The following is a 461373-nucleotide window of genomic DNA, read 5'->3' on the forward strand; positions in this document are numbered from 1 at the left end:
CGGGTGATTCGGCTGATGAAGAAGACGGCTCACGCCGAGTACCCGCGCTCACGGACGCGCCACCTGGTCAGCAATATCCGCATTCTGGCTGCCAATGCCGAAGAGATTCAGGTGGCCTCCGCCTTCGTGACCTACCGCATGAAGCTCGGCAACAGTGATGCCTATGTCGGTAGCACGAACTATCGGTTGCGTCGAATCGATGGGCAACTGCGCATCGTTGAGAAGCGCTGTTTCCTGGACCTCGAAGCGCTGCGCCCGCATGGCCGGGTCAGCATCATTCTGTAACGGAGCACAACGATGGATATCACACTTCCCTTCCGCTACAAGAAGTTGGCCTATGCCGCGATCAACGTGACCGATCTGTCCAGGTCAGTGCCGTTCTATCGTGACATCGTCGGGCTCGACCTTGTGAAGCAGGATGGCGACATCGCCTATTTTCGCTGCAGTCGCGACCACCACAACATTGTTCTCTACCAGGCGCCCGGACACGGTCTCAAGCGTGTGGGCTTCGAGCTGGAGCAAGAGAGTGACGTGCGTGCCGCCTTCGAGCATTTCGACCAGCGCGGCATGCAACCCACTTGGGTGTCGGCGGAGGAGACCAAGCAGCTTAGGCAGGGACTAGGTTTCCGCGTGCGTGAACGCCACAGCGGACTGCTGTTCGAACTGTTTGTCGGGAACATGCACCTCAGCAATCCGTTCGTTCCGACAGTGGCCAAGATCGCGCGTATCGGCCATGTGGTGATTGGCAGCGAGAACTTCGAAGGATCTCGCGATTCCCTGGTTGATGACTTCGGCTTTCGGGTTTCGGACCTGATCGAAGACCGCATCGTCTTCATGCGTTGCCATCCCAATCCGTTCCACCACACGTTCGCAGTTGGTCCAGCGAGCAGCAGTCATTTCCATCATGTCAATTTCATGGTCACGGACATCGACGATATCGGCAAGGCGCTGTATCGCATCAAGCAGCACGATATCAAGGTGGTCTTCGGTCCCGGTCGGCATCCGCCGTCGGACAGCGTCTTTTTCTACTTCCTCGACCCCGACGGCATCACCGTGGAGTACAGCTTCGGCATGGAGGAGTTCGCTGAGCACGGCGCTCGTCCGCCGCGCTACATGGAACCGGTGCCCGAGTCGCTGGACGCATGGGGAGCAGTGCCGGACGGCCAGTTCGGTCGCAGCGGACCGATCGAACGCGAGCGGATGCCCACACCCCATGCAAAGGGGGTACTGGCATGAGCACGCTGAGCAGAAACGCCTTGCCCTTGGAGGGACAGGTCGCAGTAGTCACGGGCGGAGCCCACGGTATCGGTCTGGGGATCGTCGAGCGGCTGCTGGGGTTGGGTGCCCGGGTCACCGCCTCGGATATCGATGAGTCGGGCCTCTCGTTGCTTTGCGAGCGTCTGGCCGCCAAGCATGCGGACGCTATAGCGGTGCATGCCGCCGATCTCTCTGAAGAGCAAGGTGCCCAGGGACTGCACCGGGCTGCGGTCGAGCGCTTCGGTTCGGTACAGATACTGGTGAACTGCGCGGGGGGCGGTGTGATCCGGCCTTTCCTGGAGCATACACCCGAGACCTTGAAGGCCACCATCGATCGTAACCTGTGGACTGCGTTGTGGTGCAGCCGGGTATTCCTGCCGGACATGCTTGCTCGGCAGTACGGTCGGATCATCAACATCGGCGCCGACTCGGTACGCAACGGTCTGCCGGACCATGCGGCCTACAACGCAGCCAAGGGCGGTATGCACGGACTGACCACCGGCCTGGCGCGCGAGTTCGCCCGCCAGGGCGTTACGGTGAACACGGTTGCGCCGTGCGCGGTGAACACCGAAGTGTGGGTCAGAATCAAGAACGCCAACCCCGAGCTCGCCCAGCGATTTCTGGATGTCATTCCGATGGGCCGGGTGGGCGAGATCGAAGAGGTTGCGTCGATGGTTGGCTACCTGGCTCAGCCGGAGGCGGCCTTCGTCACCGGTCAGGTAATCAGCGTCAACGGCGGCAGCACAATGCTGTGAGGACAGTGATATGACTAACATCATCGAGACAGTTGACCTGACTGACCTCGTGGGCCTGTGCGCGACCGATGACGTAGCTGAGGGTGAGATTCTTCGCGTCAAGCTGCCATCCGGTCACGCTCTGGCAATCTACTGCGTCAACGGGGAGTTCTTCGCCACCGACGACATCTGCTCCCACGGCGAGGCATCCTTGTCGGAGGATGGTTCGCTCGATGGCTACGAGGTCGAGTGCAGTTGGCACTTCGGACGTTTCGACATTCGTACAGGGCATGCCTGCGCGATGCCATGTGAGCACCCGTTGCGAAGCTGGCCGGTCACAGTCGAGGGTGGGCAGATCTTCGTCGATGTGGGGGCGCACCCTGTATGAGCGGCGTCGATATTTCCACTCTTGAACAGCGCGTGCGCGTGGCTGCGCGCGCGTTGGGCCGACATGGCCTGGTTCAGGCCTGGGGGCACTGCAGCGCCCGGATCGATGCAGAGTCCTTCGTGGTCTGCGCGGCCCGCCCCATGGGCCGTATCGAAGTCGGTGAGCCGGGGACGATAGTGCCGATCGAAGGGGCGCTACCGCCCGGTGTGCTGGGCGAGGTTCGCATCCACCAGCAAATCTACCGGCGACGTCCGGACGTGGGCGGTATTTGTCGCTTCATGCCGCCACATGTCGTAGCACTCTCCACACTGCGCAGCGTGCCGAAGCCGCGTCATGGTGTAGGTGCATTCAATGCGGCGTGCCGCTTCTGGGACGATCCGCGTTTATTGCGGGACGACGCTTTGGCGGCGGAGCTGGCGGCGCACCTTGGACAAGCCCCATCCCTGGTCATGCGCGCCAATGGCGCGGTGACCGTTGGGCCTAACATCGAACTGGCCACCGGGTTCGCTTGGTGCCTGGAGGATGCCGCCCGCATCGAAACGCTGGTGCGCTCCATGGTCGATGTGGCCGAGCGTGATGATGCTTGCCTGACTGCCGAAGAGATCGATGCGAGACAAGTCAGTTCGGGCGCGGTCTTCGAGCGACTGTGGGATTACCTGACGGCGGATGACCCGGAGAGCCTGGGCAGCGGGGCCGCATTCCCAGTTCCACAGTGGGGACGGCCATGACTTTCGGTATGCGCTGTTACGCAATCATGGCGAGGACTGGAGCGGAGACTCGTGCTTGCCGCGCAATTAAGGGTGAGCGAATCGTGACTCCATCAATCTCCCTGGATATCTCGAGCTTCGATGGCAAAATATCCCGCGCAACGCAGAACCCAGGCCGAGAGACGCGAAGAAACACGCTCCCGGATAATCGAAGCCGCCATCAGCGAGCTGTTGCACAACGGCTACGCAGGAATCCGTGTCGACAAGGTGGCGATTGCCGCCAAGGTGTCGCGCGGGGCTCAATCGCATCATTTTCCGACCAAGGAAAGCCTCGTCCTTGCGGCACTGGAGACGCTGTACCAGGCCTCGACGGAGGTCAGCATGAAGGTCATCGACAACCTGGCTTCGGAGGATGTGCTGGATGCGCTGATGCAGGAGTCGGCCAAGTTCTATCTGGGGCCGAACTTTACTATTGCCATGTCACTCTTGAACTTGGGCGACAGCAATCCCGAGCTGCGGAAGAAGGTGCGCATCATGGCCCGCAAGTACCGCCTGCCCATCGAGAAGGCATGGCTGGATGCGTTGACTCGCTCCGGTCTGGACGAAGAGCCTGCACGCACAGTGTTGAGCATCACTCAGAGTGTCTATCGCGGCATGACCACCCGGCGCTTCTTGCGCAACGATCCGGAATACGCGAGCTTTACATTCGAGCAGTGGTCGAAGATAGCGCGTGCATTCATGAACCAGCACTCCCTCAAACGTTAACGGCTACACCCTCCTTCCGGCTACGCCGGCACTCCATCTCAACAGCCATTCACACCGCTGCTGCGCCGTCAGCAGTGGCTGTGTCGTCGTGCGTTTAATTTCTATAGAGAGGTATTTATGAGTCTTTGGCTTGATCTGCTTGGCGCGGAAATCCGTTTCGTCGACACCAAAAGCTTCGGCACGATCCGGATTGCCGAGGCGGGCAAGGGGAACCCCGAAACTATCATTTTCCTGCATGGCATCAACGGCCACCTGGAGGCCTACGCAAAGAACCTGATTCCGCTGTCGAAGGATTTCCATGTCATTGCGTACGACTATGTGGGGCACGGTCTGTCCAGCAAACCCGTTCGTGACTACGACCCGCTCATGCTGGCCGAGCAACTCGGCGAGCTGATGGATGCGCTCGGTATCGAGAAAGCGCACCTGTCGGGCGAGTCGCTGGGTGGTTGGGTCTCCGGTCATTTCGCCGCCAGGTACCCGCAGCGCGTGGGGCGGCTAATGCTGAATACTTCTGCTGGTATCCCGATCGTGACCGAAAAGGGGCGAGCGGACCTGGAGCACTTCATCGCGTTGAACAGGCGCAACATCGACAACACTCCAACTTATGAATCGGTGCAGGCACGCTTGCAATGGCTGATTCATCCCAACAATCGTCATCTGGTGAACGATGAGCTCATCAATCTGCGTCTGCGCATCTACTTGCAGCCGGAGAGTCGAGCGATGCTGCCGAAGCTGAACGAAATCCTTGTGCATCACGATGACTACCTGATCCCGCTGGAAAAGCTTCCGGCCGGCACGCTGTTCCTGTGGACGCATGACAACCCAATCCATGACACCGAGTCGGTCAAGGCGGCGCAGGCCAGGGTGCCGGGCAGCAGTCTCTACTTCGTCAAGGGCGAATCGGCGCATTGGCCGCAGTACGAGTCGATCGACGAGTTCAACACTCTGGCGCTGCGGTTCTTCAAGTCCGGCCAGGTGGAGTGAGGAGCACCTCATGAATGAAGCCAACGTGATTGCGAACCTGTTATGGGATGCGCAGCGGCAAAAGCTGCCCTGTGCACCGGTGCGGGAATATTTCGAGGGGAAGAGCGAGGTTGACCAGGCGCTATTGGCCTATGCCGTACAGCAGGTGAATGTTCAGCGCCAGGTGGAGGGCGGCCGACGTATCGTCGGTCGCAAGATCGGCCTTACCTCTCCGGCAGTGCAGAAGCAATTGGGTGTAGATCGGCCGGACTTCGGCACGTTGCTGGACGACATGGCGATCGTCGATGGCGAGCCGATCGACACTGCGCGTCTTCTGCAGCCCAAGGTCGAAGCTGAGATCGCCCTGGTACTCGAGCGTGACCTCGATCGGGAGCGTCATACAGTCGCCGACCTGATCGACGCGACAGCGTATGCACTTGCTGCAATCGAGGTGGTGGATAGCCGTATCACCGGTTGGAACATCCGCTTTGTTGACACCGTGGCAGACAACGCCTCATCGGGCTTGTTCGTACTCGGTACTCAGCCTGTTGGCCTGTCGAAGCTTGATCTGGCCGGTTTGTCGATGCGCATGACGCGTGGCGAAGAGCTTGTATCGCAAGGGGCTGGAGCTGCCTGCCTTGGCAACCCGTTGAACGCAGCGCGTTGGCTTGCTGACACGTTGGTCCAAGTGGGCACGCCATTGCGTGCCGGCGATGTGGTTCTGACCGGCGCTCTGGGGCCAATGGTCGCGGTCGAGTCCCGTCACACCTATACGGCATGGATCGATGGCTTCGCCCCGGTACGAGCAATTTTCTCCTGAAGGAGTTCCTCTCATGCAAACACATGATGGTAAGACCGCAGTGGCCATTATCGGTTCGGGCAACATCGGCACCGATCTAATGGTGAAAATCCTTCGCCATGGCAAACACCTGAGAATGGGGGCCTTCGTCGGCATCGATCCGGAGTCCGATGGTCTCAAGCGCGCCGAACGGATGGGCGTGTCCACGGTGAGCACCGGCATCGAAGGATTATTGTCCCACCCCGATTTCGGCTCCATCGGCTTCGTATTCGATGCCACCAGTGCCGGCGCGCATGCACGTCACGAGCAACTGCTGCGGCCGCACGGCGTACGCGTGATCGATCTGACACCGGCGGCGATCGGGCCGTTCGTGGTGCCCGCAGTGAATATCGAACAGCATCTGGATGCGCCGAACGTCAACATGGTGACCTGTGGTGGCCAGGCGACGATTCCTATGGTTGCTGCTGTTTCGCGCGTCGTGCCAGTCGAGTACGCCGAGATTGTCGCTTCCATTTCCAGTCGTTCGGCCGGACCGGGCACGCGGGCGAACATTGACGAGTTCACCGAGACCACCTCCAACGCCATCGTTCGCGTAGGTGGGGCCCAGCGTGGCAAGGCAATCATCATCCTCAATCCGGCAGAGCCTCCGCTGATCATGCGCGACACCGTCTACTGCCTGGTGCCGGGCCATGCGGATCGGCAAGCGATCGTCGAGTCGGTCGAGCGTATGGCTTCCGCAGTGGCGGCATACGTGCCTGGATATCGGCTCAAGCAGACCGTGCAGTTCGATGAGTTCAAGGGCCGCATGCCGCAGGAAACTGGAAGCGCACAAGCACCCCGTCTCAAGGTCTCAGTGTTCCTCGAAGTCGAGGGCGCCGGACATTACCTGCCGAGCTATGCCGGGAATCTGGACATCATGACCAGCGCTGCGCTGGCGACGGCCGAGCGCATCGCTGCCCGTCAGCCGGTGGCTGCGTAAGGAGGAAACGATATGTTCGACACCAGAAAGAAAATATATGTCTCAGACGTGACCCTACGTGACGGCATGCATGCCGTCCGCCATCAGTACAGCCTGGCCGATGCCGAACGCATCGCCAGGGCGCTGGATGAGGCAGGCGTGGACAGCATTGAGGTCGCTCATGGCGATGGGCTGCAAGGGTCGTCGTTCAACTATGGGTTCGGTGCACACACTGATCTTGAATGGATTGAGCGCGTTGCCGCTACAGTGAGGCGGGCGAAGATCGCCACGCTATTGCTCCCTGGAATCGGTACTGTCCATGACCTGAAGAACGCGAATGCGGCCGGGGCAAGTGTTGTGCGCGTAGCCACGCATTGCACCGAGGCCGACATTTCCCAGCAGCACATCGAGTATGCCCGCAAGCTGGGTATGGATACGGTGGGCTTTTTGATGATGAGCCACATGACAACTCCGACGGCACTGGCTGTCGAGGCAAAGAAGATGGAGAGCTACGGCGCTCAGTGCATCTATGTGGTCGACTCCGGTGGTGCGATGAACATGTACGACATCGCTGACCGCTTCAAAGCACTCAAGGATGTGCTGGATCCCTCGACTCAAACTGGTATGCACGCGCACCATAACCTGAGTCTGGGCGTAGCCAACTCGATCGTTGCCTTGGAGTATGGTTGCGACCGTATTGATGCCAGTTTGACGGGTATGGGAGCGGGAGCAGGGAACGCACCTCTGGAGGTCTTCATTGCCGCGGTAGACCGTATGGGGCTGAAGCACGGTTGTGATGTGCGCAAATTGATCGATGCTGCCGAGGAAATTGTGCGCCCCCTGCAGGAGCGGCCAGTTCGTGTAGACAGGGAAACACTTGCGCTGGGTTATGCTGGGGTCTATTCGAGCTTCCTCCGCCATACCGAGGCGGCGGCACATAAGTATGGCTTGGATGCTTTCGAGATTCTGGTTGAGCTGGGTAGGCGTCGCATGGTCGGCGGTCAGGAAGACATGATCGTGGATGTTGCACTGGATATGATGTCTAGAAAACCACAGGGAACTATGCGTGACGTGATCTCCCACTAGGTCGATTGCCGTTCTCGATGTTTGGTGCTTCGCGGATACTTCTTCGAGGCACCTGACTTAATTACCAAAGAGCTTATGTGTCTCTCGTGTGGGTTTGGTGGGGGTGAAAGCACTGGGTAGTGTGGCTAGGTTCTGTAATTATTCTGTGGTGAGCGCTTATCATGCGCCCGGTCTAGTGCAAGCACTCCACAAATGTGCACTGTATCTGCGTTGCAATGGAAGTAAGCAGGCGCGATCCCAATATCGCTAAGGGGTAGCATATAGCCCTTTAAATTTTGATGGTCATTTCCAGTTTTCCTTTCTTACAGTCGCCTCCTATGTAGCGCCCAAAAGGCGGATAAAAATTTCCGTTTTAAATCACTTGCGTCTATCGCAAGTAAGAGGTCTTAGCATGAGTGATACCGAAGTACCTGTATTGGCCGAAGTACGCAACCGTGTGGGTCACTTGGCACTGAATCGTCCGGTCGGGCTTAACGCGCTAACACTGCAAATGATTCGCATCACTTGGCGACAGTTGCATGCTTGGGAGAGTGATCCAGAGATCGTCGCCGTGGTGCTGCGCGCCAATGGCGAAAAGGCATTCTGCGCCGGTGGTGACATCCGTTCACTGTACGACAGTTACCAGGCAGGTGACGACCTACACCACGTCTTCCTTGAGGAGAAGTATTCCCTCGATCAGTACATCCACGGCTATCCAAAACCTATCGTTGCACTGATGGACGGCTTCGTCCTCGGTGGCGGCATGGGCCTGGTTCAAGGTACAGCGCTGCGAGTTGTCACTGAGCGCGTGAAGATGGGTATGCCTGAAACCAGCATTGGCTATTTCCCGGATGTCGGTGGTAGCTATTTCCTTCCTCGTCTGCCAGGTGAACTGGGCCTCTACCTCGGAATTACCGGTGTCCAGATCCGTGCTGCCGACGCCTTATATGCACGCCTAGCAGATTGGTGTTTACCCAGCGAAAGGATCTCGGAGTTCGATCGACGCTTGGACCAGATTAGTTGGGGCTATGCGCCGCGCGAAATTCTAGCCGGCCTACTTTCCAGCCTGGCCAGCAATCGGCTGCTGGGGGCGGAGCTCAAGAGCCTGCATCCCGCCATTGATGAACATTTCACGCAACCCGACTTGTCGGCCATCCGCGCCTCACTGCAGGCAGAAAGGCGCCCCGAATATCAAGATTGGGCAGAGCAGACCGTCGAGTTGCTCAATAATCGCTCGCCGCTCGCCATGAGTGCGACCCTGAAACTCCTACGTCTAGGCCGCACTTTGTCCCTGGCCAACTGCTTCGAGTTAGAGCTCCACCTTGAGCGGCAGTGGTTCGCCAAAGGCGATCTCATAGAAGGCGTGCGTGCCCTCCTCATCGACAAGGATAAGACGCCACGCTGGAATCCGCCGACTTTGGAACAGTTGGATACTAATCGCGTGAATGAGTTCTTTGATGGTTTCCAGCCAGCTACATGAAGAGCCGACTCTTCGGTATTCCTTAGTCCGCTTCAATACTGGTGTGTTGTTCCGATTTTAGGCGCGAATCCTGTGGAAGGTAGATCGGCAGGTAAGTGTTGACGCTTAACGCCGATACCTGCATCGACCTTCGGGAACAGGGCAAGGTCGAAGCCCTGGCGCTGGGCAAAGTAGCCCTCGGCCAGCTCGACGATGCCGCGCACCTGCTCCTGCATCTGCAGGGCCTTGCGCGTAAGCCCCCGCTATACGACCAGCCTGTTCGAAAGCCGCAAAGTGCTTAGGTTTGGGTGCATATCCATCAGAAGCGGCATAAACCATCGTTTATCACAGTTAAACTTTGGTTTTCTAAGTTGCGATAGCCATATAAACCCATAAGCCAAAAAACAATATTTCCCAGGGCGTGATTGTAATACTGTGCGTGCTGTAAGGCGGTGGTTGCCTACTTCACTTTATAAAAAAAATAAGATGTGGAAGGATTGTAATTATGAAGATTGCCAGCGTGCTCGCACTGCCTTTGAGTGGATATGCTTTCAGTGTGCATGCTACACAGGTTTTCGACCTGGAAGGTTATGGAGCGATCTCTCGTGCCATGGGTGGCACCAGTTCATCGTATTATACCGGTAATGCTGCGCTGATTAGTAATCCCGCTACATTGAGTTTTGCTCCGGACGGAAATCAGTTTGAGCTCGGGCTGGACGTGGTGACTACCGATATCAAGGTTCACGACAGCCACGGAGCAGAGGCAAAAAGCAGCACGAGATCCAATAATCGAGGCCCCTATGTGGGTCCACAATTGAGCTATGTTGCTCAGTTGGATGACTGGCGTTTCGGTGCTGGATTGTTTGTCAGTAGCGGGTTGGGTACAGAGTATGGAAGTAAAAGTTTTCTATCACAGACAGAAAACGGAATCCAGACCAGCTTTGATAATTCCAGCCGTCTGATCGTATTGCGCGCTCCTATTGGCTTTAGTTATCAAGCCACATCAAAGCTCACCTTCGGCGCTAGTGTCGATCTGGTCTGGACTTCACTCAACCTTGAACTTCTACTTCCATCATCTCAGGTGGGAGCCCTGACTGCGCAGGGGAATCTTTCAGGCGGTTTAGTTCCCTCGCTGGCTGGATTCGTCGGGACAGGTGGTGCCGCCCATTTCAGTCTAAGTCGCAACAGTACCGCTGGTGGCGCCGTGGATGCGGTCGGTTGGGGCGGACGCTTGGGACTTACCTACAAACTCACGGATAACACTGTCCTAGGTGCGATGTACAACTTCAAGACTTCGGTGGGCGATCTCGAGGGGAAGGCGACACTTTCTGCTATCAGTGGTGATGGAGCGGTGCTTCCATTGGATGGCGATATCCGTGTAAAAAACTTTGAGATGCCCGCCAGTCTGACGCTTGGCCTCGCTCATCAGTTCAATGAGCGTTGGGTAGTTGCTGCTGATATCAAGCGTGCCTACTGGGGTGATGTAATGGATAGCATGAATGTGGCTTTCAGCTCGCAGTTGGGCGGGATCGATGTCGCATTGCCACACCGCTATCAGGATATAACGGTGGCCTCAATCGGCACTGCTTACAAATATAACAATGATTTAACGCTTCGTGCTGGATATAGCTATGCACAACAGGCGCTAGACAGCGAACTGATATTGCCAGTGATTCCTGCTTATTTGAAGCGGCACGTTACTTTCGGTGGCGAGTATGACTTTGACAAGGACTCCAGGATCAATTTGGCAATTTCTTTTGGCCTGAGAGAGCGCGTGCAGACGCCATCGTACTTGGCAGGCACCGAGATGTTGCGGCAAAGCCACAGTCAAATAAATGCAGTGGTTTCCTATAGCAAAAATTTTTAAATCCCAAGGGCACGGAGCGTAAGTGATGACGAATGTAAACGCAGAGATCGGCCGCATGGTGCTGGCTGGTGGAATCGAGACCAATCTCCATGATGTTGGCGCCGGCAACCCTGTGGTACTCGTTCATGGTTCAGGCCCAGGTGTGACCGCCTGGGCGAACTGGAGGACGGTCATGCCTGAGTTATCCAGGCATCGCCGCGTCATTGCGCCGGACATGGTGGGCTTCGGTTTCACACAGCGGCCGCACGGGATTCACTACGGCGTCGAGTCCTGGGTTGCACATCTGGCTGGGATCCTTGATGCCCTGGAACTCGACCGTGTCGATCTCGTGGGGAATTCGTTCGGCGGTGCCTTGTCTCTGGCCTTTGCTATCCGATTTCCGCATCGGGTTCGCCGCCTAGTGCTGATGGGTGCCGTTGGCGTGAGCTTCGAGCTCACGGATGGACTGGATGCAGTTTGGGGTTATGAGCCGTCCGTGCCGAACATGCGCAAGGTCATGGACTACTTCGCCTACGACCGAAGTCTCGTTTCCGACGAACTGGCGGAACTGCGCTACAAGGCGAGCACCCGGCCCGGTTTTCAGGAGGCCTTCGCTTCCATGTTCCCTGCTCCGCGGCAGCGCTGGGTAGATGCGCTGGCCAGTTCCGATCAGGACATCCGGGACATCCGGCATGAAACGCTGATCCTGCATGGCCGCGACGATCGCGTGATTCCCCTCGAAACCTCGTTGCGGCTGAACCAGCTGATCGAACCCTCCCAGTTACATGTCTTTGGCAGGTGTGGCCATTGGGTGCAGATCGAGCAAAACCGGGGCTTTATCCGCTTGGTCAACGATTTTCTTGCCGCGGAGGACTGATCGCAAAAACGGGAATGACCATCCGTTCTGAAAGCACGTCATCGGCAATTGCCTGCCAAGTACCCGCCATCCACTACCTTGAAAAGTGAGAAGACAATGAATCAGACCGACACATCACCTATCAGGCTGCGCAGGAGCTGGAACACCAGCGAGATAGAAGCGCTCTTTGACGAGCATGCCGGACGTATCGATCCGCGCATTTATACCGATGAGGATCTGTACCAACTCGAACTGGAGCGTGTCTTCGCCCGGTCCTGGCTGCTGTTGGGGCATGAAACCCAGATTCGCAAGCCGGGCGATTACATCACGACCTACATGGGGGAAGACCCTGTCGTGGTCGTCCGGCAGAAAGACGCCAGCATTGCCGTGTTCCTGAACCAGTGCCGCCACCGTGGCATGCGCATCTGCCGCGCGGATGCCGGAAACGCGAAGGCGTTCACTTGCAGCTACCACGGGTGGGCTTACGACACCGCCGGCAATCTTGTCAATGTGCCTTACGAGGCCGAATCCTTCGCGTGCCTGAACAAGAAGGAATGGAGCCCGCTGAAGGCCCGGGTAGAAACCTACAAGGGCCTGATTTTCGCCAACTGGGATGAGAACGCTGTAGACCTCGACACGTATCTGGGCGAGGCGAAGTTCTACATGGACCACATGCTCGACCGCACCGAGGCCGGCACCGAAGCGATCCCGGGCGTGCAGAAGTGGGTCATTCCCTGTAACTGGAAATTCGCCGCAGAGCAGTTTTGCAGCGACATGTACCATGCCGGGACGACCTCGCATCTGTCTGGCATCCTGGCAGGCCTGCCAGAAGACCTTGAAATGGCCGACCTTGCTCCGCCGACAGTTGGCAAGCAGTACCGTGCGTCATGGGGCGGACATGGAAGTGGCTTCTATGTCGGCGACCCCAATCTGATGCTTGCCATCATGGGGCCAAAGGTCACCAGCTACTGGACCGAAGGCCCCGCGTCGGAAAAGGCGGCCGAACGTCTGGGTAGCGTGGAGCGCGGCTCGAAACTCATGGTCGAGCACATGACCGTCTTCCCCACGTGTTCCTTCCTCCCAGGTATCAATACGGTCCGGACATGGCATCCGCGCGGGCCGAACGAGGTCGAGGTATGGGCGTTTACGGTGGTCGATGCTGATGCTCCTGACGATATCAAGGAAGAGTTCCGGCGCCAGACGCTGCGCACCTTCTCTGCCGGTGGCGTGTTCGAGCAGGACGACGGGGAGAACTGGGTCGAGATCCAGCACATCCTGCGAGGCCACAAGGCGCGCAGCCGCCCTTTCAATGCCGAGATGAGCATGGACCAGACCGTCGACAACGACCCGGTTTATCCCGGGCGGATCAGCAACAACGTCTACAGCGAGGAAGCTGCCCGCGGGCTCTATGCCCATTGGCTGCGGATGATGACATCCCCCGACTGGGACGCGCTGAAGGCGACACGGTGAATCCAGAGACAGCTTGCGCCACGCAGTGGCGCCGGCCAGAGGCCGCATTTGACTTCGACCCAGGTTGGATGCGGTGGACCTTGTCCATTTGAAATCTACAAGGAACGACCATGATTGATTCAGCCAACAGAGCCGACGTCTTTCTCCGCAAGCCGGCACCCGTAGCGCCCGAACTGCAGCACGAAGTCGAGCAGTTCTACTATTGGGAGGCCAAGCTTCTCAACGATCGCCGCTTCGAGGAGTGGTTCGCGCTGCTCGCGGAAGACATTCACTACTTCATGCCCATTCGCACCACGCGGATCATGCGGGACTCACGCCTTGAATACTCAGGCTCCCGAGAGTACGCGCACTTCGATGACGACGCCACGATGATGAAGGGACGCTTGCGCAAGATCACGTCCGACGTGAGCTGGTCCGAGAACCCCGCATCGCGGACCCGGCATCTCGTGAGCAACGTGATGATCGTCGGCGCAGAGGCAGAAGGGGAGTACGAAATCTCAAGCGCCTTCATTGTGTACCGCAATCGTCTGGAGCGGCAGCTCGACATCTTTGCCGGTGAGCGTCGCGATACGTTGCGCCGTAACACGAGCGAGGCCGGGTTCGAGATCGTCAATCGGACCATCCTGATCGACCAGAGCACCATCCTGGCCAATAACCTCAGTTTCTTCTTCTAGGTGATGTCATGACTTGGACATACATATTGCGGCAGGGTGACCTGCCACCCGGTGAGATGCAGCGCTACGAAGGCGGCCCGGAACCTGTGATGGTCTGCAACGTCGATGGCGAGTTCTTCGCGGTGCAGGATACCTGCACGCATGGGGACTGGGCGTTGTCGGATGGTTACCTGGACGGTGATATTGTCGAATGCACGTTGCATTTCGGCAAGTTCTGCGTGCGGACCGGGAAGGTGAAGGCGCTGCCTGCTTGCAAACCTATCAAGGTATTCCCAATCAAGGTCGAAGGCGATGAAGTGCACGTCGATCTCGACAACGGGGAGTTGAAGTGATGGCTACCCATGTGGCGATCATCGGCAATGGCGTGGGTGGCTTCACGACCGCGCAGGCCCTACGTGCCGAGGGCTTCGAGGGGAGAATCTCGCTGATTGGGGACGAACCGCATCTCCCCTATGACCGACCATCCTTGTCCAAGGCGGTTCTCGACGGCAGCCTTGAGCGGCCGCCCATACTGGCCGAGGCCGATTGGTACGGCGAGGCCCGCATCGACATGCTGACCGGCCCGGAAGTCACTGCCCTTGATGTGCAGACAAGGACGATCAGTCTGGATGATGGCACCACGCTCTCTGCGGACGCCATCGTCATCGCGACGGGCAGTCGAGCGCGGACGATGGCGTTGCCCGGCAGCCAACTGCCCGGCGTCGTAACGCTGCGCACCTACGGTGACGTGCAGGTATTGCGCGATAGTTGGACTTCCGCGACGCGGCTGCTGATTGTGGGTGGCGGATTGATCGGCTGTGAGGTCGCGACGACGGCGCGCAAGCTCGGCCTGTCGGTCACGATCCTGGAGGCAGGTGATGAACTGCTGGTCCGAGTACTTGGGCGGCGTATCGGTGCCTGGCTGCGCGGCCTGCTGACAGAACTTGGTGTGCAGGTCGAGTTGGGAACGGGTGTCGTAGGTTTTTCTGGTGAGGGCCAGCTCGAACAAGTCATGGCCAGCGATGGGCGCAGCTTCGTAGCCGATAGCGCACTCATTTGCGTCGGCGCGGAGCCCGCGGATCAACTTGCGCGTCAAGCGGGCTTGGCATGTGACCGCGGCGTCATTGTCGATCACTGCGGTGCGACGCTTGCCAAAGGCGTATTCGCCGTCGGAGATGTGGCCAGTTGGCCGCTGCGCGCCGGCGGCCGGCGTTCGCTCGAAACCTATATGAACGCGCAGCGCCAAGCCGCCGCGGTGGCTGCGGCCATTCTGGGGAAAAACGTATCGGCACCGCAACTGCCCGTGTCCTGGACGGAGATCGCTGGGCATCGCATGCAGATGGCGGGCGATATCGAAGGACCTGGTGATTTCGTCTCGCGCGGCATGCCCGGTAGTGGCGCTGCCCTGTTGTTTCGCCTGCAGGAGCGAAGGATTCAGGCGGTCGTCGCGGTCGATGCACCCCGTGACTTCGCGCTTGCAACCCGATTGGTAGAAGCCCGCGCGGCAATCGAGCCAGCACGGCTGGCAGATCTTTCAAACAGTATGCGCGATCTTGTTCGTGCGAATGAAGGAGACCTAACGTGAGACTTGAAGGCGAAGTGGCCTTGGTGACAGGCGGTGGCGCAGGCCTGGGCAGAGCGATCGTGGATCGTTATGTCGCGGAAGGTGCGCGTGTCGCAGTGCTGGATAAATCCGCGGCAGGCCTGGAAGCGCTCAGGAAACTCCATGGCGATGCAATCGTGGGCGTGGAGGGGGATGTTCGCTCGCTCGACAGCCATCGTGAGGCTGTGGCCCGCTGCGTCGAAGCGTTCGGCAAGCTGGACTGCCTGGTTGGCAATGCTGGCGTTTGGGACTACCTGACCCAACTGGTGGATATTCCCGACGACCTCATCTCGGAGGCATTCGAGGAAATGTTCGAGGTCAATGTCAAGGGCTACATCCTGGCGGCAAAGGCTGCGCTACCTGCGCTTTATCAGAGCAAAGGCAGCGCGATATTCACTGTGTCGAATGCCGGTTTCTACCCGGGCGGTGGCGGTGTTCTGTATACAGCTGGCAAGCATGCCGTGATTGGATTGATCAAGCAGCTCGCGCACGAATGGGGGCCGCGTATCCGCGTCAACGGCATCGCCCCCGGTGGCATTTTGGGGAGCGATCTGCGCGGGCTGAAGAGCCTTGATTTACAAGACAAGAGCATTTCGACCTTTCCATTGGACGACATGCTGAAATCCGTTCTTCCGACCGGGCGGGCCGCCACTGCCGAGGAATACGCCGGCGCCTATGTCTTCTTCGCGACGCGCGGCGACACGGTTCCGCTCACCGGTAGCGTGTTGAACTTCGATGGCGGCATGGGCGTGCGTGGCTTGTTCGAAGCCAGCCTAGGCGCACAGCTCGACAAGCACTTCGGTTGAGACAGGAGAAGTGTCATGAGCATTCAAAGATTGGGCTACCTCGGCTTCGAAGTCGCAGATGTGCGTTCATGGCGTACCTTCGCCACTACCAGGCTGGGGATGATGGAAGCCTCAGCCAGCGAGACGGAGGCGACGTTTCGAATCGACTCACGTGCCTGGCGACTGTCGGTCAGCAGAGGCCCCGCAGACGACTACCTGTTTGCCGGTTTCGAGGTGGATAGTGAACAGGGGCTACAGGAGGTCAAGGAAAGCCTGCAGGCCCACGGCGTTACCGTCAAGGTCGAAGGAGGGGAGCTGATTGCCAAACGCGGTGTGCTTGGGTTGATTTCATGCACCGATCCGTTCGGCAATCGCGTCGAGATCTACTACGGTGCCACCGAACTGTTCGAGCGACCATTCGCTTCGCCCACCGGTGTTTCTGGATTTCAAACTGGAGACCAGGGCTTAGGTCACTATGTGTTGAGCGTCGCAGATGTGGACGCAGCGCTCGCCTTCTATACCAAGGCATTGGGCTTTCAGCTTGCCGATGTCATCGACTGGACCATTGGTGACGGGTTATCCGTGACCCTCTACTTCCTGTACTGCAATGGCCGTCACCACTCCTTCGCCTTTGCCAAGTTGCCGGGATCGAAGCGGCTCCATCACTTCATGCTGCAAGCTAATGGCATGGATGACGTGGGCCTGGCATACGACAAATTTGATGCGGAGCGTGCGGTCGTTATGTCACTTGGTCGACACACGAACGACCACATGATTTCGTTCTACGGTGCCACGCCCTCGGGCTTCGCGGTCGAGTACGGCTGGGGCGCACGTGAGGTGACCCGCCACTGGTCGGTGGTGCGCTACGACCGTATCAGCATCTGGGGACACAAGTTCCAGGCGCCCGCCTGACCGGCCAGCCTGGCGGTGCTAGTCCTGCTTCTACCTGCATGCCCATATGCCAGAACGTGCTGGACGGCAGGGCAGCACACGCAAAAATCCTGGAAGGTGTTAATCGAGGAGAGATATCAGCATGAGCGAACTAGATACCGCGCGGACAGGTGCCGTGCGTAAAGCTGCCGACCTGCTGTACGAAGCCACCCGGTCCGGTGTGGCCGTGGTGCCGGTGCGCAATCTGATCGGCGAGACGGATTTGGAGGCAGCCTATGCAGTACAGGAGGTTAATACACAGAGAGCATTGGTTGCCGGGCGGCGCCTGGTTGGACGCAAGATTGGGCTGACCTCTGTCGCTGTACAGAAGCAGCTCGGAGTGGAACAGCCCGACTATGGCATGTTGTTCGCAGACATGGCGCGTACCGAGGGGGAGGAAATCGCCCTTGATGACGTGCTCCAACCTAAAGTCGAAGCCGAGATCGCCTTTGTCCTGGGACGTGACCTCGATGGCGATCAATTGACGGTGGCCGACCTCTTTCGCGCCATCGAGTTCGCCGTTCCGGCGATCGAGATCGTGGGTTCGCGGATAACCAATTGGGATATCCGTATCACGGACACCATTGCTGACAATGCTTCGTCTGGCCTGTATGTGCTGGGCTCCACGCCGAAGCGCTTGTGCGATTTTGACTCGCGCCAGGCAGGCATGGTGATGGAGCGGCAAGGCATACCGGTGTCTTCCGGGGTAGGGGCCGCCTGCCTTGGAGCGCCTCTCAACGCAGTCCTTTGGTTGGCCAGGGTCATGGCTCGAGCGGGCCGTCCGTTGCGCACTGGCGACACGGTGCTTTCCGGTGCGCTGGGCCCCATGGTGCCAGTGGCAGGAGGAGATGTATTCGATGTGCGGATAGCCGGGCTTGGATCGGTGACCGCCGCTTTTGCAAAGGCATAAGCCCGTAAAAACGATCCCATCCACTGTCGCAACCTTCCGGGCCTTGCGTGAACAGCTGCCGGTTATGCAACCGGACGCGATGGCCTACTGATTCAAGGAGTATCACCATGACCCGCAAAGTCAAGGCTGCCATCATTGGTAGCGGTAATATCGGCACCGACCTGATGATCAAGATACTCAGGCATGGTCAACACATTGAAATGGGAGCGATGGTCGGCATCGACCCCGCTTCTGACGGTCTGGCACGCGCCCAACGCATGGGGGTGGCTATCACTCATGAAGGTGTCGAGGGGCTGACGCGCCTGTCGGTGTTCAATGAGATCGACGTCGTGTTCGACGCTACTAGTGCTGGTGCGCATGTGAAGAACGAGGCCCTACTGCGTGAGCGCAAGCCAGGACTGCGCATGATCGACCTGACACCCGCCGCGATCGGCCCCTATTGCATCCCGGTGGTCAATGGTGACGACCACCTGGATGCGACGAACGTCAATATGGTCACCTGTGGCGGCCAGGCCACCATCCCCATGGTGGCTGCGGTATCGCGCGTAGCCAAGGTGCATTACGCCGAAATCATCGCCAGCATCTCCAGCAAGAGCGCCGGCCCCGGCACGCGCGCCAACATCGATGAGTTCACCGAGACCACGTCCAAGGCCATCGAGGTGGTTGGCGGGGCGGCGAAGGGCAAGGCGATCATCGTCCTGAACCCGGCCGAGCCGCCGCTGATGATGCGAGATACGGTTTACACGCTGAGCGACTTCGCTGACATCGACCAGATCGAAGAGTCGGTGCAGCGCATGGCCGACGCAGTGCAGGCATACGTACCCGGCTATCGCCTGAAGCAGCGCGTGCAGTTCGACCGCATCGAGGCCGATTGTCCGATCCGCATTCCTGGCGTCGGAGACCGCATGAACGGGCTCAAGACTTCGATCTTCCTGGAAGTCGAGGGTGCTGCACACTACCTGCCAGCTTATGCCGGCAACCTGGACATCATGACCAGTGCCGCGCTGCGCACCGCCGAGAAGTTGGCTGAGCGTTTGCTCGCCTCCCTGGTCGCCTGAGGACATAGCCATGACTCAACAGAAACTCTACATCTCTGATGTGACGCTGCGCGACGGCAGCCACGCGATCCGCCACCAGTACACGGTGGAGCAGGTAAAGCAGATTGCCCGGGCGCTAGATGACGCCAAGGTCGACTCCATCGAGGTTGCCCACGGCGATGGCCTGCAGGGAGGCAGCTTCAACTACGGCTTTGGCGCGCATACAGATCTGGAGTGGATTGAAGCAGCCGCGAGCGTGGTCAAGCATGCGAAGATCGCCACGCTGCTTTTGCCCGGCATCGGTACTGTGCATGACCTCAAGGCAGTCTATGAGGCCGGCGTGCGCGTGGTGCGTGTCGCTACACACTGCACCGAGGCCGACATCTCCAGGCAACACATCGAGTACGCGCGCCATTTGGGCATGGAGGCCGTAGGCTTCCTGATGATGAGCCACATGACTACACCGCAGCACTTGGCCCAGCAGGCCAAGCTGATGGAAAGCTACGGTGCTACTGTCTGTTACGTGGTCGATTCCGGTGGCGCGCTGAGCATGAACGACGTGCGTGACCGCTTCCGCGCCTTCAAGGACGTGCTCAAGCCCGAGACGCAAACAGGAATGCATGCTCACCACAACCTGAGCCTGGGTGTGGCCAACAGCATCGTTGCTGTAGAGAACGGCTGCGACCGCGTGGACGCGAGCCTCGCCGGTATGGGCGCTGGCGCTGGCAACGCACCGTTGGAGGTGTTCATTGCCGCGGCCGAGCGCATGGGATGGAACCACGGCACCGACCTGTACAAGCTAATGGACGCGGCCGACGACTTGGTGCGCCCGCTGCAGGACCGCCCTGTGCGCGTGGACCGCGAGACGCTGGCCCTGGGGTACGCGGGCGTTTACAGCAGCTTCCTGCGCCATAGCGAGATGGCGGCCAGTAAATATGGGCTCAAGACGGTGGATATTCTTGTCGAACTCGGACGTCGGCGGATGGTTGGCGGCCAGGAAGACATGATTATTGACGTGGCACTCGATCTGCTCAAGCAGCAGGAGCACGAGCGTATCCGTTCCGAGCCGGTATCCAGCGAGGCGAACTGAACGGAGCATCACATCACTATTGATACGCATCAGCCCAAAGCCAATGTAGCGTAGCTCCATTGGCTTGCCTATTTCGCGTTCACCGCCCCTCGAGAAACGAGCCCAGTACTATTTCAGGTCGTCCGTAGTTGCTCATCAAAAAAGTATTCTCAGGATGATACGAGGGCGTATGATCTATAATGAATCCGTCAGAATCTTGTGAGTCATTAAAGATGAGCTCCTTGGATAGAAAAAAGCCTCAAAATAGATCGAAAAATAATTATTATAATATCTGCCTCAAGGAGAAAGGATCTGAAGAGCTGACGTGTGAAGAACATGCACGCATCATATTTGATGGGCTCTACGAGTTTGTGGGCCTTCTTGATGCTCATGGAAATGTGCTTGAAGTGAACCAGGTCGCATTGGAGGGGGCCGGGATTACTTTGGAAGAAATACGAGGGAAGCCATTCTGGAAGGCGCGTTGGTGGCAAATTTCAAAAAAAACCGAGGCGACCCAAAAGCGACTTGTTGAAACTGCATCATCCGGTGAATTTGTTCGCTGTGATGTTGAGATTCTTGGAAAATCAGGTGGAAGAGAGGTAATAGCCGTCGATTTTTCATTGCTGCCAATTTGCAATGAAGAAGGGTGCATTGTTTACCTTCTTGCGGAAGGGCGCAATATTACCGATAAGAAGAAAGCCGAGGCCATGCTGGCGTTGAAGAACCAGGAATTGGAGCAGTCGGTTGAGTGTATCCGAAAACTCGATAATGCGAAGAGTGATTTCTTTGCCAAGGTGAGCCATGAGTTGCGCACTCCGCTGTCTTTGATTCTAGGGCCACTGGAAGCCGTTATGGCGGCAGAGGCTGGGCGTGAATCGCCGTATTGGAAGCAGTTTGAGGTCATTCAGCGTAATGCAATGACCCTGTTGAAACAGGTTAACACGCTGCTTGACTTGGCGAAAATGGACGCCCGGCAGATGGGGCTTTCCTATCGGCGAGCCAATCTTAGTCAGCTCACCCGTACTATTAGCTCGAATTTTGAAGGAATAGCCCAGCAAAAATCAATAACGTTCGATACAAAACTGCCTGTACAGATGGTCGCTGAGGTGGATTGTGAGAAATACGAACGCATTATCCTTAACTTGCTTTCCAATGCGTTCAAATTCACCCCTGACGGGGGGCTTATCCGTTGCTGTCTTAGTTTGAGTCGACCAAATTATGCCTTGGTTACTGTATCTGATAGCGGGCCGGGTATTCCTCCTGCACTGCGTAAAGAAATATTTGAACGTTTCCACCAGCTAAGCCAGGAAGGTCAACAAGCTACGCGGGGTACAGGCTTGGGGCTTTCCATTGTGAAAGAATTCGTTGAATTGCACCGTGGAACAATTTCTGTAAGTGATGCCCCGGGCGGGGGGGCGCTTTTTCAGGTAAAGCTGCCGCTGAATGCTCCTGAAGGTGCTTATGTTGCGAGTAACACCGCGCCGCGAAGAGATAATCCTCAGGTCGTGGATACGGATGAGTACCTTTTACTGGCGCCCAATGCGGAAAATGAAGCCGAGGTGCTTCCATTTCAATCCGACCAGCCTCGGGTGCTAATCGTTGAAGATAACCCTGATATGCGTGGTTTTATAAAGGACTGTCTCAGTAGCGACTATCAAGTTTATGTTGCACCCGACGGTGCAAAGGCATTGGAGTTGATGTCAAACATGCCGCCAGACCTGTTGATTACAGACCTGATGATGCCTGTTATGAGCGGCGATATGCTGGTTCACCAAGTGCGTAATAAAAATGAACTTTCACATATCCCGATCATGGTGCTGTCGGCCAAGTCAGACGCAGAACTGCGTGTGAAATTGCTCTCCGAGTCGGTGCAGGACTTTCTTCTTAAGCCATTTTCTGCTCATGAGCTACGAGCGCGTGTAAGCAATCTGGTATCCATGAAGGTGGCAGGCGATGCGTTGCGTAAGGAGCTTTCCGATCAGGGGGATGATATTGCGATACTTACTCACCGTCTGATCAAAAGTCGCCATCGTCTTCAGCAGAGCAACATCGCATTATCCGCCTCGGAAGCGCGTTGGAAAGCAGTGTATGAAAACTCTGCGGCCGGTATTGTACTGACCGACCCGGAAAACCGAATACTCAACGCCAATCCTGCATTTCAACGCATTACCGGATATGGGGAAAAGGATTTGGAGGGACTTTCCATGGAGCAATTGACTCCATCTGACGAAAGCGCACAGATGAAGCAGCGTCTGGCCAATTTGCTTCAGGGTGGGGGAGCGGAATACAGTGTGGAGCGCTCCTATCTATGCAAAAATGGTTCTACGATTTGGGCCAATGCGAGTGTCTCGCTGATGCCTCAACGTGTCGGTGAATCTCCAGTTATACTGCAGATCATCGATGACATCACTGAGAAGAAACAAGCACAGGAAAATCTTAACCAATTGCAGCAACAACTTGTGTACGTTTCCCGATCAGCTACGATGGGTGAATTTGCAGCCTATATTGCACACGAGATAAACCAACCGCTCTCGGCGATCATGACCAATGCCAATGCTGGCACACGTTGGTTAGGTAATGAGCCATCTAACATCCCAGAGGCTAAAGAGGCACTGGCTCGCATTATCCGAGATTCCGACCGCGCTGCAGAAATTATCCGTATGGTACGCTCCTTCCTGAAGCGTCAAGAAACGGTGCTGAAACCGATTGATCTAAAAGCACTGGTAACTGATACAAGCCTGATACTTAAGGCCCCTAGTCAGAATAACAGTGTCAATTTGGATGTTGTTGCGGATGATGAACTCCCTGAGATATGGGGGGATGGTGTACAGATCCAGCAGTTGATAATAAATCTGGCTATGAACGCTATTGAAGCGATCAGCCAAGCCGACTGTGAAACCAGGCAGCTAACCCTGTCATTCTCAGGCAATGATACAGGTGATGCGCTTGTTATCTCTGTGAAAGATACAGGTCCAGGTATTTCAGGGAGGCAGATGGCGCAGTTGTTCAACTCATTCTACACCACAAAAAAAGAAGGGCTTGGTATGGGATTGGCAATCTGTCTTACAATCACGGAAGTGCATAACGGTAAAATATGGGTTGAGTGCCCGCCCGCTGGGGGTGCTTGTTTCCTGGTAAGTATCCCTGCCAGACAGGGCTCCGGCACATGAGTGATCGGGCATCTGTTATCTATATCCTCGATGACGACAATGCAGTACTGGAAGCACTGAGCAGCTTGGTGCGTTCAATCGGCCTGAGTGTCGAGTGTTTTTCATCCGCTAGCGTATTCCTGAACGATGTCAATCGCTCTGCCTGTGGCTGTCTAATTTTGGATGTCCGTATGCCCGAGATGAGCGGGTTGGATGTGCAACGACAACTGAAAGAGCTTGGCGAGCAAATCCCCATTATTTTTATCAGCGGCCACGGTGATATTCCGATGGCAGTCAAAGCGATCAAGGCGGGTGCGGTAGACTTCTTCACTAAACCTTTTCGAGAAGAGGAGCTGCTTGGCGCTATTCGCGCCGCGCTGAGGTTGGCGCCCCAGCAGAGATCAAACGCTCCCCGAGTCAGCGAGCTTAAAGAGAATTACGAAAGCCTCAGCAAACGCGAGCAACAGGTGCTTAAGTTCGTCTTGCGAGGATATCTAAACAAGCAGACGGCTCTAGAGCTTGATATATCGGAAGCAACAGTGAAAGTGCACCGCCATAATATCATGAGGAAAATGAAAGTATCTTCAATCCAGGATCTGGTTCGAGTAACTGAGCGGCTCAAGGATAGCCTGGAATAGTCGTAGTTCTTCATGGCATGTGAAAAGCATGCCATGAAGAATAGGCCAATACCATGCCAGAGTGGCTACTCTGGCATGGTTTCGTGGTCAACCAAGTGTTGGATTGCTTATCTCCTTCACGTTCAGGCTCAAAAATCCTTTTTGCGGAAGTTGTCGTGGATGGCGTCGAACGCTTGCTTGGTGGTGTATAGCATGTGGCCCGGCGACATGAACTTGGCCTCCATGATCGATTTCTTGATATTCTGGTAATTGAGCAGATCGCCGAAATTGCCGTGGACGGAGACCCGGATAATACGGGTCTCCAAAAAAGCATTCCTTATGGTCTGACTGTGGTTTCCACTGTTGCGATGAAGGGCCGCGTCCTAGAGACGCGGCCTGTTTTGCTCAGTTCTGAGCGGTAAGTGGCTGGGAGGAAATGTTATCCCAGCCACCACCCAGGGCCTTGAACAGTCTCACCTCGCTGCTGAGCTGATTGAGGCGGTCCGAAAGGAACTGTTGTTGTGCGGCGAACAGCTCACGCTGTGCATCGAGCACCGCCAGATAATTGTCCACGCCCTCGTCGTAGCGTTGATAGGCCAATTTGTAGTAAGCCTGGTTGTTATCGACCAAGTCGCGCTGGGCCTGCAGTTGTTCGCCAAAAGTGCCGCGCGCTGCCAGGCCATCGGCTACCTCGCGGAAGGCGGTCTGGATGCTTTTCTCGTACTCGGCTACGTTGATGTCCTTGATGACATTGCGGTAGTCGAGGTTGCCGCGCAGGCGCCCTGCGGTGAAGATCGGCAGATTGATCCGCGGCATGAAGGCCCACAGCCCCGAGCCTCCCTCGAACAAACCATCCAATTCATGGCTGGCCGTGCCAGCCGCTGCGGTCAGCGTGATGCTAGGGAAAAAGGCCGCCCGCGCCGCGCCGATATTGGCGTTGGCGGCTAGCAGTCGGTGTTCGGCAGCGCGGATGTCTGGACGGTGCAACAGCAGATCGGCCGGAAGGCCGGTGGAGAGTGCGGCCAGCGGTTGGTCGAGGACGTCGCTGATTGGCAAGTCGGCCGGCAGCTTGGTACCGAGCAGCAATTGCAGGGCATTCATGTCCTGCGCGACCTGGCGGGTATACAGCGTCTGTTGCACGCGTGCGGTTTCCACAAGGCTGCGTGCCTGGCGTACATCGAGTGCCGAGGCAGTACCGACCTCGCGACTCGACTTGATCAGGTTCAGGCTGTTCTCGTAGCTGGCGAGCGTCGAGCGCGCCAGATCGAGTTGAGCCTGGTCGCTGCGCCAGCTCAGATAGGCGATGGCGACATCTGCGATCAACGCGATCTGCATGCTGCGCTGGGTTTCGGCGGCGGCTAGGTATTCTTGCAATGCCGCACGTTCAAGGCTGCGCAGGCGACCGAACATATCCAGCTCGTAGGACATGCTCAGCGTCGTATCGTACTGACTCTGGATACCGGCCTCACCTGTGGGGGATAGATCGGCGGGCAAGCGCTGGCGCGTAGCGCCAACACCGGTATTGCCCCTCGGGAGCAGAGCAGACCGCTCGATCCTGTGCAGGGCGCGGTAGGCCTCGACGTTGAGTGCGGTCTGGCGCAGGTCACGGTTGTTGTTCAGGGCTGTGGCGATCAGTTCGCGCATGACTGGATCGCGAAAGAATACTTGCCAATTCAGCTCTGCATCGCGCGTCTGAGAGGGACGATGAGTACCTGCCTTGAGCTTGGCGTAGGCTTCGCCCTGGGGCCAGCCGGCTTGGATGGGGGCAGGCGGGCGCTGGTAGTCAGGGATGAGACTACAGCCGCTTAGCGCTACGCTCAGTGCGATCGAAAGATAGTGAGTCTTCATGCCAATTCTTCTTCCGCGAGCGCAGCTGGTTTCTTGTTGCGTTCGAACACTTTCACAACCACTACATAGAACAAAGGTACGAAGAACACGGCAAGTACCGTGGCGGTGATCATGCCGCCTACCACGCCGGTGGCAATCGAGTGCTGACTGCCTGCACCTGCGCCGGTGGCACGGGCCATTGGCAGTACGCCAAAGGTGAAAGCGAGAGAGGTCATTATGATCGGACGCAGACGCAGCCTGGCCGCTTCGATGGCAGCCTTGACCAGCGGTACGCCTTCTTTCTCGTACAGTTCCTTGGCGAACTCGATGATCAGGATCGCGTTTTTCGCTGACAACCCGACAGTGGTCATCAGGCCCACCTGGAAGTACACATCGGCTTCCAGGCCGCGCCACAAGGTGGCGAGCACCGCACCAAAGATACCGAGTGGGACCACGAGTATCACCGACATCGGTACCGACCAGCTCTCGTAGAGCGCCGCTAGGCACAGGAACACGATCAGGACGGTCAAGGCATAGAGCATTGGCGCCTGGTCACCTGTTCGGATCTCCTCGTAGGACAGGCCGTTGTAGCTCAGGCCGATACCGGATGGTAGCTGCTGCATGATTTGTGCGATCGCGATCATGGCGTCGCCAGTGCTGAAGCCAGGAGCAGGCTCACCGAGGATATTCACGGCCGAGATACCGCCGTAACGTTCAAGCTTTGGCGAGCCATGGATCCATTCGCCAGTGGCGAAGGCGGAGAACGGCACCATCTCGCCCAAGGCATTGCGCACGTACCATTTGTCGAAATCTTCCGGAGCGATCCGCGAGCTGTCCACCCCCTGAATGTACACACGCTTGACCCGACCCAGGTCAATGAAGTCATTGACATACATCGAGCCCCAGGCAGCGCTCATGGTGTCGTTGATCGAAGCGATGCTGACTTGCAGCGCACGCGCTTTCTCGTCGTCGATCTTGACTTGAAACTGCGGTTCATCGTCCTTGCCGTTGGGGCGTACTGCACGCAGACTGGGGTTCTCGGCAGCCAGTTCCAGGAACTGGTTCCGCGCTGCCATGAGTGATTCGTGACCAAGCCCCAAATTGTCCTGCAAGTAAAGGTCGAAGCCCATCGCATTACCCATTTCAAGGACCGCGGGTGGCACGAAGGCCATAACCGTAGCGTCCTTGATCCTGGCAAAGCGAGCGTTGGCCCGCTCGGCCACGCTGAGCACGTCCTCTCCGGCAGCCTGGCGGGCGGCCCAGTCCTTGAGCACCACCAGCACCAGGCCCGAGTTCTGTCCGCGTCCGGCGAAGTTGAAGCCGTTGACGGTCATGACGTGGTCGACGAGTTGCCCTTCCTCCTTGAGCAGGTAGTCCTTGACCTCCTGTAGAACAACCTCGGTGCGCTCGGCGGATGCGTTCAGTGGCATGCGCACCTCTGTCATCATCAACCCCTGGTCTTCGCTTGGCAGGAAAGCCTTGGGAATTTGGGTGAACAGGTAACCAGTACCGGCGGTGATCAGTGCGAAGATCAGCAGGTAGCGCCCGCGATGCTTGAGTATGCCGCCCACACCCCGCTCGAAGCGTGCGCTGTTGCGGTCAAAGCTACGGTTGAACCAGCCGAAGAAGCCTTTCTTCTCGTGGTGAGCATCATTTTCTGGTGTCTTGAGAATGGTCGCGCACAGCGCTGGCGTGAAAATCAGCGCCACCAATACTGACAGCGACATGCAGATAACGATGGTGACAGCGAACTGTTTGTAGATGATGCCCGCGGAGCCGCCGAAGAATGCCATCGGCACAAATACTGCCGAGAGCACCATACCGATGCCGACCAATGCCCCGGAGATCTGCCCCATCGACTTGCGGGTCGCCTCCAGAGGCGATAGCCCCTCGTCATGCATCAGGCCCTGAATTCAACACATAAGTGCAACGCTCACCCCTGTATGCACTTCGTACGGCGTCTTCCAGCCCAAGCGCTTGCGCGGGCGTAGATTGATCCTCGCTACTGTCCGATTGACGGCTTCGACGGTCAGCTTGCTGAAGTCGCTGCCCTTGGGGAAATACTGGCGGAGCAGACCGTTGGTGTTTTCATTGGTGCCACGTTGCCAGGATGAATAGGGGTCTGCAAAAAAGACCTGGCACTGGCTCCGTAGCGCGATGCGTTCATGCCCGGCAAACTCCCTTCCGTTATCCAGCGTCAGCGTGTGAGCGGCATGGCCCTGAAGCATCAGATTGATCGCCCGCGTTACCTGCCGGCGCGTTCTGCGCTTGACCGGATAGGCGCTCAGATAGCCGCTTTTGCGATCAACCAGGGTCACCAGGTTACCGCCCAGTCCATGTACCGTATCGCCCTCCCAGTCCCCCAGGCGCTCGCGGCTTTCGACCTCGGCTGGGCGTTCACTGATTGACACGCGATTACGCAGCTGCCCGCGCCGATCGTGGCTTCCATAGCGTTTCCGGTAGCGCTTTCGGCGATGTCGCAGATAGGTATAAAGCTCACCACCGGCGCGCTGTTCGGCGGCAATGAACCGATAAATCCACTCATGGCTGACCGCCCGGCTTGGCTGCTCCTGCTTCAACCGCTGGGCGATCTGCTCCGGACTCATGCCATGCTTGAGCCACACCGGGAGATGATGGCTGAGCCATGTCGCCGGCTTGCAAAACTTGCGCGCACCCGCTCGACGAGCATCACTTTCATGGGCCGCAGAAACAGCCTTGTAGATATTCTGGGTGCTGTTGCGGCGAACCTCGCGACTGATCGTCGAGGGATGCACGCCGACCCGCTTTGCAATGCTCGCCTGGCTCTCTGCGGCGCTCAAGCCAGCCTCAATCTGGTAACGTTGTCCCTGAGTCAGCTGCCGGTAATGCGTAGTCATCTGCGCTTGAATCCTTCGGTGTGAGAGCCTGGATTCTACCGGTGGCTGGCTCTCTGCCTCTCGTTTCAAGCGTTGCGCTTATTCTATGAATTCAGGGGCGTTCGACGTTCTCCACGACTACGATCGCATCATCCACCAGCAGGCCGATCGCGAGCACCATGGCATACATGGTCAGTACGTTGATGCTGATACCAAAGTACGGCAGCAATGCAAACGCCGCCAGCAAGACCACCGGCACTGCCAAGGTTGGAATGATGGTGGCACGTAGGCTCTGCAGGAACAGGAACATCACCAGGAACACTAGGACCACGGCTTCTAGGATGGTGTGCACCACGGAGTCGATCGAGGCTTCCACTACCGGCGAGGTATCGTATGGATAGATGACTTCAACGCCTTCTGGCAGGTAGGCCTTCTGTTTCTCAAGCTCTGCCTTGACCGCTTTCACCGTCTCCAGCAGGTTGCCACCGCTGGCCAGACGCAGGCCCAGGCCCGCTGAATCCTGACCTCGGTATTTGGCGGAAATCGCGAAGTTTTCAGAAGCCAGGACGACGCGGCCAAGATCCTTGACGCGCACCTGTGAACCATCCGCCTTGACCTTTACGAGAATTTCCTCAAATTCGGCAGGGGTGGTCATGCGCGTCTTGCCCACTACTGTGGCGTTTAGCTGTACACCCGAGCGGGTCGGCAGGCCGCCGAGTTGGCCAGAGGAGACCTGCACGTTTTGCTCGCGGATAGCTTGGGCCACATCACCAGGGGTCAGCTGATAACTATTGAGTTTGCCGGGATCAAGCCAGATACGCATGGCGTAGGGCGAGCCAAACAAGAGGAAGTCGCCCACACCGTTGATCCGTGAGATGGGATCCTGCAACTGCGAGGCAATCAGGTTGCCAAGGTCGAAGTTGGTCATCTTGCCGGTTTTGTCCACCAGACCGACGACCATGAAGAAGTTCATCTGGTACTTGACCACCCGCAGTCCCTGGCGCTGTACCTCTTCGGGCAGACGAGGAGTGGCCAGTTGCAGCTTGTTCTGCACCTGGACCTGCGCAATATCTGGGTTCGTGCCCTGCTCGAAGGTCACGATGATATTCATGCTGCCATCGGACGCACTTTCCGCAGCCATGTAACGGAAACCATCAAGTCCGTTGAGTTGCTGCTCGATAACCTGGACCACCGTATCCTGTACGGTCTTGGCCGAGGCCCCAGGGTAGACGACCTGGATCGAAACCGCGGGGGCAGCAATGTTGGGATACTGGCTGATCGGCATCTTGGTCAGCGACAGTGCCCCGGCGAGCATTGCGATGATCGCTAAGACCCAGGCGAATATTGGCCGGTCAATGAAGAAGCGAGACATGAATCAATAACTCCTCAATGGGCCTGGGCTTGCACCTGTGAGCCGAATTCGCTCATCAGCTTGACGTTCTTGGCGGCAACAGGCTTAACCGTGATACCTGAGCGGGCCAGCTGGACGCCCTCGGTAATCACCCGCTCGCCATCATTGATACCCGCACCTAGTAACCAGGCGTTGCCTACGGTCTGCAAGGTTTGCACTTCACGCGATTCCACGGTGTTATCTGGCTTAACCACCCATACGGTAGGCACTCCCCGCGCATCACGGCCCACGGCCTGATGGGGAACCAGAATGGCTGCCTGTTGCTCGCCCTCATTGAGCAGTGCATGGACGAACATGCCCGGTAGCAGTTTGTGATCAGGATTGGGGAACTCGGCACGCAGGGTGACCGAGCCGGTGGAGGGGGCGACGCTAACCTCGGAGAACTTGAGTACTCCTTTGAGCGGGTAGGGTGTGCCGTCATCGAGGGTAAGGCTGACTTGAGCCTGATTATCCCCAACGCGCTGCAGGCGTCCTGACTCCAAGGCACGTTTGAGGCCCAGCAGCCTGGTGATAGGCTGATTGACGTCAACATAGATCGGATCGAGTTGGGTAACGGTGGCCAACTCCTGCGCTTGCCCATTGGTCACCAGTGCGCCTTCAGTGACGGCCGAACGCCCGATGCGGCCGGTAATCGGTGCCAGCACCTTGGTGTACTGCATGTTGATACGCGCCATCTGGGCCTCGGCCTGCGCCTGCTTCCAGGTGGCCATTGCGTCGTCGTACTGCTGCTGGCTGATCGCGTTGGTGTCGAGCAGGCGCTCATAACGGCGGGCGAGATTCTGCGCGGTCAACAGGCTCGCCTCGGCACGGGCCAACAGCGCCTCGTAGGTGCGCGGGTCGATCTGGTACAACTGCTCACCCTGCTTCACCTCTGCGCCCTCTACGAACATGCGTTTCTGCAGAATGCCGGAGGCCTGAGGACGCACTTCGGAGACTCGGTAGGCCGAGGTGCGTCCGGGCAGGTCCGTGGTCAGGGTCAGTGCTTGGGCCTTCACGGTATAGACCCCAACTTCGGGAGGCACCGCAGTGCTTTCCACCGTTTCCTGCTTACCGCAACCCACCAGCAGCCAGATGGCTGCTAGCGGAATTAACTGTCTCGCACGCAAAGCTCGCTCGAGTCTCACCGTTCGTCTCCTGGTTGTAGAACTGATCTTTTGGGAATCACAATGCCTGGCCCGCATTGCAGAATAGTGTATCACTATGTGGTTTTTGCGAAACAGCCGTTCATGCCATGCGTGACTGACCTGCACCCAGAAAATGCAGAGACAAGAGAGATCAGTCGCTCGGCTGGCCTGATCGTTCACTTGCCATTAGAGTGGTGGCCAATCATGAGCAGGCACGGTGGCCTGGATCAGAAGGAAACGGTATGAGCGATTCGGAAGAAAGCAGCGCCAGGCATGGCGGTATACAGGTCATCGCGCGGGCTGCATCGATCATGCGGGCTTTGGGAAGTCATCCGCAGGGCTTGAGTCTTGCGGCCATCGCTCAGGTCGTCGATCTGCCGCGCTCGACGGTACAACGCATTATCAATGCGTTGGGCGCGGAGCACCTTGTGGAGGCTCTGGGGCCCAGTGGAGGGTTTCGTCTTGGGCCGGCATTCGGGCGGCTCATCACTCAGGCGCAGACGGACATCATCTCCCTGGTCAGGCCTCACCTGATTGCTCTTTCGGAGCAGGTGTATGAGTCGACTTGCCTGTTGTCTCTGTCTGGCGAAAAAATTTATGTGCTGGATCGCGTTGTTGCTGAACGAGAACTACGCGTCGTCTTTCCCATTGGTATTCATGTCCCGGCGACCGCCGTTTCCGGCGGCAAGGTATTACTGGCCGAATTGTCGGAAGAAGCGCAACAAGCTTTGTTGCCCGATCCTCTACCTGTGTGTACGCCCAGAAGCGTGGCGCGGGAGGCCTTGCTTGAACAATTGAAGACGATCAAGTCCGGTGGTGTGGCGGACGACCATGACGAATACATCGAAGGGCTGTGCTCCTACTCCGTGCTATTGGACACATATCTTGGGCATTACTCGGTATCCATTGTGGCCCCCAATTCACGAGCAACCACTAGGGTGGCGGAATTCCAGCAGGCGCTTCAGGCATGCAAGCAGAATATTGAGGTGACGATTGGTCGAGCGCCTCGGGAGTTTGCGGGTTGATTAGAGGACTTTTGCTCGGCGCAGGCCTACCTATCCCGTGAGAGTTCTCCTTATCGCGCAGACGTTCTGGTCGCGGTGGCAGGACGCTCAGGGGGTCGGGAATGCAATGCGACAAGGACAGCTCAATGACTATTGGGTCGATGGCCAAGTGTTCGTGGTAATAGTCCGGTATGTGGCGTGAAAGCCGTGAGCGGTGATGTTGTACTCCAGTCAAATCCGCTGGAGGGACTTGAATTTGGAAGCGGGGTGGATCGGTCGGCCGGTATGCCGACGACACGAACAGCCTGCCGCCGCCGCTATCATCGACGATGTGGCTCTTGCGCAATTTGCACAGCAGTACGAGGGCTTGCTGGCGCATGGCGGCGGGCACGCTGCCCAAGCGACAGTCGTCCAGGTTCCAGAAGCCGACCGAAGTCGGCGGTGCGTTCAATCGTTGGGTTGCTGGTCATCACGTGGCGGACTTTCTGGCCGCTCGGGCGCGCAAGCGCTCGATCCCGATGGGGATCGGTAAGCGTTCCGCAAGGTATCTACCTGGTCCCTGTATTAAGGGCGATGGTGCCCACCTATTCGATGCCACTTGGCGAGGACGGCGAGGCGATGGCTGACCAGGTTTGCCTTTGTAGCCAGCGGCGACCAGGGCGGTATCAACCTCAATTGGCAGTGAATGGCTCACCCGCCAGCGCCGTTGGGGCGGGCCTAATGCTCGACAATGAACTGCACGGCAACTCTTGGCGTTAGAACGCCTTTACTGAGCGCAGGACCATAGCGCAGTTGCAGCCAGGCAGATAAATAGGCGGTCTGCGATGGCAGGTGTGTTTTGCGCAAGAAAACTGAGCGCAAACGGCGCTTCGCGAGGTGTATAAATGAAACTGTATTATTTATTACGTTTAGCGTATTATAAGTTCGAGTTTAATCTTGTGAGGTCGGATAAGATTTAACTATCAGGTTCTAGCAATTGTGGGGGGGTTAAGGGTTTTTGGGGCTTATTGGTCGTTAATTAGATTGCTTGTAATAAGAGTTCTGGAGGTTGTAGTTACAAACCCTGGTGTGTTCATACAGCACAGATTCTATTTCCTAGATTTACAAGTTAGCACTTCCTTTGTTTGATTCAGTCAGTCTGCATCGCCAGCGCTGCATTCTTACGTAACCGATCCAAATAATCCGTCCATTGCTGCGCGGCCTCCCGACGCTGCGGCAGCAGCTGTGCGCGCGCATATACCGCGCCCAACGTTCCTGGCATGCGATGGGAAAGTGACAACTCGAGCACGATCGGATCGATCCCTAAATGCTCGTGGGCTATGGTGCGGTAGGTGGCGCGAAAGCCGTGGGCAGTAATGGCGTACTCCGGCCAGATCCGCTGGTAGGACTTGGCCAAAGAGGTGGCGTCGATTGGGCGGCCAGGATAGATCGGCGAGACGAACACCCAGCCGTTGCCGGCCTCATCCACCACCCGGCATTTGTACAGTTCACGTAGCAGCACGAGTGCCTGCTCTGGCAGCGGTACGATGTGTTTGCTCTTGTCCAGATACCGAGTTTTACTGACAACGTAACGCCAGTCGGCGCTGATCAGATCAACATCCTCCCAGCGCATTTTCACCAGTTCGCCCGGGCGCACCGGCAGCATCACCAGCAGGCGCATTGCGGTGGTCACGCTGCTCGCGTCGAGTTCATCCAGACGCAACAGGAACTGACCCAAGTCGGCCGGTCGTTCGATCGCGGGATTGCTGGTGACCACGTGGCGGATTTTGAGTTCCTCGATGTTGCTCAGCGCCACGTTGCGTTCTACCCAGCCGCGGCCTTCAGCGAAGCCGAGCACGGCGCGAATGATGGTGCGCACGCGTTTGGCCATGGCCATCGTGCGGGCACGGCGCAGCGTACTGATGATCGAGGTGAGGTGTTCAAGTCTGATTTCTGTGACAGGTTTTTCGCCGATGGCCGGCAAGATGTGATTGCGCAGCGCACCGCGAAACCCTGCAATGGACTTGTTGACCAAATCCGGAGATTTGAAATTCATCCACTCTTCAGCCACGTAAGCGAATGTACGTTCCTCGTTGAGCCATTGCGCCTCGATCTTGGCCTTTTTTGCTTTGAGTGGATCGATGTGATTGGCCACGCTATTGCGCGCTGCCCGGGCGAGCTCACGGGCTTCTTTCAAGCCCACATCCGGATACCTGCCGATCACGAACACGTTTTCCTTGCCGCGAAGACGGTATTTCAGTCGCCAGTACCGTGAGGCTGATTTGCCAGGTTTAAGTGAGGCACGCACCTGTAGATACAGACCCGGTACGTCGCCATCGGCGTACTTGCCTGATGTGGTTAGCGAACGTATGAAGGCATCGCTGAGCTTTTGGCGGAAGGGTGGCGGTTTTTCGGCGGGCATGGTGTGGGGGTATCTTTTTTAATCTGGGCTTGATGTACCCCAAAGATACCCCCAGTCAAGCTGGAATTGAGTGGATTCTGACGGGCGGTTATGGACGAAAAATCTTGCTAACTCTATGTATTTAAAGGTTTTGTGGCGCTCAGTGGAACTCAGTCAAAGACTATCGGGATCCCCAAAAAACATCTGTATCCGCGACCGCAGCCACCGCTCCGCCGGGTCATTGTCCTGTGCCCCCCGCCAGGCCATGTGCAGTTCGAAACTGCGCACGGGTATCGGCAGATCCTCGGCCCGCAAGCCGCCGGCGGCCGTCAGTGCATCCGCCGTGTAGTCCGGTACCGTCGCCACGATATCGGTACCTGCCAGCAAGCTCCCCAGCCCGTTGAACTGCGGTACCGCCAGCACCACGTGGCGCTTGCGGCCGATTTCTTCCAGGGCTTCGTCGATGAACCCGGACAAGTCCCCGGCAAACGACACCAGCGCATGGGGCCGGGCGCAGAAGTCATCCAGGGTGATGCTGCCGGGTACGCTGTCGGCGCGCAGCAGTTTCGGCATGCTGCGGCGCAACACCTTGCGCTTGGCGTTGGCCGGCAGTTCGCTGGTGTAGCTGACACCCACCGAAATCTCGCCCGAGGCCAGCAGGGTTGGCATCAGCAAGTAGTTGACCCGTCGCACCACCAGCACGATACCGGGTGCCTCGGCGCGAATGCGCTTGAGCAGTTGCGGCAGCAAGGCGAACTCGGCGTCGTCCGACAGGCCGATGCGGAACACCGCATTGCTGGTGGCCGGGTCGAATTCGGCGGCGCGGCTGACTGCCGTGGAAATCGAATCCAGTGCCGGTGACAGCAGGGCGAAGATCTCGTGGGCCCGTGCCGACGGCTCCATGCTGCGCCCTGTGCGCACGAACAACGGGTCATCGAACAGGTTACGCAGGCGCGACAGCGCCGCGCTGATGGCCGGTTGGCCGAGAAACAGTTTTTCTGCGGCACGGGTCACGCTGCGCTCGTGCATCAGCGTTTCGAACACGATCAGCAGGTTGAGGTCTACACGACGCAGGTCGTTTCGATTCATCGGTGCGCTTCGCCTAATGTGGGGCAGAGGTGAATCTTAAGGCCAAAGGCTGTTACCCTGCACGGGTTTAGGGGGACCAATCGCAGGGAAAGTCAGGTGCCCAATCGATGACAAGCATGTCGACTATTAATGCCCACTGATGGTCTAACGGGCAAAGCCCGGATAGAGTCAGTGGTAATTAGAGGTTCACAAAGGCGAGGTATGCGATGTCCCGCATGATCCGTTTCCACAAGTTCGGTGCTGCCGACGTGCTCCGTTGCGAAGAGCAGGCCGAACCGTCACCCGCTGCCGACGAGGTGCAGATCCGCGTCGAAGCGGTTGGCGTCAGCTGGTATGACGTGCTTTGGCGCCAGAATCTGGCACCGTCCCAGGCCCGTCTGCCAGCGGGGATCGGTCACGAAATGGCCGGGGTGGTGACTGCGGTCGGGGAAGGGGTCGATGACATTGCCGTCGGTGATCGGGTCGCCAGCTTCCCGGCCACCAGTGCCAACGACCACCCGGTGTACGGCGATGTCATCGTACTGCCCCGTACAGCCATCACGCGCTACCCGAATGTGCTCACCCCGATCGAGGCCAGCGTGCACTACACCCCGCTGCTGATCGCCTACTTCGCCTACGTCGACCTGGCACGGGCCAAGGCCGGGCAGACAGCACTGGTCACCGATGCCAGCCATTGCGCCGGGCCTGCCTTCGTGCAGCTGGGCAGGGCCCTGGGGCTGAAAGTATTCGCCGCCACCAAGGATGCGGCGCAGCGTGACTACCTGCTGGGCTTGGGCGCAGACAAAGTGATCGTCACCGAAGAGCAAGACCTGCTGCTGCAGATTGGCAAGTACACCGATGGCCGTGGTGTGGACATGGTGCTCGACGGCATGGGCGGCCCGCAGATGTCGCTGTTGGGTGATGTGCTGGCGCCGCGTGGCAGCCTGGTGCTGTACGGTCTGCAAGGCGGCAACCAGACGCCGTTCCCGGCCTGCGCGGCATTCCAGAAGAACATTCAGTTCTATGTGCACTGCATCGGTAATTTCACCGGCAAGCCAGAGCTTGGCATCAGCCAGGACCAGGTGGCACTGCAGCGTGCCTTGCGCGATATCAACCAGTTCACCGCCGATCAGCTGCTGACACCGCAGATCATCAAGGTGTACCCGTTCGAGCAGGTGGTCGAGGCGCATCGCTACATGGACCAATGCCCGTGCGGCGGGCGCGTCGTGCTGGACATGGCGCAACACTGACGGTGGCTGGCGCAAGCAGAAAACCCGGGCAATGTCCCGGGTTTTTTATGCGCGGAGTAAAGTGTTTCAACACTTAAAGTAGGACTGTTCCTACAATAAACCCAGATGTGGACTACATATAAGTCCGTAGCTTTCGGGCTGTCAGAAATATCCCGGCAAATAATCAGCCTTGAACGCTTTTGCCTTGCGAGTCACTGTGAACTGACACGGATGCTGAATGGTTTTTTTACCCTGAACTGTATCTTCAATTCATGCTGCCTCCCTCTCGATAATGGCCCAATGATAGTTTGTGCAAGGAACGTGGGATGAGCATGGCTATGCCTGATATAGAGCAGCATGTGACAGCGACAGGCCATCGCAGGGGTGGTTTCTTCTCGATGGCTTGGCGACAGTGAAGGGTTACGTCATTACTTTCATTTTGTTGTAAGAAATTTCTTCTAGGTAAGTTCGGTGCATGTTCACGTTCAAATGTTGGATACCGCATGCGCTGGCTGCATGAAGTTGATGAGGTGATTGCGTGACTGCTATTCACGACCAGGCGATGCATTATATCTACCAGCAAGTACTCGAGCGCTTGTTGAACCACATGTCCCAGGCCCAGCGCGCTTCCTTGCAGTTGCTGATACAACGCCTGTTGGTCGCTGCAGGCGGGCCGGAGTACATCGGTACTTTCAGCTTGCAGGTATTGCAAGGGAGCGACCGCCATAGCAGCCGGCTGCTGGCCATGTTGCGTGCCGCGCAACTGAGCATTGCCCTGCGTTCGCCGGTAACCTTCCAGCTGCGGGTATTGGTGGTCAGCCTGCCGGTTGCCGATAGCGCCACGCTGGAAGCTCACGAGCGCAGTTTTAGCGCGTTGTTCATGCAGGATGACCCGCGGGTGCAATTGCAGATGATCGAGGGGCGCGCAGTGGTGCCGTTCAGTCGTCGGCTCTCGGTAATGCCTGAGCGCTGGCTGCTGGCGAGGGACGCGATGTTGATGTTCGGCCACATGATCGATGCCAGGCCTGAAGCCCTGCTGGGCTGCCGCCTGCACCTGGAGCTGGCCGGGGCCGTGGGTCAGGCGCTGCAGGCAGCGGTGCCTCCCGATGCGTTGGTCACCGCCATGCCCGGGCTGCAGCGGCGCCGATACCTGGCGTGGGCCCGGCGTAGCCTGCGCCTGGCCGGCGTGCGTGGCTCGCATGCAGTGCACCAGTGCCTGGCGGCGCTGGCCCAAGGGCTGAGCCGATTGCACGGTGCTGTTGGGGGCGCACCGGGTGGTCAGCACGAGCCGGTTCCAGGCGCCGTACCGGAGCGCGCGCCGGTGCGGCTGATTGCTATTGATGACCTGTTGCCGCACTTGCTTGAAGAGCCGCAGCTTGACGCGATGCTGGGTTGTCACTTCGAGACGGCTGCGGATGCTTTGCCGCTGTCCGAATTCGTTGACTCGCTAGCCACGGCCCAGCTGCATGAACTGCGCGCCCGCAGTCTGGAGCCGCTGGCCGGGCGCCCAGCGCTGAGGCTGGCAGGGCAGGCGGGCGGCAGCAAGCAGCGTGACGCCGCGTCGTTGCTATTGGGCAAAGCCTACGGCATCAATCAGGCCCAACTGGTGTGCCTGCTGTTCAGCCCGTTTGCCAGGCAGGGGAAAAACCTCGAGCGGTTCTTGCAGTGTCGGCACGCCGACATGGTGGTGGCGTTGCCGTACCTGCACAGGGCCTTGCAAGGCAAACCCTGCCCCGATGCAGTCAAAGCCTGGCTGGTGAATACCAGTGGCTTGCCGTTGGGGCAACTGCGGCAAATTTATGATGGGCAGTTGCCGCTGGCGGGATGGCGCCTGCTTAACAACCTGGCCCGCCGCGATGTACACCTGAGGCTGCTGCCGCAGCTGGCGTTGGGGCGGCGGCGTGGTGTTGCGGGGCTGCCTTGATGGGGCGAGCGGCCCCAGGCGAGTTCGCGTATCGCAAGGTGTATCGCTACCTGGAAGCGTTGATCGAACAAGCTGCAGGCGTTGGCACATGCCGGTTGCCGTCATTGCGTGAGCTGTCCCGGCGGCTGCGGGTGTCGTTGGCCACGGTACAAAGTGCCTACAGCCTGCTGGAAGAGGAGGGCCGTGTACACTGCCTGCCGAGGTCGGGCTATTACGTACAGAGCGGTGGCAAAGATCAGGCCGTGGCCGTGGCCCGGCAGCCTCCCTTGCCGACGCAGCCACTGTTGGAGCGCATGCTGCTTGGTCACGAACGGCGTTTAGCCCGTCAGCGTGATCGCAGCGTTGCGTCCTGGGAAGCGCTGGGTAGCGCCCGTTTGCGCAATGCTGTGGCTGAGCGATACACCCGCTGCTCCAACCAGTACTGGCATGCCGATGATGTCCAGCTAGCTCCCGATGTGCTGGCGGTGCTGGAGACGCTGCTTGCGGCGCTGGCCCTGCAAGGTGGTACCGCATTGGTGCATTCGCCTTGTTGCTGGCAAGTGTTGCGCGCCCTGGCGCGTGCCGGCATGCGCGTGCTGGAAACACCACTGGATGCCCGTGGCAACCCCGAGCTGCACGCGTTGGCCAAGCTGCTGGGTAGCGAGCCGGTAAGGCTGCTGGTCATGCCGTCTTGCCTGGGCATGCCACAAGGTCGGCTGGTTTCACCGTATTACCAGCAGCAGCTTGGTCTTTTGCTTGGCCAGCACCCTGTATGGCTGCTGGAAAACGACCTGGAAAGCGAGCTCTGTTACGACGGGCCGCCGAGCACACGCCTGCGTGACTGGATCGACCCGCGCTGGCTTCTGGTGATGGGCACGTTCGAGGCCGCAGTGGGGGCAGAGGCGCCGTATGCCTATTTACTGAGCCGTGACACCGTGTTGGCCAAGGCATTCGCTGAACGGGCGTTTCGGCTTGCGCCGCTACGTTTGCAGGCGCTTGCTCACATGCTCGGCAAGGGGGAAATCGAAACGCAGCTGGTACAGCAACGCACAGACTTGCAAAGGCGTACGCAATACCTGGCGCATGTACTGCAGTCGCAATTCGGCCAACGGGTGGTCTTCGACATGCCGCAAGGTGGGCAAATGCTGTGGGTGAGCTTTTGCCAGCCGCTGGCGTGGGACGGTATTGCCGCAGCGTTGGCAGGCTCTGCATTGCACGCACTGCCGGGCGAGCAGTTCGGCCTGCCGGGGCATTACCCTCAACACCTTGCGCTGATCTGGCTGGGGGGGCGCCCGGATGAACTGCAACTGGCGGTAAGGCGACTGGCGCAGGCGCTTGAGGTGCGCTGCGGGCGAAACACCCGCTTCTCAAGTTGAAATCAAGACGCTTGCAGGCGCCGCCAAGTGCTGCGAGAGGGCCGACAAGTGAAATGACGGCCTGAAGATCTCAAGGCTCACTCGCAGCACAAAGAGCCACCTGCAGGGGGTGTAAATTGAGTACGCCTCAGGGTTGCTCTTGCCCTTGACGCAAACGGGTACTGACCAGCGCCGCACATACCAGCAACGCTGCAATGATCCACAACCCGTTGCGGGTGCTGCCGGTGGTCTGCTCGATCAGGCCCATCACCGACGGCCCGACGAAGCCGCCAAACAGACCGCAAGTGGTGACGAAGGCCAGGCCCGCCGCCAACGCGCTGCCGCTCAGTCGGCTGGAGGGGAAGACGAAGATGATCGACTGCACCACGAACAGCATCAGCGCGGTCAGGGAAAACCCGATCAGGCCGATGAACGAGTTGGCCAGCGATGCCAGCAGCAATCCGGCCGCCATGGTGAGCAGGCCAAAGAACAGCAGGGTGCGGCAGCGGCGCGGCGAGGTGGCCAGGCGTGGGAAGGTCGCTGCACCCATGGCTGCTGCAATCCACGGCACTGCTGTCAACAGGCCGACCTGGAAGGGCGAAAGCGCAGCGTAGGTGCCGATAATGCCCGGCAGGAAGAAAATCACTGTGTAGATGGTGATCTGGTGCACGAAGTAGACCACGATCGCCAGCCAGATCTGCCGGTCGCGGAACATCTGCCCCAGCTTGCTCTGCTGCGGTGCGGCCGCCTGCTCTGCCGCCAGGCGGCGCTCGATGTCCTGGGCGTCGGCAGCCGTCAGCCAAGGCGCCGAGGCCGGACCGTCCGGCAGCTTCTTCCACACCACATAGGCCAGGGCTACGGCGGGCAGGCCTTCGAGCACGAACAGCCATTGCCAGCCATGCCAGCCCAGTACACCGTCCAGCTCCAGCAGGGCACCGCCCAGCGGGCCGCTAAGGATGTTGGCCAGGCACACACCCAGCAGGAAGTACCCCGTGGCACGGGCGCGTTGTTCGCGGTCGAACCAGTAGGTCAGGTACAGCATTACCCCGGGGAACAGGCCAGCTTCGGCTACCCCCAGCAGCAGGCGCATGATGTAGAACGAGGTTTCACCCTGAACGAAGGCCATGCCTGCCGAGAGCAAACCCCAGGTAATCATGATACGGGTGATCCAGAAGCGCGCGCCCACCCGGTGCATGATCAGGTTGCTGGGCACTTCGGCCAAGGCATAGGTAAGGAAGAACAAGCCCGCGCCCAGGCCATAGGCGGCTGCCGAAAGGCCCAGGTCGATGCCCATGCTGGCTTTCGCCAGGGCGATGTTGGTGCGGTCAAGAAAGCTCATCACGTAGACGACGATGAGCAGTGGCATCAATTTGCGTAGCAGCAGGCCGTTCAAGCGCTGCTCATGGGTGGTGGCAGGGGCGCAAGCCGCTGCGCGGGTGAGGGTTGTCATTGTTTTTTTCCCCGTGAAAAGTGCTGGTGGTGTGCCGCGCAGCAGCGGCACACTCAGGTCTGTGGGTCAGGAACGGTTGATGTCGAGCCACACTGCGCCGTTGGGGTACTGATAACGTTCCAGGGTCTCAGCGTGCATCTCGATGCTGTAGCCAGGGCGTTGTGGCGGCATGTAGCGCCCGCGATGGATCACCACCGGGTCGATGAAGTGCTCGTGCAGGTGGTCGACATACTCCAGCACCCGGTTGTGCAGCGAGGCAGACACCGCGATGTAGTCGAAAAGCGCGATGTTCTGCACATACTCGCACAGCCCGACGCCACCGCCGTGCGGGCAGACCGGCACGTCGTACTTGGCGGCCATCAGCAGCACGATCAGGACCTCGTTAAGGCCGCCCAGGCGGGCTGCGTCCAGCTGGCAGAAGTCCAGTGCACCGGCCTGGAACATCTGCTTGAACATCACCCGGTTGTGGCAGTGCTCACCGGTGGCGACACCGATTGGCGCAATGCGCTGGCGAATGGTGGCGTGGCCGAGAATGTCATCGGGGCTGGTCGGTTCTTCGATCCAAAGCGGTTCGAAGGCGGCCAGGCGGCGCATGTTGGCCACCGACTCTTCGACGCCCCACACTTGGTTGGCATCCATCATCAGGGTGCGTTCCCAGCCGATTTCGTCGCGCAGGATGCTGGCGCGGCGGATGTCTTCTTCCAGGTCGGCCCCGATCTTCTGTTTGATGTGGGTCCAGCCGTCTGCCACGGCCTCGCGGGCCAGTTTGCGCATTTTCTCTTCGCTGTAGCCCAGCCAGCCCGGGGCAGTGGTGTACCCGGGGTAGCCTTCACGCAGCATGTGTGCCTCGCGCTGGGCTTTGCCCGGCGCCTGGCGGCGCAGCAGGGCGATGGCCTCTTCGGGGGTGAGCACGTCGGTGACGTAGCTGAAGTCCAGGCAGCGCACCAGCTGCTCTGGCGTCATGTCGGCCAGCAGTTTCCACACGGGCTTGCCCTCGTGCTTGGCCCACAGGTCCCACACCGCGTTGATGATGGCGGCGGTGGCCAGGTGGATCACGCCCTTTTCCGGGCCCAGCCAGCGCAACTGGCTGTCGCTGACGGTAAAGCGATGCCAGAAAGCGCCCATGTCGGCGCTGATTTCTTCGAGCGTAAGGCCGACGATCAAGGGGGCCAGCGACTGCACCGCTGCCGCGCATATCTCGTTGCCACGGCCAATGGTGAAGGTCAGGCCGTGGCCTTCGAGGGCTGCAGCGTCGGTGTGCAGCACCACGTAGGCCGCCGAATAGTCGGGGGCACTGTTCATGGCGTCGGAGCCATCCAGCGACAGCGAAGTGGGGAAACGGATATCGCGAACGCTCAGGTGGGTAATGCGTATGCTCATGGTCGACTCTTGTTCTGTTCAGGCACAGGGAGAGCTGACTGTAGGTTGTCGAGCGATACAGGCATAATCGCCAAATCTTAATCAGTGATACCGGATTCGATATGTCTCGCTTGCCACCTGACAAGGCCCAGGCGCCTGCCGGCCTCGGTGCCTTGAAGATTTCCAGCCGTCAGATCACGTTGCTCAATGCCCTGGGCGAATTCGGCAACCTGCGCCGCGCCGCCGCCGCGATGCACACCACGCAACCGGCCGCCAGCCTGTTGCTACAGCAGCTTGAGGAGCGCCTGGGGGTACGTTTGTTCGAGCGCCTGCCCCGGGGGATGCAAGCGACGCTGTATGGCGAGGTGATGATTCGCTATGCGCAAAACGCATTGCATGAGTTCGATCATGCCCAGGCGCAAATCGCCGAACTGGCGCGCGGGGCGTTGGGCCTGGTGCGGGTGGGCAGCGTCATGGGCCCGGTACCGGGCGTGCTGACCAAGGCGGTGCTGGCCTACAAGCGCGACCAGCCCAAGGTGCGTATCTCGCTGGAAGTGGGCACCAGCGACACCTTGCTGCCGGCCTTGCTACGCGGTGATTTCGATATGGTAGTGGGGCGCCTGCCGGATCAGAGCGACAGCCAGGAACTGAATATCGAGCTGTTCGACGGCGGTGAGCAGATGCGCGTAATTGCTCGCGCAGGTCATCCCTTGGCGACAGCCACAGGGCTGCAGCTGGCCGACCTGGTGAGCTTGACGTGGATCTTGCACCCCATCGGCAGCCCGATGCGCCGTCGCGTCGAAAGCGCATTGCAGGCCGGCGGCATGGTGCAGTCGCTGGATATCGTCGAAACCGCTTCGATCCTGGCGACCACTGCCATGCTCGAAGCGTCCGAAATGATTGCGGTGGTGCCCAATGACGTGGCCCAGCATTATGCCCGCTATGGCATGGTCGCCATCCTGCCGGTGGAGTTGCCACTGGCGATGGCCAACCTCGGCGTGCTGACCCTGCGCTCGCGGCCCAACTCGGTTGCCCTTGATACCTTGCTGCGCTACCTGCGGGCACAATAACTTTCACCTGCATGAGGCCCTGCGTCTATGCCGCCGGACATGACCCATTCCAGCTTTTGCAACTGGATCCGCTACAAGCACCTGGTGTTGATCGACACGCTGGCGCGCACGCGCAATATGCACGCCACCGCCACGCGCATGAACCTCAGCCAGCCGGCGCTCAGCAAAATGCTGCGTGACCTTGAGGAGCAGTTCGGCTTTGCCCTGTTCGAGCGCCTGCCTCGCAGCATGCCACCCACCGAGTTGGGTGAATACGTGGTGCGGTACGCCCAGTGTGCCCTGGCCGAGTCGCAACAGTTCGTCGACCAGGTCAACCGCCTGCGCAACGGCGGGCACGGTTTCATCCGGGTTGGCGGGATCTTTGCCGCGACCGCATTGGTATTGCCGCAGGCCATCGCCGCCATCAAGGCGCGAAGCCCGTTACTGTCGATTGAAGTGGTGGAGCATTCCAGCGATCACCTGCTGACCATGCTCGAGCAGAACAAGCTGGACATCATGATTGGCCGCTTCACCGAGGAACGCTTCGGTCAGCTGTTCGACTTCCAGCCGCTGGAGCCTGAACCCTTCAGCCTGGTGGTGAACAGCGAGCACCCGCTCAACCGGCTCGACAACACACCGCTTGAGGCGCTAGGCGATTGGCCGTGGGTGCTGTACCCGGTGGGTACGCCGATCCGCAACCGCCTGGAGCAGGCGTTCCGAGTGGCCGGAATCGCCACGCCTGCCGACTGCGTGGAGACCATCTCCATGCCCATGTTCCTGCAGTTGCTGCAATCGGCACCGATGATTGCCATGCTGCCGCGCTCGATGGTGGCCGCGCAGTTGGCCAGCGGGCAGTTCAAGGAGCTGCGCAGCCCTTTGCAGGTGCCCGCGCTGGAGTATGGTGTGGTCACCCGCAAGGATGAACCGCTGAGCGCCTCCGCCAGGGCGTTTGTCGAGATTCTGCTGGAGGGCGCGCAGCGACGGCGGCAATCTCCGGCAGATGCTGCGTTCCACCCCTAGCCGATTGAAGATCACGCACCCAAATACCCTTGCGATAACTCCAGGTTATCGCTCGATCGGATCATCTCATTGGGAATGCGGCACCAGGCTTCTTACAGTGGCGACAGCCATAACAAGAAGTCAGCCGCTCCGCCCTGAGAGGTCCCATGCAACTGATTGCCAAATCCGGTGACCCCGCCGTCATCCGCCTCAACCCTTTGGACAACGTCGTCATCGCCCGCCAGGCCCTGGCGCCAGGCGTGCGCCTGGATGCCGAGGCGATTACCGTGCGCCAGCCTATCCCTTCAGGCCACAAGCTCGCCACCGAGCCTGTGGCGCAAGGCCAGCCGTTGCGCCGTTACGGGCAGATCATCGGGTTTGCGTCCCAGGCGATCGACGCTGGCGACCATGTGCACGTGCACAACGTGCAGATGGGCGATTTTGCCCGCGACTACGCGTTTGGTGTCGATACCCGCAGCCTGCCAGGCAGCGCCGCGCAGTTCCAGGGCATCGTGCGCGCCGATGGTCGTGTCGCTACCCGCAACTACATCGGCATTCTCACCTCGGTGAACTGTTCGGCAACTGTGGCCCGGGCCGTGGCCGACCATTTCCGCCGTGACATTCACCCCGAGGTGCTGGCCGACTACCCGAATGTCGACGGAGTGGTCGCCCTGACCCACGGTGCCGGCTGCGCAGTGGACCCGAGCGGTGAAGCCCTGGGCCTGCTGCGCCGCACCCTGGCCGGTTACGCCGTCCACCCCAACTTCGCTGCCGTGCTGATCATCGGCCTGGGCTGCGAAACCAACCAGATCGAAACCCTGCTGGAAACCCAGGGCCTGCAGGCGAGTGCGCAACTGCGCGCCTTTACCATCCAAGGGATCGGGGGCACCTCGAAAACCATCGCTGCCGGTATCGCCCAGGTCAAGGCGCTGTTGGCCGAGGCCAATCAGGTACGGCGCCAGCCGGTCAGTGCCCGCCACCTGGTGGTCGGCCTGCAGTGCGGCGGCTCAGATGGCTATTCGGGGATCACCGCCAACCCGGCACTGGGCAATGCCGTTGACCGCCTGGTGGCCGCCGGTGGTACCGCCATTCTCTCCGAAACCCCGGAAATCTATGGTGCCGAGCACTTGCTCACGCGCCGCGCGGTAAGCCGTGAGGTGGGGGAGAAGCTGGTGGCGCGCATTCGCTGGTGGGAAGACTACTGCCAGCGTATGAACGCCGAATTGAACAACAACCCCTCGGCCGGCAACAAGGCAGGGGGGCTGACCACTATCCTCGAGAAATCCCTGGGCGCAGTGGCCAAGGCAGGTTCCAGCAACCTGGTCGATGTGTATCAGTACGCGCAAGCCGTGCGTGCCCAGGGCCTGGTGTTCATGGACACCCCCGGCTACGACCCGGTCTCGGCCACCGGTCAGGTGGCCGGCGGGGCCAACCTGATCGCCTTCACCACCGGCCGCGGCTCGGCCTACGGCTGTGCCCCGGCGCCATCGATCAAGCTGGCAACCAACAACCGGGTGTTCGAGCACCAGCAAGAGGACATGGACGTCAATTGTGGCGGCATCGCCGATGGCTCCACCAGCATCGAAGAGCGCGGCGCATTCATCTTCGAGCAGATGCTGCGCATTGCCTCCGGGGAACGCAGCAAGAGCGAACAGCACGGCTACGGGCAAAACGAGTTCGTCCCGTGGCAGATCGGCGCCGTGACCTGATTGACCGCTCCCGTCCCATTTGCGAGGCAACTGCAATGATTCAAACCACACGGTACAACGTGCAAACGCTTACCACGTTTGTCGAGCAACTGTTCATGAAAGCCGGAGCCGACGTGGAGGTCGCCCAGGTGGTGACCCGGGTGCTGCTCGAAGGCGAACTGCTCGGCCACCGTACCCATGGCCTCAACCTGGTCAGCCGCTACATCGACGGCGTGCTCAGCGGGCAGGTCAAGGCCCGCGCGCAGGCACTGGAGCAGGTCGCCGACAGTGGTGTTTCCAGCCTGTTCGACGGCCACTACGTGTTGGGGCCCTATTGCGTCAGCCGGGCACTGGATTGCGCGGCCGCGGGCGCGACCAAGCAGGGCATCGGTATTGCGGTAGTACGCCGCGCTGCCCATATCGGCTGCCTGGCCGCCTACCTCAAGCCATACACCGACCAAGGGTTGCTGGCCATCGTCTACTCGTCGGATCCGTCGGTGGGGTTGGTCTGTGCTCATGGTGGCATCGACCCGGTGTACACCCCCAACCCGATTGCTGCCGGTATCCCGACCCAGGGTGAGCCGATCCTGCTGGACGTCAGCATGTCCACCGTCACCCTCGGCCTGGTCGGCCAATGCCGCGATGCCGGCCGACGTCTGCCGCACCCGGTGCTGGTGAGCAATGAGGGGCAGCTCAGCGATGACCCGGGCGATTTCTTTACCCGCCCGCAAGGCAGCATCCTGCCGCTCGGCGGCCAGGCCTTTGGCCATAAAGGGTTTGCCCTTGCGCTGCTGGTCGAAGCCCTCACCTCGGGGCTGGCCGGCCATGGGCGCAAGGATGCACCGGACCAGTGGGGTGCCTCGGCGACTGCGCTGGTGATTGACCCGCGCATGTTCGGCGGCCTGGAGGCGTTCCTCGACGAAACCAGCTTCCTGGGGGGATTGGTTCTGGCAAGCCGCCCGCTCGACCCCGAACGCCCGGTACGTCTGCCCGGGCAAGCAGGCCTTGCCCTGCGTCGCCAGGCCGTGGAGCAGGGCGTGAGCCTTTCGCCGCAGTTGATAGCCGACCTTGAGCGTGTGGCTGGGCAGTTGCAGCTGCCGGGACTTTTCCAATGATGCACAGCAAGGGAACACAGATGACTGATCGAACGAACGCCAATCAACCGCTGCCACTGAACCATGATGCCAGCGTTTTCGACAGCGGCAGCTGGGTAGGGCGCGCCTGGTTGCCGGAGCAGGGGCCGGCGGTGGTGCTGGTGAAAGCCGGCGCTGTCTACGACATCAGCACCCACGTGGCGACCGTCTCGGCGCTGCTGGAAGTGGACGATCCGGTGGCCTACCTGCGTGCCTTGCCGCTGGCCGAACCCTTGATTGCGCTGCCGGCATTGCTGGGCAACAGCGATCCCGCACGGCGCACCCCGCACCAGCCGTGGCTGCTGGCGCCGATCGACCTGCAAGCGGTGAAGGCCGCTGGTGTGACCTTCGCCACCAGCCTGCTGGAGCGTGTGGTAGAAGAACAAGCCAAGGGCGACCCGGCCAAGGCCGACGCCATCCGTGACACCCTGGCCAGCCGCATCGGCGCCGACCTGTCGCAGATCGTGCCCGGCTCGGCTCAGGCCGAAGCGCTGCGCAAGGTGCTGGTAGAGCAGGGCCTGTGGTCGCAGTACCTGGAGGTGGGTATAGGCCCGGATGCCGAAGTGTTCACCAAGGCCCAACCGCTGTCCGCGGTTGGCCACGGCGCCGACATCGGCATCCACCCCAAGTCCAGCTGGAACAACCCAGAACCGGAAGTGGTGCTGGCCGTGTCGAGCAATGGCAGCATCAAGGGCGCCATGCTCGGCAACGACGTCAACCTGCGTGACTTCGAAGGGCGTAGCGCGTTGCTGCTGTCCAAGGCCAAGGACAACAACGCCTCCACTGCACTGGGCCCGCTGCTGCGGTTGTTTGACGAGAGCTTCGGCCTGGACGATGTGCGTGCTGCCGAGGTGGACCTGCGGGTGGAAGGCGAGGACGGCTTTATCCTCTCCGGGCGCAGTTCCATGCGCCAGATCAGCCGTGACCCGCAAGACCTGGTGCAGCAAACCCTCAACGAAAACCACCAGTATCCTGACGGCCTGGTGCTGTTCCTCGGTACCCTGTTCGCCCCCAAGCAGGACCGCGATCAGCCGGGTAACGGCTTTACCCACAAACCGGGTGACGTGGTGAGCATCAGCAACCCGCAACTGGGTACCCTGTGCAACCGCGTGACCACCAGCGATCTGGCACCGCAGTGGGACTTCGGCCTGCGCGCGTTGATCGACAACCTCGGCCGGCGTGGCCTGCTGGAGGTTGCGGCCACCGCCCGCCCGCTTTGAACGGCTCGCTGCGTCAGGGAGGGGCGCAGCATCATCGAGGGATCGTCAAGGCGCTGACAGCGCGGCAACAATAATAATAAAGGTCATCACATGAACCCAATGAAGAAGTACCAGCGCATTACCGTCGTGTTCCTGCTGCTGATCGGCATCGTCAACTACCTGGACCGTAGTGCGCTGTCGATCGCCAACACCTCCATCCAGAAAGACATGATGATCAGCCCGTCGCAGATGGGCATCCTGTTGTCGGCGTTTTCCATTGCCTATGCCTTTGCCCAGTTGCCAATGGGCATGATCATCGACCGCCTGGGCAGCAAGATCGCCCTCGGCGCCTCGTTGCTGGGCTGGTCGGTTGCCCAGGCGGCGTTTGGCATGGTCAACAGTTTTGCCGGTTTCATGGGCCTGCGGGTGTTGCTGGGGATTGGCGAGGCGCCGATGTTCCCATCGGCGGCCAAAGCATTGTCGGAGTGGTTCGACGCCAACGAGCGCGGCACCCCGACCGGTGTGGTCTGGTCGTCGACCTGTCTTGGCCCCTGCCTGGCGCCGCCGTTGCTGACGCTGTTCATGGTCAACTTTGGCTGGCGCGGCATGTTCATCATCACCGGCGTGATCGGCGTGGTGCTGGCGCTGTGCTGGCTGACCTTCTACAAGAGCAAGGCCCGTTTTCTGGCAGAGCTTGCCGCCGAGGGCAAACCGCTGCCGAGTGAGCGCCAGGCTGCGGCCGCCACGGCAACCGCGCCGAAGGCTTCGTACTTTGCCGGCTGGCTTGATCTGTTCAAGCACCGCAGTACCTGGGGCGCGGTGTTGGGTTTCATGGGGGTGATCTACATGCTCTGGCTGCACTTGACCTGGCTGCCGGGCTACTTCGAGCGCGAGCATGGCCTGGACCTGTACAAGACCGCCTGGGTGGTGTCGCTGGCGTATGGCTTCGGTGCGGCGGGTACCATCGTTGCCGGGCGCTTCTGTGACTGGCTGGTAAGGCGTGGCATGAGCGTGCTGGGCAGCCGCAAGTTCAGTGTCATCACTGGCCTGGTGCTGGCAGCGCTGTTCACCTTGCCACTGTCGTTCGTCACCGGCCTGACGGGGTGCATCATGCTGCTTTGCCTGGCGCTGTTCAGCATCAATATGGCCAGTGCCACCGCCTGGATGATCGTCAACACCATTGTCGACAGCCAGCGCGTGGCCTCGTTCGGCTCGATCCAGAACTTCGGCGGTTACATCGCAGGCTCGGTGGCACCGATCGCGACGGGCTTCAGCATCCAGTACTCGGGCTCGTTCACCACAGCGTTCATGATCAGCGCGGTGGTGGCGCTGTGCTCGGCGGTGGCGTACTTCCTGCTGCTTCAGGCGCCCATTGGCAGTGCCAGGGTCGAGGCGGGCGGGATGGCTGGCGCAACTGAACAGGCGTGAACGCTACGGGGGCTGCAGTGCAGCCCCTGAACCCTTGGTTGATTGTGACGCGACCCGCGGCGCTTGTCATGGAGGGGTATCTGTATGTATAAACAGTGCCTGTTGCCGCCATCTGACTTCCGCCCGTGATCGCCCATTCCGTCGACGACCCGTTCTACTACCTGCATAACTTCCGCCAGGTCGTGCTGTGGGTCGAACAGCGCTACCAGGACCTGCTCGATGACCAGGAACTGGCCTTCATCCGTGCCTTCAGTCAACTGCAAGCGCCAGCCCAGGCCTTGATGGTGCGCATGGTGATGCGCAAAGGCGAGTTGTTTCGCAGCGATCGGCTCGACTACGCCGAAATCGGCGATACTGCGCTGGCGCTGCAGCCGTTGCTGGCCCTCGGCTGGGTACGGGAGCCCGAGCAACTGGACCTTGAACAGCTGTTCGCGTTGCTGCGCAAGGAAGAACTGGCCCGCTGCTTCGCCCGGCAACTGAACCGCCCGCGCGCGGCCAAGCATGAGTTGTTGGCACAGCTGCAACCCCTGGCGCTGGCAGCCCGGTCACTGGTCGAGTGGTTTCCTGACAGCGAGGTGCGCATCCTCCAGTGGTGCCTGCAACCTCTGTGCGACCGCATGCGCCTGCTGTTCTTCGGCAACCTGTACCAGGACTGGTCAGACTTCGTCCTTGCCGACCTGGGCTTGCTGCGTTACGAGCAGGTGCCGTTCAGCTCCGATTCGCGTGCCTTGCAGCAACGTGACGATGTCGACCTGGCCATGGCGCTGCACCAGTGCGCCGAGCGCCTGGAGCAGGGCGGCGACCCCCTGCCGATCCTTGCCACCCTGCAGGGCCTGCACAGCAGCAACCCCTGGCTGGCCCGGCGCCATGCGCGGCTGCAATTCGCCGTGGGCCAACAATGCGAACGCCTGGGTGAATGGGACTTGGCCACGACGGTGTATGCGCAATGCAACCATCCCCAGGCGCGCATTCGCCAGGTGAGGGTGCTGGAGCGCACCGAACAGTGGCACCAGGCCCATGCACTGGCGGTGCAACTGGCTGCGGCACCTGCCAACGCGCTGGAGGTGCAGGCGCTGCAGCGCATGCTGCCACGCCTGGCGCGCAAACTCGGCGGCCCGCCACAGCGGCGCCAGCGCACCACGCCGCTGGAACTGATCGAGCTCGAACTGCCCCGCGGGGACGCTGCACTGGGCGTTGAAGAAGCCGTGCGTCAGCACCTGATGCAAGAGGGGGGGCAGGCGCATTACGTGGAAAACACGCTGTTCAACAGCCTGTTTGGCCTGTTGTGCTGGGAGGCCATCTTCGCCCCGGTGCCCGGCGCATTCTTCAACCCGTTCCAGGCCGCGCCACAGGACCTGCACGACAGCGACTTCCAGCAACGGCGCAGTGCACTGTTCGAACGCTGCCTCGGGAGGCTCGACGAGGGTAGCCATCGCCAGGCGATTCTCGACTGCTACGTGGCCAAACAGGGGCTGCAGTCGCCGTTCGTGTTCTGGTCCATGCTCAGCGAGGAACTGCTGGAGCAGGCCTTGGCTTGCCTGCCGGCCGCGGCGCTCAAGCAATGTTTCCTGCGCCTGTTGCAGGACATTCGCAACAACCGTACCGGCATGCCCGACCTGATTCAGTTCTGGCCCGAGCAGGGCCGTTATCGCATGGTCGAGGTCAAGGGGCCCGGTGACCGCCTGCAGGACAATCAGCTGCGCTGGCTGGAGTTCTGCAGGCAGCACGGCCTGCCGGTCGCGGTGTGCCACGTGCGCTGGAGCGAAACGCCTTGAGCTACAGCGTAGCGGTGCGCGCCTTGTGTGAGTTCAGCGCCAAGGTCGGCGACCTGGACCTGCGCTTCACGCCATCGCCCACCGCCCAGGAGGGTATCGAAGGGCATCAGCGGGTGGTGGCACGGCGGGCTGCTGGCTACGAGTCGGAAATCGCCCTTGAAGGCCAGTTCGAAACCCTCAGGGTGCGGGGCCGCGCCGATGGCTATGACCCTGGCAGCAATCGCCTGGAAGAGATCAAGACGCACCGTGGCGATCTGGCGCGTCAACCGGCCAATCACCGTCAGTTGCACTGGGCGCAGGCCAAGGTCTATGGCTGGTTGATGTGCCAGGCACGACAACTGCCCGCCATCGAGGTGGCGCTGGTGTACCTCGACGTGGACAGCGACAGCCAGACGCTGTTCACGGAGCACTGTTCGGCTGCCGAGCTGCAGGCCTTCTTCGAAACCCAGTGCCAGCGCTTTCTGGGCTGGGCCCGATCGCAGCAACGACGCCTGGCCGACCGTGACCAAGGCCTGCTGGCGCTGAGTTTCCCCTACCCACAGTTCCGAAAGGGCCAGCGGCAGTTGGCTGAAACCTTGTACAAGGCGGTGAGCACCGGCCGTTGCCTGATGGCCCAGGCCAGCACCGGCATTGGCAAAACCCTTGGTACCTTGTTCCCGCTGCTGAAGGCCATGGTGCCGCAGCAGCTGGACAAGCTGTTTTTTCTCACCGCCAAGACACCAGGCCGGGCACTCGCCCTGGATGCCCTGCGCCAGATCACCGATGCCACGGCGCAACCTGCCCTGCGCACATTGGAGTTGATCGCCCGCGACAAAGCCTGTGAGTACCCGGACAAGGCCTGTCATGGTGAGTCCTGCCCATTGGCCGCAGGTTTCTACGACCGTTTGCCGGCTGCGCGCGAGGCTGCAGCAGCACTGCCGTTGCTCGACCGCGCCAACCTGCGTGAAGTGGCTTTGGCGCACCAGGTGTGCCCGTACTACCTGGGCCAGGAGATGGCGCGTTGGGCCGACGTGCTGGTCGCCGACTACAACTACTACTTCGATGCGCATGCTTTGCTGTTCGGCCTGACCCAGCTCAACCAGTGGCGAGTGGCAGTACTGGTGGACGAAGCGCATAACCTGGTCGAGCGGGGGCGCGGCATGTATAGCGCCAGCCTTGACCAGGGCCAGCTGCTGGCGTTGCGCCAGAGCAAACCGCCTGGGCTGGTCAGTGCGCTGGACCGCCTGAACAGGCAGTGGAACGCGCTGTATAAAGAGCAGCGTGCGCCGTACCAGGCCAGTGAGTCGCTGCCTGAAGGCCTGCTGCGCGCCCTGCAGCAGTGCGTCGGGGTGATTCAGGAGCAGATGAACCAGGCCCCCACGCACATCGACCCCCAGGTGTTGCAGTTCTACTATCAGGCCTTGCAGTTCTGCCGGGTTGCCGAGCTGTTCGACGAGCACTTTCTGTTCGACATCAGCCAACGCCAGGGCCCGCGCAAGCGGCGGCTGGCCACGCTGTGCCTGCGCAATGTCACCCCGGCGCGGCTGCTGGCACCGCGCATGCAGGCGGCGCGCAGTGTGACGCTGTTTTCCGCCACGTTGAGCCCACGGCACTTCTACAGCGACCTGCTGGGCATGCCAGCCGATACCGCCTGGCTGGACGTGGCCGCGCCGTTCCGTGCCGAACAGCTGGAGGTGCGCATTGCCAGCCAGGTGTCCACCCGTTACCAGCAGCGCCAAGCCTCCCTGGCGCCGATCGTTGACCTGATTGCCCGGCAGTATGAGCGCATGCCGGGTAACTACCTGGCGTTCTTCAGCAGCTTCGAATACCTGCAACAGGTGGCAGGGCTGTTGGCCGAGCAGCATGGGCAGATTCCGCTGTGGTCACAGGAGCCGGGCATGGACGAGGCAGCTCGCCAGGCATTTCTCGATCGCTTTGTCGCCGATGGCCGAGGTGTGGGCTTTGCCGTATTGGGCGGCGCTTTCGGCGAAGGGGTGGATTTGCCCGGCACGCGGCTGATTGGTGCGTTTATCGCTACCCTGGGGCTGCCTCAGGTCAACCCGGTCAACGAGCAGTTCAAACAGCGCCTGGGGCGGCAATTTGGCGCGGGTTTCGATTACGCGTACCTCTACCCGGGCGTGCGCAAGGTGATCCAGGCGGCGGGCCGGGTTATTCGGGGTGATCAGGACCGTGGCGTACTGGTGCTGATTGACGAACGCTTCGCCGAGCCCCGGGTGCAGCAGATGTTTCCAGGGTGGTGGGCGGCGGCTATTGTCTAGCGGTCTTTCGCCTTGGGCGATCAGACGCAATCAGGAGGGTGAGCAAACCACCCACCAAGTTCCCCTCATGGCACACCGCCGCACGGCGGCCCAAGCACGTCAACCGGGCATTCCGTCTGCCCGGGGCCGCAGCAGGATGGGCAGGTAATGGCGCAGGAACAGCAACAGCGCCAGGCTCCAGCACAGTGCCGAAACGCTTACCCCCAGCGATGTGAACAGCGGCAGAATCACCCGGGCCAAGGTCGCCAGTTGCATCAGGGCAAAGGCCCAGGCAATGCTGGTCGGCACCTGCAATCGCCTGCCGGTGTGGCCCAGGCTGACCCGCGCCATCATGGCCAGGATCAGCCCGGTCATGGCGCCAACGGTCAGCGCGTGGGTCACCAGGCTCGGGCTCAGGGCCACCCCGCTATGCCACAACGCCATGCCCAGGCAGGCCAGGGCGAGCCAGGCGTAGGCCAGGTGTAGCGACCACAGCAACGGTACGCGCCACAGGCCACGGTCGTGCCACAGCACCAGTCGGGTCGCATGCAGCGCGAACAAGGCAAAAAACACCACCGCCAGGCTTGCTTGCGGCGTATCGGCCAGGCCGGTGGCAAACGCCAGCGGTACTGCGACGCCGAGCAACAGGCAGGCTCGGTCCAGCCATGGGCGGGCAGGGGCCGCGTCAAGGTAACCCAGGCCACGGCGGGTAAAGAATGGTATGACCCGGCCGCCGAGTACGGTCATCATCGCCGTCACCAGCCACAGCCCGGCAAATATTCCACGACGCTGCCACAGTTCGTCCTGGTGCAACCAGCCGGCCAAGGTCAGCCACTGGCAGGCGGCAATCAACAGCACCAGTACGACGATCGGGTAGTTGTTGCGCAGGCGCCGTTGCAGGACCGGTCGTGCCAGGCTCAATGCCACCAATGGCAGGAAGCTGCCCTCGACCAGTACCAGCAAGCTACCCGGTAGTGGCATAAACCAGCTTACCCGCCCCAGCAGCCAAAGCAGGAACACACCCTGCAGCGCCCGCCCGCTCAAGCCTGGGATGCCGCTCCAGTTCTGCACGGCGGTCAGCAGAAAACCCGCGATAATGGCGGCGGCGAAGCCGTAAAGCATCTCGTGGCGGTGCCAGGCGAGCATACCCCCGGGCGGTGCAGGGGCCAGTGCCCCAGCCAGTACGCCGGCCCACAACAGCAGGGCGATCAGCGCAAACAAACTGCCACCCAGGAAGAACGGGCGAAAACCCAGGCTCCAGACGGCTTGGCGTGGGCGTGAAGCAGTGGGTTGCAAGAGCATGGGCAGTCCTTGGTTCGTTCAGTAGGCTTCAATTGGGGTAAGATCACGATCCGTGCCAGTTGCAAAGCCCTTGAATATCAAGGTGATGGCACTTCTCAGGGTCCGAATGACACGCGCGTGTTGCGGTCATTCAGACTGGCTTGTATGTCGTTTTGACTTGCTTCAGGGTTTGCCTGGTTCAGTGCCGGCTGACGCTTCGCTACAGGATTCACGTTTTGTCCGACCTCTCGAAAAATCCGCTGCTGCAGTACATGGCCCGTCTGGCCCCATCCAGCCAGCAAACCATGCGCTACATTCTTCAGGACGCCGCCGACCGGCTAGGTTTTGTCGACTGCAACATTGTCGATGTGCCTTGGCATCGGCTCGAGCCGGGCCATGTGATTGCACTGGTGGCTGCCCTGCGTGCCGATGGCTACGCGCCCAACAGCTCGTCGCTGTACGTCAACGCGATTCGCGGGGTGATGAACGAGGCCTGGCGTCAGGGCCTGATCGACCACGAGCAGCTGTTGCGTATTCGCGAGGTCAAGCCCGCCACGGGCAGCCGCCTGCCGCCAGGGCGCAACTTGCGCCGCAGCCTGATCCGCGAGCTGATGGATGTGTGCGCCGCCGACCCGCGGCCACAGGGGGTACGTGATGCGGCGATCATTGCCTTGCTGTACGGCACCGGCATGCGCAAGTCGGAGTCGGTCGACATCGACCTCGACCAGGTCGACTTCGAGGCGCGCAGCCTGCAGGTAGTGGGCAAGGGCAACCACCAGCTGGTCAAGTACGCACCGCCGTGGGCGTTCGAGAAGCTGCAGGCCTGGCTTGAACTGCGCCGCCAGGACCTGCCTGCCGGGGCGGAAGATGACCCGTTCCTGTTCAACCGCATCCGTCGCGGCAACCACATTACCCGGGCGCGCATTACCAAGCATGCGATCTACTACATTGCCCGCCAGCGCGGCGCGCAGGTGGGGGTGAAGATCATGCCGCACGATTTTCGCCGGGCATTCATTACCCGGGTGATCGAAGAGCACGACCTGTCGATTGCGCAGAAGCTGGCGCACCATGCCAATATCCAGACTACGGCCATCTATGACCGGCGTGATGACAACGAGCGTCGGCGTGCCGTGGACCGCTTCGATTACTGAGGCTTGATATTGTGGGGCTCAAAGCAGCCCCCTTTTCACGTATGCCGGCACCGAAACAGGGCCGACACACGCCCCTGCTTTGTGCGCCATTCCCCCGCATGCCCGATGCCAGAGCGGGCACCGCACAGGTTTCATCATCGTTCACCTGCGAAGTTGGCCCGCAACCTGCTATATCCAGCCTGCGAATTTGATCGAGTGGTCAGGCCGTGCGCGCTAGCAGGCGCCCGCGCCGGACCCTCTAAACGGCCAGCAGGCCACGGATTTCAGGGGCCGCAGGATGTCGCTCGCGGAGCAGATCGAACAACAGCAAGACGATGCAGGCTGGAGTGCTCACCTGCAGTTGCGCTTTGTGCAGCGTGACGGCGTGACCCGCCTTGGTGCGTGGAAGCATTTCGGACCTCTTTTGGTGCAGCGGCCTTTCTATCCTGAAGGTGCGCCGTGCCATGTCTATGTCCTGCACCCGCCGGGCGGTATCGTCGCCGGCGACCGCCTGGAACTGGACATTCACCTGGAGCCGGGTAGCCACGCGCTGCTGACCATGCCCGGCGCCAGCAAGTTCTACCGCAGCATTGGCCCGACCGCGCGGTTGACCCAACGCTTCCACATGGCCACGGGCAGCACCCTGGAGTGGCTGCCGCAGGACAGCATCTTCTTCTCCGGCGCCCGCGCCAGCCTCGCCAGCCGTTTTACCCTCGAGCCGGGCGCCCGCCTGCTGGCCTGGGAAACCCTGTGCCTGGGCCGTCCGGTCATGAACGAGCGTTTCGACCACGGCGCCCTCGACAGCCTTTTGCACATCGAACTGCCTGACGAGGTTGGCCTGCATGAGCGCCTGCGGCTCGCAGGCGGGCACCTGGGCAAGCTGGGTGGGCATCCGCTACTCGCCACCTTTTGTGCCGCACCTGCCGATCAGGCAGTACTGGAGCAGGTGCGCCCGCTACTCGATGAACTGGGCAACCCGGCCGGTGCGACCCTGCTCGGGTCGTTGCTGGTGATCCGCGTGCTCGACCATGACAACCAACACCTGCAACGCACCCTGCAACGCCTGTGGCATGTGCTGCGCCCGGCCATCCTCGGCCTGCCAGCCTGTCCGCCGCGTATCTGGGCTACCTGAGAGAGCGCCATGGAGCTTACCCCGAGAGAGAAAGACAAACTGCTGCTGTTCACTGCCGCGCTGCTGGCGGAGCGGCGTCTGGCCCGTGGCCTGAAGCTCAACTACCCGGAGGCCGTGGCGCTGATCAGTGCCGCGGTGCTCGAAGGCGCCCGCGATGGCCGCACAGTCGCCGAACTTATGAGCCTGGGGCGTGAAGTGCTGACCCGTGAGCAAGTGATGCCCGGTATCGCTGAGATGCTTCACGACGTGCAGGTCGAAGCGACCTTCCCGGATGGCACCAAGTTGGTGACCGTGCATGACCCCATCGTCTGAAACCGCCAAGGAGCGTCGCATGATCCCAGGTGAAATCCAGGTCGCCGCGGGCGACATCGAGTTGAACAGTGGCCGAGAAACGGTCAGCGTCAGTGTGGCCAACCATGGCGACCGGCCGGTGCAGGTCGGCTCGCACTACCACTTCTACGAGGTCAACGACGCGCTGGTATTCGACCGTGCGCCCACCCTGGGCTTTCGTCTGGACATCCCGGCCGGCACTGCCGTGCGCTTCGAGCCGGGTCAGGCGCGTACCGTGCAACTGGTGGCTTACGCCGGCAAGCGTGAGGTCTATGGTTTTCAGGGCAAGGTGATGGGCGCGCTGGAGGGCAGGGCATGAGCCGTATTTCCCGTCAGGCCTATGCCGACATGTTCGGCCCCACGGTTGGCGACCGCGTGCGCCTGGCCGACACTGCGCTGTGGGTGGAGGTCGAGAAAGACTTCACGATCTACGGCGAAGAGGTGAAGTTCGGCGGCGGCAAGGTCATTCGCGATGGCATGGGGCAGGGCCAGATGCTGGCGGCCGAGGCCATGGACCTGGTGTTGACCAATGCGCTGATCATCGACCACTGGGGCATCGTCAAAGCCGACATCGGCATCAAGCATGGACGCATCGCGGTGATCGGCAAGGCCGGCAACCCCGATGTGCAGCCGGGCGTGAACGTGCCGGTCGGGCCAGGGACCGAGGTAATCGCGGCCGAGGGCAAGATCGTCACCGCCGGGGGGGTCGATTCGCATATCCACTTCATTTGCCCGCAGCAGGTGGACGAGGCATTGAACAGCGGTGTCACCACGTTCATCGGCGGTGGAACCGGGCCGGCCACTGGCACCAATGCCACCACCTGCACGCCCGGCCCTTGGTACCTTGCGCGCATGTTGCAGGCCGCCGACAGCTTGCCGATCAACATCGGGCTGCTGGGCAAGGGCAATGCCTCGCGGCCGGACGCGCTGCGCGAGCAGATTGCCGCAGGTGCTGTCGGGCTCAAACTGCATGAAGACTGGGGCTCTACGCCAGCAGCCATCGACTGTTGCCTGGGCGTGGCCGAGGAAATGGATATCCAGGTGGCGATTCACACCGACACCCTCAACGAGTCGGGCTGTATCGAAGACACGTTGACGGCCATCGGCGACCGCACCATCCACACCTTCCATACCGAAGGTGCCGGTGGCGGCCATGCCCCGGACATCATCCGTGCGGCGGGGCAGGCCAACGTGCTGCCATCCTCGACCAACCCGACCCTGCCGTACACGATCAACACCGTGGACGAGCACCTGGACATGCTCATGGTCTGCCACCACCTGGACCCGAGCATCGCCGAGGACGTGGCCTTCGCCGAGTCGCGCATTCGCCGCGAAACCATCGCTGCCGAGGACATCCTCCACGACATGGGCGCCTTTGCCATGACCTCGTCCGACTCCCAGGCCATGGGCCGGGTTGGCGAGGTGGTGCTGCGCACCTGGCAGGTGGCGCACCAGATGAAGCTGCGTCGCGGGCCGCTGGCACCGGACACCCCATACAGCGACAACTTCCGGGTCAAGCGCTACATCGCCAAGTACACCATCAACCCGGCACTCACCCACGGCATCGGTCACGAAGTGGGCTCGGTGGAGGTCGGCAAGCTGGCCGACCTGGTGCTGTGGTCGCCAGCGTTCTTTGCGGTCAAGCCGGCTTTGGTGCTCAAGGGCGGGATGATCGTCACCGCGCCCATGGGTGACATCAACGGCTCTATTCCCACCCCGCAGCCGGTGCACTATCGGCCGATGTTCGGCGCGCTGGGGGCGGCTCGGCATGCCACACGCATGACATTCCTGCCCCAGGCGGCAATGGACCGCGGGCTGGCCGAGGCGCTGAACCTGCGCAGCCTGATTGGCGTGGTCAACGGCTGCCGGCGGGTACGCAAGCCGGACATGGTCCACAACACCCTGCAGCCGCTGATCGAAGTCGATGCGCAGACCTATCAGGTGCGTGCTGATGGCGAGCTGCTGGTCTGCGAACCGGCCAGCGAACTGCCGCTGGCCCAGCGCTATTTCCTGTTCTGAGGAGCACCCATGATTGTCTTGAGCCGCCGTATCTCCGAACCCGGCACGCGGGTTGTCAGTGGCACTGTCACCCTCGACGTGGACAGCCGTATCAAGAGCCGCCTGCGAGTAACCCTGGACGATGGCCGCGAAGCCGGGCTGATGCTGGAGCGCGGCCACCTGCTGCGCGGAGGTGAATTGCTGGCCGATGCCGAGGGCACCCAGCTGATCCGCGTGCTGGCGGCGCCCGAGGCGGTGTCGACGGTGCGCTGTGCCGATCCACACCTGTTGGCCCGCGCCGCCTACCACCTGGGTAACCGCCATGTGCCGCTGCAGATCGAACCCGGGCTGTTGCGCTTCCAACACGACCATGTGCTGGACGACATGCTGCGGGGGCTGGGCCTGACGGTAGAGGCCGAACAGGCCCCGTTCGAGCCTGAAGCGGGCGCTTACCAAAGTGCACCGCATGGCCACAGCCACAGTCATGCCCATGGCCACGATCACCCGTTCGTACGCCTGCCTGCCCATTCCTGAACTGCCCTGGAGCAACCGATGAAAAAGACTTTCGCCCTGTTTCTGTTGATGCTGGCACTGCCAGCCTTCGCCCATCCGGGCCATGACAGCAACCCGCTGCAGGACGGCCTGCTGCACCCGCTGACCGGGCTCGATCATCTGCTGATGCTACTGGGCACCGGCGTGCTCGCCGCGTTGACCCGGCGCAACCTGACATTGCCCCTGGCGACCCTGGCGGCCATGTTCGGTGGCGCCGTGTGCGGTCACCTGTTTGGCGATGTGCTGGGCATGGAAACCCTGATTGCCGTGTCGCTGCTGGTGGCTGCCGGGGCGGTGCTGCTGCCCAGCCGCCAGTCGCTGCTGGCCATGGCCATGCCGGTGTTCGCCTTGTTCCATGGTTGGGCACATGGCGTAGAAGCCACGCCGAGCGCGTTCTGGCAGTTCAGCGCGGGGTTTGTCGTGGTCAGCGGCTTGCTGCTGGCGGCGGGCTTTGCAGTCGGTTGCCTGCTGCGCCGCCACAGCGGCCTGCAGAAGGCCTTTGGCGGTGGCCTTTTGGCCGGCGCCGCGCTGGTGCTGGCCGGTTGATGAACAGCGACCTGGCGCTGCTGCGCCTGCTGCAGTTGGCCAGCCCCGGCTTGCCGGTGGGTGGTTTTACCTATTCGCAAGGCCTGGAGTGGGCGGTCGAGGCCGGCTGGGTTCGGGGCGTGGACAGTTTTGTCGGCTGGCAGCGTGAGCAGGTTCACGACACCCTGGCCTGCCTCGACTGGCCGGTGCTGGCGCGTCTGTACCACGCCTGCCAGGCTGAGGACGCCGAAGCGTTCGGTCACTGGAGCCGGTTCTTGCTGGCCAACCGCGAAACCGCCGAGCTGCGCCTGGAAGAACAGCAGCGCGGCGCAGCGCTGGCGCGGTTGCTCGACGGCTGGCAACTGGGCCAGGCACCCGCCTGGCGCGCCAGCCTTGAGCTGACCCAGTTGGGCGGCATGGCCTGGCTGGCTGCGCACTGGGCCATCCCGTTGCGCCAACTGGCATTGGGCCATGGCTTTGCCTGGCTGGAGGGCGCGGTCATGGCCGGGGTCAAGCTGGTGCCGTTCGGCCAGCAGGCTGCCCAGACCTTGCTGCGCGACCTCGGCGCCGACTTGCCCGCTGCACTGGACCAGGCGCTGGTCCTGGGCGATGACCAGCTCGGCGGCGGCCTGCCGCTGCTGGCCATCGCCTCATCGCGTCACGAAACCCAATACACCCGTTTGTTCCGTTCCTGAGGACTGCCTGCATGCAAAGCTATCAACAACCCCTGCGCGTCGGTGTCGGCGGCCCGGTCGGCTCTGGCAAGACCGCTCTGCTGGAAGCGCTGTGCAAGGCCATGCGCGATCACTACCAGATTGCCGTGGTTACCAACGACATCTATACCAAGGAAGACCAGCGCATCCTCACCGAGGCCGGCGCCCTTGAGCCGGAGCGCATCGTTGGCGTTGAAACTGGCGGCTGCCCGCACACGGCCATTCGTGAAGACGCCTCGATGAACCTGGCGGCGGTCGAAGCGCTGGCGCGCAAGTTCGGTAACCTCGAAGTCATTTTCGTGGAAAGCGGCGGTGACAACCTCAGCGCCACGTTCAGCCCGGAGCTGGCTGACTTGACCATTTACGTGATCGACGTGGCCGAGGGCGAGAAAATCCCGCGCAAGGGCGGCCCAGGCATTACCAAGTCCGACTTCCTGGTGATCAACAAGACCGACCTGGCGCCTTATGTAGGGGCTTCACTGGAGGTGATGGAGCGCGACACCCAGCGCATGCGGCCACAGCGGCCCTGGACCTTCAGCAACCTGAAGAAGGGCGAGGGGTTGCAGGCGGTGATCGACTTTATCGTCGAGCGCGGGATGCTGGGTGTGCGAGCCTGACAGATCGAGGTCTCTGTGCGGGCATGTCCGCACAGAGACCAACGCGGTGGATGGCACCGGCTCTGCCGGTGTTCGCGGGTGAACCCGCTCCTACGACGGGCGGTGTCCAATCACCGATGTGTGTCCACCAACGATCTGTGTGTAGGAGCGGGTTTACCCGCGAATACGGTAGCGGCTGCGACGGTGAACGGCGGGTCGAGATTGGCCAGCAGGCCCGGCCCTTTCGCGGGTGAACCCGCTCCTACACGACGGGCTGTGTCCAATCACCGATGTGTGTCCACTCCCGATCAGGTGTAGGAGCGGGTTTACCCGCGAATACGGTAGCGGCGGCAACGGTGAACGGTGGGTCGAGATTGGCCAGCAGGCCCGGCCCTTTCGCGGGTGAACCCGCTCCTACACGACGGGCTGTGTCCAATCACCGATGTGTGTCCACCCCCGATCAGGTGTAGGAGCGGGTTTACCCGCGAATACGGTAGCGGCGGCAACGGTGAACGGCGGGTCGAGATTGGCCAGCAGGCCCGGCCCTTTCGCGGGTGAACCCGCTCCTACGGGGCGACCGCGCAAGCCTTCGAATGTTGATCAAGACAGTTGCCCCACAGGTGTGTGTTGCCTGCATCATTTGTGACAACAGTGAGGCTTGTCCGGTTGCCCTTCATAGCGGTCATGGTGCCGCACCCAGTCCATGGTCCCACCTTCATTGCGCCCCAGTGGCGCAATGTCGAGGAAGTTGTAGGTGTTGACCAGAATGTCCAGCCCGCGGGCGTAGGTTGAGTAGGTGTGGTACACGCTGCCGTCGCCTTCGCGGAAAAACGCACTCAAGCCGGGCAGCTCGCTTTCATTGCCCTCATACGGCTCATAGTTGTACTGCCGCTGGCCTTCACTGCCGACACTGACGCCAAAGTCCTCGTTGAAGGGGCTGCCATGCGACGAATACCACGGGAACTGCCAGCCCATGCGCTGGCGAAATGCCTGAAATTCGGCATACGGGGCCCGTGACACCGCCACCAGCGACACATCGTGGTGGGCCAGGTGCAGGTTGGCGCTGTCAAAGTGGTCGGCCAGAAAAGAGCAGCCGGGGCAGCCCTCGCTCCAACCCTCGGCGAACATGAAGTGGTAAAGCAACAACTGGCTGCGGCCTGCAAACAGGTCGGCCAGGCTCAACGCGCCGTTCGGGCCGAAGAAGCGGTAATCCTGCTCGACCTTTACCCAAGGCAGGGCGCGACGGGCTGCGGCTAGCGCGTCGCGGTGGTGGGTAAACGCCTTTTCGTGCAGCCACAGTTGCTGGCGAGCTGCCAGCCACTGGCTGCGGGAAACCACCGGGTGCCTGCTTTCGCGGGTGCTCATGGTGCTGTCTCCTCGCTGGGGGATTCACACCTTGGTCGAGTACGACCAGGTCGATTCGACAAGCACCGGTGTCCGGGCGATGAGCGGTACCTGCTTAGCCCGAATGAGCGATATGCCCCTCGGCCAGTTCATCGGCGTCGTCATCCTCACCCGGCAGGGCGGTGATCACGCTGAAGTCGCTGACTTCTACCTTGCCGCCGCCATAGCCCAGCAAGTGGAAGGAAAACGCCTTGCGCTCGGTCGGGTTGTCGAAGCTGAACTCCATCTCCAGTGGCGCGTCGGCAGTGACCTTTACCTCTTCTGGCAGGCCCAGCGGCACGTCCTGTTCCAACTGCTTGGCCTTGAGCCGGATGTAGGCCGCACGTTCAGGGTCCAGCGAGCGGACCTTGACCCGCACGCGGGTATGCGAGCCTCCGGGCATTTCCAGATACTGGGCGCCAATGAGGTTGTCGGCCCAGTCATCGTCAATGCGCTTGCGCAACTTGATCGGCGAAGGGCCGCCGAACTGGTAGCGCAGGTTGAGCGGGGTTTGCAGCAAGGATTGGTCGAGCACCCCGGCCAAGGCGCCGATCTGTTGGCCCAGCAGGCTGTCGGCCGGACCGAGGTAGCGGGCCTGGTCGGCGATAAAGCCCTCACTGGCATAACGCCGGCAGCGCTGTTGGAAGTCACATTCGGTGAACAGGCCCTGGCCGTTGTGGTAGCGCAGCATGCCGTTGGTGTAGGAGATCATCTCGCGGCCGCTGTCGTAGTCGCGGTACAGCGAGCGACCGCCAAGCGCGACGGGAATGGGCAGTGCGAAGTAGTCGAGCAGCGAGGTGGCCAGGTCGATATGGCCGTAGGTGCCGCGCTTGATGGTTGGCAGCTGGGCCTGCTCTGGCGCCAGGGTAAGGTTGAAGCCCCAGGACGACGCCAGGCGCACGCCATCGATGCCGTGAGACTCGTCGGAAGTCACCACCACCAGTGTGTCCTTGAGGACGCCCTGGCGCTCGAGATTGTCAAGAAATGCCCCGACTGCGTCATCCAGGTAGGCGACCGCTGCCTGTTTCGGTGTGTCGAAGCGCTCGAGGTACTCGGCCGGCGCCGAATAGGGCTGGTGGGTGCCCACGGTGAGCAACGTCAGCATCCATGGCTTGTCCTGCTTCTGCAGCTGGCCCACATAGCCCAGGGCACCTTCGAAGAAGGCGCGGTCATCCTTGCCCCACGGGAAGTCCAGGTAGTTCTTGTTGCCGAACCACTCCTGGCCATGCACCGAATCGAAACCGATGTGCGGCATGATGCGGTCCTTGGCCATGAAGCGCAGGCCCGCGCCTTGCAGGTAGTGGGTGGTGAAGCCGGCCTGGCGCAATTGCGCCGGCAGGCAGGCCTGGTTGCGTTCGTTCTGGGTCAGCAGTTCTACGCCCTTGGGCGTGCCGTTGGCCAGCTTGTCGTAATCGCCGCACAGCATCGCATACAGGCCACGGATGGTCTGGTGGGTGTGCAGCACGTAGTCTGGGGTGTTCATGCCGCGCTCGGCCCACTTGCTGAGCTTGGGCATCAAGTCGTCGTTGAAACGGCTGTTCAGCGCCTGGCGGTTAGGCTGCAGGTAGGCGCCTGGGATGCCTTCCAGGGTAATCACCAGCAAGTTGCGGGCGCTTCCAGGGCCGGCAAGCAGCCTTTGCCCATGCAGGTCGGATTGAGTCAGGCCGCTGCTGGCCAGCGGGGTGAAGGGTTGCGTGCGGCCCATCCAGCCTTCGACCTGGCGTTGCAGGTTACCGACGCCGGCAGACATCAACTGGTGGGGGAGGTTGTATTGCCGCCACTGGTCGGCATCGGAAGGTACCCACTGCTGGCTGCCCCAATGCGCGCCGAACAGCAGTACGGGTATGGCCCAGGCTTTGCGCGGCAGTGGCAGGTTACGCCGTGCACGGCTGCGCCACGCACAGGCCAGCCAGGCCAGCAGGCCGCCACCCAGGGCCCAGGGCAGCCAGGCATGGGCCAGGCCGCCACCGGTCGAATTCTCCATGAATTGCGGGTCGGTCAGGTAGTTAAGGTCGGCGCTGGTGGGCAGTCGGCCCACTGCGCTTACCAGTTCGGCCGAGGCCACCCAAAGCGCCGCCCAGGCCAGCAGCACCGGCAGCGCCAGCCACCACGGCCTGCGGTGTAGCAGCACTATCAACAGGCTGCCGAGGGCGAGATCGGACAGGTAACCGAACGGGTTGGACCAACCCAGCATGGCGCGCGTACCCAGTGGGATCACCAGCACCAGGGCCGCCAAAGCGGCAAGCCGGGTGCTTGGGTGGTCGGACAGGTTCTTCACAAAAACTTCCCTTTTGCCATTAAATCGTCATGCATCTGTGCTTGATGATATCAGGCCTGGGCAGGGAAGGCGGCCGGTTACAAGGCTTGTAACCAAAGCCGGGCCCGTTCGCACAGGCCCGGCCGATGGCAACTATCAGAAGTAATAAGGGAATTTCAGGCTGAAAGAAAAGTCAGGTGCGTCATCGGTCAGACCAATGGACAGGTTGGGCACGATGGTCAGGTTGTCGGTGGCGGCGAAGGTCAGGCCAATGTTGAAGTTGGCGGCGTTGTAGTCACTGTTGGAGATCGATTGCCAGTCGCCGCCATCAGGTTTGATCTTGCTCTTGCGGGCGAACTGGTCGGATACCGAGAACGACATACTCATCTTTTCGTTCAGGGCAAAGGCGATGCCACCGCCGATCTGCCACGAGTCGCCAAGCTTGACGTCACCCGGCACCTTGCTGTTCACCTGTGGACTGATGTCGCTGAACGAGTCTTGCATGTTGTAGGTGTAGGACAGGCTGCCGAACAGCACGGCCGGGTCGAAGGTCTTGACCAGCGAGATGCCCGGTGTGATCGACCATACACCGTTGCCGGTCGGCAGGCTTTCCGGTACCGCGAGGTTGTTGTTGCCGTCCACCTCGCGCAGTTTGATGCCATAGGGGTCTTTGCCGGTTGGTGCCTTGATGCGCAGGGTGGCCACTGCGTCAGGCCAGGTTTCGTCCTCGTCGAGGAACTTGTAGGCCACCCCGACGTTGATATCGCCGATTTCCGGGTCGCGGGTCACGCTGGCATCGGAAGTGGTTGCCCCGGCTCCTCCCGCACCGCCAGACGAGTAGGTGGACTCGCGGTAAACCACGGGGACGTTGATATCGAACTGCCAGCGCTGCGCCAGGTTATAGCGCGCCGTCATGTCCAGGGTCCAGTTGTCAGCCTTGATCCGGTCGAGGTTGATGCTGCCGAGGAAGATCGAGTCCAGTGCCAGAAAGCCATTGAGGGTCAGCGCACGGGTATCGTAATGGGTATAGGTGACGCCGGTTTCGAAGCTGAACTTGCCCCCGCCAAAGAATCCGCTGGCTTCGTCATACAGGTTGGAAACGCTTTGCGCCGGCTCGGAATCGGCTGTCAGCGCCTGGCCGTAGGAGCTCCCTGTAGTGCCCGGTGCGCCAGAGGCGACGGTCTGCGCACCTTTCACCCCCTCGGCCGGAGACTTGACCAAGCGTTTGGGTTGCGCGGCAGCAGGGACCTCCTCGACCTGGCGCACACGTTGCTCCAGCACCATCAGTGCCTGTTGCTGTGCCTCATAGCGGCGTTTGAGTTCAATCAGTTCCTGTTTCAGCGCTTCGACTTGTGGGTCGGCGGCTGCGTAAAGTGCGGTGGCGGGGGCCAAGGTAGTCAAGCACACAAAAGCTCTGAGCGTAAAAGATCGGTACATGGAGTTGCCGTCCCTTCCAACTACTTTTGATGAGACTGAGCGTAGATCAGTATCCGAAGGTGCGAAGACCTTTGAGCTGGTCGAGGCTACCGTTGAGGGAAGCCGCTGTCGGCACGCTCTCGCGCATGACAACGTTCAGGGTGGTGACGTTGTTGACCAGGTTGCCGTTGCCAAGCAGCGTCGAGTTCTGCAACAGGCCACCTTGGGCCAGGCGTTGTACGCTGCTGCCCTGGTTGTTGCTGGCATTGATGTTGAGCTGCACGCCCACACCGCTTGAGGAGACACTGAGCGCGCCGGCGCCATTTTCCCCGACCAGGGTCTGGCCGGCGGCCAGTACCTGGCCTTGCTGTTGTGCAGCGGGGGCCTGGTTGGCTTTGGTCACGTTGATGTCGACGTTGTTGTAAGCGGCGTTGTTGTCACCGGCTGCACGGACCACCTGGGTCACACCTTCGGTGGTGGTCAGGCCGTTGCCGCCCGTTACCACGCCAGTCCCGGCCGCAGACGCGCTGCTCGGCGCCGTACCTGCGCCTTTTCTATCGATCATCGATACATAGAACTGGGGTTTGATGGTCGATTGCTGAACCTGCAGCGTGGACGTTGCCCCGATCACATCCCCTTTTGCATTTTGCCAGGTGCTGGACATGACAATGCCGAAGCTCACGATTCGTCCGGGCATCACATAGCGGCCCCGCAGGTTGGCCAGCTCCTGGTCCTTCAGTTCGATGGGTTTCAACGCCTCTGCGTGACTGGGCAGGCTGGCTGCCAGGCAGGCGATGGCCAACCACAATGAAGTCTTCATGAAATGCTCCCTGGAGCTTCATGCTCCTTGTCATTAGAACAGTCGTTAGAAGAAGTCGCTTCTGATGAAGCCGAAGTCCAGCAGCTCTGAGTCCTGCACGGGGGTGAAGTTGTTCACCCGGCCCTTGGCGGTCAGTGGCAGGGGCGGGTCGAGCAGGATGTTGTTCTTGTCGTAACCCTGGCCGATCACCGCGAAGATGATGCCGTTCCAGCCCTTGAGGAAATCGTCGACCTTGTATCGCCTGTGGCCCAGCACCGGATCACCGATGTACACCCAACCTTTGTCGACTTTCTGCATGACCACGAAGTGCTTGTAGCCGCGCACATCCATCAGCACCACGACAGGAATGCGTACGCTGTGCAGGGTTTCAGGCGCCACCCGGTAACCGCGGGCACGCATCCCGAGGCTTTCGACGTAGCGCTTCATGTCGAGCATCGAGAAGCCTTGCGTACGCACAAGGTCCTGGTCGGCGTGGGCCAGCATGCCTTCGATGATCTGATGTTCGTCCACATCCAGCCAGTACGCCTGGCGCAGGATGGTCGCCAGCGCGGCGGCGCCGCAGCTGAAGTCGGTCTTTTGTTGCACCAGGTCGGCGAACTTGCGTTCACGCAAGCTCTGGATCGGTTTGAACACCACAGCGCCGCCCGGCAGGACGGACAGCGGCATTTGTGCAGCTTCGCTCACGCTGGCCAGGCACAGCAAAAACGCCAAGGCGAAAATACGCATGATCGGATGCCTTAGGGTGTGTTGAAGAAAGGCCCCCCGAAGGGGGCCTCAAGCACAGCGATCAGAACGAAGTGTTGGAGATGGCCAGCGAGTTGCTTTGCTGGTTGCCCACACCGGCTGCTACGTTCACGCCCAGGTTACCGCTGCCACCGTTCACCGAACCGCTAAGGGTTGCAGTGTTGGTAACTGGGTTGGCCCAGCCGGTCGGGGTCAGCACTTGGAAGGACACAGTATTGCTCAAGTCGTAGGCGCTGCTTTCGCTGTAGCTCTTCGAAACGTCGTTCGAGGATTGTTTCGATTTCTCGCCAGACTTCGAGAACTCAGACGCCGAAGCATTCTCGTACGAAGAGTCGTGAGACTTGGTGTACGAAGATTCTTTGGACTTGTCATACGCCGATTGATGCGACTTGTCGTAGTTGGAGTCGAATGCTTTCTCGAACGACGAGTCGTATGCACTTTCGTGCGACTTGTCGACCGACACATCCAGCGACGCACTCAGCGAACCATCGAAGGTGCTGGAGCGGGTGCGCTCGCGACGGCCATCATCGGTGGTAAAGGTACGCGTGGCGTTGGCTGCAGCGTCCAGCGAAGCTGCCAGGCTGGCGCTGCTCGAGGCGCTGTGGCTGCCGCTGGCAGAGCCACTGGCACCCCAGCCGCTCGAGCCACTTGCGCTCGAACTGTTGGAGCCGCTGGCATTGCTGGATTGCGAGCCGCTGGAGTTCCAGCCACTGGAGCCGCTGGAACTGGCGCTTTGCGCACCGGCGACGCTGAAGCTCGAAGACGAGCTGCGGTCGTCGGTCGAGTTGAAGCTACCTTCCTTCGAGCTTGAACCGCTGGCCGATTTGGTGATGGTAATCGTATCCACCCGATAGGTGCGGTCGGCGCTGTTGTTTACAATCAGGCCTGGGCCGTCCTGATTGGCTGAAGCCGTGGCAGTGGCGTTACCCAGCGGGGCACCGGTGTTGGCGATGGCCATGGTGTTTTTCTGCTGGTTGAGGTCGCCACCGGCAACGTTGATGCCAATGTTGCCCTCAGCCCCGCTGGCCGAGCCGCTCATCACAGCCGAAGACTGGGTCGAATAGTTGTCGACCCGGTTGTTTCTGCTGGTTTGCACAACGTCAGCTGTGGCACTGGCCATGCCGAACACGAAGCTGTTGTCCAGGCTCGAGTCGGAGCCTGCGTTGGCAATGGCAGCGGCGTTATCTTGCTGGTTGCCGTTACCGGCCGCCACGTTTATGCCAACGTTGCCGCTGGAGCCGGTGCCAGAGTCACTCATCTCGGCTTCGTTGATGGTGCCTTCATTGGAGATGCGGTTGCGAGTGCTGGTTTGGGTGTCCCAGGCATTGGCCGTTGCATACACAGGGATCTTGGTGGGTGGAGGCGTGTGATGACCATTGTTGTGGTGGCCGTTATGGTGGTCATTACGCCGATCATTTTGCCCAGCTTGTACAGCAACAGCCATGACCGCAGCAATTGCGAAAACCAGAGGCTTGATTGCCATCGAGGGTTTCATGGTGATTCTCCGTACGCTATTAGGTTAAGTGTCGTTCTTAACTGCAGGGTCAATCCGCGACCCGGATGCTCAAGGTGTTGGCCATTCGGTTTCCCACCCCGGCACTCTGGTTCAACTGGATCACCCCTCGGCTACCGGTGAAGGCCTGGTCACTGGTGGTGACCTGGCGATAGCCTGCTGGAATGTCAGTTGCTCCGGAGTTGTTGATCAGCGCCACGTTCTGCTGCATGAGGACGCTGTCGTCGATGCTTTGCGGTTGTGCACCAATGCTGATGTTCAGTGCGTTGGCTTGCTGGGTGTTGGCACCTGCGCTCTGGTTGACCCCCAGGGCACCGCTGCCGTTGCTGAAAGCGTTGCCCTGGATGGTTGAGCGGGCGTCCATCGCGGGGTCGGCGGGCGTGTCGAGCCGTTGCCGGATCTGGGTGCTTGCATTGGCTTCGGGGCCGACGGCGATGGCGCGCGCATTGACTTGCTGCTGTTTGTCGCCAGCGGCCTGGTTGACAGAGAGGTTGCCCTGATAGCGGCTGCCTGAGCTGTCGATATCGGCGTTGTTGATGACGGGAACCAGGGATTGCGCAAAGGCCGGTGCAGTGCAAAGGGCGGCCAGCATCAGCAGTGTGCGCTTCATCTCACTTGCCCCCGCCGGTCAGAATCTGCAGCGGCGCGAGGCCACGCTGCACGCTCGAGTTGACCATGTTCGAGATACCGTTACCCGACCCCGTGCCGCGTCCGCCCGCCAAGTTGGGAAGCTGGTTCTGGTTGCCGAGGTTGCCACCCAGGTTGTTGGTCTGCTGGGTGACCAGGTTGCTGATGCCTGCACCGCTGCTGATGCCGGCGAAGTCGCCATCGCTCAGCTCGTTGGTTTGCTTGAGCACGTGGGCAGAAGGGTTGGCATTGACGGTGGTAGGGCTCGGGTCTGGGATCAGAGGGGGGATGGTCGCGTTGCGCACCTGCACATCGCGCTTGATGATGATGATCCCCTTGTCCGCCTGAGCCGTCAGGCTGAGTGACCCCAGTACACAACCCACCAGTAATAGGTGATAGAGGCGTTTGTCACGTTTCCTCACGACGGCAACTCCTTCTTTGAGCGCTGGCCCTGTTCAGCGATGCGAACGACAGAGCAGAAGGTGTGCCGCTTTTTAGAATCTGTTTTAGATCAGATAGTTAGGGCAAGAGGCTGACAAAGTGCGACGCATGCTGTCTCAGGCTTGAAACAGCTTGCTTCGAGCGTTGCCGGCAAAGGCAGCTGTGGCCTTGATTGGAAGGGTTTTTGCAGGTGTGTTTCACAGGCTTGACACTGCACCCAGGACAGGGGGAAGCCCCGCAATTTCGGGGGCTTTGCCCCAACGGGGTGTGTCAGTGGTTTAACACTCGGCTGGGCATGCTGGCGCATCGCTACCAAGTAGCATAGCAACCGATTGCAAGGCCAGCAATTGGCGCTGCGGCCAATTGCCATCAAGTATTTGGTGCGGCTGGTTGTGCCGTGTCAGCCACGCCTGGCTGTCGTCGAAAAAGCGTTGACGATCGCTGAGGTCGGGTTGGCAACGCTGACCATCGGCAATCCAGTCCACCCCTTGCGGGCTGAGCAACAGGTGCAGGTCGTAACGCCGTGCCAGCAGTGCCTCTTCCAGCCAGGTTGGGCAGTCGTCGAACAGTGCCTGGCTCCAGAGCATGTTGCTCAGCAGGTGGGTGTCCAGAATTAGCAGTGGGGGTGCCTGCTCACGCGCACGGTCCTCCCATGCCAGTTGCCCGCGGGCGATGGCGGGAATATCGGCGTAGCAGGTGTCACGGCATTGCTGGTCGATGAAATGGCGCACGTACTCGCCCACCACCACGCCACCAAAATGTGCCTGGATCACCCCGCTAAGCCAGCTTTTGCCACTGGATTCTGGGCCGCACAGTACCAGCACTTTCATTGCTTGCTGCGCACTCATGGCTGTACCAACGCCGGGTCGCGGCGCCATTCCAGCCAGCCGCGTACAGCAATGAGGGTGAGCACGGCGAAGAAGCCTGCGGTGAAGTACAACTGCTGATGCAGGTATTGGCCCACATAGATGATGTCGACCACGACCCACAGTGGCCAGCACTGCAGGCGTTTCTGCGCCATCCACAGTTGCGCTACCAGGCTGAATCCGGTCAGGGTGGCATCCAGCCAGGGCAGGGCGGCATCGGTCCAGTTGGCCATGGCCGCGCCCAGGGCGGCGCTCAGCAGCACCCCGGTGGCCAGGCCGCTGAACAGTGCCGGGCGTTGCAGGCGGGAGACCTGACGGGCGTCTTCAGCGCGGCCGGGGCGCTTCCATTGCCACCAGCCGTACAGTTGCAGGATGGCGTAGGCCACTTGCAGCAACATGCCCGAGTACAGCTTTACCTCGTAGAACAGCCAGCCATAAATCAGCACCATGACCAGGCCAATTGGCCAGCACCAGGCGTTCTGCTTGACCGTGAGCCAGACAGCGGTTACGCCGAGGAGGGCGGCAATGAGTTCAAGGCCGGACATCGGCGATCCTTGGAGGCTACGGGGAAGGGGCGAGATTGTAGCGGGTCGGCCGGTGAAGGTGTAGGGCGCAGCGGCGGGATACCTGGTTGTAGGAGCGGGTTTACCCGCGAACACCGGCAGCGCCGGTGCCATCCACCGCGTTGCTTCCTTCGCGGGCATGCCCACAAAGGATCGGCGGCGCCTTGATTACCAGCGCCCCGCCGCATCCTGGTCACTCTGCTTCCCCTCCACCCATCCAGTGGTGTGTCAATCAGCTTTGCCGGTGAAGATGACGCGTATCATCACTGACCTTCAGCGGGCTACACGCGCCCTGTGGGAGCGGCCTTGTGTCGCGATTGGGCCGCAAAGCGGCCCCGGGATTTCGGCTTTGATGCGCAGATTGTCGGGGGCCGCTACGCGGCCCTTTCGCGACACAAGGCCGCTCCCACTCCAATCGCGCCAGCTTTCAGAAATTGAGCAAGACAGTTGCTCCCACAGGTGCAGCGCAGGCTTGAAGGTCACTCGATACCTGCGGGAGCAGGCATGCCCGCTCCCACAAAGGGCTTGTTCTCAGACCCGGAACTGCCGCAACAACTGCTCCAGCTCTTCGCTCAACCGCCCCAATGCCACCCCGGCATCGCTGGACTGACGCGCCGCATCGGCGGTCTGCTGCGACAACCCGGCAGTATCCAGCACATTGCGGTTGATCTCTTCGACCACATGCGACTGCTGCAAGGTGGCGCTGGCAATGGAGGCATTCAATGCGGTGAGGTTGTTCAGCACCTGGTTGATGGCGTCCAGGCTGGCGCCGGCCTCGCGGGCTTGTTCGACAGTCTGGCGCGATGCCTCACTGCTGGTGTCTATGGCCTTGACCGCAGCGTCCGACTGACTCTGCAGGTGCTCGATCATGGTATGAATCTCGGCCGTCGATTGTGCTGTACGCTGGGCCAGCAGGCGCACCTCGTCGGCGACCACGGCAAAGCCTCGGCCTTGCTCGCCAGCCCGTGCAGCCTCGATGGCGGCATTCAGCGCCAGCAGGTTGGTCTGTTCGGCAATGGAACGAATCACGTCCAGCACGCCGCCGATGCGCGTGCTGTGGCCGGCCAGGTCGCGGATTACCTGTACGGCCTCATCGATGGTCAGCGACAGGCGGTCGATCTGCGCCAGGCTGCCGTGGATGGCCTGCTGGCCGTGCGTCACCTGTTGTTGTGCCGTCCGCATCTCTCCGGCGGCCTGTTCAGCGGTCTTGGCCACGTCCTGCACGGCGTAGGTCACCTCATTGACTGCAGTGGCCACCTGGTCCATCTGTAACGATTGCTGGGCACTGCGCTGTTGTGCGGCACCCGCATTGTCACCGACGTGCCCGGCGGACTGGGCCAATGCGTGGGCCGCGCCTTGCAGTTGGCCGACGACACCTTGCAGTTTGCCGTTGAAGCGGTTGAAGTGCTCGCCCAGGTGGGTGATCTCGTCGCTGCCATGGGTGTCCAGGCGCCGGGTCAGGTCGCTTTCGCCGCTGGCGATGTTGCCCATCGCCTGCACCGCTTCCTGCAGCGGGCGGGCGATGCTGCGGGCGATCAGCATGACCACCAGCGCCATCAGCAGGGCAATGCCCACGCCAACCAGCGAAGCGTCGCGCAACTGGCGAGCGAATTCGGCCTGCACGTCATCGACGTACACGCCCGAACCGATGATCCAGCCCCACGGCTTGAACAACTGAATATACGAGGTCTTGGCTACCGGCTCACTGGCGCCGGGCTTGGGCCAGCGATAGTTGACCGGGCCGGCGTCCTGCTGGCGGGCAAGGGCGACCATTTCGTTGAACACCGCGAAACTATCGGGGTCGCGGATGGCTGAAAGGTCCTGGCCGTCGAGCTTGGGGTTGGCCGGATGCATGATCATCTTCGGCCCCAGGTCGTTGATCCAGAAATAGTCGTCATGGTCGTAGCGCAGCGCGCGCACTACCTGCAGCGCCTGTTGCTGGGCGGTTTCGCGGCTGAGCGTGCCGGCAGCTTCCAGGCCTTGGTAATAGGCCAGCACACCCGCGGCGGTTTGCACCACATGGCGGGTTTTCTCTGCCTTGGCCTGGTACAGGTCGCCATGGATCTGCCGCAGCATCAGCAGGCCCAGTACCACCAGCATGGCCACTGCCACCACAAGGATCAGCCACAGGCGCTGACTGATTGACATCGATCTCAGAGTGTTCATCCATCAGCTCCCGCATTGTTCTTTTTATTGAGGTGCATCGAAGCATGCTTTGCAGCGAGCCCACACCCGACTAATGGCTAAGTGCTATGTTGGTGATAGTCTGCAACGGGTCAGGTAAAGCGATTGCCAGGGGGCTCTGTCAGGATTTCGGCCGCGCAAGATGAAACCTTTAACAGGCATGAACTTTTCCGCTGGCGTTGCGCCCAACAGTCGCTGTAAAACAGCCGGGCCGTGTAAGGCAATTTCAAGCAAATCAAGAACAAGGGGCCTGCGACAAGCAGCGCTCCATCCGGGGGAATGATGGATTTTTGGACTGCCTTCCAGGCAATCATCTTAGGCGTGGTCGAAGGGCTGACGGAGTTTCTGCCGATCTCCAGTACCGGTCACCAGATTATCGTCGCCGACCTGATCGGTTTTGGCGGCGAACGGGCCATGGCTTTTAACATCATCATTCAGCTGGCGGCGATCCTGGCGGTGGTGTGGGAGTTTCGCAGCAAGATTTTCGAAGTGGTCTTCGGCCTGACCCACCAGCCCAAGGCGCGCCGCTTCACGGGCAACCTGCTGCTGGCGTTCATGCCGGCGGTGGTCCTGGGTGTGCTGTTCGCCGACCTTATTCACGAATACCTGTTCAACCCCGTCACCGTGGCGGCGGCTTTGGTGGTGGGGGGCGTCATCATGCTCTGGGCCGAGCGCCGTGAGCACCGCGTGCAGGTGGACCATGTGGACGACATGCGCTGGAGCCATGCGCTGAAAATAGGCTTCATCCAGTGCCTGGCGATGATCCCGGGCACGTCGCGCTCCGGTTCGACCATTATCGGTGGCCTGCTGTTCGGCCTGTCGCGCAAGGCAGCGACCGAGTTCTCGTTCTTCCTGGCAATGCCGACAATGGTCGGTGCGGCGGTATATTCGGGCTATAAATACCGTGACTTGTTCCAGCCCGGCGATCTGCCGGTGTTCGCGCTCGGCTTCGTGACCTCGTTCATCTTCGCCATGATTGCCGTACGGGCGTTGCTCAAGTTCATTGCCAACCATAGCTACGCGGCATTTGCCTGGTATCGCATTGTGTTCGGCCTGTTCATTCTGGCGACCTGGCAGTTCGGTTGGGTTGACTGGTCCACGGCACATGGCTGAGGCGCTGCGTGGGCAACGGGCTGAAGGCGTGCGCAATGTGCGCCTGAAGCTGCTGCTGTTGGGCGTGCTTTGCCTGTTGCCCGGCCTGGGGGCGGCGCGCATGGCCTGGAACGATCAGGCCTGGTGGCCGTTGGCGTTGTACCCGGCCATGAGCCTGATCAGCCTGTTGCTGTATTGGCAGGACAAGCAGCAGGCACGTAAACAGGCCTGGCGTACACCCGAGAAAGTGCTGCATGCCAGCGAGTTGCTCGGTGGTTGGCCGGGGGCGCTGTTGGCGCAGCAGCTGTTTCGGCACAAGACCCGCAAGGTGTCGTTCCAGTTGGTGTGCTGGGGGATTGTGCTGCTGCACCAGGTGTTCTGGGCAGACTGGCTGTTTCTTGACGGGCGTTATCTGCCCCTTGGTTGATGTGCAGTTGTGCCGGCCTCTTTGCGGGTAATGCCGCGAAAGGGCCGGTACAGGTAGATCACATGACCAACCCCACCTGCAACCGCTTGGGCAACCGACGCACGACCAGCTGGTGCGACCGCTGCAACACATCACACAGTTCATCACGCCCCATGGGGTAGGGCGGCGCCATGCTGACCCATCGCGCCCGCGCCAGGTAAGGCGCCGGCCGTATCCCGGGGCGATCGCAATAACCCAGAAACAGCTCGTCGGCTACCTTGAACGACAACCCGGCACCCGCCAGGTCGAGCACCGCGAACATCTTGTTTTCTGCCACCGAAAACACTCGGATGCCGCCCCATTTGTAGTCTTCCCGCGCCCCCGGCAGGCTCAGACAGAATGCCGCCACCTGGGCCTCGCTCATCTTCCGTTCAGACATACCGCTCTCCACAAGCCTCGAATGACGCCGCCAGGTGATCGATCCACACTCGGACCGCAGGCAGCAGGCCGCGCCGGTGTGGGTAAACCGCCTGCAGGTAGCCACCCGGCAGCGACCAGTCTGGCAGCAGGCGCACCAGTTCGCCGCGTTCCAGTTCCTCTTCACAGAACATGCTGGGCAGCGCAGTGAACCCCAGCCCGGCACGTACAGCAGCGTTACGTACTACGAAATCATCGATCGCCAAGCGTGGCTCCAGCGCTATTTCCTGCTGCTTGCCATGGGGGCCGAACAGGCGGAAGTGTACCAGCCGGTCCGCTTCGGCTGCGCCCAGCACGGGCAATGATGCCAGCTCGCCCGGTTCGCGAATGTGGTCGGCAAAACCGGGTGCAGCCACCAGTTGCATTTGTGCCTGGCGCAGGCGGCGGGTGACCAGGGCCGGGTCTTCGTCGCCCAGGTCGCGTACGCGCAACGCTACGTCAATGCCTTCGGAAATCAGGTCGACCCGGCGGTTGAGCAATACCATGTCCAGTTGCACCAGCGGGTACTGCTCGAGAAAGCGGCTGATCACATCCGGCAGGAAGGCGTGTGCCAGTGCCACCGGGCAGGAAACCCGCAAACGCCCGCGCGGTTCACTGCTCATGCTGGCCACGGTTTCGTCGGCGGCTTCGGCCTCCAGCAGCATGGCCTGACAATGATGCAAGTAACGTTCACCTACTGCGGTGAGCTTGAGTTGCCGTGTGGTGCGCTGCAACAGGCGTGTGCCCAGGCGCTCTTCGAGCTCGGCGATACGCCGCGACAGGCGCGACTTGGGGATACCCAGCTGGCGCCCGGCGGCGGCGAATCCGCCGGCTTCGACGACGCGCGCGAAGTAGAAGAGGTCGTTGAGGTCTTGCATGGGCATGTCTCACTGTTCCATATGTGGGACAAACTAACGCATTTTTGCTTACTTATCAGCTATTGATCACTTCGATAGGATTCTCCCCATCGTGATCGCCCACAGATGCGGTCTTCACTCACAGGAGAGTCCCATGAAACTGTTGCACATCGATTCGAGCATCCTGGGCGACAATTCCGCCTCGCGTCAGCTGAGCCGCGAAGTGGTCGAAGCCTGGAAGGCTGCAGACCCAAGCGTTGAGGTGGTTTACCGCGACCTGGCTGCCGATGCCATTGCCCACTTCTCCGCCGCCACCCTGGTCGCTGCAGGCACCCCTGAAGACGTACGCGACGCGGCCCAGGCTTTCGAAGCCAAGCTGAGCGCCGAGACGCTCGAAGAGTTTCTGGCTGCCGATGCTGTGGTGATTGGCGCGCCAATGTACAACTTCACCGTGCCGACCCAGCTAAAAGCCTGGATTGACCGTGTGGCCGTCGCCGGCAAGACCTTCAGCTACACCGAAGCCGGCCCGCAAGGCCTGTGCGGCAACAAGAAAGTGGTGCTGGTTTCCACTGCGGGTGGCCTGCACGCTGGCCAGCCGACTGGCGCCGGGCATGAAGACTTCCTGAAAGTGTTCCTGGGCTTCATTGGTATTACCGACCTGGAAATCGTCCGGGCCCACGGCCTGGCCTATGGCCCGGAGCAGCGCAGCCAGGCGATCGATGCTGCACAGGCGCAGATTGCCAACGAGCTGTTTGCGGCTGCCTGATCAAGGGAGCGGTTGGTTGCAAGCGTGGCCCTGTCGAGGGACAAGGCCACTCCAACCCGTAGAAGCGTTCAGGCTACCGGAATAAGCGGATCAGCGGCTGCCAAGGCTGCTGCACGGTCAGCCGCTGGCGGATAAATCCACACTGAATTGATCTGGCGCTTCAGCGCCTTGGCTTCGGCCTTGTCCTCCGGTGGCGAAACCTCACGGTCCCATCCTTCGGTATACACCGCACCCCAAGCCCCCAGGTCCAGGCAGGTCACGTACTTGGGCTGGCTGTAAGCCATCGGTGCCACGCCAATCAGCTCGGCCGCGGCATTGTTGCCTGCGTGGCGCCCCAGCGGAATCGCATGCTGGCACGACATCATTGCAGGGTTGCCAAGCGCGTCACAGGTGGCATAAGCCACGTCTCCCGCGGCATACACGGCATCATTGCCCTTGACCTTCAGGTTGCCATCGACATGCAAGCGGCCGCGGTTGTCGCGCTCGCCGCTGATCTGTTCGGTGAGCGGGTTGGCCTTGAAGCCAACCGTCCAGACCACCGTGCTGGCGTCGATACGCTGGCCGTTGTCCAGCTGTACACCGGCAGGGTCTATCGAAACCACCGTGGCACCGCAAACCCACTCCACGCCCAGGGCCTCGCATGCCTGCTCGATGGCTGGGCGGATGCCGTCACCCAGGGCTGCGCCAATCCTGGCGCCGCGGTCGATTACCACTACGCGCAACGCGGCGTCTTCACCCAGTATCGCGCGCAAGCGGGCCGGCAGTTCGGTGGCCGTCTCGATGCCGGTAAAACCGCCCCCGGCTACTACCACAGTATTGCGTGCCGGCGTGTTCGGCAGGCTGGCCAGTGACTTCAGGTGGGTTTCCAGGCGTGCGGCGCTGTGGAGCTTGTCGACGTCGAAGGCATGCTCGATGCCGTCCATGTCAGGGCGCTCAAGCTCACTGCCGCAGGCCATGATCAGACGGTCATAGGGCAGGGTGCAGCGAGTGCCGCTGCGGGTGCGATAGCCCACGCGGCGGGCCGCTTCATCGATGTGGTATGCCGTGCCCTGCACGAAACGGACATTGACAGCGTCGAACAGCGCCTGCAGGGGGGCGGCCAGGGTATGCGCGTCTGGCTCGTAGAAGCGCGGACGCACATGCAGTTCAGCCTGGGGCGCGAGCAAGGTGACCTCGACGTCCTTGCTGCCGTTGAGGTCAAGCTGGCGGATGGCGCTGAGTGCGCTCCACAGGCCGGCAAAGCCCGCACCAATGATCAGGATCTGCTTCATGGTTGTGCTCCTTTGAAGTTCGGTGGACAAGGTAGACCGTATTGCCGGTCAACGGCGTTACCAGTGCTTGCCGGAGTGCTTCAGAATGTTGGCGGTGTGATCACCCAGATCACCACGGCATCCACTTCACCGGGGTTGCCGTAGCGATGGGGCTCCTGGCTCGAGAAGCTGAAGCTGTCGCCTTCACTCAGCTGGAAATGCCGCTCGCCTACCCACAGCTCAAACGTGCCGCTGAGCAGGTAACCGGCTTCTTCGCCGTCATGGCTGTAGCTTTGCTGGCTGTAAGTACCTGGCGGGAAACGTGAGTGCAGCATCTCCAGCTGGCGGTTGGGCTGGGGAGTGAGCAGTTGATCAACGATGCCATCTTCGTAATGCACGCTCAGGCGGCTGTTGCGCCGCACCACATAGCCTTGGTCTTCGGGCGCGGTGGTGGCTTCGCTGGCGAAGAACCACTGGATGGTCACGCCCAGGCTGCGGGCGATATTGAACAGCGCCGGGATCGACGGGTAGGAGAGGTTGCGCTCCAGCTGGCTGATGTAGCCTGCGGTCAGTTCACTGTGTGCGGCCAGCTCCGCCAAGGTCATGCCGCGGCGCTTGCGCAGGCCGCGGATGCGGGTGCCGAGGAACTGCGGCGCGGCGCCCCCGGGTTCGCTGGCGGGGGGCTGGGAGGGTTGGCTCATGCGCGTCGGTCCATCGCAAAAGCCGCAGTATGTACAGCCTCAGAGTGCCCAGGCAACCATCAGGCCATCGTGAATCGCTTCTTCGGCCGTGCGCGGCGCCAGGCAGTCGCCAATCCGCCGTACGTCCACCACACCTGCCAGTTCAGTGGCCAGGTGGTCTTGCGGTAGATGCCCCATGCACAGCACCAGGGTGTCGATGCCTTCGAAGATCATCGGATCGCCGCTGGCGGTGTGCTGCAAATACACCGTGTTGTCGTCGCTGCCATACAGGCGTGCGTATGGGGTGACAGGGATACCCAGGCGATGCAGCTCGCCGGCCAGTTGGTCACGTACATAAAGCGGCAGGCTCTCGCCGCAATGAGTGCCGTTGACCGCCAACTGGACCTGATGACCTTCGCGCACCAGGCGTTCGGCGATACCGGGGCCTATCCAGTCACAGCGCCAGTCGATCACCAGCACCGAACGCCCCGGTTTCACCTCATTGCGCAGCACTTGCCAGGCGTCCACTACCTGAAGCTCGCCGGTACGCTCGAACGCCGGCCAGTAGGGTGTGGCGCCGGTAGCGGCAATGACCAGATCAGGGCGCTCACGTTCGACCAGTGCGCGGTCGACCCGGGTGTTGCGCACCACTTCTACACCTGCCAGGGCCATTTCCCGTTGAAGGTTGGTGCTGGCGCCACCGAACTCGCTACGCCTTGGCAGTAGCTGGGCCAGCAGCACCTGCCCACCGAGCTGCGGGCCCGCCTCGTACAGCGTGACCTGGTGCCCGCGCGCGGCGGCCACGGCGGCGGCCTTCATGCCGGCAGGCCCGCCGCCGGCGACCATTATGCGCTTGGGCGAGGAAGTGGGCGTGAGGTGCCCATACTGCAACTCACGCCCGGTTTCCGGGCGCTGGATGCAGGAAATGGGCAAACCACGATGGAAATGGCCGATGCATGCCTGGTTGCAGGCGATGCAGGCGCGCACGTCTTCGACCTGGCCGCGTTCGGTCTTGCCTGGCATCGACGGATCGCAGATCAGCGCCCGGGTCATGCCGCACACATCAGCCTGGCCGCGGGCCAGGATCAGCTCGGCTTCCTGGGGCTGGTTGATGCGCCCGGTGACGAACAGGGGGATAGCCAGCTGTTGCTTGAAGGTGCCAGCCTCGCGGGCCAGGTACGCCGGTTCGATGGCCATTGGTGGCACGATATGGACCGCGCCACCCAGCGAGGCCGAGGTACCGGCGACGATATGCAGGTAGTCGAGTTGGCCCTGCAAGGCCACGGCAGCAGCCAGTGACTCGTCTTCGCTCAGGCCCTGGCTGTCGCGCTCGTCAGCGCTGATGCGCAGGCCAATGATGAACTGCTCATCGGTGGCGGCGCGCACCGCGGCCAGCACTTCGCGCAAGAACCTCAGGCGCTGATCCAGGTCACCGTTGTAGCCATCACTGCGTAGGTTCACCCGGGGGTTGAGAAACTGCGCGGGCAGGTAGCCATGGCTGGCCACCACCTCGACGCCATCCAGGCCGGCCTGGTGCAGGCGGCGTGCGGCGCCGGCATAGCCCTGGACGATTTCGTCGATCATTGCCTGGTCCAGCGCCCGTGGCATCACCCGGAAGCGCTCATTGGGCACCGCAGAGGCCGAGTAGGCTACCGCCAACAGGCCGTCTGCCGATTCCATGATCTCCCGCCCGGGGTGAAACAGTTGCGACAGCACCACGGTGCCGTGCGCGTGGCAGGCCTCGGCAAGCTGGCGGTAGCCGTCGATGCAGGCATCGTCCGTGGCCATTAGCACATGCGAGGTGTAGCGGGCACTGTCGTGCACCCCGGCGACCTGCAGCACGATCAGGCCAACGCCGCCGGCAGCGCGGTCGCGCTGGTAGGCGATCAGTTTGTCGTTGACCAGGTTGTCGGTGGGCAGGCAGGTGTCGTGCCCGGTGGACATGATGCGGTTTTTCAAACGTTTGCCGCGGATCTGCAAGGGCTCGAACAGGTGTGGGAAGGCGGTCTGCATACAGGCGGCTCCGGTACGGTGTTGTTATTTTTCTATCAAAGTGTAGCGATAGTAAAAAATCAACTTGTTTTTTTACTGGTGTCTGTCTAGGTTTTCCTCACTCGCATGGCGAGGGTGTGACCTCAAAACAACAAGAAAACGGGCCCGTCGGGCACCGCCAGGAGGAAACTACGATGCAGCTATATCCACGTGTGACCGGCCTTTGTGCAACCTTGCTGGCCCTTGGCCTGGGCACTGCGCAAGCTGCGCAGCAGATGGTTGTGGTCGGTTATGGCGGCGCGGGCCAGAAGGCCCAGGAGGAGGCGATTTTCAAGCCCTTCGTCGCCCAGGACGGCAGCCAGCTGATCCAGAGTGAATACAACGGTGAAATGGCGCGGATCCAGGTCATGGCAGACACCGGCAACGTCGATTGGGATGTGGTGCAGATCGAAGGCCCTGACTTGATGCGCGGCTGCGACGAGGGGATCTACGAGCACCTGGACTGGCAGCGCCTGGGCCATGCCGCCGAACTGATCCCGGCAGCCGCACAGGATTGTGGGTCGGCCGCGCTGGTCTGGAGCGTGGCTATTGCCTACGACCGCAGCAAGCTGGCCCAGGCGCCGGCGTCGTGGGCCGACTTCTGGGACGTCGACAAGTACCCTGGCAAGCGCGGCCTGCGCAAGCGTGCGGTGTACAACCTGGAATTCGCGCTGTTGGCTGACGGGGTCAAGGTCGAGGACGTATACCGGGTATTGTCCACGCCGGCAGGTGTCGAGCGGGCCTTCGCCAAACTCAGCGAACTCAAACCCCATATCCAGTGGTGGGACGCCGGCGCTCAACCCGCGCAATGGCTGGCAGCCGGTGACGTGGTGATGACCTCCACCTACAGCGGACGAATCGCGGTGGCGGCGCAGCAGGGCAGCCCCTTGGCCGTGGTATGGCCTGGCAGCCTGTACGGTATGGACTATTGGGCGATCATCAAAGGCTCGCGGCATGTCGACCAGGCCAAGCGGCTGATTGCCTATGCCAATCAGCCGGATACCCAGGTGCGGTATGTACAACAGATCCCCTATGGGCCAACCAATACCCAAGCCGCGGCCAGGCTTGACCCGGCGCTGGCCAACTGGGTACCCACTTCGCCACAGAACCTTCAAGGGGCGCTGGCCATGAACGTGGAATTCTGGGTCGATCATGGCGAAGAACTGGAGCAACGCTTCAACGCCTGGGCCAGCAAATAGCGCTCAGTAAAGGGGCAACAAGATGACTGAAACGGAACTAAGCCTGCGTCGGGAGCTGGCTGCCTGCTACCGGCTGATCGCGCACTTTCGCATGAGCGATCTCATCTTCACGCATATCTCCCTGCGCCTGCCTGGGCCGGAGCACCATTTCCTGATCAACCCGTATGGCCTGCTCTTCGAGGAGATCACAGCGTCCAGCCTGGTGAAGATCGACCTGCAGGGGCGGCCGGTGGGGGCTGCCCGTCACCCGGTCAACCCGGCCGGGTTCGTCATTCACAGTGCCATTCACGCTGCCCGCGAGGATGCCCAGTGCGTGCTGCACACCCACACCCGCGCAGGTTGCGCGGTGGCCGCACTGGAATGTGGCCTGCTGCCGGTCAACCAGATGTCCATGGAGTTTTACGGCAATGTGGCTTACCACGCCTACGAGGGCGTCGCGCTGGACATGGATGAACAGCAACGGCTGGTGGCCGACCTGGGCAACAAGCCGGTGATGATGCTGCGCAACCATGGCCTGTTGACCACGGGGCGCAGTGTGGCTGAAGCCTTCTTGCGCATGTACTACCTGGAGAAGGCTTGCGAGATCCAGTTGGCGGCGCAAAGTGCTGGGCAACTGATATTGCCGTCGACCGACGTGTGCGTGCGTACCGAACGGCAGTTCAACGCGCCGGGGAGAGGGTTCAAGCAGGGGGAACTGACCGACCCGGATGCGCTGCAATTGGCGTGGGCGGCGTTGTTGCGAATGTTGGAAAAGGTGGCGCCTGGTTATCAGGATTGAACCTGCGCTTGCTGATTTGGCAGTTAGTCGTGCAAACGACAGCGGGCGGACGGAACAGTCACTGTAGTGCAACCATTGCTTTCAACTGTGCTGGTCCCTTCTCAAGGAATACCGTTATGCTGTAACGAAATATGTCTAAAAAGCCTGCAGAAGGAAGTCGCAATGCCACTCAAGGACCTGCTTATCGCCCTGGTGGTGATTGTCGCCTGGGGCGTCAACTTTGTGGTCATCAAGGTTGGCCTCGACGGGCTGCCACCGATGTTGCTGGGGGCATTGCGTTTCTTGCTGGTGGCGTTCCCGGCGATCTTGCTGGTCAGGCGGCCCAAACTGCCGTGGCGCTGGCTGATCGCTTACGGTGCGACCATTTCACTGGGCCAGTTCGCGTTCCTGTTTCAGGCCATGTACAGCGGCATGCCGCCAGGGTTGGCTTCGTTGATCCTGCAGTCGCAAGCCTTCTTCACCCTCGGTTTTGCGGCGTTGTTTCTCGGTGAGCGGCTGCGCCTGGCCAGCGTGCTGGGGCTGCTGGTGGCGGCCGGCGGCCTGGCACTGATCGGCAGCGAAGACGGCGGCCATGTGCCCATGCTGGCGTTGGTGCTGACCCTGTGTGGCGGTGCAATGTGGGGCCTGGGCAACATCATTACCCGGCGGTTCGGCTCGGTCGACCTGGTCGCGTTGGTGATCTGGGGTGGGCTGATCCCGCCACTGCCATTCCTGGCACTGTCCTGGTGGCTGGAAGGCCCCGAGCGCATTGGCCATGCCTTGGCCAATATCAGTTGGAGTTCGGTGCTGGCCCTGGCGTATTTGGCCTTTGTGGCCACCATGCTCGGCTACAGCCTGTGGAGCAAGTTGCTGTCGCGTCACCCGGCAGGCAAAGTGGCGCCGTTCTCGCTGCTGGTACCGGTGATTGGCCTGAGTTCGTCGGCGTTGCTACTGGGAGAGCGCCTGACCGCTACGCAGGGCTGGGGCGCATTGCTGGTGATGGCCGGCCTGCTGGTGAATGTATTCGGTGCGCGCATCGGTCAGCGTTTGCGGGCTGCCAACGCGTAAAGCGCTTAAATCTGCCGACCTGCGCTCTGTTAGAATCGGCCTCTTTTTGCCAGGCAAACGGAGCGCATCCATGATCATTTCCACCACCAGCCAGCTCGAAGGCCGCCCGATTGCCGAATACCTGGGCGTGGTCAGTTCCGAATCGGTGCAGGGCATCAACTTCGTGCGCGATTTCTTTACACGGTTTCGCGACTTCTTCGGTGGCCGCTCACAAACCCTGGAAAGCGCGCTGCGCGAGGCCCGGGAGCAGGCCACTGAAGAACTCAAGGCCCGGGCACGACAGTTGCAAGCCGATGCGGTAGTGGGGGTGGATTTTGAGATCAGCATGCCGTCGGTACAGGGTGGCATGGTCGTGGTATTTGCCACCGGTACGGCAGTACGCCTGAAGTAAAGCCTTTTGCCATTGGTCGGCTGCAAGGTTCTTGTCCGGTCGGTCCGCAAATGACCAGCTAGTCTCACTTTCACAGGCCGCGTTCCCTGGGCAACTTGTCTGGTTGCCGACGCGACCGCCACTGGAGGGAGACTGGGCATGAGCGAATCCTTTTTCGAAGACCTGAACGACGCGTTCCCGATCAACAGCCAGGTGCGTTGCGGCCAGGCGGCATTTCGCCTGGGTTTCGCCCACATGACGCTGGATGATTCCGAACAGCTCCAACCTGCACATTTGCAGCGCAGCAAAAAAGGCCGCTTCATGCCGCGGGTACCGCTCAAGAAGTGATCCCGTGCCTGCACACGCCCCGCCCAACGGCGGGGTTTTTATTGCCATTCGTTGATCCGCCTCATGGTATTGCCCGGTAGCGCTCGCCGGATGGCCCGGCCTGTGGTTTTCTGACGCGGCATTCCAGCAACGGAGGATTGAATGCTCATGCGAGTCAGGGAAGAAACCTATTGGCAGTGGGCCGACGCACAGTTGCACAGCCGCTGCCACGACGAAGCACTCAGCGACGGCACCACACTGGACGTGCAGGTGCGCTTGTCGCGCCTGGGGGCGACGCAGCTGTTTCTGGGGTTGTACGCCGGGGATGGGCGGGCGTTGCTGGAAGAGTATTACCCTGCGCTGCCGGGCGAGACCATGACCCGTGCGCTGGTGTGGGGTGTCGACCGCGCCCGGGCGATGGCAACAGGCGCCTTGCCTTTGCCGGAAACCCGTCTGCAGCGGCGCCAGGCATGAAAAAGCCCGGCCTATGCGGGCCGGGCTCTGGTAAGGGTGCGAACCCTCAATTCAGCGGTTCGATCACCTTGACTGCCTGCTGCTCACGGGCAGCGGGCCATTCTTGTTGCAGGGTCTGCAGCACGCGGCCAACGAATTCGGTGTCGGCGGCGGCTTTCTTGCCGACGTAGCCTTGGCCACGGCGGTAGACCTTGAAGCGGGCACGCATGCTGGGCAGGTGCTCTTCAAATTCATCTTCGACGGTGTTCGGTGGCAGGCGATCGAGGCGCACTTCACCGGTTTGGCTAACCCACAGCAAATGGTCGTCAAGGCTGTCCTTGCGCACGGCGAACAGCTGGGCCAATTGGTCGATAGTCGGATTGTTGTTCAAGTTCATCATAAAGCCCCCATTACCCATTCATAGGTGATTTTCACAGTTGGCGCTATCACGGTGTAGCGCACTACCAAGGCTGCTACAGCAGCATCGCAACAGGGGCTTTCTCACGCTGCCTTTTGGACAGTTTCCCTCTCCACGGACGGCCTGCGTTACCGCGCAGGCCGTCTGGAACACCCTTGCCACCGCTCCCGATCAGGGAGACGGCTTCATCATGCCCAAGCGCGATGAACGGCGTCAACCATTTTGTAGTGAATATTTTTGCTCACTACATTCTGTCGTTTTGTCCGACAATCAACGCGAGCGTTATAAGCCGGAAAGGATGTCGAAGGCGGCTTGCACCCGCGCCTGGTTGGGGTAATTCCGATTGGCCAGCAGCACGACTGCCAGCTGTTCTGCCGGCACGAACGCGGCGTACGCGCCGAAGCCGTTGGTGGCGCCGGTCTTGTTGTACCAGGCTGCCGGTAGCGCGGGCAGGGCCGGCTGCAAGCGAGTGGTGGCCTGCGGTTCGCGGATCAGCCCTGGGCTGTTGCCATCGATCAGTGTGCTCAGCGTGACCGGGTAGGGGTAGCGTTCCCAGCCCAGGCCTTGCGTCATGGCGCCAACCTGGAAATAGCCCTGCTGGGTAATGGCGGTGGCTTTCACCAGGGCCGGTGGCAGGCCCTGCGGCTGCATGTGCAACCGCACATAGCGCAGCAGGTCGCTGGCGCTGGTTTTGATGCCGTAGGCCTCATCGGCGTAAGGGCCGGGCCCTACACGCACCGGCTTGTCGTCGGCGTCATACCCTTGGGCATAAAGCCCCTGGGCGCTGGCCGGAACCTGAAGGTAGGTATTTTTCAGGCCCATCTTCGTCAGCAGGCCCTCACTCATCAGCGTGGAAAACGGTTCATGCTGCGCACGGGCAGCCAGGTCACCGAACAACCCCAGGCTGGGGTTGGAGTAGCAGCGCTGGGTGCCGGGTTTGGCGCGAGATTGCCAGTGGCGGAAGAAATCGACTACCTGCTGCGGTGTTTGCACGGTGTCGGGGAACTGCAGTGGCAGGCAGTCGGCGCTATAAGCGCCCAGTTCCAGCACCGTCGCGTCGCCGATGGGGACGCCGGCCAGTGCCGGGTGATAGCGCTTGGCCGGGGCCTCGAGGTCAAGCTTGCCCTCGGCGCTGGCAAGCGCGGCCAGGGTTGCAGTGTAGGTCTTGCTCAGCGAACCGATTTCGAACAGCGTATCGCGGCTGACCGGTACGTTGTCGGCCTTGCTGGCCACACCGTAACTGAAGTAATGCGCGTGGTCGCGTGCATAGATGGCCACAGCCATGCCGGTGATGCCTTGTTCCTGCATGAGCGGGCGGATGATCTGGTCGACCTTGGCCTGTAACTGGTCGTCGGCCTGGGCGCTGGCATGGCCCAAGGCAAGGGTAATGGCGGCTGCAAGTGCAGCCAGACGTGGGCGGAGCATGGAGAGTCCTTTTTGTGGAACGTGTCCGTTGAGCGATACCGCTCGGGGTTCCGGCGTTAGCGACGGAGAGCCAAAGACCTTATCGTCTGCCCAGCCACCATGACAAGATGGATACAGTGATGAAGTATTTGCGCATGTTATTTGACAATTTCACCTTGGCCTTGCTCGGTGTAGTACTCATCGCCACCGTGCTGCCTTGCGCGGGCGATGGCGCGGTGTTTTTCGGCTGGCTGACCAACCTGGCCATCGGCCTGTTGTTCTTCCTGCATGGCGCCAAACTGTCGCGTGAAGCCATCATTGCCGGTGCCGGCCACTGGCGCCTGCACCTACTGGTGTTCTCCTGTACTTTCGTATTGTTCCCACTGCTGGGCCTGGCGTTCAAACCTCTGTTCGTACCGCTGGTGGGTAACGAGCTTTACCTGGGCATTCTGTACCTGTGTGCCTTGCCTGCAACCGTGCAGTCGGCCATTGCCTTTACCTCGCTGGCCCGCGGTAACGTGCCGGCCGCCATCTGCAGCGCGGCGGCCTCCAGCCTGCTGGGTATCTTCCTCACCCCGTTGCTGGTGATGTTGCTGCTGGGTGCCAGTGGTGATACAGGTTCCGGCCTGGATGCGGTGTTGAAGATCACGTTGCAGCTGCTGGTGCCGTTCGTTGCCGGGCAGGTCGCGCGACGCTGGATCGGTGCCTGGGTCAAGCACAATGCGCGCTGGCTCAAGGTGGTGGACCAGGGTTCGATCCTGCTGGTGGTGTACACCGCCTTCAGTGAGGCCGTGGTTACCGGGCTGTGGCACACCGTATCGCCGCAGCACCTGGCGGGGTTGTTCGTAGTGTGCGCAATTCTGCTGGCAGTGGTGCTGTTTGGCACCCGCTTGCTTGGCAAGGCGCTGGGCTTCGACCTTGAGGATCGCATCACCATCCTGTTTGCCGGTTCCAAGAAAAGCCTGGCTACGGGTGTGCCCATGGCCCAGGTGTTGTTCGTGGGCAGTGGCATTGGCGCGATGATCTTGCCGCTGATGCTGTTCCACCAGATACAGCTGATGGTGTGTGCTGTGCTGGCGCAGCGTTATGCAAGCCGCGAGCAGGAGGTGGAGGCTTCGGCGGTGTCGTGAGCGCCTTTGCGTTCCGATTAGATACACTGTTGGCGGTCAAGCTTTTCTGCGGTGCTCAGCGCTGAAAAGCTTGGTCGTATTAAATGGTTGATGGCCGCGAAGAGGCCGTGCCTGCTGGCCAATCTCCACTCGTCGTTCACCGTTGCAGCCGCCGCCGTATTCGCGGGTAAACCCGCTCCTACAAAGTCACCACAGTTCTGAAGTGTTGTGGCTTACCTGTGGGGGCGGTGTCATGCCCTCAGTCTTGCAGCCGTTCCGGGCTGTTGAAGTTGCTTAGCCGGCGATCGCTCTCGGCGCACTCCAGCCCTTGCACCGCCTCGCGCAGCAAGGCCTTCTGCAAACTCCGCTCACCCGCTGCCCAGGCCTGCTCCAGCACCGGCAACACCCGCTTGGGCAGCACGCTGAACATCGGCTGCCAAAAACCACCCTGACGCACCATTGCCGCGCTGTTACCGGCCACTGCCAGCCGCAGCAGGTCTTCGATCAAGTCGCGATCAACCAGGGGTGCATCGCAGGCCAGCAACACCACCCACGCATGACGTGCCACCTTGAGCCCGGCAATCACCCCCGCCAGCGGCCCGGGGAAGTCGGCTTCTGCATCGCCCACCCACTGGTCGGCGTATGCTCGGTAAGCCGCCTGGTTGCGATTGCAGGAAATCACCAAGTCGTCGCTCAGTGGCCGCACCGCGCGATGAACATGTGCAATTAACGGCTCGCCTTGCCAGTCCACCAGGCCCTTGTCACGGCCGCCCATGCGCTGGCCGCGGCCACCGGCGAGAACGAGGATTGAGCAGGGGGGGAGTGCATCAGGCATGAAAAAGGGTTCCGGGCAGTCATTGCCGGGAACCCTCCCATTTCACGCGGGGCTTGTCCAGTCAGCTTTCGCGGGCCACGGGTTGCCCGTCGCTGTCATGCGCCTGGCGTCGCTGTGACAGGCGCATCACCACCACGAAGAACACCGGCACGAACACCACCGCCAGCGTGGCGCTGAGCATGCCGCCGATCACCCCGGTGCCAATCGCCTGCTGGCTGGCAGAGCTTGCGCCGCTGGCGATGGCCAGTGGAACCACGCCGAGGATGAACGCCAGCGAAGTCATCACGATCGGCCGCAGGCGCAGGCGGGCCGCTTGCACGGCGGCGTCGACGGCGTCCACGCCCTGGTCTACCAGATGCTTGGCAAACTCGATGATCAGGATGGCGTTCTTCGCTGACAGGCCGATCAGCGTGATCAGGCCAACCTTGAAGAACACGTCGTTGGGCATGCCGCGCAAGGTCACCGCCAGCACCGCACCGAGCACGCCGAGCGGAACGACCAGCAGCACCGCAGTCGGGATAGACCAGCTTTCGTACAGCGCAGCCAGGCACAGGAACACCACCAGCAGCGACAGCGCCATCAGCAGGGGGGCCTGGCTACCGGACAGCCGCTCCTGCAATGACAGGCCGGTCCATTCCAGGCCGGTACCGGCCGGTAGCTGCGCCACCAGCCGCTCGACTTCGGCCATGGCTTCGCCCGAGCTGTAGCCGGCGGCTGGCTCGCCAGAGATCGACACCGCCGGGTAACCGTTGTAGCGGGTCAGTTGCACCGGGCCGCTGACCCACCTGGCCTGAACGAACGCACCCAGTGGCACCATCTTGCCGCTGTCGTTGCGCACGTGAATGTTCAGCAAGTCTTCAACCTGGCTGCGCTGGTCACCTTCGGCCTGCACCACCACCCGCTGCATACGGCCCTGGTTGGGGAAATCGTTGACGTAGCTGGAGCCTACGGCCACGTCCAGCACCGTGCCGATATCGGCAAACGACACGCCCAGTGCATTAGCCTGGCGGCGGTCGATTTCCAGTTGCACCTGCGGGCTTTCCGCCAGCGAGGCTTCGCGCACGTTGGTCAGCACCTTGCTTTTGCTGGCGCTTTCGAGCAACTGGTCACGGGCTGCCATCAGCTCGGCGTGGCCCATGCCGCCACGGTCCTGAAGGCGAAATTCGAAGCCGGTAGACTCACCGAGCCCGTCGATGGGGGGCGGCAGCACCGAATAGGCTATCGCGTCCTTGAGCTGGGTGAAGGCCATGGTCGCGCGGTCGGCGATCGACTGGGCGCTGTCGTCGGCGCTGCGCTCGGACCAGTCCTTGAGGGTGGTGAAAACCAGCGCCGCGTTCTGCCCGCTACCGGAGAAGCTGAAGCCGAGGATCAAGGTGGTGTTGCCCACGCCTGGTTCTTCGGCGTTGTGCGCCTCGATCTGCGCGGCTACCTGTTCGGTGCGCATGCGGCTGGCGCCCGGCGGCAGTTGAATGTCGGTAATGGTGTAGCCCTGGTCTTCGGTGGGCAGGAACGCCGTAGGCAGCTGGCTGAAACCGTAGCCCAGCACCGCCAGCAGCACCGCGTACACCAGCAGGTAGCGGCCGCTGCGCTTGAGCGCCTGCACCACCCAGCGCTGGTAGCCGTTGCTCATGCGTTCGAAGCGGCGATTGAACCAGCCGAAGAAGCCTTTGCGTTCATGGTGCTCGCCCTTGGCCACGGGTTTGAGCAGGGTGGCGCACAATGCCGGGGTCAAGCTGAGGGCGAGGAACGCCGAGAACAGGATCGACACCGCCATCGACAGCGAGAACTGCTGGTAGATCACCCCCACCGAGCCTTGCATGAACGCCATGGGCAGGAATACCGCCACCAGCACCAGCGTGATGCCGACGATTGCACCGCTGATCTGGCCCATGGCCTTGCGTGTGGCGTCCTTGGGCGGCAAGCCTTCTTCGGCCATGATGCGTTCGACGTTCTCCACCACCACAATGGCATCGTCGACCAGAATGCCGATGGCCAGTACCATGCCGAACAGTGTCAGCACATTGACCGAGAAGCCCATGGCCAGCATCACGGCGAAGGTGCCCATCAATGCCACTGGCACGACCAGGGTCGGGATCAGCGTGTAGCGCAGGTTCTGCAGGAACAGGAACATGACTGCGAACACCAGCAGCATGGCTTCGAACAGGGTGTTGATGACCTGCTCGATCGACACCTTGACGAACGGCGAGGTGTCGTAGGGGATGTCGTACTTGACGCCTTCCGGGAAGTAGCGCGCCAGGTCCTGCATCTTCGCCCGTACCAGGGTAGCGGTTTCCATGGCGTTGGCGCCGGGTGACAACTGCACGCTGAAGGCCGTGGCCGGTTTGCCGTTCAGGCGCGTGCCGTACTGGTATTCCTGGGCGCCGATTTCAACCCGGGCGACATCCCCGATGGTGACCGTGGAGCCGTCCGGGTTGGCACGCAGGACAATGGCAGCAAACTCTTCGGGGCTGCTCAACTGGCCTTTGACCACCACGTTGGCGGTGATTTCCTGGGTGCTGCGGCTGGGCAGATCGCCGATGCTGCCAGGGGCGACCTGGGCGTTCTGCGCGGCGATGGCTTCGGCCACATCGTTGGGCGTGAGGTTGAAGCCAATCAGCTTGCGCGGGTCGATCCAGATGCGCATGGCGCGTTCGGAGCCATACAACTGGGCCTTGCCGACGCCCTTGAGGCGGCGGATTTCGTCCATCACGTTACGTGCAAGGATGTCCGACAGCGCGGTTTCATCGAGCTTGCCGTCTTCGGAGGTGAGGGTGGCCAACAGCAGAAAGCCGGTGGACACTTTCTCCACCTGCAGGCCCTGCTGGGTGACCGGGCGTGGCAGGCGCGACTCGACCACCTTCAGGCGGTTCTGCACGTCGACCTGGGCCAGGTCCGGGTGGGTGCCCGGGGCGAAGGTGGCGGTGATGGTGGCGCTGCCCAGGCTGCTCTGCGACTCGAAGTACAGCAGGCTGTCGGCGCCATTGAGCTCTTGCTCGATCAGGCTGACCACGCTTTCGTCCATGGTCGCCGCCGAGGCGCCTGGGTACACGGCGTAGATTTCCACCTGCGGCGGTGCCACGTTGGGGTACTGGGCCACCGGCAGCTGCGGGATGGCCAGCGCGCCGGCCAGCAGGATGAACAGTGCGACCACCCAGGCGAATACCGGGCGATCGATGAAGAATTGCGGCATGAATCAGGCCCTCACTGGCCGGTATGCTGTGCGATGGGCGGGGCAGCGGGTGCGTTGTCGACCTGCACCTGGTCACCGGCCTTGATGTGCTGCAGCCCTTCGACCACCACCCGCTCGCCGGCCGCCAGGCCCTCACTGACGACCCAGCGGTCGCCCTGGGCGCTGCCCAGTACAACCTGGCGGTCGCTGACCCGGGCGTGCTGGTCTACCACCAGCACCTTCGGCACACCGGCGCTGTCACGCAGGATGGCGCGTTGCGGCACGCTCAGGCCCTTGGGTTGCACCGCTTGCTCCAGGCGTACCCGCACGTAGCTGCCAGGCAACAGGTCGAGGTCCGGGTTGGGGAACTCGCTGCGCAGGGTGATCTGGTTGGTGCTGGGGTCGACGCTGATGTCGGAGAACAGCAGCTTGCCCGGCAGCGGGTAGGCGCTGCCGTCATCCTGGATCAGCGTGGCGCGTGCCTGGCCGTCGCCCACCTGCTGCAATTCGCCAGCGCGCAGGGCGCGGCGCAGCGCGTTGAGCTCACGGGTAGACTGGGTGACATCGGCATGGATCGGGTCCAGTTGCTGGATGGTCGCCAGCGCGGTGGTTTCGTTTTGCCCGACCAGCGCGCCTTCGGTGACCTGGGCGCGGCCGATACGGCCGGAGATCGGCGCGGTCACGGTGGCATAGCCGAGGTTCAGCCGGGCGCGCTCCAGCGCCGCCCTGGCTTCGGCCACTTCGGCATCGGCCTGCAGGAAACTGGCCTTGGCGTTGTCGTATTCCTGGCGGCTGACGGCTTTGTCGTCGACCAGCTCGCGGTAGCGCTGCTCTTGCAGGCGCGCCTGATACCGGGTGGCCTCGGCCTTGGCCAGCGTGGCGCGGGCGCTGTCGTGGTCGGCCTTGAACGGTGCCGGGTCGATCAGGAACAGTACATCACCCTGCTTGACGTCGCTGCCTTCGCGGTACACCCGCTTGAGCACCACGCCTGCGACCCGCGCACGCACTTCGGCGGTGCGTGGCGCGAGGATACGCCCGCTGAGTTCGCTGCTGATGGCCAGTGGCTGCAGTTGCAGGGTTTCCACGCGCACTTGCGCAGTGGGTGCCTGTTCGTCTGGCTCGGCGCTGTCGCTGCAACCGGCCAGGGACAGGCTCAGCAATGCCATGAGCGCCAACGGGCGCAGGCACGGGGAGAGGGTAGTAGGCATGCGGATCTTCCGATGATGACCGTGTATATGCTAAGGCAGACGCTGGCTGAGCGGCTGTTAATACCTGTAGGGCGAGTGTGAAAAAGTGTGAAGAATGATCCTGTCGAGTGGTTGGGTTCTATATTCTGCATGGGCCTGTGCTGGCCTCTTCGCGGGTAAACCCGCTCCTACGGGGACCTGCAGGAGCGGGTTTACCCGCGAAGTGCTCGCCACAGGCTTACTTCAACCCAGACGCCCAAGCACCTATGCCGAACATTTTCCTGGTCGAGGACGACAGCGCCCTGTCCGAGCTGATCGCCAGCTACCTGCAACGCAACGACTTCCATGTCCAGGTGATCGCCCGGGGCGATCATGTGCTGGACGAGTACCGTCGGCAAAGGCCTGACCTGGTCATCCTTGACCTGATGCTGCCGGGCATCGATGGCCTGCAGCTGTGCCGGCTGTTGCGCCAGGAGTCGCAGACCCTGCCAATCCTCATGCTGACGGCCCGCGACGACAGCCATGACCAGGTGCTTGGCCTGGAAATGGGGGCCGACGACTACGTGACCAAACCCTGTGAACCACGCGTGCTGCTGGCCCGCGTGCGCACGCTGCTGCGCCGCAGCAGTGTCAACGAACCGCGCCTGGAAAACGACCTGATCCTGATTGGTGGCCTGCGCATCGACCTGGCCGAGCGCACGGTGAGTTGGCGCGGCGAGGAGGTGGAGCTGTCCAGCGGCGAGTACAACCTGCTGGTGGTGTTGGCGCGCAATGCCGGTGAAGTGATGAACCGCGACCGTATCCTGCAACAACTGCGTGGCATCGAGTTCAATGGCACCGATCGCTCCGTTGACGTGGCCATTTCCAAACTGCGGCGCAAGTTCGACGACAACGCCGGCGAAGCGCGCAAGATCAAGACCGTGTGGGGCAAGGGCTACCTGTTCAGCCGTGTCGAGTGGGAGTGCTGATCGGCCATGCTCAAGATCCTGGTGCGGTTGTACCTGGTGATCATCGTCGCCTACGCCGGCGCATTGCTGTTCATCCCTGACACCATTGTCGGCCTGTTCCGCGACCGGTTCATGGCCTACAACCTGGACCAGGCCAAGGGCGTACAGGCGTTGATCGTGCGCCAGTTCCGCCAGGCCCCGCGCGAGCAGTGGCCAGCGGTGGAGCAGGAACTGGCCAGTGATTTCGCGCCGCTGGAGCTGCAGCTGCTGCGCAGGGATCAGGCCGGTTTGAGCGATGAGGAGCAGGCGCGCCTGGCGCAGGGGCTGTACGCAGTGCGCATTGCCGAGTGGGGCTATTACGAGACGGTGCTGGCGCCGCTGGACAAGGAGTGGCTGGTACGCCTGCATTCCCCGCCGGACCCGCTGGACATCAACGTGCTGTCGTGGGGCGTGACCGTATTGATTGGTGCAGCCATGCTGGGCTGCCTGCTGCTGTGGGTATGGCCGCACTGGCGTGATCTGGAGCGCCTCAAGGAGACCGCTCGGCGCCTGGGCCAGGGGCAGATGGCTGAGCGTACGCACATTTCGCCTCACTCCAACATTGGTGAGCTGGCCGGGGTATTCGACACCATGGCCAGTGACCTGGAACGCCATGTCAACCAGCAGCGTGAACTGCTCAATGCGGTATCGCACGAGTTACGCACGCCACTGACCCGGCTGGACTTCGGCCTGGTGCTGCTGTTCGACGAAGTGCCGCCAGCCAGCCGCAAGCGCCTGCTGGAGCTGGTCGGGCATGTGCGCGAGCTGGATGAACTGGTGCTGGAGCTGCTGTCCTACAGCCGGTTGTACAACGCCGATCAGGCGCGGGAGCGGGTGGAGGTATCGCTGCTGGAGCTGGTCGACAGTGTGCTTGGCGGCTTTGCCGAGGAGCTCGATGGCCGGGGTATCCATTGGGAAGTGCGGGCCGAGGGTGAGTTGCCGCGCTTTGTACTGGACCCGCGGCTGACGGCGCGCGCGGTGCAGAACCTGGTGCGCAATGCCATGCGCTATTGCGATGAAAGCCTGTTGCTGCGCTTGCGCCTGGAAGCCGATGGCGCCTGCTTGCTGACGGTGGAGGATGACGGGATTGGCGTCCCTGTGGAGGAGCGCGAGCGGGTGTTCCAGCCGTTCTACCGTCTGGACCGCAGTCGCGATCACAACACCGGTGGTTTTGGCCTGGGGTTGGCCATCAGCCGTCGGGCAATCGAGGGGCAGGGTGGCACCTTGACCCTGGCGCAGTCGGCGCTGGGTGGGGCGCAGTTCAGGATTCGTTTGCCCGCCGGATGATGTTTCGCCTGTTCTGCCAGCTGGCGTGATCACAACGCAAAGCGGTCTTGGCTTCCTGCAACACCTGGGCAGGGACGGCGCCGCCACGCGCTGCTCGGCCCCAGCGGGTCCAGCCCTTCAACGCCTATCGCGAACGCTTCACCTCACAGCCGGGCAGCCAAGCGCGAAGTTGTCCAGCGTTCGGGCTTTTTCTTGGGGGCTACATCTTGTAGCTTTACAGGTCGTTTATTCAGGGAGCTGAACATGCAAGGCAAGGCCCGCAAGATCGTCCAGGCCATTCTCTATGAGGCCATCGCCGTCGCCTGTGTGGCGCCTGCGCTGGAGCTGGCGTTCGGCGCCGGCATGGCGCAGTCGACCGTGCTCTCGGTGCTGATGTCGGGTATCGCGATGAGCTGGAACATGGGCTACAACTGGGTGTTCGAACGTTGGGAAGCGCGCCAGCACAAGCGTGAGCGCACCTTCTTGCGGCGCCTGCTGCATGCGCTGGGTTTCGAGGGTGGGCTGGTGGTGATTCTGCTGCCGCTGGTGGCGTACTGGCTGGACGTGAGCCTGTGGGCGGCACTGCTGACCAACCTGGCGCTGTTCGTGTTCTTCTTCGTTTACGCCTTTGTCTTCCAGTGGGGCTTCGACAAGGTGTTCGATGTGCCGCTTTCGGCGCAGCAGGCCAAGTGTTGACTTCTGGCTGCGAGGCAGGCTAAGTTCCTACCCATGAACACATTCCCGCACGTGAACGCCATTATTATTACCGCCATTATCAGCTTGGCGGGCTAGCGCGTACGTGCACCGAACCCGCCCTGGAGGCGGGTTTTTTCTCTCTGACTCCTGGGCAACGTAAAAACAGCCAAGGAGTCATCGATGACCAGCTTCAGTGTCCCTCGTACTACCGTCACCCCCCAGCAACTGCTGTCGGAGCAGGTGCGGCGCATTCTTGCTGCGCCGGTGTACGACCTGGCCATCGAAACGCCCCTGCAAGCGGCCCCGGCCTTGTCTGCCGCCCTGGGCAACCAGGTGTTGCTCAAGCGCGAAGACCTGCAGCCTACGTTTTCATTCAAGATCCGCGGTGCCTACACTCGCCTGTCGCGTCTGACCGATGTGCAGCGTGAGCGCGGGGTGATCACCGCTTCGGCGGGCAACCATGCCCAGGGCGTGGCCTTGGCGGCATCGCATCTGGGTATCAAAGCAACGATCGTCATGCCTACCACCACGCCGTCGTTGAAAGTGGAAGGTGTGCGTTCGCGCGGCGGGCATGTGGTGCTGCATGGCGAGAGCTTCCCGCATGCGCTGGCCCATGCACTAAAGCTGGCCGACAGCGAAGGCGCCACCTTCGTGCCACCGTTCGATGACCCGGATGTGATCGCCGGGCAGGGTACCGTGGCCATGGAAATCCTCCGTCAGCGCCCGGGGGCGCTGGACGCGATCTTTGTGCCCGTGGGCGGTGGTGGGTTGATCGCCGGGATCGCCGCCTATGTGAAGTACCTGCGCCCTGACGTGAAGGTGATCGGCGTCGAGCCGGTAGATTCCAACTGCCTGCAGGCTGCCATGGCCGTCGGCGAACGCGTGATCCTGCCCCAGGTCGGCACCTTTGCCGATGGCGTGGCGGTGGCGCAGATCGGCGCCCATTGCTTCGAGCTGTGCCGCCACTTTGTCGACGAGGTGGTGACGGTGAGCAGTGACGAGCTGTGCGCGGCGATCAAGGATATCTACGACGACACCCGTTCGATCACCGAGCCGTCCGGGGCCTTGGCCGTTGCCGGGATCAAGAAGTACGTGGCGCGTGAAGGTGTGCAGGGGCAGACCCTGGTGGCCATCGACTCCGGGGCCAACGTCAATTTCGACCGCTTGCGCCATGTGGCCGAGCGGGCCGAGCTGGGTGAGCAGCGCGAGGCGATCATTGCCGTGACAATTCCGGAACAGCCGGGCAGCTTCCGGGCCTTTTGCCAGGCACTGGGCAAGCGGCAGATCACCGAATTCAACTACCGCTTCTACCCTGGCAAGGAGGCGCGCCTGTTCGTGGGCGTGCAGACCCACCCGGTGCACGACCCGCGTGAGCAGTTGCTGGCCAGCTTGCGGGAGCAGGGGTACAGCGTGCTGGACCTGACCGACAACGAGCTGGCAAAGCTGCATGTGCGCCATACCGTGGGCGGGCATGCCGCGTCAGGGGCTGATGAGCGGGTCCTGCGCTTCGAGTTTCCCGAACGGCCAGGGGCGTTGCTGGGGTTTCTGGAGCGGTTGGGCAAACGTTGGAACATCAGCCTGTTCCATTACCGCAACCATGGTGCGGCGGAGGCGCGGGTGTTCGCTGCTTTGGAAGTGCCAGCGGACGAATTGGCGAGCTTGCCGTTGACGCTGGACGAGATGGGGTACCGGTATTGGGACGAGACTGACAACCCGGCGTACAAGCTGTTCCTGGGCTGAGGCACCTGTGTGGCCAATGCAGGCGTGTCTAGCCGCTTGCTTGCCGCCTTTGTTCGCAGCGTGATCGCCCCGTCCAAAGGGCAGGGCGATCTCCTGCAAGAAACTGCGCGAGCCAACGCGTGGGTTTCAACGCTCGCGCATGAAAAAGCCGGCAACGAACTTGCGGAACGTTTCAAGGCTTTTGAAGTCTGCGTAGCGCTTGAAGTTCTCGGTATCCGGCTCGGGGCCGATGGGCTGTTCCAGCAGCGACACTGACAACACCCGGTCCTGGTCCGAGGTCAGCACCAGTTCATCCATCACCTGCCCACCGATCACGGGGCGACGCATCTGCACTTTCACCCCTTTACTGGCCATCCAGTCGATCAGCGACACCAATGCCTTGAGCGGCTCGCGTTCTTCATCGCGGTACACCGGGAACAGGTGCGCGCGCGACAGCACGGGCACACTGGCCACATGGATCAACTCATAGAAATGGCTGCCGGCGCTGGTCGGCGAGTAGATCATCAACGCCAGCAACGGCCCGGTGGTGCGGCTTCCGCCCCAGTACAGGTGATGCCCCTGGAAGTCGAAGCCTTCTTCGCTGCGGTTGTTGAGCAGCTTGCGCCCTTTGATCTGGTCGACGCAGTCCAACAGCAGGCCGTGGCGGCGGTGGTTGCCAAACACAGAGGCCTCGCGCAGACGGGACTTGAGCATCATCATGTGCTTCATGTCCAGGCGGGTTTCCAGGTAGTTGCTGGCGGGCACCCGCTCCAGCAGCGGATAGCGGCTGGCCACGCTGCGCAACTCGGCAAACTGCGTGGTCAGGTCTTTTTTCAGGTGGGTGGCGTAAAGGTTGAGCCCGCTGGTTTCAATCCAGGTCAGCAGCAGTGACAGCAGGCGCTGCTGTTCGCGTCTGTCGTTGCCATCACCGACGGCGCCGGCCGTGCCAGCACGGAAGTCGCTGATCAGGCGCAAGGGGGTGTCGGGTGGCAGCCAGGCGGCGGGTGGTGCGGGGTCGTTTTCGCGTTCGGCGGCTTCCCGCTCGTCCTTGGTGAACGGGCAGCCTGGCGCGTGCTCGGCAGTGCCCGGGTTGTTCTTGAGGAAGAGCGTACCGGTGCTGCCGTTGAGGGTGACGTTGAGCACCGGCAAGGCATCGTTGCGGCAGTCGCAAGCCAGCCACTGGTTGGCGTTGCGCACTTTCATCAGTAGCTGGTTGGCCTGTAGCAGGCGCGGGCCGGCGAGGCTGCCGGTGGCAAAGCCGACCAGCAGTTCCTCTTCAGCGGGGGTCAGGCTGCGCACCTGGGTGGCGGTTTTGTCGATGATTCGCATGAAGCAGCTCCAAGCTACGAGCCTCAAGCTTCAAGCAAAGTCGCGCGGCTTTCAACTCGTCGCTTGGCTGCCGCCGAACATCTTCGCGGCGCGGGCGCGAATCTCGTCGGGGGTCAGGTCCTCTTTGTGGGTGGACACGAACCAGATGTTGCCAAACGGATCTTTCAGGGTGCCGCTGCGGTCACCGTAAAACTGGTCGGTCAAGGGATGTAACTGGATGCCCCCGGCGGCCAGGGCCTGGGCGTAGACCTTGTCGCAGTCTTCAACATACAAGTGCAGGCCAACACCCGCACCGCTGAGCTTCTGGCTGGCGGTGAGGCCGCCTTCCATGTCGCAGGGGTCGCCCAGCATCAGCGACGAATCGCCGATTCTCAGTTCGGCATGGCCAACGCGACCGCCCGGGGCATCGAGGCGGAACATTTCCTTCGCGCCAAAGGCTTGCTTGTAGAACTCGATGGCCTTGGCGGCGTCGTTGATGGCCAGGTAGGGCGTGATGCTGTGCTGGCCTTCGGGGATGGGTTTGACTGCCATGTTCGACTCTCCTGTGCAATGGGCGCCGAAAGGCGCCCTGTTGCTTAGAGTCGTTCGCCCAGATGGAAAATCGACAGTGACGCTAGATCGATTGTCTATAAGCGCGGCGGTCAGAAGATGTAGTCGGTGGTCAGGAAGCTCGACTGGCGGTTGCGAATGATCTCGCTGATCAGCGCTTTGTTGGCCTCCTGGAAGCGGGTGGCGACCAGTGTCCGGATGGAGAACACACGCAAAGCGTCATCCACCGAGAGTGTGCCCTCGGCGCTGTTCTTGCGGCCGTTGAACGGGTAGGTGTCCGGCCCGCGTTGGCACTGAGCATTGATGTTGATGCGCCCGACCTGGTTGGCGAAGATGTCGACGAGGCTGCCGATGGTGGCCGGGTCGTTGCCGAACAGGCTCAGTTGCTGGCCGTAGTCGGAGTCCAGCACATAGTCGATCACTGTCTGCAGGTCGCGGTAGGGCACCACCGGAACCAGCGGGCCGAACTGCTCCTCGTGGTACACGCGCATTTCCCGACTGACCGGGTACAGCAAGGCCGGGTAGAAGAATGAGCCGCGGCTGTGCCCGCCATTTTCGTTGAGCACGCGCGCGCCCTTTTCCGTCGCATCGGCAACCAGGCCATCGAGGTAGTCGACCTTGCCAGGCTCGGGCAACGGTGTCAGCGCCACGCCAGGTTCCCACGGCATGCCGGGCTTGAGCGCCGCCAATTTGTGCTGAAACTTGTCGAGGAAGGCCTCGACCACATCCTCGTGCACGAACAGGATCTTCAGTGCCGTGCAGCGCTGGCCGTTGAACGACAACGCCCCGGTGACGGCCTCTTCGACAGCGTTGTCGAGGTCGACCTGGGGCAGCACGATGCCCGGGTTCTTGGCGTCCAGGCCCAGTGCGGCGCGCAGACGATGCGGGCGTGGGTGCAGTTTTTTCAGGTCGCTGGCGGCCTTGTGGGTGCCGATGAAGGCGAATACATCGACCTTGCCGCTGGCCATCAGCGCGCTCACCGTTTCCCGGCCGCGTCCATAGATGACATTGATCACGCCTGCCGGGAAGCTGTCGCGGAACGCTTCGAGCAAGGGGCGGATCAGCAGTACGCCGAACTTGGCCGGCTTGAACACCACCGTGTTGCCCATGATCAGCGCCGGGATGAGCGTGGTGAAGGTCTCGTTCAGCGGGTAGTTGTAAGGCCCCATGCACAGGGCCACGCCCAGTGGGGCGCGACGGATCTGGCCGAGGGTGCCTTGTTCCAGCTCGAAGCGGCTGGAGCGGCGGTCCAGGTCCTTGAGGGCGTTGATGGTGTCGACGATGTAGTCGCAGGTGCGGTCGAATTCCTTTTCTGAATCCTTCAGGTTCTTGCCGATCTCCCACATCAGCAGCTTGACCACGGCCTGGCGCTGTTCACGCATGCGGGCAAGGAAGGATTCCACATGCTGGATACGCTCGGCCACGCGCATGTTCGGCCAGGCGCCACGGCCTTTGTCATAGGCCTGCACGGCAGCATCGAGGGCGGTCAGCGCGGTCTCGGCATCCAGCAGCGGGGCGCTGCCCAATATGACCTGATGCTCTTCGTCGCCTTGCTTGAGCCACACCGGGCTGCGCACCGTGGCCAACGGGCCGTCCCAGCGCCTGAGCTCACCGTTGACCAGGTAGTCGCGTTGTTCCAGTGGGGCTCCCAGGCGCCAGGTTTCCGGGATGTTTTCGGCGCTGGGGAAGAGTGAATCGAGCAAACGGTCCATGGGTACTGCACCTCACATCAAAGGGCGGTTTTCAAGTCAGTTGAATCGTTTCAGCTGCGAGCATGCACTGGCTGCCGGAAAAACACCAGTCTGGTTCAACATGGCCGCCAATGCCTGCCCGGCAATCCGTCAGCGGCCTGAGAGACGTTGATGCAAGTCGTCAAAGGTTATTCATGGATAGCGAAGTGGCCAGCGGAGCTTGATGGGCACGGTTATAGCAAATGTGTTGTTGAGCGTCGGTTTGATGCGGGGAATTTGACGCCATGAAACTTGATCTAAAGTCAGCCAGAAGCCGCTTGCCAAAGCGTTTGCAGGCATCTTAAATTGTTACTGAATGTGATTAGAAAGTTGCAAGCCATACTATAAAAATCAAAGTGTTAAGTGTTTTTGCTGGATTTTTCTCTTTTTCCGATTGGCCAATAGTGCACTTCAAAAGGACGTCGAAGAAGAAATGAAAAAGACCTTGACGACTGTGGCGCGCAAGCTCCTGTCGCCCTCCATGCGCTACGAAATCAGGCTGCTGGCCAGCAAAATGCGAGAAATGATGGCGCGTGCCTGTCTCTGGCGTTGGGAAGTCGCCAGGTTTCGCCCGCAACAGGAGAGCCCGTACGAAATCCTCTACATCGGCCGCAAGCAGCAACGGGAAATGGCCAAGCTGCTGATTGGGGGCAAGGGCCAGGGCAGCGCATCGATCGTGGACGGTGCAAGTGCCACGGCGGCTGCCAGCCACGTCGTGGTCATCAGCGAAATGCCCACGTCGGGGGCGCTGTCAGTGCCGCACTACCTGAGCGCCGTGGTGCCCTTGGGGCGCCCTCTGGAAGACATCACGGCCCGCTATGACAGCGAACTGCGGCGCAGCATTCGCAAGAACCGGCCGCTGTATCACATGCGCCAAGCCCTTTCGGACGAAGAAATCGCCATGGCCGACCGGGATCTGCTGCGCCCTTATGCTTCGGCCCGGCAGGGCATTCATGCCGCGCAGTTTCCTACCGAAGAGGTGTTCCGTATTGCCAAGAGTGTCGGCCGGCTTGACTTGATCATGTTGGGCGATGAAGTGATCGGCTGTCACCTGGGGTGTGAAGTGGTACGCGGCGGCAAGCGTTACTGGAGCACGTTGCGCTTTGGCTATTGCGAGGCGGTGTTTTCCGATGCGAAGAAACTGCGCGAGGTGAATTCGATCACCACCTTCATGGCGCTTGAATGGGCACTGGAGCAGGGCTTCGATTATTACGACATCGGCCTGTGTCTGGCGCGCCCGGACGACGGCCTGCTGAAGTGGAAGCGCCGCCGCGGTGGTGATATCGATTCGCTGGGTAACCATGCGTACCTGTTTGTCCGCCTGCCCAAGACCGGTACGGCAAAGTTCTTGTGGGATACGCCGATGTTCGCGGTCGAAGGCGACAAGCTGACGTTGCATCTGGGGCTCCCGGATGGCCCAAGCGATGAGGAAGTTGCCAGTCGCTATCACGAAATGGTGTTTGGTGGCCTGCACAAGATTTATCTCTATGGCGGCAGCGGGGCAGGCGAACCGTTTGTGCAAACGTTGCGCAGCCGTTACGCCAGCTTGCAATCACCGCCCACCATGGAAAGAGTCACGAGCAATTGAGTAACTGCCAGGGATGCTTTGATCTGGCGCCTAGGCGCTGTAAGAAAAGCCTTGATACTTGTTCATGCTGCGTTGAAAACCGCCTCGGAATGCTCATGTACTCCAGTACAGTCGGGCGCGACCCCGGCCGTTCCTCGGCTGTTTTCGCCTTGCCTGACCCGCGTCTCAAGACTTTTCGTACAGCGCCTAGCGCCGGGCTCCACACTTCGCCATCAAGGGAGGACGCTTCATGGGAAGCGACATCTCGCAGTTCAGTGCATCGCCCGCAGCCAGGCAACACAGCTGGACCTTGGCCGCCTACCGCCACATGGCGCGCAAACGGCTGGGTGGAAAAACGGCGACCGATCTCAAGAGCGTCGCCACCAAGTGCTGGGACATCGCCCCGGGCGAAGCCACGGTTTCGCCGCCGGCCATTTTCCTGCCTGGTCAGCTGGAGCGGGTGACGGGCTGGGAAGGCAAGCGGTTTTACCCCTACGTGCACCCGGCGCAGACCATGGAGGGGGGCGTCAACACATTGCAAGGGCCAACCCGTGGCTACTTGATCAAGGATGTATGGCTGGTCGAAGGGGCGTTGTACAAGGGCAAAGCCAGCCATTGGCTGTCACAGAAGCCGAGTACCTTCCCGACCATCCTCATCGACAATGAAATCGACCGCGCTGCAATCTACTGCACGCAAAACGGTAACGCCTGGTTCGGCACCTGGTTGATGGAAGACTGTCCGACCTATGCGCTGGCCTGCAACGAGGGCATCCCGGTGACCACCGCCCCGTCTGCCAGGTATCCGCTGTTTACCCAGGCACCGGCCTATGAAGACTGGCTGGACATGAAGCCTTTGCGCCTGCGCAGTGCGTTCTTCCGTGAGCTGGTGCTGTTCGATGACCAGAGCAACAACCGCAGCCGGCATGCTCGCTACCGAGCCATGGGTGACAAGCTGCTCTCGCATGTGTCGTACACGCAGCACCCGGGGGTTTTCCTGTTGCGGGGCGGTGATGGTGACCTGCGCCTGTTGCGCAACGAGCTGGAGCTTGCCGAACACTTGCGTACTACCCGCGGTTTTCGCATCGTCAACCCGCTGAAGTCCGATGTGCCGAGCATTATCGCGGCATGCGCCGGGGCTAAAGTGGTCATCGGGGTGGAGGGTAGCCAGTTGGTGCATGGCGTGAATGTGCTGCAGGCTGGAGGCTGCCTGCTGACTTTGCAGCCGCCGAACCGTTTCGTCAGTTACTACAAATACCTGACGGATCGTGACCAGCAGCATTTTGGCTTTGTGGTAGGCCTGCCGGAAGGCGATGGTTTCAGGATCGATATTGACGAAGTGGAGCGCACGTTGGATCTGTTCCCACGATAAGTGTGTAGTATCGGTGCATGGATCCGCGGCGGGCAGGGCAGTAGAGGATGATCGAGGTATCACGGTTTTGGCGCGACCCTGCCTTGCCGTTCGTCGAAGCCCGACGGGTAGGGGACGGGCGCAAGGTGTGCTACGCCGCGCACTCTCACGAGAGCTTCTCCATCGGGGTGATCACGGGGGGACGTAGCACTTACATCAACAGTGACCAGTGCGTTGAGGTGGGGGCGGGTACCACCGTGTTGATGAACCCGGGCGTGGTGCATACCTGCAACCCTGTTGCCGGGGAACCCTGGTCTTACCTGATGCTGTTCGTCGATCAGCCTTGGTTGCAGGCAGTGGGTTTTACCCTGCCAACGCAGACCTGGAGCCGCTCACCTGTGTTGTACGGGCGGCTGTTGCAGGCCTTTGCCGACCTGTTCGACGCCAGGCTGCCTGATCGGGAAACCCGCCTGGCGGCCCTTTTCAGCGAGCTGCCGGGCATGCTTGCCCGTAATGCCAGCGAGATTGACCAGGGCAATCCACGGCTGGATGCAGCGGCTGCTTTCATACGCGCCCACCGCAGTGACCCGCTCAGCCTCGAAGACATCTGCGGGGCTTGCGGCCTGTCCCGTTCCTACCTGATTCGTGCCTTTCGCCAACGCTTCGGCCTGACGCCGCATGGTTACCTGCTAGACCAGCGTGTACAACTGGCCCGGGCGCAGTTGCGCCAGGGCCGTTCAATTGCTGAAGTTGCACAGGAGGCCGGGTTCGCTGATCAGGCACACCTGCAGCGGGCATTCAAACAGCACCTGGCGGCGACACCGGGGCATTACAGAAATGCTGTCGCTAGCCTCGGTGCTCCTGCAGGAGCCGTGCATGCCTTAAAGGATCAGGTAAACCGCACTGGCAACCAGTAACACGGCCAGGCTCCGATTGAGCATGCGCAGGTGACGTGGGTTGTCCAGGTACCGGCGAATCACGCTGCCGGCCCAGGCCCAGCAGGCCACTGAGATGAAACAGATCGGCCCGTAGATCCAGGTAAACAGCCACAGCAAGTGCTGTTCACCACCGGTGTAGGCACCCACCCCGGCAACGGCTGCCAACCAGGCTTTGGGGTTCAGCCACTGCATTGCTGCGCCGTGCCAGGCTGAAGGGGCTTGGGTAGGCTGTGCGTTGTTCAGGTTACCGTCGTCACTGGCCAGCTTCCACGCCATGTACAGCAGAAACGCCACCCCGCCCCAGTGCAACATCAGGCCCAGCAAAGGCCAGCGCAGCAGCAGTTGATGCAGGCCCAGCCCCACCAGCACCAGCAGCAGGCAGAAACCCAGCGTGGCACCGGCCACATGCGCCAGGCTGGCGCGCAGGCCATGGCGGGCACCGCTGCCAAGGGCGACGATGTTGACCGGGCCGGGGGAGATCGAGGCCGCAAGGGCGAAGGCGGCCATGGACAGGGATAGGCTCATGAAGAAGATCCGCGTAGTTGGGGAGGCGTTATCCTCGCGTGGCCGGCGTTCTGATGTATTGAACAAAAGTACCTGCGCACGACTCGCGCCTGCAGGGCTAAGGGCGATGCAGGGTTGTTACAGATTTTGTAATAGTTTTGCGCTACTACAGAAACCTGCTGTGCTTGTAGCATCGTTCTCCCAATTTGTTATCAAGGTCTATATGAGCACCTTCGCGGAGCCCCCCAGTCTTCGGCCTTTCTGGCCATCCTTCTCCCGTCCTTGTGACGTGTCCCACGTGAGTACCCGCTAATGGAATGGCTAGCCGACCCCACGGCCTGGCTAGGCCTTTTGACGCTTATCGTCCTCGAGCTGGTGCTGGGTATCGACAACCTGGTGTTCATCGCCATCCTTGCCGACAAGTTGCCGCCCCATCAGCGCGACCGCGCGCGGGTCATTGGCCTGAGCCTGGCGCTCATCATGCGCCTGGGCCTGTTGGCCAGCATTTCGTGGATGGTCACCCTTACCGCGCCGCTGTTCGAAGTGTTCGGCAAGAGCTTCTCTGGCCGTGACCTGATCATGCTGTTCGGTGGTGTGTTCCTGCTGTTCAAGGCCACCATGGAGCTGCACGAACGCCTGGAAGGTCACGTGAGCCAGGCCAGTGGCACGCTGCGCCATGCCGCGTTCTGGCCGATCGTTGCCCAGATCGTGGTACTGGACGCGGTATTCTCGCTGGATGCCGTGATCACGGCGGTGGGCATGGTCGATGAGCTGTCCGTGATGATGATCGCGGTGATCTTCTCGATCGGTATCATGATCGTTGCCAGCAAGCCGCTGACCCGCTTCGTCAACGCCCACCCCACGGTGATCATGCTGTGTCTGGGCTTCCTGATGATGATCGGTTTCAGCCTCACCGCCGAAGGCCTGGGCTTCCATATCCCGAAAGGCTACCTGTACGCGGCCATCGGCTTCTCGATCCTGATCGAGCTGTTCAACCAGCTGGCGCGCGCCCGTCGCAAGCGCAGCCTGCAACAGCACAAGCCGTTGCGTGAACGCACTGCCCATGCCGTGCTGCGCCTGCTGGGCGGCCGCCGGGTCGAGGCTGACGAGGTCGGCGAGGAGATTGCCGACCTGGTCGAGGGCGGCGGGGAACAGGTGCTGTTCGACCGCCGTGAGCGGGTCATGATCAGCGGCGTGCTGAACCTGGCCGAGCGGCCGATTCGTACGGTGATGACTGCCCGTGCCGAGGTTGATGTGATCGACCTGGCGCAACCGGCCGACGCCATTGCCCAGGCCCTGGCCAATTCGCCGTACTCGCGCCTGCCGCTGATTCGCGATGGTCGCGTGGACGAGCCCCTGGGCTTTGTGCACAAGAAGGAACTGCTGAAGGAACTGCTCTCGGGCAGCCAGCCCGACCTGGAAAGCATGGCCCGGGCGCCGTTGAACCTGCTGGAGAGCTTCAGCATCCTCAATGCCCTGGAGCAAATGCGTGGCCAGTCGACCCATATTGCCTTCGTGGTCAACGAGTTCGGTGACTTCACCGGGCTGTTGACCATGACCGACATCCTTGAGTCGATTGCCGGTGAGCTGCCGGATGCCAGTGAAATTGAAGGCCCGGGCATCGTCCAGGAAGGGGAAGGCTTTGTGGTCAGCGGCGCGCTGAACCTCAGCCAGGTGCAGGCGCGTACTGGCTTCAGTGCCCGTGCTACCGAGGATTACCAGACCCTTGCGGGCCTGGTGATGAGCTTGCTCGACCGCCTGCCGATGGTCGGTGACCGGCTAGCCTGGAATGGCTGGATGCTGACCGTGGAGGCGGTTGAAGAGCGACGGGTACGTCAGGTTCGGCTTACACCGAACGGCGACGCTGACGTAGCAGGTGCTTGAAGCCCTCAAGCACCAGCACCAGTACTGCGGCCCAGATTGGCAGGTAGGTCAGCCACTGATCCGGGCCGATGGTTTCGCCCAGCAGCAACGCCACGCCCACCAGCAGCACGGGTTCGACGTAGCTGAGCAGGCCGAACAGGCTGAATGGCAGCATGCGGCTGGCCAGCACGTAGGCGATAAGCGCCGACGCGCTGATCGCGCCAAGGATCGGCACCAACACATACAGCCCGGGGTGTGCTTGCAGGTCAGCGCTGGAAAGTGGGCTCTGGATCACGAAGTACAGCGCCCACGGCAGCAGCAGGCACATGTCGCACCACAGGCCGCCCAGGTGGTCGGTGCGGCAGCGTCGGCGCAGCACGAAGTAGACCGGGTAGCCGATCGTTACCAGCAGGGTTTCCCAGGCAAAACTGCCATTTTGGTACAGCTCGTGGCCCACGCCCAGTGCGGCGCAGGCCACGGCTACCGTCTGCAGGCGTGACAGGCGCTCGCCATAGACCAGCCGCCCGGTCAGGACCATGGCCAGTGGCAGCAGGAAGTAACCCATCGACACTTCCAGGCTGCGCCCATGCAGGGGCGCCCAGAGAAACAGCCACAGTTGCACCCCCATCAGCCAGGACGTGCCGACCATGCCGAGCAACAGCACCGGCGTGCGTTTTACCCGGCCCATCAGTTCGCCCACCCGCTTCCAGTCTTTCGAGACAAGCATGAACAAGGTGAGGCAGGGCAGTGTCAGCAGGGTGCGCCAGCCAAAGATTTCTTCGCCATCGAGTGGCTTGAGCAGGGAGGTATAGAAGTACATCACAGCGAACAGGCAGGACGCCATGACCGATGAAACAATGCCTTTTGACACGAATGCCTCGAATACGGGAATTGAGCGGGTTGATCAGCCGCGCATGATCTCAGGGGGCGCATCTTGCGGCAACTGCGTTGCGCCCGGGCGGGTGGCCAAGGCTGCGAGGAACTGGGCGGCTGGCATGGGCCTGGCGAACAGGTAACCCTGCTGGAAGTCCACCCCATGCTTGGCCAGGTAGTCGCGCTGCAGGTCGGTTTCCACACCCTCGGCGACGATGCCCAGGTCCAGCTTTCCTGACAGTTCAATGATGCTCTCGAGTATGTGCACTGACAGCGCATCGGCGCCGATCATGGCAACGAAGCTCTGGTCGATCTTCAGGTAGTCGACCTTGAATTGCCGCAGGTAGTTGAGGCTCGACTGGCCGGTGCCGAAGTCGTCGAGGGCGATCATCACGCCCATGGCATGCAGCTTTTCGAACAACTCAAGGGTGACCGGCGTGGGCTCGATCAGCTTGCGCTCTGTCAGTTCCAGGGTCAGCACCACCCGGCCGGGCGGAAAGTGCTGCAGGAACGTGCGACAGTCATCCAGCAGGCTGAGGTCGCGGCAGTGGTCAGCGGTGATATTGACACCAATATGGAAGCCGTCTTCCAACAACCCGGCATAAGGCGCCAGGCTTTGCGCGGTATGTGTCAACAGCGCGCGGGTCATGGCGACAATCTGCCCGCTGTGTTCGGCATAGGGGATGAACAGGTCGGGGCGAACCAGGCCTTCTCGTGGGTGGTGCCAGCGCATCAGCACTTCCGCACCGGCCCAGCGGTAATCGCCCTTGCGCACCACCGGCTGAAAATACGGCAGGAATTCATCGGCCTGCAGGGCACGGTCCAGTTCGGCACGCGGTGAGGTGGCGCGGCGAATCTGCCAGCGGCACGCCAGCGCTGCCAGGGCACCCAGTACCAGCAACAGACTGAGCAGGCCAGGGTAGTGGCTGCGCAACAGTTGGCCTTGCTTGTCGGCACTGTAGCCGCCCTGCACGCTGAAAGGGTAACGCGTTGAGCCTATCAGCACGTTGGCACTGGGGGCGGCAGGGGAGACACCTTTGTGGACCACGCCATCCTTGCCCATCCAGGCGTCGCCCACGCGGATTTGCAGTTCTTCATCGGGGCCGATCAGGCGCAGTGCTGTTAGCAGGTGGTCGCCGTCCACCGTGGTGATTGCGCCGTGGTCGCCGTCGCTGGCACGGTAGACCAGCAGCGGGTGGCCCGGCGTAACCGAGTTGCCGTCCATCAGCCATAACTTGCCGTCGACGTAATCGCCAGGATTGACCGGTTCGTCGAACTCGCCGAACAGCGAGGTGCAATACAGGTTGTTGTGCCTGAACAGGTTGGTCGAGCGCACGAAGGCATTGCGGGTAACCTGGGCCCGTAGCATAAGCTTGACCTGCTCGCATGGGCTGTCAGTCAGTGGAAGTAGCGAATTGGCGGCACGGGACAGGTTGTCGAGGATGTGTTCGACGTGCTCCAACGCCTGGCGGGTGGTGGCGTGGCTGCTGGCCTGCATTTCACGCTCGACCTGCCAGTTCATCACGGCCAGGCCGCACATGACCGGCAGCACGCCGACGACCCAAGGCAAGAGCATGCGCCAGCTGAGTGCGGCGCGGCGTTTGGCGGTAAGGGGCATGCTGACCTGACTATCATGGCGTAAAACGAGAGGATAGCCGTTTGTCGCCGCGTACGAGCAACTAAAACGCGACAAACCATTTTACGCAATGTAGAATCGATTTACGAATACAACAATAAGGTCCTTCACCTCCGAAGGATCAAGCCCGCCGAGAATGGGTCCATATGACATACCATGGGTTCAAGCTGATCATAGGTGACTTCCTCGCCCGCAGCGTGCGCGGTATCCCGTGCTCACCGCCGTTTCTGTTCCACATCCTACGCAATCTATAATTTTCGCAGCAGATGAGGACACGAACATGGCTGATATCTTCGACAATCCAATGGGCCTGATGGGCTTCGAGTTCATCGAACTGGCTTCGCCGACCCCTGGCGTACTTGAGCCTGTATTCCAGATACTGGGTTTCACCAAAGTGGCCACCCACCGCTCCAAGGATGTGCACCTGTATCGCCAGGGTGGCATCAACCTGATCCTGAACAATGAACCCAAAAGTATCGCTTCGTACTTCGCCGCGGAACACGGCCCGTCGGTATGTGGCATGGCTTTTCGCGTGCGCAATGCCCATGAGGCTTATGCCCGCGCCCTGGAACTGGGCGCCCAGCCGGTAGAAATCGAAACCGGCCCGATGGAATTGCGCCTGCCTGCGATCAAGGGTATCGGGGGGGCACCGCTCTACCTGATCGACCGCTTCGAGGAAGGCAGTTCGATCTACGACATCGATTTCAACTTCATCGAAGGCGTGGATCGCAACCCGGTGGGTGCTGGCCTGAAAATCATCGACCACCTCACCCATAACGTCTACCGCGGGCGCATGGCCTACTGGGCCGGGTTCTACGAGAAGCTGTTCAACTTCCGTGAAATCCGCTACTTCGACATCAAGGGCGAATACACCGGCCTCACCTCCAAGGCCATGACTGCGCCTGATGGCATGATCCGCATCCCGCTCAACGAAGAGTCGTCCAAGGGCGCAGGGCAGATCGAAGAGTTCCTGATGCAGTTCAACGGTGAAGGTATCCAGCACGTGGCCTTCCTGACTGATGACCTGCTCAAGACCTGGGATGCCCTGAAGGGGCTGGGCATGCGCTTCATGACCGCGCCACCGCAAACCTACTACGAAATGCTGGAAGAGCGCCTGCCTGGCCATGGTGAGCCGGTCGACCAACTGCAAGCGCGTGGCATCCTGCTCGATGGCGCCTCGCAGCCCGAAGACAAGCGCCTGCTGCTGCAGATTTTCTCGGAAACCCTGCTTGGCCCGGTCTTCTTCGAGTTCATCCAGCGCAAAGGTGACGATGGCTTCGGTGAGGGCAACTTCAAGGCGCTGTTCGAATCCATCGAACGTGACCAGGTACGCCGTGGCGTGCTGAGCACAGACTGATCGCCCCTGGAGTACCGTCGTCGTCATGTTCGTTCGGCGGCGGTACCCCGTCTGTTGGCACGTGCCCTGAACAGGGCCAGGTAGACGATCGAGCCGGTCACGATCCCCACCAGCATCAGCGAGGGGACGATCTGCAGCACCGACTGGCGGATTTCCTGAGCGGTGAAACCCTCTGGGTAGCCACCTTTGACCGTGTATCCATACTTGGCCGACATTGCGCTTGTAAAGAACTCGGACTGTGAAGGGCGCTCAAGGTCACGGCTGTCACCGTTGCTCCATATGTAGCGGTCGCCAAATTCGACCAGCAGTGTCAGCCCATCCAGAAAGCCATCCAGCTCGTTGCGAATCTGCATGGCATAGGCGGTGACGATTACGCTATTGCTTTTGCCCTTCTGATGAAAGTCGACCAGCAGCTTCTGACGCGTATCAGGAGGGCCGTAGGACAGTGCGACTCGCTGGCCGGACGACGCGAAGGATGAATAATGCTCCAGCGAACCTGAAGCCGTGCTGCAGTAGGGTTGATTGTCTTTGAGCAAGGTCAGCGACCTGACCATTGAGCGAATGGCAACCTGGTCCTGCAAGGCACTTTTGACGTTATCGCAAGATTCCCCTGCAAATGGCAGGGTGCGCAGGGCCGTCTCGTGCATTCTGTCCAGTGCATTGTCGACGCTGAAAACCGCCTCCTGAACGGAAATGCTGGCGTTTTCCGCAAGTTTCGCTTCCAGCTGGAAAGCCATCACCAGCAAACCGGAAACCACAGGCACCAGCGCCACTGCAATGAGCAGCAGCAGCTCCACCATGCTGCGCCCCGCGTGCATGATTTTCGACATAGGCTAATAGTTCTCCGCTCTGAAACTGTCCGTGGTGAACAGCTGAGCCCTGAGCCTATGTATTTGCTGACCGGGCTGCTGTAGTCCGGCTGCAGTTGAAGCGGTAGGAAATCGAGCGCCTTGATGTAGCTAACTGCCCTTGAGTTTTTTCAGCACTGCCTCGGCCAGCATGGCGGTAGAAGCGGGGTTCTGCCCGGTGATCAGCCTATCATCGTCGACCACGTACGGCTTCCACGGCTCATCATGTTTGCTGTAATTACCGCCGCGACCTACAAGCTCGATCTCCGTCAAGAAAGGCACTACGTCGTTCAATTCGACCAGTTTTTCCTCTATGTTGGAAAAGCCGGTCACCTTGCGGTCTTTGAGGAGCAGGCAGTTGTTACTCAGCTTGATGTTCAGCAGGCCGACAACGCCGTGACAGACTGCTGCGACAATGCCACCTTTTTCGTAGATTTTGCGTGCCAGTTCTTGCAGAGCCTGGTTTTCCGCGAAGTCATACATCACCCCATGGCCACCGGTGTAATAGATGACGCTGTATTCATCGGCTTTCACCTGCCCTGGGGCCAAGGTACTGCCCAGGCGCGTCATGAAGCGCTTGTCGTCGTACCACTGCCAGTCCAGGTCAGGGGCCATATGCAGGCTTTTCGGGTCGACGGGAACGTAACCGCCCTGTGGGCTGACATAGTCGACGGTGTAGCCGGCCTTTTCGACTTTCTCGACAAAGTGAACGGCTTCACCCAGCCACAACCCGGTCGCCCGTTTGAGGGTTGGATACTTCGCTGTATTGGTCAACACCACCAAAATTTTCTTGCTCATGACCCTGCTCCCATCGGCAACCTGAATGGGCCGGTGCTCCCTGGCCCGAGGGAAAACCTAAATAGCATAGCTGCCACCTGCAAGTACGCCATGGTGTGCGGGACGTGCTGTGCTAACTTGAACCCATCCACGGGCGAGCGTGCCAGGCTTGGCGGCGCTGTGGTCAACCCTGAGCATTGCTGGAGTCACGATATTGGTCGCTAACGGTAAGCCACGCGAGCCCGCGCCGCAGGTCATCCTGCAGTCGCCTGTTTTGCCATCGATCGAGCCGATGGGGGAGCGGATAGCCCAGTTCGACTGGTGGCGTACCTCGCTTGGGCCATTGTCGCGCTGGCCTGCTTCGTTGCGCATAGCCGTGGACATGATGCATTTGTCACCTTTCCCATGTGCGGTGGTCTGGGGGGCGGACCTGTGTGTGGTGCATAACGATGGCTACCGGGCGTTGCGGGCATTACCGGATGCGCTGGGCATGGCGTTCGATACCCTGTGGAGTGATATCTGGCCTGCAGTGGGACCCTGGGTGTTCAAGGCACTGGAAGGCCACTCGAATTTTGTCGAGGACCCACCCCTGCGTATCGTCCGCAGTGAAGGCGCCGAACCACTATGGTGCGCATTCGGTTATGCCCCCCTGCACGATGAACTCGGTAACGTGGCGGGGTTTCTGCATACGGTGATCGAGACCACGGCCAGCGTCGAGGCCCACCGCCATTGGCGTGAGCAGGTGCAGAGCTTTGAACGCCAGGTTGAGCAGCATGTGGCCGAGCGAGAGCAGTTCTGGTTGCTGTCGCGCGAAGCGATGATGATGCTCACCCCTGAATTGAAATTGCATGCTGCCAACCCTGCCTGGTACCGCATTCTGGGCTGGACACAAGAGCAGGTGCAGGCGATGTCGGTGATGGAGCTGGTGCACCCGACAGAGCGTACCGAAGTACGATTGGCAGTGTCCGGGCTGTTCCAATGCAGCCACGCGGAGCAGCTGGAGATCCGCCTGCGACACCGCGATGGTCACTACCACTGGTTTCGCTGGAGTGCACGGTTTGACGGCAACCTGCTGACGGCGGTTGGCCGGGACATCACCGCAGACCGTGAAGAGGCTGCGCGTCAGGCAGAGGCGCTGATGCACAACAGTGAGCGTATGGAGGTGGTTGGCCAGTTGGCGGGCGGCATGGGCCATGAAATGAACAACTTGCTGTCCGGTATCGGTGGCAGCCTCGAACTGTTGCAGCGACGCCTGCAGGAGGGGCGGCTGGAGCGTGTGGAAGCCTACGTGGACGTTGCGCGCGACGCGGTGCAGCGTGCCATGGACCTGACCCATCGGTTGATCGCATTTTCCCGCCATCAGCCATTGGCCCCGCGGCCACTGGACTTCAGTCGGCAGTTACGCCTGAGCGAACCCCTGTTGCTGCGGGCGCTGGGGGCAGAGATGCGTTTGCACTGGCAACTGGACGTTGCACCTTGGGCAGTGAGCCTGGACGTACCCCAGCTAGAGAATGCCTTGATCCACTTGTGTGCCAATGCGCGTGAAGCATGCCTGGAACAGGGCAATGTCACCCTCAGCAGCGTCAACGAACGGCTGACCGCCTTTTTCCCGGATGAAGGGGGCTTGCCGCCAGGCGACTATGTGGCCTTGCATGTCGAGGACGATGGCCATGGCATGGCAGCGGCGGATATCGCCAGGGCTTTCGAACCGTTTTACACAACCAAACCTCTCGGGCGTGGTGCCGGGCTTGGCCTGTCGATGGTGTATGGCTTCGTCCGTCAGTCGGGCGGGTATGCCTGGATCGAGTCGGCGCCGGAGCAGGGCACCAGGGTTTCCATGCTTTTCCCCAGGTGCCATGAGCCGGTTCCGGATGAGCCCGCGCCGGTACTGCTGTCGCAGCGCATGGCCCGGGGCGAGCGCCTGCTGCTGGTGGATGACGAGCTTGATCTGCGCGCGGTCATGCGTGAATACCTGACTGAGCGTGGTTTTGACGTCACGGATGTGGGCGATGCCAATAGCGCACTGGAGCGCTTTCGCCATGGCGGCCCTTTCGATCTGGTCATCACCGATATCGGCTTGCCGGGTGGGTTCAGTGGCCGGCAAGTGGCCAAGGCCATGCGCATGCAGCTTGCACAGCAGAAAATTCTGTTTATCACCGGATATGCGGATCAGTCCATTGAAGCGCAATTGCTCGATCAGCCGGGCACAGCATTGTTGAACAAGCCGTTTTCGCTGGCGCTGCTTGCCGATGAGGCGCTACGCCTGCTTGACGTGTAAGGCGCTTCAAGGCTTGCCTAGAATCTGTGCCACTCGCGTCTGTAACTGCTGCAACTCGAACGGCTTGCAGATCAGCTGCATGCCTGCGCCCAGGAAGCCTTCGCGTGCCATGGCCGTTTCCGCGTAGCCCGTGATAAACAGCACCGGTAATTGAGGCCGCAGGCTGCGGGCAATTTCTGCCAGTTGCCGGCCGTTCATGCCGGGCAAGCCCACATCGGTGATCAGCAAATCCACCGGTTGTGCCGAGCGCAGCACCTTCAGTCCCTCGTTGGCGTCGGCTGCGCTTTGGCAGGGGAAGCCGTTTTCGCCCAGTGCCTGGCAAAGCAGTTGGCGCACATGGGGATCGTCCTCGACAATCAGCACGTGTCGGCTGCAGCCGTCTTGCCTGGCCGGCACAGGCTTGCTGGATGGCAGGGCCTGGTCGACATGGCGTGGCAAATACAGCTCCACCTGGGTTCCCTGGCCAATCTCGCTGCTGAGGGTGATATGTCCATGGGACTGCTTGCTGAAGCCGTACACCATCGACAACCCCAGGCCAATGCCCTGGCCGGTCGCCTTGGTGCTGAAGAAGGGTTCGAAGGCGTGCTCCAGCGTGCTTTGCGCCATGCCTTGGCCGCTGTCGGTGATTCGCAGGCGCACATAGTCGCCAGTGCGCAAAGCGCCGTCCGCAGCTTGCTCGGTGGCGATGTGATGATTGTTCGCCTCGATGCGTAGCAGGCCACCGTTGGGCATGGCCTCGCTGGCATTGAGCAGCAGGTTGTCGAGGGCCTCTTGCAACTGCTGGTCATCCGCCTCCACGGGCCACAGGTCTTTGGCCGCGTGCACTTGCAGGGTTATTGCCGGGCTCAGGCAAGCTTCCAGGCGTTCTGTCTTGAGCAAGGTAGGCAGGTCTATACGTTGGCTGTGCAGCGATTGGCGGGAAGAGAAGGCCAGCAGGCGGTGGGTCAGGCGGGCGGCGCGTGAAACGGCCTCGCGGCCCATGCACAGAACGCCATCCAGTCCCTCGCCGCGGCCTTGGCGCAGCCGCCGCTGGATGAGTTCGAAGCTGCCGCTGATGCTGGTGAGCAGGTTGTTGAAGTCATGAGCGACGCCGCCGGCCAGTTGGCCGATGGCCTCCATCTTGCGTGTCTGGCAGCGGGCGAATTCACCGCGGTCCTGCTCTTCTTCCGGCGTTGAAGGCCGGCTGTCCAGGCGCTGCTGCATGCCATGGAGCTGGTCACGTGTCACGTACTGTCGCCGCCGATTGCGCAGCGCGGACTGGGTCATGTGCAGCAACTGGGCATTTTCGTAGGGCGTGACCAGCCAGAGAAGATTGCCCACTGGATGATGATTCACCCCAGCGGCCGACCAGGCGCCCTGGGTCAGCAGCACAATGGGCAAATCCGACCAGCTCGGTTGCTGGTCGATGAATGCCTGCAGCAAGGCGCTTGGGCCTTGGCTGAACACTTGCTCGGCAATAATCGCCAAGCCTGCGCCTTCGGCCAGACGCGCCTGCAGGTTGGCCAGGTCGACCGCGCAGAGGCTGTTGATGCCGGCGGAAGTCAACAGACGTGAGGTATCCGCCGCCAGTTGTGGCGGTGCGAGGATCAAGGCACGTTCATCCAGCGCCAACGAACTGGCCAAAACGACTCTCCTTTAGGGTGGCCTGATACCCACTGGACCCTGGCGCAGGCTCAGGGTTCAACTGAATCCAGGCACTGCCTACAGGCCCTGTTGCAGTGCAGGGTCGTCCGGGTTCTGGCGCTCCAGCTCGGCTAACGAAACTTGCACGTTCTGCAGTTGGCCGGACTCTTTCCAGTACTGGATCAGCAGCACCCGTACCCGGCGATTGGCTGGCTGGCGATTGAGCACGGTTTCCAGTTGCTTCTGGGCGGCGTCGGGCTGGTCCAGCTCATGCAGAGTGACCGCCAGGGTATAGCGGTAATCGGCGTTGTCCGGGTCCAGTTCCACGGCGCGGGACAGGGCCAGCAAGGCATATTCGTGCTGTTCGTGGCGCTTCAGCCAAAGCCCTAGCTCATACTGCAGAAAGGCCGAGTCGGGGCTCAGCGCCAGGGCTTTGCCCAGCACCTGGCGGGAGGCGTCGTGGTGGCCCTGGCGCTCGAGCAGGCGTACCTGAGTTGCCAGGGCATCGAGGTTGCCGGGGGCAACCGCGAGCGCACGTTGCAAGGCCGCAGCGGCCTGCGTGTAGTCGTTTTCGTGCAGGTAGAGGCGCGCCAGGTGCACTTGGGCGTCGGCATCTTCAGGCTGTTGCTCCAGGGCTTGCTGGTATTGCTCCAGGGCTGACTGCAGGGGGCCGAAATAGAGGCCGATGGCGTCAGGATCGAGGCCCAGCAGGGCATCCACGGCGGCAAAACGCACGCTTTGCTCACTGTCGTCCAGCAGCGGGCCGAGTACCAGGCTGCGCTGCGCTGGCGGTAGCAGGCGGCGGATACTGGCAATGGCCGCTCGACGCACCAGTGGCTCGGCATTTTCCAGGTCCTGGCGGGCCAGTTTCAATGCCTGCGGCGAGGGGTAGTTGGGCAACTCATCGTAGAGTGCCGCACGGCGGATCGCAGGCAGGTCGTTACGTTGCAATTGCTGGTACAGCACCCGTGCGGCACCGGGCTGGCCATCGTGAGCCTGGCGCAGCGCCTTGGCGTAGCTGTGTGCTGGCAAGGTCGGCGGAATTGGCGGGGCGTCGCGCCACAGGTAGCCGAACAGGGCCGATACCAGAATCGACAACAGCAGGGCGATCAGGTAGCGGTTGCGTCTGGGCATCGGACGATCCGTGGCGGCGGGAAGGGCAGAGCTTGGGCCAGCCGGGAGGTAAATGCAACCGAACCGGGCACGCCGCTGGCCAGGCGCCAGGCCTGCGGTGGCCATCCATGCACTGCGTATTGGGGTAAATACGATGGCAAACATAAAAAAGCCCCGCAGACCATGGCCTGCGGGGCAAACGGTTGGGGGAGGAGCCAACCAAAGGAGTCGTTGAGGCAGTGGAATCAGTGTGCGCTGGCCACCGTCTCCGGTTGCCAGCCGCCACCCAGGGCCTTGTAGATCGAGACGATGCCGCGATAAAGGTCGACTTCACCCTGAGCTTGTGCATCTTCAGCACTTAGCCGCTCACGTTCGGCATCGAGCAGTACCAGGTAGTCCACGGTACCCTCGCGATAGCGAATCGAGGCCAGTTCTGCAGCCTTGCGGCTGGCGTCGCTCTGGCGCATCAGCGACAGCAGACGCTGCTGGGTCTTGTCGTAATCGCTGAAGGCGTTGGCCGACTCTTCCAGCGCCAGCAGCACCTGCTGTTCGTAGTTGGCCAGAGCCCCTTCGGCATCGGCCTTGGCGCCGCGCAGGCGGGCCCGCACGCTGCCCAGGTCGAAGGCCGCCCAGGTAATGCTCGGGCCCAGTGCCCAGGCGTTGGCCGCCGAAGAGCCGATCTGCGAGCCGCGGGCGGCGGTAAAGCCGAGGAAGCCACTAAGGCTGACGCGCGGGAACAGGTCGGCGGTGGCCACGCCAACGTTGGCGGTGGCGGCCGCCAGTTGGCGCTCGGCGCTGCGGATGTCCGGGCGGCGGCGCAACAGCTCACCCGGGTCACCGACCGGCAGCGCCTTGGCGATGGCCGGCAGGGCCTTGGGCGACAGGTCTACGCTGAGCGCGTCAGGGCGCTGGCCGAGCAGGGTGGCGATGCGATGCCGCGCCCGTGCCTGTTCGGCTTGCAGTTGCGGCACGGTGGCTTCAACCCCGGCCAGGCGGGCATCGGCACGCACCACGTCGAGGTCGTTGCCCACGCCGGCATCGCGCAGGGTTTCGGTGATGGTGCGCGATTCCTGCTGGGTCTTGAGGTTGGCCAGGGCGATTTTCTCGCGCAATTGCGCGCCACGCAGCTGCCCATAAGCATCCACCAGCTCGGCGATCAGGCTGACCTGCAGCTGTTGCAGGTCGGCGGCGGCTACCGCTTCCTGGGCTTCGCTGGCTTCGATCTGGCGCTGGATGCGCCCGAACAGGTCAAGTTCCCAGGCCATGTCCAGGCCCAGGTCGTAGCGCTCGCTATTGACCCGCTCGGTGGTCTGGCCGGGGATCTGGCCTTTGCCGAGATCGCTGCTGGCACGGCTGGTGACCACCGGGAACGGGTCGTTTTCGGCGTCTTCGCGAATCGAGCGAGCCGACTTCAGGCGGGCGAAAGCCACGCGCAAGTCACGGTTGCCGTCCAGCGAAGCCTGCACCAGCTGGTTCAGCACCGGGTCGTCGAACTGCTTCCACCACAGGCTCTCGAAGCGGCTACGGTCGTAGGCCTTGGCCTGCACATCGCTGCCCAGTTGAGCAGGTTCGGTGGCTGGCGCCTGGTAGTCCGGGCCTACCGCACAGGCCGCCAGGGCCAGTGCCAGCAAGCTTGGGGTCAAGGGTTTGAGCAGGTTCATGCATGGTTCTCCAGCACTTGAGCGTGTTCAGCCTTGCGGGCCTGGCGACGCTCGACGAAACGGCGGATCAGGAAGAAGAACACCGGGGTCAGGAACAGGCCGAACACCGTTACGCCGATCATCCCCGAGAACACCGCCACACCCATGGCATGGCGCATTTCCGAACCTGCACCGGAGCTGAACACCAGGGGCACCACACCCATGATGAAGGCGATCGAGGTCATCAGGATCGGCCGCAGACGCAGGCGGCAGGCTTCCAGCACCGCAGCCAGCGGGTCGAGGCCCTTGGCCTGTTCGTCCTTGGCGAACTCGACGATCAGGATCGCGTTCTTGCACGCCAGGCCCACCAGTACGATCAGGCCGATCTGGGTGAAGATGTTGTTGTCGCCACCCGAGACGATCACACCGGTGATGGCCGACAGCAGGGTCATCGGCACGATCAGGATCACCGCCAGCGGCAGGCTCCAGCTTTCGTACTGGGCGGCCAGCACCAGGAACGCCAGCAGTACGCACAGCGGGAACACCAGCAATGCGGTATTGCCCGAGAGGATCTGCTGGTAGGTCAGGTCGGTCCACTCGAAGGTCATGCCGTTGGGCAGTTCCTCTTTCAGCAGCTTCTCGATCGCAGCTTCCGCCTGACCAGAGCTGTAGCCCGGGGCGGCAGCGCCGTTGATCTCGGCAGTGATGAAGCCGTTGTAGTGCATGACCCGGTCCGGCCCGGAGGTGTCGCTGACCTTGAGGAAGGTCGCCAGCGGGATCATCTCGCCAAGGTTGTTGCGCACTTTCAGTTGGCCGATCTGCTCGGCATCAAGGCGGAACTGCTGCTCGGCCTGGACGTTGACCTGGTAAGTGCGGCCAAAGCGGTTGAAGTCGTTGGTGTACAGCGAGCCCAGGTAAACCTGCAGGGTGTCGAAGATGTCGGTAATCGCCACACCGTGGGTCTTGGCCTTTTCCCGGTCGATGGCGGCATCGACTTGTGGCACGTTGACCTGGTAGCTGGTGAACAGGCCTGCCAGCTCTGGGACGTTGTGGCTTTTGGCGATGATGTTCTGGGTTTCCTTGTACAGCGCTTCGTAACCCAGGTTGCCACGGTCTTCGATTTGCAGACGGAAGCCGCCAATCGTGCCCAGGCCCTGTACCGGCGGCGGTGGGAAGATGGCGATGTAAGCGTCCTGGATGTCGGCGAACTGAGCATTCAGCGCGGCTGCGATGGCTGCCGCCGACTGGCTCGGGTCCTTGCGCTCATCGAATGGCTTGAGCGGGGTGAACACGATGCCGCTGTTAGGGCTGTTGGTGAAACCGTTGATCGACAGGCCCGGGAAGGCTACCGAGTCGGCCACGCCAGGCTGCTTGAGGGCGATTTCGCTCATGCGCTTGATCACCGCTTCGGTACGGTCGAGGCTGGCCGCGTCCGGCAGTTGGGCGAAGGCCACCAGGTACTGCTTGTCCTGGGCCGGCACGAAACCGGTCGGCGTGGACGAGAAGCCGAGGTAGGTCAGGCCCATCAGGCCGGCATACACGAACAGGGCGATGCCGCTGGAGCGGATGACCCGGCGCACGCCACCGACGTAGCTGTGGCTGGCCCGGTCGAAGAACCGGTTGAAAGGGGAGAACAGCCAGCTGCCCAGCAGCTTGTCGAGGAACCGCGAGAAACGGTCCTTGGGTGCGTGATGGTCCTTGAGCAGCACCGCGGCCAAGGCTGGCGACAGGGTCAGCGAGTTGAACGCCGAAATGACGGTCGAGATGGCGATGGTCAAGGCGAACTGCTTGTAGAACTGCCCGGTCAGGCCGGAAATGAACGCTGCAGGTACGAACACCGCGCACAGCACCAGGGCGGTGGCGATGATCGGCCCGGTCACTTCGCTCATGGCTTTTTGCGTGGCTTCCAGCGGCTTCAGGCCCAGCCCGATGTTACGTTCGACGTTCTCCACCACGACGATGGCATCGTCCACCACGATACCGATGGCGAGCACCAGCCCGAATAACGACAGCGCGTTGAGTGAAAAACCGAACAGGTGCATGACCGCGAAGGTACCGATCAGCGAGACCGGCACCGCCAGCAGCGGGATGATCGAGGCGCGCCAGGTCTGCAGGAACAGGATCACCACCAGCACCACCAGCACCAGGGCTTCGAACAGGGTGTGCACCACTGCTTCGATGGAGCCGCGCACGAAGATGGTCGGGTCATAGACGATGCTGTAGTCCATCCCTTCCGGGAAGTCCTTTTTCAGCTCTGCCATTTTCGCCCGCACTTCGTCGGAGATCTCGATGGCGTTGGAGCCTGGGCGCTGGAAAATCGGGATGGCCACCGCCGGCTGGTTGTTCAGCAGCGAGCGCAGGGCGTACTGGCTGGAGCCGAGTTCAACCCGGGCGATGTCTTTCAGGCGGGTGATCTCGCCATCGGCACCGGCGCGGATGATGATGTTCTCGAATTCTTCCTCGTTGACCAGACGGCCTTGGGTATTGATCGACAGTTGGAAGCTGGTCGAGCCTGGGGCAGGCGGCGCGCCCAGCTGGCCGGCGGCCACCTGGCGGTTCTGCTCGCGGATTGCCGCGACCACATCACTGGCCGTCAGGTTGCGCGAAGCGGTCTTGTTCGGGTCCAGCCAGACGCGCAGCGAGTAGTCGCCCATGCCAAACAGCTGTACATCGCCTACGCCGCCCAGACGCGCCAGCTCGTCCTTGATGTTGAGGATGGCGTAGTTGGACAGATAGAGCATGTCGTAGCGGTTGTCCGGCGAGGTCAGGTGCACGACCATGGTCAGGTCAGGCGAGGCCTTGTCGACGGTGATACCGATACGGGTCACTTCCTCGGGCAGCTTGGGCTGGGTGCGGGTGACGCGGTTCTGCACCTGCACCTGGGCGTTGTCCAGGTCGGTACCGAGGGCGAAGGTGATGGTCAGCGTCAGCTTGCCGTCCGCAGTGGACTGGGAGGACATGTACAGCATGTTCTCCACACCGGTAATGGCCTGCTCCAGCGGCGCGGCAACGGTTTCGCCGATGACCTTGGGGTTGGCGCCGGGGAAGTTGGCGCGCACCACCACGGTGGGCGGCACCACTTCGGGGTATTCGCTGATCGGCAGCTGGAACAGCGAGATAGAACCCGCGATCAGCAGCACCAGCGACAGCACCGCGGCGAAGATCGGCCGGGTAATGAAGAATTTCGAGAAGTTCATCGGTAGGGTCCCTTAACCGCGTGGCGCCTGGGCGCTGGCGACTTTCACGTTGTTGCCCGCCACCTTCGGCGCCGGGTTGCTGGCCTCCAGGGCCTGCCGCTGCTGGGCGAGGGCGGCGAGGGTTTGCTCGCTGGCCATCTGTGTTTCTTCCGGGGTTACCGGCGAACCAGGGCGCACGCGCTGCAAGCCCTTGACCACGATGCGGTCGTCCTTGCCCAGGCCGCTGCGCACGATGCGCAAGCCTTCCAGCTTTGGCCCCAGTTCCACGGCGCGGTAGGTGGCTTTGTTGTCCTTGTCCATGACCAGCACAAACTTCTTGCCAAGGTCGGTGCCCACGGCTTCGTCGTTGATGAGCATGGCGTCGTACTGGGCGCTGCCGACCAGCTTCAGGCGCGCATACAGGCCCGGGGTGAACTGGCCGTTGCTGTTGTCGAATACCGCGCGGCCGCGGATGGTGCCGGTGCGCGGGTTGACCTGGTTGTCGACGAAGTTCATCTGGCCCAGGTGCGGGTTGCCGCTTTCGTTGGTCAGGCCCAGGTATACCGGGGTGCTCTGGCTACGCTGGCCTTCACGGGCCAGCTGGGTGTACTTGAGGTACACGCGCTCGTCGGCGTCGAAGTAGGCGTAGACCTTGTCGGTGGACACCACACTGGTCAGCGGGGTGACATCGGCGGTGACGATGTTGCCGGCGGTGAACTCGGCGCGGCTGACACGGCCACTGATGGGCGCGGTGACGCGGGTGAAGCTGAGGTTCAGGCGTGCCAGGTCGAGCTGGGCCTGGATCGCATCGACGCCGGCACGGGCTTCGGCGGCGGCACTGCTGCGCGATTCGGCCAGTTCGGCGGAGATGGCGTTGCTGTCACGCAGGCGCTCGCCACGGCGGGCTTCGTTGGCGCTGCGGATGGCGGTGGCCTTGGCCTGTTGCAGCTGGGCTTCAAGGCGGCGGACTTCAGCCTGGAACGGCCGCGGGTCGATCTGGAACAGCAGGTCGCCTTTCTTGACCTGGGCGCCTTCGGTGAAGGCGACCTGGTCGATCTGGCCGGAGACCCGCGGGCGCACTTCGACGGTTTCCGGGGCTTCGAGGCGGCCGGTGAACTCGTCCCATTCGGTGATCGGTTGTTCGATCACCTTGGCCACACTTACCTTCGGCGCGGCGGGAGCCTGCACGGCGTCGGGGGTTCGACCGCAAGCGCTGATCACCACCACTGCCAGGGCAGCGAGGGGGAAGCGCAAGGGTTTGAGTGATTGTTCCATGGAGAACTCCGCCAATGTATTAGTAGTGGGCGGAGTGTGAGTGTGTTGCGCGCGAGGCACGAATCGAACGGGACGAAGGTTAATATCACGCTGAATGATAAGTGGGGATCAACTATCGATGGCTGCCAGGGTTGGGCGCAGGGCACCGCCTGTGCGGGCACCACGTTACGAGAGAGCCTGGGCCTGGCCATTCAGTGAATACTTGAGGCCAGCTCGAAGATTGGCATGTACATGAGGATCACGATCAGGCCGATCAGCAGGCCGATGAAGGTCATCAACAGCGGCTCGAACAGTTTGACGAACCATTCCACCCAGCGGCCGATTTCCTGATCATGGAAGTCGGCGCAGCGCTCCAGCATCTCGCCCAGGTTGCCAGACTGCTCGCCAGCGCGCAGCAGGCGCAGTGACACCGGTGTCACCAGGTGCCCGGCCGCCAGTGCATCGGAGAGGGGCAGCCCTTCGCCCACCCGCTGGCTGGCCTGCTCCAGGCCCTGCGCTGCTGCGTTGCCGAGCAGGCCGCGGGCCATGCCCATGGCGGTGAGGATGGGGATGCCGCCTTGCAGCAGGATGCCCAGCGAGCGATAGAAACGCGCCAGCTCGTACATCATCAGGCGCTGGTGCAGCGCGGGCAGGCGCCGCAGTTGGCAGGAGGCCCAGTACCGTACACGCGGGTGCCGGCGCAGCAGCCAAAGCGCCGCGACCGCACCGACGGTGCCCAGCGCCAGTGGCGCTTGCTGGGCATGCAGAAACAGGCCGACCTGCATCAGCACCCGTGACAGCCAGGGGAGCTCGGTGCCCATGCCCTCGAACACCTGGCTGAACCGCGGCACCACATAGCCGAGCAGGAACAGCACCACACCGCCTCCCACCAGCAACAGCAATAATGGGTAGACCGAGGCACCCACCAGCTTCTGCCGGACCAGGTCCAGGCGCTGGCGATAGCTGATATAGCGGGTGAGGGCGTCGCCCAGAGCACCGGTGCGTTCGCTGGACTGCACCAGCGCCACATACAGCGGCGGGAATACCCGCGGTTGCTGGCCCAGCGCCTGGGACAGCGAGCGGCCCTCGTACAGCTGGCGCACCAGCTCGGCGAGCACCTTGCGCGCTGTCGCTGCGGGGCTCTTCTCCGCCAGGCTTTCCAGTGCGTCAATCAGCGGCAGGCCGGCATTGAGCAAGGTTGACAGTTCCTGGCTGAACAGCACCAGGTCGAACGCCGCTTCACGGCGCCAGGCCATGCTGCGCAGGGCGCCGCCGCTGCTGCGCAGGCTGAGCACACGCAGGCCTTGGTCTTCGGCCTGGCGGCGGGCCTGGTCGGCGTCCTCGGCGTCGATCTGCAACTGCACCACGCCCTGCCTACCCAGGGCCTTGAGGCTGTAGCGCATGGCCGCTCTCCTTACTGCCAGCTGGTAATTTCAGCGTTTTCGCCATCGCCACCCGGCTGGCCGTCCTTGCCCATCGACAGCAGGTCGTATTCACCGCCGTTCTCGCCAGGTTGCCGGTAGATGTAAGCGCGGCCCCACGGGTCTTGCGGCACGGCCTTCTGCAGGTACGGGCCGGTCCAGCGAGCCTCGCCACTGGGCGCGACCACCAGCGCCTGCAAACCTTGTTCGCTGTTGGGGTAGTGGCCGACCTCCAGACGGTACAAGTCCAGAGCCTTGCTCAGCCCCTCGATCTGCGCCCGCGCTACCTTGGCCTCGGAGCGGCCTAGCTGACTGAAGTATTTGGGGGCGACGATGCCGGCCAGCAGGCCGAGTACTACCAGTACCACCAGGAGTTCAAGCAGAGTGAAGCCACGTTGCGGGTTGGTTCTGCGCTGCATGGTGAAACCCTCCACTGCATGGGGACAAGCGTTGACATGCACCATGCAACAGCCGTGCACGTCTGCCTTGGGGCCTTACGCCATGCGGCACAGGAAGCGGCACAGTGCTTGCGTCGTGGTGAATGTCCTCGGGTTTTCCGGGGCATTTCCCCCACATCGGGGGCCACGACGAAGAGGCGACCGGCATGCGTGGACTCATCCTCGGTTTGATCTGGCTGGCGGCAGGTGCTGCCCAGGCCGATGTGTACATCTCAATCGATGCCAAGGGTGGCTACGTACTGACCAATGTCCATCGACCAGGGCGACACTATGAGAAGGTGATCAGCGAGCCGCTGGCCCAGGGCGGGCCGGTCAAAGCGCAGATGATCACCGGCCGCCCTTACGCCGAGGTAGTCGCCACGGCTGCGCGCCTCCACAACCTGCCGCCGGCGCTGCTGCACGCGGTGATCAAGGCCGAGTCCGGCTACAACCCCAAAGCCCGTTCGCGGGCGGGTGCAGTGGGGTTGATGCAACTGATGCCGGACACCGCCCGCGAGATGGGGGTGCAAGACCGCCTGGACCCGGAAGACAATGTGCAGGGCGGGGCACGCTACCTCAAGCAGATGCTCACCCTGTTCGACAACGACATCACCTTGGCCGTGGCGGCCTACAACGCTGGCCCGGATGCTGTACTGCGGCGCGGTGCCGTGCCGCCGTTTGCCGAGACCCGGCGCTATGTGCCCACGGTGCTGCGCGAGTATCGAAAGTTGCAAGGGTTGACGGAGGATTCGTCTTTGTAACAGCGGGCGTGCAGCTCAAGCATTCCCGCAGGGGCCGCGCCACCCTCAAGCTGTTTTGGGTAGGTGAAGTCAGGGCGAATAAATACCCTTCGGCGGATGCCATCAATTTAATACTATAGTTTCCCCAAGTCTGGGCTATAACCTTCTGAAGGTGCCCAGCTGAGGAGTCCGTTATGGACGCCGCCCCTCGTTCCGTCACTCTTGACGTGCCAGCCGGTAGCGAGTTGGCCGCCCCGCGCAAGCCATTCAACCTGCTGCGCTGGTATGCCTGGGTCAGTCTGGCCATCATTCTCTCGGTGGCTGCCGGGCTGGGGCTGATTTCCAGCCGCTTCATCATCGACGAGAGCGTCGAGCGTGATGCGTTACTCACCGCACAGTTCATCACCTCCATTGCCGATGCCGAAGTGCGCCATGTGTCGATCCCCAATGTGCGGACCATGGGCGAACTGCTCGATCCGCGCACCGACCGCAATAACTTGCCCGACGTCGACCCGCAAGCCCGGCGCAAGGCCCGCGGCGAGTTCCTCGACCATATCGCTCACCTGCCCGATATGCTGCTGGCCAATATTTATGCTTTGGACCATACAGTGATCTGGTCCACCAACCCGGCACTGATCGGCAAGTTGATCGAAGGCGACGAAGACCTGAGTCGGGCTTTCGAGTACAAGATGCGGGTCTCGGCCAGCTACCACAATTTCGAACAGGCCCGCGCCGAGCAGAAGTTCATCACCCCGCCCAAGCAGTTGTTCATCGAGAACTACATTCCGCTGTTCGATGCCGATGGCGATCGGGTCACAGCGATGGTCGAGATTTACAAGGAGCCCCACGACCTGATCGCACGCATCGAGCGTGGCCTGATCCTGATCTGGTTGGCCATCACGGTCGGCGCTGCACTGGTCTATGTCGGCCTTTACGGCATCATGCACCGCGCCGCACGGCTGCTGGCGGTACAGCAGAAACGCCTGATCAGCAGCGAAACCTACGTGGCACTGGGTGAGGTGTCTTCGGCGGTGGCCCATAGCTTGCGCAACCCGCTGGCCAGTATCCGCTCAAGTGCGGAACTGGCCCTGGCGTTCGACGAAGGCCCGGCGCAACGCCAGGTCAACGATATCATCAGCCAGGTCGATCGCATGTCGCAGTGGATCCGCCAGATGCTGCAGTCACTGCGTCCGCTGAACGACGAGGTATTGGCGGTGGACTTGCCGCAGGCGTTGCAGGAAAGCCTGCAGACCTACGCTGTGCCGCTGGCGCGCAGCGGGGTAAGCCTGGACCTGCAACCGTTACCGGCCGTGCAGGTGTTGGGGCACCCGGTATTGCTGCGCCAGGTATTCAGTAGCCTGATTGCCAATGCCTTGGAGTCGATGGAGCAGGGCGGGCGGTTGCGTATCGAGGTGGTACGTCACAACCGGCGCAGCCTGACTTTGCGCCTGGCCGACAATGGTAAGGGCATGAACGAAGAGCAGCAGCGTATGGCTTTTCGACCGTTCTTTACCACCAAACAGGGTGGGCTGGGGGTGGGGCTGGTGCTGGTGAAACGTATCATGGAACGTTTCGGTGGTACGGTCCGGCTCAGCAGCAGCGAAGGCCATGGCACGAGGGTTTCGTTAAGCTTTCGACTGGCCTGAATATGTCAAATTACCTCAATATAATTTAGTAAGGTATTGATATAAAAAGGATTTTTCTTTTTTGGGTGATAATCACCCAGATGTGGGGAATCATCCTCTAATCATTCTTAATAAGTTTTTGCAAACTACTGAAAAATAACGTTTTTAATTTGGCATAGTCCTGCTGGCCGAGTTTTTGCAGCGAAGTTTGTGAAGCGCGACACGCGACAAATGGCAGCTGCGACTGCCCAGGTGGATTGCTACCCAGTGGCTGCTGCCATTGGCCTTGATGCAGTTCTGAACGTACGCCCTGCGCGGGAACCACGCGATGCAGATGCTGGAAAACGAAGCGCCCGACAAGGCCAATGCGACCGCCAGCGGACGGGCCGTACCCTTGCGTGAATTCAACCTGCTGCGCTGGTTTTCGGTGATCAGCCTGTTGATCATTACCGCGGTGGCAGGTGGGCTGGGTTACGTTTCGACGCGCTTCGTGGTGCGCGACAGCGTGCAGCGCGATGCCATGCTCACCGCGCAGTTCATTCAGGCAATGGCCCAGGCTGAAGTGCGTCATTCGCAATTGCCGCCTGGCACCACCATGGGCGAATTGCTGGACCCGCGGCTGGACCTGCAGCACTTGCAGTTCACCCCGGCCTTGGCCGAATCGACCCGCGTCGAGTTCCTCGATCATGTCGAGCACCTGCCGGACACCTTGCTGGCCAACGTCTATGCCCGCGACCGCACTATTGTCTGGTCCACCAACGTAGAGCTGATTGGCAAGCAGATAGAAGTTGATGGCGATCTTGAGCGCGCCTTCCGCTCGCGCAAGGCGGTGTCGGCCAGTTATCACAAGGCCGCCGAGGATCGCGAAGAGCAGAAGTTCCAGCGCGCACCGCGTTACCTGTTCATCGAGAACTACATCCCGCTGTTCGACAGCCAGGGTGAGCAGGTACTGGCCATGGTGGAAATCTACAAGGAGCCGCAGGACCTCATTCGGCGCATCCAGCGCGGCTATGTGCTGATCTGGGCCTCGACACTGGTGGGTGGGGCGTTGATCTACTTCGGCCTGTTCTGGATCGTGCGCCGTGCGGCGCACATGCTGCACCTGCAGCAGGAGCGGCTGGTGGCAAGCGAAACCTACGTGGCGCTGGGAGAAATGTCGTCGGCCGTGGCTCACAGCATGCGTAACCCGCTGGCCAACATACGCTCCAGCGCCGAACTTGCCCAGGAAACCGCCAACCCTGCTGCGCAGAAGAACATCACTGACATCATCAGCCAGGTCGACCGCATGTCGCGCTGGGTGCGCGACCTGCTGGTGTCGTTGCGCCCGGCCAGTGATGAGCCCGAGGCCGTGGACCTGGTGGCGGCCATCGAGGACACCCACCTGGCCTTTGCCCAGCAGATCGAACGCAACGGCGTGCGCTTCCATTTCGAAGGGCCTGACGTGCAATGGGTGGTCAGCCAGCCGCTGCAGCTCACGCAGATTCTCAACAGCCTGTTTTCCAACGCCCTGGAGGCCATGCCCGCTGGCGGGATGCTCAATGCCCAGGTCAACGTGCAAGAAGGCCTGCGTGCCGAGTTCGTGCTGACCGACACCGGCAAAGGCATGAGCCAACAGCAGGAACGGATGGTGTTCAAACCGTTCTTCACGACCAAGCAGGGAGGCCTCGGTGTAGGCCTGGCCCTGGTCAAACGCATCATGGAACGTTTTGGCGGCTCGGTCAGCCTGAGCAGCCGCGAAGAGGAAGGAACCCGCGTCAGCCTTACATTCAATATTGCAGCGGGAGGGGAACATGGAGCACAGCATCCTGGTCGTCGAGGATGATGAAATCCTTGCCGACAACATTCGCACCTACCTCAGCCTCAAGGGCTACGAAGTCATCGTGTGCCACAGCGCGGAGCTGGCGCTGGAGCAGATCAAGCGGGCGCAACCTGACGCGGTGCTGACCGACAACTCGTTGCCAGGCATGAGCGGGCACGACCTGCTACGTACCCTGGTGGCCCAGGCGCCAGACCTTAAAGTGATCATGATGACCGGCTACGGCAATGTCGAAGATGCCGTGCAGGCGATGAAGGAGGGCGCCTTTCATTACCTGACCAAGCCGGTGGTACTGGCCGAGCTCAAACTGACCCTGGACAAGGCCCTGGCTACCGAGCGCATGGAGCGCACGCTGTCGTTCTACCAGGAGCGTGAGGCGCAGAAGTCCGGGTTGCAGGCATTGATCGGCGAGTCGCCGGTGATGCTTACCCTCAAGCACACCCTGCGCCAGGTGCTCGATGCCGAGCGGCGCATGGCCAGTGACGACCTGCCACCGGTGCTGATCGAAGGCGAGACCGGTACGGGCAAGGAACTGGTGGCCCGTGCCCTGCATTTTGATGGTTCGCGCAGTAAAGGGCCGTTCATCGAGTTCAATTGCGCTTCGATCCCTGCCAACCTGCTTGAGGCTGAACTGTTTGGCCACGAGAAGGGCGCGTTCACCGATGCCAAGGAGCGCCGGGTGGGGCTGGTGGAGGCTGCCGATGGCGGCACCCTGTTCCTTGACGAGATCGGCGAAATGGACCTGGTGCTGCAGGCCAAGCTGCTCAAGTTGCTGGAGGACCGCAGCATCCGCCGGATTGGTGCGGTGAAGGAACGCAAGGTGGATCTGCGGGTGATCAGCGCCACCAACTGTAACCTGGAGCAAATGGTGCAGCAGGGCAAATTCAGGCGTGACCTGTTCTTCCGGCTTCGCATTATCGCCCTGAAGGTGCCGCGCCTGTATTCGCGTGGGCAGGACATTCTGCTACTGGCGCGGCATTTCCTTGCCCACCATAGCCGGCGTTATGGCAAGCCGAACCTGCGCTTTTCTGCCGAGGCCGAAAGCCTGATGCTCGGTTATAGCTGGCCTGGCAATGTGCGTGAATTGCGCAACATGCTGGAGCAGACCGTGTTGCTGGCGCCGAACGAGGTGGTGCAGGCGCATCAGTTGAACCTGTGTATGACCTTGGTTGACGAGCCGTTGACGCAACAGCCGATGGCGGCCATGTTCGAAATGCCGCGGCACGAGCCAGAGCCGGGTACAAGCCTGCCTGACATGGAGCGTGACCTTGTCTGCAAGACCCTGGACCGCACCGACTGGAACGTGACCAAGTCGGCGCGGATGCTTGGGTTGTCGCGGGATATGCTGCGTTACCGGATCGAGAAGTTGGGGCTGACCCGGCCTGACAAGCGTCAGTGGTAGTACAGACCGTGTCGTCAGGGGTTACCTGTGCCCGAGCTGCCTTCTCCTTGCCGGCCGGTACCTTCCGACCCACTGCCATCCATCCCCGGCAGATCGCGGTTGTCATTCTGCTTGGCCGGCGGGCTTTGCGGTTCGTTGCCCTGTATGCGCGGGTCGGTGTCCCGCGGCAAAGGCTTCTCGATCGGGTTGAGGGTGCTGTCCACGCCTGGCTGTGGCGCCGTATTGTGCGGGTCGTCGGGGTAGGTCGGACCGGTGCCGACAGCAAACGCCAGCGGCGAGGCGAGCAGGGCAATCGACAGGATGATTGAGCGGGGCATGGCAGGCTCCTTTGCTATACGGGTAAGGCTCATACTTCTCTTTGGCCTTACCCGAAGCGTCAAGGTGCCATTACCCCGATCAACGGTCACACCACCAGCGACAGCAACATGATGAAAATGATGCCGACGATGGACAGGATCGTCTCCATCATGCTCCAGGTCTTGAAGGTTTCTGCCACGGTCATGTTGAAGTACTGCTTCACCAGCCAGAAGCCGGCGTCGTTCACATGCGACAGGATCAGCGAGCCGGCACCGGTGGCCAGTACCAACAGCTCACGGTTCACCCCCGGCACCAGGTCGATCACCGGTGCCACGATACCCGCGCCGGTGATGGTGGCGACCGTGGCGGAGCCGGTCGCGATGCGGATCACCGCCGCCACCAGCCATGCCAGCATGATCGGCGAAATTTCTGCCTGCACAGCCATCTGCCCGATCACGTTGCCTACGCCGGTGTCCACCAGCATTTGCTTGAAGCCACCGCCAGCGCCGACGATCAGCACGATGGCGGCAGTCGGTGCCAGGCTCTGGTCGAGCATCTTCATGATCTGCTGGCGGTTGAAGCCGCGGGCCGAACCGAAGGTGTAGAAGGCCAGTAGCAGGGCGGCGAGCAGGGCGGTGATCGGGTGGCCGATCAGGTCCATCCACTGGCGCACGATGTGCTCGGCAGGCAGCACCACGTCGGCGAACGTTTTCAGCAGCATCAACGCGACCGGCAGCAGTACGGTGATCAGGGTAATGCTGAAACTTGGCAGGTTGCCCTGATCGGACTCCTTGGCGATCTGGTCCATCAGTTCCTGGGACGGGTTGCCCGGGATGTAGCGGGAAATGAAGTTACCGAACAGAGGGCCGGCGATGATCGCGGTGGGCAGTGCGACGATCAGGCCGTAGAAGATGGTCTTGCCAATGTCAGCATGGAAAATGCCGATCGCCAGCAAGGGGCCCGGGTGCGGTGGCACCAGCCCGTGCACCACCGACAGGCCGGCCAGCAGCGGAATGCCGATTTTCACCAACGATACGCCCGAGCGCCGGGCGACGATGAACACCAGTGGAATCAGCAGCACAAAGCCGATTTCGAAGAACAGCGGGATGCCCACCAGGAAGGCGGCGAACATCATCGCCCAATGCACGTTCTTCTTGCCGAAGGCGCGGATGAGGGTTTGCGCGATCTGGTCGGCACCCCCGGAGTCGGCCATCAGCTTGCCGAGCATGGTGCCCAGGGCGAGCACGATACCGACGAAGCCGAGCACGCCGCCAAAACCGTCCTGGAACGATTTCATGACCTTGGCCACCGGCATGCCGGAGGTCAGGCCCAGGAAGCCGGCCGCGAGGGTGAGGGCGACGAAGGGGTGAACCTTGAAGTGGGTGATCAGCAGGATCAGCCCGACGATGGTAACCAGCGCGTCGAGCAGCAGGAAGGTATCAGTAGCCAGTCCGAACATGGTTTGAAGGCCTCGGTCTTATCGTTGTTTTGGGCGTAGCTTTTTGGAGTCTTTGCCGCGTTTACGGGTTGGGGTAGCGCTGTCTTTGGTGAGACGGAAAAGCCGCCGAGGTCAGGCGGTTTGCGCCAGGCCCGGCTCACCGCAGCGCTTTAGCCAGTGGTCCACCGCTTCGGCCAGTGCTTCGATCGGTTGGGTGGCGTCCAGTGCCAGCGTCAGTGGCTCGCCGCGTGGCGATTCCAGGGCCGCGAACTGGCTGTCGATGAGGCTGGCCGGCATGAAGTGCCCTGGGCGAGCCAGCACGCGTTTTTCGGCCTCGGCAGGCGACAGTTCGAGGAACACGAACACCAGCCCGGGCATGGCATCGCGCAGGGTGTCGCGGTAGCGGCGCTTGAGTGCCGAGCAGGTCAGGATCGGGCGTTCACCGGCCTGGGTGGTGGCTTGCAACTCTTCACCAAGGCGGACCAGCCAGCCGGCACGGTCGCTGTCGTCCAGCGGGATGCCAGCGCTCATCTTGCGGATGTTTTCGGCAGGGTGGAAAGCGTCGCCTTCGATCAGGCGGCCGCCGCTTCTGGCAGCGATGGCAGCGCCGATGCAGCTTTTGCCGCAACCGGCCACGCCCATCACCACAATGGCGGACAGGGGAGAATTCATCAGTACCTCCTGCGGGTGAGGTAGCGCTGTCTCGCCGTTGACGAACAGCCATCTCCCCGGTGTTATTGGTCTTGTCCTTACGCAGTATGGACGCCTGGTGGCAAGCGCGTAGTGGCTGCTACCAAAGATTACGTTGCCTGCATCCTGAGACAGCGCTACCTTAGTGGCCGTTCCCTCTCCTTGCAAGTAGTAAAATTACAACATTCATGTCCCGCACCGGCTCCCGAACTACAGGTCGTCCCACCCTGGCTGAAGTTGCCAGGCTTTCCGGGGTTTCCCCGATCACCGCTTCGCGCGCCTTGCGTGGGGTCAGCACCGTTGCGCCTGACCTGGTGGAAAAGGTCATCGCCGCAGCAGCGAACCTTGGCTATGTGGCCAACCCGGCCGCCCGGGCGCTGGCCTCGGCACGCAGCCAGTCAGTGGTGGTGTTGATCCCGTCGTTGTCCAACCAACTGTTCATCGACACCCTGGAGGCCATTCACGAGGTCATGCGCCCTCGTGGGCTAGAGGTGCTGATCGGCAACTATCACTACGACCTTGCCGAAGAAGAGAACCTGATCCGCAATTACCTGGCCTATCAGCCCTGCGGCATTTTGCTGACCGGCTTCGAGCGTAGCGATGCTGCGCGGCAGATGCTGGCTGCCAGCGGCGTGCCGTGTGTGCACATGATGGAACTCAATGGTGAGCCAGGGGCTTTGTCAGTCGGCTTCTCGCAGCATCAGGCCGGGCGTGCTGCTGCACGGCACCTGATCGAGCGCGGGCGCAAGCGCCTTGCATTCATTGCCGCGCAGCTGGACCCGAGGGTGATGCAGCGCGCCGAGGGTTTCCGTCAGGCTTTGGCAGAGGCGGGTTTGCAGGCTGCCGAGCTGGAGGTGTTGGCCCCTGAGCCATCGTCGATTGCCCTGGGCAGTGTGCTGTTCAGCCAGCTGATGCAGCAGGCGCCGGATGTCGACGGTATCTTCTTCTGTAACGACGACCTGGCTCAGGGGGCGGTGCTGCAGGCCTTGCGTCAAGGGGTGGAGGTGCCACGCCAGGTGGCGATGGTCGGTTTCAACGATCTACCGGCCTCGGCGCATATGGTGCCACGGCTGACCTCGATTCGCACACCACGGGCTGCGGTGGGGCGGGGCGCAGCGCAGGCGTTGCTGGCGTTGCTGGATGGCAAGCGGGTGACGAGTGCGCAGCAGGATCTGGGCTTTGAGCTGATGGTGCGCGAGAGCACCTGAGAGTGCCCGCCAAGGCGTTCTCGCGCGAATGCCACAGGAATGATTGGCCCGAAACGAATGTACAGCGGGTTTACCTGCGAAGCGGGCGACGGGGGCATGGCACCGGCTGCGCCGGTGTTCGCGGGTGAACCCGCTCCTACAGGCGCTGTCGATGCCACAACTTGCCAGCGGCGATCTATGCTCAGAAAATCGCGCATAGGGAGCCCCGCGTCATGTTCGATTTCCACCGCAAGTCTGATTTGGCAGAAATCCAGCGCAACCGCCAGGCGTTGGCCAATGCGCAAGCCAAACTGGCCGCTATCGGCCGTTCCATGGCAATGATCGAGTTCGCCCCTGACGGCACTATCCTCGACGCCAACGAGCGCTTCTGCCAGGCCATGGGCTACAGCGCTGACGAGCTGCGAGGCAAGCACCACCGGCTGTTCTGTGAGCCGGACTATGCAAAAAGCGCCGAATACCAGCAGCTGTGGCGCGAGTTGGGGCAGGGCAAGGCAATCAGCGGTACGTTCGAGCGCATCGACAAGGCGGGTCGCGAGGTCTGGCTGGAAGCCAGCTACATGCCCGTGTTGGACGAGCACCGGCAAGTCACCAGCGTAATCAAGGTGGCATCGGACATCACCCAGCGGGTGGTGCTGGAGCACGAGAGCGAAAGCCTGCTCAAGGCCATCAGCCGCTCCATGGCGGTGATCGAGTTCACCCCGCAAGGCCGGGTGATCAAGGCCAACCAGAACTTTCTCGACACCATGGGTTACCGCCTTGATGAAGTGGTTGGCCGCCATCACGGGCTGTTCTGCCTGGCGCATGAACGCGAATCGGCCCAGTACCGGGAGTTCTGGGCTTCGCTGAACCGTGGCGAATACCACTCGCACCGCTTCGAACGCGTCAACAAGCAAGGCCAGACTGTTTTCCTGGAGGCCTCCTACAACCCGATCTTCGACAGCAAGGGCCGCCTGTGCAAAGTGGTCAAGTTTGCCAGCGACATCACCCATCAAGTCTGCACCCAGCAAAGCGCGGCCCATGCCGCCCATGCCAGTTCGGTGCAGACCGATGCCTGCGCGCGCAAGGGTACCGAAGTGGTGCAGCAGACCGTGCAGGTAATCGAGCAGATTTCCCAGGAGCTTAACGACGCAGCGCGCAGCATCGATGCGGTAAACAAGCAGTCGGATGTGATCGGGCAGATTGTGCTGACCATTCGTGGCATCGCCGACCAGACCAACCTGTTGGCCCTTAATGCAGCCATCGAGGCCGCGCGTGCCGGCGAGCACGGGCGAGGCTTTGCCGTGGTGGCCGATGAGGTGCGCAACCTGGCCGCGCGAACCAGCAAGGCCACCCTGGAAATCGTCGATGTGGTGCGGCAGAACCACGACCTGTCGCTATTGGCGGTGGCCAGCATGCAATCGAGCCTCAACCGTACCGGTCACGGCGTGGCATTGGCCAATGAGGCGGGGACAGTGATCATGGAAATTCAGCAAGGTTCACGGCACGTCGTGGACGCCATCAGCCAGATCAGCTCGACGCTGCAATTGCATTGAGCGCCTCGCGCATCTCGTCAAGCAGTGCCTGCAGGCTGACTTGCAGTTGCCCGCGTTGCTCAACGGTTGGCAGCCCTCGTGCGTGGGCGTGCTCGATGGCTTCACAGTCTTTGACCACGGCGCGCACCCTGATCATTTTGGCGCCCCCCTTGATGCGGTGGGCCAAGGCGCGTACGGCTTCATCAGGGGCGTCTGTGGCCAAGGCACGCAGGGCGGCCAGGTCTTCACTGACGCTTATCGACAACTGCTCCAGCAAATGCCGCGTCAACTGCTCGTCGTCCTGGGTCAGGTGGCGCAATTCGGCCAGGTCGAACCCACTATGGGAAGGCTCCGGCGACGGCTGCTGAGGGCGCACCTGGGGCAGATGGGTCTTGAGCGTGCGCAGACCAATCGGCTTGAACAGGCATTCGTCCATGCCGCTGGCCAGGCAGCGAGTACGCTCCTCGGCCTGGGCGTTGGCGGTCACGCCAAGAATACGGCCTGCTGGCAGGCCGCGTTCGCCCTCCAGGCTACGAATGCGTCGGGTGAGTTCATGCCCGTCCATGACCGGCATGCTGCAATCGGTGATCACCAGGTCGAAGCGCGCTTCCTGCCAGTGTGCAAGGGCGATCTCGCCATTCTCCGCCAGTGTCACGTGGTGCCCCAGGGTTTGCAGTTGCCGTTCCAGCAATAGCAGGTTGGCTGGGTAGTCGTCGACCACCAGAATATTGAGCGGGCCGCTGTTGCTTTCATGTGTCGTGAGTTGCGGGTCCGCTTGTGCCGGGGCTTCGCAGGCGGGTAACCGCAGGCTGACTTGTACCCGGGTACCAACGCCCTCGACGCTCTGAAGGCTCAGGGCGCCGCCCATCAGTTCGGCCAGGGTACGGCTGATGACCAACCCCAGGCCTGCCCCTTGACGTGCCCTTGGGCCATCGACCTGAACGAAGGCACTGAACAGCCTGGCCTGGTCGGCGGGGCTGATGCCGATGCCGGTGTCACGCACATTCAGCTCGATAGCCAGAGCGCCGTGGCCGGCAACTTTGGGCAGCAGCAGGCATGCCTGCACTTCACCACGGTCGGTGAACTTGATGGCGTTGCTGATCAGGTTGGACAGAATTTGCTTGAGTCGCAGTGGGTCAGCCAGCACCCATACCGGCTCTGCAGGCAGCTCGCCCTGCAGATGCAACCCTTTGGCCCGGGCATTGCCTTCGAACACCCGCAGCGTGGCGCGCACCAGTTCGACCAGATTGGTAGGCACCGGTTGCAGGCTGATATGGCCGGATTCGATGCGGGAAATGTCGAGAATATCGCCAATCAGCTCAAGCAGGCCAATGGCCGAATCATGGGCGGTCTGCAAGGTCTGGGCGTCGCTGCGGCCGCTGCGGCTATCTTCCAGGGCCAGTTCCAGCAGACCGATCACCGCATTCATCGGGGTACGGATCTCATGGCTCATGGTGGCCAGGAAGGTGCTTTTGGTCTGGCTGGCCTGTTCGGCATCGTCTTTGGCCTGGCGTAACTGTTCCAGCAGCCCACGGCTCAGCGCGAGCTGTGCCTGCAGTGCGTGCTGTGCCTCGGTTCGCTGGTTGATCAGCTTGCGCAGGTAGCTGTTCCAGAACACCACCCCGGCCAGCAGCAGGGCCGACAGCACCAGCACCTGCAAAGCCAGGGTGCGGTAGTCGCGCCATGGGCTGTCGCTCACCAGTGTGCTGGTGCGCCAGCGGTTGATCAACTGGTCCAGTTCTTCAGGTGGAATGCTTAGCAGCGCCTTGTCGAGAATGGCCTGCAGCTGTGGCTGGTCGGCGGCTACGGCAAAGGCGGCAATGGCCGGGGCGTCGTCGAGCACGCTGGCAATGCGCAAACGGTCCTTGAACACATGGCTGATGTAATAGGCCGCATTGATATGGCTGCTCAGGGCCACGTCGGCAACACCGTTGGCCACGGCCTCCATCTGGCCCAGGGGGTTGTCAACTTCGACGATCTCGGCCTGCGGGTATCGCTGTTGCAAAACGGCCTGCTGCGGTGAGCCGCGCACCAAGGCGATGCGCTTGCCATCCAGGGCCTTGGCCTGTGCAGGTGATTCACCGTCGTTGCGGGTGACAAGCACGCGCGGGCTGACCAGATAGGGGCGGGTGTAGCGCAGTTGCTTCAAGCGGTCGGCACCATAGCCCAGCGCCCCGATCATCTGTGCCTCGCCGTGCACCAGGCGGTCGATCATGGCCTGCGATGAAGCACTCTCGACGGGTGTGAACTGCAGCCCAGTGCGCAGCGAGATCTGCTTGAGCAGGTCCAGGGTGATACCGCTAGGGCGGTGCTGAGCATCGTTGAACGTCAAAGGTGCCAGCGAGGTATTGACCAGTACGCTGATAGTGGGGTGGGCGGTGATCCAGGCTTCTTCTTCTTCGCTCAAGGCAGTGAGGTGGCGCTGCAGCAGCAGGCTGGTGTTACCACTGCTCCAGCGGCGCAGAATGTTCAGGCGTTCACTTTCGCTAATGCGTGACAGCGCCTTGTCCACCAGCCGATGCAGGCGCGGGTTGTCGCTGGCTATGGCGAAGGCAAAAGCCTCTGGAGCCAGTTGGGAGAAATGGTCGATTTTCAACGTGCCCTGAAAACTTTTGCCGATCATGTAGTCGGTGCTGATCGCATCGCCCAGATAGGCGTCTGCCTCGCCCAGCACCACAGCAGCGAGCCCGGCCAGGGTTGAGCGGTACAGGCTCAGTTGCGCCTTTGGGTACAGGGTGCGAACGCTGACGGCCGGCAGGTAGTGATCGACCATCGCCAGGCGCAGGCCGGCGAGGTCGGGCGTGCTTTTCAAGCTGTGCCCCTCACGGGTGACGATCACTGGCAGGTCGTCGGCATAGGGGGTGCTCAGGCTAAGCTGGGCGTCTGCCGCTTCGAAGGCGTTGGAGCTACCTAGCAAGTCGATATGGCCATCACGCAGGGCAGTGATGGCCTCGTGACGGCTGTCAAAACGGCGTACTTCAATGGGTATGTCAAGCTGTTCGCCGATGATGCCGGCGTAGTCTGCGCTTAACCCCTCATAGTCATGCTGACTGACATTGATTTCGAACGGGGGGTAGTCGGGGCGCGCGCTACCCAGTATCAGGCGTTGGCGATTTTTCAGCCAGTGGCGATCATCGCCGGATAACGCCAGTGGGGCAGCGGCACTGATTGAGCGCGCCAGCAGATGGCGTGGTTCGCTGCTGGCCTGCAGCACCGTGGAGTTGGCCAGACCGATAGCCAGAAGGACGCTCGCCAGCAACAGTTTCATGGTAGCCGAGCGCTCAATAGACGCTGTTGCGCTTGGCCAGGTCGACCATTTCCACGAGAGACTCAGTCTTGAGCTTTTCCATGATACGGCCCCGGTAGGTGCTGATGGTCTTGGCGCTGAGGTTCATGCACGTGCCGATGTTCTTGTTATTCTCGCCGCGCGCAAGGCGCCGCAGCACTTCCATTTCTCGGTTGGAGAGACTGGCCAGGCGCACTGGCTCGCTCTCCAGCGAGTTGCTGTTGACCGACATTTGCGGAAAGGTCGAATAACCTTTGGTCAGGGCCTTGAGGGCGAACAGCAGGGCCTCGTGGTCCTCTTCCTTGGTGACGAAGGCACCTATCCCGGCATCCAGGCAGCGGCGTACATACAGGTCAGTGGCCTGGCCGGTCAGCACCATGATCTTCGGTACCGGCTCCAGGCTCTGCAATCGCTTGATGACTTCCATGCCGTCAAGGCCAGGCAGGCCGATGTCGAGAATGACTACGTCCGGGCGCAGTTCGCGGGCAACCTGAGCCACTTCACTGCCATTGCCGACCTCGCCGATGACATGGAAGCGCTCGCGCTCGAGCAGTAGGCGCAGGGACAGCCGGACAATGGGGTGGTCGTCGACGATCAGCACGGTTGTCATGAGGAAAACTCCTGTAGGGATGTGGTCCGCTTCCTGGAACACTCAGGAATACGTCTGCAAGTGGGGTTATCGGAAGCGCTGCACGATACGACCATTCCCGAAGTTTGGTAATGCCGAGTATAGAAGTGTTGAAAACCCCAGTGCTTTTTGTTGAAAAGTCCTACAAGAAACAGGAAAGACATCACCCTGAGAAAGCGGTGATGCCGCTTCTTTGCAGTTGTTCAGGCGCAGGCAGCGTGCGGTTTGTGTATACGCAGTGTGGAGGCAGGGTTGTTGGCCAATGCCTGGCCGACTCGCGTCGGGCGGGCTACCAACTGCCCGGTACAATTTGGGCAGCGGCCTTGGAAGCGGGTTTCGGCACAGGCACGGCAGAACGTGCATTCGAAGGAGCAGATCATAACGTCGGGGCTGTCACCCGGCAGGTCGGCATCACAGCACTCGCAGTTGGGGCGTAATTCCAGCATGGGCATGGCTCCTGTTTGCAGGCGGGAACCCGGAGTCTGCTACGCCCGAGGCAAGGCTGGCAATGTTCAGTCGCCAGGGCGGTACAGGTGGGCATGCCCGGCACGGTACAAGGCCGATTCGGCGAACGGTGTATCCCCCAGTACGTGGCCTACCAGGATCAGCGCCGTGCGCCGGAAATCCTTGGTCGCTACGCGTTCGACGATATCACCGAGGTTGCCGCGCACCCAATCCTGGTCTGGCCAGGTGGCCCGATGCACCACCGCAACCGGGCAGTGCGCGCCGTAGTGCGGCATCAACTCATCGACAATGCGCGACAGGTGCTTGACCCCCAGATGAATTGCCAGGGTGCTGCCATGGCGCGCCAGGTCGCCTAATTGCTCACCCGGCGGCATGGGCGAGCTGTCGCCATAGCGGGTGAGGATCACGGTCTGCGCCACTTGAGGCAAGGTCAGCTCGCAGCCGAGCAGGGCGGCGCTCGCTGCCGTGGCGGTAACGCCGGGGATGATCTGGTAATCGATGCCCAGCGCCTGCAGGTGGCGAATCTGTTCACCGATGGCGCCGTACAGGCTGGGGTCGCCGCTGTGCACCCGGGCCACATCCTGACCTTTTTCGTGTGCGCTGCGCATGGCAGTGATGATCTGTTCCAGATGCAGTTCGGCGCTGTTGATCACGGTTTCGGCCTGGTGGCCTTCGAGCACGGCGGCGGGTACCAGTGAACCGGCATAAATGATCACCGGGCACTGACGAATCAGCCGTTGGCCCTTGACCGTGATCAGCTCCGGGTCGCCGGGGCCGGCACCGATAAAGTAGATGGTCATGCAAAGTCCTGGCAAAAAAGAGGGTACGAAACGCTCAGCAGGCCAGGGCGAGCGTCGCCGGGCCCAGTACCTGGCGCGTCAGCAGCAGCCTGGCCGTACCCTGCCGCTGGCTGGCCAAGGCCAGTGCCGCGCTCTCGGCTACGCCCCAACAGCCACTGTGCTGGTGGGCAGCGGCGGAACGGTGGCTGAGCAGTGGTTCATAGGGTTGCAGTTGCGCGCCATGGTACAGCACCAAGGGCAAACCGAGGCGCTCTGCCAATTGCTGCAAGCCGGGCTCGTCGGCCTTCAGGCTGATGCTTGCGATGCCGCGCAGGTCGGCCAGCGCCAGCCCCTGGTTGTCCAGGGCCTGGCGCAGCAAGCGTAGCAAGGCATCTGCCGGGCAACCCCGGCGGCAGCCAAAACCGGCATAGAAGGCAGGCATCAAGCCTGGCTGGAACGGCGGAACAGCCAGGCGCTGAGCAGGCCCAAGGCCAGCCAGAAGGCGGCGTTGGTCAGCCAGGAGGCGACTTTGAACTGGGTTTCCAATGCTTCAGGGGCCAGGCTTTCGTGCACCTCGGGTTGCGGTGCACCGATTACATGGGGAATGACCAGCAGCACGGCGCCCAGCGCCTTCAGCAGCCAGTGGCGGGCGAACACCAGCAAGGCCAGGCCCAGCGCTGTGGTACTGGCTGTACCAACCCACCAGGTTTGGCGTTGCCCCAGGTCGGCGGCCGCAGTCCCCGGCAGTTCTGGTGGCAAGCCCAGGGTGGGAGCCAGGCAGAACACGGCGAAGCCAGCCAACCCCCACAATGCGCCAGTGGTAGCGCGTTTGGGCTCGCGAAGGCTGTACAGGGCGGCGAGGATCAGGGCGAAGCCGACTGCGACCACCAGGTTGCCGCCTGTGGTGGACAGCACGCGCTGCCAGCCGTCTTCCGGCGACCAGGCTTCGGCGCTGTGTTCATGAGCGGCCACTTCGCTACCGTGTTCGTGGTGTGCGGCCGGGGCCGAGGACTCGTAGGTTTCCGCCTCCAGAATCAGCGGGGCAACCCAGAAGCTTTGCAGCAAGGTCAGCAACAGGGCTGCAAGGAGCCCGCTGAAACCCGCAGTACGGGCAATGCGCGTGATCATCAGGCGTACTCAGTGGCAGGGGAAGGCGGCGCTGTGGCGGGTGTCGTGGGCGGCGTTGTGCACAGCCTCGATGTGCGAGAACCCGGCAAAGTACACCAGGCACAAACCCAGCAAGCTGGCACCGACGGCGATGATTACACGCTGGCTGAGGGTAACGGGGGTAGCAAGGCTGTGTTGTTTGGCGCTGGTGACGGGCATGACGCGATCCTCTGCTTTTTGTGGGCAATGGGCGAGCGCGGCAGCCCCGGACGTGGTCGCCCAAGGGAATGCAACAGCGCCCGCCCACCGCGGGGTGTTCATGAACGCCAGGCCGGTCTCCGGGCTTGCGAGGAAGAGCTGGGCTCCTGGAACGCGTCACCTTCCCATGCCGCACTACAAGGCACAGTGGTACAGACGCTTCACTCGCTTACCGTTGCGGGGGCAGCACCGGCATTGTCCAGCCCTGCTGAAGGGCCTGGGACGCACCGGTTTCCCGTTTCACCCCATGAGGGGCACCTGAACGTGAGGCATAAGGAGAGCATGGGGCGGGCTTGGCGTCAATGTCATACAGCGCGCGAGGCTGCCGAGCAGCAGGTAGGACAGGCTCAGGCCTGCCGTGTTCTTCCAGCAGGCAGAAGTGCGGAAACCGGGCGATCACCCGCGGGCGAATGCCGCCAGCTTGTCGCCATCCAGGCGGTAGCGCACCCACTCATCCTGCGCCTCGGCCCCCAGCTTCTGGTAGAAGCCGATCGCTGGCTCGTTCCAGTCCAGCACGCTCCATTCCAGGCGCCCGCAGTTGTTCGCCAGCGCTTCGCGGGCAATGTGCTGCAACAACTGCCGGCCGGCGCCATCGCCGCGTTGCTCGGGGGTTACGTACAGGTCTTCCAGATAGATGCCATTGCGCCCGAGCCAGGTCGAGTAGCTGTAGAAGTACACGGCAAAGCCAATTGCACGGCCATCACGCTCGCACATCAGGGTGTGCACAGTGCTGCCTTCGTCGAACAGGCTGTGCTCGATATCGGCAAGGGTGGCGACTACCTCGTGGCGCGCGCGTTCGTACTCGGCCAGTTCGGTGATGAAGGTGAGGATCTGCTCGGCATCGGTACGAACGGCAGGGCGAATGGTAAGGCTCATGGTGACGGCTTCCTTGATCCGGATTGTCGGTACAGTGATGTGTATCTGCGTAATTTAATCGAACTGTACCGGTTGCTGGGAGTGGCGCTCCGTTAGTGTGACAGCACCCATAAAGAAAGTGGAATGCCCGCCATGCTTGCCTCTGCCGACCTGCTGACCGCCTTCGTGCTGTTTGCCTTCGTGTCTTCCATCACCCCGGGTCCCAACAACACCATGTTGCTGGCCTCGGGGGTGAACTTCGGCGTGCGCCGCTCGGTCCCTCATGCCTTGGGTATCAGTTTTGGTTTCATGATGATGGTGCTGGCCGTCGGCCTGGGGCTGGGTGAAGTATTCAAGGCCTGGCCACCCCTGTACACGGTGCTGCGCTACGCTGGCGCCGCCTATCTGCTGTACCTGGCCTGGAAGATCGCCACTTCCGGGCCGGTCGGCACGGCCGCGTCCAGTGCCCGCAAACCGCTGGGCTTCTGGGGGGCGGCGGCGTTCCAGTGGGTCAACCCCAAGGCTTGGGTGATGGCGGTAGGGGCGATTACCACCTACACGCCAGCGCAAGGCTATGTAACCAACGTGATCGTCATTGCGGCCTTGTTCGCGTTGGTCAACTTGCCCAGCGTGGGGGTATGGGTGATGTTCGGCAGCGCCCTGCGCAACCTGTTGCAAAACTCGCGCTGGCTGATGCTGTTCAATGTCGTGATGGCCCTGTTGCTGGTGATTTCACTGTACCCGCTGCTGTTTGTAGAATCAGCGTTTTCCTGACCCCGAGAGTACAGTAAGCCGATGCAGTTGATTCCCTGGTCCCACGAATGCGCCGAAGGTTTCACCCTGCGTGGCTGGCGAACCCCGGCCAGTGGCAAACCGCTGCTGCACTTCCTGCATGGCAACGGCTTCTGTTGTCTGGCTTACCAACCGTTGCTGATGCGCCTGGGCGAGCATTTCGACCTGTGGCTTTGCGACGTTCAGGGCCATGGGGACAGTGACCATGGTGGGGTGTTTCGCGGCTGGAACCGCACCGCTGCCTTGGCGGTGGAGGCCTTTCAGGGCGGACGTGGCGAGTATGGCGACGTCCAGCGGTTTGCCGTAGGGCACAGCTTTGGTGGCGTGCTTACGGGGCTGATCCTGGGCAGTGAGCCGCAACTGTTCGCACGTGCCGTGCTGCTTGACCCGGTACTGTTCAGCCGACGCATGATCGGTGTGATGGGGGCGGCAGCCCTGGTCGGCCTGCATCAGCGTCACGCCCTGGCCCGTAAGGCCGCCAGCCGCCGCAGCCATTGGCCCGATCGCGAGTCGGCGTTGGCCTCGCTGGAAGGGCGCGGTATCTTCAAAGGCTGGACCCATGCGGCACTGCAGGCCTATGTCGAGCATGCCATCGGTGAGTGTGGCGAGGCCGTGGTGCTCAAGTGCCGGCCCAGTCGTGAAGTGGAGATCTTCAGCTCATTCCCTAAACGCATGTGGGCCAGTCTGGCCGCAATCAGGACGCCGACACGGGTGTTGTATGGCGAAGACACCTATCCCTTTGTGCCACGTTCGGTCAATCGCCTGGCGCTGCTAAACCGCAATGTGACCGCACGGCAAGTTCCCGGTGGGCATTGTTTCATGCAGGAAGACCCGGCCATGGCGGCCGAGCAAGTGCTCGGTTTTTTGCAGGGTTGACTGTTCTGCAGATGGGACGATGCATGCCATTTCAGCCGTCTACCGCTTGATTGGCATCATTGATAAGGTTACCTCAACCAAGAGAGGAGCCTTCTCATGAAAACGATTCTGGGTATTCACCGCAGCCCTCACGCACATTGGGTGGGTGATGGTTTCCCGGTGCGCAGCCTGTTCACCTACGACAACCTGGCCAGCCGGATCAGCCCGTTCCTGCTGCTGGACTACGCCGGTCCGCATGATTTCACCCCGACCCAAGCACGACGCGGCGTAGGCCAGCATCCGCATCGCGGCTTCGAGACTGTGACCATCGTCTACCAAGGTGAACTGGAGCACCGTGATTCCACCGGTGCTGGAGGCTTGATCGGTCCAGGTGACGTGCAGTGGATGACGGCGGCCAACGGCATCATTCATGAAGAGTTTCATTCCCCGGACTTTGCACGCAGTGGCGGCACGCTGGAAATGGTCCAACTGTGGGTGAACCTGCCGGCGCGGGACAAGCGTGCAGCGGCCGGCTACCAGACGCTGCTGGCCGGCGACATTCCGGTGGTAGCGCTTGACGGTGATGCCGGGCGCGTGCGAGTGATTGCCGGTGACTACCATGGCCACCACGGGCCGGCCAGAACCTTCACCGCGATGGACGTGTGGGATTTGCGGCTCAACGCCGGCGCGGCCTTGCAGTTGCCGGTTGCTGCCGGTCGCAATGCGGCGCTGGTGGTGTTGCGTGGTAACGTTCGAATCAATAGCGAGCGCGAAGCAGGCCCGTCGAGCCTGGTGCTGCTCGACCGGGAGGGTGTAGACGTAGCTGTCGAGGCGCTGGACGGCGCAAGTGTGCTGCTGCTCAGCGGTGAGCCAATCGATGAGCCGATCGTCGGCTACGGCCCGTTCGTGATGAACAGCCAGGCGGAGATTGCCGAGTCGTTCGATGATTTCCATGCCGGGCGGTTTGGGCAGATGCAGGATGAGAGGGGAGGTGCCGCGCACTGATCCTGTTGATTGGGTGGCCTGTCCTGGCCCTGTCGCTGGCAGGCCATCTTCCCACGGCTACCCGGCTGGACATTGGTCAGCGCGTTGCTGACCAAGACCACTCGTCGTCAAGTCTGCTAATGCAGTCGAACACTCGGCCCTCGCGGAGAATCTTCCACTAAGGTGCTAAAGGATCCCCCGCAAGCTCATTGCCCGGGCGCATGGACAGCTGGCCGAGCATGCGCAATATCAATTGGCGCCCCGCCCGACAAAGGCGTACTCCCAAACAACAGGCCATCCCACAGAGAGGGTCGTACCATGTCGTTGATAGGCGTTTCGATACTAGAGATGCGGCAACTGATCGAGCAGGCCTGCTTGCCAGACCGCTGTGAAGTCAGCTGCCCGGACGGCGCCAACCTGACCATCCGCCTGGGCCAGGGCCAGGATCTCGATCAGGGCGTGACCCTCAGCGGGGTCGCGCTGCAAAACCTCAACAGTTGCCGTGACCTTGTCAACCTGGTGGAGCAGCTGCATGCGCTGCGTGACAACCACCCGGCGCCACTCAAGGCGATTGCCTGAGCGCGCCTGTCGTGCCCCGGTCAGCCAAGGCTGGCCGGGCTGCTGAAAGCAACGCGCTGGCATGCGCCCAGGCAGCCACAACCCCCGTTGATCGGCTTATTGCAGTTCCAGCAGCAGGTTCAATCCACCGTCGCCGCACTTTCCCTTCTCGCGAACCACGCCGTGGTAACTCCGCCCATCCCAGACGAAGGCCACACTGTGAGCTCGGTCGATCTTGTCAGGCAGTGGGGGGCACACGTGCAGGCGCAGCCCTGGGCGACCCTGCAGGTTGAGGGCGGCGAGCTGGCATTGGCATTCCACGCGTTGCGCCACCGGGCCGAACAGGGTGTCGCGTACGTAATCGAGCTGCAGCGAAGCATTGGGTGCGCGGCCAGGCATCTTCATCGGTACATGGCTCCGTTGCAACGGCTCGAAGAACCAGGCGGGTTGGGCATGGCAGGCTCCAGACAAAAGAAAGGCGGCTTATCATTCGAAGCTTGCCTGGCCAAGATGTTCAATGTGTTTCATGTGCGTTCATCTTGTTTTGCGCGGGGTGGCAGATGACGGCCCCTGTTCAGGCACCCGCCTTGCGCAAGGTCAGGTTGATCCGCCGTTCGCCCAGGCGCGGATGCACACCGGGTTTGATCGGTAGCACGCCGTGGAAGCGCAAGCGGTCTTCGCCGCCCCAAACCAGCACATCGCCGTGGCTCAGCGCAATGCGCTGAGCCTTGTCGGCACGCTGCAGGCCGCCGAACAGGAACACCGCCGGTAAGCCCAACGACACCGACACGATCGGTTGGCCGAAATCCTGCTCGTCGCGGTCCTGGTGCAGACTCAGGCGTGTGCCTGGCAGGTAATGGTTGACCAGGCAGGCATCCGGCACAAAACCGTCAAACCCGGCCATGGCTGCCGCGCGGGAGGCCAAGGCGAGCAGAACCGGGGGCAGGGCGGGCCAGGGCTGGCCACTGAGTGGGTCGCTGGGGCTGTACCGGTAGCCATGTTGATCACTCACCCACCCCAGCGTACCGCAGTTGGTCAGGCCCACTGCCATGCGCAGGCCTCCTGGGGTGTACATGTGCCGGAACGGCGCAGCACGCAGCACCGGACGCAGGGCATCGAGCAGCGCCTCGGTTTCGGCCAGGGCGAAGCCGGGCAGCAGCACAGTGTGGCTGGCCAGGCGTTGCGGCTGGGCGCCGAACAGGTCGAGGTCGGACTGGATCATGCGGCTGCACATTTTCGAGCGGTTTGCCATTGTACCCGACCGATACACGTCAAGGGATCGCACACGCCGATCGGATCGAACGATTGCAGAGGGCGGGATAACAGAAAAAGGAACCGCGGCACCAGGGAGAGGAGCACCGCGGTTCAAGGGGGAGCGGTTTACTGCTGGGTCACAGTGGCCAGGTTCGCGCTGCCCAGCTGGGTGATGGTGGCGGATTGGGCGACACCACTTTGGTCGACGAACGCCTTGTTGCTTTGGCCTCCCTGGGTCACGTAGGCGACGTTGATGCTGTCAGTCTGTTTGATGGTGGCTTCGTTTCCGCTTCCGTAGAGTTGGTTGGTGTAGCTCTGGTTGCTATAGCCGGACTGGTCGAGCGTGATGGTGTTGCCGGTGCCCTGGCTGCTGCCGTAGGCATAGTTGTCGGTCCCACGCTGGTCGGCGATCAGAATGTTGTCAGTGCCGTTCTGTTCGAAGTACAGCTCGTTGCTGACGTCATCCTGCTTGGTCGACATCTGGTTGCCTTTACCCGTCTGGGTCAGCGTGGCCTGCTGGTCAGCGCCCTTCTGGGTCAGATTGACACCGTTGCCATTGCCCGTCTGGTTGATGGTGGCGTTCTGGTTGGTGCCGAACTGGCCACCCATCTTGGCGCCTTTCCAGTTACTGGCGGTGATGCTGTTGCCATTGCCTTGGGTGTTGATGGTCAGGTTGAGGTTCTCACCATTCTGATAGGTGAAATGCAGGTTGTTGTTGCCGGTTTGGGTAATCGTGGTGGTCGAGTTGTTGGTCTCGAACTGGTCCGACCAACTGGCGTTGGCATTGCCTTGCTGCGACAGGCTGACCTTGTTGCTGACGCCGAAGCTCTGGTCGATATAGCCTTCGTTCGACTGGCCGGTCTGGACTACGGAGGCCTGGCTACCGATCTGTGTGTCCTGCCACACTTCCACGGAGTTGCCGCCCCCGTACTGGCCAATGGCAATGGTGCCACCGGTGCCTTCGCGCTGGTCGCCATAGGCCCAGTTGTCGTGGCCATCCTGATAGACCTGGATATCGCCATCGATATGGTTCAGGTGCTCGGCGGCGGCGTAGTTGTCCTGGCCGGTCTGGTTGACGGTGCTGCGGTTGTTGCTGCCACCGAAGGTCTGCTCGATGAACGCTTCGTTGCGCTGGCCGGATTGCCAGCTGGTGGCTTTGCTGCCTTCCTGGCTGTCCTGCCACACGGTGGATTTATTGCCGACGCCTTGTTGGGTTTGCAGCGATTCGTTGTTTGACCCTATCGACTGGCTGGCGAAGGCATCGTTGTAGCTGCCTCCGGCGTGCTGGGTGATCTGGCTGCCGTTCTCGAACAGTTGCTCAGCGTAGCCGGCGTTGTACTGGCCGGTGGCGCTCTGCTGAATATCGCTGGTGCTTTCGGTCTGCACGGCGAGGTGGTTGTGGCCCTTGCCAGTCTGGTTCTGGGTGGCCGAGGCGAAGGATGCCTGGGTCTGAGAGACTTCGGCGATGTTTTCCTTGCCGTCCTGGGTCTGGGACGAGGTGCTGTCAGCAGCCATGGCCTGACCTGCGAGGGCCAGGACGATAGCGGCACTTAACGGAGCGAGCTTGTACATGGTGGTGCCTCCAGGTCTATCGGTATTGGGTGATCTGAACATGCTGGCCATTGCCAGCCTGGGTCACGGAGCTGTTGAGCCCCGAGCCGGACTGCACGATGCTGGCGCTGTTGTCGTTGCCGATCTGCTCGATGGCAGCGTTGTTGCTGCTGCCACTCTGGCGAATCGACGCGCTGTTGCCATTTCCCTGTTGGCGGATGATGGCCATCAGGTCACTGCCTTCCTGCAAGATGTACGCTTCCTGGGCACCGCCGGACTGGACGATACGGCCCAGCAGGGCCTGACCGTTCTGGTCGAGGGCGGCGCGGTTGCCTGACCCTTGCTGCTCGATCACCGCAGCCTGGCCGGCACCGGCCGGCAGCAGGCGGATGATCACGGGTTCACCGAGGTCGTTGCCGGGTGCGAGGTCGGCATTGTCCATCAGGTCCTCTGCCCAGCAGGCCTGGCCCGCCAGGGCCAGGCAGAGCAACAGGGGGTACAGCCGTTTCATCGAAGCCTCCGGCTTTTACTGCACGACTACGTTGACGGTGCGCGTGGTGCCTTGGCTGGTTGTGATCGTCGCCGTCGGTGCCGCAGTCGGGATGATCGTGGTGCTATTGCTCACCGCCAGGCGCCAGCGGCCGGTCAGCGCTACCGTGGCCGTACCCAAGGTCTGGACGCCGGTAGTCGTGGTTACCCGCACGGTTACGGTATTGCCGGTGGTCACCGACGAGGTGCCACTGATGTCCCAGTTGTAACGGTTGTTGGAGCGCGCCGTGACCGTGGCTGCCGTGACGGCGAAGGTTTCAGCGGCAGGCCGAGGCGACACGTTGACGGTGACCGTACCTGGGGTGGACAGCCCCCCCAGCGAGTCACGTGCCTGGTAGGTGAAGGTGGTGGTGAAGGCTGTGGTTACAGTGGCCGGTGGGGTATAGGTGACGGTTGTGCCGTCGGTGCTGACCGTGCCGCGGCCGGCGGCCGGCTGGGTGATGTTGGTCACGCTCAGCGGTACGTTGCCTTCTGGATCGGTGTCGTTGGCCAGTACGTTGATGGTCAATGGCACGCCCAAGGTGGCGACGGTTTCCGGGTTGGCAGTCGGTGCCTGGTTAGGTGCGACGTTGATCGTGACCGTGGCCGGTTCCGATTTCAGCCCCTTGGCATCCACCGCCCGGTAGCTGAAGTTGGCTACCAGCGGTTGTGTGGCCCCGGTCGGCGGCGTGTAGGTAACCGAGGTGGTGCCATTCATCACGACGCCGCCAAGGCCGGTCCCGGGTTGGGTCAGGTCGCTGATGGTCAGCGGCACGTTGCCATCCGGGTCGCTGTCGTTCAGCAGCAGGTTGAGTGTGATCGGTACACCGACACTGGTGCTGCCGACATCGGCCTGGGCGAGCGGTGGCTGGTTGGCGGCCTCGACCGGGGCGTTGCCGACCACGATCACTGGCTCTACATCACTACCGCCGCGGGCAGACTTGACCGTAACGGTGGCGGGCGGTTGCGCCAAGTCGTTGACCGTGATGCTTTGCAGTGTGCCCGATTTCGACAGGCGGCCGTAGCCTTGGGCGAGCAGGTCGGGGACCGCTACTTCGTCGCTGGAACTGGCCTCGATCAACAGACGTTTGTTGGCCCAGTCGTAGCGTGCGGTGCTGACTTTGACCACGTCGCTGAGCTTGCTCGAGAGCGCAGTCGGCTGGGTGCCGCCGACTGCGTTGCTGGCGGTGACAACCACCACCTCTGGCGGCACCGACTGGTTGAACTGCTGGCTGAAGAACAAACCGTTGTTGTCCGAAGTCAGGGTGAACTGACAAGGCGAAGGCGGCGTGCCGATCAGTGCCAGGCCATTGCGCATACACAGGCTGGCCTCACTCGGGGCCTTGGCGAACACCTCCACGCGGGTACCGCTGCCGTTGCGCGAGTAGGTGGCGCGCTCCAGCGTGACCGGGGTTTGTGCTCGCGGGTCCAGCACCTTGCCAGACACTGTGAACGTGTTGGTCTGAATGGCGCCCGCGGGCCCTTCGATGCGCACGAAGTTGGTATTGAAGGGGCTACCGGTTACCGCTTCGGTGATATTGGGGTCGCCGATGTAGGTTTCGGTGGTGCCAGTGTCAGGATTGACCTCTGTATACGGCCCGCCAACCCCCTTCAGCCAAGGGCCGATCGCCCCCCCCAGCGCCCCCCGGAAGTTGCCGGGAGCGCCAATGCCTATGTCCCGGGTGATATTGATCGCGCGACGACCTGCCGTGGTGACGTTGACCGTCTCCACCCCGTAAGGGTGCGTGATGGTGTAGGTACCGGTGCGTGGGACCGAAGCGCGGATACGGATGCGGGCGAAGCTTTGCTGATCACCGTCTACCGGGTTTTCAGCCGCGAAGGCTGCCTCTATACCGGCAACGTAGACCTCCAGTTCATAACCGCTGTTACCTACTTGTGGTATCGAGGTTTCGGCCAGGAACCAGAACATCTCGGGTGGCCAGTTATCTGGAAATACCAGCGGCAGGGCATCGTCATAGATCCCGGGCTCGGGCAACAAGGTGCACATGTAGGCGGGCGCCCCTGGTGCGCCTGGCGCACGGGTGCTGGTGGCACGCGACTGGCACAGCTCCAGGGACTGGTCGAGGCTGTCCTTGTACCACATCGGATAGCCACCCGTGGCGAAGGTGTAGGGCCCCGGGTCGACATCAGAAAGCGCGGCGAACGCGGCGCTGGTAACGGTAAGAGAGAAACCGGCGGCCAACAGCGCACGGCGCGACCAAGTGTTCATGCTGCCTCCTTGAAGGCTGAGCCTTTGTCTGTTCATGGCACCAGCACCACGTCTTCGGTGTCGCTACCACCGTTGGCGCTGGTGACCTGCACCTTGGCCGGCGGAATGGGCGAGAGGGTCATGCTCAACGTCTTCACGGCGCCGGTACCGCCCAGGTTGCCGATCAGCGTGCCGTTGCCGGTATGTGCGGTAAGTACTGGAGGTGTTGTTTCGTCACTGGTGCTGGCCACCAGGGTCAGCTCGCCGGTGGACAGGCGGTACTGGGCCTGCGTGATGGTGACCAGGTCGGTCAGGGGAACGTTGCTGGTGGTCAGGCTGCTGGTCGGGATTGCCACGCTGTTGTCAGCGGACAGTGTCACGAGGGTTCCGGCCGCCGGGTTGAGGGCTGACTGGGCGTACCAGGCGCCGGTGCCGTTGGCCTCGGTGAGGCTCAGGTTGGGGGTCTGACTGGTCAGGGTGACGCTTGCCGGTGGCGGCGGGGCCAACACGAAGATGTCTTGCTGGGCGATGAGGTCGCCGTTCTCGGTATGGCGTGAGTAAGTGCTGCGTTGTGGCATCAGCGGGGTTGGCAAGGCCACTTCGGAAAGCTTGCCCGAGACAGCGAACAGCTCGGTGCGCAGGTCGATGCCACCAGGGCCCTCAATGCGTACGTAGTTGGTGTTGAATGGGCTGCCGGTGACCCGCTCTTCCAGGTTCGGGTCGCCGATGAAGCGCTCGTTGCCTTCGGTGTAGGGGCCGTTGACACTGCGCAGAAACGGCCCGACATCACCCTTGAGTGCGCCGGTGAAGTCGCCTGCCCCGGCGATGCCGATGTCACGGGTCATGTTGATCGCCCGGCGCCCTGCAACGGGCACATCGAACACTTCAACGCCATAGGGGTGGGTGACCACGTAGGTGCCCGCGGTGGGTACGTCGACCCGGATACGGACCCGGGCGAAGCTGACCTGGTCACCCTCGACAGGTTCTTCGGCAGCGAATGCCGCTTCGATCGCCGTGCCATAGCTGAGGTCGATGCCACGGGCGGTGTCGACGATTGCAGCGTCGGCAGTGAACCAGAACGCTTCGTCAGGGAAGTTGGTGGGGAAGACGATGGGTTGGGTATCGTCGAACACACCAGGCGTGGGCAGCAGCGTGCACATGTATGAGGGTGCACCAGGTGCGCCGGCGACCCGGGAGCTGACGGCCTTGGTCAGGCACAGGTCGAGGGTACGACCGTGGCTGTCCTGGTACCAGGCGGGGAAGCCGCCATTGGCAGGGACGTAAGCGCCTGGATCGACAGCGTTCAAGGCGGCCTGCGCGGGAAGCTGGAGCATGCCGGCGAAAATCGCCACTGCCAGCGGGTGGGGTATCGGTCGGTGCATGAGTCAATTCCTCCTGCAAACGGGCCCATGGACTTGGGGCGTCTGGGAGGAGATCGGCAAGAGCTGTGCCAAACCCTGAAAAATGCGTTGCAGGCCTTGTGGGGCAGGGGATTCAGATTTTCAGTAGGGCTTTATGCCAGCCGCTGGCGGTGGGCAGCGTTCCCCCAAGGTTGGGGATTGGGGGCCGGTAATTCAAACCCAGTTTTAGAAGCCAATGCGGTTTTTGCTACAGTGCTACCGCGGTCCCTTTCCCCGAGCCGAGCCAAGCGATGCAACCCCTCGACCACCTTTCCCTGAACCTGTTCATCGTCGTCTGCGAAGAAGGCACCATCGCCCGCGCTGGCGAGCGCGCGTTCATGGCGCCGTCCGCCGTCAGCAAACGTATTTCAGACATCGAGGCGCGCTTTGGCACCGCCTTGCTCAAACGTAGCAAGCGCGGCGTGGAGCCCACCCCGGCGGGGCTTGCACTGCTGCGCCATGCCAGGGAAATGACCCGCGCCATGGAACGCCTGGACAGCGAGCTGAGCGAATACGCCCTCGGCGCGCGTGGTCATGTGCGGGTGTTGGCCAATGTATCGTCGATCATGGAGTTTTTGCCTGAAGAACTGTCAGCGTTCATGCTGGAATACCCACTCATCCAGGCCGATATCGAAGAGCGCTTCAGCGCCGATGTCGTTCGTGGTGTGGCCGAGGGCACTGCAGACCTCGGCATCTGCCGCAAATCCATGGCGGTGGGTGACCTGGATTTCGTACCGTATCGGCAAGATCACCTGGCCGTGGTCGTTGCTGCTGACCACCCGTTGGCCGGCCGCAGCCAGATTGCCTTCGAGGAAACCCTGGGTTACGACCACCTGGGGCTCTCGGCCTTTGCCACATTGAACGCTTTCATGCGTAAAAGCGCCGAACAGTCAGGCAAGGCGCTGCATTTTCGTTCGTACGTGTCGTCGTTCGACGCGGCATACCGTCTGGTGCAGTTCGGCCTTGGCCTGGCGGTGTTTCCGCAAGAGGCCGTGTCCCGCTATGCGGCGTTGTTCGACCTGCGGGTCATTGCGCTGACTGACGACTGGGCGCTTGGCGAATTCGTCATCTGCATGCGCGACCGGCACACGCTCTCGCTGTCGGCTCGGCGCCTGCTTGACCACCTGTTGCTGCGTGCACCGGCCTGGCAGGTCGCGGGCTGATCCATCGTGGCTGACGATGGATCAGCCCGCGAAACACGTCTTTTCTGCCCGTCATCCAGCTCTTAGTCTGGCGCAACGCTTCAGACAGAGAGACCGCGATGACAACAATAACAATCAATGAAGTCGGCCTGCGCGATGGCTTGCAGAGCCTGCAAGTGATCATGCCGACAGCAGCCAAACGCCGCTGGATCGACGCCGCTTACGGCGCCGGCGTGCGCCATATGGAAGTCGCGTCGTTCGTGTCGGCACGCTTGCTGCCGCAGATGGCCGATGCCCGCGAAGTGGTGGCCCACGCCCTCACGTACCCGGACCTGCAAGTAACCGTGCTGGCTCCAAACCTTCGTGGCGCAAGGGACGCACTTGAATCGGGTGCACACCGCATCGTCGCCCCGGTATCGGTGAGCACGGCGCACAGCCTGGCCAACGTGCGCCGCACGCCAGTGGAGATGGTCGAGGAACTGGGGCGCATGTGCCAGCTGCGTACTGAAATGGGCCTGCATGGGGTGCAAGTCGTGGCCGGCATGTCGGTGGCCTTTGGCTGCACCCGTCAGGGCGAGGTGCCGCTGGCTGACCTGTGTGCGTTGACCCGCCAGGTGATCGAAGCCGGTTGCGACCTGGTCTCCCTGGGGGACACCACTGGCTATGCCAATCCGGGCCAGGTGGCAACGGTGCTTCAGGCCGTACGGGAGATTGCAGGCGACCGTCTCAAGGCCGCGCACTTCCATGACACCCGGGGCCTGGCCTTGGCCAACAGCCTGGTGGCGGTGCAGCAGGGCATTGGGGAACTGGATGCCTCCCTGGCGGGCCTGGGAGGATGCCCGTTCGCCCCTGGCGCGTCTGGAAATACCGTGACCGAAGACCTGGTGTTCATGCTGCAAAGCATGGGTTACGACACCGGCATCGACTTGCCTGCACTGATCGAAACCCGGCAGGTACTAAGCGAAGCGCTACCGGGCGAGCCACTTTACGGCTTCATCGCCCGGGCCGGATTGCCGCTCAACTTCGCCAACACACACCGCCACGCCTGAACTGCCCGTAAGAGGAGCATCACAATGTCCAGACTTCCCTTGGACGGCATCCGTGTCGTTGAGATTTCGCATATGGTCATGGGCCCGACGTGCGGCATGATCCTCGGCGACCTTGGCGCCGAGGTCATCAAGATCGAGCCGGTACGCGGCGACGGCACACGCCGTTTGCTGGGCGCAGGGGCGGGCTTTTTCCGCACCTTCAACCGCAACAAACAATGCATCGCTGTCGATGTTGAAACGCCCGAGGGCCGTGAGGCCGTGCTGCAACTGATCGACACCGCCGATGTCTTCATCGAGAACTTCAAGCCCGGGCGTATGCAGAAGCTGGGTCTGGGCTACGACGCACTGTGCCAGCGCAATCCAGGGCTGATCTACGCCTCGCACAAGGGGTTCCTCAGCGGGCCATACGATAACCGTCTGGCGCTGGATGAAGTGGTACAGATGATGGCCGGTCTGGCCTACATGACAGGGCCGGTAGGGCGCCCGCTGCGCGCAGGCAGCTCGGTGAACGACATCATGGGTGGCATGTTCGGCGCCATTGGCGTGCTGGCTGCACTCAACGAGCGCCACAGCACCGGCAGGGGCCGTGAGGTGCAAAGTGCCCTGTACGAGAATTGCGTGCTGCTGGCTGCCCAGCATATGCAGCAGTACGTGGTCACCGGTGAAGCCGCAGCGCCGATGCCGAACCGCATCAGTGCCTGGGCCATCTATGACGTGTTCACTTTTGCCGGTGGCGAGCAGATGTTTGTCGCCGCCACAGGGGAAGGCCAGTGGCACGCGTTATGCCGGGTACTGGGGCAGACCGCTTTGCTTGATGACCCAACCCTTGGTAGCAATAACGACCGCGTGTTGCAGCGGCCACGGCTGCTGGCGCACCTGGCCGAGGTGTTTGCGCCGCTGGACGCCGGGCAGTTGGCGGTGCAGCTGGAAGCCAACGGCATTCCTTTCGCGCCGATCCGCCGCCCTGAAGAGTTGTTCGAGGACCCCCACCTGCTACAGAGCGGCGGCATGGCCGAGCTGCAACTGGAAGACGGCAGCCACACACCGATGCCGTTATTGCCGCTGTCACTGGACGGCCAGCGCCTGCAGCCACGGCGGGCGATCGCGCGGATTGGTGAGCACACCCGTCAAGTGATGCGTGAACTGGGTTACAGCGACGCGCACATTGCCCAGCTGTGTGCGGCGGGCGTGCTGAAAACAGACGACGCGGCGTGAGGAGGGCTTGAGATGGCGATCTACCAATATGACAAACTTGCACCCAACCTGCACCCGGAAACGTTCATCGCCGAGGATGCCAGCGTCATCGGCGACGTTACCCTGGAACAAGGCGTCAGTGTATGGCCGCAGGCCGTGCTACGGGGCGACAACGAAGCGATCCATATCGGCCAGCACAGCAACGTGCAGGAGGGTGCTGTCTTGCATGCCGACCCCGGCTTTGCGTTGACAGTGGGGCAAGGTGTCACCATCGGCCACCAGGCCATGCTGCACGGCTGCACCATCGGCGATGGCGCGCTGATCGGCATTCAGGCGGTGGTGCTCAATGGCGCGGTCATCGGCAACAACTGCCTGGTGGGTGCCGGCGCCATCGTCACCGAAGGCAAGGTGTTTCCCGACAACTCGTTGATCCTGGGCGCACCTGCCAAGGTAGTGCGCGAGCTCACTGTCGATGCCATCGCCAGTATGCAGCGCAATGCGACCGAGTACGTCGCAAAAGGCCAGAGCTTCAAGGAAAAGCTGATCCGTATTCGCTAAAAAAACCTGCTGGTGGCGCCCTTCGAGACGTCGCTGCTCTCCAATAATTACAAGAATGGAGATTCACCATGGTTGCTTTGACCGGCGAACTGGCGCGTGAGCGCAACGACAGTCACATCAATGAGCTGCTGCTATACCGCCGTGTGGCCTGGCGCATCATGCCGCTGGCTATCATCTGCTTCCTGTTCTCCTACTTCGACCGCATCAACATCAGTTTTGCGAAGACACAAATGCAGCAGGAACTGGGCCTCAGCGATGCTGCCTACGGCCTGGCCGCGAGCATGTTCTTCGTCGGCTACGTGCTGTTCGAAGTGCCCAGCAGTCTCGGCCTGAAACGCTACGGGGCTCCGGCCTGGATCTGCCGGATCATGGTGTCCTGGGGCCTGGCGACGGCTGCGCTGGTATTTGCCTATACCCAGTACACGCTGTACTTCCTGCGCTTTCTGATCGGCGTCATGGAGGCCGGTTTCGGCCCGGCGATCCTGTTTTACCTGGCATGCTGGTTCCCCCGCAAGCACCTGGCGAAGATGAATGGCCTGTGGTTCCTGGCGGTGCCGCTGGCCGGAGCGGTGGGTGGCCCGGCTGCCGGCTTTTTGCTGGGGACAATGGACGGCGTGTTGGGCCTCGCTGGCTGGCACTGGTTGTTCCTGATGTCCGGGCTGCCGTGTGTGCTGCTGGGCCTGCTGGTGCTGTGGAAGCTGGACCGCGATATCGAGGCGGCGAAATGGTTGAGCCGCGAGGAGAAGGACCTGCTGGCGGAGAACCTTGCCCAGGACAAACGCACTGCAAAACCGATACTCGGCTCGATCTGGCGGGTGTTGCTGACCCGTGAAGTGGCGATCATGGCGTTTATCTACTACGTGGTCAAAACCGCGTCCTACGGGCTTAATTTCTGGATGCCGCACCTGATCAAGTCCTCGGGGGTGGAAGACATGCTCTGGGTTGGCGTGCTGTCGGCATTGCCCTATGCGGTAGCGTGCATCGGCATGGTGTTGCTGACTCGTCACTCCGACCGCACCGGCGAGCGCAAGCGCTATCTGGTGTACTGCCTGCTGGCGGCCGCCGCCGGTTACCTGCTGGCGTGCCTGTTCTCCGACTCTCCCTTCGCGATGATGACCGCGCTGGTGCTGGCCACCGCGGGCACCTTTATCGCTATCCCGATCTTCTGGACCATTCCACAGTCGACGTTCTCGGGGCTGGCCATTGCCACCGGCACCGCCGCGATCAACTCGGTGGGACAGCTGAGCGGCATCGTTGCACCAGTGATGGTGGGCAAGATCAATGACCTTACCGACAGCACCTACATGGGCATGCTGTCAATCGCGCCGCTGATCCTGGTCGCATGCCTGGTGGTGATGCGTTGCGTGCGCAACCCAAAAGCTGATTGGCGCTGAGTCTTCGAACAACAACAAGAATAAGCACAAGGCATACCAATGATCGTGATCTTTCGGCGAGCATCGCTGGTGCTCTCGGCGCTTTACTGCGCCTGTCAAACCGCCCAGGCTGCCTTTATCCATGACGGCAGTGGCAACCTGGAACTACGCAATTTCTATTTCGACCGCGACTTTCACGGTGACAGCGCCACGCAATCGCGGCGCAGTGAATGGGCCCAAGGCTTCATGCTGCGCTTGCAGTCTGGCTATACCGACGGCGTGGTTGGCTTTGGCCTGGACGCAGCCGGCATGCTGGGGCTCAAGCTGGACTCATCGCCTGACCGTAGCGGTTCCGGCCTGTTGCCGCGAGGCAGCGACAAACGCGCCGCGGATGACTACGCCAAGGCCGTGGCTACCTTCAAGGCCAGGCTGGCGCAGAGCGAATTGAAAGCGGGGGGCCTGAGCCCGCAACTGCCATTGCTGGCGTCCAACAGCAGTCGCTTGTTCCCCCAGTGGTTCAACGGTGTGCAACTGGTGAGCAAAGACTTGGACCGGTTTACGTTCACCCTGCTGCAGGTGAATGCCACCAAATTGCGTGACTCCACCGACTATGAGGACCTGACCGCCATGGCGCAGCAAGGGGCCTATTCGGCGACGGCCACCAGTGATCGCCTGCGCTACGCCGGTGTCGATTACCAGCCGTTGAACAACCTGACCCTCAGCCTTCACACCAGTGTGCTCGAAGACCTGTTCCGGCGTGATTTTGCCGGTTTCAAGTTCAAGACCCGCCTCGGGCCGGGGGATGTGTTCACCGAGTGGCGCTGGTTCAATGCAAGGAAGCAGGGCCGGGCGTTGCTGGGCGGAGTCGACAATCAGACCCTCAGTACCAACTTCGGGTACAGCGTTCAGGGCCACACGTTCAGTGGCGGCTATCAGAAAGTGCGCGGGGATACGGCATATGCCTACGTGGGGGGCACCGATACCTACCTGTTCAGCGAACAGCAGGTCAGCACATTTGCCTTGGCCAACGAACGGGCGTGGATGCTGCGCTACGACTTCAATTTTGCTGCTGTAGGCATCCCCGGGCTGACGTTCAACGTGCGTTATGTAAAGGGCGATCAGGTGGACCCGCAACGCATTGCCAGCGTCAAGGGCAGGACATTGGCCGCTGGCGGCGGAGAGGGGCGGGAATGGGAGCGGACTACGGATATCACCTATGTGGTGCAGTCGGGGGCGCTCAGGAATGTGTCGCTGCGTTGGCGCAATGCGAGCATGCGCTCGAATTTTGCCGATGCAGCGGATGAGAACCGGGTGATCGTGGGGTACACGTTCGAATTCTGAATTCAGACACAATCATTCGTTGGGCGCAGCCGGTTTCTCTTGCGCTTTGGATCTGCGCGGTTTGCGTGGCTTTTTCGCCGGCCGCTTGCCGGGCTTGAGCTGCCAGCGGTCGGCGTTGGCGAGCAGGCGTGCCTGGATTGCGGGTGGGTAGTCGCTCAGGGTTGTCACGGGAGGGACTGGCTTGCCGGGCAGGCCGGCCTCGCGGATGACCTTCGGCCAGCGCGGTCGCCAGCACAGCAGCAGGCTGAGCCAGTGGCCGGTGCCGATGATGACGAAAGCGGGCCAGACAAACAGCAGCGCAATTTTGAACAGCCAGCTGCTTTTGCGGAAGAAACGCCCAAGGCCTTCGAACTGGGCGCTGAATGCCTGGAGGGGTGAGGGTAGCTGGGTGCTCAGGCGGGGGCGGGGGACGGCGTGCGGGCCTTCTTCCATGTAACGGCGGATGAATTCCCACTCATCACGCAGTTCGCTGCCGCCTTGGCCTTGTTTGCCCAGCAGGGCCATCTCCATGTGGGGCAGGCCGGTGCGGCTGGGGTGCCAGATTAGGCCGAGTCGTATTCCAACGCTTAGCGAATCATCTTCTGGGCGAATGCCCGTGCTGCCGGTTGTTTTCCAGGGGAAGGTGACGATGCCACCACAGTAGCTGGGTCGATGGAGGTGGACCTGTTGAGTTATTCGATTGAAGCGAATAAGTAGATGCCGACTGGTCAGCATTTCCAGTCGCGAGATTTTTACGCCGTACTTCAGGTAAAAATACAATGCTGCTCCTGAAGCTGAAGCCAAGAGAGCTGTAAGTAAGACTGCTATAAAGGAGATTGAATAAGGTTGGGTGATATCAAGCCAGATGGAACCGACAGCTATGCCGATTCCGAAAATTATCCCAGGCAGTACTCCGCCGATCGTGACTAGCGTAATGAGGCCGCGCTTCTCTTCTGAGCCGCCACAGCGCATTTCCATGTAGGTTTCATTGAATGCATAAACAGGGCCGCGTAGGAGGGGTGTTTCACTTACCTGGCAAAAGTGAATTTCTTCATTCAGGTCGCCTTCATAAAAATCTCTATTTGCGCGCTTCTCTGCTGGTGTCATCCCTGCTTCGTACGTTCTACGTGCAGCTTCTGGCTGAGTTGCCATCTGCCAGAATCCCCATTCGATAAGATACATTATAAAACCTCGCTGATAGCAGAATGTAGGGCGCTCAGTTCTTCCTGCTCTTCATAGGGCTTAATATTTTTATGAGTTCGGAAGCAGCTGCGTTTGCACCACTTCTCTAACGCGTCATCTTCCAAAATATAGATTATGAGTGTCAGGATGAGTCCGATCCAAAATGCACCTAAGACTAAACGTGCAAGCAGTAGGCGAGCAGCTTGTGTTCCCAGTTTATTGGCGAGCGCGCCCATGGATGCTGTCATCATTCTCACAAGTTTTGTTTTGGCATTCTGAGATAGGTGGTCAAAAAGAGGTTTTGCGACTGCAATGGCTGTTCCTGCTTCCGCCAGCGAAATTGTAATAGTTGCCAGTGCCCGCGATGCGTATGCGAGTGCCAGTGTTCTAGGTTTTTTTGTACTTTGTTCGGTAAGGTTTTGCTGGCGGTATACTAAGTGCTGAGCCGCATCGGCGAAGTCCCACCAGGCGAGTACGAAACCACCTGTCACAGCTAAACTAGCGCCCCATAGTTTCAAACGCCCTAAAGCGGCCGCTGCTCCTCGTCCGGTCACACTGTTCGCGCCGTACCGCGCGACCACCTGGTCCACATAGCTGGCTCCAACTTCGAAGCCCGCCGCTGCCGTGGTCATCGCGGCCGCCAGGAGTTCGGTCTTCACCCGCGCATCACTGTCAGGCAGTTCGCGCGCTTTGAAGGCCATCAGCATCCCTTCCAGCAGGCACACCAGCCCGGAGACACGCACTTTGTAGAAGTCACTGTTACGGGCCTGCATCAACCCTTCAGCCCAGGCCTGGTCGAGGTACCTTGATACCTGGCCTGCACTGCGTTGTGGGTTAATGGGCTGCCCGCTACGTGCAGCTTCACTCAGGCGAATATCGACAGCCGTTTCATGCACCGAAGCGAACAAGGTCAGCCGCAAACCCTGGTGCAACGCGCGGTCCATGCTGTTGGGGGTCGCGGTGCGCAGCACTTGCCGCCCCAGCGCGACGTACCAGGCATACAGGCCGATGCTGGCCGTGCTGCTCTGTGCCTGCATCTGTTCGTACAGGGTGTTGATGCGCCCAAAGGCATTGGCAGCGGCATGGGCTTGCCGGGCAAGTGCTTCCGGCAGGGCGAAGTATGACGCTGACGACGGTTCGGCCTTGGCGGCTTCCAGCAGCGCCGCCAGTGCTTCCCGCAGGTCCTCCTGGTTGTAGGTGATGCCGCGTATTGCCAGGTTGCCCCGGTCTGCCACGTCGCTGCGCCACCAGTGGTCCAGCACCTTCGTGCCCCCTTCACTCAACTCCATGCCGATCACGCACTGGCCGGTCTGTTCGGCAAAGGCCAGGCCGTTGATGAGGTCGGCGTTGTCGTAGCGGTCCAGCGCCTGCAACAAGCGTTCGCTGACCACCCAGCGGGTATGGTCCTTGGCGCGGTCCTCGGCGGCTTGCTGGGCGTGTTGCATGGCCTGCTCGAAACCGTCGAGCTGATCGTGCATGGCCTGGCGGTCGACCAGGTGGCCGTATTTCTGGTCGAACCGCTTGCGGAACTCGCCGGCATCCTGGCGGGCCTGGACTTTGCTGCGGACCTCGCGCTCGAACTGCGCCAGGTGGGGCTTCATGCGTTCATCATGGGCATCGGCCTGTTGATTGGCCCGTTCGGAGAACAAGTAGATCTCGGGATGCAGGTGGGGCTGGTTGCGGACTTTTTCGGCCATGACTTCGCGCTTGACGATCTGCTCGGCCACCATCTGCGGGTAGAGTTTTTCGATTTCCAGGAACGACTGCGCGACCAGCAGCTTGCGTTCGTTGTCCACCCCGGGTTCCACGGTGCGCGCCAGCCACTGGGTCTTCACATCCTCGACAGCGGCGTTGCGCCAGGCGTTGAGCTCCTGGGTGATCCCGATGGCGTCTTCGATGACGATGGCGGCGCCACGGGGTTTGCTGTGGTTCACCAGCGGTGCCAGCGCTTGGCGTGATGCGTGCGGCGAGACGATCTGGTCGTTGTTGAACGGCTGCAGGTCCAGCAGTGCCTGCAGGTCTGCATCGTTTTGTGCCTTGAAGTCGGCTACCCAGTTCAGTTGGTCATGCTTGAGGACGTGGGGCTGTGGCGGGGCGTCGGAAGGCTGGATGAAGCGGGCGATATCGATCGTGGGCAGGCTGCTGCGGTATTCCTCGTCGAGCTGGCGGTAGTTGTCGAGCATGCGCGGGGTCAGCGGGGAAGGGCTGAACAATGGGCGCAGCTCCTGGATGTCATCCAGGTCGTAGAGGGTGATGGTCCAGCCGAAACCGCGAAGGATCTCATCCAGATTGCCGGCGCTGGGGGCAGGCGCCCAGGGGGCGTCGCTGCTGATGTACAGCAGCGAGCCATTGGGCGCCACGCGGTATTGGCTGTGCCATTCGTAGGCCGGTGCGCTATGGCGCTTGATCAGCAGGTAGAGAAAGCCCTCGCGCAAAGGGCGGATGGCGTAGCTGGAATGGGTCAGCTCGCCGACCTCCTGGAACGGGCTGAGATAGCCTGGCAATTTGGGCAGGCGAGCACGTTGTGCCGGGTTGCCGCCGACGGCGGCGTAGCGCAGGGGCAGCAGTTCGAAGCGGCGGGTGCAGTCGGCGACGGGGCTGTTGCGCAGGGCCGGGCGGTAGCCGGAGGTGATGCGCCTGCACAGTTCGAGGGTTTCGCTGAGTGAGTCCATGGTTGTGTTGTGCCTCTCAGTCCTTGGTGCGCAGGCAGCGCTGCACGTTGTCCATCAGGGATGTCTGCTGCTCGCGCGTGGCGGCAATCGCCTCCTGCCAGGCTGGCGAGCTACTGAGCTGTTCGCCACCGCGAGCCAGCATCAGCACATAGCTGATAAGGTCTTCTTCACGCCCCAGGCCTTGCGCGCGCGCCTGATCCAGATAGTGCTGAATCAAGCCAACCCGTGTGCCGTGGCAGGCAGCGTGCAAGGTCGGGCAGGACCGCTCGTTCTTGAGCAACTCGGCAAGTTGATAGCTCAGCGGGTCACCCGCCAGTTCGGCCCAACACGCTTCGTTCAACGTGATTGGCGGACAGTGCGTGGATTGAGGCTGATTACCGCCGGATATCTGCATCCACAACCGCTTGCTCGGGTGTGCCACGGGGGCCCACCAGTAATGGATGGGAGCCAGCCATTCGCTAACCCCAGGCAGCTCACGGTGCCTGTCCAGCACTAGCAGAGCCGCGGCGGTGTGGAAGCGCAACAGGTACGAATGGCCGTCCGTGCCCGTGACGATGTTGGCGTGGCTCAAGTGTCCGGCGAGCCGGGCAGCGGGAAGCGCGCTGACTATCCAGCCGCACACGGCGCCAGCAGCACCTTGTTCAAGTTGCCATTGGAAGTCGTACTGGGCCGAGACATCGGAACCGAGGCGCGAACCGAACAACCAAGGGCCTGCTGTCCGCAGGTTGCTGAACTGGGCTTGCTGCAGCAGTGGCCAGCAGCGGCCGGTGTAGTGCCCGGTCAGTTGTTCCTGCACCTCGGGTGTCAAGTTGGCCATTTCCACGATGGCGCTGAGGCGATAGTGATCGGATGCCCGCAGCACATCGACCATTGCTCTGACAAATGGGCTGGGCATCAGCTTGCTCCTTCCATGCGAATGATGGTGTGGCCGTCGGCGATCGCTTTGAGCAGGCAGCTGAGGCAAATGGGTTCGCCCGGCGCTGGTACGCCAGACGTTGAAGTGACGCGATTGCTACCCGTAGCCTGCTGGCTGACAGGCCCTTTGAAGGCCAGCGCCAGGCCGTCCAGCGTGATACCGGCGCCGTCGACTCTCAGAAGCCCCGCGGGGCTGCGGATCGTCAGGCTTTCGCTGACCTGGATGTCATAAACCTTGGTGGTGTGCCGGATGGCTTCGCCCGTTTGCAACGTGCTGTGACCGGCAACGACCTGTTCGCGGTGGCCGCCGATTTCTACCGTGTGGTTTGCCTTGGTGATGTCCTGCCGGTGGTTCCCTACCTGTTCGATTCGATCCTTGCCTGTGGTGATCCTGTGGTTGCGGCCGATGCTCAGGCTGTCGTCGTTGCCGATTTCGTGTACCCGGTTCTGGCCGATGCCAACAGATTCGTCACGGGCGATGTCTTCGCGACGGTCCTGACCGATCGAAATCGTCTCGTCTCGTTCGACGCGTTCGGTACGATCGTTACCCACGCGTGTGGTTTCGTCGTGCTTGACGATGTTGTTCTGGTCCCGCTCGGCATGAATGAACACCTCCTGCCGACCCAGTTCATCCTCGAAGCGCAGCTCGTTGAAGCCTTCGCCTTTATGGGTCTGGCTCTTGATGGTCATGCGCGTCTTGTGCTCGGGCAGGTCATAGGGCGGCAACTGGTTACCGCAATAGGTGCGCCCGGTGATCATCGGCTGGTCCGGGTCGGCGTTGACGTAATGGATGATCACATCCTGGCCGATGCGCGGGATGGCCATCGAACCCCAGCTGCCCCCCGCCCAACCTTGCGACACGCGCACCCAGCAGGAGCTGAACTCGTTGTTTTCGCTTTCCCGATCCCAAGGAAAGCTCACTTTCACCCGGCCCCATTGGTCGCAATAGATTTCCTCGCCCTTGGGCCCGACCACCGTCGCCATGTGCGGGCCGTCAATGCGTGGCTTGGGCAGGGGGGCCGGGCGCCATTCGGCCCTGCCGGGAACCAGCAATGCGTCCTGTTTGTAGCGGGTGCCTTGCTGCGAGCCGGCGGCCTCTTCCTGCAGGCTGGTGAACTGGGTGCCTTCGTGATGCACGCTGACCGTGCGCCAGTGCACGTTGAGGTCTTCACGCGGGTGCTCGATGAGGGTGAAGCTCAGCCCCGGTTGCAGGCGCACATCGTCGCCTTCCACTTCGGCAATGCGCGCATCATGGCGCAGGGCCGTAAGGCGGGTGGCAGTGAACGGAACCCCGACCGCATCACGCTTGTATCGGCCGGGGTAGTCGAAGCGCTCATAGTTCAGCGATTGATGGGTGTTGCTATTGTCGTACGCCCTGTGTTCCTGACGGTATTGCGGATGAGTGAAGGTGTAGTCCCGTTGCACCTGCTGCGCTGTTCGCACCTGTTCGCTGTAACGCAAGCGCCGCAGGCAAGGCCTGGCCTGATCGCCGCCTCCAACGGATCGGTACAGCACCTGATCGGGGCCCACGTCGTCATCGCGAAACCCTTCATCCTCATCATGGGTCTTGATGGCGCCCCGGCTGATCTGCCCCAGCGCCAGCAGCCGGTCGGTGATGACCAGCAAGTGCTGTTTCGGCGTGTGTTCGAAGCGGTAGACAATGCCTTCCTCGGCGGCCAGGCGGGCCATGAAGTCGAGGTCTGTTTCACCGGCCTGCACGCAAAATTCGCGCACCTGATGCGGGTCGAGACACTTCAGCTCGTAGGCATTCACGCCTTGGCGTTTGAGCATGATCTCGAGAATCTGCGGCACGGTTTTCTGCTGGAAGATGCGCCAGTTCGAGCGCAGCCCGGCGCGGGCCAGCATGGGCTCGACCAGTGCGCGGTAACGGGTGCGATGGAAGCCTGTTTCACCCTGGCTGAAGGTGCTGACCAGGCCGTGCACGTAGCGCAACGGGCGCTCACCCTGCCAGAGGGTAAACAGCACCGGTTTGTCGAGCAGCTGGCCGAAGTCGACATCGTCTTCGAAGCTGATCAGCTCCAGCTGCAGCCGGAACGGTGAGCTGATGGCTTCGTCCAGCTCGAACGACACCACCTCAAACTCGCTTCGGCCAACCAGCGGCTGGAAAGTGAAGCGCAAATCGGATTGGCTGGGCATGTGGCGTCCCCCGTTACTGCTGCAGAATGGCGTTGAGCGATTCGAGGACTTCGGCGGTTAGCAGGTCGAGGCGGTAGCTGTAGTAGCTGTAGGCGCAGACCATGGCGATGACCGAAATGACCAGTGGGGTCCACCAGGGCCACTGCCAGCGGCGCATACGGTGGGGGCAATGGACGACGTTGCTATAGGGGTCGCTCACTGTTTGCGGCGTGGGGCCACGCAGTTGGCGAATGACCTTGTGCATCCGGCTGATCAGCGCGCTGAGGATTTCATCGCCCTTGGGGTCAAGGGCGTATTTGCCTTGCAGGCCCAGGCAAAAGCAGAAGTACAGGAACTCCAGCACATCCTGGAATTCCTTTGGCGATTGCATGATGCGCTCGAGCAGCACGAAGATCTTTTCGCCGCCCTGGGTTTCGTCGTGGAAGATGCTCAGCAGCGGTTCGTGGCTCCAGCACGAGTTCTGGCCCCAGGGGCGGGTCATCACGGCCTCGTCCAGGTGCAGGCACAGGGCGTAGGAATAGACTTCCTGATGGATCGCGCAATAGCCGTGCTGTCGCATTTCTTCGCGAATAGTACTGACCTGTGTTTGCACGGTCTTGTGCACGAACTGGATGTTGGGCAGGTCATCCAGCGTGCGCAGGCGAATGACCAGGCCGAACAGCTGGCTTGCCGCGTCGAGCATGAGGTTGTCGTAGCCGCCGCGTAGCTGAAAGTCTGGATCGGCCGGGTAGCCGGGTAGATCGGTTGCGTATTCAGGACCCGCGCCGTCAGGAGGCGGTGGGGTTTCGTTTATGTCTTCGAGCAGGATTGGCTTTTGGGGGGTGGGCACTGGTTTGCCAGTGCGGTCGGACTCTTTGGGCATCCTTGATCCTCGTCTCTTGGCAGCTCAAACACTCGCGGTGGCCCCCCGCGTCCATGCGGTCGGGCATTAGCAGTTGCGAAAGCCTGAAGAGTAACTAGGAATCAATTTTTGTGGGAGGTTGAAACTTCCTAAAGCATTGTAGGAAGTTTCTTTGGAAGTTGTTGTCTAATTATTTCTGTCAAAAAATGAGTGATGTTTTATAGAGGGCTGATTTTTCTCATGACTGTTGTGACCACGTCTGCAAGTGCTGCGGCGCAGCATCAGATAGAGCTGGACTAAGTTCAGCCGCCTGCAGCGCGATGCGCCCATAGAAGAGCAATGCTGTTGCCCAGGTTGTAAGCCAGACAAAGATCCCGGCCCAGAACGTATGAGACATGTAGTGCCAGCCCTGTAATACTCGGGTAGTGCCGTACACGAACCCGATCAGCAGAATGGCCACCAACAACTTGCGAGCATGTGCCCACCGATGGCGCAGGGCCACGAAATACAGCGCCAACAGCGTAAACCCGCTGGATGCATGGCCACCCGGCCAGCAACGGCCATCGCCGGGCTTGCTCCATAAAGAGAAGTTTTCGAACCATTCGACCCGGGGCTGCGAACCGCCATACAGCGTGGTTTCCACAGGGCAATACACGCTGGTATGGCTTTTCAGGTAGTGAATCACGGTGGTGCTCAGCGCGAACGCTACCACCACGAACAACAGGTCGCGTCGGTGTTGGGTGGTAAAGCGCAGCACCGGTGCAATACGGACCTTTTCCAGCGCCCGGGCAAGGCCCAGTTGGGGGCGGTTGGCCAAGCGCGGCCAGATGAACGACAGCAAGCTGCCTATGACGGCCAGTTCACCGGTCCAGTCCGGCAGGATGCGTGGCCATTTGTGAGTGACTTTCTCGAATAACGGGTTGTGCAGCAGCGGGAACTGGCCAGTGGCCGGGTCAAGCAGCAGGTTGCTGATCCAGCGATCGAAGTCTGTGAGGTCGAAGGCCATGAACACAATGGCGGCCAGCAATAGCGGCAGCAGCAGGTTGTTGCGGTAGAAGGTGGCGCGGGAGGGCATGTTCAGAGTTCCTTGGCATCAATGAGTGTGTGCCATTCACTGGCCGCCATTTGGCCCAGCACCTTCGTCTTGCCATCGTTGCCACGCGTGATGAACAGGGCGCTGGCATAGCTGTTCGCTGTTGCGCTAGAAGGCGCTTTGAGTACCTGCTCCAGTTGTTCCATGCAGCCGCTGTGGCTGACCAGCACGAGGTTGTGGCCTTTTCGCTTGAGGGCAAAGGCATTTTCGGCAAAGTGGCCGTCACACTGATTAAGCCAGTCTTGTGTGGCAATGGTTTTACCGAACATGGCTTGTGCGGTCTGCCGGGTTCGCACCTCTGGGCTGGTCCAGACATCAACTGCGCCCAGGCCAAGGTGTTGCAACCCGAGGCCTACATCGGTGGCCGCCTGCCTGCCCGCGACGGTGATGCCGCTGGGGTCATTCAGGCACGCCTCACTGGAGCGGTCACAGCGTTCGGCATGGCGCAATACGACAATCACCGAGCCTTTCGCCCAATCGGTATACAGCCCACTGTGCTGCAGGTGATGGGGATTGCCCAGGTTGGGGATGGCCGCGCGCTGCTGAGCCCAGGCTGTCGCTACGTCGAGCAAGAGCAGCAGGCACAACACCACCCATTGCACTGTGCCCCAAGGCCATCGGTATATTGGCCCAAGCCGTGAAGCGGGGTAGTCGTCGATCACGTCGTGCAGCATGTTTGCCACTCCAGTCAGTCTGCTCCATGCAAGAGCGTCGGCACTGTAGGCAGTGGAATGTCGGCAGAGGGTGAGGCGGGTGTGAAAAAAGCCTTGCGCTGATGGGCGTGCGGTGGAGGTCAAGCCGGGTGAGAGGGTAAAAATGAAACCGGTTTCAAAACCTGTCTGAACGCGCTAGATTATTCGGCTGTCTTCTTGATGGCCTATCAAGATCACCTCTTTATTGAAAATCAGATGGCGCTTATCAAGGCCACCCCCACAGCCGATGAGGATTCGCAATGCCTGAGCATGCCCCAGACAACCCGCGCAGGGATTTTCTGCGCAAGACCTTGACCCTGATCCCTGTCGTTACAGTGGCCAGTACAGGGCTTGGCGTGGGCGCCAGCCAGCTGCTTGCGGCCCCGCAACCGCATCAGCAACCGAAAGTGCCGGCCACGCCGCCTGCGGGCAATTATCAACCGACATTCTTCAGCGCCGAAGAATGGGCTTTTGTACAAGCCGCCGTGTCGCGCATCATCCCGGCCGATGAGCTTGGCCCAGGGGCACTGGAAGCTGGCGCCGCCGAATTTATCGACCGGCAAATGAACACCCCCTACGCGACTGGCGCACAGTGGTACATGCAAGGGCCCTTCAACGCCGACGCCCCGCCCGAGCTGGGCTACCAGCTGCAGCTCAGCCCGCAACAAATCTACCGCCTGGGCATCGCTGCCGTGGACGGCTGGTGCAAGGCCAATGGCGGACAGGTTTTTGCTGCGCAAGATAGCGCTACCCGGGACCGCATTCTCAGCAAGTTGGAGGCAGGAGAGCTGGTTTTCGAAACCGTTCCGGCCAAGGTGTTCTTCAGCCTGCTGGTGCAAAACACGCGCGAAGGGTTCTTCTGCGACCCGATTCATGGCGGCAACAAAGGCATGGTCGGCTGGACCCAGATCGGCTTCCCCGGCGCCCGCGCCGACTTCATGGACTGGGTCGAGCGCAATGAGCCTTACCCGTTCCCGGCTGTGTCGATCCGTGGTGAGAGGGCCTGAGGCATGGCGACTGTGTTGAACAAAGTGGATGCGGTGATCGTCGGCTTCGGCTGGGCCGGTGCGATCATGGCCAAAGAGCTGACCGAGGCCGGGCTGCACGTGGTAGCCCTGGAGCGGGGGCCGATGCAGGATACCTACCCCGAAGGCAGCTACCCGCAGGTGATCGATGAGCTGACCTACAGCGTGCGCAAGAAGCTGTTCGTCGATGTATCGAAAGAAACCGTCACTGTCCGCCATAGCGTGAATGATGTGGCATTGCCCAATCGCCAGCTGGGCGCATTCCTGCCGGGCAAGGGCGTGGGGGGCGCGGGCCTGCACTGGTCGGGTGTGCACTTCCGGGTCGACCCCGTCGAGTTGCGCCTGCGCAGCCACTATGAAGAGCGCTACGGGCGCACGTTCATTCCCGAAGGCATGACCATCCAGGACTTCGGCGTCAGTTACGAAGAGCTGGAGCCCTATTTCGACTTTGCCGAAAAGGTCTTTGGCACTTCGGGCCAGGCCTGGACCGTCAAAGGCCAGGTGGTCGGTGAAGGGAAGGGCGGCAACCCCTATGCGCCAGACCGTTCCAACCCGTTCCCGCTGCCCGCGCAGAAGAACGTTGTATCGGCAAGGCTGTTCGAAAAGGCTGCCACCCGTCTGGGCTACAAACCCTACAACCTGCCGTCGGCCAACACCTCGGGGCCATACACCAACCCCTACGGGGCGCAGATGGGGCCGTGCAACTTCTGCGGTTTCTGCAGCGGCTACGTGTGTTACATGTACTCCAAGGCCTCGCCCAACGTGAATATCCTGCCGGCGCTGCGCCAGGTGCCCAACTTCGAGTTGCGGCCCAATGCCCATGTGCTGCGGGTGAACCTGGACGACAGCAAGCGCAAGGCCACCGGCGTGACCTACATCGATGCCCAGGGGCGCGAGGTGGAGCAGCCGGCAGAGCTGGTGATTCTGGCGGCTTTCCAGTTCAACAACGTGCGTCTGATGCTGCTTTCCGGCATTGGCAAACCTTACGATCCGGTAAAGAACGAAGGTGTGGTCGGGCGTAACTTCGCCTATCAGAACATGGGGACAGTCAAGGCGTTCTTCGACAAGGACACCTACACCAACAACTTCATCGGCGCGGGTGGCAATGGCATTGCCATCGACGATTTCAACGCCGACAACTTCGACCATGGCCCGCACGGCTTCGTCGGCGGTTCGCCAATGTGGGTGAACCAGGCCGGTAGCCGGCCGATTGCCGGTACCTCCAACCCGCCGGGGACGCCGGCCTGGGGCAGTGCCTGGAAGAAAGCCACGGCCGACTACTACACCCACCAGGTGTCGATGGACGCGCACGGCGCCCATCAGTCCTACCGTGGCAATTACCTGGACCTGGACCCCACCTACCGCGATGCCTACGGTCAGCCGCTGCTGCGCATGACGTTCGACTGGCAGGAAAACGACATCAAGATGAACCAGTTCATGGTCGACAAGCTGAGCAAGATCGCCCAAGCGATGAACCCCAAGGCCATTGCCGTGCTGGGCAAGCAGGTCAAGGACCACTTCAACACCGCCAGTTACCAGACCACCCACCTGAACGGCGGGGCGATCATGGGCACCGACCCCAAGACCAGTGCACTGAACCGCTACCTGCAAAGCTGGGACGTACACAACGTGTTCGTTCCGGGCGCTTCGGCGTTCCCGCAGGGGCTGGGTTACAACCCGACCGGGCTGGTGGCTGCGCTCACCTACTGGTCGGCCCGCGCCATCCGTGAGCAGTACCTGAAAAACCCCGGTCCGTTGGTCCAGGCTTGAGGAGCGATGAGCATGAAGACACTGTTGATCGCCACCCTGGTGCTGGGTGCCGGCGCGGCTGCACAGGCCGTAGCGAATGACGATGCGCAGGTACGCCTGGGCGAGTACCTGGCCCGCGCCGGTGACTGCGTGGCCTGCCATACCGCCAAAGACGGCAAGCCCTTTGCCGGTGGGTTGCCGATGGAAACGCCGATTGGCACGGTGTACTCCACCAACATCACCCCGGCGGCCAGTGGCATTGGCCAGTACAGCTTCGAAGACTTCGACCAGGCCGTGCGCAGGGGTATCGGCAAAGACGGCAGTACGCTCTATCCGGCCATGCCATACCCGTCGTATGCGCGGGTCAGCGAGCAGGACATGCAGGCGCTGTACGCCTATTTCATGAAGGGCGTGGCGCCTGTCGAGCAGGCGAACAAGGCCTCTGACATTCCCTGGCCGCTGAGCATGCGCTGGCCACTGGCAATCTGGCGCGGCCTGTTCGCACCAGAGGCCAAGCCCTGGCAGGCATCGGCGACAGCTGACCCTGTGGTGAACCGCGGTGCGTACCTGGTCGAGGGCCTTGGGCATTGTGGCGCTTGTCATACGCCGCGGGCGCTGACCATGCAGGAGAAGGCCCTGAGCGCGGCCGATGGCGAGCAGTTTCTGGCCGGCAGCGCACCGCTGGAAGGCTGGATTGCCAAGAACCTGCGTGGTGATCACAAAGACGGCCTGGGCAGCTGGAGCGAAGCGCAGTTGGTGCAGTTTCTCAAGACTGGGCGCAGTGATCGCAGCGCCGTGTTCGGCGGCATGAGCGATGTGGTCGAGCACAGCATGCAGCACATGAGTGATGCCGACCTGACCGCTATCGCCCGCTACCTGAAAACCCTGCCGCCGAGTAATCCGAATGACCAGCCGCATGTGTACGACAAGCAGGTCGCGGATGCGCTATGGAAGGGTGACGACAGCAAGCCTGGGGCGGCGGTGTACATCGACAACTGCGCGGCCTGCCACCGCACCGACGGGCAGGGCTACACCCGCGTGTTCCCGGCTTTGGCCGGCAACCCGGTGGTGCAGACTGCGGATGCCACGTCGCTGATCCATGTGGTGCTCGCCGGTGGCACGGTACCGGCAACGCACACTGCGCCGTCGAACTTCACCATGCCGGCTTTCGGCTGGCGTCTGAGTGACCAGGAGGTTGCCGAGGTGGTGAATTTCATTCGCAGCAGCTGGGGGAACCAGGGCAGTGCCGTCACCGCCGGTGATGTGAAGTCGCTTCGCTGACGTGTTTTTCTGCGCCCTCGCCCGTAGGAGCGGATTTACCCGCGAACACGGGCGAAGCCTGTGCCATCCCTAACCCCGATCCCGTAGATCTAAATCTATTAATATCAATGATCTATGCAATATTTTTAATGCGATTTAACATTCCCTGTCTTCGTGCCCGACCAACGGCCTGTTGACGAATCCGCGCATTTTTGCTGTATTGAAACCGGTTTCATCACTATTAAAACAATCATAAGGAAAACCCATGACCGACGCGCCTGCCCATACCCGCGAACGGGTCACCATCAGCGAAGTGGCGCGTGTTGCTGGCGTTTCCAAAGCCACCGTCTCCCGTTACATCGGTGGCGACCGCCAATTGCTGGCCGAAGCCACGGCCAAGCGGCTGGAAGAGGTCATCGAACGCCTCGGCTATCGCCCCAACCAGATGGCTCGCGGCCTCAAGCGCGGCCAGACGCGACTGATCGGCATGCTGGTGGCCGATATCCTCAACCCCTATTCAGTGGCCGTGATGCACGGCGTGGAAACCGCCTGCCGTCAGCATGGTTACAGCCTGGTGGTGTGCAACACCAATCGCGACGACGAGCAGGAGCGTCACCACCTGGTGGCCCTGCAGAGCTACAACGTCGAAGGGTTGATCGTGAACACGCTCGGTCACCACCCCGGCGAACTGCTCAACCTGCAGCGTGACATCCCCATGGTGCTGGTCGACCGCCAATTGCCCGAGCTGAATGTGGACCTTGTCGGCCTGGACAATGCTGACGCAGTCGAGCAGGCCCTGGACCACCTGCAGGCCCAGGGCTACCGCGACATCCTGGCGGTCAGCGAACCCCTCGATGGCACCAGTTCACGCCTGGAGCGGGTGCAGGCATTCGGCGCGTCGATCAGCCGTCGGCCAGGCATGCGTCAGCAGGTACTGGAAATCGGCACCGGGCTGCAGGGCCAACTGGCTTCGTTTCTTGCCCACAGTGGTCATGGTCCGCAAGCCATCTTCACCTTCAACGGCGTTGCCACCTTGGCGGTGACCCGGGCGCTGCTCGAGGCCGGGCGCGACCTGGTTGCCGATGTCGGGCTGATCGCCCTCGACGACCTCGACTGGTACCCCTTGGTCGGCAAAGGCATCACCGCACTGGCCCAGCCCACCGAGCGTATCGGCGTGGCGGCCTTCGAAAGCCTGCTCGGTCGCTTGCGCGGCGACAGCGGCGCAGCCCGGCGCATCGACTTCAAGGCCAACCTGATCATCCGCGGTTCAACCCAACCCCAGTAAGAAAACGGCAGGCTTGTGCCTGCTGTTGATCAAAAATGAAACCGGTTTCATAAGGACAAGAACAATGCAAGCGAACCCCGTTTCCATCAGTCTCTCCAGCTACGGTGCCGACTTTGTGCGCCAACGTGGCCAGGAGCAGTTTCTGGACCTGCTGGCAGCCGCTGGCGTCAGCCGCGTCGAATTGCGCGAAGAATTGTTCGCCAGCGCACCGGACGCAGCTGCGCTGGGCAGGATCATTGCCGCGCTGCGCCTGGAATGCCTGTACTCCACCCCCCTTGAACTGTGGACCGCGCAAGGCGTGCCCGATCCGCTGCTGGTGCAGAAACTGGAAATTGCCCGGGCGCTTGGCGCGGTGGCGCTGAAGGTTTCCTTGGGGCACTTCGATGAGCACTGCGATGTGACGGCCCTGGCGTCGCTGCTGCCTGCGCAGGGGCCTCTGTTACTGGTGGAAAACGATCAGACCGCACAAGGTGGCAGGATCGAACCGATGCTGCAGTTTTTCCAGCGTGTCGACCTGCTTGGGCTGCGCGTGGGCATGACGTTCGATATCGGTAACTGGCAGTGGCAGGGCGAGCCTGCGCCGCAAGCTGCAAGACAGCTAGGCCGTTGGGTGCGCTATGTGCATTGCAAGGCTGTGCAGCGCCGGGCCGATGGCCGTCTGGTTGCCATACCGCCGCAAGCAGAGGACCTGCAAGCGTGGGCAGCGCTGATGGCCGAGTTCGCGCCGGGCGTGGTGCGCGCCGTCGAGTACCCCCTGGTGGGCGAAGACCTGCTGGCGCTGACCCGGGCCCAGGTGCGTCACCTTTCTGCACTGGGCGCGGCGCAGGAGCTGGACCATGCATGAACATGACGTGCTGTGTTTCGGCGAAACCATGGCCATGTTCGTCGCCGAGCAAGCCGGCGATCTGGCCGGTGTCGGCCAGTTCGGCAAACGCATCGCCGGCGCCGACAGCAACGTGGCGATCGGCCTGGCGCGGCTGGGTTTCAAGGTGCGCTGGCTGAGCCGGGTAGGTGACGATTCGTTGGGCCGTTTCGTGCTCGACAGCTTGCGCTGCGAAGGCCTGGACTGTTCCGGTGTCGAGGTGGATGCCAACTACCCGACGGGTTTTCAGCTCAAGGCCCGCAGCGATGATGGCAGTGACCCGGCAGTGGAGTACTTTCGCCGCGGTTCGGCGGCCAGCAGGCTGTCACCTGCGATGGTGAGCCCCGTTTGGCTGCAGGCTCGCCACGTGCACGCTACCGGTATTCCGCTGGCGCTGTCGGACAGCTCGCGGGCGCTGTCCCACGCGCTGCTGGACGCAATGCGCGCAGCCGGTCGCAGCATATCGTTCGACCCCAACCTGCGCCCCTCGCTGTGGCCCGATCAAAGCAGCATGGTGCGTGAAATCAATGCCCTGGCGGCCAAGGCCGACTGGGTTTTACCGGGGCTGGAAGAGGGGCGGTTGCTGACCGGTCAGCACACCCCGGCCGATATCGCCGCGTTCTACCTGGACCAAGGGGTGGAACTGGTGGTGATCAAGCTGGGCGACGCTGGCGCCTACTTCCGCAGCGCCAAGGGCGAAGGGCAGGTAGCCCCCGTGCCAGTCAGCCGCGTGGTGGACACCGTCGGTGCAGGTGATGCCTTTGCCGTCGGTGTGCTCAGCGCGCTACTGGAGGGCCGTCCGGTAGCCGAGGCGGTAGCGCGCGGCAACTGGTGCGGCAGCCGTGCCGTGCAGTCGCGGGGCGACATGGAAGGGCTGCCGCTGCGCCATGAACTGGAGGCCTACGACTTGCGCAGAAGCGCGTGAAGGCCCCAACCCGAATCACCTGTTGCAACAAAAAAAACAAGCTCAGGAGCAACAAACCATGCAAAGCCAAAGCCTGGCACCGCGCCGCTGGTGGTACATCATCCCGATCGTGTTCTTTACCTACAGCTTGGCCTACCTGGACCGCGCCAATTACGGCTTCGCCGCCGCCTCCGGTATGGCCGAAGACCTGCACATCACCCCCGTGCTTTCGTCATTGCTGGGGGCGTTGTTCTTCCTCGGCTACTTCTTCTTCCAGGTACCTGGGGCAATTTACGCCGAAAAGCGTAGTGTGAAGAAGCTGATCTTCGTCTGCCTGATCCTTTGGGGCGGCCTTGCCACGCTTACCGGCATGGTCAGCAACGTCTACATGCTGATCGGTATCCGCTTCCTGCTCGGGGTGGTGGAGGCTGCGGTCATGCCGGCCATGCTGGTGTACCTGTGCCATTGGTTCACCCGGGCCGAGCGTTCGCGCGCCAACACCTTCCTGATGCTGGGCAACCCGGTGACCATTCTGTGGATGTCGGTGGTGTCCGGTTACCTGATCAAGCATTACGACTGGCGCTGGATGTTCATCATCGAAGGCCTGCCCGCCGTGATCTGGGCGTTCTTCTGGTGGCGCCTGGTGGATGACCGCCCGGCCCAGGTGACCTGGTTGAGCGAGCAGGAAAAGGCCGCCCTGGCGCAGGCGCTGGCTGCCGAGCAGCAGGGTATCAAGCCTGTAAAGAACTATCGCGAAGCGTTCCGCTCGCCGCAAGTGATCATCCTGGCGCTGCAGTACTTCTGCTGGAGCATCGGCGTGTATGGCTTCGTGCTGTGGCTGCCGTCGATCCTCAAGCAGGCGGCGAACGTCGATATCGTGCAGGCCGGCTGGCTGGCCTCGGTGCCCTACCTGGCGGCGGTGCTGGCGATGGTGGGCGTGTCTTGGGCGTCGGACCGCCTGCAAAAGCGCAAGCGCTTCGTCTGGCCGCCGCTGCTGATTGCCGCGTTGGCGTTCTATGGTTCTTACGCCTTGGGCAGCGAGCATTTCTGGCTGTCGTATGCATTGCTGGTGGTTGCTGGCGCCTGCATGTACGCCCCTTATGGCCCGTTCTTCGCGATCGTGCCCGAGATCCTGCCGGCCAACGTCGCAGGCGGCGCCATGGCGCTGATCAACAGCATGGGGGCGCTGGGCTCGTTTGGCGGTTCCTGGCTGGTGGGCTACCTCAATGGGGCTACGGGCGGGCCCGGCGCCTCTTATCTGTTCATGTGCGGTGCGCTGCTGACTGCAGTGGCGCTTACCGCTGCGCTCAATACTTCCCAGACCTCTGGCCGAGCAAAGCGCGATAGCTCGCGTCTGGCCATGAACCATTAGGAAATCTGCAATGAAGAAGCGAATCGTCCTGTATAAACGCCTGTCAGACGACTTGATGGCACGCCTGCAAGATCGCGTCGAGGTGACCTGGGTGGACACCACCCAGCCCGATGGCCTGGCCCGACTGCGCGATGCGTTGCCGGGGGCGCACGGGTTGCTGGGGGCCAGCCTGCGCCTGGATGCCAGCCTGCTCGACCTTGCCCCGCAACTGGAAGTGGTGTCGAGCGTTTCGGTGGGCGTGGACAACTACGACATTGCTGAACTCAGCAGGCGTGGTGTGATGCTCACCAACACGCCCGACGTGTTGACAGAAACCACGGCCGACACAGGCTTTGCCTTGATCCTGGCTACCGCCAGGCGGGTGGTGGAGCTGGCGAACTGGGTGCGTGACGGCCGTTGGCAGGCCAACCTGGGGCCGGCGCATTTTGGCAGTGATGTGCACGGCAAGACGCTAGGCATCGTCGGCATGGGCCGCATTGGCGAGGCCCTGGCCCGGCGCGCGGCCGCTGGCTTTGGCATGCGCGTGCTGTATCACAGCCAGCGTGCCAAGCCCGAGGTGGAAGCACGCTATGCCGCATGCCAGTGCAGCCTGGATGAGCTGTTGCAGCAGGCAGATTTCGTTTGCCTGACGGTGCCGTTGAGCGCTAGCACCGAAGGCTTGATAGGCGCACGGGAACTTGCGTTGATGAAGCCTGAGGCAATCCTGGTGAACATCTCACGCGGGCGTGTGGTGGATGAGCAGGCGCTGATCGAAGCGCTGCGGGCCAGGCGCATCCGCGGTGCGGGGCTGGACGTGTTCGTGCACGAGCCGCTGCCGAGCGACTCGCCGCTGTTGCAGCTCGATAACGTGGTAGCGACCCCGCACATCGGCTCGGCGACCGAGGACACCCGCCAGGCCATGGCGCGTTGCGCGGTGGACAACCTGCTCAGCGCGCTGGCCGGTGAACGGCCGGTAAACCTGGTCAACGGCTGACGCGCCCCGGTTCCCACAGGGGCCGCGCAGCCTTTGAAACGGTCAGCGGCAGTTGCCTGCCTTGCGATACCCCGCTGCCTGCGCTTCACCTTCGTTTGCGAAGGTAACCTGGTTCTTCGCTGCAACCTGGTTGTAGCCCGGGCAGCCGACTGACAGGTGATAGACGTGGCTGTTGCGGTTGCCAAGCACGGCGCCGACCGAACCGGCGCTGGCCAGGCTTGGTTTGGCCTCTGGCTTGGCCGCGTTTACCGGCACCGCCTCTACCACGCCGCTGCCAACCGGCTTGTAGCCGGCGGTCCACTTGCGTTCGCCGCTTACGAACGGGTTGGCATGGCCCATAATCGCGGCAATGCGCCGGTCGCGTTCTTTCTCCCAGGCCGACACCGGGTGTTGCTTGTCCCAGGCCATCAGCAGCTGTTGCTGTTGGCGCGACATGTTCAGCTTGTAGCGGTCGAACATGTAGAACGTGGTGCGGGCCACCAGGCCTTTGACTTCGTCACGCGGTTCGGCGGTGCGCTGGACGAAATCGACCTTGGTGGTGCATTGGCCGTATTCGCCGGCATTGCCAGTGACCATGCCGTAGTTGAAGTTGCTGCGGTCACCGTTGACCTCACCCACGGCCGGGTAAAGGTTGAACAGGTCGGCCTCCATGGCGCGGAACACCGGGTCGTTGTCCACGCAGTGCTCACGGCCGCCGTTCTTCCAGCACTGGCGCTGGTTGCCGAAGGTGTGGGCGGGCACGATGTGTTCCCACTCGGTGCGTTCGGCACGGTTCTGCTGCTTGCGCGTCTGGTAACCACACGAGGCGGCATCGATGCGCCCGCCAGACTTGCCCACCCAGGTCCATTTGCAACCGCAGTACAGGTCGCCCATGGCACTGCTGGCCTGGTCCAGGTAGACCTTCTGCTTGGCCACCACCTTGGCTTCGGTGAAGGTGGCCGGCGGGTTGGCCAAGGCAGGGAGGGTAAAGGAAAATAATAAGGTTACGGCGTAAAGCAGTGATTTCATGGGGAAAACATATTTCAGGTTGGGCCGCGCATTGTAATGGTTTCCCCGGGGCTGACCAGCTCGCGGAGCCATACCAATGGTCGGCCAGGGTCATCGCTGCCCATACGGCTGAAGGTGGCTGAGTCGAGCATGTCCCGCACCTGGGTGCCCATGCGCAGCAGGTGCTCGACGAAACCGGCACCGACGTCACCGTAATCCTCCAGGGAAACCCCGCTCTGGTTGTGCTGGATTGCCAGGTGGTAATGACTGACACCATCGCCGTTGCCGCTACCGCCCAGTACTACCGTGAAGCGTGGGCCAAGCAGGGTGGCCAGGCGTTGCTGCACCAGATCGAGCAGGGCGACGGGTATTTCATTTTCGCGCAGTGATGTAGGGAAACAGGGTGTGAACGGAGGCATGAGGGTGTCCTGCTGGGCGGGGTTCGAGTGCTGGCCAGCTTAGGCAAGGTGACTGTCAACTTGGGTAAAGCGGGGGTAAAAGCGGGTAATGCTCAACCCCCGTGCTGCGCGGTTCATTTCATGAGCAGCCTCAGAAGGTCTGCCCCAACGAGAACTGGAACACCTGGGTTTCGGCGTTATCCGGCTTTTTCAATGGCGCCGCCAGGCTGAAACTCAGCGGCCCCATCGGGCTGTACCAGGTCACGCCAACCCCCAGTGACACAGCCATCTGCGCCAGGTCGACGCTGCCGCAGCCTTGGGTGGTGGACAGGTAGCAGGTGTCGGCATATACGTTGCCGGCATCGACAAACACCGAGCTGCGCAGTTGGCTCTGGTCCTTCACGAAGGGCAGCGGGAACAGGTACTCGGCACCGCCGGTAATCAGGATATTACCCCCCAGCACATCGGTGTCGCGGTCGGAATAGTAAGCCTGCCCAGCGCTGGAATAGGCCCCGGTAGCCGGTGTGCTGCGCGGGCCGAGGGTGCCGTCCTTGAACCCGCGTACCGAGCCCTGCCCACCGGCGGTGTAGCTTTCATAGAATGGCAAGCCGTCGGTGGAGCCATAGCCGTTGCCGTAGCCCAGGTTGGTGTGCAGGCGCAGCGTGGTGTTGCTGGTGACCGGCAGGAAAGCCTGGCCGTCGTAGTCGAGCTTGTAGAACGACAGGTCGCTGCCAGGGGTGGTAGCCATCAGCGTCAGGCTCTGCGAGTGGCCCCGGGTGGCTAGCACGCCTTTGTTGAGGGTAGATTCCGACCAACCGATCGACGCCTTGAGGTTGTTGAAGCTTTTGCCTTCGCGGGAGATGAAATCGTAGATCTCGTCAGCGCTGTAGGTGCCGGGCGAAATGTCGTCGTGCTGCAGGGTCAGGCCGTAGGTCAGGCGCGAGGTTTCGTTGATCGGGTAGCCGAAGCTGACCCCGGCGCCGTAGCTGTTGATTGCATAGTACGAAACCCCATCGTCGTAGTAATCGCTGTAGTCGGTGGTGTTGTAGAACAGGTTGTAGCCCAGGCTCACGCCGTCGGCGGTGAAGTAGGGGTCGACGAAGCCGAAGTTGTACTTGGTCTGGTATTCCGAACGGGTCAGGCCGATGGATACCTTGTTACCAGTACCGAGGAAGTTGCTCTGGCTGATCGCCCCCCCCAGGATCAGGCCGGCGCTCTGGGCGAAACCGACGCTGGCGGTGATCGAGCCGGAGGCCTGCTCTTCGACGCTGTAGTTGACGTCGACCTGGTCGTCGGTGCCAGGCACCTGCGGGGTCTCGACGTTGACTTCCTTGAAGAAGCCCAGGCGCTCAAGACGGGTCTTGGACTGGTCGATCAGGTAGGTCGACGCCCAGCCACCTTCCATCTGGCGCATTTCGCGACGCAGCACTTCGTCTTCGGTCTTGGTGTTGCCGCGGTAGTTGATGCGGTTGACGTAGGCACGCTTGCCCGGGTCGACCACGAACATGATGTCGACGGTGTGGTCCTGGTCGTTTGGTTGCGGCACGCCGTTGACGTTGGCGAAGGTGTAGCCTTCGTTACCCAGGCGGCGGGTGATCAGCTCGGACGTGGTGGTCATCACCTTGCGCGAGAACACCTGGCCCGGCTGCACCAGCAGCAACGACTTGACCTGGTCTTCCGGCACCTTGAGGTCACCGGACAGCTTCACGTCGCGAACGGTGTATTTCTCGCCTTCGTTGATGTTGACGGTGATGTAGACGTGCTTCTTGTCCGGCGTGATGGACACCTGGGTGGAGGCGATGTCCATGTTGATGTAGCCGCGGTCCAGGTAGTAGGAACGCAGGCGCTCCAGGTCACCGGAGAGTTTTTCACGGGCGTACTTGTCGTCGTTCTTGAAGAACGACAGCCAGTTGGTGGTCTTCAGCTCGAACAGCTGCCCCAGGGTCTCATCATCGAATACGTTGTTGCCCACGATGTTGATGTGCTGGATGGCGGCGACGGTGCCTTCGTTGATCTTGATCTTCAGCGCCACACGGTTGCGCGGCTGCGGCACCACCTCGGCGTCGACTTCGGCCGAGTAGCGGCCTTGGGCCACGTACTGGCGCTGCAGCTCGTTACGCACACCTTCGAGGGTGGCACGCTGGAAGATCTCGCCTTCGGCCAGGCCCGATTGTTTCAGGCCCTTCATCAGGTCTTCGGTGCTGATCGCCTTGTTGCCTTCAATCTCGATGCTCGACACCGACGGGCGCTCGACCACGTTGATGATCAGCACATTGCCATCGCGGCTCAACTGGATGTCCTGGAAGAACCCGGTCTTGAACAAGGAACGCGTCGAGTCCACCAGGCGGCGGTCGTCGGCCTGGTCGCCAACGTTCAGCGGCAAGGCACCGAACACACTGCCAGCGGAAACCCGCTGCAGGCCGTTGACGCGAATGTCGGCGATCCTGAACGGTGAGGCCTGGGCCAGCGTGGCTTTCAGCAGCAGGATGGAGAGCAACAGGCGCGGGTAGTTCATCGGGGGTTCCAGACAAGCGGATTTGGAGGGAGGCGAGCGCGGGCAACCCGCAAGCAGCGGGCGATGAGGATACGGGCGGGCTGTGTACGGCGCGGTTAGCCGAGGGTAAAGATGTGTAAAGTCCGACCGGCCGGCGGTGACAGTGCCGGCGCGTAGGGCGATCATTACCCCCCCTGCAATTGCGATATCTGGCCCTGATGATCCCTGTGCTGCTGGTCGACGACGACCGCGAACTGACCGAAATGCTCTCTTTGTACCTGGCGCGCGAAGGCTTCCAGGCAACGGCCGTGGACACCGGCGAAGAAGGCGAGACCCAGGCGTTGTCCGGTGACTTCCAGGTGGTGGTGCTGGACGTCATGCTGCCCGGCATTTCGGGCATCGAAGTGTTACGCCGCGTGCGCGCGCGCAGCCAGGTGCCGGTACTGCTGCTGACGGCCCGTGGCGACAACATCGACCGCATCGCCGGCCTGGAGCTGGGTGCCGACGACTATGTACCCAAGCCCAGCTCTCCTGGCGAGCTGGTGGCGCGCCTGCGGGCGATACTGCGCCGCGTGAAGCCACACCTGATGGGTGAAACCAGCGCGCCCGAGGTACCTGAACAGGTACGCAGCGGTGCATTGAAAATGTGGCCGGGGCGGCGCGAGGCCCGCTGGGGCGCAGCCACGCTGGAATTGACCGGCTCCGAGTTCAGCCTGCTCGAAGCCCTGGCGCGCCAGGCCGGTCAGCTGGTCAGCAAGCAGGACCTGTCGCTCAATGCCCTGGGCCGGCCACTGACCCGTTATGACCGACGCATCGATGTGCACGTCAGCAGCATCCGGCAAAAACTTGGCCCGCGTGCCGATGGCAGCAGCTGGATACAGAGCGTGCGCGGCATGGGCTACATGCTGATCGTCGAATGATGCGCCGGCGTCTGTTCTGGAAGCTGTTCCTGGCGTTCTGGCTGGCCAACACCCTGACCTTCCTGGTGGGGGCGGGGGCCTTCATGCTCAATGAGCTGCGCGGCGATACCCCCGGGCTGCGTTCGCTGCTGGCCACCGAGCTGCAAATGCTCGAACGGCATGGCGAGCGGGCCGGCCGCCAGTTGCTGGACGTGTCGCCACAGCCGCAGGATGTGCAAGTAGGCCTTTACGACGATCAAGGCCGCTTGCTGGCTGGCCAAACGGTGCACGTGGCGCGTTTCGAGCAGGCACTGCTCGACCGTGACGGCCGCCCGCTGGTGCTGCGCGCTTCGGTGGCCACCCGTGTCGGTATGGCACCGCGCCCACGCAACCTTGGCCCGTTTGTGACAGGGGCGGTGATGAGCGCGCTGTTCGCGCTGTTGTGCAGCTTTTACCTGACCCGGCCGCTGACCTGGCTGCGCGAGGCCATGGGCCAGGTTGCCCAAGGCCGTTTCGATGTGCGGGTCAGGCCGCGGCTGGGCAAGCGCCGTGACGAAATCGTCGACCTGGCCGAGGACTGTGACCGCATGGCCGGCCAGCTCAAGGCCCTGGTGCAGGCCCAGCAGAACCTGCTGCATGATATTTCCCATGAGCTGCGCTCACCGCTTACCCGCATGCATGCCGCCATCGGCCTGATGCGCCAGCAACCCGACCGGCCCGACATGCTGGAGCGGGTCGAGCGCGAGTCGCGGCGCATGGACGACCTGATCGAGCAACTGCTGACCCTGGCTCGTGCCCAGTCCCGTCAAGGCAACAGTGACTTCGCCAGCGTGGATGTGGTCGAACTGCTGGCGCAGATCGTCGAGGATGCCCGTTTCGAGGCAGGCATGAAGCAGTGCCAGGTGTCCTTGCTGGCTCAGGGCGCGTTTCTCATGCATGGCCATGAAGAGCTCCTGTACCGGGCTTTCGAGAACGTCATCCGCAATGCCGTGCGCTACACCAAGCCCGGCACGGCGGTATTGGTGGAGGCCGCACCGGCACCAGGTGGGCAATGGTTGCAGGTGTGCGTCAGCGACCATGGCCCGGGCGTCGACCCGGCGCGCCTGCAGCGCATCTTCGAACCGTTCGACCGTGGCACCGACAGCAGCGACGGCTTCGGCCTGGGGCTGGCGATCGCCCAGCGTGCCATCGCCTTGCACGGTGGCAGCATCACCGCGCTGGCCGCCGCCACAGGGGGCTTGCGGGTACGCATCGAACTGCCGCAAGCCATTGCTACTTGAAGCCGGTGACCGCGTGGGGAACGTAAGGGGCCTGCAAGCGCGCCACCTCGTCCTCGCTCAGCTGCAGTGACAGTGCGCCCAGGGCATCGTCCAGGTGGGCGGGCTTCGAGGCGCCGACGATAGGGGCGCTAACGCCGGCCCTACCCAGCACCCAGGCCAGCGCAACCTGGGCCATCGGCACCCCCCGTTCGCTGGCGATCTGCTCGACCACATCGATTACCCGGCCGTCCTCCACCTCGGTCTTTTCATAGAACGACTGCCCGGACACATCGGTGCGCGTGCGTTGGGTTTGCTGCCCATGCGGTCGTGTCAGGCGGCCGCGCGCCATCGGGCTCCAGGGCATCAGGCCGACGCCTTGATCCAGGCACAGCGGGATCATCTCTCGCTCTTCTTCGCGGTAGATCAGGTTGAGGTAGTTCTGCATCGACACGAAGCGGCTCCAGCCATGGTTGGCGGCTACCTGCTGCGCCTTGGCGAACTGCCAGGCATACATCGACGATGCACCGATGTAGCGCGCCTTGCCGGCCTTGACCACATCATGCAGAGCTTCCATGGTTTCCTCGATGGGTGTGTGGTAGTCCCAGCGGTGGATCTGGTAAAGGTCGACGTAGTCTGTGCCCAGGCGGCTGAGGCTGGCGTCGATGTTGGCCATGATCGCCTTGCGTGACAAGCCTTGCTCATTGGGCCGGCTGGCGCCTTCCCACATGTTGGCAGGGAAGAACACCTTGGTGGCGATCACGGTTTCTTCGCGGCGGGTAAACTCCCTCAGGAGTTTGCCGAGGATGATTTCCGAGGTGCCGGCGGAATAGCTGTTGGCAGTGTCGAAGAAGTTGATGCCTTGCTCGACGGCATGGCGAATGATCGGCCGGCTGGCGTCTTCGCCCAAGGTCCAGGGATGAGTGCCGGCGTCGGGTTCACCGAAGGTCATGCAGCCCAGGCACAGCCTTGAAATGTCCAGCCCAGTGCTACCCAGCTTTACGTACTGCATCGTCGTCTCCTTCAAGGGCGTGAGTGATGGAGTTAGCCTAACGCTGGCAGGGTTGGGCGAAAATTCCGTATTGATGCAGGCGCCATCTGCAAGAATTCACAAGCGTAGCAGCGGCCGCACCTGTTGCTGAAGGAAGTCGGTAACCGCCTTGATCCGCGGCGTGGCACGCACGTCTTCATGCACGGCCAGCCAGATTTCGATGCTCATTGTCTGTTGGGCGCTGCCTGCTTCTTTCAGACCGTGTTCCTGTGCCATGAACGCGGGCAGGCAGGCGATGCCGATGCCGCCGGCACAGGCTTGGGCCTGGATGCGCAGGTCATTGCTGTGCAATGCGAACGGCTGCTGGCCGGCCTGGAGGTTGAGCCATTGCTGTTGTGGGGAACGGGCCTGAGACTCGTCGTAGCCGATGTAGCGCCTGACCGTTGCGCTGGCCAGGTAACCGGGCGAGGCATACAGCCGGTAATCCAGGTGCCCCAGCAGGCTGACCACCAGAGTTGGCTCTGTCGGCCTGGCCAGGGCGATGCTGATGTCAGCTTCGCGGCGGACCAAGGATGCCTTGGATTTGCTGCCTACCAGCTTCAGGCGCAGCTGTGGGTAGCGCTGGTACAGCTCGCCCAGGCGCCGGGCGACGATGCTGCCCAGCAGCGCCGGTGGTGCCGAGAGCACCACTTCGCCTTCCACTGTCTGTTGGCCGGCGCTGGCGAAATGCGCCAGGGCAAACGAGGACATGGCCATCTGCTCGGCGAGTTCCGCAACACGTTGGCCTTCGTGGGTGAGGGCATAGGCGCGGGGACGTCGGTCGACCAGCTTGAGCTTGAGCGAAGCTTCGAGCGAGGCGATGCGCCGGGCCACGGTGGCGTGGTCGACACCCAGGGTCTTGGCAGCGGCCGACAGCGAGCCGGCCGAGCTGAAGGCGGAGAAATGGCGCAGGTCTTCCCAATCGAACATGAATGACTCGGCAGTGGCGGGTGCATAAAGGGGTAGGGTAACCCTTTATGACCCTGCCGGCTTCAATGCCCGCCTTTCATCCGCCGCGCCACCAGGTAGATGCCCAGGCCAACCAGCGCAGTCGCGGCGCCGATGTACCCGGTGCTGGTCCAGCCCATGCCGGCAGTGATCGCCATGCCTCCCAGCCATGGCCCCAGGGCATTGGCCAGGTTGAACGCCGCATGGTTCGACGCCGCTGCCAGGCTAGGCGCCTCATGGGCAATGTCCATGAGGCGGATCTGTAGCGGTGCCGCCAGGGCGATCATGGTGCCCACCAGGCCGATGCTCAGCAGCAGGCTCCACAGCGCCTGGGCGGCGAAGGTAAAGAACAGCAGCACGGCGACCGACCACATCAGTACCAAGCCCACGGCGCGGAACTGCAGGCGGTCGAACAGCTTGCCGCCAGCGATGTTGCCGACGATACCGCCCACGCCGAACGCCGCCAGACCAAACGGAATCCACTGTGGCGACACCTGGGTCACGTGCAGCATGGTCGGTGCCAGGTAGCTGAACACGCAGAACATGCCGGCAAAACCGATCGAAGCGATGGCCAGCGCCATCCATACCTGTGGGAGGGCAAAGGCCTGTAGCTCCTTGCGCGGGTCGCTGCGTGTTTCGTCGTGGCGCTGGGGCACGAAACGCCAGACCAGGGCGATGGTGCACAGGGCGATCGCGCCGACCAGCACGAATGCCGAACGCCAACCGAAGTACTGGCCCAGGAAGGTGGCAACCGGGTTGCCGAGCAACATGGCCAAGGTCAGGCCCATCATTACCCGGGCAACCGCCCCCGCGCGCTGATCCTTGGCGACCATGCTCGAGGCGACCACTGCGGCAATGCCGAAGTAGGCGCCGTGGGGCAGGCCGCTGATGAAACGAAATGTGACCAGGCCACCGAACGAGGGGGCAAAGGCCGTGGCCAGGTTGCCCACGGCATACAGCAGCATCAACAGCAGCAGCATGTGCTTGCGCAACAGTTTGGCACCGAGAATGGCCAGTGTCGGTGCGCCAACCATCACCCCCAGCGCATACGCGCTGATGGCATGGCCCACCTGCGGCTCGCTCAACTGCAAATTGCTGGCAATGTCGGGCATCAGGCCCATGATGGCGAATTCGCCGGTGCCGATGGCAAAGCTGCCCAGTGCCATGGCGGCTTCCATCTTGGCGACGGTGTGTTTACTGGGGAGCGGGGGGCGTTCCTGGACTGACATTTGTATCCCTATTGAAACATGCTGAAACGTTCAAGGCGGGATAATAGTCAATCGATGGCTGCAACGTCGAGGATGCTGCCCCGGCTTCCGCGACGTTGCAGCCCGTTTCCTGCTCAGTGCGGGCGCGCTTGCTACGCCCCTGGCTGAGGTGACGGGATCCTGTGGCAGCGGGTACGCCTGCTCTTTTAGACTGCGGGCGGTGACGCGCCAACCCTCGGCAAACGGTGTGTACACGCGCCACGCACTCGGTTCACAAGGACAACTGCAATGTCAGATACCCCGCGCAACCCGCTGCTTATCGATGGGGCCGTCGGCCAGATCGAGCTGTTGATCGACTACCCCGACGGACCACCCACAGGGCTGGTGCTGGTCAGCCATCCGCAACCGCTGCTGGGCGGTAGCCCACGGCATATCGTGCCACTGACCCTGGCACGGCAGCTGCGTGCAGCCGGCTGGCAAGTGGTACGGCCGAGCTTTCGTGGGGTGGGGCAGACGCAAGGCACGCACGACCAGGGCATCGGTGAAGCCGAGGATTGCATCGCGGTCATCCGTCACTTCAATCAGCAACAGCCCGAGCTGCCGGTAGCGCTGGTCGGGTTTTCCTTTGGGGCCTACGTGTTCGCCCGGGTTGCCTGTGCGCTGGAAGGGCAGTTGCAGGCAGTCGCATTGATGGGGCTGCCGGTGGGGGATGTACCGGGAGGGCGCTATTACGAGCCATTGCCGCTGCCTGGGGATTGCCTGTTACTCCATGGTGAACAGGATGAAATGGCACCGCTGGCCAACCTGCTGCAATGGGCTGGCCCTGAACAACGGGCAGTGTCGGTATACGCCGGTGCCAATCACTTTTTCAAAGGCTGCCTGGGGCGTGCCGCGGAGCAGGTGATTGCTCATCTCGCCCAGAAGACTGGTACTCACCGCTCCAGGTAATGCGTCTGTGCAGCAAAATCGATAAACCGCTTGCTGGCCAGCGACAGGTATTCCCCCGAGCGCCAGCACAAGCGGAAACTCATCTGCTGTGCTGGCCGGAACGGCACGCCGACGATGCCTGGCGTGCGTTGCTGCACCGAGCGCAGCAGGGTCGCCACCCCCATGTTGTCCAGCGCGGCCTGCACCACCAGCGAGACGAAGTTGCTCTGTAGCGCCACCTGGTAAGTGATGCCATGTTCGGCGAAGAACGCATCCAGAAGATGGCGTTGAACGAAGGTGCGATCGAACACCACCATGTCGGTATTGCGCAGGTCTTCGGCGGTGAGGTAGGCCTTGCCAGCGTAGGGGTGATCCGGGTGCATGCACGCCAGCATCTCGTCGCTGCCCAGCAGGATCGACTCCTTGTCGGGCGGTACACGCCGGGACTCCAGCAGCGCCAGGTCGATTTCCCGTTGCTCCAGGCGATGGCCAATGTCTTCGGCACTGCCTTCGAACACGGTCATGGCAATGCCCGGGTACGACTTGCGGAAGGCGTTCATCAACCCGGGGACGTAGTGCAGGCCGAACATCGGCGGGATACCCAGGCGCACTTCACCGCGCTTGAGGTCGGCCATGTCGCGCAGCTCTTGCCGGGCAACGTCCATTTCGCGCAGGGCAGAGGCAATGCGCGGCAAGAACTGCTCGCCTTCTGCCGTGAGGATCACTTTGCGCGTGGTGCGGTTGAACAGGGTTACCCCCAGTTCTTCTTCCAGCCGGGTGACGGCCATGCTCAGCGCTGGCTGGGCGATGTGCAGGTGCTGCGCGGCCTTGGTGAAGCTGCCTTGCCGGACGATTTCGACACAGCAGCGCAATGCCTTGAGGTTCATTGAGGGGTGCTACCTTTCATGCGAGATGCATTCATAACGAACTGTGATGCTAAGCATCATAACAATATATTTATTATTATTAACCAGAGGGCCTACGATGCGCGCCACTGAGACATCCTGCAACATCTCAGTCACGCAGCTTAATAAATCTGCAATCCCACAAAGATTTTGAGGTAGTACCCCAAATGGCCAAGGCCGCCGATGTCGTTGTGCAATGCCTGGAAAACGAAGGTGTCGAGTATGTATTCGGCATTCCCGGTGAGGAAAACCTCGACCTGCTCGAATCCCTGCGCAAGTCGAAGATCAAGCTGGTACTGACCCGTCACGAGCAGTCTGCAGGTTTCATGGCTGCCACCTACGGTCGTCTGACCGGCAAGACCGGCGTCAGCCTGTCGACCCTCGGCCCTGGTGCCACCAACCTGGTGACCGCCAGCGCCTACGCCTACCTGGGCGGCATGCCGATGATGATGATCACCGGGCAGAAGCCGATCAAGAAGTCCAAGCAGGGTCGCTTCCAGATCATTGACGTGTGCGGCATGATGGACCCCATCACCAAGTACACCCACCAGTTCGCCTCGGCCGACAACATCCCGGCCCGCATGCGCGAAGCCTTCCGCCTGGCCGAAGAAGAAAAGCCGGGTGCGGTGCACCTGGAGCTGCCGGAAGACATCGCCGCCGAGCAGACCGACGCGCTGCCGATCCCGCGCAGCCTGCACCGCCGCCCGCTGGCCGAGCACGTGGCCATTGAAGCTGCCGTCGAGAAACTGCAGAACGCGCGTAACCCGATCCTGGTGATCGGTGCCGGTGCCAACCGCAAGATGACCGCCAAGGTCCTCAAGCAACTGATCGACAAGACCGGCATCCCGTTCATCACCACCCAAATGGGTAAAGGCGTGGTCGATGAGCGCCACCCGCGCTTCCTTGGCAACGCTGCGCTGTCGTCGGGCGACTTCGTTCACCGCGCCGTCGAAGCCGCCGACCTGATCATCAACATCGGCCACGATGTGATCGAGAAGCCACCGTTCTTCATGGTCCGTGGCGGCACCGAAGTCATCCACATCAACTTCCGCTCTGCCGAAGTCGATGCCGTGTACTTCCCGCAAGTAGAAGTGATCGGCGACATCGCCAACGCCGTGTGGCAGATCAGTGAAGCACTGAACGACACGTCGCACTGGGACTTCACCCGCCTGATGGCCATCCGTGAAGCCAACGAAGCACAGATCGCCGAAGGCGCCGACGACGACCGCTTCCCGGTCTACCCACAGCGCATGGTGGCTGACATCCGTCGTGTACTGCCGTCCGAAGGCATCGTCGCCCTGGACAACGGCATCTACAAGATCTGGTTCGCCCGCAACTACAAAGCGCACAAGCCAAACACCGTGCTGCTGGACAACGCCCTGGCGACCATGGGCGCCGGCCTGCCATCGGCAATGGCTGCGCACCTGGTGCACCCGGACCGCCCGGTAATCTCGGTGTGCGGCGACGGCGGCTTCATGATGAACAGCCAGGAACTGGAGACTGCAGTACGTCTGGGCATGCACATCACCGTGGTGATCCTGCGTGACGACGGCTACGGCATGATCCGCTGGAAGCAGGCCAACATGGGCTTCACCGATTTCGGCCTGGACTACGGCAACCCGGACTTCGTCAAGTATGCCGAAGCCTACGGCGCCAACGGCCACCGCGTGGAAAGCGCCGAAGGCCTGCTGCCACTGCTGGAGCACTGCATCAAGACCCCAGGTGTGCACGTGATCGACTGCCCGGTCGATTACAGCGAGAACGACCGCATCCTCAACAGCGAGCTGCGTGAGCGCGCGCTGGCGGTGTAAGCCCTGACAGGCCGGCGCCGTCTTTTTGCCGGCGCGGCCTGGTGCTGCAAAGAGGCCCGTATAGCTGACGGTAATGTGTCGGCTTTACGGGCCTTTTCGCAATACAAGGCTGCTTCTGTATCCCATTCACCCCAGCTCAAGCAGACCTTGCAGGCTGGCCAGAATGGCATTGGCGTCATAAGGCTTGCGGGTGATGGGCACATGCTGCAAGTGCTCGGGAATGCTGATGCCGTCGCCATAGCCGGTGGCAAAGAGGAACGGGACCTGCCGGCGAACCAGTTCATCTGCTACGGAAATGGAGGTTCCGGTGCCCAGGTTGACATCCAGTATTGCCGCGTCCGGTTTGTGGCTACCAAGCAGTTGCATGGCTTGGTCCTCGGAGCTGGCGGTGATCACGTCCTCGATTTGCGCATCGTTGAGAATTTGCTCCAGGCCTACTGCAATTACCAGTTGATCCTCGAGTATCAGCACACACAAACCCGAGCGCGCTGCAAACGCACCGTTTGCACGGGCCATAGGCGTGGCCGGGAGAGCGGTTACTGCCGCTTCGGCTACGGAAAGGTGCTTGGCCGGGATTCTGAAAAAGCCTTGCAGGCCTTCGGGGTGATATTCCACCGCGCTGGTGCCACCCAGGTCGAACGGGATGCTGCGGTCGATCAGCACCGTACCGAAGCCGCTGCGGCTGGGCGGGCGTACCGCTGGCCCACCACTTTCCCGCCAACTGATGGCACAAGCGTTGGTGGCGTCTATTGCCCAGCTCACCGAAAGCTTGCCGCCAGCCCGCGATAGCGCACCGTACTTGGCCGCGTTGGTGGCCAGTTCGTGCAGCACCAGGGCCATGACCGAGTACGCGCGCGCATCGAGGATGACGTTCGGGCCCTGCAACTCGATCACGTCGGCAGCCGTGCGATAGGGAGAAAGCTCGGCCTCCAGCAGCTTCGCCAGGCGCCCGCCACCGTCACCGCGCACCACCTGGTCATGGGCCAACGACAAGGCCTGGATACGCCCTTTGAGCGTTGCCACATAGTCCTGCAGGGTCTGGCTCTCCGGGGTCGGATGGGCAACCAGTGCACCAATCAGCGACAGGATGTTCTTGACCCTGTGGTTGAGCTCTTCGTTGAGCATGCGCTGGCGCACGTCGGCTTTGGCGCGTTCACTGGCGAGCAGTTCGCTGTTGTGCAGCACCACTTCGACGATAGCGGTACGGATGGCATCGCCAAACTGGCGGTCCTGCTCGGTCCAGGGTAGCGACTGCTGGTGAACGGTTTCTTTCCAGATGGCGAAGCTCTTGCGGGGCGTCAGGCGGTCGCCCAACGCGCCGCTGTCATAGGTCTTGTTCGGGTCCCCGGCCCAGTCGAGTGTCTCGATCACCTCCTTGCGGAAGAAGATCAAGTAATCCCTTGGGTGTTGCGACATCGGGACGATCAGCACACCCGACACATCATTAAAATACGCCTGGGCCGACGGGAGCACTGTCGACAGGCGATTGGACGCCCAGATTCGGCCTTCGCTGACCATGTCTGCCAGACGCAGCAGATCAGGCACGGCCGTTTGGGGCGGCGCCAGCCCTGCGCACGACCAGCGGCCTAGCAGCGACATGCCGATGCCGTCGCAGGGAATCAGCGACATCAACCGGGGCAGGCGTGCGTGGAAGAACCCATCAATGTCCGCCGCCTGGTTGGCGTCGCGCAGCAGGCTGTCCAGGGCTTTGTGGATGCGCACGGCGGCTTCGAGTTTTTGCCGGCTACGCAGGGTCTCGATATGCAGGGAGAAGAACTCACCGAACATCTCGGCGGCCACACGTTGCCCCATGGCCAGCGTGCGCGGTGCGTAGTGATGGCAGGCAATCATTCCCCACAGCTCGCCATTGACGATGACGGAAATCGACATCGAGGCGCCCACGCCCATGTTGCACAGGTATTCGCAATGGATCGGCGAGACGCTGCGCAGGTGCGCGTAGGACAGGTCGAGCGGTTCGCCCGAGGGGTCGAGCACCGGGTTGATGGCGACCGTATTGAACTGGACGTCGGAGATTACCCGGATCGGGTTGCGCAGGTAGAGCGCGCGGGCCTGCTGGGGGATATCGGAGGCGGGGAAGTATTGGCCCATGAAGCTTTCGAGGTCGCTACGCTTGGACTCGGCAACCACCTTGCCGGCACCGTCGGCTCCCAGCTGGTAGATCATCACCCGGTCGTAACCGAGCACCGCCCTGACAAAGCGGGCGGCGTCGCGGAACAGCTTGTGGGTCTGGTCGATTTCGCGCAGTTGGGCAATCAGTGTGCGGGCCAGCTCGATCGGTTCGGCGATGCTCGCCCCGGCGGGCTCGAATTCGAGGATTGCCGTGCCTTTGTACAAGTGGGCGGCGATGTCGACGGCCGCGCCGTTGGGCAACGTCACGCCGAAACTGAGCGCGGGCCGCGAGGCATCCCGGGTACGGGCAAGTGCGTTGCGAAGCGTATGCGTGACCTCGTCACCCAGCACCGCGTGCAGTTTCTGACCATTGATATCGTTTGCTACACCCAGCATCTGTGGGGCGTTGACCGAATGGCGCAGCACTACGGTCGCCGAGGCATCACAGGCCAGCAGGCAGCCATGGGGCTGGATGCTCCCGGGAATCTGGATGGGCTCCCGGTCGCAGTTGGTCAGGTTAACGTGGGGGTTGTAGGTCATTGGCCCGTGCCTGTGGGTAAGGGGAGGCGGGCTGCAGGTCCGCCATCGTCCGTCAGCCTAGCAGGCATTGCACGCCTTGGGGATGGCGGGTCGGGCAATGCCGGTCCATTCCCAAGGCAATGCTTTGATCACAGCGTGGAGTACGGATGTACTCCCTTCGAGAATCGCTTGAAGGCAGCTACGATCAATGGTCTTATCCCGCGCTTGAGCCAACTGGTATTGCAAGATGAACCGCCCGCTGTTTATTTCCATCGATGGGCCCAAGGGTACCGGCAAGACCACGCTGCTGGAGGCCGTCACTCAAGCGTTACGGCTGGACGGGAACAAGGTGATCCGCCTTTGCGAAAGAAAGAATGATCCTCACCGGGGCGAGACCATGGCCCTGGTCAACCAGCTTTCCAGAAGCCCTTGCCAGGACCTTGAGTTCAAGGTTTGCGAACGCTTCGCTGAAAGCCGAGCCTGGATTTCCCGGCATATACTGCCCAGGCAGCCCGCTGACAGCATCATCCTGATTGATCGCTGGTACCCCTCTGACGCTGCGTTTCGCCGCACAGTGCCGTTTGACAAGATCCTGCGCCTGAACCTCGAACGAAACGTGCAAGTGCCCGATTTGCATGTCGGGGTTGTCACAACGCCTGAAACCTCATGGGCGAGGGCCGCGGCGCGCACGCGTGGGCTGGGCAGTACGGTGATCCATAACCTGGAAGAACAGGTTGCCTGTACCGAGGCGTTCGAGCGTGCGGTTGCAGAGCAAGGCTGGGTGCTGTGCCGTAATGAAGGGACCGTCGACGAGGCAACGCGGCAGGTCGTAGGCGAGATTCAGGGCGTGCTTCGACACCTGTGAGGCTTGGGTAAGTACGGCCTGTCTACTGCCTCTGCAGGTATCAGGCGCCCTGGCGGTCGATATCACGGCGCAGGACTACCGACGTGGTAATGTCATCCACTGATTCGTGACGTGCCACGTTGTCACGTACCTGGTTGAGGTCGTCGATCGTTCGGGTCTCCACTTCAACCACCAGGTCAAGCTGACCGCTCACCGACGAAACCCGCCGTACGCGCGCGTCCGTTGCCAACTGGTCGAGCAGCCCCATGGCAGGCGTACGCTGCAACGTAACCAGCAAGATCGCGCGTATCACGTTGGCGTCTATTTCGCCGATGTCAGCGCGATAACCGCGAATGACTCCGCTGCGTTCAAGGTTGGCGACACGCTCGGTGGTGGCACTTCGGGAAAGGCCTATGCGGCCGGCTAACGCCTTGAGCGCAATACGCGCGTCCTTCGAAAGTACCTCAAGAATCTCACGATCTTTAGCGTCCAGGTCACGCATTGCAGCCCCTTGATAAGCTTGCCATCATTATGCCGGTCGGAACCGACATAATGCCTGTTGCGCCCGGCCGTATGCAGGGTGTCCGTTTCGGCGGCGCATGACAAGCTATTGAAAAACAATCAGCGCGCTCGGAACCTGATGATATGACAGACCTTTCCCACCCGGCACCTCGGTTTTCGGCAAGCGATGCAGAGGGCCTTGCAAAAGATTTCTTCAATGTCACCGGCACTGCAACGCCCTTGGATGGGGAACGTGATCGCAATTACCGGCTGGATACGGGCGTAGACGCAGGCTGGATACTGAAAATCGTCAATGCCAGCGAGCCCAGGGTAGAAAGCGAGTTTCAAACCGCGCTACTCGATCACCTGGCCGTGCATGGCGCGCATTTGGGCGTACCACACCTGCGGGCCAGCGTGACGGGCGACTACCTGCCGTCTGTGGCCAGCAGCACCGGTGAACAGCACGCTGTGCGCCTGGTCAGCTGGCTGGCCGGCACGCCACTTGCCAAGGCCAGACGCTCCCTGGCGCTGATGAGAAACTTCGGCCAGGCACTCGGTGAACTTGACCGTGCGCTGCAGGGCTTCATGCACCCGGGCGCAGTCCGCGACCTGGACTGGGACTTACGCCATGCTGCGCGCTCCCGTTCGCGGCTGCACTGCATCAAGGACCCTGATCGCCGGGCCGTTGCCGAGCGCTTCATCGCCCGGTTCGAACAGACTGTACAGCCTAAACTGGCTTCCCTTCGGGCCCAGGTGATCCACAACGATGCCAACGACTGGAACATTCTGGTCGATGCCGAAACGCCCCGTAACGTGACTGGCTTCATCGATTTTGGCGATGCCGTGCACACCGTTCTGATTGCCGAGGTCGCAATCGCCAGCGCCTACGCCATTCTTGACATGGACGACCCGATCGGCGCTGCGGCTGCGCTGGTGGCCGGCTTCCATGAGAAGTACCCGTTGCAAGCGCAAGAGCTTGATGTGTTGTTCAACCTGATTGCCATGCGCTTGGTCATCAGCGTGACGTTCTCCGCTTCCCGGCAGGATCAGACAGACGACAACCCCTACCTGGCGATCAGTGAAGCGCCTGCCTGGCGTCTACTGGAACAGCTCGATTCGATGAACCCACGGTTGGCCACCGGCATTTTGCGCAAGGCCTGTGGTTTCGATGCCATCGAAGGTGCGGGGGAAGTCCGGCGCTGGATTGCCGACAACCACAAGTCGTTTGCCGACCTGGTGCGCCCGTCAGCCGCCATTCTCGACAAGGTCATCGCGCCGTTTGGCGATGCCAGCCACGAGATGACCATTGCCTCGGCCCAGCAGCGCCCTGCAGATGCGACGCGGTGGTGGAATGAATGCTCTGCCGCGCACAAGGCCCCGCTGGGCATCGGGCCATGGGGCGAGGTACGTGCCGTCTATACCGACAGCGCCTTTGAGTCTCGCTTCATCAAGGGGCAGCACCGGACCCTGCATGTGGGGGTAGATTTGCTGATGCCAGCGGGTACGCCGTTGTACGCACCGATTGCAGGCACCGTCAGAAGCGTCGAGGTTGAGCCAGACCCGCTGGGTTATGGCGGCCTGGTGATGCTCGAGCACACCCCGCCCGGTTGCCCGCCATTTCTGACACTGTGGGGGCACATGGCCCACGAGGCGCTCAGCCGTTTGAAGGCCGGTGACAAGCTCGAAGCGGGCGACCTCGTCGGTTACATGGGCAGCGATCACGAGAACGGCGGCTGGATTCCCCACCTGCATCTGCAGTTGGTCACCGATACCCAGTTGCGCGCGTGCGAGGTCATTGGCGTGGGTGAGCCCGCATACCGCGAAGCGTGGGCCGACCTGTTCCCCGATGCCTCGGCCCTGGCCGGTATCCCGCCAGAGACCTACAGCCAGCAGGGGATGACCAAGGCCCAGATCATTGCCAGGCGCAAGGAACTGCTGCTACCCAACCTGTCCATTTCGTACACCGACCCGATCAAGTTCGTGCGCGGTGATGGCGTATGGCTGATCGACAACTTCGGGCGGGCCTACCTGGACTGCTTCAACAACGTGTGCCACCTGGGCCATAGTCATCCCGACGTGGTCGAAGCCCTGACCCGCCAGGCTGCGCTGCTCAACACCAATACCCGCTACCTGCACGACAACATCGTCGAATACGCCGAGCGCCTGACCGGCACTTTGCCCAAGGGCCTTTGCGTAGCGTCCTTTGGCTGCTCGGGGAGTGAGGCCAACAGCCTGATGCTGCGTATGGCGCGCAACTACACAGGCAGTGATCAGGCGATCGTGCTGGACTGGGCCTACCACGGCACCACTCAGGAACTGATCGATCTGAGCCCTTACAAGTACAAGCGCAAGGCGGGCAAGGGCAGGGCGGCGCATGTTTACGAGGCCGTGGTCCCGGACAGCTACTACGCCCCCGAGCACTGGCCCGTGGAAGCGCACGGCAAGCGCTTTGCCGAGTCGGTGGCAGAGCAGCTGGATGCCATGCGCAAGGCAGGCAAGCGTCCCGGGTTTTTCATTGCCGAATCGATCCCCAGCGTGGCGGGGCAGGTGTTTTTGCCCGAACACTACCTTGAGGAGGTGTACGCCATGGTGCGTGCTGAAGGTGGGCTGTGCCTGGCCGATGAGGTTCAGGTCGGGTTTGGCCGGGTCGGCAGCCACTGGTGGGCATTCGAGACCCAGGGCGTGGTCCCGGATGCCGTCAGCATGGGCAAACCCATTGGTAACGGCCACCCGATGTCGGCGGTAGTGACCACGCGCGAGGTTGCCGATGCTTTCAACAACGGCATGGAGTATTTCAATACCTTCGCCGGTAACCCAGTGTCATGCGCGGTAGGCCTGGCGGTGCTCGATGCAATCGAGCGCGACCAGTTGAAAGAAAACGCCTTGAATGTCGGCCATTACCTGCTCGAGGGTTTGCGCAAGCTTCAGCAGCAGTTCGACGTGATTGGTGATGTGCGCGGGTTGGGCCTGTTCCTCGGCATCGTGCTGGTCACTGACCGCAAGTCAAAGGCGCCAGCCACGGCCCTGGCCAGAAAAGTGGCTGATGGTGCCCGGGAGCGCGGCGTGTTGATCGGCACCGAAGGCCCGCATGACAACGTGCTGAAAATGCGCCCTTCGATGATTTTCAGCCGGACCAATGCGGACTTCCTTCTCGAGGTGCTGAAAGACAGCTTCATCGCGGCGCTTAAATAGCGTTTCAGCGCGGGCAGGGCGTGCGCATGTGCACGCCCTGCGGCGCACCTATCTGGCGAGCCGGGCAGGTTGCCAGCATCAAGCGCCCCTGATGCTCAGGCCTTCGCGAGCCTGGCCATGCAGGCCGGCGGCCTCTGGCAATGCCGTGACCTTGATCGCGCGCACCGGCACGGCGAACTTGGCGCCGATTTGCGAGAACCGCTCCAGCAGCCTGAAGTTGATCGCTTGCTGAATGTCCATGTAAAGGTTGTAGCCTGGGTCCCGGACAATGTAGACACACTCGAACTCCAGCGCCTCTTTGCCGAAGCCGCGCAGGTGAGCGCGATCGAAACGCGCCTGCTCCTGGGCCTTGATGGCGTCTTCTACGATGGCTGGCGCTTTCTTCACGGCCTCGGTGGGCGTGTCGTAGGAAAGCCCGAACTCGAACACGATGCGACGCTCTTGCAGGCGCTTGTAATTCTGGATGGTGCTGCTGATCATGCTGGCGTTGGCCATGACGATCTGTTCGCCGCCGAGGCTGCGGATGCGTGTGGTTTTGAGGCCGACGTGCTCAACGGTGCCCGCCAGGGGCCCGATGACGATGAAGTCACCGATCTCGAACGGCTTGTCCACGGCGATCGACAACGAAGCGAACAGGTCGCCAAGGATATTCTGCACAGCCAGCGCCACCGCGATGCCGCCCACGCCAAGGCTGGCGACGAAGGCGGTGATGTTCACCCCCAGGTTCGACAGCATCGCCAGCACGACGACTGACCACAGCAGGACCCGCGCGCCCCAGGCCGAAAGGGTTGCCAGCGCGCTGCCCTGGTTCAGGCCGTCGGTACGGTGGCGGGCGAAGTAGCGGCTCAGGCCCAGGCCGATGGCGCGGTTGGCCCACAGGCCAATCTGCAAGGCAGCGACCACGAACCACAGGCTGCTGACCCTGCTCAGCCAGCGCTCGGGCAGGTCGAGCATGCTCAGGCCCACCAGCAAGGAGGCCAGCAACAACAGAACGTTGCTGGTGCCGGAAAGCACCTTGGCCATTATCTGGCTCAATGGGCCTTCGTGTTCGGACCAGCGCCGTACCCGGCGGATCAGGAAACTGATGGCGGCACGGGCGACTAGGAAGACTACGGTGGCGACTGTCAGCGCCACCAGCAGATTGAGAATGGAGATGCCGAATAGGGTGGTTTCGGTGAAAAACGCGATGATGCGGTCGTTCATGAGTACCTCGCCTCTGGGGTGATTTGCCAAGGTGCTTTCTTGGGACGTCAAAGAGGCGCTACAGGTCGATCGGATTTCACCACGCTGGGCAGACGGAGTCAGTCTCGGTAGATTTTCTTCAGTAACCGCAACAGTTTGTTCAGCATTGGCACGACTTGCGGGGTTCGATTGCCAACGCACGCTTGCCGCAACGGCTGCAGGCCCATGCCAACCTACACCTGTTCGACGATGCCGTGCGCACGCTGCGCCCAGCGCCGGGTGACGCCGTGGCCCAGGACCCTGCATAGCACTTCCTTGGAGGGGCTAGTGCTGCTTGTGCAATGCCTCCTGCTCCGGTTCGGCGACGGTGACCCGGTTACGGCCCGATACCTTGGAAAGGTACATGGCGCTGTCTGCACTGCTGAGCAAGGCGCCGAGCTCAGAGGCAGGGGCCTTCGCGAACGCTAAACCTATGCTTGCGGTGACCGGGTGTTCATCATTCACACGCAGTTTGGCTATCAGGGCCCGCAGGCGCTCGGCAACCTCAATCGCCGTGTCTGGCGGCGTATTGGGCAGCAGGATGGCGAACTCCTCGCCGCCCAGCCTGCCGGCAATGTCGTTGTCACGCAGGCTGGCACTGATCGCTGCACCGATGCGTTGCAGCACCTGGTCGCCTGCGGCATGCCCGAACGTGTCGTTGATCTGTTTGAAATGGTCGACGTCCAGCATCAACACGGCCATGAATGTGCCCGCATCCCTGCACTGGATGTGCTGCGCCGAAGCGTTGTCGAAAAAAGCACGTCGGTTGTTCAGGCCGGTCAGTTCGTCCGTGCACGAGGCCAGCATTGCAAGCCGATGCGCGCGTTGCATTTCGTGTTTCAGGCGCCAGGCCGTCGTCAATGCCGAGGACAGGCTTTGCGTCGCGCTGACCACGAACCAGGCGAACACCAGCACCGCCAAGGCTATCCCTTGTTGCAGCGTAGAAGGTTGCAACAGTAGCCAGCCTGTAGAAGGCAGCAAGACCAGGCCCATCGACACCAGGGTCATGTTGCGGTAGGAGGAGTAACACGACACCGCGCTGACAGACATGCCGACGGCAAACAACATGATCAGCGTCTGCCCCAGCGCGTCGTCGGTGGGCATTACGGCAAAGGCGCCCCCGCCCCAGATAGCCGCCGACAGCATCAGCGTGACCCAGTAACGCCACTCCCAGCGTTCGGCCGTGCGCTGGTTGGCCGGTGCTCGCAGATAGGCGAAGAACATGGCGGTACGCACGCCGGTCGACAGGCCCAATAACGTCATCCACACGATGACCCTTTGCGGGTCGAAACGCTCCCAGCCCAACCAGCACAGCATGACGGCGGCCAGGAAGCTGCCAAGCACAGCGGGCGCCGACTGGACAAACAGCTGTTCAAGCCGATCCCTCCGTACGGAGTAGGCTACTTCATCGCCGGGATCAAGGTTTGTCATGGCTGGCGCCGCCGCATGTGACCGGTAGCGGATTCTGGCACTTTGACGGCGTCCTGGAAAAGCCTCCTGGCGTTCACATGTGATGCCCTTCGCCCTGTTCGATTGCTGGATTCAGAAAGCGTTGCGGTAAGTAGTGGCAGTGCAGCACAGCTTATCGCCACGGTTACGGCACCTGCGACGTTTCCCGTATTTCACGTCGTTGCGCGGATCCTTTTCTTGATCGAAGGCTGCCTTGGCTACACAGTTTCCCCTCGCAAGTTCAATCACGAACATAGCGTGTTTTCCGGCACTTCGAAAGCCAATTGATCGCGACGGCCAACAAGCGGTCGAGCAAGCCAAGGCCACTGAGGGCGTTGCCCGAGCCACTGGCGCCGACCAACGTGCAGGCTTTCAGAAGTCGAACGTCACGCCGGCATACAGCGCACGACCGTCACCCGGGGCGTGCAGGGAAGCCTCCGCACCATCCGGGTCGTACCACACGTACTCATAGTAGCGGTTGGTGAGGTTCTTCAACTGCAGGTCCATGCTCATGGTTTCGCTGACCTTGTACGTTGCACCGAGGTTCATCAGTACGTAGCCGCCATACGTACCTTGGGTGTTCTCCCGCTCCAGGTAGTAGTTGGTCTGCCCGTTCGCCCAGGCAGTCAGTTGCAGCGCGGGAGTGGCCTGGTAGCTGATGCCGGTGTTCCACAGATGGTGTGGCACGTGATCGATTTCCTGGCCTTTGCTGCTTGGTAACGCGCTGCTGGGCTCAAGGATCTTGGAGTACTGCCAGGAGTAGGACATCCACACCTCGGTGCGTTCGTCCGGGTGCAGGTTGACCTGCAGGTCATAGCCCCAGCGGCGTGTTTCGCCGACGTTGTCCGACTCGCCGCTAGGGTCGTTCAGGCGACGGCTCACTTCGCCAGAGGCGTCCTGACGCCAATAGGCCACGCGGCCATCGACCCAGCTGGCCGGGGTGAACTTGACGCCGGTTTCCCAGCCTTCGTTGATCGAAGGGTCCAGGTCCTCGTTGCGCGGCGGCACCTTGTAGGCTGCGGCGCCCGTCCCGACCTGGAAGGTGCGGCCCCAGTTGGCGTAAACGCTGGCGAACTTCCACGGCGAATAGACAATGCTGAGCTTGGGCTGCTTGATCAGCCCGTAGTCGTTGATGTCGTAGTCCTGCCCGGTCATCTTGTTGGTGAAGTCACCACTGATCTTGTCCACCCGGTAGGCCGGCACGATCTTCAGCGATTCGAACGGCTCGATCTCCGCCTGCACGTAGGCACCGACCGTGTTGAAGTCGAAGTCCTGGTCGCGTGTCTGCGCCTGGCGTACACGCTCCACGGTGCGGTAGCGTTCGCTGCGGTTCTGTTGCTTCTGCACATCGCTTCCGCCTTCAAGGGCAAACGCATGCAGCCAGTCCACCTGTGGTCGCCAAGTCAGCGAGGTAATGGCACCGTACTGATCCTCGTAGGTGTCACGTTCCTGCTGTGAACTGGTGCGCCAGTACTGCGTCCAGCGACGGTCGTCATAGGTGTTGAGGTAGGTCTTGGCCGACCAGGACAGGGTCTCGGCCAGGTCGGTGTCGAAGTGCACGCTGACCTGGTTCATTCGCCGCGTGCCTTTGTCCGTGGCGTTGTAGTCATTGCTCATGCGCGGATGATGGCGGGCGTCATCCTCGGTCAGGTAGCCGGCCTCCTGGGCTTCGGACTCGTAGTGGCGCGCGATCAGGCCCACGCGGTAGTTGCCATCGTCCGGGGTATAGAACCATTTGCCGCCGAAGCTGTAGCGTTCGGTGTCGGCATGGTCGCGGTAGCCGTCGACCTGCTGGCGGGCGAAGAAGTAGTTCTGCGTCCAGTTACTGGTCTCGATGCCCTTGGCCAGTTGCACCTCGCGGGTGTTGAAGCTGCCATAACGCATGCGCGCTTTGTTGTAGTTGCCGCCGGTACGGGTATTGATGTTGACGTTGCCCGCAATGTTGTTCAGGCCATAGCGCGGGTCGCTGGTGCCGCGCACCACCTCGATGCTGTCGATGTCCATGGGGAACACCGAGTCGATGAAGGGCATGTTGCCGTCATTGGTGTTGCTGGGAATGCCGTCGATCAACAGTTTCACGGCGTTGATTTCGCCTTCGCCATTGAAACCGCGGAACGAAAGCTTGCCGGAGGTGGTGCCTTGGTTGAACTCGGTGAGCATCACTCCCGGTGCCCGGCGGAACAGCTCCCAGCTGTAGGCAACAGGCATCTTCTCGAGGATGTCGCCGCCCAGAATATCCACCGAACTGAGCACGCTGGTTGTGGCCAGCGGGCCGCTGTCGGTGCCGGTCACATTGACCGCGCCGAGGGTGAGTACCGAGTTTTCGGCAGGCAGTGTTTCAGCGATGGCAAGTGACAGTGGGTTGAGGCCGAACAAGGCGAGCACGGGCAATACGGCGCGTGCGGTGCAACGGGACGCAGGCATGTGTGGTTTCCTGGCAAAAACGGTCGGGCAAGGTCAGGCGTCGTGCAGCGCACGCCATGACCACTAGACAGCAGCGACGGTTCAGGCCAGGGGCGAGGCGCGGGGGTTCAGCCGAGGCCACTGATCCCGTGGCAGCGGCAAAACATGACGGTCTCCCAGTAGAAGGTCGGCCGGCCAGTAGCGGGGGAACAGATGGCGGTAGTAATCACCGCCTGCCAAGGCATGGCTGGCATGGCCACAACAGCAGTCACCACGCTGATGCTTGGGTTCAGGGGAATGGTCGAGTTGCGGCAGGTCTGCCTTGAGCTGGGTCAACAGTGACTTGGGCAGGCTCTGGGCACCGTGCAGGCTGCAGAAGCTGCCAAATATCAACGACTGGCTGTCGATGCGGGGTGCCTGCAAGGCACGGTCAAGCGGCATCGCCAGCAGGTTGAACAGCAGGGCGAAGCAGGCGAACAGACAAAGTTGTGCACGTGCACGTGAAAGCATGAGTCACCCGACCGAACGTGGCGCGAATTGAGCCGCATCCGTTGCGGGCTGTATACGTTGCGTGGCATGCCATTTTGTCGCAGGTGCACCACGCTGAGGGCTCAATGACTGCGCATGCTGGCGGCCACCCTGAACACCCGCATCAGCCAGGCGAACAGGCGTAGCGCCTTTAGCGGCTGTTGCGCCCAATGGTTGGGCAACTCGGCGCAGCACCCCGCCGGCAAAGCCGGCAGGTGGGCAAGGCGCTCGGTCGGTGTCAGCTTGGGGTAGCCGTCCTACAGCATGGCAACCCCAGAGACGAACCACCGCGCCATGAACAGGCAGGCGACGATGCCCAGCCAGCGGTGCCAAAGGTACAGCTGGCTCCACGCTCATCAGTAGCGCCACTGCACAGCGACTTCCAGGCTGCGCGGTTCACCCAGGTAGTACTGGGTGTTGGTCTGGTGGATGAAGCGGGCATACACCTCGTCGGTGAGGTTGCGCAGCCGCGCGCTGACTTGCACGTGCTTGTCCAGGTCGTGGGTCATGGACAGCCCGTAGACGGTGTACGACGGTACCCATGCGGTGTTGGCGGTGTTGGCGTACACCGATGAGACATAGCGGGCATCGGCCCCTACCTGCCAGCCGGGCGCCAGGTCGTAGGTCAACCAGAGGTTGGCCACGCGGTCGGGGATGTTGACCGGGTGCTTGCCCTTGCGCGAGTACACCACGCCGCCGATGGTCTCGTTGAACTCATCGTATTCGGCATTCACCCAACTGAAGTTGCCCGCCGCCAGCAGCTTGGACGTGACCTTGAACGAGGCTGCCAGCTCGATGCCGGTGGAGGTCTGCTGGCCCGCCTGCTCGGTGGTGTTGGGCACGGTCGAGGAGGGCACGGAGATATCCTTGCGCACGATGCGATACGCCGCTGCCGTCGCCGAGCCGCGGCCGTCGAGGAAGTCGAACTTGCTGCCTACCTCGACCTGACGGCCGGTGCTCAGGTCGAAGTCGCCGACCTGGCTGATCGAGGCGCTGGTCAGGGTACCGCCTGGTGGTTCGGCCGAGGTGCTGTATTGGGTGTACAGGCTGACGTTGGAGGTCAGGTCATAGACCAGGTCCAGGCGCCCGGTGATGGCGTCCCAGCGTCGGTCGAGCCTGGCTCGCGCCACATGGTCGACCACGTCGAAGTCGATATGGTCGTAGCGCAGCGCGGTGATCAATGACAGTTGATCGGTCAGACGGGTACGGTTCTCGACGAAGGCCGAGGTGGTGTCGGTGGTGGTGGTTCTGCCCTTGGTCATGGGCGCGTCCATGCCGGGGATATCGAGGAAGTGCCCGGGTTCGAAGCTATTCGGGTCAACCGTGTCGAACGCCCCTTTGGACAGCGGGTAGTTGGTTTGCTGGTTGGTGCTGTAGTCCATGCCGAACGCCCAGTCGCTGGCCAGGCCGAACAACTGGCCCTGGTGGGTCAGCTCGAGCTTGTTGCCGTTGACCTCCTGGTCGTGCCGCTGGCGATAGCCGCCGGAGCGAGCGATGGCGCTGTTGTCGGCGTTGTAGCGATACACCTCGAGATTGCGGTAATCGCGCTGGCCGTTGTAGTGGTAGAAGGTATTACGCAGTTGGGTGGTGTCGTCGAAGCGATAGTCGGTGATCGAGCGCAGCCACCGGGTGCGCTGCTCGTAGCGACCGTCTTCGACGTTGTAGTTGTTGAAACGGTTGTGCTTGTCGATGTGCAAGGTACCGACCAGTGGCTGCAATACGGGTGAGCCCCAGTAGGGGCTGTCCTCTTGCTCTTCCAGGTACTCGATGGCCAGCGTGTGCGAGAGCTGGTCGTTGATGTCGCTAAGCAGTGAGAAGGCCAGGTTGCCGGCCCCATTCTCCTGGCGATCGATATAGCCGTTGGTGCTGGTGCGGCTGTAGTCGAGGCGCGCATAGTGGCGTGGGCCGTCGCCCGTGTTCAGCGCCTTGTTGAAGGCAACCGACGTTTCCATGGTGTCGTAGCGTGCATAACTGACGCGCCCTTCGAAGGTGTCTTCGTCACGGCTTGCCAGCCGGGTGATGAAATTGAGGCTGCCACCGACAGCGCCGCTGCCGTTGAGGAAGGAGGACGGCCCGCCGAGCAATTCGACGCGGTCGTAGATCCAGGCGCCCACCGGGCGCGCCGCGCCGCCATACTGCAAATTGATGCCATTGAACAACTGGCTGATCTGGGCACCGTTGAACCCTCGGTACGCCACATATCCCCCCCAGCCGGGCGGAGCCGAGGCGTTAACCCCGGGCAGTGCATTGGCGGCGTCCTGGAAGTTACGTGCGCCAATGCGCTCCATGGTCTTGCGGTCGGCAACGCTGACGGAGGCGGGGTTCTCCCTGGCGCTCAGGTTCAGCCGCGAGCCGCTTTCGATGGGGCGATCAAGGTCAAGGCGGGTTGCCTCCGTGGGTTGATTGGCTGTGGCCGTGACATTGCTGGCCGGCAGGGTCAGGGTGTCATCCTGCGCCCAGGCACAGGTTGCGCTGCCAACGAGCAGCGCCAAAGTGGTCATGCGGAACATGCAAGGCTTCCTGGCTGAAATCGGTGAGCACACGCCCGCTGCCGATCAGGCGGCACGGGGACGTGGCGATGTCAGAACGCGAGAAGCGAAGCGGGAGAGGCGCGGGGATTGACCAGTGGCCAGCGCTGCTTGGGCAGGCGTGGCGGAGGTTGGTTGGGTAAAGGGCTGCCCGGCTCGCCGGCGAGCAGGGTCAGCAGGCCGAAAAAGACGGCCAGCAGTGTGGCGCTGAACAGGCTGGCGATCACGCAGTCACCGCCGGCAGGCAGGCTCGGATCGCTGAAGTCTTGCTCACCTTGGACCATGCCGCTGCTGTCGGCCGCGCACCAGGCGGCATCATCCATGCCAGCCAGGCGCAACCCGGCCATTTGCCCATGGCCCATGGCGCACAGCAACGAGCCGAACAGGATGCTGAAATACAGCACCCAGGCGACCTGTGATCGTGTGTGGTGGGCCAGCTTCATTGCAGGACTCGGCGTGACAACTGAATGATCAGGTTTAGAGGTTGGCGAGGGATTCTACATGTTCTGGTGCATCTGAACAGGGGGGATTTTTCAAGCACGAATAGTCAATCGGGTACTGTCGGGGGATGGCTATCGCAGCAATGTCGGCTTCATGTACAGGCCCACCGAGACTCAGTGCTCACCGATGAGTTCGGCAGCAAGAGCGCGGCGTTCGTAAAGCACAAGTCCACTGCCCGCGTGTGCAAACAAGCGCGCGGCATGCCGGCTGCAGCCGGGTTAAAATGCGCAGGGGTAACGAGATGGGCGACACCCTCGGAGAGGTAGGCCGCCACTCCTGTTGTTGCCAGTATGGGCGTGGTGAGATCCGGCCCCGAGTCAGTTCAAGCATGATGGCTGAGGCAGTCAACGCAGCGCGTGTGTGATCGATGGGAAGCTGCAGTTATTCATAAGCTGTTCCTTCAAAACCTCCACCGCTTTAGGCCTTCTGGGGTTGGACTTGTAAAGCAGGACTACCTGGCGCATGTAGCGGTCAGCGTCCGACACGGGCGTTGCCTGTACGTCGTCAGTTTTCAATCCCGCCCATAGCGGGACGACGGAGGCCCCCATACCTTTTGCGACCATGATGTAGATTGCATCTAGCGCATCCAGATTGCAGAGGACATCGGGTTGCAGGTTATTGTCATTCAAGTATTGCTGTGCAATCTGCCCACCCCAGGCATTTGAGTCATATCGAATCAGGTTTCGACCAAGAATCGTCGAGCGGATGTCGCGCTTGTCAATCGGGTCTTTGGTCAAAAGCATCAGGGGTTCTTCTCGAAGCACCTGTACGCGAATGGTTTTGGGGACGGTGAAGGGCGGACATACCATGATTCCCGCATCGAGCTCTCCGCCGGCTACTTGTTCGTAAAGACTGCGCGAGTCCCCTGGCGTGATGCGTAGCCTCAGTTGCGGGGCAATACTTGATAGCTGATTCATGGCCTCCGGCAATAGGCCTGTCAACGCTGTAGAAATCGCGCCGATCTTGAGGTACCCGGACAGGCTACTGGTGTCCAGATTCTCTTTCAGCTCTGCTACCCCCTGGATCAGATCTTGAATTTTCGGCAGCAACGACAGGCATTTCTCGGTAGGTTCGACAGCGTGTGCGCTTCGGTTCAGGAGTTCGCACGCCAGCGATTTCTCGAGTGCTTGTATACGTTGGCTGACTGCAGGTGCGGTCAGGTTTTCCCGTCGAGCAGCCGCTGCAATCGAGCCAGTTTCTATCACCGCCATCAGGCTTTCGAGAAATCGAGTGTCCAAAACATTTCCTTTCGCTGAGAGATGGAAAAATGCGCTTTAGCACGTGCGCGAGGCTACGCTAACCTCCCCAAAAGTTCTATCACGAAGCAAAGAGGTTAGTTATGAAATCGTTATTTCATGTTTCGTACCACGTCACAGATCTCGAAACGTCTCGTAACTTCTACGGTAACATTCTCGGCTGCAAAGAAGGCCGTACGAGTGAAACTTATGTGGATTACGATTTCTTCGGTCATCAGATTTCGCTTCACAAAGGTGTTCCTTTTCCGACTACCCGTACCGGTAAAGTCGGCGACCATGAAGTGCTGATGCCGCATATCGGCTTGGTGCTGCATCTGGATGACTGGTTCGCGATGGCAGACCGCCTGGCGCTTCATGGCGTGCAGTTCGACATACCGCCGGTTGTACGATTCCCGGGCCAACCTGGGGAGCAGCGAACGATGTTTTTCCTGGACCCCAGTGGCAACCCGATCGAGATCAAAGGGTTCAAGGACTTTGAAGGTGTATTTGCCAGCTGATTGGCATAAACCTTCGGGACGCGCCTCCCGCTTTGTCTGCGTGAGATAAGAGGCGTGTATCGATGAGTGGCCACTCAATAAAAATAACAGGCTCCAACGATGTGTTTGGCATTTTTGCCGGCCAATGTACAGTCCAAATTATAATAACTGGAGGACGTATGGCGAAGACTAGTCTGGTGACTAGAATTATTGTAGGTCTTGTGCTCGGGGTTGTAGTGGGGGCACTTCTCAATTTCTTTCCCGAGCACAAAGCCTGGATAATCAGCAGCTTTTTGCAACCCGTCGGCGATATTTTCATCAAGATGATGAAGATGATTGTCATACCCCTTGTATTCGCGTGCATGGTCGGCGCGATTGCAGGCAATGGTGATAGCAAGGCGATAGGGCGGGTAGGGGTGAAAGCCTTGTTCTACTTCTTTGTCGTGACCAGCATCGCAATTGTGTGTGGCCTGCTGGTTGGCAATCTTGCGCAGCCAGGCGTAGGTGCCAACTTGACGACGCTGACAAACACCCAATCGCTCTCGCTTCCCTCTACCTCGGAGAGCACAGGGTTTGCTCAAGTCATCCTCAATATCATCCCGGACAATATCGTCGGTGCAATGGCGCAAGGAAAGCTGTTGCCTGTCCTGTTCTTCTCGGTCATGTTCGGCTTTGGGCTAAGTGCTCTGGACAAAGAGAAGAAAATGCCGTTGATCGCGGTAGTCAATGCCATTTCCGCGACGATGTTCAAGGTGACGCATATCGTGATGCACTACTCACCCATCGGGATCTTTGGCCTGATCGGCGTGACGGTAGCCAACTTCGGGCTTTCCGCGTTGCTGCCTCTGGCAAAACTGATTGCCGTCACCTATGTCGCGGTCATTCTGTTCGGCGTGGTCGTGCTGGGCGGCATCGCGAAGGTTGCAGGGATCAACATCTTCGACCTGATCAAGGCGATCAAGGATGAGTTGATCCTGGCGTTCAGTACTGCCGCCTCGGCGACTGTCATGCCCCAGCTGATTGAAAAGGTCGAGGCCTACGGTGCGCCGCGTTCGATTGCTACGTTGGTTATTCCTACGGGTTATTCCTTCAATCTGGATGGCGCATCGCTGTTCGTGGGCATCGGCACGCTGTTCATCGCGCAGCTGTATGAAATTCCCCTGAGCTTGGCTGACCAGGTGATGCTGATCATCATCATGGTGCTGACCTCCAAGGGCGCAGCCGGCGTCCCGGGTGCGATGTTCGTGATCTTGACCGCTACGCTGACCAGTGCCGGTCTGCCGGTGGAAGGTATTGCATTCATCGCCGGAGTCTATCGCTTGATGGACATGCCGATCACGGCGCTGAATGTCTTGGGCAACGCACTGGCGCCTCTGGTTGTGGCGAAGTGGGAGAACCAATACCGGATGCCTGCTGCCCCGGTGGTAGCGCCCGAGGAGCGCCCGCAAGTGTTGACCTCTTCAATTAGCGCTGGGGGCTCGGCAAACGCGACCTAGTGTGTTCATCAACATGATCGCCCTGCATGTGATGTAAGTGCCCATCATGCAGGTAATCGACATGCCCATCGTGTTCGATTGCCGTGTGGCCGCAGCTGGGCTTGTGCCAATGGTCATGGTGCGGATGCTGGTTGCAGGCACTCATTCCGAACGCCTCCAACTGCCATACCTCGGCCGTCACGGCCGAGGTAGGTCGCTTATGTTACTCGTGGTGCGGCTCACCCAGGAACGTCAGTGAACTGAACAGGCTCTGCTGGGCCACGGGGCTGCCGTCTGCCATTGGCAGGGTAGCCTGGGCCGCGATGATGTTGAGTCCTTCATTGCGTACGGTGATACGTGCCCGCCCTTGCTTGTCGGTGGTGGCGCTGACCTGATGAGGGGCGCCCCGGTAATCGCCCTGCAGCGGGATATCCGCAGCCGGATTGCCATCGAGCAGTACCTGCACTTCCAGCGTCTTGCCTGGCCCGACTTGCACAGGGTCGCTCAGGGGGATAATCGCCAAACGCAGCATGTCCAGTTTCGGCAAGCGAGCACCGCGCTGGTAGATTGCCAGGCTGTACTTCAAGCTGTGGGTGGAGGCGATCGCATCCTTGACGTGGGTGCGATCCTGATTGACCCATTGCCTGTCCGGGCGCTGCGACCAAGGCCCGTTGTCCAGCAGCACGGCAAGTGCCGCAGGCGGGGTAAGTGGTTGCAGCACGGCATGATCCGCCAGGCGCCTGACCGTGACCGGGACCATGTTCCCGGCCGCGTCGAACGCCCAGGCGCGCTTGATCTTTTCCGCCTTGTAGGCGTTATCCTCGGCGCCGTGGCCGTACACGGCCTCGATATTGCCACGTCGCTCCTCGGTCCACAGACCGTGGGCGCCTGCGTTGACGCTGACCATCAGGGTCAACAGGGAAGCGACTTTCAACGATGGATGCATGATGGTTCCTCGGTTCAAAGGCTCAGGGTCAGGCTTACACTGAAGTTGCGTGGCTCCCCGGGCAGCACCCAAGCGCTGTTGTACGAGCGTTCGTAGTACTTGCGGTCGAACAGGTTGTTGAGGTTAAGGCCGACGGTGACCTGTTCGCTGGCTTTGTAGTGCGCCAACAGGTCGACCGTGCTGTAGGCGTCCAGGGTGAAGTCGCTGCCGGCCTGGCCGGAGCGTTCGCCGACGTAGTTCACCGCCGCGCCCACATCCGAGCCGCGCAGGGCACCGTCCTGGAATTCGTAAACGCCCATCAGGCTGCCGCTGTTACGGGCGATGCCGAGCAAGTCGCTGCCTTTGGGCAGGGCTGCGTCGCCTTTGGTGACCTCGGCGTCGATGTAGGCGTAGGCGCCGATCACTCGCAACGCGTCGGTCAGCTGGCCGCTGAACTGCAGGTCCAGGCCTTGGCTGCGCGCTTCGCCCGCCGCCACGCTCTCGCCAAGGGCGTCGGTGGTGATGACGTTCTCCTTGTCGATATGGAACAGGGCGATGGTCGCGCCCAGGCGGCTGTCGAGAAGGTCGAGCTTGACCCCGGTCTCGTAACCCGAGCCCTTTTCAGGCTTGTACACCTGGCCCTGGGTGCCGATGGTGTTGGGTTTGAACGAAGTGGATGCGTTGGCGAACACGCCGACTTGCGGGGTCAGTTGGTACAACACCCCGATGCGCGGTGTGGCAACGTCCTTTTCCTGGCTGTTGCTGAGACCCGTGGTGCGGTTCTGCGAGGTCTGTTCGAAGCGCTCCAGGCGTACGCCCAGCAACCCGCGCAGGCGCTCGGTGAAAGCGATCTGGTCTTGCAGGTTGATCGCGTAGCTTTCAGTGTGCTCGAAGAAGTCGTTGGCACGGGTGATGGCTGGCTTCGGCTTGCCGTATACCGGGTTGTAGATATCCAGCCCATACGCTGCGGAGGTGGCGCTTTGCGGGTACTTCTGGCTGTTGCGGTAGTTTTCGTACTCCAGCCCGACCAGGGTCTGATGCTGCCAGCCACCCAGCTCGAACTGCCCGTGCAGCTCGGCCTGGGTGATGTTGTCGTTCCATTCGAAGTCGCGTTCGCGATAGAAGCGCGTGATGGTGGTGCCCACCAGGGCCTGGGGTTCGGAGCTGTTGCCCTTGAGCGTACCCTGGGTGTAGTGGTTGGCCAGGCGCAGCGTCCAGTTGTCGTTGAGCACGTGTTCCAGCGCCACGTCGAGGGTCTGGTTGTCGTTGCGGATCTCGCCGTCATTCGGCTCGCCAAGGAAGGTCGAGCGCTTGACCGACCCCATTTCGCCGTTGACCGCCGGAATGCCGCGGTCGAACACCGACTCGGTTCGGGAGAACTCGGTGTCGATCATCAGTCGGGTGTCGGGTGACAGTTGCCAGCTCAGGGAGGGGCTGACGATACGGCGCTCGCTGCCGACATGATCGCGGAAGCTGTCGTTGTCTTCGACGGCGAGGTTGATCCGGCCCAGCAGATTCCCTTCGCTGTCCAGCGGCGAGTTGGCGTCCAGGGCGGTGCGGTAGCGGTCCCAGCTGCCTGCGCTGAGGGTGAGGGTACTGAAGGCTTCGGCCTGGGGGCGCTTGGTGACGATGTTGACCAGTCCGCCAGGGTCGCCACGGCCGTACAGGCTGGCAGCCGGGCCTTTGAGCACTTCGATGCGCTCGATGTTGGACGTGTCCGGCGAGCTGTAGCTGCCGCGGTTGATGGCGAAACCGTTCTTGTACAGCTCGCCCGTGGTGAAGCCGCGCACACTGTAGTTGAGGAAAGTCAGGCCGCCGAAGTTGTTCTGCCGCGACACGCCGCCAGCAAAGTCCAGGGCGCGGTCGATGCGGGTGGTGTTGAGGTCCTTGATCACTTGCGCGGGCACGACGTCGATACTCTGCGGCGTGTCGCGGATGTCGGTATCGGTGCGGGTGGCCGTGGCAGAGCGGTTGGCACGATAGCCTTGCACCGGCCCGTCGGCGCGCTCTTCGAGGTAGGCATCGGTGATGGAGGTTTCGTTCAGCAGCAAGGGTTGTGCCGCTGAAATCGGCTGGCCGAACAAGCCCAGCGTCAGGCCGGCCAGAAGGGGGGCACGAGGGTTCACGTAAAGTCTCCGTTTTTCACGCTATAACGTTGCATTGTTGGGTATGTACTGACTCGGGCACTGCCCACGAGCTGGAAGGGGATCACATGTTGGGTTGCGCATGTTATTAGATGTAATAACGTAACGCTAGCGGGTAATGCTGATTCACAGCTGCAAATGATTCCTGTTGAATCTGTGGTGTTATTTTGCAGGCGAGAAAACCGCCCACAGGTGCTCGATCGCCTGCCGGCGTTCAGCCGCATCCGGCGCCTCGCACTGCTGCAACAGCAGGTCGATGGCCGATTTCAGTTCGAAGCTGCCCAAGTCCTGCCCGTCGCGGTTGCGAATGGCGATGGTACGTTCTGCCTGCTCCTTGGCACCGGCAATCAACAGGAACGGGATACGTTGCAGGGTTTGCTCGCGCACCTTGTAGCCGATTTTCTCATTGCGCGTATCGGCCTCGACACGCAAACCGGCACCGCGCAACAGCTTCGCCACGTCTTGTGCATAGCCCGCGTATTGCTGGGTGATCGAGGACACCACGACCTGCACCGGCGACAGCCAGCCCGGCAGCTTGCCGGCATGGTGTTCGAGCAGGATGCCGGTGAAGCGCTCCAGCGAGCCGAACAGTGCGCTGTGCAGCATCACCGGGCGCTGACGCTGGCCGTCCTCGTCGACATACTCCAGGCCAAAACGCGCCGGCAGGTTCATATCCACCTGCAGGGTGCCGCATTGCCAGTCCCGGCCAATGGCATCGCGCAGCACGAACTCAAGCTTCGGCCCATAGAACGCGCCTTCGCCGGGGTTGACCTGACAGGCCAGTTGCATGTGGTTCAGTGCATTGATCAGCGAGCCTTCCAGCAGGTCCCATGTGGCATCGTCGCCCATGCGGTTGTTCGGCCGTGTGGACAGCTTGATACGCACATCCTCGAAGCCGAATTGGCGATAGATGTCGAGCACCATGGCCACCACCGACTGGCATTCCTGTTCCATCTGCTGTGGGGTGCAGAAGATGTGCGCGTCGTCCTGGGTGAAATGGCGCACCCGTAACAGCCCGTGCAGCGCCCCCGAGGGTTCGTAGCGGTGCACCTTGCCGAACTCGCTCATGCGGATTGGCAGGTCCCGGTAGCTCTTCAGGCCGTGCTTGTAAAGCAGCGACCCGCCGGGGCAGTTCATGGGCTTGAGCGCCAGTGCCCGGCCATCTTCGGTTTCGGTGGTGAACATGTTGTCGCGGTAGTTGTGCCAGTGGCCGGAGATTTCCCATAGGCTGCGGTCCATCACATCCGGCGTGTTGACCTCGATGTAGCCCGCGTCGTTCTGGCGACGACGCATGTAGGCGATCAGCGCCTGGAACACAGCCCAGCCCCGTGGATGCCAGAACACCGCGCCAGGCGCATCGTCTTCGAAGTGGAACAGGTCGAGCTCGCGGCCCAGCTTGCGATGATCGCGTTTTTCCGCCTCTTCGAGGCCGCGCAGGTGCTCCGCCAGCTGCCTGGCATCGGCCCAGGCGGTGCCATAGATACGTTGCAGTTGTTCGTTTCGCGCATCACCGCGCCAGTAGGCACCGGCCAGCTTGGTGAGCTTGAATGCCTTCAGCAGGCGCGTGTTCGGCACATGCGGACCGCGGCACATGTCGACGTATTCCTGATGGAAGTACAAGCCAAGGTGTGTGGCCTCCGGTAGGTCGTCGATCAAGCGCAGCTTGTAGCTTTCGTTGCGGGCACTGAACACGTCGATGGCTTCTGCGCGGCTGAGCATGCGCTTGATCACGTCGTACTCCTGGGCGATCAGTTCGCGCATGCGGCCCTCGATCGCCCCCAGGTCGGCCGGGGTGAACGGCCTTTCATAGGCGACATCGTAGTAGAAACCATCGCGAATCACTGGCCCGATGACCATCTGCGCGGTGGGGAACAGCTGTTTCAAGGCCTGCCCAAGCAGGTGGGCACAGGAGTGGCGGATGATCTCCAGGCCTTCCTCATCCTTGGGCGTGATGATCTGCAGGCTGACATCGTGGTCGATGACCTCGCAAGCATCGACCAGACGCCCGTCGAGCTTGCCGGCAACGGTGCTGCGAGCAAGGCCAGGGCCAATGGATCGTGCGACGTCCAGGACGGTGACAGGGCTGTCGAAGTGACGTTGCGACCCATCGGGCAAGGTCACGGAAAGGGCGGGGGATGGGGCGTTTTCTGGCATCTTTTCAGGCTCGGAGTTCAATAGTGTGGTCGCGGGTCGGTCAACCCAGCCCAGGCAGCTCGGTCTGCAGCATGGCGGAGTGGGCTTTGAGGTGCTCGAACAAGCCAGGGTTTGCCCAGGCCTGGGTGATGGCGGGCGAGAATTCGATGGCGTGCAGGTCGATCAGGCCCATTCGCGGGTTCTGCACGTCGGCCCGGAAACACTGGGCGTAGCCGGTCTCGGTTTCATGCACGATGACCGAGTGCAAGCCTACTTCCGCCTCGCCATTGCGCATTTCGGCCTGCGACAGCGCCGCATCGACCAGGCGGAAGAACAGGCGCGAGAACTGCTCGGCGCTGGGCGAGACCGGAACCAGTACCCAGCGTTCCGAATGCCGACGGACCGACGCCAGGTAGTCGGGATCATCACCGGACCACAGTGCGACGCAATGGTCGAAGGCGTCGATCAAGTCCCTGATGTCGCCCTTGAGCAGGCCGAAATCGTAGACCATCTGGCCGTTGTCCAGCGCGTCGGCGTGCAGGATCAGCTCGACCTTGTAGGAGTGCCCATGGATGGAGTGGGAACAGCGTCGGGTGCTGCAGCCCCGCACGATGTGGGCGTTCTCGAATTTGAACAGTTTACGGGTCAGCATGGGTGACCTGAGTTGTCGCGGCAGCTAGTGGCCTGCCGGAGGGGGCGTAGTCTTGGCCCTTGCGCGGTATCCTCGGCGGTGTAGCCAGCCTCTTCTAGTTCGCTGCGCAGTCTGTCGGCAGTGGCAAAGTCGCGGGCCTCAAGCAAACGGAGTAGCGCGGCTTGTCGTGGCGGCTCTTCAGTGTGTGGCTGCAGTGCTCGCAGTGCTGCCAGCGGTGTTTGCTGCAACAGGCCGAGTAGTGCGGCAGACTTGACCAGCCGGGCCTTGGTCTGGGCAAGGGATGTCTCATCGCTGGCGTTTTCGAGCGCCTGGCGCAGCACATGCAGGCGGGCCAAGGCTTCGGCGACGCCCAGGTCGTCCCTGAGGGCGTCAAGCAGTTGCCCGTCCGCTGCCACATCGTCGGCGCCGGGCACGTCGTCGCAGCGCGCCAGGCTGGCGTAGAAGCGGATGAGGGTCTGCACTGCGGCGCTCAGGCGCTTGGCGTTCCAGTCCATCGGGCGCCGGTAGTGGGTGGACAGCAACGCCAGTCGAATTGCTTCTCCAGGCGCCTGGCCCAGCAGGTCGCGCACCAGGCGCACGTTGCCCAGCGACTTGGACATCTTCTGCCCATCCACGGTGACGAAGCTGTTGTGCACCCAAGTGCGGCAGTACAACGTGCCGTGGGCGCAGGTGCCTTGGGCGATCTCGTTTTCATGGTGAGGGAAGATCAGGTCCTGGCCGCCTCCATGGATGTCGATGGTATGGCCCAGGTGCTGCCCGATCATCGCCGAGCACTCCACATGCCAGCCCGGTCGGCCTCTGCCCCAGGGGCTGCTCCAGCCGGGCTGGTCGGCCGTGGACGGTTTCCACAGCACGAAGTCCAGCGGATTGCGCTTGTAAGGCGCGACCTCCACGCGGGCACCCGCTAGCATGTCCTTGGTGTTACGGCCGGAGAGCTCGCCGTAGGCTGGGTAGGACGGCACGTGGAATAGCACATGGCCTTGCTCCACATAGGCATGGCCACGTTCGATGAGGGCCTCGATCAGGGCGATGATCTGCGGTATGTGCGCGGTGACGCGAGGCTCAAGGTCGGGGGAGGCCACCCCAAGTGCGGTCATGTCCGAGTGGTAAGCATCGATGAAGCGGTCAGTGATACTGGCGATGGGAACGTCTGTCGCCGCCGCCGCGGCATTGATCTTGTCGTCTACGTCGGTAAAGTTGCGGGCATACACCAGTTCTGCGTAGTCGTGGCGCAGCAGCCTGGCCAACAGGTCGAACACCACGGCCGGGCGAGCATTGCCAATGTGCGCATAGTTGTAGACCGTGGAGCCGCAGACGTACATCGTCACCTGGTCGGGCCGTGAAGTGCGCAGCACTTCCTTGCGCCGGGTCAGCGTGTTGTGCAGGTAGATCGGCTCAGTCATGCGTAGCGGCCTGCGGGGCGGACCAGGCTGAAGCATCGTGCGGGTGCAGGCTTTCCAGGTGGCGAACGTGCACTTGGCTATCGCGGTAACCGTGCAGGCTTGCCTGAATACGCCGCGCAGCGTCTTCGACGAACATCAGGTTCTGCCCGTTGAGTGCTGCGAAAGCCTGTTCGTCAGCCCGTTTTACGGCGGTCTGAACCGGCGTGCGCAAAGCGCCTTCGACGTGGTCGATCAGGGCCAGCAACCCGAGATCCGGGGCATCAGCAGGTACCGTGACGCGTACTCGAGCTTCGCTGCGTTGGCTATGTGGTGTCGCCAGCGACGCGTTGCTGCGCAGCCACTGCGCAACGGTGCTGGCTTCGAGCAGTGGCTGGTCCTTGAAGGTCCGCAGGAAGCCGTCCTCAATCAACTGCCGGGAGAGAGCGGCCGAGCACGGGCAGGTTGAGGAGTAGCCGATCCTGACCTCGATACTCAGGTTCAGCGCCCCGCCGACCTTCGTCGCGAGCACGTGAACCGGGTACGACTTCCAGCCAGAGAGGCCCTCGGTCACCAGTGCAGGGCGGCGAACCAGCAGGTCGAAATCCAGGCGCAACCTGGCATTGCGGCTTTCGCAATCCTGATGGCTGTCGATCATCTCCTGCAACAGCGCAAAGAGGCTTGCCGGCGACACCGCCGCGGCCTGCCCCCAGGCGTCCAGCAGGCGATACAGCCTGGACATGTGAATGCCTTTGACATGCGGTGCCGGCAGGTCGACCTGGACATCCGCCCGGGCGTGCAGCTCACGCTGGTAGGTCGGTTCTTGGATCCTTACCGGCAGGTCGATACCCTGCATGCCGACCCATTGCAGTGGGCTGAGGCTGGGGGCCAGGTCGGTGACGGAAACGTCGGGTAATGCTGAGCTCATCATGTATATCCAGTGGTGGGAGCCTTGCTCGTGGCAGTAAGGCGTATGAATCAGTTCCAGCCGGGGAAGGGGTTGGTCAGCTTCATCCAGCCTTCCGGTCCCTGGGCCATTTCCTCATCGGTCAGCAGGCAGGCATCGAAACGCGCCCGCAGCGCTGCCTCGTCCATTTCCATACCGATCAGCACCAGCTCCTGGCGGGCATCGCCAACGTCCTCGTGCCATTTCGACCTGATGTGCAGGACCGATTCGCTGTCGGTCGGCCAATGTTCCTCGGGAACGGCCGCCCACCAATAGCCTGCCGGGCCATGACGCGCGACGGCCCCGGCCTGGGACCAGTTGCCGGCCATGGACGGCTCGCAGGCGAGCCAGAAGTAACCCTTGGAGCGCACCACCCCAGGCCATTCGCTTTCCACCAGCGCATGGAAGCGGTCAGGGTGGAATGGTCGGCGGGCACGGTAGACGAAGCTGGCGATGCCATATTCTTCCGTTTCGGGTGTGTGGGAGCCGCGCATTTCCTGTAGCCAGCCAGGCGCTCGTGAGGCCTCGTCGAAGTCGAACAGGCCGGTGTCCAGCACGCGATCGAGCGCGACCTTGCCGAACTCGGCGATTTCGACTTTCGCCCTTGGATTGAGGGCATTGAGGATGGCCATCAGGCGATCGCGCTCTTCGCCACTGATCAGGTCGGTCTTGTTCAGTACGATGACGTCGCAGAACTCGATTTGCTCGATCAGCAGGTCGACCACGGTGCGAACGTCTTCCTCGCCCAGCGATTCACCGCGTGCCTGCAGGCTGTCGCGCGAGCTGTAGTCGCGCAGGAAATTGAAGGCATCGACCACGGTGACCATGGTGTCGAGGCGTGCCACTTCGCTGAGGCTGCGGCCATCCTCGCCTTCGAAGGTGAAGGTTTCCGCCACCGGCAGTGGCTCGGAGATGCCCGTCGATTCGATGACCAATTGGTCGAAGCGACCCTCTTTGGCTAGACGGTCCACTTCGAGCAGGAGGTCTTCGCGCAAGGTGCAGCAAATGCAGCCATTGCTCATCTCCACCAGCTTTTCGTCGGTGCGTGACAGCTCGGCGCCACCCTCGCGTATCAATGCGGCATCGATGTTCACATCGCTCATGTCGTTGACGATCACCGCGACTCGCCGGCCTTCGCGGTTGTTCAGAATATGGTTGAGCAGGGTAGTCTTGCCGGCTCCGAGGAAGCCGGAAAGTACAGTGACGGGCAGCCGCGCGGCTTCGTTGGTATGGGGGACAGGGGTGCTCATCGGGAGGCCTCATGATAAAGGGTGGTGCGCATGCGTGCGGCTCTGCTCAGTCCTCGCCTGCATCACGGCGAGTACAGGCGGCGCATTTACCGTGCAGCTCGATGACCGAGCTGCACAGCGAAAACACGTTCTGTTTCATCCAGTGCCCCAGGGCCTGGTTCAGGTGCGGTACGTTGAACTCATCGACATGGCCGCAGCTGTCGCAGATGGCGAACGCTCTGAAACCTGCTTCGCACTGGCTTGGGCAGGTGCAGCTGACATAAGCGTTCAAAGACTCCAGCCGATGAATCAACCCTTGCTCGGCCAGGTGGCCCAGCGCGCGGTAGATCTGCGTCGGCGCCCTGACACCTTCATTGCGCAGGCTGTCCAGAATGGCGTAGGCACTGAGCGGCTTGTCGGCTTGTTGAAGCGCCGTCAGGACACGTTGCTGATTGCTGGTCAGTTGCATGCAGGCCTCCTTCCGTTGGCGGGCAGTCTTCATTTTGTTCTGGATTTGAGATGTTATAAAGTAACAATAATAAAATGGCTAGCGAAATTGCCCGAGGCTTCGCTGGTTCGCAGGTCAATGGGAGTCCATATGGATCGTCGCCGAGTGCTGAAATTACTGCTTGCATGCCTGGCATTGCCGTTGCCTCTTGCGGCGCAAGCCGGGCAAGCGGTTAAACGGGTTTGGGTGAGCCGGTCGGGCAGCGTCACCACGGTGTCGCTGGAGCTGACCGGGCCGGTGGCGGCGAAGCATTTCAGCCTCGCGGCGCCACCGCGGTTGGTTCTTGATCTTCCTCAGGCCAGTCTGCAGGCGTCACTGAACGATCTCGTCCTGGACGGCACTGCCGTCACAGCCGTGCGCAGTGGCATCACCGCGTCCGGTGACTTGCGTATCGTGCTGGACCTGGCCGACTCGGCAGTGCGCGGCGAAGTCCGCTCGCTCAACACCGGGCGGCATGGCCTGGAGTGGGTACTCACTGGGCCACCGGTGGGCGTTGCGCCGGAAGTTGCCAAGCCCTTGGCGCGACAGCGCGACCTGTTGATCGTGGTCGATGCCGGGCATGGCGGCAAAGATCCCGGTGCAGTCGGGCCCAAGGGCGAGCAGGAAAAGCACGTTGCGTTACAGATCGCCAAGTTGCTGGCCAAGCGCATCGATGCACAGAAAGGCTACAAGGCACGCTTGGTACGCAGTGACGATGTCTTCATTCCGCTGCGCAAGCGCGCCGAACTCGGTCAGCGGTTGAACGCGGACTTGTTCGTGTCGGTACATGCCGATGCTGCACCGCGACTCACGGCGTCTGGGGCATCGGTGTTCGCCTTGTCGCAAGGGGGCGCGACGTCGTCGATGGCGCGCTGGATGGCGCAGCGGGAAAACGATGCAGACAGGGTCGGCGGGGGATTGCCAATCAAGCTGCGTGAGCGCGACCCGATGGTCGCCAGCGTGCTGCTGGACATGTCGATGAACTCGACGATCGCCACCAGCCTGGATCTCGGGCATCAGGTGCTCTCGCAGCTTGGGCAGGTGTCGGGCCTGCATCAAGCGCGGGTGGAACAGGCAGGTTTCGCCGTGCTCAAGTCGGCGGCAGTACCCTCGATCCTGGTCGAGACCGGTTTCATTTCCAATGCCGGAGATTGCCGGCGGTTGCATGATGCCCGTCATCAGCGCAAGGTCGCGGAGGCGATATTCGCCGGGCTGGACAGCTACTTCCGCCAGAAACCACCGGCTGGCAGCCTGATCGCGGTCAAGAGAGAGGCGTGAGCAACGCTGCATGTCCTTGCGCTTGAGCGCGGTGTCCTCTCGAACAGGCCACTCAACCCCGTTTCAGCCGCGTGGCGGCCTCCAGAGCGAAGTAAGTCAGGATGCCGTTGCACCCCGCACGTTTGAACGCCATCAATGCCTCCAGGATGACCGTGTCCGGATCCAGCCAGCCCTGATTGATCGCTGCCTTGAGCATCGAGTATTCACCGCTGACCTGGTAGGCGAATGTCGGCACGGCAAAGGTTGCCTTGACCCTTTGAATGATGTCCAGATAGGGCATGCCGGGCTTGACCATCACCATGTCGGCGCCTTCTTGCAGGTCTAGCGCTACTTCGCGCAGGGCTTCGTCGCTGTTGGCCGGGTCCATCTGGTACGTGCGCTTGTCGCCTTTGAGCGCGGCCGCCGAACCCAGCGCGTCGCGGAACGGGCCGTAGAAGCCGGACGCGTACTTGGCGGCGTAGGACATCAGACGCACATCGCTGAACCCGGCCAGGTCCAGCGCGGACCTGAGCGCGCCGATGCGCCCGTCCATCATGTCCGACGGTGCCAAGGTGTCGATGCCAGCCTGGGCCTGGACCACGGCTTGGGCCGCCAGTACCTGCAAGGTCTCGTCATTGGCCACGCGGCCTTGGCGCAGCACGCCGTCGTGGCCATGGTCGGTGTAGGGGGCCAGTGCGACGTCGCCGATCAAGCCAAGGTTGGGGAACGTGGCCTTGAGCAACCTGGCGGCGCGGCAGATCAGGTTGTCCGCGTCGAGGGCGTGGGTGCCCTCACTGTCTTTGCGCTGCACTGGAGTGGCGGGAAACAGGGCAATGGCCGGAATGCCCAGTTCGACCGCCCGGCCTACGTGATCCGGCAGTTCGGCCAGGCTGACGCGTACCTGGCCCGGCATGGCGGTGATCGCCTCGCGTGGACCTGAGCCTTCCTTGAGAAAAACCGGCCAGATCAGGTCATCGCGAGACAGGCTGTTTTCAGCGACCAGACGACGCGTCCATTCGTCAGCGCGATTACGGCGCAAACGCGTGGCCGGGAACGCGCCCGTTGAGCTCACGAAGTGGGCCATGCCTCTTATGCCTCGATGGAGGAATGGTGGCCAGTGATCAACCACTGCTGGTCGATCCGCTCGAAGGTGAACAGGAAGCGCGCTGGCACTACCCGCTGCTCGCCGTCCTCACGAAAGGCGAAGGTGTACTGGCCTCCGACGACCACGGTGCCCAGCTTGCGGCTGACGCGCTTCTTGAACAACTGGATGTCACAGACCAGCCCGTCGTTAGCGAGGAAATTCTCGAAATAGTTGCGACGGCTGTCGTCGCAGTCACGCACTTGGTTGGACAGGGTCGGAACCAGGATCGCATCAGGTGCGTACAACGCCAGCACCTGATCCACATCACGTGTGGCCACGGTCGCGGCCCAACGGTAGAGCGCCGCTTTGGCACCTGCCAGGCAGGCCAGTTCGGTGTCGGCGTAGGTTTCGATGGTCGGGTTCGGGCATGTTTCCGTCATGGCGTCTCTCCTGCGCAAGTGGAAAAGATGAACAGTAGCGGCGTAATCTGCTAAGTTGTAGGTGTTATAACATAACATTTTCCACAGGTTGTAAATCATGTTCCTTACCCTTGAGCAGGCACAGGCGGGAAGCCGCTTCGCCTTGACCGATGTGCTTGGCCACATACCCTGGAACCCCCAGGGGCTAATCCCCGCCATCATCCAGCAGCATGACAGCGGCGAAGTCCTGATGCTGGCCTGGATGAACGAAAAGGCGCTGCTGGAAACCCTCGAGACCCGGCGGGCATGCTACTGGTCACGTAGCCGTGGATGCCTGTGGCGCAAAGGCGAAAGCTCGGGGCATGTCCAGCATGTGCACGACGTGCGTCTGGACTGCGATGGCGACGCGCTGCTGTTGCTGGTGGATCAGACAGCTGTCGCCTGTCACACAGGGCGTCGCAGCTGTTTCTACAATGCGATCCAGGGTGATCAAGTGGTGGTGACGGGCAACCCCGCCGAGGTGGGCGCATGAGTCAAGTCATCATTCGCAATGCCCGCCTGGTCAATGAAGGTGCCATACAGGAGGCCGATGTACTGGTCGCCCATGGCCGTATCGAGAAAATCGGCCGCAGCATCGCGGGCGTCAATGCGCCGCTCGAAATCGACGCCCGGGGCCAATGGTTGCTCCCCGGCATGATCGACGACCAGGTTCATTTTCGTGAGCCTGGCGCTGCGCACAAGGGCACCATGGCCAGTGAGTCGCGCGCAGCAGTGGCGGGCGGTGTCACCAGCTTCATGGACATGCCCAACACCAACCCGGCCACGCTGGATCTTGCCGCCCTGCACGACAAGAAAGCCCGCGCCGCCACCACCTCGGTTGCCAACTACGGTTTTCATTTTGGCGTGAGCAAGGACAACCTCGATACCGTGGCGGCCCTCGACCCACGTGAAGTGGCGGGGGTGAAGGTATTCATGGGCGCCTCCACCGGCGACATGCTGGTGGACGACCCCAGGGTGCTGGAGCGGCTGTTCGCCAGCGTGCCGACCATCCTCCTGGCGCACTGCGAGCACACTCCGTCGATCCTGGCCAACGAAGCGCGCATACGTGAGCGCTACGGCGATTTCATTCCGCCGGCCATGCACCCGATCATTCGGGATGCCGATGCCTGCCTGCGCTCTTCGAGCCTGGCGGTGCAGCTTGCCAAGCAGTTCGGCACACGGTTGCATGTGCTGCACCTGACCACCGCCCAGGAGCTGATGCTGTTCCAGCCTAGGCCTTTGCAGGGCAAGCAGATCACCGCTGAAGTGTGCGCGCACCATCTGCTGTTCGATGATCGTGACTATGCCAGCTTGGGCCACCTGATCAAATGCAACCCTGCCATCAAAACCCGGGAAGACCGGGACGCGCTGCGTCAGGCTCTGCTGTGCGACCGCATCGATGTCATCGGTACCGATCACGCACCCCACACCTTGGCGGAAAAACAACGCCCTTATGCCTCGGCGCCATCAGGTTTGCCGTTGGTACAGCATGCACTTCCGGCACTCTTCGAGCTGGTGGAGGAGGGCGTGCTGACAGTTGCCCAACTGGTGCGCAAGACCAGCCACGCCGTCGCGGATCTGTTCGCCATTTCGGAACGCGGTTACCTGCGTGAGGGCTACTGGGCGGACATGACGCTGATCGAGCGTCTGCCCGCGCCTCGCGCTGTCAGCCTCGACCCGGTTCTGGCGCACTGTCAGTGGACGCCGTTCGTGCACCATCGTTTTCATCACCGAGTGGCCACGACACTGGTCTCCGGGCAACTGGCCTGGCATGAAGGCCGGCTGGTCGACGGCTGCCAAGGCTTGCCGCTGGCGTTCAACGCACGACGCGGTTGACCGCCATTTCTTTTCATTGACCTGAGCGCACCTGCAATGACCGAACAAGAGCTACTATCCCAACCCGAAGACGCCTACATGGACGCTGCCCAGCAAAGGTTCTTCCGTGAGCTGCTGCTTGCCCAGCGCAATGAGCTTCAGCAACGCATCGCTGAAGAATTCGAAGCGATCCGCGACTTCGAGCCTACCAGTGATCCCTCCGATATCGGCACGGCAGAGGAGCATCGTCAATGGCAATTGAGGCTGCTGGAGCGGGAGAAAAAACTGCTGGACAAGATCGACGAGGCCTTGGAACGCGTTGCCCGTGGCGAGTATGGCTGGTGTAAGGAAACTGGCGAACCGATTGGTCTCAAGCGGTTGCTGCTCAGGCCAACCGCCACCCTGTGCGTGGAGGCCAAAGAACGCCAGGAACGCAATGAGCGGCACATGCGCGACGATTGAGGGTGCCAATCGCCACCATAGGGTTCATCAGCATGTAGCCACAATAGATGCCCCCGGGTATGCTCGCGTTCGAGATAACCGTTGTCTTGCCCATTCGCCCAGGGGCCTACGTATCACGCTTAACACAAGTTTTTATCCCAATGCCTAATGGGAGGAGACGCCCTGTCCCAGGAGCGACTCAATAGCTCAGCCGTTATCAGCCACGCCGGTCCTGGTGCTGGACGAACAGATTTTTTACATCTGTTGTTATAACGTTACCAAATATGTCGCAAATGGACGATAGCGCCTTCGGGAGCCGATTCGCGACGCTTGGTATTGCTGGAGTCTTATGATGGTCGATCTAGAAACCGAGGCCACCGACCTCGATGGGCTTCCCCGTTTTCAGCGCTCAAAAGTTCACACGCGCAGGCTTGTGCTATTGACGTACGTGGCGCTAGCAATCGCCACGCTGCTATTAACACTGCAAGGATTGGTCGAGGTGTTCAGCCCTGACTCCTACTGGTTCGTCCTCTTGGCGGTCAATGGCTCGGCGCTGTTCCTGCTGGCGGCGACAGCGCAGTCGGCTTGGCGGGTGGCCAGTTGGCGTACGACCGCGCTGGGTCAGGTCCCCACTCCGCTGGTGTTCTGGCGGGGTGACGCAAAGGAATCAGTCGAGTCCGCATCGCTCAGCCGTTTTGAACGCTGGTGCTGGCAAGTCGGCGAAACCTGCCGGCGGCAACTTCACAAGCTGGGCGCTGAGACGCCCTGGCTTGTTGGCTTGGCAGTGCTGGCGCTGCTGTTGGTCAAAGGCGCTTGGCGCTTTGACTTGCCTGTACCGCTGCCTGCCGGCCAGGTGACCTGGGTTGCCATCGGAATACTGGCTGTGTTCGCGTTCTGCCTGGTCGTGGTGGAGCGCCACTTGATGGCGGAAAGCGAAGCGACATGGCCTGAGGCCAGGGCGCTTGCGGCTGTGTTGCGCCTTGTCATCGCAGTGCACGTGTTGTCCATTGGCTGCCTGGTGTGCGTAGACGGCGCACGACTGTGGCCGGCACGATTGGCAGTATTGATCGGTGTGCTACCTGGGTTGGCAGCGCTCGAGTTGCTCGTGCGAGCAGTTTTGGCGATATTCCGCCCCCCACGACCTCGCGAGGAGCCTGCGCTCGTGGCTCGTAGCCTGATCGGCGACCTGCTGCAATGGCCACCCCGGCCGATGACATGCTGCAGAACGAATTGCACCAGCGTCTAGGCATCGACTTGCGCCAGGTATGGGCCTTCGCCTTCATGCGTCGGGCGTTCCTCCCGGTGGCGGCATCGGTGGCGCTGGTCGGTTGGTTGCTGACTGGCATCGTGGAAGTGCCCATGAACAATCGCGGCGTATACGAGCGCTTTGGCAAGCCCGTCGCTGTATATCAACCGGGCTTGCACATCGGGCTGCCTTGGCCTTTTGGCAAGGTGCTGAGTGTAGACAACAGCATCGTCCATGAGTTGGCTACCTCTGGTGCAGATGACGCGGCAGATCCACTGACCGCTGCCGAAAGCGCGGCCCCGGCAACGGCGAATCGGCTTTGGGATGCGACTCACCTCAGCGAGAACTCGCAGGTGATAGCCGGTGCCGACGGTGGGCGACAGGGCTTCCAGATCGTAAACATGGACGTGCGATTCATCTACCGTATCGGCATGAGTGACGCGGCAGCGCTAGCGGCCACCTACCAGAGCACTGATATTGCACAGCTGCTGCGCAGCGTTGCCAACCGCGTGCTGGTCCACGATTTCGCTGGACGATCGCTGGACGGCTTGTTAGGCACCGAGCGTGAAGCACTGGGGCGCGACATCGGGCGTGCGGTGCAGGCAGACCTGGACCGCATGAACAGTGGCGTAGAGCTGTTGGCAACGTCGGTGGAGGCGATTCATCCGCCGGCGGGCGCGGCCAATGCCTACCATGCCGTGCAGGCGGCGCAAATCACCGCACAGGCGCTCGTTGCGCGCGACCGCGGGCAGGCCGCACAGAAGCTCAACCAGGCGCGTCTCAACGCCACATCGCTGGCCCATAAGGCCACTGCTGACGCCCATGAAGTGCAGACCAAGGCGAGTACCGCCGCGCTGCGTTTCGAAGCCGAACGCACTGCCTGGCAGCATGCTGGCCAGGCTTTCATCCTCGAACAGTATCTGGAGCGCTTGTCCCAAGGCATGAATGGGGCGAGCAGCCTGATCATCGATCATCGATCATCGCCTGGCGGCACACCAGGCACCGACGCTGGACCTGCGCAGCTATGCAGTGCCCGTCGATCCCATGCAGCCAAAACCCGCATCCGCACGCCCCCAGGAGCGTAAAAATTGAGCGCCCATACTACACACGACCATCACCACAGCCACGATCATGATGATGGCCATGACCATCATCATGATGACAGTCACGCGCATGCCCGTCCGGCCTGGCTACGCATTGGCATGGCGCTGCTGCTGGTCCTGGTGATGGGCGCGACGGCGTGTTTCGTGCAGGTTCGAGTCGGTGAGGCAACCGTGATCACGCGCTTCGGCAACCCGTCGCGAGTGCTGACCGAGCCTGGGTTGGCGTGGCGTTGGCCGGTGCCCTTCGAGGCAGCAGTCCCGGTCGACCTGCGCCTGCGCACAACCTCCAGTGGTCTGCAGGATGTGGGTACGCGCGATGGTTTGCGCATCATCGTGCAGGCCTATATTGCATGGCAGGTGGCGCCAGACCCACAGAGCATCCAGTTGTTCATGCGGGCGGTGCAGAATCAACCAGACGAGGCTGCGCGGCAGATCCGCACCCTGGTGGGCTCGGCGCTCGAAACCACCGCCAGTGGTTTCGAGCTGGCGGACTTGGTCAACGTCGATGCCAGCAGGGTGCGCATCGATGCATTCGAACAGCGCTTGCGTGAGCAGATGGAGCAACAACTGATCAACACCTATGGGGTGCAGGTGGTGCAAGTGGGCATGGAGCGCCTGACCTTGCCCAAGGTCACCCTCGACGCCACCGTTGACCGAATGCGTGCCGAACGCGAGACCATTGCCACCGAGCGCACTGCCGAAGGGAAGCGCAAGGCTGCCGAGATCCAGTCGGCCGCCGAGCGCGATGCCCGAATCCTGGAAGCGGACGCCACCGTCAAGGCTGCCCAGATCCAGGCCCAGTCCCAGGTGCAGGCGGCGGAAATCTATGGCAAGGCGTACGCCGGGGCACCGGAGCTCTACACCTTGCTGCGCTCGCTGGATACCCTTGGATCGGTCATCAACCCGAGTACTCGATTGGTATTGCGAACCGATGCCGCGCCGTTCCGCGCCCTGGTGGAAGTGCCTACGCTACCTGCTGGAGCCAACCATGACCATCAGTGAGCATTTGACGTCCCGGTTGCCGGATGGCCCTTGGCTGCAGACAGGACGCATCGGCTTTCTGGCGTTGTACGTCGTGACGCTGATGGCGGCAGTGGGCTGGCTGTTCGAGAATGTCCGCCAGGTGGGACCTGAGAGCCGCGCGGTGGTGCTGCGCCTGGGGGCCGAAGACCGCATTCAGAATGCTGGCTTGCTGCTCGCTTGGCCGCAACCTTTCGAGCAAGTCGTGATACTGCCCTCGGCAGGACGCATTACTGAACGTCGGGTTGAAGTGCTGCTGCGCTCAGAGCTTGCGCGAAAATCGGACAAGGACGGCACGCTGGCAAGCGATGCCACCGCTGGCTCTGGCTATTTGTTGACGGGCGACGCTGGAGCCGTACAACTGGATGTCCGGGTGTTTTATACCGTCACCGGCCCGTACGCCTTCGCTCGTCAGGGGCAACACGTCGAACCCGCCCTGGACCGCCTGGTAGAGCGAAACGCGGTGCAGACCTGTGCCTCGCGTGACATGGACGCCATCCTGGTCGCGCGTCCTGAGCTGGTCGGCGGCGACGCACGGTTGGCTGAGCTCCGTGCGCAATTGCGCGGCGACCTTCAACAAGGCATCAACAATAGCCTTGCACATCTTCGAGCGGCTGGAGCGGACCTTGGGATCGAGGTAGTACGAGTCGACATTCAGTCTTCTCTGCCTTGGTCAGCAGTCAGCGCATTCAACGCAGTGCTCACCGCGAGTCAGCAGGCCGAGCAGGCTGTGGCAAAAGCCCGTAACGATGCTGCTCGCCAACTGCAACAGGCCACCCAAGCTGCAGACCGCACAGTACAGGTGGCACAAGCCGAAGCGCGCGAGCGGCTGTCCCAGGCCCAGGCCGAGACCGCCACCATCGTTGGTCTGACGCATCAGCAGGATCCACAGCTATTGCAGCGCCTTTACCGTGAGCGGATACCGGCGATCCTCGCCCGCGCAGGGTCGGTCACCACCGTCGACAACGATGACGCCGGTCACATGATTCTGCAGGGGCCCAAGCCATGAAAGCAGTGCCTTTGCTCGATGTCGGCCGGCCTGCTTCGACCTATTTTCATTCCTGGAGCTGCTCGCGATGAGTACTCATCACTGCCATGGCCACCATCACCACGCCCATTCGCACCTTACGTCTGGCTTGTTATCCCAGGCCGAACGGCGTGCTGCCGCACGACAGCTGGTCCTGGCGATGCTGGCATTGGGGTTGTTGGTGCTGGGGCTCGTCTGGCGCTGGCTGGCGCCGACCCAAGAGGGGGTCAGTCAGTTGCTGCTGGGCGTCGCCTCCTTGCTCGTGGCTATCCCAGTGTTACGTTCGGCGTGGTACAGCCTGTTGCAACCTAGTCTTCACGGCATCACCGATCAGCTCATCGGCTTAGCCATGTTGGGCGCCTGGGCAACGGGTGACCTCGCGACAGCGGCACTGTTACCGATCATCATGATTTTCGGTCATGTCCTGGAGGAGCGTAGCGTGCTCGGCTCGCAAGAAGCGATTGCGGCACTTGGGCAGCTGACCCGTAGTCGTGCACGTCTTATCAATGCCGATGGGCAGGTTCATGAGGTCGATAACGCAAGCCTCAACCCTGGCGACCAAGTCGAAGTCCGTGCCGGTGACCGGGTACCAGCCGATGGACGCATTCTCGAAGGCCAGGCCAGCCTCGACACCGCGCCCATCACGGGGGAGTCCATTCCCCAGGAAGTGACGACCGGGATGGATATCCATGGAGGGTCGATCAATCTGGATGGCTTGCTGCGGGTGGAAATTACGCGTGTTGGCGATGATTCTACCTTGGGCAAGGTCATCGCCCTGATGCAGCGCGCCGAACAAGCCAAGCCGCCCATCACACGCTTGCTCGAACGACACGCCGGGCGTTATCTGGTACTGGTGCTACTGATTGCCGCCGCGACCTGGTTCGTTACCAAGGATGCCCAGGCCATGTTGGCCGTTCTGGTCGCCGCCTGTCCGTGTGCATTGGTTCTGTCGGCACCGGCGACAGCGGTGGCAGGCATTGCCGTCGCCGCCCGGCACGGTATCCTGATTCGAGGGTCTGCCTTCCTCGAGGAACTCGCCGACTTGTCTTCGCTGGTGATCGACAAGACCGGCACACTGACCTACGGCAACCTGCGTCTGCGCAGCGTGGTTGGCCTGTCGAGTACATTGTCGCAGGCCGATATCATCAACCTCGCCGCAAGTCTCGGTGCGGCCAGTAGCCATCCGGTCAGCCGTGCTCTGGCGGCATTGGTACCGCATGACCACCATTTGCCGCTACTGGATGTCCATGAACGCCAAGGCTTTGGCGTTGTGGCGCACACAGCCGAGGGAAAAGCTGCGTTGGGGCGACCGGAGCTTTTCGATGAGTTGGGCATGACGGTGCCTCCAGTTCCTGAACATGATGGCCCAATCGCGGGCTTGGCGCAGAATGGGCAATTTCTGGGTTGGCTGTTGCTGGCCGACAACGTGCGCGCAGAGTCTGCCGAGGCCATGCAGCAATTGTGTGAACTAGGCCTGGAGCGTCAGTTGCTGCTGAGCGGTGATCGCACCCGTGTGGCTGAATCCATCGCTGCACAGGTCGGTATCACTCGCGTGGTGTCCGAAGCATTGCCAGAAGAGAAGTTGCGCCAGGTCAACCATGAGCTTCAGGTTGGCTTCCGCCCCTTGGTGGTGGGTGATGGCATCAATGACGCGCTGGCGCTCAAGGCGGGTGTCGTGGGGGTGGCGATGGGGGCGGGCGGTGCTGATATCGCGCTGGCCGCAGCGGATATCGTGCTGATCAACGGTGATCTGCGGCGCTTGGGCACCTGCATCCGTCTCAGCCGTCTTTGCCGTCGCACGCTCCAGGTGAACGTGCTGATCGGCTTGGGCTGGACCTTGGCTATCGTGGGGGCAGCAGCTTTCGGTTTATTGGGAGCGGCGGGGGCGATGGTCGCAGCGCTGTTGCACAATTTCAGTACATTGCTGGTGCTCAGCAACTCCGGGCGCTTGTTACGTTATGACGAACGGGATGTGGAGAAGAGGGAAATGTCAGCATATCGTGCTGGCATCCAACGCTGACGCCTATAACGCGGGCATGCAGGTGGGGGCTCCCCACGCCTGTCACAGCGCCGGCAACGATGGGCATCGCTTACAAAGCAGCACGAAAATATCAACCCGGCGAGCCGAGGACATCACCATGGCGGTGGACTAGTCGGCCAAGAAAGTCCTGAGCGCCTCATGCGACATGGGTCTCGCAAAGTAATAGCCTTGGAGAATATCGCAGCGCCCCCTTTCCAGGAAATTCACCTGAGGCCCAGTTTCCACACCTTCAGCGACCACTGACAGGCTGAGATGATGGGCCATCGAAATGATGCCTTGAGTGATTGCTGCATCGTGTGGGTTCGTCGAGATGTCCTGGATAAAGGAGCGGTCAATCTTGATTTTGTCTATTGGCAAGCACTTGAGATAACTCAGGCTGGAGAACCCCGTACCGAAATCATCCAGCGCAATGCGTACACCCAAGTCTTTGAGGCGGTGCAAGGTTGCGATTGCTTGTTCAACGTTATGCAGCAAGAGTGACTCGGTTATCTCCAGTTCCAATTGTCCAGCGCTGAGCCCATGCTTGCTCAACACTGCCTGGATACATTCAACGAACTGACCGCACTGGAAATGCATCGGCGAAATATTTACGGCCATCGAGATACCGTTGAAGCCCTGATCACATAGGTTGCGCAACTGCGCGCACGCCGTATCGAGTACCCAAAGGCTCAGAGGGATAATTTGACCACTGTCCTCTGCCACCGGTATGAAAACCGCTGGAGAGATGAACCCTCTAACCGGATGCTCCCAGCGCAACAACGCTTCGATCCCGACCACCCGACGCGTGCGCGCTTCTATTTGCGGTTGATAATGCAGGCTGAACGATTGAGTTTTGATAGCCTTTTGCAGGTCATTACGTAGGCTTCTGTGCTCGCAAACGCGGTGGTTAAGATCACTGGTGTACCATTGAAAGTTGTTCCGACCTTGTTGCTTGGCTTTGTACATGGCCATGTCAGCCTGCTGGATCAACTTCATCGGCTGCTCGATGTGGCCATCGCTTACCGTAATGCCGATACTGGTACTCACGTGCAGGTCAATACCCTGGATACAGTAGGGTTTGCCAATGCTGGCCAGCAGTCGCTCGGCCACCGGGACAGCGTCTTCATCACGAAGCAGGTCCGTCAGCAGTACGACAAACTCATCGCCGCCCATACGCACGACGGTATCAGCCGGACGGACCTGCTGGGTCAAGCGCTGTGCCACCTCGATCAGCACTTGATCGCCGAAGTAGTGCCCGATGGAGTCGTTGATGGATTTGAATCCATCCAGGTCGATGTACATGACCGCCAGTTGAACTTTACGTTGACGGCTGCTGCGACACGCCAGGACAAGCCGGTCTTCCAGAGACAGGCGGTTAAGCAAACCCGTCAGCCCGTCATGGCTGGCATTGATACTCAACTGGCGCTCGTAATGCTTCTGTTTGCTGATATCCCGCGCGATGCCGAATACCCCGACGATCTCGCCATTGACCATGATTGGCAGGTTAGCGATATCCATGATCAACTGCTTGTCGTCGCTCTCGTCGCGCACCCTTGCCTCGAATCGCTGCGGCTCACCGGCGCGGGCCGCGAAAAAATGCTGATTCACTTTCGGCAGGTCTTCTTCGAATACGAGGTGGGAGAAATGATGACCGACAAGATCAGTTGCCGCGCCACCTTTAAGCTTCAGGCCAGCTGGGTTCACACTCTGGATGTTGCCCGCCCTGTCGAGGGCGAAAACCGGATTGGGGTTGTAGGTAAACAATGAGCGAAACCGTTGTTCGCTTTCCTCCAGACGTTGGCCGTCACGCTCATGCCGGATCGCAATGGCAGCCAGTTGCGCCGCGCAGGTCAGCCGATGGATCTGCACCTCGCTTGGCGCAATCGCTTGATCCTGGTATAGCGCAAATGTCCCAAGTACGGATCCCTGATGCGAGAGTAATGGCAACGACCAGCAGGAGCGTAGATTGTACCCTAGCGCCAGACTGCGAAAACGCTCCCAGCTCGGATCCCGGGCTATATCCGCTGTCACCACCAGCTCGCGGCGGAATGCAGCTGTGCCACACGTGCCTTCCTGAGGCCCAATGGGCAAGCCATGGATTGCATCGCTGTAGGCAGGCGGCAGGCCAGGCGCGGCGCCCTTCAGCAAATGCTTGCCTTGCGCATCGGTGAGCAGTATCGAACACAGCGTGCCGGGATCCTGGGCGTCGATCATCAAGCAGATGGCGGTGAGGATGTCGTGCAGTTGATGATTGGTCGCAATCATACCGAGTATGTCGCGCTGAGACTCGGAAAGCGCCATGCTGTGATAGCCCGTGCAGGAGGTGTTCATGGGGATTCCTGAGTACTTGCGAGGCCTTCCGGTTCCCTGAACGGCTGGAGAATTGAGTGCCCGGGTACAGTCCGATCGCACCCCGATCGCGAAATCTTATAAAGCAGTGGGCCTTCCACGAAAAAGACTCAGGTGGATGATAAAAGAACGTATCAGATGGAGCGCGTGCGCCTTAACTCGGCTCGCCTCGGCCTGCCCGCTGACTATTTCTGAACCGATCGCAGATACTGCTTGACTTGCGAACTACCAGGCGCAGACTTTAGCCAGCATTGCAAAAGTTCCTTGGGCCTGGGCGCATCTGTTTTCGTCGCTCGCCAACCCGCGCTCGCCAACCCGCGCTTGCCTAGCAGGCGTGCTGAAGCTGGCGCTGGACATTACGGATACAGTACTGGCTTTCCTTTGAATGGCCCATCTCAAGGAAAGAACATCCCGATCACGCCCGACTGCTGCGAGAGCAGCAGTCGGGCGCCTTCCCTCGTGCCGAACGCTCTACGGCTGTTGCCCGCCACCCTTGAACCTGCCTGACGATGCCGATCAGGTTTTGATCAAGCGCCCATTCGACAATGGGCTGTTGACGATCATCCTCGAGGAGCGCGAAGCGGGTGCATCGAAGCACAGCCGTTCGATTCCGAATTGAAGCTGACTCGGAGATTTCGTTGAAGTCGTCACGAAGGCCCACCAGCAGACGAGGTGCTGCGGCAGGCTCCATCTCGTCATCTCAATGACTCAAGGAGCGCCCGCATGGCCAGCAAACAATGCCAGGTCTGTGGCCAACCCGCCACGACACGGGTGGAGGCCAAGGTCAATGGCCGCCACAACATCATGCTGTTGTGTGATGATCACTACCGCCAATTGGTGCGCCAGCAAAAACGCACCCTTTCCCCACTGGAAGCCCTTTTCGGCTCGCGCAGCGGTTTGTTCGAAGAGTTCATGGGCAGCGATTTGCTGCGCATCGGAGAAGACTCGGCATCCGTTGCCACGGGTGCCGATGAAGTGGCTGAAGCGTCGTCTGGGGAACCTGGCCGCGCAGCGTCCGGCACGCCACGCCGCCGCAGCAGCGGGCTGGCCAGCCGCATCAGCGAACACTCGGAGGCCCTGTTGCAGGAAGCCGCCAAGCGTGCCACGGAGTTCGGTCGGTCCGAAGTCGATACCGAACACCTGCTATTGGCGCTGGCCGACAGCGATGTGGTGAAGACCATCCTGAGCCAGTTCAAGATCAAGGTTGATGACCTCAAGCGCCAGATCGAAGCCGAAGCCAAGCGCGGCGACAAGCCATTTGAAGGCGAAGTCGGCGTGTCGCCTCGGGTCAAGGATGCGCTCAGTCGCGCCTTCGTCGCCTCCAATGAGTTGGGGCACGCATACGTAGGCCCCGAGCACTTCCTGATCGGGCTGGCCGAAGAGGGCGAAGGGCTGGCCGCCAACTTGCTGCGCCGCTATGGCCTTATGCCGCAGGCCCTGCGCCAGTGCGTCAGCAAGGTGGTTGGCAAGGGTGCAGAGGATGGCCGCGCCGAGGCGCCGACCGAAACGCCGGAGCTCGACAAGTACTCGCGCGATCTCACCAGGATGGCGCGCGATGGCAAGCTGGACCCGGTCATCGGGCGGGCACAGGAAATCGAAACCACCATTGAGGTACTGGCGCGGCGCAAGAAGAACAACCCGGTGTTGATCGGCGAGCCTGGCGTGGGCAAGACGGCCATCGTCGAGGGGCTGGCGCAGCGCATGGTGGCCGGCGAGGTGCCCGAGACGCTGCGCGACAAGCGCCTGGTCGAACTGAACATCAATTCGTTGGTGGCTGGCGCGAAGTACCGAGGCGAGTTCGAGGAGCGCGTGCAGAAGGTGCTGAAGGAAATCGCCGAGCATCAGGGCGAGCTGATTCTCTTCATCGACGAAGTGCACACCATCGTCGGGGCAGGCCAGGGCGGTGGAGAAGGCGGCCTGGACGTGGCCAACGTCTTCAAGCCGATGATGGCGCGTGGTGAGCTGAACCTGATTGGCGCGACGACGCTCAACGAGTACCAGAAGTACATCGAGCAGGACGCTGCGCTGGAGCGGCGTTTCCAACCGGTCGTGGTGCCCGAGCCAACGGTGGCGCAGACCATCATGATCCTGCGCGGCCTGCGCGACACCTTCGAAGCGCACCACAAGGTCAGCATCACCGAGGAGGCGATCATCGCTGCCGCCGAACTGTCCGACCGCTACGTCAGCGCGCGCTTTCTGCCGGACAAGGCCATCGATCTGCTCGATCAGGCTGCCGCCCGCGTCAAGTTATCGGCGACGGCGCGCCCGGTTGCGGTGCAGGAAATGGAGTCGGAGTTGCACCAATTGCGCCGCGAGCAGGACTACGCGGCTTCGCGCAAGCAATATGACAATGCGGCGCAGATCAGCAAGCGCGTCGAAGCCACGGAGGCCGAACTCAAGCAGCGGGTCGAGGAGTGGGAGCTCGAGCGCGGCTCGGGCAGCACCGAGGTCAAGGCGGAACATGTGGCGCAAATCGTCTCGCGGCTGACCGGCATTCCGGTCAATGAACTGACGGTGGAGGAGCGCGAGAAGCTGTTGCACCTGGAGCAGCGGCTGCATGAGCGCCTGGTGGGGCAGGACGAGGCGGTGCGTGCGGTGGCGGACGCGGTTCGGCTGTCGCGCGCTGGGCTGCGCGAAGGCAGCAAGCCCGTTGCCACGTTCCTGTTCCTGGGCTCCACCGGTGTCGGCAAGACCGAGCTGGCCAAGGCGCTGGCCGAAACCATCTACGGCGACGAGAGCGCCCTGTTGCGTATCGACATGTCGGAGTATGGCGAGCGCCATTCCGTGGCTCGGCTGGTGGGCGCGCCTCCGGGTTACGTTGGTTATGACGAAGGCGGCCAGCTTACCGAAAAGGTCCGGCGCAAGCCCTATAGCGTGCTGCTGCTCGACGAAATCGAGAAGGCCCACCCCGACGTCTACAACATCCTGCTGCAGGTGTTCGACGACGGGCGACTGACCGATGGCAAGGGGCGCGTGGTGGACTTCACCAACACCATTATCATCGCCACGTCCAACCTGGGCTCCGACATTATTCAGCGGCGGCTGAAGGCGCCTGGAGCGGCTGGTGAGGAGTACGAGAAGACCAAGGTCGAGGTGATGGAAGTGCTGCGCGGGCACTTTCGCCCCGAGTTCCTCAACCGAATCGATGAGATCATCGTCTTCCATGCGCTGGGCAAGCAGGAGATCCGCCACATTGTTGGCCTGCAACTCGAGCGCGTAGCCCGCAATGCCGCGAGCCAGGGCGTGACGCTGACGTTCGACGAGACACTGGTCGATCACTTGGCGCAAGTCGGCTACAAGCCCGAATTCGGTGCCCGCGAGCTCAAGCGACTGGTCCGCAGCGAGCTGGAGACGGCACTGGCACGTGAAATGCTCGGCGGCGGCATTGGCAAGGGTGATCACGCCCATGTGCGCTGGGACGACAAGGCGGAGCGGGTCGGGTTCGACCGCCGGCAAGCCGCGCCGGCCAAAGAGCTCGACAGTGAAAATGCGTGAAGCCCAGGCCGAAGGCTGCGGTTTCTCGTTGCAATGATCTTGCTGCTGAAGAGGTGAGGCATGAAGGACAGCGATGAGCCCGAGACCACGCGCATGCGACTGCGTCGCGAGTGGGCGGTGTTGACGTTTTACGAGCGTTTCGAGCAGATCGTCGCTCACATTCTTTCGCTGGTGATCGCGGTGGTTATCGTGGTGTCGCTGGTACAGCTGATCCAGATAGTCTTCAGCCTGCTGATCATCGATGCGTTCAATCCGCTGGACCACCGGATCTTCCAGAATGTGTTCGGTATGGTCATGACGCTGCTGATCGCGATGGAATTCAAGCATTCCATCGTGCGCGTTGTCTTGCGCCATGGCAGCATCATTCAGGTCAAGACGGTCCTCTTGATCGGGTTGATCGCGCTGTCGCGCAAGATCGTGATCCTTGATCCCGATGTCAGCCCGGCCAAAGTCGCGGCGCTCGCTGGCGCCACCCTGGCCCTGGGGCTGACCTACTGGCTGTTGCGTGAGCGTGATGATCGAGTTGCCTAGGCCCTGAGTGAATGGCGCCAAGGCAAAGATTGAACGGGAAAAAGAGCGCGGATGTGTAATTCCATATCCGTTCAAACCGGGGCTTGAAAACCTCCAGATTGCTCACATAATTCCGTCATCAGGGGCCGAAACCCGGCGCTTCGCGCCTCCTGTTCGAGATCATTTCAGTCAGCTGGAAGGAGGATTGTCATGTACGAGTCCCTTCTTAATCTGTCGAGCGATCCGATTGCCGAGTTCGAGAAGCTCCAGCGCGAACTGCAACATGTGCTGGGAACGGGGCTCGGGCGCCCAGGCAGCATTCGTGCCTTGGCCAGTGGTGCTTTTCCTGCCATCAATGTCGCGAGCACGCCATCGAGCATGGAGGTCTACGCCTTCGTTCCCGGCGTTGACCCGAGCGACATCGATCTGCAGATTCACCGAGGCCTGCTATCGATTTCCGGCGAGCGCCGGCCCGCGCGCAGCACGCAGGAGGGCAATTGCTCCGTGTACGCCAACGAGCGCTATGCCGGTCCCTTCAAGCGTACCGTGAGCCTCAATGATCAGGTCGATACCGACAAGGTCGAGGCCCACTACCGCGACGGCGTCCTGCGCATTTCCCTGCCGCGGCGAGAAGCGCTGCAGCCCAAGCGTATAGTCATCCAGTAACAGCAAAGGTTTGAAGGAGGAATCACCATGAACGACAAGCAAGCAGTCGTGCGCGGCGAAACTGAAACCCAAACACTGCTGCCGCGCGTCGATGTCTTCGAAGACGAAAACGGAATCCAGCTGTTTGCCGACTTTCCCGGGGTGCCCAAGGATCATCTCGTGGTCAATGTGGAGGGTGACACGCTGGTGCTGGAAGGGGAGATCATGCCGCAGTTGTCCGAACAGCTGGAGGCCGTCTACGCTGAAGTCCAGCTGTCGCGATTCAGACGAGCCTTCACCTTGAGCTCCGAGCTGGATGCGACCCGAATCGATGCTGAGCTACGGGACGGCGTGCTGAACGTGCGTGTTCCCAAACATGCACATGCCCAGCCGCGCAAGATCGTCGTGAAAAGCGCGTAGGGCCTTGAGCGTGTGGAGGACGACCCATGGACAAACTAGCTGAACTCAGACATGGCCTGGAGGAAACCTGGCATTCGCTGGGCGAGGGCTGGCGTCAGCTTCGCGGTCGCACCAGCGAGGCCCTGACGCGCTTCACGCCAGTGAAGCGGAGCAGGGGCGAGTCGCAGGATGCGACCTCATCACCGGCGCTTGCCTCGAACTGGGGGCTGCTGGCCGGCGATCTTTACGAGGATGGTGAGCGGATCGTCGTTCGCCTTGAGATACCTGGAATGGTCAAGGAGGACCTGAACCTGGAGGTGCGGGGCGATACGCTGATCATTCGCGGTGAAAAGCGCGTCGAGCAGGAGCAGGGCAATGGGCATTATCGCGTCCGGCAATGCACCTTTGGCAGTTTCCGGCGCACCTTCCGGCTTCCTGCCGAGGTCATTGCCGAGCAGGCCAGCGCCAGATGCAACAACGGTGTGCTGCGTATCGAATTGCCCAAGCAAGCGCGTGCGAGTGGCAGGCGCATCGAGGTTCGCGAAGGCTAGGGGACAGCCCTCGTCACCAGTCTTACCCGCCCGCGACCTACCTGCGGGCGGGTGTTTCTTCAGTTGCTCCACAGGAAGCTGTCGCTTCCCATGCAGTGGATATTGCACATCCCAGGCGAACTGAGACGCCCAGCGATAATTCGTCCGGTACTTTCTCCATAACCGGTCCTGACAGGGGCTGAGGGTCGAAGCCATGGCCGCTGAAGGCAACGCAGGACTGTTGTTGGGTGTCATCACGTTGCTCAGCGCTGCCGTGGTGGCCGTGCCACTGCTCAAGCGCATCGGTTTCGGCTCGGTGCTGGGTTACCTGCTGGCGGGGATGATGATCGGGCCCTTCGGGCTGCAACTGGTCAATGACCCTCACACCATCATCGATGTGGGCGAATTGGGCGTGGTTATGTTTCTCTTCGTGATTGGCCTGGAGCTCAATCCCTCGCATCTGTGGGCGCTGCGGGCGCAGATCTTTGGGCTGGGCAGCCTGCAGGTGTTGATCTGTGCCGTTCTGCTCACCGTCGTCGGCAAGGCCTTTGCTTTCCCTTGGCAGGTGTCATTCGTCTGCGCGGCCGGTTTTGTACTCACATCCACTGCCATCGTCATGCAAGTTCTCTCGGAGCGGGGTGACTTGACCGAGCCGAGGGGCCAACGCATCGTGTCCATTCTGCTGTTTGAAGATCTGCTGATAGTGCCCTTGCTGGCGGTGGTGGCATTTCTGGCGCCGACTGCAGCGGTGCCCGAACCCACCTCACCCCTGTGGCAGCGCATGGCTATCGCAGCCGTGTCCCTCAGCGCACTGGTGATCATCGGGTTGTGGTTGCTCAACCCCCTGTTTCGGGTACTGGCCCAAGCCAGGGCGCGCGAGGTGATGACTGCTGCCGCGCTGCTGGTGGTGCTAGGAGCAGCGCTGCTGATGGAAATCGGCGGCCTGTCGATGGCGATGGGAGCGTTCGTTGCCGGTGTGCTGCTGTCGGAGTCCACCTTCCGCCACCAGCTGGAGGTTGACATAGAACCGTTTCGCGGACTGTTGCTGGGGCTGTTTTTCCTCGGCGTCGGCATGGCGCTGGACCTGCAGGTGGTGGCCAGGAACTGGCTGCTCATCAGCTCTGGCGTGCTGGCGCTGATGGTGGTCAAGGCGCTGTGCATCTATGGGGTCGCGCGCCTAGCGAAAAGCCAGCATGGCGATGCGCTGGACCGCGCCGTGCTGATGGCGCAGGGGGGCGAATTTGCGTTTGTGCTGTTTACCGAAGCGCTGAAACTCAAGGTCGTCAGTGCCGAAATCAACGCCAACATGACGGCTATCGTGGTGCTGTCCATGGCCCTCACGCCGGTGAACCTTCTGTTGCTCAAGCGTTTCGCGCGGCCCCGGGCGGTTTCCATGGACGGTGTGGAGCCGGCACAGAATCTCCAAGGCCATGTACTCATCATAGGGTTTGGCCGTGTCGGCCAGATCGCTTGTCAGGCACCGCTCGCTCATGGCGCCAAGCTTTCAATCATCGATATGGACCCCGAGGTGATCCGCGCCGTCGAGCCTTATGGTTTCAAGGTCTATTACGGTGATGGTGCCCGGCATGACCTGTTGCATGCTGCCGGGGCGCGTCACGCCCGCACCATCATTGTGTGCGTGAATGACAAGAAGGCCGCGACACGCATCGTCGAAAGCACGCGGCAGTATTGCCCGCAGGTGAAGGTGCTGGTACGCGCCTTTGACCGCGAGCATGCGCTGGAGCTGGTCAAGCACGACGCCGACTACATCGTGCGGGAAACCTTTGAATCCTCCTTGCTGCTTGGCCGCCAGGCCGTGCTGACCTTGGGAGCCTCGAGCGTTGAAGCTGACGCGGTGACCGACGAGGTGCGCACACGCGATGCCGCACGTTTTGCCCTGGAAACATCCGGCGGTCTATTTGCCGGGCGAGCGTTGGTTCTGGGAAATATCGAGCGCATTGATCCGCCTGCGCCTGAAGCCACCGATGCCCAGTGAGCGGGAATCCGACGGCGATGCAGGCGCAAACCTCATGCACAGATATTACTCATACCTGACTGTTGTCTTTCAGCAGTTTGTCGAGCGTGATCGGAAACTCCCTCACACGCTTGCCCGTGGCATGGTAGACCGCGTTGGCCACCGCGGCTGCCACCCCGACGACGCCGATTTCGCCCACACCCTTGGACCCCAGCTCGTTGACGATATCGTCGTGCTCTTCAACGAAGATCACCTCGATATCCCCGCTGTCTGCATTGACCGGGATGTGGTACTCCGCCAGGTTGTGGTTGACGATGCGGCCCAACCGATGATCGGTCAACGCGGCTTCGTGCAGGGCCATACCCACCCCCCATACCACGCCTCCCAAGATCTGGCTGCGTGCGGTTTTCGGGTTGATTACCCGTCCGGCCGCCACGGCACTGACTACCCGTGCAACCTTGATTGTGCCAAGGTCCTCGTCGACGTGGACTTCCACGAATACCGCCGAATGCGTGGCGGTGGAGAACGGTTGGCGTCTGGCGCCGGGCTCGGCGTCGATCTGCACTTCGAACTCACCTTCGGGGGCGCTGGCGATGATGTCCGCCAAGGCCAAGCGATGGCTGCCCGCGTGCAGGTAGCCATCGGCGAAAATGATCTGCTCCCGGGCCGTGCTGGCCACTTGTGGGTACATCCTGCGCGCATGTTCCAGCACTTTGGTGCGCAGTACCTGGCAGGCCTGGCGCACGGCCGAACCGACCGACGACACCGTAAACGATCCGCCCTGAAGGGGTGCGGTGGGCAGTGAAGAGTCTCCCAGCACGAAGGTGACATCCTGCACCCTGGCGCCAGCCGCGTCGGCTGCGATCTGCGTCATGACGGTATAGGTGCCGGTCCCGATATCGGTGGTGGCACTGCAGACGGTGAGTTGGCCTTGGGCATCGAAGCGTGCTTTGGCGCTGGCCTTCATCTGCATGGCTTCCCAGACGCCGCCGGCCATCCCCCAGCCGATCAGTTGATTGCCATGGCGCATGCTGCGCGGTTGCGGATTACGGTTTTGCCAGCCAAAACGTTCGGCACCTTGCCGGTAGCACGCCAGCAGTTCCTTGCTGGAGTAGGGTTTGCCCTCGTTGGCATTGTTGGCGGTGAAATTGCGCCGGCGCAGTTCAAGCGGGTCTATCTGCGCTGCACAGGCTAGTTCATCCATGGCGCACTCCAGGGCAATCATCCCCGACGCGGCACCAGGCGCACGCATGTCCAGCGGGGTGTACACGTCGAGCGAGGCCAGGCGATAGCTGAGGGCAACGTTGTCGCACTGGTAGAGCATGCCACTCCATTCCACCACGTGCTCGGTGAAGTCCTCGAAGCGGGAGGTTTGGCCAAGTGCATCGTGGGCGATCGCCAGCAACTGCCCGTTCACGTCCGCGCCCAAGCGCAGGCGCTGCTCGGTGCGCGGCCGGTAGCCAAAGGTGAACATTTGCTGGCGGGTCAGCGTGACGCGCACCGAGCGCTGCAGGTGCAATGCCGCCATCACTGCCAGCGGCAACTGGTACTGCGGACGCAAGCCCGAGCCGAAGGCACCGCCGACGAACGCCGCGCGCACGCGGATGTTTGCCTTGGGCAGGCCGAACACCTTGTGCAGGTAGTCCTGGCAGTTCTGCGTGCCTTGGGTCTTGTCGTGGATTTCCAGTGTGCCGTCGGCCTTGTAGAGCACGGTCGATGCATGCGGCTCCATGGGGTTGTGGTACTCGTTGGCAGTCAGGTAGGTGGCATCCACCTGCACCGGGGCCCTGGCAAACTGCGCGGTAAAGTCGCCACGCGGCGCTGGTGTTTCGGCGGGTGCCGCATGCGACTGCTGGCATGCGCCCAGGTCTGTCTGGTGGGGCTCCTCGGCGTACTCGATCCTGATCAGCGAACCTGCATACCGCGCCAGCTCGAGGGTCTGGGCGACCACCAGCGCCAGCGGTTGCCCGTTGTAGAGCACTCGATCATTGAACAAGGGCCGAAACGGCGCCCCATTCGCGGAATCGGCGTCGCTGTAGTCGTCGTCATAACTGGAAATATGCGGACGTTGGTCATGGTCGAGCACGGCGACCACCCCGGGCACGCGCATCGCCTGCGCACTGTCGATGTTGAGTACCCGACCTCGGGCGATGGTACTGGACACGACACTGCCATGGAGCAGGCCCACTTCGGGGTATTCGCCCGCGTAGCGCGCCTGCCCGGTGACCTTCGCCACGCCGTCTACGCGGTCCAGGGACGTGCCGGCTACCGGTGTTGGTTTGATCATGGTCGTGGCCCCCCGTCAGCGGCGCCGCGCACCGCGTCATCCAATGCCCGCACAATTGCACGTTGGGCGAGCGTGACCTTGAAGCCGTTGTGGCTCAGAGGTTTTGCACCTTGCAGCAACGTTTTTGCGGCCCGGGTGAACAGCGCTTCGCAAGGCGCCTGGCCGGCCAGCATGCGTTCTACAACCGGGTCTCGCCACGGCTTGTGGGCAACGCCGCCCAGCGCCAGGCGAGCGTGCCGGATTACCTGGCCATCGAAGCTCAAGGCTGCGGCGACCGACACCAGCGCGAACGCGTAGGAGGCGCGGTCGCGAATTTTCAGATAACGGTAATGTTTTTCGAACACCGGGGGCGGCAGCTCGATGGCGACCACCAGTTCATCGATTGCCAGCTGATTGTCTCGCTCCGGGGTGTCCTCAGGGAGGCGATGGAATGCCGCAAAAGGTATTTGGCGCTCTCCGCGCGGCCCCTGCACATGCACCACGGCTTCGAGCGCAGCCAATGCCACGCACATATCCGAGGGATGGGTCGCGACACAGGCATCACTGGCGCCGAGAATCGCGTGGATACGGTTCGAGCCTGTACGCGCCGGGCATCCGCTGCCGGGTTCACGTTTGTTGCAGGGGGTGCCGGTGTCGTAGAAGTAGTAGCAACGAGTACGTTGCAGCAAGTTGCCACCGGTGCTGGCCATGTTCCTCAATTGCGGTGATGCCCCTGCCAGGATCGCGTCCGACAGCAATGGATAGTGCTGCTCGATCATCGGGTGCCAGGCCAGGTCGGCGTTGCTCACCAATGCGCCGATCAACAAGCCACCGTTCAACGTGGGGTGGATGCCGTTCAGCCCAAGGCCGGAAATGTCGATCAGGCGCTTGGGGCGAACCACGTTTTCTTTCATCAGGTCGAGGAGGTTGGTGCCGCCGGCAATGAAGTGTGAGCTGGCGTCAGCCAGGCTCACGGCTTCGCTGATTGATGCGGGCTTGTGGTAGCTGAAAGGCGTCATGGATTCGGCCCTCGTTGTGGCGGGGGCGTCATCAACGGTAGGGCTTCTTCCACCGCAGCGACGATGTTGCTATATGCACCACACCTGCAAAGGTTGCCGCTCATCTGTTCGCGAATGGCCTCGCGGGTGTAGGCGCGCCCTTCGCGGGCAAGCCCGACTGCGGAGCAGATCTGCCCTGGGGTGCAGTAACCGCACTGGAAAGCATCGTGGGTGATGAAAGCACGCTGCATGGGGTGCAGAACGTCTCCGCTGGCCAGCCCTTCGATGGTCACCAGTTCGGCCCCGTCGCACATGATGGCCAAGGTCAGGCAGGCATTGACGCGCTTGCCATCGCGCAGCACTGTGCAGGCCCCGCACTGGCCATGGTCGCAACCCTTCTTGGTGCCGACCAGGTCCAACTGCTCGCGCAAAAGGTCGAGGAGGGTGGTCCAGGGATTCACCTGCAGTGTCAGGCGCTGACCATTCAGGGTCAGGCCGATGGGGTGTTCTTCAGCCCCATTGGGAGAGATCGCGCTCATGGTAGGTCCTCACGGTCAGGGTTCGCGCAGCCGGCTGCGTCTCTGTTGTGCGACCGGGCCGGTTGAGCAAACGTTCAGCCGGCTTGCCAAGTTGCCGATCACATCTGGCCGTCACCCGTGTTTTTGCAGGGCTTCAATCAGCTGTGCCTTGGTCATGGTCGAACGCCCCTTGATGTCTTTGCTGCGTGCCTCTTTCATAAGGCTTTCCTTGCTTTGTGATTCCAGCGACGCGCGCGACGTCCGCGAATGCCCCTGGCGAGATTCAGCGGCGCGCTTGGCCGAATCCGAGCGTGCGGTCTTCTTCGCGTGCGACGGTGTCCTGCTTCCCGAGCCTGCGTGTTTTTCACCGCCTCCGGATTGCTTGTTGACGGTGGCCCAGGCGCGTGCTTCGGCTACATCCTTGCCCACGCCCTTGTCCTCGTAAGATTGCTCGATGTGCTCGGCCTTGCGTTTCTGCTTGTCCGTGTACTTGTCTTTGTCCCCGCGTGGCATGGTATTTACTCCTGCATGGGTTACATGAACGGTTGAAAACCAGGGTAGAACTGACGCTCCGGGTGATGGACGGGTGATCCGTGGCGATCGGCCCTATCAGCTAACTGCCGGAACCTGCGCGTGATCCACTTCCGGTTGAGCCACTGCCACTACCCCCCGCGTCTGTGCCGCTACTACCAGAGTCATGACTGCCGGTTCCCGAGTCGCTGTCGGTACCGTCACCTCCGGTATTGTCCGTCCCATTGTCGTCAGTGCCGCCATCACCCGTACCCATTCCATCGCCGGGTGCTCCCGAGCCAGTCGCTCCGCCTTGGTCGTTCATTTGTCCACTGTCGTTCGATTGCATGCCAGGGGCGCGCTGATGGTTCAGGTCTGTGGCGGCCGAAGCAAGTGGTGAAGCGCAGCCCAGGCAAAGTGCAAGCAGTAACGTAAAAGGTTTTGCTGGTGTCATGGTGAAATGCCTTTTTGGATTGTTCACCCTATGTTCGGCACTGGCGTGCGTAAGCGGGTGCCCGCTAAGCGACGGAAGGCGCTGCATCAGGTTAACCGTGAAGTGGCGCTTGATCGCGAGCAAACGGCGCTTTGCTCTAATGAAGGCGTTGATAACGTGCGGGGCATCATTGAGCCGGGTGCTATCAGGTGTCCGAAATGAGTTTTCCACTACATGCGTTTTAGCTTGTCATGGACATGATTTGTAAATGTTTTCTACTTGCAGCCTACTCGCGCCCGATAAATTCTTTCTTCGTGACGCCGGGCCCCTCTGACGGTTATACCGCCATGTCGGAGTCATAGTTGTTGAACTACGACTATACAGGAGGGGCTCATGTCTGCCCTTAATGCGTATCTCAATCAAGACGTTCTTGGTACTGACCTCTGGCTTTGGCTTTCCTTTTTCGCTGTTGTGCTAACACTGTTGGCGCTTGACTTAGGTGTGCTCCATCGCGGCAATCGGGAAATTGGAGTCAAAGAGAGCTTGTTGCTGTCTGCGGGCTACATCAGTATGGGCCTTCTGTTCGCGGTCTGGGTGTATTTCCAGAAAGGCAGCGACGCCAGCATGAACTATGTGACAGGTTTCTTGATTGAAAAATCCCTGTCAATGGATAACGTTTTCGTTATTGCGCTGATCTTCAGTTTCCTGGCCATTCCTCGGGAGTTCCAGCACCGAGTATTGTTTTGGGGGATTATGGGGGTCATCGTCTTGAGGGCTATCATGATCGGCCTCGGGGCTGCGCTCATCGCCCAGTTTAGTTGGATACTTTACTGCTTCGGCGCGTTCCTGGTCTTCACCGGGGTAAAGATGCTATTCGCTCGCGTCGATCATGCGCCTGACTTGGAAAACAACCGTTTCGTCAGATACCTGCGCACACACCTACGCATCACCAAAGAATTGCACGGTCAACGCTTTGTGGTCCGCTTGCCTGACATGTCAGGAAAAAGAACTCTATGGGTGACGCCACTATTCCTTGCACTTGTCCTGATTGAATGTGCAGATTTAGTGTTTGCTGTTGACAGCGTGCCTGCAATATTTGCAATCACACAGGACCCATTCATCGTTTATACGTCGAACATCTTTGCTATTCTCGGCTTGCGAGCGCTCTATTTTGCATTGGCTGCGATGATCAGTCGCTTTGTTTACCTTAAGTACGCGCTGGCTCTGGTGCTTGTCTTTATCGGCGCTAAAATCTTCCTTCATGACATTGTGGGTAAAGTACCCGCCGAAATATCGTTGAGCGTTACCATCGGCCTTCTGATTGGCGGCGTGTTGCTTTCGCTTTGGAAAACCCGAGCGTCCGCTAACGCTCATTGAATGATTACGGTCGCTGAACGGCAGGACAGGGACACGCTCCGCAAGCATGGCATCGTGGCCTGCGCGTCCGATTACGAACGCCATGGGGACTCGTCCGAAAGGGTGATGACAGTGGTTGAGGCAATCCAGTAACGACCGCCTCTTGGGCCTTCACACTCGGTCAGTTGTCCCCGCAGGTTCAGTTTGTACGCGCTGGCCTAGCGCTCAGGTGCAGCTTTCTGCGTGGCGGCGCTCACGATGACCCTGAACGGACAGAGCATTATGTGTTGTCCTATGGGACAGCGGCGCAGTCTGTGATAATGGGGAATGAAAAGGGCCCTATCATGTTGACCATCTCCAATAACGTGCATCTGCCGGATGCCGAAATCGAACTCACCTACATCCGCGCGCAAGGCGCGGGCGGGCAAAATGTCAACAAGGTATCCAGCGCCGTGCACCTGCGCTTCGACATCCCGTCTTCATCGTTGCCCGAGTTTTACAAGGCGCGGCTGCTGGCGCTGCGTGACAGTCGTATCACCGGCGACGGCGTATTGATCATCAAGGGCCAGCAGTACCGCACACAGGAGCAGAACCGTGCGGACGCTTTGGCGCGTCTTGCCGAGTTGATCATCAACGCTGGCAAGACCGATAAGAAACGTCGCCCCACCAAGCCGACCCTGGGCTCCAAGACCCGCCGCCTCGAAGGAAAAGCCAGGCGCAGCGCTGTCAAGGCGGGTCGGGGGAGGGTGGAGTTCTAGGCTCTGTCGGTTGCGGTAGTCGTAATGTCGGCTGAGTGGGCCATGCAGCGCTGGCGCGTGTCAGCGTAGATAACTTTCTACTCGCCAAGGTCAGGCTGGAGGGTTTCAAATTCAGGCATCTCTAAATGAGACATTGGCGGTGTGGCGCTTGCGCTGCAACAGGAAAGTGGGGCAGGTGGCCCTGATTTTCATTTCGGTTTGAATTTAAACTGCGTTAGGATGCTCTAAAGGTCACCTAGCCAACTTCGGAGTATCCCCATGTCGCGTCTGGCAGAATTTAGACAACTTGAGCAAAAATTGGCCGCCCAGTTGGCCGAACTGGAGGCCATGAAAGGCAGCCGTGAGCTTCAGAAAGAAATCGAGTTTGAGACCAAATTGCGCGATCTGCTGGGCAAATATGGCTATAGCCTTCGTGACATCATCAACCTCCTGGATCCACAGGCCGGTCGCCGTGCCGCACCTGCTGCCGCAGAGAAAGCACCTCGTCGCGCTCGTCAGGTTAAGCAGTACAAGAACCCGCACAACGGCGAGATCATCGAGACCAAAGGTGGCAACCACAAACTGCTGAAGGAGTGGAAGGCTCAATATGGATCTGATGTGGTCGAGTCTTGGGTTTCCTAAGTTCGATCAAAGACGCAAAAAAAGAAACGACCTCAGAGGCCGTTTCTTTTGCCCGTGGATTGGCAGGCTGTATCCCATGGTTTCCTCGACACTTGCCACGCTCAGGAAATGGCGTTTCTCCTAGTGACCTGCGGCCAAGGTTAGCGTCTGTATGAAAAGCCTTGAGACGGCTTTTCATACAGCGCCTGGAAGGCTGCTTGCAGACGGCCTGTAGTGATTGATGTCACTCGGGCAACGCATACACCCTGAACAATTTCTTCACGATATCGTTGGTCCCTCCCAAGTATTTGTCGTAGTCCTTTTCAATGGAGCCCGAACGATAGGCTTCGCTCAAGGCCGTATCGACCAGCAGGCGGAAGTCGTCGTCATTGCGCTCCACCATCATCGCCACCGGCGAGTACTCGAATATGCGGTCCAGGAGCATCAGGTTTTTGGGAGCCCCTTCCTTGGCTATTTCGTTTTTCAGCAACATGCGCTCGGCAAAGAACGCGTCCGCCTTGCCGTCGGCGACCAGCCTGATGCCCTCATCGTTGTTGGCCACGGTAACCAGTGAAGCGATTACACCAAGCAGGCGCATCCTTTCGCGAATCCAGTCTTCGGTTACACCGCCCTCAATGGTGGCGTATGTGTGGTTGGCCAGACCGCTGTTGATGCTTGCTCGCCAGGTCGGTCCGCTATTGGCGACTTTGCCATTGAGTACATTAAGCAGCGATTCGGGGGCATCCTTGCGCACCACGACAGAGAGACCGGCGGTGTAGATCGGTATGGCGTAACTGATCGTCTTGCGCCGTTCCAGAGTGGGCGGAGTCGGCGTGCAGAGAATATCGACTTTCCCCTGGCTCACCGCACTGACCTGCTCGTAAACCGTAACCGGCTGGTAGCGCACTTGCAGGTCCGGCAGGCCAAGTTCGCGCTTGAGCTTGTCTGCAACTTTAAGGCACTGCTCGATGGCATAGCCGCTGGCTTTGTCGCCTTCCTGCGTGCTGAAGGGGGCCAGGTCTGGCAGGTAGCCCATGGTGAAGCTGTGGCTGCTGCGCACGCGTTCAAGTGTGGAGGCACTGGCCATCAAAGGCAGCGTCAAAAACGCCAGAGCGAGCAAAAAACGGGTGGTTTTGATCAAGGGTACGTTCATGTCCGGTTTCCCCGTATGCAGATGTCTGTGCAGTCCTGGCTGCCGCGCCTAAGGATTGCCGGCCCCGGCCTGTTCGGCTGGCAGCGTGTCGGTGAAACGCTTGGCGAGGAAACCGTAGAGCAGGTAACCGAAGGCCAGTACCAGGGTGCCGCCCATCACCGCATCCTTGCCGCAGGCATACAGGGCATACAAGGAGTACGTCACCGCCACCAGCAGCACTACCAGGTTGCGCGCGTAGATCGTCGTTGAGACACCGGCCTTGTACATGATGACCAGCAGACCGGTCAGCGCGGTTAAATATGGGATGAGGTTAGTCACCGCCGCCAGGTTGACCAGCTTGCTGAACTGGGCGGCGGCATCCGGTGAAATGGTCGACAGGGCCATCAAGGTTTGCAGCACGCCACAGACGATCATGCCGACGACAGGGGCGTTCATGGCGTTGACCTTGCTGAAGAACTTGAGGAACAGGTTCTGGTCGGCGGTCATCTTGGCAGTTTGCGCCAAGGTAAATTGCCACCCCAGCAGCGAGCCGACACACGCCATGACCGCCAGGGCCATGACGATATGGCCTACCAATGGATTGAACATCGTGGCGTAGACCAGCGCGAAGGGCGCCGTGGACTTGGCCAGATCGGCATTGGGAATGATGCCCTGGATGACGGTGGTCGACAGTATATAGACACCGGCAGCCCCCAAGGTGCCGAACAGGCAGGCCAGTGGCACGTTGCGCTTGGGGTTTTCCACGGCATCGGTGGCTTGGGCCGCCGACTCCATGCCCAGGAACGCCCACAGGGTCAGAGGAATGGCTTTGGCGATGGACTCGGAAATCGGCAGATCGTTAGGGTTCCAGGCGGCGACCAGTACATCGGGCTTGAACCAGAACCAGCCGATGATGCAAAGGCCTGCTACCGGAATGATCACGCCCCAGACCGTGAAAGCACCGATCTTGCCGGTGATGCCGGGACCGCCGAAGTTGGCGAAGGTGGTCAGCCAGATTAGCCCGATGGTGCCTATGCACAACGGGATGGCACCACTACCCAGCCAGGGCAAGAAAGCGGTCATGTAGCCCACCGCAGAGATGGCCACGGCTACGTTGGCGATGGCCAGAGACAGGAAGTACAGGTACGAGCAGAGGAAAAAACCCGACTTCGCGTGAGCCTCTTCGGTGTAGGCGGACAACCCGCCAGAGCGTGAGCAGAAGACGCCGCACTGGGCAAAACAATAAGCGATGGCCATCGAGCCGATTGCCGTGAAAAGCCACGACAACAGCGAGACGGCACCCAGTTGAGCCATGTTGGTAGGCAACATGATGATCCCCGAACCCATCATGTTGACTGTCACCAGCGTCGTGAGCCCGACCAGGCTCATTTTTTTGCTTGAATCAGCCATCGCAAACTCCTTGCCGCGTTCAATGTTTTGAACCTTGGTCCGGCAACGTGCAACGCGTGGCCGAATAGGGGGCTAATGTTCAATGCTTGACTACGTAAACTCTGCAGGGTGGGCGCACCTGGCAGTCTCGCTTGATCTTGACAGCAGGTTGGCAGGTTCAAAGCCCGGGAAAGGGCCATCGAACAGTGCTATCGCCAACAGGTAATCGACGATGGATTGCTTACGGCGGGTACTCCGTGGCGGTGCGGCGTTACGTCGTTATCAGCGTGAACTCGATTAACCGTTAACAATTGATAAAGATCAATGATCCTTGCCTATTTCACTTCGTCCAACCGGCAGCGCCTTTGATATGACCTTGGCGGGTTATGGATAATGACTGTCACATCAGTTAGCGGGTACGGTGATCACAGGGGCTTGCGGCGCCACGCCTGTTTCGGCAAGAGAGAACAGTACCAGTATGAACAAGAACTCCGATTTGGATTTCATGTCGTGGTCGTCGATCCAAAACCAATAGTCGCGATAGTGCACAGCAGCATAGGCATCAGCGGGTCGCTCTTCGCTCGAATGGATGCGAACCAGAGGATCGTCCCACGGACTGGGATGATCGGGCACGGGAGGCATGGGGTTTGCTCGCCCATCTTGCAAATGCGCGGCAGGGGCCTCGATCGTCGCGGCGAGTTCCAGAAAGATTTCTGACATGGAGCGTGTCAGGAGCGCAATCTCGGTATCGCTCCTGGATACCATACCGAAAGTCAGTGTCAGTTCATCCTTGTCGGGCTGCAAGTGAAGAATCTTTCGTACGGTAAGGCGATCCTTCTCCACATCATCGGGGATGTCACGTTCGATCATGAGCACTTCGCTTCTTTCGTTGGCGCGGGTACTGACTCTTACACCTAGCGATTCCGAACGCTGTATCCGCCTTAACGCATCCAATAGCTCATAGAAACGTGGATCTGCGGCACGCAAGCGTGTAGGCGATACCGATCGATTGTACACACCATTCGCTGCTCGGACGGTCAATTGCAGCACGCGGTCGACCGGGTAGCCTGCCTGAATAAGCGAAAAAACGGCCTCAGGAGATAAGGGTTGCAACAAGTAGCGTGAGAACCGTTCCCCGGAAAGCGGTGTATAGCTGATTGTTGGACGATCTGTGTAAACGCCGGATGCGCCTATGGCCTGACTGCTACCGTCGTTGGGCCATCCCGAAAACCAGCCTGCTGCGAGGTTGACCTGACTTTGTATGGCGCTGGAGCTGATCACCGAAGAGACTTCCAGATACACCGGTGCATCGGCGTAGCGCAACTTGACGATATTGAGCAGTGTCTGTTCTTTCCAGGTCGTGGCAATCACTGTGCCGTAGTCTGTGCGATCGCGCTGTATCGAGGTCGGCCCCAGCGTACCGCAGCCTCCGACGTAGCACGCCGTGGCGATCAGTAACAACAGGCGGATACGGTACGGTAGGTGCGTGATCTTCGGCACTGAGGTCTGGTGATCCATAGTGTTGCCTCATGACGCATTTTTGGTGGGCCTCAGGTAATGGCATTCAGCGCGTTCGGTTAAGGCAACAGCACGGGGCGGCGGTGTCAGTCTTCTTCTCTCAATGCTTTGATCCGTCCGGATTTTTCTGCGGCTACCAACGCGGCATAGTCTTTTGCATTTTGCTTTGCATAGGTCATGACAAATTTGCCGATGGCCTGATCGAAGGAGTCCGACTTACCCAAATAGCCGCTAATCAGTGCCGCATCCCCGGATTTTGCATGGGCACGCGCGAGGGTACGACCGCATAGCTCGGCGTACAGCTTCATTTGTGTGGTCGTTGCGCCTTCGATCGGCGCAGACATTTTCATGTCTCGCAACTGCCGCACAAAGAAATGGCGGCCTTTTTGGCCTTGCGTCCAGCCCAGAAAAATGTCGCTGGAAGACTGCATCAGCCGCTGCCCTGTGACAATGCGTTGCCCCTGGTTCTCGTACTCGCTTTTTCCCGCGTAAGGCGCCAACACGGAAGGACACGCTTCCTTGAATTGCAGAAGCAGGGGGTGGTTCTCCGCGGAAAAGAACAGGCCGACAAAACAATAGGTGCCGACGCTCCCTATTCCGACGGCTTTGACGGCAAAGTCTTCGAGACGGTACCGATCAAACAGTATGCGGCGTTCATGGGGTAGCGATAATCGATAGTCTTGCAGTGCCGCATGCACCCGTTTTTCAAAGTCCTTTTCATAGATATGAAACAGAACAGGGGGTTGATCGATCAGGCGTCGACGGCCCGCCACTTCACTGCTGATCATGGGATAAAGGTAATCGCCGACTCGAACCTTGGCTTTTTCTATCAATTGCTCACGGTTTTTTTTGATTTTGGCATTGGGGGCCATATCGATGATCGTTTGTGCATCCAGGTGGTCATACCAGACCTCCAGCGGGCTCAATTTCGAAAGCTCGCGTAGACGTTCCCGGTAAGCTTTAACGGATTTGACGGCGATCGCGTGGGCATCTTTTTCGCTGAGCCTGTTATCTGCAGCTGCGACGGCGAAGCTGATCGCCAGGCGTTTGACATCCCACTCCCAGGGGGCGGGAAGGGTTTCGTCGAAATCATTGATGTCAAAAATCAGATTGCGCTCGGGTGTCGCGAACAGTCCGAAGTTCAACAGGTGACAATCACCGCACGCCTGTACCCGAATGCCGGTGTTGGGGAGGCTGGCCAAGTCATGAACCATCAATCCCGCAGAACCGCGCAAGAAGGTGAAGGGGCTGCGCAACATGCGTCCATAGCGCACGGGCACTAGACTGGGGAGTCTATATCGATTGGACGCTTCAAGGAGATCGATAGGGTTACGATGCTTGCGCGGTGGTTTCCACACTGCGTGAGATGAGTGTGGCAGGCTCTCGCGTATCCGCTCTCCTGCGTTCAGGCGTTCTTTTCGCGAGCGAAAAGTCGGCTCGTAAATTCCGAACTTTGGTTCTCGAGCCGCACCCTGGACGGATTTCTTCTTACTGGGAGACATTTCCACTCCTTTACTCAACGAAGTCGAAGTTGTTCAGGAGCAAGATCGCGTTATGGTTCGGTCCCATCACAAAAGCGTAGCAGCCTGCCCCTGAGCTGCGTGGATGCTCCGCTTGGAAAACCGCACATTTCATAGCCTTGGCGGGAGCGTTTTGTGGTTTGCCTGTGAGCCGGATCCGTCATCCCGCGACACTGTCCTTCCAGCGCAAGTGTTTAACCTCGAGAGGGCCAAGGTACAGCTACCGCTGGCGTTGGCACGGCTAAACCGGTCTGCCGGCACGGTGTCTCCATCATGCTCATGGTCGCTTTTGATTGGCAGTTGCTGTCAGTTTGTCCGCCTCGGTCACCCAGCCACCACCAGTCGCCTTGTACAGATCAATCATGTTGGTGAACACCGAACCGCGGGTGCGGGTGTAATCCAATTCGGCGTCGAACAGGCTGCGCTCGGCGTCCAGCACCTCGATGTAGCTGGTATAGCCGTTGTCGTAGCGCAACCGTGCGTAATGGGCATAAGTGCTCAGTGCCTCGACTTGCCTGGCTTGGTAGGCCATCCGTTCTCTGGATTTGCTCGATGCGACCAAGGCATTTTCCACGTCCCTGAACGCCGATTGAATCGACTGTTGGTAAATTTGCAGCGCCTGTTTCTGGATGGCTTCAGCTTGCTGCACCTGCCCGGCAATACCGCCGGCTGTGAAGATTGGCATGCTTACCGCCACACCATAGGACCAGGTGGAAGCGGGTCCAGTGAACAGGTTCGACAGTTGGTTACTGGCGGAACCTAACAGGCCGGTCAGGGAAATAGTCGGGAAGTATTGAGCCTTGGCAGCGCCGATCTGTGCATTGGCCGATATCAGATTCAGTTCTGCCTGACGCAAGTCCGGTCGCCGTTCAAGCAAGTCTGATGGTAAGCCGGCCGGCACCGTTGGCAGATTCAGTTGGGCCAGGTCACGGCCGCGGATGATTGGCCCAGGGTTACGCCCAAGCAGCACGGCCAAGGCGTTTTCCTGTTGCGCGACCAGGGGTTGGAGTTGCGCAACTGACGCCTGGGTGCGCTCGAGTTCGGATTGATTCTGTGCCAGTTCCATTTCGGAAATGGTGCCGGCACCGTAGCGCAGTTTGAATATTTCGTAGGACTCACTGCGAGCCTTGGCGGTCGTGCGGGCGATTTCCAGTTCCCGGTCGAGGTCACGCAGGGTCACGTAGCTCGACGCAACCGAAGCGACCAGACTCAAGATCACGCTTCGACGGCCTTCTTCCGAGGCCAGCAAATCGGCTCGGGCGGATTCATCCAGGCGGCGCAACCGGCCCCAGATATCCAGCTCCCAGTTCACGCTGAGAATGGCCTGGTAGTTATTGAACACCGGGTCCACCGATGGGTCCAGCGAGACCGGACCGTTGTCCCGCGGCGAACGGGAGCGCTGCCCTTGGGCGCCCAGACCGACTTGTGGAAACAAGAGGGAACGGGTCTGGCCGTAACGGCCCTGGAATTCTTCGACCCGCGCGGCGGCAATCTTGATGTCCTTGTTTTCGAGCAGCGCCGTGCGGATCAGTTCATTCAGGACCGGGTCGTGGAACTGCTCCCACCACAGCGTATTCGACAGGTCTTTTGCTTCCTTGTCCGCATAACGGTAGGCAGCGGGGGTGTCGATTTTCGGGGGCTGGTAGTCTGGCCCCACCATGCAACCCGCCAGGCTCAGGCACAACATCAGCGGGATAGGAGGCTTACGCATCTCAATCCCCCTCATGTCGGTTTTGTGCCGCGCCGTCGGGAATCGTCGGAGCCTGCGTCGAAGCAGTTGGCTTGGCGGCTGTTTGGGCGTTGTCCTTTTCCCCGAACATTCGCTCCACCAGGTAATAGAACAGAGGGATGAAGAAGATCGCGATCACCGTCGCCGCCAGCATGCCACCAATTACCCCGGTACCAATGGAGTGACGGCTATTCTCCGAGGCGCCGACGGCAATGGCCAGAGGCACGCAGCCGAGGATGAACGCCAGGGACGTCATTACGATAGGGCGCAGACGTTCTTTTGCTGCGGTCATCGCGGCATCGTAGGTCGACATGCCGGTTTCCCGGTTCAATACCGCAAATTCGAAAATCAGAATGGCGTTTTTGGCGGCCAGCGCCACCAGCATGGTCAAGCCGATCTGGAAATAGACGTCGTTGCTCAAGCCCCGAAGCAGGACGGCGAGCAGGGCGCCGAACAAGGCAAAGGGTACGGCCAGTAGCACACCCACGGGCAGTGACCACTTTTCGTACTGAGCCGCGAGGATCAGGAACACCATGGCCAGACCGAAGATGAATACCTGGGAGGAGGCACCTCCGCTCTTTTTTTCCTCGAATGCCTCGCCACTCAATGCCAGCGCATAGTCATTGGTCATGATCTCCGCGCCGATTTCCTCCAGAGCCTTGAGTGCCTGGCCTGAACTGTAGCCTGGCGCCGGGTTCGCTGTGAGTTTGACCGCCGGGAAGTTGTTAAAACGTGTTAGCAGGTCGGGACCGGTGACGTAGCGGGTGGTCAGCAAGGCCTTGAGCGGCACCATGTCGAGGTTTTTGCTGCGCACGAAGATCTGCTGCAGGTCCTCGGCCTTCAAGCGATAGGCCGGTTCGGCCTGCAGAATCACCTGCCACAGGCGACTGAACTTGTTGAATTGCGAGACGTAGAGCGAGCCGAACATGGTCTGCATGGCGCTGTAGACATCTTCGACCGGTACGCCCAGGGATTCCGCTTTCTCGCGATCGACGTCGACCATCAATTGACGGGAAAACACGTTGAAGGTGGAGGTGATGACGCCCAGCTCCGGACGTGTCTTGGCTTTCGCCACCAGATTGGCGACCAGTTCCGCCAGTTGGTCGACATTGCCGTCGCCCTTGCTTTGAACCCAGACTTCCATGCCTCCGGTGGTACCCAGGCCGGGAATGGACGGTGGGTTGACCGGCAAGATGATCCCTCCCTGAACGGTAGAAAACGCCCGCGTGGCCTTCTGGATCACAGCGGGTGCGCTTTGTGCCTTGATGGTTTCGGCGTCCTTGTAACGCCCCTCGAAATCCTTGAAACCGACAAAAAACGCACCGGCATTGTTCTTGTTCTGGCCGTCGAGCAGGCTGTAGCCGTTGACAATCGCGACACCTTCGACGGCCTCATCCTTCATGAAGAAGTCACTGGCCAGTTTGCCGACCTCGGCGGTGCGATCCAGGCTGGCAGCGTCGGGCATGATCACCGCGCCAAGCAAGTAGCCCTGGTCTTCCGGTGGCAGGAACGCGCTGGGGATGCGCTCGGCCATCAACAGGATCAGCACGATCATGCCGGCAAAGAGTAGCAATGCCAGCACAAAGCGCTTGATCATGAACGCCACCGAGCGTGAATAGCCCTCGGTCAAGCGCTCGAAACTGCGTTCGAACCAGCGGAAAAAGGCGTTCTTGTCACCGTGCTGCGGTTTGAGTAGCAGGGAGGCCAGGGCGGGGGACAAGGTCAGGGCGACCAGGCCGGAAATTACTACAGATATGGCGATGGTGATCGCGAACTGTTTGTAGAGTTGACCGGTGATGCCGCCCATGAAGGCCACCGGAATGAACACCGCGCACAGTACCAGGACGATGGCCACCACCGGGCCTGCCACTTCATCCATCGCCCGTTTTGCCGCGTCCTTGGGCGTCATCTTGTGCACCTGCATGTTGCGTTCGACGTTTTCGATCACCACGATCGCGTCATCCACCACAATACCGATGGCCAACACCATGCCAAACAGCGTCAGCATGTTCACCGAAAACCCGAGTGCGGACATGCCGATGAACGTGCCGACGATCGACACCGGCACCGCGAGCACCGGAATGAGCGTGGCCCGCAGGCTCTGCAGGAAGATGTAGACCACGATAACCACCAGTACCAGGGCTTCGAAGAAGGTGTGGATTACCTCGGAAATCGAAGCTCGGGTAAAGGCCGTGGTGTCCATCACGATCTTGTACTCGATGCCCTCGGGAAACGTGGCCTTCATGTCCGAGAGGGTCTTGGTCACTGCTGCGGAAACATCCAGGGCATTGGCGCCGGGTTGCTGGTACACGGAAATCAGCGTCGCCGGCCGGCCCTGATAGGTGCTGCGCAATGAATAGTCTTTTTGCCCCAGCTCGGCGCGTCCAACGTCTTTGAGTCGAACAACCGCCGCGCCGTTGTTGCTGGCACGCAAGATGATGTTCTCGAATTCCGAAGGCTCGGTCAGGCGTCCCTTGGTGGTCACGGCAAACGACTGCTCCACCGGTTGCCCCGTAGGCGACTGGCCGACCCTGCCTACGGCGAACTGCTGGTTCTGATTGGCGACGGCTTTCTGTACATCGGCGGCGGTGATGCCCAGCTGGGCCATACGGTCAGGCTTTAGCCAGATCCGCATGGCGTAGTCTGGCGTGCCGAAGATACTGGCCTGGTTCGCCCCTGGAATCCGCTTGATCGCATCGAGGATGTAAAGGTTGGCGTAGTTGGCGACATAGGTGCTGTCGTAGCGGTCGCCGGCGGAATACACCGCAAGCACCATCATGAAGGCCGAGGATTTTTTCTGTACCTGGATGCCCTGGCTCTGCACGGCGGAGGGCAGTTGCGGCAGGGCCAGGTTGACTCGGTTCTGCACGTCGACTTGCGCCAACGAAGGGTCAGTGCCTATTTCGAAAAAAACATTGAGGGTCATGTTGCCCGTCGCGGAGCTCGACGAGTTCATGTAGATCATGTTGTCGGCGCCATTGACCTGCTGTTCGATGGGCGCGGCCACGTTATTGGCCACGACTTGCGCATCGGCACCGGGGTACGTCGCGGCCACCGTAATCTGCGGCGGCGTTATATCCGGGTACTGCGCAACAGGGAGCTTGAGCATGGCCACTGCACCGGCCAGGGTGATGATGATGGAGATCACCGAAGCGAAGATCGGCCGGTCAATGCAATAGTGGGAAATGCTCATTGGCTTTTCCCCTCATCGGCTTTTGCGGTTTGCCCATCGGCTGAGCCTGTTGACGAGGCACCAGGTATACCGACGATCTTCAATGGCCCGTCTGGCGTGACCCTGATCGCGCCATCGACCACGATGCGCTCGCCGACCCGTAGCCCCTTGTTGATGAACCAGTTGTCACCTTGCCAGTCACCCACTTCAACCACGCGTTGCTCAGGTTTTCCCTCGGCATTGAGGACCCACACGAAGTGACTCTTGGAACCTTCCAGCACGGCTTTTTGCGGCACAAGAATGGCATTGGGTCGCGTAGCGCCTTTGGCCAGGGCTCTCACAAACTGACCCGGACGCAGCAAGCCATCGGGGTTGGCGAGCACTGCCCGAACCAGGAAGGTGCCAGTATCCTGGCTGTAGGAAGGTGCCAGAAAATTCACCTTGCCAGTGTTGGGTGCCACGGTGCCGTCAGCCAATACCACTTCAACGATAAAATCACTACGCGGTGGAAAAATGAGATGGCCGGCGGCTATCTCGTCGCGGTATTTCAGCGTCTCGTTTTCCGAGAGGCTGAAGTTCACGTACATCGGGTCCATCTGTGACACCGAAGTCAATAACCCCGACTCACCTGGCGTCACATAACTGCCATCCTGTTTTTTGGCATAGCTCGAAAGTCCGGCAAGGGGTGAGCTGATGGTGGTGTAGCTGAGGTTCAACTGCGCGGTACGCACAGTACCCTCTGCGGCCAATACGGCGGCATGGGTCTCACGTTCGTTGCCCACCGCATTGTCAAGGTCCATCTTGCTGACCGCATTCTGCGCCGCCAGCGGCCGTACCCGCGCCAACGTGGACTTGGCTACCTCCCAGCGAGCTTGTTGCTGGGCCAGTTGGCCTTGGGCCGACAACAGCGCGGCCTCAAACGGTTTGCGGTCCATCTGGAACAGCGTTTGTCCGGCTTTGACCAAATCGCCTTCGGTGTACAGCCGCTTATCAAGGAAACCGGCCACGCGCGCACGGATTTCCACCTCGCGGGAACTTTGGGTCTGGGCAACGAATTCGAAAGTCACTTGCGTGTCGCGGGCGGTGACCGTCATCACAGTGACTTCAGGCGGGTTATGCGCAGGGGAGACGGGTTCTTTGCCGCAGCCGGCAACCAGACTTAAGGCGCCTAGGACAATGGCGATGGGCAAACCGACAGGCTGTCTGACAACATTAATGTTCCAGCGCATACCCTTCTCCGTGAAGCTCACTTGAACAGATGCATAGCCCGTCTCTTGTCACAACGCTAGCACCCGCAGAGGGTGGCACTTCTGACAAAAATCAAGTTGCAGCACGAGGTAACCGTGAGCGCCCTGGATGAGTACAGACCAGAATGACGCATGCGATGGCTATGCGTTTATTGGGAATATTTGATATTTCTCAAGTCTCTAGCACTTATCCGGCAGAAACTTCGATGCATCTGCGGTCAATAAATACTCCGCCTTGGTGGGCAACCCGTAATATTACGAAAATTCTTCGGCGGCGTTACAAGGCTGTCGTTAATAGTCAACAGAATCAAAGCGCCCTTCGGCGTGAAGGTTTTTATTCGTAATCGGCATATCCGAAGAGAGAAAACGTGAAGGTTGGCCGCGAGATTGAGCTGATCAAGGGTGACTTTAAAATGAGCTTGCGGGTCAGCTCCGTGTCAGCGCGAATGCCGAGAGTCTTTGCGCGTAACAGGCAATAGAACCCATCAGGAGCGGCCGTGTGAAACTGCATCTGAAAGCCTCAAGCACAGCCCACTCTGACACGGCGTCACTTCGCCTCAATGTCGTTTCAGGGCTCACGGCCTCTGCAGTCGTACTACCCAAGGCAATGGCCTACGCGACTGTCGCCGGCTTGCCTGTTGCCGTCGGTTTGTATACGGCCTTCGTCCCAATGTTGATTTACGCATTCCTGGGCACGTCGCGAGTGCTTAGCGTCAGCTCCTCCGCCACGCTGGCGATTCTGGCCGGTGCGCAGATCGGTCTGGCAGTACCCGATGGTGACCCCGGGAAGCTGATCACGGCCACGGCAACACTGACCGCAATGGTGGGCACCATGCTGCTGTTGGCGCGGCTGATACGCCTGGGTTTTCTCGCGAACTTCATTTCCTCCCCGGTGTTGAGCGGCTTCAAAGCAGGTGTCGGCCTTGTGATCGTGTTGGATCAGGTACCAAAACTTCTCGGCATCCACATCGCCAAACAGGGCTTTTTTCTCGATCTCCTCAACATTGTGCATCACGTACCCGGGAGCTCTCTGATCACGATCGCGGTCGCTGCAGCGGCGTTCCTGATCCTCATCGCAATGGAACGCGTGTGGCCACATTCGCCAGCACCACTTGTTGTGGTGGCAGGGAGTATCGCCGCCTCGTGGTACTTCGGCCTGCAGGCGCTCGGCGTTTCGACTGTCGGCTTGATTCCAGCAGGGTTACCCCCAATCACACTGCCCGAACTCACATTGGTTGAACAAATGATACCGGGTGCGCTCGGGATCGCGCTGATGAGCTTTACCGAAACGATTGCAGCAGGTCGTGCCTTTGTCCGGCCAGGCGATCCCCCGATCAATGCAAACCGCGAGTTGGTTGCTACCGGCCTGGGTAACCTCGGGGGCGCACTGCTGGGGGCGATGCCCGCCGGTGGAGGTACTTCGCAGACGGCGGTTGTCCGTGCCACCGGAGGCCACTCTCAAGCGGTCTCGATTGTCACTGCCGGCATGGCTTTCGCCACGATGCTGCTGCTTTCGGGGCTTCTCGGGTATCTGCCTCACGCTACATTGGCGGCCATCGTCATCTACTACTCGGTCGGGCTGATTCAACCCCGGGAATTCCTGGCTATTCGCAAGGTGCGCCCGATGGAGTTCCACTGGGCGCTCGTAGCGACGTTTGGTGTGCTGTTGTTTGGCACGCTGCAGGGCATCACGGTGGCAATCGTCGTATCGTTGGTCAGTCTGGCCTATCAGACGGCTCGTCCGCATGTGTACGTCCTGGGTCGCAAGCGCGGTACCGACGTGCTTCGGCCTTTATCGGAGGACCACCCAGATGATGAGACTTTCCCGGGGCTGTTGATCGTGCGGCCGGAGGGACGTCTGTTCTTCCTTAACGCGGACTATGTCAAGGAGCAGGTCATCGCGCTGGAAGCGCAGTACCATCCACATGTGGTGGTCTGGGACATGAGTGCCGTTCCCGACATCGAATACTCGGCACTGCAAGCTCTGATTGAAGGCGAAAAACACTTGGGCGAACTCGGTGCCAGTCTCTGGCTGGCGGGGTTGAACCCTGGTGTACTTGAAATGGTACGGCGTGCTGGGTTCGACGAAAAACTCGGGAGCGAGCGTATGCTGTTCAACGCTCATGCTGCGATCCTGCACTATCAGGATCAGGACGCCACGCCGTTGACGGCGTCGTAGTCATGAAGTCCTGGTAGCGCAATACTTCAGGTTTTTTCGCCGCGGTCCTTGTCGGCATGGGTCATTTGGTAGATATGATTGACCTCGGCGAAGAACACACCCGTGGATAAGCCGCACATGATGATACCCGTCAACCCTTCAATCAGCCCGAATAGGCGCCAGGGTTTCACCAGCACTACGTCACCGTAGCCGATGGTGGCGTAGGTCACTCCAGAGAAGTAAAGCGCCGTTTCGAAATCAGGCAGAGATCCCTGCCACACATAGAATGTCGCCCAAATCGAGACAGCGATCAAATGCAGCATGATCATGTAGCAGACAACCCAAACCAACCGCGCGCTGATGGCGCCTAGTTGCCGTAGGGGAACATTGTTTCTGCGGGACAGAAACTTTAGCATCAAGGCCAGACCGACGGCATGCACAACCACGGTAATGGCTGCCAGCCCCCACGCGAAAAAGATGCTTGAATACATCAGTGCTCCTTCCGGGTTTCCGCGTGACGGTTGCCATCATTGCCCCTTCTTTCCTCGCGCGCTCCCAAGGGAGGTTCTTCGGCTGTTTAGTGGGGGCCAAACTGTGTTTCTCGAGGTCGAGCTTCTGCGTACGCTCCGATGTCCTTTGGTAAAGAGTCTCGACGAATGTAGGTAGACGGACTTGATAAATATCAAGCACCTCCGTCGAGCTTGCGCGGGCGGGGTTTACGTACAAACTGTCCTGATGCGGGGCATTGATATTTGTCGGTAGGAATACGGGATTGAAATCCACGTCATTCCGCCGCTGTGGGTGAAAACTTCAGGAGGGCCAGGAGGTAAGACGCCATGTCCTCACGCGACTAACATACTCCCTGCGCCAGCTTGGCGCTGATTACCTCCAGGCTGGGCTTGAAAGGTGCTCCGCGAAGAAGTCGGAAAGGGCCTGAACTTTTCTCGGCCGTGCACGGGCTGATGGCGTCACGAAATACAGACCGCCCTGCGTCATGCGCCACTCAGGCAAGATGTGCTGTAGACGTCCATCGGCGAGATATTCGGCGGCGATGAACTCCGGAAGCTCAGCGATTGCAACCCCCGCCAGCAAAGGTGCGACTAATGCATCCGAGTTGGTGACGCGCAGGGGGCCGCGCGGGGCCACATCTTGCTCGCTGCCATTATCGTGAGTGAAACGCCACACCTGGCTCCGTGCTCGATAGGCGTAGCTCATACACGCATGAGCGGCCAAGTCGCGGGGATGAGATGGATGGCCACGCCGGGCCAGATATGACGGGGCTGCTACGAGGAATTGGGTCACCGAGCAAATTCGGCGAGCCACCAGGGAGGAATCGGGGAGGGCCGCGATCCGCAATGCCGCATCGAAACCATCGGCCACCAGGTCAACTGTCGAATCAGATAGGTGTAGATCAAGCTCTAGCTCTGGATAGAGCGTCAGCAACGCTGGGAGTAACGGCGCGACCCAGCGCAAGCCGAACGACATGGGCACAGCCAGCCGCACCAACCCGCGTGGTTGTACCGACAGCTCTTGGGCTTCGCTTTCCATTTCTTCAGCCTGGCGATACAACGCACTGGCCTGGTCAACCATACGTTGACCAAACTCGGTCACAGAGAGTTGACGTGACGTTCGGTTGAACAAGCGACCGCCCAGGCGCTCCTCCAAGCGCGCAACCGCCCGCGATACCGTGGGAACCGACACACCCATTGCCCTGGCGGCGGCCGCGTAAGAGCCTTCCTCCGCCACCTTGGCGAACATGGCAAGCCCTTCAAAATCCGGAATTCTTGACATTTCAATTCTGCAATGATGACTTTCAAATGATTCTATTTTGAAATTCTCTAGAGGTCGATACGCTTCTCCCACACCAAATCGCAATCTCGACGGGAGAAACACCATGAGCAAGAAACTGGAAGGTAAAGTCGCACTGGTCACTGGCGGAAGCACTGGCATCGGTTTGGCCACCGCCAAACGCTTCGCTGAAGAGGGCGCTCACGTCTACATCACCGGTCGCCGTCAAGCTGAATTGGACAAGGCGGTGGAACTGGTTGGCAACGCCACCGGTATTGCCGTCGACTCCACGAAGCTCGAGCAGCTCGATACGCTGTATGCCCGCATTAACCAAAACCATTGTCGGCTCGACGTGCTGTTTGTCAACGCCGGCGGCGGCTCCATGCTGTCTTTGGGTGAGATCACCGAAGCTCATTACGACGATACATTCGATCGCAACGTGAAAGGCGTGTTGTTCACGGTTCAGAAGGCGCTGCCGCTACTGGCGCCGAAAGCGTCGATCATTCTGACCGGCTCCACGGCCGGTAGCTCGGGCACTGCGGCATTCAGTGTGTACTCCGCGTCTAAGGCGGCTGTTCGGGCCTTTGCACGGAGCTGGATTCTGGATTTGAAAGATCGCGCTGTCAGGGTCAACACCCTCAGCCCGGGCGCAACGCGTACGCCCGGCCTGGTCGACCTGGCTGGCCCAGATACAACACAACAGCAAGGCTTGCTCGACTACCTGGCTTCGCAGGTGCCAATGGGGCGGGTGGGTGAGCCCATCGAGATTGCCAATGCAGCCGTGTTCCTTGCCAGTGAAGACTCAAGCTTCGTGAACGGGGCTGAATTGTTCGTAGACGGTGGCCAGGCACAGATCTAAGGAAACATTTTTTGCTGTTGTTGACTGCGCATGGGGTAGCAGGTATCCCGCAGACACGCTTGGGAATGGACACCGACTTCGACAATCAAGTGGCAAGCCAATGTGTCCGCAGATAGTTGGCCACGCTGATCGGACAAATCACAAGGGGTTCGTAGAGACCTGTCATGCGGCCCAGGCCCAGATTGATCTCCTCAATACCCCTGATTGTTTCTGAAATTTTTAGTGGTTACGTCGGAGTGCAGATATTCCCCCGGGCGAAGCATACCTGCGAAGCAGGCAACGGGGCCATGTAACGGGCCCCGTCGCCACAGCCGGATTTAGCGGTGTAGCGTCAGGGCGACCAGGTTTACCAAGGCGGAAAGGGTCATGGTGATGTCGGCAAACGCGAATACGGTTGATAGGTCTTCAGGCGCTTTTGATGATGGTCAGCAGCATCTCATTCGGGCATCGTCCACAAAGCGTGTTTTGAGGGTGAAATAAGTGCCTAGTCCGACGACCAGGACGATGAGCAGCTTTCTCGAAAGAAAACCATTGATGGCTTCGAGCATCATGCGTTGCCCAGATATCTTCATGATCGTAGTGCCCGGTGCTGCAGCGTCCTCAAAATGCTCGATCGATAGCTGGAGGAGGGGAACGAAGCTTTGGCACATGAACGAGCCGTATTTGAGCTAGAGCGGAAGGAGATGAAAACTGAGCGAAGTACACTTTCGGGCGACTGTATTGTCCGCTCGGCGGCAGCCTTGCAGCCAGAGGGCGTAACCATCCAGTGGCGAGAGAATCGACTCAAGCTGGCAAGCCAATGGTCTCGTCTACATCCAGAGCTCGAATTTCGGCATAGGCGTAGAAAGTCTGGATCGCGCGCATGGAAGCTGAAGGTCAGCGCAGGCGAACGCGTGACCCACTCGTTTAGACTTGGGCATGTCGTCCTCTGTGAGCTCCCGGATACCGAACTGCTCCAGCTCTCGGCTGATGAGCATGGCAAAGCGGTCTCTGCAGATGCTCTCAATGTAGGGCATACCGTGCGCAGAGATAGGATTATGAATGGAACCCAAGCTTTTGAATTTCTGGGAAACGGGGGTTTGTGGGTGTGAACGTTGAAAACAAAACGGATAACTAGATTTTTCAAGAAATACAGATGTTTAGCAAAAATGTCGCCCCATCACCGGAAAACAGAAATCTTTCTTCCGGCAATGAAAACAACATTATCATTTTTCCTGCAATGAAACGCACAGCCCATCCGGTTAGATTCTGCTACGGCGGTACGACCTTACGGCTTTCCTCTCTTCACCTCCTGCCTTGGTCGAATGGGCATGTCCACGCCTGATTGGCAGCTGGCTCCCCTCGAAGCGGTGATGGCCTGCATCGCCGATGCTCATGCCGCGTTCTGACAACCACGCTCTTTGTGATGCGTGTCGAAAAACTCGGGTGATTGGAGTCTGTGCAAAAATTTTTATAACATTTTTTGCCTTGGCATTATTTTTTTGATTATAAGAATTCCTTTTCCGTTTAAATATATATTGCAAATACCCAGTCGCAATCGTTGGGAGGAATCGGTCTAACTGATTGAAATTATCAGGTTTTGAATTGGACACTAAGTGTACTTACTTTTTGAATTTGAAAGCTCAATATTTAAATAAATCGTTTTCATGTCTTAAAGTCGAACATACAGCGGAACCTGGTCGGGGGTTGCATGTCTTAGTTCGGCGGCTATGATCAACCAGGCGCCATGTGGCTCAGCTGTTCACACATCAGGTAGGGTTCGGTATGGATAACGATGAGCCAGGTGATGAAGCTCAGGAAAGTGAAAAAAATGCTACATTGGTTCCAGTAAAAAATGCCCAGGCTGGTATCCCTAGAGACTGGAAAGAGTCTGGAGTTCCAGAAAGTAGTGAAGTCATTCCGTATCAGGTTAAAACAATTGACCAATACGAGGAGCAACTCGCAAACGAACGCATATCTGTATTCGATCAAGTCGATCAAGGACTGCCTGCCAAGAGGGGCATGGAACTCCTTGGATTAAAGAAATCCCACTTCTACAAGTTGCTTGATGATCATCGTAATGGAAAAGACATCGTTCGGAGTCATAAAGGAACGCCAAAAGGGGGGAATCGATCAACGTCAGGGCAGGTGGCTGCGTTAAATAAAGCGTTTGAATCGCACTACGAAGGCCCGAAGGCCTCTATCAGTGAACTGTTGAAGTGGGCGCGGCGTTATTGTGAAGAAACTGGTGTGAAGCCAGTGAGTCGTCATACTGCAAGAAGATTTCTCTATGAAATACCTGAAAAAGACCGTGATCGAAAAATACTGACTACTGATCAGTTCAATCAAAAATACGGTTATAGGCCTAAAAAATTAATTATTGATGGTTTGCTGCGTCGCGTGTCAATGGATCATACACGCGTGGATATCTTGCTGGTCGATGAATTTAATAGAAATGTGATAATTGGTAGGCCTTGGATAACCATGATCATCTGTGACAGGTCGAGGGTGATTTTAGGTTTCTATCTAAGCATGGAGGCCCCTAATATAAATACGGTTGCTGCGGCATTAGCTTTTGCGGTTATGAATAAAGAAAGTAGTTTGTTTTGTTTTGTGATGCACCCTGGCGAATATCCATTCCATGGTATCCCCTTTGTTATTTTTACCGATAATGCCGCAGAGTTTACGAGCGAGGCTTTTATTCAACAGTGCAAAGAATGGGGCATGGAGTGGGAGCATCGCCCCATCGGAAAAAAATGGTACGGCGGGATCATAGAGCGTGTAATTGGCTCATTCATGACAACTGGAGTGCACTTTCTTCCTGGGTCGACCGGGAGCAACGTGGTAGAGCGACAGAGCTTTGAAAGTGAGCTAAATGCCAAAATGGATTTCAAACAATGTGCGGAGTGGATGATGAAAGAAGTGACGCTCTACCATGGGAAAATCCATAGAACACTTGGCTGTACACCGAGGGAAGCTTTCGCGCATTATAAAAGCGAAGGGAAGTATGATTTCTCCAGGGTTATTGGTAAAGAGGAGGAGCAGAGGTTTCTTATCGATTTTTGCCCAACCTCCTTTAATCATAGGGTTCACTCTTACGGCATTAATTTCGCCGGCCGCAGATATGCAGGCGATGCTCTAGAGGAATATGTTGGCCAAAGGCTGGATGTGAAATACTTACAGCACGACCTCAGTTACATTTGGGTCAAGGCGCCTAGTGCGTTTCTAAAAATTCGTTGTGTGTACACCCGTGCCGGGTTATCGATGCATTGGGAGTCTTATTCGAATCACAAGCAGTTATCTAAGCGTATGCCAGCTCTGATCAACAAGGCTAGCGGCACTGTCGATGATGATTTCGCACGCGCCGCCATGGATCGTCAGGAAGAGATTATTCAAGAAGCTGAGGTGATGAAAACAGCTTTCATGGATGCGCCAAAGCAGTTAGTCCTACCTGCACCACCTCCAACCCCCCCTTCCACCGAGAAAGTAGATATACACGACGTGGAGGAAGACCTTATCGATGACAGCAAAATCTATGTCCACACCGATGAGAATGTCTGGGAGGAAGACGATATTTTTCAACCACAGATAATCCCAGACCCCGAAGAGATAGATTTGCTGATTCCAGTGCTGATCATCGATCCTAAGGAGACGTGAGTTATGAGCGACCTCAGTCATGTCAAGACGGACTTAAGGCACCTAATCGAGTTGCCTGCAGAAAAACGGATTCAGATCTGCCGCCATGACATTTGGATCGATACTCCCCGTTTGAAGCCTTTGATGAACTGCCTGAACCACATGGTCTATACAGAAAACCAACTACAGGCATCAAGCATATTCATCTATGGCGATGGCGGAGATGGGAAGTCGGCTTTGTTTCACCGACTTCAGGCTCTGGGCCACCTGTCAGGGAAAAAAATGGTATTCATTACCCTGACCGAAAATATAAATAGGTACAAGTTACATGATGCGATCTGCGAGCAATTCAATGTGCAGGTCGGCAAGAGAACAACCGCTGCAAACAGAATTGACATAATACTTAAAAAAATCGAATCAGGTGAAATTGGAGCGATAGTAATCGACGAACTGTCAGATGCGATGCTTGAGGGGAACGTCAATAAAAAAGTGATTTTATCACTGCTGCGCAGCCTTGCGGAAGGAAAGCTCAAATTGTGTGTCATCGCTTTTGGAAACTCCGTAGCTCTCGAAGCCATCGCGCTTGATCGAGTTCTGGATCGAAGGTTTGTTCAATGGGAACTCCAAAAGTGGCGCATGGATCAAGACTTTGTAAACTTTATAGCCACTTACGAAACGCATCTTCCCCTTAAACTTGCATCGAACGTGTCATCCCCTAAGCTCAGGACGCTTATTTATTCTAATTCCCATGGCATTCTGGATAATATCGTAAAGATTCTTAAGTGCACAGCGATGGATGCTATTGAGCAGGGCACTGAACGCATTCATCAAGATCAATTTCATAATATCGATGCCTTAGCGGTGAAGTACGGCTTCAAAATCCACCATCCCGGCAAACGTCAAAAGAAATGATCATGCTCTCGCACTCACAGTACGCCACGGCTAACGATCTCTTGACTGCGTTGAAACGTGGGAGTTCATTTTGCATTGTCTCAAGTGAACCTGGGTTCGGTTTGACTACTTGTATGGAGTATGTCAGATCGCGCCTGGGTAAGCCCGCATTGATCATAGCAGACCATCCTGAACTTGCAGGCTTGGATGTTCTTGGTCAGTTGTACCAAGAACTATATATTGATATTGAATTTCAAAATAAAAAAGAAATACCTGCCTTTGTGGTCGAAATTGTTGCCCTGAGAGAAGTCTCGACAATTTTTATCGATCACATTGATATGTTTCTCGGCAGTGAAGGCGCAAAGCGTCGTACTGTTCAACAAATTAAGTCCGTACTGACTGCATTCCCATCAGTCAATATTGTAGTTTCTGGTTTGGATTCAGATGTATCGGTCTTGCAGGGTCTCGACGGTTGTACGCTGCACTGCGCTCAGATTTTCAGCTTAAAGGGCTTTCGAGATTTTAATGAATACGAGGTTTTTTTTGAATCGATCCTTGCAAGACATCCACGCACGTCTTTCACGGACGTTTCGCTGGAGGCGCTTTACAATGATACCAAAGGAAATCTTGGCAATACATTCCTGCGGCTTTTCCACCCCGCGTATCGCTACAATGGCAGGGATTAATTGATGGTTTGTGTCGATTGCTTACCGATGGGGGGGGAGCTCCTGTCGTCCTGGCTGTATAGGCAAAGCATGGTTTCTAAGTACACGCCACTTGGGTGTGAGGAGCTTAGTCAACTTTGGTTGGCATACGCCTCAGGTTCAGATTTCGATCCGGATTTCTCGCTGAACTCCAGCTTTGCCAACGCAGCGTGTGATGCCGTAAGCATGAGTCGTGAACTCAGGGCAGAATTCGTTAAGCCGCCTAGCAGCTGGCTGATACCACGTTTCTACAGACGCACTTTTTGCTATCAGTGCTTGGCAGAAAATATTCGCACCCAAGCATTCCCAACCGCCCTCAAGAAGTGGTACGCCGTGGCTTCAGTAGTTTGCGAGTTGCATGGGTTGCCGTTAATCGATGCTCCAGAGACATTCGGCCCTAAGTTGAATATGGCCATGAGGTTTTTTGTAATGCATAACTTACATAGGGACAGGTTTCTTTCAGCATCGCGCTTTGAAGAGGGGGTGAGGGCTATCAAGTCTTTGGTGTTTGTACAGAATATGCTCAGAAGCTTCGAGATTAAAGACGTCGCGGGTCAACTGAACAATGGTGGTCACCCAAAGAGCGAGTGGATGTTTTCGAAATTTCTAATCTGCTTATTGCTTTATCCTAAGTTCGGCCTCATCAATCGCCACATCCGTAACGGCGCTGCTTACCTTCAATTACCGCTATTCCAACAGACTTTCACTTACGGCCCGCTGATAGCCAGTGTCGCTCACCGAAGGGCTGCTCTGCTCATGCTTGGTTGGCTCTTCGAGGTCTGGCCAAAAGAAACATCGAGCTTGCTTGAGGATCTGCTGAGTTCAGTAGGTAGCGTGCTTGGGTTTTCGGATGCCTATGGTGTGGGCCACGCATGCAATGGCTTTACGCCAGAACAGGCTGCTGTCATCGCACGCCGACTTATGCAATGGCATGCACATACAGCCTCCCGCAGAATTCATATGTTCATCGAGGGGTTCGTTGCCTCAACTGGAAAGTGAAGTGCGGTCAACAGTCATAACATCTAGAAGAGAGAGTGGCTATTGAATGGATACTAGATTCTCTTTAATCAGCGAAATCACGCTACCTTTAGGGTTAGTCTGCCTAGACGGCCCATATGGCGGTACCGGAGTATGGATTGATTTCCTAGTGGCGCTGCCACGCGTATACGTCTTTCAGTATTCGATCCATCACAGCTCGGTACGAACCGGCATGGGGCTAGCTGTGAGCGCAGTAAGGTCGGAAAAACCTAGGATAATCGCAAAGCACCGTCGGATCAGCTTTACATATACAACATTGTACTCACCGTGGCCCGTGGGTCAGGAGTACGATAACGCACGTGATTTTTGCGACTTGTTTTTATCTAGGTTCTTTCAGTGGCCGGCGAAGATATGCAGCAACCGATCTAACGTTTTCACAAGCACTTTCGCTTCAATATCGGAGCAGGTAGGAACCACCGTTGCATCACTGCAAGGTGTCTTGTTGTGCCCACCTGTACTGCCTCGTAGTAAATCGTCAGATAGCCCAAAATAGTTTTCAATTAAGAAGGTCATTCACACCACCAACTGTGCCGACAAGGATCATAAGTCTTACCAAGTCCGTAAGTCAGCTCCAGAGGGAACCCGCAGTCCCCAAAACTCCGGTGTTTGTGCATCTGGCGTACTGTTCAATGCGCCACACAGAAGGGCTTCAGCGTTGACGAAGTTTGGCTTCGGGCTTCGGCAATACTATCCTGCATCAAACATAGAAAAATGGTTACTTCAATGAGGCTACCACTGCGAAAATTAGATCTTCGGCTCCTTCCACAGCACGCTCACCGTCGACTTCGCAAGCCCCAGCAGCTCCGCAGTCTCCTTCTGCGTCTTCCCCTCAGCCTTGCACTGAAGCACCGCAGCTCGATTGGCAGCGCCTGACCGAACACGACCATGCACTGATTGCAGCTTGCCGTCGGTGAACTCCCCGTCGAGCTTATCCAGGACACCGAGCTTCTCAAGCTTGGTGATCTCGCCGGCCAGGTCTTTCAAAAATTCCTTAGGGGTCTGGCTGCGGTCATGAGCGCTGGCCACGGCCACGAGCGCTACAAGATCGACGTCCAATGCGATGGCGATGTCTTCGAGCGAGGACAGAGTTGGGTTGCTCTTCGCGCGCTCGATATTGTTCATCTGACGCGCCTCGACCCTGCCATGAAAGTCTTCCTGGGACAGATTCCGGGCGGTACGTGTCAGCCTCAAGACGGCGGCCAGCGGTTCTCTCAACGACATTTGGAATACCCAAAGCCGAGGATAAAGCCATATTGCGCGGTTCGACTCCATGCAATATAGTGCTGCGAAATGAACCGTCAGGCACGCTTGGTGCGCTGCTCTGGTCGAGGAAGTGAAGGCTGGGATGCTTCCGCTCCATTGCGCCGGCAGTCCCGGCACGCGTGCGCTCTGTAACCCAGCCTGCGTCAATTTATAGCTAAACCCTCAAGGTCAGCGTTTTGAGAATCAGAATCTACTCAGACCTCCACGCCGAGTTCCGCCATTTCGACCCGCCGCCCCTCGACGCTGGGGTTGACCTGGTAATCCTCGCTGGCGACATCAACAAAAAGGCCAGGGGCGTCAAATGGGCCAATGAGACTTTCGCGTGCCAGGTCGCGTACATCTTAGGCAACCACGAATATTACGACGGCCACATCGATCGCACCTTGCAGAAAATGCAGGATGCTGCGGCCGGCCACGTGCATGTTCTGGAAAACGAATCGCTGATTCTGGGGGATGTCAGAATCCTCGGCAGCACAGCATGGACTGACTTCACGTCAACAGGGAACTGGGTCGCGGCTAGCAATGCCGCTAGGCAGTGCATGAACGACTTTAAGTACATTCGGTGTGACTCCCACTACAGGCGACTTCGCACGGAAGACCTGATTACCCGGAACCACATCGCCAAGGACTGGCTGACTCAAGAGCTTGCTCGACCGTTTGACGGCAAAACGGTAGTGGTGACACATCACTCACCATCCTCAGCTGTGATTGGTGAGCAGCATGAAGGGCATCTTACTGCAGCGTACGCCAACGACTGGCCGCACCTAATTGAGGAGGCCAATGTGTGGGTGTTCGGTCACACGCACGAGGCTACAGATGTTGAGCTTGCCGGCTGCCGGGTGATCTCAAACCCCCGTGGCTACCCTGGCGAGAATACCGGTTTTGACCCTTACTTCGAGATCCAAATCTAATGGCCAATCCGGCGATGAAGCACTTTTTCGACCACGCCGTCGACCCGCTAGAACTCAAGCGGGATCTTCCCTCAGAGGTCATCCAAGCGCAGGGAGTAGATTGGGGGGTGATGGTTGACGCTTACCTCATCAACGCTGCGAGAGTAGGGCAGAGCTACGCCGCGCTCGTTTACAGCGATCAGTCAAACGTGAGCTCGAATGGAATGACCGTTGCTACTCCTCCGCTCGTGCTGGTTGAGACAAGGGCGGGGTTCAAGCTGATGCGCAGTCTTAGTGGGAATGACCATTATGTAATCGCCAGCGAGCTCGGCGAACCGCGCTGATCATTTGGCTTGGGTTGATTCACCAGTCAGTCTGAGGGGGCTTTCAAACTGTATTAGTCGGCCAGGCGCGACGAACACCTCGGATTTACAGTTTTTTATCCAGCTTACACAAGCCGCTGGAGGGCTGCGTGTGCACAGGTATTCACATGGCCTTAGCTATCAGCAGCCTTAAGATTAAATGCACTAAGGAAAATGCATGTCTGATCTGAAGAAAATTGAACTTACTATCAAGAACTACAATGTTAAAAATACTGCTGACATTGATACGCTCTACAGTCAAGTTCGGTGCGAAGACGGCGAGGGGAAAACCTTCTATTTCAAAGAAGTGTGCATGCTGGACTACCTGAAAAGGCATGGAGCAATTGTTACGGACAAGCCCAGAACGTGGTACTACAAGCATCTGAGCAAGAAAAGCATCGTTCTGGTAGCCTTCCAGAAGGCAGATGGGAAGGTCGAGTATGACCTAGACCACCTGCGACTGGTTGCTAAATCCAGTATTCTGAAAGGGGTCGTGTTCGCGGTAGCGGCAATTCCTGCAGCGTTGATCATCGCGACGGCCACTTTTGGCGTCGGCCTCCTGTTCGCACCAGTTTGCTTCTTCTATGCATACAGAAGCCTCTTCAAAATCCCCCGTATGTTGCGCAGGAGCACGCTGGTAAACGAGCTTGCGGCTCATGGAGTGACTGTGCAGTAGCTGCCACTCTGGACAGCTGCGAGGCTGGGTTGAGGCTGCGCACCGATGAGGAGCAAGGAATGACAGCAGCAGTAATTTTTGATCTCTTCGGTACGCTTTTGGAGATTCGAAACCGGCAGAGTCCCTATCGATAGCTTCTCCGCCTAGGCTCACAGCAGGGGCGCGTTGCTTTGCCGGATGATATTCGCTGGATCATGACCCACGGCTACGGAATTGAGGATACAGCGGCTGCATTTGGAATCAAACTCAAGCCAACCCAACTGATCGAGCTGCAGAGTGCGCTCGATCGTGAGCTTGAGTCGATCAAGTGCTTTGATGATGCTCTGCCTGCCATCGAGCGTCTCCAAGTGCATGGGATCAAAGTAGGGGTGTGCTCAAACTTGGCCGGGCCCTACTGCTTACGAGCCAGGAACTTACTCCCTGGGTTGGATGCTTACGCGCTTAGCGCTGAAATTGGTGTGCTCAAGCCAGACCTGGAAATGTACCGAAGCGTTTGCGCCATGCTTGATACCTTCCCCAGCCAGGTCTTGGGATCTGAAACCACCCAAGTGCTGATGATTGGGGATTCCAAACGATGTGATGAGCTAGGCCCTCGCGCGTTTGGAATTGTGGGCCATCACCTGGATCGCAAGGGAGCAGGGAGTATCCGGAGTTTGATAGTGTTCACCAGCGCCATTACATGTGACAGCTGGTGAACGCTCCATGGTGCTTAAGCCGACGCTGCCCACTACGGTCAACGTTCTACTGCTGGGTATCTTCAGCTATTATTCCCAGTGCAATTGCTTTGTTGTACACGAAATGACGCTTGGTGAAGTTTGATAGCTGATTAAATTTGTGATGATTATAAGCCTTTAGCATTTCTTTATTTGTCGATGCCGCGTGTGCCATCTTGGCAAGATGGGGCGGTGGCAGCTTTCTAAATTTTTTGATCGGAGGAAGTCCGGGAGGTAGCTTAACTGACGCAATGTAGTCTTCGCGAGAGATTTCTTGATCATTAAGCAGATCGTAGGTGTAGGTTTGAAATATGTCCTCACCTTTATATTCGAAGTTCAGTACTACGTACCATTGAAATGCGTTGAATAGTTCTATGTGGCAGTACAGCATTCCTTCATGCCCGCAGAGCGTTAGCGTATGGCATGGGTAGTGAGGGCTTGCTACAATGTTTCCCTCAAAAAAGTCTTCGCTTTTGGAAGTGGGGAATGAGGGTATCAGCGAGATTCGCTGGGAAATAGAGTTATTTTCTACGTCAAGAGCTTCGTCTAATTGTTCGCGCGCTATGCCGTTGAGAGAAGCGTAGCCGATGGCTATCTTCGCCATACCTTGTTTGAAATTAAGGTTCCCAAGATCGAATGGGATTTCAATTTGTCCGGCCATGTCATCAGCCAGTTCGATTTCGTCCTGATCAGAAATCACGCCATCTTTAATCAGACGCTTCTTGAAGTTTTCTGCATTTTTCAGCGGGTAGGCGTATATCGTCTTGGATTTATCGTCGTAGTAAGGAGAGGTGGGGAAGTACTTGCCATCTTTGAAGTTTACTTTAACTCCATGGCTGATATGGAAGGCGCTCATGCTTGGTGTGGTCTTTCTGTCTTTGTTGACAGAAAGGCGTGACGTGAATGACGCGAATATCTTAACAAATTCTTTGTCGATCTCGTCATTGAGCTTTTGATTTCCGGCATGGCTTAGAATGTTTTTTGACTTGAGTTTCCCGCCTATCGCATTCGGAATAATATGCTCCAAAGATTCTCTGGCCGGATCCAAGGGTTCTTTACCTAAGGGGAGTGGTTCTTTAGTGGAATCCTCTCCCTCTTCAGAAGTCTCCAAGCTTTTGAGGTAATCCTTATAAGCTTCCATGGGGGACTTTAGGTGCTGTCCTGAGAGGTAGCATATTCTCTTCTGTTTTTGATCTGCATGATCAGTTTTAGGCACTTTAATCCCCTGCAAGGCAAGTTAAAGACAGCGCATTTTCCTCGACCGGAGAGCGTTTAGGTAAGATGGTAGGGAGAGCCTCGGCTGGCTCTATTCTATCCACTGTGCTAACCGGATTTTAGTCGCACTTTTGATTTGAGTAAGCTGGGTCTTTGAGCGCAACAGCGGGATTCAAATATGATCCATATTGCTTGGTGAGCCACAGGGTTGTGCGACTCGTAGCGCCCCCAAGAAATATTTAAAAGCCTGAGAAATCTAATTCTACAATTACTCGCTTAAAGGATAGCTTGTTCTCCGTTATAAAATCATAGAACCCAAGCTGAAAACCTTCATGTCCAAGTCGCATGCATAGATCGATTTCAGGAGGAACTCTTCCCTCATAGTCATGCGGAGCTTGGTCGGTATCTATGTAAATCAGGTTTTCGGTGCCTAGTAAATCCAATTCGGCCTGCGCGTCTCGATAGGTTTTAAGCACTGTAGGGTGGTATAAAGTTCGACGCTCCGTGTAGCGCTGATTCTGATAGCTGGAACGCTCAAAAAGCACGGCCAAGAATTCACGTGTGACTCGTGGCAACCTATGTAGCCGTCTAGAGAGTTCTACTATCGCGTCTTTAACTGCATCAATCTCGTCTTCATCCGGTTCCCGATTGTCATGGAGCCTTGATTCCCAACTCGCAAATTTAGAACCATCCCCAAGCTCTGGAGTTGGCAGTATTTCCCATAGCTTGTATCCGGAGGTTTCATAGTTTCCGTCAGGGTCTGGGACTTGAAATTCAATTTTGACTTTTGACATTTGATCTTGAACAAGTCGATGCAGGTCTTTAATCGAATCGAATTTAAGACCTACCACCTTTCTTGCTAGATCAGTCAGGTCAATTATGTCGGCGTCTGGATTGAAGCAAATATCCGGACTGATTTCGTGTTCGTCACGGTTATCCAATGCTGCTACGACAGATTCATACTTTTTTTGCTTTTCGCCCACGACGAGGACTACAAATCTACTGTACTTTTTTCGCTGATCGTCTGTGATCTTTTTGAGGGTGTTTTTTATTTTTTCACTGGTTTTGGTTGTGGTGACCTGAAATGCAATCTTCTTAACTTCGTCGCCTAGATCCACTCCTGGCTCATTCGCCCGATCTTCATTGGTGTTAACTAAGTTATATCCCTCGATGATATTTATGACGTCGCGGAAAAAATTTTCGCTAAACACAGACAGATCTGATAGACCGAGGCGATTTCTAAGCTTTGCCTGCTCGCCTAGACTTGAGAACTCGTCGATAATCTGTCCAATTAGATAGCCGCTGGTTAGCATTTTTATCCCCGTGATTCCATTAAGATATCACGGATCTTAGCTTATTTAATTGAAAGTCTCTAGGGGTGAGGTGCTTGTTAGTTTTTGCGGAGCGCCGTAAGTGACTTCCAACTAGCCAACTGATTTAGCGCCGGAGTGATTTCTCCTAAGATGGGAAGAAGGCAGGAGGATTTGAGTACATTTGAACATCCCTTAGGGGATCAGTGAGCGTGCGCTCAACGGTCGAAACCGTTCATTATCAGAACCACCCTCGCGCGAGCGAGAGGATGAACCTGCCTCTTCCGGGGGCGATTCTACAGTGCCATTATTCGCACTGGAAGGGAGGGCGCTTCCGGGGCCGATATGTCCAGCAATCGCGCGCAGGTGGAGTGTTAGTCGTTCCAGATCAGCAACGGTCGATTTGGCGAGTTGGAGCTGGGCAGCTGTCTGGCGTTGCGTGAGCCCAGCTGCCTTGCCGGACTGGACGGCTTGTTGCCGCTTCAGCCGATCCGGCATTCCAGTTGTGGTGGGTATCTCAGGCCAGCAATGACCGTTCTGCGCTGGTGTATGAAGGTGGTCTACAGTGAGTTGGATTTTCAACAATTTCGGCCACGAGACCCTGATATGAATCGCACCGCCCGGCGTCGCTACGAAAAAGAGTTTCCAAAGATCTTGCGTAAGGACGGCGACAATTGTGGCGTGTGTCGCGCACCGCTGACCCACAACGCGCAGACCTTCGGCGGCTTGCTGCCTAAGGATGGTCTGAAATAGCCCTGTATTTCTGACTGACTTCAGCCTACGCTGATTTTGAAAGCGGTAAACCGATCAAAAAACGATCAAATCGCCCGCTTATTTCGGTGTTTCTGGCCCCAGCGAGCACCTCGCCGCGCCATTTTCTGCATTACAAGCGCACCTCTCCTGCATTCGTCAGTAAATGTCGGCGTGCCATCCATAGGTTCGACAGGGCGAACAGCGTCACCAGTTGCGCGGTGTTCTTCACCAGCCCCCGGAAACGCACCTTGGTGTAGCCAAACTGCCGCTTGATCACGCGAAATGGATGCTCGACCTTGGCGCGCACCTGGGCCTTGGCCTTCTCGATCTTGCGCTTGGCCTTGTACAACGCGCTGCGCTTATCGAGTTTCTTGTAGGTGCTGCGGCGTGCCGCCACCTGCCAGATAACCTTACGATCGACATGCTCTGGACGTTTCTCAACGCCGGTGTAGCCCGCGTCCGTACAAACCACGTTCTCGTCGCCATGCAGCAACTTGTCGACCTGAGTAACGTCCGCAACGTTGGCCGCCGTACCCACCACGCTGTGCACCAGGCCCGACTCGTCATCCACGCCGATGTGCGCCTTCATGCCGAAGTAGAACTGCTGGCCTTTCTTGGTCTGGTGCATTTCCGGGTCGCGCTTGCCGTCCTTGTTCTTGGTCGAACTCGGCGCATGGATCAGTGTGGCATCGACGATGGTGCCCTGGCGCAGCGACAGACCACGATCACCCAGGTAACCGTTGATCACACCGAGGATGCCGGCCGCCAGTTCATGTTTTTCCAGCAGGCGACGGAAGTTGAGGATGGTGGTTTCATCAGGAATGCGTTCCAGGCTCAACCCGGCGAACTGGCGCAGGATGGTGGTCTCGTACAGCGCTTCCTCCATCGCCGGATCGCTGTAGCCAAACCAATTCTGCATCAGATGTATGCGCAGCATCGCCATCAACGGATACGCCGGACGACCGCCTTCACCCTTCGGGTAGTGCGGCTCGATCAGGGCAATCAACCCCTTCCACGGCACCACCTGATCCATCTCGATCAGGAACAGCTCTTTGCGGGTCTGCTTGCGCTTGCCGGCGTACTCGGCGTCGGCGAAGGTCATTTGCTTCATCGGAAAACTCGGCGGGTGGAGTCCGGGTATTTTGCCAAAATCAGGAAGTCTTTTTCAGGATTTCCCTAATGGTGAGGTTGTGCTGACGTCGAACTGCTGTGTCCGCAAACTCGAAACGGTCATGGGGTCTGGGGTTTATATCAACCAGAACACGGACGCCATCGTGAGCGTGTTGCAGCAAGCGCCGGGCGGGCAGATGCCTGCCCCAGATGTTTTCGCCGCTGTTGATCGCATGCGCTCAGGTGTTGATGCCATCGATGCCATGACGAAAGACGTGATGCGCAAAGGTGGTGTAGTCACCGAGCCTACGGTCATCACACTCACTGACACCCCCTGGAAATCTGACGACGCTGCCTGGTTCGAGCGAAACAAAGATCGTACTCATCGTATGCGGCCCATGCATCCTGGGGAGCGTGAGCAGCTTCCGCCCAACCTCAAGCAGTTCCACATGCCCGAAGGGCATCGCTTCGAGATCCTTGTGCGTCAGATTGTTAAAGGTCAGCGCATTCGCTCACTGTTCTGCCGGAACATCGAGATCGATATCCCAGACAGTGACGAGCTTATCCACGCAATCTTCGACATGGTGGCTGCTGGAGAAGGGGATGGCGTTATTCGCCCCGAGCGAATCGAGGCTATTGCCGAGGAGTACCGTCGTTCTGCAGCGGCCCCCAAGCACTGAGTCAGGCAGCGCTGCTCGCTCCGGATACAAGCATTTCAACCTCTGGCGTGGTCGGTGTCACCCTGCACCCGTAGGAGGTTGATCAGAGGGGGAAGCAGGCTGCTCCCTAACTACGGGGTCAGAGTGCTGCTGTGTACGTGTTGATATGGGTGCTGTTGCAGTTGGTCTGGAGGCCCCAGCAGCATGCGTAGCTGCGCGCTTTCTCACGGCCACCACTGTAGAAGACGATCACGGGCTCTCCCTCATGGACGCCACGCTGTGTCAGCCGCGCTCTGGCTGTGAAGGGGACGCCCCCGAGGGTGATGTACTGGCGCCCAGGTGCAAGCATGATCCGGTTGAACGCCCGGGTGAACGACAGGTTGTTGTGCGCTGCTCCGGCATGAGGGCCAAGGTTGGGTTTGACGACCATCGGCAATGTCCTTTGGAATTAGGCTGATGCCAAGCTTAGGGCATTTCGATGCAGTTAAGCAGGGAGAAATGGCGCTTTCTCTCAGCGACGGAAGCGATAAAACCGGTGTGGATTGTCAGAAATTTGTGGTGCGCATCACACGATATGACCAAGTCCGAAAAAAGTACCCCCCTCTTGAAAAACTTCAAGCGAGACGGAGCTCTTATATTTGAGAACAAAGCAAAAGCAGCGACTCCACCGACGCTGTTTTACTGAAGCCGGGCGCTGGTTCTGAAAGGTGTTGCCATTTGCCTTGAACGCTTTCGCTGTTTCTATTCTGGCGTTTGCCACGGTGCTGAAGCTCACATGGAACCGGCCCGGCAGCGGCTAGGGGAAATCGCTCCTTAAGGCCGACAGGCCGAATTGCTTTTCCTACTGGAATCAAAAATAACAAGGTAACGCTGTTACTTTGAATACGGTGTTGTCCGTCCAGCGCATTCCTGTTTCGGACAACACTGAGCCGTGGTGGCCGCTGGGCCAATCACTTCGCCTTTCCTCGCCCCCCCCCCTGTTCGACCACAGGGAGCGCCTCCTCAAGTGCATCGAGTGCGTCCACCGCTAAGGGGGCATCCTCTCGTGCATCGCCCGTGGCTGGACGCAATGTCTTGCAGTGGCGAAGTAGGGCGTCTCGGACGCGATCACCCTTATCGTCAGGATTTCCATACGCCAATGGAGCTATTATCCGAAACCGTTCGAAGCGCAGATCGTTCAGGTATGCCTGCAACCTGGCGCATCCATTTCCAGTGCCGCCATCAACCCCGGCATCAATGCCTACGTCATCCCTAAATGGATGCCGCTCTATCGAGATGCGCCTTCCCGGACGCTTACCTTGTTCGGAGTTTCTGGTTACGCTTGTTGGATCCGCTTCGCCTACCCTCCAAACCCGCTTGGGAGGCGTAGCATCAGGTTCATTTGTCCTTCAGGTGCTAGGAGTGCCGATATGCCCGGGAAAACACCGTGGGAAGCTGCGATTGAGGTTGAGCCGAAAACCGACTCTGAGCGTTACCTGAGCCAGCTTGCGCGTCGTGCGTTCTTGAGCCTCTGGTGCTACAGCAATGTTCATACTGACGAGGGAAAAACCTCGCCAACCGGCGATGGCAAGGAGCTCTGTGATTTACTCGTGGTTTTTGGAAACCACATCCTGATTTTCTCGGACAAGGAGTGCGTGTACACCGACCACGCTGACCCTTTGGTGGCTTGGGGCCGATGGTACAAGCGAGCGGTAGACAAATCGGTGAGCCAGCTGCTGGGCGCCGAGAAATTCATTCGTGAGCACCCCGATCGACTCTACCTGGACAAGCAGTGCAACGTGCCTTTCCCGTTCCGTTTGCCGGACATGAAACAGGCGACCATTCACCGCATCGCGGTGACCCGTGGCTCATACGATGCGGGTGTCGCCAATTGGAAGGGTAAGAGCAGCGGTAGTCTGGTGATCAACACCGTGCTTGAGGGCAAAGCCGACCACCTTAAGATGCCGTTCACCATTGGCTGGCCTGCCGGAAGAGATCGTTTCGTTCATGTGCTGGATGAGTTGACCCTGGACGTGCTGTTGGGTGAGCTCGACACCATTGCTGACCTAGTCGCCTATTTTTCGGAAAAGGAGCGTTTCTTCAACAGCGCCAAGTACATCAGCGCGCCGGGTGAAGAAGAGCTTATTGCGCTCTATCAGACCACTGTGCGGAATGATAAGCACGCGCTGCCGCACGTCTCGAACGTTCCGTCTGGACGGAGCATGATCATGTTGCCGGAGGGGGAGTGGGAGGCTTTCAATGCTAGCTCCCAGCGTGCCTCACGAAATGCTGCCAACCAACAAAGCTACATGTGGGATCAAATCATTGAGTATCAGTCGACTTTCATCAGGTCTGCTAAGTCGGTGGCGGTGCTTGGTGGTGGTTACACCGTGGATCAGCAAGAAGAGCTTGTCAGAGCCATGGCAAGTGAAACCCGCTTTGGTCGACGCATGCTGGCAGCGGCGTTAACCGGCGTCCTACATCGTCCTGTCGTTGCGAGTGCGCAGTTTACCCGCAGAGCTCGAAGTCTCTCGGTGCCTGATCGGCATTACGTTTTCACCGTCATGGGGCGTGACGTAACTAGCGACTATGAGGAGTACCGGAAAGACAGAGCACTCGTCCTTAAAGCCTATTGCCATGGCGTAAGGTTAAAGCACCCTGATGCGAAGGAAGTAATCGGCATCGCCATTGAACCCATGACGTCTGACGCCTCATCGCAGGATGTTCTTTACATGGAGTTTCTTGGGCCACCGACCCCTGAACAACTGGCCTCTGCTCGTGAGGATTGTGATCGCATAGGCATAATGCAAGATTCCGCGATGAGTGAAATCGCATATCCGGCGCAGGAATTTCCAGGGCATGGGCTGATGAAGGATTACGAACGGTCTAATGGGCCTGCTAATCGCGCTGAGCGCCGAGCACAGGCGAGCGCTCAGCGTCGAAGCGGCGGCGGGAAACGAGGGCATTGATACTCTGCAGAGTTGAGATCATGTAGAAATCGCCGTCCAAGCCGCTGTTCTCATCAATTTTTGGGTTTTTGGCGCCAGGCAGCGGCAGTTGCTTCAGCAGGCGAATGAGGTTGTGTAGCTGCTGCGGCAACAGTGGATGCCGGCCTGAATGAGGCAAGGTGAGTTGGGCGGACGCTTACGGTAAGGTTTTTACTGCAGCCCTACGATGCCCAAAAGGTCTGATGTGCTCGCAGAAGCATGCACTCACAGATCTGCCCTTCAAATCCTTAAGTGCTTGGTGGAGATCTGGAGCTGTGGGCTTTGGGTGTCGGTGCTTCGTATCTCCGCCATCGGTGCTTTCGTGGTGTTTACCCACCGAATATGGCATATAGCCGCTATTGGATTTTGGCGCAGCGTCACCGCTGCATCGATTGGATTATTAGCGGTCATTCGCCTGCTCAGCGGGACACGGAAGGCCATTGCATGGGATCGGGTAGATGTTGGGAGCAATCAAAAATCGCTTAGGGCTGGCGTGGGAAGCGGTTGTGGTTGGAGGGAAAGCTGCGTGGAGAGTGCTGTCCATCCAGCGTCAGGGGGGCAACGTTGATCCTTTCTTTGAGCCGTTGACCCCCATTATTGTCACGGATGGCCGATCGGCTCGGTATGAACGCGAGCTGCTACGTGCCCTGGAAAACCCCGATGTTCTGAACATCGCGCTCACAGGTAGCTATGGCGCCGGTAAGAGCAGCGTGCTGAAGACATTCTTCAGCAATCATCCACAGTTCAACCACACCTATGTGTCTCTAGCGACCTTCAGCAAACCCTCCTCGGGTTTGACACCTCAGCCGAGTGGTCAACCTTCCGAGCCTGACTCGGAACCTGAGGGTCAGGCTGCTACTGGGGGCGAGCACACACCAGGCGATGTCGACCTGGTCAATCGCATTGAAGAGACCATCGTCCAGCAACTGCTCTACGCGGTGCCCGCAGCGAAAGTGCCCAAGACTCGCCTGAAGCGGATTGCCCAGGCCTCAACCTTCAGTATCAGCATGCGCACCTTCGGGTTTAGTCTGCTTGCCGTCTGCGCTTTGAGGCTCTATGTGCCCAAGCTTGCGATGATAAAAACCGTGTCACTGGAATGGTTGATCAAGGGCTTGATGGTTGTTCCCGAGTCTGCAGCATTGGCTGGCGTGGCCATTGGTGCTGTCTATCTCTTGTACTCGGGGTTGAGGTTCATGTCCCTGTTCACTATCGATGGTCTGACTCTCAAGGGAGGCAAGCTTGAGGCGACTCACCATGGTTCGGTGCTTCATAAGAACGTCGACGAGATCATCTATTGCTTCGAGCGCAGTGATATCAACGTAGTGGTCATTGAAGACCTGGATCGCTTTGACATTCAGGATATCTTCTTCAGGCTGCGAGAGATCAACTTCATCATCCAGCGATCACCTCAGGTCAGGCGTTCTGTCCATTTCGTCTACGCCATCCGTGACGAGCTGTTCACAGTCACGGACAAGACGAAGTTCTTCGACCTCATCATCCCCATCATCCCTGTGATTAACTCCGAGAACTCCAGGGAAAAGCTGGTCGAGCTCATGAAGGCGCGGCAGGTGGCCGGCAAACCACTGGATGATGGCTTGAACCTCAAGCTCATTGAGACGGTTTGCTACTACATTGACGAAATGCGGCTGATCAAGAACATCGTCAACGAGTATGACGTCTACGCAAATGTACTGGCCAAGGACGGACTGGAGCTAGATCCCAACAAGCTTTTTGCCATGGTTGCGATTCGAAACCTACACCCTAATGCCTACGCTGACTTGGTCAAGCGAAGGGGCGCGATCTATGGGGTCATCGAGGGCTATGCGGCGTGGGTAACAGCCGAAGTCAAGCTGCTCGAAACGGCAGCTAAAACCCTCAAAGATCAGCGCGTGAGGCGCGAGGACGAGGTGGCTGACAACCTGCAACAACTGCGTACCTGTGTCTGGTACGAGCTTATCAAACTTGGGAATAAACCCACTGCAAGCCAGGTTCGACTCGATACAGGTGCCACTTTTTCGCTAATCGACTTTGTTTCTGACTCCGCTTTTTCCCAGGTTGAGGCGTCTAAGACGGCGGTAATGATGACACCATCCCCCTGGAGCGAAGGCGGGCAGGGGCTCCAGACTAGAAAGGCGTTACAGCAGGCTCGATACGATGAGCGCCTGAAACGCTTCCAGACCTCGCTTGATGAGCTGGATGAGCAACTTGAAACGAACCGTAGCAAGGTGCAGCGTCTCAAAACAGCGGGTTTCCGACAGATCGTATCCATGGGGTACGGCAGTGAAGTGGCGAAGCGTCTGAAGGGGTTGGAGCTCATAGTCTTTTTGGTTCACCGCGGTTTTTTCGACACTGATTATGTCGATTACCTCGGCTATTTCTATGAGGGCTCACTCACCCAATCTGACAAGAACCTCATCATGGGACTGGTTCGGGGTGAGGAGTACGATGTAACCACCCCAATACATAATCCGGAGCTTGTGGTCAGAAAGCTGGATCTGGATTCGGTAGCTGATGGGCGCGGCATCATGGTTGATCTCATCCAAGAGCTTTTGCATATGCACAAGGATGACGCGGTTGCCAGGAAGGACAAGCTTCGCATGATCCTCCGAAGTGGTCATGATTACACGGAGCGATTCGCCGAGGCCGTTGCATCGATTACTCCTCGGTGGCAAGCCACGGCACTTATGAGAGCCATGTATGGCGCAGATCGCGACCTCATCCCTTTGCTGCTGAACCATGATCGATTTAAAGCCCCCGTCTTGCGTCAGCAGTACCTCGTTGCGCTTCTGGATGTTCTGGCACCGAAGGAGATGCAAACGCTCGACGATAAGCCTCGCGTACTGAGGAAGGCCATCAGTGAGCTTCGTGAGGCGTCGGTTATTGCCGCGAAGCTTGCGAGTAATCAGAGCGGATGGAGGTGGGTCAGGGAGCTGCCGGCACAATTCTCCAGCCTTGATGCGAGTGCCACGGCCGCAGATCTGCGGCAAATGGTGGAATGGGGTTGCTTGGCATTGAACCTTAAAATGCTCCAGTTGCTCTGCCAGACGCTGGATCCAGGGAATCACAGCGATAGGGTCACGTACCATCGGCTCAGCAAACTGGAACTCACTGGCCTGGACAGCATGATCGAGGAGGATCCGGACGGTTTCGTGGCGCAACTCGTAAGCCAAGAGGGGGCGCTCGAAGAGACACCAGAATCGCTCGTGGCCTTGTTCGGACTTTGCCAGAGCGAACCCTACACACTGGAGGTATTGCTCGAACAGACAACTTGCAGCGTGGCTGACCTTGACGCGGTACCGACTTCGTTATGGGCGAAGATCCTGATGGCGGGACGTGTTCACCCTGTTGGTGAAGCGGCTTGGACGTGCTTCAATCGTGCGCTTGTAGCTGATAAAGAATCCGAAGGCTTCGTCGATTTGGGTGAGTCGGCACTGGCTACATTCGTTGATTTTCTGAAGCACAATGCTCAAGACCTGGCTGAAGAATTATGGAAGGACGCGAAACGCAACGATGGCTTGCAGACATTCCTCATCCGCGCGCCGCAAGTCGACAATGCAACCCTTCGCACGCTTTTCTCGAAGGTCGTGTTGAGCCCAGGGGTTGTCATGGACACCGCGACGCCTCGCAACCGGTGGAGCATGTTCGTCAATAGTGACATGGTCGAGTACCGGGCAGACATCAGGACGTTCATTGCCGAACATGCTTTCACGTATCTAGGCGCCTACCTCATCCGCCGATGGAGCCTTGCCCGTGAACAGATGGACATGTCGGCATTACCGGTGTCGTTGGCCCTTGAGCTGAGCAACGCAGATGTGTGCTCAACAGTTGAAGAAATTGAGATGTGGTCGGGCATTCCCGGAGATGCCTATGACACATGCGAAGGTGCCGTTGAAGCATTGGCTAGAGCGTGTGATCGCGCGACCAGAGACGGATTGAGGTTCCCGACGGCATACCTCCCGACGATGCTGAAGCTGCTCCCGGACGGAGCGCTCTCTAGAGAACAAAGGATCCACATGTTGATCCATGCGCTCTCGATGGGCTGCAGTTGGCTGGAAACTGTTGTCGTGTTGCCGATCGCCGGCGAGGATTATCCGGCCTTACTCAAAAAGCGGCGCGTGACCTTCCCGGCTCGTGATGTAGATCGCCGACTGATCGATGCCCTCGCTGCAAGAGGTTTTGTGGGGGCCGTTAAACCTGAAGCCAAGCGGATTGTGGTTTGGAGCAAACGCAACTGAGCCCGAGGTGTAACTCGTCATCTTGTCCCCGTTACAAGGCCCCGACGTCTGGAAACCAGAGCGGCCCGCTGAATCCACAGCCTAAACGCGCTGTAGGCTCAAAGGCCGCTTTGCCAGGTTGAATTGAGAGTTGCGATGGTACCGTCCCCGGCGGGGTGTGACTGAGCAAGCCCAGACGCTTCCCTGTCCAGTCTGAGTTGCCTCCGACCTTTGCAACTTCGCTTTTGCCATCATAGTGATGTCATGCGCTACTGCTTGGTGTAACCTTGCCTGCTTCTAACCCTCTCAATGCCTAGTGACGTGCCTTACAGGTCAATCATCGGCATTTTCCGCCAGAGCGAGCGCAATCGCTCCAGAGGTGGGCATGGAGGGATCTCAACGAATCGGAGCAAAGGATGGCGCGTAGAACGTTTTTCTCCTTCCACTACCAGGAAGACGTGTGGCGAGTCTTTAACGTCAGGAAATGCTGGGATATCGGTAAAGATCGAGAGGCGGATGGATTCTTTGACGGCAGTGTGTTCGAAGCTTCCAAGAAGGAAGGAGATGACGCGCTGAAGGCTTTTCTTCGCGAGGGTCTGAAGAACACCTCTGTGACGTGTGTACTGGCCGGCCAGTACACCGCTGCCAGGCGGTGGGTAAGGTATGAGATCGTACGTAGTGTTTTGAAGGGGAATGGGCTACTCACTGTTGATATCCACGGCATCAGGAATGACAAACAGGTGCTTGGCGTGAAAGGCCCAGACCCACTGGCTGAGGTGGGTGTTTACCTCTCCAAAGGGAAGCTTTATTTCGCGGAGCTCAAGGCCGGTAAATGGGTACAGTACTCGGACTACGTCTCCTCTATACCCGCCTCTGAACTGTGGTTTGACGCTCCTACCAGGGAAAACACGGTTGTAGAACTGTCCCAGCACTGCAAGAGATACGACTTCGTGGCTAAAAATGGCCGAGACAATATCGCAGACTGGATCGAAATTGCAGCTGTGCAGGCCGGTCGTTAACAGCACAGCTTTAAGCTTACGGGCCTCAACAGTCGATATCTCAGGTCATTCAGGATTTACACATGACAGCCCCCCAGCGCCTGGCCGGCGTCAGAATTCACCTATCCGGTTCGAACAAAGAACTGCAATCCGACATCGCCGAGTTTGTACAGAAGTTCGCAGCGAAGGTCTTCAGTGAGGGGGGCTCTATTGTCCATGGGAGTCACCCGTCATTTACCGAGCCGCTGCGCAAAGCTGCTGAAAACTTCATTCAGGCAGGTGGTAGCAAAGGGGCGCTGACCCTGGTGAGGGCTAAAAGCTACTCCACCGAGGAGTACACGGCTGAAATCGAAGAGCAGAGGGCATTTGCCTCTGTAGAGATCGTACCAGCTGATAACAGCGATGGCTTCGGCGGAGACGGCCTGACTCCGATGCGTGACTGGATGGCTGATCGTTCCGACGTTGTCGTCTGCGTGGGTGGCGCCTGGTGGGACGTCCGCAAAGCAAAGGCGGGCGTTCCCAATGAACTAGCTACGATGCTTGAGCTTGGTAAGCCAGGGTTTGTAGTCGCGGGCTTTGGCGGGGCAATCGCCGGTTATCTTGAAGACAATCCTTCGCTGTTTTCCCGCCTGCGAAATGGCCTGTCTGAAGATGTGAACCGGACTATTGCCGAGAGCACGTCAGCTGACCAGATCGTAAAGCTGATTCTCGACCAGTTGATCAATCTACCGCTTACTCGGCGTAACGTTTCTCGCGGCCGGAATTTTCGCATTTTGGCGCTCGACGGCGGAGGGCTCAGAGGCACCTTCACCGCGGCAGTCTTGGCCAAGTGGGATGACATGCTGAAGGCGGGCGGTGGCAACGACCTCGTTTCGCACTTCGACCTGGTGGCCGGTACGTCCACGGGCGCGATTTTGGCCATTGGGCTCGCCATGGGTTTGAAGCCACGTGAAATCCTAGACTTTTACGAGAAAAAGGGCCCTCAGATTTTCCCGAAGGATCGGAAGCTTCGGCATTGGCTCAAGTCAAAACATGACTCAGCAACGCTTCGCAGTCTGTTGGCTGAGGTGTATGGGGACAAAACGCTGGCTGCAGATTCCCGCTGTCGCCTGGTGATTCCAACTGTCAGGGCCAAGCAAGGTCAGGCAGAGGCAATCGTCACCCCGCATAGCCCAGATCGCACCGCTTACCGGGATATCTCAGCCGTTGACGCTGCACTGGCGTCCTCCGCTGCACCTACCTATTTTGATGAAGTTACCTTCGATGGGCCTGTCGCGTTGGAGACGTTCCTCGATGGTGGCGTCTGGGCCAATAACCCCATCCTTCCGGCGCTGGCAGAAGCGGTTCGATACCTGAAGATCCCTCTGGATAGGATTGATGTGCTGAGCATTGGCACACTCAGCAGCGAAAGCGACTTCACCGACCAGCTCGGAAAAGGGAAGGCGGGTTGGGCACCTCACAGCGTAGATCTCTTTTTTGCCGCCCAAGAACATGGCGCCCTGGTACTCGCGCAGAGCTTCCTGGGGCCGACACGTCATGTGCGTGTCAACCAGCAGACTCCTGACGAAATCAAGATGGATGACGCCGAGGCTATCCAGGAGATGGCGCAACGCGGAAATGAAGCGGCCATGGAGCACTTCGCCGAGGTGCGCTCCAGATTCTTTGACGGCCAGCATGTCGACGCGTGGGAGCGCTTCTGATCTGAGTCGACGCGGGCGCTTCGGTTCTCTGGCGCTCGACTCACCGCATTTTAATAATTTCGAGGTGCTAATGTTCATCGATTTAAGAATTAATAATGTTGCTGGTGCCACGCTTGAGTGGAGCCCCTCTGATATTATCTCGTACAAAGAACGGAATAATAAAATTTCGATGCGCCTGGAAGAATACCTTCTTGACGGGGGCAATGTGTTAGATGCTGCCAAGATTCAGGAAAAAATTTTTCCGAAAAGTGATATCGATGTTTTCATCTCGCACTCGCATGCAGACGAAAATCAAGCCATTGGTTTGGCGTTGAGTCTTGAGTCGATTGGGCTAAAGCCATTTGTAGATTCCTGCACATGGGGGTACGCAGATGAATTGCTTCGCAAGATTGACGAGAAATTTTCTAAGCCCGAAGGTTGGACGTCGTATAGCTATGAGCTTAGAAATAGAACTACAACGAACGTCCATTTGATTCTGAATGCTGCACTTCAACAGATGATTAATGAATCAGAGCTGTTCGTGTTTTTGGGGACGGAAAATTCGGTCAGGTTTGATGAGCACGTTAGTAAGCATAAGCAACTCTCCTCGCCATGGATTTTTTCCGAGTTGACGTTCGTTAAGAATGTTAAACGCACGCCTCGGAAACAGATAGTTATGAGTCTTGAGCACGGCAGAGCGTTCGATCATAAGGAGGGTGTTGAGTTTAGGTTTCCTTTGCCTGAATCATCCCTTTCGATGGATTTTTCGGAGTTTTCACACTGGCTAAATAAAGCTGACTCCTCCGGCATGCGCCCTAGTCACAAATATATCAAAGGGCTTGAGCATCTGGACTTGCTATATAGGGAACTGGGGGTCGACTCAAAACTGCTTGATGTTCCCCGCTCCGCGTAGATTGAAAGTGTAGCATATAATGCAAGGTCGCAATAATTCGAGAGATCTATGAAGCCCACCTATCAACTTGCCTTGCTCGGATCTCCATCCGAATCCCAGATAGCAGATTTAGCGGAGTCTGTGGGAAGTTCTGTAGCGATGTTTGGCCTGAAGCTTGGTCACGAGATTGGCTGGGAGGTTGTTCCAGAAATCTTCGAGCCTGATCAGAAACGATCGAGTGCAGCGGTATTCTTTGGAGGGGTAGGAGCCGATCATTCCGGTTTGTTAAATTTGCTTCGTCGCGGCATTCCTGTGATTCCTGTCGTTTCCGATTTAACCCGAGTCTCGACCGAAATTCCAGACGTCTTGCGACCATTGAATTGTTTGTCCTATGCCAATGGTGGGGCCAGACGTATCGCTACTGCGCTTTTAGAATGTGTCGGCTTACTTCCAAAACAGAGACGGGTGTTTGTTAGCTATCGACGGGATGAAGCAAGGCAGGCTGCGTTGCAAATGTTCGATGCGCTCTCCGCCAGGCATTTTGATGTTTTCCTCGATACCCACAGCATCGCGCCAGCGGAAGATTTCCAGACCATGCTGTGGCACCGCCTTTGTGATTCTGACGTGCTGTTGATGCTAGACACACCTGACTATTTCAATAGCCGATGGACAGCAGCTGAGTTTGGAAGGGCGCTTGCTAAGGGGATCGGTGTTCTTCGGGTAGCTTGGCCTGGAGCCAAAGGGTCTGAACGCACGAAAACCGCAAGTCTCGCTGAGCTGGCTGAGAGTGAGCTAGATGACATTACGGGGCGAATCACTGAATGCGCAGTTGATCGAATCTGCCTGCAGCTCGAAGAGGTGCGAAGCAAGAGCCATGCAGTCAGAACAGTGAACTTGGTTAGCAAGCTACGCATGGGCGTAGAGGATATAGGTGGTGAAATGCTTGGCATTGGGGCAGGTCGCGGGATTCGCGTTCGCCTGCCGGATGGTGTGTTGATCGTAGTCTATCCTGCGGTCGGTGTACCTACTTCGATGACAATGCACGAAGCCTCAATGAACTCTCCTGATGAAACTGTGGCCATACTTTATGACCATATCGGGCTGCACCAGCAGTGGTTGAGCCACCTGGATTGGCTAGGGCAGTCGATACAAAAGACACGTTGGGTTAAAGCCTGCGAGGCGGGTTGGGAATTATCGGACTGGAGGGTGTAGCAATGGGGGCGATTTTTCTCTCGGCGAGTATTCCGGTCGTTGGAAGAGGGCGGTACTACGAGACTGCCGACCCGTTTCTGATCCAGTGCGCCGTTCGCGAGATGGCCATCGCTACCGTTCGCCGGCACAAGATTGTGTGGGGTGGCCATCCTGCCATTACCCCGATGATTTGGAGCATCTGCGAAGATCTCGGGGTTAATTACACGGACTCTGTTGTTTTGTATCAAAGCCGCTTTTTCGAAGGCCGCTATCCGGAAGAGAACCAACGGTTTGATAACGTAGTTTATACCGATCCCGTGCCTGGCGATATTCAAGCTAGTTTGCAACTGATGCGGGAACAGATGCTCTCCCGTGAGGATCTGATTGGGGCTGTATTCATTGGCGGCATGGATGGTGTGGAGGTCGAATACGATATTTTCAGACGTTTTAATCCTGAGGCTTTCGTTCTTCCAGTTGCCGCACCAGGCGGCGCAGCGCTCAATCTCGCTCGTGAAAAAGGTTACTTTCACGGGGCGGAACTTGAGGACATAGATTTTGCCACGCTATTCAATCGTAATTTGCCTACTTAGTAGAGGTGGCATGTGGCGGTAAGTCACCTCAGAGGAACTACGCTTGGGCCGACTGCACAGTTTGACGAGTGATTAATTAGCCTATGGCAGGTGGTGTCTTGCCATGCAGCTGAGCAAGTACCGCCGGAAATGGTTATGTTTGGATGCCGTTATGATCAAGGAATATCATGTATCTCGGATTTGAGCTCGAAGACTACAAGCCACTAGAGCAGGTGTCGCAGCAGGCAGTAGAAGAATACAAGGCGCGCGTACGGAATATAAACATCCAAGATCTTGCAGAATTCGTAGTCACTCGACTGCAGGGCCATGACGTTCTCGATGCCAAAAAGCTTGCTCGCATTCTGTTTCCGGCGAAGCAAGCACACATTTTTCTCTCACACTCGCACCGTGATGAAGAGAACGCGATAAAATTCGCTATTGCAATGGAAAAGCGAGGAGTGAAGGTCTTCATCGACTCCTGCGTCTGGGGCTACATGGATGAGCTGCTGGATATTGTTAACGAGAAGTACTCTGAGTCCGAAATTGTTGGTGATCAGAAGTATTTCTCGCACAGAAAGTGCAATGAGGCCTCTGCGGCTGTGCATATGCTGCTAATGACCGAGCTTCACAGAATGATCGATGAAACCGAATGTTTCGTTTTTTTGAATACAAAGCAATCTGTTCCGATTGGGCAGCGCCAGCTGGAAAGTGGCAGGATGCTTACGTTGTCTCCGTGGATTCACTCTGAGCTATCTTTCAGCGCTCAAGTGCGTGCCAGGTTACCCTCTAGGAAGCGGTTGTCGAAGCCTCCCAAACCCGTCAGTGAAGTGGTCTACATGGAGGAGGCGTTTTCTATTGCTAGTTCGGCAGTATTTGGATTCGACGTCGCCACCAAGCATCTCCCAACGATCACAGGTGCTGAGTTAAGAGCGCATTTTAAGCGGACGCCTCATCGGGAAGGTTTTTATCTTGATTCACTCTATTACCAATACGATCTTGAGGAAGCTTTTCCGAGAGGGCAGCCGATTCTGCAGTACTAGCTTAGCCCTGGTGTAAGGCGTTAGAGCGCCCAGGCAACGTTTGATACTCGTGTGCAATATTCGCTTAACTTGAGCCTAGAAGATCGGCTAAAGTGAGTAATGGCTCACAATTTTGTGTTGTGATAGCGTGGGAATTGAGCAATGGATTGCGATCAACTGTTGGACGACCTGCGGGATTACATGGCTTCGGAGCCAGGATCTGCGGAGGCTGCAATCCAGGCGCTGTTCGAAGGGCTAGCCAGAGATAATGAGCTGGTGGCGCTTAGCTCACACCTGCAGTTGTCAGAGTATGCGGCCTTGAAGTCTGTGATCAGCGAAATCTCTGCACGACAGGGAGTATTCCCTCGACTTCAGGAGCGGCTCCGAAGGCTGCGTATAGAACGACGTGGCAGCAGGGGATTAGCGGCGAGAGGGGCCAGGAACAAGGGCTCGCTCTTGAGAGAGCTCAACGCCCTAGTAGCCACCTCCGACCTCAAAGCGGCTGAGCGCTTGCTCCTGGATGCGCTGGGTGAAGGCCAAGATCCTGACTATCTGACGCTGTTAGGGCGGGTCTACACACTTCAGCACCGTCCCGTAGAAGGGGCTAATGCCATGCAATCCGCTGACGCTATTCGGCGTCAGCAGGGTGCGTTCGTCCTTGATCGCACCATGAGCCCAGACCACCACCATCCAAGCGCAGCCGATTTAGATTTCATTCAGGAGAATGCGCGCCAATTCGCCCCTCTGGAAGACGAGACCGTTGAGTTCCGGCATTTTCAGGCTGACAAAGCGAGTGTCCGGGTGGATCCGACCATTAGACCGAATGGTCGTGATGTGTGGGGCGCCAGTAGCGGGGAGCAGCCGCATCGAACAACTTGCACGAAGGAACCCAAGCGCCGGCTCAGCTTGAACCCAACGAGGATTTATACGCCCGATAGCGATGGCAGTACACAAGCTCACAACACCAGCGTCCGGGTGGATCCTGCCAGTAGACCGAATAGCACTGATGTGAGTGGAGTCGGCATTGGGGAACAGTTACATCAAGCGACTGGCACGAAGGAACCCAAACGTAGATTGAGCTTGAACCCAGCGAGGGTTAGCACGCCCGATAGCGATGGCAGTACACAGGCCCACATTATCGACAGGCCAGATCCTAGCCTATGGTCGACTTCGTCAGTCAACAGTACCAAAAAAGCACCGTTGGAATCCCCTGCGGAGCTAGCGCCCGAGGTCGAGGCAGATGCCTCAACAGAACCATTGAGCCGTTTCCTGGCTGACGAACCGGTGTCTGGTGCGTTGTTTGATTCCCGCGACGTTGATGCGTTCTACCTCGACCAGATTGAAGATGATGGGTCTATAGGCGCGGGGGACATACCGTACTCCGAGGATGCCGACTTCGACCCAAACCTCGCAGCGGAGTTGGCCGAGCTAGAACTGTACGGCACCACGAAAGCGCGTGAAGACAAATCCCACAGGGACAGTGAGTACCTGAAGGACGCTGATGACGAGTTCGCTTTCTATGAATTCGATCCAGACACTGTGTTCGACAATGACAAGTATCAGGTCGAGCCCGCTGGGGGCGATTCAGAGAATCGGATAACGCGTGAGGAGCGTGCGAAGCAAAAGGCCGTAGAACTTGTGTACAGGTACGATTGGCCGCATGGAACGCTTCCCCTGATTCAACAGATTTACATCATGAGCGGATGGGGCGCGACCCGGGCGGCATTGGAACGAGCGATCGATGAAGGGCTGACTCCCGAGGAGCTCGTGCTTGCTGCACACATCAAGGTCATCTGGGCTGACAACGACTTGTACTGGATCGCATTCGACAGTACTGGCAGCACCCGGCTGTCCTACCACGCGCTGTCTTGGCGTACGGCGCTGTTGATTGTCCGTTCATTTGAGTCGATACCACAGGTCGAGGAGATCGATGTCCTCCTGGAACAGCTTTTTGAGTACTGGTACGAAAACGCCACGCTTAGGCGGGTATTCAAAGCCTTCGCGAGGTACCTGTGGTACCGCTTTGGTGATATTGATGGTGCCCTTCCCGCACGTCAGATGGGCGATTTTGACTCGCCCTATCAGCGCCCAGGAGAAGAGTACAGCGACCTTGGTATTCCGAATGATCTTGAGACAGCAAGTCTCCGGAAGCTTCAGGCCTATGGCGTACCGCAGATCAAAGACCCGCAAGCACCGAGCTGCTATTTCAGCGACCTCCCCGTTGAGGCGGAGGAAGGTGAAGACGTCGCGTCGACGAAACAGCAAAACGATCAGCCAGCTGAACTGAATGGAAGCGAGGTTCGCTCCGATGCCTAGTAGACACTCCTACCTCGGAGCTGGCCGGGCAAGGCATTCGCGGATGACCAGGACTGCAATGGTCAACTGCGCTAAGCAAACAGACGATACAGGCTTGTCCTGCGCAACCACTCGTAAATTGGACTCACAGGGAGTACTGCATGAAGCCGCTTGAACTTACTCACGTACAGGGTTGCTGGGTTAAGCGCTTACGTCCCGGTGGCGAAGAGGAGATTGGCGTCGTCAAGATGGCAATCCCCGAGACTGGGAAGACCCAGGTTCACTGGATTCGAGCGGGTAGTGCGAGCTTCGTTGATTCTGATGCCCTGAAATCGGGCTTTGTGAATGGCCAAGACGTCCTCGACGCGACGCCTGGGACAGGTGTTCGCTCGCTAGGCCAGGGCGCGATCATGCAGCTCAGAGACCTAGCTGGCAGCGAGCAGGCGCTCGTGGACTTCCCGGAGAAGGGAGAGCGACACTGGCTGCCGTACCAATACCTACGTCAGGTTAAGGGCGTCAGGCATCGGTTTGTGACCGCTCAGATGGGTGGCGAGGCGGACGCTGAGCGTGTGCGACTGCGGTTGCTCGCTCACGCCATCAAAGTATGGAATGAGAACACGGGATCCCTGTCTCACCTGGAAATTGACCCACTGCCGCATCAAATCAACTTGGTGCATCACATCCTCGCGTCGAACAATCTGAGCTGGTTGATCGCCGATGATGTTGGTTTGGGCAAAACGATTGAAACGGGCATGCTGCTCCACGCGCTGATCCAGCGAAAGCGTGTGAAGCGCATCCTGCTAATCACGCCCGCGGGGTTAACCAAGCAGTGGCAAGATGAGCTGTACTACAAATTCAAGCTCGAAGATTTTGAAATCTATCATGAGGATTTCTTCGTCAACGAGCCACGCCAGTGGAAGATGCATGACTGCGTGATTGGGTCGTTGGATCGCCTCAAGCAGCCTGATCACCTCGAAAGTTTGCTCCAGGCAGAGCCTTGGGATTTAGTCATCTTCGATGAAGGTCACCGACTCAGTCGTCGCCAGTACGGTCTGAAGTATGAGAGCTCTGAGCGCTACGATCTCGCCAAAGCACTTCGGAGCCGCACAGAGCACATGCTGCTTCTCAGTGCGACTCCTCACCAGGGTATGCAGGACAAGTTCGTAGCGTTGCTTGAGTTGCTGCGTCCGGAGCGGCGGGAAGAGCTTGAAATGCTCAGCCTCAAGCCCGAAATCCTGCGTGACATGGTTTACCGCAATCACAAGGCAGACGTCACCGATGCTGATGGACGCTTCATTTTTGAAGGGAAAATCACCTCTGCGCTGCGGGTATCCAGCAGCCAGGAATCGATTGACTTCGATCAGACCCTGCAGCACTACCTGCGCAAAGGGTACGCCGCCGGCGAGGCTTTAGGTCAGACAGGTAACGCTATTGGCTTTGTGATGACGGTGTACCGCAAGCTCGCAGTGTCTAGTGCCGCCGCGATCCACCAGGCTCTTCGCAATCGGCTTCAGCGACTGCTAGACGCCTTTGGTGGCGACACGATGCCCAGTGCACCGAATGATCAGCGTTATGTGGGTGAGTGGGAAGAGCAGGTCAGCGGTGAGGCAGAAGAGTTCTTTGCAGGGGAGATTCAGCTCCTCAAGCAGCTCATCGATGACGCTGCGCTGCTCATGGCGAATGATTTGAAACTCACGGAGTTTCTCGACAAGGTCATCGGGGCAATCAATGCGAAGAACCCTGAAGAGAAGGTGTTGATCTTCACTGAGTACCGAACCACACAGCGCTATCTCAAGGATGCGCTGGCGGCCCGGTTTGGTGAGGACAAAGTCGCGCTCATAAATGGTTCCATGCAGCACGTGGAGCGTCGAGAGGCGATCGCTCAATTTGAGACGCAGGGTCGGTTCCTTATTTCCACCGAGGCGGGTGGTGAGGGTATCAACCTACAGAGACAGTGCCACATGATGGTGAACTATGACCTGCCCTGGAACCCCATGCGCCTTGTCCAGCGGATTGGTAGGTTGTATCGCTACGGGCAGAAGATGAAGGTCGTTGTGTTCAACATCCAGCAGTCCGATAGCCTTGATCAGGAGATCGTTGACCTGATGTACCAGCGGATCGATAGCGTTGTTGATGACTTGGCCGAAGTTCAGCATCATGAATTCAACGAAGGTCTGAAGGACGAAATCCTCGGCGAATTGGTGGATCTCATCGATGTGGATGACATCCTTCAGCAAGCAACGAAGCTAGGTATCGTGCGTACCAGCGAACGCATTGACGCTGCCCTGGAGGAGGCCAAGCGGGCTGCTGAGAAACAGAGGGAAATCTTCGCCCACGCCGCGACAAATGACGTCAACGAATTGGGGGATCAAGTGGCAATTACCATCGATCATCTCCAAAGCTTCGTCACAGGCATGTTCGGCCAGCTTGGTGTCGAAATTTCTGTTCCTAGCAACGAGCCGCGGCTCTTGCGAATTCGCTTGCCTGACCTGGTCATGCAGGAGCTGGGGCGCAGCAGAAAAACTTCGTCGCGTATGGATGTCACCGTTGACAGGGAGCTCGCTGCTCGCCGCCCAGAAATCCAGATGTTGGATTTGACCTCGCAGTTGATGCAGTACCTGCTTGCGAAGGCATGTTTGTATGACTTTGATGGCCTGGCAGGATCCGTATGTGCACCGAGCTTCGGGAAGGAGGATGGCGCGCTGTTAGGGGCGATGCTTCGCTGGCAAGGCCCGCAGGGGAATCGTGTGCGTCAGGAGTTTGTGACTATTTTGGCCGGGCAGGGGGGAGTCAAGGTTAACTCTCCAAAGGCCAGTGATTGGCTGATGACGCCCGCTCATTTCAGTGCAAAAACGACATCAGCACCCTTATCGAAAGCTCTTTTTGATTCAGCAAATGACGCGGCCAACAAACGACTGGCCGAGCTAAGCAATCAGTTCCTGATACCTGAAAACCTCGATTGGGCGGGTGCTGCCTGGACGTTTTCTTGTTGAATGCAGGACTGATGTTTTGCGCAATCCTGTGAAATGGCGGCCGGGCTTTCACGGTGCCGGCCTTCCACTGCCCGTCTTAATAAGCTCTCACACTCGCAATTACGTCAGGGTTCAGTATCTGGACGGAGTTGGAATGAAACGTGACTGCCAAGGTGGTAGCGTTTTGTCGAGCTCGGTAATTTTTCCGAGTGATTGGACAAACAGTAAGGAAATTTTGGTGTGAGAAGCAAGCAGTTGGCAGCAGTGGTGATTTCTGTCTGCGCCCTGGTTACAAGCGCATATGCGCAAGATGTAGCAGACATGTCGGGCACCGGTTCCTGGCTGCAGTTGAGCAGCAAGAGCTTGCTAGACGGTACCAAAGGACATGCCCGTGTAGTGGTGCGTAACGGTAACCGGCAAACGAGCTTAGAGGCCCCGTACGAGGTCGCTCGGTTCGGGGAAGAGGGTGGGAAAATCAAGCTTAGAACCAGCTGCGGCCCCATGTCATTTCTCTTCACTGCAGCCCCCAACGGTAAGCCCGGCTTCAGCTTGGACGCGCCGTACGTGGATATGCTGAAAAGAAAAGCGGGTGTTTCCAGGTGTGGGTTAGGGGATCGGATCAATCTCGGTTGGCACTTGATGGCCATGGATGCCACTGAGTAGCACTGCCCCTAAACTCTGGAACTGATGGCCTTAGAAAGGCTCGCATGCTCATCCTTGCCTTGGCTAACTGATGTTGGCTGGGGCAACGTAGTCTTTCCTGCTGCGAGGCTTCTTTGGCCCGCGTAGAGGCAGCTTGGCTGGCCTGTCGTCTGGTAAACTCATCGCTTTTTTGCGGTGTGGTTACGGATGGCAACGGAATGGCAGCCCTCATTCTTGTCGCGGCTTTTCAGACAAGCTGCGCCATGGACGATGAAATTCGAGAATGATGAACTCAGCATTACTCTGAATGACCAAACGTATCCTGGGAATGATCGGCAAGTCAGAACGAGGCGACATTGCCATTGACGCGATCAAGCAGCACAAAGCTGTCTACCTCATGGCGGTGGGCGGTGCGGCCTATCTCGTATCGCAGGCGATAACACATTCCAGGGTGGTTGCTTTTGATGACTTAGGCATGGAAGCGATCTACGAGTTTGAGGTCAAAGACATGCCCACGACGGTTGCCGTCGATTCCAAAGGTGAGTCTGTTCATCGGACAGGCCCCGCCATTTGGGCAGAGGAGAGCAGTCGCATTTGGGCATTTAACCTGTAATGGTACGTTGAACCATCGCATCAAACGGGCCATATCCGAAGAGATCGCATATGGCCCGCATCATTTACGGGGAGCCGGTTGCAGCCAGGTGCAGATTGTTTAGCGCCGTTGCGGGCTGGCCAAATATCGCCCCCCAGATACGGTTAAGGCTCCTCGTTCAATCTGCAGCACTCGATCCGGAACATCCTTGAGTAGGGAACCATTGGATTCGGTCACCACGATGCAAAGCTCGGGCAGCAGTTGTTGGAGCCGTCGCAGGGAATTGCTGTACCCCAGAGCAGGCGCTGCAGGTCTTCAAAGATCATGAAGGCACCGAAGGTCACCAACAGTTGCAAGATGGGGTCTCTGTTTTGGAACTGCTTGAGCAAGACCATCAACACGGTTCCCAGAACACTCCCCACGACGATCGCGCCCAACAGCAGCTGGGCAATCGACAAACTGGTCGAACCTGCATCCTGTCCAAGCCACAATCCAAGTGACGCGGCGCCATAACCGCCAAACGCGTATAGGCTGCCGTGAGCGACGTTCATGATGCGGACTACACCGAAAATGAACGTCAGCCCCAGTGCGACAAGGAAGAGCAGGCCCGCATACGAGATGCCATCGAGGAGGGCGAGCAGCAGTACGTCAAATAGGCTCATGGCTGCGCCCTCACGGATTTAATGTCATCGACCAGACTGGGGCTGAGCGAGCCAAGCCACTCAGGTGTTTTCTGACCAGGCGGTGTCGTGACGCCCTAGCGCCTTTCTAACGTACCGAGCTCTTGCGATTGCATCGCCAGGCTCCCGAAGGAATTACTGGCATCCACGTACTTCAATGCCGACTTCATATCTCGCCACCCCACATAGCTCATCAAGCCTTTGATGTCCCACCCGTTCGCCGATGCCCAGGTCGCAAAGCCCCTACGCATCGAGTGGCTGCTGTAGGTCGCGGCGGGGATGCCCGCAGCCTCCAGAATTCTTCGCAGCAGAGGGATCATGCTACTGGCCCTGAAACCCGTATCAGAAAGGTTTCCCCAGCGATCGAGCTTGCGGAACACGGGCCCATCCGCAATGCCTGCAACAGTGATCCAGTTGATATAGGCCTCGACTGGACAGAGCTGCTTCAGCGCCGGTGTATGGAAGGTGCTGCCGTGGTGATCGCGATCAGTCTTGGAATAGGGCAGGTAGAACGTAATCCCCACGCCGGCTTCTGCCTGGGTCGTCTCGACCCGCAGCCGTGCCAGCTCATCGCTACGAAACCCCCGCCAAAACCCAATCAGCAGTAATGCGGTATCGCGCCGGTGCCGCATCAGGCCGCGGTAATCACCCGCCTCAATCGCCAGGCCGGCCTGCTTATCAAGCCAGCCGACCGCTTTCTGCAGATGGCGCAGCTGTAGAGGGGCGGCTTGCTTCTGCTGCGTAGGATGAACAACGCGGATGCCTTTGAGCATCTGCCGAACCTGAGGCGCCTTGGTTGGATCGGGGAAACCCTGGGTGATGTGCCATTGCGCCAGAGCCGCAAGCCGCTGCCTTAGTGTGCTGAGGGCAAGCGTCTCCGCATACTCCGCCAGATAACGAACGATCCCTTCGGATGTCGCCGGCAGAAAGCCGCCCCACGTCGTTTCGTAGTGCTCTACGGCTGCTCTATAGCTTTTGCGGGTGTTATCCCGCGTACCCGCCGTCAGGTACCGCTGCGCCTTGTCCATCTTCCAAACCTGCCATTCGTACCCCACCTAGGCACGATTCTGAGCCATTTCAGTCCATAAGAATATATAACACTCCATTATTTTATCTGATTTATTTGCTTTTAACTGGCTTTACATCAATCAAATTTAGTATGTAAATACATACTATGTAATCTACTACGAAATCGTAGGAGCAGACCATGGCCCGCGGCGGCATCAACAAGGCACTGGTTCAGAAGGCGCGACAGGCGATCCTGGCGCGGGGCGAGAACCCAAGCATCGACGCGGTACGGGTCGAACTTGGCAATACCGGCTCGAAAACCACCATTCACCGCTACCTGAAAGAACTCGAAGACGCCGAGCGCGGCCGAAATACCGCCGCGATACCGCTCAGCGAACAGTTGGCCAACCTGGTCGGCCAACTGGCAGATCAGCTAGAGGAGGATGCGCAGGCCACCGTGGCCCAGGAGCGCGAACAACTACAACGCGAACGGCTCGATTACCAGAACCAAGCTCGGCTGGCCGAAAGCCGAATCCAGCAGTTGGAAAGTCAGAGCAGCGGGCTCACGGAACAGCTTCAGGCTGTTCAGCAAGCGCTACAGCAGGAACAGCAGCAACGCCAACAGACCGAGGTTGAGAATGCCCGCTTGGCGCAGGCTAACGGCGATCAGGAGGTGCGCCTGCAGGATCGCGACAGCCAAATTCGCTCGCTGGAGGAAAAGCATCAACATGCCCGTGATGCTTTGGAGCACTATCGTCAGGCCAGCAAGGAGCAGCGCGAGCAGGAACAGCGTCGACACGAGTCGCAGGTGCAACAACTGCAACTGGAACTGCGGCAACTGCAGCAGACCTTGATAATCAAGCAGGACGAACTGACGCAGCTGAACCGCGACAATGCACGCTTGCTCACCGAGGCGCGGCAGTTACAAAAAGAGCAACATGCGCAGCAACAGCTACTGGCGCAGAAAAATCAGGCCATGGAGGCCTTGCAGAGCGTACTGGCCGGTTCCGAACGCTCGAATGAAGCCCTTGAACAGCGTTGTCGCACGCTGCAGGAGGAGGTGTCCCGGCTGGGCGAAGCCTCCGCGACTCTGGCGCAACAAGCGCAGGGCCTGCAGGAGCGCTTGGTCGAAGCCAATACACAGTTGAAGCTACTCAGGGCACCACTTGCGAACAGCGATGGCGCACCGAGCACATGAACCGGCACACATGAGTCCATGTGCTGAGTGGAGGTGAAGATGACACTAATTGAGACTGCCAATGAGGGGGCCGCGGAACCTGTCCGTTTGACTACACCGCTAGGCCAGGCCATTGGTAATCTGTTCGCCCGGGCCTTGCCGCTACTGGATGGCAACCCTCCAGGCTCGCTCAAGGTCTTCGTCTTCGGCGGCTGCGCGGTGCACCTGCTCACCCATGCGCGTGGTAGTGCGGACATCGATGCGGAGATCGAGGCGGCCCGCGTGCTGCGTAAGGACGAGATCATGGCCGTCTACACACCGCCAGAGGGTTATGAGGACAGCGACGGCCGCGACTTGCAGGTTTACCTGGATCAGAACTACACCAATGCCCTCGGGCCACTGCACGAGGACTACCGCGAGCGCGCCATCCCCATGGAGGGTTTCGAGGGTGAGCAGCCGCTGCACATCTTCGTTGCCGCCGGCGTGGATCTAGCAATATCCAAACTCGGCCGCTTTACGGAAAACGATCAATCTGATATCGAACAGCTCATCGAGTGCGGCCGTGTCGATGTCGGCCAGTTTGTTACACTGGCAACAGAGGCAATCGATTATGCCGTGGGCAACCGAAGTGCAATGCAAGGCTGCCTAAAATTGGTCACAGCGAAGTACCTGGAGGATAGGCGAGATGCCACGCCTGGATCGTAAACAAAGCTTTGGCGCGCTCCTGGAGACTGTCACCCAGCAGCGCCTTAGCCAAGTTGCGTCCGATGCTCTTGTGGAGCTCGCCAAGCAGTTGTGGTACGAAGAGCGCGACCTCGTGCCGGTCCTGCAGCGTGAAGTGGCGGGCAAGCTGCGCAAGCCTGAACAGAAGCTGCGAGCCCTCTATCTGGTCGACCTGCTGCGTCGCTTTCCCTGTGTATCAACGGAAAAAGCCGCGCGCCTAAAAGGCTTTGTCAGCAGTTGGTCGAACCTGAAACCGGCTGAACGCTCGCCGCGGGCGACCCAGTTGGTCTCTCGCTACAAGCTCGACAAGCTGGCCTATGAGTGGGGGCTGGAGGAAGACGTCAGCAAGCAGATGCAGGATGTTCTGGCTTTCCAAACTCGCCATTACGCTGCCTCTCAGGGCGTGAAGACGGGCTATTCAGAGACAGCGCCCGTCGGTTAGCAGCAGGGCACGGCAAAATGGACTCGGAATGACCAACTCAACAAATGACGACCGACGATTCGCTGATCTAACGCGCGAGGCATTAGCTGACGTGAGCGCGGGTTTGGTGATTGATCACGAATTGGTCGAGATTTGGGCCCAGAGCCTTGATACCGATACCTCAGTGTCTTTACCTACTCCAGATCGGCCTACTTAATTCGCACCAGGCTGAACTCATCCTCATTTTTGCCTTATCTAGGCTTGCCCTGTGCGCGTGGAGCAACCGCATAAATATTTAAATAAGATAGAAACGAAGTGAGTGAATATTCATCTTATCTCGGCATGCCCCCTATACCTGTACGAGGCCGCTCTTCGTTTGTTCAGTGTCAGAATCGTTGCTAGGTTTCTGACATATTTCAATAAAATTAGCCATGACCATGAAATCCCTTCCCGAGACCATCGTCGAACACTGCAGGCTTCTCCCTGAAGGAGGCATTCTTGCACCAAACGAATTCCTTCATTTGGCTAGCCGCGCAGCGGTGGACCAAGCATTCTCTCGATTAGCCAAAGGAGGGGAGTTGATGCGAATCTCACGTGGCCTCTATGTGGCGCCGGTCACTGGGCGCTTCGGCAAACGTGCGCCGGCGACGGAGAAGGTCATTAGTGCGATAGCTTCGAAAAGCCATCAGGTAATCGCTTTAAGCGGTGCCCGCGCAGCGAACCTTCTAGGGCTAACGCAATAGGTGTCGATTAGGGAAGTATTTGTTACCGGCGGACGGCCGAGAACCCTGCAGTTAGGCAAGGCTCAGGTAATAATCGAGCATGCGCCGCAGTGGCAAATCGCTCTCGGAGCGACCATTGCTGGCGACGCTGTACGTGCGCTTGCCTGGCTGGGGAAACCTCACGCCCAAGAGGCAGTCGCCAAGCTGCGCACGTGCCTGTCGAGTAACGATTGGCAGATTTTGATATCGCATAGATCAAACCTTCCTCAATGGATGGCTGAAGCGATTGGGCGCGAAGCAGTCTTTGCTGAGCAGGGCTTCTAATCTACTCGTTTAAATACAATAGCTTAGAGAACGAATGTCCTAATTTTTGCCTTATCTCGGCATGACCCCTAAAACTCATGCGCATCAAGCGGGGTTAGCGAATAAAAGCTCTTGCATTTTATGTAAATCGACCACAGTAGTAGCTTCTCAAACGCCACCAGCTTTAACCGATCGGCACTGCATGAACGATAAATTCGAAGGATCTCAAGCGACTCCATCGCAATATTGAAAAAACGTCTTGGAAAGCATCTCTTAACATAGGCCTGTCCTTGAGACTTGGAAAAAACGAGTACTTCCCTACGTCTCATCCCGAATAATGGAGGAGGGCACTCCTGAATGTGATAGCCGGCGTCTAGAACCGCAGGGGCTTGGTGCTGAACGTCCTCACGGGCCATCGAAAGCTGCTTACGCTTCCAGCCCAATCGGTACTGGCGCGAGTTTTCGCTCTTCGAGTTAGGAATGGAGGCTGGCGGATCGAGCTGGCTTCGATGAAAACCTACAGCTCGATCAAGCAACCTGCTTGGAGAACACTTCAAGCCAGGCATTTTGGGAAGCCTATACATTAGCTTGTCTAGCAAGGCTTGGGTAAGTATTGGGTCGATTTCGCCCGGAGATGGGATGGCAGTTATGCCCAGGCTCCGCCTGTATCTAATAATCGCATCTACGAGGGCTTGAGGTACGGGGATGTTATAGTCCCGTAGATGACCTCGCATGATAAAGCGCGGATTTCTGGTGGCGATTGATGAAAAACAGGCCATCGAAAAGTGGCTGCGCTCTGCGCGCCATTCTTTGAAACTCAGGCGAAGGTGATAGCAGACCGAAAACACAAACAGACTACGCTCAGAAACCTTAGTGCATGGTGTCAGGTTGGCGAGATATTGGAGATACTCCACGGCCTGAGAATCGTCAAGATCACTGAAAGGCGCTCTTGGTGGTTTGTACAGATCTGAGGTCGACAGCCTGGGTTGCATACCCAATTCCGGGCTCAAGAATTTGAAAAACCGGTTAATCACGTACCCCAGTTCAGGCTCTGTAATCGACTGTCCAAATGGTTTCCAGTCCCCGGCATGGCACTCGGCGCCCCCGTTGGTAACAAATCGAGCTTTACGAGCACCAATCCAAGGCTCTGGCGGCGTTGCGCAGAAGGCGCTGAAGTCCCTGATATCTGATGCCATAAACTCATCCAATGGCTTCCTCGCAATACAAATCGCCCAAAGCACAAACTTTTCGAGGAACCCCACGATGCGAGATTTGCTTCTTAGGCCGGACGGAAGGCTCTGGGCGTAGCGGCAAAAATGATCATAGGTTTCGACTGCGGCGATGTTTGCCGGGAACGACGCCAGGTAGCCATAAATCAGGGCCGATTGGTATGCGGTGCGCCCATCGGCTTCGATACTGTCGTTGACAGAGTCTTTAGTACGGCATGCTGTTTCACCGCGGTGTGTGAGAATTGATCTCGGGGTCACCTTGACGTCCTTCATGGGGCCGGTTAGGTCGATGCTTCGGCACAATGTAGCCAAGTCTCTAGCTTTAGCAATTCTGCAAGACAAACGAATGGCGCAACGCACCATTTTTCCGTTTTGGTTCCAACAGCGATGACCAGGTTAGCGCAATGCGGCTCCGAGAAACTGATAGATTTCAGTTGCTTAAGTGCGCCGGAGATGGAGGTCGAAACATTTTTCCGTTTTGGCTCCGGCAGGCCAGTAGGCAAAAGAACGAGCTCACGCCGCTGGGGCATTCCGTTTTGGGTTCGACAGTGGCCAGCTGCAGTTCTTGTTTTACCTGAGCTTAGGCGGGCAATGCATTGGGAAGGTGTTGTTTCCGGTGAAGCGACAGAGTTCCGTTTTGGATTCAACGTCCACAGTGGGGGTTTGACCGTAGGTATGTGGGATTGGACAACTGACCCCTGGCCCTTACAGAGAACATCATTTAACATAATACGCATTATGCATAACTGCGTATTAGTCACCGGTACCGCTGGGTGGGCAGATTTAAAGCCAGGTACATGACAGCTCAGGCGCCTTTCCAGCTGTGACAGTACACGGAAGCCTCTTACCCTAATCTCGAAAGTAAATCGACCTAGGCCGATTTTTTTGCCTCATTCCAATCCATCTTGCTGCTCGGATCGCTCTCACAGCCGCAGACCCATTCAACGCTTCTGTCCACCGATGCCATGGATACAAGGCGCTTCCTGGCGCGACGAGCCTCGTCATTAAGGTGTCGATTTACGTCTATGTATTACTGCAGCCACGTAAACTGCGTTAAGCAACCGTGCCAGCGCCTTTGCTATTTCTGAAGACTTGCGAAGGCCGCGTATGCTTACTCATCGATGAAAACACAAGCATCGGCGCGAACTCCTTTTTCTGACCAGAGGTCGAACCTGTGAAATCAGAAGAAACTTTAAGCGCGATGGCCTCGAGTGACTGCGGTTGCGCTGTCAATCCTGTACGGTTCCGAACACGCAATATCGGTGAGATCTGTTTCAGGTAGCTCATCATTATCCAGGTGAAAATAAAGCATGAGATATTTGTAGAGCCGGGTTTTTCCAATCGTATTTGGCTCTGATTGGCACAGACGCCACGACCTTTCAATAGCCTAAATGCCCAGATCAATCCCAATAGACGCTTTCGCCTAACCTTGGCAACCCCTCAACCTAGAGCGGTTTACTCACTCAATAAACGATAAAATCGGTCAAAATCATCGCCCTGTACAGCTCTGTCTCAGTCAGTACACCCGTTAAATCTGCCTGGCGCGCGGGTGCACGCCAGCCATTCTGTATCCTCAAAGCCCAATTCCAGGCTACCTGAGCGCTTCAGTTTGCCACGAAGCTGTCCGATATCAGCGTGCGCCCGCAGCCCGATAACCCAGAAAACCTGAGATAAAGCCAGTCGGTTGCATTGTCGAGCAATAAATACCAAACTACCCTTCTTTTATGTAAGCGCGCGACCCAACTCGACTAAATGAATATTTAGTTGAGTTATACGCATAGCCTGTCTGGAAAGTGCCCTTCACGCTTCCCTCAATATCCGATAACTCTCAAGCCGGGATATTGTGTATTCCTCAGCGCCATTCTTTATTCAGGTTGTCCCATGTCATCGTTATCACCCTGTCTTCGAAAGTTACCGGTGCTTTCTGATGCTGAATTTCCAGCAGCTGACCGAAGAACAGCCGACGGTGCGAGCCTACCTGGCCTCCTTCCCCGCCCCCTAAACGTGGCCGAGGGCTACAGACGACTATGCAACTGGCCGCGCCCTCACCCGCCTTCAATGGGCGACTTTCGTCGGGATGGCAATGATAACGGGTGGTTCCATGTCGTCGGTAAGGGCAACGGGGTTGTCTCCTCTGCCCTCACCCAATGAAACCCACCCGCTGTTGTCTACGCGGCACGGCCGCAGCTTGCTTTACGCCTGGCGGCTTTTACTAAGCACTTCCAGCCCATTGAACAGCGCCATGCCGGCCAGCATCGCTGCCACAAACAGCCAGCCTTGCCAAAACCCGCCGGCCAGCAGCACCAGGGCCGGCCCTGGGCACACCCCGGCTAGCCCCCAGCCAATGCCGAAGATCAGGCTGCCACCCACTAGCCGTCGGTCAATGTCGCGCCGGGCAGGCAACTGCATCGCGCCGCCGAGCAAGGACACAGCGTGCTGACGCGCCCAAGCCATCGGCAGCAGTGCAACACCGATGGCGCCCACCATGACGAGTGCCAGTGACGGGTCCCACTGCCCCGCGAGGTCGAGAAACCCCAGTACCTTGGTGGGGTTTGCCATGCCCGACAGCAACAACCCCATGCCGAACAGCAACCCCGCGATGAATGCGCTGATCCGGGTCATTTCATGCTCCTGGGTAAAGGTGGCGAACCACGAAGACGGTGGCAAAGCCGGCCGCCATGAAGCACAACGTGGCCACCGCCGAGCGAGGGGACAGGCGAGAAAGGCCGCACACACCATGGCCACTGGTGCAGCCACTGCCATAGCGGGTACCCACGCCCACCAGAAGCCCTGCGACCATGAGCAACCAGGGGGCCGTACTGAAATGTACCGTGGGCATCGCCGAGAACGCTCGCCACACAAGTGGCGCCGCGATGATGCCCAGCAGAAACGACAGTTTCTCGCCACGCCCTTCTCCCGTGCGCTGCAATAGCGAGCCGAGCAAACCGCTGATACCGGCAATGCGCCCGTTCGCCACCACGAACAGCCCGGCGGCCAGGCCTATTAGTGCTCCGCCTGCCAGAGCCGACCACGGTGTGAAGGCAGCCATATCAACCAACATTTCAGTGCTCCCTATCCAACTGCAGAAATGAACCGGTTCCATCTTAACGCTGTGCCTGCCCCCCCTGGAATCCACCCCATCGCGACAGTCCTTCGGGCCCATCGACAGCCACGGGTAGCGTCAGAGGGATGCTGCTGGTAACCGCCTGTGCGACGGGTATATGCCCTGGGTTCCAGGCCTCTTGAAAGCGCGTGGGGCTGAACCAGTACCAACCGATCAGGCTCAGACCGGGTACCGGTACGCCCCATACACTGATGGCGCCCAGCCGGCCAGTGATGTAGGCGCCGCCAACATTGGCCAATGTGGTAAACCAGATCAGTATGACCGCCCCTGCCAGCCAACAAGCCCATTTTCTTTGCTGGATGACTCCTGGTGCGCTTCTGCGCGTACATGCCTTGATGATACCGGTCGGTCTCCTGTCACACCCTCATTCTCGTGCGCTGCGCCCCAGCCGACGCGCCCCCGGCAATGCACTCACGCCATGCAATACCACACTGAGCAGAACGCAAGCGATGGTGCACGCGATGATCGTGCCAGCCTCTTGCAACGGCGCATCCAGTATCAGTATCGCGAACACGATGGACGCGAGCCCACGGGGGCCGAACCAGCCGATGAACAAGCGGCTCTCGGCGCTGAGTGTGCTCCCCGCCAGGCTGAACCAGACAGGCAGCATTCGCACCAGCGACAGGCTCGAAAGTGCGTAGAACCAGACGGAGGGTGCCATGATCTGCGAAGCCTTGGGCGCCACATAGGCGCCAAACACCACCCAGGTCAGCAGTGACAGCGCTTCACCGCACGACTCGCCGGTGACGATCAACGGCTGGGTTTCCCGTTTGAACAGGTAACCTGTCAGCAGCCCTGCGCAGAACGCGGCGATAAAACCGCTGCCCCCCAGTGCCTGAGCGCTGGCGAAGCTCAGTAATGCCAGCGCGGGCATCACCAGTTGCTGCCAGGCCTCGATCTGCAGGCAATGGCGTTGCGACAGACGTAACAACCCGCCTACCAACAGCGCAAGCGCCGCCCCCGTGAGAACACCGATACCCAACTCCTCTAGGAAGAAGTAGCCCGCCAAGGCAAAAGGCATCGTCGAGTGAGCCTCCGTCAACAATGCCAACAGCAAGAGTAGTACCGGCACGCAAATGCCGTCATTCAAGCCGCTTTCGACATTCAGGCTCTCGCGCACATCGGCCGGAACGTCGGGGTTGCTCACGACGGCCTTGCCGAGGGCGGCGTCGGTCGGGGCCAGTATCGTCGACAACAGCGCCATCTCCAGCCAGGGCATCCGTGGGAACATCAGCCAGGCGGCAAGCCAGCCCGCAATCAGTGTCAGCGGCAGGCCCAGGGTCAGCAAGCGCAAGGGCAGGCTACGGGATTGCCGCAATTGGGCCAGGTTGGCCTTGGCGGCATCATTGAACAGGACGATTGAGAGGGTGAGCTCGGCCAGCAAGCGAAGATCGTTGCGGTCCAGCGAAAGGTTCAACAACCCGAGCCCGGAGGGGCCTGCCACCAGGCCTGCCAGCAGAAACAACAGCGGCCCATTGACAGGTTTGGACTCAAGCGCGCCGGCCAGGCTGGCGTACAGCACCAGCAAGGCGGCCAGAACAGCCAGGTTCTGATACATGGCCACGCCTCGGGATCAAAAGCGTATGTAGCAACGCTATCACTGCCCGCGCAACGCGACGATCTGAAAGGCGGCAGAAGTTATCTTAGGTCAACTATGCAGGTAATAAAGATCTCGCGTGCCGGTAACGGCCATGGCCCATCAGTGTCATCAGCAGGCTATTGGTGCCTGCGCCCGTCTGGTAGATGCAGTAATCCGCGATGCACTGAAACTCAGGATCCTGGCCCGGACTCGGCTGGCTATCACTTGGCTTTTATCAAGCCCACCTCAAGGTGCCCGGGTACGCTCCCGCCCAGGGATATCCAATAAAGGAGAAACACCATGAATCGCCCCGCTCCATCGAGGGTCCGCCTGTATGACGAAGACGATCTGGACAGCGTGCTGCGCTCGATGGCCCGCCAGGCCATGGCCTGCCTGCCTGCGTCCGAAGTGGCACTGGTAGGCATTCAGCGGCGTGGTGAGCCGCTGGCGCAGCGCTTGCAACTGCACCTGCAGGCACTCACCGGTGCTGCGCCCTTGCCGCTCTACCCGATCAAGGTCAAGCGTTATGCAGACGACCTGAGCCTCCTGCATGCCCATACTCAACTCACCGAAAACCCTGAACTCGCCAAGCTCGACCTTGCCGCAACCACCTTGCTGGTGGTCGATGACGTGCTCTACGAAGGGCACTCTCTGCTACGCACCTGCGCCTACCTCGCCGAACTGGGTGCGCGCCACATCATCAGCGCGGTGCTCGTCGACCGCCACGTCTGCCGCCAACCGGTGCATGCCGATATCGTCGGCATTCATCTGCAGGTCGCGGCGCAGGATATCGTCGAATGCCATGTGCCCCCCTACGAAGGTCAATTCTGCGTGGAGGTGGTGCGCCATGGCCGAACAGGCGATACCGCCTGATTCAACTGCCAGGTGTAGGCCTGATCGTCAGGATGCTGCACGGCGCATGGCTGACAAGCCGCTCGGTGGTATCGCCGATCAGCTTGGCCCAACGCCTGGCCTGCACGGCGCCGACCACCACCACATCGGCTCCCAGCGCTGCGATATGAGACTTGATGACACGCAACGGCGCACCTTCGCTGAAGAATCGATGGTTGTGGGCGATGCCGTGGGCATCGGCCAACGCATCGAACGGCAACTGCAGCGATTCCCGCAGCTCATCCGCCCAAGGGCCGGCGAGGTCAGGATTTGCCAGCATGGCGATTGGCAGGTCGTAAGCCGAAAGCAGGTTCAGCTGGCCCTGGCATTGCGTTGCCAGTTGCTTACCGGCCATCACCAGTGCGTCATTGAGCGGCGAGGCGTGGGATACATCCACCGCGACCAGCACGCTAGCTGGCATGGCTGGGGCATTCGCCGGTACGAACATCAACGGCACCTCGCTCCCATGCAACAGTACTTGGTCAAGTGAAGTCCGGGCCCGCTGATCCATCAGGGAACAGCCCGAGCAGTCCTTGATCACCAGGTCAGGCGCATAGCGGGCAATGCAGGCCGGCACCAGGTCTCGGGGATCGGAGGTTTCCACGGCCTCGAAACCTGGGCGTGCCCCCCTTGCCGGCTGTTCATCGAGCAGCGCCTTGAGCGCTGTGCTGAAATGCACGAATGAAACGCAAGGCCGCGGGGTTGTCGGCAACTCGTGGCGCAGGCGCAGTTCGCCGGGTTCATGAATACCCAGCACGTGCAGGGAAGCACCAGACGCCGCAGCCAGGGCCATGGCCCGGTCCAGCGCGGCATTGGCTTGAGCCTTGGTCATGATCAGCAAAATCCGGCGATACGGGCTCATCGGGCACCTCCCGGTGCGGCTGCAGGATAGCCTACGCCGCCGCAGCTTCAGCAGCGCGGGGCGCTGTTCCAAAACGGGATGTTCGAACGCATCCTGGTCGCCGAGCGCCTCACGCCCATGGCGTAGTCATCCGCGCGTTCCTACACCACCAGGATGTTGCACGGTACCTGGTACAACACATGTTCGGTGGTACTGCCGAACAGACGGTCCAGTCCCCGTGCGATGGGCCGCCCCAGGACCAGTACCTCCACCGGCTGTGATTCGACGTATGCGCTGAGCACCGCGACCGGGCGCCCGAGCACGAAATGGCAACGTTGCGGTGGTGCGCCGAAGCGTTCGGCCAGTTTCCTGAAATCATCCTCCAGCGCTTGGCGTAAGGGCTCGGCAATGTCACCAATGGCCCAGGCGGCATACCCCATATCGCCCATGTAGGCCATCGACAGATCGCAGGCGTGCAGCAGGTCCAGTTGCGCGCCTGTCTGCAAGGCCAAAGCACCGGCCTGCTGGACGATGCTGTCATTTCGGGCTTGCCCCTCTGGCGAGGTGTCGGCCACGTCCACCGCCGCCACGATCTGGCGCGGCAACGCCGGCTGGCTGGCACCGAGCAAGTAGACCGGGACCGGGCAGTGGCGCAACAGTTGCCAGTCAAGCGGCGTGAAGAAGGCGCGCTTGAGCGCAGGCTCATGCTCGACCTGCTTGAGCAGCAGGTCCGGTTGCATCTCCAGCACGTGCTGCAGAATGTCATCCTGCAGGTCGTTACTCCAGGCCACCTCGGTCGTCACCTGCACGCCGGAGGCACGCAGTGCGTTTGCCTGGGCTTCCAGCTGTTCATGCTGAGCAAGCCGATAAGCCTCCCGCTCCGCTTGATGCTTACCGGACTCCAGCAGCCAGAGTTTGTCCAATGACTCGAGCAAGGCGACGATGTGCAGGCTGGCCGATGCCGATCTGGCCAGTGCAACAGCCTGCTCCAGGGCGACCGCCTGGTGCAGCATTGGACGCATGATCAGCAACAGCCGTTGATAGTGACTCATGATGGCCTCCAACGGTGGGCCGGCCTGATCACTCAGGTCGCTCGGGTTGCATCGAGACGGGGCTTTTCGGCCGGCAGTGATTGACCGCTGCTGCCAGCATCCGGTCAACGCCGCCCTTGGCGCTTGATTTTTATCAAGCGTGCAAATGCCTGCAGCGGTGTTCAATGTTGGTCAAGGTAACGGTACAACGCCTCCTCCTGGTCGAAATGCAGTTTTGCCAAGGTGTCCAGGCGTATGAGCTGGTGCTGGATTTCGTCGGCGCTCGGGTTGGCGGTGGCCTGGGTGAAATCCTCGCTCATGCGCGTCAGCAAATGGATCAGCCTGAACATTTCCCGGTGGGTATGGCTGAGCGGCGAGAGCGGGTCCTCGCCTCCCATGTAGCGGCTCAACAGGGGGTACAGCTGCTGCTCGTCGTCCCGCTCATGGCGCTCCAGCGAGCCATGCAGGGCGGCGACCAGGCGCCCGAGGTCGGCCCGCGCCTGCTCCGCAGGGCGGCTGGCAAAGTCCCGCGCCATCTGGCTCAGGTCGGTCAACACCCCGTCCAGTTGTCGATGCTCGTCCTGCATGCGCTGCAGGCTCTCGGTCGGCAACCCGTTGTGGCCATCGCCCGCAACCGGGCCGAGGGCGCGAAGGGCGTTGAGGATGATCAACAGGTCGATGCCTTCCTGCAGTACCGCCCCCATCACCGCAGGCAGGTAGCCGGCCGCAGCGAACAGCATGGCCAGCAGCGAGAGGCTCATGCCCACCCACACGCCTTGCCGGGCGATGTGCACGGTGTGCCGGGCGATGTCGAGCGCTTCGATCAGACGATCCAGCCTGTCGACCAGCAAGACCACGCCGGCTGACTGTGCCGAAGCAGTCACGCCGGACGCGCCCATGGCAACCCCGACATCGGCGGCAGCCAGTGCTGGCGCATCATTGATGCCATCCCCGACCATCAGCGTGGGACCTCTTCGGCAACCTTCCTGCACCAAGCGGACCTTGTCCTGCGGTGAGAGGCCAGAGTGAAGCGCATCGATACCCGCTGTCAGTGCGATCATTTGCGCCGTCTGGGGGCGGTCGCCAGTCAGCATGACAATCTGGCCGATGCCGCGGGCTCGAAGCCGGCGCAGGGTCTGAGGGGTTTCCCGACGCACATCGTCGGCGAGCCGCAGCATCGCTTTCAATTCACCGTCCACGGCTACGAAACTGCCACTGCTGGCCAGATAGTCCAGCTGCTGCAAGCACACCTGTGCCCAAGGGCCCGCATCCCTGCCCTGCTGCACGTAAGCCAGCAGCCCCAAGCGCACGGCTTTGCCTTGTACCTGGCCGGCCAACCCTTGGCCTGGCGCCTCCTGCACCTGTTGCGGCGCCGCCAGGCTCAGGCCCCGCGCGAGGGCCGCATCGACAATAGCCCGAGCGATCGGGTGGGTGGATGCCTGGGCCAATGACGCGGCCCACTGCAAGATCTGCAGCGGCGCGCCCTCCCCGTTAAGCTCGATCGATTGCAGCCGAGCATGGCCGCTGGTCAAGGTACCGGTCTTGTCGAGAAAAACCTGGCGGATCCCGGCGAGCGCCTCCAGTACCGCACCATCGCGCACCAGAATGCTACGCCGCGCCGCTCGCGAGATGCCCGACAGCACGGCAATCGGCACCGCCAATATCAGGGGGCAAGGTGTGGCGACCACCAGCACCGCCAGCACGCGTTGCGGGTCGCCACTGGCCCACCAGGCGAGCACGGCGATCAGCAACGTCAGCGGGATGAACGCCAGCGCGTAGCGGTCAGCCAGGCGCACGAAGGGCGCCCGTGACTGGCGTGCCGCCTCGGCCAGCCGCACGATGCCGGCATAGGTGCTTTGTGCCGCAGTCTGCGTGGCCACCAGCACCATCGGCGCGCCGGCGTTGCACACCCCGCTGGCCACCGGCTCGCCGCAATGACGAGTGATGGGTAACGATTCCCCGGTCAGCGCCGCCTCGTCCAGGGTGGCCTGGGGACTCTGCAGGCGCCCGTCCACGGGCACGATTTCACCCAGGCGCACCAGCACGGCCTGCCCTGGCCTGACCTGATCCACCGCAACTTCGCGCAGCCCGTCTTGCTCCTGGATCCAGGCACGTTGCGGCGCTCGATCGATCAGCGCCCGCAATTCGCGGTCGGCATGACGCACGCTGAACGCTTCAAGTGCTCGGCCGGTGGCCAGCATCAGCGCGACCACCGCAGCCACCAGCATGTTCTCCAGGGCCAGGGCGGCGGTGATCGACAGCAAGGCAATCAGGTCGATACCCGCCTCACCCCGGGCCAGGCGCCTGAACATTTCCACCGCCAGGACCCCGGCCATGACCAGGCCGCCAGTTGCCCAGACCAGCCCGGCCCAGGCAGGCCGCTGCGCCGCATAGGCCACGCCGCCAGTCAGCAGGGCCAGGGTGCAGACCACCAGCAGTGCGGGGTCGAGCCATCGACGTGGCATGGCGGGCTACTTGCGTCTGGCCTGCTGGCGCAGTTGCCGCACCTCGTCCTGAGCCTGGGTTGCCCGCCTTAGGGCCTCGTTGGCGGTCTGCTCGACCAGATCGATGCGGTAACACACTTGATCGGCGCGCAACCTTGCGGTGGCGGCGTTGTTCTCCGCTGATTCCAGGCGCGCATCGTATTCCTGGGCGCTCCACGTCGTGCAGCCGGACGCGGTAACCAGCAACAGGCTTGCCCACCCGCAAAGCACATAACGTCGCATGTCGGTACCCTCGTGCATGGCCAGGACACGCTAAGTATCGTTGGCGGCGTGCGCCGCACGCCTGACATTTGTCAACCGCGACCGGCCTGTTCACCCGGTTTGACCTTTATCAATCGCGCTGGGGGGCACAAGGGTAGAAACAAAGACTCAGGGCACCGCCCCTACCCTATCTGCTACCGGAGCCGATCATGAACGACCTTGACCTGCGAGACCTTGTGCTCGAAGAGCTGGAATTCAAACCCGATATCAATGCAGCCAGCATCGGTGTGACGGTGCAGAACGGCGTGGTGACCCTCTCCGGGCACGTCAACAGCTACGCCCAGAAAGTCAGTGCCGAGCGCACGGTCAAGGCCATGAAAGGCGTGCGCGGCCTGGCCGAGGAGATAGAGGTACGCCTGAACAAGCTCGAAGGTACCGCTGACGACACGATTGCCAGCCGTGCCCTGAACATCATCGCCTGGAGCTCGGACGCCAACGTGGAGGGCATCCAGGTCACCGTGCAAAAAGGGGCGGTGACCCTGGAAGGCCAGCTCGATTGGCAATACCAGAAGGAAGTGATCGAACAGGCGGTCTTGCGCCTGTCGGGTGTGGTTGGCGTACACAACCGCATCACCCTCAAAGCCCGGGCCGACGTGGTCGATATCAAGCGCCACATCGAGGACGCACTCAAGCGCAGCGCCGAAATCGAGGCCGGAGGCATCCGCGTCACGGTCGACGGTGGTGTGGTCAAGCTGGAAGGCAAGGTGCACTTGCTGCGCGAGCGAGAAGTGGTCGAGCGTGCGGCCTGGTCGGTGCCCGGCGTCAGCAAAGTCGAAGATTATCTGTTGATCGCCTAGCGCCGCCACGCCGAGGACAGATGGCCATGAACAAGGATAAGCCCTGGACGCTCTACCTCCTGGCAGTTGGCCTGGCAGTGCTCGCTGCCGTGCAGTTCGGCCTGTTCAGCCAGCCGGCCGTGCAAGCCATTCCTTACAGCCAGTTCCTGCAACTACTCGATCAGCAGAAGGTCAGCGACCTGCATATCGAGCACGAGCGGATCCTCGGCAAGCTGCAGGAGCCGATCGATGGCCACTCGGTATTCTCCACCGTTCGCGTCGACCCGGCTCTGAGCGAGCAGCTGGGACGCTCTGGAGTCGCGTTCTCTGGCGTCGTCGAGGACAACACGGTAGCGACCGTGATGGGCGCGTTGATGCCGCTGTTGATGATGCTGGCGCTGTGGTACTTCCTGTTTCATGGCCTGGGGCAGAAACAGGGGTTGGGCGGGTTGATGGGGGTGAGCAAGTCGCGTGCGCGGGTCTATGTCGAACACGACACCCAGGTGACTTTCGCCGACGTGGCCGGTATCGACGACGTCAAGGGCGAGCTGACCGAGATCGTGTCCTTCCTGAAAAACAAGGCGTGGTATGCGCGCCTTGGCGCCCATGTGCCCAAGGGCACGCTGCTGGTAGGCCCACCCGGCACCGGCAAGACCCTGGTCGCCAAGGCCATCGCCGGGGAAGCGGCGGTGCCATTTTTCTCGATCTCCGGCTCGGAGTTCGTGGAGATGTTCGTGGGCGTGGGTGCCGCCCGGGTGCGTGACCTGTTCGACCAGGCCCGCCAAGCGGCGCCTTGCATCATCTTCATCGATGAGCTGGATGCCCTGGGCAAGATGCGCGGCGTCGGCAGCTTTGGCGGCAATGACGAGAAAGAGCAAACCCTCAATCAGTTGCTCGCCGAGCTCGACGGCTTCGACCCACGGGAAGGCGTGGTGCTGTTGGCAGCGACCAATCGCCCGGAAGTGCTGGACCCGGCGCTGCTGCGTGCCGGGCGCTTCGACCGGCAGATTCTCATCGACCGGCCCGACCGCAAGGGCCGCCTGGCGATCCTGAAAGTCCACCTGCACAAGATCATCTACAAGAACGACCTGGACTGCGAGCGGATTGCCGAGATCACCCCGGGCCTGACGGGCGCCGACCTGGCCAACCTGGTCAACGAGGCTGCCATCGTTGCCACCCGGCGGTCCAGCCAGTGGGTCGAGTTGCAGGACTTCACCGCTGCGGTCGAGCGACTGGTGGCGGGCATCGAGCGCAAAGGCAGCGTATTGCGCAGCGACGAGCGCCAGGTGGTGGCGTACCACGAAATGGGCCATGCCCTGGCCGCCAGTAGCCTGCCGGCGATGGACCCGGTGCACAAGGTGTCGATCATTCCCCGCGCCGCGGGTTCACTGGGCTACACCCTGCAACGGCCGACCGATGACCGCTACCTGATCAGCACGCAGATGCTGCGTGACCGCCTTGTCGTGCTGATGGCCGGGCGCGCCGCCGAGCACCTTGTGTTCGGCCAGGTCTCCACGGGGGCCGCCGACGACCTCGGGCGCGCCACCGATATCGCCCGCCAGCTGGTCACCCGCTTCGGCATGAGCCCGGTGCTGGGCCAGGCGGTGCTTGAGCGCCAGCAAGCCGGCTATCTGGGTGACTCGCTGTTGCGTCAGGAGCGCAAGGACTACTCGGAGCAAACTGCGCGCGAGATCGACCTCGCTGTCCGCGGCTTGCTCGAAGAAGCCTATGGCCGCGCCCGGGCTTTGCTGGAGCAGCGCCGCGACGACCTGGATGCAGGCGCGCGTCTGTTGCTGGCCAAGGAGACCATCACCCCCGAAGAATTCCCGGCGTTGCAACCGCAAGCCAATGAGCCCGCCACCTATGTGCTGGTCGATGCCACGAAATGAACCGCCGATCCTGGCCAGGGTACTGCGATGCTCTTTGTCACGCTGATCAATATGCTGGTGGTGATCCTGGTGGTGATCATTCATTACGAATGCCTGCTGCGCCTGAATGACTGGCTACCTCGGCTCAAGCTCTGGAGCCGCTTTCGCATCGTCGCAGGCGTGTTCGGCGCGCTGCTGGCCCATGCCCTGGAGGTGTGGTGTTTTGCCTTGGCCTATTACCTGATGGCCCATGCCCCAGGCTGGGGCACGCTCAGCGGCAATTTCGACGGCAGTTTCCTGGACTGCGTGTATTTTTCCTTCACCACCTACACCACCATAGGCTTCGGCGATATCGCCCCCACTGGCCACCTCAAGTACCTCACCGGCCTGCAGGCGCTGACGGGCCTGGTGCTGATCACCTGGACCGCCTCGTTCCTGTTCCTGGAAATGCAGAAGTACTGGAAGACCAAGTAAGGCGGGCTCAGGCACGCGACGCTGATGTCCAGCGCCATTGCGCAACTTCAGGCATGTCTTCGCCATGTTCGATGAGGTAGAGCTTGTGCTTCTCCATCGTGGCCCAATAGCGGGCGCGGGCCTGTTCGAGCTGGGGCTGCAAACGTGGCACGCGCTCGAACACATCGAGCAGCAGCTGGTAGCGGTCCAGATTGTTGATGACTGCCATGTCGAATGGCGTGGTGGTTGCGCCCTCTTCGCGAAAGCCCCGGACATGAAACCGTTGCGGATTGGCGCGTTTGTAGATCAGGCGGTGGATGAGCGCCGGATAGCCGTGGAAGGCAAAGATGACCGGTCGATCTTCGGTAAACAGCCCGTTGAAATCGCTGTCGGACAGCCCGTGAGGGTGCTGTTGCGACAGTTGCAGCGCCATGAGGTCAACGACATTCACCACCCTCACACGCACGTCTGGAGCCTGCTCTTGCAGCAGTGTAACCGCCGCCAGTACCTCCAGTGTCGGCACATCGCCCGCGCAGGCAAGCACCACCTCGGGCATCTCGTCGTCATGGCAGGCCCAGCCCCAGCGCCCGATACCTGATTGGCAATGCACGGCGGCCGCTTCGCAATCGAGCCATTGCCACTCCATCTGCTTACCGGCAACGATCACATTGATGTACCCACGGCTTCGCAGGCAATGCTCAGCCACCGACAACAGGCAGTTGGCGTCAGGTGGCAGATAGATCCGCGCAAGGTTGGCCTTCTTGTTTGCCAGCAGGTCGAGCAAGCCCGGGTCCTGGTGCGAGAAACCATTATGGTCCTGCCGCCAGACATGCGAAGTCAGGAGGATATTCAATGAGGCGATCGGCTTGCGCCACGGCACCTCGGCAGCTGTCTTGAGCCATTTGGCATGTTGGTTGATCATCGAATCGACGATATGGATGAAAGCTTCGTAACAGGAAAACAGGCCATGGCGGCCCGTCAGCAGGTACCCCTCCAGCCAGCCCTCGCAGATGTGCTCACTGAGGATCTCCATGACCCGCCCCTGTGCCGAAAGGTGTCTATCATCGCTGGCCCGTGCATCCAGCCACACCTTGTCGGTCACCTCAAATACCGCATCCAGACGGTTGGACGCCGTTTCGTCAGGGCCGAACAGGCGGAAATTCTGCGACGCAAGGCTGTTCTTCATGACATCGCGTACATAACCACCCAGCACTCTGGTTGCCTCGGCCCGCACCTGACCAGGGCCCGGCATCGGCACGCAGTAATCGGCGTAGTGCGGCAAATCCAGGGCCCGCAATAAGAGACCGCCGTTGGCATGGGGGTTCGCGCTCATGCGTCGCCGGCCAGTTGGGGTCAACGCGGCCAGTTCAGGCAACAACGTACCCTGTGCGTCAAAAAGCTCATGGGGACGGTAACTTTCCAGCCATTGTTGCAGCTGCATCAGGTGCGGCGGTTTGTCGAGGTCCGCCAACGGCAACTGATGGGACCGCCAGGTGCCCTCTACGCGTTGCCCATCCACGTACCTGGGCCCCGTCCACCCTTTGGGGGTACGAAGAATCAGCACCGGCCACAAGGGCCTGTCGACCACCTGCGGGTCTTCGGCATGCCGCGCGAGGCGCTGGATCTGGCTGATCTTCTCGTAGATCACATCCAGCGTCCTGGCCAACGCGCGATGGACCTCCATCGGCTCGTCACCCTCGACGAAATACGGATCATAGCCATAGCCATACATGAGGCTGGTCAGCTCCTCCTCGCTGATCATCGACAGCACGCTGGGGTTGGCGATCTTGTAACCGTTCAGATGCAAGATGGGCAGCACCGCGCCGTCGCGGGCGGGGTTGAGGAACTTGTTGCAGTGCCAGCTGGCAGCCAGTGGCCCGGTTTCGGCCTCACCATCACCAATGACGCACGCCACGATCAGTTGCGGATTGTCCAGGGCGGCACCATAGGCATGGGCCAGCGAATAGCCCAGTTCGCCCCCTTCGTGAATGGAGCCAGGCACATGGGGGCCGACATGGCTGCCAATGCCATAAGGCCAGGAAAACTGCCGAAAGAGCCGGGCCATTCCAAGTGCGTTGCGCTCGACCGATGGGTTGAGCTCGGTGTAGGTACCGTCGAGGTATGCCTGAGCGACCAGGGCAGGACCGCCGTGGCCAGGCCCCGTGACAAACAGCACATTGAGGCTGTACTGGCGAATCAACCGGTTCAGATGGGTATAGACGAGGTTGAGCCCCGGGGAAGTCCCCCAGTGGCCCAGCAGCCGAGGTTTGACATCGGCCAAGGTCAAGGGCCTGGTCAACAAGGCATTGCCCTGCAGATAGATCTGGCCAACGGTGAGGTAGTTCGCCGCCCGCCAATAGGCGTCAAGGCTTTCGAGCTCTTCAGTACCGGGGAAATCACTCATGCCAGCCTCCTTTCGTCATCGCGCACGGGGCGCTCAAAGGTCTTCGCCGCGAAGATCTTCCTCCCGCCGGCTCTGTTGACGGATCAGCAGTGACAGTTCTTACAGGTGGTCCGACAGCAGGCCCATCAGGTCGTCCGCCGTTGCGATTCCGACCAGCAGACCGAGATCATCGACGACCGGAATGCGTCGGATAGTGGCGCGCCGCGGCATAGATGGAGATACCGGGTGGTGCGGTGACCACGTCCCGTTTGCAGTATTTGCCAATGGACATCATGTGCTACCTCCACAGGCGGAGCCTCCTTGCTCCTTGATGCAGTGAGGATGGGTGATCATTTACCGCTCTTGATCGGAATCACCTTTTCCGGATGGATGGCTTCGGCGCGTTTGGGCAGGTGCACCAGCAGCACGCCCTTGTTGAACTGGGCGTTGATCTTCTCGGCGTCGACTTCACGGGGCAGTTGGAAAACCCGTTCGAAGCTGCCGTAATGGCGCTCGGACAGGTGATATGCCTTGCGTTTTTCGTCCACTTCTTCCTGTTTCTCGCCGCGGATCAACAGGTTGCCATTGACGAGCTTGATCTCGATATCCTTGTCGTCCACGCCAGGCAACTCGGCGCTGATGCGGTACTCCTCGGCAAGCTCGCTGATGTCCATGGCCGGCATGCCGTGGGTGAACAGGTCACGCCGCCAAAAAGGTTCGACATCGAACGGTGTTTGGCTGAACGGCATGCGCATCGGCCGCCGTCCAAAATCCTCGAACAGGCTGTCGATCTGACGGCGTAATTGCTGGAAGGGCCGCCACAACTCCGAAGGTTCGACGCTGGGCGGCGAAGCTTTGGTTGGCTGGGTTGCGACGGGGGTAGCAGGCACTTTCTTGGCAACTTCTGACATGGCGTCCTCCTCGAATGAGTAATGCCTCCCAGGGAGACGCTTCGATCATGCGCCGTGGAGCAGCAGCCCATTTGACCTTTATCAACAACGTGAAGTCCCTGCCGCCCGCTGGTTTGATCCTGATCAAAGTGCCGGATTGCCCACGGTCTAGGCTGATTACAGCAAGTCATCCTTACAGTGCGAGGCAGTCATGGACCGCGAGGGTGCCAGCGTTCGCTTGCTCCAGACATTGCCCGGCCTGGGCATCCAGCAATTCGTGCGCCTGGCCCTTTGCAGCCAGCCATGCGGCGAGGCAATGGCTGGCCAGTACTGCGTGCTCAGTGGTCGTACCGAGTGCTGGCCGTGCAGTTACGTGACCCTACCTGGCGTGGCCGGGCAATTTATCGTCAGCACCCAGAGCGCGCAGCCCGTGGGCCGTGCGGGGGAGCTGCTCGACTATTCCGGGCCGCTTGGCAGCGCTTGGCCGTTGCCCCTGCAAAGCACAAGGTTGCTGGCCATCAGTCGCGCCGACGGCCTGCTGCCGTTGTTGGGTGCGCTGGATGAGATTCGCTGCTGGCTGCCCTGGTTACAATTGCAGCTGTCACATGACGGCATTGCGGCCGAACTGTTGCCAGACGATTGTCGAACCTGGCTGTCGGCACTGTCGCCATTGCCGCGTGACTACAGCAGTGGCTGGTGGCAGACCAGGCATTTGCTGACCACTTTCCGCCCGGACACGGTGTACTGTTGCGCGCCGCCACAGGTGGCGCGCCAAGTGGCACGGTTGTGCTGGCAAACTGGCGTAGCCGCGCAGCGTATCTGGATACGCACAGACCATGTGTCACGCCCGATCTGGGTGGGGCACTCCCTCGAAAGCTGGCCTGTGCAACGCTATGACCGGGTGCTTGCCGCGCTCAAGTGGGCTCCTCCAGGCGGGTCAGGTTGACCAGGCCTTGCATGTCGATGAGCCTGACCTCACGCCCGGCGCACAGCATGAAACCTGCATGGACGAAACGGCTGAACAGTCGGCTGACCGTTTCCTGCGTGAGGTCCAGGTAGTTGGCGATATCACCACGGGACATGGGCAGGTTGAACACATCAGCCTGCAAGCCTCGCGCCTGGTAACGCGCGGACATGCCCAGCAGGAAGATCGCCAACCGCTGTTCGGCACGCCCATGGCAGCAGCGCAGGTGCTCGTCCTTGCCCTGGATCCCCAGGCTGAGCATGTGCAGCAACTGATAGCGCAGCCCTGAAATCTGGCCGGACAGGTCCACCAGTTGGTCCAGCCTGATGGCGCAGACCAGCGAGACTTCCAGGGCAACAGCAAAGCTTCGGTAACAACTGGCACCAATAGCGTCCAGCCCGAGCATTTCCCCCGGCAGGAGAAAGCCGGTCACCCGCTCGGTGCCCTCGGCATCGAGCAGAAAATTCTTGATCGCCCCGGAGCGCAAGGCATACACGTGCTCCATGGGATCATTGGCCTTGAACAGGTACTCACCCCGCTTCAACGGCCGGTTACGGCGGACAATTCGCTCCAGCTTGGCCACTTCGTCGGCACTGAGGCTGGCTGCCAGGCAAAGCCGGCTCAACGAGCACGCAAGGCACTTGACCTGGAGCTTTGCTCCCATTTCCGCAAGGCCTGACATGATGATGCCTCTGCTTTTTTGCAGGCGTGTATCTATTGAAGTTAGCGGTTCCACTAAACGTTAGCGGTCTGTCCGACCAAGGGTCGGACGCTATCCCCGGCTATACCCGCTTTTTTCTATCGGTTTGACAAGTCATGTGGGAAGCAATTGACAACTGTCAAGTCAGCGATGGGCCCGCTGCCGAAACTGAACTTCCTTGTTCATTCGACACAGAGGACATTGCCATGGCGCCCGCCGAGACTTCCCGTGAGCATAAAACGCCTTCGTTCCCAAAACCTTCGGGTGAATACTGGATCGAAGCCCTTGAAAACGGCGTTCACGTATTGATCAGGCCCTTGCAAGCCCAGGACCGAGAACGCGAAAAAGCCTTCATCGAACGGCTGTCGCCCGAATCGCGGCATTTCCGCTTCCTGTGCCAGCTCAGGGAGCCCGGTGAAGCCATGCTCGACCAGCTGATGAAGGTCGACCAGGATCGCCAGGCGGCTTACGTCGCCCTTGCCCACGTGGATGGCGAACTGCAGGAAGTGGGCATTTCCCGCTACGCCACTGCTAGCGGCAAGGACGAGTGCGAGTGTGCCGTTACCGTCATGGACAGCTGGCAGCACCATGGCTTGGGTCGCCTGCTGCTCAAGCACCTGGTCGACCATGCCCGGGCCAAGGGCTTGCGGCAGATGTATTCGGTTGATGCAGCAGCCAACCAAGCGATGCGCGAGCTGGCCAAAGCGGCGGGGTTCACCACCGTCGCTGACCCGGATGATCCCAGCCAGGTCATCCACCGGCTCTCCCTGATCTGAACCCTGGGCCGTCGCACTGACGGGTCAATGCGCGGCGGCCCGATTACGGGAGGCTCTCCATGAGCGGCCCTTCGAAGACATTGATGGAAAAACTCTACGGCAAGCAGTATCAGGTCGACACTGCCGATATTGCCCCGGTGCTTCATCAGTACGCCGAACCTTTGCCGGACCTGGATACGCCGGCATTCGCAGCGCTGTTCGACCGCTATGCTGACGCGCGCGTCATCCTGCTGGGCGAGGCAAGCCACGGCAGCAGTGAGTTCTATCGCGCCCGCGCGGCGATCACCCGGCGCCTGATCGAACAGCATGGTTTCAACATCGTTGCCGTCGAGGCTGACTGGCCGGATGCCGGGCATGTCGATCAGTACGTCCGAGGCTTGGCGCACTCGGCGTGGAAACGCCATATTTTCAGCCGTTTTCCTACCTGGATGTGGCGTAATAGCGAAGTCAAAGCCTTCGCCCAATGGCTTCACGGGCACAACCGCCTGCTGCCCACCGACCACCGCGTGGAATTCCGCGGCCTGGATGTCTACAGCCTGCGCAATTCCATCCATGAAGTCCTGGCCTATCTGGACCGGGTCGATCCGCATCTGGCCCATGAAGCCCGCCGCCGTTACGGTTGCCTGACGCCGTGGCAGGACGACCCCGCGCTGTACGGGCACTTTGTCGAGCGCGGTGGCGTCATGCCTTGTGAGCAACCGGTGATCCAGCAGTTGAATGTCATGCTCGCCGAGCAACTGTCAGGGCTTGTCCGCAATGATGAAGCCTTCTTCAACGCAACGCAGAACGCCCGTGTAATCATCGCTGCGGAACAGTACTACCGCGCCATTTACCGAGGTTCGACGGCTTCCTGGAATCTGCGCGACCGGCACATGTTCGATACCTTGCGCGCACTGCTGGAACACCGTGGTCCCCACGCCAAGGCCGTGGTCTGGGCACACAATTCACACATCGGCAATGCCGGAGCCACGGAAATGGGCTGGAAAGGCCAGTTCACCATCGGCCAGCTTTGCCGCAGCGCTTTCGGGCACGACGCGGTGCTGATCGGCATGGCCACCGACCGCGGCCAGGTGGCCGCCGCCAATGACTGGGACGGCGACATGCAGATCAAGGAAATCCGTCCTTCGCGCAGCGACAGCTGGGAGCACCAGTTCCGCCTCGCAGGCGTGCCAGCCAGCCTGAGCGACTGGCGCGACCCACAGCGCAAGGCGTTGCGCCATGTGTTGTCCACGGCGCTACTCGAACGCGCCATCGGCGTCATCTATCGCCCCGAGAGCGAACGGCTGAGCCACTACTTCGAGGCGGTGCTGGCCGAGCAGTTCGATGCGCTGCTCTGGTTCGAACAGACCCAGCCAGTGACTGCCCTGCCCTTGCCGAAACAACAGCACCTTGAGCCTGAGGACGAAACCTATCCATTTGGTGTATGAGCCTCGGCGAAGCTCTATCAGTCTGCGTGCGGATTTCAACCCTGCGCTCAGTCATGGGGGGCACTCCGGCAAAGTGCTTGCTGATCAGCTTGCCCCATGAGCGTCATGACTTCCTCGTCCGACGTCTGCGGGAAATCCTGGTACCAATAGCCAACCGAGACCATCCGCTCAGGCACACGCGGGCACACCAGCTCATCCACTTCACCGTACAGCGCTTCGAGCGTTTCTGGCGGTGCGACCGGGACGGCGACGACGATTCGCGCCGGTGACTGGGCTCGTGCAGCCTGTATCGCCGCCCTCATCGTGGCACCGGTCGCCAGGCCGTCATCAACGAGAATCACCACCTGATCCTTGAGTTGCTGGGCTGGCCGCCCTCCCCGGTAAGCCCGCTCGCGCCGCGCCAGTTCCTCGGTTTCCCTGGCAACCACGGCGTCGAACACCGCGCGATCTACCGGATAGGCCCGCAACATGTCGTCATTGAGGAAGGTTACTCCGCCGCTGGCTATCGCCCCCATGGCGAACTCGGGTTGAAACGGCATACCGAGCTTGCGCACCATCAGCAGGTCCAGGCGAACGTTAAGGGCAGTCGCGACTTCATAGGCCACCGGAACACCACCACGCGGCAGTGCGAGCACGATCACGTCGGGCCTGCCGGCATACCGGGCCAGTGGCTCTACCAGGCAACGTCCAGCCTGGGTACGGTCGACAAACACAGTTGGCAAGGCAAGATCATGGGACATGAACACCTCCCGCGCCGCGATGGGCGCCGGTCGTTTCAGCTGCCGATGGGAGCCGTTGATGGCTTCAAGGCGTGGCTGCACGCCCCACCTCGGGCAACAGGTCGAACTGCGCGAGGCAACGCTGCTCATCAGCGGGAGTCAGCGCCTTCAGGCCGCTCACTTCCTGCATGGGCGTTTCGAACAGGGCCAGGCGCAGCACCCCATTGCGCTCCAGAAAGGTCTGTGCCAGGCACGTGCACACGGGTTTGCCGACCAGCGCAGCAAGCTTGTCATCCTCAGGCACCTCCACCTGGGCCTGCAGGTTGGCCGTGCAATTCTCCACGATCTGCGCCACAGAGCGCCCCGCCAGCCACACGGTGCCAGCACCGAGTAGGACCAGGAGCAGCAACACGCTTATCAACGTGTTCGATTCCCGGGTGATTGAACGCAGCAACGCCAGCCTGGCCTGCCAACCCGTCTGCTGGCCATTGAAAATGGCCTTGCCGACCGTGCGCTTGACGCCCCGCTGCACCGCCCACCCCAGCGCGACACTCAACGCCAGCAGGCCAAGGAGTACCGCCGGATCACGCATGGGCATGCGCCAGCTAGCGCTTAAGGCGCGATAGACGGACGCGGCGACGAGTAAAGCGACGATGGTCACGATCCAACCCAGGCTGCCCCTGGGCCTGTGCAACCAGGCCCGCAGTTTCGCCCTTGCTTGTGTACTCATGATTCACCTCCCGCGCCCGGCTAGCGCACAGGGTCGATGGCAACCGTTTCCTGATACTCAGGCACGCACACCTGCCAGCCGAGTTCGAGGCTGATTCGCCGCCGTAAGGTGTCGGCAGCGTGTGGCTCACCATGAATGACATAGGTCTGGCGGGGTGGCCGGGTGAACCCGCGCAACCATTCCATGATTTCATCGGCATCGGCGTGCGCAGAAAGATTCTCCATCGCATGCACCTGTGCACGGATGGGCACATCCTCGCCGTGCAACCGCACACTGTGGGCGCCCGCGACGATATCGGCACCCCGCGTACCCCCTGCTTGAAAGCCCGAGAACAGAATGCTGTTGCGCGGGTTGGGTGCCAGCGCCTTCAGGTGGTGAAGCACCCGCCCGCCGGTCGCCATGCCACTGGCGGCGATGATCACTGCGGGCTCGCGCAACTGGTCCAGGTGCCTGGACTCATCGACCGTCCGGACGATGTGCGTGCCTCTGCACATGGCGGCGCACTCGGCTGCGGTCAGCCGATGTTCACTGCGGTACTGCTGGTACAAGGCGGTGGCGTCGGTGGCCATCGGGCTGTTCAGGTAGACCGGGACATCAGGGATCAACCGGTCGCGCTTGAGCGTGTACAGGTAATACATGAGCAGTTGGGCGCGGCCGACGGCGAACGAGGGTACCAGGGTAATGCCATGGCGCAGGAGCGTTTCGTTGATGACCTTGGCCAGGTACTGCTCGGTCGATTCGGCGGGATGCTGGCGGTCCCCATAGGTAGACTCGATCAACAGCACGTCCGCCGTCCTGACCAGCTCAGGCGCACGCATGATCGGATCCTGAGGGCGGCCGAGGTCACCCGAAAACAGCACGGTCTGCCCTTCGGCGCTGATCTGGACCGTGGCTGCCCCCAGAATATGTCCGGCGGTACGCAACAGTAACTCCATGCCCTCGGCGATCATGGTCACCTGATGTAACGCCACGGGCCGAAACAGTGCCAGGGCACGTTTGGCATCCTGCTCGGTATAGAGCGGTTGCGCCGGCGCATGCTTGGAGTAACCGTGGCGATTGGCATGTTCGGCCTGCTCTTCCTGCAGCCGTGCACTGTCGAGCAGGAGGATTTCCGCCAAGGCGCACGTCGCCGGCGTGGCGTAGATCGGCCCGCGGTAGCCTTCCCGAACCAGCACCGGTAGATAACCACTGTGGTCAAGGTGGGCGTGGGTCAGCACCACCGCATCAAGCGCCCGCAGCGCCGGGGGCAGTGGCTGCCAGTTGCGCAGGCGCAGTTGCTTGAAACCCTGGAAGAGTCCGCAGTCGACCAATACCCGCGTGCTGTCACGGGTCAACAGGAATTTGCTGCCGGTCACGGTGCCGGTGCCACCAAGAAATGTCAGTTGCATGGCCAAGGCTCCCAACTTTCGGCTATTTGGGGATGAACGGCGAGCACGCTGCACGGTGGGCGGCTGACGATACGCTCGGTGGTGTCTCCCAACAGTTTGTCCAGGCCTTTGGGCTGCACCACGCCCATCACCACCGCGTCGATGTCCAGGGCTGCGACCTGTTCACGGATCACCTGTACCGGGCCGCCTTCCATGAAATGTCGGCGGTCAGGCGCGACGCCTTCGGCATCGGCCAGCGCTTCGAAAGGTTCCTGCAGTGCCTCGCGCATCTCGTCGATCCACGCCTGCGTGACATTCATGTCCGAGGCAAATACCCCTGCCAGGTTGTAGGCCGATAGCAGATGCAGGTGCGCGTCGCACTGCAACGCCAGCGCCTGGGCAGCACGAACCAGACCACGATTGAAGCACGCCTGAACGGCAGGCGTCTCACTGAACGCCGTATCCACTGCGACCAGCACACGCCGCGGCAATGAGATGGCCCCCGCCGGCACGAAATGGCTGACGCCTTTGAAACCTCGCATCAGCGCACAATCCAGTGGGGTGCCGAACACGCGCACCAGGGCCGACGCGGCTTCGCTGTCCTTGATGACCATATCGGGCTGCAGTTCACTGATGTAATCGATCGCCTGGCTGCGGATATCCTCCGCATTCAGGCTGTCGACCGTCAGCGTTATACCGCTGCCGCGATGCCGCTCGACCAATCCCGTCAACTGAGCGCGATAGTGTTCGTACTGGCGCTTGATATCGGCCTCGTTCAGCCGCTCTTCGCGCAGAAGGTGCTCCTCGCTTGGCTCGAACAAGCCCAGTACATGCACGCTGGCGCCGCTGACATGCGCCAAGGCAAGGGCTCTGCGCAAAGCGGCGGAATGCGGTTCTACCTCGGTCAGCAGCACCAGCAATTGTCGATATTGCCCCATGGTGAACCTCCGCGCTTTCGTGAGTGGGTGTGATGCTGACGATATTCCGCGCACAGGACCGCTGCTGCTTGATGCAGATCAGAAAACCGCTACCCAGGCTGAACTTGATGATTGTCAGAACCGAAACGGCCCGCCACGTTAAAACGGCTGCACCAGGTACTGATCAAGCAACGGGAGGCGTCATGAACGGGCAGCAAACAGCACAGCCACAGACCTGCGAACACTGGGTCGAAAACCTCGAGGACGGTTCGGCGGTGCTGATCCGCCCACTGCGCGAAGAAGACCGCGAACGGGACAAGCGTTTTCTGAGCACCATCGCTTATGAATCACGGCGTTTTCGTTTCATTGCCGGGCTCAGCGGCGGCTTGCCTAGCTTGGACACGCAAGACATGCCCGTGGACTATCACCAACGCATGGCCTATGTCGCCTTGGTTCATGTGGACGGTCAATTGCAACAAATCGGCGTCAGCCGCTATGCAGGCATACCTGGCAGTCAGCGGTGCGAATGTGCAGTGGCGGTCAGCGAAGACTGGCAGCGCAAGGGGTTGGGCAAGCGCCTGATGCAACACCTGATTGAAGCCGCACGACGCAATGGCTTTCAGTGCATGGTCTCCAGGGATCTGGCCAGCAACTATGCCATGCACCGGCTGGTCAAGGCACTGGGCTTCACCTCACGCTACCCTGGCGGCGATGTGAGCGAGATCCTGCACGAACTTGACCTGCGGCCTTGAAAAAACAAGGCCCTTGCGGGCCTTGTGCTTCAGCCTTTGGAGCGCTCTGGAGAAATCACCAGCACACTGCTGGACAACCGATGCAAAACGCGCTCGGCAGTACTGCCGATGAACCAGCCGATGCCATGGTGGTGATAGCTGCCCATGACCAGCACGTCGATATCATTGTTATCCATGAACATGGCCAGCGCCTTTGCCGGGTCGCCGATACGCATATGGCGGTGTTCGACGGCGATCCCGTTGCGTTCGGCAAGCTCTTGGAAGGCAGCGCTCTGAACGTCATGCAAGGTCTGGGCACGGTTCGAATCGAACAGGAACGAATGTTCCCGGCTGCCGCCGGCGTCCAGGTACATGGAACCCAGGTCGTAGGTGTACAGCAATTCGATCTGGGCATTGCACTGCAAGGTCAGCTTCAGCGCTTCGCTGATGATCTGGTCGTTGAAACCTTCAAACTGATCCTCAGGCCTGGACAGGTCCACCGCCGCCAGAATCCTGCGTGGCAACGCATGGCTCGCCTTGTGTACCAAGTGCAAGGGTATTCGCGTTTCGCGCAGCAGCTGGATATCCAGCGAGGTGAACATTGCGCGCATCCACCAAGGCTCATGCTCGAGCTCTTTGATCAGCATGGCAAACGGTTGCTCACGCAAGTGAATCAGGATCTCATTCAAGGGCTGCTGCACCCACACCACCTCGGTTGTGACGGTGACACCATTGCGCCGCATCGGCAACGCCTGGGTTTCCAGCCATGCCCGGTGCTGCTGCACGTAACCCTCGCGCATGACTGCGAGCGCTTGATCATTCACCAAGCCCGCCGTGGCAAGCCCTTCCACGTAGTCGAAAGCGACGATGTGCAGCGCCATCCCTTTGGCCTTGGCCAGCGCAGCGGCCCGGTCATAGGCCGGGGTTCGGCGCATCAGGGGAGAGGCGATCAGCAGCAGTCTTTGCGGAGTTTCCATGGCACACCTCTGAGGTTGCAATACGTAGGTAAAGCATCTGCCACCTACGTGTTGCGAACTTGATGTTTATCAACTGGAGACACCTACCGACCAGTGGCATTGCCCATGGCGCAAGAACTTGACGCGGATCAATACCTCGGGACTTCGCCGGCGCACCCTGTACCCAGATCACAGCCACTTCAGGCCCCGCAGGCGTGCCATGGCGACACCGCCCTGAGTTTCACCTGCACTGCCGGCAGGGACGCCTTCATTCTGCATTGTCTACCGATACATGCTTTGGAGGCCCTGATGAACGTTTACGTGGAGAAGAACACAGAGCAGGGACGCTGTTGGGTACACATGGATGACTGGCGGGTGGCTTTCAGTACGGCTGCCGAAGCCGAGCGGTTTGTCGAACGGCTTACAAGCCGCCTCAATGCCCCCCACTCGCGTGACATGCTTGCTGATTGGTCGCCCCATGCCGGGGTGACCGTGGGGCTCGGTGCGCGTCATGGCGCAGGGGCCCAAAGCGGCCTCCAAAATGCGAAGGAGGCCTGAAAATGCCTGGCCAGCTGAAGGTCACCCTGCTTGACTCACCCAACGCATTGTCCAAGGCAAACCCTATTCACCTGAAACCGCTGGTGAACCACTGCATGGATTGCCGGGTCAGCGGCCTGTGCCTCCCCACGGGTCTGCCGGTTGACGACAACAGCTGCCTGGGCGCGTTGATAGGCCCACGCATGCGCATTCGCAAGGGTGCCGCGCTGTTCAATGCCAACGATCCGCTGACCATGCTCTATGCCGTACGTTGCGGCAGTTTCAAGACCAGCCTGAACACCGCCGAGGGGCAAGGCGTGGTGATCAACTTCTGGATGCCGGGCGATGTACTCGGCCTCGATGCCATTGCCACAGAGCACCATGTCTGTGACGCCATTGCCCTGGAAGACAGCGAAGTCTGCCCCGTCCCCTATCGTCGCTTGCAAACCCTGGCGCGTGAGTTTCCGGAGCTGCAGCAGAGCCTTAATCGCTTGATGAGCCGGGAGATCGTGCGTGAGCACGGGCGCGTGCTGATGCTGTGCAACCTGACAGCAGAACAGCGGCTGGCCAGCTTCCTGGTGGGGCTCTCCAGGCGTTTCGTCAGCCGCGGTTACTCTGCCCATGGCTTCATGTTGCGCATGTCTCGTGAAGACATGGCTTCGTACCTGGGGTTACGCCTGGAAACCGTGTGCCGATCCGTCGCCCGTCTGCGTGCGCTGGGTATCGTCGACCTGCATGGCAGGTTGGTAGAAATTCTCGATATGCCTGCGCTCATGGCACTGGAACAAGGTGGCGGGGAATGTGAGGTCAAGGTCCCGCTAAAGGCACCATGCTCGACGCCTTGAATGTTGGCCACGGCGCTGTGGCGCTGGGTATCGGCATGCTGGTGGGGCTGGAGCGCGAGCGTAAGAAGGGGCGTAACGAAGACCACGCGGCCGCCGGGCTCAGGACCTTCGCCATCACTGCATTGCTGGGCTACGTCAGCATGTTGCTGGCAGGTGCGGTGCTGGTCGCGGTGGCGAGTCTGGGCCTAGTGCTGATGCTCTGCATGCACTACCGCAGACATGCCGATAAAGACCCTGAAGTGACCAGTGAAATTGCCCTGCTGCTGGTGCTGACACTCGGAGCGCTTAGCCTTCATGAGCCTGAGCTCGCCGCAGCGGTGGGCGTGGTGCTCACCGTGCTGTTGGCGCTGCGACGCGAACTGCATCATTTCGTGCTGCAACAATTGAGCGAGGAAGAGCTGCGCGATGGCCTGATGTTGTCCACGGTGGCCTTGGTGGTACTGCCGCTGACACCGGACCAGTTTCTAGGTCCCTACAACATACTCAACCCGCGCACGATTTGTAACCTGGTGGTCTTGCTGATGGCCGTGGGTGCTTTAGGACACATCGTCATGCGCCTGATGGGACCTCGCTATGGCCTGCCCTTGAGCGCGATCGCATCGGGCTTTGCCTCAAGTTCTGCCACCATTGCCCTGCTTGCACACCGCGTCAGACAGCAAGGCGCTGCCGCCAGGCCATTTGCCGGCGCTGCCGTATTGTCCAATCTCGCCAGCATCACCCAATTTGCACTGGTGCTGAGCATCGTCGACCGTCGCTTGCTCGACCCTTTCTGGTCATCAATCGCGCTGGGGGCACTGGTCACACTCGTGTATGGCGTGCTTCTGCTAGCCCCTTGGCGTGCTGCTCATGGAGGATCCGCCACACATCCGGGCGATGGCGCGTTCAGTCTCTGGACAGCACTGGCGATCACCGCTGCGATAACCGGCATCGCCTTGTTCTCGGCATTTCTGCTTCAGCTTCTGGGCTCCAATGGCGTCAAACTCGCGGCTTTCGTCGGCGGCCTGGCCGATGCTCATGCGGCCACGGCCTCGATCGCCTCGTTGGTCGCTGCCGGACGAATCAGTGCGAATGAAATCGTCATACCGGGCTTGCTCGCATTGACGGGGAACACATTAAGCAAATGTGTTCTGGCCTTGAGCAACGGAGGTTTCAGCTTTTCGCGATACCTCATTCCAGGGCAACTGCTCATCCTGGGGGCAATGTGGTTGGGGTTGCTCCTATAGGGACACAAGAACTGCCTGCTGGTAGTAGGTGACTTACCCTCAAGCCAACCCGCCAAAACGTTTGTAGAAACTCTCGCTCACATCCGGCAATGGGCCATCTGCTGTTTCCAGTGCTGCATTCAACCATTCTTCGGCTTTGGCAAACACCAGTCGGTAGAGGTTACGGCACAACTGCCGCGCAGCCCTTCCCTCCCAGTCCCCTGGCAGCAGTTCGTCAGGCAGTTGCGGGTCGCGCAGCAGCAGGCGGCGGTACTCGTGAATCAGCAGCGTGCGTGCCAGGAAGCAATCTTGAGCATCCAGCAACGGCTGCTCTTTCAAACCTTGCCACAGCGGCCTGAACAGCTGGATAAACTCACTGTATTGCTGCCCCAGTTCGTCGATACGCCAGCTTTCCCGCACCTGGGCGCGCATCGCCTTGGACGCGAGCACCTCCTGGGTGTGGGTGTCGAAGACGATACTGTCGTCGCCGGCCTCAAGGTCACGCAACGTGGCCACCAGGTCGGCACGGTCTGCCCGTGGGCAACCTAGCAGGTTCGGCGCCATGACACCAAACCCCTGCCACTCCAGCTCTTCACGCACGGCCTTGCGTTTACCCGCCTCGAGTTGCGACAGCAACACCAGCGTCCAGGCCCCGTCCCAGGCTGGCTGGCTTGGGCTATAGACGCGCTTGAAAGCTTTTTCGAAACGCCGACGGCCAGTGCCTGTCAGGCTGTAATAACTGCGTCGACCCACCTTTTCTGCAGTGAGCCAACCTTCTTTGGTCAGGCGAAAGATCGACGTGCGAATCAGCCGTTCATTGATGCCGATCGGTTCCAGCAGGTTGATCAGGCTACCGAGCCAGACTGTACCGCCGTGCGGCTCGATGGCATCGCCGTACAACGTGATGATCAGGGAACTGGCGCGGATCGGCGTCTGTTCCTGAAAGCGGGTGATCAAGTGGTTCAGTGGGGCAAGAGTGCTCATGGGCGAACTGTGCGCGGATAAAGCACCGACTATACCTGTGCGGTGGGCCGCCTGGCCATTGCGTGTCGCTGCCAGGCTCATGCGCTCGCCTGGCCCTTGGGCCTGACCCCGGTGTCTTCCATGCGCGGGCGTCCCGGCTCTGCCTCGGCCAGCGGCGGGCATTCGACCATGCTGTTCATGCAGCGCTGCGCCAGGTGCTGGTACTCCGCCGTCCCGCGCTGTTTCCAGGCCAGCTCCTGATCGGTCAGTGGGCGTTTGACCTGGGCTGGCGACCCCATCACCAGGCTCTGCGCCGCGCATTCGAAGCCTGCCTTGACGAAGGCAGTGGCCGCGACAATGCAACGTGGTGCTACATGGGCGCCATCCATCACCACGGCGTTCACGCCGACCAACGCGTCTTCGCCCACTCGGCAGCCGTGCAGCACGGCGCCATGGCCGATGTGCCCGTTACGCTCTACTACGGTGTCGCCCCCCGGGAAACCGTGCATCACGCAGGTGTCCTGCAAGTTGGCGCCCTCCTCCAGCACGATGCGGCCGAAATCGCCCCTGAGCGATGCCAGTGGGCCGATGTAGCAGCGGGGTCCAACGATGACGTCGCCGATCAGGACTGCACTGGGGTGCACGTAGGCTGTCGGGTGAACCACGGGCGTCAGGCCGTCCAGTCGATAGCAAGGCATGGCATCACTCCTGAAATGATTTGAAATTTCTTTCGATCTTGTATCAGAAGCTGTTTGGTCGTCAATCGTGTATCACTTGTGTTGATTTGATTCTGCCAGGCAAAAACCAGCGTTAAATACCAGAAAATAACCAGATGAACCGATTCTTCTGCAGGCATTGCTCTGCGGCTTTGGCCGCTGGAAAATAAAAAAGAGATACGCGAATACATTTTTAAACTTGCTTTGATGTATCACATAGAGCATATACTGACCTCACCTGGTCGTGATCCCGCATTACGCCCCTGCAAACAATTCCAAAAAAATGCCGGCCACGCGATGTGCCGTGCGTGCAGCCAGAGGAACCCGACATGCCGCGATATATCGATGTGCAGGCGCCCGAACACGGCGTTCAGCTCATTACCCTGCAACGGCCCGAGGCCTTGAATGCCCTGTGCACCGAGCTACTGGCAGAACTGGCTGCTGCGCTGCAGGCTGCCGGGGACGACGAGCATGTCCGGGCCACAGTGATTACCGGCAGTGCCAAAGCATTCGCCGCAGGCGCCGACATCCGCGAGATGGCTGATCGCGACCTGGTCGGCATCCTCAATGACCCGCGCGTAGCGCATTGGCAAAGCATCACCGCATTCGCCAAACCGCTGATTGCCGCAGTCAACGGCTATGCCCTGGGTGGCGGCTGTGAACTGGCAATGTGCGCCGACATCGTCATCGCCGGTACCGACGCCCGTTTCGGCCAGCCGGAAATCAACCTTGGCATCATCCCCGGTGCTGGCGGCACCCAGCGCCTGTTGCGTGCCGTCGGTAAGCCGTTGGCCATGCAGATGGTACTGACGGGGGAAGCCATCACTGCCCACCGCGCCCAGCAGGCCGGCCTGGTCAGCGAAATCACCCAGCCCGAACTCACCGTAGAACGCGCCATGCAGGTTGCCCGCAGCATCGCCGCCAAAGCGCCGCTGGCCGTGCGCCTGGCCAAGGAGGCGTTACTGAAGGCCGGTGATACCGACCTGGCCAGCGGCCTGCGCTTCGAGCGCCATGCCTTCACCCTGCTGGCGGGCACCGCCGACCGCGATGAAGGCATCCGCGCCTTCCAGGAAAAGCGCCAAGCCCATTTCCAGGGGCGCTGATCATCATTCTCTCGACTGACGGAGCGAGCCTGTCATGACTTTCCAGCACATCCTGTTTTCCATCGAGGACGGCGTTGCCTTCCTTTCATTGAACCGCCCCGAGCAGCTGAACAGCTTCAATACGGCCATGCATCTGGAGGTGCGCGAAGCGCTCAAGCAAGTGCGCCAAAGCAGTGACGCGCGGGTGCTGCTGCTGACGGCTGAAGGCCGCGGCTTCTGCGCCGGGCAGGACCTGTCCGACCGCAACGTTGCCCCAGGCGCCGAAATGCCGGACCTGGGCCAATCGATCGACAAGTTCTACAACCCGCTGGTACGCACCCTGCGCGACCTGCCTTTGCCGGTGATCTGTGCGGTCAACGGCGTGGCGGCCGGTGCCGGTGCCAACATTCCCTTGGCCTGCGACCTGGTGCTGGCCGCCCGCTCGGCCAGTTTCATCCAGGCCTTCTGCAAGATCGGCCTGGTGCCGGACTCCGGCGGTACCTGGCTGCTGCCGCGCTTGGTCGGTATGGCCCGGGCCAAGGCGCTGGCCATGCTGGGCGAGCGCCTTGGCGCCGAACAGGCCGAGCAATGGGGGTTGATCCACCGCGTGGTGGATGATGCCGCGCTGCGTGACGAAGCCCTCACCCTCGCCCGCCAGCTCGCCGCCCAGCCCACCTACGGCCTGGCACTGATCAAGCGCAGCCTCAATGCCAGTTTCGACAACGGTTTTGAGGCGCAGCTGGAGCTGGAGCGAGACCTGCAGCGCCTGGCCGGGCGCAGCGAGGACTACCGCGAAGGCGTGAGCGCCTTCATGAACAAACGCACGCCAGCCTTCAAGGGGCGCTGAACATGGGCGCACTCGCAAGCAATGTGCAGGTGGCGGTGATCGGTGCCGGCGCCATGGGCGCCGGTATCGCCCAGGTCGCGGCCCAGGCCGGCCACCCCGTCAAGCTCTACGACAACCGCCCGGGTGCTGCCGCCCAGGCGGTGACGGGTATCGATCGCCAACTGGCCCGGCTGGTGGACAAAGGAACGTTGCCGGCCGCTGAACGCGAAGCGATCAATGCCCGCCTGTGCCCGGTCGATACACTCGAAGCCTTGGCAGATGCCGGCCTGGTCATTGAAGCCATCGTCGAAAACCTGCAGGTGAAGCAGGCGTTGTTCGGCCAGCTCGAAACCCTGTGCGCAGCCGACTGTATCCTTGCCAGCAACACTTCGTCACTGTCCATCACCAGCCTCGCCGCTGGCCTTGAACGCCCGCAGCACCTGGTCGGTATGCACTTTTTCAACCCGGCACCGCTGATGGCGCTTGTCGAGGTGGTGTCGGGCCTGGCAACCGACCCGGCAGTGGCCGCACGCATCTACGCCACTGCCCAGGCCTGGGGCAAGCAGCCGGTCCATGCGCGCTCTACACCGGGTTTCATCGTCAACCGTGTAGCGCGGCCGTTCTATGCCGAAAGCCTGCGCCTGATGCAGGAAGGTGCCGCCGATTGCGCCAGCCTGGATGCGCTGATGCGTGACGCTGGCGGCTTTCGCATGGGGGCGTTCGAACTGACCGACCTGATTGGCCATGACGTCAATTACGCTGTCACGTGTTCAGTATTCGATGCTTTCTATGGCGATTTCCGCTTCCAGCCTTCGCTGGTGCAGAAGGAACTGGTGGACGCCGGTCGCCTGGGGCGCAAGACCGGCCAAGGCTTCTATCGCTATGCCGAAGGCGTCGAGCGTCCGCAGCCGGCCGAACTGCACAGCCCCGCCTGCGCAGAGGCCTGCGTTGTCGAGGGCAACCTGGGGGTGATGCAGCCGCTGGTCGAGCGCCTTCGCCAAAGCGGCATTGCCGTGACCCAGCGCACCGGTAGTGGCTTGATTCAGGTGGGCGATGCCACCCTGGCCCTGTCCGATGGCCGCCTGGCCAGCCAGCGCGCCCGCGAAGACGGCCTGCGCAACCTTGTGCTGCTCGACCTGGCGCTGGACTACAGCAGCGCCACCCGCCTTGCCATCAGTTGGTCCGCCGATACCACTGACAGCGCCCGCGACCACGCCGTAGCCTTGCTGCAGCGTGCCGGCCTGAAAGTGACCGGTGTCGCCGACCTGCCCGGCCTGGTGGTACTGCGCACCGTGGCAATGCTCGCCAACGAGGCCGCCGATGCGGTGCTTCAGGGCGTCGGCAGCGCCGCCGACATCGACCTGGCCATGCGCGCCGGCGTCAATTACCCCTGCGGCCCGCTGGCCTGGGCGGCGAACATCGGTATTGCCCATACCCTGCGCGTGCTCGACAACCTGCAGCGCAGCTACGGCGAGAGCCGCTACCGCCCTTCCCTGTTGTTGCGCCGCTGTGAAGCCAAAGGAGGCACCCTGCATGACTGAAGTGGAACTGGCACAAGCCTGTGCCGACGCCATGTACGCCCGCGACCCGGCCACTCAGGGCCTGGGCATCAGCCTGCTGGATGCCGGCCCAGGCCGGGCCAGCCTGCGCATGGCGGTACGTGCCGACATGATCCAGGGGCATGGCACCTGCCATGGCGGTTTCCTGTTCGCGTTGGCCGATTCGGCGTTCGCCTTCGCCTGCAATAGCTACGACCAGGCCACGGTGGCGCTGGGCTGCACCATCGACTACCTGGCCCCGGCGCTGCGCGATGACGTGCTCACCGCCCACGCCAGCGAAGTCAGCCGCAAAGGCCGCACCGGCCTGTACGACGTGCGCATCGACAACCAGCGCGGTGAGCTGGTGGCGATATTCCATGGCAAATCCTACAAAGTGCGCGGCACCGTGCTGGCGCAGGAGACGCAAGATGAATGAACCGACCCACGCCGATGCCTTGATCATCGACGCCGTGCGCACCCCCATTGGCCGCTATGCCGGGGCCCTGAGCAGCGTGCGCGCCGACGACCTGGCGGCCATCCCGCTCAAAGCCTTGATCCAGCGCCACCCTGAACTGGACTGGAAAGCCATTGATGACGTTATCTTCGGCTGTGCCAACCAGGCCGGCGAAGACAACCGCAACGTGGCCCACATGGCGAGCCTGCTGGCCGGGCTGCCAGTCGAAGTACCAGGGACCACGATCAACCGCCTGTGCGGTTCCGGTCTGGATGCCATCGGCAATGCGGCACGTGCCCTGCGCTGCGGTGAAGCGGGGCTCATGCTGGCCGGTGGCGTGGAGTCCATGTCGCGTGCGCCGTTTGTAATGGGTAAGTCGGAGCAGGCATTCGGGCGTGCGGCCGAGCTGTTCGACACCACCATCGGCTGGCGTTTCGTCAACCCGCTGATGAAGGCCGCCTACGGCATCGATTCGATGCCGGAAACAGCTGAAAACGTGGCCGAACAGTTCGGCATCTCGCGCGCCGACCAGGATGCCTTTGCCCTGCGCAGCCAGCACAAAGCCGCAGCAGCTCAGGCCCGCGGCCGCCTGGCGCGGGAAATCGTGCCGGTCGAAATCCCGCAACGCAAAGGCCCAGCCAAAGTGGTCGAGCATGACGAGCACCCGCGTGGCGACACGACCCTGGAGCAGCTGGCTCGGCTCGGGACGCCGTTTCGTGAAGGCGGCAGCGTAACGGCGGGTAATGCCTCCGGCGTGAATGACGGCGCTTGCGCCCTGCTGCTGGCCAGCAGCGCCGCGGCCCGCCGCCATGGGCTGAAGGCCCGCGGCCGCATCGTCGGCATGGCGGTGGCCGGGGTTGAGCCCAGGCTGATGGGCATCGGTCCGGTGCCTGCGACCCGCAAGGTGCTGGCGCTCACCGGCCTGGCACTGGCTGACCTGGATGTCATCGAACTCAATGAGGCCTTTGCCGCCCAAGGGCTGGCCGTGTTGCGCGAGCTGGGCCTGGCCGACGACGACCCACGCGTCAACCGCAACGGCGGCGCCATCGCCCTGGGCCATCCACTGGGCATGAGCGGTGCTCGATTGGTGACCACTGCCTTGCACGAGCTTGAAGAAACGGCCGGCCGCTACGCCCTGTGCACCATGTGCATCGGTGTAGGTCAAGGCATCGCCATGATCATCGAGCGCCTCTGAGCGGTTCGGGCCCTGCGCTTGTTACCGAACTGAACGCAGCCGTATATGCTGCCTCCATGACACTCACCGCGTGGCCTGCAACCGCTGGCGCGCGGCGTACAAGAACAATTCGAGTGAAGCCATGAACATGTACCATGATGCCGATCGTGCCCTGCTGGACCCGATGGAAACCGCCAGCGTCGACGCCCTGCGCCAGCACCAGCTGGAGCGTCTGCGTTGGAGCCTGAAGCACGCCTACGACAATGTGCCGCTGTACCGCCAGCGCTTTGCCGAGTGCGGCGCCCACCCCGATGACCTCAAGTGCCTGGAAGACCTGGCGAAGTTCCCCTTCACCGGCAAGAACGACCTGCGCGACAACTACCCCTACGGCATGTTCGCCGTGCCCCAGGAAGAAGTGGTGCGCCTGCATGCCTCCAGTGGCACCACCGGCAAGCCGACGGTGGTCGGCTACACCCAGAACGATATCGACACCTGGGCCAATGTGGTTGCCCGTTCGATTCGTGCGGCCGGCGGGCGCAAAGGTGACAAGGTGCATGTGTCCTACGGCTACGGGCTTTTCACTGGCGGGCTCGGCGCGCATTACGGCGCCGAGCGCCTGGGCTGCACCGTGATCCCCATGTCCGGTGGCCAGACCGAAAAGCAGGTGCAGCTGATTCGCGACTTCCAGCCCGATATCATCATGGTCACCCCGTCCTACATGCTCAACCTGGCTGATGAAATCGAGCGCCAGGGCATCGACCCGCACGACCTCAAGCTGCGCCTGGGCATTTTTGGTGCCGAGCCGTGGACCGACGAGCTGCGCCGTTCAATTGAGCAGCGTCTGGGCATCAATGCCCTCGATATCTATGGCCTGTCGGAGATCATGGGCCCCGGCGTGGCGATGGAGTGCATCGAGACCAAAGACGGCCCGACCATCTGGGAAGACCACTTCTATCCCGAAATCATCGACCCTGCTACCGGCGAGGTACTGCCGGATGGCCAACTGGGCGAGCTGGTATTCACCTCGCTGAGCAAAGAGGCATTGCCGATGGTGCGCTACCGCACCCGTGACCTCACCCGGCTGCTGCCCGGCACCGCTCGGCCAATGCGGCGGATCGGCAAGATCACCGGCCGCAGTGACGACATGCTGATCATTCGCGGGGTCAATGTGTTCCCGACCCAGATCGAGGAACAGGTCCTAAAAATAAAACAGCTTTCAGAGGTGTATGAGATCCATCTGTATCGCAATGGAAACCTGGACAGTGTCCAAGTGCATGTGGAACTGCGCGCAGAGTGCCAGCACCTTGACGAAGGCCAGCGCAAGCTGGTCGTCGGGGAGTTGACCAAACAGATCAAGACTTACATCGGCATCAGCACCCAGGTGCACCTACAACCCTGCGGCACGCTCAAGCGCTCCGAGGGCAAGGCGTGCCATGTGTTCGACAAACGGTTGGCCAGCTGACCCAATCGGCTGCCATTTCGGCCCCGGCATTGCCCGGGGCCTTTTTTTTGCCTGCGTTCCCTCGGGCACGCGATGCAGGCGCAGCCTTGTGCCGAGAGTGGGCTGCAACAGCCCCTTGGCCGGCAATGTGATACACAAATATCACTTGATACACATAAATGTGTTTGACGTTATGTTTTGTATCGCTTACAAATGACTCATGCCTTAGCAGGAGTCGCAGCACATGTACGCACAGCTAGTGGAAACCGGAGTCAAGCGCGTCAAGACGCTGGAAGAAATGTCCCCCGAGGAACGCAACTTCCAGGAAAAGATCGACGCCGAAATCAAGATCGAAGCCAAGAACTGGATGCCCGAGGCCTACCGCCAGACCCTCATCCGGCAGATCTCCCAGCACGCCCACTCTGAAATCGTCGGCATGCTGCCCGAAGGCAACTGGGTTACCCGTGCCCCAAGCCTCAAGCGCAAACTGCAGCTGATGGCCAAGATTCAGGACGAAGCCGGTCACGGCCTGTACCTGTACAGCGCCATGGAAACCCTGGGGGCTGACCGCGACGAAGAGATCGACAAACTGCACAGCGGCAAGGCCAAGTACTCGAGCATCTTCAACTACCCCACCCTCAGCTGGGCCGACATGGGCGCTGTGGGCTGGCTGGTGGATGGCGCCGCCATCGTCAATCAGGTGGTGCTGCAGCGCACCTCTTACGGCCCCTACTCCCGCGCGATGATCCGTATCTGCAAGGAAGAGAGCTTCCACCAGCGCCAGGGCTACGAAATGCTCCTGACCATGATGCGCCAGGGCACCCAAGCCCAGCGCGACATGGTTCAGGATGCCATCAACCGCCTGTGGTGGCCGGCGCTGATGATGTTCGGCCCGAGCGATGAACACTCGCCCAACAGCGCCCAGTCGATGGCCTGGAAGATCAAGCGCCAGACCAACGACGAACTGCGCCAGCGCTTCATCGACCAGACCGTTCCGCAGTTGGAGCTGCTTGGCTGCACTGCGCCTGACCCTGAGCTGAAGTGGAACGCCGAGCGCGGCCACTACGACTTTGGCGAAATCCAGTGGGACGAGTTCTACGAAGTGATCAAGGGCAATGGCCCGTGCAACCTGGAACGTGTCGCCACCCGGCGCAAGGCCATCGAGGATGGCGCCTGGGTACGCGAGGCCGCCGTGGCCTATGCGCGCAAGCAACAGAACAAGAACGCCGCCTGAGCGGCGATTGATGCGGAGATCGAAAATGTCTGTCTGGACCCTCTACGAAGTGTTCGTGCGCAGCAAGCACGGCCTTAACCACAAGCATGTCGGCAGCGTGCACGCCGCCGATGCCGCCATGGCCATCGAGAACGCCCGCGAGCTCTACACCCGCCGTAGCGAAGGTGTGAGCCTGTGGGTGGTGCCTTCGGCGCTGATCACCGCCTCCTCCCCCGACGAGAAAGACCCGCTGTTCGCCCCCTCGGACGACAAGGTCTATCGCCATGCCAGCTTCTACGAGCTGCCCGACGAAGTCGGACACATGTGAGGTGGGCCATGCATAAAGAAGCCCTTATCCCCTATCTGCTGTTGCTCGGCGACAGCGCCCTGGTCCAGGGCCAGCGCCTCTGTGAATGGTGTGGCCGCGCCCCGGCCATCGAGGAAGAGCTGGCCCTGATGAACGTCGGTCTCGATCTGGTCGGTCAGGCCCGCAACTGGCTGGAGTATGCCGCCGAGCTGCTCGACGATGGCCGAGATGCCGATGCCCTGGCGTTCCGCCGTGACGAGCGCGCCTACCGCAACCTGCTGCTGGTCGAGCAACCCAACGGTGATTTTGCCGTGACCATGACCAAGCAGTTCCTTTACGACGCGTGGCACTTCGCCGTGCTGCAGGAGCTGGTCGAGTCCAGCGACTCGCGAATCGCCGGTATTGCCGCCAAGGCCCTGAAGGAAGTCACCTACCACCTGCGCCGGTCCAGCGAATGGGTACAACGCCTGGGCGGTGGTACCGATGCCAGCCGCCAGCGCATGCTTGCCGCTATCCCGGTGCTGTGGCGCTTCACCGTTGAACTCACCGCTGGCAGCGACAACGAAGTCCGTCTGGCCGAATGCGGTATCGGCGCCGATCCCGCTACCGTCGGCGCCACCTGGCTGAAGCAGGTCACCGCGACGTTTGCTTCGGTCGAACTGCCGCTGCCCAAGGCCGCCAGCCACTTCTACCTGGATGGCCGCAAAGGCCTGCACACCGAGCATCTGGGCCTGCTGCTGGCCGAAATGCAGTTCCTGCCAAGGGCCTACCCCGATGCAACCTGGTGAACTGATTGCCGGCGACCGCGGCGCGCGGGCACAGCAAGGCGACGACCTGGCTCGTGCCTGGGCGGTATTGGGCCAGGTCATGGACCCTGAAGTGCCGGTGGTCAGCGTGGTCGACCTGGGGATCGTGCGCGATGTCGATTGGCGCGCCGGCCACCTGCACCTGGTGGTCACCCCGACCTACTCTGGCTGCCCGGCCACCGAAGTCATCGAAGGGGATATCCGCCAGGCGCTGGAACAGGCCGGTTTCACCGCGCCAGACCTGGAGCGCCGGCTGACCCCGGCCTGGAGCACCGACTGGATCAGCGAACTGGGCCGCGAGCGCCTGCGCGCTTATGGCATTGCGCCGCCGCAAGGCAGCGCCAGCAAGCGCAGCCTGCTCGGCGAAGCCCCCCAGGTGTGCTGCCCGCAATGCGGCAGCGCCCATACCGAATTGCTCAGCCAGTTCGGCTCCACGGCCTGCAAGGCGCTGTACCGCTGCCGCGAGTGCCTGGAGCCATTCGACTATTTCAAATGCATTTGAGCCGTGGAGACCACCATGAGCCAGTTTCACAGCCTGACCATCAAGCAAGTGCGCAATGAGACCCGTGATGCGGTATCGATTGCCTTCGATGTGCCCGAGCACCTGCAGGACCAGTTCCGCTTCACTCAGGGCCAGTACCTGGTCATGCGCACCCAGCTGGATAACGAAGAAGTCCGCCGCTCCTACTCCATCTGCAGCGCCGTACAGGACGGCGAACTGCGCGTGGCCGTCAAGCGCGTACCGGGCGGGCGCTTCTCGGCGTTTGCCAATGAGGTGCTCAAGGAAGGCCAGCAGCTGGAAGTGATGCCGCCATCGGGCAGCTTCTTCGTGCCGCTGGACCCGGCTCGCCAGGGCAACTATCTGGGTGTGGCCGCCGGCAGCGGCATCACCCCGATACTGTCGATCATCGCCACTACGCTGGCCAGCGAGCCGCACAGCCGTTTCACCTTGCTGTACGGCAACCGCTCCAGTTCGGGGGCGCTGTTCCGCGACAAGCTCGAAGACCTGAAAAACCGTTACCTCGACCGCTTGAACCTGATTTTCGTGTTCAGCCGCGAACAGCAGGATGTTGACCTGTACAACGGCCGCATCGACGCCGACAAATGCGGCCAGCTGTTTTCGCGCTGGCTGGACGTTGCCGGCCTGGACGCAGCATTCATCTGCGGCCCGCAGGCGATGACCGAGACCGTGCGTGACAGCCTGCAGGCCAACGGCATGGCCAAGGAACGCATCCACTTCGAGCTGTTCGCCGCCGCCGGCAGCGAGGCCCGCCGCGAAGCCCGTGAGGCGGCACGCCAGGTGGATTCGGCGCTTAGCCACATCACCGTGATCAGCGACGGCCGTGCCCTTGCTTTCGACCTGCCGCGCAACACCCAGAACGTGCTGGACGCCGGTAACGCCATTGGTGCCGAGCTGCCCTACTCGTGCAAGGCCGGTGTGTGCTCCACCTGCAAGTGCCGGGTGATCGAGGGCGAAGTGGAGATGGACAGCAACCATGCCCTCGAAGATTACGAAGTGGCGGCCGGGTATGTGCTGTCGTGCCAGACCTACCCGGTGAGCGACAGGGTGGTGCTTGACTTCGACCAGTTGTAGACCGAGTCGACTGCTTCGCGGGTAAACCCGCTCCTACAGGGCCTTGGGGCAGCATCCTTACCTGCGAAGAGGGCCTAAGCAACAACGCAATACCCCGCGTGACCTCAACACAACAATTACAAAACCAAGAGATCGCTTGCCATGACACCCGAACGCATAGAAAGCATCGCCAACCACCCCGACTTCCAGCACCTGGTGCGGCGCAAGCGCCGCCTCAACGGCAGCCTGACCCTGGCCATGCTGGTGGTCTACTACGGCTTCGTCCTGCTGGTTGCGTTTTCGCCCAGCACCCTCGGCCAGTCCCTCAGTGGCGGCGTGACCACGGTCGGAATGCTGGTGGGCGTGTTGATGGTGCTGCTGTCCTTTGCCCTGACCGGCATCTATGTGCACCGCGCCAACAACGTGCTCGACCCGCTCAACGACAAGGTCAAGCAGGAGTGCGCACAATGAACTGGACCGCCATTTCGATGTTCATGGTGTTTGTCTGCTTCACCCTGCTGGTCACCCGCTGGGCTGCCCTGCGCACCCGCTCGGCCAGTGACTTCTACACCGCCGGGGGCGGCTTGACCGGTATGCAGAACGGCCTGGCGATTGCTGGCGACATGATCAGTGCCGCTTCGTTCCTGGGCATTTCCGCGATGATGTTCATGAACGGCTACGACGGTCTGTTGTATGCCCTTGGTGTCCTGGCGGGCTGGCCGATCATCCTGTTCCTGATTGCCGAGCGCCTGCGCAACCTGGGCAAGTACACCTTTGCCGACGTGGTCAGCTACCGGCTGGCGCAAACCCCGGTGCGCTTGACCTCGGCTTTCGGCACCCTGGTGGTGGCGCTGATGTACCTGGTGGCGCAAATGGTCGGCGCCGGCAAGCTGATCGAGCTGCTGTTCGGCATCAGCTACCTGTACGCCGTGATGCTGGTCGGTGTGCTGATGGTTGCCTATGTCACCTTCGGTGGCATGCTCGCCACCACCTGGGTGCAGATCATCAAGGCGGTAATGCTGCTCTCTGGCACCAGTTTCATGGCCTTCATGGTGCTCAAGCACTTCGGCTTCAGCACCGAGGCCATGTTTGCCAGTGCCGTGGCCGTGCATGCCAAGGGCCAGGCGATCATGGCCCCAGGCGGCTTGTTGTCCAACCCGGTGGACGCCATTTCCCTCGGTTTGGGCATGATGTTCGGCACCGCTGGCCTGCCGCATATCCTGATGCGCTTTTTCACTGTCAGTGATGCCAAGGAAGCACGCAAGAGCGTGTTCTACGCCACCGGTTTCATTGGTTACTTCTACCTGCTGCTGATCGTTGTCGGCTTTGGCGCCATCGTCATGGTCGGCACTGAACCGTCCTACCGCGACGCCACTGGCGCCATCATCGGTGGCGGCAACATGGTCGCCGTGCACCTGGCCCAGGCCGTGGGTGGCAACCTGTTCCTGGGCTTCATCTCTGCCGTCGCCTTCGCCACCATTCTGGCTGTGGTCGCTGGCCTGGCGCTGTCCGGGGCATCGGCGGTGTCCCACGACCTGTATGCCTGCGTGATGCGCAAAGGCAAGGCGACCGAGCAAGAGGAAATGCGCGTGTCACGCATTGCCACGCTGGTCATCGGCCTGCTGGCGGTGATCCTGGGCCTGATGTTCGAGTCGCAGAACATTGCCTTTCTTTCCGGCCTGGTGCTGGCGGTGGCCGCTTCGGTCAACTTCCCGGTGCTGCTCCTTTCCATGTTCTGGAAAGGCCTGACCACCCGTGGCGCGGTGTGCGGCAGCATGGCCGGGCTGGTCTCGGCGGTGCTGTTGGTAGTGCTGGGCCCGGCGGTGTGGGTCAACGTGCTGCACAACGAAACGGCACTGTTCCCCTACAGCAACCCTGCGCTGTTCTCCATGAGCCTGGCCTTCCTCAGTGCCTGGGTGTTCTCGGTTACCGACACCTCCGAACGTGCCGTCGAAGAGCGTGGTCGCTACCTGGGCCAGTTCATCCGCTCCATGACCGGTATCGGTGCGGCTGGCGCCAGCAAACACTGACTTCAAGGACGAACAGACATGTCGGGTAAAACAACAACAATGAACCGCACACACTTCCTGTCAGCCGCCTGGCTGGCCACCTTCGCCCTGCCGATGCCCGCGCTGGCCGACTTCATCGGCGACAGCCATGCACGCCTGGAGCTGCGCAACCACTACATCAACCGTGATTTTCGCCAGAGCAACGCCCCGCAGGCCAAGGCCGAGGAATGGGGCCAAGGCTTTACCGCCAAGCTGGAATCGGGCTTTACCGAGGGCCCGGTCGGCTTTGGCGTGGACGCGCTGGGCCAGTTGGGCATCAAGCTCGATTCCAGCCGCGACCGTCGCAACACCGGCCTGCTGCCTTTTGGCCCGAACAGCCACGAACCGGTCGATGACTACAGCGAGCTAGGCCTGACCGGCAAGGTTCGCGTGTCCAAGAGCACCTTGCGGCTGGGCACCTTGCAGCCGATCCTGCCGGTGGTGGTGTACAACGACACCCGCCTGCTGGCCTCCACCTTCCAGGGTGGCCTGCTCACCAGTCAGGACCTCGATGGCCTCACCTTCAATGCCGGACGCCTGACCAAGGCCAACCTGCGTGATTCCTCTGGCCGCGACGACATCGGCTATGGCGCTGCCAGCAGTGACCACCTGGACTTTGGCGGTGGCAGCTACGCCATCACCCCGCAAACCACGGTCAGCTATTACTACGCCAAGCTCCAGGACATCTACCGTCAGCAGTTCGTCGGGCTGATCGACACCCGCCCACTGGCAGAAGGCGTGAGCCTGCGCAGTGACCTGCGCTACTTCGACAGCCGCAACGACGGTGCCGAGCGTGCCGGCAACATCGACAACCGTAACTTCAACGCCATGTTCACCCTGGGCGTGCGGGCGCACAAGTTCACCGCCACCTGGCAGCAGATGTCCGGTGACAGCGCCTTCCCGTTCGTCAACGGCGGCGACCCGTTCACCGTCAACCTGGTCACCTATAACACCTTCACCCGGGCCGGGCTGGACGCTTGGCAAGTGCGTTACGACTACGACTTCGTTGCCATGGGCATCCCCGGCCTGAGTTTCATGACCCGCTACACCGACGGTCGCCACGCGGAAACTGCCACCGTAACCAATGGCCGTGAGCGCGAGCGCGACACCGACATCACGTATGTCATCCAGAGTGGCCCGTTCAAGGACGTCAGCCTGCGCTGGCGCAATGTCACCTTCCGCTCCGGCAACGGCCTGACCAACGCCGTGGACGAAAACCGCCTGATCATCGGCTACACCCTGGCGCTGTGGTAACAGCACCCCTCACATTTTGAACAGCATGGAGAACAGCATGTCTGCCGCCCCTACTCTGCAAAGTTTCATCGCCGGCCGTTGGCTCGGCCAGCACGGCGCCCAGGCCCTGCGCAGCGCCCTCGACGGCCACGTCCTGGCCTACAGCCATGAAGAGCGCCCGGACTTCGCCGAAGCTGTGGACTACGCGCGTGCACGCGGTCTTGCCTCGCTGATGGGCATGGATTTCCAACAACGTGCCCAACGCCTCAAAGCCCTGGCCCTGTACCTGGCCGAGCACAAGGAGCAGCTCTACGCCCTGTCGCACCACAGCGGCGCCACCCGGGCCGACAGCTGGATCGACATCGAAGGCGGCAACGCCACGCTGTTCTCCTATGCCGGCATCGGCAGCCGCGAGCTGCCGTCGGGTAACCTGGTGCACGAAGGGCCTGCCATACCGTTGGGCAAACAAGGCCATTTCGCCGGTAGTCACATCCTGGTGCCACGGGCAGGCGTTGCGGTGCACATCAACGCGTTCAACTTCCCTATCTGGGGCATGCTGGAAAAGTTTGCCCCGACGTTCCTGGCCGGTATGCCCTGCATCGTCAAGCCGGCGACCTCGACCAGCTATTTGACCGAGGCCGTGGTGCGCCTGATGAATGCCTCCGGCCTGCTGCCCGAAGGCAGCCTGCAGCTTGTTATCGGCAGCACCGGCGACCTGCTCGACCGCCTGCAGGGGCAGGACGTGGTGACCTTCACCGGGTCCGCCGATACCGCTGCCAAATTGCGCGTGACGCCCAACCTGATTCGCAACTCGGTGCCGTTCACTGCCGAGGCCGACTCGCTCAACTGCGCCATCCTCGGCCCGGACGTGACACCGGACAGCGAAGAGTTTGACCTGTACATCAAGGAAGTGGTGCGTGAAATGACCACTAAAGCCGGGCAGAAGTGCACCGCCATCCGCCGTGCGATCGTCCCGGCCAGGCACCTGGATGCCGTCGCCACCCGCCTGCGCGAGCGCTTGAGCAAGGTCGTGGTTGGCGACCCGTCCCTGGAAGGTGTGCGCATGGGGGCCCTGGCCTCCCATGACCAGCAGCGCGATGTCGGCGAGCGGGTGCGCAGCCTGCTGCAGAGTTGTGATCAGCTGTTCGGCGCCAGCGATGGCTTTGCCCCGCGTGGCGAAGGCGTGGCTGAAGGCGCGTTCTTTGCGCCAACCTTGTTGCAGGCCCGCGACCCACATGCCGAGGGCGGCGCCCACGATATCGAAGCGTTCGGCCCGGTCAGTACGCTGATGGCCTATGACGACCTCGACGAAGCCTTGGCACTGGCTGCCCGTGGCAAAGGCAGCCTGGTGGCGACCCTGGTCACCGCCGACCGCAGCGTGGCCGCCAAGGCTATCCCGGTGGCTGCTGCCTGGCATGGCCGTCTGCTGGTGCTCGATAGCCAGGCTGCCAAGGAGTCCACTGGGCACGGCTCGCCGCTGCCGCAGCTCAAGCACGGTGGCCCGGGCCGCGCCGGTGGTGGTGAAGAGCTGGGTGGCCTGCGTGCGGTCAAGTATTACCTGCAGCGCGCCGCCGTACAAGGCTCGCCGAGCATGCTCACGGCGGTCACCGGCGAGTACGTGCGCGGCGGCGAAGTCATCGAAACCGACGTGCACCCGTTCCGTCGCTACTTCGAGCAGCTGCGTATCGGCGAGTCGCTGCTCACCCATCGCCGCACCGTGACAGAAGCTGACCTGGTCAATTTCGGCTGCCTGTCAGGCGACCATTTCTATATGCACTTCGACGAAATCGCCGCCAAGGCGTCGCAGTTCGGTAAACGCATTGCCCACGGTTACTTCGTACTGTCGGCAGCGGCCGGGCTGTTCGTGTCGCCCGGCGCCGGACCGGTATTGGCCAACTATGGGCTGGACACCCTGCGCTTCATCAACCCGGTGGGCATTGGCGATACCATCCAGGCGCGCCTGACCTGCAAGCGCAAGATCGACCAAGGCAAGACCAGCCCGCTGGGGCAGCCGCAGGGGGTGGTGGCGTGGGATGTGGAGGTGACCAATCAGCTGGGTGAGTTGGTGGCCAGCTATGACATCCTGACCTTGGTGCTGAAAAAGCCAGAATGATGGGTTGAAGCTACTGGCCTCCTCTCGGGCAAGCCGCCTCTGACCGGCACTGCACAGCTCCCTTGTAGGAGCGGGTTCACCCGCGAAGAGGCCGGTAGCTGCTCAAGCCGTTTAAGGACAGTTCACGGTATCTACGTACCCTATAGGAGCGGGCATCTCCGCTCCTGCAGTTTCTTTACCGGTTGCACGCGAGCTATTAGACCATCGCCGCCGGATCGCCCACCGACTGGTTAGGCTTGCTCCCCGAAATCCGCCAGCTCACGGCGGTAATGCCGTAACGCTCGGCCATCGGCCGACTGACCTTCCTGATTTTCTCGCGACCGAACTTGGGAATGATGCCGATGCCCGCATCACAACTTGCCCAATGCCAGGCCTCGGCATTGTCCAGGCGTTCCAGGCGAATGATGAAACTGCGCGGCTGGTCATGCAGTTTGTAATCGATTATGTACAGCTGTGGGCTAGGCATCGCAGGGGGCCTCCTCTTCTCCATGGATGACCTTTTGATTGATCGGGCCATGGCCAGAAGATTCAAAATTTTTGTCGACCTTTGTTACCAGTGGCCGAATGTGTGCCCCTGCCGAGAGCCTGTTTTATCGCTGTGCTTGATCGCTTTGCTGTCAGCTGACCGTCGGTACGAAAAGCAGCACACATTATATTTGCGTGACGGTAATGACCGTTCGTCAGCTTCAACGCAACGTTTATTGCCAGCCAGGGCCGAAACTTCATGCAATGAAGGAATCGCCCAGGAGCCGGAATGAAGCCAGTCAAGCATCGCGCCACCATCATTTGCCGGCATGGCAAGCAGCGCCATAAGTGGTTGTGGGTGAGAAAGCCCAAGGCGCCTTGGACCCTTCCAGGCGGCAAGATCGAGCCCGGCGAGACGCCGATGCAGGCCGCGCAGCGGGAGTTGCTGGAAGAGACTGGGCTACAGGCTGAATCGCTGGTTTTGTTGATGCGCCATGAAACGCCAGAGCGTGTGCATTACGTGTTCGCAGCGGAGTTTGCCGAAGCTCCGCAGCCCAAGGCCCGGCACGAAATTTCCGACTGCCGCTTTGCCCACCTGGATCAGGTGGCTTTCGTGAAGGGCGAGATCAAGGCCCTGATCCGCTCCTTGCTGGCTTGTGACGCGGGCACGGCGGCGTCCGTTCGGTAAGCTAGGCGTGCACACTCCACTGAACGGTGTCTGACGCGATCGGCATCTCGTCGATTGCATGGATCATTCCGCTTTCCAGCGCCTCCCGCGGCGCCAGTATCCTTGGATAGGCCATTAGATAGCGCGGTACATCCAAGACCTCGGCCGCGCCTTTCGTGCGCTCGGCCACGATCTGCGCATACAGGCGCAGGTCGTAATCCAGGCTCATCGCATACTCGGACATCCGCGAATGGTCCACCGACCCATGCAAGGTCCAATGAAACGGGTGGAAAAGAAACTTGCTGAAACTGCAAGCCGTGCGTCGCTCCCCGGCAAGGAAGAGGATATTGCCCATGGATTCCACTGTACCCAGATTGTGGGTGTGCACCTCCACGGGTAACGCCCGCAGAAAGTTGTACAGGGTAAACCCATAGCTGCATTCGCCGCCCATGGTGGCGATGTTCAGTTGCAGAAGCTCGGCACCCTGTTGCAATGCCCGTGAGCAGGTCGTGATCAGGTTGCCGCAGGTAGACGAATTGATCGGCCCGGTGAAGTGGATGATATGTCTGGCCATGCTTGCCTCCGCGGGTGGCAGGTCATTGCTTGTGCTTTTGCACATCGTTGCCCAGCCCGGCCATCTGGCAGTGGGAGAAAGGCTCGAATGTCATCCGGGCACCCTGCCAGGAAACGGGTATGCGGTGGAGACGCCAGCTGCCGCAAAGTTCAACTCGGCGTCAGCATTTCCGTTGGTCAAGCGTTGTGAACCCTCGCCGGCCTTTGCCGGTCGCACTTTCAGAGCGACCGAACAAGGAACCGGCAGTGAGGACGGCAGCGTGAGCGATATTCGCATCGGTATCTCCGGGTGGCGCTATGGCCCCTGGCGCAAGGACTTCTACCCCAAAGGCCTGAGACAGGACGATGAACTGGCATTCGCTTCACGGGCGGTGAACAGCATCGAGATCAATGGCTCGTTCTACAGCCTGCAAACGCCTGAGCGCTATCTGGGCTGGCGTGAAGAAACGCCGGACGGCTTCGTGTTCGCGGTCAAGGGGCCGCGCTATATCACCCATGTCCGGCGGCTGAAGGACATCGAAGAGCCAGTGGCCAATTTTTTCGCCTCTGGGCCGCTGCTGTTGGGCGAAAAGCTCGGGCCGTTCCTGTGGCAGTTCCCTCCCAACATGAAGTTCGATGAAGACCGTTTTGCCCGGTTTCTGGCGCTGCTGCCACACACCCGCAAAGCGGCCCTTGAACGCGCCCAAGGCTGCGCCGAGCGCCTGAAGGGTAATGGCAGCCTTGCCATCAAGGGCAATGCACGCTTGCGTCACGCCGTGGAAATCCGCCACGAGAGTTTCCTCTGCGAAGCCTTCATCAAGCTGTTACGCAAGCATCGCGTGGCGCTGGTAGTGGCCGACAGCGCCGGCAAATGGCCCTGTGTCGAAGATGTGACCGCCGACTTCGTCTACATGCGCCTGCACGGGGACGTGGAGCTGTACAGCAGCGGATATACCGCACGCGCGCTGCGGCGCTGGAAGCAGCGTATCCAACAATGGAGTGAAGGTAAGCAGGCGGACGATGCCCGCCTGATCGTGCCGGGGCCGCCGCCTCGGTGTGCGGCACGGGATGTGTACTGCTACTTCGACAATGACCAGAAGGTGCACGCGCCATACGACGCCAGGCGCTTGCTGGAAAAGCTGTCCTTGGACCATGAGCTGATGAGCGAGCCAGGCGTGGTGCCGGAGGTGGCCTTGTGAACAAGCCCCTGCCCGCCCCACGCTGCATCATCGACAAGGTGACCGCTGTACGCCGGCTCAATGTGTTGACGCTGAACGTGCACAAAGGCTTCACCTTCTTCAACCGGCGCTTCATTTTGCCCGAGTTGCGCGAGGCCGTACGGGCCACCGGCGCCGACCTGGTGTTTTTGCAGGAGGTGCACGGCAGTCATCAGCAGCATGCCCTGCGCCACCCTGCCTGGCCCGAAACGCCGCAGTACGAGTTTCTGGCCGACAGCATGTGGCCGCAGTTCGCCTATGGCCGCAATGCGGTGTATCCCCATGGCGACCACGGCAACGCGCTGTTGTCGAAATTCCCCATCAGCCGCTTCAACAACCTGGATGTGTCGGTGCAGGGCAATGAACAGCGTGGCCTGCTGCATTGCCAGCTGGAGGTGCCGGGCCATGACGAGGTGCATGCGGTATGCGTACACCTGGGCCTGCGCGAAGCACACCGGCAGCGCCAGGTGAAGCTGATGCTGGACCTGCTGGCCAGCCTGCCGCCCAACGCGCCGGTCATCATCGCCGGCGACTTCAACGACTGGCGGCTGAAGGCGGACGCGGTGCTCAGCGAACACCTGACAGAAGCCTTCGGCACCCCGGCGCGCAGTTTTCCCGCGCGCCTGCCGTTGTTGCGCCTGGACCGCATCTACTTGCGAAACGCGATGCCGGGGGCTGCCCAGGTGCTGTCCAAATACCCGTGGTCGCATTTGTCCGACCACGTACCACTGGCTGCGGAGATCAACCTGTGAACCGACCTTGGGTAGATGGCAACAGTGTGCAGTTGCTGATCAATGGCGAGCAGTACTACCCCCGCGTGTTCGAGGCCATGGCCCAGGCGCGGGAAGAAATATTGCTGGAAACCTTCATCATCTTCGACGACAAAGTGGGCAAGCAATTGCAGCAGGTGTTGATCGAGGCGGCCCGGCGCGGTGTGCGCGTGGAAGTGGCCGCGGATGGCTACGGCACAGCCGAGCTGCCGGCTGCATTCATTTCAGCGATGACCGACGCGGGTGTAAGCTTTCACGCGTTCGATCCACAGCCCCTGTTGTTGGGCATGCGCACCAACCTGTTTCGCCGTTTGCACCGCAAGATCGTGGTGGTCGATGGTGAGCGGGCCTTCATCGGCGGTATCAACTACAGCGCCGACCATTTAGGCGACTTTGGTGCCATGGCCAAGCAGGACTATGCCGTGGAGGTCACTGGGCCGGTCGTGGCGCAGGTACATGCAGCCAGTAAGCGCCTGATGTCTCCCGTGCTGCAGCCCCCCAGTGCAGTACGCCCGGTTACCGAGCCCGCCGGAAGCAGCAGTGCGGTGTTGATCGAGCGTGACAACGGCATGCGCAGCACCGATATCGAGGCACACTACCTTCAGGCGTTTCGTAAAGCCCGGCAACGCATTGTGGTCGCCAATGCGTATTTCTTTCCAGGCTACCGGCTGATGCGTGAGCTGCGCAACGCGGCCCGGCGTGGCGTGGAGGTTCGGTTGATCTTGCAGGGCCAGCCCGACATGCGCTGGGTCCGTGCATTGTCGCGCCTGCTGTACAACTACCTGCTGCGCGACGGCGTGAAGATTCATGAGTATTGCCAGCGGCCGTTGCACGGCAAGGTGGCACTGGTGGACGACCAATGGGCCACCGTTGGCTCCAGCAACCTCGACCCCTTGAGCCTGTCGTTCAACCTGGAGGCCAACCTGTTCATTCGTGATCGGGCCTTCAACCAGCAACTGCACCAGCATTTGCACGCACTGGCCAGCGAGCAATGCAAACCGGTGACCTTGGAGCGCATGATTCGCGGCTACTGGTGGCGAGCACCGTTGATCTTCGTGTGCTTCCACGTGATCCGCCACTTCCCCCGCATTGCGGGTTGGTTCCCTGCGCACCGGCAGCGTTTACGCTCGGTGCAGCCGGAAGCCGAACCCCAGGGCAACTTGCACGAGGGCAACTCCTGATGGCGCGCAAAAGCTGGCAGACCTGGGGCAAACGCGTGTTCACGCTCGCGTTTCTGATCCTGATCCCTGTGCTGCTGTACCTGCTGGCGCGCAACCTGGACTGGAACGAAGTGCGCCAGTCTTTGCTGGCCTACAAGCCTGGCACCCTTGCTATCGGCTTGGCGATCGCGTTGAGCAGCTACCTCGCGTTCGCCAGTTACGACCTGTTGGCCCGGGCTTACACCGGCCACACGCTACCTGCCCGGCAGGTATTGCCCGTCGCGTTCGTGTGCTACGCCTTCAACCTCAATTTCACGACCTGGGTAGGCGGGGTTGCCTTGCGCTACCGCCTTTATGGACGGCTGGGCCTGGATACCGCGACCATTACACGAATCCTCACCTTGGGGCTGTTGACCAACTGGATGGGCTATATGCTGCTGGCCGGCACCGTATTCGCCCTGGGCCTGGTCGAGATGCCCGGTAACTGGGCGGTGGGCACTACAGGCCTGCGCCTGATCGGCCTGCTGTTGCTGGCGATTGCGGGCGGCTACCTGCTGGCCTGTGGTTTTGCCAAGAAGCGCACCTGGCGCTGGCGCGACCACGAAGTGACGCTGCCCTCGCTGCGTCTGGCGCTGTGCCAGGTGGCGCTGGGTGCCAGCAACTGGGCACTGATGGCGCTGCTGATCTTCTGGTTGCTGCCGGGCGAAGCGTTCTACCCGTCGATTCTCGGCATCCTGCTGATCAGTTGTGTGGCCGGCGTGGTGGCGCATATTCCTGCGGGGCTGGGCGTGCTGGAAGCGGTGTTTCTGGCCCTGCTGCACGGGCAGATGGCCCAGGGCACGCTGGTGGCTGCCCTGCTCGGCTACCGCACGTTGTACTACCTGATTCCGCTGCTGTTGGCGGTGGTGACCTACCTGATCCTGGAAAAGCGCGCCAAAGCCATGCGCCGGCGCGACAAGCCTGCTCAGACCTGAAAGTGGCCGTGTGCGCTGGAGCTGGCTGCGTGGCACCGGCTTTGCCGGTCTTCGCGGGTGAACCCGCTCCTACGGGGGCGCGCGCCAAGAAACCAACCCGTCGCAAGCCATGCGCCGTAAATGTAGGAGCGGGTTTACCCGCGAAGCAGGCAGCACGTTGCATGGCACCGGCTTTGCCGGTGTTCGCGGGTGAACCCGCTCCTACGGGGGGGGGGCGCGCCAAGAAACCAACCCCGCGCAACACCCGAGGCTCAAAGGACTGGGCGATCGGGTGAAAGGGCTGCCCGCCTACTGGCTTCAGGGTGAAATCGGATCACTCGCTGGAAAGGTTTCATCCAGCGCATTGTCCACCGCGCTCTCGCCCGGCTTTTCACCACAATGGCAGTCCTGCATCCGGCATGGCTCACCCTTGCGGTGGCCGCTGGCGCAGGCCTCGCAGCAATAGGCCTTGCTGTCCCGTTGCAAGGCATTGGCATCCACCGTGCAAGAACAGTGCGTGCAGGCGCAGCGTTGTTCGTTCATGGCTTGCTCTCCTCGTCGTCTATCACATCATCGGTCCAGGGCACCCCGTCCAGCGGCGCGGATCGGGCCAGTTCGGCCTCGTCCAGGCCAATGCCGCCACCGATCTCATCGGCATCCACCTCGCGCAGACGCTGGTCTGCCGGGCCGTCACTGCCGCCCGGTTCGTGGGGGTCGCGGGCACCGGTTTCGTCCAGCAGGGTGTCCGGGCTCAAATCGTCGTAGGTGACATTGTCCTCATGCGGGCTGTCACTCAGCGCCTCGCCGCCGGTCATGCCACTGTGTGCCACGCGCTGGGGTGGGAACTCACGGGCGATCTCGGCGGCGGGTCGTTCGTCGCCCACACGCCCTTCGCGCTCATCCAGGCGTTCATCGAAATCCAGCTCATGCACGCTGCCCATGCGGTCTTCGGTGTCATCGATTTCGGTGGGGGTGTATGGCTTAGGTGCATCGGGTCGGGTCATGTGCGTTCTCCATCAGGTGGCTTCATTCGGTCGACTGCGCCAGCTCACGGAAGATTCAGAGTTTTTTGAACTACCGCCTCGGCCGGCACCTCCCACCTTAGAGACTGTGATCTGCCCGGAGCCCGCCATGGCCAAGCCCCTGCAGGAATATGCGCGCAAGCGCGACTTCAACGCCACGCCCGAGCCCAGCGGCAAACGCAAACGTGGCAAGCGGGCTCATGCGCTGCAGTTCTGCATCCAGAAACACGACGCCAGTCACCTGCACTACGACTTCCGCCTCGAGCTCGACGGCACCCTGAAAAGCTGGGCGATCCCCAAAGGCCCATCGCTGGACCCCAAAGTGCGCCGCCTGGCAGTGCATGTGGAGGACCATCCGTTGGACTACGCCGATTTCGAGGGCCATATCCCTGAAGGCCACTATGGTGCAGGCGATGTGATCGTCTGGGACCGCGGTATCTGGGAGCCTGAAGGCGATGCCCATGAAGCCTACGTCAAAGGCAAGCTGCGTTTCCGCCTGCAAGGCGAGAAGCTAGCCGGCGTGTGGAACCTGTTTCGCACCCACCTGGCCGGCAAGAAAGAACAATGGATGCTGGTCAAGTCGCACGACGCCCAGGCGCGCAGCGAAACCGAGTACAGCATTGTCGAGGCCCTGCCCGGCAGCGTGCTCAGCGAGCGCACGCTGGTGCCACGCAAATCCGCTGCAAAAAAAGCCACTGCCCCGCGCAGCAGCCGTAAACGCGCCGACAAAGTTCAGGCGGCCCCCTTGCCAGCACAGCTACAGCCACAGCTGGCAACGTTGGTGGATTCTCCACCCAGCGGCGACTGGCGCTACGAAGTCAAGTTCGATGGCTACCGTATCCTGGCCCGCATCGAGGGCCAGGACATCCGCCTGTTCACCCGCAACGGCCATGACTGGAGCAGCAAGATGCCCCGGCAGGTGGCTGCCCTGCGCGCGCTCGGTATCGACTCGGCCTGGCTCGATGGCGAAATGGTGGTGGCTGATGAGAATGGCATGGCTGACTTCCAGGCGTTGCAGAACGCCTTCGATACCGAGCACGACGAATACATCACCTATTACCTGTTCGACCTGCCATTTCTGGGCGGTCAGGACCTGCGACAGCTACCGCTGCAGCACCGCCGCGAGACATTGCGCCAACTGCTTGAGCACAACCATTCCGACTTCATCAAATATTCCGCGGACTTCGACGAACCTGTCGAATCGCTACTCGACAGTGCCTGCCGGCTGAAGCTGGAAGGCCTGATCGGCAAGCGTGCTGACAGTGTTTACAGCGGCCGCCGTAGCCCAGACTGGATCAAGCTCAAGTGCAAGCAACGCCAGGAATTCGTGATCGTGGGCTACACCGACCCCAAAGGCAGCCGCAGCGGCTTCGGTGCCCTGCTGCTGGCCCTGCACGACAATGACAGTGGCGAGCTGCGCTATGCCGGGAAGGTTGGTACCGGCTTCAACACCACGACACTGGCCAGCATCCATGCCCGGCTCAAGCCCCTGGAAATCGCCAGCCCTGCCCTGCCCTCGCCGCCCGCCGGAGCCGAAGCGCGTGGTGTGCACTGGCTGCGGCCGCAGTTGTTGGCTGAAGTCGCCTTTGCCCAGATGACCCGTGACGGCATCGTGCGCCATTCGGTGTTCCACGGCCTGCGCGATGACAAGGCGGCAACCGCCATTGACCTGGAGCGCGCCATGCCCGCAAAAACTGTATCCAACCGCAACAAGCAGGCCAAGGCGTCTGAGAACCTGGGTGAACTGCGGCTGACCCACCCCGACCGGGTCATCGATCCCACCACGGGTGTGACCAAGCGCGAGGTCGCCGAGTATTACGCCGGCATCAGCCAGTGGATCCTGCCCCAGCTCAAGCACCGCCCGGTGGCATTGGTGCGCGCCCCGGACGGCCTGGGTGGCGAGTTGTTCTTCCAGAAAAACGCGGGCCAGCTGCATATACCCAACGTACTCAGCTACGAAAAGGCCGAGGCAGGCCAGGCGGCGATGGTCATCAATCGCCCGGACACGCTGCTGGGCGCGGTGCAGATGAACATGCTGGAACTGCACACCTGGAACGCCACGGACAAGAATTTCGACAAACCGGACCGTTTCGTGCTCGACCTGGACCCTGACCCTGCGCTGCCCTGGAAGGCGATGGTGGAGGCGACCCAACTGGCCCTCACCCTGCTGGACGAACTGGGCCTGAAGGTGTTCCTGAAAACCAGTGGTGGCAAGGGTATTCACGTGGTTGTGCCCTTGACCCGGCGTGCCGGCTGGGACGAAGTCAAGGACTTCAGCCACGCCATCGTCAGTTACTTGGCCAAGCTGTTTCCGGAGCGCCTGAGCGCGGTGTCGGGGCCGAAAAACCGCGTGGGGCGCATCTTCATCGACTACCTGCGCAATGGCAAGGGCGCTACCACGGCGTGCGCCTATTCACTGCGAGCCCGTGACGGGCTGCCAGTATCGGTACCTGTCTGGCGTGAGGAACTGGCGCACATCAAAGCCGCCAACCAATGGAACATCACAAACCTGCACGAGCGTCTGGCGGAGGTCGACGACCCTTGGGCCGACATGGGCAAGGTACGCCAGTCGATCACCGCGCGCATGCGCAAGCAGCTAGGGCTCGAATGATGACGCCCCTGCGATTGGACACGACCCGGGAGCCACGCCCATGAGCATCGTTCAGGACTTCAACCTGACCACCCTTGACCGCCTTTTACGCGCCTTTGGCGAACGCCAGCTACCGCTCAACCTCGATACCCAATTGCCGCAACTGATCCAGGCGCTGCAAGCTGATCACCTCGACCTGCTACCGTTGCCGGGGCAAGGCAACACCTTGCGTCGCTGGCAGACCTTGGCACGGGTGGCCGGCTGTGACCTGGCACTGGCCAAGCTCTACGAGGGCCATACCGATGCCTTGGCGATCCTGGCGGAATGCGGCGCAGCGCACCACGCCAACGACGGCATCTGGGGCGTATGGGCGGCAGAGCCGCCCGATGCGCGAGTCCACATCACTCCGCGTGAAGGCGACCAGGTGCACCTGAGTGGCACCAAGGCCTGGTGTTCCGGTGCCTTGCAGATCGATCGAGCGCTGATTACTGCCTGGGATGAGGCCGAGCAGCCGCAATTGGTGGCAATCGAGCTGTCACAGCCGAGCCAGGGCCTGAACATCGAGCACTGGCAGGCCGTTGGCATGGCCACTACCGCCAGTGTCGAGGTGGCGTTCAACGATACCCCAGGCACGCTCATCGGCGCGCCGGGCCAATACCTCTCGCGCCCTGGCTTCTGGCAAGGCGGTGCAGGTATCGCTGCCTGCTGGTACGGCGCGGCCGAGGCGCTGGCGGATTACCTGCGTGAACATTGCCGCAAACCCCGCCCAGACCCGCATGCCGATGCGCATCTGGGGGCTGTGGACGCTGCGTTGCATGGCGCCCGTGCATCACTGCGTGAATGTGCTGCCTGGATCGATCAGCAGCCCGGTGTGGATGCCAGTTTCGAAGTTCGCCGCACCCGCGCCCAGGTAGAACAGGCCGTAGAGCAGGTCATCAGCCACGTCGGGCGTGCCTTGGGGGCCACGCCGTTCTGTCGCAGCAGTCATTTTGCCCGGCTGAGCGCCGACCTGCCGGTGTTCCTGCGTCAGAGCCATGCCGAGCGCGATCTGGCGATGCTGGGCCAGCAGTTGGCCCACTTGCCAGCGGGGGTATGGCAGCTATGAACCAGAACCTGATCCAGTCCGCCGGTGGCACGCCCTGGACAGCCTGGCAGCATAGCGCGCACCTGGCGCGTGCAACCTGGCTCGATTCACGCCAACTGTGCCCGCCGGGGCGCCGGCTGGTATTGATTGCGCCGCACCCGGATGACGAAATTCTCATGGCTGGCGGCCTGCTGGCAGGCTTCAAAGGGCGCGAGGACGAGCTGGTGCTGATCTCCGCCACCGACGGCGAAGGCAGCCACCCCGGCTCCAGCCACTGGACCGAACATCGCTTGCGCCGCCAGCGCCCCCAGGAAAGCCGACAGGCCCTGCAACAGCTCGACCTTGACCTTGAGCGCCTGGACTGGCGCAGGCTCCATCTGAAGGACGGCCAGCTGCCGCGCGAAGAAGCGTTTCTGGCCAGTCACCTCACGCAGTTACTTCGCCCCAATGACCTGCTGATGGCCACCTGGCGCAGTGATGGCCATTGCGATCACGAGGTCGTCGGCCGCGCCGCTGCGCAGGCGGCTGCAGCCCGTGGGGTGCAATTGGCTGAGGTACCGGTCTGGGCCTGGCACTGGGCTGAGCCTGACGACCCGCGCCTGCCATGGCCCCGTGCGCACCGCGTGCAGCTCGATGAAAGCCGTCTGGCACGCAAGCGCAAGGCCTTGGCCGCCCACGTCAGCCAGCTGCAGCCGGACGGCGAGCAGCCGCCGGTGCTACCGCCGCACCTGCTGGATTGCCTTCTGCAACCTTTCGAACTGGTGTTTCTTTGAATGGAGCTGTCATGAGCCTCGATCCACAGTATTTTGCCGAGCTATACGCCACCCATGAAGACCCTTGGGCCTTTCGCACCCGCTGGTACGAGAAGCGCAAACGCGAGCTGGTGATGGCCAGCCTGCCACGCCAGTGCTACCAGCGCGTGTTCGAGCCAGCCTGCGCAAATGGCGAGCTCAGTGCGTTGCTGGCCGAGCGTTGCGCCGAACTGCTGTGCCAGGACCTGGACCCGACGGCCGTAGGCCTGGCCCGCGAACGCCTGGCTCACGTGCACAATGCCTTGGTCGAACGGGCCCGGTTACCGGGGGACTGGCCGGGCGGCCGCTTTGACCTGATCGTGCTCAGCGAGGTGGGTTACTACCTTGATCCTACCGACTGGCTGCAGGTGATCGAACAATCGGTGGCCAGCCTTACCTACGACGGCGCGTTACTGGCCTGCCACTGGAAGCACCCTATCGCGGGTTGCCCGCAGGACGGTCGCGACGTGCACCGCCTGTTGACCCGGCATTTGCCGTTGCATCAGCAGTTCCGCCATGAGGAGGCGGACTTCTTGCTGGAGTACTGGTCATGCCAGCCAAGCGTTGTCGACCTCGACGAGACGTGCCCATGATTGCCGTTGTCATCCCTGCACATAATGAAGCCCGCCGCCTTGGGCGATGCCTGCGGGCAGTTCTGATCGCTGCCCAGCAGGCGCAGCATGCGGGAATGCACGTGGAAGTGCTGGTGGTACTGGACCGCTGCAGTGACGGCAGCGCCGCCGTGGCGCGGCGTTTCGGTGTACACCTACTGGAGGTGGATGCCGGTAATGTCGGCATGGCACGTCGCGTGGGCGCGGCGCACATGGTCGCGCGAGGCGCCACGTGGTTGGCATGCACCGATGCGGACAGCCAGGTCCCGGCGCACTGGCTGCTGTCGCAGTTGGCCTGTAGCGCCGAGGTGGTTTGCGGCACCGTGCATGTCGAGTACTGGCAACCCTGGCAGACAGCCGCGCTGCGCAAGCTCTACCAGAGCCGCTACCAGGCGTGTGAAGGGCATCGGCATGTGCACGGCGCAAACCTGGGGGTATGTGCCGATGCCTATGAGCGTGTGGGTGGCTTTCAGCCCCTGGCGGCGCATGAAGATGTGCAACTGGTCAGTGACCTGCAGGCCAGCGGCGCCCAGATCGTCTGGACCGCCAGGCATAGTGTGGCCACCAGCAGTCGACGTGACAGCCGCGCCCGCGAGGGGTTTGGTGATTACCTGGCTGGGTTGCAGGCGCAGTCTTGAACTCAATGGCATGGCCGTGTTCATGAAGCCTTTCGCGTCTTCTTCACCGGTTTCTTGCCACCCAGGCTGCGCTTGAGCAGTTCGGTCAGGTCGAGGATGTCCGCACCTTTCTCGGCCCCTCCTGCGTCGCCCTTCTCCACCGCCTCGATCTTGCCCTTGCTGGCCTTCTCTTCCACCAGGTCCATGATCGTCTGGCGGAAGGCGTCATGATAATCCTCAGGCTTCCAGGGCCCGCTCATGTCCTCTACCAGGCGCTTGGCCATCTCCAGCTCGCGCTTCTCCACCTTGCTGTCGGTCACACTGGCATCCAGCTCCAGCGTTTCCAGCCCGCGCACCTCTTCGGGCCAGCGCAAGGTGATCATCACCAGCGCCTGGTCCAGCGGCCGCAGCAGCGCCAAGTGCTGCCGGGTATGCAATACCACGGTGGCCAGTGCCACCTTGCCGGTCTTTTCCAGCGTCTCGCGCAGCAAGGCGTACACCTTGCCGCCACGGCGGTCCGGGGTCAGGTAGTACGGCGTATCGAAATGCTGCAGCGGAATATCGCCCGCTTCCACAAAGGAAAAGATATCGATCGTCTGGGTCGCTTCGGGCCGGGCCTTGCGGATTTCCTCCTCACTGATCACCACATAGCGGCCCTTCTCGAACTCTACGCCCTTGACGATATTGCCCTTGTCGATTTCCTTGCCGGTCACCTTGTTCACCCGCTTGTAGCCGACCGGCTCCATACTGCGCTTGTCCAGCCAGTCGAAGTCCACGCGCTCGGTGCGCACGGCGGTATTGAGTGCCACAGGGATGTGCACAAGGCCAAAACTGATGGCGCCTTTCCAGATTGCCCGAGCCATGAGGGTGCTCCCAGGGTTGCCTGCTGATACCAGAAGTGACTGCGCCGGGCGACAAAGGTTTAGCTGCCCTGCCCTGCGGCAACCGTCACGCTTGGCTGAACAACACCCGCTTGAACGCTTCGGCCGCCAAATGCACTTGCACCGCCCAATCCCCCGCGGCTTCGCTGCCGGCATCATCGGAGATGTATTTCAGGCACACGAACGGAATACCTTCGTCACGCGCGATCAGTGCCAGCACGTAGGCTTCCATGTCGACCACGTCGTAAGGCGCGTCGCCATGGTTGATCTCGAAGCTGTCACCGCTGCCACAGGTTTCCACAGCCAGGCCGGGTATTGCCGCCCCGTGTTCGAGTATCACCGGGGTATCGGACAAGGGCGTTTCATAGCGGGCAAAGCCCAGCGCGGTCACATCCATGTCGCGTTGTACGAAGCGGTTACAGCACACGACTTCGCCCTTGCCATGACGCTGGCTGCCAGCCGAGCCCAGGTTGACGATAAGCTTGGGCCTGCGCGTGGCGATCGCCTTGGTCAGGGCGATTGCGGCATTGACCTTGCCAATGCCGGTAAACACGGTGTTCACCTCGGTAAAGGCATCGCCAGCCTCGGCCTCAAGCGCAAAGACGAACAGCGTGTCATTCAGGGAAATGTCGGGGAATTGCTTGATCAGCATCATGGAGCAGGTGTTTCCGAGTGGCTGCAAAGGGCGCGGCCATTGTCGGTCAACACAGCCTAAATGCAAGTCCTGCCTACACCGTCACCTTTGGTAAGCGGGTGCTGCCCTCGATCGTCGTTCACCAACGGCTATTTGCCGGCGGCGGCCCACTGCGGATCCGGCCCTGAGCCTGCAATGCGGCAACGAATGCGGGCTACGCAGCGCTTGCAGCATTGCGGTTCATCACCGTCATGCCGTGCTCCTTGTCTACTTACTGGCTCGGCTTCTGCCCCGGCATCGGCTCGGGGTCGGGCGCAGGCTGCGGTGCCGGCTGGGAATCAGGTTGCTGCATCTGCAGCGAAGGTTTACTGGGGTCAGAATCTTTACCAGGGTGGTCATTGTCGCGGTCGAAACAGCCGCCGACCAAGCTCAGCGCCGCCATCAGGATGATCAGTGGAGTCAGTCGCATGGAGTACCCCCTTGGATAATTGCAGTGCCAGGTCGCCCCGGCACTGCGCGTCGGTCAGTTACGAACGGCCGCCCTTGTGGCCCGACTCGCGGTCGTGGGGCATGTTGCCGCCCGAGGACTGGCCGCCCTTGCGACCGGCTTCGGAAGCTTTTTCACGGTCATTGGCGAAATTGCCCGGGTTCTTGTTACCGCCTTGGCTGCCTTGTTGATTGCCGGTGCGGCTGTTGTCTTTAGTGGCCATGGTGTTCAAACCTCATATGACTTCGGAATGCACGGCAAGATGCCGTACACAGATTCGGAGTTCGGCGATATCGGCAGATTCGCTTTATTACGAGAGGTTCGGACCGGTGGCGTTAAATAAGCGGCATCGCCGTATTTGGTGCGCGTGTCAGTGGTGCGGCGGGCGATCCATGCGCGCCTGGCGCCGGCCCAGCCAGCCACCCGTCGCGGCCCAACCCACGGCAAGCAGCGCGCCGATCAGCATCGCCAATTGCGGGTGCTCGCCCATGACGTCCAACCCACGCTTGACCCAGCCGCTCAGCGCATCGCCGCCACGGTAGACCACCGTGTCTATGAAGTTCTTGGCTTTGTACTTGTCCTCGGCGGGCAGCACGGTGAACAGCATCTCCCGCCCTGGCCGCACCAGTGCGTATTCACCTGCCCGGCGCACCACCATCACCACCACGAACAGGGCAAACACCGGGGCCAGTGCCAGCCACAAGAAGCCGGCAGCCATTATCAGCGGCACTGTAACCAGCAACACACCGACACCCAGCCGACGGGCCAGACGCCCGGTAAGAAAGACCTGGGTGAGGATGGCCAGGGCCTGCACAACCGTGTCGATCAGGCCGAACACCTGTGTCTGCCGGGTGCGGTCAGTGAAGGTTTCGCTGATAATACGCGCCTGCTCGAAGTACAGGAATGTGCTGACGCTGGCCAGCAATACCACGAACAAAGCGATGCCTAGCAGATAGGGCGAGCGCAGGACGGCGGTGGCGCCGGTAAACGGGTTGCCACCCAGTGGCCGCGCGTCCTGGTGTTTGGTTTGCATCGCAATAGGTTGGCGTGCTCGCCAGCGTTGCAGGAACAGTGTTGCGCCGATACTGCCCAGCAGAAATACCGCCGCCAGCACCAGCAACCCGGCATGGCCGAGCGGCGCCACCAGCAACGTGCCAAGCACGGGGCCACTGAGCCCGCCCAGGCTGGCCCCGGCTGCCAGCAGACCGAACAGCCGCTTGCCTTGGGCGGTGGAAAACAGATCGGCGAGCACGCTCCAGGCCAGCGAGATCGTCAGCAAATTGAACACCGACAGCCAGATATAGAACGCCCGAGCGGTCCAGAGATCGTCAGGGTTACCGGCCAACAGTGCCGCGAACAGCAACAGGTTGCTGGCGAAAAAACCATAAGTCCAAGGCAGGATATGCCTGCGCTGCACCCTGGATGCCAGCCAGCCAAACAGCGGCAGGCACGCCAACGTGGCAATGAAGGTGCCGGTGAACAGCCACTGCAGGTTTTCCACGCCACCGGCAACGCCCAGGGTTTCGCGCACCGGGCGCAGCATGAAGTAACCGGTGAACAGGAGGTAGAACAGCAGCAAGCCGGCGATGACCGCCGGCCCCTCACCAGGCTGAATGTTCAGCCCTTGGTCCAGGCGCCGCCGCCAGGCTTGCATGGTGTCAGGCAAACTGTGTGATCAGCGCCTGTTGCTGCGCTTGGGTGAGCATTGGCTCATGCCCGGCCTTGAGCTGATCGAGCTGGCGGTCAGGTCGACTGGTAGCGGGTATGACCGTGGTCACTGCCGGGTGGCTGATGGCGAACTTGAGAAACAGCTGTGCCCAGCTGCCGATGCCTGCTTCGGCAGCCCAGCCCGGCAAGGCCTGGCCTTTGACCCGGGCGAACAGCCGGCCATCGTCGAAGGCCCGATTGATCAACACCGCAACGCCCTTGTCCTGGCACAGCGGCAGCAGTTCCCGGGCAGCGTCCGGCGCGTTGACCGAGTAGTTGATCTGGATGAAGTCCAGCGGCTCGCTGCGCACGATACGGGCGACGTCGTCGTGGCCACTGTTCAGGTAATGGGTGATGCCGACATAACGCGTCCCACCCTGCTGCTTCAGCTCGCGGGCATAAGGCAGCTGGGTCTGCCAGTCGCGCAGGTTGTGAATCTGCAGCAAGTCGACCTTGTCGGTGCGCAGGCTCTTGAGGCTGCCGGCCCACTGCGCTTGTGCTTCAGCCCGGCTATTGGCGGCGATCTTGGTGGCAAGGAAGCACTGGCGGTGCCAGCCGCCCTCTTCCAGCAACTGGCCGAGAATGCTGTCGGCGCCCCCGTAGTTGGGCGAGGTGTCGATCACCCGGCCGCCGCCTTCGAAAAATGCCTTCAGCACCGTTTTGAGCTGAAGGTATTGGGGCGAACCGCTTTCTACCTCGAAACTGCCCGAAGTACCGGCACCGATCACCGGCAACGCTTCACCGGTGGACGGGACTTTACGGGCCAGCAAACCCGCCGGCACGGCAGCGTGCAGCCAAGGGCTGGCGGCGGCCAGCAACCCCAATGTTGCACCTGCGCGTAGGACTTCACGACGTGCGTACATGGAAAATCCCCCGTCATGAATCGGAAATTTTCAAGCCTAGCCGCTCTGTCCCTTGCCTGCGGGTGTTTCTGTATCTGGATGTTTAGAGATCAGGCCCGCAGCAAGGAGCTCAGATCGACACCCGTCTCGCTCATTGGCGGGCACCAGTAGTAGCCCCCCGTCAGCGGGCGGCTAAAGCGGTACAGCCCGTCGATGATGCCGTCTTCCAGGCCACTCATGCGCCGCAGCTGCACTTCGAATGCCTCGAAACTCTTGCCCAGCGCGACAAAGGCCAGGCCGGCGCCGCGTTGGTCGGCCCAGGCTACCGAGCGACGGACCATGAACGCCTCGGGTTCAAAGCTTTCCTGGGCGGTGCGCTTGACGTGCGCGGACTCGGGAGCGTCGTCGAGTTCCTCGTTATCGCTCAAGCGACGGCCGATGATGTTGTCCTGGTCAGCCTGGGGCAGCGACTTGAAGTATTGCAGGTCGTGCTTCCACAGCTGGAACGCGGCAAAGCTGGCGCCATCTGCGGCAATGGCCGCTTGCACCGCCTCTTCGTCTACCGGGTTTTCGGTGCCGTCTTCATAACCGGTAAGGTCATGGCCGCCCCGGTGCAGGAAGCCATCAACGCTGTCGGCCAGGCCCAGCGCGGGAGCCAGCGCCTGCTCCAGGGCCTGGGCGCGCAGCAGCAGGTCGCCACGTTCGTCGCCACGCAGCCACAGCCACAGGGCGTGTTGGGTGCTGGGGTTCTCCACCGCAGCATCCAGCAGCGGGAACGGGCGCAGGCCTGGTATTTCCCGGCCCAGGGCCTTGGCCAGGGGGGCGCCTACGCCCAGCAGCAACTGTTTGCCATCGACCTGCGGCAGCAAGGCATCCAGCGCGGCAGGCAACGCCTCGGGCGACTGCAGGGTGAAGAACAGGTGACGGGCGTGGGCCGGCACCGGGGTGGCAAGCAGACCTTGCTGGAACGGCATATCAGGCTAATCCTAAGGTAAAAACGGAATGCTACTTCGCCTGCATGCCTGCTGCAATGCGGCATGCAGCCTCGCCAGCCGCTGCGCGTAGTAACAAACGGTTACCAAGAGCTGGCCCTTTGCAATTAGCTATCAATCAAGGCCGACCTACACTGCTTCAGATCCTTCGCCCGAGATCTCCCTCATGACCGCCTCGCCCCTGCTCACTGCGTTTCTGCCGCTTGCACTGGGCATCATCATGCTTGGCCTTGGGTTGTCGCTGACCCTGGCTGACTTCGCTCGCGTGGTGAAGTACCCAAAGCCCGTGGTGGTGGGCCTGGTGTGCCAGATCCTGCTGTTGCCGCTGGTGTGCTTCCTGATCGCCAACGGCTTTGGCCTGGAATCTGCCCTGGCAGTGGGGTTGATGCTGCTGGCTGCTTCGCCGGGCGGTACCACGGCCAACCTGTTCAGCCATCTGGCCCACGGTGACGTGGCGTTGAACATCACCCTGACGGCGGTCAACTCACTGATCGCGATCCTGACCATGCCGTTGCTGGTGAACCTGTCGCTGAGTTGGTTCATGGCCTCGGACCAGGCTATTCCACTGCAGTTCGCCAAGGTCATGCAGGTGTTCGCCATCGTCTTGCTGCCGGTGGCGCTGGGCATGCTGATTCGCCATTTTGCCCCGGCGTTCGCTGCGCGCATGGAAAAGCCGATGAAGCTGGTGGCTGCGCTGTTCCTGGCCTTCACCATCGTCCTGGCACTGGCCAAGGACTGGCAGACAGTGGTCGAGTACGCACCGGTGGTGGGCCTGGCGGCGCTGCTGTTCAACTTGCTGAGCCTGACGGTGGGCTATTGGGTGCCGCGGCTGTTGAGCATTCCCAAGCGCCAGGCGATTGCCATTGGTATGGAAATTGGCATCCATAACGGGACCTTGGCGATTGCCCTGGCGTTGAGCCCTTCGCTGCTGAACAACGCGACCATGGCGGTGCCGGCTGCGTTGTACAGCTTGATCATGTTCTTTACCGCGGCCGGGTTTGGCTGGTGGGTGAGCCGCGGGCATGTGGCGGCAGAGCCCAAGGGTGAAACCGTGAACTGACGTCACCCAATGCCCGGCAGGTGCCGGGCGTGCCAGGGATGCGTCACGATTGGCTGCGCCTGCTGCGCAGTTGCTGCTTCAACACCTTCAGCGGCGGCGCATAGAAGAACCCGAACGACACGCTCCCCGTGCGCCCCTTCACCGCATGGTGCAGGCGGTGTGCGCGGTGCAGGCGTTTCAGGTAGCGGTTGACCGGCCGCGGCTTGCGCGGCCAATGCCGGTGAAAGAAACCGTCGTGGGCCAGTACATACAGTGCGCCATACCCTGCCACACCACCGCCTACCCACTGCAAAGGCGCATAACCACTTTTGCCCAGCGCCACCAGCGCCGTGGCGATCAGCCCCAGGGCCACCAGGTACAGGTCGTTGGTTTCGAGCATGCCCAGGTGTGGCTCATGGTGCGATCGGTGCAGCCACCAGCCCCAGCCATGCATGATGTACTTGTGAGCCAGCGTACCAACGCCCTCCATGGCCACCAGGGTGCCGAACAATATGGCGAGATTGAACAGCATGGAACGGTCCGGGTGATGGCAAAGGAAGGCGCAAGGTTACCGGCTGCCCAGGGTTTTTTCCATGTGGGCGTGACCGGCAGCAGGCCGTTCACGGATGAAGCCATTGTCATGTGTTTGCCCTTGACCTGCTCTGCCCTGCGGCGTATGGTCCGCGACGCAATTTTGCCTTCCTCAACAGGAGACCTGCCTTGGACAGTAGCCCCAGTCGCTTGCGACAGGCCCGCGTGGCGCGCTAGCCCGGCAGTGTTCTGCACTGTCTGGCCGTGCTGGCAAGACGGTGGTTTCCTGTAACCCCCGCTTCTCCTTCCCTCCTCGTGGTCCTGCGCAATTTTCTGGTTATTTCAACCGCGCCAACTGATGGCGTTCATGCGGGCGTGTGCCTGCGGAAGAGGTTTGCTATGGATTGGAAAGTATTTCTGCTGCGCGTCAGCATTGCCCTGGTGCTGGGGGCGCTGATCGGTGCCGAGCGGCAATTGCGCCAACGCCTGACTGGGCTGCGCACCAATGCGCTGGTCAGTACCGGTGCCTGCCTGTTCGTATTGATGACCCAGGCGGTGCCAGGCATGGCGCCTGCCGATGCGTCGCGCGTCGCAGCCTATGTGGTGTCGGGCATCGGCTTTCTCGGCGGTGGTGTCATCATGCGCGATGGTTTCAATGTACGTGGCCTGAACACCGCGGCCACCTTGTGGTGCACGGCTGCGGTCGGCGTGCTGTGCAGCCTCGGGCTGATGATGGAGGCGGCACTGGGTAGCCTGGTGGTGCTCTGCGCCAACATCTTGTTGCGTGATATCGCCCAGCGCCTCGACCGTCAGGATGTAGTGCCGGCCAGCGAGGTGGAACAGCATTTCGAAGTCCGCATCGTCTGCCGCGGCGAGGATGAGATCCAGGTGCGTAGCCTGATGTTGCATAGCCTGGGCGACCCACAACTGCGCCTGCAGTCGTTGCAGAGCCAGGACCTGGACAACCCTGCGCGCCTGGAAGTGCGCGCCGAGCTATTGGGCACCGCGCAGGCATCGGCGCAATTGGAGCGCCTGGTCAGCAGGGTCAGCCTGGAGAAAGGTGTAAGCTCGGTGCGCTGGCAATTACAGCCGCAGGTGCTGGCGACGGATTAGAACGACAGGAGTGACTCATGCTTATCCGCCCTACCCTTGACCGGGACATCACGTCGCTGCCGGACGTCGAGCGCTCGGCAGCCCAGGCTTTTGTCAGTTGGCCGGCACTGGCCTGGCTAGCGCAAGGCGAAGTCATGGATTGCGCGGCGCACAGGGCTTTCGTCGAGGCAGGTGGTAGTTGGGTGGCGCAGGACCCGGCTGGGCGCATTGTGGGTTTTGCCTGCGCCCGGCTGGCGGATCAGGCATTGCACCTTCATGAGATATCGGTGCGCCAGGAGGCCCAAGGGCAAGGTGTCGGGCGCCGGTTGCTGCAGCAAGTGGTCGATGCAGGCCGCAGCGCCGGTGTACGCGAGCTGACGCTGACCACCTTTGTGGATGTGCCTTGGAATGCGCCGTTCTATGCACGTTTCGGGTTCGAGATGCTTCAGGAAAGCCGGCTTTGCGAACGACTCCAAAGCATCCTCGCGAGCGAGCATGCTCACGGTCTCAGTGGGCGTTGTGCAATGCGCCTGGGGCTTTAGCGTTTCATCGCGACGCATGGCGCCTGCGCAATCTCCATCCAGGTCAGCAACCCTGCCCCGCCGCCACACTACCCGCCACGCAATACCCGTCCCGCCCCTGCTGTTTGGCCTGGTACAACGCCCTGTCCGCCGCCGCGACCAGCGCCTCGGCAGTGACGCCCTCCCGCGCCAGGTCGACCACCGCGACCCCGGCACTGAACGATACCCTCCCCAATGGGCTAGCGGCATGTTCCAGTGCCTGTCGGCGCACCAGCTGCTGTAACTCCTGCACCAGCAGTTCCGCCCCGCGGCCATCGGTATCGGGCAGCAACAGCGTAAACTCCTCCCCACCATAGCGCACCGCCAGATCGGCCGGCCGTTTCAAGGCCTGCTGCAGCACTTCGGCAAAGCGTCGCAAGCACTGGTCGCCAGCCGGGTGACCGTAGCGGTCGTTGTAGGCCTTGAAGTAATCCAGGTCTAGCATCACCAGCGCCAGGGGGTAGCCTTGGCGCCGTGCACGGCGCAGCTCAGGTTCGAACACCCCATCCAGCCGCCGACGGTTGCCCAGCCCGGTAAGGCTGTCGGTCAAGGCCAACGCTTTCAGCGTCTGATGCGCCTGGAGCAGCGCCCGCTCGATGGCGATCCGCTCGCGCAGTTGGCGCAGCACCACCCCGCCAAACGCTGCCAGCCCTACCAACAACAGCAGCAATACCGCCACCGACTTGATCGCATCGTACCGCCAGGGCGCGACAATGGATTCACGCGACAGCCCCGCCTCCACGACCAACGGGTAGCTGGACAACGCGCGGTAGCCGTACAGCCGAGGTGTACCATCGACGACCGCTACCGCCTCCACTACCCCTTCTGTGGCATACGGCAAGTGGTTGCGGAAGATCTCACTGTTGGCAAGACTTCGGCCTATCACCTGTTCCACGAACGGGCGCCGTACCAGCAGGGTGCCGTCGCGCTTGGCCAGCACCAGCGCGCCGCGCTCGTCGATCTTGAAGTCGCCGTAGTAACGCACGAACCACGCCACTTTGATGGTGCCAAGCAGTACACCGGCGAAGCGGCCGTCGGCATACTCCAGGCGCCTGGAAATAGGAATGATCAGGTCGCCGGTGGAGCGGCTGCGCACCACCGAACCGATACGTACACCGGGGTCGGTATGGCTGCGGTGATAGACGAAGTAGTCCCGGTCGGCGTTATTGGCGTTGGGTGGGATGGCCGCCTGATCAGTGACGATCCAGCTGCCGTCCGGGCCGTAAACGAAAAGCCCGTGCAGCTGCGGCATGATGCTTTTTTGCTGCGCCAGCAAGGCATGCAACCGCGGCCGGTCGATGTGATCGAAACCATCGCCTTCCAGGCGCTCGGCCAAGGCCGCGGTAATGGCGTCGACCTGGCGGATAGCGTCTTCAGCGTGCTGCGCCGTGGCCCGAGCCAGGTTGCTGACCATGTTCTCGGCGTTGTTATAGGCAACACGGTAGTCACGCCAGATGCGCCAGCCTTCCACCAGCACGAATGCCAGCATCACCACCAGCATGAACGCCAGTACCAGGCGGAACAGCGGCACCGCGCGCCCCTCGCCACTGATGGCGAAAACCCCATCGTTATCCTGTTTCCGGGCTGCGCACATTGGATTCCCTGGCCATACCGCGTTCGCCGCCTTTCACTATAGTTCAGCGTCGATCGGCCGGAACCGGCGGCAAAAAAGATTAAACCTTTGCCACGCCTCAACCCTCAACCGTACGCGACATTGAGGTCGCGCCACGGTTTAAAGGAGTGAAGCATGAAGAGTCTCTTCATCAGACGCGTTGGTTTTTCCATGGTGTTAGGCCTGGCAGCGGTGCACGCAATGGCCGCGACTTCCGATGATTTCGTTGATGCGGCCACCGAAGCCGGCATTGCCGAAGTGGTGACTGGCAACCTGGCTCAGGAGAAAAGCCAGAACGCCGAGATCAAGGCATTCGCCCAGCAAATGGTCACCGACCACACTCAGGCCAACCAGAAACTCGGCGACATTGCCCGCAAGCTGGACATTTCCGTGCCGGATGAGGCCGCCATGACCGACAAGGTCAAGAAAATGATCCTGGAATGGCGCGATGAGTCCTTCGACAAGTCGTACCTCAACAACCAGGTAGACGCTCACGAAAAAGCGGTGGAGCTGTTCAAGAAGGAGGCTGCATCGTCCGACAAGGCTGAACTGAAGGCCTTTGCCAGCGAAACATTGCCCAAACTCGAACAGCATCTGAAGCATGCCAAGGCACTTCAGTCCAAGCACGGCAAGTGAGGCCCCACATGAGTAACGATGCATTGAAGACCGAAGTACTTACCCGTCTGCTGCATGCGCACCCCGAAGGGCTAGGCAAGGAAGTGCTGGACAACTACCGCGGCGAAAAGGCGGTGGCCGGCATGCTCAAGACATTGCAGGAAGCCGGTTTGATTCACGACGGTAGCGTGGCGGTAAGCAGTGATCACCAGATCAGCGTGCACTACCCGATCAAGCTGTCGGCGGCGGGCGTAGAGGCCGCCAGGCGCGCCGAAGGCTGACCGTTGCCTGTTGTGGCCGTCGCCGGCAAGCCCGTTCCCAAGGGATAGCACATGGCTTGCCGGCGATAAAGGCCAGCAATCAGGAAAGACAGGGAAGAAACCACCCGCCAGGAAACGTCTGATTAATCTGCGAGCGGGGCCAACTGCGCTCGACACTGCGCCAGCGCCTCGTCGCGTGCCTTCAATTGTTCCTCAAGCCACTGCAACTGCCGCGCCTGCTCGGCGCACACGTCGCGCCTGGTTTCAAGGTTCTGGGCTTGCACATCCAGCTGCCGGCGCATCTCTTCGCTGGCGCCTTGTGCCTGGGCCAGGATCGTGCGCAGGCCTTGGATCTGCGCATCGCGTTGTTCCAGCAACTCATCCTGCGCCCGGCATTCACTGGCCGCCTGACGATGCTCTCCCAGCAAACGCTCATTGTCACGGTGCAAGCGGGTAAGTTCGTCCTGCTTGACGATCATGCCCTGCTGCATCTGGCGTAATTCCACCTGCATCTGCTGCAACTGCGCTTCGTGGCGGCGCTGTTCCTGCTCACGCTGTTCACGGCTGGCATTGCGGTAGTGCTCCAGGGCGTCGCGGGCATGGCGGTGCTTGTCCTCCAACGATTTGACCTGCTCGTCCTTGTCAGCCAGGCGCACCTGCAACTCACCCAGCGACTGGTTGAGGCTGGCACTGCGCAGCTGTTCGGCTTGCAGCGTGCTCTGCGTGGACAACAGTTTTTCTGTCTCTGCAGCCAAAGCCGCTGCATCGATCTTGTGTTGCTGGTGCGCTGCAGCCAGTGCCTGCTGGGCGATTTCCAGCTGCGCCTCCAGCGTCTCGCGCTGTTGCGTGAAGGTGCTCTCGGCCTGCTCGATCTTCAGGTCGGCCTCGTCCTGCAGCTGGGTTGCCAGTTGCCCAACCAGGCGGCTCAGCACATCACTCAGCGCGACCCCGCCTTCGGAAGCCACCGGCTGCTGGCCGTTCAGTTCCTTCAGGTAGCGGTGAATCGTGGTTTTGGAGCCGGTATTGCCCAATTCGATACGTATGGCATCGATGCTGGGGTTCTCACCCCGGGCGATCAGTGCCTGACGCGCCTGCTGCACTACCACCTTGTTGATGCCGCCACGGGCCATGCTTGCTCCTACGATTTTGTACTGTGTTATGTAACATGTAATTACGTACCGATTATGGCGATAGAAAACCCCTCCTGCAAACATTTCCTCAGGTGGAATAATCACGGCTTATCGTATGTGAGCGGTAAAATCGCTTGGATTCAACTGGCGCAGCAGCGCTCATGACTGAATCTGTGAACAATCGCGAACTGAAGGCTCTGATACAGGCGAGCGGACATGTTGGTGATAATGAGCCGCTACATGGGCACCCGCATGCGCTCAATGAAGTGCAATCCAAAGCGTGGTTTACCCAGACTGTTTGATCGGCCCAAGCACCAACAGCACAACATCATCGAGCGCATGTCTGGCTGACTGAAGGGAACCACCGGGTCGTGACACCCTTCGACAGGCTTACGAAAAGCTATGCCGCAGTTATCTCGCTGGCTTGTCCATGCGGTGTTTGCGACATCTGCATTCGTACAGAGCCTAGAAATGCACCTTGATCAATGCACTCAACGCGTTCTGATCGGTCGGAAAACCGTGGCTGTCTTCGATGCCATATTTGTCGGACCAATAGTCCCACTCGATCCCCGCATAGAAACGCGCCGGCGCTTGCCCCATCGCCTTACCAACGTCGTACTTGATCTGGGGGTTGAAGTGGAAACTCTTGGCTACATAGTTCGAGGTACCCTTCGTGCCCACATCATTGACGTACCACTCCAGATAACCGTCGAACAAAATGTCTGAGCGCCCGAGCGGTATCGTCATCGCCCAGGTCGGGTTGATCTGCCACTGTCCAGACGCTTTGCCGGTTATCCCATCGGGCTTGCGGTAGTAAGTGTTCAGTGAAAAACGATCAAAACCAGGCAGGTTCAGGTCAACAGCGGGCCCAAGCAGGTACTTTCGATTGCGCCCTTCTCCGCGCTCATAGGTGGCAGCGATCAACACATCCTTGACGATGCCATAGCTAAGACGGTGGCCACTGATTTTGCCCAGCGACAGTCGCGGTGAAAACTCGCCGTAATAGGTATAGCCATCGTTGCCGGACAAGCCGTTGGACCACTTGTTATCGACGAACAAGAACATGTCGCCCCAGGTCCAGCCACTGGCGTGCTCAAAGGTGATGGTTTGCTGGATATCGTTGCCGGTGCCATCGACTTTATAACCGTGCCCGTAGAGGTAGCTGAGGCTGTTGTTGCTCCACATCAGCGGATTCGCCTGGGCACTGCCAGTGGCCAGCGCGCAGAGTGGGACGACGCTGTGAAGCAGCCAGGAAAGAGCGTTCGGTTTCATTTGCATCCCTTGGGTCGTGATTGTTGGTTTTCGCCAGCAAGGGTATGCAGCAGCGGACGACCTCTCCTCTGGCCCCGGCTCATGCCGAGGCGCCACCCTTGCCGGGGGAGCGGCGCGAGGCCGCCAGAGCAATGTCCCATGCCAACTTTTGGCACTGACCGCTTCTACTCGAGTTAGCGCAAAGCAGGGCGCGTGCCAACTAATCGGATACACGTAATTTGCTTATTGTGAGCAATCCTCAGGATCAATGAACACCATCCCATCAGAACATTGCGCACTTTATTAGTGCTCAATCGGTACGTTCTGCACCTTCTCAACTCACGCGTCAGTCCAGGCCCCCTCGGATGCGGGTCGCTACACCGCAAAGTCAGCGGCTTCATGAAATTGGCATGCTTCTGGCTTCTTGTATCAGCGAGTAGAAGCGGTCAGTGCCAGGCATGGCATGGGGCATTGCTCTTGCGTCCTTCGGGGCGCACATCCGAGCGGATGTTTGAACGAGGCTATGGCAGCCCCGGGCAAGAGAGCAATGTCAGTCGCCAGGTCACGCCCTTTTGCTTCGCGACTTCATTCTCTTCCCACGTTCTCTCCGCCCGGCTCCTTCGCTGTCGCGCTATCCGGCGCACGGTGGTTTTTGAATCGGGGTGAAGAACACATGATGAAAACGCGTTTGGCCTTGGCTCGCCCGCTACGCTCGCTGTTGGCAGCAGCGTTGCTCCCCACCACGCTGACGATCGCTCCGCTGGCGATCGCTGGCGACAAAGTCGTGTTGCTGACCTCTTGGTATGCTCAGGCCGAACAGGGCGGCTTCTACCAGGCACTGGCCGATGGGTTGTACGAAAAGGAAGGCCTGGATGTGTCCATCCGCATGGGGGGACCACAGGTCAATGGCATGCAACTGCTGGTCAGCAAGCAAGCTGATTTCATCGTCAACTATGACCTGCAGATTCTAAAAAGTGTCGAGCAAGGCCTGCCAGTGGTCGCAGTGGCTGCGCCCTTCCAGGGAGACCCGCAAGGGTTGATGACCCACGCGGACGTCAGCGGACTTGATGGGCTTGGCGGCAAGCCTGTGCTGGTGTCCACCTCGGGCCAGCAAACCTGGTGGCCTTGGCTGAAGGGTAAATATCAATTGGCTGACAACCAGGCGCGGCCTTACACCTTCAACCTGCAACCCTTTCTAGCCGACCCGCAAACCACACAACAGGCGTATGCCAGCTCGGAACTGTTCCAGGCGATAAAGGCAGGCGTGACCCCTAACTTTTTCCTCTTCGCAGATGCCGGTTATCCACCCTACGGATCCACCGTGGTCACCCGTCAAGACATCATCGCTCAGCACCCGGAGCGGGTAGCAGGTTTCGTGCGCGCGTCCATGGAGGGTTGGAAGCGCTATCTGGATGACCCCAGCGCCGGCAATGCACTGATCAAGCGCGACAACCCCAACATGACCGATGAACTGCTGGCCTGGGGCGTCTCGACCCTCAAGCAGTACCGCCTGGTCACCGGTGGAGAGGCTGCAACCCAGGGGATCGGCACCATGACGGACAGCCGCTGGCAAGCAACCCGCGACTTCATGGTCGAGGCGGGTCTGCTCGGTCCCGACGCACCTTGGCGCAACGCTTACACCACGCGCTTTGTGCAAGACCTGAAGGTACTCCCTGAGGCCGAACAGGTCGGCAGCCGCTGAACACCCTAACAAGCTCAACGCTGTGAGGAATCCTGATTATGTTGGTTACCAAACAACCTGTATTGCGCCGTTTCTGGTATGCCCTGCTCCCTATGACAGCCCTCGAAGACGGCCCCAAGCCATTCACCCTGCTGGGTGAAGCGCTGGTGTTGTGGAAGCGTCCCGATGGTACCCCGGTGGCAATGCGGGACCGCTGCTGCCACCGCACCGCCAAACTGTCCAAAGGCTTCGTCAGTGCTGAGGGCAATATCGCCTGCGGGTATCACGGCTGGGAATACGACTGCACCGGCACCTGCGTGAAGATCCCGCAGAATCCCACCGGCGCTATTCCTCCGGGTGCCGCGGTGAAGGCTTATCACTGCCAGGAGAAGTACGGCTATGCCTGGGTCAGCCTGGACGCCCCGCTACAACCGATCCCTGAGTTCCCGGAAGACGGCGCCCCTGGTTACAGACGCATCTTCCAGTTTTACGAAGAGTGGAAGACCAGCCCGCTGCGGGTCATGGAGAATTCCTTCGACAACTCGCACTTTTCCTTCGTGCACAAGGCCAATTTCGGCTTGTTCGACCAGCCGCAACCGGCCAGTTACGAATTTCGCGAAACCGATTATGGCTTCGAAGCCGAGACCCGCGTGCCGATCCGCAACCCCGAGGCAAGCTTCCGTATCACCGGTACCACCGAGCCAATCACCCAGCGGCACCTGCTCAACCGCTATTACCTGCCCTTCTCTCGGCGCTTTGGCTGCATGTATCCGGACAGTGGCATCCATCACATCATCTACAACTGCGCCACGCCCATCGACGACAACCGACTGATGCTCGTGCAGTGGTTGTATCGCAACGACAGCGAAGAGCAATGCTCGACCCAGGAACTGATCGACTGGGACGCGGCGATCACAGCCGAAGACCGCGACATCCTGGAAGCCACCGATCCTGACGCCTGTGTCGACACCCGCCGCAGGGTGGAACTGCACATGCCATCGGACAAGCCTGGGTTGGTTATTCGCCGGCAACTACTGGGTCTGCTTGAAGCCCATGGCGAGAGCGAAGTGTTCCTCAGCCACTGACACTTGCCCAACGCCCCGGTGCGCCGGGGCATTCACCACCGCTCATGACCCACGGGGAGAGCGCTATGTTGATGCAGACCCTATCCAAGGCCGGCGTCCAGCCGCAGGCCCTGCCGAACACCCTCGGTGTGGACACCCCTTTGTTCGCCAATCAGGTGGAAAAAACCTACAGCAATGGCACCCATGCCTTGAGCCGCGTGAAACTGGCGATTGAACGCGGCGAGTTCGTCTCGCTCTTGGGCCCGTCGGGGTGTGGCAAAAGCACCCTGCTGAAAATGTTCGCCGGGCTCGAACAGCCCTCCGCCGGCCATGTGCGCTGGTGGGGCAAGGATGCCCCGGGTACGGACCACCACACAGGCACACCGGGGCGCAGTTTGGCCATGGTGTTCCAGGAAGCCACCCTGATGCCATGGGCCAAAGTGCACGACAACGTGCGCTTGCCCCTGGACTTGGCTGGCGCCCCCAAGGCCCAGAGCCAGCCCAAGGTGCAAGCCGCCCTGGAACTGGTGGGGCTGGGCAAGTTCGGCGACGTTTACCCGCGGGAGCTCTCCGGCGGTATGCAGATGCGCGCCTCTATTGCTCGGGCATTGGCCACCGAACCCAATCTGCTGCTGATGGACGAACCCTTCGGCGCCCTGGACGAGTTCACCCGCAACAAGCTCGATAGCGACCTGCGCCAGCTCTGGCTCCAGCGCGACCTGACGGTGGTATTCGTGACCCACAGCATCTTCGAGGCGGTGTACCTGTCTTCGCGGGTGGTCGTGATGGGCGCGCGTCCCGGTCGAGTGATCGCCGATGTAATCATCGACGGCCCACGGGAACGCGACGAGGCATACCGTACTTCGCCGGCTTTCATCGAGCAATGCGCGCACCTGTCCCGACTCCTGGCCCAGGCCAATGGCGACCCTTCCTGAGAGCATCATCATGAGCCGACCCTCTACTCCCTGGCTACGCCACCCTTCTGTACTACGCATCGCTTCACCACTACTGGTTGGCGCCTTGCTGCTCGGCGTCTGGCAACTGGCATGCATCGCCTGGAAAGTCCCGGTGTACCTGGTACCGTCACCGGCCGATATCGGCCGCACCCTGGTCGCTGATGGCCCGATGCTGCTGGGGGCACTGTGGATGACCCTGAAGATCACCTTTCTGTCATTCGCCCTCGCCGTGATCATCGGCACGCTGGCGGCGTTCGTGTTCGTGCAGAGCCGCGTCGTGGAGGCCAGTCTGTTTCCCTACGCGATTCTGCTGCAGGTCACGCCGGTGGTGGCCATCGCGCCGCTGATCATCATCTGGTGCAGCGACACGACCTTGGCGTTGGTGATCTGCGCCACACTGGTGGCGATCTTCCCGATCATCGCCAACACCGTCCTGGGCCTGCGCAGCGTCAACCCTGGCCTGCTCAACCTGTTCCACCTGAACCGTGCCAGCCGCTGGCAAGTGCTGTTGCGCCTGCGCATTCCCAGCGCCTTACCGTGCTTTTTCGCTGGCCTGCGCATCGCCAGCGGCTTGGCATTGATCGGCGCGGTGGTGGCCGAGTTCGTCGCCGGTACGGGCGGCACGGGTGCGGGCCTGGCCTATCAGATCCTGCAGGCGGGATTCCAGCTCAACATCCCCCGCCTATTCGCCGCCCTGGTGTTGATCGCCCTGACCGGCGTGGCGCTGTTCAGCCTGATGGCGTTGCTGGCGCGCTTGAGCCTGCGCCACTGGCACGAAAGCGAACTGGGCTGACTTCCATGCAAAACGCCGTACTGCCTATGGAGACGAACATGAAACACAGCAACAGCTGGCTGATCCGTAACGCCAGCGCCATCCTCACTGGCCTGCGCGGCGGCGCCGCGCGCCATGTCGGGCCGGACATCCGCATCACCCAGGGGCGTATCGCCGCCCTGGGCTCGCTGCAACCGTTACCAGGTGAGCAAGTGCTCGATGCCACCGATTGCGTGGTGTATCCAGGCTGGGTGAACACCCATCACCATCTGTTCCAGTCCTTGCTCAAGGGCATTCCCGCTGGCATCGACCAGAGCCTCGGTGCCTGGTTGGGGGCCGTGCCCTATCGCTATCGCGGGCTGTTCGATGAGCACAGTTTCCGCTTGGCCGCACGGGTCGGGCTGGTGGAGCTGGCCCGCTCCGGCTGCAGCACGGTGGCCGACCATCATTACCTGTACTTGCCAGGCATGGCCTTCGACAGCGCACAGATCCTCTTCGAAGAGGCCGAGCGCCTGGGGCTGCGCTTCGTCCTTTGCCGGGGCGGCGCAACCCAGGTACGTCAGGCTGAAGGCCCCGCGACGGCCGGACCTGAGACCCTCACGCAGTACCTGGACGATGTTCAGCGCTTGGTGCAGGTCTACCATGATCCCGCCGATGATGCCTGGCGCCGTGTGGTAATGGCGCCGACCAGCCCGCCCTACTCAATGCCGCCCGAGCACCTGCGGGAGACCGCCCGCACCGCACGCCGCCTGGGCATCCGCCTGCACAGCCATCTGAGCGAAACCGTGGAGTACCAGAACGAAGTCCATGATCGCCACGGCCTCTCGCCCGTGGTGTTCTGCGCGGAGCAGGAATGGCTCGGGCCGGACGTGTGGTTCGCGCACCTGGTCAAGCTGAGCGCCGAAGAAATCCAGCTGCTGGGCGCCACCGGCACCGGCATCGCCCACTGCCCACAAAGCAATGGTCGGCTTGGCAGTGGTATCGCAGATATCGTTGCCATGGAGGCTGCAGGCATGTCGGTTTCGATCGGCGTGGATGGTGCTGCCTCCAACGAAGCCTGCGACATGATCAGCGAAACCCACGCCGCCTGGCTGATGCAAAGGGCCAAGGCCGGCGAACGCGCCATGGCCCGCCATGCTGGCGGCGATCTGGAGGGCGGTGCCCATGTCGCCAGCGTGGAGGACGTTGTGCGCTGGGGCACAGCAGGTGGCGCCCAGGTGCTGGGCCTGGACGCCATCGGCACGCTGCAGGTCGGCATGGCGGCGGACTTGGCGATCTACCGCCTCGATCAGCCCCGCTACTTCGGTCTGCATGATCTGGGCATCGCGCCAGTGGTAGGCGGTGGCCGTCCGACACTGCGGGCATTGCTGGTGGGCGGCCGCCTGAGCGTGGAAAACGATGCGCTTCCTGGCTTGGACCTCGCCGAACTGGGCAGCCAGGCACGGCAGGCTGTACTTCGCCTGCAACAGGCCGCGGGAGTACGCGCATGAGCTGGACGCCTCTGCAGGTGCGGGCCCTGCGCCTTGAAGCCGACGACGTACTAGGTGTGGAACTCGCGCCGCCAGCTCCAGCTCCCCTACCCTTCGACTGGGCACCCGGCGCTCATGTGGACCTGCGCCTGGGCAATGGCGTGGTACGCCAATACTCAGTGGTCAGCCTGCCCGAGGACGGTCATGTCTACCTGGGCATCAAGCGCGAAAAAGCCTCCCGCGGCGGCTCGCAATGGCTGCACGAGCACCTGCGGCTGGGTGCCCGGGTGGAGGTGGGCCTGCCGCGCAACTTCTTTAACCTGCAACCTGGCACTGGACAGGTCGTCTTGGTGGCCGCAGGCATAGGAGTCACGCCACTGCTCGCCGTGTACCGGCAATGCCAAGCGCAAGGTCGGTCGGTGCGCTTGCTGTTTTTCACCCGCGATGCCAAACAGGTGCCTTTTGTCCAGTACCTCGATGCGAATACCGAGGTTCATGCAGGCTTGCGCGCCCCGATGATCGCCGGGTACCTGGAGGAACACCTGCCGGCCTGGGACGGCAGCGCAAGCCTCTATTGCTGTGGCCCTGCAGGTTTCATGGATTGTGTTGAGCACGTCGCGCTGGCAAGCGGCTGGCCAACCACGGCGCTTCATCGCGAACATTTCCAGGCCGCAGAGCCCACCTTGCACGTCGAGCGTCACTGCACGCTGGTGCTACAGCGCAGTCGTCTCCAGGTCGAGGTGCAACCGGGCGAAAGTTTGGTACAAGCAGCATCGCGGGCTGGCGTGGAGCTACCCGTGTCATGTGGGATAGGTATCTGCGGCGCCTGTGTCAGCCGGGTCATCGAGGGGCAGCTTGATCACCGCGACGAGTACCTCAGCGATGCCCAGCGCAACAGCGGAGAATGGATAACGCCCTGCGTATCGGGCTGCCACAGCGCCCGGTTGGTGCTGGACGTTTGACCATCGCCCGCAGCTGCCCGACGGCCAACGGCTGACGGCAGCTGCGCACGCCCGCTCCTTTCGCCCATGGCTTTGTCCCTAATCGAAGATCGCTACCGCCCGGACGAAGCCGGCTGAGGCATGCCGGATCTTGTAAGGGAAGCAACTTACCAGAAACCCATCCGCCGGTAGCTGCTCCAGATTGGCCAGCTTCTCCATCTGCCCATAGCCGATATCACGCCCGGCCTTATGGCCCTCCCAAATGATCGAGGCGTCGCCCGTTTCACTGAAGCGTTCGCGGGTGAACTTGAATGGCGCATCCCAACTCCAGGCATCGGTACCGACCACCCTCACCCCGCGCTCCAGCAGGTACAAGGTCGCCTCGCGGCCCATCCCCACTCCGGCTTCGAGATAGCCTGGCTGGCCGAACAAGCTGCCCGCGCGGGTGTTGACAAGCACGATCTCCAGCGGCTGCAGCTCATGACCAATACGCGCAAGCTCCGCCTCGACCTGCGCCGCAGTGACCACGTGGCCATCCGCCATATGACGAAAATCCAGCTTCACCCCCGGCTGCAGGCACCACTCCAGCGGCAGTTCGTCGATGCCGAAGGCCGGCTTGCCACCGTCGGTGGTGGATGCGTAGTGCCAGGGCGCGTCCATGTGAGTACCGCTGTGAGTGGTGATCTGCAGGCGCTCCGCCGCCCAGGACTCGTCGCCCGGCAGGTCCTCCTTGCGCAGCCCGGGAAACATCGCGGCCATCTCCGGCCAACCCTGCTGATGATCCATATAATCGATCTTCGGCAGCAAAGGTGGCGGATCAGTGTAAGGGTTGTTGTCCAGGGTGACAGACAGGTCCAGCAAGCGACGTGTGTTCAAGCTCATACGAGGATTCCTTTGCGGATGGCCGCGCGACGGGTGTGGCGCGGCGGCAAGTCGAGGGCATTACGCAGCAGCCCGGCCACTGAACCGTCGTGGCAGAAGCCCAGTTCGCGGGCAAACGAGGTACGCAACGGTGGGTAGCGGCCAAACAGGCTTTCGAGCTGGGGATCGGGGGCGAAGGTGATGCGCTCACGGTTGGCCTCGCCAACAACAGCCGCCAGCCCGTTCAGCACCTGGGCGATGGTCAAATGCAGCACGGGCAGTTGCCAAACCCGCTGGCTGCCCGGGTCTTCCAGCTCGGCGGCGTGCAGCAGGTTGTCCACGCAACAACGGGCCGACATCCACCAGGCGCTCGCTTCGGGTGACACCGGGCAGGTGTAGGCCTCCCCGGCCACATAGGCGTGCAACAGGTCGCTCATGAACGCCGAGCGCAGACCATTCGGCTCGCGCGGGCGAGCAACGATACCGGGCAAGCGCAAGGCGCGGCCGTCAACCTCGCCACGGCGGGCAAGGTCCTGCAACGCGATCTCCACCATGCGTTTGTGCGCCGCATAGGACAGCTGGGGCGACGCTGGCTGGCCTTCGTCCATGCGCGTCGGCAACTTGCCGCCGTACACCGCGACGCTGCTGGCGTACACCAGCACCGGTGGACAGAGGGGATTACGCAGTTGGTCGAGCAGCTCCAGGCTTGCTTGCAGGTTTACCTGGTAACCCCGTTCGTACTGCGCCTCGGCAGCGCCGCCAGGCACGCTGACGAGATGGAAGACCACGTCGACACCGTCAGCCAGCACTCGACGCAGCAAGGCCGCGTCAGTGACGCTACCGTGATGGCGACGCAGGCGCGCGTCTTCGGGCAGGCCATCCAGTGCCTGATCCAGCGCCAGCAGTGCCTCGATTCGCCGCCCGCGCAGCTCGCCCAGGTCCAGCAGGCGCTGCACCAACTGGCGCCCGACGAAGCCATTGGCCCCGGTGACCATCACTCGCATGGCCAGCCTCCCCGCACCACGCGCTGGTCAATCGCCCCGAACAGCACCTCGCCCTCGGGCCCGCGAGCCTCCATGCGCACCCGGTCGCCAAAGCGCATGAAGGCCGTGCGCGGCGCACCGCAGGCGATGGTTTCGATGGCGCGGCGCTCGGCGATGCACGCCGAGCCCACGCTGCGCTCGGCGTTGGACACGGTGCCGGAGCCCAGTAGCGTGCCCGCACTCAAGCGTCGCGTCAGCGCCGCATGGGCAATCAACTGGTGGAAACCGAAGTGCATGGCGCCGCCATGCGGATGGCCGAACCACTCGCCGTTCCAGTGCACGTGCAGCGGCAAGTGCACCCGGCCGTCGCGCCAGGCCTCGCCGAGTTCGTCCGGGGTGACCGCGACGGGCGCGAAACTGCTGGCGGGCTTGGCCTGGAGAAAGCCGAAGCCGGTCTTCATTTCCCGCGGTGCCAGGGCCCGCAGGCTGACATCGTTGAGTTGCAGGATCAGGCGAACATGCTGCAAGGCCTGCTCCGCCGGGCATCCCATGGGTACGTCATCGAGCAACACCGCGAACTCGCCCTCGAAGTCGATGCCGTGGGCCTCGCTGGGCAAGGGAATGTCCGCGAGTGGCCCGAGAAAGTCGTCGCTGGCACCCTGGTAAATCAGTGGTGTGTGCTCGACGCCTTCGATCGGGTCCAGGTTGAAGGCCTTCTGCATCAACGCGCCATGGCTGAGGAAGCACGAGCCATCCAGCCATTGGCTGGCACGCGGCAGGGGCGCAGCCAGTCGAGCGAGGTCGAGCGCGAAGGCACCCGCAACCGCATCGTCGTTGAGCTGCTGATACAGAGCCTGCAAGCGGGCTTCGACCTGGGGCCAGTTTTCCAGCGCGACCTGCAAGCTGGTGGCGATGTCGCTGGCATCGACCGCATGCCCGAGGTCACGGGCCACCACCAGCAGGCGACCATCGCGGCTGCCGTCGTCGAACGTGGCGAGCTTCATGGCAGCAGCTCCTTGAGCGTCTCGGCATAACGCCCATCGAGCAGGATGAAGACCATCCGGGCCATCTGTTCGCTGCGGTTGCTCCAAGCGTGGTTGGTACCGCGCTGGACCACGATATCGCCCCGTTTGAGGTGGACTTCGCCATCGTCCAGCACCAGCCAGACCTCGCCCTCGGTAACGATGCCGTAGTCCAGGGTTTCGGTGCGGTGCATCAGCTTGTGCTTCGAGTCGGCTTTGCCCGTGCCGGCACTCGCCTCGCCGATCTCGGCGAAGGCAGCGGCTGCATCTTCGGCACTGACCTGGTTCTGCACGCTGTCAGGCGGTATGTCCACCACGCGAATCACGCTGCCCAGCGGGCCAGGGCTCAATTGCAGCGGCTGCGCTGTCGGATCATTGCCGTTGTCCAGTGTCGCCGGGCTGCCGACACTGTTCCAGACTTCGTAGAACAGGGTGCCAGGCACCGCCTTGAGTGGGAAGTTGTTCGGTGTCGGGCCGCAACTGGCGACGACCGCCTGGCCCTCGGCATCGTGGCCGGTGACTACACGTTTGAATGCAGGAAGCGATTGCATGCTGTCTCCTTTCAATTGCCGTCGCCGATGGTCGAGCCACCGTCGACAATAAGATTCTGTCCGCTGATGAACGCTGCGCCTTCAGCCATGGCCGGTAGGCGCGTGCTGGTCAGCCACATGGCGCTGCGCAGAGAGCGACTGGCACCGGCTCGCCCGCCAAGGAAAATTTCGTTCATCGTGCACCTGCCACCGTCACCGCACGCCGGTGGCGCATCAAGGACAGGCACACAGGCGCCAGTAGCAGTTGTCCGATGGCGACCAGCAGCAGTGCATGCGGCAGTTGCGTAGCCACACCAGCGGTCAATGCCAGGACGATCAATGGACTGACGAACTCACCCGCGAAAATCGCCGAAGTGAACCCACCCGTGGCACGGCCGCGCTGATCGAAGCCAACCTGCTGCATCACCAGGGTGATCAGCGTCGGCAGCAACAGCCCAACACCCAGGCCGTTGATCAGCACCGCCAGCACCACTGGCGCGTGGCTGCTCGCCAGCGCCATCAGGCCGCCACCGAGCCCCGCCGTGGCAAAGCCCAAGGCCAGCAACCGCCCAGCCGGCAAGCGCGCCAGTAAGCGAAAAGCCAGTGCGCCGGCCAACACGCCGAGCTGGTTGGCGCCCATGGCCAGGCCGACCTGACGGGGCGCATCTATGTGCAGTAACTGCAGCACGTAACCGGCCTGTACCGGGACGATGAACAGGCTGACGCCAGCCAGCACGGTGAGCAGGTATAACGGCGTCAGGGCCGCCCATGGAAAACGCGAATCGACGGTGGCTTCGCTGGCGGTCTGGCAGGCACGCGGCTCCCACAACAGCAGGGCCATCAAGGGCAGGCACAGCGCACCCACCGCATAGAGGGTGAACGGTGTCCGCCAGTCGCTTTCCCCCAGCGCACCGCCCACGCCCATGAACAACGCCGCCGCCAACGAGGTGACCACCATCTGCAAAGCGAACAACCGCGCCCGGCGCTGGCCGTCGAAGTAGTCACCCATCAGCGTGGTGCAACAGGTCATGATGCCGGCTTCGGCCAAGCCGATGCCGGCGCGGCTGGCGACAATCAGCACCAGCGAGTCCAGCCACAACGGCAACAAACCGCACAGGCTGTAGAGCAACATGCTCGCCAGCAGCAGTGCTCGCCGCCCCACACGGTCTGCCAACACCCCGGCCAGCGGCGCCAACAAGGCTATCACCAGTGCCGGCAACGTCAGGGCCACCGGCACCAGCACGGCCACGCCCGGCGTCTCGGCAAAATGCGCGTGCATGCGGGGTAGCACCGGTGCGATGAGCACCGCCCCCAGGACGGGCAGGCAACTGCCGAACAGCAGCAAGGCAGCCTGGGCGCTTCCGGCGGTGCGTTCAGCGGCCATGGCTCACCTCCTCCAGTGGGCGAAAACTGGCGCCCTGCTCCAGCATCCCGCTGCTGTGCTCGCGCCTTGTGTGCTCATGCGCCGGCAATGTCAGCTGCTCGGTACAGGCCTTGCGGTGCGGCAACAGGAAGTAGGCCAACGCCGGCAGCAGGATCAATGCGCCGACCATGTTCCAGACGAACATGAATGCCAGCAGCACGCCCATGTCGGCCTGGAACTTGATCGGCGAGAAGATCCAGGTACCAACGCCGATGGCCAGGGTGATACCGGTGAGCATGACCACCTTGCCGGTGAACAGCAGCGCGCGGTAATACGCCTGGGACAGGCTCGCGCCTTGGCGCAGCTGGGCCAGCACGATGCTCATCACATACAGCGCGTAGTCCACGCCGATGCCGACCCCAAGGGCGATCACCGGCAGGGTCGCCACCTTCACGCCAATACCCAGCGCCACCATCAGCGCTTCGCAGAGGATCGAGGTGAGTACCAGTGGCAGCACCGCGCAGAGCACCGCGCGCCAGGAGCGGAAGGTCACCAGGCAGAGCACGATCACCGCGCCGTAGACCCACCAGAGCATGTCGCGGTTGGCCTGCTTGACCACCTGGTTGGTGGCAGCCTCGATGCCTGCACTGCCGGCAGCCATGAGGAAGCTGGCCTGCTCGCTGTCGTTGGCCTGGGCAAACGCCTGGACGCTGTCGACCACCCGCGCCAGGGTGTCGGCCTTGTGATCGTTCAGGTAGGCATAGAGCGTCAGCAGGCTGCAGTCGTCGTTGTACAGCCCGCGCGGGGCACCGGCGGTGACCATGTTCAGGGTCGCCTGGTTGTTGACCAGGTCATACCACTTCGGGCTGCCTTCGGAGAGGCCGACCAGCACCCGGCGGTTGAGCAACGCCAACGAGTTTGTCGAGTCCACGCCCTGCAGGCCACGCAGTTGCCAGTCGAGGTCATCCACGTGTTTCAAGGTGCCGTAGGCCGAACAGCCACCGGGGGCGGTGCGCACCATCACCGCGAACACATCGCTGCTGGCGCCGTAGTGCCGGGTGACGAAGGCATTGTCGCGGTTGTAGCGCGAATCGGCGCGCAGCTCGGGAGCGCCGGCGTCGAGGTCGCCGACCTTCAGGTGCAGGCTCACGGCGTAGCCCCCGGCAGCCATCAGCGCAGCGACGGCGATGCACGCCGCCGCCCAGCGCCGGCGGGTGAACAGGTCGAGGAAGCGCCACACCGCATGCTTGCCCGCTCCGCTGGCCTCGCCCTCTTCAGCGCGCAGGCTGCGCCGCGCCGCACGGGCACTGACGCCCACGTAGGAGAGCAGCACCGGCAGCAGAATCAGGTTGGTGAAGATCAGCACCGCCACGCCCAGGCTGGCGATGACGGCCAGGTCCTGGATCACCTGTATCTGAATGATCATGAGCACGGCAAAACCAACCGCATCGCATAGCAGCGCGGTGAGCCCGGCCAGAAATAACCGGCGGAAGGTGAACCGCGCTGCCACAAGGCGATGCATACCGCGGCCGATGTCCTGCATGATGCCGTTCATCTTCTGGGCGCCATGGCTCATGCCAATGGCGAACACCAGGAACGGTACCAGCACCGAATAGGGGTCGAGCGCGTAACCCAGCAGTGGCAGCAGGCCGAGCTGCCAGATCACTGCCACCAGCGAACACACCACCACCAGCGCGGTGCTGCGCACACAGCGGGTGTACCAGTACAGCACGGCGGCGGTGATGGCAATGGCGGCGGCAAAGAACAGCAGGATCTGCCGCAGGCCGTCCATGAGGTCGCCGACGACCTTGGCGAAACCGGTGATGTGGATCTCCACCCCCTGCGCCTGGAAGCGCTCGCGCAGGGTTTCCAGCTCATGGGCGAAGGCCGTGTAGTCGAGGGCCTGGCCGTCCGGGGTCTTCTCCAGCAGCGGCACGTAGACAATGCTCGAACGCTGGTCGAAGGCCACAAGTTGACCAATCTCGTTGGAGCGTTCCACGTTGCGCTTGAGCGCTTCCAGGCTAGCGGCAGCGCCATCGTAGCCGTCGGGCACCACCGGGCCACCTTCCAGGCCCTCCTCGGTGACTCCGGTCCAGCGGGTGGACGGCGTCCACAGCGACTTCATCGCCGCACGGTCGACGCCAGGCAGCAGGTATACCGCGTCGTTGAGCTGCTGCAGGCTGTGCAGGTAGTCCTTGTCGTAGATGCTACCGCGCGGATTGGCCACGGCGATGCGCACCGCGTTGCCCAGGCCGGCGAGTTCCTGGCGGTGCTCCAGATAGTTGTGGATGAACGGATGATCGCGCGGGATCATCTTCTCGAAGCTGGCATTGAGGGTCAGGCGCGAGGCCTGCCAGCCGAGCAGCAAGGTCGCCGCCAGGCACAGCAGCAACACCAGCACACGGTGGTTGAAGAGCGCACGTTCCAGCAGCGAGCCGGACGCGCTGTCGAAGTCGTCGAGATGGCCGCTGGAAGGCGCAGATGAATTCATGACGTGCATGGTTCAGTCCGTCGTGGTGGAAAGAGAGGAAGGTTCCAGGCGGCGCGCACCGGCCATGCCGACGGCGACGATGGAGCCATCGGCGGCGGTGGTAGCGGCGGTCAGTGGCAGGCCATCGGAGACCGCCACGGGCTGGGCGACAAAGGCGCCGAGGCCGCTGCGCAGGAGCATCCCTGCCTGGTTGGCGAGCAACAACTGGCCACCGGCGACGCGCAGGCCGTTGATCGATGCCGGGATCGGGTTGGCTAGCGCCTGGAAACTGTCGCCACCGTCGTCAGAGGCGAACAGCGAACCGCGCAGGCCGCCGAGCAGCAGACGGCCATCAGGCAACACGGTGGCGGCGAAGTAGCTGCCATCGTAGGGCCCGTGCAGCGCCTCGTAATGCTCACCGCCATCACGCGAGCGAAGCAGCAGGCCCTGCTCGCCGGCGATGTACACCTGGTTGCCTTGGCGCGCCAGGGCATACAGGTGCAGTCCACGCCCGTTCGGCAGTCGGCCGATCTCCGACTGCCAGCTGCGCCCGCCGTCGGCGGTGCGCATGGCCACCCCGTAGGCACCCACGACCAGGCCGTTGCGGGCATCGGTGAAATTCAGGGCCAACAACGGCTTGTCCGCGCCGTCGGCCAGCAGCCGTTGCGCCGCCGCCAGGCGACGCTCGTCTGCGGCAGCCTCGGCTGCCTGCACCTCCAGGGCGGCGGCGCGCTTGCCGTCGAGCTGCACGCTCCAGTGCTCACCACCGTCCTGGCTGTGCAAAACCACGCCGGCATGGCCGACCGCCCAGCCGTTGCGGGCGTCGATGAACTGCACGGCGGTCAGGCTGACACCCACCGGCACGGCAGTGGCCTGGCGCCAGGTGGCACCATTGTCATCGGACAGCAGTACCACGCCACGTTCACCCACCGCGACCAGGCGTGCATCGGCCCGGGCCACATCCTGCAACACCGCACGCAGGGCCTGGGGGCCGTGCAGCGCGGGCTGCGCGAGCACATCCACGCTGTCACCGGCGAACGCCGGCGGCAGCCCGCAACAGGCTGCCAGCAGCCAGCCGTAGAGCATCTTGTTCATCGCACGCAACCTTTTGTTCTTAGAGTCGGTACAGCACCTGCGCAGCGCGCCTGCTCAGCGCACACCCTCGCCGGCCATGGCGTCGGCGGTGAACACCGAGTCCTTGTAGGGCGGCACGATGCGGTACTGTTCGTTCTTGCCTGCGAACAGGTCACCGGCGAACCAGGCACCGGAGAGCAGGTCGTAGAAGCCGTTGGTCAAGGTCACCACGCCCGGCAGGTCAGGCAGCACCACCGGCGAGGTCCAGACCACCTTGGCCAACTGGTTGCGGGCGTCATAGCGCTCGCCCAGCACGGCAGCCCAGGTGTCTTCGTCGAGGTAGTAGGTGCTACGCGGCATCACATGGCGCTGGCCATTCTTCAGCGTCGCCTCCACCACCCACACACGGTGCAGCTCCCAGCGGATGGAGTCGGGGTTCAGGTGATGGGGGGCCAGCAGCGCCTCGGCGTTGCTGGCGGTGAACACCTTGTTGGCGTTGTAGGGGATGTACATCTCCTTCTTGCCCACCAGCTTCCAGTCGAAGCGGTCGAGACGACCGTTGAACACGTACAGCTCATCGAAGCTCATGACGCCGGCGGTGGCCGGTGTCGGCGTGTCGCAGCAGGCGTTGGGCAGGCGACGCACACGGCGCTGACCAGGCAAGTAGGTCCAGACCGCAGCTTTGTCGGCGTTGAGGTTCTCAAGGCCGGTAATGGCCTCCCCGGCACGCAGGGGCGGGCCGTCGTTGGTCATGCGGATGGACCAGAACACACCCTTGTCGCCACTGCCACCGGGCAGGTACCAGGGCATCTGCAAATCGGCCCGCGAGTCATTGGTGAGCACGTGCTTGCCGTCGGCAGTGGTCAGGTACTGGTTGAAGCTGGCATGCCAGGACGCACCACGCCAACGCAGCAGGTGGTTCCACATGGCTTCCACGCCATTGGCCGGGATCGGGAACGGGATGCCGCCGGATGCGCCTTCGGGCATGGGGCCGGCGGGGCCGTCCACCAGCTTGCCGCTGGTGGCGTTGGCGAGGGTAGCGTCGTACACCGACTGCGGAGCGGCAGCGCTGCGGCGCGTCGGGTAGACGTCGAGACGATAGCTGTGCGGGTACTTCTTCAGCATCGCCTGGATGCCCGGCGTCAGCTTGTCGGCATACTGCGCCATGTTCTGCGCGGTGATGCTCAACAGCCGCTTGTCGCTGGCGAACGGATCGCCACGCTTGCCGCCTTCCTTGTAGGCCGGGTCGGCCTGGATGTAGCCACCGGTCCAGGCAGGAATGCTGCCATCCGCATTGCCGGCCCGCTCGCCACCGAGCGGGGTCAGGCTGGTCTTGAGCATGGCCGCCTGCTCGGCGGGCACTGCGGCAACGGCGCCGTGGGCCAATAGCAGCGAGGCACTCAGGGCAGTGAGCAGGGAAACGACTTTATTATTGTGTTTCATCGGGTGGTCCTCGGTCAGAAGGTGCGGCTGACAGTGAAGGCGATGAAGTCGCGGTCTTTGAGCGACTGTTCGAAGGTGTAGTGGTTATCGGCGTCGAGGAAGGTGTTCTCCGGGCCGTAGTAGTGCGTGTAGGTCAGGCCCAAACTCCAGGTGTTGAGGTAGTTACCTTTCAGGCCGATGTTCAAGTCACCGCCATGATCGGTACCAAAACCGGTGCCCAGCGCCATCGACGCGCCGTTGGTGTAGCTCGCGCCGATCGGCACCGACAGGTCGAGACCCGGTAAGATCTGCCGGTACATCGGTTCGAACACCAGGCGCAGGCTGGTGGCGTCACGGTCGGCGTTAGGGTCAACGGCATCGGCGTTCTTGCTCACGCTCATCACCCGGTTCCAGGCGATTTCGCCGAGGAAGCTCGACTCGGCAGCGATGAAGTTCGGCTCCAGGCTGGCAAGCCAGGAGACGTTGGCGTGCAACGTGCGGCCGGTGGCGTAAACCGGGTTATCGTCATTGTCGATCGCCTCGCCCACGGCCAACGCATGCTGGCTGGTCGAGGCCAACGGCTGGTTCCAGCGCGTTGACAACTCACCGGCGAGGTTGAAGTTGCCAACGGTGGTGGAGAAGCTCGCACCGAACGCCTCGATACCCTCGGGATACACCCAGTAGAACTCGCCGGCCTTGCCGCTGACCGGGTCGAGGTTGGCGAAGTTCGGGCGTACATTGAGCTGCGGCGACTTGTCGTGGAAGCGGATGGCGTACAGGCCCCAGTCGACCGTCTCGGTGCGCCAGCGCACCTGCATGCCGCCCTGCCCTGAGTCCTTGGCTTGCTTGTCGTTGCCGTGGAAGAACGCCAGAGGTTGGCCACCGGGGAACACCGGCGCGCCGACGAACATGCGCTCGGCGCCATCACCGAAGAAGTCGTCTGTGGAGAAATAGCTGCCCGCTGCCGGCAGGCGGTTGGCCTCCCACTCGAACTGGTAATAGGCCCCCACCGACACATCCGGCGTCAGTTGGAGTTGTCCGGAAATCTGCTGTACCGGACGGATCAGTTCCTTGAACTGCGTGTTGGGTACCGACAGCCCCTTGACCACGTCCACCGGAGCCATGCCGCCAGCAATGCCGTTCATGCCAAAGAACAGGCTCTCGCCCCACTGCATGGCGTATTGACCCAAACGGCCGGACAGCGGCATGTCGCCGATCTCGGTCTTGCCGAAGATAAAGGCGTCGAGCAGCTCGCCCTTGCGTCCATGCAGCTTGCGCGTGTCGTCGGTGAACGCGTCGTAGTCGACCGAATAACTGTTGGCACGGCCAGGGTCGTTGTTGTCAGTCCCTTGGTTGTAGACATCGTCGTACCAGGCCGCGCCGCTGACCCGTGCGCCGACGTTGTTGTAAGTAATGTCCAGTTCCGACAGCAGGTCGAGGCGGTTGGAGATCAGGCCCTTGTCGAAGTTGCGGTCACCGTCGTCCAGGTTCAGCGCGGTCTGCCCTTGGGTGAGCTTGCTGCTCGCGTCCTGTGTACGCCAGGCGGCGCTGTATTTCAGGGTATTGTCCCAGCGCACCCGCAGGTCGGGGTTGCCGGTATCGAATTCGAAGGCCTGCGCCTGGCTTGCGGCCAGCGCGACAAGCGCCAGGCTGAGGGGCTTGAGCGCCGGTAACGGCCGTGTGAATGCACCTTTGCGAGTCAACATCGGGGTTTCCTCTTTCTTTTTATTGTGCGTCGGTGTTGGCATAGGGCCGGCGCGCCGACAAGGCAGGGCGTGCCGGGTACGGGGAGTCAGATCGGCTGCGCAGTGACCTCCAGCATGCGCTTGACCAGGCCGATGCGGTCGAAGGAAGGATCGCGCTGGATCTCCTTCACACCTGCCAGCAGGGACATTTCGCTGATGAACTTGCAGCGCTCGAAACGCCGGCCCATGAAACGCTGCAATTGCACGTCGAGGCTGCCACCCGCGGTGAGCTCCTCGGCGAGCACCACGGCGTCCTCAATGGCCATGCCAGCCCCCTGCCCCAGGTGTGGCGTGGTGGCATGGGCGGCATCCCCGATCAGCAGCACTCGACCGCAGTACCAGGGTTCGTCGACAAACACCGCTTCAAGCGGCTTGTAAACGACCCCGGCGTTGTCGACGATCTGCTCGCGCAATTCGCCGATCAGCCCGCCGAAACCGGCCAGGCGCTGGCGAAGGCCATCAGCCAAAGCGGCCGGTTCCATCCAGGGGTTGCCCGGCTCGTGGGAGGTGGTGAAGAGGTACATCAGGTCATCGGCCAGCGGAACCAGCCCCGCGTTGCCAGAGGGCCCTTGGTAGTTGGCAAGGTGGTCGATACCTGCCGCACGCGGGAAGTTGTAGCGCCACACCGACTGCCCGGTGAAACGCGGCTGATAACGATCACCGAACAGCACGCTGCGGACTTTCGAGAACAACCCGTCGGCGCCGACCATCAGACCGTAGCGCCCCTGGCTGCCATCGGTGAACAGCACGTCCACTGCGCTGTCGTCTTGCTCGAAACTTTCCACCGAGGTGCCCAGGCGCACCTGGGTGCCCAGTTCGATGGCAGTTTCGCTCAACACCTTGTGCAGGGCGCGGCGCGAGATACCCACATTGGCCGGATACTGCGGACCGGCCAGGCGCTGGCCAGGGATGCGCGCCAGTTGCTGCCCTTCGGTGGTATAGATGGCCACGTCCTCGAAGGAGTAGGCGGCATCAAGGTAGGCTTCGAGAAGGCCCAGCCGGTGCATCTCGCGCACCACATTGCTCTGTTGAATGATGCCGACGCCGTAGACGGTCCACTCGGTTTTCAGCTCGACCAGATCGACGGCGACGCCCTTGCGGCGCAAGGCGATGGCGGCACACAGCCCGCCAATTCCGCCGCCCACGATCAACACGTTGTTCACAGTATCCATGGCATGTCTCACGTTTTGTTCTTGTTGTGCGCCCCGTCATGCGGGGCGGCCGTTTCCTGTGCCTATGCACAGCTTCCCGCCTGCGCCGGTCCATGACCAATCGCGTCGCGGGATGCGACCTATCGCGCGGCGCGATAGGTCAGCGATCGAGCTGCTCCAGCGGCAATAGCAGCCAGCCGTCCGCTTCCTTGTGATCGAGTGCCTCCAAGGCTTCGCCTCGGCAGGGGCCGTGAACGCAAGTGCCGTCTTCGGGCATGAAGCGCGCACCGTGGGCGTAGCAGACGATCCACTGGCCATCGGCGCTCAAAAAGCGGTTCTTGCGGTACTCCAGGGGCACCATCAAATGCGGGCACAGGTTGCGGTAGACGCGTACCTGGCCCAGGTACCGCAGGGCGAACAGGCTGTCCGCGCCCCTGCCCTGTGGGTCGAAACCGCGCGCGTGACCCTCGCCCAGCTCATCGAGCCGGCACAGCTCCACCCACGCCATGTTTCAACCCTGCTTCGCAGGCGGGCCGCTGGGTGCCCATTTCTCCCGCGAGGCGAACAGGAACAGCTGCGAGTTGTCGGCCGACATCGGCGCCTGACGCGCCGCCCATGCGTCATCGTGCTTGTCCATGTCGGCGTCGTACTCGATGTGGCAGCCCAGCGGGCTGTTGAAGTACCAGAACCAGTTGGAACCCAGCAGGTGTCGGCCCGGGCCCCAGAAGCTGGTCCAGCCCTGCTGCTGGAAACGCGTACCGGCCAGCAGGACCTCGGTGCCGCTGCCCATATGGAAGGTGAAGTGCTCGCAACCCTGCATGTGGGGTGGGGTCTGGATCATGAACAGGCAGTGGTGATCATCCATGGCGGCGGTGCGCATGAACGGGCCGACGCCGATGAAGCTGTCAGTGGTGACGAAGCCCAGGCGATCGCGGTAGAACGCTTCACCCTTGGCCGCATCGGGTACGAAGTACACCACGTGGGACAAGGTGCGCGGCAACGCCGGCATGTCCGGGGCAATGCCGAGCTGGTTGATCGGGCGCTGCGGTGCGCTACCGGGGGCGTTGGTAAGGTCGGCCGGCGCGTCGAAGGGGCGACGGCAGGTCACCTGGAAGGCAATGGCAAAGCCCAGGTCGTCGAAGGTGTGCAACGCGCCGCTGGCGTCGCGCCGTACTTCGCGATCACGGCCCAGTTCGTCGGCGATGGCCGCCAGATCGGTGCTCGAAGCGACGCCGTAAACGGTCTCGCGCAGCGATGGGGTCGGCCCGAGCGCCGGCGGCAAGCCAGGGTCGTCGCCGCGGCGGATAATGATCGAGGTGCCGTCCAGCGCCTCGAAACGGCCACCGTCGCCGTCCAGTTGAACGGCATCGAGGCCATAGTCACGCAGGCAATCGGCACAGGCCTGGATATCGTCGACGCCAAACACCAGCGCGTCGAGACCAAGAATATTCATGGCTACCACTCCATTGAAATTGTTATTCGGCGAGGCAGGTCACCGGTAATGGGTCGCGGCGGCACGTCGGCCGTACGACTGGCGTGCAGGTTGCTCGGTGGCGGGGTGGCGTGACCAATCGCGAGTCAGAATGCGAGGCATCGGCAATCGCGATACCTGGGCCACAGCCCATGTGCTGTGGCGTTGGCTCGGTATCGTGGCTTGCAGGTCTTGACGTAGCGGCAATGCAGCGGGAAGGTATCGCGAAAATAACTACAAGAACCGAGAGCTATCACCATGCGCTTTCACCACCTGGACTTGAACCTGCTGGTTGCCCTGGACATCCTGCTCGAGGAGCAAAACATCACACGCGCCGCCGAGCGCCTGCACATGACTCAATCGGCCACCAGTGGAGTGCTGGGGCGTTTGCGAACGTTTTTCGAGGATGAGTTGCTGGTGCAGGTCGGCCGCAAGATGCAGCCCACCCCCTATGCTCTGGAACTGGCCAAACCGGTACGCGAGGTGCTACTGACCATTCGCGCCTCGATAACGGCCAAGCCGGTGTTCGATCCGGCCGCCAGCAAGCGACACTTCCGCCTGGTGACCTCGGACTACCTGATCAGTGTGGTATTCGCTCAGGTCATCCAGAAAATCCATCAGGAGGCGCCGCACATTACCTTCGAGATGATCGGCCCAGGCGACAGTAGCGCCGAATTGCTGATGCGAGGCGAGGTCGACATGATGATCGTGCCCGAGCGCTACCTCATCGAAGGCCATCCGGCGCAGCTGCTGTTCGAGGAAGATCATGTCTGCGTGGTGTGGCGCGAAAACCCCTTGGTGGGCGAGCATCTGACACTTGAGCAGTACATGCAGATGGGCCACATTTCGGTGGGCTTTGGCCGCAACCGCCACTTGAGCATCGAGGACTGGTTCATGAACCAGTACGGCTTCAATCGGCGGCTGGAAGTCATCACCAACGACTTCAACACCCTGCCCCAGTTGTTGGTGGGCACCGTGCGGATCGCTACCATGCACCGCCGACTGGCCGAACTCTATGCCGGCTACCTGCCGCTGCGCCTGTTGCCACCGCCAGTGAAGATCCCGGTTATGCGCGAATTCATGCTGTGGCACCGCAGCATGGACGGCGACCCCATGCACAGATGGCTGCGCGAGCGCATCAGCGATGTCATTCAGTGCGCCAGCACGCAGCCAGATGCTCTGCGCGCCACCGCCTGAGCGGCGGCCATCGCCCCAGACACCGCAACGGTGCTGGGGCATCGCGTTTCACGATACCTCGCATCCCTGATCACGATTGGCCCCACCCTGCCCTGCCTGCGTACCTTGCCTTCAAACCGCGCCCTGCCTGTCGCTCAAGTGGGCGCCGGACTCCACGACCGCAGAAGGACAACAAGAATGTTCCGTTACTTCCCCACCAATTACGTCTGGAACCTCTCGGTGGATCTGGCCATCGAAATGGGTGCCCGCATGGGTGAAATCGAGGAAATGTGCGCACCGCTGCAGGAGGCCGCCAAACAGCCCGACGCCGCCGGCACCCAGGCCTTCCGGGAAATATGGTCGACCATGGCCGACAAGCTGTGCGGCTTGGCCGAAGAAGACGAAACCGCCGGCCGACGCTTGTCCGCCGGCGAAAAATACAACCGCGCGGCCACCTACTACCTCACCTGCGAACGCTTGCAGGCCCACGGCGCGCCGGGTCGTGCAGCCTTGTATCAGCGCTTCCTCGACACCTTCGCCCGCGGCATCGATTTGGCCAAGGAGAACTGTGAGCGCGTAGAGATCCCGTATGAAGGCAAGCACCTCTCGGGGCTGCTGGTGCGCGCAGAAGGCGTGAGTGGCCCGGCACCGCTGCTGGTGCAAGTCAACGGGCTGGATTCGACCAAGGAAATGAAATACCGCGTTGGCCTGCCTGCTTGGCTGGCCAGGCGAGGCGTGTCGTCGCTGATTGTCGACCAGCCCGGCACCGGCGAAGCGCTTCGCCTCCACGGCATGACGGCACGCCATGACAGCGAACACTGGGCCAGCCGCATAGTGGACTGGCTGGAAACCCGTGCTGATGTCGATGCCAAGCGCATCGGCCTGGAAGGCGTTTCCCTGGGCGGCTACTACTGTCCGCGCGCAGTGGCGTTCGAACCGCGCTTTGCTTGCGGCGTGGTGTGGGGCGCCAACCACGACTGGCGCGACGTGCAGAAGCGTCGCCTGGAGAAGGAAGGCAACTTCCCGGTGCCACACTACTGGGCGCACGTGCAATGGGTCTGGGGGGCGAAGGACCTGGACGACTTCATGCGCATCGCCGAAAACGTACACCTCGACGGTGTCCTCGACCGTATCCACGTACCGTTTCTGGTCACCCACGGCGAGAAAGACTCGCAGATCCCGCTCAAATGGGCACACCGCACCTACGAGCAACTGGTCAACAGCCCGAAACGCGAACTGAAGATTTTCACTGACCGTGAAGGTGGCGTGCAGCATTCGAGCTTCGACAACAGCATCAATGCCGGGCACTACATCGCCGACTGGATCGCCGAAACCCTTGGCGGCCACACGGCCTGATCGGCGCTGCCGGCCCTGGCTCCGACGGCGCCGATTGGCGCCGTTCTCGTTTCTGCGCCAGAGAGCGCCAAGTATCGATGCCATCGATACCTGGCCATCAATAGCATCTGTTGGTGCTGGGCAGTCACCACGGCCTAGCCTTGCACCAACCTCACGATGAGAGAGCTCACCAATGAGTGCCCTGCACCTGCACTGCTCTACCCTGTTCGACGGTACTGGCCTGCACACCCGCCAACGACAGACATTGATCATCGAAGGCGGCGTGATCCGCCATGTCGGGCCATCCGCCGAGGCACCCCGTCCGCAACCCGGCGACCGTGAAGCCCACGGCCAGTTCGTCATGCCCGGGCTGGTGGACGTGCACACCCACCTGGCGTTTGGCAATGCCCAGAGCGAGGAAGACATCGACATCTGGACCAGCGACGAGTTTCGCGCCCTGCGGGGGCTGTTCTTCGCTCAGCACGTTCTGGCTGCCGGCGTGACGTCCATGGTCTGCCCTGGCGACAGTGGCCAACTCAGCATTGCCGTGCGCAATACGGTCAACGCCGGACTGTTCGAAGGCCCCCGTATCGCGGCAAGCAGCCGAGTGATCACCAATCGACAGAGCCTGAACGACTGGTTCCCCAGCCGCGTCGGCGCCCCTGAGTACTTCACCGCCGCGCTGGTCACCAGCCGTGACGATGCCATTGCCCAGATCCGCAAGCAGGCCAAGGACGGCGTGGACCTGATCAAGATCGCCATGGACGGCACCCACCGCCGCCCCAACGGCGAAATCATCGCCGCTTTCACCGCCGACGAGACCCGTGAGATGGTCTACGAAGCTCATCGCCTCGGCTGCCGGGTGGCTACCCACGCCTATGGCCGAGAAGCGGTGATGTACGCGGCCAAGGCCGGCGTCGACCTGGTGTTCCACGCCTTCTACATGGATGACGCCTGCATCGAGGCGCTGCTTGAGGCTGGCAGCGTGCTCGCTCCGACCATGACCTTCCCGCAGAACACCGTGGACTTCTGCCAGCCCCATGACCCCGCGATCAGCACCGGCTACGCCGCCTACTGCGCCCGGACCCTCGAGCTCGGCGCGCCGGTACTCAAGCGCGCCAAGGCCGCCGGCGTACCCTTCGCCTGCGGCAGCGACAGCGGCTTTGCAGTGACGCCCTATGGCGAATGGCACGCTCGCGAACTGGAGCTGCTGGTACGGCACCTGGACTTCACCCCGGCCGAAGCGTTATTCGCCGCAACCCATGTCGGCGCACGCTTGATGCCGCGCGGCGAGACGCTCGGCACCCTGGAACCGGGCAAACAGGCCGACCTGCTGGTGCTCGACGGTTCGCCCCTGGACGACATCCGCATCCTTCAAGACCGCGCTCGGCTGCAGGCGGTGTACAAGGCCGGCGAGCCGGTACGGCTGCAACGCACCGCCTACAACCCCAAGCAGGTGTCGGACTTCAATTCGCTGAAATGGACCGACCTCTACACCCGCGACCGCGTGTCCGAACTCGGCAAATGGAGCCTGTGAACATGACAACGCTCAACTTCGAACTGGCAGTGCAACTGGCCGTCGCGACCCTGCACCAGGCACGCGCTTTGAACCTCAAGCCTATGGCCGCAGCGGTGCTCGACAGCGCCGGCCACCCGTTGGCGGTGCTGCGCGATGAGCAGGCCAGCTTCCTGCGCCCGCAGATCGCCACCGGCAAGGCCCGCGGCTGCCTGGGCCTGGGCTTCGGCGGCCGCGAACTGGCGCGCCGCGCCCAGACCATGCCGGCCTTCTTCGATGCCATCAACAGCCTCACCGGTGGCGAGGTGATTCCGGTCGCCGGCGGCGTTCTTCTGCGCGATGCAGAAGGCCGCCTGCTGGGCGCCATCGGCGTCAGTGGCGATACCTCGGACAACGATGAGCGGTGCGCGCTGCTGGCCATCGAAGCGCTAGGGCTGATCGGCGACAGCGGCGATCTTCAGCCCTGAGCCAACGCCTTGGCCTGCTCCACCAGCAATTGGCGGAGCCAGGCCAAGGCGAGGTCGCTCGCCGGCTGCGGATCCCACTGGAGGACTTGGGATGCTGCTGACGCAGCAATGGCCGAGGCGAACGGCTCGCAGCCAGGACTTGATCCTGACCCGGTAAAGCTCCGTCTTGTGCCCAGGATTCTCTAGGGCCAACATAGGCGATCTTCAATAGATCATTGGCTAATGCATGACACTGGAAAATTACCAGGCAATCGCTGAAAGCATTGCCCTGCTGCTGTACCCCCACGCGGAAGTCGTCATTCATGAGATACGCGGCCAGACAATCGTTCATATCGCCAATAATTTCTCACATCGCAAGCTCGGCGATGATTCAGCACTCGGTTCAGAACTGGGTGACCTTTTGAAGGGTACCAACCTTGGTCCCTACGAGAAGCTCAACTGGAACGGTCAGAAGGTCCGCTCGATCAGTGCTGTGCTGCACAATTCGCAAGGCGAAGCCGAGTATCTGATGTGCATCAATCTGAACGTGTCGGTGCTGGAACAGGCGCGTGTGGCATTGGATGCGTTCTTCCAGATGAGTCGGCTGGAGCCGCAACCGGATGCGTTGTTCCGCAACGATTGGCAGGAGCGCATCAACACCTTCCTGCAAGCGTGGCTGCAAGCGCATAACCTGTCGCTGCAGACCTTGAAGATGAAAGACAAACGCAACCTTGTCCTGGCCTTGCATGCCGAGGGTGCATTCGAGGGGCGCAGCGGCGCCGATTACGTTGCCAACGTCCTCAGCATGGGGCGGGCCACCGTGTACAAATACCTGAAGGAAGTCAGGGCCTAGGCGGTATTGCCTGGCTGTAGGCACACGCCCTTGCTGCCGGTGGAATATTATTCTATTGTGGACAAACTATCCATACACCTGCAAGGACCCGTCATGCCAGCCACCCCGTCCGTTGATGCCCAGTTCCTTGATACATTGCACCAAAACATTCAGGACGCCCATGCGGCGCTCCGCCCGGCCGTCAGCATTACCCCGCTCTTGCACAGCCCTCGTTTGTCGGCACTGACCGGCTGTGAAGTGCTGCTCAAATGCGAACACCTGCAGCACACCGGTTCATTCAAGTTTCGCGGTGCCAGCAACAAGATGCGCCTGCTGCCGGCCGAGGCGCGCAAGCAGGGGGTGATAGCCGCCTCATCCGGTAACCACGGGCAGGCCCTGGCCCTGGCCGGCAAGATGGCGGGCGTGCCAGTGAAGGTCTACACCACCACGGGCGCATCGGCATACAAAACAGAGGCAATGCGCATGCTGGGCGCCGAAGTGGTCTGCCTGCCCACCGACCCGCTGAGTGCAGAGCTGGAAGCCGCCAGGCAAGCCAAGGCCCACGGCGTACCCTTCGTATCCCCCTACAACGACCTGCAAGTCATTGCCGGCCAGGGCACCATAGGCGTGGAGTTGTTCGAGCAGGCGCCAGACCTGGACGCGGTGTTCGTCGCCGTGGGCGGTGGCGGGATGATTTCCGGTATCGGCGCCGCCCTGCGCGTCCTCAAGCCGGGCACTGAGATCATCGGCTGCTGGCCGGCAAATGACCCAACGCTGCAGCAATCTCTCAAGGCCGGTGAGATCATCGAATTGGATGCCTGCGAAACGCTGTCGGACGGCACGGCTGGCGGCGTCGAGCCAGGCTCCATCACCTTCCCGCTTTGCCAGGCGCTGCTCACCGATACCGTGCTGGTCAGCGAGGACGAAATCCGCTGCGCCATGCGCGACATCGCCAGCAGTGAGCGCTGGATCATCGAAGGCGCTGCAGCGGTTGCGGTCGCCGGCATGCAGAAGCTCGCCGAACGCTATCAGGGCAAGCGTGTCGCGGTGATCCTGTGTGGCCGTAACATCCTGCTGGAGAAGTTCCTCGAGGCCGTTCAATGAAGGTCTTCAGCAAGGCGCAGATCATCGCCCGCTTCAACCCCGAGCTCGCGGTCAGCCAACTGGAGGAAGGCTTCATCGCCTACTCCGAAGGCAAGGTGCAGGTGCCGCCCGTGCAGCGCTTCGCATTCAAGGGCGCGAACGGTGACTGTTGCGTGAAGTCGGCCTACATCGAAGGCAGCCCGACCTTCACCGTCAAGCTTTCGACAGGCTTCTACGACAACCCGTCCAAGGGCCTGCCGAGCAATGATGGCTTGATGCTTGTGTTGTCTGCACACACCGGTCAGCCGCTGGCACTGCTGCAGGACCAAGGCTGGCTGACTGCCATGCGCACTGCATTGGCCGGGCGTATCGCTGCCCGGCTGCTGGCGCCGGCCCATGTCAGGGCCATTGGCATCCTCGGCACCGGCATGCAGGCGCAGATGCAGCTTGAGCAGCTTCGCGCGGTGACCGATTGTCGCCAGGTGATTGTCTGGGGCCGGCATGAACGCGGGCTTGCGGCCTATACGGCATTTGCCCGCGAGCTGGGCTTCGCAGTGCACAGCACGCAGGATGCTGCCGAGGTTGCGGGCGCGGCAAACCTGATCGTCTGCACCACGCCTTCTCGCCAGGCGCTGTTGCACAGCGATTGGGTCCAGCCGGGCACGCATATCACCGCCGTCGGTGCCGATGCGCCCGGCAAGCAGGAACTGGACCCGGCACTGGTGGCAAGAGCAGACCGTATCATCGTCGACGCCATCGCGCAGTGCAGCCAGTACGGCGAAGTGGCCCATGCCCTCGGCAGTGGCCAGATCGACGCTCACCAGCTGATCGAGCTGGGTACGCTGCTGGCTGGCCGTGCCAAGGGGCGTGAGCACGACAGCCAGATTACCTTGGCGGACCTGACCGGTGTGGCAGTGCAGGATGCACAAGTCGCAAGCTACGCCCTGGCAGCCCTGTGCACCTGAGGCGACAACAGCGTCAGCGCAAACGTTGCACCTGCGCTGGCGTGCGCTGCATCAGCACCTTGCCATTGCGTACCGACACCAACGCGTGCCCCTGGCTGCGCACCATCTCGTAATCATCCGGCGCCGACAGCAGCAACAGGTTCGCCGGCCGCCCTACCTCTATGCCATAGCGCTCGCCCAGGTTCAGGGTGCGGGCGCTGTTGTCGGTAATCAGGTCCAGGCAGCGCTGCAGGTCTTCATAGCCGAGCATGTGACAGATGTGCAGGCCGGCTTCGAGAATGCGCAGGATATTGCCATTGCCCAGTGGGTACCACGGGTCGACGATGGAGTCCTGGCCGAAGCACACGTTCATGCCGGCGCGGTCGATCTCGGCCACGCGGGTCACGCCACGACGTTTCGGGTAGTTGTCAAAGCGCCCTTGCAGGTGAATGCTCTCGGTCGGGCACGACACGAAGTTGATGCCCGACAGCTTGAGCAGGCGGAACAGCTTGTAGCAATACGCATTGTCATACGAGCCCATGGCCACGGTGTGGCTGGCCGTGACCCGGGCCCCCATGCCGCGTACCCGCGCTTCTTCGGCCAACACTTCGAGGAAGCGTGATTGCGGGTCGTCGGTCTCGTCGCAGTGCACGTCCACCAGGCAGCCGGTGCGCTCGGCCAGGTCCATCAGGAACTTCACCGACGATACCCCCTGGTCGCGGGTATTTTCGAAATGCGGGATGCCGCCGACGACGTCGGCGCCAATCGCCACGGCTTCAGTCATCAGCGCCCGGCCGTTGGCGTACGACTCGATGCCCTCCTGCGGGAAGGCGACAATCTGCAGGTCGATCAGCTCACGCACTTCGTCACGCACCTCGACCATGGCCTTGAGCGCGGTGAGTTTCGGGTCGGTCACATCGACATGGGTGCGCACATGCTGGATACCGTGGTCCACCAGCATGCCGATGGTTTTTTTCGCACGGGTCTTGATGTCGTCGTGGGTGGTGATTTCCTTGCGCTCCGACCAGCGCTCGATGCCTTCGAACAACGTGCCGCTCATGTTCCACTTCGGCTCACCTGCGGTCAGCGTGGCATCTAGGTGAATGTGCGGCTCGACAAAGGGCGCGACCACCAGGTTTTGCCCGGCGTCCAGGTCATTGCCCGTAGCGGGCGCCACGACGTCGGTCTGGGGCACGATGGCGGCAATGCGCTCGCCGTTCAGTTCGACGCGGAACAGGCCAGGCTTGCCGCGCAGGCGTGCGTTGATGATGTTCATGCTGTTACTCCTTGCCGTGGGCTTCGCTCATGCGCCATACCAGCATGGCGACCGAAGCATTCATGCGAAAAAGCGGGTCGTCGAGCGACTGCCCGCTCAGTTGTTCGATGCGCTGGATGCGCTGATTGATCGTGTTGCGGTGCAGCCCCAGACGCTGTGCGGCCTTGAGCCCGTTGCCATTTTCCATGAGCAAGGCGTCGAGGGTATGCACCAAAGCATGGGCGTGTTTGCGCCCAGGGGCGATCAGCGGGCCGAGGGTGCGGCTGACGAAATCGTCAACCAGCGAGCGGTCGACAATACCTTGCAGCAGGCGCAACACGCCGAGCTCGCTGAAGTTGCAATAACCGTTGGCCGGGCGCAGATGCTGCGCCACATCCAGCGCCTGGCGTGCCTCGTTGAGGGCCTGGCGGTAGTGCGCGCAATCGTCAGCGAGGCTCGACAAGCCCATGTAAAGGCCCAGTTCATCAGTCGCGGCTTGCAACTGCCGGTACAGCGCGCCCAACGTCTCGGGTAAGTCGTGTGTATCGGCCAGCAGCACCACGAACAGGTCGCCCGGCAACTGCGCCGTCACACTGCCGGGCCGCTGGCGGCACCAGGCTTCGAGCTGGTCTTCCAGGGCCTGCCGGGTGGCCTGCCAGGTACGCTCGCCGTGGGCCAGCCCTTGGCGCTCGAACAAGGCGTCCACGCCCGTCAGGCGCAACGCCAGCAGGCGCCGCGGTTTATCCAGGGCCAGTTGCAGGTGTGCTGCCCGCTGCCGGGCAATCGCCAGGCTTGGGTAGTCGCCTGTGAGCAGTTGCCCAAGGATGTCGTTACGCGAGCGGCGCGCCTGGCTCATCTGTACCAGTGCAGTGCCGATCAGGTGGGTGACCACCACCATCTTCAGTGCGTAGGGCTGTTCGATCAGCGGCAAGCCCAGCTGCTCGGCGCGCGCGACAACGGGCGCCGGGATGCTCTGGATGAAACTGCCGCCGGTGAGAATCACCATGCCGGCAATGCCCACGGCCTCGCCATCCTCCACCAGGCTCAGCAGGTTGGCTTCGCCGCGCGGGTGATTGATGCCGGTGACGAATACCAGTTCACCGCCCATCACCCATTCGGCGATACCCTCGTTCTCCGCCACGTAAGGCCAGCGTACCCGCCGCTGCAGGTTGCGCGCGCCGGCCCGCACCTGCATTTCGTGCAGACCGGGCAAATGCAGGAGCTCGTCCAGCGCCAGGCTCACGGCTCGACGCCCGCCTGGCCGGGCGCCCGGCGGCGTGCGCCCAGCTCTAGAATGACGATGTAGCACACTGCCGAGGCGGCGATGCCCACCAGCGGCGCGACCCACGGTGAGGTATAGGCCAGTACTGCGCCCACGGCATAGGCAAACAGCCCGGTGAGGTTGTAGCGTGGCAGGTGTGCCGTACCCAGTGCCGGGTATTTGCCGCGGTGGCGGTACCAGAAATCAGCCATGATCACCCCACCCACCGGCGGAATGATCGACCCCAGCAGCACCAGGAACGGGATCAGCATTTCGTACATGCCACCCATCGCCAGCACAATGCCAACCCCGGCCGCCACCAGCGTTGCCGTGCGCCGGCGCTCGCTGCGCAACAAGTGGCAGGCGGCGGCCGACACGTTGTAGATGGTCGGACCCTGAATGGTCCACAGGTTCAGGCACAGCATCACCACGGCCGCGAACGACAGGCCCTGCAGCATCATCACGTCGACGATATCGGCCTGCTGATAAACCATCGCGCACCACGCCCCGGCCACCACCATCAGGCCGTTGCCAAGGAGGAATGCCACCACGCTGGCGATCACCGCTACCCGGCCACTGCGTGCCAGCCGTGTCCAGTTGGTGGCTTGGGTGGCGCCACTGGCGAAGGTGCCGAAGACCATGGTCACTGCCGCCGAAAAGGTCATGGTTTCATGCGGGACGACTGCAGCCAGGCCGGCAAAGCCACCGGCATCACGGGTGGCGATGTACATGGACACCAACAGCAGCACGAACATCAATGGCACCGACACCCGCGACAACAGGTCCAGCCCCTTGAACCCGATGATGGCCGTAATGCTGAAACCCAGCCCGAACAGCACCATCAACGGCATGCCGAAACCATCCGCCAGCCCCAGCAGCTTGACCAGCACGATGGCCACCGTGGCCGTACCCCAGGCATACCAGCCCAGTTCGGCAAAACCCAGCAGAAAGTCCGAGAGCCGGCTCCCCGCTTCACCAAAACAGAAGCGCCCCATCAACACGGTATTCAGCCCGCTGCGTGAGGCGATGAAGGCCAGCACTGCGGCATACAAGGCAAGCAAACTGTTGCCGAGGGTAGCTACCCACAGCATGTCGACAAAACTGAATGCCATGCCCAGCTTGCCGCCGGCGAACATCGTGCCGGTAAAGAAGGTGAAGCTGAACAAGACCATCGCGATCGGCAGCAGGCCCTTGCGGGCGGACTGGGGGGCTTCGCTGAGTGGAAATTCGCTGGGTGAGCTCATTGCACGGGGCTCCGGGTGTGTAGTTGGGAGCGGAAAGAGCAATATGCGGGCCGCTTTTTCCTGCGCCGCCACCCGGAAGAAATCGGGCTGCTCGCCCAGAAATCCATATGCACTGTGCACATTAAAGCTGCGATCTGACGATCTGGAGTGTGCGGGACGACTTATTTTGAGGCGCTCATGCACCAAAGCGGGCCTGGGCTGGGTAGTAATCACCCAGCCCACGGCGGTTTACACGGTCCCGTCCAACCCCATTTGCCAGAAATCAGCCTCCAGGCTGGAGGCCTGGCCAAAAATCCCTGCCAGTTCGGCGAACCGCTGCTCGGTCATGCTGCGCGCCGCCAGTTCATCCAGGTGCTTGCGCGCTGCTGCGGCCACCCCTTGGTAGCCCTCCCCGGCATACTCGCCAATCCACTCGCGGTAGGGGTGATTGCTCAAGTCGCCAATGCGCTCGGCCAGGGTCCGGCCGATTTCGGCATAGCCGATCACGCAAGGTGCCAGTGCCACGTGCAGCTCCAGCAGGTCGCCGGCTGCGCCGCAGTCCAGCACATAACGGGTGTATGCCACCGTGGCCTGATGCTCTGGCGCGGCCTCGATGTCTGCCTGGGTCAAGCCCCAGCGCGCGCACAGGCGCACGTGCAGCTCGGTTTCATCCAGGATCGCCGACAGCCCGGCCTGCGCTGCACGAATGTCGGCCGGGCGGCGGCTCTTGTAGGCAGCCAACGCCCAGGCGCGGGCGAACTGGATCAGGAACAGGTAATCCTGCACAAGGTAGGTCCGGAACGCTTCCTCGCTCAGCGTGCCCTCGCCCATCTGACGCACGAAGTCATGGTCTACGTAGCAGTTCCATTGTGGCGAGGCAGCGGCCTTGAGGCGCTCGAAGATATCCATGCTCATTTGCCCTCCGGGTACACTGCATCGAAGAAAGCCAGCTCCAGCGCCACGGTGCGCTGGTAGAAGTCACTTGCCAATGCGGCCTCCTGCGGGCCGACGCGGTCCAGTTCGGCCTGCAGGAAAGCGACGAATGCCTGGAATGCCGGGTTGTCATGCAGGGTAATCCACTCGGCATGGACGAAGTTGTCCGGCATCGGTTTCGGCGCCTTGAGTGCCCAGTCCAGGTACAGGCCTTCGGCGACGTTCAGCACCGCCAGTGCCGCTGCGTAGGAACGGGTGGCTGCCGCTTCGCGCATGATCGCCTTGAAACCTGCGGTAGGCGCGGTATCGGCCGGTTCACTGCGTTGCGCCGGGCTGACACCCAAGGCCTCGAAGGCACGCAGGAAGTAGGTGTTCTCGTCACTGCAGATCATCCCGGCAAAGCGGCCGAAGCGCAGGCGGGCTTCAAACGTGTCAGCGGTGGCGATGGCCGCGCCTAGCAGGGTCACGAAGCTGTCGAGGAAACGGTGGTCCTGGACCAGGTAGTCGACCATGATCGGGTCCGGCAGGCTGCCGTCGCACAATCGGGTCACGAAACGGTGGCCAACGGCCGCCGACCAGGTCGGCTCGCTCTGGCGGCGCAGGGACTGGCTGAAACGTTCGGTCATGTTGCTGTCCTTGATGAGGGTGACAGCGAGACCTTGGCAATTGACATGGACTGGCCTCGCAGTGAGGCCGGCAAAAAGGCAGGTTACAAGCCCCATCCCTTCGCCGGCATGATCCGGATCAGGTTCGAAGGGTCACCGCGCTGTAGCGTTCAGCGGTTTCTCAGCCCATTGCCGGGCTCCCCTTGGTGACGCTCAGGTATACCCGAGGGCGCCGCGCCTGTCACTCCCCAAACTGTGGGCAATGGTGACCCGCTAATGGGTATCTGTCCCCATTCTTGACGCGCCATCTTTTAGTGCACGCCAGACGCTGCAAGGTTTTGTATGTCAAGGCATTACTGAAAAATCTGTTGGCATAGCTGTTGCTGATGGCCATTTAACGGGCAAAACGCCATTGATGGCTTAAGGCCCTAAGGCCGCAAAAGAGGCTTAAGCCAATGAAAACATCTGCTGTGAGTCACGCGTCCAGACGCGCGTTCCATCTCTCCTCCGTCACTGCGCTGATGATCAGCCTCGGGTTGATCACGGCCATGGCAGCCCCCCTCGACGACAACAGCATGCCACCGCCGACCGACCCGTCGGCCTACACCGACCAGCCGGACGACCCGACCGCTGCCTTGCTTGAGCTGAACACCATGCCAGAGGCCAACGAAGGCTCGCTGGAGCTGACCGATGGCGCGTATGGCGACCGCAACACGGTACGCACCGACAACGTACTGCCGCCTGCCCTGCAAACGTCGGACAAGTACCCTACCAACGGCAAACCCAGCCCGTTGTTCGGTGCGCAACCTTTCACCCAGCAACTGCTGCTGTTCGAAGAATTCGGACCAGAGAAGCTCGACCCGACCACGCCGGTGCCCGATCTGACCTTCCCGGTACCGACCCTCGGCGCGGCCCCCGCCCAAGACCCCAACGTGGTGGCACGCAGCGGCCCCAGTGGCAACGCACTGGAAGCGTTCCTCAAGCAACCCGGCCTGTACCCGTTTCCGACCCAGTACGCCAACGTGCTGGACCGCAACCCATGGAAGGCGCAGATCGAGATGTTCCTCAACCGCCAGCCGGTCGGCTCGCCCGCTGAAGGCCGGCCACCAGGAAAAGGCTGGTCGCACCAGCGCTGGAACGAGTTTTACCCGCAGGCAGCGTTCAAGACCGCCCAGGCCGGTGCGCGCATCAACCTCGGCCTGCGCGACCGCAAGCAACTGCACAACTATGCCGTCGGCGAATTTGCCCCGGGCGGCCTGTACTACCAGACCTCCGACATTCCGACCACGCTGGGCACCACCAAGGGCATCGACACACGCTTCCATCCGAACATGCCGCTGCAAAACCACAAATCGCTCTGGACCTTCGACGGCACCTTCCCGCCCAAACTGCTGATGGTGCGCTACGGCCAGCCGATCCTGATGCGCCATTACAACGCCCTGCCGATTGACCCCTCGGCCAACGGTGGCTTTGGCCTGCATACCATCTCGACCCACGAGCACAACGGCCACTCGCCGGCCGAAAGCGACGGCTTTGCCAACGCGTACTTCTTCCCCGGCCAGTACTACGACTACCGCTGGCCGGTGCAGCTGGCCGGCTACGACACCATCAACACCCGTGCCCAGGACCCGCGTGCAGCGTTCCCCTGCTCGCCGGGTGAAACCTTGTTCGTCAACGATGGTTCACCGGGCCTGAAAACCTGCGAGAACGGCAGCATCAAGATTCGTGGCGACTGGCGCGAAACCATGAGTACCCACTGGTTCCACGACCACATGATGGATTTCACGGCGCAGAACGTCTACAAGGGCAACGCCGTGATGATGAACTACTACAGCGCCCTGGACCGCGGCAACGAGGCCCTGCAGGACGGTGTCAACCTGCGCTTCCCAAGCGGGTCAGCCATGCCTTGGGGTAACCGTGACTATGACGTCAACCTGGTGATTGCCGACAAAGCCTGGGATGCCAATGGCCAGCTGTGGTTCAACCCGTTCAACACGGACGGCTTCCTCGCTGACCAGATTCTGGTCAACTGGCAGTACAAGCCCAGGCTCAAGGTGCGTGCGCGCAGTTACCGCTTCCGTCTCCTCAACGGCTCGGTGTCACGCTACTTCAAGTTCGCCGTGGTGCGGGAGATTGCCGGTACCAGTGGTGAGTTCAAAGGCCCGTCCGGCTCCAACCTGTCGTATGCGCGGGTGCCGTTCCACATGATCGCCAACGACGGCAACATCATGGAACACGCGGTGCCATTCGACGGCACGATGGACCTCAATGGTGACGGCAACCTGCAAGACAACAACGGCATCCTGCCACTGCAGGGCATTGCCGAGCGCTACGACATCATCATCAACTTCGCCAAGAACGGTATCAAGGCGGGCGACAAGCTGTACTTCGTCAACCTGATGGAGCACGACTCCGGCAAAGGTCCGAAGCAAGCTATCCCGTTGGCCGACGTGCTGTCGGAAAAATACAAGGCGGTGATCAAGCAGACCAGCAAAGGCCCGCAGTGGGACAACGGCGACCCGGCTGTCGGCAAGTTTCTGCAACTGTGGGTGCAACCGTACACCGGCCAGGACCTGAGCATGGACCCGGTAGCCTATGAGCCGGCCAAGCCAGGTAAGGCTGCTGGCCTGAAAATGCTGCCCCTGCCCATTGACCGCGACGCCGCAGCCGACCAGGCCAAACTCAAGGATGCCCGCCACCGCGAGTTCATCTTTGGCCGCTCAGACGGTACGGACACCACCCCGTGGACCATCAAGACCGACGGCGGCTTTGGCTACAGCATGGACCCACGCCGCATCAGTGCCGCGCCGCAATTGGCCAACCAGTCCACCGACGGTGGTTTCAGCGGCGACGGCACCCTGGAAGTGTGGAAGATCGTCAACGGAGGCAATGGCTGGAGCCACCCGGTACACGTGCACTTCGAGGAAGGCGTGATTCTTAGCCGCGACGGCAAGGCCCCGCCAGAATGGGAAAAATGGGCGCGCAAGGATGTGTACCGTATCGGGTCGGAACCTGATTCGTCCGAAGAGGTGGAAATGGCCATCCGCTTCCGCGAGTTCGCCGGCACCTACATGGAGCACTGCCACAACACCCAGCACGAGGACTCTTCGATGCTGCTGCGCTGGGACATTGAACATCCGGGGCAGTTCCAGGTGATGCCCACCCCGCTGCCAGGATGGGACGGCGTGCGCTACATGGCCTCGGTAGGCCTGCCAACGTTCCGCACCAAAACCGATAACGACAATGACGACCCGGCCAACAAACCACCTGTCGTGGCCAATGACAGTGCCGCAACGACTGCAGGCAAGGCGATCACCCTGAACGTGCTGGCCAACGACAGCGACCCGGACGGCAACGTACCGCTCACGGTCACCGGCCTCAGCCAGCCAGACTCCGGCCAGGGAGCCGTCAGCACAGACGGCACCACCGTGACGTACAACCCACCCGCTACGGTCGCCACGCCGTTCACGGCCAGCTTCAATTACACGGCGCGTGATACCAAGGGGGCCGAGTCGGTGACCCCGGCCACGGTCAGCATCGCCGTAACCGCAGCAGCGGCGGCCGACGAGCTCAAGGTCACCAGTGCCACGGTGCAGGTACGCAGCGGCAACCGTTTCACCTGGGATGTGCAGGGGACTACCACGGTTGCCACGGGCAACAGCATCAGCGTGACTGCAGCAACCACCGGTGGTCCGGTAAGCCTGGGGAACGCGACGCTGACTGCCACGACTACGGGGGCCCGTTGGCGGGTAGCGGTGACCACCACCGGCTTTGGCCCGGCCACGCCAGCGACGGTCACGGTGAAATCGACGCTGGGCCAGACGGTGGCAGCGACAGTCACCTACAAGTGAGTGCAAAGCGGGGCCGCCATGCGGCCCCCATCAGCCAACCCACGAGGACCGCATCATGCCCAGCTCATGGCGTTTCCTGCTGGTACTCGCGTTGTTCGCCGCCAGCATTCCGTTCTGGCCGCTGCAACCCCAACGAACGGTGGCCGAAGCAGCGGCCTCTCCCTGGGGGGCCAGCTATTTCCCCAACATCCCCTTGCTCACTCAGGACGGCGAAAAAGTGCATTTCTTCGACGACCTGATCAAGGACAAGGTGGTCGCCATCAACTTCATCTTTACCGGCTGCTCCGACTCCTGCCCAGTAGAAACCGCTCGCCTGCGCCAGGTACAGAAAATCCTCGGTGACCGGGTCGGCAAAGACATCTTCCTCTACTCCATCAGCATCGACCCCTATAACGACACCCCCGCCACCCTCAAGCGCTATGCCGAAAAGTTCGGCATCGGCCCAGGCTGGACCTTGCTGACCGGCGAACCCGACGACATCGAGCAACTACGCCGCAGCCTGGGGTTGTGGATCGATGGCCTGGAAAACGGCCGCTCCAAAGACCACAACCTGAGCCTCATCATCGGCAACCAGGCCACCGGCCGCTGGATGAAAGCCTCACCTTTCGAAAGCCCGTACATCCTTGCCGACCGCCTGGGCAACAGCCTGCACAACTGGAAGCAGGCCAGCGCCATGAGCAATGACTACGCTCAGGCTCCGCAAATCCGCTCACCCAGCAGCGGCGAGCAGATATTCCGTACCCGCTGCTCGTCCTGCCATACCGTGGGCAACACCGAGCCAGGCCAGCCAGGCATCGGCCCCGACCTGCTGGGCGTGACCCGTCAGCGTGACGCCAACTGGCTGGCCCGCTGGCTCAAGGTGCCCGACCAGATGCTGGCCGAAAAAGACCCCTTGGCCATGCTGCTGTTCGAACAATACAACCGCCTGGCCATGCCCAACATGCGCTTGGGCGATGCTGAAGTCAGTGCATTGATGAGCTACCTCGAAGAGGAAACGGCTCGCTTGCAAACACCCATGGCTAATAGGGAAATCCCCTAAAGGCTATTGGCCACCAGTCATCAGGCTGTCATCTTATTGTCGTATTTTCCGAGCATTACCCAGGGTCGGGAACTATCAGCAGTGATTCGCCGTTCGCTTTCCTCCTCCAGCCTTCTGCGACTGCTGATCCTGATGCTCTGTGCAGCGACCCTGGCCTTTCTCTGGGGGCTGCACGTCACGCAGAAAGCCACCGCCCGACAGGGTGCACTGTCGGCCAAGGCCATCGAGCACCTGAACCTGGCTAGCATCGTGGGCGAAAACCTGCGACAGCTTGTCGACCGCGCCCAGGCGGTGGGTCGTGTTACCCAGGACGACATGAAAGCGCTGCGCCAAGGCAACTTCAGCCTGGTACCCAGCCTGGCCGCAGACCCAGTGTTCAAGCGCTTGAGCCTGTACGACCGACAAGGCCGGCTGCTAGCGGCCAGCCACACCGATGAGGCCGCCGAGTTGCCGGCAGACTGGTTGCACCAACTGCAGCGGCACATTGACCGCTACGGTTTCAAACCTTTCCTGCCGAGCATTCAGCCTGTCAGCCAAAGCGCTGCCCCGCCCACTGGGCGCCTGCCCTTCCTGCTGCCGTTGACCAATTCGACCGGCCGGGAAATCGACAACCTTTTGGTGGTGCAATTGGACGTCGGCTACCTGGCGGTGCTGTTCCAGCCTATCGACCTGGGCAACAGTGGCCTGGTGCGTCTGCTGCAGGATGACGGCCTGGAGCGGCTGCGCATCGACAACAGCGGCGTGGTGACTGCGGGCGACCTATTGCAGCCACCGCTGCCGGCGCTAAACACCGAAGCGGGCATGCTGACCCAATACATAGCGGGTGATGCCTACCAAAGCTTGTACCGCCATGTACCCGTGCACGGCTTCAGCGTGGTGGTCAGCCAGCGCCAGGCAGAAATCCTCGCACCCTCGACGCTGGCCTATTCCCGGCAGTTCTGGTTGAACCTGAGCATGACCCTGATGATCCTGGCCAGCCTGCTATGGACCTTGCGCCTGCTGCGCAAGCGCCAGGAGGCCTTCGACGCGCTGGAACATGCCCAGCAGGTCAATCAGCAACTGATCGTGCGCCTGGAGGACGAACACCGGCGCAGCAGCCACGCCGCCGCCACGGACCACCTCAGCGGCCTGCACAACCGCCGCCAGTTCGTCGAAGTGGCCAGCCAGGCGCTGACTCGGCAACGTGGCAAGCGCCGACTGATGGCGATTCTGTTCATCGACATGGACCGTTTCAAGTCGATCAACGACTCGCTCGGACACAAGATTGGTGACCTGCTGCTACAGGCTGTGGCCGGGCGTATCCAGCGCCTGCTGGAGCCCGGCGACGAGGCTTCGCGGTTTGGCGGCGACGAATTCGTGGTGCTGCTGGCCGGCGAGCGCAGCGAGGCGCAGATCAACGCCTGGGTCCACGAACTGGTGCAGAAACTGTCGGCCGCGTACGCCCTGGATGGCCAAGAGGTCAACACCAGCCCCAGCGTAGGGGTGAGCATCTGCCCGCGTGATGGCCAGGACATCGACAGCCTGATACGCAGTGCCGATGCTGCAATGTACTCGGCCAAGCAGGCTGGACGCGCGCAGTATCGCTTTTTCGACCCCTCGCTGAACCTGGCCGATATCCAGGCTTTCACCCTTGAGCAAGCGTTCGGCAGTGCCTTGGCCGAACGCCAGTTCGTGCTGCACTACCAGCCACAGATGCGCCTGGACACCCACCAGGTGCTGGCCTACGAGGCGCTGGTGCGCTGGGACCACCCTGATTTCGGCCTGCTGTACCCGGACCGCTTCATCGGCCTGGCCGAGCGCAGTGGTTTCATTGTCGAACTGGGTTGGGAGGTCATTCGGCTGGCCTGTGAAGCCTTGTCGAGCTGGAATGCCCAAGGCCGCAAGACACGGCTGGCAGTCAATGTCTCCGCCCTGCAGCTGCGTCAAGCCGATTTTGCTGACCGGCTGCTGAGCAAATTGCAGCATCATGGCATCGCGCCCCAGCAGCTGGAGCTGGAAATTACCGAAACCACCATCCTTGACCCCGAAGGCACGGCGGTGGCGCACCTGCATACGTTGCGCGGCGCAGGTTTGGGTATCAGTCTGGACGATTTTGGCCGTGGCTACGCCGGCTTTGCCCACCTGCATTCACTGCCCCTGAGCAAGCTGAAGATCGATCGTTCGCTGATCGCGGCGCTGTCCAACAGCCATGACGACAGCCCGATCGTGTCCTCCACCATCATCCTGGCCAAGCGCCTGGGCCTGGAAGTGGTGGCCGAGGGGGTGGAAACCCGTGAACAGGTGGTGTACCTGAAGCTTGCCGGCTGCGATATCGCCCAGGGCTACCACTTCAGCCGGCCATTGTCGCTGCCGCAGCTGTGGGTTTACCCGCCCTTCAACGGTATCGAGGACAAGGCATGCGTGTACTGAGCGCAACGGCAGGCTTGCCGATGGCGTTGAGCAAGGACAGGCAACGCATTTCGGTTTATCGTGTACCGATCACACACCGACACCCGCACCATGACCGATATCGAGCGCTACCTTCGCGCCGCCACCCGTGACAACACCCGGCGCAGCTACCAGGCCGCCATCGAGCACTTCGAAAGCCATTGGGGCGGCTTTCTCCCGGCCACCGCCGAGAGTATCGCCCGCTACCTGGCCGATCATGCCGACCAGCATGCAGTCAGCACCCTGCGCCAACGCCTGGCCGCGCTCAGCCAATGGCACGTCGCCCAAGGCTTCCCCGATCCGACCAAGGCGCCATTGGTGCGTCAGGTGCTACGCGGCATCCGCACCCTGCACCCGACGCCGCCCAAACAGGCCGCCCCGCTGTTGCTGCAACACCTGCAAACCGCTGTGACGTGTTTCGAAGAAGAAGCCCGACAAGCCCGCGAGCACCATGATTTGGCAGCCCTGCGCCGGGCTCGCCGTGACAGCGCCTTGCTGTTGCTGGGTTTCTGGCGTGGTTTTCGCGGCGATGAGCTGGCACGCCTGCGCATCGAACACATCCAGGCACAAGCCGGTGTCGGCATTACGCTTTTCCTGCCACGCAGCAAGGGCGACCGCGAAGCCTTGGGCGTCCAGCACCGCACCCCTGCGCTCAAGGCCTTGTGCCCTGTCACTGCCTACCTGCAATGGCTTGAAGTCGCCGGTATTGCCCATGGGCCGGTGTTCCGCAAACTCGACCGCTGGGGCAACCTTGGCGACAACGCGCTCAACAGCAACAGCCTGGTGGGCCTGCTGCGGCGCATGCTGGAACGCGCCGGGGTGCCGGCGGCGCTGTATACCGGCCACTCGCTACGGCGTGGCTTCGCCACCTGGGCCACGGCCAATGGTTGGGAACTGAAGTCGCTGATGAGCTATGTGGGCTGGAAAGACGCCAAGTCGGCGCTGCGCTACATCGACTCGGCGCAGCGTTTTGGCGATCTGGCCGTGCTACCGGCCAGTCAGGTGCAACCGCTTATTCCTTGAAGCTGTGCCTGGCGACGCCGCCCGTTTCCGGGCGGATGGCATACAGGTCGCCAGCGTCCGGATAATGGTGCAGGTCTTCTGGCGTCATGTCGTAACGCGCGGTGCTGATGTACAAGGTGTTCATCCCGGGCCCGCCAAAGCAGCAGCTGGTGGGGCACGGTACTGGCATCAACACCTGGTCGGTCAGGTACCCGTGGCGGTCGTAGCGCAGCAGGCAGCTGCCATGGTACTGGCACACCCACAGCCCGCCGTCGCGGTCCAGCGCCAGGCCATCCGGCCGGCCCAGTTCGGCGGGGGTTTCGGCAAACAGCGTAACAGCGCCCAGCCGGCCTTCGATGAGGTACTCGGCGCGGTAGATCGCACGCGCCGCCGAGTCGACGAAGTACACCGTGTGGCCGTCCTGAGACCAGGCAAGGCCGGTGGGCAAAGCCATGTCATCGTGAATCACCTGGTCGCTCAATTGCCAGTCAAAGCGAAAAAGCGCTCCGGTATTGCCGCTGAGGGCCTCGTCCATCAGGCCGGTGACGAAGCGTCCCTGAGGGTCGCAGGCGCCGTCGTTGAAGCGGTAAGTCGAGCGCGGATGGACCGATGCCGAATGCTGGCTCACCTTGCGTGTTGGCACATCGAAGATGGCCACGCTGGCATCCTCGGTGAAAATCAGGTTACCCCGGTCGGTCAGCGCCAGGGCGCCAATACGCGCGGCAGACTCGTAAAGGCAATCCACTTCGCCATCGGGTGTCAGGCCGTTGATGCGCCCGCCAGAGATATCGACAAAGTACAGCACGCCGCTGCGTTCATCCCAGACCAGGCTTTCACCAAGGTCCGCGCGCGTGTTGGCCACTTTGACCGGCACGTAATTGCATTCCTTGATGCGGCGCCAGCGCTCGGCCACCTGCACACGGCCGAGGTCCCGAGGGTAGCTGACACTGCTGTATTCGTTGAAGCGCATGGCGATGTGCTGGCTATTGTTGGCGCGCAAGGTGCAATCAGTGTGATGGCACAACGCACCGGCCAGGTGAGTAACGGGCATTTCTGGCTACCTTCAATTCTCCTTTCTTACGATATCAACAAAAAAATCAATGACTTAATATTAAAAGCATGCAACTTTGATATCCCACGGATATCACCGCCGAGTCGCCACGCTGCAGGATTGCTGGATGATCGAAACACGTTTGCTCAGGCAGTTCATCGCCGTGGCCGAAGAGCTGCACTTTCACAAGGCCGCCCAGCGCCTGCACATGGCGCAACCGCCGCTGAGCCAGGCGATCAACCGGCTCGAAGAAAAGCTCGGCTTTGGCCTGCTTCTGCGCAACAAGCGCGGGGTGCGCCTGACCGCAGCGGGTGCAGCGTTTCTCGACACCGCCTACCGCACGCTTGCTGAACTGGAACAAGGGATCGAGTACGCGCGCAGCGTTTCGGCGGGGGTCAGCGGCAAATTGACCATCACGGCCATTTCCATCGCCTATTACGACTCGCTGCTCAACCGCTTGCGCCGCTTTCGGGAGACTTATCCGAACGTGCAGCTGACCATCCGCGAGATGCCATCCGCCTCCCAGGCCAAGGCCTTGCTGGCCGGTGAGGCGGATATCGGCTTCATGCGCAGGCTACCACTGCCGGCCGGCACCCTGGAGGCACGCTTGCTGCTTGACGAGCAGATCGTCATGGCGCTGCCTGCCAGCCACCCCAAGGCGCAGCACGAGGCCATCGACTTGCGCGAGTTTGCCGATGAGGACTTCGTATTCACCCCACAAGCGCTGGGCGGCGGCTACCACGCACAGTTGGTTGCGTTGTGCGAATCGGCCGGGTTCTACCCCAAGGTCGTGCAGGAGGCGGCGCAGATCCACACCCTGCTGGGTCTGGTGGCCTGCGGCTTTGGCGTGGCCCTGGTGCCGGCGTCCTTCGTCCGCTCAACCCCGCGCGAACGCGTGCAGTTTTGCCCCATCCGCCCTATCGATGACCAGCCACCCCCCGGGCTTGGGCTGTACATGAAATGGAACGCCCAGAATGCTTCGCCAGCGCTGGCCAACTTCATTGCCATGTTCGAGACACAGCAATAAGGCCATTTCTACAGGGTGTTCAGCCTCGCTTCGCGCAGCGCCACAGCCGACCGATATCACAGGCCCTGGCCTGCAACAGCTCGGCAGCATTTGCACACGCCTGCTCCAGGTTCATCGGTCCACTGGCCAGTGCAAATGCAGCGTCGACCCCATGGGCATACAACTGCTGATACCCCTCCCCCAAGGTCCCGGCCAGTACCACCACCGGCACGCCATGGCGCTTGGCAACCCGCGCCACCCCCATCGGCGTCTTGCCGCGCAGTGTCTGGGCATCGAAACGCCCCTCGCCCGTCACCACCAGATCTGCCCCTTGTGCCAGGGCGTCAAGGCCAGCCAGCTCAGCCACGACTTCCACCCCAGGGCGGAACTGCGCGGCCATGAATGCCCGGGCAGCGAAGCCCATGCCACCGGCCGCACCACAACCAGGGTAATCGCGCACATCCGCGCCCAACAGCAGCGCACAATGGTCGGCAAAATGATTCAGCGCGTGGTCCAGCGCCTCTACTTGCTGCGGGTTGGCACCTTTCTGCGGGCCGAAGATCGCCGATGCGCCGTTGGCGCCACACAAGGGGTTGTCGACATCCGCCGCGACTTCAAACTGCACCCCGGCCAGGCGCGGGTCGAGACTGCTGGCGTCGATACGGGCCAGCTTGGCCAAGGCCAGGCCGCCCTCTTCCAGCGCTTGCCCGTCAGCATCCAGCAGGCGCAGGCCAAGCGCTCGCAACATGCCACTGCCGGCATCGTTGGTGGCGCTGCCACCGATGGCCAGCACCACACGCTGAGCGCCAGCGTCGAGGGCTGCGGCAATCAGCTCACCGGTCCCCCAGGTGCTGCTGCGGCAAGCATCGCGCTGGCCGGTTGGCACCCGTTGCAAGCCACTGGCCTGGGCCATTTCGATGATTGCGGTGCGACTTTGCGGCAACCAGCCCCAGCCGGCCTCGACGTGCTCCCCCAATGGCCCGCGCACGGACTGGCGGCGCAGTTCACCCTGGCTGGCGGCCAGGATCGCCTCCATGGTGCCTTCGCCACCGTCGGCCATTGGGCACTCGACCAGTTCAGCCTCGGGCCACGCTTCGCTCAGGCCCGCAGCGATGGCGCGGGCGACACCGGCAGCGTCGAGGCTGTCCTTGAACGAGTCGGGGGCAATGACGATTTTCATGGGGTTTCTCCTGTCCTGATGAGCGGCATGCTGACAGGTGGCTGCCCAGGTGGCCTCGGTCAAATGCACAAAACGCCGGCCGGGTTGTTTGGGCAGATGCCTTTTTGCCTGTTCTGGCCCAATCGCCGGCAAGTGAATACTTCAGTCAGCGGGCAACAGCTGCAACCCCAGATACAAGCTAAGCATCCCTTCCAGGCGCAGCGGGTCGACCTCACCCAGCTCGGCTATGCGCTCCAGTCGATAGCGCAGGCTGTTGCGGTGGATGCCCAGGGCATCGGCACAGGACTGGCTCTGGCCGTCATGTGCACACCAGGCGCGCAGGGTGGTGAGTAACTGGCCACTGCTGTCCTTGGCGCGGATGCGCTGCAACGGCTCCAGCAGCTCGTCCAGCGCGTCGTCGTTACGGTGGCGCCACAGCAGCGCCGGCAGCCGGTAGCGCTGCAGGCTGAGCAATCGTTCGCTGGGCAACACTTCGCGGCCATAGGCCAGCAAGTCACGCACCCGGCGGTAACCACGGCGTAACTGCTCCAGGCTCTGCGCTGCACTGCCCAGGGCCAGTCGCTCAATGTCCCAGCCGTGGCGTTGCAGGCGTTCCAGCAGGCGCAGTTCATCCAGTGCCACGCCTGCCGGGCGGCACCACAGCAACGACTGGCGGGCCGGGCTGACGCACCAGCTATCCGGATAACGGCTCATCAACCATGCGGCCAGCGCCTCGGCAGGTGGCCCCGACGTAATCTCGAACAGGCACGGTATCCGCGCCAGCTGAGGTTTCAAGCCCAACTGACGGGCTTCGTCCAGCAAGCGCGGGGCGTTACCGCTGCCGCCGAGCAACAGCGCCAGCAGGTCGTCACAGCGCTGCCTTCGCCATTGCTGGTCAGCCTGTAAATTGCGTTGGGCCAGCAGCATTTCGGCGGTCATGCGCACCAGCTCGCCATACGTGCGCACCTGCTGCGGGTCGCCGGTCAGGCCTAACACGCCCATCAGCCGCCCATCGAGCATCAATGGCAGGTTCACACCGGGCTGCACGCCCTTCAGGCACTTGGCCGCGTCGGTATCCAGCTCGACGATCCGGCCATTGGCCAAGACCAGCTGCGCCCCCTCGTGACGGGTGTTGATGCGCTCCGGCTCACCACTGCCCAGGATCAAACCTTGGCTGTCCATGACATTGACGTTGCAAGGCAAGATGGCCATTGCCCGGTCAACGATATCCTGCGCCAGGTCATGGTCGAGTTCGAACATTGCGGGGTCCTTTAGGTGTTTGGCTTTTGGGCTCGGGCACAGCAGCCTGGGCCAAGCGCTGTGCAAAAGCACAAAGACAGGCTAGCCGCAGTCCCCGAGACTCGTCAGGGCGAGCGCCGGAACAGGCGACGCGGCGAAAACCATAACAACAGAGAACCCGATCATGGCACACAGCCCCGCCCCTGACCAAGGCACGGACACCACCCGCAACGCGCTGTACCGGCGCATCACCTTGCGGCTGATTCCGTTCATTTTCATCTGCTACCTGTTCAACTACCTGGACCGCGTCAACGTCGGCTTTGCCAAGCTGCAGATGCTCGACGCCCTGAAATTCAGCGAAACGGTGTACGGCCTTGGCGCCGGCATCTTCTTCATCGGCTATGTACTGTGTGGCCTGCCAAGCAACCTGGCCCTCAATCGCTTCGGCCCACGGCGCTGGATCGCGCTGATGATGATCGCCTGGGGCAGCCTGTCCACCTGCCTGCTGTTCGTCACCACCCCTACCGAGTTCTACACCCTGCGCCTGCTCACCGGCGCTGCCGAAGCCGGCTTCTTCCCGGGTGTGGTGCTGTACCTCTCGCGCTGGTTCCCGGCGGCCCGGCGCGGCCGCATCATGGCCCTTTTCATGTCGGCGATCCCGGTATCGGGCCTGCTTGGCGGGCCGTACTCCGGCTGGATCCTCGAACATTTTGCCGCCGGCCAGCACGGCCTGGCCGGCTGGCAGTGGATGTTCCTGATCCAGGGCCTGCCGACCGTGGCGTTGGGCGTACTGGCGGTGTTCCTGCTCAGTGACGGCTACCAGAAAGCCGCCTGGCTGAGCCCGGCTGAACGTCAACTGATTGCTGCCGACCTGCAGGCCGATGCTGCAAGCAAACCGAGCACCACCAGCGACAGCGTGCTGGCCGTGTTGACCAACCCGCTGATCTGGACCTTCGGCTTCGTCTATTTCTGCATCCAGAGCGGCGTATACGCGATCAACTTCTGGCTACCCTCGATCATCAAGAGCATGGGCTTCGACAACCCGCTGCTGATCGGCTGGCTCAGCGCCATCCCGTACCTGCTGGCGGGTGTGTTCATGATCCTTTGCGGGCGCTCGGCCGACCTGCGCAACGAGCGCCGCTGGCACCTGGTGGTGCCAATGCTGATGGGCGCCGTCGGCCTGCTGATTGCGGTGAACTTCGCCGGCAACCCGAGCATTGCCATTCTTGGCTTGTCGATCGCCACCATGGGCGCGCTCACCGGTTTGCCGATGTTCTGGCCAATGCCGACTGCGCTGCTCAGTGCCAGTGCCGCCGTGGCAGGTCTGGCGATCATCAACTCGGTAGGCCAGATGGCGGGGTTTCTCAGCCCGTACCTGGTCGGGTTCATCAAGGACCAGACCGGCTCAACCGATGCCGCACTGTATTCGCTCGCCGCGTTGATCGTATTGGGTAGCCTGGTGGCCTTGCGTGTAACGCGAGCGGTTTCGCTGAGTACTGCACGGGTGAGTTGAGGCATTCGCAGGCTTGCCCACGCCCACAAGTTTCAAGCCTGTGGGCGCGGGCAAGCCTGCAATGATGCCCACCCAAGCCACACCAAATCCACACCCGCCACCGATCGTCAGCTCAACGCATCCCCTTCCCGCCCCAGGCGTCAAATGGTTCCAAAGGCCCTTTGGAGAAGCCCCCATGACCCAGTACGCCGTGGCCCGCTTGGCCCAGCTCGACGAGCACCGCCCCCTGCGCGTCCAGGCCGGCAACGAAGAACTCATCCTCATCCGCCAAGGCGATCAGGTACACGCCTACCAGGGCAATTGCCCCCACGCAGGCGCCCCCCTTGATGAAGGCGTGGTTTGCGGCGGTTTGCTGGTTTGCCCTTGGCACAAAGCTGCGTTCGCCGTTGACGATGGCGTGGTCTGTGAACCGCCTGCGCTGGCCGACCTGCGCCGCTACAAGGCGTGGATCAAGGGCGATGAAGTCTGGGTCGATGACCAGCCCCTGCCGGCAAGCGAACCGCCCAGGCACAGCGATGCCCGCTGTTTTGTGGTGGTTGGCGCTGGTGCCGCCGGCAGCGCCGCCGTCGCCACCCTGCTGGCTCATGGCTTCGCGGGCAGGCTGGTATGGATCGATCAGGAGCGCCAGCCGGCCTACGATCGCACAGCACTGAGCAAATTCGTGATTGCCGGGCAGATGGCGCCCGATGAGGTCCCCGCGCTGCTCGAACCCGACGCCCTGCGCAAGGGCCAACTGCAGCGTAAGCACGGCAAGGTGCGCACCCTGAACAGCCAGAAGCGCCAGGTCACCCTCGCCGATGGTCAGCAGATCGATTACGACGCCTGCCTGCTGGCAACCGGCGGTAAAGCACTGCGCCCCGACATTCCCGGCGCCGACCTGCCCGGGGTGTTCACCCTCCGCTCACTGGAAGATGCTGCACAGTTGCTCGACGCAGCCGAGCCTGGCCAACCGGTGGTCATCGTCGGTGACGGCTTCATCGGCCTGGAGGCAGCCTCGGCATTGCGCAAGTATGGCGTGCAGGTGCACGTAGTCTCGCGCCACGAAGTCCCTCTGGCCCGACAATTGGGCGAGCGTATCGGGCGCTGCATTCGCGCGCTGCATGAACGAAAAGGCATCACCTTCCACGGCCCCACCGAGGTCGAGCGGATCGAAGGCCAGGACAAGGTCGAAGCGGTGCAACTGGCCAATGGTGAACGGCTGCAGACCCCCTTGGTGCTGTTCGGCACCGGGGTAAAACCCGCCACCGCGTTCCTTCAAGGGGTGCCGCTTGGCGAAGACAAATCGGTGAGGGTCGACGCCGAAATGCGCGCAGCTGACGGTTTGTGGGCCGCAGGTGACATTGCCACCTTCCCGCTCTCGGGGCGCCCGGTGCGCATCGAGCACTGGCGCCTGGCCCAGCAACACGGGGTGATCGCCGCCGCCAACATGCTTGGCCAACAACGCCGTTATGCCGATGTACCGTTCTTTTGGACCTACCAGCATGGCCGTACCTATGAAGTGCTAGGCCATGCCAGAGACTGGAACCGGATCGAATTCGTCGGTGAGCCGGAAAACGGCGATTTTGTTGCCCTGCAGTGTGTGGATGAACGCGTCGAGGCCGTTATCGCCAAGGGTTACTCCGATGCCATGGCGACGCTGTCGCAACGCCTGAAGCGCCCCTTGAGCCTGCAGGAAGCTTTGGCGCTCATTGGCTAAGGGGTGCCTTTCAATGCATCCCGGTTGTGTGTAAAACAGGCAGGTCAGCTGACTGCATAAGGACCCACGCGCATGATCTACCGCCCCCTCGGCCACAGTGGCCTGCAGGTTTCCGCCCTTACCCTGGGCAGCATGATGTTCGGCGAGCAGACCCGTACCGAGGATGCCCTGCGCATCATCGACAAGGCCTGGGACCAAGGCATCAACTTCATCGACACCGCCGACGTGTACAACGCCGGGCGCTCGGAAGAAATCGTCGGTGAAGCCGTGGCGCGCCATCGCCATGACTGGGTCGTCGCCAGCAAGGTCGGCTTCGGCCCGGCCGACGGCCTGCCTAACCGCAGCGGGTTGTCGCGCAAGCACATCTTCAATGCCGTGGATGCCACACTGACCCGCATGGGCATGGACTATCTGGACATCTACTACCTGCACCGCGAAGACCACAAGGTACCGCTGGAGGAGACCGTGCAGGCCATTGGCGACTTGTTGCGCCAGGGCAAGATCCGCTACTGGGGGGTGTCCAATTTCCGTGGCTGGCGCATTGCCGAGGTCTGCCATGTTGCCGAGCGCCTTGGCGTGCCCAGGCCGGTAGTCAGCCAGCCGCTGTACAACATCGTCAACCGCCAGGCCGAGCCCGAACAGCTTACTGCCGCCGCCGCCCATGGTCTGGGCGTCGTACCCTTCAGCCCGCTGGCCCGGGGCGTGCTCAGTGGCAAGTATGCGCCGGGCGCCGTGCCGGACGCCGGTAGCCGCGCAGGGCGGCAGGACAAACGCATCATGGAAGTGGAGTGGCGCCAGGAGTCGCTGACCATTGCCCGGCAGATTCAGACGTATGCAGAGGCCAAGGGGGTGGGTATTGTCGAATTCGCCATTGCCTGGGTGTTGAATAACCAATGGGTCAGTTCGGCGATTGTCGGGCCGCGGACCGAGGAGCAGTGGGATACCTATGGCGGCGCATTGGCGGTGAAGATTACCGCGGAGGATGAGGCGTTCATCGATTCGTTGGTAACGCCAGGGCATGCGTCCACGCCGGGCTTCAATGACGTGGCGCATTATGTGAGTGGGCGGCTGGCGCGCAGCTGACGCATTGGGGAGCCCTGAGCCGGGCTCCCGGTCCCCCCTTTCCCCAATCACCTCGGTATCGTGCGCACCATTGGTTTTCCACCTCTGGAGCTGCAATGAAACTCTTGCAACCGCTGCAAATCGGCCCACTCACCCTGCCCAACCGCGTATTCATGGCCCCCCTCACCCGCCTGCGCAGCTTGGAGCCGGGTGATGTACCCACCGCGCTGATGGCCGAGTACTACCGTCAGCGCGCCAGTGCTGGCCTGATCATCACTGAAGCCACGCAAATCTCCTTCCAGGCCAAGGGCTATTCTGGCTCGCCCGGCATTCACAGCGCCGAACAGATCGCTGCCTGGAAGCACATCAACCAAGGCATCCATGCCGATGGCGGCCACAGCGCCGTGCAGGTGTGGCACACCGGGCGGGTGTCGCATACCTCGCTGCAACCTGGCGGCGAGGCACCCGTGGCCCCTTCGGCGCTGCCGGCGGACGCACGCACCACCCTGCGTGACGCGCAAGGCAACCTGACGCGCGTGGAAACCTCCGCACCCCGGGCGCTCAGCGAAGCGGAGATCGCTGACATCGTCGCTGACTTTGGCCAGGCCGCGATCAATGCCTGTGAAGCCGGTTTCGACTTCATCGAGTTGCACGCCGCCCACGGTTACCTGCTGCACCAGTTCCTCACCCCCAGTGCCAACCAGCGCGAAGACCGCTACGGCGGCAGCGTTGAAAACCGTGCGCGCATTGTGCTGGAGGCGGTGGATGCGGCCATTGCCAACTGGAGCGCCGACCGGGTCGGTATTCGCGTGTTCCCGCTGGGTGGTTTCAATGGTGTGGACAATGGCGAAGACCAGGAAGCCGCCGGCCTGTACCTGATCCGCGAACTGGCCAAGCGCAACCTCGCCTACCTGCACCTGTCCGAGCCGGACTGGGCCGGCGGCAAGCCACTGCGTGACGAGTTCCGCCAGGCCATTCGCGCCGCCTACCCCGGGGTGATCATCGCGGCCGGTGCCTACACCGCCGAGAAAGGCGAAGACCTCATCGGGCGGGGTTTGATCGATGCCGTGGCGTTCGGGCGCGCCTACATTGCCAACCCCGACCTGGTGGAGCGTCTGCGGCTGCAAGCGCCGCTGAATGAGCACCGGGCGAAGTTCGATTACGCCAATGGGCCTGAAGGGTATACGGATTATCCGTTCCTGAAGCAGGCTTGATGCAAAAACGGGCGCTCTTGCGGGCGCCCGTTTTTTGTCGTGTCAGCCCAGTTCAGCCAGCGCCTGCGCGGCATAGGCATGTGACCGCTGCCGCGCCAGCGGGTCATGGATGCGGCAGTCGATCATCAGCTCGTCCGCCCCGGTCTGCTCGATCAGCGAGCGCAGCCCTTCCCTCACCCGTTCAGGCCCTCCGGCTACGGTGCAGGCCATCACCTGCTCGAGCACGGCGCGCTCGTGGTCCGGCAAGCGTTCGATGTAACCCTCTTGCGGCTTGGGCAGCAAGCCAAAGCGCCCGACATGCAGGTCCAGCATCCACTTGCGGTGGGAGCTGGCCAGGTAGTCCGCCTCAGCATCGCTGGCAGCGGCGAACAGGTTCATGCCAACCATCACATAGGGTTTGGCCAGTTGCGCGGACGGCTGGAAGTTGGCGCGGTAATGGGCAATGGCCTGCAGCAGGTAACGCGGGGCAAAGTGCGAGGCGAAGGCATAAGGCAGGCCCAGCTTCGCCGCCAGGTCAGCACCGAACAGGCTGGAACCGAGGATCCACACCGGCACATCGTGCGCACCCGGTACGCCGCGCACCCGGCGTTTGCCGTTGTCCGCCAGGTAATCACGCAGCTCGGCGATGTCCTGGCTGAAATCACGCTCTGGCGCGGCGCCGCGCAATGCACGCACGGTCGGCCCGGACGTGCCTGGCGCACGGCCCAGGCCCAGGTCGATACGGCCCGGGTGCAATGTATCGAGGGTGCCAAACTGTTCGGCCACCACCAACGGCGCATGGTTGGGCAGCATGATGCCGCCAGCCCCAACACGAATGTGTCGGGTGGCGTTGGCGATTTCGTTGATCACCAGCGAAGTGGCAGCCGAGCCAATGCCCGGCATGTCATGGTGCTCGGCGATCCAGTAGCGGCTGTAGTGCTGTTGCTCGACATGCCGCGCCAGCTGGCGGGATTCTTCGATCGCATCGGCGAAGGTCTTGCCTTCGCCGATCATGACCAGATCCAGTACGGACAGTGCAGTCATGGGGTCTCCAGAGGGATTATCAATGGCTGCCAGTTTCCATGCTGCGCCGCCAGCGATAAACCCGGTTTCAGGCCCGGCATAGGGGCCTGGCATTCCCCAATCAGTATTCCCAAGGCACGCCCGGCTCCCAGCTGGCCACCAACAAGTCGATGAAGCCGCGTACCCGAGGGGACAGGTGGCGCTTGCTTGGGTAGACGATGCGAATGGGGTCTGCCGGGGGGCGGTAGGCGTGCAGTACCTCCACCAGATTGCCAGCGCGCAGGTCGTCACCGGTGATATAGGTAGGCAGGTGAATCAGGCCGAAACCGGCCCGGGCGCCGTCAAGCATGGCCTCGGAACTGTCGATGTTCAGCCGCCCGGGATCTTCGCACAGGTGCAGCCCCGCTTCTGTGTGAAAGCGCCAGGGCATGGCCTTCTCGCCCGCCAGGAAGGCGATCTTGTCATGGCCATAGAGGTCGCCGGGCATCTGCGGCACACCGCGCTTCTCCAGATACGCAGGCGATGCACAGGTCACGAACTGCTGCCAGGCGACGGTGCGCGTCAGCAATTGCGAGTCTTCCTTAGGTGCACCGATGCGCACGGCGACGTCCACGCCCTCTTCGACCAGATCAACGAAACGGTCGGTGAAGCGGATATCCGCCCGCAGTTCGGGCCATTGCTTGAGGTACTGGTCGAGGATAGGCAATACATGGCGCTGCCCGAGCGACAGCGGTGCGGTCAGGCGCAGGGTGCCGGTGGGCTTGCCGCGGCGCAGGGCCATGGTGCTTTCGACCTCGTCCAGGTCATCCAGAATCTGCCGCCAGCGCTCGAACGCCACCAGGCCTTCATCGGTCAGGCTCAGCTTGCGCGTAGTGCGGTTGAGCAGGCGCACCGCCATGCGGGCTTCCAGGCGGGCGATGCTCTTGCCCACCGCTGAACGCGTCAGGCCCAGGCTGGCAGCCGCAGCGGTGAAGCTACCGGCCTTCGCGGCGCTGACGAAAGCGGCGATGTCGCCGAAGCGGTTGGGTTCCATGGTGTTTTCCTGACGCTGATCGAACCGCCATAGATGGGTGCGATTTCAGGCAATGCAAGGTTCCTGATCTAGTGGGGCTGCCTTGCAGCTTCCGTTTGCCCGAGGTAGCGATCGGTCCAGTTAGCCAGCGGCAGTGGCGGCTGCTGGTCGACAATGCGTCGCCAGATAAGCATCAGCTCTTGAGCGTTGAACAGCGAGCCAGGCCCGCTGCCTCGCCACGGCGAAGGGACACCGACCATCCACTGCCCTTGATGATCGCGCTGAGCCATGTTGAAACGGAAGGTGTAATTCCCCGGGATACCCATGCGCAGGTCGGTGACCACCAGTGCGTCGCCAATCTGGTCATAACGCAGCCAGTCATCGGTGAACCAGCGCAAGCGCTGGTGCAAAGGGTCATTGTTCAGTGCTTGCGCCAGTTCCAGGTTGCGCGACAAGCGTTGCATTTCGGGTGGTTGCTGGTCGAGCACGCTGCTGATGCCTTCGTAGTAATCGCCATCCGGGGTCTTGGCCAACACCCGCCAGACCAGGCTGTTGAAGGCCATCGGCACGGCACGCACCTCGCTCACGACGATACCTTGCTGGTCCAGTGCCGACTGGAAGCGCTTCTCGGCAGCCATGCGCCCCGCCAGGCCGAAACCCAGGTAGCATGTACTGAACACCAGGGCCATGGTCAGCAGGCGGGTAGCCCTGCGGGTCACGCCCTTCATGAGGGTGAAGACCACCGCAGCCAGCAGCGGCACGGTGTAGACCGGGTCGATAATGAACACCGCCGCCCAGCTTTCCGGGGTGGTGTGCAAAGGCCAGAACAACTGCGTGCCGTAAACCGTGAAGGCGTCGAGCACCGGATGGGTTACCAATACCAGCCAGAACGCCACAAAAAGCCTGGGCAAGGTATACCCCTTTCCGGGCCAGCGCTTGTTGACCAGCCAGGCCAACAGCAAGGCCAGGCCGGTGAGCACGAACAACGAGTGGGAGAAGCCGCGATGATAAGTCATCTGCGACACCGGGTCGGCATAGCGAATGATCACATCCAGGTCCGGCAGCGTGCCCAGTGCTGCACCATACAGCAGCGAGCGTCGGCCCTGGATGCGCCCGAGCACGGTCCCTTGCAGCGCCGCGCCGAGTACGGCTTGGGTGATGGAGTCCAAGGTGGGGATTCCTGAAAGAGTCGTTACCGCACGCTACCCTCATACACCCCTGATGCGCAATTCTCCTGGAAGGCTCAGAACAACTGCCAGGTGTACACCAGCGTCAGGCGGTTCTCGTCGATATCACTGCGGTAGTTGGAGCGCGCCATGGCGTTCCTCACCCGTATCCCCAACCCTTTCAGTGCCCCGCTCTGCACCGCATAGCCGATATCCAGGTCACGCTCGCGATCACGCCCTTCGTAACCCAGCCCGGTGTCGACATTGTTACCGGTTATGTAGCGCACAGTCGCTGTCAGGCCCGGCACGCCCATGGCGGCGAAGTTGTAGTCGTAACGCACCTGGTACGAACGTTCGTCAGTGTAGGCAAACTCATAGGTCGGCACCTCGTTGCCCAGCGGCGAGATGTTGGCGAATACCCGTGGGAACGGGCTATCGCCATAAATGCCCTGGTAGCCGGCATGGAAGCTGTGCCCGCCGTGCCGGGCAGTGAACAGCGAGAAGAACGCCTGGTTGTCGATGTTGCCCAGCAGCGCATCGCCTTGCTCACGCGCGGTGAAATAACCCAGGTTGGCGCTGAGTACCCAGTCCCCGACGGGTTTGCTGTGCTTCAGGCCAACAAAGCCTTGTTGGTAGATGTCCTCCAGCTGACCGTACCAAAGGCTGACGCTGCTCTGGTTGGCATTGAACGCATAATCCCCACCCACATAGTTGAACGCGTCGCTTTCGGCCTGTCGCATCGGCACATGGCCAAGCATCGCGTTCATCTTGCCGTCGCCACCTTCGTTGCGCAGGTGGGTGCTTTTCAAGTGCCCGGCCTGCATAGTCAGCCCGTCGATTTCGGACGAACTCAAACTCAGGCCCTGATAGGTGGGTGGCAACAGGCGAATATCACTGAAAGTCAGCACCGGCAGGTTCGGTTGCAGTTCACCTGCACGCAGTTCGGTTTTTGATATCCGCGCCTTGAAGGTCGGCGCCAGGCGGCTGTACTCATCGGCAGCACGGCCGTCGCCATGCACCGGCAACAGGCCGGTGTTGGTGCGGTCTGGACTGCTGTCCAGCTTGATCCCCAGCAAGCCCAGGGCGTCCACGCCAAAGCCGACCGGGCCCGGGGTGTAGCCACTTTTGAAGTCGAGGATGAAACCCTGGGCCCACTCCTCGGCCTTGGACTGTTTGTTGGCCCCGACAATGTCGGAAAAATCGCGGCTGAAGTAGTAGTTACGGGCACTCAGGGTGGCCTTCGAGTCCTCGAAGAAGCCGCCTTCGGCAGCCAGCAGTGGCTGGCTGAGCAGTGTCAGGCCCAGGGCAACGCAAGGGGTGTGGTTCATTCCGAAGCTCTCTTGATCTTGTTTTTATGGGTAAAGCGTTGGAAAAACGGCAGTTCATGGAGTACGGCGCAGCACCTCCCGGGCACGTGGCTGGCGCAGCCTCAGCAGCGCGTGCGCCAGCAGGCCGAACAGCAGCCCCCAGAACGCTGCCGACAGGCCCAGAAAAGCCACCCCCGAAGCGGTGACCAGGAAGGTGAACAGCCCGGCGTCGCGCTCGGCCGGTTCTGCCAGGCTGCGGACCAGGGCTTCGCTGATGGCGCCATACAGGGCCAAACCGGCCAGGGCCGCGATCAGGACGGCGGGAAAGGCGGCGAACAGCGACATCAAGGTGGCCCCGGCAATGCCCAGTAGCAGGTACAACGCACTGCCAGCCACCGCCGCCACATAACGCCGTTGCGGGTTTTCATGGGCTTCATGGCCGGTGCACAGGCTGGCGGTAACCGCCGCCAGGTTCAGCCCGTGGCAACCGAACGGCGCCAGAAGCGCCCCAGCCAGGGCACTGGCGCTGATCAGCGGGCTGGCCGGCGTGGCGTAGCCAGCGTTGCGCAGTACCGCCATACCCGGCATGAATTGCCCGGTCAGCGCCACCAGCACCATCGGCAGCGCCAGGCTGAATACCGCCGCCAGGCTGAACTGGGGGGTGATCCACTGGGGTGAGGCCAGTTCCAGCACCAGTGCCTCGCTGCGCAACGTACCGCTGGCCACGGTCACCAGCATGCCCACGACCAGCACCGCAGCCACGGCATAGCGCGGCTGCACCCGACGCATCAGCACGTAGGTGACGAACATCGCCAGTACCAGCAGCGGTTGCACCGGCAAGGCGCGGAACACCTCGATGCCAAAGCTGAACAGGATCCCGGCCTGCATACCGGCAGCGATAGAGCCCGGCAGGCGCGCGATGATGCGGTCGAAGGCCCCGCTGATGCCGATCAGCAGCAGGACCAGGTTGGCCACCAGGTAGGCGCCCACGGCCTGCGCCAGGCCCAGTTGCGGCAAGGCGGTGACCAACAGCGCCGACCCCGGGATCGACCAGGCGATCACTACCGGCACGCGGTAGCGCAGGCTGAGCAGCGCACCGAGCACCGCACTGCCCATGGACACGGCCCAGACCCAGGATGACAACTGCTGGTGCGACAGGCCGGCCGCTTCGGCGGCGTGGAAAATGATCACCAACGGGCCGGCGTAAGAGATCGTCGTGGCAATGCTGCCGGCGACGATGGCCGACACAGAGCAGTCCTTGATCAGCGTTTTCATGAAGCTTCTCGCAAGCCAGCGGCCGGCCTTTGTGGCGGGCTCTTGTTTGGGTGTTGGCTGCTTCGCGGGCTTGCCCGCTCCCACAACGGCTGCACAGGCTTCACCTGTGGGAGCGGGCATGCCCGCGAAACAGCCCACTCGGTGGATCAGGCCTCCTGCAAAGCCCGCGGCCGCCCGCTGCGTTGCTCATCGGCACCGCCCTGGGCCTGCTGCAACTGGAAGTCGAACTTCAGCTCGGCATGCCGACCCTCCGGCCCTTCGACGAACACCACCTCCCCGACCAGCCCGTCCCGTGTGGCATAGGCAAAGTCATCCCACAGGTACTTGTCCCCCGACAGGTTTATCTGCGTGGTCAGGTGCCGGTACCCGGGCGCCGAGATAAAGAAGTGCACATGCGCCGGGCGCTGGCCATGACGGCCCAGCAGGTCCAGGCATTCCTGGGTTGGCCCCTGCGGGTCGCAGCCATAGCCCGATGGCACGATGGAGCGCGCGCGGTAGCGCCCTTGGGCATCGGTGACGATGCGCCGACGCAGGTTGTACGCCGACTGGCTTGGGTCGAAGAACGAATAGGTACCACGGGTATTGGCATGCCACAGGTCGACCGTGGCACCCGGCAGCGGGTGTCCGTGCGGGTCCAGCACCTGGCCTTCCAGGAACATCACCGTGGCCACGCCCTCCTCGCTGCCGTCGTCCATGCGCACTTCACCTTGGGCAATCGGTGCGCCAGCCACGTACAACGGGCCTTCGATGGTGCGTGGGGTACCGCCAACGCGCCCTGCCTCCTGGTCCTTGGCATCCTGCAGCAGGTCGAGGAAGTGTTCGATGCCCAGCCCCGCCACCAGCAGCCCGGCCTCGCCACGACCGCCCAGGCGGTTGAGGTAGTCGACGGCGTGCCAGAACTCGTCTTCGCTGATGTCCAGCTCTTCGATCAGCCGCGCGGTATCCTGCAGCAGGCGCTGCACGATGCGTTTGAGGCGTGGGTTGCCGGCCGCATTACCAAAGCCTGCGGCCTCCTCGAAGAACTGCTGTACCTCGGCAGTATGGGAAATGTTCACGGTCATGGGGGTTACCTCGTCTTGTTCTGTTCGGTTCAGGCCTGCGCCGCCAGGGCCTGGGCGTGGCGCCGACCACTGGCCAGGTGCACGGCCATGGCCAGCGCGGCGATGGCGCCAGGAATGGCGAAGGCGATGAAATTGAGTTGAAGTGGCAGGTTGATGCCCATCAGCGCACCGCCCAGCAGCGGGCCGACGATGGCGCCATTACGGCCGATGCCCGAGGCCCAGCCCAGGCCGGTAGAGCGCACCGACAGGCCGTACATCTGCGCCGCGCCGGCATACAGCAGAATCTGCGTACCAATGGTGGTGGCGCCGGCAATGAAGATCAGCAGGTACAGCACCGGCATCGGGCTGTTCACCCCCAGCAGGCTGATCGACAGTGCGGCGGCAATGAAGAACGCCACCTTCACCTTGACCAGGTTGTAGCGGTCGCCCAGCCAGCCGCCGAGGATTGCCCCGGCCATGCCGCCAAAGTTCAGGGCCAGCAGGAATGACAGGCTTGAGCCCAGGCTGTAGCCGGCGTTGGCCATCAGCTTTGGCAGCCAGGAACTCAGGGCGTAGACCATCAGCAGGCAGCAGAAGAACGCAACCCACAGCGCCAGGGTGCGAATCGCCAGGCCATTGCGGAACAGTTCCAGCACCGAAGCGCCGCTGCCTTTGCGGTCGGCCGCCTGAAGCACATCATCGGCCTGGACATCGCAGTCCGGGTCCAGCCGTTTGAGCAGTGAGCGTGCTTCCTCGATACGGCCTTGGCGCACCAGGAAACCGATGGATTCAGGCAGGTAGTAAAGAATCACTGGTAACAGCAGCAGAGGCACCGCTGCGGCGAAGAACATCGACTCCCAGCCAAAACGCGGCAGCATGAAAATGCCGACACCTGCCGACAGCATGCCGCCCAGCGAATAGCCACTGAACATGATCGCCACCAGCGTGCTGCGCAGGCGCTTGGGCGCGTATTCGTTCATCAGTGCCACGGCGTTGGGCATCAGGCCACCACAGCCCAGGCCGGCGATGAAGCGGTAGATGCCAAACTCGCTCGGGCTGCTGGCAAAGCCGTTGAGGATGGTCGCCCCCGAGAACAAGGCGAAACAGATGGCAATGCCCTTCTTGCGCCCGATGCGGTCGGCCAGGCTGCCGAAGGCCAGGGCGCCGAACATCATGCCGAACAGCGCATAGCTGCCCAGTGCACCAGCCTGCAACGGGGTCAGGCCCCACTCTTTCATGATGACCGGCAGTACCACACCGTAGATGAACAGGTCATAGCCGTCGAAAATCAGCAGCAGGCCGCACCAGGCCATGACCATCCAGTGAAACGGGGAAAAGCGCGCATTGTCGATGATCGGGTGTACATCAAGGGTTCGCATGGCATCTGTCGCTCTTGTTTTTGTTGTGGAAGAAAGCTTTTGCCTTGAGGTTGCAGTTCAGCCGAGGTCGCCGCCCCCAACCGGCAGGGTCACGCCGGTGATGTACGAGGCTTCGTCGGACGCGAGGAACAGAATGGCCCCCACCTGCTCGTCGATGCTGCCGTAGCGGTGCATCAGGCTGCTGTCGAGGGTCTGGTCGACGATCTGCTGGTACCAGTGCTTTTCCTGCTCGGTTTGCGCTGCACTGTTGCGGGGTACGCGCCGGGGCGGTGCTTCGGTGCCGCCGGGCGCAGTGGCGTTGACGCGGATGCCCCGGCCGGCGGTTTCGAAGGCCAGGCAGGCAGTGAGCGCGTTGACGCCACCCTTGGCTGCGCCGTAAGGCACACGGTTGACGCCGCGGGTAGCGATGGACGAGACATTGACGATGGCGCCACTGCCACGTTCGAGCATGTACGGCAGCGCGGCGTGGCAGCACCACAGGGTGGGGAACAGCGAGCGGCGCACCTCGGCCTCGATCTGCTCGACTTCGTAGTGTTCGAAGGGCTTGGCCCAGATGGTGCCGCCCACGTTGTTGACCAGGATGTCCAGGCGGCCATGGGTTTCCACCGCGCTGGCCATGACCCGGGCGCAATCGGCGTGTTGTTCCAGGTCGGCGGTGAGGGTGAGCATGCCCTCGCCAGCCAGTTCGTGGACCAGCTCGGAACGGTCTACCGCGACCACGTGTGCGCCTTCGGCCTTGAGCCGCCAGCACACGCCCCGGCCGATGCCTTGGGCGGCACCGGTGACCAGGGCGACCTTGCCTTGGAATCTGTTGTTCATATGCAAATCTCCGCCTTCCCGCGCGCCCTGCAGGCGCGGGTTTACCCACGAATGCGTCCGACAAGACAACGCTGCTGTACCTGCAGGCCTCTTCGCGGGTGAACCCGCTCCTACAGGGGCGGTGTCATGTTCGAAATGAAAGGAATCAGGCCGCAGCCGCAAACTTCTCGTAGTAGAAGTTGGCTGGGGTAATGCCCTGCTCGCGCACGTACTGGCTGACCGCTTCCACCATGGGTGGCGGGCCGCACAGGTACACATCCACATCGCCGTCATTGAGGTGGCGTGGCTCGATGTGCTGGGTGACATAGCCCTTCTGCGGGTACTGGCTGTCCGGGTTGGCGACGCAGGCGCTGTAGGTGAAGTTGGGGATGCGTGCCGCCAGCGCTTGCAGGCGGTCGAGCTCGACCAGGTCGAAGTCGTTGGTCACGCCGTAGATCAGGTGCAGCGGGTGCTCACTGCCCTGCTCGGCGATCTTTTCCAGCATTGCGGTGAACGGTGCCAGCCCGGTACCACCGGCCAACAGCAACAGCGGGCGCTGGATTGGCCGCAGGTAGAAGCTGCCCAACGGTCCGGCCAGGCTCAGGCTGTCGCCGGCTTTGGCAAGGTTGGTCAGGAAGCTGCTCATCAGCCCACCCGGTACGTTGCGGATCAGGAAGCTGACTTCGCCGTCCTTCTGCAGCGAGCTGAACGAGTAGGCCCGGCTCTGCTCGCTGCCCGGCACCTTGAGGTTGACATACTGCCCCGGCAGGAAGGCCAGACGGCTCAGGGCCTCACCCTTGATCGACAGGGCAATGGTGCTGACCGACAGCTGGCGAACATCGCTGATGGCGGCCTCGAAACTGGCCTGCTCGGTCTTGCACAGTTGCGACGAAGCCGGGATGCGGATGACGCAGTCGCTTTCGGCGCGCATCTGGCACGTCAGCACGTAGCCTTCGGCGATTTCGTCTTCGCTCAAGGCGTCTTCGATGAAGTTGTCGCCAAGGTCATAACGACCGGACTCAGCCTTGCACTTGCAGGTCCCGCAAGCGCCGTCACGGCAGTCCAGCGGAATGTTTATGCCTTGGCGGTAAGCGGCGTCGGCCACGGTTTCCTGACCGGTGGCCTCAATGAAACGGGTAACCCCGTCTTCGAAATTCAGTGCGATCTGGTAGCTCATGTTGCACCTCGCGGGCGAGCCGGGCCACGGCGCGTCACAAGACGCACCGGGCAATGCTCGAAAAACCCTGTATCAGATGTGGTAGATGTCGATGACCTGGCGGACGTAGTCGTTCTTCAGCACCACCTTCTTGGCCTTGATCAGCGGCTGCTCGCCGCGCAGGTCGAGGGTGTAGAAGCTGGTGCCGAAGTAACTGTCGGTGGTCTTGTAGCGGAAGCTCAGGGTGTGCCAGTTGAAACGCACCTGGCAGCTGCCCTCGCCCTGCTCGACGATCTCGATGTTGCTGATGTTGTGCGAGGTGCGGGTGTCGGGCACGGTCGCACTGGAGCGCTCGGTCTTGATGCGGAACACGCGGTCTTCCAGGCCGCCACGGTTGCCGTACCAGATCAGCGAGATTTCGCTTTGTGGGTCTTCGGTGAGGGTATCGTCATCGTCCCAGCTCGGCATCCAGAAGCTGGCATCGCTGGCGTACAGTTCCAGCCACTGGTCCCACTGGGCATCGTCCAGGTAGCGCGCTTCGCGGTACAGGAAGTCGCGTACGGTTTCATACAGGCTCATTGCACGGCCTCCACGGGGATCAGCTGCTGTTCGTCCTTGAGGGCCTGGATCATGGTGTCCTGCCAGTATTTGTGCTGCAGCACGAACAGGCCTTCGTCCTCGGTGCGCACGCCCGACAGCAGGGGTTCGAGTTCAATTTCCTTGGCTGCCTCATCGGCGCCTTCGACCCAGTGTTTCGCGCCGCGAGACATGTCGTTCCAGCCGGTGCCGCCGCCATAGCCGGTCTGGCACGAGCGGAATTCTTCCAGGTCGTCCGGGGTGGCCATGCCGCTGACGTTGAAGAAGTCTTCGTACTGGCGGATACGCTTGGCGCGGGCATCGGCGCTCTCGCCTTTCGGCGCGATGCAGTAGATGGTGATTTCGGTCTTGTTCACCGAAATCGGCCGGGCAACGCGGATCTGCGAGCTGAACTGGTCCATCAGGTACACGTTGGGGTACAGGCACAGGTTGCGCGAGTTTTCGATCATCCAGTCGGCGCGCGCCTGGCCGAAATCGGCGGCCAGTTGGTCGCGGCGTTCATAGGCCGGGCGGTCTTCCGGGTTGGCCCAACGGGTCCACAGCAGCAGGTGGCCGTGGTCGAAGGAATAGAAACCGCCGCCCTGCTTGGCCCAGGCGCCAGCACTCATGGTCTTGATCTCGTCACCCGCCTCGCGCTGCTTGCGCTGGTTCTGGGTGGCGGCGTAGTTCCAGTGCACAGAGCTTACGTGGTAGCCGTCAGCGCCGTTTTCGGCGGTGAACTTCCAGTTGCCTTCGTAGATGTACGAACTGGCACCGCGCAGCACTTCCAGGCCTTCAGGCGACTGATCGACGATCATGTCGATGATCTTCGCCGACTCGCCCAGGTGCTCGACCAACGGTTTCACATCGGCGTTCAGGCTGCCGAACAAAAAGCCCCGGTACGACTCGAAGCGTGCCACCTTGGTCAGGTCGTGGGAGCCGTCGCAGTTGAAGCTGTCGGGGTAGCCGGCGTTGCTGGGGTCTTTCACCTTCAGCAGTTTGCCGCTGTTGTTGAACGTCCAGCCGTGGAACGGGCAGGTATAGCTGGAACGGTTGCCGCGCTTGTGCCGGCACAGCATGGCACCGCGGTGGCTGCAGGCGTTGAGGAAGGCATTGAGCTCACCGTCCTTGTTGCGCGCGATGAAAATCGGCTGGCGCCCCATGGTCAGGGTGAGGAAGTCATTCTTCTCGGGGATCTGGCTTTCGTGGGCCAGGTAGATCCAGTTGCCCTCGAAGATGTGTTTCATCTCCAGGTCGAACAACCGTGGGTCGGTGAACATCTCCCGCTTGCAGCGGTAGATGCCCTTTTCACGGTCGTCCTCGAGCATGGCATTGAGGTAGTCGAATCCCAGGGACATGGCCAGGGTCTCCCTTGTTATTGTTTAGACCTGGTCAGGTTAGAGGCTGGGATTGGGTCGCAATATCCGGTTTGTGCGGGGTGCTATCCGTTTTGTGCAGGTTGAGGTGACAGGTTCAAGCGTCTCTTCGCGGGCGTACCCGCGAGAGACCGGTACGGTTTAACGCCGGTTGCGCAAGGTTTCGGACGGCAATTCGCCAAACTGCTGTCGATACACCTCGGAAAAACGCCCGAGGTGCAGAAAACCATAATCCATGGCCAGTTCGGTCACGCTACGTACCGAGCAACTGGCATCGCCCAGGCAGGCACGCACCTGTTCCAGCTTGCGTTGTCGTACGTACTGCTTGGGTGTGGTCTGCAGGTGCCGGTCGAACAGCGCATACAACGAGCGCAGGCTCATGCACGCCTGCTCCGCCAGTGCCTCCGCTGTCAGCTCGAACTTAAGGTTGCGATCGATGTAGTCGATGATCCGCTCCAGGCTTGCACCCGGTGAGCTGAGGCTCTCGCGGCGGATATTGGTGCTCATCAGGGTCAGCAGCTTGCTGGCGACAATCTGACTGTAATGGCCCTGCACCCTGGGCAGCGAATCGCTCACTTCCGCCTCATGACAAACCATGGCCAGCAGGTTCACGAAGCCATCCAGCTCATCCAGCCGGTAATGATTGCGCAAGAACCGCACGCCCCCATCAGGCCGCTGCCAGCGCTGTTCATCGCAAATCGAGTCCAGCAGCCGGGTTGGCACCTTGAGGATGAACTTCTCGCAGTCTTCCGAGTAAGTCAGGTCAACCGGGTCGTCCGGGTTGATCAGCAGCAATTCGCCCGGCACCAGGTGCTGCTCGCGCTTGTGCCCGCGCCACAGGCAGTTGCCATTGAGCAAGACTTGCAGGTGGTAGATGGTTTCCAGCGCGGGCGACGTCACGCGAACACTGCCGCCATAGCTGATACGGCACAGGTCGAGCTCTGCGAACTTGCGATGGCTGAGGCTGGCCTGGGGGTGGGTGGTGCGGGACAGACCGATGCAATGCTGGCCTACATGCTGGTTCACATAATCGGACACAGCGTAAGGGTCGGCGTGGTGAAACACGCTACTGCGCTCGCTCAGCAGGCGGCTTTCCATAGGCAAGGCACTCGGTATCGTTATTGTTCTGGTCGCCGCGCCCTACCGCCTTGTGGGCTGTGGTTGCGGTCATCACGGTCATTCTATCGGGCTGGCAGCGCGTCGCAGGGGCAGGCGACAGCCGGCGGACAGGGACACTACAGCAAAAAGGCGGGGGTTGGGCAATGCAACGATGGGATTGGCTGGGCGGATAGCGGACAGGTCCGGCGTCATACGTGTTCGTTTATCGAACAGTATCTTCCGGTACTCGCGTGGCCTGCACGTGACGGCGGACCAAGCGCTTCATTCACTGCACCGGCAGGAAGTTCATCAGCAACAGGCTCTGCGCGTAGTTCAAGCCTATGCGCCGATAGCGCTCATCCAGCAACTCGGCCAGCAAGTCCAGCCGCGCGACGATCTTGCCGAACTCAACGGCAAAACTCAGGTTGCTGCCCTCCTCCGAGATCTCGTTCGAGAACAGCAGCAACACCCCATTGGCATCTTGCCGCTGGCTGAGCATCCATGTTGCCTTCTCGATATTGCGCGCGGCGTTGTTGACGAACAGGGGGTCGATGGTATCGGTCATGTAGAACTCGGTACGCCCGCCATGCGCGGTGATCAGCATACTGCCAATGGCGTAGATGAAGGCGCCGACCCGGTCCCCACGAAACTCTGGGCTCAGGGCGTAGCTCAATGCCGCCAGGTCACGGCGGTTGCCCAGTTGCGGCAGCGGCCGGCGCTGTTCGATGGCAATGCGGATCTGTCGCTCGGCAGTGGCGGCGTCAAGGTAACCAGACATCTTCCACTGGCTGGGGTTGCGCAGGTACAGCTTGTTCATCAGCAGGTACAGGCTTTGCAGGTTGTCGCGCATCGACAGCGTGGCCAGGCGGTCGACGCTGGTCTGGAACAGCTCGCTGGGTTTGCCGTTGCCGAGCTGGTTGACCATGTCACGGCCCTGCTGCTGCGTACAGGCGCACAGGCATGCGAGGGCACCTGTCAGTAGCAGGCGGGGAAAGAAATTGGAGTCGGTTAAAGCCATCGGCACAGGTTCGAAATTCGGCGGCCACATTGGAGATAAATAGGGCCCGGCCAAGCATAGAGCCCGGAAAATGGAAAAAGTGCACTGCGGTGGGAACAATGAACCTGACGTTGATAGCAAGTCTCGGTTTCAGTGTTGATGCAGCCAGGGGTACGCCACGACGGCTTTTCCTCCCTGCGGCGCGATCCAGCACCAACGACGCGTAAATGACTGTTGCTCTGACCTTAACCGGCCCATTTGGCGATAGACCGGCTTCAGCAGCCCCGGCAGGTCACTCCCGTTACCTGGTAAATCTGACAGTACTCCAGCCTGCCCGAATGAGTCGATACTCTGCGCTCAAACGGAGGAAATCCCATGAGCACACGTATTTATAAAGCGGGTGAACTGGATCTCGAGTTCGGCGATGAGGGTTACGCCAAGCTACCGGAACCACCCAACGCCCTACATACGCCCTCGTCCTATGCCTGGACAATTGACTCAGCGGGCCGAATGATCTGGACCGCCGGTACCGCCATCGATAACAAGCTCTTCTACTATTGGACAACGCTGGATGCAAAGGGCGTTTGGCAACCCAAGCCCGGATTCGTCGAAATCGAAGACTCCCCTATAGATCCCGCGCTTTCCAATGAACAAAAAATTTATTTCCTCACGCCCGCGACAGCCGAAGGGAATTCGACCTTCATCACCTGCTCCCAATGTAATATATTGGAAAATGACGACCGGCTCTATTACGCCGCTATCGGGCACTTTCAAAACAACTTCACCCCCCTTGACGGCTTCGGCACAAAAGGCATGATAGTGGTTCGACCTGACGGCCATCCCACTTCGACAACTCCGCCCAGCACTGCCATTGCACATCGCCGTTCGGAAGCAAACTGTCTCAGCGATGCCAGTACTCCAGAGCAGCTGCAACGAGAAGACAGAGGTCGCGCAATGGCGCCAGCCACCCGTAGCGTACTGTTCGGCAATACGATCAAAACCTTGTACGCTTCTTCGCTTGATTCGCAACCGAACCAGACAGTCTGGCTTGCTTTGCATGATGCACAGACAGGCGTGCCAGTCGCCGGGCTCGGGCCGGATGGAAGTCGGAGCCAATGGCAGATTAAAAATTTTTTTGACAGTGATAGCCTATTCGTACCTCAAGGATGCCATTTCTTCGAGGACGGCGGATTCGCCCTGGTAGGCACTGAAGCGGGCGAAAGCATTGTCGCCAGATACAAAAGCAATGGGCAACTGGATCTCGATTTCAACAAAGTCGGGTTCATAAGGCTGAGTGCCCACACCATACAGCTTGGCGCGGATGAAGACAGAATCGTTATCGCGGTGAGCACACCTTTAATAACCGAACCCGTGAAGCTGTTGCTCCAAGTCTATGATAAGCACACAGGGGCGCTGGATACGACCTTCAACGAAACCGGGACGCTAAGTATAAAAATTGATCTCGGCATGATGATAAAAGGGATTGGTACACAAAATGTGATCATTGGGCAAACCGGTGACATCTACATCGCCGGAAACCTGTTTTACTATGATGGCCCTGCAATGTCGGATCGTGGCATCGTTCACAGAGTCACCCGCGACGGAAAACTGGACGTCAGCTTCGGGTCGGGAGGCCGCTACGTATTTCCCGATAAAGTGACTAAATTAGAAGAGGCGCAGTTACGGCCCGACGGCCTCCAGTTCGTTGCACTACTGGATGAAAATGCCGGTTACTGCGCCATGAAACTGTTGATCTGATCGCCATTGAAGCAAGGAACAAGCCATTGCATGACTCGCAGTGGCTTGTCACATGCAGCGGTCATGCCAGCAATTTCATTGTGCCTGGCGCAGCATCTCCAGCACCTGCGCATGCAGCGCAGGGTCCCCACAGGCCACCACGCACCCGCCATCCTGCGCCGAACTGCCATCCCATGCCGTGATCACGCCACCCGCCCCTTCGATGATCGGCATCAGCGCCTGAACGTCATACGGCTGAAGGCTCGCTTCGACAATCACGTCGACAAAGCCCGAGGCCAGCATGCAGTAGGCATAGCAGTCACCGCCATAACGCATCAACCGCACCTTGCCGGCGACCGCTTCGAATGCCGCCTTGCGCTCGGCGGTGTCGAACATGTCCGGCGTGGTGCACATCAGCGTGGCGGCAGGCAGGTCGGCGCAGGCACGTGTCTTCAGGGGCGTGCCACTGCGCCAGGCGCCTGCCGGGGTACCCACGAAACGTTCGCCGGTGAACGGCTGGTTCATCACCCCCAGCACGGGGCGGGTGCCGTCATTCAGGGCAATCAAGGTGCCCCACAGTGGCAAGCCGGTAATGAACGCCCGGGTGCCGTCGATCGGGTCGAGCACCCAGGTCAACGGGCTGCTGCCCACTGCAACGCCGGCCTCTTCGCCAAGAATGCCATGTTCGGGGTAACGTGCCTGGATCAACTCACGCATGGCGTCTTCAGCGGCCTTGTCGGCCACGGTCACCGGGTCGTACAGACGCCCGCCCTTGTCCTCGACATCCAGGCTGGCGCGGAAGTACGGCGCGATCGCTGCAGCGGCAGCATCGGCCAATTGCTCGGCAAAGGCGCGATACTCAACGATCTGTTCAGCACTCAGGGACATGGGACGGGCCTCGTGACAATGATGGGGCACGCATCATACCCGACACATCGCCCCGGTGTACGCTGCGGCAGTCTAGACTGAAACTGATCAGGTCACCGGGGGGCTGCCACACGTGGAGGTGTGCGATGAGCCAGTTCAAACGTCTGTTCGTCATGCTCGGCCCGCAAATGCGTCATACGCCTGCGCTGCAACGCGCGGCGGCGTTGGCAGAGTCCAGCGGTGCCCTGCTGGATATCAATGTGTTCGTCGACGACGTCGACACCTTTGGCTTGATGAGCGATGGTCGTGAGCGTGAGCGGCTGCTCAGCGACAACCGCCAATGGCTGGCGGATGAGGCCGAACAGCTGAGCGATGCCGGCGTGGACGTGTCCACCGAGCTGTTGTTGACCCGCGACCCGCTGGGCAGCGTACTGGAACGGGTCGAACGGCTGGGCTGCGATCTGCTGGTCAAGGACGTACAGCACGAGCCCGTACTCAAACGCCTGCTGGTCACGCCGCTGGACTGGCAGTTGCTCAAGGACAGCCCGGTCGCCGTGCATCTGGTCAGCGACATTCGCCTGCCCCTGCCACGGCAGATCGCTGCTGCGGTGGACCTGAACAGCCATGGCGCTGGCGAGCACCTGGACGAGCAGGTCATCCACTGCGCCCACGACCTGGCCCTGCAGTGCAACGCCGAACTGCACCTGCTGCATGTGTGCGACGCGGCCAAGACCCACATCGCCGACTTCGGCGCCGGTACGGTCACCATGCCCGGCTTCGACAGCAGTGTGCGAACCGCGCAGCGGGCGGCGTTCAACCGCCTGGGCGACCATCACCAGATCCCGCTGGAGCGCCGGCACTTCCTCGAAGGGGCCGCGATCAGGGCCATTGCCCAGTTCGTCGGCCACAACCGGGTGGACGTGATCGTCATGGGCAGCCACCGGCATGACGCCATGCAGACATTCCTGGGCGGGACAACGGCGCATGTGCTGGAACACCCGCTGTGCAATGTGCTGGCGATCAAGGCTGTTCGCTGAGCTTCAGCAGCCTGCCCAGGGGCCAGGCAGGAATAACCTTGTACTGCGAAGAGGCACTTGCACCCACAGAGCAGCTTCTAACCTGTCGGCCCCTTCGCAGTGCCCTGCAGGCACTGTTGTCACTGACGCTATATCTTCGCTGGTATCTGGTACACCAGTGCCACTCAAAATTAATGCATTTGATAATGATTCGTAGTATGTTCGCGGCGTTTCCCGACCCAGCCCCTCAGCGCCCTATTCAAGGACCGTACTGTCGATGCGCCGCACGTTCGTTTCGCTTTGTGTGCTTCATGCTGTCTCCCCGCTGGCCTTTGCCGAGCCTGAACCGCTCAGCGACCCTAACCCGATCGAACTCCAGGCCCTGAGCATCACCAGTACTGCCGACGGTGAACGCGCCGACGGCCCGGTCGAAGGCTACAAGGCCACCCGCTCGGCCAGTGCCACCCGCACCGACACGGCGCTGCACGAAACCCCGCAATCGGTCAGCGTGGTGCCCAAGGATGTGCTGGTAGACACGGGCGCCACGCGCCTGCAGGACGGCCTGGACTACGCCGGGGGTGTCGGCCGCGCCAACAACTTCGGCGGCCAGGGGCTGACAACGTTCACCGTGCGTGGCTTCACGACCGGAGAGTTCTATCGCAACGGCTTTCCGATCAACCGCGGCTACCCCAATGCTCCGGATGCCAACACCGTCGAGCGCCTGGAGGTCATCCGTGGCCCGGCCAGCAGCCTGTACGGCCGTGGCGACCCCGGCGGTACGTTCAACGTGGTCAGCAAGCAGCCGTTGCCCGAGTCCAAGGTCACCCTTGGCAGCCAGTTCGACGACCAGGGCATGCACCGTGCCACCCTTGATGCCACCGGGCCGCTGAACCAGGACGGCTCGCTGGCCTACCGCCTGAACGTACTGGGTGAAGGCGGCGACAGCTTCCGCGACCATGTCGAAAGCGAACGCTACGATGTCGCCCCTGTTATCAGCTGGCAGGTCAACGACGCCACGAAGATCACCTTCGAAGGCGATTTCATGCGCAACAACCACCCCCTCGATCGCGGCCTGACCCGCTACCCCACCCAGACCGGCAGCGCCTCGCGCGATACCTATATCTGGGAAAAAGGCAGCGACAACCTGCTGCACAATGACAACAACATGGCCCAGGTGCGTTTCGAGCACCTGCTCAATGACAACTGGTCGCTGGCTGGCGGGTTCCAGTTCCTCGATGGCTCGCTCAAGGGCAACGCTGTCGAAGCCGACGGCGCACCGGCAGATGGACGCACGCTGCAGCGCAACTTCAACTACCGCAAGCTGGAGTGGACCGACCGCGACTGGCAGCTGAACCTGACCGGGCATTTTGACACCGGCAATTTCAGCCATACCTTGTTGACCGGGGTCGAATACGAGAACTACGACTACAACTCGATCATCCAGCGTTCCTCGGCAGCCTACCCGATCGACATCTACAACCCGGTACTGGGCCAGCCGCGTCCGGCCCTGAACCGCACCACCACCTGGGACAAGGAAAACCTGCAGACGTGGGCGTTCTTCATTCAGGACCAAGTGGCCCTGACCGAGCGTTTGAAGGCATTGGCAGGCGTGCGCTTCGAGCGTTTCGAGCATGACTATGACAACAAGCTGAACAATGCCGGCGATTTCAGCAAGGGCGAAAACGGCGTCACACCCCGCCTTGGCTTGATCTACGACCTGACCGATACCCTGGCGGTCTACGCCAACACCGCACGCTCGTTCAAACCCAATACGGGCACGCCGGCCAGTGGCGGTGGTTTCGACCCGGAGAAGGGCAAATCCTATGAGCTGGGTGTGAAATGGGAGTCACTCGACCGCCAGTTGAGTGTCGACGCGGCGATCTACCACATCGTCAAGGAAAACGTATTGACCAACGACCCAAGCGACCTTACTGGTACTTACAAGATCGCGGCCGGCGAAGTGCGCAGCCGTGGCCTGGACATCAACGTCGCCGGCAACCTCACACCCGAATGGCGCATGATCGGTGGCTATGCCTACGTGGACGCCGAAGTCACCAAGGACACCACCCTGCCCAAGGGAACGCGCCTGGCCAATATCCCGCGCAGCACCTTTAGCCTGCTGAACACTTACGAGTTCCAGGATGGCCTGGTCAAAGGCCTTGGCCTGGGCGTAGGCGTTAAGTATGTAGACGACCGTGCCGGGCAGACATCGGCAGCCACCTACACGATGGAACGCTACAGCGTGGTCGACCTGTTGAGCTTCTACAAGGTCAACGAACACGTGCGGTTGAACCTGGACGTGAAAAACGTGTTCAACAAGGGGTATGACGAGGGGGCGTTCAACAGCTACGTATACCCCGGCGCACCGCGCACGGTGCAGGCCGGCGTTTCGTATACCTTCTGAATTGCCGGGGCCGCGCCGCGGCCCCGTCATGTCAGAACGCTGTGCTGTAGAACAGCGAGTACGACTCTATGCCGTCGTTTGGCTGCTTTATACCGGCGTTGGAGTAGTGCATGGCACGGATGCCTACCTTCTGTTCTCCCGGCAACTTCAGGCCAAAGCCGATACGGTCTTCAAAGTTGACCGCCGACCCCAGTCGCTGGTCGCCCACGTCGGTCTTTGAAAACGCTGCCAGGCCAATACCTGCCTCGATGTAAGGCGTGTAGGTAAAGCCGCTGAACTCATACGTGAACACCGGGCTGAACGACAGCGAGTGCGCACCACTGGCATCGCCACCTTCCCAATAGGTGTAGGCCGCATCCCAGTAACCGCTCACATGGCCGGCGCTGCTTTCCAGCCATGTCTTGTCCCAGTCGAACGACAGGCCGATACGGTACGTCATGTCACCTTGGCCAGTGGCGCCCACGGCACCTGATATCTGCGCAGCCTGAACCAGATCGGCCCCGGCAAAGGCCAGCACTGCAACGGCCAGCGAAGCGGCTAGACGGGTTTTCATCAACGACTCTCCTGATGGTCTACACGGCAAGCGGGGGCTTGGGCCCCTCGATGTTTCGCGCTGACCGGTGCATCCAGACCGGTCATACGAAGTAATACTTTTCTGATTATTGTCCAGATAATCAGAAAGTTGGAAGTATATTGCCACTATTGGCTAAAACACTCGGTAAAGATGTGCTTGCCGGGCACAGGCATTCGCGAGGCGTAACCTTACCCCAGGCAGGAGTACATCCGTACTCCTGCCTGCCTCTTCATCAACGCCAATTAAGGCTAACGGTCGTGGGAGCCTTGCCCGTGACGGCCGCCCACTGCTGCACCGCCTGACCTTGGGCATTGCCAATGACCTTGTATTTGCCGGGAGGCAGCTGCACATACAGCAGTGGCCCGGCATCGGCGACGCTGATCACGGGCTGGCCCTGGGCATTCTGGATATCGACGGTGGCCCCGCTCTGGAACTTGCCTTCCGGGCCGGTCGAAAGCTCTACGTGCAGGTCATAACCCGTGGTCTTGCGCAGGGCATTGGCCTCATCCTGGCCGATACCGCCCTGCAGGTAGCGCACGCCATTCTGCTCCTGCGGTTGCAACTGCACGGCCTGCATGTCGATGGGGGCATTGAGGTCGGCGGCGGCGGCCAGGGTCCATGGCAGGGCCAGGGTGATCAGTAAGGCTGCGCCGAGCGCATAGTGATGGTTACGCATGGTACGACCCTCCTTTCGAGGATGGCTTACCTAGCATTTGATCCTCCCAGCGAAGGGGTGTTCGTGCTGATGCCTGGTCATGGAGATGAAATTCACTTCAGATAATCAGGTTATCGAGTGAAAACATCAGCTTGCGCGGCCTTCTTCAAGCAACTTCACGAACATGCTCAAACTGCGCGAGACCGTCCCCCGTCGCCATACCAGCCAGGTTTTCAGATAGCGGAAGTCCTCCGACATTGGCCAGGCGCTGACGGTGCTGCACCCGGGCATATTGTCGAGCATGCTGCGCGGCAGCATGGCCAGGCCGGCACCCGCACTGACGCAGGCCAACATGCCGTGGTACGACTCCATTTCGTGGATCTTGCCCGGTACCGCCTGGTCCTGCACGAACCAGTTCTCGAAGTGATGGCGGTATGAACAGTTGGCACGGAAGGCGTAGATGCTTTCACCGTTCACGTCCTGGGCGCGGGTCACCGGTGTATGGTTGAGCGGCGCAATGACCATCATCTCTTCCTCGAACACCGGTATGCCCTCCAGCGTCGGGTGCAGCACCGGGCCGTCGACGAACGCGGCCACCAGGCGGCCAGACAGCACGCCTTCGAGCATGGTCCCGGAGGGCCCGGTGGACAGGTCAAGGTCAACCTTGGGGTAGCGTTGGTTGTAGGCGGCCAGCAGCGCCGGGATGCGCACCGCCGCCGTGCTTTCCAGCGATCCGAGGGCAAAGGTGCCCTGCGGGTCTTCACCCGCCACGGTCAGCCGCGCCTCATGGACCAGGTCGAGGATGCGCCGGGTGTATTCGAGGAAGTTCCAACCCGCAGGCGACAGGCGCAGGCGGCTCTTCTCCCGAATGAACAGCTCTACACCCAGGTCCTCCTCCAGTTGCTTAATGCGCGTGGTCAGGTTCGACGGCACCCGATGGATGTGCTGCGCGGCGGCGCTGATGCTGCCCTGCTCTGCCACAGCCTTGAAGATCTCCAGTTGCACCAGGTCCACAGCCATTCTCCAAACGTGAATGTTTCGCTCATTATTATTCAGTTTTCATTAAAGCCATAGCCCACTAGTCTGGCCTCACTGATTAACAACAACGAGAGTGTCCCGCCATGAGCGCGATCAGCAGCCTGACCCACGCCATCTCCCTCGACCCGTACAGCGGCGAGCAGATTGGCGCCTACCCGTTCGACACCGACGCCGCACTGGAAGCGGCGCTGCAACGTGCCAAGGTTGGCTATCGCCAGTGGCGCCAGGTGTCGCTGGGTCAGCGCAGCGAGTACCTGCTGGCCCTGGCCGGTACCCTCGAAGCCAAGGCTGAAGCTTTCGCGCACATGATCAGCCGTGAAATTGGCAAGCCGATCGCCCAGGCCCGTGGTGAAGTCGCCAAATGCGTTGGCCTGTGCCGCTGGTACGCCGAGCACGGCCCGGCCATGCTCGCCGCCGAGCCGACCCAGGTCGAAAAAGCCCGTATCGAATACCGCCCGCTGGGCCCGATCCTGGCCGTGATGCCGTGGAACTTCCCGGTCTGGCAGGTGCTGCGCGGCGCCGTGCCGGCGATTCTGGCGGGTAACACCTACGTGCTCAAGCACGCACCGAACGTAATGGGCAGCGCCTACCTGATGGGTGAGCTGTTCAAGGATGCCGGCCTGCCGGAAGGCGTGTTCGAAGTGTTGAACGTGACCCCGGATGGCGTCACCCGCGCCATCAACGATCCGCGCATCGCCGCCGTGACCCTGACCGGCAGCGTGCGTGCCGGCATGGCGATTGGTGCACAGGCCGGTGCCGCGCTGAAGAAGTGCGTGTTGGAGCTGGGTGGCTCCGATCCCTTCATCGTGCTGGCCGATGCCGACCTTGATGCTGCCGTCCAGGCCGCGGTGATAGGCCGCTACCAGAACACCGGCCAGGTGTGTGCCGCCGCCAAGCGCCTGATCGTGGAAGCCAGCATCGTCGATGCGTTCACCCACAAGTTCGTTGAAGCCACTCGCCAGTTGAAAGTCGGCAACCCGCTGGAGGACGACACCTATATCGGCCCGATGGCCCGCTATGACCTGCGCGACGAGTTGGACGGCCAGGTTCAGGCGACGTTGGCCGAAGGCGCCACGTTGCTGCTGGGCGGCAACAAGGTCGAAGGCGTGGCCAACTTCTACGCGCCGACGGTGTTCGCCAATGTCACCCCGGACATGACCGCGTTCAAGCAGGAGCTGTTCGGCCCGGTAGCGGCGATCATCACTGCACGCGATGCCGACCATGCCGTGGAACTGGCCAACGACAGCGAGTTTGGCCTGGCCTCGACCATCTACACAGCCGACTATGCGCTGGCCGAACGCATGACCGCCGCACTGGATACCGGCGGCGTGTTCATCAACGGCTACTGCGCTTCCGACCCCCGCGTGGCGTTTGGTGGTGTGAAGAAGAGCGGTTTCGGCCGTGAGCTGTCGCACTTTGGTGTGCGCGAGTTCACCAATGCCCAGACCGTGTGGCTGGACCGTAACTGATTCATGACCCTGGGGCTGCTTTGCAGCCCCAGCTGTGTCAATCCCGAACCTGGTCCTTGACCCAGTCCAGCATCCCCCCCGGCACGATCAGTTCATGCCGCGCCCGCGAACAGGCGGTATACAACCCCGCCAGCATACGCGCCCGCTCATTGCGGTTACCCGCCACCTGTGGCGCCACCATCAGCTCCGGCGACACCATCACCCGGGCAAACTCCATGTTCTTCACATCCCGTACTCGCCCCAGGAACAGCTTCGGCGCCTTGTCCCAGCGGTAACGGCTCTTGGCCTTGGCAAAGTGCTCCGGCGTGTAGCCCTTGCGCAGCATATTGGCCACGGCGACGAACGCTTTGTCATCGCCCTTGTCCTGTTCCAGCGCCTGCCAGCTGGCATAGCGGAACAGCATCGGGTGGCGCGGCCGGGTGCCGTAGCGGTACAGCTCGATGCAGTCCTCGACGAACAGTTCAAAGTCCTTGCGAGCGCTTTTCAGCAACAAGAACGGCACCCCCTGATGCGTCAGGCGCTGGAACCAGCCAAACAGGCCCCATTCATCATCGACGATAAGCGCCGTGGGCTGTTCCGGCACCATCACCGTATCGAAGAAACTGACCCGGGTGTAGTGCTCGGCGTTGCCACTGAAGGCCGCCTGGATCGTGGCCGGGTGCGCCTGGATCAGCGGGTTGAGCACATTGTCCATTGCCGGCCCGGCGCGCAGTGAATGGTCGATGCAGCGTTGCCGGATGAAGCTGCCATGGTGCGGGCTGAGGCCGTTGAGGTTCTGCAGTTCGTCACCCAGGGTAATGATCGACTGCGGACTGCGATCGAGTACCGCCAGCATCGGTGCCGACAGCTCGTGGGCCTCGTCGACGATGACATGGGTGTAACGGCTGTCGATCACATGCTCGGTCAGCGACAGCAGCTTGACCCGGTGGTAGTCACGCACCGGTAGCTGAATGTCCCGCGCCGACGGGCGAATCAGCTCTTGCCAGTACAGACGCGCCTTTTCCAGCAGCACCTCCTGATCCAGCGGCGAGGTGCCAGGCCCGGCCCAGGGCAAGTGATGCAGCTGAAGCTGGGTATCGGCACTGTGGCAGAACGTGCGCACGGCGCGGATGCACAAGGCAACCACGTCACGCGCTGCGAGCGGGCCGATATCAGGGATGGCCAGCCAGCGCACCACTTGCGCTTCCTGGGGGCGCCAGGACAGCTTGGTGCGGTATGGATCGCGCAATCGCCAGCCGTTGCTGGTGAGGTCACGGTTGAGCAGCTCGTCAGCCAATTGGCCGAAGGTCAGCGCGGTATAGGCGGCAGCGTCCTTGACCCGCGCCTGCAGCGCGCGCAACTGCCCTTCGGTCAAGGCCAGCAGCAAGGTGCGCTGTGGCTCCAGCAGCCGGGCGAACTGGTGAATCAGGAAGGTCTTGCCGGTGCCGGCGAAACCTTGCACAGCCACCGACTCGTCGACGCCACTGAGAAATTCACGCAGCAGGCGGTTCTGCTGGTCGCTGAGCATCAAATCACTGGCCAGCGACGGCAGGTACACTGGGTGCAGCGGCGTGGCCCGTTGGCGGTAGCGGTCGGCGAACTGGAAGTTCCACTGGCCTTCGTCGTCCAGCCATTCGTCCGCCTGGTACTCCACTTCGGCCGACAGCAGTGCAATGCCATTTTCGCCCAGCATGCCCAGGCCCATGGCGAACGCTTCGCGATCGAATTGCTGCGCTACCTGGGCCTGGAAGCGCCCGGGGGCGACACCTTCGACTTCGTTTGCGATGCGCACAATTTCGGCGAAACGACGCTCCTGCGCGTCGGCCGACGCGGTGGCAGGCTGGCGTGGCAGGTTTTGCACGAACAGCACGGCAGCGGCATCGAGCACACTGGCGGTGGTGAAGAACTCGGTTACGGCGGCGCTGGCGAGGCGGTCAGCCTGGTCGCTGGGCAAAGGCAGGTAGAACATCGGCACCTCGGGTGAAATCAGGGCGGCACGATAGCAACTTTCGGCACGAGATGCTGGGTTCAGTTTTGGCGTGCCCCCTCAACCCCTGCCCCGCCTCAACGTCTCGCTCGGAAACTCCTTGAACAACTGCCGGTAACTCTCTGAAAATCTTCCCAAATGCCAGAACGACCAACGCATCGCCACCTCGGCGACAGTCACCCCTCCTCCCCGCAAAAGATCGCGCCGCGCGCCGTTTAACCGGCGCAGCCGCAACCAGTGCGCAGGCGGCATGCCGGTGAATGCTTTGAACGCCTGCTGCAACTGACGCAATGAAACCCCGGCAACCTCCGCCAGCTCCACCAGGTTCAGCGTTTCTTCCGGGCAGTCGGCCGCCCATTCGCTGACCCGGTGCATGATCGCCCTTTCCTCGTCCCGCCGCCCCAGGGCCACGCCCTGTAAACGCTGGCTGGCGTTGTCAAGAATGAACAGGCAGTCCTCCAGCAACTGCTCAGCCAGGGCCTGCCCCTGCAACGGGCAACCCTCCTCGCCCAGCCGGGTCAAGGTGGCGCTGAGCCAGCTGCCGAATAGCGCATTCTGGCCGCTGCCCAATGGCACCATGAACAACCCTTCCAGACGCTGCGGGTCTAGCCCATGGCGGGCCAGGAACGCCTGGTCGAACACGACCGCCACTTCGTGGTAGTTCTCCGGCGTAATCCAGATATTGCGGCTTTGTTCGTTCAGCAGGTACAGGCTGTTCTCGCTGCGGTCGAAGCAAAACGCCAGCGAGCCGCTT

Annotated in this window: 397 protein-coding genes, 10 pseudogenes and 2 riboswitches (2 of these 409 running past the window's edge); of the genes and pseudogenes, 211 read left to right on the top strand and 196 right to left on the bottom strand. The window is 61.0% G+C overall.

The window, feature by feature from the left end; genetic code table 11:
- The 11 genes from LMH93_RS12190 to LMH93_RS12240 form a co-directional block, all read left to right on the top strand.
- On the top strand, positions 1-285 hold the 3' portion of the coding sequence (locus LMH93_RS12190) for an aromatic-ring-hydroxylating dioxygenase subunit beta (RefSeq protein ID WP_230065251.1). 258 nt of this gene lie to the left of the window's left edge; only the last 285 of its 543 coding nucleotides appear in the window; the start codon falls outside the window, past its left edge; its stop codon occupies positions 283-285.
- Positions 286-297: 12 nt separating this feature from the next.
- Positions 298-1236: a VOC family protein gene (locus LMH93_RS12195; protein WP_230065252.1), complete on the top strand. Its 939-nt coding sequence runs from the start codon at positions 298-300 to the stop codon at positions 1234-1236.
- Positions 1233-2012 carry an SDR family oxidoreductase gene (locus LMH93_RS12200; protein WP_012052614.1) on the top strand — a complete coding sequence of 260 codons (780 nt, stop codon included), beginning with the start codon at positions 1233-1235 and terminating at the stop codon, positions 2010-2012. Before LMH93_RS12195 ends, LMH93_RS12200 begins: the two co-directional genes overlap by 4 nt.
- Positions 2013-2022: 10 nt before the next feature.
- Complete coding sequence (locus LMH93_RS12205; protein WP_012052613.1) at positions 2023-2379, top strand: non-heme iron oxygenase ferredoxin subunit; 357 nt, start codon at positions 2023-2025, stop codon at positions 2377-2379.
- Positions 2376-3107: a class II aldolase/adducin family protein gene (locus LMH93_RS12210; RefSeq protein ID WP_012052612.1), complete on the top strand. Its 732-nt coding sequence runs from the start codon at positions 2376-2378 to the stop codon at positions 3105-3107. The genes LMH93_RS12205 and LMH93_RS12210 overlap by 4 nt, the downstream gene beginning before the upstream one ends.
- Before the next feature lie 120 nt (positions 3108-3227).
- Positions 3228-3851 (top strand): TetR/AcrR family transcriptional regulator, encoded by a 624-nt coding sequence (locus tag LMH93_RS12215; RefSeq protein WP_012052611.1) that lies wholly within the window; start codon positions 3228-3230, stop codon positions 3849-3851.
- Positions 3852-3968: 117 nt separating this feature from the next.
- The gene (locus tag LMH93_RS12220) at positions 3969-4835 is read left to right on the top strand and encodes an alpha/beta fold hydrolase (RefSeq protein ID WP_012052610.1); all 867 of its coding nucleotides are present in this window, start codon (positions 3969-3971) and stop codon (positions 4833-4835) included.
- A 10-nt stretch (positions 4836-4845) separates the two neighbouring features.
- Complete coding sequence (locus LMH93_RS12225) at positions 4846-5634, top strand: 2-keto-4-pentenoate hydratase (RefSeq protein WP_230065253.1); 789 nt, start codon at positions 4846-4848, stop codon at positions 5632-5634.
- 13 nt (positions 5635-5647) lie between these two features.
- On the top strand, positions 5648-6592 hold the full coding sequence (locus LMH93_RS12230; protein ID WP_230065254.1) for an acetaldehyde dehydrogenase (acetylating): 945 nt from the start codon (positions 5648-5650) through the stop codon (positions 6590-6592).
- A 12-nt stretch (positions 6593-6604) separates the two neighbouring features.
- Entirely contained in the window at positions 6605-7657 is a 1053-nt protein-coding gene (gene dmpG / locus LMH93_RS12235) for a 4-hydroxy-2-oxovalerate aldolase (RefSeq protein ID WP_012052607.1), read from the top strand.
- Between the two features lie 391 nt (positions 7658-8048).
- Positions 8049-9116, top strand: coding sequence for an enoyl-CoA hydratase/isomerase family protein (locus LMH93_RS12240; protein WP_230065255.1), 1068 nt, complete (start codon positions 8049-8051; stop codon positions 9114-9116).
- Between the two features lie 32 nt (positions 9117-9148).
- Here the strand turns inward: LMH93_RS12240 and LMH93_RS12245 are convergent, their stop codons facing one another.
- Positions 9149-9331 (bottom strand): hypothetical protein, encoded by a 183-nt coding sequence (locus tag LMH93_RS12245; RefSeq protein ID WP_230065256.1) that lies wholly within the window; start codon positions 9329-9331, stop codon positions 9149-9151.
- 269 nt (positions 9332-9600) lie between these two features.
- Between LMH93_RS12245 and LMH93_RS12250 the strand changes: the two genes are divergently transcribed.
- The 13 genes from LMH93_RS12250 to LMH93_RS12310 all read left to right on the top strand — a co-directional run bounded on the left by LMH93_RS12250 (position 9601) and on the right by LMH93_RS12310 (position 24041).
- Positions 9601-10962 carry an OmpP1/FadL family transporter gene (locus LMH93_RS12250; RefSeq protein WP_230065257.1) on the top strand — a complete coding sequence of 454 codons (1362 nt, stop codon included), beginning with the start codon at positions 9601-9603 and terminating at the stop codon, positions 10960-10962.
- Between the two features lie 25 nt (positions 10963-10987).
- Entirely contained in the window at positions 10988-11818 is an 831-nt protein-coding gene (gene todF / locus LMH93_RS12255; RefSeq protein ID WP_012052602.1) for a 2-hydroxy-6-oxo-2,4-heptadienoate hydrolase, read from the top strand.
- Positions 11819-11914: 96 nt separating this feature from the next.
- Complete coding sequence (locus LMH93_RS12260; RefSeq protein WP_012052601.1) at positions 11915-13267, top strand: aromatic ring-hydroxylating dioxygenase subunit alpha; 1353 nt, start codon at positions 11915-11917, stop codon at positions 13265-13267.
- A gap of 110 nt (positions 13268-13377) precedes the next feature.
- A complete protein-coding gene (locus LMH93_RS12265) occupies positions 13378-13941 on the top strand; it encodes an aromatic-ring-hydroxylating dioxygenase subunit beta (RefSeq protein WP_012052600.1) in 564 nt (187 codons plus the stop codon).
- Between the two features lie 8 nt (positions 13942-13949).
- Positions 13950-14273 carry a non-heme iron oxygenase ferredoxin subunit gene (locus tag LMH93_RS12270; RefSeq protein WP_012052599.1) on the top strand — a complete coding sequence of 108 codons (324 nt, stop codon included), beginning with the start codon at positions 13950-13952 and terminating at the stop codon, positions 14271-14273.
- The gene (locus LMH93_RS12275) at positions 14273-15505 is read left to right on the top strand and encodes an NAD(P)/FAD-dependent oxidoreductase (RefSeq protein WP_230065258.1); all 1233 of its coding nucleotides are present in this window, start codon (positions 14273-14275) and stop codon (positions 15503-15505) included. Before LMH93_RS12270 ends, LMH93_RS12275 begins: the two co-directional genes overlap by 1 nt.
- Positions 15502-16329, top strand: coding sequence for a cis-2,3-dihydrobiphenyl-2,3-diol dehydrogenase (gene bphB, locus LMH93_RS12280; RefSeq protein ID WP_012052597.1), 828 nt, complete (start codon positions 15502-15504; stop codon positions 16327-16329). Before LMH93_RS12275 ends, bphB begins: the two co-directional genes overlap by 4 nt.
- 15 nt (positions 16330-16344) lie before the next feature.
- On the top strand, positions 16345-17220 hold the full coding sequence (gene bphC, locus LMH93_RS12285) for a biphenyl-2,3-diol 1,2-dioxygenase (protein WP_012052596.1): 876 nt from the start codon (positions 16345-16347) through the stop codon (positions 17218-17220).
- A gap of 121 nt (positions 17221-17341) precedes the next feature.
- Positions 17342-18148: a toluene degradation hydratase TodJ gene (todJ, locus tag LMH93_RS12290; protein ID WP_012052595.1), complete on the top strand. Its 807-nt coding sequence runs from the start codon at positions 17342-17344 to the stop codon at positions 18146-18148.
- Between the two features lie 107 nt (positions 18149-18255).
- Positions 18256-19206, top strand: coding sequence for an acetaldehyde dehydrogenase (acetylating) (locus LMH93_RS12295; protein WP_230065259.1), 951 nt, complete (start codon positions 18256-18258; stop codon positions 19204-19206).
- A 10-nt stretch (positions 19207-19216) separates the two neighbouring features.
- On the top strand, positions 19217-20275 hold the full coding sequence (dmpG, locus tag LMH93_RS12300) for a 4-hydroxy-2-oxovalerate aldolase (RefSeq protein ID WP_012052593.1): 1059 nt from the start codon (positions 19217-19219) through the stop codon (positions 20273-20275).
- A 221-nt stretch (positions 20276-20496) separates the two neighbouring features.
- A complete protein-coding gene (locus tag LMH93_RS12305; RefSeq protein WP_230065260.1) occupies positions 20497-23424 on the top strand; it encodes an ATP-binding protein in 2928 nt (975 codons plus the stop codon).
- Positions 23421-24041 (top strand): response regulator transcription factor, encoded by a 621-nt coding sequence (locus LMH93_RS12310; protein ID WP_230065261.1) that lies wholly within the window; start codon positions 23421-23423, stop codon positions 24039-24041. Before LMH93_RS12305 ends, LMH93_RS12310 begins: the two co-directional genes overlap by 4 nt.
- A gap of 128 nt (positions 24042-24169) precedes the next feature.
- Here LMH93_RS12310 and LMH93_RS12315 read toward each other — a convergent pair whose 3' ends face one another.
- From LMH93_RS12315 to ttgD, 6 genes and pseudogenes are all read right to left on the bottom strand, one after another.
- On the bottom strand, positions 24170-24346 hold the full coding sequence (locus LMH93_RS12315) for a hypothetical protein (RefSeq protein WP_012052590.1): 177 nt from the start codon (positions 24344-24346) through the stop codon (positions 24170-24172).
- Between the two features lie 79 nt (positions 24347-24425).
- Positions 24426-25868, bottom strand: coding sequence for an efflux transporter outer membrane subunit (locus LMH93_RS12320; RefSeq protein WP_230065262.1), 1443 nt, complete (start codon positions 25866-25868; stop codon positions 24426-24428).
- A pseudogene (gene ttgE, locus LMH93_RS12325) lies at positions 25865-27760 on the bottom strand (multidrug efflux RND transporter permease subunit TtgE); the annotation flags it as partial. The gene LMH93_RS12320 and the pseudogene ttgE (LMH93_RS12325), both read right to left, overlap by 4 nt.
- Positions 27761-28723, bottom strand: a complete 963-nt coding sequence (locus tag LMH93_RS12330) for an IS30-like element ISPpu17 family transposase (RefSeq protein ID WP_004577240.1) — start codon at positions 28721-28723, stop codon at positions 27761-27763. It lies immediately after the preceding pseudogene.
- A 97-nt stretch (positions 28724-28820) separates the two neighbouring features.
- Positions 28821-30074 (bottom strand): annotated as a pseudogene (ttgE, locus tag LMH93_RS12335) (multidrug efflux RND transporter permease subunit TtgE); the annotation flags it as partial.
- A 14-nt stretch (positions 30075-30088) separates the two neighbouring features.
- Positions 30089-31237 (bottom strand): toluene efflux RND transporter periplasmic adaptor subunit TtgD, encoded by a 1149-nt coding sequence (ttgD, locus tag LMH93_RS12340; protein WP_024086925.1) that lies wholly within the window; start codon positions 31235-31237, stop codon positions 30089-30091.
- A 242-nt stretch (positions 31238-31479) separates the two neighbouring features.
- Here ttgD and ttgT point away from each other — a divergent pair, with 242 nt between their 5' ends.
- Positions 31480-32262 carry an efflux transport transcriptional regulator TtgT gene (gene ttgT / locus LMH93_RS12345; protein WP_012052586.1) on the top strand — a complete coding sequence of 261 codons (783 nt, stop codon included), beginning with the start codon at positions 31480-31482 and terminating at the stop codon, positions 32260-32262.
- Between the two features lie 1108 nt (positions 32263-33370).
- On the opposite strand, the gene LMH93_RS12355 is transcribed toward ttgT, so the two are convergent.
- Together LMH93_RS12355 and LMH93_RS12360 are read right to left on the bottom strand one after the other, a co-directional pair.
- Positions 33371-34642, bottom strand: coding sequence for a tyrosine-type recombinase/integrase (locus LMH93_RS12355; protein WP_014861300.1), 1272 nt, complete (start codon positions 34640-34642; stop codon positions 33371-33373).
- Between the two features lie 153 nt (positions 34643-34795).
- Positions 34796-35710: a LysR family transcriptional regulator gene (locus LMH93_RS12360; RefSeq protein ID WP_003253946.1), complete on the bottom strand. Its 915-nt coding sequence runs from the start codon at positions 35708-35710 to the stop codon at positions 34796-34798.
- Positions 35711-35916: 206 nt separating this feature from the next.
- Between LMH93_RS12360 and LMH93_RS12365 the strand changes: the two genes are divergently transcribed.
- The 3 genes from LMH93_RS12365 (at position 35917) to LMH93_RS12375 (ending at position 40197) form a co-directional block, all read left to right on the top strand.
- Positions 35917-36939: a zinc-dependent alcohol dehydrogenase family protein gene (locus tag LMH93_RS12365; protein WP_003253945.1), complete on the top strand. Its 1023-nt coding sequence runs from the start codon at positions 35917-35919 to the stop codon at positions 36937-36939.
- A 517-nt stretch (positions 36940-37456) separates the two neighbouring features.
- Complete coding sequence (locus LMH93_RS12370) at positions 37457-38842, top strand: hypothetical protein (protein ID WP_047605146.1); 1386 nt, start codon at positions 37457-37459, stop codon at positions 38840-38842.
- Positions 38842-40197, top strand: a complete 1356-nt coding sequence (locus tag LMH93_RS12375; protein WP_230065263.1) for a GntR family transcriptional regulator — start codon at positions 38842-38844, stop codon at positions 40195-40197. The genes LMH93_RS12370 and LMH93_RS12375 overlap by 1 nt, the downstream gene beginning before the upstream one ends.
- A 127-nt stretch (positions 40198-40324) precedes the next feature.
- Here the strand turns inward: LMH93_RS12375 and LMH93_RS12380 are convergent, their stop codons facing one another.
- Positions 40325-41626, bottom strand: coding sequence for an MFS transporter (locus LMH93_RS12380; protein ID WP_003253942.1), 1302 nt, complete (start codon positions 41624-41626; stop codon positions 40325-40327).
- Positions 41627-41692: 66 nt separating this feature from the next.
- Positions 41693-43006, bottom strand: a complete 1314-nt coding sequence (locus tag LMH93_RS12385; RefSeq protein WP_003253941.1) for an L-fuconate dehydratase — start codon at positions 43004-43006, stop codon at positions 41693-41695.
- 101 nt (positions 43007-43107) lie between these two features.
- Between LMH93_RS12385 and LMH93_RS12390 the strand changes: the two genes are divergently transcribed.
- The 8 genes from LMH93_RS12390 (at position 43108) to LMH93_RS12425 (ending at position 54514) form a co-directional block, all read left to right on the top strand.
- Entirely contained in the window at positions 43108-44055 is a 948-nt protein-coding gene (locus LMH93_RS12390) for a LysR family transcriptional regulator (RefSeq protein ID WP_003253940.1), read from the top strand.
- Positions 44056-44082: 27 nt separating this feature from the next.
- Positions 44083-45054, top strand: coding sequence for a LysR family transcriptional regulator (locus LMH93_RS12395; RefSeq protein ID WP_230065264.1), 972 nt, complete (start codon positions 44083-44085; stop codon positions 45052-45054).
- Between the two features lie 146 nt (positions 45055-45200).
- The gene (locus tag LMH93_RS12400; RefSeq protein ID WP_003253938.1) at positions 45201-46742 is read left to right on the top strand and encodes a UxaA family hydrolase; all 1542 of its coding nucleotides are present in this window, start codon (positions 45201-45203) and stop codon (positions 46740-46742) included.
- A gap of 35 nt (positions 46743-46777) precedes the next feature.
- Positions 46778-47836, top strand: a complete 1059-nt coding sequence (locus tag LMH93_RS12405) for an Ldh family oxidoreductase (RefSeq protein ID WP_003253937.1) — start codon at positions 46778-46780, stop codon at positions 47834-47836.
- A 20-nt stretch (positions 47837-47856) separates the two neighbouring features.
- Positions 47857-49074, top strand: coding sequence for a fumarylacetoacetate hydrolase family protein (locus LMH93_RS12410; RefSeq protein WP_185279352.1), 1218 nt, complete (start codon positions 47857-47859; stop codon positions 49072-49074).
- A 99-nt stretch (positions 49075-49173) separates the two neighbouring features.
- Positions 49174-50481 carry an MFS transporter gene (locus LMH93_RS12415; RefSeq protein ID WP_060538483.1) on the top strand — a complete coding sequence of 436 codons (1308 nt, stop codon included), beginning with the start codon at positions 49174-49176 and terminating at the stop codon, positions 50479-50481.
- Between the two features lie 125 nt (positions 50482-50606).
- Positions 50607-52256, top strand: coding sequence for a VRR-NUC domain-containing protein (locus tag LMH93_RS12420; protein ID WP_012052578.1), 1650 nt, complete (start codon positions 50607-50609; stop codon positions 52254-52256).
- Complete coding sequence (locus LMH93_RS12425) at positions 52253-54514, top strand: ATP-dependent DNA helicase (protein WP_185279351.1); 2262 nt, start codon at positions 52253-52255, stop codon at positions 54512-54514. Before LMH93_RS12420 ends, LMH93_RS12425 begins: the two co-directional genes overlap by 4 nt.
- 99 nt (positions 54515-54613) lie before the next feature.
- Here LMH93_RS12425 and LMH93_RS12430 read toward each other — a convergent pair whose 3' ends face one another.
- Positions 54614-55795, bottom strand: a complete 1182-nt coding sequence (locus LMH93_RS12430) for an NnrS family protein (protein WP_185279350.1) — start codon at positions 55793-55795, stop codon at positions 54614-54616.
- A gap of 215 nt (positions 55796-56010) precedes the next feature.
- Here LMH93_RS12430 and LMH93_RS12435 point away from each other — a divergent pair, with 215 nt between their 5' ends.
- The 9 genes from LMH93_RS12435 (at position 56011) to ureG (ending at position 62771) form a co-directional block, all read left to right on the top strand.
- Complete coding sequence (locus LMH93_RS12435) at positions 56011-56925, top strand: site-specific integrase (protein WP_004576552.1); 915 nt, start codon at positions 56011-56013, stop codon at positions 56923-56925.
- Positions 56926-57202: 277 nt separating this feature from the next.
- On the top strand, positions 57203-58036 hold the full coding sequence (locus tag LMH93_RS12440) for an urease accessory protein UreD (protein ID WP_003253930.1): 834 nt from the start codon (positions 57203-57205) through the stop codon (positions 58034-58036).
- Between the two features lie 9 nt (positions 58037-58045).
- Positions 58046-58348 carry an urease subunit gamma gene (locus LMH93_RS12445; RefSeq protein ID WP_003253929.1) on the top strand — a complete coding sequence of 101 codons (303 nt, stop codon included), beginning with the start codon at positions 58046-58048 and terminating at the stop codon, positions 58346-58348.
- 19 nt (positions 58349-58367) lie between these two features.
- Positions 58368-58685, top strand: coding sequence for an urease subunit beta (locus LMH93_RS12450; protein ID WP_010953752.1), 318 nt, complete (start codon positions 58368-58370; stop codon positions 58683-58685).
- Positions 58682-60385, top strand: a complete 1704-nt coding sequence (gene ureC, locus LMH93_RS12455) for an urease subunit alpha (protein ID WP_185279349.1) — start codon at positions 58682-58684, stop codon at positions 60383-60385. The genes LMH93_RS12450 and ureC overlap by 4 nt, the downstream gene beginning before the upstream one ends.
- Positions 60386-60394: 9 nt before the next feature.
- Positions 60395-60898, top strand: a complete 504-nt coding sequence (ureE, locus tag LMH93_RS12460; protein WP_003253926.1) for an urease accessory protein UreE — start codon at positions 60395-60397, stop codon at positions 60896-60898.
- 18 nt (positions 60899-60916) lie between these two features.
- On the top strand, positions 60917-61462 hold the full coding sequence (locus LMH93_RS12465) for a HupE/UreJ family protein (protein WP_003253925.1): 546 nt from the start codon (positions 60917-60919) through the stop codon (positions 61460-61462).
- The gene (locus LMH93_RS12470; RefSeq protein ID WP_019751394.1) at positions 61462-62136 is read left to right on the top strand and encodes an urease accessory protein UreF; all 675 of its coding nucleotides are present in this window, start codon (positions 61462-61464) and stop codon (positions 62134-62136) included. Before LMH93_RS12465 ends, LMH93_RS12470 begins: the two co-directional genes overlap by 1 nt.
- 11 nt (positions 62137-62147) lie before the next feature.
- Positions 62148-62771 (top strand): urease accessory protein UreG, encoded by a 624-nt coding sequence (ureG, locus tag LMH93_RS12475; RefSeq protein ID WP_003253923.1) that lies wholly within the window; start codon positions 62148-62150, stop codon positions 62769-62771.
- Positions 62772-63386: 615 nt separating this feature from the next.
- Here ureG and LMH93_RS12480 read toward each other — a convergent pair.
- The 12 genes and pseudogenes from LMH93_RS12480 to mcpP form a co-directional block, all read right to left on the bottom strand.
- Positions 63387-64115 carry a DUF899 domain-containing protein gene (locus LMH93_RS12480; RefSeq protein ID WP_102885440.1) on the bottom strand — a complete coding sequence of 243 codons (729 nt, stop codon included), beginning with the start codon at positions 64113-64115 and terminating at the stop codon, positions 63387-63389.
- 94 nt (positions 64116-64209) lie between these two features.
- Positions 64210-66411 (bottom strand): LTA synthase family protein, encoded by a 2202-nt coding sequence (locus LMH93_RS12485; protein ID WP_108078434.1) that lies wholly within the window; start codon positions 66409-66411, stop codon positions 64210-64212.
- Positions 66412-66546: 135 nt separating this feature from the next.
- Entirely contained in the window at positions 66547-67827 is a 1281-nt protein-coding gene (locus tag LMH93_RS12490; RefSeq protein ID WP_185279348.1) for a hypothetical protein, read from the bottom strand.
- A gap of 46 nt (positions 67828-67873) precedes the next feature.
- Positions 67874-68626 (bottom strand): hypothetical protein, encoded by a 753-nt coding sequence (locus LMH93_RS12495; RefSeq protein ID WP_003253918.1) that lies wholly within the window; start codon positions 68624-68626, stop codon positions 67874-67876.
- A 45-nt stretch (positions 68627-68671) separates the two neighbouring features.
- The gene (locus tag LMH93_RS12500) at positions 68672-69352 is read right to left on the bottom strand and encodes a C39 family peptidase (RefSeq protein ID WP_003253917.1); all 681 of its coding nucleotides are present in this window, start codon (positions 69350-69352) and stop codon (positions 68672-68674) included.
- 61 nt (positions 69353-69413) lie between these two features.
- A complete protein-coding gene (locus LMH93_RS12505; RefSeq protein ID WP_185279347.1) occupies positions 69414-70865 on the bottom strand; it encodes a heme utilization protein in 1452 nt (483 codons plus the stop codon).
- A 49-nt stretch (positions 70866-70914) separates the two neighbouring features.
- Positions 70915-71493 carry a hypothetical protein gene (locus tag LMH93_RS12510; protein ID WP_003253915.1) on the bottom strand — a complete coding sequence of 193 codons (579 nt, stop codon included), beginning with the start codon at positions 71491-71493 and terminating at the stop codon, positions 70915-70917.
- Between the two features lies 1 nt (position 71494).
- Positions 71495-71932 (bottom strand): hypothetical protein, encoded by a 438-nt coding sequence (locus tag LMH93_RS12515; RefSeq protein WP_003253914.1) that lies wholly within the window; start codon positions 71930-71932, stop codon positions 71495-71497.
- A 297-nt stretch (positions 71933-72229) separates the two neighbouring features.
- Positions 72230-72799 (bottom strand): AAA family ATPase, encoded by a 570-nt coding sequence (locus tag LMH93_RS12520; RefSeq protein WP_060538424.1) that lies wholly within the window; start codon positions 72797-72799, stop codon positions 72230-72232.
- The gene (gene pnuC / locus LMH93_RS12525) at positions 72796-73362 is read right to left on the bottom strand and encodes a nicotinamide riboside transporter PnuC (protein ID WP_185279346.1); all 567 of its coding nucleotides are present in this window, start codon (positions 73360-73362) and stop codon (positions 72796-72798) included. The genes LMH93_RS12520 and pnuC overlap by 4 nt, the downstream gene beginning before the upstream one ends.
- A gap of 549 nt (positions 73363-73911) precedes the next feature.
- Entirely contained in the window at positions 73912-74646 is a 735-nt protein-coding gene (locus tag LMH93_RS29875; protein WP_404940839.1) for a methyl-accepting chemotaxis protein, read from the bottom strand.
- Positions 74647-74784: 138 nt separating this feature from the next.
- A pseudogene (mcpP, locus tag LMH93_RS29880) lies at positions 74785-75546 on the bottom strand (methyl-accepting chemotaxis protein McpP); the annotation flags it as partial.
- 300 nt (positions 75547-75846) lie between these two features.
- Here mcpP and LMH93_RS12535 point away from each other — a divergent pair.
- Entirely contained in the window at positions 75847-76677 is an 831-nt protein-coding gene (locus LMH93_RS12535; RefSeq protein ID WP_026031837.1) for an undecaprenyl-diphosphate phosphatase, read from the top strand.
- Positions 76670-77083, top strand: coding sequence for a DUF1294 domain-containing protein (locus LMH93_RS12540; protein WP_019751400.1), 414 nt, complete (start codon positions 76670-76672; stop codon positions 77081-77083). The genes LMH93_RS12535 and LMH93_RS12540 overlap by 8 nt, the downstream gene beginning before the upstream one ends.
- Before the next feature lie 58 nt (positions 77084-77141).
- Here LMH93_RS12540 and LMH93_RS12545 read toward each other — a convergent pair whose 3' ends face one another.
- Together LMH93_RS12545 and LMH93_RS12550 are read right to left on the bottom strand one after the other, a co-directional pair.
- Positions 77142-77501: an MmcQ/YjbR family DNA-binding protein gene (locus LMH93_RS12545; RefSeq protein ID WP_012052560.1), complete on the bottom strand. Its 360-nt coding sequence runs from the start codon at positions 77499-77501 to the stop codon at positions 77142-77144.
- The gene (locus LMH93_RS12550; RefSeq protein ID WP_003253907.1) at positions 77494-78396 is read right to left on the bottom strand and encodes a LysR substrate-binding domain-containing protein; all 903 of its coding nucleotides are present in this window, start codon (positions 78394-78396) and stop codon (positions 77494-77496) included. The genes LMH93_RS12545 and LMH93_RS12550 overlap by 8 nt, the downstream gene beginning before the upstream one ends.
- Positions 78397-78529: 133 nt before the next feature.
- On the opposite strand from LMH93_RS12550, the gene LMH93_RS12555 reads away from it, so the two are divergent.
- A complete protein-coding gene (locus LMH93_RS12555) occupies positions 78530-79141 on the top strand; it encodes an FMN-dependent NADH-azoreductase (protein ID WP_003253906.1) in 612 nt (203 codons plus the stop codon).
- A 68-nt stretch (positions 79142-79209) separates the two neighbouring features.
- On the opposite strand, the gene LMH93_RS12560 is transcribed toward LMH93_RS12555, so the two are convergent.
- From LMH93_RS12560 to LMH93_RS12570, 3 genes are all read right to left on the bottom strand, one after another.
- Positions 79210-80412, bottom strand: a complete 1203-nt coding sequence (locus tag LMH93_RS12560; RefSeq protein WP_019751401.1) for an NAD(P)/FAD-dependent oxidoreductase — start codon at positions 80410-80412, stop codon at positions 79210-79212.
- 80 nt (positions 80413-80492) lie between these two features.
- A complete protein-coding gene (locus LMH93_RS12565) occupies positions 80493-81092 on the bottom strand; it encodes a helix-turn-helix domain-containing protein (RefSeq protein WP_017147667.1) in 600 nt (199 codons plus the stop codon).
- 39 nt (positions 81093-81131) lie between these two features.
- Positions 81132-83084: an oxidoreductase gene (locus LMH93_RS12570; protein WP_185279345.1), complete on the bottom strand. Its 1953-nt coding sequence runs from the start codon at positions 83082-83084 to the stop codon at positions 81132-81134.
- Between the two features lie 173 nt (positions 83085-83257).
- On the opposite strand from LMH93_RS12570, the gene LMH93_RS12575 reads away from it, so the two are divergent.
- From LMH93_RS12575 to LMH93_RS12600, 6 genes are all read left to right on the top strand, one after another.
- Complete coding sequence (locus LMH93_RS12575) at positions 83258-84301, top strand: ABC transporter substrate-binding protein (protein ID WP_004577470.1); 1044 nt, start codon at positions 83258-83260, stop codon at positions 84299-84301.
- Positions 84302-84323: 22 nt separating this feature from the next.
- Positions 84324-85079 (top strand): class II aldolase/adducin family protein, encoded by a 756-nt coding sequence (locus tag LMH93_RS12580; protein ID WP_230065266.1) that lies wholly within the window; start codon positions 84324-84326, stop codon positions 85077-85079.
- A gap of 162 nt (positions 85080-85241) precedes the next feature.
- Positions 85242-86126: an EamA family transporter gene (locus LMH93_RS12585; protein WP_003253899.1), complete on the top strand. Its 885-nt coding sequence runs from the start codon at positions 85242-85244 to the stop codon at positions 86124-86126.
- A gap of 70 nt (positions 86127-86196) precedes the next feature.
- On the top strand, positions 86197-86517 hold the full coding sequence (locus LMH93_RS12590; RefSeq protein WP_003253898.1) for a YbjQ family protein: 321 nt from the start codon (positions 86197-86199) through the stop codon (positions 86515-86517).
- Positions 86518-86655: 138 nt separating this feature from the next.
- A complete protein-coding gene (locus LMH93_RS12595; protein ID WP_003253897.1) occupies positions 86656-86844 on the top strand; it encodes a hypothetical protein in 189 nt (62 codons plus the stop codon).
- A 141-nt stretch (positions 86845-86985) separates the two neighbouring features.
- Entirely contained in the window at positions 86986-87297 is a 312-nt protein-coding gene (locus tag LMH93_RS12600) for a hypothetical protein (RefSeq protein WP_010953779.1), read from the top strand.
- A gap of 46 nt (positions 87298-87343) precedes the next feature.
- Here the strand turns inward: LMH93_RS12600 and LMH93_RS12605 are convergent, their stop codons facing one another.
- Complete coding sequence (locus tag LMH93_RS12605; protein WP_003253895.1) at positions 87344-87676, bottom strand: hypothetical protein; 333 nt, start codon at positions 87674-87676, stop codon at positions 87344-87346.
- 300 nt (positions 87677-87976) lie between these two features.
- Entirely contained in the window at positions 87977-89119 is a 1143-nt protein-coding gene (gene ampC, locus LMH93_RS12610) for a class C beta-lactamase (protein WP_230065267.1), read from the bottom strand.
- A gap of 119 nt (positions 89120-89238) precedes the next feature.
- On the opposite strand from ampC, the gene LMH93_RS12615 reads away from it, so the two are divergent.
- Positions 89239-90228: a bile acid:sodium symporter family protein gene (locus tag LMH93_RS12615; protein ID WP_440131102.1), complete on the top strand. Its 990-nt coding sequence runs from the start codon at positions 89239-89241 to the stop codon at positions 90226-90228.
- A gap of 238 nt (positions 90229-90466) precedes the next feature.
- Here the strand turns inward: LMH93_RS12615 and mobA are convergent, their stop codons facing one another.
- The 3 genes from mobA to LMH93_RS12630 all read right to left on the bottom strand — a co-directional run bounded on the left by mobA (position 90467) and on the right by LMH93_RS12630 (position 95419).
- Positions 90467-91042: a molybdenum cofactor guanylyltransferase MobA gene (mobA, locus tag LMH93_RS12620; protein ID WP_004577474.1), complete on the bottom strand. Its 576-nt coding sequence runs from the start codon at positions 91040-91042 to the stop codon at positions 90467-90469.
- Positions 91043-91103: 61 nt separating this feature from the next.
- A complete protein-coding gene (locus tag LMH93_RS12625; protein ID WP_070096026.1) occupies positions 91104-94232 on the bottom strand; it encodes an efflux RND transporter permease subunit in 3129 nt (1042 codons plus the stop codon).
- Positions 94233-94243: 11 nt separating this feature from the next.
- A complete protein-coding gene (locus tag LMH93_RS12630) occupies positions 94244-95419 on the bottom strand; it encodes an efflux RND transporter periplasmic adaptor subunit (protein WP_060538418.1) in 1176 nt (391 codons plus the stop codon).
- Between the two features lie 245 nt (positions 95420-95664).
- Between LMH93_RS12630 and LMH93_RS12635 the strand changes: the two genes are divergently transcribed.
- The 4 genes from LMH93_RS12635 (at position 95665) to ilvA (ending at position 100086) form a co-directional block, all read left to right on the top strand.
- Positions 95665-96366 (top strand): response regulator transcription factor, encoded by a 702-nt coding sequence (locus tag LMH93_RS12635; protein ID WP_003253889.1) that lies wholly within the window; start codon positions 95665-95667, stop codon positions 96364-96366.
- Positions 96367-96372: 6 nt separating this feature from the next.
- A complete protein-coding gene (locus LMH93_RS12640; RefSeq protein WP_230065268.1) occupies positions 96373-97671 on the top strand; it encodes an ATP-binding protein in 1299 nt (432 codons plus the stop codon).
- Between the two features lie 243 nt (positions 97672-97914).
- Positions 97915-98346, top strand: coding sequence for a PACE efflux transporter (locus LMH93_RS12645; protein ID WP_003253887.1), 432 nt, complete (start codon positions 97915-97917; stop codon positions 98344-98346).
- Between the two features lie 180 nt (positions 98347-98526).
- Complete coding sequence (ilvA, locus tag LMH93_RS12650) at positions 98527-100086, top strand: threonine ammonia-lyase, biosynthetic (RefSeq protein WP_003253886.1); 1560 nt, start codon at positions 98527-98529, stop codon at positions 100084-100086.
- A gap of 126 nt (positions 100087-100212) precedes the next feature.
- On the opposite strand, the gene LMH93_RS12655 is transcribed toward ilvA, so the two are convergent.
- The 3 genes from LMH93_RS12655 to LMH93_RS12665 form a co-directional block, all read right to left on the bottom strand.
- Entirely contained in the window at positions 100213-101394 is a 1182-nt protein-coding gene (locus LMH93_RS12655) for a hypothetical protein (RefSeq protein WP_098090482.1), read from the bottom strand.
- 51 nt (positions 101395-101445) lie between these two features.
- Entirely contained in the window at positions 101446-101925 is a 480-nt protein-coding gene (locus LMH93_RS12660; RefSeq protein ID WP_003253883.1) for a VOC family protein, read from the bottom strand.
- Positions 101926-102035: 110 nt separating this feature from the next.
- Positions 102036-103655, bottom strand: a complete 1620-nt coding sequence (locus LMH93_RS12665) for an NADP-dependent glyceraldehyde-3-phosphate dehydrogenase (RefSeq protein WP_020190270.1) — start codon at positions 103653-103655, stop codon at positions 102036-102038.
- 451 nt (positions 103656-104106) lie between these two features.
- Here LMH93_RS12665 and LMH93_RS12670 point away from each other — a divergent pair, with 451 nt between their 5' ends.
- The 3 genes from LMH93_RS12670 (at position 104107) to LMH93_RS12680 (ending at position 107505) form a co-directional block, all read left to right on the top strand.
- Positions 104107-105261 carry a hypothetical protein gene (locus LMH93_RS12670; RefSeq protein WP_003253880.1) on the top strand — a complete coding sequence of 385 codons (1155 nt, stop codon included), beginning with the start codon at positions 104107-104109 and terminating at the stop codon, positions 105259-105261.
- A 229-nt stretch (positions 105262-105490) separates the two neighbouring features.
- A complete protein-coding gene (locus tag LMH93_RS12675) occupies positions 105491-106609 on the top strand; it encodes a glycosyltransferase 61 family protein (protein ID WP_004576556.1) in 1119 nt (372 codons plus the stop codon).
- Between the two features lie 47 nt (positions 106610-106656).
- The gene (locus LMH93_RS12680) at positions 106657-107505 is read left to right on the top strand and encodes a helix-turn-helix transcriptional regulator (protein ID WP_003253877.1); all 849 of its coding nucleotides are present in this window, start codon (positions 106657-106659) and stop codon (positions 107503-107505) included.
- Here LMH93_RS12680 and LMH93_RS12685 read toward each other — a convergent pair.
- Positions 107470-108051, bottom strand: coding sequence for a LysE family translocator (locus tag LMH93_RS12685; protein WP_230065269.1), 582 nt, complete (start codon positions 108049-108051; stop codon positions 107470-107472). The two genes, LMH93_RS12680 and LMH93_RS12685, sit on opposite strands and share 36 nt — an antisense overlap.
- Positions 108052-108342: 291 nt before the next feature.
- On the opposite strand from LMH93_RS12685, the gene LMH93_RS12690 reads away from it, so the two are divergent.
- Positions 108343-109914 (top strand): TerC family protein, encoded by a 1572-nt coding sequence (locus tag LMH93_RS12690; protein WP_003253871.1) that lies wholly within the window; start codon positions 108343-108345, stop codon positions 109912-109914.
- Here the strand turns inward: LMH93_RS12690 and rarD are convergent.
- Positions 109877-110764, bottom strand: coding sequence for an EamA family transporter RarD (gene rarD, locus LMH93_RS12695; RefSeq protein ID WP_003253870.1), 888 nt, complete (start codon positions 110762-110764; stop codon positions 109877-109879). The two genes, LMH93_RS12690 and rarD, sit on opposite strands and share 38 nt — an antisense overlap.
- A gap of 33 nt (positions 110765-110797) precedes the next feature.
- A complete protein-coding gene (locus LMH93_RS12700; RefSeq protein ID WP_230065270.1) occupies positions 110798-112384 on the bottom strand; it encodes an EAL domain-containing protein in 1587 nt (528 codons plus the stop codon).
- Between the two features lie 298 nt (positions 112385-112682).
- On the opposite strand from LMH93_RS12700, the gene hppD reads away from it, so the two are divergent.
- Positions 112683-113759, top strand: coding sequence for a 4-hydroxyphenylpyruvate dioxygenase (gene hppD, locus LMH93_RS12705; protein ID WP_003253865.1), 1077 nt, complete (start codon positions 112683-112685; stop codon positions 113757-113759).
- 23 nt (positions 113760-113782) lie between these two features.
- Here the strand turns inward: hppD and LMH93_RS12710 are convergent, their stop codons facing one another.
- Both LMH93_RS12710 and LMH93_RS12715 read right to left on the bottom strand, forming a co-directional pair.
- Positions 113783-114589, bottom strand: a complete 807-nt coding sequence (locus LMH93_RS12710) for a CSS-motif domain-containing protein (RefSeq protein WP_003253863.1) — start codon at positions 114587-114589, stop codon at positions 113783-113785.
- Positions 114590-114718: 129 nt separating this feature from the next.
- Positions 114719-115405, bottom strand: coding sequence for a type 1 glutamine amidotransferase domain-containing protein (locus LMH93_RS12715; RefSeq protein ID WP_003253860.1), 687 nt, complete (start codon positions 115403-115405; stop codon positions 114719-114721).
- A 193-nt stretch (positions 115406-115598) separates the two neighbouring features.
- On the opposite strand from LMH93_RS12715, the gene LMH93_RS12720 reads away from it, so the two are divergent.
- Positions 115599-117662, top strand: coding sequence for a hybrid sensor histidine kinase/response regulator (locus LMH93_RS12720; RefSeq protein ID WP_230065271.1), 2064 nt, complete (start codon positions 115599-115601; stop codon positions 117660-117662).
- 6 nt (positions 117663-117668) lie between these two features.
- Here LMH93_RS12720 and LMH93_RS12725 read toward each other — a convergent pair whose 3' ends face one another.
- From LMH93_RS12725 to gspG, 7 genes are all read right to left on the bottom strand, one after another.
- The gene (locus tag LMH93_RS12725; protein WP_230065272.1) at positions 117669-119285 is read right to left on the bottom strand and encodes a response regulator; all 1617 of its coding nucleotides are present in this window, start codon (positions 119283-119285) and stop codon (positions 117669-117671) included.
- 78 nt (positions 119286-119363) lie between these two features.
- Positions 119364-120419 (bottom strand): HEAT repeat domain-containing protein, encoded by a 1056-nt coding sequence (locus tag LMH93_RS12730; protein ID WP_033725904.1) that lies wholly within the window; start codon positions 120417-120419, stop codon positions 119364-119366.
- Positions 120420-120643: 224 nt separating this feature from the next.
- Positions 120644-122059: an efflux transporter outer membrane subunit gene (locus LMH93_RS12735; protein WP_003253851.1), complete on the bottom strand. Its 1416-nt coding sequence runs from the start codon at positions 122057-122059 to the stop codon at positions 120644-120646.
- Positions 122056-125235 (bottom strand): efflux RND transporter permease subunit, encoded by a 3180-nt coding sequence (locus tag LMH93_RS12740; RefSeq protein ID WP_003253849.1) that lies wholly within the window; start codon positions 125233-125235, stop codon positions 122056-122058. Before LMH93_RS12740 ends, LMH93_RS12735 begins: the two co-directional genes overlap by 4 nt.
- A 12-nt stretch (positions 125236-125247) precedes the next feature.
- On the bottom strand, positions 125248-126489 hold the full coding sequence (mexE, locus tag LMH93_RS12745) for a multidrug efflux RND transporter periplasmic adaptor subunit MexE (RefSeq protein ID WP_003253847.1): 1242 nt from the start codon (positions 126487-126489) through the stop codon (positions 125248-125250).
- Positions 126490-126680: 191 nt separating this feature from the next.
- Positions 126681-127871 (bottom strand): type II secretion system F family protein, encoded by a 1191-nt coding sequence (locus LMH93_RS12750; protein WP_108190374.1) that lies wholly within the window; start codon positions 127869-127871, stop codon positions 126681-126683.
- Between the two features lie 11 nt (positions 127872-127882).
- The gene (gene gspG, locus LMH93_RS12755; RefSeq protein WP_014861762.1) at positions 127883-128308 is read right to left on the bottom strand and encodes a type II secretion system major pseudopilin GspG; all 426 of its coding nucleotides are present in this window, start codon (positions 128306-128308) and stop codon (positions 127883-127885) included.
- A 185-nt stretch (positions 128309-128493) separates the two neighbouring features.
- Between gspG and LMH93_RS12760 the strand changes: the two genes are divergently transcribed.
- The 4 genes from LMH93_RS12760 to LMH93_RS12775 all read left to right on the top strand — a co-directional run bounded on the left by LMH93_RS12760 (position 128494) and on the right by LMH93_RS12775 (position 133909).
- The gene (locus LMH93_RS12760) at positions 128494-129087 is read left to right on the top strand and encodes a lytic transglycosylase domain-containing protein (RefSeq protein WP_230065273.1); all 594 of its coding nucleotides are present in this window, start codon (positions 128494-128496) and stop codon (positions 129085-129087) included.
- A gap of 173 nt (positions 129088-129260) precedes the next feature.
- Positions 129261-130712: a sensor histidine kinase gene (locus tag LMH93_RS12765; protein WP_060538413.1), complete on the top strand. Its 1452-nt coding sequence runs from the start codon at positions 129261-129263 to the stop codon at positions 130710-130712.
- Between the two features lie 307 nt (positions 130713-131019).
- Positions 131020-132513 (top strand): sensor histidine kinase, encoded by a 1494-nt coding sequence (locus tag LMH93_RS12770; protein WP_047605205.1) that lies wholly within the window; start codon positions 131020-131022, stop codon positions 132511-132513.
- A complete protein-coding gene (locus tag LMH93_RS12775; RefSeq protein WP_003253836.1) occupies positions 132482-133909 on the top strand; it encodes a sigma-54-dependent transcriptional regulator in 1428 nt (475 codons plus the stop codon). The genes LMH93_RS12770 and LMH93_RS12775 overlap by 32 nt, the downstream gene beginning before the upstream one ends.
- A gap of 14 nt (positions 133910-133923) precedes the next feature.
- Here LMH93_RS12775 and LMH93_RS12780 read toward each other — a convergent pair whose 3' ends face one another.
- The 3 genes from LMH93_RS12780 to LMH93_RS12790 form a co-directional block, all read right to left on the bottom strand.
- A complete protein-coding gene (locus tag LMH93_RS12780; RefSeq protein ID WP_014590832.1) occupies positions 133924-134226 on the bottom strand; it encodes a hypothetical protein in 303 nt (100 codons plus the stop codon).
- Positions 134227-134312: 86 nt separating this feature from the next.
- Complete coding sequence (locus LMH93_RS12785; protein ID WP_003253832.1) at positions 134313-135665, bottom strand: GntP family permease; 1353 nt, start codon at positions 135663-135665, stop codon at positions 134313-134315.
- Positions 135666-135776: 111 nt separating this feature from the next.
- A complete protein-coding gene (locus LMH93_RS12790; RefSeq protein WP_003253831.1) occupies positions 135777-136316 on the bottom strand; it encodes a gluconokinase in 540 nt (179 codons plus the stop codon).
- A gap of 206 nt (positions 136317-136522) precedes the next feature.
- Here LMH93_RS12790 and LMH93_RS12795 point away from each other — a divergent pair, with 206 nt between their 5' ends.
- From LMH93_RS12795 to LMH93_RS29890, 3 genes and pseudogenes are all read left to right on the top strand, one after another.
- Positions 136523-137542: a LacI family DNA-binding transcriptional regulator gene (locus LMH93_RS12795; protein WP_019751421.1), complete on the top strand. Its 1020-nt coding sequence runs from the start codon at positions 136523-136525 to the stop codon at positions 137540-137542.
- 317 nt (positions 137543-137859) lie between these two features.
- A pseudogene (locus LMH93_RS29885) lies at positions 137860-138537 on the top strand (PAS domain-containing protein); the annotation flags it as partial.
- A 105-nt stretch (positions 138538-138642) separates the two neighbouring features.
- A pseudogene (locus LMH93_RS29890) lies at positions 138643-139074 on the top strand (methyl-accepting chemotaxis protein); the annotation flags it as partial.
- Here LMH93_RS29890 and LMH93_RS12805 read toward each other — a convergent pair.
- The 8 genes from LMH93_RS12805 to LMH93_RS12840 all read right to left on the bottom strand — a co-directional run bounded on the left by LMH93_RS12805 (position 139049) and on the right by LMH93_RS12840 (position 146452).
- Positions 139049-142321 carry a transporter substrate-binding domain-containing protein gene (locus LMH93_RS12805; protein ID WP_230065274.1) on the bottom strand — a complete coding sequence of 1091 codons (3273 nt, stop codon included), beginning with the start codon at positions 142319-142321 and terminating at the stop codon, positions 139049-139051. The pseudogene LMH93_RS29890 and the gene LMH93_RS12805 overlap by 26 nt on opposite strands.
- Positions 142322-142334: 13 nt before the next feature.
- On the bottom strand, positions 142335-142949 hold the full coding sequence (locus tag LMH93_RS12810; protein WP_003253824.1) for a response regulator transcription factor: 615 nt from the start codon (positions 142947-142949) through the stop codon (positions 142335-142337).
- A 221-nt stretch (positions 142950-143170) separates the two neighbouring features.
- Complete coding sequence (locus LMH93_RS12815) at positions 143171-143413, bottom strand: DUF1272 domain-containing protein (protein ID WP_003253822.1); 243 nt, start codon at positions 143411-143413, stop codon at positions 143171-143173.
- Between the two features lie 66 nt (positions 143414-143479).
- Positions 143480-144232 carry a precorrin-4 C(11)-methyltransferase gene (gene cobM, locus LMH93_RS12820; protein ID WP_047605208.1) on the bottom strand — a complete coding sequence of 251 codons (753 nt, stop codon included), beginning with the start codon at positions 144230-144232 and terminating at the stop codon, positions 143480-143482.
- 34 nt (positions 144233-144266) lie between these two features.
- The gene (locus LMH93_RS12825; protein ID WP_019751424.1) at positions 144267-144653 is read right to left on the bottom strand and encodes a cobalamin biosynthesis protein; all 387 of its coding nucleotides are present in this window, start codon (positions 144651-144653) and stop codon (positions 144267-144269) included.
- Positions 144653-145339: a CbtA family protein gene (locus LMH93_RS12830; protein WP_230065275.1), complete on the bottom strand. Its 687-nt coding sequence runs from the start codon at positions 145337-145339 to the stop codon at positions 144653-144655. Before LMH93_RS12830 ends, LMH93_RS12825 begins: the two co-directional genes overlap by 1 nt.
- Positions 145340-145348: 9 nt before the next feature.
- Positions 145349-145537, bottom strand: a complete 189-nt coding sequence (locus LMH93_RS12835; protein ID WP_003253813.1) for a CbtB domain-containing protein — start codon at positions 145535-145537, stop codon at positions 145349-145351.
- 93 nt (positions 145538-145630) lie between these two features.
- A riboswitch (cobalamin riboswitch) is annotated at positions 145631-145853 on the bottom strand.
- 119 nt (positions 145854-145972) lie between these two features.
- Entirely contained in the window at positions 145973-146452 is a 480-nt protein-coding gene (locus LMH93_RS12840) for a GNAT family N-acetyltransferase (protein ID WP_003253811.1), read from the bottom strand.
- 123 nt (positions 146453-146575) lie between these two features.
- Here LMH93_RS12840 and LMH93_RS12845 point away from each other — a divergent pair, with 123 nt between their 5' ends.
- The 4 genes from LMH93_RS12845 (at position 146576) to LMH93_RS12860 (ending at position 149641) form a co-directional block, all read left to right on the top strand.
- Complete coding sequence (locus LMH93_RS12845; RefSeq protein WP_012052198.1) at positions 146576-147205, top strand: LysE family translocator; 630 nt, start codon at positions 146576-146578, stop codon at positions 147203-147205.
- Positions 147206-147226: 21 nt separating this feature from the next.
- Positions 147227-148099 carry an alpha/beta fold hydrolase gene (locus LMH93_RS12850; protein ID WP_185279333.1) on the top strand — a complete coding sequence of 291 codons (873 nt, stop codon included), beginning with the start codon at positions 147227-147229 and terminating at the stop codon, positions 148097-148099.
- 96 nt (positions 148100-148195) lie between these two features.
- Complete coding sequence (locus LMH93_RS12855) at positions 148196-149083, top strand: pirin family protein (RefSeq protein ID WP_185279332.1); 888 nt, start codon at positions 148196-148198, stop codon at positions 149081-149083.
- 297 nt (positions 149084-149380) lie between these two features.
- Positions 149381-149641, top strand: coding sequence for a DUF1652 domain-containing protein (locus LMH93_RS12860; RefSeq protein ID WP_033725899.1), 261 nt, complete (start codon positions 149381-149383; stop codon positions 149639-149641).
- 96 nt (positions 149642-149737) lie between these two features.
- Here the strand turns inward: LMH93_RS12860 and LMH93_RS12865 are convergent, their stop codons facing one another.
- The 6 genes from LMH93_RS12865 to LMH93_RS12890 all read right to left on the bottom strand — a co-directional run bounded on the left by LMH93_RS12865 (position 149738) and on the right by LMH93_RS12890 (position 156544).
- Positions 149738-150025, bottom strand: a complete 288-nt coding sequence (locus LMH93_RS12865; protein WP_003253801.1) for a hypothetical protein — start codon at positions 150023-150025, stop codon at positions 149738-149740.
- Positions 150026-150194: 169 nt separating this feature from the next.
- Positions 150195-150854 carry a DNA oxidative demethylase AlkB gene (gene alkB / locus LMH93_RS12870; protein WP_019751428.1) on the bottom strand — a complete coding sequence of 220 codons (660 nt, stop codon included), beginning with the start codon at positions 150852-150854 and terminating at the stop codon, positions 150195-150197.
- Between the two features lie 146 nt (positions 150855-151000).
- Positions 151001-152446 (bottom strand): curlin, encoded by a 1446-nt coding sequence (locus LMH93_RS12875; protein ID WP_003253796.1) that lies wholly within the window; start codon positions 152444-152446, stop codon positions 151001-151003.
- Between the two features lie 16 nt (positions 152447-152462).
- Complete coding sequence (locus tag LMH93_RS12880; protein ID WP_003253795.1) at positions 152463-152936, bottom strand: curlin; 474 nt, start codon at positions 152934-152936, stop codon at positions 152463-152465.
- Positions 152937-152951: 15 nt separating this feature from the next.
- Positions 152952-155183 carry an Ig-like domain-containing protein gene (locus LMH93_RS12885; RefSeq protein WP_003253792.1) on the bottom strand — a complete coding sequence of 744 codons (2232 nt, stop codon included), beginning with the start codon at positions 155181-155183 and terminating at the stop codon, positions 152952-152954.
- 32 nt (positions 155184-155215) lie between these two features.
- On the bottom strand, positions 155216-156544 hold the full coding sequence (locus LMH93_RS12890) for a hypothetical protein (protein WP_230065276.1): 1329 nt from the start codon (positions 156542-156544) through the stop codon (positions 155216-155218).
- A 269-nt stretch (positions 156545-156813) separates the two neighbouring features.
- Between LMH93_RS12890 and LMH93_RS12895 the strand changes: the two genes are divergently transcribed.
- The 6 genes from LMH93_RS12895 to LMH93_RS12920 all read left to right on the top strand — a co-directional run bounded on the left by LMH93_RS12895 (position 156814) and on the right by LMH93_RS12920 (position 163219).
- A complete protein-coding gene (locus LMH93_RS12895; protein WP_185279331.1) occupies positions 156814-157725 on the top strand; it encodes a LysR family transcriptional regulator in 912 nt (303 codons plus the stop codon).
- A 98-nt stretch (positions 157726-157823) separates the two neighbouring features.
- Positions 157824-158753, top strand: a complete 930-nt coding sequence (locus tag LMH93_RS12900) for a hydroxymethylglutaryl-CoA lyase (protein ID WP_047605215.1) — start codon at positions 157824-157826, stop codon at positions 158751-158753.
- 24 nt (positions 158754-158777) lie between these two features.
- Entirely contained in the window at positions 158778-159968 is a 1191-nt protein-coding gene (locus tag LMH93_RS12905; protein WP_088512677.1) for a CaiB/BaiF CoA transferase family protein, read from the top strand.
- A gap of 12 nt (positions 159969-159980) precedes the next feature.
- Complete coding sequence (locus LMH93_RS12910) at positions 159981-160505, top strand: gamma carbonic anhydrase family protein (RefSeq protein ID WP_185279329.1); 525 nt, start codon at positions 159981-159983, stop codon at positions 160503-160505.
- A gap of 68 nt (positions 160506-160573) precedes the next feature.
- Positions 160574-161899, top strand: a complete 1326-nt coding sequence (locus LMH93_RS12915; protein ID WP_230065277.1) for an MFS transporter — start codon at positions 160574-160576, stop codon at positions 161897-161899.
- Positions 161900-161938: 39 nt separating this feature from the next.
- Entirely contained in the window at positions 161939-163219 is a 1281-nt protein-coding gene (locus tag LMH93_RS12920) for an OprD family porin (RefSeq protein WP_230065278.1), read from the top strand.
- Positions 163220-163231: 12 nt separating this feature from the next.
- On the opposite strand, the gene LMH93_RS12925 is transcribed toward LMH93_RS12920, so the two are convergent.
- From LMH93_RS12925 to LMH93_RS12955, 7 genes are all read right to left on the bottom strand, one after another.
- Entirely contained in the window at positions 163232-164380 is a 1149-nt protein-coding gene (locus tag LMH93_RS12925; RefSeq protein WP_230065279.1) for a DUF6708 domain-containing protein, read from the bottom strand.
- Positions 164380-167052: a T6SS effector BTH_I2691 family protein gene (locus LMH93_RS12930; protein WP_230065280.1), complete on the bottom strand. Its 2673-nt coding sequence runs from the start codon at positions 167050-167052 to the stop codon at positions 164380-164382. Before LMH93_RS12930 ends, LMH93_RS12925 begins: the two co-directional genes overlap by 1 nt.
- A gap of 16 nt (positions 167053-167068) precedes the next feature.
- The gene (locus LMH93_RS12935; protein ID WP_230065281.1) at positions 167069-167947 is read right to left on the bottom strand and encodes a DUF4123 domain-containing protein; all 879 of its coding nucleotides are present in this window, start codon (positions 167945-167947) and stop codon (positions 167069-167071) included.
- Complete coding sequence (locus LMH93_RS12940) at positions 167947-170124, bottom strand: type VI secretion system Vgr family protein (RefSeq protein WP_185279323.1); 2178 nt, start codon at positions 170122-170124, stop codon at positions 167947-167949. The genes LMH93_RS12935 and LMH93_RS12940 overlap by 1 nt, the downstream gene beginning before the upstream one ends.
- Before the next feature lie 13 nt (positions 170125-170137).
- On the bottom strand, positions 170138-170986 hold the full coding sequence (icmH, locus tag LMH93_RS12945) for a type IVB secretion system protein IcmH/DotU (protein WP_230065282.1): 849 nt from the start codon (positions 170984-170986) through the stop codon (positions 170138-170140).
- Positions 170987-171203: 217 nt separating this feature from the next.
- Positions 171204-172040, bottom strand: coding sequence for a phosphatase PAP2 family protein (locus tag LMH93_RS12950; RefSeq protein WP_185279322.1), 837 nt, complete (start codon positions 172038-172040; stop codon positions 171204-171206).
- A 2-nt stretch (positions 172041-172042) separates the two neighbouring features.
- Positions 172043-172732: a histidine phosphatase family protein gene (locus LMH93_RS12955; RefSeq protein WP_230065283.1), complete on the bottom strand. Its 690-nt coding sequence runs from the start codon at positions 172730-172732 to the stop codon at positions 172043-172045.
- Positions 172733-173010: 278 nt separating this feature from the next.
- Between LMH93_RS12955 and LMH93_RS12960 the strand changes: the two genes are divergently transcribed.
- The 8 genes from LMH93_RS12960 to LMH93_RS12995 all read left to right on the top strand — a co-directional run bounded on the left by LMH93_RS12960 (position 173011) and on the right by LMH93_RS12995 (position 182180).
- Positions 173011-173757, top strand: coding sequence for a gluconate 2-dehydrogenase subunit 3 family protein (locus tag LMH93_RS12960; protein ID WP_004374959.1), 747 nt, complete (start codon positions 173011-173013; stop codon positions 173755-173757).
- Between the two features lie 3 nt (positions 173758-173760).
- Positions 173761-175545 (top strand): GMC family oxidoreductase, encoded by a 1785-nt coding sequence (locus tag LMH93_RS12965; protein WP_004574130.1) that lies wholly within the window; start codon positions 173761-173763, stop codon positions 175543-175545.
- A 12-nt stretch (positions 175546-175557) separates the two neighbouring features.
- Positions 175558-176805, top strand: coding sequence for a cytochrome c (locus LMH93_RS12970; RefSeq protein WP_004374952.1), 1248 nt, complete (start codon positions 175558-175560; stop codon positions 176803-176805).
- A 244-nt stretch (positions 176806-177049) separates the two neighbouring features.
- The gene (gene ptxS / locus LMH93_RS12975) at positions 177050-178069 is read left to right on the top strand and encodes a transcriptional regulator PtxS (protein ID WP_014861726.1); all 1020 of its coding nucleotides are present in this window, start codon (positions 177050-177052) and stop codon (positions 178067-178069) included.
- Between the two features lie 64 nt (positions 178070-178133).
- Positions 178134-178913 carry a sugar phosphate isomerase/epimerase family protein gene (locus LMH93_RS12980; RefSeq protein ID WP_230065284.1) on the top strand — a complete coding sequence of 260 codons (780 nt, stop codon included), beginning with the start codon at positions 178134-178136 and terminating at the stop codon, positions 178911-178913.
- A complete protein-coding gene (locus LMH93_RS12985) occupies positions 178906-179856 on the top strand; it encodes a sugar kinase (RefSeq protein WP_185279318.1) in 951 nt (316 codons plus the stop codon). Before LMH93_RS12980 ends, LMH93_RS12985 begins: the two co-directional genes overlap by 8 nt.
- 58 nt (positions 179857-179914) lie before the next feature.
- Complete coding sequence (locus tag LMH93_RS12990) at positions 179915-181207, top strand: MFS transporter (protein WP_004574122.1); 1293 nt, start codon at positions 179915-179917, stop codon at positions 181205-181207.
- Positions 181208-181217: 10 nt separating this feature from the next.
- Positions 181218-182180, top strand: coding sequence for a 2-hydroxyacid dehydrogenase (locus LMH93_RS12995; RefSeq protein WP_014861723.1), 963 nt, complete (start codon positions 181218-181220; stop codon positions 182178-182180).
- A gap of 42 nt (positions 182181-182222) precedes the next feature.
- Here LMH93_RS12995 and LMH93_RS13000 read toward each other — a convergent pair whose 3' ends face one another.
- The 3 genes from LMH93_RS13000 to bamA all read right to left on the bottom strand — a co-directional run bounded on the left by LMH93_RS13000 (position 182223) and on the right by bamA (position 186080).
- The gene (locus LMH93_RS13000) at positions 182223-183188 is read right to left on the bottom strand and encodes an endonuclease (RefSeq protein ID WP_004574120.1); all 966 of its coding nucleotides are present in this window, start codon (positions 183186-183188) and stop codon (positions 182223-182225) included.
- Between the two features lie 14 nt (positions 183189-183202).
- Complete coding sequence (locus tag LMH93_RS13005) at positions 183203-183586, bottom strand: hypothetical protein (protein WP_014861722.1); 384 nt, start codon at positions 183584-183586, stop codon at positions 183203-183205.
- Between the two features lie 130 nt (positions 183587-183716).
- Complete coding sequence (bamA, locus tag LMH93_RS13010; RefSeq protein WP_230065285.1) at positions 183717-186080, bottom strand: outer membrane protein assembly factor BamA; 2364 nt, start codon at positions 186078-186080, stop codon at positions 183717-183719.
- Positions 186081-186277: 197 nt separating this feature from the next.
- Here bamA and LMH93_RS13015 point away from each other — a divergent pair, with 197 nt between their 5' ends.
- Both LMH93_RS13015 and LMH93_RS13020 read left to right on the top strand, forming a co-directional pair.
- Positions 186278-186979 (top strand): response regulator transcription factor, encoded by a 702-nt coding sequence (locus LMH93_RS13015; RefSeq protein ID WP_004374934.1) that lies wholly within the window; start codon positions 186278-186280, stop codon positions 186977-186979.
- Positions 186976-188238 (top strand): HAMP domain-containing sensor histidine kinase, encoded by a 1263-nt coding sequence (locus LMH93_RS13020; protein ID WP_070096970.1) that lies wholly within the window; start codon positions 186976-186978, stop codon positions 188236-188238. Before LMH93_RS13015 ends, LMH93_RS13020 begins: the two co-directional genes overlap by 4 nt.
- Here LMH93_RS13020 and LMH93_RS13025 read toward each other — a convergent pair.
- The 3 genes from LMH93_RS13025 to LMH93_RS13035 form a co-directional block, all read right to left on the bottom strand.
- The gene (locus LMH93_RS13025) at positions 188231-189226 is read right to left on the bottom strand and encodes an aldo/keto reductase (protein WP_010954243.1); all 996 of its coding nucleotides are present in this window, start codon (positions 189224-189226) and stop codon (positions 188231-188233) included. The two genes, LMH93_RS13020 and LMH93_RS13025, sit on opposite strands and share 8 nt — an antisense overlap.
- A 96-nt stretch (positions 189227-189322) precedes the next feature.
- Positions 189323-190174 carry a LysR family transcriptional regulator gene (locus LMH93_RS13030; RefSeq protein ID WP_004374928.1) on the bottom strand — a complete coding sequence of 284 codons (852 nt, stop codon included), beginning with the start codon at positions 190172-190174 and terminating at the stop codon, positions 189323-189325.
- A 62-nt stretch (positions 190175-190236) separates the two neighbouring features.
- On the bottom strand, positions 190237-191421 hold the full coding sequence (locus LMH93_RS13035; protein ID WP_185279317.1) for an MFS transporter: 1185 nt from the start codon (positions 191419-191421) through the stop codon (positions 190237-190239).
- A gap of 267 nt (positions 191422-191688) precedes the next feature.
- Between LMH93_RS13035 and LMH93_RS13040 the strand changes: the two genes are divergently transcribed.
- On the top strand, positions 191689-192348 hold the full coding sequence (locus LMH93_RS13040) for an alpha/beta hydrolase (RefSeq protein WP_185279316.1): 660 nt from the start codon (positions 191689-191691) through the stop codon (positions 192346-192348).
- Here the strand turns inward: LMH93_RS13040 and LMH93_RS13045 are convergent.
- On the bottom strand, positions 192333-193214 hold the full coding sequence (locus LMH93_RS13045; protein WP_004374921.1) for a LysR family transcriptional regulator: 882 nt from the start codon (positions 193212-193214) through the stop codon (positions 192333-192335). The genes LMH93_RS13040 and LMH93_RS13045 overlap by 16 nt on opposite strands.
- 185 nt (positions 193215-193399) lie before the next feature.
- Between LMH93_RS13045 and LMH93_RS13050 the strand changes: the two genes are divergently transcribed.
- Positions 193400-195043: an acetolactate synthase large subunit gene (locus LMH93_RS13050; protein WP_004576806.1), complete on the top strand. Its 1644-nt coding sequence runs from the start codon at positions 193400-193402 to the stop codon at positions 195041-195043.
- Between the two features lie 126 nt (positions 195044-195169).
- On the opposite strand, the gene LMH93_RS13055 is transcribed toward LMH93_RS13050, so the two are convergent.
- Positions 195170-197713: an HWE histidine kinase domain-containing protein gene (locus LMH93_RS13055; protein ID WP_185279315.1), complete on the bottom strand. Its 2544-nt coding sequence runs from the start codon at positions 197711-197713 to the stop codon at positions 195170-195172.
- A 226-nt stretch (positions 197714-197939) separates the two neighbouring features.
- On the opposite strand from LMH93_RS13055, the gene LMH93_RS13060 reads away from it, so the two are divergent.
- Positions 197940-198557: a dTMP kinase gene (locus tag LMH93_RS13060; protein ID WP_185279314.1), complete on the top strand. Its 618-nt coding sequence runs from the start codon at positions 197940-197942 to the stop codon at positions 198555-198557.
- Positions 198558-198597: 40 nt separating this feature from the next.
- On the opposite strand, the gene LMH93_RS13065 is transcribed toward LMH93_RS13060, so the two are convergent.
- Positions 198598-199038 (bottom strand): Lrp/AsnC family transcriptional regulator, encoded by a 441-nt coding sequence (locus LMH93_RS13065; RefSeq protein ID WP_004374903.1) that lies wholly within the window; start codon positions 199036-199038, stop codon positions 198598-198600.
- A gap of 143 nt (positions 199039-199181) precedes the next feature.
- On the opposite strand from LMH93_RS13065, the gene LMH93_RS13070 reads away from it, so the two are divergent.
- Positions 199182-202229, top strand: coding sequence for an aminotransferase class III-fold pyridoxal phosphate-dependent enzyme (locus LMH93_RS13070; protein ID WP_230065286.1), 3048 nt, complete (start codon positions 199182-199184; stop codon positions 202227-202229).
- Positions 202230-202307: 78 nt separating this feature from the next.
- Here the strand turns inward: LMH93_RS13070 and LMH93_RS13075 are convergent, their stop codons facing one another.
- Positions 202308-203432 carry a mechanosensitive ion channel family protein gene (locus tag LMH93_RS13075; RefSeq protein ID WP_064614636.1) on the bottom strand — a complete coding sequence of 375 codons (1125 nt, stop codon included), beginning with the start codon at positions 203430-203432 and terminating at the stop codon, positions 202308-202310.
- A gap of 155 nt (positions 203433-203587) precedes the next feature.
- Here LMH93_RS13075 and LMH93_RS29660 point away from each other — a divergent pair, with 155 nt between their 5' ends.
- Positions 203588-203719, top strand: a complete 132-nt coding sequence (locus LMH93_RS29660) for a hypothetical protein (protein ID WP_256559582.1) — start codon at positions 203588-203590, stop codon at positions 203717-203719.
- Between the two features lie 16 nt (positions 203720-203735).
- Here the strand turns inward: LMH93_RS29660 and LMH93_RS13080 are convergent, their stop codons facing one another.
- The 6 genes from LMH93_RS13080 to LMH93_RS13110 all read right to left on the bottom strand — a co-directional run bounded on the left by LMH93_RS13080 (position 203736) and on the right by LMH93_RS13110 (position 212097).
- Positions 203736-204794, bottom strand: coding sequence for a GGDEF domain-containing protein (locus tag LMH93_RS13080; protein ID WP_230065361.1), 1059 nt, complete (start codon positions 204792-204794; stop codon positions 203736-203738).
- Positions 204795-205271: 477 nt separating this feature from the next.
- Entirely contained in the window at positions 205272-207323 is a 2052-nt protein-coding gene (locus tag LMH93_RS13085; protein ID WP_230065287.1) for a TonB-dependent receptor, read from the bottom strand.
- 81 nt (positions 207324-207404) lie between these two features.
- Positions 207405-207812 (bottom strand): DUF2946 family protein, encoded by a 408-nt coding sequence (locus LMH93_RS13090; RefSeq protein WP_230065288.1) that lies wholly within the window; start codon positions 207810-207812, stop codon positions 207405-207407.
- A gap of 374 nt (positions 207813-208186) precedes the next feature.
- Positions 208187-210340, bottom strand: a complete 2154-nt coding sequence (locus tag LMH93_RS13100) for a TonB-dependent receptor (protein ID WP_230065289.1) — start codon at positions 210338-210340, stop codon at positions 208187-208189.
- A gap of 71 nt (positions 210341-210411) precedes the next feature.
- Complete coding sequence (locus LMH93_RS13105) at positions 210412-210801, bottom strand: DUF2946 family protein (RefSeq protein ID WP_098090439.1); 390 nt, start codon at positions 210799-210801, stop codon at positions 210412-210414.
- Between the two features lie 402 nt (positions 210802-211203).
- Positions 211204-212097 (bottom strand): LysR family transcriptional regulator, encoded by an 894-nt coding sequence (locus tag LMH93_RS13110; RefSeq protein WP_230065290.1) that lies wholly within the window; start codon positions 212095-212097, stop codon positions 211204-211206.
- A 101-nt stretch (positions 212098-212198) separates the two neighbouring features.
- On the opposite strand from LMH93_RS13110, the gene LMH93_RS13115 reads away from it, so the two are divergent.
- Together LMH93_RS13115 and LMH93_RS13120 are read left to right on the top strand one after the other, a co-directional pair.
- Positions 212199-212612 carry a VOC family protein gene (locus LMH93_RS13115; protein WP_004374879.1) on the top strand — a complete coding sequence of 138 codons (414 nt, stop codon included), beginning with the start codon at positions 212199-212201 and terminating at the stop codon, positions 212610-212612.
- Between the two features lie 158 nt (positions 212613-212770).
- Positions 212771-214087: a cation:dicarboxylate symporter family transporter gene (locus tag LMH93_RS13120; RefSeq protein WP_230065291.1), complete on the top strand. Its 1317-nt coding sequence runs from the start codon at positions 212771-212773 to the stop codon at positions 214085-214087.
- 202 nt (positions 214088-214289) lie between these two features.
- On the opposite strand, the gene LMH93_RS13125 is transcribed toward LMH93_RS13120, so the two are convergent.
- From LMH93_RS13125 to LMH93_RS13160, 8 genes are all read right to left on the bottom strand, one after another.
- Entirely contained in the window at positions 214290-215012 is a 723-nt protein-coding gene (locus LMH93_RS13125) for a DUF4198 domain-containing protein (protein WP_004577556.1), read from the bottom strand.
- Between the two features lie 14 nt (positions 215013-215026).
- Positions 215027-217117: a TonB-dependent siderophore receptor gene (locus tag LMH93_RS13130; protein WP_279912953.1), complete on the bottom strand. Its 2091-nt coding sequence runs from the start codon at positions 217115-217117 to the stop codon at positions 215027-215029.
- A 180-nt stretch (positions 217118-217297) separates the two neighbouring features.
- Complete coding sequence (thrS, locus tag LMH93_RS13135; protein WP_108190777.1) at positions 217298-219289, bottom strand: threonine--tRNA ligase; 1992 nt, start codon at positions 219287-219289, stop codon at positions 217298-217300.
- Between the two features lie 40 nt (positions 219290-219329).
- Entirely contained in the window at positions 219330-219920 is a 591-nt protein-coding gene (locus LMH93_RS13140) for a 6-pyruvoyl trahydropterin synthase family protein (RefSeq protein WP_230065292.1), read from the bottom strand.
- Entirely contained in the window at positions 219914-221323 is a 1410-nt protein-coding gene (gene cysS, locus LMH93_RS13145) for a cysteine--tRNA ligase (protein ID WP_185279297.1), read from the bottom strand. Before cysS ends, LMH93_RS13140 begins: the two co-directional genes overlap by 7 nt.
- Positions 221316-222227 carry a GTP cyclohydrolase FolE2 gene (gene folE2, locus LMH93_RS13150; protein WP_108190780.1) on the bottom strand — a complete coding sequence of 304 codons (912 nt, stop codon included), beginning with the start codon at positions 222225-222227 and terminating at the stop codon, positions 221316-221318. Before folE2 ends, cysS begins: the two co-directional genes overlap by 8 nt.
- A gap of 50 nt (positions 222228-222277) precedes the next feature.
- Positions 222278-223495, bottom strand: coding sequence for a zinc metallochaperone GTPase ZigA (gene zigA / locus LMH93_RS13155; RefSeq protein WP_230065293.1), 1218 nt, complete (start codon positions 223493-223495; stop codon positions 222278-222280).
- Positions 223496-223541: 46 nt separating this feature from the next.
- Positions 223542-223943: a Fur family transcriptional regulator gene (locus tag LMH93_RS13160; protein WP_020190656.1), complete on the bottom strand. Its 402-nt coding sequence runs from the start codon at positions 223941-223943 to the stop codon at positions 223542-223544.
- Positions 223944-224072: 129 nt separating this feature from the next.
- Between LMH93_RS13160 and LMH93_RS13165 the strand changes: the two genes are divergently transcribed.
- Positions 224073-225239: an N-acetylmuramoyl-L-alanine amidase gene (locus tag LMH93_RS13165; protein ID WP_230065294.1), complete on the top strand. Its 1167-nt coding sequence runs from the start codon at positions 224073-224075 to the stop codon at positions 225237-225239.
- A gap of 52 nt (positions 225240-225291) precedes the next feature.
- On the opposite strand, the gene hemB is transcribed toward LMH93_RS13165, so the two are convergent.
- A complete protein-coding gene (gene hemB, locus LMH93_RS13170; RefSeq protein ID WP_230065295.1) occupies positions 225292-226302 on the bottom strand; it encodes a porphobilinogen synthase in 1011 nt (336 codons plus the stop codon).
- A gap of 5 nt (positions 226303-226307) precedes the next feature.
- Positions 226308-226742: a DUF4440 domain-containing protein gene (locus LMH93_RS13175; RefSeq protein WP_230065296.1), complete on the bottom strand. Its 435-nt coding sequence runs from the start codon at positions 226740-226742 to the stop codon at positions 226308-226310.
- A gap of 97 nt (positions 226743-226839) precedes the next feature.
- Between LMH93_RS13175 and hisI the strand changes: the two genes are divergently transcribed.
- The 8 genes from hisI (at position 226840) to LMH93_RS13210 (ending at position 235432) form a co-directional block, all read left to right on the top strand.
- Entirely contained in the window at positions 226840-227253 is a 414-nt protein-coding gene (hisI, locus tag LMH93_RS13180; RefSeq protein ID WP_230065297.1) for a phosphoribosyl-AMP cyclohydrolase, read from the top strand.
- Positions 227250-228596 (top strand): dihydroorotase, encoded by a 1347-nt coding sequence (locus tag LMH93_RS13185; RefSeq protein WP_230065298.1) that lies wholly within the window; start codon positions 227250-227252, stop codon positions 228594-228596. Before hisI ends, LMH93_RS13185 begins: the two co-directional genes overlap by 4 nt.
- 36 nt (positions 228597-228632) lie before the next feature.
- The gene (gene dksA / locus LMH93_RS13190; protein WP_064493495.1) at positions 228633-229037 is read left to right on the top strand and encodes an RNA polymerase-binding protein DksA; all 405 of its coding nucleotides are present in this window, start codon (positions 228633-228635) and stop codon (positions 229035-229037) included.
- Between the two features lie 331 nt (positions 229038-229368).
- Positions 229369-230262, top strand: coding sequence for a hypothetical protein (locus LMH93_RS29895; RefSeq protein WP_442800197.1), 894 nt, complete (start codon positions 229369-229371; stop codon positions 230260-230262).
- Positions 230211-231347, top strand: coding sequence for a protease modulator HflK (gene hflK / locus LMH93_RS29900; RefSeq protein WP_442800198.1), 1137 nt, complete (start codon positions 230211-230213; stop codon positions 231345-231347). Before LMH93_RS29895 ends, hflK (LMH93_RS29900) begins: the two co-directional genes overlap by 52 nt.
- A gap of 3 nt (positions 231348-231350) precedes the next feature.
- Positions 231351-232367 (top strand): protease modulator HflC, encoded by a 1017-nt coding sequence (hflC, locus tag LMH93_RS13200; protein WP_230065299.1) that lies wholly within the window; start codon positions 231351-231353, stop codon positions 232365-232367.
- Complete coding sequence (gene hflK, locus LMH93_RS13205; RefSeq protein WP_185279288.1) at positions 232354-233394, top strand: protease modulator HflK; 1041 nt, start codon at positions 232354-232356, stop codon at positions 233392-233394. Before hflC ends, hflK (LMH93_RS13205) begins: the two co-directional genes overlap by 14 nt.
- Before the next feature lie 67 nt (positions 233395-233461).
- Positions 233462-235432: a heavy metal translocating P-type ATPase gene (locus LMH93_RS13210; protein WP_230065300.1), complete on the top strand. Its 1971-nt coding sequence runs from the start codon at positions 233462-233464 to the stop codon at positions 235430-235432.
- A 129-nt stretch (positions 235433-235561) separates the two neighbouring features.
- Here LMH93_RS13210 and LMH93_RS13215 read toward each other — a convergent pair whose 3' ends face one another.
- Positions 235562-237763, bottom strand: a complete 2202-nt coding sequence (locus LMH93_RS13215; RefSeq protein WP_185279286.1) for a putative bifunctional diguanylate cyclase/phosphodiesterase — start codon at positions 237761-237763, stop codon at positions 235562-235564.
- Positions 237764-238504: 741 nt separating this feature from the next.
- Between LMH93_RS13215 and clpK the strand changes: the two genes are divergently transcribed.
- The 6 genes from clpK (at position 238505) to LMH93_RS13245 (ending at position 245356) form a co-directional block, all read left to right on the top strand.
- Positions 238505-241276, top strand: coding sequence for a heat shock survival AAA family ATPase ClpK (clpK, locus tag LMH93_RS13220; RefSeq protein ID WP_108190792.1), 2772 nt, complete (start codon positions 238505-238507; stop codon positions 241274-241276).
- A 60-nt stretch (positions 241277-241336) separates the two neighbouring features.
- The gene (locus tag LMH93_RS13225; protein ID WP_010954194.1) at positions 241337-241807 is read left to right on the top strand and encodes a phosphate-starvation-inducible PsiE family protein; all 471 of its coding nucleotides are present in this window, start codon (positions 241337-241339) and stop codon (positions 241805-241807) included.
- A gap of 189 nt (positions 241808-241996) precedes the next feature.
- The gene (locus LMH93_RS13230; RefSeq protein ID WP_010954193.1) at positions 241997-242452 is read left to right on the top strand and encodes an Hsp20/alpha crystallin family protein; all 456 of its coding nucleotides are present in this window, start codon (positions 241997-241999) and stop codon (positions 242450-242452) included.
- A 27-nt stretch (positions 242453-242479) separates the two neighbouring features.
- Entirely contained in the window at positions 242480-242851 is a 372-nt protein-coding gene (locus LMH93_RS13235) for an Hsp20/alpha crystallin family protein (RefSeq protein ID WP_185279284.1), read from the top strand.
- Positions 242852-242877: 26 nt separating this feature from the next.
- Positions 242878-243381: an Hsp20/alpha crystallin family protein gene (locus tag LMH93_RS13240; RefSeq protein WP_064492091.1), complete on the top strand. Its 504-nt coding sequence runs from the start codon at positions 242878-242880 to the stop codon at positions 243379-243381.
- A gap of 193 nt (positions 243382-243574) precedes the next feature.
- Positions 243575-245356, top strand: coding sequence for a monovalent cation:proton antiporter-2 (CPA2) family protein (locus LMH93_RS13245; RefSeq protein ID WP_185279282.1), 1782 nt, complete (start codon positions 243575-243577; stop codon positions 245354-245356).
- Positions 245357-245405: 49 nt separating this feature from the next.
- Here the strand turns inward: LMH93_RS13245 and LMH93_RS13250 are convergent, their stop codons facing one another.
- The 4 genes from LMH93_RS13250 to LMH93_RS13265 form a co-directional block, all read right to left on the bottom strand.
- Positions 245406-247622 (bottom strand): xanthine dehydrogenase family protein molybdopterin-binding subunit, encoded by a 2217-nt coding sequence (locus LMH93_RS13250; RefSeq protein WP_230065301.1) that lies wholly within the window; start codon positions 247620-247622, stop codon positions 245406-245408.
- Positions 247619-248620: an FAD binding domain-containing protein gene (locus LMH93_RS13255; RefSeq protein ID WP_108190795.1), complete on the bottom strand. Its 1002-nt coding sequence runs from the start codon at positions 248618-248620 to the stop codon at positions 247619-247621. The genes LMH93_RS13250 and LMH93_RS13255 overlap by 4 nt, the downstream gene beginning before the upstream one ends.
- Entirely contained in the window at positions 248617-249138 is a 522-nt protein-coding gene (locus tag LMH93_RS13260; protein WP_108190796.1) for a (2Fe-2S)-binding protein, read from the bottom strand. Before LMH93_RS13260 ends, LMH93_RS13255 begins: the two co-directional genes overlap by 4 nt.
- A 111-nt stretch (positions 249139-249249) precedes the next feature.
- Positions 249250-249630, bottom strand: coding sequence for a termination factor Rho (locus LMH93_RS13265; RefSeq protein WP_230065302.1), 381 nt, complete (start codon positions 249628-249630; stop codon positions 249250-249252).
- An 823-nt stretch (positions 249631-250453) separates the two neighbouring features.
- Here LMH93_RS13265 and LMH93_RS13270 point away from each other — a divergent pair.
- From LMH93_RS13270 to LMH93_RS13280, 3 genes are all read left to right on the top strand, one after another.
- The gene (locus LMH93_RS13270; RefSeq protein ID WP_230065303.1) at positions 250454-251437 is read left to right on the top strand and encodes a TerC family protein; all 984 of its coding nucleotides are present in this window, start codon (positions 250454-250456) and stop codon (positions 251435-251437) included.
- Positions 251438-251760: 323 nt separating this feature from the next.
- Complete coding sequence (gene arfB / locus LMH93_RS13275; RefSeq protein ID WP_004374860.1) at positions 251761-252174, top strand: alternative ribosome rescue aminoacyl-tRNA hydrolase ArfB; 414 nt, start codon at positions 251761-251763, stop codon at positions 252172-252174.
- 258 nt (positions 252175-252432) lie between these two features.
- On the top strand, positions 252433-252795 hold the full coding sequence (locus LMH93_RS13280; RefSeq protein WP_108190802.1) for a histone-like nucleoid-structuring protein, MvaT/MvaU family: 363 nt from the start codon (positions 252433-252435) through the stop codon (positions 252793-252795).
- A 223-nt stretch (positions 252796-253018) separates the two neighbouring features.
- Here the strand turns inward: LMH93_RS13280 and LMH93_RS13285 are convergent, their stop codons facing one another.
- The 7 genes from LMH93_RS13285 to LMH93_RS13315 form a co-directional block, all read right to left on the bottom strand.
- Positions 253019-253927, bottom strand: a complete 909-nt coding sequence (locus LMH93_RS13285; RefSeq protein ID WP_230065304.1) for an amino acid ABC transporter substrate-binding protein — start codon at positions 253925-253927, stop codon at positions 253019-253021.
- 48 nt (positions 253928-253975) lie between these two features.
- Positions 253976-255316 carry a putrescine-ornithine antiporter gene (gene potE, locus LMH93_RS13290; protein ID WP_004374854.1) on the bottom strand — a complete coding sequence of 447 codons (1341 nt, stop codon included), beginning with the start codon at positions 255314-255316 and terminating at the stop codon, positions 253976-253978.
- Positions 255317-255700: 384 nt separating this feature from the next.
- A complete protein-coding gene (locus LMH93_RS13295; RefSeq protein WP_230065305.1) occupies positions 255701-256813 on the bottom strand; it encodes a hypothetical protein in 1113 nt (370 codons plus the stop codon).
- Positions 256814-256899: 86 nt separating this feature from the next.
- Entirely contained in the window at positions 256900-258315 is a 1416-nt protein-coding gene (locus tag LMH93_RS13300; protein WP_218188952.1) for a DUF2252 domain-containing protein, read from the bottom strand.
- Positions 258316-258610: 295 nt separating this feature from the next.
- Positions 258611-260044, bottom strand: coding sequence for an efflux transporter outer membrane subunit (locus tag LMH93_RS13305; protein WP_230065306.1), 1434 nt, complete (start codon positions 260042-260044; stop codon positions 258611-258613).
- Between the two features lies 1 nt (position 260045).
- Positions 260046-263255 (bottom strand): efflux RND transporter permease subunit, encoded by a 3210-nt coding sequence (locus tag LMH93_RS13310; RefSeq protein WP_230065307.1) that lies wholly within the window; start codon positions 263253-263255, stop codon positions 260046-260048.
- Positions 263252-264328, bottom strand: coding sequence for an efflux RND transporter periplasmic adaptor subunit (locus LMH93_RS13315; RefSeq protein ID WP_326839531.1), 1077 nt, complete (start codon positions 264326-264328; stop codon positions 263252-263254). Before LMH93_RS13315 ends, LMH93_RS13310 begins: the two co-directional genes overlap by 4 nt.
- A gap of 652 nt (positions 264329-264980) precedes the next feature.
- Between LMH93_RS13315 and LMH93_RS13320 the strand changes: the two genes are divergently transcribed.
- Positions 264981-266660: a SulP family inorganic anion transporter gene (locus tag LMH93_RS13320; RefSeq protein ID WP_104961624.1), complete on the top strand. Its 1680-nt coding sequence runs from the start codon at positions 264981-264983 to the stop codon at positions 266658-266660.
- Positions 266661-266686: 26 nt separating this feature from the next.
- Here LMH93_RS13320 and LMH93_RS13325 read toward each other — a convergent pair whose 3' ends face one another.
- Together LMH93_RS13325 and LMH93_RS13330 are read right to left on the bottom strand one after the other, a co-directional pair.
- Positions 266687-267130 (bottom strand): potassium channel family protein, encoded by a 444-nt coding sequence (locus LMH93_RS13325; protein ID WP_004374840.1) that lies wholly within the window; start codon positions 267128-267130, stop codon positions 266687-266689.
- Between the two features lie 391 nt (positions 267131-267521).
- The gene (locus LMH93_RS13330; RefSeq protein WP_019751499.1) at positions 267522-268430 is read right to left on the bottom strand and encodes a LysR family transcriptional regulator; all 909 of its coding nucleotides are present in this window, start codon (positions 268428-268430) and stop codon (positions 267522-267524) included.
- Between the two features lie 103 nt (positions 268431-268533).
- Here LMH93_RS13330 and LMH93_RS13335 point away from each other — a divergent pair, with 103 nt between their 5' ends.
- Complete coding sequence (locus LMH93_RS13335) at positions 268534-269286, top strand: SDR family NAD(P)-dependent oxidoreductase (protein ID WP_230065309.1); 753 nt, start codon at positions 268534-268536, stop codon at positions 269284-269286.
- A 317-nt stretch (positions 269287-269603) separates the two neighbouring features.
- On the opposite strand, the pseudogene LMH93_RS29905 reads toward LMH93_RS13335, so the two are convergent.
- Positions 269604-269693: pseudogene (locus tag LMH93_RS29905) on the bottom strand (hypothetical protein); the annotation flags it as partial.
- 1357 nt (positions 269694-271050) lie between these two features.
- Here LMH93_RS29905 and LMH93_RS13340 point away from each other — a divergent pair.
- From LMH93_RS13340 to LMH93_RS13355, 4 genes are all read left to right on the top strand, one after another.
- Positions 271051-272922 carry a transposase family protein gene (locus LMH93_RS13340; RefSeq protein ID WP_230065310.1) on the top strand — a complete coding sequence of 624 codons (1872 nt, stop codon included), beginning with the start codon at positions 271051-271053 and terminating at the stop codon, positions 272920-272922.
- Between the two features lie 3 nt (positions 272923-272925).
- The gene (locus tag LMH93_RS13345) at positions 272926-273813 is read left to right on the top strand and encodes a TniB family NTP-binding protein (RefSeq protein WP_230065311.1); all 888 of its coding nucleotides are present in this window, start codon (positions 272926-272928) and stop codon (positions 273811-273813) included.
- Complete coding sequence (locus LMH93_RS13350; RefSeq protein WP_230065312.1) at positions 273810-274478, top strand: hypothetical protein; 669 nt, start codon at positions 273810-273812, stop codon at positions 274476-274478. The genes LMH93_RS13345 and LMH93_RS13350 overlap by 4 nt, the downstream gene beginning before the upstream one ends.
- Positions 274479-274547: 69 nt before the next feature.
- Complete coding sequence (locus LMH93_RS13355; protein WP_230065313.1) at positions 274548-275495, top strand: hypothetical protein; 948 nt, start codon at positions 274548-274550, stop codon at positions 275493-275495.
- Positions 275496-276278: 783 nt separating this feature from the next.
- Here LMH93_RS13355 and LMH93_RS13360 read toward each other — a convergent pair.
- Positions 276279-276656: a helix-turn-helix domain-containing protein gene (locus LMH93_RS13360; protein ID WP_230065314.1), complete on the bottom strand. Its 378-nt coding sequence runs from the start codon at positions 276654-276656 to the stop codon at positions 276279-276281.
- Positions 276657-276973: 317 nt separating this feature from the next.
- Between LMH93_RS13360 and LMH93_RS13365 the strand changes: the two genes are divergently transcribed.
- The 4 genes from LMH93_RS13365 (at position 276974) to LMH93_RS13380 (ending at position 279420) form a co-directional block, all read left to right on the top strand.
- On the top strand, positions 276974-277708 hold the full coding sequence (locus LMH93_RS13365; protein ID WP_230065315.1) for a metallophosphoesterase: 735 nt from the start codon (positions 276974-276976) through the stop codon (positions 277706-277708).
- The gene (locus LMH93_RS13370) at positions 277708-278031 is read left to right on the top strand and encodes a hypothetical protein (RefSeq protein ID WP_442800199.1); all 324 of its coding nucleotides are present in this window, start codon (positions 277708-277710) and stop codon (positions 278029-278031) included. Before LMH93_RS13365 ends, LMH93_RS13370 begins: the two co-directional genes overlap by 1 nt.
- Before the next feature lie 196 nt (positions 278032-278227).
- Positions 278228-278725, top strand: coding sequence for a hypothetical protein (locus LMH93_RS13375; protein ID WP_230065316.1), 498 nt, complete (start codon positions 278228-278230; stop codon positions 278723-278725).
- Between the two features lie 170 nt (positions 278726-278895).
- Positions 278896-279420, top strand: a complete 525-nt coding sequence (locus LMH93_RS13380; RefSeq protein ID WP_230065317.1) for an HAD family hydrolase — start codon at positions 278896-278898, stop codon at positions 279418-279420.
- Positions 279421-279466: 46 nt separating this feature from the next.
- On the opposite strand, the gene LMH93_RS13385 is transcribed toward LMH93_RS13380, so the two are convergent.
- Together LMH93_RS13385 and LMH93_RS13390 are read right to left on the bottom strand one after the other, a co-directional pair.
- A complete protein-coding gene (locus tag LMH93_RS13385; RefSeq protein WP_230065318.1) occupies positions 279467-280579 on the bottom strand; it encodes an HNH endonuclease in 1113 nt (370 codons plus the stop codon).
- Positions 280580-280892: 313 nt separating this feature from the next.
- The gene (locus tag LMH93_RS13390) at positions 280893-281966 is read right to left on the bottom strand and encodes an SMEK domain-containing protein (RefSeq protein WP_230065319.1); all 1074 of its coding nucleotides are present in this window, start codon (positions 281964-281966) and stop codon (positions 280893-280895) included.
- Positions 281967-282569: 603 nt separating this feature from the next.
- Between LMH93_RS13390 and LMH93_RS13395 the strand changes: the two genes are divergently transcribed.
- Positions 282570-282716: a hypothetical protein gene (locus tag LMH93_RS13395; RefSeq protein WP_230065320.1), complete on the top strand. Its 147-nt coding sequence runs from the start codon at positions 282570-282572 to the stop codon at positions 282714-282716.
- 130 nt (positions 282717-282846) lie between these two features.
- Here the strand turns inward: LMH93_RS13395 and LMH93_RS13400 are convergent, their stop codons facing one another.
- A complete protein-coding gene (locus LMH93_RS13400; protein ID WP_064613796.1) occupies positions 282847-283827 on the bottom strand; it encodes an IS5 family transposase in 981 nt (326 codons plus the stop codon).
- 79 nt (positions 283828-283906) lie between these two features.
- Here LMH93_RS13400 and LMH93_RS13405 point away from each other — a divergent pair, with 79 nt between their 5' ends.
- Positions 283907-284506: a hypothetical protein gene (locus LMH93_RS13405; protein ID WP_230065321.1), complete on the top strand. Its 600-nt coding sequence runs from the start codon at positions 283907-283909 to the stop codon at positions 284504-284506.
- 118 nt (positions 284507-284624) lie between these two features.
- Here LMH93_RS13405 and LMH93_RS13410 read toward each other — a convergent pair whose 3' ends face one another.
- Positions 284625-284915: a hypothetical protein gene (locus LMH93_RS13410; protein WP_230065322.1), complete on the bottom strand. Its 291-nt coding sequence runs from the start codon at positions 284913-284915 to the stop codon at positions 284625-284627.
- 979 nt (positions 284916-285894) lie between these two features.
- Here LMH93_RS13410 and LMH93_RS13415 point away from each other — a divergent pair.
- The 11 genes and pseudogenes from LMH93_RS13415 to LMH93_RS13465 form a co-directional block, all read left to right on the top strand.
- On the top strand, positions 285895-287433 hold the full coding sequence (locus LMH93_RS13415) for a hypothetical protein (RefSeq protein WP_230065323.1): 1539 nt from the start codon (positions 285895-285897) through the stop codon (positions 287431-287433).
- A 476-nt stretch (positions 287434-287909) separates the two neighbouring features.
- Complete coding sequence (locus tag LMH93_RS13420) at positions 287910-291686, top strand: YobI family P-loop NTPase (protein WP_230065324.1); 3777 nt, start codon at positions 287910-287912, stop codon at positions 291684-291686.
- A 395-nt stretch (positions 291687-292081) separates the two neighbouring features.
- Positions 292082-292684: a TIR domain-containing protein gene (locus tag LMH93_RS13425; RefSeq protein ID WP_230065325.1), complete on the top strand. Its 603-nt coding sequence runs from the start codon at positions 292082-292084 to the stop codon at positions 292682-292684.
- 62 nt (positions 292685-292746) lie between these two features.
- Positions 292747-294363: a CBASS cGAMP-activated phospholipase gene (locus LMH93_RS13430; protein ID WP_230065326.1), complete on the top strand. Its 1617-nt coding sequence runs from the start codon at positions 292747-292749 to the stop codon at positions 294361-294363.
- A gap of 70 nt (positions 294364-294433) precedes the next feature.
- Positions 294434-295255, top strand: coding sequence for a toll/interleukin-1 receptor domain-containing protein (locus tag LMH93_RS13435; RefSeq protein WP_230065327.1), 822 nt, complete (start codon positions 294434-294436; stop codon positions 295253-295255).
- Positions 295256-295303: 48 nt separating this feature from the next.
- Positions 295304-296446 (top strand): toll/interleukin-1 receptor domain-containing protein, encoded by a 1143-nt coding sequence (locus tag LMH93_RS13440; protein ID WP_230065328.1) that lies wholly within the window; start codon positions 295304-295306, stop codon positions 296444-296446.
- A gap of 2 nt (positions 296447-296448) precedes the next feature.
- Positions 296449-297015 (top strand): SLOG domain-containing protein, encoded by a 567-nt coding sequence (locus tag LMH93_RS13445; RefSeq protein ID WP_230065329.1) that lies wholly within the window; start codon positions 296449-296451, stop codon positions 297013-297015.
- A gap of 167 nt (positions 297016-297182) precedes the next feature.
- The gene (locus tag LMH93_RS13450; protein WP_230065330.1) at positions 297183-298034 is read left to right on the top strand and encodes a toll/interleukin-1 receptor domain-containing protein; all 852 of its coding nucleotides are present in this window, start codon (positions 297183-297185) and stop codon (positions 298032-298034) included.
- A 141-nt stretch (positions 298035-298175) separates the two neighbouring features.
- Positions 298176-300329 carry a hypothetical protein gene (locus LMH93_RS13455; RefSeq protein ID WP_230065331.1) on the top strand — a complete coding sequence of 718 codons (2154 nt, stop codon included), beginning with the start codon at positions 298176-298178 and terminating at the stop codon, positions 300327-300329.
- Positions 300330-300469: 140 nt separating this feature from the next.
- Positions 300470-303301, top strand: coding sequence for a DEAD/DEAH box helicase (locus LMH93_RS13460; protein ID WP_230065332.1), 2832 nt, complete (start codon positions 300470-300472; stop codon positions 303299-303301).
- A 940-nt stretch (positions 303302-304241) separates the two neighbouring features.
- Positions 304242-304535 (top strand): annotated as a pseudogene (locus LMH93_RS13465) (fumarate hydratase C-terminal domain-containing protein); the annotation flags it as partial.
- A gap of 212 nt (positions 304536-304747) precedes the next feature.
- Here the strand turns inward: LMH93_RS13465 and LMH93_RS13470 are convergent.
- Together LMH93_RS13470 and LMH93_RS13475 are read right to left on the bottom strand one after the other, a co-directional pair.
- Positions 304748-305176, bottom strand: a complete 429-nt coding sequence (locus LMH93_RS13470) for an ABC transporter permease subunit (protein ID WP_230065333.1) — start codon at positions 305174-305176, stop codon at positions 304748-304750.
- A gap of 95 nt (positions 305177-305271) precedes the next feature.
- A complete protein-coding gene (locus LMH93_RS13475) occupies positions 305272-306222 on the bottom strand; it encodes a site-specific integrase (RefSeq protein ID WP_230065334.1) in 951 nt (316 codons plus the stop codon).
- 179 nt (positions 306223-306401) lie between these two features.
- Here LMH93_RS13475 and LMH93_RS13480 point away from each other — a divergent pair, with 179 nt between their 5' ends.
- The 5 genes and pseudogenes from LMH93_RS13480 (at position 306402) to LMH93_RS29700 (ending at position 309266) form a co-directional block, all read left to right on the top strand.
- Complete coding sequence (locus LMH93_RS13480; protein ID WP_010953882.1) at positions 306402-307400, top strand: DNA-binding protein; 999 nt, start codon at positions 306402-306404, stop codon at positions 307398-307400.
- A 39-nt stretch (positions 307401-307439) separates the two neighbouring features.
- A complete protein-coding gene (locus LMH93_RS13485) occupies positions 307440-308084 on the top strand; it encodes a DUF6036 family nucleotidyltransferase (protein WP_011005888.1) in 645 nt (214 codons plus the stop codon).
- Positions 308065-308544 carry a hypothetical protein gene (locus LMH93_RS13490; RefSeq protein WP_010953884.1) on the top strand — a complete coding sequence of 160 codons (480 nt, stop codon included), beginning with the start codon at positions 308065-308067 and terminating at the stop codon, positions 308542-308544. Before LMH93_RS13485 ends, LMH93_RS13490 begins: the two co-directional genes overlap by 20 nt.
- Before the next feature lie 67 nt (positions 308545-308611).
- Positions 308612-308740: pseudogene (locus LMH93_RS29910) on the top strand (CopG family transcriptional regulator); the annotation flags it as partial.
- Positions 308741-308960: 220 nt separating this feature from the next.
- A complete protein-coding gene (locus tag LMH93_RS29700; protein WP_221036211.1) occupies positions 308961-309266 on the top strand; it encodes a DUF6088 family protein in 306 nt (101 codons plus the stop codon).
- Between the two features lie 51 nt (positions 309267-309317).
- Here LMH93_RS29700 and LMH93_RS29705 read toward each other — a convergent pair whose 3' ends face one another.
- From LMH93_RS29705 to LMH93_RS13520, 5 genes are all read right to left on the bottom strand, one after another.
- Positions 309318-309497 (bottom strand): hypothetical protein, encoded by a 180-nt coding sequence (locus tag LMH93_RS29705; protein WP_051122559.1) that lies wholly within the window; start codon positions 309495-309497, stop codon positions 309318-309320.
- A 140-nt stretch (positions 309498-309637) separates the two neighbouring features.
- Positions 309638-311050 (bottom strand): hypothetical protein, encoded by a 1413-nt coding sequence (locus LMH93_RS13500; RefSeq protein ID WP_230065335.1) that lies wholly within the window; start codon positions 311048-311050, stop codon positions 309638-309640.
- Between the two features lie 1920 nt (positions 311051-312970).
- A complete protein-coding gene (locus LMH93_RS13505) occupies positions 312971-313399 on the bottom strand; it encodes a DUF6691 family protein (protein WP_004577360.1) in 429 nt (142 codons plus the stop codon).
- Between the two features lies 1 nt (position 313400).
- Positions 313401-313838, bottom strand: a complete 438-nt coding sequence (locus LMH93_RS13510; RefSeq protein ID WP_004374607.1) for a YeeE/YedE family protein — start codon at positions 313836-313838, stop codon at positions 313401-313403.
- Between the two features lie 427 nt (positions 313839-314265).
- On the bottom strand, positions 314266-315459 hold the full coding sequence (locus LMH93_RS13520; RefSeq protein ID WP_004577362.1) for a cation:proton antiporter domain-containing protein: 1194 nt from the start codon (positions 315457-315459) through the stop codon (positions 314266-314268).
- Between the two features lie 321 nt (positions 315460-315780).
- On the opposite strand from LMH93_RS13520, the gene LMH93_RS13525 reads away from it, so the two are divergent.
- Entirely contained in the window at positions 315781-316353 is a 573-nt protein-coding gene (locus LMH93_RS13525) for a bifunctional pyr operon transcriptional regulator/uracil phosphoribosyltransferase PyrR (RefSeq protein ID WP_004374603.1), read from the top strand.
- Position 316354: 1 nt separating this feature from the next.
- Here LMH93_RS13525 and LMH93_RS13530 read toward each other — a convergent pair whose 3' ends face one another.
- From LMH93_RS13530 to LMH93_RS13545, 4 genes are all read right to left on the bottom strand, one after another.
- Positions 316355-317233, bottom strand: a complete 879-nt coding sequence (locus LMH93_RS13530) for a universal stress protein (protein ID WP_230065336.1) — start codon at positions 317231-317233, stop codon at positions 316355-316357.
- A gap of 140 nt (positions 317234-317373) precedes the next feature.
- A complete protein-coding gene (locus tag LMH93_RS13535; protein WP_004374598.1) occupies positions 317374-318264 on the bottom strand; it encodes a universal stress protein in 891 nt (296 codons plus the stop codon).
- Between the two features lie 161 nt (positions 318265-318425).
- The gene (locus LMH93_RS13540; protein WP_230065337.1) at positions 318426-320708 is read right to left on the bottom strand and encodes a heavy metal translocating P-type ATPase; all 2283 of its coding nucleotides are present in this window, start codon (positions 320706-320708) and stop codon (positions 318426-318428) included.
- A gap of 6 nt (positions 320709-320714) precedes the next feature.
- Positions 320715-320969 carry an outer membrane lipoprotein OprI gene (locus tag LMH93_RS13545; RefSeq protein ID WP_102885877.1) on the bottom strand — a complete coding sequence of 85 codons (255 nt, stop codon included), beginning with the start codon at positions 320967-320969 and terminating at the stop codon, positions 320715-320717.
- A gap of 188 nt (positions 320970-321157) precedes the next feature.
- On the opposite strand from LMH93_RS13545, the gene LMH93_RS13550 reads away from it, so the two are divergent.
- From LMH93_RS13550 to LMH93_RS13560, 3 genes are read left to right on the top strand one after another with little or no spacing between them, the layout of a single operon-like run.
- Positions 321158-321805 (top strand): BON domain-containing protein, encoded by a 648-nt coding sequence (locus LMH93_RS13550; RefSeq protein WP_230065338.1) that lies wholly within the window; start codon positions 321158-321160, stop codon positions 321803-321805.
- Between the two features lie 26 nt (positions 321806-321831).
- The gene (gene ftsH / locus LMH93_RS13555) at positions 321832-323673 is read left to right on the top strand and encodes an ATP-dependent zinc metalloprotease FtsH (RefSeq protein WP_230065339.1); all 1842 of its coding nucleotides are present in this window, start codon (positions 321832-321834) and stop codon (positions 323671-323673) included.
- 27 nt (positions 323674-323700) lie between these two features.
- On the top strand, positions 323701-324126 hold the full coding sequence (locus tag LMH93_RS13560) for a potassium channel family protein (RefSeq protein ID WP_004374587.1): 426 nt from the start codon (positions 323701-323703) through the stop codon (positions 324124-324126).
- A gap of 7 nt (positions 324127-324133) precedes the next feature.
- Here LMH93_RS13560 and LMH93_RS13565 read toward each other — a convergent pair whose 3' ends face one another.
- Positions 324134-326509: a phosphoketolase family protein gene (locus tag LMH93_RS13565; RefSeq protein WP_070095421.1), complete on the bottom strand. Its 2376-nt coding sequence runs from the start codon at positions 326507-326509 to the stop codon at positions 324134-324136.
- Between the two features lie 329 nt (positions 326510-326838).
- On the bottom strand, positions 326839-327399 hold the full coding sequence (locus LMH93_RS13570) for an Hsp20/alpha crystallin family protein (RefSeq protein ID WP_004374581.1): 561 nt from the start codon (positions 327397-327399) through the stop codon (positions 326839-326841).
- Between the two features lie 190 nt (positions 327400-327589).
- Here LMH93_RS13570 and LMH93_RS13575 point away from each other — a divergent pair, with 190 nt between their 5' ends.
- On the top strand, positions 327590-328324 hold the full coding sequence (locus tag LMH93_RS13575) for a hypothetical protein (protein ID WP_019751522.1): 735 nt from the start codon (positions 327590-327592) through the stop codon (positions 328322-328324).
- Here LMH93_RS13575 and LMH93_RS13580 read toward each other — a convergent pair.
- On the bottom strand, positions 328293-329024 hold the full coding sequence (locus LMH93_RS13580) for a cyclic nucleotide-binding domain-containing protein (protein ID WP_230065340.1): 732 nt from the start codon (positions 329022-329024) through the stop codon (positions 328293-328295). The two genes, LMH93_RS13575 and LMH93_RS13580, sit on opposite strands and share 32 nt — an antisense overlap.
- A 224-nt stretch (positions 329025-329248) precedes the next feature.
- Here LMH93_RS13580 and LMH93_RS13585 point away from each other — a divergent pair, with 224 nt between their 5' ends.
- Together LMH93_RS13585 and LMH93_RS13590 are read left to right on the top strand one after the other, a co-directional pair.
- Entirely contained in the window at positions 329249-329818 is a 570-nt protein-coding gene (locus LMH93_RS13585; protein WP_004374572.1) for a GNAT family N-acetyltransferase, read from the top strand.
- A 59-nt stretch (positions 329819-329877) separates the two neighbouring features.
- Entirely contained in the window at positions 329878-331245 is a 1368-nt protein-coding gene (locus LMH93_RS13590; protein WP_230065341.1) for an erythromycin esterase family protein, read from the top strand.
- A gap of 47 nt (positions 331246-331292) precedes the next feature.
- Here the strand turns inward: LMH93_RS13590 and LMH93_RS13595 are convergent, their stop codons facing one another.
- From LMH93_RS13595 to LMH93_RS13610, 4 genes are all read right to left on the bottom strand, one after another.
- Positions 331293-331985: a phosphoribosyltransferase gene (locus LMH93_RS13595; RefSeq protein WP_004374568.1), complete on the bottom strand. Its 693-nt coding sequence runs from the start codon at positions 331983-331985 to the stop codon at positions 331293-331295.
- A 64-nt stretch (positions 331986-332049) separates the two neighbouring features.
- Complete coding sequence (locus LMH93_RS13600; protein ID WP_227743097.1) at positions 332050-332694, bottom strand: hypothetical protein; 645 nt, start codon at positions 332692-332694, stop codon at positions 332050-332052.
- 20 nt (positions 332695-332714) lie between these two features.
- Complete coding sequence (locus LMH93_RS13605; RefSeq protein WP_004374564.1) at positions 332715-334082, bottom strand: MBL fold metallo-hydrolase RNA specificity domain-containing protein; 1368 nt, start codon at positions 334080-334082, stop codon at positions 332715-332717.
- On the bottom strand, positions 334073-334999 hold the full coding sequence (locus LMH93_RS13610) for a universal stress protein (protein WP_004577371.1): 927 nt from the start codon (positions 334997-334999) through the stop codon (positions 334073-334075). The genes LMH93_RS13605 and LMH93_RS13610 overlap by 10 nt, the downstream gene beginning before the upstream one ends.
- Positions 335000-335181: 182 nt before the next feature.
- On the opposite strand from LMH93_RS13610, the gene LMH93_RS13615 reads away from it, so the two are divergent.
- The gene (locus tag LMH93_RS13615) at positions 335182-335730 is read left to right on the top strand and encodes a GNAT family N-acetyltransferase (RefSeq protein ID WP_004374560.1); all 549 of its coding nucleotides are present in this window, start codon (positions 335182-335184) and stop codon (positions 335728-335730) included.
- Between the two features lie 29 nt (positions 335731-335759).
- On the opposite strand, the gene LMH93_RS13620 is transcribed toward LMH93_RS13615, so the two are convergent.
- The gene (locus tag LMH93_RS13620) at positions 335760-336686 is read right to left on the bottom strand and encodes a universal stress protein (protein ID WP_004577372.1); all 927 of its coding nucleotides are present in this window, start codon (positions 336684-336686) and stop codon (positions 335760-335762) included.
- Positions 336687-337225: 539 nt separating this feature from the next.
- Between LMH93_RS13620 and fnrC the strand changes: the two genes are divergently transcribed.
- Both fnrC and LMH93_RS13630 read left to right on the top strand, forming a co-directional pair.
- The gene (fnrC, locus tag LMH93_RS13625) at positions 337226-338047 is read left to right on the top strand and encodes a Crp/Fnr family transcriptional regulator FnrC (RefSeq protein ID WP_088513174.1); all 822 of its coding nucleotides are present in this window, start codon (positions 337226-337228) and stop codon (positions 338045-338047) included.
- Positions 338032-339270: an MgtC/SapB family protein gene (locus LMH93_RS13630; RefSeq protein ID WP_070095425.1), complete on the top strand. Its 1239-nt coding sequence runs from the start codon at positions 338032-338034 to the stop codon at positions 339268-339270. The genes fnrC and LMH93_RS13630 overlap by 16 nt, the downstream gene beginning before the upstream one ends.
- Before the next feature lie 39 nt (positions 339271-339309).
- On the opposite strand, the gene paaX is transcribed toward LMH93_RS13630, so the two are convergent.
- The 3 genes from paaX to LMH93_RS13645 all read right to left on the bottom strand — a co-directional run bounded on the left by paaX (position 339310) and on the right by LMH93_RS13645 (position 341119).
- On the bottom strand, positions 339310-340233 hold the full coding sequence (paaX, locus tag LMH93_RS13635) for a phenylacetic acid degradation operon negative regulatory protein PaaX (protein ID WP_004374548.1): 924 nt from the start codon (positions 340231-340233) through the stop codon (positions 339310-339312).
- Positions 340234-340310: 77 nt separating this feature from the next.
- Positions 340311-340910, bottom strand: a complete 600-nt coding sequence (paaY, locus tag LMH93_RS13640) for a phenylacetic acid degradation protein PaaY (RefSeq protein WP_230064251.1) — start codon at positions 340908-340910, stop codon at positions 340311-340313.
- Positions 340883-341119, bottom strand: coding sequence for a hypothetical protein (locus LMH93_RS13645; protein ID WP_140400497.1), 237 nt, complete (start codon positions 341117-341119; stop codon positions 340883-340885). The genes paaY and LMH93_RS13645 overlap by 28 nt, the downstream gene beginning before the upstream one ends.
- Positions 341120-341257: 138 nt before the next feature.
- Between LMH93_RS13645 and paaF the strand changes: the two genes are divergently transcribed.
- The 15 genes and pseudogenes from paaF to paaZ all read left to right on the top strand — a co-directional run bounded on the left by paaF (position 341258) and on the right by paaZ (position 356736).
- Entirely contained in the window at positions 341258-342031 is a 774-nt protein-coding gene (gene paaF, locus LMH93_RS13650) for a 2,3-dehydroadipyl-CoA hydratase PaaF (RefSeq protein WP_230064252.1), read from the top strand.
- Positions 342032-342065: 34 nt separating this feature from the next.
- A complete protein-coding gene (gene paaG / locus LMH93_RS13655) occupies positions 342066-342857 on the top strand; it encodes a 2-(1,2-epoxy-1,2-dihydrophenyl)acetyl-CoA isomerase PaaG (RefSeq protein ID WP_004374541.1) in 792 nt (263 codons plus the stop codon).
- Between the two features lie 2 nt (positions 342858-342859).
- Positions 342860-344377, top strand: a complete 1518-nt coding sequence (gene paaH / locus LMH93_RS13660; protein ID WP_230064253.1) for a 3-hydroxyacyl-CoA dehydrogenase PaaH — start codon at positions 342860-342862, stop codon at positions 344375-344377.
- Positions 344370-344810, top strand: a complete 441-nt coding sequence (paaI, locus tag LMH93_RS13665) for a hydroxyphenylacetyl-CoA thioesterase PaaI (RefSeq protein WP_230064254.1) — start codon at positions 344370-344372, stop codon at positions 344808-344810. Before paaH ends, paaI begins: the two co-directional genes overlap by 8 nt.
- Entirely contained in the window at positions 344803-346023 is a 1221-nt protein-coding gene (gene pcaF / locus LMH93_RS13670; protein WP_102885399.1) for a 3-oxoadipyl-CoA thiolase, read from the top strand. Before paaI ends, pcaF begins: the two co-directional genes overlap by 8 nt.
- Before the next feature lie 121 nt (positions 346024-346144).
- Complete coding sequence (gene paaK / locus LMH93_RS13675) at positions 346145-347464, top strand: phenylacetate--CoA ligase PaaK (protein WP_230064255.1); 1320 nt, start codon at positions 346145-346147, stop codon at positions 347462-347464.
- A gap of 223 nt (positions 347465-347687) precedes the next feature.
- Positions 347688-348677, top strand: coding sequence for a 1,2-phenylacetyl-CoA epoxidase subunit PaaA (gene paaA, locus LMH93_RS13680; RefSeq protein ID WP_004374531.1), 990 nt, complete (start codon positions 347688-347690; stop codon positions 348675-348677).
- Between the two features lie 25 nt (positions 348678-348702).
- Entirely contained in the window at positions 348703-348984 is a 282-nt protein-coding gene (gene paaB, locus LMH93_RS13685; RefSeq protein ID WP_004374528.1) for a 1,2-phenylacetyl-CoA epoxidase subunit PaaB, read from the top strand.
- An 8-nt stretch (positions 348985-348992) separates the two neighbouring features.
- Complete coding sequence (paaC, locus tag LMH93_RS13690) at positions 348993-349751, top strand: 1,2-phenylacetyl-CoA epoxidase subunit PaaC (RefSeq protein ID WP_070095429.1); 759 nt, start codon at positions 348993-348995, stop codon at positions 349749-349751.
- Entirely contained in the window at positions 349738-350271 is a 534-nt protein-coding gene (paaD, locus tag LMH93_RS13695) for a 1,2-phenylacetyl-CoA epoxidase subunit PaaD (RefSeq protein WP_004577381.1), read from the top strand. Before paaC ends, paaD begins: the two co-directional genes overlap by 14 nt.
- A gap of 15 nt (positions 350272-350286) precedes the next feature.
- Entirely contained in the window at positions 350287-351363 is a 1077-nt protein-coding gene (gene paaE, locus LMH93_RS13700) for a 1,2-phenylacetyl-CoA epoxidase subunit PaaE (RefSeq protein ID WP_070095430.1), read from the top strand.
- Positions 351364-351504: 141 nt separating this feature from the next.
- Positions 351505-351813: a DUF485 domain-containing protein gene (locus tag LMH93_RS13705; protein ID WP_004374508.1), complete on the top strand. Its 309-nt coding sequence runs from the start codon at positions 351505-351507 to the stop codon at positions 351811-351813.
- A pseudogene (locus tag LMH93_RS13710) lies at positions 351804-353372 on the top strand (cation acetate symporter); the annotation flags it as partial. The gene LMH93_RS13705 and the pseudogene LMH93_RS13710, both read left to right, overlap by 10 nt.
- 39 nt (positions 353373-353411) lie before the next feature.
- Positions 353412-354644 carry an OprD family porin gene (locus tag LMH93_RS13715; RefSeq protein WP_047602812.1) on the top strand — a complete coding sequence of 411 codons (1233 nt, stop codon included), beginning with the start codon at positions 353412-353414 and terminating at the stop codon, positions 354642-354644.
- 37 nt (positions 354645-354681) lie between these two features.
- A complete protein-coding gene (gene paaZ, locus LMH93_RS13720; RefSeq protein WP_230064256.1) occupies positions 354682-356736 on the top strand; it encodes a phenylacetic acid degradation bifunctional protein PaaZ in 2055 nt (684 codons plus the stop codon).
- A 196-nt stretch (positions 356737-356932) separates the two neighbouring features.
- Here the strand turns inward: paaZ and LMH93_RS13725 are convergent, their stop codons facing one another.
- On the bottom strand, positions 356933-357202 hold the full coding sequence (locus LMH93_RS13725) for a DUF6555 family protein (protein ID WP_004374494.1): 270 nt from the start codon (positions 357200-357202) through the stop codon (positions 356933-356935).
- Between the two features lie 288 nt (positions 357203-357490).
- Here LMH93_RS13725 and LMH93_RS13730 point away from each other — a divergent pair, with 288 nt between their 5' ends.
- Positions 357491-357889 carry an NUDIX hydrolase gene (locus LMH93_RS13730; RefSeq protein WP_185280349.1) on the top strand — a complete coding sequence of 133 codons (399 nt, stop codon included), beginning with the start codon at positions 357491-357493 and terminating at the stop codon, positions 357887-357889.
- A gap of 1 nt (position 357890) precedes the next feature.
- On the opposite strand, the gene LMH93_RS13735 is transcribed toward LMH93_RS13730, so the two are convergent.
- Positions 357891-358442 (bottom strand): ATP-dependent Clp protease proteolytic subunit, encoded by a 552-nt coding sequence (locus LMH93_RS13735; RefSeq protein WP_185280348.1) that lies wholly within the window; start codon positions 358440-358442, stop codon positions 357891-357893.
- 124 nt (positions 358443-358566) lie between these two features.
- On the opposite strand from LMH93_RS13735, the gene LMH93_RS13740 reads away from it, so the two are divergent.
- Genes LMH93_RS13740 through LMH93_RS13755 form a run of 4 tightly spaced genes read left to right on the top strand, consistent with a single transcriptional unit; the run spans position 358567 to position 362541 of the window.
- Positions 358567-359619, top strand: coding sequence for a DUF72 domain-containing protein (locus LMH93_RS13740; protein WP_230064257.1), 1053 nt, complete (start codon positions 358567-358569; stop codon positions 359617-359619).
- On the top strand, positions 359616-360389 hold the full coding sequence (locus tag LMH93_RS13745) for an endonuclease/exonuclease/phosphatase family protein (RefSeq protein ID WP_004374485.1): 774 nt from the start codon (positions 359616-359618) through the stop codon (positions 360387-360389). The genes LMH93_RS13740 and LMH93_RS13745 overlap by 4 nt, the downstream gene beginning before the upstream one ends.
- Positions 360386-361588 carry a cardiolipin synthase ClsB gene (gene clsB / locus LMH93_RS13750; RefSeq protein ID WP_019751551.1) on the top strand — a complete coding sequence of 401 codons (1203 nt, stop codon included), beginning with the start codon at positions 360386-360388 and terminating at the stop codon, positions 361586-361588. Before LMH93_RS13745 ends, clsB begins: the two co-directional genes overlap by 4 nt.
- Positions 361588-362541 carry a lysylphosphatidylglycerol synthase domain-containing protein gene (locus tag LMH93_RS13755; protein WP_230064258.1) on the top strand — a complete coding sequence of 318 codons (954 nt, stop codon included), beginning with the start codon at positions 361588-361590 and terminating at the stop codon, positions 362539-362541. Before clsB ends, LMH93_RS13755 begins: the two co-directional genes overlap by 1 nt.
- 297 nt (positions 362542-362838) lie before the next feature.
- On the opposite strand, the gene LMH93_RS13760 is transcribed toward LMH93_RS13755, so the two are convergent.
- Both LMH93_RS13760 and LMH93_RS13765 read right to left on the bottom strand, forming a co-directional pair.
- Positions 362839-363063, bottom strand: coding sequence for a metallothionein (locus LMH93_RS13760; protein WP_185280345.1), 225 nt, complete (start codon positions 363061-363063; stop codon positions 362839-362841).
- On the bottom strand, positions 363060-363524 hold the full coding sequence (locus LMH93_RS13765) for a phosphotransferase system, HPr-related protein (protein WP_230064259.1): 465 nt from the start codon (positions 363522-363524) through the stop codon (positions 363060-363062). The genes LMH93_RS13760 and LMH93_RS13765 overlap by 4 nt, the downstream gene beginning before the upstream one ends.
- A gap of 127 nt (positions 363525-363651) precedes the next feature.
- Between LMH93_RS13765 and ligD the strand changes: the two genes are divergently transcribed.
- Genes ligD through LMH93_RS13790 form a run of 5 tightly spaced genes read left to right on the top strand, consistent with a single transcriptional unit; the run spans position 363652 to position 369256 of the window.
- Positions 363652-366153, top strand: a complete 2502-nt coding sequence (ligD, locus tag LMH93_RS13770) for a DNA ligase D (protein ID WP_230064260.1) — start codon at positions 363652-363654, stop codon at positions 366151-366153.
- A gap of 40 nt (positions 366154-366193) precedes the next feature.
- Positions 366194-367237, top strand: a complete 1044-nt coding sequence (locus LMH93_RS13775; protein WP_230064261.1) for an acyl-CoA dehydrogenase family protein — start codon at positions 366194-366196, stop codon at positions 367235-367237.
- Complete coding sequence (locus tag LMH93_RS13780) at positions 367234-367989, top strand: PIG-L deacetylase family protein (RefSeq protein WP_004374473.1); 756 nt, start codon at positions 367234-367236, stop codon at positions 367987-367989. Before LMH93_RS13775 ends, LMH93_RS13780 begins: the two co-directional genes overlap by 4 nt.
- An 11-nt stretch (positions 367990-368000) precedes the next feature.
- The gene (locus tag LMH93_RS13785) at positions 368001-368600 is read left to right on the top strand and encodes a class I SAM-dependent methyltransferase (RefSeq protein WP_004576230.1); all 600 of its coding nucleotides are present in this window, start codon (positions 368001-368003) and stop codon (positions 368598-368600) included.
- The gene (locus LMH93_RS13790) at positions 368597-369256 is read left to right on the top strand and encodes a glycosyltransferase (protein WP_230064262.1); all 660 of its coding nucleotides are present in this window, start codon (positions 368597-368599) and stop codon (positions 369254-369256) included. Before LMH93_RS13785 ends, LMH93_RS13790 begins: the two co-directional genes overlap by 4 nt.
- A 20-nt stretch (positions 369257-369276) precedes the next feature.
- Here the strand turns inward: LMH93_RS13790 and ku are convergent, their stop codons facing one another.
- From ku to LMH93_RS13825, 7 genes and pseudogenes are all read right to left on the bottom strand, one after another.
- Positions 369277-370098, bottom strand: a complete 822-nt coding sequence (gene ku, locus LMH93_RS13795) for a non-homologous end joining protein Ku (protein WP_230064263.1) — start codon at positions 370096-370098, stop codon at positions 369277-369279.
- 85 nt (positions 370099-370183) lie between these two features.
- A complete protein-coding gene (locus tag LMH93_RS13800) occupies positions 370184-370771 on the bottom strand; it encodes a 5'-methylthioadenosine/S-adenosylhomocysteine nucleosidase family protein (RefSeq protein WP_060537318.1) in 588 nt (195 codons plus the stop codon).
- Positions 370772-371021: 250 nt separating this feature from the next.
- Positions 371022-371219: a hypothetical protein gene (locus tag LMH93_RS13805; RefSeq protein WP_004576237.1), complete on the bottom strand. Its 198-nt coding sequence runs from the start codon at positions 371217-371219 to the stop codon at positions 371022-371024.
- Between the two features lie 58 nt (positions 371220-371277).
- Positions 371278-371403 (bottom strand): annotated as a pseudogene (locus LMH93_RS13810) (general stress protein); the annotation flags it as partial.
- A gap of 204 nt (positions 371404-371607) precedes the next feature.
- The gene (locus LMH93_RS13815; RefSeq protein WP_230064264.1) at positions 371608-372891 is read right to left on the bottom strand and encodes an NTP/NDP exchange transporter; all 1284 of its coding nucleotides are present in this window, start codon (positions 372889-372891) and stop codon (positions 371608-371610) included.
- Between the two features lie 4 nt (positions 372892-372895).
- Positions 372896-373807, bottom strand: a complete 912-nt coding sequence (locus tag LMH93_RS13820) for an aldo/keto reductase (protein ID WP_230064265.1) — start codon at positions 373805-373807, stop codon at positions 372896-372898.
- A gap of 89 nt (positions 373808-373896) precedes the next feature.
- Complete coding sequence (locus LMH93_RS13825) at positions 373897-374760, bottom strand: Dyp-type peroxidase (RefSeq protein WP_060537320.1); 864 nt, start codon at positions 374758-374760, stop codon at positions 373897-373899.
- A 184-nt stretch (positions 374761-374944) separates the two neighbouring features.
- Here LMH93_RS13825 and LMH93_RS13830 point away from each other — a divergent pair, with 184 nt between their 5' ends.
- A complete protein-coding gene (locus LMH93_RS13830) occupies positions 374945-375838 on the top strand; it encodes a bile acid:sodium symporter family protein (protein ID WP_004374448.1) in 894 nt (297 codons plus the stop codon).
- A 43-nt stretch (positions 375839-375881) separates the two neighbouring features.
- Here LMH93_RS13830 and LMH93_RS13835 read toward each other — a convergent pair whose 3' ends face one another.
- Positions 375882-376349: a sterol desaturase family protein gene (locus LMH93_RS13835; RefSeq protein ID WP_004374446.1), complete on the bottom strand. Its 468-nt coding sequence runs from the start codon at positions 376347-376349 to the stop codon at positions 375882-375884.
- Between the two features lie 398 nt (positions 376350-376747).
- Here LMH93_RS13835 and LMH93_RS13840 point away from each other — a divergent pair, with 398 nt between their 5' ends.
- On the top strand, positions 376748-377461 hold the full coding sequence (locus LMH93_RS13840; protein WP_185280339.1) for an MgtC/SapB family protein: 714 nt from the start codon (positions 376748-376750) through the stop codon (positions 377459-377461).
- Positions 377462-377478: 17 nt separating this feature from the next.
- Positions 377479-377982 carry a GNAT family N-acetyltransferase gene (locus LMH93_RS13845; protein ID WP_185280338.1) on the top strand — a complete coding sequence of 168 codons (504 nt, stop codon included), beginning with the start codon at positions 377479-377481 and terminating at the stop codon, positions 377980-377982.
- 43 nt (positions 377983-378025) lie between these two features.
- On the opposite strand, the gene LMH93_RS13850 is transcribed toward LMH93_RS13845, so the two are convergent.
- Entirely contained in the window at positions 378026-379594 is a 1569-nt protein-coding gene (locus LMH93_RS13850) for a sensor domain-containing diguanylate cyclase (RefSeq protein ID WP_054888316.1), read from the bottom strand.
- A gap of 153 nt (positions 379595-379747) precedes the next feature.
- Here LMH93_RS13850 and LMH93_RS13855 point away from each other — a divergent pair, with 153 nt between their 5' ends.
- Together LMH93_RS13855 and LMH93_RS13860 are read left to right on the top strand one after the other, a co-directional pair.
- Positions 379748-380248: a DUF4142 domain-containing protein gene (locus LMH93_RS13855; RefSeq protein ID WP_064614440.1), complete on the top strand. Its 501-nt coding sequence runs from the start codon at positions 379748-379750 to the stop codon at positions 380246-380248.
- Between the two features lie 8 nt (positions 380249-380256).
- On the top strand, positions 380257-380508 hold the full coding sequence (locus tag LMH93_RS13860) for a hypothetical protein (RefSeq protein ID WP_004374436.1): 252 nt from the start codon (positions 380257-380259) through the stop codon (positions 380506-380508).
- 122 nt (positions 380509-380630) lie between these two features.
- On the opposite strand, the gene LMH93_RS13865 is transcribed toward LMH93_RS13860, so the two are convergent.
- Both LMH93_RS13865 and LMH93_RS13870 read right to left on the bottom strand, forming a co-directional pair.
- Positions 380631-381617: a DNA-binding protein gene (locus tag LMH93_RS13865; RefSeq protein WP_004576245.1), complete on the bottom strand. Its 987-nt coding sequence runs from the start codon at positions 381615-381617 to the stop codon at positions 380631-380633.
- A gap of 465 nt (positions 381618-382082) precedes the next feature.
- Complete coding sequence (locus LMH93_RS13870; protein WP_019751605.1) at positions 382083-382889, bottom strand: membrane protein; 807 nt, start codon at positions 382887-382889, stop codon at positions 382083-382085.
- A gap of 655 nt (positions 382890-383544) precedes the next feature.
- On the opposite strand from LMH93_RS13870, the gene LMH93_RS13875 reads away from it, so the two are divergent.
- From LMH93_RS13875 to LMH93_RS13900, 6 genes are all read left to right on the top strand, one after another.
- Complete coding sequence (locus LMH93_RS13875) at positions 383545-384570, top strand: ABC transporter substrate-binding protein (protein ID WP_004576255.1); 1026 nt, start codon at positions 383545-383547, stop codon at positions 384568-384570.
- 38 nt (positions 384571-384608) lie between these two features.
- Complete coding sequence (locus LMH93_RS13880; RefSeq protein WP_230064266.1) at positions 384609-385634, top strand: aromatic ring-hydroxylating dioxygenase subunit alpha; 1026 nt, start codon at positions 384609-384611, stop codon at positions 385632-385634.
- 65 nt (positions 385635-385699) lie between these two features.
- Entirely contained in the window at positions 385700-386548 is an 849-nt protein-coding gene (locus tag LMH93_RS13885) for an ABC transporter ATP-binding protein (RefSeq protein ID WP_083285002.1), read from the top strand.
- Positions 386549-386633: 85 nt separating this feature from the next.
- On the top strand, positions 386634-387362 hold the full coding sequence (locus LMH93_RS13890) for an ABC transporter permease (RefSeq protein WP_029380638.1): 729 nt from the start codon (positions 386634-386636) through the stop codon (positions 387360-387362).
- 38 nt (positions 387363-387400) lie between these two features.
- Positions 387401-388831, top strand: coding sequence for an amidohydrolase family protein (locus LMH93_RS13895; RefSeq protein ID WP_070095453.1), 1431 nt, complete (start codon positions 387401-387403; stop codon positions 388829-388831).
- On the top strand, positions 388828-389772 hold the full coding sequence (locus LMH93_RS13900; RefSeq protein WP_230064267.1) for a PDR/VanB family oxidoreductase: 945 nt from the start codon (positions 388828-388830) through the stop codon (positions 389770-389772). Before LMH93_RS13895 ends, LMH93_RS13900 begins: the two co-directional genes overlap by 4 nt.
- Positions 389773-389850: 78 nt before the next feature.
- On the opposite strand, the gene LMH93_RS13905 is transcribed toward LMH93_RS13900, so the two are convergent.
- From LMH93_RS13905 to LMH93_RS13965, 13 genes are all read right to left on the bottom strand, one after another.
- Positions 389851-390633, bottom strand: a complete 783-nt coding sequence (locus LMH93_RS13905) for a cyclase family protein (protein ID WP_014862033.1) — start codon at positions 390631-390633, stop codon at positions 389851-389853.
- Positions 390630-391616, bottom strand: coding sequence for an NAD-dependent epimerase/dehydratase family protein (locus LMH93_RS13910; protein ID WP_230064268.1), 987 nt, complete (start codon positions 391614-391616; stop codon positions 390630-390632). The genes LMH93_RS13905 and LMH93_RS13910 overlap by 4 nt, the downstream gene beginning before the upstream one ends.
- Positions 391607-392599: a fumarylacetoacetate hydrolase family protein gene (locus LMH93_RS13915; RefSeq protein ID WP_010954090.1), complete on the bottom strand. Its 993-nt coding sequence runs from the start codon at positions 392597-392599 to the stop codon at positions 391607-391609. The genes LMH93_RS13910 and LMH93_RS13915 overlap by 10 nt, the downstream gene beginning before the upstream one ends.
- Complete coding sequence (locus LMH93_RS13920) at positions 392596-393168, bottom strand: cupin domain-containing protein (protein ID WP_014862035.1); 573 nt, start codon at positions 393166-393168, stop codon at positions 392596-392598. Before LMH93_RS13920 ends, LMH93_RS13915 begins: the two co-directional genes overlap by 4 nt.
- Before the next feature lie 11 nt (positions 393169-393179).
- Positions 393180-393344 (bottom strand): hypothetical protein, encoded by a 165-nt coding sequence (locus LMH93_RS13925; RefSeq protein ID WP_014862036.1) that lies wholly within the window; start codon positions 393342-393344, stop codon positions 393180-393182.
- Positions 393341-394531 (bottom strand): MFS transporter, encoded by a 1191-nt coding sequence (locus tag LMH93_RS13930; protein ID WP_014862037.1) that lies wholly within the window; start codon positions 394529-394531, stop codon positions 393341-393343. Before LMH93_RS13930 ends, LMH93_RS13925 begins: the two co-directional genes overlap by 4 nt.
- Positions 394521-397010, bottom strand: a complete 2490-nt coding sequence (locus LMH93_RS13935; protein ID WP_121783510.1) for an efflux RND transporter permease subunit — start codon at positions 397008-397010, stop codon at positions 394521-394523. Before LMH93_RS13935 ends, LMH93_RS13930 begins: the two co-directional genes overlap by 11 nt.
- Before the next feature lie 3 nt (positions 397011-397013).
- Entirely contained in the window at positions 397014-398075 is a 1062-nt protein-coding gene (locus LMH93_RS13940) for a WD40/YVTN/BNR-like repeat-containing protein (protein ID WP_230064269.1), read from the bottom strand.
- Between the two features lie 54 nt (positions 398076-398129).
- Entirely contained in the window at positions 398130-399497 is a 1368-nt protein-coding gene (locus LMH93_RS13945; protein ID WP_230064270.1) for a DUF1329 domain-containing protein, read from the bottom strand.
- Positions 399498-399511: 14 nt separating this feature from the next.
- Positions 399512-401182 carry a DUF1302 domain-containing protein gene (locus LMH93_RS13950; protein WP_230064271.1) on the bottom strand — a complete coding sequence of 557 codons (1671 nt, stop codon included), beginning with the start codon at positions 401180-401182 and terminating at the stop codon, positions 399512-399514.
- Between the two features lie 86 nt (positions 401183-401268).
- Positions 401269-402393 (bottom strand): FAD-dependent oxidoreductase, encoded by a 1125-nt coding sequence (locus LMH93_RS13955; RefSeq protein ID WP_230064272.1) that lies wholly within the window; start codon positions 402391-402393, stop codon positions 401269-401271.
- 139 nt (positions 402394-402532) lie between these two features.
- Positions 402533-402880, bottom strand: coding sequence for a Rieske (2Fe-2S) protein (locus LMH93_RS13960; protein ID WP_128573762.1), 348 nt, complete (start codon positions 402878-402880; stop codon positions 402533-402535).
- Between the two features lie 3 nt (positions 402881-402883).
- Entirely contained in the window at positions 402884-403825 is a 942-nt protein-coding gene (locus LMH93_RS13965) for a VOC family protein (protein ID WP_010954082.1), read from the bottom strand.
- Between the two features lie 276 nt (positions 403826-404101).
- Between LMH93_RS13965 and LMH93_RS13970 the strand changes: the two genes are divergently transcribed.
- The 7 genes from LMH93_RS13970 (at position 404102) to LMH93_RS14000 (ending at position 411196) form a co-directional block, all read left to right on the top strand.
- Positions 404102-405040: a LysR family transcriptional regulator gene (locus tag LMH93_RS13970; RefSeq protein WP_230064273.1), complete on the top strand. Its 939-nt coding sequence runs from the start codon at positions 404102-404104 to the stop codon at positions 405038-405040.
- A gap of 177 nt (positions 405041-405217) precedes the next feature.
- The gene (locus LMH93_RS13975; protein WP_014861071.1) at positions 405218-406375 is read left to right on the top strand and encodes an alpha/beta hydrolase family protein; all 1158 of its coding nucleotides are present in this window, start codon (positions 405218-405220) and stop codon (positions 406373-406375) included.
- Between the two features lie 172 nt (positions 406376-406547).
- Positions 406548-407891 (top strand): metal-dependent hydrolase family protein, encoded by a 1344-nt coding sequence (locus LMH93_RS13980; RefSeq protein ID WP_014861072.1) that lies wholly within the window; start codon positions 406548-406550, stop codon positions 407889-407891.
- A gap of 2 nt (positions 407892-407893) precedes the next feature.
- Positions 407894-408337 (top strand): GlcG/HbpS family heme-binding protein, encoded by a 444-nt coding sequence (locus tag LMH93_RS13985; RefSeq protein ID WP_049587911.1) that lies wholly within the window; start codon positions 407894-407896, stop codon positions 408335-408337.
- 226 nt (positions 408338-408563) lie between these two features.
- Positions 408564-409169, top strand: coding sequence for a helix-turn-helix transcriptional regulator (locus LMH93_RS13990; protein WP_004374393.1), 606 nt, complete (start codon positions 408564-408566; stop codon positions 409167-409169).
- A 93-nt stretch (positions 409170-409262) separates the two neighbouring features.
- Entirely contained in the window at positions 409263-410252 is a 990-nt protein-coding gene (locus LMH93_RS13995) for a threonine/serine dehydratase (RefSeq protein ID WP_004374391.1), read from the top strand.
- On the top strand, positions 410249-411196 hold the full coding sequence (locus LMH93_RS14000) for an ornithine cyclodeaminase family protein (RefSeq protein WP_230064274.1): 948 nt from the start codon (positions 410249-410251) through the stop codon (positions 411194-411196). Before LMH93_RS13995 ends, LMH93_RS14000 begins: the two co-directional genes overlap by 4 nt.
- A gap of 13 nt (positions 411197-411209) precedes the next feature.
- Here LMH93_RS14000 and codA read toward each other — a convergent pair whose 3' ends face one another.
- The 5 genes from codA to LMH93_RS14025 form a co-directional block, all read right to left on the bottom strand.
- On the bottom strand, positions 411210-412451 hold the full coding sequence (gene codA, locus LMH93_RS14005; RefSeq protein WP_004374387.1) for a cytosine deaminase: 1242 nt from the start codon (positions 412449-412451) through the stop codon (positions 411210-411212).
- Between the two features lie 4 nt (positions 412452-412455).
- Positions 412456-413673: a PucR family transcriptional regulator gene (locus tag LMH93_RS14010; RefSeq protein WP_004374385.1), complete on the bottom strand. Its 1218-nt coding sequence runs from the start codon at positions 413671-413673 to the stop codon at positions 412456-412458.
- Positions 413670-414935 (bottom strand): cytosine permease, encoded by a 1266-nt coding sequence (gene codB / locus LMH93_RS14015; RefSeq protein ID WP_108078729.1) that lies wholly within the window; start codon positions 414933-414935, stop codon positions 413670-413672. The genes LMH93_RS14010 and codB overlap by 4 nt, the downstream gene beginning before the upstream one ends.
- Before the next feature lie 228 nt (positions 414936-415163).
- Positions 415164-415829 carry a thiaminase II gene (gene tenA, locus LMH93_RS14020; RefSeq protein WP_033725436.1) on the bottom strand — a complete coding sequence of 222 codons (666 nt, stop codon included), beginning with the start codon at positions 415827-415829 and terminating at the stop codon, positions 415164-415166.
- Positions 415826-416473, bottom strand: coding sequence for a TenA family protein (locus LMH93_RS14025; RefSeq protein WP_004374380.1), 648 nt, complete (start codon positions 416471-416473; stop codon positions 415826-415828). The genes tenA and LMH93_RS14025 overlap by 4 nt, the downstream gene beginning before the upstream one ends.
- Positions 416474-416551: 78 nt before the next feature.
- Positions 416552-416666: riboswitch (TPP riboswitch) on the bottom strand.
- A gap of 241 nt (positions 416667-416907) precedes the next feature.
- Between LMH93_RS14025 and LMH93_RS14030 the strand changes: the two genes are divergently transcribed.
- The 4 genes from LMH93_RS14030 (at position 416908) to LMH93_RS14045 (ending at position 424792) form a co-directional block, all read left to right on the top strand.
- On the top strand, positions 416908-420303 hold the full coding sequence (locus LMH93_RS14030; RefSeq protein ID WP_230064275.1) for an Ig-like domain-containing protein: 3396 nt from the start codon (positions 416908-416910) through the stop codon (positions 420301-420303).
- A 55-nt stretch (positions 420304-420358) separates the two neighbouring features.
- Positions 420359-421342 carry an SCO family protein gene (locus tag LMH93_RS14035; RefSeq protein WP_004576264.1) on the top strand — a complete coding sequence of 328 codons (984 nt, stop codon included), beginning with the start codon at positions 420359-420361 and terminating at the stop codon, positions 421340-421342.
- Between the two features lie 81 nt (positions 421343-421423).
- On the top strand, positions 421424-423751 hold the full coding sequence (locus tag LMH93_RS14040) for a putative bifunctional diguanylate cyclase/phosphodiesterase (RefSeq protein WP_230064276.1): 2328 nt from the start codon (positions 421424-421426) through the stop codon (positions 423749-423751).
- 60 nt (positions 423752-423811) lie between these two features.
- The gene (locus tag LMH93_RS14045) at positions 423812-424792 is read left to right on the top strand and encodes a site-specific integrase (protein ID WP_079732525.1); all 981 of its coding nucleotides are present in this window, start codon (positions 423812-423814) and stop codon (positions 424790-424792) included.
- Here LMH93_RS14045 and LMH93_RS14050 read toward each other — a convergent pair.
- The gene (locus LMH93_RS14050; RefSeq protein WP_230064277.1) at positions 424782-425822 is read right to left on the bottom strand and encodes an SMP-30/gluconolactonase/LRE family protein; all 1041 of its coding nucleotides are present in this window, start codon (positions 425820-425822) and stop codon (positions 424782-424784) included. The genes LMH93_RS14045 and LMH93_RS14050 overlap by 11 nt on opposite strands.
- Before the next feature lie 127 nt (positions 425823-425949).
- Here LMH93_RS14050 and LMH93_RS14055 point away from each other — a divergent pair, with 127 nt between their 5' ends.
- Entirely contained in the window at positions 425950-426849 is a 900-nt protein-coding gene (locus tag LMH93_RS14055; protein WP_230064278.1) for a LysR substrate-binding domain-containing protein, read from the top strand.
- A gap of 19 nt (positions 426850-426868) precedes the next feature.
- On the opposite strand, the gene LMH93_RS14060 is transcribed toward LMH93_RS14055, so the two are convergent.
- Both LMH93_RS14060 and LMH93_RS14065 read right to left on the bottom strand, forming a co-directional pair.
- The gene (locus LMH93_RS14060; protein ID WP_230064279.1) at positions 426869-428008 is read right to left on the bottom strand and encodes a glycerate kinase; all 1140 of its coding nucleotides are present in this window, start codon (positions 428006-428008) and stop codon (positions 426869-426871) included.
- Between the two features lie 141 nt (positions 428009-428149).
- Positions 428150-429247 (bottom strand): sugar diacid recognition domain-containing protein, encoded by a 1098-nt coding sequence (locus LMH93_RS14065; protein ID WP_060537365.1) that lies wholly within the window; start codon positions 429245-429247, stop codon positions 428150-428152.
- A gap of 163 nt (positions 429248-429410) precedes the next feature.
- On the opposite strand from LMH93_RS14065, the gene LMH93_RS14070 reads away from it, so the two are divergent.
- The 4 genes from LMH93_RS14070 to LMH93_RS14085 all read left to right on the top strand — a co-directional run bounded on the left by LMH93_RS14070 (position 429411) and on the right by LMH93_RS14085 (position 434711).
- A complete protein-coding gene (locus LMH93_RS14070) occupies positions 429411-430739 on the top strand; it encodes an MFS transporter (RefSeq protein ID WP_230064280.1) in 1329 nt (442 codons plus the stop codon).
- 175 nt (positions 430740-430914) lie between these two features.
- Positions 430915-432435, top strand: a complete 1521-nt coding sequence (locus LMH93_RS14075; protein ID WP_230064281.1) for an FAD-dependent oxidoreductase — start codon at positions 430915-430917, stop codon at positions 432433-432435.
- Between the two features lie 72 nt (positions 432436-432507).
- On the top strand, positions 432508-433518 hold the full coding sequence (locus tag LMH93_RS14080; RefSeq protein ID WP_004374352.1) for an aldo/keto reductase: 1011 nt from the start codon (positions 432508-432510) through the stop codon (positions 433516-433518).
- 95 nt (positions 433519-433613) lie between these two features.
- Positions 433614-434711, top strand: coding sequence for an alkene reductase (locus LMH93_RS14085; protein WP_047602856.1), 1098 nt, complete (start codon positions 433614-433616; stop codon positions 434709-434711).
- A 42-nt stretch (positions 434712-434753) separates the two neighbouring features.
- Here LMH93_RS14085 and LMH93_RS14090 read toward each other — a convergent pair whose 3' ends face one another.
- The 13 genes from LMH93_RS14090 to LMH93_RS14150 all read right to left on the bottom strand — a co-directional run bounded on the left by LMH93_RS14090 (position 434754) and on the right by LMH93_RS14150 (position 448944).
- Positions 434754-435734 carry an LLM class flavin-dependent oxidoreductase gene (locus LMH93_RS14090; RefSeq protein WP_004374344.1) on the bottom strand — a complete coding sequence of 327 codons (981 nt, stop codon included), beginning with the start codon at positions 435732-435734 and terminating at the stop codon, positions 434754-434756.
- 100 nt (positions 435735-435834) lie between these two features.
- On the bottom strand, positions 435835-436746 hold the full coding sequence (locus LMH93_RS14095) for a LysR family transcriptional regulator (protein WP_004374343.1): 912 nt from the start codon (positions 436744-436746) through the stop codon (positions 435835-435837).
- Between the two features lie 68 nt (positions 436747-436814).
- Entirely contained in the window at positions 436815-437894 is a 1080-nt protein-coding gene (locus tag LMH93_RS14100) for a metal-dependent hydrolase (protein ID WP_230064282.1), read from the bottom strand.
- Positions 437895-437968: 74 nt separating this feature from the next.
- Entirely contained in the window at positions 437969-439219 is a 1251-nt protein-coding gene (locus LMH93_RS14105; protein WP_004374339.1) for an OprD family porin, read from the bottom strand.
- 54 nt (positions 439220-439273) lie between these two features.
- Positions 439274-440473 (bottom strand): benzoate/H(+) symporter BenE family transporter, encoded by a 1200-nt coding sequence (locus tag LMH93_RS14110; RefSeq protein ID WP_230064283.1) that lies wholly within the window; start codon positions 440471-440473, stop codon positions 439274-439276.
- 146 nt (positions 440474-440619) lie between these two features.
- Positions 440620-441534, bottom strand: a complete 915-nt coding sequence (gene catA / locus LMH93_RS14115) for a catechol 1,2-dioxygenase (protein ID WP_060537374.1) — start codon at positions 441532-441534, stop codon at positions 440620-440622.
- A gap of 29 nt (positions 441535-441563) precedes the next feature.
- Positions 441564-442892: an MFS transporter gene (locus tag LMH93_RS14120; RefSeq protein ID WP_004576273.1), complete on the bottom strand. Its 1329-nt coding sequence runs from the start codon at positions 442890-442892 to the stop codon at positions 441564-441566.
- 57 nt (positions 442893-442949) lie between these two features.
- Positions 442950-443711 carry a 1,6-dihydroxycyclohexa-2,4-diene-1-carboxylate dehydrogenase gene (locus tag LMH93_RS14125; RefSeq protein WP_230064284.1) on the bottom strand — a complete coding sequence of 254 codons (762 nt, stop codon included), beginning with the start codon at positions 443709-443711 and terminating at the stop codon, positions 442950-442952.
- A gap of 145 nt (positions 443712-443856) precedes the next feature.
- Positions 443857-444867, bottom strand: coding sequence for a benzoate 1,2-dioxygenase electron transfer component BenC (gene benC / locus LMH93_RS14130; protein ID WP_014756669.1), 1011 nt, complete (start codon positions 444865-444867; stop codon positions 443857-443859).
- A gap of 72 nt (positions 444868-444939) precedes the next feature.
- Entirely contained in the window at positions 444940-445425 is a 486-nt protein-coding gene (gene benB, locus LMH93_RS14135; protein ID WP_004374327.1) for a benzoate 1,2-dioxygenase small subunit, read from the bottom strand.
- Positions 445422-446780 carry a benzoate 1,2-dioxygenase large subunit gene (benA, locus tag LMH93_RS14140; protein WP_230064285.1) on the bottom strand — a complete coding sequence of 453 codons (1359 nt, stop codon included), beginning with the start codon at positions 446778-446780 and terminating at the stop codon, positions 445422-445424. The genes benB and benA overlap by 4 nt, the downstream gene beginning before the upstream one ends.
- Positions 446781-446939: 159 nt before the next feature.
- A complete protein-coding gene (locus LMH93_RS14145) occupies positions 446940-447896 on the bottom strand; it encodes a helix-turn-helix transcriptional regulator (RefSeq protein ID WP_012052360.1) in 957 nt (318 codons plus the stop codon).
- Between the two features lie 286 nt (positions 447897-448182).
- The gene (locus tag LMH93_RS14150) at positions 448183-448944 is read right to left on the bottom strand and encodes a hypothetical protein (protein ID WP_102885367.1); all 762 of its coding nucleotides are present in this window, start codon (positions 448942-448944) and stop codon (positions 448183-448185) included.
- Positions 448945-449268: 324 nt separating this feature from the next.
- Here LMH93_RS14150 and LMH93_RS14155 point away from each other — a divergent pair, with 324 nt between their 5' ends.
- The gene (locus tag LMH93_RS14155; protein WP_064614396.1) at positions 449269-450651 is read left to right on the top strand and encodes a hypothetical protein; all 1383 of its coding nucleotides are present in this window, start codon (positions 449269-449271) and stop codon (positions 450649-450651) included.
- A gap of 75 nt (positions 450652-450726) precedes the next feature.
- Here LMH93_RS14155 and hisN read toward each other — a convergent pair whose 3' ends face one another.
- On the bottom strand, positions 450727-451518 hold the full coding sequence (gene hisN, locus LMH93_RS14160; RefSeq protein WP_230064286.1) for a histidinol-phosphatase: 792 nt from the start codon (positions 451516-451518) through the stop codon (positions 450727-450729).
- 125 nt (positions 451519-451643) lie between these two features.
- Here hisN and LMH93_RS14165 point away from each other — a divergent pair, with 125 nt between their 5' ends.
- Positions 451644-452534, top strand: a complete 891-nt coding sequence (locus LMH93_RS14165) for a universal stress protein (protein WP_014756665.1) — start codon at positions 451644-451646, stop codon at positions 452532-452534.
- Between the two features lie 256 nt (positions 452535-452790).
- On the top strand, positions 452791-454917 hold the full coding sequence (locus tag LMH93_RS14170; protein ID WP_230064287.1) for a TonB-dependent siderophore receptor: 2127 nt from the start codon (positions 452791-452793) through the stop codon (positions 454915-454917).
- Positions 454918-454948: 31 nt separating this feature from the next.
- On the opposite strand, the gene LMH93_RS14175 is transcribed toward LMH93_RS14170, so the two are convergent.
- The 3 genes from LMH93_RS14175 to ptrR all read right to left on the bottom strand — a co-directional run bounded on the left by LMH93_RS14175 (position 454949) and on the right by ptrR (position 457160).
- Positions 454949-455470, bottom strand: a complete 522-nt coding sequence (locus LMH93_RS14175) for an acyloxyacyl hydrolase (RefSeq protein WP_004374308.1) — start codon at positions 455468-455470, stop codon at positions 454949-454951.
- Between the two features lie 253 nt (positions 455471-455723).
- Positions 455724-456167: a hypothetical protein gene (locus LMH93_RS14180; protein ID WP_060537386.1), complete on the bottom strand. Its 444-nt coding sequence runs from the start codon at positions 456165-456167 to the stop codon at positions 455724-455726.
- Between the two features lie 126 nt (positions 456168-456293).
- Positions 456294-457160, bottom strand: a complete 867-nt coding sequence (gene ptrR / locus LMH93_RS14185; RefSeq protein WP_004374302.1) for a putrescine utilization regulator PtrR — start codon at positions 457158-457160, stop codon at positions 456294-456296.
- 107 nt (positions 457161-457267) lie between these two features.
- Between ptrR and LMH93_RS14190 the strand changes: the two genes are divergently transcribed.
- Positions 457268-458653: an aldehyde dehydrogenase family protein gene (locus LMH93_RS14190; RefSeq protein ID WP_004576278.1), complete on the top strand. Its 1386-nt coding sequence runs from the start codon at positions 457268-457270 to the stop codon at positions 458651-458653.
- A gap of 37 nt (positions 458654-458690) precedes the next feature.
- Here LMH93_RS14190 and LMH93_RS14195 read toward each other — a convergent pair whose 3' ends face one another.
- Both LMH93_RS14195 and LMH93_RS14200 read right to left on the bottom strand, forming a co-directional pair.
- Positions 458691-460601, bottom strand: coding sequence for an AAA family ATPase (locus tag LMH93_RS14195; RefSeq protein WP_004576279.1), 1911 nt, complete (start codon positions 460599-460601; stop codon positions 458691-458693).
- A gap of 78 nt (positions 460602-460679) precedes the next feature.
- Positions 460680-461373 carry the 3' portion of a helix-turn-helix domain-containing protein gene (locus LMH93_RS14200; protein ID WP_004374296.1) on the bottom strand. 206 nt of this gene lie beyond the right edge of the window, so only the last 694 of its 900 coding nucleotides appear in the window; its start codon lies off the right edge, out of view — the gene reads right to left on this strand; it ends in the stop codon at positions 460680-460682.

The sequence above is a fragment of the Pseudomonas sp. CIP-10 genome (genome assembly GCF_020911845.1).
Classification (GTDB): domain Bacteria; phylum Pseudomonadota; class Gammaproteobacteria; order Pseudomonadales; family Pseudomonadaceae; genus Aquipseudomonas; species Aquipseudomonas alloputida.

Excerpts from the sequence above, each read along its gene's own strand:
- LMH93_RS12195 (WP_230065252.1), top strand. The coding sequence starts at position 298 with ATGGATATCACACTTCCCTTCCGCTACAAGAAGTTGGCCTATGCCGCG.
- LMH93_RS12200 (WP_012052614.1), top strand. The coding sequence starts at position 1,233 with ATGAGCACGCTGAGCAGAAACGCCTTGCCCTTGGAGGGACAGGTCGCA.
- LMH93_RS12205 (WP_012052613.1), top strand. The coding sequence starts at position 2,023 with ATGACTAACATCATCGAGACAGTTGACCTGACTGACCTCGTGGGCCTG.
- LMH93_RS12210 (WP_012052612.1), top strand. The coding sequence starts at position 2,376 with ATGAGCGGCGTCGATATTTCCACTCTTGAACAGCGCGTGCGCGTGGCT.
- LMH93_RS12215 (WP_012052611.1), top strand. The coding sequence starts at position 3,228 with ATGGCAAAATATCCCGCGCAACGCAGAACCCAGGCCGAGAGACGCGAA.
- LMH93_RS12220 (WP_012052610.1), top strand. The coding sequence starts at position 3,969 with ATGAGTCTTTGGCTTGATCTGCTTGGCGCGGAAATCCGTTTCGTCGAC.
- LMH93_RS12225 (WP_230065253.1), top strand. The coding sequence starts at position 4,846 with ATGAATGAAGCCAACGTGATTGCGAACCTGTTATGGGATGCGCAGCGG.
- LMH93_RS12230 (WP_230065254.1), top strand. The coding sequence starts at position 5,648 with ATGCAAACACATGATGGTAAGACCGCAGTGGCCATTATCGGTTCGGGC.
- dmpG (WP_012052607.1), top strand. The coding sequence starts at position 6,605 with ATGTTCGACACCAGAAAGAAAATATATGTCTCAGACGTGACCCTACGT.
- LMH93_RS12240 (WP_230065255.1), top strand. The coding sequence starts at position 8,049 with ATGAGTGATACCGAAGTACCTGTATTGGCCGAAGTACGCAACCGTGTG.
- LMH93_RS12245 (WP_230065256.1), bottom strand. The coding sequence starts at position 9,331 with ATGCAGGAGCAGGTGCGCGGCATCGTCGAGCTGGCCGAGGGCTACTTT.
- LMH93_RS12250 (WP_230065257.1), top strand. The coding sequence starts at position 9,601 with ATGAAGATTGCCAGCGTGCTCGCACTGCCTTTGAGTGGATATGCTTTC.
- todF (WP_012052602.1), top strand. The coding sequence starts at position 10,988 with ATGACGAATGTAAACGCAGAGATCGGCCGCATGGTGCTGGCTGGTGGA.
- LMH93_RS12260 (WP_012052601.1), top strand. The coding sequence starts at position 11,915 with ATGAATCAGACCGACACATCACCTATCAGGCTGCGCAGGAGCTGGAAC.
- LMH93_RS12265 (WP_012052600.1), top strand. The coding sequence starts at position 13,378 with ATGATTGATTCAGCCAACAGAGCCGACGTCTTTCTCCGCAAGCCGGCA.
- LMH93_RS12270 (WP_012052599.1), top strand. The coding sequence starts at position 13,950 with ATGACTTGGACATACATATTGCGGCAGGGTGACCTGCCACCCGGTGAG.
- LMH93_RS12275 (WP_230065258.1), top strand. The coding sequence starts at position 14,273 with ATGGCTACCCATGTGGCGATCATCGGCAATGGCGTGGGTGGCTTCACG.
- bphC (WP_012052596.1), top strand. The coding sequence starts at position 16,345 with ATGAGCATTCAAAGATTGGGCTACCTCGGCTTCGAAGTCGCAGATGTG.
- todJ (WP_012052595.1), top strand. The coding sequence starts at position 17,342 with ATGAGCGAACTAGATACCGCGCGGACAGGTGCCGTGCGTAAAGCTGCC.
- LMH93_RS12295 (WP_230065259.1), top strand. The coding sequence starts at position 18,256 with ATGACCCGCAAAGTCAAGGCTGCCATCATTGGTAGCGGTAATATCGGC.
- dmpG (WP_012052593.1), top strand. The coding sequence starts at position 19,217 with ATGACTCAACAGAAACTCTACATCTCTGATGTGACGCTGCGCGACGGC.
- LMH93_RS12310 (WP_230065261.1), top strand. The coding sequence starts at position 23,421 with ATGAGTGATCGGGCATCTGTTATCTATATCCTCGATGACGACAATGCA.
- LMH93_RS12320 (WP_230065262.1), bottom strand. The coding sequence starts at position 25,868 with ATGAAGACTCACTATCTTTCGATCGCACTGAGCGTAGCGCTAAGCGGC.
- LMH93_RS12330 (WP_004577240.1), bottom strand. The coding sequence starts at position 28,723 with ATGACTACGCATTACCGGCAGCTGACTCAGGGACAACGTTACCAGATT.
- ttgT (WP_012052586.1), top strand. The coding sequence starts at position 31,480 with ATGAGCGATTCGGAAGAAAGCAGCGCCAGGCATGGCGGTATACAGGTC.
- LMH93_RS12355 (WP_014861300.1), bottom strand. The coding sequence starts at position 34,642 with ATGCCCGCCGAAAAACCGCCACCCTTCCGCCAAAAGCTCAGCGATGCC.
- LMH93_RS12360 (WP_003253946.1), bottom strand. The coding sequence starts at position 35,710 with ATGAATCGAAACGACCTGCGTCGTGTAGACCTCAACCTGCTGATCGTG.
- LMH93_RS12365 (WP_003253945.1), top strand. The coding sequence starts at position 35,917 with ATGTCCCGCATGATCCGTTTCCACAAGTTCGGTGCTGCCGACGTGCTC.
- LMH93_RS12375 (WP_230065263.1), top strand. The coding sequence starts at position 38,842 with ATGGGGCGAGCGGCCCCAGGCGAGTTCGCGTATCGCAAGGTGTATCGC.
- LMH93_RS12380 (WP_003253942.1), bottom strand. The coding sequence starts at position 41,626 with ATGACAACCCTCACCCGCGCAGCGGCTTGCGCCCCTGCCACCACCCAT.
- LMH93_RS12385 (WP_003253941.1), bottom strand. The coding sequence starts at position 43,006 with ATGAGCATACGCATTACCCACCTGAGCGTTCGCGATATCCGTTTCCCC.
- LMH93_RS12390 (WP_003253940.1), top strand. The coding sequence starts at position 43,108 with ATGTCTCGCTTGCCACCTGACAAGGCCCAGGCGCCTGCCGGCCTCGGT.
- LMH93_RS12395 (WP_230065264.1), top strand. The coding sequence starts at position 44,083 with ATGCCGCCGGACATGACCCATTCCAGCTTTTGCAACTGGATCCGCTAC.
- LMH93_RS12400 (WP_003253938.1), top strand. The coding sequence starts at position 45,201 with ATGCAACTGATTGCCAAATCCGGTGACCCCGCCGTCATCCGCCTCAAC.
- LMH93_RS12405 (WP_003253937.1), top strand. The coding sequence starts at position 46,778 with ATGATTCAAACCACACGGTACAACGTGCAAACGCTTACCACGTTTGTC.
- LMH93_RS12410 (WP_185279352.1), top strand. The coding sequence starts at position 47,857 with ATGACTGATCGAACGAACGCCAATCAACCGCTGCCACTGAACCATGAT.
- LMH93_RS12415 (WP_060538483.1), top strand. The coding sequence starts at position 49,174 with ATGAAGAAGTACCAGCGCATTACCGTCGTGTTCCTGCTGCTGATCGGC.
- LMH93_RS12430 (WP_185279350.1), bottom strand. The coding sequence starts at position 55,795 with ATGCTCTTGCAACCCACTGCTTCACGCCCACGCCAAGCCGTCTGGAGC.
- LMH93_RS12440 (WP_003253930.1), top strand. The coding sequence starts at position 57,203 with ATGTCGCTCGCGGAGCAGATCGAACAACAGCAAGACGATGCAGGCTGG.
- LMH93_RS12445 (WP_003253929.1), top strand. The coding sequence starts at position 58,046 with ATGGAGCTTACCCCGAGAGAGAAAGACAAACTGCTGCTGTTCACTGCC.
- LMH93_RS12450 (WP_010953752.1), top strand. The coding sequence starts at position 58,368 with ATGATCCCAGGTGAAATCCAGGTCGCCGCGGGCGACATCGAGTTGAAC.
- ureC (WP_185279349.1), top strand. The coding sequence starts at position 58,682 with ATGAGCCGTATTTCCCGTCAGGCCTATGCCGACATGTTCGGCCCCACG.
- ureE (WP_003253926.1), top strand. The coding sequence starts at position 60,395 with ATGATTGTCTTGAGCCGCCGTATCTCCGAACCCGGCACGCGGGTTGTC.
- LMH93_RS12465 (WP_003253925.1), top strand. The coding sequence starts at position 60,917 with ATGAAAAAGACTTTCGCCCTGTTTCTGTTGATGCTGGCACTGCCAGCC.
- LMH93_RS12470 (WP_019751394.1), top strand. The coding sequence starts at position 61,462 with ATGAACAGCGACCTGGCGCTGCTGCGCCTGCTGCAGTTGGCCAGCCCC.
- ureG (WP_003253923.1), top strand. The coding sequence starts at position 62,148 with ATGCAAAGCTATCAACAACCCCTGCGCGTCGGTGTCGGCGGCCCGGTC.
- LMH93_RS12480 (WP_102885440.1), bottom strand. The coding sequence starts at position 64,115 with ATGAGCACCCGCGAAAGCAGGCACCCGGTGGTTTCCCGCAGCCAGTGG.
- LMH93_RS12490 (WP_185279348.1), bottom strand. The coding sequence starts at position 67,827 with ATGTACCGATCTTTTACGCTCAGAGCTTTTGTGTGCTTGACTACCTTG.
- LMH93_RS12495 (WP_003253918.1), bottom strand. The coding sequence starts at position 68,626 with ATGAAGACTTCATTGTGGTTGGCCATCGCCTGCCTGGCAGCCAGCCTG.
- LMH93_RS12500 (WP_003253917.1), bottom strand. The coding sequence starts at position 69,352 with ATGCGTATTTTCGCCTTGGCGTTTTTGCTGTGCCTGGCCAGCGTGAGC.
- LMH93_RS12505 (WP_185279347.1), bottom strand. The coding sequence starts at position 70,865 with ATGAAACCCTCGATGGCAATCAAGCCTCTGGTTTTCGCAATTGCTGCG.
- LMH93_RS12510 (WP_003253915.1), bottom strand. The coding sequence starts at position 71,493 with ATGAAGCGCACACTGCTGATGCTGGCCGCCCTTTGCACTGCACCGGCC.
- LMH93_RS12520 (WP_060538424.1), bottom strand. The coding sequence starts at position 72,799 with ATGAGTGCGCAGCAAGCAATGAAAGTGCTGGTACTGTGCGGCCCAGAA.
- pnuC (WP_185279346.1), bottom strand. The coding sequence starts at position 73,362 with ATGTCCGGCCTTGAACTCATTGCCGCCCTCCTCGGCGTAACCGCTGTC.
- LMH93_RS29875 (WP_404940839.1), bottom strand. The coding sequence starts at position 74,646 with ATGGACCAGGTGGCCACTGCAGTCAATGAGGTGACCTACGCCGTGCAG.
- LMH93_RS12535 (WP_026031837.1), top strand. The coding sequence starts at position 75,847 with ATGGATTTTTGGACTGCCTTCCAGGCAATCATCTTAGGCGTGGTCGAA.
- LMH93_RS12540 (WP_019751400.1), top strand. The coding sequence starts at position 76,670 with ATGGCTGAGGCGCTGCGTGGGCAACGGGCTGAAGGCGTGCGCAATGTG.
- LMH93_RS12545 (WP_012052560.1), bottom strand. The coding sequence starts at position 77,501 with ATGTCTGAACGGAAGATGAGCGAGGCCCAGGTGGCGGCATTCTGTCTG.
- LMH93_RS12550 (WP_003253907.1), bottom strand. The coding sequence starts at position 78,396 with ATGCAAGACCTCAACGACCTCTTCTACTTCGCGCGCGTCGTCGAAGCC.
- LMH93_RS12555 (WP_003253906.1), top strand. The coding sequence starts at position 78,530 with ATGAAACTGTTGCACATCGATTCGAGCATCCTGGGCGACAATTCCGCC.
- LMH93_RS12560 (WP_019751401.1), bottom strand. The coding sequence starts at position 80,412 with ATGAAGCAGATCCTGATCATTGGTGCGGGCTTTGCCGGCCTGTGGAGC.
- LMH93_RS12565 (WP_017147667.1), bottom strand. The coding sequence starts at position 81,092 with ATGAGCCAACCCTCCCAGCCCCCCGCCAGCGAACCCGGGGGCGCCGCG.
- LMH93_RS12570 (WP_185279345.1), bottom strand. The coding sequence starts at position 83,084 with ATGCAGACCGCCTTCCCACACCTGTTCGAGCCCTTGCAGATCCGCGGC.
- LMH93_RS12575 (WP_004577470.1), top strand. The coding sequence starts at position 83,258 with ATGCAGCTATATCCACGTGTGACCGGCCTTTGTGCAACCTTGCTGGCC.
- LMH93_RS12580 (WP_230065266.1), top strand. The coding sequence starts at position 84,324 with ATGACTGAAACGGAACTAAGCCTGCGTCGGGAGCTGGCTGCCTGCTAC.
- LMH93_RS12585 (WP_003253899.1), top strand. The coding sequence starts at position 85,242 with ATGCCACTCAAGGACCTGCTTATCGCCCTGGTGGTGATTGTCGCCTGG.
- LMH93_RS12590 (WP_003253898.1), top strand. The coding sequence starts at position 86,197 with ATGATCATTTCCACCACCAGCCAGCTCGAAGGCCGCCCGATTGCCGAA.
- LMH93_RS12595 (WP_003253897.1), top strand. The coding sequence starts at position 86,656 with ATGAGCGAATCCTTTTTCGAAGACCTGAACGACGCGTTCCCGATCAAC.
- LMH93_RS12600 (WP_010953779.1), top strand. The coding sequence starts at position 86,986 with ATGCTCATGCGAGTCAGGGAAGAAACCTATTGGCAGTGGGCCGACGCA.
- LMH93_RS12605 (WP_003253895.1), bottom strand. The coding sequence starts at position 87,676 with ATGATGAACTTGAACAACAATCCGACTATCGACCAATTGGCCCAGCTG.
- ampC (WP_230065267.1), bottom strand. The coding sequence starts at position 89,119 with ATGCTCCGCCCACGTCTGGCTGCACTTGCAGCCGCCATTACCCTTGCC.
- LMH93_RS12615 (WP_440131102.1), top strand. The coding sequence starts at position 89,239 with ATGAAGTATTTGCGCATGTTATTTGACAATTTCACCTTGGCCTTGCTC.
- mobA (WP_004577474.1), bottom strand. The coding sequence starts at position 91,042 with ATGCCTGATGCACTCCCCCCCTGCTCAATCCTCGTTCTCGCCGGTGGC.
- LMH93_RS12625 (WP_070096026.1), bottom strand. The coding sequence starts at position 94,232 with ATGCCGCAATTCTTCATCGATCGCCCGGTATTCGCCTGGGTGGTCGCA.
- LMH93_RS12630 (WP_060538418.1), bottom strand. The coding sequence starts at position 95,419 with ATGCCTACTACCCTCTCCCCGTGCCTGCGCCCGTTGGCGCTCATGGCA.
- LMH93_RS12635 (WP_003253889.1), top strand. The coding sequence starts at position 95,665 with ATGCCGAACATTTTCCTGGTCGAGGACGACAGCGCCCTGTCCGAGCTG.
- LMH93_RS12640 (WP_230065268.1), top strand. The coding sequence starts at position 96,373 with ATGCTCAAGATCCTGGTGCGGTTGTACCTGGTGATCATCGTCGCCTAC.
- LMH93_RS12645 (WP_003253887.1), top strand. The coding sequence starts at position 97,915 with ATGCAAGGCAAGGCCCGCAAGATCGTCCAGGCCATTCTCTATGAGGCC.
- ilvA (WP_003253886.1), top strand. The coding sequence starts at position 98,527 with ATGACCAGCTTCAGTGTCCCTCGTACTACCGTCACCCCCCAGCAACTG.
- LMH93_RS12655 (WP_098090482.1), bottom strand. The coding sequence starts at position 101,394 with ATGCGAATCATCGACAAAACCGCCACCCAGGTGCGCAGCCTGACCCCC.
- LMH93_RS12660 (WP_003253883.1), bottom strand. The coding sequence starts at position 101,925 with ATGGCAGTCAAACCCATCCCCGAAGGCCAGCACAGCATCACGCCCTAC.
- LMH93_RS12665 (WP_020190270.1), bottom strand. The coding sequence starts at position 103,655 with ATGGACCGTTTGCTCGATTCACTCTTCCCCAGCGCCGAAAACATCCCG.
- LMH93_RS12670 (WP_003253880.1), top strand. The coding sequence starts at position 104,107 with ATGAAAAAGACCTTGACGACTGTGGCGCGCAAGCTCCTGTCGCCCTCC.
- LMH93_RS12675 (WP_004576556.1), top strand. The coding sequence starts at position 105,491 with ATGGGAAGCGACATCTCGCAGTTCAGTGCATCGCCCGCAGCCAGGCAA.
- LMH93_RS12680 (WP_003253877.1), top strand. The coding sequence starts at position 106,657 with ATGATCGAGGTATCACGGTTTTGGCGCGACCCTGCCTTGCCGTTCGTC.
- LMH93_RS12685 (WP_230065269.1), bottom strand. The coding sequence starts at position 108,051 with ATGAGCCTATCCCTGTCCATGGCCGCCTTCGCCCTTGCGGCCTCGATC.
- LMH93_RS12690 (WP_003253871.1), top strand. The coding sequence starts at position 108,343 with ATGGAATGGCTAGCCGACCCCACGGCCTGGCTAGGCCTTTTGACGCTT.
- LMH93_RS12700 (WP_230065270.1), bottom strand. The coding sequence starts at position 112,384 with ATGCCCCTTACCGCCAAACGCCGCGCCGCACTCAGCTGGCGCATGCTC.
- hppD (WP_003253865.1), top strand. The coding sequence starts at position 112,683 with ATGGCTGATATCTTCGACAATCCAATGGGCCTGATGGGCTTCGAGTTC.
- LMH93_RS12710 (WP_003253863.1), bottom strand. The coding sequence starts at position 114,589 with ATGTCGAAAATCATGCACGCGGGGCGCAGCATGGTGGAGCTGCTGCTG.
- LMH93_RS12715 (WP_003253860.1), bottom strand. The coding sequence starts at position 115,405 with ATGAGCAAGAAAATTTTGGTGGTGTTGACCAATACAGCGAAGTATCCA.
- LMH93_RS12730 (WP_033725904.1), bottom strand. The coding sequence starts at position 120,419 with ATGCCCAGACGCAACCGCTACCTGATCGCCCTGCTGTTGTCGATTCTG.
- LMH93_RS12735 (WP_003253851.1), bottom strand. The coding sequence starts at position 122,059 with ATGAACCTGCTCAAACCCTTGACCCCAAGCTTGCTGGCACTGGCCCTG.
- LMH93_RS12740 (WP_003253849.1), bottom strand. The coding sequence starts at position 125,235 with ATGAACTTCTCGAAATTCTTCATTACCCGGCCGATCTTCGCCGCGGTG.
- mexE (WP_003253847.1), bottom strand. The coding sequence starts at position 126,489 with ATGGAACAATCACTCAAACCCTTGCGCTTCCCCCTCGCTGCCCTGGCA.
- LMH93_RS12750 (WP_108190374.1), bottom strand. The coding sequence starts at position 127,871 with ATGCGCTACAGCCTCAAGGCCCTGGGTAGGCAGGGCGTGGTGCAGTTG.
- gspG (WP_014861762.1), bottom strand. The coding sequence starts at position 128,308 with ATGCAGCGCAGAACCAACCCGCAACGTGGCTTCACTCTGCTTGAACTC.
- LMH93_RS12760 (WP_230065273.1), top strand. The coding sequence starts at position 128,494 with ATGCGTGGACTCATCCTCGGTTTGATCTGGCTGGCGGCAGGTGCTGCC.
- LMH93_RS12765 (WP_060538413.1), top strand. The coding sequence starts at position 129,261 with ATGGACGCCGCCCCTCGTTCCGTCACTCTTGACGTGCCAGCCGGTAGC.
- LMH93_RS12770 (WP_047605205.1), top strand. The coding sequence starts at position 131,020 with ATGCAGATGCTGGAAAACGAAGCGCCCGACAAGGCCAATGCGACCGCC.
- LMH93_RS12775 (WP_003253836.1), top strand. The coding sequence starts at position 132,482 with ATGGAGCACAGCATCCTGGTCGTCGAGGATGATGAAATCCTTGCCGAC.
- LMH93_RS12780 (WP_014590832.1), bottom strand. The coding sequence starts at position 134,226 with ATGCCCCGCTCAATCATCCTGTCGATTGCCCTGCTCGCCTCGCCGCTG.
- LMH93_RS12785 (WP_003253832.1), bottom strand. The coding sequence starts at position 135,665 with ATGTTCGGACTGGCTACTGATACCTTCCTGCTGCTCGACGCGCTGGTT.
- LMH93_RS12790 (WP_003253831.1), bottom strand. The coding sequence starts at position 136,316 with ATGAATTCTCCCCTGTCCGCCATTGTGGTGATGGGCGTGGCCGGTTGC.
- LMH93_RS12795 (WP_019751421.1), top strand. The coding sequence starts at position 136,523 with ATGTCCCGCACCGGCTCCCGAACTACAGGTCGTCCCACCCTGGCTGAA.
- LMH93_RS12805 (WP_230065274.1), bottom strand. The coding sequence starts at position 142,321 with ATGAAACTGTTGCTGGCGAGCGTCCTTCTGGCTATCGGTCTGGCCAAC.
- LMH93_RS12810 (WP_003253824.1), bottom strand. The coding sequence starts at position 142,949 with ATGACAACCGTGCTGATCGTCGACGACCACCCCATTGTCCGGCTGTCC.
- LMH93_RS12815 (WP_003253822.1), bottom strand. The coding sequence starts at position 143,413 with ATGCTGGAATTACGCCCCAACTGCGAGTGCTGTGATGCCGACCTGCCG.
- cobM (WP_047605208.1), bottom strand. The coding sequence starts at position 144,232 with ATGACCATCTACTTTATCGGTGCCGGCCCCGGCGACCCGGAGCTGATC.
- LMH93_RS12825 (WP_019751424.1), bottom strand. The coding sequence starts at position 144,653 with ATGCCTGCCTTCTATGCCGGTTTTGGCTGCCGCCGGGGTTGCCCGGCA.
- LMH93_RS12830 (WP_230065275.1), bottom strand. The coding sequence starts at position 145,339 with ATGATCACGCGCATTGCCCGTACTGCGGGTTTCAGCGGGCTCCTTGCA.
- LMH93_RS12835 (WP_003253813.1), bottom strand. The coding sequence starts at position 145,537 with ATGCCCGTCACCAGCGCCAAACAACACAGCCTTGCTACCCCCGTTACC.
- LMH93_RS12840 (WP_003253811.1), bottom strand. The coding sequence starts at position 146,452 with ATGAGCCTTACCATTCGCCCTGCCGTTCGTACCGATGCCGAGCAGATC.
- LMH93_RS12845 (WP_012052198.1), top strand. The coding sequence starts at position 146,576 with ATGCCCGCCATGCTTGCCTCTGCCGACCTGCTGACCGCCTTCGTGCTG.
- LMH93_RS12850 (WP_185279333.1), top strand. The coding sequence starts at position 147,227 with ATGCAGTTGATTCCCTGGTCCCACGAATGCGCCGAAGGTTTCACCCTG.
- LMH93_RS12855 (WP_185279332.1), top strand. The coding sequence starts at position 148,196 with ATGAAAACGATTCTGGGTATTCACCGCAGCCCTCACGCACATTGGGTG.
- LMH93_RS12860 (WP_033725899.1), top strand. The coding sequence starts at position 149,381 with ATGTCGTTGATAGGCGTTTCGATACTAGAGATGCGGCAACTGATCGAG.
- LMH93_RS12865 (WP_003253801.1), bottom strand. The coding sequence starts at position 150,025 with ATGAAGATGCCTGGCCGCGCACCCAATGCTTCGCTGCAGCTCGATTAC.
- alkB (WP_019751428.1), bottom strand. The coding sequence starts at position 150,854 with ATGTGCAGCCGCATGATCCAGTCCGACCTCGACCTGTTCGGCGCCCAG.
- LMH93_RS12875 (WP_003253796.1), bottom strand. The coding sequence starts at position 152,446 with ATGTACAAGCTCGCTCCGTTAAGTGCCGCTATCGTCCTGGCCCTCGCA.
- LMH93_RS12880 (WP_003253795.1), bottom strand. The coding sequence starts at position 152,936 with ATGAAACGGCTGTACCCCCTGTTGCTCTGCCTGGCCCTGGCGGGCCAG.
- LMH93_RS12885 (WP_003253792.1), bottom strand. The coding sequence starts at position 155,183 with ATGAACACTTGGTCGCGCCGTGCGCTGTTGGCCGCCGGTTTCTCTCTT.
- LMH93_RS12890 (WP_230065276.1), bottom strand. The coding sequence starts at position 156,544 with ATGCACCGACCGATACCCCACCCGCTGGCAGTGGCGATTTTCGCCGGC.
- LMH93_RS12895 (WP_185279331.1), top strand. The coding sequence starts at position 156,814 with ATGCAACCCCTCGACCACCTTTCCCTGAACCTGTTCATCGTCGTCTGC.
- LMH93_RS12900 (WP_047605215.1), top strand. The coding sequence starts at position 157,824 with ATGACAACAATAACAATCAATGAAGTCGGCCTGCGCGATGGCTTGCAG.
- LMH93_RS12905 (WP_088512677.1), top strand. The coding sequence starts at position 158,778 with ATGTCCAGACTTCCCTTGGACGGCATCCGTGTCGTTGAGATTTCGCAT.
- LMH93_RS12910 (WP_185279329.1), top strand. The coding sequence starts at position 159,981 with ATGGCGATCTACCAATATGACAAACTTGCACCCAACCTGCACCCGGAA.
- LMH93_RS12915 (WP_230065277.1), top strand. The coding sequence starts at position 160,574 with ATGGTTGCTTTGACCGGCGAACTGGCGCGTGAGCGCAACGACAGTCAC.
- LMH93_RS12920 (WP_230065278.1), top strand. The coding sequence starts at position 161,939 with ATGATCGTGATCTTTCGGCGAGCATCGCTGGTGCTCTCGGCGCTTTAC.
- LMH93_RS12925 (WP_230065279.1), bottom strand. The coding sequence starts at position 164,380 with ATGTATCTTATCGAATGGGGATTCTGGCAGATGGCAACTCAGCCAGAA.
- LMH93_RS12930 (WP_230065280.1), bottom strand. The coding sequence starts at position 167,052 with ATGGACTCACTCAGCGAAACCCTCGAACTGTGCAGGCGCATCACCTCC.
- LMH93_RS12935 (WP_230065281.1), bottom strand. The coding sequence starts at position 167,947 with ATGCCCAGCCCATTTGTCAGAGCAATGGTCGATGTGCTGCGGGCATCC.
- LMH93_RS12940 (WP_185279323.1), bottom strand. The coding sequence starts at position 170,124 with ATGCCCAGCCAATCCGATTTGCGCTTCACTTTCCAGCCGCTGGTTGGC.
- icmH (WP_230065282.1), bottom strand. The coding sequence starts at position 170,986 with ATGCCCAAAGAGTCCGACCGCACTGGCAAACCAGTGCCCACCCCCCAA.
- LMH93_RS12950 (WP_185279322.1), bottom strand. The coding sequence starts at position 172,040 with ATGCCCTCCCGCGCCACCTTCTACCGCAACAACCTGCTGCTGCCGCTA.
- LMH93_RS12955 (WP_230065283.1), bottom strand. The coding sequence starts at position 172,732 with ATGCTGCACGACGTGATCGACGACTACCCCGCTTCACGGCTTGGGCCA.
- LMH93_RS12960 (WP_004374959.1), top strand. The coding sequence starts at position 173,011 with ATGCCTGAGCATGCCCCAGACAACCCGCGCAGGGATTTTCTGCGCAAG.
- LMH93_RS12965 (WP_004574130.1), top strand. The coding sequence starts at position 173,761 with ATGGCGACTGTGTTGAACAAAGTGGATGCGGTGATCGTCGGCTTCGGC.
- LMH93_RS12970 (WP_004374952.1), top strand. The coding sequence starts at position 175,558 with ATGAAGACACTGTTGATCGCCACCCTGGTGCTGGGTGCCGGCGCGGCT.
- ptxS (WP_014861726.1), top strand. The coding sequence starts at position 177,050 with ATGACCGACGCGCCTGCCCATACCCGCGAACGGGTCACCATCAGCGAA.
- LMH93_RS12980 (WP_230065284.1), top strand. The coding sequence starts at position 178,134 with ATGCAAGCGAACCCCGTTTCCATCAGTCTCTCCAGCTACGGTGCCGAC.
- LMH93_RS12985 (WP_185279318.1), top strand. The coding sequence starts at position 178,906 with ATGCATGAACATGACGTGCTGTGTTTCGGCGAAACCATGGCCATGTTC.
- LMH93_RS12990 (WP_004574122.1), top strand. The coding sequence starts at position 179,915 with ATGCAAAGCCAAAGCCTGGCACCGCGCCGCTGGTGGTACATCATCCCG.
- LMH93_RS12995 (WP_014861723.1), top strand. The coding sequence starts at position 181,218 with ATGAAGAAGCGAATCGTCCTGTATAAACGCCTGTCAGACGACTTGATG.
- LMH93_RS13000 (WP_004574120.1), bottom strand. The coding sequence starts at position 183,188 with ATGAAATCACTGCTTTACGCCGTAACCTTATTATTTTCCTTTACCCTC.
- LMH93_RS13005 (WP_014861722.1), bottom strand. The coding sequence starts at position 183,586 with ATGCCTCCGTTCACACCCTGTTTCCCTACATCACTGCGCGAAAATGAA.
- bamA (WP_230065285.1), bottom strand. The coding sequence starts at position 186,080 with ATGAACTACCCGCGCCTGTTGCTCTCCATCCTGCTGCTGAAAGCCACG.
- LMH93_RS13015 (WP_004374934.1), top strand. The coding sequence starts at position 186,278 with ATGATCCCTGTGCTGCTGGTCGACGACGACCGCGAACTGACCGAAATG.
- LMH93_RS13020 (WP_070096970.1), top strand. The coding sequence starts at position 186,976 with ATGATGCGCCGGCGTCTGTTCTGGAAGCTGTTCCTGGCGTTCTGGCTG.
- LMH93_RS13025 (WP_010954243.1), bottom strand. The coding sequence starts at position 189,226 with ATGCAGTACGTAAAGCTGGGTAGCACTGGGCTGGACATTTCAAGGCTG.
- LMH93_RS13030 (WP_004374928.1), bottom strand. The coding sequence starts at position 190,174 with ATGTTCGATTGGGAAGACCTGCGCCATTTCTCCGCCTTCAGCTCGGCC.
- LMH93_RS13035 (WP_185279317.1), bottom strand. The coding sequence starts at position 191,421 with ATGTCAGTCCAGGAACGCCCCCCGCTCCCCAGTAAACACACCGTCGCC.
- LMH93_RS13040 (WP_185279316.1), top strand. The coding sequence starts at position 191,689 with ATGTCAGATACCCCGCGCAACCCGCTGCTTATCGATGGGGCCGTCGGC.
- LMH93_RS13045 (WP_004374921.1), bottom strand. The coding sequence starts at position 193,214 with ATGAACCTCAAGGCATTGCGCTGCTGTGTCGAAATCGTCCGGCAAGGC.
- LMH93_RS13050 (WP_004576806.1), top strand. The coding sequence starts at position 193,400 with ATGGCCAAGGCCGCCGATGTCGTTGTGCAATGCCTGGAAAACGAAGGT.
- LMH93_RS13055 (WP_185279315.1), bottom strand. The coding sequence starts at position 197,713 with ATGACCTACAACCCCCACGTTAACCTGACCAACTGCGACCGGGAGCCC.
- LMH93_RS13060 (WP_185279314.1), top strand. The coding sequence starts at position 197,940 with ATGAACCGCCCGCTGTTTATTTCCATCGATGGGCCCAAGGGTACCGGC.
- LMH93_RS13065 (WP_004374903.1), bottom strand. The coding sequence starts at position 199,038 with ATGCGTGACCTGGACGCTAAAGATCGTGAGATTCTTGAGGTACTTTCG.
- LMH93_RS13070 (WP_230065286.1), top strand. The coding sequence starts at position 199,182 with ATGACAGACCTTTCCCACCCGGCACCTCGGTTTTCGGCAAGCGATGCA.
- LMH93_RS13075 (WP_064614636.1), bottom strand. The coding sequence starts at position 203,432 with ATGAACGACCGCATCATCGCGTTTTTCACCGAAACCACCCTATTCGGC.
- LMH93_RS13085 (WP_230065287.1), bottom strand. The coding sequence starts at position 207,323 with ATGCCTGCGTCCCGTTGCACCGCACGCGCCGTATTGCCCGTGCTCGCC.
- LMH93_RS13090 (WP_230065288.1), bottom strand. The coding sequence starts at position 207,812 with ATGCTTTCACGTGCACGTGCACAACTTTGTCTGTTCGCCTGCTTCGCC.
- LMH93_RS13100 (WP_230065289.1), bottom strand. The coding sequence starts at position 210,340 with ATGTTCCGCATGACCACTTTGGCGCTGCTCGTTGGCAGCGCAACCTGT.
- LMH93_RS13105 (WP_098090439.1), bottom strand. The coding sequence starts at position 210,801 with ATGAAGCTGGCCCACCACACACGATCACAGGTCGCCTGGGTGCTGTAT.
- LMH93_RS13115 (WP_004374879.1), top strand. The coding sequence starts at position 212,199 with ATGAAATCGTTATTTCATGTTTCGTACCACGTCACAGATCTCGAAACG.
- LMH93_RS13120 (WP_230065291.1), top strand. The coding sequence starts at position 212,771 with ATGGCGAAGACTAGTCTGGTGACTAGAATTATTGTAGGTCTTGTGCTC.
- LMH93_RS13125 (WP_004577556.1), bottom strand. The coding sequence starts at position 215,012 with ATGCATCCATCGTTGAAAGTCGCTTCCCTGTTGACCCTGATGGTCAGC.
- thrS (WP_108190777.1), bottom strand. The coding sequence starts at position 219,289 with ATGCCAGAAAACGCCCCATCCCCCGCCCTTTCCGTGACCTTGCCCGAT.
- LMH93_RS13140 (WP_230065292.1), bottom strand. The coding sequence starts at position 219,920 with ATGCTGACCCGTAAACTGTTCAAATTCGAGAACGCCCACATCGTGCGG.
- cysS (WP_185279297.1), bottom strand. The coding sequence starts at position 221,323 with ATGACTGAGCCGATCTACCTGCACAACACGCTGACCCGGCGCAAGGAA.
- folE2 (WP_108190780.1), bottom strand. The coding sequence starts at position 222,227 with ATGAGCTCAGCATTACCCGACGTTTCCGTCACCGACCTGGCCCCCAGC.
- zigA (WP_230065293.1), bottom strand. The coding sequence starts at position 223,495 with ATGAGCACCCCTGTCCCCCATACCAACGAAGCCGCGCGGCTGCCCGTC.
- LMH93_RS13160 (WP_020190656.1), bottom strand. The coding sequence starts at position 223,943 with ATGCAACTGACCAGCAATCAGCAACGTGTCCTGACGGCGCTTCAACAA.
- LMH93_RS13165 (WP_230065294.1), top strand. The coding sequence starts at position 224,073 with ATGGATCGTCGCCGAGTGCTGAAATTACTGCTTGCATGCCTGGCATTG.
- hemB (WP_230065295.1), bottom strand. The coding sequence starts at position 226,302 with ATGGCCCACTTCGTGAGCTCAACGGGCGCGTTCCCGGCCACGCGTTTG.
- LMH93_RS13175 (WP_230065296.1), bottom strand. The coding sequence starts at position 226,742 with ATGACGGAAACATGCCCGAACCCGACCATCGAAACCTACGCCGACACC.
- hisI (WP_230065297.1), top strand. The coding sequence starts at position 226,840 with ATGTTCCTTACCCTTGAGCAGGCACAGGCGGGAAGCCGCTTCGCCTTG.
- LMH93_RS13185 (WP_230065298.1), top strand. The coding sequence starts at position 227,250 with ATGAGTCAAGTCATCATTCGCAATGCCCGCCTGGTCAATGAAGGTGCC.
- dksA (WP_064493495.1), top strand. The coding sequence starts at position 228,633 with ATGACCGAACAAGAGCTACTATCCCAACCCGAAGACGCCTACATGGAC.
- LMH93_RS29895 (WP_442800197.1), top strand. The coding sequence starts at position 229,369 with ATGGTCGATCTAGAAACCGAGGCCACCGACCTCGATGGGCTTCCCCGT.
- hflK (WP_442800198.1), top strand. The coding sequence starts at position 230,211 with ATGGCCACCCCGGCCGATGACATGCTGCAGAACGAATTGCACCAGCGT.
- hflK (WP_185279288.1), top strand. The coding sequence starts at position 232,354 with ATGACCATCAGTGAGCATTTGACGTCCCGGTTGCCGGATGGCCCTTGG.
- LMH93_RS13210 (WP_230065300.1), top strand. The coding sequence starts at position 233,462 with ATGAGTACTCATCACTGCCATGGCCACCATCACCACGCCCATTCGCAC.
- LMH93_RS13215 (WP_185279286.1), bottom strand. The coding sequence starts at position 237,763 with ATGAACACCTCCTGCACGGGCTATCACAGCATGGCGCTTTCCGAGTCT.
- clpK (WP_108190792.1), top strand. The coding sequence starts at position 238,505 with ATGGCCAGCAAACAATGCCAGGTCTGTGGCCAACCCGCCACGACACGG.
- LMH93_RS13225 (WP_010954194.1), top strand. The coding sequence starts at position 241,337 with ATGAAGGACAGCGATGAGCCCGAGACCACGCGCATGCGACTGCGTCGC.
- LMH93_RS13230 (WP_010954193.1), top strand. The coding sequence starts at position 241,997 with ATGTACGAGTCCCTTCTTAATCTGTCGAGCGATCCGATTGCCGAGTTC.
- LMH93_RS13235 (WP_185279284.1), top strand. The coding sequence starts at position 242,480 with ATGAACGACAAGCAAGCAGTCGTGCGCGGCGAAACTGAAACCCAAACA.
- LMH93_RS13240 (WP_064492091.1), top strand. The coding sequence starts at position 242,878 with ATGGACAAACTAGCTGAACTCAGACATGGCCTGGAGGAAACCTGGCAT.
- LMH93_RS13245 (WP_185279282.1), top strand. The coding sequence starts at position 243,575 with ATGGCCGCTGAAGGCAACGCAGGACTGTTGTTGGGTGTCATCACGTTG.
- LMH93_RS13250 (WP_230065301.1), bottom strand. The coding sequence starts at position 247,622 with ATGATCAAACCAACACCGGTAGCCGGCACGTCCCTGGACCGCGTAGAC.
- LMH93_RS13255 (WP_108190795.1), bottom strand. The coding sequence starts at position 248,620 with ATGACGCCTTTCAGCTACCACAAGCCCGCATCAATCAGCGAAGCCGTG.
- LMH93_RS13260 (WP_108190796.1), bottom strand. The coding sequence starts at position 249,138 with ATGAGCGCGATCTCTCCCAATGGGGCTGAAGAACACCCCATCGGCCTG.
- LMH93_RS13265 (WP_230065302.1), bottom strand. The coding sequence starts at position 249,630 with ATGCCACGCGGGGACAAAGACAAGTACACGGACAAGCAGAAACGCAAG.
- LMH93_RS13270 (WP_230065303.1), top strand. The coding sequence starts at position 250,454 with ATGTCTGCCCTTAATGCGTATCTCAATCAAGACGTTCTTGGTACTGAC.
- arfB (WP_004374860.1), top strand. The coding sequence starts at position 251,761 with ATGTTGACCATCTCCAATAACGTGCATCTGCCGGATGCCGAAATCGAA.
- LMH93_RS13280 (WP_108190802.1), top strand. The coding sequence starts at position 252,433 with ATGTCGCGTCTGGCAGAATTTAGACAACTTGAGCAAAAATTGGCCGCC.
- LMH93_RS13285 (WP_230065304.1), bottom strand. The coding sequence starts at position 253,927 with ATGAACGTACCCTTGATCAAAACCACCCGTTTTTTGCTCGCTCTGGCG.
- potE (WP_004374854.1), bottom strand. The coding sequence starts at position 255,316 with ATGGCTGATTCAAGCAAAAAAATGAGCCTGGTCGGGCTCACGACGCTG.
- LMH93_RS13295 (WP_230065305.1), bottom strand. The coding sequence starts at position 256,813 with ATGGATCACCAGACCTCAGTGCCGAAGATCACGCACCTACCGTACCGT.
- LMH93_RS13300 (WP_218188952.1), bottom strand. The coding sequence starts at position 258,315 with ATGTCTCCCAGTAAGAAGAAATCCGTCCAGGGTGCGGCTCGAGAACCA.
- LMH93_RS13305 (WP_230065306.1), bottom strand. The coding sequence starts at position 260,044 with ATGCGTAAGCCTCCTATCCCGCTGATGTTGTGCCTGAGCCTGGCGGGT.
- LMH93_RS13310 (WP_230065307.1), bottom strand. The coding sequence starts at position 263,255 with ATGAGCATTTCCCACTATTGCATTGACCGGCCGATCTTCGCTTCGGTG.
- LMH93_RS13315 (WP_326839531.1), bottom strand. The coding sequence starts at position 264,328 with ATGACGGTCACCGCCCGCGACACGCAAGTGACTTTCGAATTCGTTGCC.
- LMH93_RS13325 (WP_004374840.1), bottom strand. The coding sequence starts at position 267,130 with ATGTATTCAAGCATCTTTTTCGCGTGGGGGCTGGCAGCCATTACCGTG.
- LMH93_RS13330 (WP_019751499.1), bottom strand. The coding sequence starts at position 268,430 with ATGTCAAGAATTCCGGATTTTGAAGGGCTTGCCATGTTCGCCAAGGTG.
- LMH93_RS13335 (WP_230065309.1), top strand. The coding sequence starts at position 268,534 with ATGAGCAAGAAACTGGAAGGTAAAGTCGCACTGGTCACTGGCGGAAGC.
- LMH93_RS13340 (WP_230065310.1), top strand. The coding sequence starts at position 271,051 with ATGGATAACGATGAGCCAGGTGATGAAGCTCAGGAAAGTGAAAAAAAT.
- LMH93_RS13345 (WP_230065311.1), top strand. The coding sequence starts at position 272,926 with ATGAGCGACCTCAGTCATGTCAAGACGGACTTAAGGCACCTAATCGAG.
- LMH93_RS13350 (WP_230065312.1), top strand. The coding sequence starts at position 273,810 with ATGATCATGCTCTCGCACTCACAGTACGCCACGGCTAACGATCTCTTG.
- LMH93_RS13355 (WP_230065313.1), top strand. The coding sequence starts at position 274,548 with ATGGTTTCTAAGTACACGCCACTTGGGTGTGAGGAGCTTAGTCAACTT.
- LMH93_RS13360 (WP_230065314.1), bottom strand. The coding sequence starts at position 276,656 with ATGAACAATATCGAGCGCGCGAAGAGCAACCCAACTCTGTCCTCGCTC.
- LMH93_RS13370 (WP_442800199.1), top strand. The coding sequence starts at position 277,708 with ATGGCCAATCCGGCGATGAAGCACTTTTTCGACCACGCCGTCGACCCG.
- LMH93_RS13375 (WP_230065316.1), top strand. The coding sequence starts at position 278,228 with ATGTCTGATCTGAAGAAAATTGAACTTACTATCAAGAACTACAATGTT.
- LMH93_RS13385 (WP_230065318.1), bottom strand. The coding sequence starts at position 280,579 with ATGGAAGCTTATAAGGATTACCTCAAAAGCTTGGAGACTTCTGAAGAG.
- LMH93_RS13390 (WP_230065319.1), bottom strand. The coding sequence starts at position 281,966 with ATGCTAACCAGCGGCTATCTAATTGGACAGATTATCGACGAGTTCTCA.
- LMH93_RS13395 (WP_230065320.1), top strand. The coding sequence starts at position 282,570 with ATGAATCGCACCGCCCGGCGTCGCTACGAAAAAGAGTTTCCAAAGATC.
- LMH93_RS13400 (WP_064613796.1), bottom strand. The coding sequence starts at position 283,827 with ATGAAGCAAATGACCTTCGCCGACGCCGAGTACGCCGGCAAGCGCAAG.
- LMH93_RS13410 (WP_230065322.1), bottom strand. The coding sequence starts at position 284,915 with ATGGTCGTCAAACCCAACCTTGGCCCTCATGCCGGAGCAGCGCACAAC.
- LMH93_RS13415 (WP_230065323.1), top strand. The coding sequence starts at position 285,895 with ATGCCCGGGAAAACACCGTGGGAAGCTGCGATTGAGGTTGAGCCGAAA.
- LMH93_RS13420 (WP_230065324.1), top strand. The coding sequence starts at position 287,910 with ATGTTGGGAGCAATCAAAAATCGCTTAGGGCTGGCGTGGGAAGCGGTT.
- LMH93_RS13425 (WP_230065325.1), top strand. The coding sequence starts at position 292,082 with ATGGCGCGTAGAACGTTTTTCTCCTTCCACTACCAGGAAGACGTGTGG.
- LMH93_RS13430 (WP_230065326.1), top strand. The coding sequence starts at position 292,747 with ATGACAGCCCCCCAGCGCCTGGCCGGCGTCAGAATTCACCTATCCGGT.
- LMH93_RS13435 (WP_230065327.1), top strand. The coding sequence starts at position 294,434 with ATGTTCATCGATTTAAGAATTAATAATGTTGCTGGTGCCACGCTTGAG.
- LMH93_RS13440 (WP_230065328.1), top strand. The coding sequence starts at position 295,304 with ATGAAGCCCACCTATCAACTTGCCTTGCTCGGATCTCCATCCGAATCC.
- LMH93_RS13445 (WP_230065329.1), top strand. The coding sequence starts at position 296,449 with ATGGGGGCGATTTTTCTCTCGGCGAGTATTCCGGTCGTTGGAAGAGGG.
- LMH93_RS13450 (WP_230065330.1), top strand. The coding sequence starts at position 297,183 with ATGTATCTCGGATTTGAGCTCGAAGACTACAAGCCACTAGAGCAGGTG.
- LMH93_RS13455 (WP_230065331.1), top strand. The coding sequence starts at position 298,176 with ATGGATTGCGATCAACTGTTGGACGACCTGCGGGATTACATGGCTTCG.
- LMH93_RS13460 (WP_230065332.1), top strand. The coding sequence starts at position 300,470 with ATGAAGCCGCTTGAACTTACTCACGTACAGGGTTGCTGGGTTAAGCGC.
- LMH93_RS13470 (WP_230065333.1), bottom strand. The coding sequence starts at position 305,176 with ATGAGCCTATTTGACGTACTGCTGCTCGCCCTCCTCGATGGCATCTCG.
- LMH93_RS13475 (WP_230065334.1), bottom strand. The coding sequence starts at position 306,222 with ATGGACAAGGCGCAGCGGTACCTGACGGCGGGTACGCGGGATAACACC.
- LMH93_RS13480 (WP_010953882.1), top strand. The coding sequence starts at position 306,402 with ATGGCCCGCGGCGGCATCAACAAGGCACTGGTTCAGAAGGCGCGACAG.
- LMH93_RS13485 (WP_011005888.1), top strand. The coding sequence starts at position 307,440 with ATGACACTAATTGAGACTGCCAATGAGGGGGCCGCGGAACCTGTCCGT.
- LMH93_RS13490 (WP_010953884.1), top strand. The coding sequence starts at position 308,065 with ATGCCACGCCTGGATCGTAAACAAAGCTTTGGCGCGCTCCTGGAGACT.
- LMH93_RS29700 (WP_221036211.1), top strand. The coding sequence starts at position 308,961 with ATGAAATCCCTTCCCGAGACCATCGTCGAACACTGCAGGCTTCTCCCT.
- LMH93_RS29705 (WP_051122559.1), bottom strand. The coding sequence starts at position 309,497 with ATGCGATATCAAAATCTGCCAATCGTTACTCGACAGGCACGTGCGCAG.
- LMH93_RS13500 (WP_230065335.1), bottom strand. The coding sequence starts at position 311,050 with ATGAAGGACGTCAAGGTGACCCCGAGATCAATTCTCACACACCGCGGT.
- LMH93_RS13505 (WP_004577360.1), bottom strand. The coding sequence starts at position 313,399 with ATGACCCGGATCAGCGCATTCATCGCGGGGTTGCTGTTCGGCATGGGG.
- LMH93_RS13510 (WP_004374607.1), bottom strand. The coding sequence starts at position 313,838 with ATGTTGGTTGATATGGCTGCCTTCACACCGTGGTCGGCTCTGGCAGGC.
- LMH93_RS13520 (WP_004577362.1), bottom strand. The coding sequence starts at position 315,459 with ATGTATCAGAACCTGGCTGTTCTGGCCGCCTTGCTGGTGCTGTACGCC.
- LMH93_RS13525 (WP_004374603.1), top strand. The coding sequence starts at position 315,781 with ATGAATCGCCCCGCTCCATCGAGGGTCCGCCTGTATGACGAAGACGAT.
- LMH93_RS13530 (WP_230065336.1), bottom strand. The coding sequence starts at position 317,233 with ATGAGCCCGTATCGCCGGATTTTGCTGATCATGACCAAGGCTCAAGCC.
- LMH93_RS13535 (WP_004374598.1), bottom strand. The coding sequence starts at position 318,264 with ATGAGTCACTATCAACGGCTGTTGCTGATCATGCGTCCAATGCTGCAC.
- LMH93_RS13540 (WP_230065337.1), bottom strand. The coding sequence starts at position 320,708 with ATGCCACGTCGATGGCTCGACCCCGCACTGCTGGTGGTCTGCACCCTG.
- LMH93_RS13545 (WP_102885877.1), bottom strand. The coding sequence starts at position 320,969 with ATGCGACGTTATGTGCTTTGCGGGTGGGCAAGCCTGTTGCTGGTTACC.
- LMH93_RS13550 (WP_230065338.1), top strand. The coding sequence starts at position 321,158 with ATGAACGACCTTGACCTGCGAGACCTTGTGCTCGAAGAGCTGGAATTC.
- ftsH (WP_230065339.1), top strand. The coding sequence starts at position 321,832 with ATGAACAAGGATAAGCCCTGGACGCTCTACCTCCTGGCAGTTGGCCTG.
- LMH93_RS13560 (WP_004374587.1), top strand. The coding sequence starts at position 323,701 with ATGCTCTTTGTCACGCTGATCAATATGCTGGTGGTGATCCTGGTGGTG.
- LMH93_RS13565 (WP_070095421.1), bottom strand. The coding sequence starts at position 326,509 with ATGAGTGATTTCCCCGGTACTGAAGAGCTCGAAAGCCTTGACGCCTAT.
- LMH93_RS13570 (WP_004374581.1), bottom strand. The coding sequence starts at position 327,399 with ATGTCAGAAGTTGCCAAGAAAGTGCCTGCTACCCCCGTCGCAACCCAG.
- LMH93_RS13575 (WP_019751522.1), top strand. The coding sequence starts at position 327,590 with ATGGACCGCGAGGGTGCCAGCGTTCGCTTGCTCCAGACATTGCCCGGC.
- LMH93_RS13580 (WP_230065340.1), bottom strand. The coding sequence starts at position 329,024 with ATGTCAGGCCTTGCGGAAATGGGAGCAAAGCTCCAGGTCAAGTGCCTT.
- LMH93_RS13585 (WP_004374572.1), top strand. The coding sequence starts at position 329,249 with ATGGCGCCCGCCGAGACTTCCCGTGAGCATAAAACGCCTTCGTTCCCA.
- LMH93_RS13590 (WP_230065341.1), top strand. The coding sequence starts at position 329,878 with ATGAGCGGCCCTTCGAAGACATTGATGGAAAAACTCTACGGCAAGCAG.
- LMH93_RS13595 (WP_004374568.1), bottom strand. The coding sequence starts at position 331,985 with ATGTCCCATGATCTTGCCTTGCCAACTGTGTTTGTCGACCGTACCCAG.
- LMH93_RS13600 (WP_227743097.1), bottom strand. The coding sequence starts at position 332,694 with ATGAGTACACAAGCAAGGGCGAAACTGCGGGCCTGGTTGCACAGGCCC.
- LMH93_RS13605 (WP_004374564.1), bottom strand. The coding sequence starts at position 334,082 with ATGCAACTGACATTTCTTGGTGGCACCGGCACCGTGACCGGCAGCAAA.
- LMH93_RS13610 (WP_004577371.1), bottom strand. The coding sequence starts at position 334,999 with ATGGGGCAATATCGACAATTGCTGGTGCTGCTGACCGAGGTAGAACCG.
- LMH93_RS13615 (WP_004374560.1), top strand. The coding sequence starts at position 335,182 with ATGAACGGGCAGCAAACAGCACAGCCACAGACCTGCGAACACTGGGTC.
- LMH93_RS13620 (WP_004577372.1), bottom strand. The coding sequence starts at position 336,686 with ATGGAAACTCCGCAAAGACTGCTGCTGATCGCCTCTCCCCTGATGCGC.
- fnrC (WP_088513174.1), top strand. The coding sequence starts at position 337,226 with ATGCCTGGCCAGCTGAAGGTCACCCTGCTTGACTCACCCAACGCATTG.
- LMH93_RS13630 (WP_070095425.1), top strand. The coding sequence starts at position 338,032 with ATGCTCGACGCCTTGAATGTTGGCCACGGCGCTGTGGCGCTGGGTATC.
- paaX (WP_004374548.1), bottom strand. The coding sequence starts at position 340,233 with ATGAGCACTCTTGCCCCACTGAACCACTTGATCACCCGCTTTCAGGAA.
- paaY (WP_230064251.1), bottom strand. The coding sequence starts at position 340,910 with ATGCCTTGCTATCGACTGGACGGCCTGACGCCCGTGGTTCACCCGACA.
- LMH93_RS13645 (WP_140400497.1), bottom strand. The coding sequence starts at position 341,119 with ATGTATTCGCGTATCTCTTTTTTATTTTCCAGCGGCCAAAGCCGCAGA.
- paaF (WP_230064252.1), top strand. The coding sequence starts at position 341,258 with ATGCCGCGATATATCGATGTGCAGGCGCCCGAACACGGCGTTCAGCTC.
- paaG (WP_004374541.1), top strand. The coding sequence starts at position 342,066 with ATGACTTTCCAGCACATCCTGTTTTCCATCGAGGACGGCGTTGCCTTC.
- paaH (WP_230064253.1), top strand. The coding sequence starts at position 342,860 with ATGGGCGCACTCGCAAGCAATGTGCAGGTGGCGGTGATCGGTGCCGGC.
- paaI (WP_230064254.1), top strand. The coding sequence starts at position 344,370 with ATGACTGAAGTGGAACTGGCACAAGCCTGTGCCGACGCCATGTACGCC.
- pcaF (WP_102885399.1), top strand. The coding sequence starts at position 344,803 with ATGAATGAACCGACCCACGCCGATGCCTTGATCATCGACGCCGTGCGC.
- paaK (WP_230064255.1), top strand. The coding sequence starts at position 346,145 with ATGAACATGTACCATGATGCCGATCGTGCCCTGCTGGACCCGATGGAA.
- paaA (WP_004374531.1), top strand. The coding sequence starts at position 347,688 with ATGTACGCACAGCTAGTGGAAACCGGAGTCAAGCGCGTCAAGACGCTG.
- paaB (WP_004374528.1), top strand. The coding sequence starts at position 348,703 with ATGTCTGTCTGGACCCTCTACGAAGTGTTCGTGCGCAGCAAGCACGGC.
- paaC (WP_070095429.1), top strand. The coding sequence starts at position 348,993 with ATGCATAAAGAAGCCCTTATCCCCTATCTGCTGTTGCTCGGCGACAGC.
- paaD (WP_004577381.1), top strand. The coding sequence starts at position 349,738 with ATGCAACCTGGTGAACTGATTGCCGGCGACCGCGGCGCGCGGGCACAG.
- paaE (WP_070095430.1), top strand. The coding sequence starts at position 350,287 with ATGAGCCAGTTTCACAGCCTGACCATCAAGCAAGTGCGCAATGAGACC.
- LMH93_RS13705 (WP_004374508.1), top strand. The coding sequence starts at position 351,505 with ATGACACCCGAACGCATAGAAAGCATCGCCAACCACCCCGACTTCCAG.
- LMH93_RS13715 (WP_047602812.1), top strand. The coding sequence starts at position 353,412 with ATGAACCGCACACACTTCCTGTCAGCCGCCTGGCTGGCCACCTTCGCC.
- paaZ (WP_230064256.1), top strand. The coding sequence starts at position 354,682 with ATGTCTGCCGCCCCTACTCTGCAAAGTTTCATCGCCGGCCGTTGGCTC.
- LMH93_RS13725 (WP_004374494.1), bottom strand. The coding sequence starts at position 357,202 with ATGCCTAGCCCACAGCTGTACATAATCGATTACAAACTGCATGACCAG.
- LMH93_RS13730 (WP_185280349.1), top strand. The coding sequence starts at position 357,491 with ATGAAGCCAGTCAAGCATCGCGCCACCATCATTTGCCGGCATGGCAAG.
- LMH93_RS13735 (WP_185280348.1), bottom strand. The coding sequence starts at position 358,442 with ATGGCCAGACATATCATCCACTTCACCGGGCCGATCAATTCGTCTACC.
- LMH93_RS13755 (WP_230064258.1), top strand. The coding sequence starts at position 361,588 with ATGGCGCGCAAAAGCTGGCAGACCTGGGGCAAACGCGTGTTCACGCTC.
- LMH93_RS13760 (WP_185280345.1), bottom strand. The coding sequence starts at position 363,063 with ATGAACGAACAACGCTGCGCCTGCACGCACTGTTCTTGCACGGTGGAT.
- LMH93_RS13765 (WP_230064259.1), bottom strand. The coding sequence starts at position 363,524 with ATGACCCGACCCGATGCACCTAAGCCATACACCCCCACCGAAATCGAT.
- ligD (WP_230064260.1), top strand. The coding sequence starts at position 363,652 with ATGGCCAAGCCCCTGCAGGAATATGCGCGCAAGCGCGACTTCAACGCC.
- LMH93_RS13775 (WP_230064261.1), top strand. The coding sequence starts at position 366,194 with ATGAGCATCGTTCAGGACTTCAACCTGACCACCCTTGACCGCCTTTTA.
- LMH93_RS13780 (WP_004374473.1), top strand. The coding sequence starts at position 367,234 with ATGAACCAGAACCTGATCCAGTCCGCCGGTGGCACGCCCTGGACAGCC.
- LMH93_RS13785 (WP_004576230.1), top strand. The coding sequence starts at position 368,001 with ATGAGCCTCGATCCACAGTATTTTGCCGAGCTATACGCCACCCATGAA.
- LMH93_RS13790 (WP_230064262.1), top strand. The coding sequence starts at position 368,597 with ATGATTGCCGTTGTCATCCCTGCACATAATGAAGCCCGCCGCCTTGGG.
- ku (WP_230064263.1), bottom strand. The coding sequence starts at position 370,098 with ATGGCTCGGGCAATCTGGAAAGGCGCCATCAGTTTTGGCCTTGTGCAC.
- LMH93_RS13800 (WP_060537318.1), bottom strand. The coding sequence starts at position 370,771 with ATGATGCTGATCAAGCAATTCCCCGACATTTCCCTGAATGACACGCTG.
- LMH93_RS13805 (WP_004576237.1), bottom strand. The coding sequence starts at position 371,219 with ATGCGACTGACTCCACTGATCATCCTGATGGCGGCGCTGAGCTTGGTC.
- LMH93_RS13815 (WP_230064264.1), bottom strand. The coding sequence starts at position 372,891 with ATGCAAGCCTGGCGGCGGCGCCTGGACCAAGGGCTGAACATTCAGCCT.
- LMH93_RS13820 (WP_230064265.1), bottom strand. The coding sequence starts at position 373,807 with ATGTACGCACGTCGTGAAGTCCTACGCGCAGGTGCAACATTGGGGTTG.
- LMH93_RS13825 (WP_060537320.1), bottom strand. The coding sequence starts at position 374,760 with ATGCCGTTCCAGCAAGGTCTGCTTGCCACCCCGGTGCCGGCCCACGCC.
- LMH93_RS13830 (WP_004374448.1), top strand. The coding sequence starts at position 374,945 with ATGACCGCCTCGCCCCTGCTCACTGCGTTTCTGCCGCTTGCACTGGGC.
- LMH93_RS13835 (WP_004374446.1), bottom strand. The coding sequence starts at position 376,349 with ATGCTGTTCAATCTCGCCATATTGTTCGGCACCCTGGTGGCCATGGAG.
- LMH93_RS13840 (WP_185280339.1), top strand. The coding sequence starts at position 376,748 with ATGGATTGGAAAGTATTTCTGCTGCGCGTCAGCATTGCCCTGGTGCTG.
- LMH93_RS13845 (WP_185280338.1), top strand. The coding sequence starts at position 377,479 with ATGCTTATCCGCCCTACCCTTGACCGGGACATCACGTCGCTGCCGGAC.
- LMH93_RS13850 (WP_054888316.1), bottom strand. The coding sequence starts at position 379,594 with ATGTGCGCAGCCCGGAAACAGGATAACGATGGGGTTTTCGCCATCAGT.
- LMH93_RS13855 (WP_064614440.1), top strand. The coding sequence starts at position 379,748 with ATGAAGAGTCTCTTCATCAGACGCGTTGGTTTTTCCATGGTGTTAGGC.
- LMH93_RS13860 (WP_004374436.1), top strand. The coding sequence starts at position 380,257 with ATGAGTAACGATGCATTGAAGACCGAAGTACTTACCCGTCTGCTGCAT.
- LMH93_RS13865 (WP_004576245.1), bottom strand. The coding sequence starts at position 381,617 with ATGGCCCGTGGCGGCATCAACAAGGTGGTAGTGCAGCAGGCGCGTCAG.
- LMH93_RS13870 (WP_019751605.1), bottom strand. The coding sequence starts at position 382,889 with ATGAAACCGAACGCTCTTTCCTGGCTGCTTCACAGCGTCGTCCCACTC.
- LMH93_RS13875 (WP_004576255.1), top strand. The coding sequence starts at position 383,545 with ATGAAAACGCGTTTGGCCTTGGCTCGCCCGCTACGCTCGCTGTTGGCA.
- LMH93_RS13880 (WP_230064266.1), top strand. The coding sequence starts at position 384,609 with ATGTTGGTTACCAAACAACCTGTATTGCGCCGTTTCTGGTATGCCCTG.
- LMH93_RS13885 (WP_083285002.1), top strand. The coding sequence starts at position 385,700 with ATGTTGATGCAGACCCTATCCAAGGCCGGCGTCCAGCCGCAGGCCCTG.
- LMH93_RS13895 (WP_070095453.1), top strand. The coding sequence starts at position 387,401 with ATGAAACACAGCAACAGCTGGCTGATCCGTAACGCCAGCGCCATCCTC.
- LMH93_RS13900 (WP_230064267.1), top strand. The coding sequence starts at position 388,828 with ATGAGCTGGACGCCTCTGCAGGTGCGGGCCCTGCGCCTTGAAGCCGAC.
- LMH93_RS13905 (WP_014862033.1), bottom strand. The coding sequence starts at position 390,633 with ATGAGCTTGAACACACGTCGCTTGCTGGACCTGTCTGTCACCCTGGAC.
- LMH93_RS13910 (WP_230064268.1), bottom strand. The coding sequence starts at position 391,616 with ATGCGAGTGATGGTCACCGGGGCCAATGGCTTCGTCGGGCGCCAGTTG.
- LMH93_RS13915 (WP_010954090.1), bottom strand. The coding sequence starts at position 392,599 with ATGAAGCTCGCCACGTTCGACGACGGCAGCCGCGATGGTCGCCTGCTG.
- LMH93_RS13920 (WP_014862035.1), bottom strand. The coding sequence starts at position 393,168 with ATGCAATCGCTTCCTGCATTCAAACGTGTAGTCACCGGCCACGATGCC.
- LMH93_RS13925 (WP_014862036.1), bottom strand. The coding sequence starts at position 393,344 with ATGAACGAAATTTTCCTTGGCGGGCGAGCCGGTGCCAGTCGCTCTCTG.
- LMH93_RS13930 (WP_014862037.1), bottom strand. The coding sequence starts at position 394,531 with ATGGCCGCTGAACGCACCGCCGGAAGCGCCCAGGCTGCCTTGCTGCTG.
- LMH93_RS13935 (WP_121783510.1), bottom strand. The coding sequence starts at position 397,010 with ATGCACGTCATGAATTCATCTGCGCCTTCCAGCGGCCATCTCGACGAC.
- LMH93_RS13940 (WP_230064269.1), bottom strand. The coding sequence starts at position 398,075 with ATGAACAAGATGCTCTACGGCTGGCTGCTGGCAGCCTGTTGCGGGCTG.
- LMH93_RS13945 (WP_230064270.1), bottom strand. The coding sequence starts at position 399,497 with ATGAAACACAATAATAAAGTCGTTTCCCTGCTCACTGCCCTGAGTGCC.
- LMH93_RS13950 (WP_230064271.1), bottom strand. The coding sequence starts at position 401,182 with ATGTTGACTCGCAAAGGTGCATTCACACGGCCGTTACCGGCGCTCAAG.
- LMH93_RS13955 (WP_230064272.1), bottom strand. The coding sequence starts at position 402,393 with ATGGATACTGTGAACAACGTGTTGATCGTGGGCGGCGGAATTGGCGGG.
- LMH93_RS13960 (WP_128573762.1), bottom strand. The coding sequence starts at position 402,880 with ATGGCGTGGGTGGAGCTGTGCCGGCTCGATGAGCTGGGCGAGGGTCAC.
- LMH93_RS13965 (WP_010954082.1), bottom strand. The coding sequence starts at position 403,825 with ATGAATATTCTTGGTCTCGACGCGCTGGTGTTTGGCGTCGACGATATC.
- LMH93_RS13970 (WP_230064273.1), top strand. The coding sequence starts at position 404,102 with ATGCGCTTTCACCACCTGGACTTGAACCTGCTGGTTGCCCTGGACATC.
- LMH93_RS13975 (WP_014861071.1), top strand. The coding sequence starts at position 405,218 with ATGTTCCGTTACTTCCCCACCAATTACGTCTGGAACCTCTCGGTGGAT.
- LMH93_RS13980 (WP_014861072.1), top strand. The coding sequence starts at position 406,548 with ATGAGTGCCCTGCACCTGCACTGCTCTACCCTGTTCGACGGTACTGGC.
- LMH93_RS13985 (WP_049587911.1), top strand. The coding sequence starts at position 407,894 with ATGACAACGCTCAACTTCGAACTGGCAGTGCAACTGGCCGTCGCGACC.
- LMH93_RS13990 (WP_004374393.1), top strand. The coding sequence starts at position 408,564 with ATGACACTGGAAAATTACCAGGCAATCGCTGAAAGCATTGCCCTGCTG.
- LMH93_RS13995 (WP_004374391.1), top strand. The coding sequence starts at position 409,263 with ATGCCAGCCACCCCGTCCGTTGATGCCCAGTTCCTTGATACATTGCAC.
- LMH93_RS14000 (WP_230064274.1), top strand. The coding sequence starts at position 410,249 with ATGAAGGTCTTCAGCAAGGCGCAGATCATCGCCCGCTTCAACCCCGAG.
- codA (WP_004374387.1), bottom strand. The coding sequence starts at position 412,451 with ATGAACATCATCAACGCACGCCTGCGCGGCAAGCCTGGCCTGTTCCGC.
- codB (WP_108078729.1), bottom strand. The coding sequence starts at position 414,935 with ATGAGCTCACCCAGCGAATTTCCACTCAGCGAAGCCCCCCAGTCCGCC.
- tenA (WP_033725436.1), bottom strand. The coding sequence starts at position 415,829 with ATGAGCATGGATATCTTCGAGCGCCTCAAGGCCGCTGCCTCGCCACAA.
- LMH93_RS14025 (WP_004374380.1), bottom strand. The coding sequence starts at position 416,473 with ATGACCGAACGTTTCAGCCAGTCCCTGCGCCGCCAGAGCGAGCCGACC.
- LMH93_RS14030 (WP_230064275.1), top strand. The coding sequence starts at position 416,908 with ATGAAAACATCTGCTGTGAGTCACGCGTCCAGACGCGCGTTCCATCTC.
- LMH93_RS14035 (WP_004576264.1), top strand. The coding sequence starts at position 420,359 with ATGCCCAGCTCATGGCGTTTCCTGCTGGTACTCGCGTTGTTCGCCGCC.
- LMH93_RS14050 (WP_230064277.1), bottom strand. The coding sequence starts at position 425,822 with ATGCCCGTTACTCACCTGGCCGGTGCGTTGTGCCATCACACTGATTGC.
- LMH93_RS14055 (WP_230064278.1), top strand. The coding sequence starts at position 425,950 with ATGATCGAAACACGTTTGCTCAGGCAGTTCATCGCCGTGGCCGAAGAG.
- LMH93_RS14060 (WP_230064279.1), bottom strand. The coding sequence starts at position 428,008 with ATGAAAATCGTCATTGCCCCCGACTCGTTCAAGGACAGCCTCGACGCT.
- LMH93_RS14065 (WP_060537365.1), bottom strand. The coding sequence starts at position 429,247 with ATGTTCGAACTCGACCATGACCTGGCGCAGGATATCGTTGACCGGGCA.
- LMH93_RS14070 (WP_230064280.1), top strand. The coding sequence starts at position 429,411 with ATGGCACACAGCCCCGCCCCTGACCAAGGCACGGACACCACCCGCAAC.
- LMH93_RS14075 (WP_230064281.1), top strand. The coding sequence starts at position 430,915 with ATGACCCAGTACGCCGTGGCCCGCTTGGCCCAGCTCGACGAGCACCGC.
- LMH93_RS14080 (WP_004374352.1), top strand. The coding sequence starts at position 432,508 with ATGATCTACCGCCCCCTCGGCCACAGTGGCCTGCAGGTTTCCGCCCTT.
- LMH93_RS14085 (WP_047602856.1), top strand. The coding sequence starts at position 433,614 with ATGAAACTCTTGCAACCGCTGCAAATCGGCCCACTCACCCTGCCCAAC.
- LMH93_RS14090 (WP_004374344.1), bottom strand. The coding sequence starts at position 435,734 with ATGACTGCACTGTCCGTACTGGATCTGGTCATGATCGGCGAAGGCAAG.
- LMH93_RS14095 (WP_004374343.1), bottom strand. The coding sequence starts at position 436,746 with ATGGAACCCAACCGCTTCGGCGACATCGCCGCTTTCGTCAGCGCCGCG.
- LMH93_RS14105 (WP_004374339.1), bottom strand. The coding sequence starts at position 439,219 with ATGAACCACACCCCTTGCGTTGCCCTGGGCCTGACACTGCTCAGCCAG.
- LMH93_RS14110 (WP_230064283.1), bottom strand. The coding sequence starts at position 440,473 with ATGAAAACGCTGATCAAGGACTGCTCTGTGTCGGCCATCGTCGCCGGC.
- catA (WP_060537374.1), bottom strand. The coding sequence starts at position 441,534 with ATGACCGTGAACATTTCCCATACTGCCGAGGTACAGCAGTTCTTCGAG.
- LMH93_RS14120 (WP_004576273.1), bottom strand. The coding sequence starts at position 442,892 with ATGCGAACCCTTGATGTACACCCGATCATCGACAATGCGCGCTTTTCC.
- LMH93_RS14125 (WP_230064284.1), bottom strand. The coding sequence starts at position 443,711 with ATGAACAACAGATTCCAAGGCAAGGTCGCCCTGGTCACCGGTGCCGCC.
- benC (WP_014756669.1), bottom strand. The coding sequence starts at position 444,867 with ATGAGCTACCAGATCGCACTGAATTTCGAAGACGGGGTTACCCGTTTC.
- benB (WP_004374327.1), bottom strand. The coding sequence starts at position 445,425 with ATGAGCCTGTATGAAACCGTACGCGACTTCCTGTACCGCGAAGCGCGC.
- benA (WP_230064285.1), bottom strand. The coding sequence starts at position 446,780 with ATGTCCCTGGGATTCGACTACCTCAATGCCATGCTCGAGGACGACCGT.
- LMH93_RS14145 (WP_012052360.1), bottom strand. The coding sequence starts at position 447,896 with ATGGAAAGCCGCCTGCTGAGCGAGCGCAGTAGCGTGTTTCACCACGCC.
- LMH93_RS14150 (WP_102885367.1), bottom strand. The coding sequence starts at position 448,944 with ATGTGGCCGCCGAATTTCGAACCTGTGCCGATGGCTTTAACCGACTCC.
- LMH93_RS14155 (WP_064614396.1), top strand. The coding sequence starts at position 449,269 with ATGAGCACACGTATTTATAAAGCGGGTGAACTGGATCTCGAGTTCGGC.
- hisN (WP_230064286.1), bottom strand. The coding sequence starts at position 451,518 with ATGTCCCTGAGTGCTGAACAGATCGTTGAGTATCGCGCCTTTGCCGAG.
- LMH93_RS14165 (WP_014756665.1), top strand. The coding sequence starts at position 451,644 with ATGAGCCAGTTCAAACGTCTGTTCGTCATGCTCGGCCCGCAAATGCGT.
- LMH93_RS14170 (WP_230064287.1), top strand. The coding sequence starts at position 452,791 with ATGCGCCGCACGTTCGTTTCGCTTTGTGTGCTTCATGCTGTCTCCCCG.
- LMH93_RS14175 (WP_004374308.1), bottom strand. The coding sequence starts at position 455,470 with ATGAAAACCCGTCTAGCCGCTTCGCTGGCCGTTGCAGTGCTGGCCTTT.
- LMH93_RS14180 (WP_060537386.1), bottom strand. The coding sequence starts at position 456,167 with ATGCGTAACCATCACTATGCGCTCGGCGCAGCCTTACTGATCACCCTG.
- LMH93_RS14190 (WP_004576278.1), top strand. The coding sequence starts at position 457,268 with ATGAGCGCGATCAGCAGCCTGACCCACGCCATCTCCCTCGACCCGTAC.
- LMH93_RS14195 (WP_004576279.1), bottom strand. The coding sequence starts at position 460,601 with ATGTTCTACCTGCCTTTGCCCAGCGACCAGGCTGACCGCCTCGCCAGC.